Origin of the sequence: Xenorhabdus bovienii SS-2004, assembly GCF_000027225.1 — a bacterium.
Classification (GTDB): domain Bacteria; phylum Pseudomonadota; class Gammaproteobacteria; order Enterobacterales; family Enterobacteriaceae; genus Xenorhabdus; species Xenorhabdus bovienii_C.
Window position 1 is genome coordinate 3,171,377 of record NC_013892.1, and the last position, 461,373, is coordinate 3,632,749.

Here is a 461,373-nt window from a genome sequence, read left to right on the forward strand (position 1 = left end):
AGAGAAAGCACTTTTTTCTTGGTTAAATGATTCGGTTGCAAAATTGGATTTATCACTCTACTTATCCCATTACCAAATTGATTTGTTATTATATTTACTTTGACGTTCCCATCAGTTATCTGTCTCAACAGTGACAGCGTATTTTTCGCGTAGGGCGTGAAGTGGGTTAACTAAGGTTCCGGCAAATTTCAGGTTTTTTTCACGATCATCGAGATCAATCATCTGTTGGTTGTTCGCCATTTGCAGACGATTCAAGCAAGTACGCACAAAATCATGCTTAAACAGATCAAATTTGCGGAATTTTTCTATCTGGTTCAGATGTTGTGACTGGTAGTTGTAAACACACTGAGCCACTAACTCCCAAAAACGCGCTTCTGGTAATGCAAGATGTTTTTGTAACAGAGGGGTCAGATAGCGGAAGAAGCAGTCAAAGATATCAAGGAAGATATAATTAATTTTCATTTCATCCTTGATGGTCACATGCAGGAAATCAATCTCTTCAGGGAGTTGGATATCCCCATTCAAAATTGCAATTTCTTCACCAATATCTTTCATTAACATTTTTACCGGCACATTATTTTCCAATACCAGCATCAGATTTTCGCCATGTGGCATAAAAACCAGATCATAAGTGAAGAAAGAATGTAGCAGTGGAGAAAAATAGGCATCAAGATAACGCGTTACCCACTTTTCCGCCGATAAACCCGAATCCTTAACCAAGGCAGCAACGACCGCATCACCTTCTCTATCGACATGTAACAATGAAGCCATAGTCATCAGACGTTGAGTCTCTTTCAGGATCGTCATTGGGCTTTCACGCCACAACGCTGACAACATTTTTTTATGCGGATTATCTTTTTTAATTGCTGCTTCAAAGTAATGATTGAAATAGCCTATTGCTGCACGTTCCCGCAATATGGTGAACCCTTTTTCCTGAAAGAAAATATCGGATTCTACTAAATGATTGAGCCATTCATTAACTTGCGGTGTCGTCACCATGCTATGTGGGTCCAAGCCACGCATAAACCCCATATTAAGGACTGACAGTGCCGTTTTCACATAATTTTTCTTGGGCTGGCTGATATTGAAAAATGTGCGAATTGATTGCTGGGCAAGATAGCGATCATGGCCTTCACCAAGATAAACAATTTCTTGGTTGGCAATATCTGCCGCAAAACTGATGGCAATACGGTGCAGCCATTGCCAAGGATGCACAGGCATCAGGTAATAATCTGACAGATTTAATCCCAATGTCTGCATGTGTTGTTCAAAGCGGGCTGGCAAATATTTTTCCAGTTCTTCTGCCACCAGCTGTGAATAAGAGAGCGAAGATAATGCAGAAAAAACGGTTTTATTCCGATGTACGGCAATCCAAATTAATGTCACTGGATTTGCGCTTTCTGGTGCATAATCTAAGTAATCATCAGCATCAAAACCAATACGACCGTTATTAGCAATAAAGACAGGGTGCCCTTCGGTCATCGCAGTTTCTACAGCCTGATAATCAGCTTGAGTCAAGTCCTGTGCGGTCAACCGATTATTTTGATATTTAAAAGCGCAGCCATAAAGCGTACTGGATATTTCATCAAGATAAATAGGCAGCATCTTCTCAGAAATATCCAACAGTGGATGCAACTCAATAATCAGTTGAATAGCATCAAGAGGCTCTGGCTGGTTATGACTGAATTTCGTTATTGACGCAGCATCAATATCTAGATGGTCAAGTTGGTAGGATTGTGCCTTAAAATGGTATTGAAATTTATCAATTTCAATCGAGTAAGATTTATCCGTACTCTGATTTACCGGAAAGATTAATTTCTCATGCAAAAGTTCACGCAATATTTTTGCTACAAGATGCCTGTTGGCATGTAACCAGTTTTCTCTAGTTAAATGCGAGGTTTGAGGACTCAATTTAGTGTACAACGGACTCATTTAATAAAACCCTTCATTCATATCCAGCATCATCCCGTTTCCATGCATAAACATGACTGACAGGGTAGATACACCTATATATAAACTTTGGATATTGCTATCCAGCTCTGGGGGATTAATTCTGGCTCACTAAAATTACGATCTTTCTATTTTTTCTTGCATGAATGATAATTAAAATCATTACTATTAACAACCATAAAATGTAAAGACTTTAAATGAAATTTTACTAAAGAATGGGGCACAAGATAAGTAACGACCGAATTAACCATGCGAATAGAATGGTTTTTAGATATACTGTTTAAAATTTTGCAGTTATAAAACGCAATATCTTTATAATTAAAGAACGATATTATAAATTTTATATTTAATTACATTGGTAAAATATCTCATAAAATTTTTAATATAAATAATTTTAATTAATTAGTGGTAAAATAAAGGCCCTGGTTAAATAACCAGAGCCTTATTAAGGTACTTTAATCTCTGTATCAGGCTTTATTCTGGCGCCACCATTCCGCCAGCATAATACCTGTTGCGACAGAAACGTTCAGGCTTTCTATTCGACCCGTGCCACCAATTGAGAGTCGGATATCACCATCTTCCCAGATACTGTCACTCAGACCATCACTCTCCTGACCCAATACCAAAACCATTTTTTCAGGAAGATCCGCTTTGGCCAGCGTTGTGCTTCCCTTATGGCTTGAGGTGGTCACAATGGTATAACCTGCACAGCGGAATTGGTTCAACGTCGTTGTGAAACCATCAGCATCAATGCCTTTGATGTGTTCAGCCCCACCTTCAGCAGTACGAACTGCCGCACCCGATTCCAGCATCGCCACATCCTGTAATATCACGCCCTGCACGCCAAAATGAGCGCAACTGCGCATAATGGCTCCAAGGTTGTGCGGATTGCCCACATTTTCCAATGCCAGAACACAGTCTTTTGCTGGTGCTTGCTGCAAATAAGTTTCTACATCTAGCCCATTACGCTTTTTAATCAGGAAGCATACGCCACCATGATGCTCAGTGCCTGATGCTTTGACCAGCTCTTCGTCATCAACCACGTGGTAAGCCTTGCGATTTGCCGCCATCCATTTCAAAGCATCACGAAAACGAGGTGTCACTGATTGGACAAACCAGGCTCGGACAATGGCTTCTGGACGGTTCTTGAACATCGCCTGGCAGGCATTTTCACCATAGATCCGAGTCTCTTCCAGCCGCTGACGGCGAAGCTGTTCAGGATCAATCTGGCTTTTACCACTGATACCGCCATGGTCAGGCGTCAGGGATTCTTCCACCGGTCGGGAGACGGTTTTCCAAGGAGAACGATCATCTGAATACGCTGGACGTTCATTATCACGACGGCGCCCCTGATCTCGTCCTTTACCAGACGACGGGCGTTTATTGTTACTACGGCTGTCATTATTGCTGCGGCGGTCATTGTTGTCCTCACTGCGGACATACATCACTTTGACTTTGCCATTTTTACCACTATAGGAATCGTTCATTTATTTCTCCAACTGCGTTATGGCGCGCAGATTACCCGATGTGCGCGCCCGAAGCTACCTCTGGCAACGACAATCCATTAAAATACCCGCTAATTTTTTATCCGCTTTATTCACAAACATGTTTGAGTTCAAAATGAGAAATAACAACACCGTTTATCAACTTCGCCAACAGCGTCTAGCCCGTTCTACCCGTCCCTTTCAGGCAAGGGGCTGCCGAGTGCAGCGTTGCCTGCATTGTTTATTACCCCAAAAAAGCTGCCTGTGTGAAACAATTTCACCAGTAACCGCGACTAGCCGCTTCTGTCTCATCATGTTTGATACTGAGCCAATGAAGCCCAGCAATACGGGAAAGTTGATTGCTGATATTCTGACCGATACACACGCTTTTCTCTGGTCAAGAACCGAGCCTGATCAACGGATGCTTGAAGTGCTGCGCGACCCAACTCGACAGCCCTATTTGATCTTCCCTGAGAGTTATGCCACACCTCCCCGTACTGTATATCAGCAACTCCCTGATAACCAGAAAGCGCCGCTATTCATTATATTGGATGGCACTTGGCCAGAAGCAAGGAAAATGTTTCGAAAAAGCCCATATTTGGACGGTATCCCCCTATTATCTATCAATAATTGCGCCAAAATGGATTATTTACTGCGGATACCATCCAGAAAAGAACAGCATTGTACTGCCGAAGTTGCAGCCGCTGCACTTGAGCTGGCTAATGACCTTGACGCATCACAAACACTACTCCGCCATTTCAATCATTTTCGTGAACAATATCTGGCAGGGAAACCTCATCGTCAAGAGGAGTCAATCACAGTAATTCTTGACAATCCCCGCTAAAGTGTCTGATGGTGGCTAAAATTATTCATAGTAATTGTTTAATCAAGGGTGATTGTTTATTGATGTGATAACTAATGAGGAACCCCAGAAATGAGTCAGCGCGGACTGGAAGCATTATTACACCCAAAATCCATTGCAGTGATTGGTGCTTCTGAAAAACCAGAGAAAGCTAGCTCCATGTTGATGCGAAATCTGCTAATGGGGCATTTTACTGGCCCAATTCTTCCTGTAACACCAAATAAAACAGCTATTCTAGGAGTACTGGCTTATCCCTCTATTGATAAATTACCACTGACGCCGGATTTAGCCGTGATATGCACTCATCACAGCCGTAACCTATCTTTGCTGGAACAATTGGCGCAACGAGGATGCAAAACGGTTATTATTCTCTCCTCACCGCCTTCACAGTTTGCCGAACTGAAACAGTTCAGCCAAAAACATCACATCCGCATGCTGGGACCTAACAGCCTCGGTATTCTGGCTCCATGGATCGGGCTGAATGCCAGTTTTTCCCCTATTCCTATCCTCAAGGGCAAACTGGCTTTCATCTCACAGTCAGCAGCAATATCCAATACCATTCTGGATTGGGCCAACCACCGTAATATTGGTTTTTCCTATTTCATTGCATTAGGAGACAGTGTTGATATCGATATTGACGATCTCCTCGATTTTCTGGCGCGAGACAGCAAAACCAGTGCGATTCTGCTACACCTCGAACATATCAGTGATGCCCGTCGTTTTCTGTCAGCCTCACGTAGCGCTTCGCGCAATAAACCCATTCTGGTTGTAAAAAGCAGCCGCACCCGCAAAGCTCAGGAATTATTGGGAGAACAACAGAATTTCGATGCAGCTTATGACGCTGCGATTCAACGTGCTGGATTATTGAGGGTACAAGATACACATGAAATGTTTTCTGCGGTAGAAACATTAAGTTTTATGCGGCCACTGCGCGGGGAACGCCTATTGATCGTCAGTAACGGTTCAGCACCTGCGGCAATGGCACTGGATGAGCTACTCAGGAGAACCGGCAAACTTGCAGTGTTAGGAGACGAAACTAGCAATCAATTGTCTGCTATTCTCCCTGATACCCTGATCCTGCGTAACCCTCTGGATCTCGGTGATGATTCTTCATCCGAACAATATATTGCCGCACTTAAACTCCTTCTGGATAGCTATGATTATGATGCTTTGTTGTTAATCCATTCACCCTGTGCCATCTCCCATAGTATGAATACTGCAATCAAAGTCATTCAGACTATTAAGGAACATCCTCGCGGGAAGTGGCTAACAATTTTTACCAATTGGTGTGGAGAGTATTCTTCTCTGGAAGCGAGGCGTTTATTCAGTGAAGCTGGTATCCCAACCTACCGTACACCAGAAGGTGCTATCACGGCTTTCATGCATATGGTGGAATATCAGCGCAACCAAAAGCAACTCAAAGAAACGCCCGCTATGCCAATCAGCATTACATCAAATACTGCACACGCCCATGAGTGTATCCAGCAAGTCCTTGATAGCGGAAATACGCTATTGGATACCCACGAAGTACAGCCTATTCTTGAAGCCTATGGCTTAAATACCTTACCGACATGGATCGCATATACCAGCGATGATGCAGTCAATATCGCCGAAAAGATTGGCTATCCGGTCGCATTGAAGCTACGCTCTCCCGATATTTCCCATAAATCAGAAGTTCAGGGAGTAATGCTCTATCTGCGCAATTCTGATGAGGTAAAAACCTCAGCACAAGCGATTATTGACCGCGTTAAACAGAACTTCCCCCAAGCCAGAATTCATGGCTTATTTGTGCAGAGCATGGCTAACCGTGCGGGTGCTCAAGAACTTAGGGTAGCTATTGAGCAAGATGAGATATTCGGCCCCTTAATCATGCTTGGAGAAGGTGGTATCGATTGGATTAATGAAACGCAGACTGCTGTCGCCCTGCCTCCCCTGAATATGGCGCTGGCCCGTTCTTTAGTGATTCAAGCGATTAAAGGCGGCAAAATAAAATCCGGTGGCTCGCTGCTACCACTGGATATTCCTGCACTCAGTCAATTATTGGTCAGAGTATCCAATCTTCTGATTGACTGCCCACAGATCTCTCGTATGAACATTCATCCACTGCTGGCATCAGGTAATGAATTCACTTTATTGGATGTCTCAATGGAATTAACGCCAGTAACAGGTGATCCTCACAGTAAACTTGCGATCCGACCTTATCCCAATGAGTTGGAAGAAACTATTTATCTTAAAAAAGATTTTGAATGTCTGCTGCGCCCAATCCTGCCGGAAGACGAACCCCTGTTGAAGACATTTATTAGTCAGGTAACAAAAGAAGATCTCTATTACCGCTATTTCAGTGAGATCAGCGAATTCACCCATGATGATCTCGCCAATATGACTCAAATTGATTATGACCGTGAAATGGCATTCGTCGCAATTCGCCATGCAGCAACTACACCAGAAATTATTGGTGTCGCCCGAGCGATGGCTGATCCCGATAATATCGAAGCAGAATTTGCTGTATTAGTTCGATCAGATTTAAAGGGCATTACGTTAGGCTATCAGCTCATGACTAAATTGATCCATTATACGAGAGGCCATGGTATCCAGATACTGACCGCCATTACCATGCCAGAAAACCGTAATATGATTCAACTTGCGAAGAAACTGGGATTTACTATTGATATTCAATTAGAAGACGGCGTTGTCAATCTTGTATTAAGACTTTAATCCTCACTTTCGTGATAGATTGCACAGACTTAAAGCAATCAACACTTGAGAGTTAATTCATACTCACAATTAACCAAACTAATGGTATTATCGCCAGATCATTTTGATTCATACACCTGATGATGGAACTCCAACCATCCAAACTAAGAGAAAAAACGCACTGTGATGTTGTCTAAATTTAAACGAGCCAAACACCAACAACACCTTGCACAACTGCCTAAATTACCGCAGTCAGTTGCTGACATTAAGACACTTTATCAATCAAAAGTGTTCCGCAGCACCTTACTGGAACACATTGCGAACGCTGAAAAATATATTTATATCGCCGCTTTATATTTAGAAAATGACGACGCAGGGCGAGATATTATGGATGCTCTGTATATTGCCAAGCAAAAACGCCCTAAGCTGGATATCAAAATTTTCGTTGACTGGCATCGTGCTCAACGTGGCCGTATCGGCGCAGAAGCAGCGGCAACAAATGCAGATTGGTATTGCTCTATGGCCGAAAGCTACCCTGATGCCAACATTTCCGTTCTAGGAGTTCCGGTGAATACCCGCGAAGCACTGGGGGTTTTGCATCTAAAAGGCTTTATCTTTGATGATACGGTAATTTATAGCGGTGCCAGTATTAATGATGTCTATCTGCATCGCCATGAAAAATATCGTTATGACCGTTACCATTTGCTGCATAATGCAAAACTCGCAGCCATTATGAAGCAGTTTATTGATGATAATATTCTTACCGCTGATGCCGTAAAAAATTTAGCCTGCCACAGTCGCCCTCGTAGTCTTGAAATTAAAAATTTGATTCGACAGTTCCGTACTTCATTACGCAGTGTTGAATACAACATTGAGAATCAGGCATCAAATGAGGAATTGGCAGTCACACCTCTTGTCGGATTAGGTAAAAAAAATCTACTAAATAAAACGATATGCCACCTGATCTCCAGTACTGAAAATAAATTGGTCATCTGCACACCTTATTTCAATTTACCGGCGGTTCTGGTACGCGCAATATCACGATTGCTCCGACAAGGAAAACAGGTTGAGATTATCATTGGCGATAAAACGGCCAATGATTTTTACATTCCACCGGAAGAACCCTTTAGAATTATCGGGGCATTACCTTATCTGTATGAAATTAATCTGCGTCGTTTTACTAGCCGACTGCAATACTTTATCGATAACCAGCAATTAACCATTCGGCTATGGAAAGAGGCAGATAATACTTATCACTTAAAAGGGATCTGGGTTGATAACAAATGGCAATTAATTACCGGCAATAATCTCAATCCACGAGCATGGGGACTAGATCTAGAGAATGCTATTCTCATCCACGATCCTCATCAGGAAATGCAAGAACAACGCACATTAGAACTAGACTGCATTCGTACTCATACAAAAATTATCAATGATTACCAGGAGCTGGAAAGTATACAGCTTTATCCGGTCAAGGTTCGCAAACTGATACGCCGTTTACGCCGTATCCGAGTCGACCGATTAATTAGCCGCATACTGTAAAATAGATAAATAATTATCGACTCATCAATCCTTTCTTGCTATCGCTAGAGGGAATTTTTTGTATCTTATTTATCAACAAGCTATGATTTACAGAAATATAAATCATGGCGTAAATCACAATGATAAAACCTGTCATAAATATAATAAAAAATGTATTGGTAATCTCTCCTCTCCTATTTACAATCGCGTGTTCCAATATGTATCAGGCCAACGATAATTGGACAGGTAAAGATAAAGCTCAACATTTTCTATTTTCTTCGGCTATGGCGGCTGCGGGTAATGCTTATGGGGAGCGGCAAAATTGGACACATCAGGAAAGTGCACAGTTTGGCCTACTCCTGTCTATCAGCCTTGGTACAGCGAAAGAATTTTATGATAGTCGACCACCAGGAACAGGCTGGAGTTGGCAGGATTTTGTTTATGATATCGCCGGAGCAATGGCTGGCTATAGTTTGTATCAGTCTTTGAAGTAAGTTTTATACTCAAGACGCAAAAAAGCCACCCGGTGGGTGGCTTCTCTGGCTAAATAGATGTCTGGCAGTGCCCTACTCTCACATGGGGAGACCCCACACTACCATCGGCGCTACGGCGTTTCACTGCTGAGTTCGGCATGGGATCAGGTGGGACCACCGCGCTATGGCCGCCAGACAAATTCTGTGTTCAATCCCGAACAAGCTGCTGTTTTTCATTTGAAACTGCGTCTCTCTCTCTCACCAAAACACCTTCGGTGTTGTCAGGTTAAGCCTCACGGTTCATTAGTACTGGTTAGCTCAACGTATCGCTACGCTTACACACCCAGCCTATCCACGTCCTCGTCTTGAACGTTCCTTCAGTATCCTCAAGGGACAAGGGAAGACTCATCTCAAGGCAAGTTTCCCGCTTAGATGCTTTCAGCGGTTATCTCTTCCGCACTTAGCTACCGGGCAGTGCCATTGGCATGACAACCCGAACACCAGTGGTGCGTCCACTCCGGTCCTCTCGTACTAGGAGCAGCCCCTTTCAATCTTCCAACGCCCACGGCAGATAGGGACCGAACTGTCTCACGACGTTCTAAACCCAGCTCGCGTACCACTTTAAACGGCGAACAGCCGTACCCTTGGGACCTACTTCAGCCCCAGGATGTGATGAGCCGACATCGAGGTGCCAAACACCGCCGTCGATATGAACTCTTGGGCGGTATCAGCCTGTTATCCCCGGAGTACCTTTTATCCGTTGAGCGATGGCCCTTCCATTCAGAACCACCGGATCACTATGACCTACTTTCGTACCTGCTCGAGCTGTCACTCTCGCAGTCAAGCTAGCTTATGCCATTGCACTAACCTCACGATGTCCGACCGTGATTAGCTAACCTTCGTGCTCCTCCGTTACGCTTTGGGAGGAGACCGCCCCAGTCAAACTACCCACCAGACACTGTCCGCGACCCGGATAACGGGCCTGCGTTAGAACATCAAACATTCAAGGGTGGTATTTCAAGGATGGCTCCGTGCAGACTGGCGTCCACACTTCACAGCCTCCCACCTATCCTACACATCAAGGTTCAAGGTTCAGTGTCAAGCTATAGTAAAGGTTCACGGGGTCTTTCCGTCTTGCCGCGGGTACACTGCATCTTCACAGCGAGTTCAATTTCACTGAGTCTCGGGTGGAGACAGCCTGGCCATCATTACGCCATTCGTGCAGGTCGGAACTTACCCGACAAGGAATTTCGCTACCTTAGGACCGTTATAGTTACGGCCGCCGTTTACTGGGGCTTCGATCAAGAGCTTCGCGTTGCCGCTAACCCCATCAATTAACCTTCCAGCACCGGGCAGGCGTCACACCGTATACGTCCACTTTCGTGTTTGCACAGTGCTGTGTTTTTATTAAACAGTTGCAGCCAGCTGGTATCTGCGACTGGCCTCGGCTCGGGGAGCAAGTCCCGTCACCTGGCGCCAGCGTGCCTTCTCCCGAAGTTACGGCACCATTTTGCCTAGTTCCTTCACCCGAGTTCTCTCAAGCGCCTGAGTATTCTCTACCTGACCACCTGTGTCGGTTTGGGGTACGATTCACTGTTACCTGATGCTTAGAGGCTTTTCCTGGAAGCAGGGCATCAACCACTTCAGCACCGTAGTGCCTCGTTATCACGCCTCAGTGTTCACGGAAGAACGGATTTACCAATTCTTCCCACCTACACGCTTGAACCGGGACAACCGTCGCCCGGCTGGTCTAGCCTTCTCCGTCCCCCCTTCGCAGTAACACCGAGTACGGGAATATTAACCCGTTTCCCATCGACTACGCCTTTCGGCCTCGCCTTAGGGGTCGACTCACCCTGCCCCGATTAACGTTGGACAGGAACCCTTGGTCTTCCGGCGAGCGGGTTTTTCACCCGCTTTATCGTTACTTATGTCAGCATTCGCACTTCTGATACCTCCAGCATGCCTCACAGCACACCTTCGCAGGCTTACAGAACGCTCCCCTACCCAACAACACCTAAGTGTTGCTGCCGCAGCTTCGGTGCATGGTTTAGCCCCGTTACATCTTCCGCGCAGGCCGACTCGACCAGTGAGCTATTACGCTTTCTTTAAATGATGGCTGCTTCTAAGCCAACATCCTGGCTGTCTGAGCCTTCCCACTTCGTTTCCCACTTAACCATGACTTGGGGACCTTAGCTGGCGGTCTGGGTTGTTTCCCTCTTCACGACGGACGTTAGCACCCGCCGTGTGTCTCCCGTGATAACATTCTTCGGTATTCGCAGTTTGCATCGGGTTGGTAAGTCGGGATGACCCCCTAGCCGAAACAGTGCTCTACCCCCGAAGATGAATTCACGAGGCGCTACCTAAATAGCTTTCGGGGAGAACCAGCTATCTCCCGGTTTGATTGGCCTTTCACCCCCAGCCACAAGTCATCCGCTAATTTTTCAACATTAGTCGGTTCGGTCCTCCAGTTAGTGTTACCCAACCTTCAACCTGCCCATGGCTAGATCACCGGGTTTCGGGTCTATACCCTGCAACTTAACGCCCAGTTAAGACTCGGTTTCCCTGCGGCTCCCCTAAACGGTTAACCTTGCTACAGAATATAAGTCGCTGACCCATTATACAAAAGGTACGCAGTCACCCTGATAAATCAAGGCTCCCACTGCTTGTACGTACACGGTTTCAGGTTCTATTTCACTCCCCTCGCCGGGGTTCTTTTCGCCTTTCCCTCACGGTACTGGTTCACTATCGGTCAGTCAGGAGTATTTAGCCTTGGAGGATGGTCCCCCCATGTTCAGACAGGATACCACGTGTCCCGCCCTACTCGTCGAACTCACACCACCAGTGTCTTCAGATACGGGGCTATCACCCTTTACTGCCGGCCTTTCCAGACCGTTCTCCTGACGCTGATGCTGATGTTGGTTCTGGGCTGTTCCCCGTTCGCTCGCCGCTACTGGGGGAATCTCGGTTGATTTCTTTTCCTCGGGGTACTGAGATGTTTCAGTTCCCCCGGTTCGCCTCCGGACCCTATGAATTCAGGCCAGGATAGTGCAACGGATTGCACTGGGTTTCCCCATTCGGGTATCGCCGGTTATTGCGGTTCATATCACCTTACCGGCGCTTATCGCAGATTAGCACGCCCTTCATCGCCTCTGACTGCCTAGGCATCCACCGTGTACGCTTAGTCGCTTAACCTCACAACCCGAAGGTGTCTTCGGGTGTGCGTTTTGAGAGACTCACCAGTCCCGTCCATGACGGCACTGATTGTTTCAAATTTTCAGCTTGTTCCAGATTGTTAAAGAGCAAAAATTTCACAACACACGGGTGTTTTCCCCATGGGTTCTGAAATGATTTGTATGGTGGAGCTAAGCGGGATCGAACCGCTGACCTCCTGCGTGCAAGGCAGGCGCTCTCCCAGCTGAGCTATAGCCCCATACAGTGTTATCACCGGCCTGTCAGACAACTGTGCAGACCGTTTCCCCGCCCGCCGTTTCAACGCAGATAACACCGCTGCATCCGCACCGGGTCACCCTGGAAAGGGCCAGGAGTCAACGTGTCTGGTAGGCCTGAGTGGACTTGAACCACCGACCTCACCCTTATCAGGGGTGCGCTCTAACCACCTGAGCTACAAGCCTATACCGTGATACTCTATTTTCATCAGACAATCTGTGTGGACACTGCACAATCACTATCATTCAGGTAAGGAGGTGATCCAACCGCAGGTTCCCCTACGGTTACCTTGTTACGACTTCACCCCAGTCATGAATCACAAAGTGGTAAGCGCCCCCCCGAAGGTTAAGCTACCTACTTCTTTTGCAACCCACTCCCATGGTGTGACGGGCGGTGTGTACAAGGCCCGGGAACGTATTCACCGTAGCATTCTGATCTACGATTACTAGCGATTCCGACTTCATGGAGTCGAGTTGCAGACTCCAATCCGGACTACGACAGACTTTATGAGTTCCGCTTGCTCTCGCGAGGTCGCTTCTCTTTGTATCTGCCATTGTAGCACGTGTGTAGCCCTACTCGTAAGGGCCATGATGACTTGACGTCATCCCCACCTTCCTCCGGTTTATCACCGGCAGTCTCCCTTGAGTTCCCACCATCACGTGCTGGCAACAAAGGATAAGGGTTGCGCTCGTTGCGGGACTTAACCCAACATTTCACAACACGAGCTGACGACAGCCATGCAGCACCTGTCTCTCAGGTCCCGAAGGCACTCCGCCATCTCTGGCAGATTCTGAGGATGTCAAGAGTAGGTAAGGTTCTTCGCGTTGCATCGAATTAAACCACATGCTCCACCGCTTGTGCGGGCCCCCGTCAATTCATTTGAGTTTTAACCTTGCGGCCGTACTCCCCAGGCGGTCGATTTAACGCGTTAGCTCCGGAAGCCACGCCTCAAGGGCACAACCTCCAAATCGACATCGTTTACAGCGTGGACTACCAGGGTATCTAATCCTGTTTGCTCCCCACGCTTTCGCACCTGAGCGTCAGTCTTCGTCCAGGGGGCCGCCTTCGCCACCGGTATTCCTCCACATCTCTACGCATTTCACCGCTACACGTGGAATTCTACCCCCCTCTACGAGACTCTAGTCAACCAGTTTTAGATGCCGTTCCCAGGTTGAGCCCGGGGATTTCACATCTAACTTAATTGACCGCCTGCGTGCGCTTTACGCCCAGTAATTCCGATTAACGCTTGCACCCTCCGTATTACCGCGGCTGCTGGCACGGAGTTAGCCGGTGCTTCTTCTGCGGGTAACGTCAATCAACAACGCTATTTACGCTGTTGCCTTCCTCCCCGCTGAAAGTACTTTACAACCCGAAGGCCTTCTTCATACACGCGGCATGGCTGCATCAGGCTTGCGCCCATTGTGCAATATTCCCCACTGCTGCCTCCCGTAGGAGTCTGGGCCGTGTCTCAGTCCCAGTGTGGCTGGTCATCCTCTCAGACCAGCTAGGGATCGTCGCCTAGGTGAGCCTTTACCCCACCTACTAGCTAATCCCATCTGGGTTCATCCGATGGCGTGAGGCCCGAAGGTCCCCCACTTTGCTCCAGAGAGGTTATGCGGTATTAGCCACCGTTTCCAGTGGTTATCCCCCTCCATCGGGCAGATCCCCAGACATTACTCACCCGTCCGCCGCTCGCCGGCAGGGAAGCAAGCTTCCCCCCCGCTGCCGCTCGACTTGCATGTGTTAGGCCTGCCGCCAGCGTTCAATCTGAGCCATGATCAAACTCTTCAATTAAAAGTCTGATGCTCAAAGAATTGTTACTGTTATTTCGTAATGAATTAACTGTTTTAGTCACTCTTTAAGACTTTAAAGTTTTCGGCATCTTGCGATGCTGTCGATACTGTCTTGTGAGTGCCCACACAGATTGTCTGATTAAATTGTTAAAGAGCGGTCCGACCGGAGCAGGGCTCCGTGCCGTGAGGCTGCGTATCTTACGCTTTCCTCGCCGGGTGTCAAGCCTTTATTTTCAGGGCTTTTCTCCCGCTGTCCTCGGCGGCGTGTCTTCGCTCAGCGTCGGTCAGTGGTGGCGCATTATAGGGACTTTTCCGTGCCTGGCAATAGTTTTTTTAAAAAAAAAACTCAATCGATTATTTATCCTCCAATGCAAGCCAAATTGGTGCTTTGTTAGACTAAAAAATGTAAAAAGAAGTGGTTTTTCCACCTCTTTTTTACTTCTGGTATACCTTTTTATATCACCTCATGAAAATTTCACATGAGAGTTGTCTATATAAAGACGACTATCTATGAAAATCGACCAATCAAACAATCAAACAATCAAACAATCAAACAATCAAACAATCAAACAATCAAACAATCAAACAATCAAACAATCAAACAATCAAACAATCTCATTGTTTTGCAATTATGTGGTCGTTTTCCAGATCTAAAGTAACCAATTTTCCGGGAATTAGTTTGCCTGAAAGGATCTTCTGAGCCAAAGGGTTTTCGATCTCTTGCTGGATGGCTCGTTTTAATGGCCGAGCACCATATACAGGATCAAAACCAGCATCACTCAGTTTCTCTAATGCTGTCGATGTCATCGTAACCTGATAGCCACGCTCTTCCAACCGATGGTATAAACGTTGTAATTGGATATTCGCAATGGATGTCAGATGTTCTTTTCCTAATGGATGGAACACGACGACTTCATCCACACGGTTAATAAATTCAGGTCTGAAATGATGACCAACTACTTCCATCACCATATCTTTCATTCCCGTATAATCCAGTGCACCAAAACGTTCCTGAATTATATCTGAACCTAGATTAGAGGTCATAATTATAACAGTATTGCGAAAATCAACCGTTCTTCCCTGTCCATCCGTCAGACGACCATCATCCAATACCTGTAACAGAATGTTGAAGACATCAGGATGAGCTTTTTCTATCTCATCCAGTAAAATCACTGAATAAGGGCGACGACGCACCGCTTCTGTCAGATACCCCCCCTCTTCATATCCAACATATCCAGGAGGAGCCCCCACCAGTCTTGAAACAGTATGTTTTTCCATAAATTCCGACATGTCTAGGCGCACCATCGCATCATCACTGTCGAATAGGAAATTGGCCAACGCTTTGCACAATTCGGTTTTACCTACCCCCGTCGGCCCCAAAAACATAAAAGAACCAATCGGACGATTTGGATCGGATAATCCCGCACGGCTACGACGAATTGCATTAGATACAGCCTCAACAGCCTCATTTTGCCCGATGACACGTTTATGTAATTCATGCTCCATGCTCAGAAGTTTATCTTTTTCACTCTCCAACATTCTGGATACAGGAATCCCCGTCCAGCGAGCAAGAATTTCGGCAATTTCGGCATCAGTTACTTTGTTACGCAGCAGTTTCATATGATGGCTTTCTGCCGTTGCTGCCGTTGCTGCCGTTGCCAAACGTTTTTCCAATTCTGGAATTTTTCCGTACTGGATTTCAGACATCTTCGCTAGATCACCACTACGACGGGCTTTTTCTAATTCAAGGCGCGTATTCTCTAATTCTGCTTTAATGTTCTGAGTGCCAGTCAGCTCTGCTTTTTCGGCTTTCCACTCTTCTTCCAGCTCAGAATATTCGCGTTCTTTCTCCACCAGCTCCATATTCAACATTTCGAGTCGTTTTTTACTGCCATCGTCCGATTCTTTTTTCAGTGCCTGCTGTTCAAGCTTTAACTGAATAACCCGACGCTCCAAACGATCCAGTGCTTCTGGTTTAGAATCCATTTGCATACGCAAACTTGCTCCTGCTTCATCAATTAGATCGATGGCTTTGTCTGGCAACATACGATCTGAAATATAGCGATGAGACAAAGTCGCAGCAGCAACAATTGCTGGATCAGTAATTTGTACATGGTGATGCAATTCATAGCGTTCTTTAAGCCCACGCAGGATAGCAATGGTATCTTCAACAGTTGGCTCCGCCACATACACTTTCTGGAAACGACGTTCCAAAGCAGCATCTTTTTCAATGTACTGACGATATTCATCCAGTGTCGTCGCACCAACACAGTGTAGTTCACCCCGAGCCAAGGCGGGTTTAAGCATGTTACCGGCATCCATTGCGCCATCAGCCTTACCTGCTCCTACCACCGTATGCAATTCATCAATGAACAGAATGACTGAGCCTTCCTGTTTGGCGAGATCGTTCAAAACACCTTTCAAACGTTCTTCAAATTCACCACGGTATTTCGCACCCGCCACTAGCGCTCCCATATCAAGGGACAGAACGCGTTTGTTTTTCAGCCCCTCTGGAACTTCAGCATTAATAATACGCTGCGCCAGACCTTCAACTATGGCGGTTTTCCCAACACCCGGTTCACCAATAAGAACAGGGTTATTTTTAGTTCTACGCTGTAATACCTGAATTGTCCGGCGAATTTCTTCATCGCGCCCAATCACGGGATCTAATTTGCCCTGTTCGGCACGTTCAGTTAGATCGATTGTGTATTTTTTTAGTGCCTGACGCTGATCTTCAGCACCTTGATCACTCACTTTCTCACCACCACGCATCTGTTCTATTGCCTTAGCGATTTTATCTTTGGTTGTTCCCACAGCTTTAAGTATGTCACTTAATGTTCCACGTTCTTCTATTGCCGCCAGAACAAAGAGTTCAGAAGAAATAAAATTGTCACCTGCTTTTTGCGCAAGTTTGTCACACAAGTTTAAATAACGCCCCAGCTCATTGGATACCTGTACATCACCACCATTACCCTCTACTTTCGGTAATCGACCTAAGGCTTGGTTAAGTTGATTGTTGATGCTACTCGTATCAACCCCTGCCAATGTTAGTAAGGGACGAACAGAGCCCCCCTCTTGATGAAGCAATGCGCTCATCAAGTGGATCGGTTCGATGAATTGATTATCACGCCCTAATGCAAGAGATTGCGCGTCAGCGAGAGCAAGCTGGAATTTATTAGTAAGACGATCCAGACGCATAACACCTCCAATACTGGTCAGAATTTGCTACTGGAAACTAGATAAGGTCATTCCTTAAATATTCAAGGTACTCTGAAAGAGTTAATTGGAAACTAACCACTAAACACCAAAAATCATCCTATAACGCCGATTATCTCAGCCAGATTAAAGTTGCCATACGTCCAGTGTTACCATCACGGCGATAGGAGAAAAAGTTTCTTTCCTCAGTGGCAGTACAAACAGCCCCTCCAAAAACTTCATTTATACCAATAGACTGCAACTTCAATTTAGCCAGTAAATAGATATTTGCCAAAAATTTATTACCATAAGGTGTAAAGGCTTGTTCTAGCTCAGGATTGGTTACAACAAACGCATCCATAACTTCACGACCCACCTCAAATTTTTCAGGGCCAATGGCTGGCCCTAACCATGCGCGGATCATTTCAGGTTTTGCGCTAAATTGAGTCACAGTATTTTCTAGAACCCCTGTACATAACCCACGCCATCCCGCATGCGCCGCTGCAATTTCATTCCCCGCAATGGTGCAGAAAAGAACAGGCAGGCAATCTGCTGTCATGACAGCACAAACCTGCCCGGGTATATTCGTGTAAACAGCATCAGCCTGATTATCTTTCACTGGCTGACCATCCAGATTGATAACTCGAGTTCCGTGTACCTGTTCCAACCAGACAGGTTGTTGTGGCAACTGGGCATATTCAACCAGCAGTTTTCTGTTCCGCTCCACACATTTCGAATCATCACCAACATGGTTACCCAGATTCAAACTGTCATAAGGCGGTAGGCTTACTCCACCTAAGCGGGTTGTGCTGCAAGCACCAACATTATCAAGCTGTGGCCAATCAGGAAAAATCAGTGGGGTCATTTACCTACCAGTCCATCTCATCTTTGAAAGTTTCAGCATCCGCTTTCATCACATCAATCAATTTAACCATATCATCTGGTAATTCTGCATGCCATTCCATCTCAATACCAGAAATGGGATGGTAAAGTCGTAGCATGGTGGCATGCAATGCCTGACGATCAAAGTTGCGCATCACTTCGCGAAATTCGTCTGAAGCACCTTTTAACGGACGAGGACGGCCACCGTATAAAGGATCACCAACCAGAGGATGCTTGATATGTGCCATATGGACACGGATCTGATGTGTCCTGCCAGTTTCCAGTCGCAGACGCAGACGAGTATGTGCCCGGAAATGTTCCATAACCCGATAATGGGTAACTGCCGATTTTCCCATAGGATGCACTGCCATGTGTGTCCGTTTTGTCGGATGGCGGGATATAGGTTCTTCTACCATTCCCCCTGCTGTCATGCATCCCAAGGCGATCGCTTCATATTCACGGGTAATTTCACGCAGTTGTAGGGATTCCACCAAGCGGGTTTGCGCTGGAACGGTTTTTGCGATAACCATCAATCCAGTCGTATCTTTATCGAGACGGTGTACAATACCAGCGCGGGGGACATCTGCAATTGCAGGATAGCGATATAACAAGGCATTCAGTACAGTACCATCAGGATTACCTGCTCCAGGATGTACAACCAAATCACGCGGTTTGTTAATCACTAGAATATCATCATCTTCATAAACAATATTCAACTCGATATCTTGTGGTTCCCAACGCGCATCTTCTTCAATGATGGCATCAATGGAAATTACTTCACCGCCCAGTACTTTTTCTTTTGGCTTATTGATCAATTTACCATTAACCTGAACTTTATTATCCAAAATCCATTCTTTTATACGGGATCTTGAATAATCAGAGAACAATTCAGCCAAAGCCTGATCTAAACGTTGACCGAGCTGTGTTTCAGCGACTGTTGCATTAAGTCGTATTTTTTGTGCCATATATAAATTCTGTATTTTACGTTGAGTTTTGACGGCAAAGCCGTTTCATTTAAAATAATATGCTATTGTAGCTCTATCTTTTGCTGGGAACTTCATGGATAGTCTCCCAGAAAACACTCAGAGGATAATCAACACGTGATGATTCGCATGAAATATCTGGTGGCAGCAGCCACATTGAGTATGGTTTTATCTGGATGCTCCAACAATAAGGATGCTGTTCCTGATATCCCGCAATCTCAAATTTACTCAGCCGGGCAAAAACACCTGCAAGAAGGTAACTATAAAGGGGCTATCAAACAATTGGAATCCCTTGATAACCGTTATCCTTTTGGACCGTACTCCCAACAGACTCAGCTTGATTTGATTTATGCCTATTACAAATCAGCAGAATTCCCAATGGCTCTCGCATCCATTGACCGTTTCATGCGTCTGAACCCAACCCATCCGAATATCGACTATGTGATATACTTGCGTGCTCTGATATCTCAAGCCTTGGATGACAATACTCTGCAAAGCTTTTTTGGCATAGATCGTTCAGATCGAGATCCTGAACATGCCCGTGCCTCATTCCGTGATTTCAACCTGCTAGTCAGCCGTTATCCTAACAGTCAGTATACGTCCGATGCTGCCAAGCGTTTAGTCTTCCTCAAAGAACGTTTGGCCAAATATGAACTTGCGGTTGTAAAATATTACACTAAACGCAGCGCTTATGTGGCCGTTGTCAGTCGAGTTGAACAGATGTTACGGGATTATCCTGATACTCAAGCGACCCGAGAAGCACTTCCTTACATGGAAGCTTCCTATAAGGAATTGGGTCTGATGGCTGAAGCAGATAAAGTGGCAAAATTAATTGCGGCTAACCCAGTATAAGATTTAAGAAAAGTAAAAAGCATCAACAGCAGCTACGGCTGCTGTTATTTTTCATAGTTCAAATGCCCTTTTTACGGCGCTACGCTTAATGAACCTATAACCTGCTTTAATTAGTTTCAGCAGCAACTAGCCCTAGGCGTAATGTATCTTAAGATTATCAACCGTCTTGATAATACCATAACTGACCAATAATGATGCATAATGCCCCTCTTAGCAATAAATATTCTCTATATCTTCCTCACCAATCACACTTCTGTTACTTACTGTCAAAGCAGCCCAATAAAAGTGATTTAGATCATTCTTTTTATGTCAAAGAAAGGTATGCTGAAACTATCGAAGACGGAGTAACATAACGAGGTAACTATATGTTAGTGAACATCACCAGCAAACAAATGGAAATTACCCCCGCAATTCGTAGCCACATAGAAGACCGTCTAAACAAGTTGAACAAATGGCAAGTCAACCTAATTAGTCCACATATCGTACTCACAAAAGAACCACAGGGGTTCTTAGCTGATGCCACAATAGGTATACCAAACAATACATTAGTTGCTAGTGCAAAACATGAGGATATGTACGCTGCCATCAACGAACTACTAACAAAATTAGAGCGTCAACTCAATAAAGTGCAGCATAAGGGAGAAGCACGCCGTGCAGATCACAGCGTTAAAGACTCCAACTTTGACATAGAAGTTTAATCACAGCTTAACCTTATTTAACGCGCTCAATGAGCGCGTTTTTATTGCCCTACAGAGCCTTTCTATTGACACTCCACATCAAATAAGTTAATTAAAGTATATTATTGGCACCATAAAAAAGTAATACACTTATAAATGACATGGCTATAAAACTGTTTTTCTTCTTTTTCTTTTTTACCTTCTCATGAGGAGGTTTTTTCGTTTTAAAAAGGATAAAAAGACGAACAAAAAACCTCCCTATCAATGGGAGGTTTTTTTTTGCAGACCATCATCTATATCCATAATAAAAACGTCAGGAACATGCTATGGAACGAAATTTAGTTAATATACGAGAAGAAATCAGCAGTATTGATGCAGATTTACTGGACCTGCTTGGGAAACGTCGGCAATTAGCCTGTGATATTGCGCAGACTAAACTTCTCGAACATCGCCCTGTTCGAGATAAAGACCGTGAGCGAGAACTACTTAATGTGTTAATTAATAAAGGCAAAATTCATGGTCTAGATGGGTTCTATATTACCCGCCTGTTTCAAATGATCATTGAAGATTCAGTATTAACCCAGCAAGCGTTGCTTCAACAGCATCTGAACCAGACACCTTACGACTCTGCACGCATTACTTTTCTAGGGCCAAAAGGTTCCTATTCCCACATTGCAGCCCGTCAATTTTCGGCGCGCCATTTCAATCAGTTGATTGAATGTAGTTGTCACAAATTCCCAGATATTTTTTCGCTGGTTGAGATTGGTCAAGCAGATTATGGCATCCTGCCTCTCGAAAATACCAGTTCTGGAGCAATAAATGATGTTTATGATTTATTACAGCAGACACCATTATTCCTTGTTGGGGAGATAACCCTGCCAATAAATCACTGTTTATTGATTGGTACCGAGACTGATACGTCAAAAATAAAAACAGTTTATAGCCATTCTCAACCTTTCCAGCAATGCAACCAATATCTCAATCAATTTCCTCATTGGAAGATTGTCTATTGTGAAAGCACGGCTGCTGCCATGCAGAAAGTAGCAGGGCTCAACTCGTCAGAAGTGGCAGCGTTAGGTAGTGAAGCAGGGGGGGCACTCTATAAATTACGAGTTTTGGAAAACAATTTGGCAAATCAGCAAAATAATAGTACTCGCTTTATTGTTGTTGCCAAAAAACCCATTGATGTGTCAAATCAGGTTCCTGCCAAAACCACGTTTATCATGTCAACAGGACAGCAGGCTGGTGCTCTGGTCGATACGCTTATTATCTTGAAAAAACACGATATTATAATGAGTAAGTTGGAATCACGTCCCATAAACGGCAAACCGTGGGAAGAGATGTTTTATATTGATGTACAAGCCAATCTTCGCTCCATGAAGATGCAACAGGCACTTAAAGAATTGTCAGAAATCACCCGGTTCTTGAAAGTCTTGGGATGTTATCCCTCAGAAAATGTGACTTCTATCGATCCCTGTTAAAATAGAAAACCGGATGTTTTCATCCGGTTTCACAATTTGGAATCGATGTAAAATGCACTATATCCGGCTATCACTCGCCTGCTGCAAAAGAGACTGACTCTCTTTCATAAATCGAGTGGCTTCATCACCAAACCACTCATTCACTTGGTTAAAATTCGCAATAAAAGCCGACTTATCCTGACTTTCCAGCATTTCAATCGCCTGTCCAAAACTCTGGTGATAACGGCGGATCAGCTCAATATTTTCAGGACTGGACATAATGATATCGGCATATAACTGAGGATCTTGGGCAAATAATCGACCAACCATAGCCAATTCCAATCGATAGATTGGGGAGGATAGTGATATCAGTTGCTGCAAATCGATATCCTCTTTTGCAAGATGCCGACCATAAGAAAAAGTAGTGAAATGACGTAGCGCTTGAATGAAACTCATATTTTTGTCGTGCTGCTCTGCGCTAATTTGATGTAATCGCGCACCCCATACTGATATTTGTTCCAAAAACCATTGGTATGCTTCGGGCTGACGCCCATCACAATACACGACAACCTGTTTGGCAAAACTGCCCACATCGGATCCAAACATAGGATGCAACCCTAAAACAGGGCCTTGATGAACATCAAGCATCGCCTTTAACGGCCTTTGTTTAATAGAGGCCAAATCAACCAAAACACACTGTTCCGGCAAAGGAGGTAAACGGCGGATAACCTCTTCTGTCAGATGAATCGGCACACTGACGATTACCATCCCTGCATCTGCCAGTATATGTTCAGCCTTATCCCAATCTCCTGACTCAAGAACCCGAACTTCGTAGCCAGATAAAGTCAGCAAGCGGCTAAACAGTCTCCCCATTTTCCCTGAGCCACCAATAATAACCACTGGCATCAGATGGGTACTGAGTTTTTTGAATCCTTTATCGTTCTCACTTACGTAGGACTCTCGCATAATGCGCCGCAAAATATCTTCAATTAAATCTGGCGGAATTCCCATAGCTTCAGCTTCTTGGCGGCGGGAAGCCAGCATGGACGCTTCCCTTTCTGGTACGTAAATCGGCAAACCCAGTTGACTCTTAATTTCGCCAACTTCTGCCACTAAATACATTCGCTTCGCCAGTAACGCCAATAATGCTTTATCTGCCTCATCAATTTGTTCCCGCAATTGTGATAATTTTGCTACCATATCAATTATCCTGCTTTTTCCATCATCATGTTACGTTTTGCAAAACGTGGGGCTATTTGTTGGTGTAATTTTCTTAATACCTGCTCCGTGGTTTGCCAGTTAATACAGGCATCAGTCACTGAAACACCATATTTCATCTCAGAACGAAGCTGTTCTGAAGGCTGATTTCCTTCGTGAATGTTGCTTTCCAACATAATACCAATGATAGATCGATTTCCAGACATAATCTGTTCAGCAACAGAATCCACTACGATGCTCTGACGACGAAAATCTTTATTGGAATTACCATGGCTGCAATCAATCATTAACGATGGCGTTAAACCTGCCTTGATCATTTGGTTTTCGCAGTCAGCAACATGCTCAGAACTGTAATTCGGTTCAGCACCACCACGCAGGATAACATGCCCATTTGGGTTACCTTGAGTTTGTAGCAGACAGACTTGCCCTGACTGACTTATTCCCATGAAGCAATGTGGCATGGCAGCCGCTTTCATGGCGTTAATTGCAGTATTCAAATTACCATCAGTCCCATTTTTGAATCCAACGGAGACAGACAATCCCGATGCCATTTCGCGGTGAGTTTGTGATTCTGTCGTTCTCGCCCCGATAGCTGACCAACTGAATAGGTCTCCCAAGTATTGAGGATTATTAATATCTAGTGCTTCATTGGCCAGTGGTAATCCCATTTTAACTAAATTCATTAATAAACTGCGGGCAATATGCAGCCCAGCATCTATATCAAACGAACCATCCATATGGGGATCACTGATTAAGCCTTTCCAACCAACTGTCGTACGGGGTTTTTCAAAATAGACACGCATAACAATATACAGGCAATCACTTAATTCAGCAGAAAGTACTTTCAGGCGACGGGCATAATCGAGGGCAGCGTCCACATCATGAATTGAGCAGGGGCCACACACCACTAACAAACGAGGATCACGGTGCTGAATAATATCAGCGATGGTATTACGGGCATTTGTGATGGTATGCAGATCGTTGCGACTCAATGGGTATTTCTGTTTCAGTTCCTCAGGTGTGATAAAAATCTGTTCACCAAGAATATGAATGTTATTAAGTGCACCTTTTTGCATGATCATTTTCTATGCCAGCCTTGTTTTGTTAAGTTTTTTTTTGAGTGTCAGGCAGACAACATACCATGCATAGTAAAGAATACAATCCAATTGTGTAAATAATTTACTATTATCGTAAATAATTATTTACATCAAGAGTAAGTATACTATCGGTGACTCTATAGCGTTAACAATTCCTTTGATTTTTTATTTCCATAAAAAAAGATTAATTAATCTAAATATTTCATGAATTGATATCATAATTATATTTACAATGGAAATACTTTATTAAAAAATAAATATCTTTATAAATCATTCAATAAAAACAAGATTTAAATTCTGTCTTTATATATAGATTTCATTAAAATTAACATATTATTTTAATGCTTATATAAAACCATAAAATAATATTTATAATTAATGGCTAAATAAAAAATCTTAAAGACCAGAGTTATTAATTTTTATTCGTTTATTAAAAATAAATATAATAATTCTAGAATTTATCATAATAATCAAATAATTATTAATAGACACGCGTTATGCTGGCATGAAATTGGGACTGATCGGTGATATTACTCTTTTTATACTGACATTTGTTTTTTTTTGGCTGAGACCAAGTAGGCTGCCTGTAGATGTGATGCTCACCATTCTTGCGGTAATCTGTTGTGTATCTACTTCGCAAATTGCGGATGAATTATCGATGTTCCACTCTCAAAGCCACCACTTTTTTATTGATGCCATTTATTCTCGTCTCCACGTTATTTTTGGATCTGGCTAATATATTCATTGTTAACCTATCTCTTTTTATTTTCGCTATCGTGCTCTTAGGAATCCCATACTGTTCAGCTCACCTTCATCACAAATTATAAAGTACTATCTTAATCAAAATCATCTGCTCAATAGTAGTGCCGAATATGAAATTAATTTTTTTCTAAATCAATTTCTCAAAGAAATTTTTTCCTGAAGAAGAAGTGTATGAAGAATATAGTTCAAGTACGATGGCAAGACTCTACTTTTAGACGAGTTTTAATTACAAAAAATACCGTACCGTATAGAAAAAATAATGCCTTGTAATAAATAATTAGAGGCCTGCATATGCAGGCCTCTATAACTTTCGGATGTAGCGAAAGCATATTATCTAGCGTTAAGACGCTCTTTAATACGAGCCGCCTTACCAGAACGCTCACGCAGGTAATACAGTTTAGCTTTACGAACGGCACCACGACGTTTAACACTGATGCTGTCTACGACAGGGGAGTGAGTCTGGAATACACGCTCAACTCCTTCGCCGTTAGAAATCTTACGAACAGTGAATGCAGAATGCAGACCGCGGTTACGAATTGCAATAACCACACCCTCGAATGTCTGCAGACGCTTTTTAGAACCTTCAACGACCCATACCTTAACTTCTACGGTGTCACCCGGACGGAATGAAGGTACGTCTTGCTTCATCTGCTCTTGTTCAATTTGTTTAATAATGTTGCTCATAATAACTCTCTTACCCTAGATAAACTGATATATCAAAGACATGCCTTCACAGGATATGCCTGGATTAACTCGTTGCCTGATCCTGATATTCCTGTTGGAATTCAGACAGCAACATCCTCTGCTCGTCAGTCAGAGCTAGGCTTTCTAGAAGTTCGGGCCTTCTTAACCAAGTTCGGCCAAGCGATTGTTTCATTCGCCAGCGATTAATTTCGGCATGGTTTCCCGACAATAAAACAGGGGGAACTTCCATCCCATCTAACACCTCAGGGCGGGTATAATGTGGACAATCCAATAATCCATCAGCAAACGAGTCTTCTTCTGCCGATGCCTGATGCCCCAATACTCCCGGAATAAACCGAGATATAGAGTCAATCATCGTCATTGCAGGAAGTTCTCCCCCGCTGAGAACGTAATCCCCGATAGACCATTCTTCGTCAATTTCGGTTTGGATAACACGCTCATCAATACCTTCATAACGGCCACAAACAAGAATCAATTTCTCATTTTCTGCCAGCTCACAAACTCCCTGTTGATCGAGTTTGCGCCCCTGTGGTGAAAGGTAAATCACCTTTGCATTAACGCCTGCCGCTGCTTTGGCTGCATGGATGGCTTCCCGTAACGGTTGCACCATCATTAGCATTCCTGGACCACCGCCATAAGGACGATTATCAACGGTACGATGCCTATCGTAGGTAAAATCCCTAGGACTCCAGCATTCAATACTCAACAGGCCATTTTTTACAGCCCGACCAGTTACCCCGTAATCGGTTATTGCGCGGAACATTTCAGGAAACAGGCTAATAACCCCAATCCACATACAGCGTCCCACTCATTTAAACCGTTTTAACCGGAGATTAAAAACTAGGATCCCAATCTACTTCAATAGTTTTAGTAGCGAGATCGACTTTCTTGATAACCTGCCCATCAAGAAACGGAACTAACCGTTCCTTGATACCGAATGCATCTTTCAGGTTTGCTTTTATTACCATCACATCGTTAGAACCTGTTTCCATCATGTCGTTGATAGTTCCAAGGTTATAACCTGCAATACTTATTACCTGACAACCCATAAGGTCTTTCCAGTAATAATCACCGGTTTCCAGTTCTGGTAATTTGGTAGAATCCACCACCACTTCACAGTTAGTGAATAAATTCGCAGCATCCCGATCATCAATATCTTTGATTTTGATGATCAGATCCTGATTGTGGTATTTCCACGTTTCCAGCTCAACATGTTGCCACTGGCCTGAACGCTGAATAAACCACGGTTGATATTCAAAAATGTCTTCGGTACGTTCGGTGGAAGAAAACACTCTGAGCCAACCACGAATGCCATATGTGGAACCCAATTTCCCCAACACTATTGGATCAACAGGCGGCTCCAGGCCCGTTTGCTTGCTCATAGTTGCCACCGCGACAGATTAAGCTGCTTTAGCTGATTTTTTAGCATCTTTGATCAGTGCAGAAACACGATCAGACACAGATGCACCCAGACCAACCCAATGTTCGATACGATCCAGATCTAAACGCAGAGCTTCTGCTTGCCCTGATGCGATCGGATTGAAGAAACCAACGCGTTCAATGAAACGACCATCACGCGCATTACGGCTATCAGTCACGACTACTTGATAAAACGGACGCTTTTTTGCGCCGCCACGAGCTAAACGAATTGTTACCATAACATCCTCATTAGTTAACAAAACAACCAGACTTCATCGAGGAATGAAGTCCGGCTATTCATATAAAAAGCTCGAAAATTTTACTCACTTTGGCGCAAAAAGCAATCCAAAGAGTACTTTCTTTCTCGACTTTGTTAATTATCGCCCCATAAAGCCAGGTGGCAGCATGCCTTTCATGCCTTTCATCATTTTGGCTAAACCACCTTTCTTCATCTTTTTCATCATACGTTGCATTTCATCAAACTGTTTCAGCAAACGGTTAACATCCTGCACCTGAGTACCAGACCCTGACGCAATCCGACGTTTGCGGGAACCTTTGATAATCTCCGGTTTTTCACGCTCTTTACGGGTCATTGAATTGATAATGGCTTCCATTTTCACCAGAACTTTGTCATCCATTTGGGACTTGACGGCATCAGGGATCTGCGACATGCCCGGCATTTTGCTCAACATACTGGTCATACCACCCATATTGCGCATTTGCTTGAGCTGATCAAGGAAGTCATTTAAATCAAAACCATCACCTTTTTTCAGTTTTGATGCGAGTTTCTCTGCTTGGGTTCGGTCAACTTTGCTTTCAATTTCCTCAATCAATGAAAGCACATCTCCCATACCCAGAATACGGGATGCAATGCGATCTGGATGGAAAGGCTCCAATGCGTCTGTTTTTTCACCAACCCCAAGGAATTTAATTGGTTTTCCAGTAATATGACGAATGGAAAGCGCAGCACCACCGCGAGCATCACCATCAACTTTGGTCAGAACAACCCCTGTCAATGGCAATGCTTCATTAAATGCTTTCGCCGTATTTGCTGCATCCTGCCCAGTCATTGCATCAACAACAAATAAAGTTTCAACAGGGTTGATGGCCGCATGAACCGCTTTAATTTCGTCCATCATTGCTTCATCAACATGCAGACGACCTGCAGTATCGACCAACAGCACATCATAGAATTTCAGTTTGGCGTGCTGGATAGCCTTATTGGCGATATCAACTGGTTTTTCCTGTGGATCTGAAGGAAAAAAATCAATATCAACAGCTTCAGATAGTGTTTCAAGCTGTTTGATCGCTGCTGGACGATATACGTCAACAGAAACGACCAGTACTTTTTTCTTATTTTTTTCTTTGAGCAGTTTGCCCAATTTTGCAACGCTGGTTGTTTTACCCGCGCCTTGCAAACCCGCCATCAGGACTACAGCAGGTGGCTGTGCAGAAAGGTTCAACTCACTGTTTACCTCTCCCATCGCCTTAACCAATTCATTCTGAACGATTTTGACGAATTCCTGTCCTGGAGTCAGACTTTTGTTAACTTCATGCCCTACGGCATTCTCTTTGATTCGTGAAATAAAATCACGCACGACAGGCAATGCAACATCTGCTTCGAGCAAAGCCATGCGAACTTCACGCAATGTATCTTTAATATTATCTTCAGTCAGCCGTCCGCGGCCACTGATATTGCGCAATGTGCGCGATAGTCTGTCAGTTAAATTATCAAACATTGTCTCAGCTCAGATATCTACAAAAGGGGCTACCTGTAAGGCAAATTTAGCGAATTATAACACGATGATGATCCAATCTCTGCAAAGAGATTACCAAGTATGATTAACAACGGTTGGAGGCTACCTCAGCTAGCGTTATACTTAAATTTTAAGTTCCATCTAACATTATTGCGAAAACGACAAACGTTATGCCAGTATTTTCAATTATTGCTTTACTTGCTTATCTCATTAGCCTGATGCTCATTGTGCCGGGTTTATTGCGGCAACAAAACAGTTATCAAAAGCTGGCTCTGCTTTTCTCTATTATGGCCCTGATTAATCATGCGATTGCATTGAAATATCAGATTTTTCATGTCAGCAGCGGCCAAAATCTCACGTTGTTAAATTTAGGCTCGATTGTCAGCTTACTCATGAGCACCATTATGACTGTCGTGGCTTTCCGTGGTCGGGCATGGTTTCTGCAACCCATCGTTTACAGTTTCGCCATGACAAATTTAATGCTGGCCAGTATGGTGCCAGGAGCGTTCATTACCCATCTGGAAGACAGTATCGAGTTATTCATTCATATTGGATTAGCACTCCTTGGGTATGCCACCTTACTTATCGCTGCACTATATGCACTACAACTGGGCTGGTTGGATCATCTGCTTAAAAAGAAAAAATTCTCTTTTTCTTCTGGCATGCCCCCTCTAATGACCATTGAACGCAAAATGTTTCACATTACCCAAGTCGGTGTCATTTTACTCACATTGACGTTATGTACAGGAATCATGTACATGGATAATATTTTCGGTAAAGAGAATATTCACAAATCCGTTTTATCTATCATTGCATGGTTTGTCTACGTTATCTTACTCTGGGGTCACTATCATGAAGGATGGCGCGGTAAACGTGTCATTTGGTTCAATCTGATTGGCGCGTTTATTCTGACACTCGCCTTTTTTGGCGGCAGGCTATTACAGGAAATTATGGTTTATTAACGGTCAAGGGATCACTGTAGCCAATCTGTATAAATATTAGAAAGGAATTTTGCTTTGGAGAATGTTTCAACAAGCACATTAATCATTATTCTTGTCATCATGGTCATCATTTCTGCCTATTTTTCTGCCTCAGAAACTAGCATGATGACCATAAACCGTTATCGATTACGCCATCTGGCAAAACAAGGTAGCCGTCCTGCACGGAGGGTAGAATCACTACTGCGTCGTCCTGACAGGCTGATTAGTCTTATCCTTATCGGTAATAACCTCATCAATATTCTGGCCTCTTCACTTGCCACTATTGTGGGGATGCGTCTTTATCAAGATGCAGGTGTTGCCATCGCCACTGGCATACTGACTTTTGTGATTCTAGTTTTTGCTGAAGTAATGCCCAAAACTATCGCTGCACTTTATCCAGAAAAAGTGGCATTTCCTAGCAGTTTCCTACTGCGCCCACTGGAAAAAATCATGCTTCCCCTTGTGTGGGCATTTAATAAAATCAGTTTACTGCTGATGCGCTGTCTAGGCATAAAGACCTTTGACATTCGCAGTGATGCTGTCAGCAAAGATGAATTGCGCACAATTGTGAATGAGTCAAACACCAATCTCTCACGCCGTAATCAAGATATGCTTATTTCAATATTAGATCTTGAGAAAGTGACTGTTGCCGATATCATGGTGCCCCGTAATGAGATTGTCGGCATTGACATTAATGATGACTGGAAGTCAGTGATGCGACAACTAACTCATTCACCACATGGTAGAATTGTGCTTTACCGCGATTCTCTCGATGATGCCATTGGCATGCTGCGTGTACGTGAAGCCTATCGCCTCATGATGGAGAAAAAAGCGTTTACGAAAAGAAATCTGATTAAAGCCGCAGATAAGATCTACTTTATTCCTGTCAGCATCCCGCTGAACACTCAGTTGATTAATTTCCAACGCAACAAGCAAAAAGCTGGCTTAATCGTTGACGAATATGGCGATATTCAGGGGCTTGTTACTGTCGAAGATATTTTGGAAGAAATTGTCGGTGATTTTACTACTTCTATGTCCCCTACTTTAGCAGAAGAAGTAATGCCACAGAGTGATGGTACTGTTCTAGTTGATGGTACAGCTAATATCCGCGAATTAAACAAAGTCTTCGGCTGGGCATTGCCTGCAGATGGACCAAGAACAATGAACGGCATGATTCTAGAAGAGTTGGGTGAAATTCCCGAATTGAACGCTCAGGTGCAGATTAATAAATATAATTTTGAAATTCTATCGGTACACGGTAATGTCATCAAACAGGTGAGAGTGACTCCTATTAATCAAGCAGAAAAATTTTCTGAATAAGTAGGTATTATCACTATTAGTGTGGCTTTGTTGAATAAATCAGGGCCGGGATAGAAATAGCCTTTATGGTCATGTATTAAATGATTAGATTAGGTATTAAAAATAATGTTCACGTTCAATAAAGGTTCCTATCACTTTATCGTGCATTTCTTCCGATTTTGAATACCCAATGGTTTTTCTATTCAGCCTTTTGATTCGGGTACGATGCGTTAAATTCGTTCTCTCTATACGCTGAGTAAACGCCTTTCCAGTCAAGTGCTCTTCCTCGGGAAGTGGGTCATAAACAACATAGTCATCCGTGCAGTAAAACCGAATAGTAAAGGAAGATAAGAGGGTAAGCAGCTTGTCTAACGTTTTTCGACTGCGATCGCCAAAAACATGAGCCACTATTCGCTTCAGGCGGGGTTCCCAAGCATACCAAAGCCAGCGTTGGTTTTTCTTATTGCCGACAAACGACCATTGCTCGTCGATTTCACAGACAATCTGGATGCCACATTCCGCAAGGGGAAGTGTCGTTACGTTTCGGGGTCTGAGGTTTTTAATGTTTTCATGACGGTGGCGGTGGCGACTTTCAGGATCCGAGCGGTGTCACGAATTCCCCCGTTATTCATCGCGATATCGACAATCTGTTCTTTAACGCCGGGTTTGCAGGCCTGATAGGTATACGCCAACTGAAAGACCTTACAGCAGCTATAACAGCGATAACGAGGATGTCCGCCATTTCCTTTCCCATGTCCTTTGACCTGTTCTGATTTGTGGCAATAACGGCAATAGACATCAACTTTGGCCATACTTCATCCTTAAAAAGCCGGAAGCATATCACAGCAACTAACCATTTAATACATGACCGCCTTTATCGATCTGGGGCTAACCACCTGGACGGTCACATTTAATCGGAAGTGGTGATTACACAAAATACTAAACAAGGTCGAAAAATCTGCAAAACAATATGCAAATGATTCCTTCTAAGAGCCTATCCCAATAGGATTATATTCCAGACAATTAAACTACAAGCCAAATGAAGCATGGCTTCATAATTTTCAACCCGTTTTTCCCAACGAACCAGAATACGACGAAAACGATTAAGCCAACTGTGTGTCCTTTCAACAACCCAACGGTTCACTTTAAAATCATATTGTTCGGCCAGCGCATCTTGTTCTTCTTTTCTTGATTGTATGCAGGGGACGTATCCACGGGTTTTTAATTCTTTTTCCAGCCATTCCGCCTCATAAGCTTTATCCAGATGGAGTTTGGTTCCATAACCCCGGCGTCCTGTCTGTAAACCGTCCAGGGTGGCTATAACAAGTCTGATATCATGAATATTAGCGGGCGCAACGGCAATCGCTAATGGCAAGCCCTGTCCATCCGTGAGCAAACTTCGCTTTACGCCTTGTTTTCCCCGGTCTGTTGGGTTGCGGCCTGTTTTTTTGAGCCGGCCAGGGGCGCTTTAGTCAAACAGCCATCCAGTGCCAATTTGCCCCAGTCGATAGCCCCTATTTTTTCACTGGCGAGTAAGCCATTTTGCCAGAGTCGCTCAAAGACGCCTCCCGCCACCCATTCCTGAAAACGGCGGTGAGCACTGCTTGAAGAACAAATCCCTGTGGCATTGAGGGCATTCCACTGGCATCCGGTTCGTAACACAAAAAAGATAGCATTCATAGCGGCCCGATTATCGACACGGCGGCGATGGCAGCCCAAAGGGTGATGGGTTTTATGTGGAGGGAGTAAGGGTTCAATTTTCTGCCAGAGTTCATCAGAAATGAACCATTGGGCTATTGATTTCTTATTCATGAAAAAATCCCCTAAATGTAAAAAAACAGGCTGACTATAATATCAAATATCTCCTATTGGGATACACTCTAAGTCTAAATTGTATATTTCTAGTCTACTATCCCTGATAGGAACATACTCCCCTGAAGGAAATATGTTCCTATCAGGGATAGCGTTTTTCAATTTCAATAGTTATCCATTCTTACCCCTTTGTCCATCATACCCGCCGTTTGAACCCGATTTTCTACCTTTCCCAGCATCGCCTCCATCGCCTCCATTGCCTCCATTAGCATCACCATTGCTATCACTGCCACCTGACGCACCATCACCTCCATCGCCACCGTTACCGCCATCAGGTGCACCGTTACCACCGTTACCGCCATTACCACCTGATTGTCCCGAATTTTTCCCGTCTCCACCTTTGCCTCCATCCTTGCAATTACTGTTAGGTATTCCGTTTTTACCATTTTGGCCGGGTTCTCCATTTAATTTATTGCAGTCGGATGTTTTTACACTGAGTTTGTTTTCGGATTCAGCATGTAATGATGAAAAAGGAAAACTTAATATAGATGTCATTATGATAATTGTGCTTAGTTTCATTTTTATTTATCTCCGTAATATAAAATTTATTTATAAAAACCAAATTAACGTAACGTATCAAATTGACTAATAAGTTACGTTGTTGTTTATTTATGCTTTACCCTTACCACCACCTTTACCACCTCCATTTCCATTTTTGCCACCATTCCCTCCTTTCCCAGAAGAGTTATTGCCATTACCACAGTTACTTCCATTAGCGTCACCAGTGGTGAGTATATAAGGTAATGTTGTATTTTCTTGCTGTATTGATAATGTTTTTATAGGTTGTTTATATCTAGATTCAACTTCGTTTGCCGCTGATATTGCTGGAGTTAATATTAAAGCAGTTATAATTATTCCTGAACTAAGGTACTTTAATTTCATAACTCCCTCTCAAATACAATTAAATTTAATGTATTTACCTTACTTGAAAACTAACATGACACGAGATCAATTATATTTTCATAGATAATTTGACATGTTTTTTAAAAAAAATAATAAACGTATCCTAAACAAGAATTCAGTTTTCTTATTTTTTCCTAATAAGAGTTATTCATTGAATTTTGTTATCATTTGCACTAATCGCTTGTGTTAAGCAACAAACGTCACTACCTACCGAATATGTGCTAACAGCATCTGTCACATCGTTATCTAGCTAACCATCCCCTCACTCCATAATATAAGATTCATTTTCTACCTCTGCATTCAAAATTAGCTCCATACTCTCAATTATTATATGAATCCGCCTATATTAAAAATCTAAATTTTCGGACATATATCTATACATATGTTATTATTTCAATAATGAAATATCATTCTTCCAATTATTTATTCATGAATAAAAAATGAATTTAATACAGGGTTAGCAAAAAATAAGCCAACCCCGTCAATATAAGATAGGTTTAGCCGTTTTTAACAAGACTTTTACGGCTAAAAAGAACGTGTGTAGACATCAGACATATCTTTTCAACAAATTACACACCCTCTAACCATACTACACTTGAAGTTCAACTAATTTATCTTCAGGTAGCGCTAGCTCATCATTGAGGTTGACTCGAACATCTGCATCAAGAATATGGCGAGCTATGTCCTGCGCTTCTTGCAAAGAATGCATCTCATAAGTACCACATTGATAAATGTTCAATTCTGGGATCTGATTCTGATCTTTAACCTTCAGTACATCAGCCATAGCTGCTTTCCAAGACTCGGCTACCCTCAGTTCAGCTGGTTCACCAATCAAGCTCATATAAAAACCAGTGCGGCATCCCATTGGAGAGATATCGATAATTTCAACACCATCACCATTCAAATGGTTACGCATAAAGCCCGCAAACAAATGTTCCAGGGTATGAATCCCTTTTTCTGGCATCACTTCTTTGTTCGGAACACAAAAACGTAAATCAAATACTGTGATGGTATCACCATGAGGTGTTTTCATCGTTTTGGCAACTCTAACAGCAGGTGCCTCCATACGAGTATGGTCAACTGTAAAACTATCTAATAAAGGCATAATACTACCTCCTGAGGTATCAGATTTTTTACGAAATTTTTTTCAGATAGATGAAACCTTTTCATTTGCGGCTGGTCATAAGATATGAAGACGCGCAAAATTGTTATCATCCCTATTTTCTAAGAGATTTTATTTCGGCCACCACTGGTGGCCATTTTCTTTTTTAATACCCAGCATGTAGTTTTAGGTAATCTTCAAAATCCATGCTGTCTTGCTGCTCTAAGCTCTTTTGCCGTTCTATCGAAGCATGACGCTCAACAGAAAAACATTCTTCACTCAGGATTGAATACGGTTCTTCAAGCAATTCACGATGATACTTGGTTGCCAATTCCAATCCAAAACCAACAATCCCTTGAGCTTTCATATTGCCCAGTACACGGGCTGAAAATGTCAATGATGGATTTTCAAACATACCAACCAACTCTTTGCAAGCTGATTGATATTGTGTTCCAGAACAGGTATCCAAGACTTCAGCTACACGCTCTAAATCCTTGAATAATTCTTGACCAACTGTTTTAAGTGGCTGCTGCTCTATACCATAACCAATGCCAATATTCAACCCTGGTTTACGCCCTTCCAAAATGACCTTATTCCAGTTTTGACGACAACAGTCAAGTTCCTTGCTACTCATTTCAGGAGCATCAGCCAAAGCACACCATATCAAAAATAGATCAAGAAAGCGGATCTGAATTTCATTGACGCCAATCGCCGTGAAAGGATTAATATCCAGAGAACGAACTTCGATATACTCTACACCGCCACGCAGCAAAGCATCAGAGGGCGATTCGCTCTCTTGAGTGACTCGTTTGGGACGAATCGGTGCATACAGTTCATTCTCAATTTGAAGAACATTAGTGTTAAGCTGCAGGTGTTTACCATCTTTTTTGCTTCCCAAAGCCGCAAACTCTATAGATGGTTTATGAATGGCTTTTTTAAGACCTTCTACATACGAATGGAGATTATTAAAGGTAATATTCAGATCACTTTGTGATTTGTTGGTATACCCCAAGTCACTCATTCTCAACGAGGTTGCATAAGGCAGGTAACAAGTCCCTTTTTCAGTTTCCTCAAAAGGGAGTGTTGTCTCTCGCCCACGTAAGAACGAAGAACAAATCGCGGGTGATGCACCAAATAAATAAGGGATCACCCATCCAAAACGATAATAATTACGGATCAGACGAAAATATCCGTCTGAAATCTGTTCTTTCCCACTTTCTGCATCTTTGATGCCTAACCATGCCTGCCAGAAACTTATTGGCAACGAGAAGTTATAATGTACGCCAGAAATGGTCTGCATCAATGCACCGTAACGGCTTTTCAATCCCTCACGGTATAAGGTCTTAAACCGCCCCACATTGGACGTGCCATATTGTGCCAGAGTGATGTTTTCCTCTTTGTCAATAAAGCATGGCATACTCAAAGGCCACATTTTTTCATTGCCCAAGTTCTGGGCAGTGTAACGATGTAAATCTTTAAGGAAAGCGACCGTTCTTTCTATGTCACTATCAACGGGGGTAATAAACTCCAATAGAGATTCAGCAAAATCAGTTGTAATCCATTTATGCGTTAAAGAAGCACCAAGTGGTTCTGGATGCCCTGTCATAGCTAAATGGCCGTCTGGAGTAACACGCAATGTTTCACGCTCAATACCGCGACAAATACCGTTCAATACAGTAGGATTTGCCTCTAGCCATGACAATGCTTTTGATACGTCCGGGATCAATTTGACCTCCCGTGGAGTTTTAAAAAGATTATTACTAAGCATTTACTTTATATCAAACAAGCCAGATTGTCGCTGATTACATAATCCTGATGATATACGATTGAATAAAATATGAGTTCGGATGATAAGAGAAATGTAATATATGAAAGGTGATAAGCGAAAAAGCCCCCACCTTATCAAGGTAGGGGCTAATATGGTGCATCCAGGAGGATTCGAACCTCCGACCGCTCGGTTCGTAGCCGAGTACTCTATCCAGCTGAGCTATGGATGCGTTATCAGTTTTCTATTTCTGGTCAGGCGCTATTAACTACCTTATTCCCAGATTCTAAATACCATAATGAAATCATGGTATTGAATATGGTGCATCCAGGAGGATTCGAACCTCCGACCGCTCGGTTCGTAGCCGAGTACTCTATCCAGCTGAGCTATGGATGCGTTGTCAGTTTTCTATTTCTGTTCAGGCGCTGCTGATTGCCTGATTTTCCAGAATTGGGACACCTAAAAATTACGGTGATTAAAATGGTGCATCCAGGAGGATTCGAACCTCCGACCGCTCGGTTCGTAGCCGAGTACTCTATCCAGCTGAGCTATGGATGCATTCTTAAAATGGCGGTGAGGGAGGGATTCGAACCCTCGATGCAGCTCTTAACCACATACTCCCTTAGCAGGGGAGCGCCTTCAGCCTCTCGGCCACCTCACCATTCGCTTTAAAACTTGCGACCTTGAAGTTTTCACTTCGTGAATTTTTCAGAACCTTTACTTCTGAAACTTACTCAGAAGCTTTTCTTCAAACTCTTCGTCGCTGCGATGGCGCACATATTACTTTCCCTGCCTGATAAGTCAAACAATTTTTCGCAACTTTTTTTCCGTTTGGATGCTTAGCATGCAGAATGTTTAGTTTAACGGCTAAGAGGCTATTTTATCAACAGCATAATTCCTTAAGTCTCGTTAAAATTTATGAAAATGATTATTCACCGCTATAACCTCATGAACGATGCTTTTTCAACAGATAGGAAATAAAAAGACGTGAGAGAATAAAAATAAGGTAGTAACGAAGCGTGAATCACTTCAATTTGGAGAGAGGGGAAGCAAAGTAGCGCCCAAGTCTTAAAAAAGAGTGGACGCCATTCTTGAATTAAAAAGTTGTAGGCTGAGATTTCTCTGCCTGAATCCGTTGATAAATTTCTTCACGGTGAACAGAAACTTCCTTGGGCGCATTCACACCAATGCGAACTTGGTTGCCTTTAACTCCCAGTACTGTGACTGTTACCTCATCGCCTATCATGAGCGTTTCACCAACTCGACGAGTCAGAATAAGCATTCTTTGCTCCTTGAAAATTTAAAAGAGTCGGGTCTCTAGGTTTCCCCGCTATTATCCATCAAACACCGTGAAAACGTAAAGCAATGATATCTACTTAAAGTATAAGCAGTTTTGAACACATTCCTATATCTATAGGATAGCTAAAATATAAGTATGCGCCCAACATTTCAACAATTTCACAACAAAAAAACATCCGGCACCATAAAAAACACTTTCATGGTGCCGTGGCTGTCACGGCAATACCAACTATAACCGCAATGTTACCCACTCTTCTACACTAGCTAATGCGGAAGGAAGAGCTGCTACATCAGTTCCGCCAGCCTGTGCCAGATCAGGACGTCCTCCTCCTTTACCTCCAACTTGCTGGGCAACAAAAGAGATTAAATCGCCTGCTTTTATTCTAGCAGTCAAATCCTTCGTTATACCAACAATTAGGGTGACTTTATCACCAGTCACAGTAGAAAGCACAATAATTGCTGATCCCAGTTGGTTTTTCAGTTCATCAACCATCGTTCTGAGCATTTTTGGTTCAGTATCACCCAATTGTGTTACCAGTAGGCGAACTCCCTGAATCTCTTTAGTTTGATTCGCCAAAGAGGAGCTTTCCTGAGCTGCTTGCTGAGACTTCAAGTGTTGCAACTCTTTTTCCAACTGTTTTGTTCTATCCAGTGTCGTTTTCACTTTCTCATTCAGGCTACTTATATCGCTTTTCACAAGATGAGCAATATCTTGCAGTAAATCCGTCTGCTGATAAACAGAATTCAGTGCAGTTTGCCCCGTGATAGCTTCTATACGACGAATCCCTGCAGCTGTACCTGATTCACTGGAAATACGAAATAACCCAATATCACCAGTACGGCTAGCATGAGTTCCACCACATAACTCAGTAGAAAAATCTCCCATGCTCAATACACGTACCTGTTCATCATACTTCTCACCAAACAGTGCCATGGCACCTTTGGTTTTTGCTTCTTCCAATTCCATTAATTCTGTAACAATTGATAAATTTTTGCGGATTTCTTCATTCACCAGATTTTCTACCTGACGGATCTGTTCTAACTTCATTGCTTCAAAATGAGAGAAGTCAAAACGCAGATATTTATCATTTACTAAAGAACCCTTCTGAGAAACATGTTCCCCCAGAATCTGACGTAATGCCGCATGTAGCAAATGAGTTGCGGAGTGATTCAAACGAATCGAATCTCGGCGTACCCTATTAATCTCAGCATTAATTGTATTATTAACGTTCAAAGTGCCATTTATCAATTTACCAATGTGACCAATTGCCTGACCGTATTTTTGTGTATCAGTAACCTCAAATATCCCGTTACCATTGGACAGATTACCTGTATCACCAACCTGTCCACCAGACTCAGCATAGAACGCTGTCTTATCAAGTATAACGATCGCTTCTTCACCTGCATGAATCTGATCAATCGCTTCACCATGACGGAAAATCGCCATCACCGTCGCTTGCTGTGAGTTATGTTCGTAACCAGAAAAATCACTGCGACCGTCAACTTTGATCTGTTCGTTATAATCTGTGCCAAAACCACTGGATTCACGTGCTCGGCGACGTTGGTTTTCCATCGCAACATCAAAACCGACTTCATCAACTTTGATATTACGCTCACGGCAAACATCCGCCGTCAGATCAACTGGGAAACCATAGGTATCATAGAGGCGAAAAGCAGTTTCGCCATCAAGGGTATCCCCAGACAATTTTTCCAGTTCTTCATCCAGCAATTGCAGACCGCGTTCCAGCGTACGGGCAAATTGCTCTTCCTCAGTTTTCAATACCTGTTCAACCAATGACTGCTGACGTTTTAGCTCATCGCCTGCCGAGCCCATGATTTTGATCAGTGGAGCAACCAGTTTATAGAAGAAGGTTTCTTTTGCACCCAGCATGTTGCCATGGCGAACTGCACGACGAATGATACGGCGCAACACATAACCACGGTTCTCATTCGACGGGACAACCCCATCACAAACCAAGAAGGCACATGAGCGGATATGGTCTGCAATAACACGCAGAGATTTGTTGGTAAGATCGGTTGCGCCAGTCACTTCTGCCACAGAAGCAATTAGATCGCAGAATAAGTCGATATCGTAGTTGGAATTGACGTGCTGTAACACTGCGGTGAGACGTTCCAAACCCATTCCGGTATCAACGGAAGGTTTTGGTAATGGCTCCATTGTGCCATCCACGTGGCGATTAAACTGCATAAAAACGATGTTCCAGATTTCAATATACCTGTCACCGTCTTCTTCTGGGCTGCCTGGAGGCCCACCCCAAATATGCTCACCGTGGTCATAAAAAATTTCTGTACAAGGACCACAAGGACCGGTATCTCCCATTTGCCAGAAGTTATCTGATGCATAAGGAGCGCCTTTGTTATCACCGATTCGAATAATTCTTTCTGCTGGAATACCAACTTCTTTGTGCCAGATATCATAGGCTTCATCGTCTGTCTCATAGACAGTAACCCACAGTTTTTCTTTTGGCAGATTGAACCACTCTTTGCCTGTCAGCAGTTCCCATGCGTATTTAATCGCATCTTGTTTAAAATAATCGCCAAAACTGAAATTACCCAACATTTCGAAGAAAGTATGGTGACGGGCTGTATAACCAACATTTTCTAAATCGTTATGCTTACCGCCAGCACGAACACAACGCTGAGCCGTTGTTGCTCGAGAATAAGGCCTTTTATCCAACCCAAGAAAAACATCTTTAAACTGATTCATTCCTGCGTTAGTGAACAACAAGGTTGGATCATTATTTGGCACCAGTGAACTACTTGGTACTATCTGGTGCCCTTTAGTGTGAAAAAAGTCAAGAAACGCCTGACGGATCTCAGCGGTGCTTTTGCTCATAATTGTCCCGAAATCAAGCTGAAAAAACAGATTCATGTATGGTTGAAGTGGTATATAGCGTATCCACCATTTCAACTCACGAATAAATTAAAATAGGGTTAAGATAGAATGTCTTCCATAAGAAGTAAAATCCCATATAAATTCATCCGCTTTTCAGCATTGTAATTCGTCTGGATATTTTCTGAAAGTCTGTTTGTCAAGCCAGTTTCAGTATCCCTATATCAATGATGTTGATTACTCCTATAAAAACAAAAACCACATCCCGACAGGATGTGGTTCTTCAAAAGGCAGTTTGTCACGACAGAGTAAAAGAGTGATTAAAACTCTTCATTTTTCACTTCTTCACCGTTGTCTTCATAATCAGCTTCATAATCAGAGACTGCACTATTGAATCCACCTGCATTATTTAACAGTAATTCACGCAGTTTTTTATCCAGCTCAGCAGAGATTTCTGGGTGCTCTTTCAGGTAAATAGTAGCATTAGCTTTACCCTGCCCGATCTTATCCCCGTTATAGCTGTACCATGCACCTGCTTTTTCGACCATTTTGTGTTTAACGCCCAAGTCGACCAATTCGCCAAAGGTGTTAATGCCTTCACCATACAAAATCTGGAATTCAGCTTGTTTGAATGGTGCCGCAATTTTGTTCTTGACTACTTTCACACGAGTCTCACTGCCAACAACTTCATCGCCATTTTTTACGGAACCAGTGCGGCGGATATCCAAACGGACAGATGCATAGAATTTCAGTGCGTTACCACCCGTTGTGGTTTCTGGGTTACCAAACATCACGCCAATTTTCATACGGATCTGGTTGATAAAGATTAGCAGAGTATTCGAGTTTTTCAGGTTACCTGCCAACTTACGCATTGCCTGACTCATCATACGAGCAGCCAATCCCATATGGGAATCGCCGATCTCACCTTCGATTTCCGCTTTCGGGGTTAATGCAGCAACGGAGTCAACAACGATGACGTCAACTGCCCCAGAGCGTGACAAGGCATCACAGATTTCCAGTGCCTGTTCACCGGTATCAGGCTGGGAGCACAGCAGATTATCAATATCTACGCCCAACTTTTTGGCATAAACCGGATCAAGGGCATGTTCGGCATCAATAAAAGCACAGGTTTTGCCTTCACGCTGGGCAGAAGCAATAACTTGCAGTGTCAATGTTGTTTTACCGGAAGATTCAGGCCCGTATATTTCAACAATACGACCCATTGGCAAACCACCCGCACCTAAAGCTATATCCAGTGAGAGGGAGCCAGTAGAGATAGTTTCAACATCCATTGAGCGGTTTTCGCCCAGACGCATGATAGAACCTTTACCAAATTGTTTTTCAATTTGACCCAGCGCCGCTGCTAGTGCTTTTTGTTTGTTTTCATCGTTAGCCATGTTTACTCCTTCGTAAGCAATGAAGGGGCTGCCCCACTGCTGATAAACCGTTTCTGATACCAAAGTGCTGGAATTAATTATACTGTATAATCATACAGCATCAAGCTAATTTTTTATGATTTCTTCCAGCAGTGTTTTTAAAGAAAAAATAACGGCCTGAAGCCGTACTGCATTGCGCTCACCCGTAAAATGCTGGCGATATGTCACGGTATGTACATCCTCACGATTACGGTAGGCAAACCCAAAACAGACCGTTCCCGTCGGTTTTTCTTCACTACCACCACCCGGACCTGCGATGCCACTGACAGAAACAGCAAAATCTGCTCTGGCCGCTTTTAATGCCCCTACTGCCATTTCTTTAACGACCTGTTCACTCACCGCACCAAACTGCATCAGAGATGCCTGTGATACACCCAGCATTTCATTTTTAGAATCATTGCCATAGGTCACGAAACCACGGTTAAAATAGGCCGAACTTCCCGCAATATCTGTGATCACTTTAGCAATCCAGCCCCCTGTGCAGGATTCTGCACAGGTTAAGGATAATTTCTTCCGCTGGAGCTTCTTTCCAATTTCAATACTAAGCTGATTCAGGATTTTTTCATCCATAACAAGCCTTCAATTCTATAAGAAATTAATTTTTCCGAAGCAGATCCCAAATCCATACTCCCCCAATTGTCAGTGAGAACAAGATACCAAAACCAATACCGACGGTAACGACCGATGCGCCCAGCATGATGGAAATTAGATACAGACCCAACATCACCAGCATCGCGCTGTTTTCACCAAAATTCTGCACAGCGACAGCATTACCTGCGCCCATCTCATGTTTTCCATGCTCCTGCAATAAGGCATTCAATGGAACGACAAAGAAGCCGCCAAATACACCAAGGACAGTTAGGAGCAAATAGGAAGACCACATTGATTGCTGAACAGCAAAAACAATCACCATAATGCCGATCAGAATACCTGCGGGCATACAACGGCGAACTGTTTTCAAGGTGATAAACCGTGCAGCCAACCCGGCTCCCACAATAATGCCAACGGCAACCATTGCGTTCATCAGCGTAGGTGTCGTATTACCCTCTATCCCCAACACGACGGGAACCCACGCTACTAACAGGAAGCGCAGAGTTACCCCGGCACCCCAGAACAGACTGGTTCCTACTAGCGAAAATCGCGTTTCCTGATTACGCCAAAGCGCAGAACAGACAACCATAAAATCCACCAGCATTTTTTTGGGATTCCATCCCTTACCCTGGCGCGCAGCAGCAAGCCGGGGGATATAGAAATTAGCTACTACAGCCGCACCATACATCAAAGCACAAAGACCTAATGCCAGTGCCAAACTGATATCAGACAGGAAACCGCCAGCCACAGAACCAATCAAAATGGCTGCAATTGTCGAAGCTTCCATCACACCATTGGCTTTGACCAGACGACCACCATCGGTTAATTCACCCAATATTCCGTATTTAGCGGGGGAATAGGCAGCGGCGCCAATCCCCACAAGGGTGTATCCGAGGAAAGGATTCATATCGATACAGATACTGATGGCACCAAGTAATTTGATGCCATTGGCGAAAAGCATAACCCAGCCTTTCGAAAACCGATCAGCAATTTGTCCTACGAAAGGGGCAAGCACAATATAGGTCAGCACGAAAACAATCTGCAGGGCTGGCAGACTCCATCCAGGGTAAGCTTCAGCCTTCAATTGAGCTAAAATGGCAAAGAACAGCGCATTGTCAGCAAAAGCAGTGAGAAATTGAGACAGTAATACTGCTTTCATTCCCTTATTTAACAGTGGTTGTGTGTCTACAGTTCCATTCATTTCCTTACTCCTGTTCTGCCATTTTTCTTAATGTGACAAAATCCGGTTTTCCACTGCCAAGCAATGGTAACTGCTTCACATAACGAATATCGCGTGGAACCGCCAGTTCAGGCATTCCCATTTCTCGGGCAACCCCCGACATCGCATTTCTATTCAAATTAGCATCGGTTGTAAAGAGTACCAGCGCTTCACCTTTGCTAAGATCACTCTTAGCTGTAGCTGCATGCAATGCGTCAGGAGAGACTCGCGATGCAATTTGTTCTACGGCTTCGAGAGAAACCATTTCGCCTGCCAATTTTGCAAAACGCTTCACTCGCCCTTTGATTGTACAAAAACCTCTGTCATCAATAGAAACAATATCACCTGTATCATACCAGCCGATCTGAGTATTGCCTTCGGCATCTTCTGCGGTTGGTAGTTCCAGATGTTCAGGTGCCTCAACACGCAGATATCCTTTCATGACATTCGGCCCACGCAATTGTAAACGACCGCCGCCCTCAATACCCTGTACAGGAAGAAGGCGAGCTTCCATTCCCGGTAAGATCCGTCCGACAGTTCCCATTTTAGCTGCCATGGGTACATTAATTGCCACAACAGGAGCACACTCTGTCACACCGTAGCCTTCCAGAATGCGAATGCCGAATTTATCTAGCCAAACACGTTTAGTGTTTTCTGACAGTTTTTCTGCCCCAGCAACCACATAGCGCAAGCGGGCAAAATCATAAGGATGGGCAAAACGGGCATAATTACCCAAGAACGTTGAAGTCCCAAACAAAACGGTACAATTACGATCATAGACCAGTTCAGGCACGACACGATAGTGCAATGGGCTTGGATAGAGGAATACGCGGCTACCTGTCATCAACGGGGTAAATAAACCAACTGTCAGCCCAAAAGCATGAAACAGCGGTAAAGAGGACATAAAACGATCCTGAGGAGTAAAATCAGCAATCGTTTTAATTTGCTCAACATTCGCCAATAAGCTGGCATGACTGTGCACAACACCTTTCGGTGCACCTTCAGAGCCAGAGGTAAACAGGATCAGAGCATCATCATCAGGCTTCTGGGAAGGCGTAATGGCCTTAGCAGGAAAAATCAGGTGCCATAATATCCAAAGCTTATCTTCCCGCGTAATCGTATCTTTCAGATCTTCAAGATATACCCAATTGGCTTCCGTCACCTGTTCTGGCAGGTGGGTTAATTGCCCTTTTTGCAAAAATTGACGAGATGTCACGATGGTTTTGATTGTCGCTGCTTTCATGGCATTTTTAATACCACTCGTTCCCGCAGTGTAGTTCAGCAAAGCAGGCACTCGTTCTTTCAGCGAAGCACCATATATGGCAGCGGCCATCACTGTAGCATTAGGTAATAAAAGTCCAACCCGTTCATTTTTTTGAGTAAACTGTTCTAAAATCCGGCTGACGCCCAGTATTTTTTTCAGCAATGCGTGATAACTATCTTCCTTAAAAGTTACGTCTTCAATACAGGGTTTAAAACGGCCAAAACGTTTTTGTGCAGCAAGGTAAGCGCTAAATAACGGGTCATGTATTAAATGGTTAGTTGCTGTGATATGCTTCCGGCTTTTTAAGGATGAAGTATGGCCAAAGTTGATGTCTATTGCCGTTATTGCCACAAATCAGAACAGGTCAAAGGACATGGGAAAGGAAATGGCGGACATCCTCGTTATCGCTGTTATAGCTGCTGTAAGGTCTTTCAGTTGGCGTATACCTATCAGGCCTGCAAACCCGGCGTTAAAGAACAGATTGTCGATATCGCGATGAATAACGGGGGAATTCGTGACACCGCTCGGATCCTGAAAGTCGCCACCGCCACCGTCATGAAAACATTAAAAACCTCAGACCCCGAAACGTAACGACACTTCCCCTTGCGGAATGTGGCATCCAGATTGTCTGTGAAATCGACGAGCAATGGTCGTTTGTCGGCAATAAGAAAAACCAACGCTGGCTTTGGTATGCTTGGGAACCCCGCCTGAAGCGAATAGTGGCTCATGTTTTTGGCGATCGCAGTCGAAAAACGTTAGACAAGCTGCTTACCCTCTTATCTTCCTTTACTATTCGGTTTTACTGCACGGATGACTATGTTGTTTATGACCCACTTCCCGAGGAAGAGCACTTGACTGGAAAGGCGTTTACTCAGCGTATAGAGAGAACGAATTTAACGCATCGTACCCGAATCAAAAGGCTGAATAGAAAAACCATTGGGTATTCAAAATCGGAAGAAATGCACGATAAAGTGATAGGAACCTTTATTGAACGTGAACATTATTTTTAATACCTAATCTAATCATTTAATACATGACCAAATAACGTCTCTTTTGGACGGGTCTGCATCCTCACATCCATCATGATGGTATGAAGATGTTCCCCCGCCAAACGACGACGAGTTGAAGAATCTGGTGCATCCGGCATAGGGAAATCGACCGCAGGCAAAACCTTGATGGTAATTTTCGGAAACCAATGCAGTTTCATAATCTCTTTCAGGCGCCCAAAAATACTTTGCTCTGCGCCATCAATACGGATTGGGACCACTTTTGCGCCTGATTTAGCCGCGACAAAAGCAGCACCATCATAGATCTTCATGAAAGAGCCAGTTATCGTGATCCGTCCTTCTGGAAAAATAACGATAGGACGCCCGTTATCAACCTCTTTAACCAACGTTCTGACTGCCATAGGATTGTTCGGATCTAAGGGGACAACATCCGCATAAGGCTTAATCAATCTGAGAAAAGCGGGGGTCGCAAGATGAGAATAAACGGCGAATACTGGCTTCACTGGCAGAAAAAGCCCAATCAGAAGACCATCTAGAAAAGAAATATGATTGGGTGTAATAATACATTTGGGATGGTTGAACTGCTTATCATCACCTTCTACCGTGACTCTAAAGAGCACACGAACAACTAATCGTATAAATTTTATGAGCATATCCATATCTCAATATAATTAAATAAAATTAAAGTGAGTTAGTAAAATGATACTATAATTGGTATAAGCAGTCTGAGATATAAAATTTTACGTCTATATAAAAAATAAGCACAAAGATATTTGAATATATCAAATCACCCTATTTTTTGGTTTAAAATATAGCCATTAATTAAAGATGAAATATTTTCTGTCGAAGAATTGGCATCCACAATGAAATTTGCACATTCACGGTATAATTGCTCTCTTTCAGTCAAGATGCTTTCGATTTCTTCTGTGATCGATTTACCTGTCAGACTGGGGCGCTGTGTATTTTCTGGGTTGAGCGATAGTCGTTTGATTAAAACTTCCGCTGGAGCCTGTAAATAAACCACAATACCATTTTGTTGCATATACTGGCGGTTTTCAGACGACAGTATCATTCCGCCTCCCGTTGAAATAACGCACTTATTCTGACTGGCATTTTTTAGTATTTGACTTTCTAATTCCCTGAAATGTGTCCAACCATATTGTTCAACAAGGTCAGCAATAGTCATTCCACAAAAGGCTTGAATACTTTCATCAGTATCAATAAACGTATACGATAGTGCTTCAGCCAACAACTTACCTATTGTCGTCTTCCCAGCACCTCGTGCGCCTACGATGAATAGAGTCTGTTTCATTTCGTTGTTTTCCTGAAGGTATATAGTTAAGCTTAAACACAAGTGTAGTAACTAAATATTTACATCAATATAAAAAATACTTTTCATCAAGCAAAGAGCCACACTTACGATAAAGTGTGACTTAACATCGCTTAGTGAACGCTATCTAACAATGAATTTCGATATTAGCGACGGGATAGATAATCGCCATAGCCAATCCACTTATAAGTCGTCAACGCATCCAGCCCCATCGGGCCTCTGGAGTGTAACTTCTGGGTACTGACAGCAACTTCTGCCCCCAGACCAAACTGGCCGCCATCAGTAAACCGAGTACTTGCATTCACATACACGGCCGATGAATCCACATGACTGACAAAATAATCAGCCTGTTGCAAGCTCTCTGTCAGGATAGCATCCGAATGAGCAGTACCATATGTGCGGATATGACTAATAGCCTGATCGATACCACTGACAATCTCAACATTCATATCCAGTGACAGCCATTCATCACAGTAATCTTCTTCTATTACTTCAACGACCTTGGCCGGACCCTCTTTCAGCAGTGCCATCGCAGATACTCCTGCATGCAGTGTCACCCCCTGCTCTTTCATTCTGGCACTCAATGCTGGCAGAAAATCAGACGCAATTTGTTCATGTATCAGTAAAGTTTCCAAGGAATTACAGGCACTTGGGCGCTGAACTTTTGCATTGGTGATCACATCCAGCGCTTTTTCAACATCGACACTTTCGTCTACGAATGTGTGGCAGACACCAATCCCCCCGGTGATAACTGGAATAGTCGATTGTTCACGACAAAGTTTATGCAAACCAGCCCCGCCACGCGGGATCAACATATCAACATAGCTATTCATTTTCAGCAATTCAGCAACTAACTCACGATCGGGTTTACCGATGGCCTGAACCGCAGTGGCAGGTAAACCACTTTGCTCCAGCGCCTGCTGAATAACTTTAACCATGACCTGATTGGTATGATGAGTTTCCTTGCCACCACGCAAGATAACTGCATTTCCGGTTTTCAGGCACAGTGAGGCTACATCAATCGTGACATTTGGACGAGCTTCATAAATCACGCCGATAACGCCCAGAGGAACACGGCGACGACTAAGTTGCAGACCATTGTCCAATGATTGCCCATCTAGAATCTGCCCAACCGGATCAGCCAGACGACAAACCTGACGCACATCATTGGCGATGGCACTCAATCGTCCAGGTGTCAGCAATAATCGATCAAGCAGTGCTTCACTCATGTTTTGTTCACGAGCCTGTTCCATATCTTGCTGATTAGCGGCAAGAATCACTTCTGTTTCTTTTTCAAGCAAGTCAGCAATATGACTCAGAGCCTGATTTTTCTGGCTGGTACTCAATTGAGCCAGTTGCCATGATGCTGCTTTAGCTGCTTTTCCCATCTGCTCTAGCATGGTGGAATCCTTAACTCACTATCAATTACGATCAGTTAACTAACTTACGATCATATCATCACGGTGCACAGCAACCGCGCCATACTCATAACCCAGTATCTGGCTGATTTGCTGTGAATGATGGCCTGCAATCAGGCGTAAGGCATCGCTATTGTAACGACATACACCGCGGGCTAACTCTTTGCCGGACAAGCTGCGGACACGGATCACTTCACCACGGGAAAAATTACCTTTGACGTTTTTAATCCCTTTTGGCAGTAAAGAACTGCCTTTTTCAAGGATGGCGGCTTCTGCTCCGTGATCAACGATGATTTCCCCTGCGGGAGGGGCGCCAAAGATCCAGCGTTTACGATTTTCCATCGGGCAGGCCTGACCATGAAAACGAGTGCCAACTGATTTGCCTTCAATGACATCTGCAACAACTTCCGGTCTATTACCCGCAGCAATGATGACATCGACCCCCGCACGCCCCGCAATTCCCGCAGCCTGAAGTTTCGTGGCCATTCCACCTGTACCCAGACCTGAAACGCTATCCCCTGCCATCATTTTTAACTCATCACTGATATCATGCACTTCAGGAATAAGCTTCGCTTCAGGGTTATTACGCGGATCGGCAGTATAAAGCCCTTCGATATCAGTCAGAAGCAACAATTTATCTGCACTGCCCAGAATCGCAGCCAGCGCAGAAAGGTTATCGTTGTCGCCGACTTTGATCTCTGCTGTTGCAACGGCATCGTTCTCATTAATGATGGGGATAATATGATTATCAAGTAGTGCCTGAAGCGTATCCCTTGCATTCAGAAAACGTTCACGATCTTCCAGATCCGCACGGGTCAGCAACATTTGCCCAACATGAATACCATAAATGGAAAAAAGTTGTTCCCACAATTGAATCAACCGACTTTGCCCAACAGCCGCCAACAATTGTTTTGAAGCAATTGTAGCAGGCAAATCTGGATATCCCAGATGTTCCCGTCCTGCTGCAATCGCACCCGAGGTCACAATGATAATACGGTGGCCTTTTTCATGCTGTTGAGCACATTGCCGAACCAGTTCCACAATGTGAGCACGATTCAAACGACGAGAGCCACCAGTCAGTACACTCGTTCCCAGTTTCACAACCAATGTTTGGCTGCCATTCATCATATTTCTGCCATTACAGTAAGTTTGAAAAAACAATGCTCAGTTTTAACAGGAGAGGAGCGTTATGCCAACCGACATAACGCAAAATTAAAAAAAAGCGGGCTTAGAACAAACTCATGCCATAATTTGAGTCTGAAGAGCGATGGTATTTTTGGACGGGATCAACGTCAGTTTGAAGGTATCAAAAGAATCCGTCAGACGTTTGTGAAATGCCTGCAAAGTTGACTCAAGATGCTCAAGATCAGCAATTTTTTTGATGCCCATCGACTTCCATTCACCATTTTTATCAAATAGGCCTATTTGATAGTTATAAACAAACCCTTTTTCGTCTTCTTCTAATTCCAGCCACCATCCCCAAAACTCCCTTTTTTCTGGAACCACCTTTGCACTGACACAAACAGCTAGGCAGTCAAAGAAAAAATAGCCATTTTGGCATTTTAATTCACGTATATACGGTCCTAATGCAGAAAAGCTCTTCAACAACTTATTTCTAGAATAACTTACGGGTAAAGCCATACAAAGGTCTCCTTCATATACAGAAACACGGTTTCATTAAACGGTTTTAAAATATTATTCCCTAAATTTAGGTTTAGGTGGCTTTACCTTTCAACCATACACTTGTTTCATGTAACGCCTTATTAAAACCACTATAGACTGGCGTAGAAGGAATTGCCAATAACGAACCATCCATTGATGACATTGCAATAAGTTTTGAGTCTTCCCTTGGGCTGAAAACGTCATCTTTCCAATAAACGGAAAGCATTGGCACAGAACAGCGACGTCCCAGCAATCCTTGGTTTTTCAGTGAATAACAGCTCAATTCTAAACGTAAGGCAGCTTCATCGACGTGATAGATACCCAAACGATTAGCAAGCACATCGATGTACATTGACGGTATATTCTGCTGTCGTTTCTCGTCATTCAGCAATGTATGAACTATCGGACCAATAACGGCCACACCCTTAATAAGTTGAGGCTCCAGATAAGCAAGACGTACTGCAATATTTGCGCCGAAACGAAATCCCATAACGCCTACACGAGTATGATCAATCCACGGAATTTGATTCAACTGCTGAAGAACCTGCTGATGGAGTATGCACGTATCCTGCGTCAATTTGAATTTGGCAGAGTAACCAACAGCAGGCATATCTACTGTCAACATGGCAAAACCGAGTGGAGCAAGATGATCACGAAACAGTCGCCAGAAGTCACTCTGCACATTGTCAAGGCTGGTACAAACCAATATTGTTGGGCATGGCTCTTGAACGTTAGGAGGAAGATGCAATAAGCCTGTGACACTTTTGCCCCCTTCCAACTTAAATTCCAGTTTTTTCAACTCATAGTCAGAACTGTGAGCCGCATTTTCATAGGATTTACTGGCCAGCACAGCGGCCTGCTCAGCCAGTTCATCACCGCGCAAATGAGGATAAGCTGCAATGCTATACAGCATCGCAGCCTTTAGCCAATATGTACCGGCTTCAGATGTCTGCTCCGCACGCAACGCCTCCCGTTGCCAGTACATAGCCTGCTGCGTCCACTCAAATGCCCAGTTTCCCTTACGATAGCCGATCACAGTATCCAATAAATGGTCATCACTGCGTTCGGCATCTATCACCGCAATCCTACTGAGAACATCCTGAATTTCCAGTGGATTGATTCCCCTCCAGATCCAAGCAAGCCAATCAATCATCCGATACCAGTGCTCGCGACGCTCTCCACCAAGCATCCTACCACTGGCCGCTGTGGACTGTGGGCGGATATATTTTACCAGTGTAGACGTTTCCTGCTGTTTAAGCTGAGGCTTGAACAACGACTCTGAAAGGTTTTGTTTAGTCATAACAAAAGAGAAATATTACGGCTTATTACAAATAGGTGGAATGAACATCACACCCATATCCCATGGTTGTTCGATCCATGTATCTTGCGGAATATCGATCACATAATCATCCACTAAAGGACGGCCAGCCGGTTTAGCGAAAATAGTCACGAAATGCGCTTTAGGATACATGTTACGAATTGCCTGCGCTGTACCTCCGGTATCAACCAAATCATCGACAACGATAAAACCTTCTCCGTCACCTTCCGCTTTTTTAACGACTGTCAATTCACGCTGATTATCATGGTCATAGCTGGAAATACAGACAGTATCGACATGACGAATCCCCAGTTCACGCGCCAGCAATGCACCCGGTACAAGCCCACCACGGCTAACGGCAATAATGCCTTTCCATTGTTCTACAGGAAGTAAACGTTGTGCTAATTTACGGGCATGCATTTGCAACATATCCCACGTTACAACATATTTTTCGCTCATATGATTTGATCCTGGAAACTAAGAATGCCTCAGAAAAGAGTTTTTTGCGGAAAAAAAGGTTGCGCGGGATTATAGTGATTTGGATCGGCAAAAACCAGTAAAAAACAAGGGAAATCCTGATCCTGACTGCACATCTCAAACAAGAAAATGATATCCTCGAGCATGGCATGGGCATTGGGACAGCTCAAGATGACAAAAGCCCCCGATGCGTCAGACATTACTATTTCCATCTCATCAAAATGCAGTTACAGGAGATTCGCCGTGTCCGCATTATCAACATTATCCCCTCAACCATTATGGGATATTTTTGCCCAGATTTGTTCCATCCCTCATCCGTCCCATCACGAGGAAGCACTCGCGTTCCATATCATTGAATGGGCCAAGAGCAAAAATTTTCATGTCGAACGGGATGAAGCCGGTAATATTCTGCTCAGAAAACCAGCCACAAAAGGTATGGAAAACCGCCAGTCAGTCGTGCTTCAGGCTCACCTTGATATGGTGCCTCAGAAAAACAATGATACACAACACGACTTCACAAAAGATCCTATCCGTACTTATATTGATGGTGACTGGGTAACTGCTGAAGGTACAACACTGGGCGCTGATAACGGCATCGGTATGGCTTCTGCTCTGGCAGTACTGGCAGATGAATCCGTCAAACACGGCCCACTGGAAGTTTTACTGACTATGACTGAAGAATCCGGCATGGATGGCGCATTCGGACTGCGATCAGGCTGGTTACAGGCTGATGTTCTGATCAATACCGATTCAGAAGAAGAAGGCGAAATTTACATGGGCTGCGCAGGCGGCATTAATTTTGTCTCAACCCTGCTACTTTCCCGCGAAACATTGCCTACGGGTTACCAAACCTTGCAACTGACGATTAAGGGATTAAAAGGCGGCCATTCTGGTGGTGATATTCATTTGGGATTGGGCAACGCCAACAAATTGCTGGCACGTTTCCTCGCCGCACATTCAGATGAATTGAATCTAAAATTGATTGATTTCCAAGGAGGAACTCTGCGTAATGCGATCCCTCGCGAAGGTTCTACCGTCATTGCAATTCCGACAACTCAGCTCGAAAAACTGCACCAATTGAAAGATGACTATCTGGATACGTTGAGAAACGAATATGCGGTCGTTGAAGCAAATTTGATCGTCCTATTGGATGAAATCGAAACTTCCTCACAGGCACTCACTACAGATTGCCAGACTCGTTTCCTATCCATGTTGAATACCATACCTAATGGTGTTATCCGTATGAGCGATGTTGCTGAAGGCGTAGTTGAAACTTCCCTGAACGTAGGCGTTGTCACTATGGAAGAAGATAAAGTCGAGATTATCTGCCTGATCCGTTCATTGATCGACAGTGGCAAGGCTTACGTTGTTGATATGCTAAATTCTCTGGCAAAACTGGCAGATGCAGAAACAGCAACCAGTGGCAACTATCCAGGCTGGCAGCCAGATGCCAACTCGCCAGTCATGCATTTAGTTCGTGAAACCTATCAGCAATTATTCGACAAGATCCCCAATATTATGGTGATCCACGCAGGTCTGGAATGTGGTCTGTTCAAAAAACCGTATCCGGATATGGACATGGTTTCCATTGGCCCAACCATTCGTGGCGCCCATTCGCCTGATGAAAAAGTTCACATCAAGAGCGTTGGTCAATACTGGCAGTTGTTAACCGCTATCCTAAAAGCGATCCCGGTTAAAGAGTAATATACGTGCCTCCCCTGCTCATCAGCCGTAGGGGAGCTTCCCTTTCAGCATTACCAGCCCAATATTACCACTCCAGTAATAATTGCCGTTCCAATTGAGGATTCTGTAACGTCACATGCAGCCCAACCAACCGCACGCCCCTCCCTTCTCTGCGAATTTCCCAAGCCTGTTTTGCCACCTGAATCAGATCCGATTTATCCAATAATGGGTGAATATGTTCCTGTGTCGTCAATTGAAAATCATCAAATTTTAATTTGATACCCTGACGGGCAATGCGGAGATCAGGTTTTACCTTGCCTAAACGTTTTTCCAATTCTGGGTAAAGTTTTTCGATGAGTTCAACACAATCACGCCACTCATGAATATCCTGTGCCAATGTTTTTTCTACACCAACAGACTTACGTAAGCGATCGGGACTGATTTGCCGGTCATCAATACCATGACTGCGCTCCCAAAGTGCCAGCCCAAATTTCCCCAATTTTTTAATCAACGCAACCTTGTCATAGTTTTGTACATCAGCACAAGTCTCCAATCCCATATCAGATAGACGCTTGGATGTGACTTTTCCCACTCCTGGAATTTTGCGTAATGGCAATGACTTGACGAATACCTCAACCTGTTCAGGGGAAATAACATATTGCCCGTTAGGTTTATTGATATCAGACGCAATTTTTGCCAGAAATCTGATAGGTGCAACGCCAGCAGAGGCTGTCAGTTGCAATTCATCAAAAATCACCTGACGGATCTGTTGGGCGATCAACGTCGCCGAGCCGTGGCAATGTTGACAGTCCGTCACATCCAAATAGGCTTCATCCAGTGAAAGCGGTTCAATCAGTTCAGTGTAACGGGAAAAAATCTGGCGGATATGCTGAGAAACTTCTTTGTAGGACGCCATTCGCCCCGGTATGACTTTCAATTGAGGACAAAGTTTCAATGCCATTGCAGTGGACATAGCACTGCGTACGCCAAAAAGGCGGGCAGGATAATTTGCCGTGCTGATCACCCCTCGTCTATCAGCGCTACCGCCAACAGCAATGGGGATATCGCGGAGTGATGGATTATCCCGCATTTCAATGGCAGCAAAAAAGCAGTCCATATCAATATGAATAATTTTGCGCATTTCACCTCTGCATGCCTCTTTCCACACCAAAATAACTGTATAAATATACAGCTTCATATCATTGAAAGCTACTTGCTTTTTAAGAATTAATTCCTGCTACAAGTTAGCGCTCTATATGAAGTTTTGTTTATATTTAGCCTTGATGAGATGAAATTTTTAATCGTTGTGACAATTTTTATGGTGTAAACGCGCGTCAATCAGTATTGGGACAAGTGCAATAATTGCCAGTAATGCTCCCACTCCAGCCACAGAAGATAAGCCGTAGCCTGCCCCGATTGCAAAGCCAGCCAGCAAGGGGGCTAATGTAATCCCGAGCTGGAAAGCGGATACATTAGTTGCACCTGCCAGTGTCGGCGCATTTGCGGCAATGGTATAGACCCGGTTCATGACGGCAGGGTTAACAACGAAACCAGACACTCCGAGCAGAAATACCAGACAAGTTGTGATCACGTTTTCAGCTAAAAAAGTCAACGCAATAGAAGACACAATGATACCAAGAGTGCCAATCATCAGCGTCTTGAATGGATATTTGTCTGCTGTCCGCCCACCTATAGTCAATCCGATAAAAGCACCGATACCAAACAGTGCAAGCACCGCAGGAACCCAAACCACCGCCAGCTTGCTGATATCAATCAATAATGCCCCCAAATAGCCGAATGTCGCCATATAAGCGGCGGTTGTCAGCATAGTAGTGGTATAAGCTACCCATAATTTCGGTTGTGCCATGGTTTTTAATTCCGTATCTAATACCGGAGCCTCTCCCTGACCCGGTTGTATCTCCGGCAACATAAACCACAATGCTATTGCCGTGACTGATGTTGCTGCGGCAACCGCCCAGAAACCGGCACGCCACCCCGCTATATCACTAATCACCGTTCCTAATGGCCCGCCCACTACCATCGCCAGACTCAATCCGCTGACAACCACGGCCAATGCCCTTGCCGTGCGATCCTGGGTTACTAAATTAACTGCTGTCGTCGCAGCGACTGCCCAAAATCCAGCGTAAGCGATACCACTGACAACGCGGGCAATCAATAACGGCCAATAATCGGGCGACAACATCCCAATGGCGGTAGCGGCAACAAACAGAGCCTGACTCAACAATAATGTTGCTCGTCTGGGCCAACGCAATGTTGCTACAGCCAGCGAGGGCGCTCCGAACAGAACACCAACGGCAAATGCAGAAATTAACATCCCCGCAGAGGGTAACGAGACTTGCAGATCCTCAGCAATTTTTGGCAGCACACCTGCGATTAAAAACTCTGAACTTCCCATCGCAAACAGACTTAAGCCCAAGAGATACACGCTGATGGGGATTTTAGATGGCATAATATTCGTAATAGACATGGGTAAACTCCCGAATTGTTGGTTAAAGTGATGGAAATATTGATCATCGAACAATTGACTAAAAGTAAATTACAACATTATCATTCAATAAATCAATTTAATGTTTTATTAATTGATTTATTGAAATAAAACCAGAGAATTAGTGTGGGGTACCACTTAGCCCATCACGCTCTGATTCGATAATAAATATTTTAAAATTAGTTTATTGGGGGTCACTATGAGAATCCGTGAATATTTCGAACGCTTACTCCATGATACTCCAGACAATGCTAATGCCATTGAGTACGAACATAATTGGTGGACATGGGGTAAAAGTCGCACAACCGTTACGCTCAATGCACTACAGCCAGTAACACGGCTCATAGAAGATATTCAACGGTTGGATATCAAAATTCTTATCGGGAGTAAGTGGGGGGAGTTAGTCAAAGCAACTGTAGTTCTTGTACCAAAAGCCACAGTGGAAGCCGCCGAACTGATTAACTGGACTAAAGAGCGAATAGGCACTGTATTTGCACCAAAAGCTATCGACTTCGTTAATTCTATTCCAACAACTGAAAATGGCAAACACGATAAATCAGTATTACGCACATCTCACAGTCGATGATTCCATTACAATTTTACATATAGATCAAATAAAAAATCTAGCATGGCAAAAGCGTAGAAGTCGCCTTTGCCATAACATAAAGAACTACCCCCCGTTCGGGAAAATCAATGTCTGACCCGGTGCTTCGCGATTCAGATGAATAAAGTTCAGATGCTTTTCGTAGTGATCGAGAATATCGCTGATAATTTGTTCTTTGGTGTAATCCATCAAGTCATTGCCCTGAGTCCCTTCCATCAAGAAAGTTTCCAATCGGTAATAGTAAGATTTACCCGATCTGGCACGATAGGTAAATCCAGGCACGGAATAACGCCGCGGCCAAACCTGGTACACAAAGTTTTGTTCATCCCCCAGTTCGACAATTAATTCAAGCGGGCTCAGTCGTTCGTCCCCTTCTGATGGCAGCGTATTAAACTGTACTTTCGCGCCACGTAATTCCAACTCTTTTGCTACTTCCTGCATGGCAGGACGACAAACCATATCCAGCATTCGTTGGGTACTTTTCGTGCCCGGAAAATTCATCATGCGGCTCAGACGTTGTTTCCAGTTCAACGAACCATTGTCATGTACCAATGTTGGCGAGGTATTCTGCAATGAACTGGCTTTGCGGAAATCTTCCACACGCAAAGATTTATACAATCCTGCCATGACAAAGAAAATCACAAAGCTGAAAGGCAACCCCATGATTACCGTCATATTTTGCAAAGCAGAAATGCCATCCGTCATTAATATACCCAGTGTTAATACACCAATCGCCACTGACCAAAAGACACGTAGCCAGTTAGGAGCATCATTATTGATATCACTGAGATTTGAGGTGAAATTCCCCAGAACCAACGACCCTGAATCTGCCGATGTGACATAAAACAGCAATCCCGTGATCGTAGCAACAGAGGCGCTGAACGTGAAGGCCGGATAAAGTGCCAGCAAGCCATAAAAACCTTGCTCTGGGTGCTCCAATACCGTTTCGGCCAATTGACGATTACCATGCAGGATTTCATACAATACACTGTTACCAAAAATCGATAACCATAACAGCGTAAAGACAAACGGAATGATCAGCGTTCCCATCACAAACTGACGAATAGTTCTGCCACGGGAAATACGCGCAAGGAATAATCCAACAAACGGTGACCAGGCAACCCACCATGCCCAGAAAAACAGCGTCCAGTTATTCATCCATTCGGTCGGGCGTTCAAATGCAAAACTATTGAGTGTCATTCCCATGAAACGGCTGATGTAATCTCCAACATTTTGCACTAATCCATTAAGCAGAAACTCAGTATTTCCTACAAACAGAATAAACAGGATCAAGCCCAGTGCCAGCAGTACATTCAACTCGGACAGAAACCTAATACCTTTGTTCACGCCAGAAGTGACAGAAACAATGGCCATCACAACCGACAGCAGTATCAACCCACCCTGAACCCCCAAACCTTGAGGCAGTCCAAACAGCACTTTCAGACCATAATTCAATTGCACCACCCCAATGCCCAATGTGGTTGCAATACCGAAAATCGTACCTATCACTGCCGCAATATCCACGGCATGACCAATAGAGCCTTTTATTCGATTGCCAAAAATAGGATAAAGTGCAGAACGAATGGTCAATGGCAGATTATAACGATAGCTGAAATATCCCAGTGCGATCCCCATCAAGGCATACATTGACCAGCCCGTCAGGCCATAGTGAAACAGTGTCCACACCATCGCCTGACGAGCTGCTTCAATAGTTTCTCCTTCACCCGTTGGCGGCCGCATGTATTGTGTGACTGGCTCAGCCACTGAGAAAAACATCAAATCAATGCCTATCCCTGCGGCAAACAGCATCGCAGCCCAACTAAGCAAACTGAATTCCGGCTTAGATTGCTCCGGCCCCAATTTGATAGAACCAAAACGAGAAGCGGCAACAAAAATAACAAATACAATGTAAAGCGTTGCGGCCAGCAAATAATACCAACCGAATGTTTTGGACACCCAATCCAGCGTATTTTTTATCCAGATACTTGTCGCATCAGTGAAAAAAATCGTGAATAAAGAAAAAACGATAATCAGCCCTGCCGAGGTGAAAAAAACGACAGAATTAAGAGTATCCTTCTGAGTGTTTTTTGGACTGTCTGGTGTGTTCATAGGCAGTTCCTGAAGTTAATGAAAATAAAAAGACAAAAAAGAATAAAACAACTAACTATTTGAATAAAAAACAAAAATTATGTTACCTCGAATAAATTTAACCAACTATTGTGAATATATTGTAATAAAACATATTTAATTTTGATTGAACATTCAATTAAAAAAAAGTTTAATGGTTGCCAAATGATTGATTCTCTGAGCATAAAAACATGCCAAAAATTGGAATGCAGTCGATAAGAAAACAGCAACTCATTGATGCAACATTAGCCGTAGTCAATGAGGTTGGAATGCAGGATGCCAGTATTGCGCAAATAGCCCGAAAAGCAGGCGTTTCCAACGGTATTATCAGCCATTATTTCAAGGATAAGAATGGGTTATTGGAAGCCACCATGCGTTACTTATTACACCAACTCGGAATGGCTGTAGCACGGCGGTTACGGCTGCTCGATAATGCAACCCCAGCCCAGAGGCTGAAAGCCATTGTTGAAGGAAATTTTGATGCCAGCCAAATCAGCAGTGCAGCAATGAAAACCTGGTTAGCTTTCTGGGCAAGCAGCATACACCAACCCAATCTATACCGGCTACAACAAGTGAACGAACGTCGTTTGTATTCCAATATTTGTATCGAATTCAGGCATGTCTTGCCAAAAGCAGAAGCCCGACTGGCAGCACAAGGGCTGGCTGCCCTGATTGACGGTATCTGGCTGAGAAGTGCATTAAGCAGCAAGCCTTTTGACATAAAAAGTGCGTTCACTATCACCTTCGATTATATCGAACAGAAACTCGGAACACCTTACACAGCCTGAATTCTGACTAAGGAGAATCCATGACTCGTTTTGGCTTACAAAAGCTTTATATCCACGGCACTTACGTTAATAGCGTTAATCCCGATAAAAATACTTTTGATGCGATCAATCCAGCTAATGGTGAGGTCATCGCTCAATTACAATCTGCGACAGAGCAGGATGTTGAGCTGGCCGTCAAAAGTGCTCAGAAAGGGCAGAAAATCTGGGCAGCGATGACTGCTGTAGAGCGTTCACGGATCTTACTCAAAGCGGTTGATATCCTGCGCGAACGCAATGATGTACTGGCTGAGCTAGAAACACTGGATACGGGCAAGCCACTGTCTGAAACTCAATATGTTGATATTGTCACTGGTGCGGATGTACTGGAATATTACGCTGGCTTGATCCATTCTCTCGAAGGTCAGCAGATTCCACTACGAGAATCATCTTTCGTCTATACGCGCCGTGAACCACTTGGCGTCGTTGCAGGTATCGGGGCATGGAACTACCCAATTCAAATTGCCCTCTGGAAATCAGCACCAGCACTGGCGGCCGGTAATGCTATGATTTTCAAACCCAGTGAAGTTACGTCACTCACCGCCCTGAAATTAGCCGAGATTTATACTGAAGCAGGCGTGCCAGATGGGGTATTTAACGTTCTGACTGGCGCAGGTCATGAAGTGGGGCACACTCTGACAGTACATCCTGAAATCGCCAAGATGTCGTTTACGGGTGGCATTGTCACAGGCAAAAAAGTCATGGCAAATGCATCTGGATCAAACTTGAAAGAAGTCACAATGGAGCTGGGTGGAAAATCCCCGCTGATCATTTTTGATGATGCCGATCTGGATCGTGCTGCTGATATCGCCATGATGGCAAACTTTTTCAGCTCCGGTCAGGTCTGTACCAATGGGACACGAGTTTTTGTCCCGAAAACACTGGCTCCCCAATTTGAAGCCAAAATCGTTGAGCGCGTTAAACGCATTCGCATAGGCTCTCCCCTCGATCCAAATACCAACTTTGGCCCTCTGGTGAGCTTTCCACATATGGAATCTGTATTGCGTTACATCGAAAGCGGTAAGTCTTCCCATGCACGACTACTGTGTGGCGGTGAACGTCTGCTGGAAGGTGAATTAGCGAAAGGTGCATTCGTTGCACCAACGGTATTTAGCGACTGTACAGATGATATGCTGATTGTGCAGGAAGAAATTTTCGGCCCTGTGATGTGTATCCTGACCTATGAAACGGAAGATGAAGTGATCAACCGCGCCAATAACACCGATTATGGTCTCGCCGCAGGATTAGTGACACAAAATTTATCCCGTGCACATCGCGTGATCCATCAACTGGAAGCAGGGATCTGCTGGATCAACACATGGGGAGAATCTCAAGCAGCCATGCCAGTAGGTGGCTACAAACATTCTGGGATTGGCCGTGAAAATGGGCTGGTCACATTGCAAAATTACACACAAACCAAATCAATACAGGTGGAGCTGGGTCATTTTGAATCCCTATTTTAATCTATGACTGAAACAGAGGAGATAACAATGGTATTTGATTACATTATTATCGGAGCTGGTTCAGCAGGTAATGTGCTTGCAACCCGTTTAACGGAAGATAGCGATGTCACTGTCCTGCTGCTCGAAGCTGGCGGGCCTGATTACCGATTCGACTTCCGTACCCAAATGCCAGCTGCGCTGGCATATCCCTTGCAGGGAACCCGTTATAATTGGGCATATGAAACCGACCCTGAACCCCATATGAACAACCGACGCATGGAGTGTGGCCGTGGCAAAGGGCTGGGGGGTTCTTCACTGATCAATGGTATGTGCTATATCCGCGGCAATGCGCTGGATTTTGACAACTGGGCAACGCTATCAGGTCTGGAAGACTGGGCTTATCTCGATTGTCTGCCCTACTTCCGTAAAGCGGAGACTCGGGACATGGGGGCAAATGACTATCACGGTGATGATGGACCAGTCAGCGTCACTACGCCCAAACCGGTCAATAATGAACTTTTTCATGTGATGATAGAAGCCGGTATCCAAGCAGGATATCCACGTACTGACGATCTGAATGGCTATCAGCAAGAAGGTTTTGGCCCAATGGATCGTACTGTCACCCCTGAAGGCCGTCGTGCCAGCACTGCCCGTGGTTATCTGGATCAAGCACGGTCGCGCTCAAACCTCACCATCATTACCCACGCCTTGACAGATACGCTCGAATTTGAGGGAAAAATGGCCGTCGGCGTCAATTTTTATCAAGGTAACACATCGACTTTAACGCAGGCAAAAGCACGTAAAGAAGTATTACTTTGTGCCGGCGCGATCGCTTCCCCACAGATTTTGCAACGCTCAGGCATTGGCCCTGAAGAAATCCTGAACGAGTTTGGCATTCCGGTGGTACAGATATTAGCGGGGGTTGGGCAAAATCTTCAGGATCATCTTGAAATGTATTTGCAGTATGAATGCCTCAAGCCGGTTTCTCTCTATCCAGCCTTGAAATGGTACAACCAGCCAAAGATTGGCGCTGAATGGTTATTCAAAGGCACAGGGATTGGGGCGAGCAATCAATTTGAAGCTGGTGGATTTATCCGTACCAGTGAAAAATTTACCTGGCCAAATATTCAGTTTCATTTTTTGCCTGTTGCCATCAATTACAACGGCAGCAATGCAGTCAATGAACATGGCTTTCAAGCTCATGTCGGCTCGATGCGTTCTCCGAGCCGTGGTCGAGTCAAGATCACTTCGCGTGATCCACGCCAACATCCCAGTATTCTGTTCAACTATATGTCAACCGCGCAGGACTGGCAGGAATTCCGTGATGCCATCCGCATTACACGTGAAATCATGGCACAACCTGCACTGGCTTCCTACTGTGGCCGTGAAATCAGTCCCGGCACTGACATCCAGACAGATGAACAATTAAATACCTTTATTCGTGAACGAGCCGAAACCGCCTTTCATCCATCCTGTAGCTGTAAGATGGGTACTGATGAAATGGCCGTTGTGGATGGTCAGGGACGTGTGCATGGTGTCAAAAACTTACGTGTGATTGATGCTTCGATCATGCCGGAAATTATTACCGGTAATTTGAATGCCACAACGATTATGATCGCAGAAAAAATCGCCGATAAAATTCGGGGTCGTAATCCACTACCACGCAGTCAGGCAAAATATTATGTTGCCAATGGCGCACCAGCTCGCAAATCGGCACAGAATACGCCATCAGTGAATTAATTTTCGCCAATATAAAATCAACGACCAGTACGAGAAAATTGGATATATGCAATACTGTTTGCACAACCATATTTCTCGTATTGGTATTTAAAACAAGCCAGATATTGATGGATACCTATTTTCAATACCAAGACATTTTTCTTAAAAAGGAAGCAATGAAAAAGTGATTATGCTAAATCCAACGTCATAAAAATATGTTCTGCACCTTCTTCCAAATAGATTTCCCCACGCGCTTGATAGCCTAAGCTTTCATAAAATGGCTGGGCATGGCATTGCGAGGATAAACCGATGCCTACAATTCCATTTTTACGCCCATAGTCTTCAATAAACTCCATTACTTTACGACCAATGCCTTTGCCGCGATACGCCTTCAATACCGCGACACGTCCTACTTTAAGCATATTGTTGTCCATTGGGACTGCACGTAATACTCCGATTGGTTTTTCACCATCAAATATCAGGACATGCAGAGCAATATCATCATATTCATCAATATCAATTTCTGCATCAAATCCTTGCTCATCAGTAAATACTTGTTTACGAATGGCAAAAGCTGGCTGAATTAATTCTGGATTTTCTCTTCCTACGCTGTATTTTATTTCCATTATTATGTCCTGAATGTGATTTGCAGAATACATATTAAATTACGGGTAAGAAAATAGCTAAGTCAAGTTGATAACAGAGGAAAAATAAGGGCAACCTTTTTTCAGGTCGCCCTTTAGTATTAATTTATTTTTACTGACAGGATATTGAATCGCAGAATTAACTTTCTTCTGTTTTATTGCCGTCACTTTTGAAACTATTGATAAAATCATCAGCCTGCTTATTGGCATCAGATTTTATTTCTTCCGCCTTTGATTTCACATCATCTTTAAACTGATTAACCTTATCGGTGGCCTGATGCTGTATATCATCCGTTTTGGTTTTCACCTTATCCAGCGTATCATTCACAGACTTCGTAACTTCATTTTTCACATCTGCCGCTTTGGATTTCATCTGATCGGCCAGATGATTGGCAGAATGACTTATCTGATTTTGTACTTCCTTAGACTTATCTACCAGACTATGACCTTCACGTATGGCACTTTCTTTCACTTCCTGTGATTTTTCCTTGGCACTATCCACTATTCCAGTGGTTTTTTGTTCAGCGTCATTTTTCATCTGGGTAGCACTTTCTTCAGCTTGTCGGGCAGAGTCTTCCACTTTTGGAGAACCATCATCACAACCAGCAAGCAATGCTACGAGACCTGCAAGAATCAGAGAACTGAGAATCTTTTTCTTCATTGACTAACCCCTTGTACTTAAGAAAATTGCACTTACGGAAATGACCTCACCAATGAGTGTTCTGGCCGTTTAGTACCACAACATCCCATAAGCACTTTGATCTCACTGCCAACGCAGTCAGCAATTGAGAAAGCATAACGACACGGGTAATCATTTCAATCATCCAGCAGCAAACCCGTAAAAATGTCAGATAACCTGATCTATCACAGTACATTCCATCACCATAACACTTCTCAAAACACACAAATAAAAATAATTCTCATTTTTATTTGCCCGATTTAATTTCTTAGGTGACTTATAACAATGCAATATTTCATTCCATCATGTTTCAGGAAATTTATGGCAAATAATAGTCAAAATTTAGGAAAACGCCCAATTATGGCCATCATTCGAAAAATTTTAAGAAGTACATTCTCAGGTACATTAGTGTTGGGTAGTGCATTGTCCAGCCAAGTTTTAGCCGCTGAAAATCCATCTGACCAGAAATCTGAAAAGCAAAATGAGGTGGTTAAATTACCATCGCTTTCAGTTGTAGGTAGTTTACACAACAGCACCAGTGCCGGCAGCTCATCGCTAAAAAAAACCGATATTGAACGCACTCAGGCAGATAATGTTGCTCAGTTGCTGGATCAATTGCCTGGGGTTTCTATGTCTGGTTCTCCACGTCCCGGTGGACAAACTTTGAATATTTGGGGCATGGGTGAGTCAGAAGATATCAAAATCACGCTGGACGACGCCCCAAAAGGGTTTGAGAAATATCTGCAGGGTTCCATCTTTATTGAGCCTGAATTAATCAAACGTATAGATGTTGATAAAGGCCCGCACAATTTGTTGAATGGCAATGGTGGATTTGGTGGCTCCGTTAAGATTGTAACTAAAGATGCCGGCGATTTATTACGTCCCGATGAAAATTTTGGTGGGCTGTTGAAATACAGCTATCACACGAATGACAGGCAAAATATTTACAGTGGTGCCATTTACGGCAGAGATCCAGATGGTTTTGCCGATGCGTTGCTGTATGCCAGCAAACGCGACGGTGGCAATATTAAACGTCCTGATGGAACACATTTTGAGTATTCACAGAATAATCAGACTTCTTATTTGCTGAAAACTAATTTTTATCTCAATGATACTCATACGCTGAGTTTTTCAGCCATGCGATCTGAATCGGATGGATGGCAGCCCTGGGCCGCTAAGCGAGATAAGATGAATGTTCCATCAGAATGGGACATAGAGAGATATGGTTGGGAAGGAGCATGGCAGAGAAAATTGGTCTTTCGCAATCAGATTGATCAAAACTACACAGCCAAATGGAATATTGCACCAGAGGAGAATCCGTGGCTGAATCTGACACTAACCTCTGCCTATTCTGTAACCAAACAAAACGATCGCCGCCCAGAAGGAAAAGATGTAACGCTGACTTCAGCAAGCCTAATGGGACAAAAAAGTTGGGTTAAATACATCGATACGATGGTTGATATCAACAATAAAAGCGTATTTTCAACAGGCAGTATAGAACACGAATTTTTGCTGGGAACACGCTGGCATAAGAATGATCGTGACACATTAATATTCGATAAAAACACGGTTAATAACTCTGAATTTAATTATGGTTATTACCAGCCTTATTATATGCCCGCCGGAGAACAGCAAACTTACAGCATATATATGCAGGACTCCTTAAAACTGGGAAGTATTACCATTACTCCAGGCGTCCGTTACGATCATATAAAGAATATTGGCGAAGAAAATAAAGCGCCTAGGTATAACAACAAATTGCCTGAAATAAACCATGATTATAGTGGTGTAACCTATACTGGCTGGTCTCCTCACTTGGGTATTCTGTGGCAGACAAACAAAAATCTTTCGCTCTTTGCTGATATCAGCCGTACATGGCGGGCGCCAGTGGTCGATGAACAGTATGAAGTTCAGTCAGATAGAACCAGCCTTCCGGGTTCCAGCCGCAATCTTGAAGTAGAAAAAATGACGGGTATACGCCTGGGGGCCATTCTCGATTTCGATAACCTGATGCTTGAGAATGACAGCCTGCAAATTCGTACCACGCTGTTCCGTAACCGTGGCAAAGATGAAATTTTCAAAACTCGTGGTGTTTACTGTAAAGCTCAGGCTGACGGTGCATCATCCACCTCATGTGAAAAACCGATAGCAAATCATCGTAATCTGCCGGGATATACCATTGAAGGACTGGAAATAGAAACATTCTACGATAGCAATAAGTTATTCGGGAAACTTTCTTTCTCCACCATGCGCGGTCAGCGTGATGCTTCTATGCGTGATCCGTGGATAGGACAAAAAACCTGGATTGCAGAAATCCCACCCACTTCTGCACATGCAATGTTAGGATTTAAGATCCCACAATGGCAGATGTCTATGGGCTGGAAAGGTGATTTTATCCGCAAACAGGATCGTTCCCCTGTAGATGGGGATCCAAAAGCGAGTTATTGGTCTCTGCCAACCAGCAAGGGTTATGCCCTGCACGGGTTGTTTGCCAGCTGGCGTCCTCCTTATATGAAAGGCTTCGAAGCGAGAGTCACTGTCGATAATCTGTTCAACCGTGATTACTATCCTTATTTAGGCGAAACGATTTCAGGGATTGGCCGTAATTTCAAATTCAGTATTTCACAGCAGTTCTAACTGACATTTAATCAATCAATTCATATAATCAATAGATTTCCAGTTGCAACTTTATTGTCTGCAACTGGAAAGATGAAGAGTATAACCCCCTTAATTTTTGAGAGAATTATGTCTACAATACTGCGTTGACTTTCAATCCATAAATGAAAATAATAATCATTATCGAATTTATCCTACCCCTTCAGGCAGTATCATCATGGCGGTACAAAAAAGCACATGCGGGCACAATGAAATAGCCCAGAAACTCTACTTCGAATACCACCATTGGTTATGCAACTGGATAAGGCAGAATAATGTCTGCCCCAACCATGCAGAAGATCTCACCCATGATACCTTCATCAAATTGATGCAGTCGGCAGATCTTGAAAATGTCCGCCATCCCAGAGCTTTTTTAATTACGATAGCCCGTAGAACTATTGCCAATTACTACCGACGGAAAAAGCTCGAAGACAATTATCTGGACTATGTCAGCACGATGGCGAAAACGACAACAAACTCGTCAGAATATCGGTCATGTATTAAATGATTAGATTAGGTATTAAAAATAATGTTCACGTTCAATAAAGGTTCCTATCACTTTATCGTGCATTTCTTCCGATTTTGAATACCCAATGGTTTTTCTATTCAGCCTTTTGATTCGGGTACGATGCGTTAAATTCGTTCTCTCTATACGCTGAGTAAACGCCTTTCCAGTCAAGTGCTCTTCCTCGGGAAGTGGGTCATAAACAACATAGTCATCCGTGCAGTAAAACCGAATAGTAAAGGAAGATAAGAGGGTAAGCAGCTTGTCTAACGTTTTTCGACTGCGATCGCCAAAAACATGAGCCACTATTCGCTTCAGGCGGGGTTCCCAAGCATACCAAAGCCAGCGTTGGTTTTTCTTATTGCCGACAAACGACCATTGCTCGTCGATTTCACAGACAATCTGGATGCCACATTCCGCAAGGGGAAGTGTCGTTACGTTTCGGGGTCTGAGGTTTTTAATGTTTTCATGACGGTGGCGGTGGCGACTTTCAGGATCCGAGCGGTGTCACGAATTCCCCCGTTATTCATCGCGATATCGACAATCTGTTCTTTAACGCCGGGTTTGCAGGCCTGATAGGTATACGCCAACTGAAAGACCTTACAGCAGCTATAACAGCGATAACGAGGATGTCCGCCATTTCCTTTCCCATGTCCTTTGACCTGTTCTGATTTGTGGCAATAACGGCAATAGACATCAACTTTGGCCATACTTCATCCTTAAAAAGCCGGAAGCATATCACAGCAACTAACCATTTAATACATGACCAGAATATCGGCTTGTACTGCTAGAACAGTTGGAAAGAATAGATAAGACCCTTGATGAGTTGCCCAAAAAAGCCAGACGGGCATTTCTTCTCACGCAACTTCAAGGTATGTGCTATAAAGAAGTCGCAAAGAATTTAGATGTTTCAATGAGCTCCGTGAAAAATTACTTACAGCAGGCTCACAGCAAATGTCACTCTCTCAACATCATCTGAACAACCAACAAAAACCCGCTGTGTATCTGGCAGCGGGTCGCATTTTTTAGCTGAAAATTTTTTAACCACAAAAAAAACCTCAAAGAATTCGGTTTTTTTCCAGCTTCTCATGACGAGCAGCTTCTCTTGCCAGGCGTTTTTTACGGGTATCGCAGGGTTCTGGGCAATCACAAACTTTCTCCACACCAATACTCCCCAAACCACCACAACTTCCCTGAATACTTTTACGCTTAAAAATGTAGCCCAGTGCCATTCCTGCAAAAGCCAACAAGAAAAAGATAAAGGCTGCAATAAAGACTTCCATAACCTTTCCTCCTCATTTCTTCTGTTGTATGTATGGCTTAAAGGCTGAACTATAGCGCTCTTCAAAGCCATCTTGAGTTTTGACAACCATAAAGACGGGAATCTTCAGCTTCTCTGCCACTTCCATTCCCTTATCTGGCCCCAATACATCCAGTCCCGTAGAAAAGCCATCTGCACTCATGCATGTCGGGGCAATAACCGTGATTGAAACCAGATTATGAGTGATAGGCCTGCTTGTTTTGGGATTAATGGTGTGAGAATAGCGCACCCCATTCTGTTCGAAATAGTTGCGGTAATCACCCGATGTTGCAATAGACATACGATCCGGCTCAATAATTTCTTGAGCTCTCTGTTCAATGCCACTATCCGATGGTTTTTCGATAGCAATCCGCCACGGAGCGCCTTTGCCATTGTTACCCAGTGTGCGTACTTCCCCGCCAATATCAACCATAAAATTTTTGATGTTCTGGGAGGCCAGATATTCAGCCACAACATCAACTCCATAGCCTTTGGCTATGGAGGAAAGATCGACGTAAAGTTCAGGAATAGATTTAATCAAGCTATTACCTTCAACAGACAACTTATCGATACCCGTCCACGCACGACGCATAACCAGTTCTTCATCCGTCGGCGCCTTGGTAATTCGCCCTTCCGGCCCAAACCCCCACAGATTCACCAATGGCCCTACTGTCACATCCAAAGCACCATCCGTCAGTTGATTGATTCGAATGGCTTCCTTGACCACTTTGGCCGTAGCGGCGGATACCAGAAAAGGTGTGTTAACCTCACGGCTTTGATTAAAACGACTTAATTCAGAATTTGGCCGATAAGTGGACATCTGGTCATTCACTTCTTCCAGCAGCCGATCAATCTCTTTTTGCAGGTTTTCAGGGGAAGGTATCGATGAGTCAGCAACATATTTGACGGAGTAATAAGTCCCCATCGTTTGCCCGCTCAGATTTTGCTGTTCAGGGCCACCACAGGCTGACAGCAGCAAAACCGTAAACATCAACACACCCCAGTGGATAATTTTTTTACTCAGCATAACTTACTCTTTCTGAATCGTCAGCGCCCACAAGGTGTGGGCGCTTGTCGTTAAATCAACGTGTTACAACCATCAACCACCGAAATCATCCAGCATGATGTTTTCGTCTTCCACGCCAAGGTCTTTCAACATCTTAATGACCGCAGCATTCATGACCGGAGGCCCACACATGTAGAACTCACAATCTTCTGGTGCAGGATGATCTTTCAGATAGTTCTCAAACAGGACATTGTGAATAAAGCCAGTGTAACCATCCCAGTTATCTTCAGGTAAGGCGTCAGACAGGGCCACATGCCAGTTAAAATTGTCGTTCTTTGCCGCAAGCTGGTCGAAATCTTCGGTATAGAACATTTCACGTTTGGAACGCGCACCATACCAGAAGCTGATCTTACGTTTGGAGTTCAGACGACTGAGCTGATCAAAGATATGAGAACGCATTGGTGCCATACCTGCGCCCCCACCGATGAAGACCATCTCCGCTTTGGTATCTTTTGCAAAGAACTCACCAAATGGACCGGAAATTGTCACTTTATCACCGGCTTTCAATGACCAGATGTAAGAGGACATAATACCCGGTGTAACGTCTGGGTTTCTTGGCGGCGGCGTAGCGATACGCACGTTCAGCATGATGATACCGTGCTCTTCTGGATAGTTAGCCATTGAATACGCACGAACAGTCGGTTCTTTTACCTCAGAAACATAACGAAACAGATTGAATTTATCCCAATCTTCACGGTATTCCTCTGGTACATCATAATCCGCATAACGGGCCACATGTGGAGGACATTCAATCTGAATGTAACCACCCGCCCGGAACGGCACCACTTCTCCGTCAGGAATTTTCAGCTTCAATTCTTTAATGAACGTTGCCTTATTATCGTTAGAGATAACTTCACATTCCCATTTTTTGACGCCGAAAATCTCTTCTGGCAATTCAATTTTCAGGTCTTGCTTAACGTTAACCTGACATGCCAGACGACAACCTTCTTTTGCTTCACGTTTATTAATATGAGAAAGCTCAGTCGGCAGGATGTCACCACCGCCTTCTTTAATTTTCACACGGCACTGGCCACAGGAGCCACCGCCGCCACAAGCAGAGGAAACAAACACCCCCTGATTGGAAAGCATGTTCAACAATTTGTCGCCAGCAGGAGCCGTAAAGCTTTTTTCCTCATCGCCATTGACTTCAATTTTAATATTCCCGGTGTTCACTAACTTTGATTTTGCAAACAAAATCATAGCCGTCAGCGCCAACACAATCAGGGTAAACATTACTACGCCTAGAATGATTATATCCATGAATTCTTCTCGCCTTTAGAGCTGCACGCCGGAGAAGGACATAAAGCCCAATGCCATCAATCCGGTAGTGACAAAGGTGATCCCCAATCCTTTCAGACCTGCTGGAACATCCGCATATTTCATCTTTTCACGGATCGCGGCCATCAGAACAATCGCCAGCATCCAGCCCATACCTGAACCGAAACCATAAACAACGGATTCGCTGAAGTTATAGTCACGCTGTGCCATGAAAGAAACACCACCGAAAATCGCACAGTTCACGGTAATCAACGGCAAGAAAATCCCCAGTGCGTTATACAGTGCAGGCACATAACGATCGAGGATCATTTCCAGAATCTGTACCAGTGCAGCAATCACCCCGATAAAGGTAATGAAGTTCAGGAAGCTCAGGTCAACCCCATCCATCAAGGCTCCATCACGGAGTACCAGATTGTAGACAAGGTTGTTGGCAGGAACGGAAATTCCCAACACAACAGTTACAGCAACGCCCAGACCAAAAGCTGTCTTCACATTTTTTGACACCGCCAAAAACGTACACATACCAAGAAAGAAAGCTAACGCCATATTCTCAATAAAGACGGCGCGGACAAACAAACTAATATAATGTTCCATGTTGTCTGTTACTCCTTCTCAACCTGTGCAGGTTTCAGAGTCCGCAGACCCCAAATCAGCATACCAATGATGAAGAATGCGCTCGGTGCCAACAGAAACAAACCGTTCGGCTGATACCAGCCATCATTCTTGACAGATTCCAGCACCGTCATGCCGAGCAGTTTTCCTGAACCAAACAGTTCACGTAAAAAACCCACCAGCAACAGAATGACACCGTATCCCAAGCCGTTGCCGATACCATCCATGAAACTTTCAACAGGCGGAGATTTCATGGCATAGGCTTCAGCGCGTCCCATCACAATACAATTGGTGATGATCAGACCAACAAACACAGATAACTGTTTGGAGATTTCATAGGCATAGGCCTGCAAAATCTGGTCTACCACGATAACCAACGATGCAATAATCGCCATCTGTACAATGATTCGCACACTGCCGGGAATGTAATTACGAATCAATGAAATGAAAAAGCTAGAAAATGCTGTCACCAATGTCACAGCAATCGTCATCACCAGCGCAGTTTCCAGCTTGGTGGTGACAGCCAGTGCCGAACACACTCCCAGAACCTGCAAAGCAATTGGGTTATTATCAAACAGCGGCCCAAGAAGGACGCGTTTTACCTCTTTACTATCAGCCATCTTTCAAGGCTCCCTCACGTACTTTTTTCAGGAATGGGCCAAAACCGTTATCACCCAGCCAGAAATCAAACATATGCTGAACACCATTGGAGGTCAGAGTCGCTCCAGACAAACCATCTACACCATAAGGGTTATCGCCAGCACCACCACGAACGACCTTAATCGCCGGAACACCTTGTGAGTTATAGAGTTTTTTACCCACCCACTGCTTGCGCCATTGCGGGTTATCCACTTCCCCCCCCAATCCCGGTGTTTCACCATGAGAATAGTAAGTAATGCCGCGAGATGTTACGCCATCCACATCAATAGAAATAAATGCATACATCATTGACCACAGGCCAGAACCATATACCGGCAGCACCAGCTCGGTAGTTTTGCCTTGACCATCTTTCACCAGATAGATTTCTGCCATATTGGCGCGACGGTGGATTCTTGCCAGATCCTGTTCTGATGGCAGAGCCATGCTGGTTTCATCACTACGCAGGGCATTTTTCAGGTCAAATTTACCATCGCCTTTTTCAAGCGTGGCCGTTTTCAAATCAAGCAATTCAGGTTGAATACGGCTGCTATAGGTTTCTTTGATTTCCGCTGTCGTCATATTGGGTTTCAATAGACCGGCGACATCCAGAATATTACGCTGCTTATCCAGCAGTTTCTGTTCCTGCTGCTGCGCTTTCAAGCCTACGGCTGCCCCTGCAACCACAATCGAACATACAAGGCAAAGCACAAAAACAACGAGGAATGTTCTGCCAATGCTGTCATTATTTTTTGGTTTCTCATTAGCCACGGGCTTTTCTCCGCTTAATATTGGCCTGCACGACCAGATAATCGAACAGTGGCGCGAACAGGTTAGCGAACAGGATCGCCAACATCATCCCTTCCGGGTATGCTGGGTTTACGACTCTGATAAGAATACACATGACACCAATCAGAATGCCGTATGCCCATTTTCCTTTATCCGTGAATGCAGCGGATACAGGATCAGTAGCCATAAAGATCATGCCGAAAGCGAAGCCACCCAGAACCATATGCCAGTACCACGGCATAGAGAACATTGGGTTAGTGCTTGAACCAATTGCATTGAACAGATAAGACATGGCTATCATTCCGACCATCACGCCGGCAACAATGCGCCATGAAGCAATGCGGGTAAACAGAATGATGGCTCCACCGATGAAAATCATCAGTGTGGAAACTTCACCAATTGACCCTGGGATGTTACCAATGAAAGCATCCATCCATGTGACAGGCTGGCTGGTAATGGTATTCATTAAACCGTGACTACCTGCATTTGCCCACTGGGACAATGGAGTCGCACCGGAAAAACCATCAGCTGCCGTCCAGGCTAGATCACCTGAAATCTGGGCAGGGTAAGCGAAGAACAAGAAGGCACGACCAGCCAATGCCGGGTTAAGGAAGTTACGACCTGTACCACCAAATATTTCCTTCGCAATCACCACACCGAAAGTGATCCCCAGAGCAGCCTGCCATAATGGCAATGTCGGAGGAACAATCAGCGCAAACAGGATGGAACTGACAAAGAAACCTTCGTTGATTTCATGTCTGCGGATCATGGCAAACAGAATTTCCCAGAAACCACCAACCGCGAACACTACAGCATAAATTGGCAGGAAATAGGTTGCACCCAGCAACATCTTACTGTCCCAGCCAGCATCCGGCGTCAGTGATGCACCAAGATACTGGGCAACCACGTAATGCCAATCAGAAGCTAAAACCTGCTGTAGCGCTTCTCCGCTGTATAAATGAGTCAGAGCAGGTATTGCCTGATTCCCGACGTTATACATTCCCCAGAACATTGCCGGAAAAACAGATAACCAGACCAAAATCATCATGCGTTTGAGATCGATGGCATCACGGACGTGGGCACGCCCTCGCGTTACTGTTCCCGGAGTATAGAAGACGGTGGAAACTGCCTCATACAGAGGATAATATTTTTCCAGTTTGCCACCGGCCTCAAAGTGATGCTCTACTTTTTCAAATAAATTTTTCAGGCCCATGAATTACCCTTCCTGCTCAATCTTAGTCAGCACATCACGCAGTACCGGACCGTACTCATATTTGCCAGGGCAAACATAGGTACACAATGCTAAATCTTCTTCATCCAGCTCCAGACAACCTAATGCCTGGGCACTGTCGCTATCGCCTGCAAGCAAGTCGCGCAACAAATGCGTTGCCATGATGTCCAGTGGCATCACTCGCTCATAGTTGCCGATTGGCACCATAGAGCGTTCCCCACCATTCGTGCTGGTTGAGAAGGCAAAACGTTTATTTTTCAGGAAATGACCAATCGTGGTACGGGTAATCGAGAACTTATTAACGCCTGGTGCAATCCAGCCAAATAATTCTTTTTCACGGCCTTCAGCAAGAACAGAAACCAAAGTATGGAAACGACCAAGATAATGACGAACTCCATCTGATTTGGTACCACACAGTACAGAGCCAGAAACAATACGATTTTCACCTTCTTTCAGCTGATCTTGAGTCAGCTCTTGCAAATCAGCTCCCAGACGGCTACGTACTAAGCGGGGGGATTTAACTTGTGGACCCGCCAGAGATACAACTCGATCAGTGTAAAGCTCACCGGTTGTGAATAACTTACCAATGGCAATAACATCCTGATACCCCAAGTGCCATACGCTTTTCTTGGCGCTAACCGGTTCAATGAAATGAATGTGAGTTCCAACCAGACCTGCCGGATGTGGACCAGCAAATTGATTGTAAGTAATTTGAGTGTTGTTTCCTGCATTTGGAATATTTCCAGCGCCATGGCAGACGTGGACTTTTCCATCTGTCAATATTGACAGAATATTCAGGCCATCAACAAAAGCCTCTTCCTGCGTCGCAATAACGACTAATGGATCGGCAGCCAATGGCTGAGTATCTATTGCAGTAACGAAGATTGCCTTTGGTGTGGAACCGGGAGCAGGAGAGTGACTGAAAGGACGTGTACGTAATGCCGTCCACAACCCAGATATGAGCAGGTTATTCTCCACCTGTTCACGTGTCAGGCCAGCAAGTTCTGTACGATCATAGCGATCAAACATGACTTGCTCATCACCACTCACCTCAATCACAACAGATTGAAGTACACGGCGTTCTCCACGCCCGATGGTAATAATTTTCCCGCTAGCGGGACTCGTAAAAATAACCCCTGGATTCTTTTTATCTTCAAAAAGAATTTGCCCTTTTTTGACATGCTCACCTTCCTTAACCAGCATAGAAGGACGCATTCCAACATATTCTTCGCCTAATAAAGCGACATGACGAATTGTCGGACCATCTTCTATAACTTGGGCAGGCGCTCCTGCTATTGGGAGGTTGAGTCCTTTTTTAATTTTAATCATAAGATTTGCACAAGTTTATCAGTTAAATCATATGCTACAGATTACCCGATGGTATTCCTTGGGGTAATATAGCGACTTCAGTAATAAAAAAACGCCTTGAGCGGCATATGTCTCAAGTTATTCACTCCGATAATCGTTACAATTTTCTCTTAATTTTCTCCGACGGTAATTCTAACATCTCCCCTCACAAGCTGTCTGACTAATCGAGTGATTCAGCTCAAGCAAATAAGAATAATTTCTCTGCCAAATCGTTAACCACTCGACAAAGACGAACTAAAGCCTCATCTTTCCCGATAACAGAGCGTTTATTGGCCGCTCCACCATTTCACTGATGCCAAACATCGCTGCTATATTTGTATTCAGCGCATTGTCAATATATGGCAACTTTCAATCCGATATTTCATTAAATTTATTATCCTTTTATACGGTTCTGTTATGAAAAAAACGGCGTTTTATCTCTCACTGTTGCTGTTATTCCATATGTCCTGTTCTGCTCTGGCGCAAAGCACTCCATCGTGGCTCCAGTCACCCAATGAACGACGCCCGCTGAAACAACCTGGGGCCGAGATTTTCATTCAAATATTCAAAGAAGAAAAAGTGCTTGAACTTTATACTAAAGACAACACAGACCATTACCAATTAGCTCAAAGTTATCCTATCTGTAATTACTCTGGAGGGCTTGGCCCTAAGACACTGACAGGAGATTTCAAAAGCCCCGAAGGTTTTTATCATGTTAACCTTAAACAATTAAAGCCCAATAGCCGCTATTATCGCGCTATTAATTTGGGTTTTCCCAATGAATTTGATAAATTCCGAGGCTATTCTGGTAATAATTTAATGATTCATGGGGGATGTAAATCCATTGGCTGTTACGCCATGACCGATCGCTATATAGATGAAATCTACCGATATGCGGAAAGTGCAATATCTTACGGACAGGATGAAATCAAAATAAATATTCAAGGCAATCGCATCTAAATTTGATGCGCTTTGCCCAGTACTGTAAGTAGATATTCACCATCCCAACCAGCCCGTTTACGGCGTGCTTTAATTCCCGCTTTGGTGGGAGCTAAGCGCAGTAAATTCAACGCGATTTTATTGAGTAATGCCATATTGGCGGCTGCATTGCCTTCCCGCATCCGCTGCTGATCTTCATTAAAAGCAATATCCAGACACCAATGGAGTTGCGTTTCTATTTGCCAGTGACTGCGGATCGCTGTCGCTGCCCGTTGAGCCTCTGTCGGACGTAAAGTGCTGATAAAATAACAGCTCTCCCGGCTCACTTCATTTCCTACATAGCGTTCGCGGATCACCCGTATTATGCTGTGTAAACCACACCAGCACGCCTTTTCCGGCAACCAATCAACATGGGTCATTTGTACTGTGCGTCGCTCAATGCGGCCATGTCCGGCATCCACGTCTTCATATTCGCTCAGGTGCTCCGGTTGGGATGAGACATAATCGAAATAATGGCTGACATCATTATACAGGCCGGGATGATTTTCTTTCAGGCTCAGTACGTAATCCGCGCCCGCTTCATGTAATTGATGAGCAATCGCTTTCTGGCATCCCATGGCATCGATAGTCACCAGACTTCCAGACAAAACCAATCGTCGAAGTAACTCAGGAATAGCGGTGATTTCATTGGATTTACTCTCCACTTTCACTTGTCCCAGAACTAAGCGATTGGTACAGGCAAAGGCGCTGACCAGATGGATTGCCGCCTTGCCGTTGGCTTTATCGAGTGACCGGCGCATGGTTTTGCCATCAATAGCGATGATATCCTGATCAACTCCTTGTGCCAGCGTAGATATCCAGGAGGTGAAACAGTCGGCAAAAGCCTGCGCATCAAGTGCAGCAAAGACACGACCAAAGGTATCGTGAGAGGGGATGCCATTAGTGAGATCAAGCAGTTGGGTAAAGAAATCCTGTTTAGATTCGCCAAACTCTTCAATTTCGACCCAACCTTCAGCGCCACAAATCACAGCGCAGATGGCGATAGTCAGGATATTTTCCAAACTATGCAACTGAGTTCGTTGAACTCGGGGATCTTCAAGTGAGGCAAAATGCTGTAACAAAGGGCTGACAGAGGACATAAGGATGGATTTAAAAGCTGCATAACGACATGAAATTAAACCATTGTCAATGAATTTTAGATGCGATTGCCCTGAATAAATATTTACCCTTTCAGGATGACGCAACAGAATATGCAGCGTTATCGCAATAACGATAATTATTCGTTTTGGATCCAATTACAGCCCGCCTATGAATACTTTGCCAAAAATAGCAAACCTACCACTGTCAACGTAATAGACGGGCAATATATTGTGAGTACAAAATCCGAAAGTTCGTTACTCTTAAGTAAATCAACTCAGACTACACGTTCACCAAAGTAAAATAACTCATAGCTACCCGGTTCAATACGTTGCCAATCTTCATTACCGGTTAAAGGCTGGGTAGCAATCACTGACACCACATCACCAGGATGGGTATGTTGCTGAAAATCAATTTCAACATCCTGATCAAGCAATTTCGCCGTGCCAAAAGGTGCCTTACGGGTGATCCAATGCAATTGGGTCGAGCAATAGGCCATGACAAACTGCCCATCTGACAGCAGCATATTGAAAACCCCTTTTTTCTTCAGCTCACCTGCCAGCGATGCAATAAAGCGAAATACCGCAGGCCAGTTGGAAGGCCGTTTGGGGTACTTGAGCGATAATTGTTGCAGTATCCAGCAAAATGCCCATTCACTGTCTGTCTCACCGACCGGTCGGTAATTGCCTGTTTTCAGGTTACGGTATCCCTGCAATTGCCCATTATGGGCGTAAGTCCAATATTTTCCCCATAGTTCACGGGTAAACGGATGGGTATTTACCAGAGAAACATTGCCTCGGTTTGCCTGACGGATATGAGCGACAATAACTTCTGACTTAATCGGATAGCTCTGAACAAAGCGAGCAACAGGTGAATGATAACTGGATTGGTGATCTTTGAATGTCCGGTATCCCAGCCCTTCATAGAAGGTGATCCCCCATCCATCCTTGTGGGGGCCAGTATACCCTCCACGCTGAATGAGCCCACTCAGACTGAAAACGATATCTGTTGGCACATTGGCACTCATTCCAAGTAATTCGCACATCGCCTACCTCTAAACAAACTACACAATCAGTCTTTTACCATTTCTTTCTCAATCAGTTGAATCAAGATATGGATCACTTTGATGTGGATCTCCTGAATGCGATCTGCATAACCGAAATGCGGCACACGAATTTCAACATCTGCCGTTCCTGCCATTTTCCCGCCATCCTTACCTGTCAGCGTGATGACTTTCATGCCTTTCGCACGGGCTGCTTCAATCGCCTTGATGATGTTGCCGGAATTACCCGAAGTCGAAATTCCCAACAGTACATCGCCTTTCTGCCCTACCGCTTCAAGATAACGAGAAAATACATAATCGTAACCAAAATCATTGCTCACACAGGATAAATGGCTCGGATCGGAAATCGCGATACCCGGATAGCCCGGACGATTTTCGCGGTAACGGCCGGTCAGTTCTTCCGCAAAATGCATGGCATCACAGTGTGAACCCCCATTCCCACAGGAAAGTACTTTTCCGCCTGCTTTGAATGAATCAGCCAGCAAAACGGCTGCTTGTTGGATGGCGTCAATATTTGCATCATCATTAAGGAATTTAGCCAGCGTATCTGCGGCTTCAGACAACTCACTGCGGATCAGATCTTGATACATGGGACTTATACTCCTGAACGGTCTTAGGAATTAATAAAATCTGCCGATCAGTGTAACGGATTCCCTCTCCTGAAAGAAGATGCCATCACATCTCAATGAAATTTTCACACAGCAAACTACAATGACTTTGTGAGCTAGATTGTAATTAAGATGTAAATATATTGATAAATACGTTTTCCTCATCTAAAAAGAAGGACACCACAACAGGTCAGACCTCTGACAACTCACCTGAGATTAACAGGAGTTTTTACTATGACCGCTCTCAGCATTATTTTGTTTTTAGTCTTGATTGGCGGGCTTTGTTACCGCAAAGTCAGCCTGTCTGCCAGCAGCCTGCTGCTTGTTGCCTATACACTCGTCATGGGCATAACGGGTCTTTGGAGCTACTGGTTGTTATTGCCACTTGCCATTATTCTGTTCCCCCTTGTCTTTACACCAACGCGTATATCTCTATTCTCTGCACCCGGCTTAAAAGCATTCCGTAAAGTCATGCCCAGCATGTCTACAACGGAGAAAGAAGCCATTGATGCAGGAACAACCTGGTGGGAAGGTGAGCTGTTCCGTGGTAATCCTGATTGGCAAAAACTGCACAGCTATCCGAAACCACAGTTAACTGCTGAAGAACAAGCATTTATTGATGGCCCTGTGGAAGAAGCCTGCCGTATGGCAAATGATTTCCAAATTAGCCATGAGTTAGCCGATCTTCCTCCAGAACTCTGGACATACCTGAAGGAAAATCGCTTCTTTGCCATGATCATCAAGAAAGAATATGGTGGCCTGGACTTTTCAGCTTATGCCCAATCACAAGTACTGCAAAAACTGTCTGGTGTCTCTGGTATTCTGGCGATTACTGTCGGGGTTCCAAACTCACTGGGGCCGGGTGAATTATTACAGCACTATGGTACAGATGAGCAGAAAAAACATTACCTTCCCGGCCTTGCCCGTGGTGAAGAAATCCCCTGCTTTGCCTTGACCAGCCCGGAAGCAGGCTCAGATGCCGGAGCGATTCCCGATACTGGCGTCGTCTGTATGGGTGAATGGCAAGGCGAGCAAGTGCTCGGTATGCGTCTGAACTGGAATAAGCGCTATATCACCCTTGCTCCTATCGCGACTGTTTTGGGATTAGCATTCAAATTGTATGATCCTGAACATTTGATCGGGAATACCGAGTCATTGGGTATAACCTGTGCCTTAATCCCCACTAATACCCCGGGGGTTGAAATCGGCAACCGCCATTTCCCACTGAATGTTCCATTCCAGAATGGGCCAACCCGTGGTAAGGATATTTTCGTTCCTATCGATTACATCATTGGTGGACCGAAAATGGCGGGTCAAGGCTGGCGTATGCTGGTTGAATGTCTATCGGTCGGCCGTGGTATTACCCTGCCATCCAACGCAACAGGTGGATTGAAAAGTGCCGCCATGGCAATCGGTGCTTACTCTTATATTCGTCGCCAATTTAAACTTCCGATTGGCAAAATGGAAGGTATCGAAGAACCACTGGCCCGTATTGCAGGTAATACTTATCTGATGGATGCTGCGGCAACTATGATCACAGGCGGCATTATGCTGGGTGAAAAACCTGCGGTTCTGTCTGCTATTGTGAAATACCACTGTACCCACAGAGGGCAACGCTCGATTATTGATGCAATGGATATCGCTGGCGGTAAAGGCATCTGTCTTGGCCCATCCAACTTCCTTGCCCGTGCCTATCAGGGTGCCCCCATTGCTATTACCGTAGAAGGCGCTAATATCCTGACTCGTAGCATGATCATCTTTGGTCAGGGTGCGATCCGCTGTCATCCTTATGTACTGGCTGAAATAGCCGCAGCAGAAAATAACAATGTCAAAGCCTTTGATAAAGCCCTGTTTGGTCACTTGGGTCATGTTGCCAGCAATACCCTGCGCAGCCTGTGGCTTGGCATCACTAATGGCAGAACCAGCCGTACGCCAGTCAGCGATGCAACTCGCCGTTACTACCAGCACATCAACCGTCTAAGTGCTAACCTTGCCCTGCTCTCTGATGTTTCAATGGGTGTATTGGGGGGAAGTCTGAAACGCCGTGAACGCATTTCAGCGCGTCTTGGGGATATTCTGAGTCAAATCTTCCTGGCTACAGCAGCCCTGAAACGCTATGAAGACGAAGGCCGTCAGAAAGAAGATCTGCCATTGTTGCAATGGGCGGTAGAAGATAGTCTGTATCAGGCAGAGCAGGCCCTGAACGATTTACTGCGCAATTTCCCTAACCGTTTGGTTGCTGGTTTAATGCGAGTGATGGTGTTCCCATTGGGTCGTTCACATACTGCACCGTCTGATAAACTGGATCATAAACTGGCTCAGATATTACAAACACCTTCCGCAACGCGCAGCCGGATTGGTCGTGGGCAATATCTGACACCAAGCGAGCATAATCCTCATGGGTTATTGGAAGAAGCTCTGCACGATATCATTGCCGCAGAACCCATTCATGCACGCTTAAGCCGCGAAGCAGGCAAAAACCTGAGCTTTACACGTCTGGATCAGTTAGCTGAACGTGCACTGGCGGATCACAAGATCACCCAAGAAGAAGCAGATATTCTGAAACGTGCAGAAAATAGCCGGCTGCGTTCAATCAATGTTGATGAATTTGAGCCGGATGCATTTGCTGTACCTCATTCAGCAAAAAAGCCTGAAAGTCAGCGTCAGACTAAAGCCGCTTGATGTTGACCGAACAATATAAGTAATCGAGAATACGGGGACACAAAATTCCCCGTATTTTATTTATACCGCTTCCAATGCCAGCAATTCTTCTATTGTTTGCCTACGTCGAATCAAACGGGCGTCACCCTCAATAAACAAAATTTCGGGGATCAAAGGGCGACTATTGTAATTTGAAGACATAGATGCACCATAAGCGCCTGTATCGTGGAAAATCAAATAATCCCCTACACAAACGCGAGGCAACAAACGCGGCACAACATCGCCTCCTGCTGATTGAGTAAACACATCACCTGATTCACATAACGGCCCTGCAACTAACGTTTCATGTAACTCAGCATCCTGCGAAACAGCCTCATCAATATGCTGGCTATTCACCGATAAAACTGAAATATGATGATAGCTTCCATACATCGTTGGGCGCATCAAATCGTTGAAACCCGCATCCACCAGCACATAATGACGGCTACCCATTGGTTTTACTGCCCTCACTTCAGCCATCAAAATACCTGATTCAGCCACCAGAAAACGGCCTGGCTCAATTTCCAGTTCAACATGATGCCCCAAGTGCCGTTCAATGCGCTGGCGAGCTTTATGCCACAGACTGTAATAGTGTTCAGTATCCACTATTTCATCACCCGTTTTATAAGGAATTGATAATCCGCCTCCTGCTGAAATGGCCTGAATGTCCTCACCGCACGATATAACTTGTTCCACCATAGCGTTACATACATTGGCAAGATGTTGATAATCCACTCCAGAACCAATGTGCATATGTAATCCAACCAATTTCAGCCCATATTGGCGGACTTTCTCAATCGCCAGCGGTAAATCCTGAAACCAGATCCCGTGCTTGCTGTTTTCGCCGCCCGTATTGGTTTTCTGACTATGACCATGACCAAATCCCGGATTAATGCGTAGCCAAATAGGATGACCCGACTGACGTGTACCAATCTGCTCCAGCATATCAATGGAGCCGACATTGACTGGAATATCCAACTCAATCACTCGATTAAGTGTTATTTCATCAATCAAATCCGCAGTGAACACAATTTCGGATCGATCACGGCCGGGCTGATATCCAGCATAAAGTGCCCGTTCAATTTCCCCCAATGACACCGCATCCACTTTTACTCCCTGTGCTCTCATCAAACTCAGGATATGGGTATTAGAGCAGGCTTTCTGTGCAAACCGAATGATATCAAACCGCTTTAATCGATTGATTTTTCGGATAATAATGTCACTGTCATAAACCCATAATGGTGTTCCGTAATCAACGGGTAAACGCAGCAGATTCTCTGGAGTAAATTTTTCGCCTGAAAAACCAGTCAAAGTTGATATCGTCATTGAAATTTCTCACCAAACCAGCAGATGCTTCATTATTGACAGCAATAAGGCAGGAAGGAAAATATCCATTTAGCTGTAGTCTATTTATTTATGATATCGTTTTGATTATTTTTCAAACTAATCATGTGATGTAGATAAAGCATTATCCATGATGAAATAGCAATCCGTATAAAAGAGATGAAATTATGCACTCTTGTTCATGGCGACACATTGAGATTTTTCACGCAGTAATGACCACCAAAAACCTGACTGACGCAGCGGTGTTGTTGAAAACTTCGCAACCCACTGTCAGCCGTGAACTGGCGCGTTTTGAACAGTTGCTGAAATTCAAATTATTTGATCGGATCAAAGGGCGTTTATTTCCCACAGCACAGGGATTGCGATTATTTGAAGAAGTCCAGCGTTCTTATTATGGGCTGGAAAGGATACTTAATGCGGCAGAAAGCATTCGTCAATTTGAACATGCGCAGCTTTCTATCGCCTGCCTGCCAGTGTTTTCCCAATCTTTACTGCCAAAAGCCTGCCATAGTTTTATTCAACGCTATCCGGAAGCGAAGCTGACCATCATCCCGCAAGAATCCCCGCTGTTGGAGGAATGGCTTTCAGCACAGCGCCACGATATCGGTTTGACCGAACATTTGCAGACTCCCGCAGGCACTGAGCAAGAAACATTGATTACCTTGAATGAAGTCTGCGTCCTGCCTGCCAATCATCCACTCAGTCAAAAATCACAACTGACGCCAGAAGATTTTCATGAGCAAAAATTTATCAGCCTGTCGATAACCGACAGTTACAGGCAGCTCATTGATACCATATTTAGCGAACATCATGTCAATCGCAATATGATCATGGAGACACACAGCGCGGCGTCAATCTGTGCCATGATCAGTGAAGGTATCGGCATGTCTGTCGTGAATCCTTTAACTGCCTTGGATTATCTGGATAAAAATGCGGGGATTTGCGTCCGGCCATTCAGTATAGACATCCCATTCACGGTCAGTTTAATCAAACCCATACATCGGCCATTCTCGGAACCCGTCGAAATATTCATTACCCATTTGAAACAACAGACCGGCCAGTTTCCGCTAAAACTGGCATTAGCTTTTCAACATTAACTGCTGCCAATGGGGTGCATTAGCAAACCAGCCCACCAGAAAATCCAACAATGCCCGTAAAGTAACCGGCATATTCTGACGACTGGTATAAATACCATAGATCCCCATTGCCTGAGGTTGATAATCCGGCAATAACTCAACCAACTGCCCGGATATTAAATGCGGAGCAGCAGAATAATAAGGCTGCATGGTTATGCCTGCTCCCTGTAAAGCCGCTTCCATCAGTACTGTTGATTCGTTGGCACTAAGCGTACCACTGACAGGAACTGAATACTGTTCATGTTGTTTTTCAAACAACCACAAACTTTTGCCAAAAAAATTATATGTCAGGCAGTTATGTGAGGCTAAATCAGTGGGTTTCTGCGGAATAATTTTTCTATCTAAGTAAGAAGGAGCCGCACAAACAACAGAATGACAAATGGATAATGGACGGGCAATCAGATTCGGTTCCAAATTATTAGTAATGCGAATCGCTAAATCAATACGCTCTTCAATCAAGTTGATAACTTTGTTGTTAATTTGCAAGTTGACGGCAATTTGTGGATATATGCGCATAAATTCAGGAATAGCAACAGACAACGCGCTAGTACCCAGCGATTGAGAACAGCTCACTCTCAGCAACCCTCTCAGGGTTTGTGATACCAGTGATTGCTGAACGGGCATTGTCTCCGCTAATTCCAGCAATTTCAGACTGCGCTGATAAGCATTTTCTCCTGCCGAAGTCAGACTGATTTTACGTGTCGTACGATGCAGTAGACGAACACCTGCCCATTTCTCCATTTCAGCCAGATAACGCGACACCATTGCCCGTGACATATCAAGCCGTTCCGCCGCTGCAACCAAACTCCCCTGCTCCACAATCGTGACAAAAACCTGTGCTGCCGTGATCCTATCCATTCTGCCTGTTTATCCCCTGCTGTAATTAGATCGATATATGCAACAAATAATTGCAGATTTTGCGGTTTTTAAATCGAAATATGCAACTTATTATACGTGCCATTCAAGCAAATAAACATTTTGATACAGGAATTCAATAATGGCTCGCAAAACAACATTAAATATCGCTCTGGCGGCGACCCTTTCTCTGGGAGTGGCATCACTGGCTCAAGCAACTAATCTCAAGTTGGATATCTACAATCCAGGTGAAACTGGTGTATTCCCTGTCTCTTCTGAAATCATCAGTGGCGACCATGAAGTTGTCCTGATTGATGCGCAATTTAAAAAGAGTGATGCCCAAGAGCTGGTAAAAATGATCCAGCAAACCGGAAAAAAACTGACAACGATCTATATCAGCCAGTCTGATCCTGATTTTTACTTTGGTCTTGATGTGATCACGACAGCCTTCCCTGAAGCCAAAGTGATCGCTTCACCTGAAACCATCAAAACCATCAATGAAACCAAAGACGGTAAACTGGCATATTGGGGTGGCATTCTACAAGATCAGGCCCCGAAAAAGGTTATTGTGCCAGAACCACTGAAAGGAAATACCTTCACCGTTGACGGTGAAAAGCTGATCGTGGAAGGTTTAGATGGCCCAGCCGCAGATCGTACTTTCGTTTGGGTGCCTAAATTAAAAGCTGTTGTTGGCGGCGTCACCATTTCTGGCAATATCCATGTATGGATTGCAGATACTCAAACCAAAGTATCACGCCAGCACTGGATGCAGACATTAGATCGCATCAAGAGCCTGAAACCTGACACTATTGTACCTGGCCATTATGTAGGTAATGCACCGATGACGCTGGAATCAGTCACATTTACGCAAAAGTATCTGACCACACTGGAAAAAGAGTTACCAAAAGCCAAAGATTCAGAGGCGTTGATTGCAGCTATGAAGAAACACTATCCAAACCTTGCTGATGAATCCAGCCTTGAACTCAGTGCCAAGGTATTGAAAGGTGAAATGAAGTGGCCTCAATAAGTTGAAAATATAACCATACAGGATTTATCGGCATATTTCCTTTGTGCTCCATGAATAACGTTATTCATGCAACAAACTTTAAAGACAATGCTGTTATATTAATATAACAGCATCATTTTTTATCTAAAAATAGAAGAACATTAATCAATCTCAATTGACTGCCCAGTAGAAAGACTTTTAGCATTAGGTAACCATAACCTCCCCCACATACCACTACAGTGGCAAGCATAAACATGCCGTATATTTTCTTTTTTGATGTATTTTCTGATAGGCAATAGTTTAAACGGTGAAGCATAACGTAAATGTAGCCCCCCAATAACTGCATAAACTTGATCAATACCCGTTATCTTCTTACAAAATTTTATAATTTCAATAACACCACGATGCCCACACCCTATAAAAATAATTAACCCATGTCTAGATTTATAAATTAAAACACCTTCATCTTTAACAAAATCAGGAGAATATTTTCCTTCGACTTTTTCTCCAACAATAACGCCATAGCATTTGTTTTCTTCTTTTTTAATCTCTCCTGAATAGACGAAACTATCATTAATATGAGTTTCATCCTTTGAGAAAAAAGTATCAAATTTTCCGTAATCAACTTGCTTGGATAGTTTTTTGAATGTAAGTGCTTTGTTGTCGGTGATCACCCAACCATAATATCTTTCATTTTTAACATCAGGATGGCAAATAACTTTGGCATCAGTAGAAAAAAAAGGTAGCCCACCGCAATGATCAAAATGACCGTGTGATATCACAACCGTTGAGACCACAGATAAGTCGATATTTAATTTCTTTGCGTTATCAATAAAGCTGCCATCTGGCCCTGTGTCAAACAGGATTGTGGTATCTTGATTCTGAATCAGTAAACTCAGTCCGGGTTTACCGGTCAACGCCGTTTTGTAGGGCGCAAAAACCTGATTTTCCAGTAGTGCCGTAATCTTTAATACCATAATAGAAATTCTCTTTTCCAATAAATAAAGTGAGAGAATGAACGTTTTACACAAAACCTGCAAGTTGCTCTCGATTAAATCCCCATGATATCGATATTACTGACTCTAAGCCCCATCAACACTATCGCAGACAAACAAATATAAGGCCCAAATGCAATAAAATCAGGATATGTTTTTCTTTTAAACCAAACTATCATAAATCCGAACAGTCCAGATATTGAAGACAGCAACATCAATACGGGGATCATTTCCATACCCAGCCACGCACCAATAGCAGCCGTTAATTTCAGATCACCATATCCTATTCCCTCTTTCTTTAATATATATCGACAGAACTTATTTAATAACCATAAAAATAGATACCCTGATATAACACCATATATCGCACTCTTGATCGATACTAAATTCTCACTGCTATTAAAAATAAGGCCAACCCATAATAAAGGCTGAGTGATAACATCTGGTAATTGATAAGTTTTAATATCAATGATTGATAAAAAAATTAATACACTACAGAAAACCATAATCATTATACTATCCATATTGGTCAAACCATCCTTTATTATCATCCATGAAAACATTCAACATGGCACTCATGAATAACATCCCTGTCATTATATTCCTTATCTATTTTTTCTGACCGTAATCAGAACACGAGGGATATTAATTTATCACTAAAAGGATTAGCAATAAAAAATCAATTAAAACAGTCATTATGAAATAAATATGCGAGCCGGCTCGCAAGTGCATATCGTGCTTTCTATGGTTTAAGAGATAGCTTGATCACGCAATCAGCGCTCATTTATCATGGCGATGAATCAACTTTGTGATATGGCTATTGCGCCATACCGGAAACATCCGGACAAAAGAAGGAAAGAAGAAATATGCGAATTCCCCGCATCTATCACCCTGAACGGCTCTCCGTAGAGACGGAAATCTATCTGAGTGATGAGGCTGCCAACCATGTTGGCCGGGTACTTAGAATGAGTAATGGACAGCCATTACAGTTATTTGATGGCAGCAATCAGGTTTTCGATGCAGAACTTATTGAAGCCAGTAAAAAGACAATCAAAGTACGTATTACCGATGGCAAACTGTCCGATCATGAATCACCACTAAACCTGCATCTGGGGCAAGTAATGTCCCGTGGTGAAAAGATGGAATTCACAATTCAAAAATCGGTTGAATTGGGTGTCAATACCATTACTCCACTACTTTCTGAACGCTGTGGTGTAAAGCTGGATGCGGAAAGGCTAGAGAAAAAATTACAGCAATGGAAAAAAATTGTTATCTCTGCCTGTGAGCAATGTGGACGTAACTGTATTCCAGAAATCCGCCCGGTCATGTCACTTGAAGCATGGTGCGCGGAAAACGATGGTAGCCTAAAATTAAATCTGCATCCTCGTGCCAGCCAAAGTATCAACACACTGCCACTGCCAGTCGAAAAAATACGCCTGTTAATCGGCCCTGAAGGGGGATTATCCGCTGAAGAGATCGAAATGACGGCAAATCACCAATTTACTGATATTCTGTTAGGCCCTCGCGTTTTGAGGACAGAAACTACGGCACTCACCGCAATTACGGCATTGCAAGTTCGTTTCGGTGATCTGGGTTAAGGAGAAAGAATGATCAAGCTCGGCATAGTGATGGATCCAATTTCATCCATCAAAATCAAGAAAGACACAAGTTTTGCCATGTTGCTGGAAGCGCAGAAACGTGGGTGGGAAATCCATTACATGGAGATGAATGATCTCTATCTACATCAAGGGGAAGCCCGCGCCCGTACCCGTCTGCTCACGGTCGAAGAAAACCTACAGCAATGGTATCAGTTCGGCAGCGAGCAAGAGATTGCTCTCGATAACTTGCATGTGATTCTGATGCGCAAAGATCCTCCTTTTGATACAGAGTACATCTATGCTACTTATATTCTGGAAAGGGCAGAAGACAAAGGCAGTTTGATCGTCAACAAGCCACAGAGTCTGCGCGACTGCAACGAAAAACTGTTCACAGCCTGGTTCCCAGAGTTGACACCAGATACACTGGTGACTCGCAATGCAAAAACCTTACGTGAGTTCCATCAAAAACATGGCGATGTTATCTTTAAGCCACTGGACGGTATGGGAGGCGCGTCTATCTTCCGTTTAAAACAAGATGACCCGAATATCGGTGTCATTATTGAAACGCTGACCGAACATGGCAGCCGTTATTGTATGGCGCAAAATTTCTTGCCGGCCATTAAGGACGGGGATAAACGTGTTCTGGTTGTTGATGGCGAGCCTGTACCCTATTGCCTTGCACGCATCCCTGCACAGGGCGAGACCCGTGGTAACCTTGCGGCAGGTGGACGCGGAGAAGCCCGCCCTCTGTCAGAAAGTGACTGGGCAATTGCCCGTGCTGTTGCACCAGTTTTGAAAGAGAAAGGGTTAATCTTTGTCGGGCTTGACATCATTGGCGATCGTTTGACTGAAATCAACGTCACCAGCCCAACCTGTGTACGTGAAATAGAAGCTGCATTCCCAGCAATTTCTATTACTGGTATGCTGATGGATGCCATCGAAAAACGATTGGAAAAACAGCCTGCATAACAGGCTGGACAGCATTTGCCATTTATAATGTTGGCTCACATACTGTGAGCCAAATCACGCTAACATTGCCAAAATAACTATCAGAAAACACATGAACCTACAGCACCATTTTCTTATTGCCATGCCTTCGCTCTCTGATCCTTATTTCAACCGTTCGGTAGTTTATATCTGCGAACACGATCAAAACGGGGCAATGGGGTTAGTTATCAATAAACCTATAGCCCAAATTTCTATCCAAAGCATCCTAGAAAAATTGGATATCACTCCCGAAGGCAGAGACGACAGCATCAATTTAGATAAACCTGTGATGGCAGGTGGCCCACTGTCTGAAGAACATGGCTTTATCTTGCACACTCCGCAATCCGGGTTCAGTTCAAGTATCCAGATCTCTGATGAAACGATGATAACCACGTCCAAAGACGTGCTGGAAGCATTAGGTACAACACGCCAGCCCGAAAATGTTTTAATGACCCTGGGGTATTCAAGCTGGGAAAAAGGCCAGTTAGAACAAGAAATCATGGAAAATAGCTGGCTGACCGTCAGTGCAGAATCCTCTATCATTTTCGAGACCCCCGTTGCTGATCGCTGGCATGAAGCGGCTTCACTGCTCGGGATCAATATTTACAACCTCGCACCACAAGCAGGGCATGCCTGATGAAAAACCGTACAATAATCGCATTCGATTTCGGTACTCACAGCATTGGTACAGCTATCGGACAAGAGATAACCGGTACAGCCAGAGCATTGAGTGCTTTCAAAGCTAAAGAGGGTTCTCCCAGTTGGGAACTCATTGAAAAACTTCTCAAAGAGTGGCAACCCGATTTGATCATTGTCGGATTACCACTAAATATGGATGGCACAGAACAACTCGTTACCGCTCAGGCGCGTAAATTTGCCAATCGGCTACACGGGCGTTTTGGCGTTCAGGTTGAACTGCACGATGAGCGATTGACCACCATAGAAGCACGCTCTCACCTGTTCGATCACGGTGGTTATAAGGCTCTGGATAAAGGCAAAGTCGATTCTGTTTCTGCTGTCGTCATTCTGGAAAGCTGGTTTGAGCAACAATATTCACAATAATAGTACTCACAATGAAATGTGGGTGTCATTGTGGAACAACAGCCAGCAATCCCAACAACTCACGTTGTTGTCGGCTTTGCTCATGAGTTTGCATACCGTAGGCAGCTCCTGTCTGCATTAATGTCGCGATTTGATGATTTTTTCCTTCCCTGATCAAATGGCTGACCGCTTGGTTGACGACCAGAACTTCATAAATGGCTACTCTTCCCCCTTCTCTGGCAGGAAGCAGTTGTTGAGAAATAACTGCTTTTAAACTTCCTGCCAGTTGGCTGCATATCCAGCCCTTTTCTTCTGCACTGAAAACATCAACCAAACGATCTAGTGCTTGAATTGCCCCACGGGTATGTAATGTTGACAGAACCAGATGTCCTGTTTCAGCCGCTGTCAATGCCAAGCGGATCGTCTCTTTGTCACGCAATTCTCCCAGCAAAATCACATCAGGATCTTGCCGTAATGCACCTTTCAAAGCCGTTTGATAATCCGGCACATCCCTGCTGATTTGTCTTTGCTGTATCAGGCAATTTCGGCTTTGATGAACGAATTCTATTGGGTCTTCCAACGTAATGATATGTTTGTTGCCATGATTATTGAACGCATTGATTATCGCCGACAAAGTAGTAGATTTACCGCTTCCCGTTGCGCCTGTTACTAATACCAACCCGCTTTGCTCCTGCAAAATCAGACGTTGGATAATGTCCGGTGCATATAATTGTTCCAGAGTAGGACATTTATCCGCGATTAACCTCAATACCAATGAAACATGACACTGTTGGTAAAACAGATTCCCCCTGAACCGCTGCTTATCTGGCATTTCCACCACAAAATCAACATGACCGTATTCCTGTAACTGCTGCTGTTGTTCTTCGGTCAATATTTTCCTACTCCATGCAATGAGGGTATCACCCTGCATTTCTGCCAGTTGCATCTGTGGGTACAGCACACCATTGATGCGCAAAACCGGAACTTTCCCGACACAAAGATGCAGATCAGAAGCATTATGCTTTACACTAAGAGCCACCAATTTTTCCATATTCATTTTTAATCTCCTGAGTCACTTATGAACAATATCGAACAAAATCTTCACGATGTCAGGAACCGCATAGCCCTTACAGCTCAAAAGTGCGGACGCTATCCACAAGAAATTACGCTGCTTGCAGTCAGTAAAACCAAACCTGCGGACGCTATCGCAAAAGCCATAGAGACTGGTCAGCGGGAATTTGGTGAAAACTACGTTCGAGAAGGGGTTGAGAAAGTTCAACACTTTGCTAATCATAATGATTTGGTATGGCACTTTATCGGCCCTTTGCAGTCCAATAAAAGTCGCTTGGTGGCAGAACATTTTGACTGGTGCCATACCATAGACCGATTGAAAATAGCTCAACGCTTAAGTGAGCAACGCCCTGAAAACATGGCGCCACTTAATATCCTGATTCAAATTAATATCAGTGGTGAAGACAGCAAATCGGGCATTATTCTGACAGCACTGCCGGAACTGGCAAAGACCATAAATGCGCTACCCAATCTGGTATTACGTGGGCTGATGGCGATCCCTGCACCAGAAAGCGATTTTGAACGTCAGATGGCGATATTTCACCAAATGGAACAAGCATTTATTGAATTGAAAACGCAATATCCACGAGTTGATACACTTTCAATGGGCATGACGGATGATATGGAAGCTGCTATCTCCTGCGGCTCTACACTGGTGCGCATTGGAACGGCAATTTTCGGTGCCCGTCAGTACAATACTCAACCCTAAATTAACTGGCCAAAATCAACTGATTAATATGCGGGACTATTTAATGAAAAATCGTAAAATCACCTTTATTGGCGCTGGAAATATGGCTCATGCCATTATCGCCGGGCTGGTCAGAACAGGTTATCCTGCTGAATTCATCACGGTCTGCTCCCCAAATACAACCCGTCGTGACGTTCTGGCAAAAGAGTATGGCATCAACAGCGAAAACGATAACATTCGTTATGCCCAGGAAGCCGATGTCATTGTTCTGGCAGTAAAACCTCAAATGATGGAAGAAGTTTGTGATTCACTGCGTTCACAAATAGATTTCAGTCATAAACTGGTACTCTCTATTGCCGCAGGTATTCCAGTTGCCCGTTTTTACACGCTGTTGCAAGATAACCTCAATATCATCCGCATCATGCCAAATACGCCCGCACTTGTGGGGCAAGGGATCAGTGGCCTATTTGCGCCTGAGTACGTCACTCAGCCTGATCGCCAGTTTACCGAATCACTGATGTGCGGTGTTGGTAAAGTCTGCTGGGTCAATGATGAGAATGGCATCAACAATATTATTGCCGTCGCAGGCAGTGCGCCGGCTTACTTTTTCCTGTTTATGGAATCCATGCAGCAAGAAGCTGAACGTCTGGGATTCGATAGCCAAACTGCCAGAGAACTTGTCCTGCAAGCGGCTACAGGTTCGGCTAAACTTGCTGAGTCACAGGCAGATCTTCCTTTTGCTATTCTGCGCGAGCAGGTAACATCTAAAGGCGGTACAACTGCCGAAGCTCTGCGCATTTTTTATGAAGGCCATCTACCTGAGATCGTATCCAGCGCCATGCAGGCAGCAATCCGCCGAGCGCAGGAAATGGAAAAACTATTTTAATTCAATCAAGTGTCATTTAATCAGGGCTGCTACATGCAATTCTTAAACTTTATCTTTCTTACCGTTCTAGATTTATATATTGCGGTTTTACTGCTTCGAGTCTGGATGCAATGGGTACGTTGTGATTTTTATAATCCATTCGCACAATTTATCGTTAAAATCACCCAACCTGTGGTACGCCCATTACGCAAGGTCATTCCCGCCATTGGTCCTATCGATACAGCATCCATAGTGTTTGCCTATCTAATCGTTCTTCTTAAGATGCTGATACCTGCATGGCTCGCAACGGGACAATTTGTGATACCTCTCGCGATTTTGTTCCTAGTCGGAATGATTGAACTGCTTACCGCAGCCGGAAAACTCATATTCTGGCTCGTCATTGCCCGTGCATTATTAAGTTGGATCAGTCAAGGACGCAATCCGGTTGACTACGTTTTGATTCAATTGACTGAGCCATTGATGGCACCTATCCGTCGTATCATTCCTGCCATGGGTGGCATTGATTTTTCTGCCATGATTGTCATGTTAGTTCTCTACGCGCTGAATGTCCTACGTTACAATGTCATGACGTGGTTAATTTCAATGATAAGCGGTTGATTAGATAAATAAATTAATTGGATAAAAGCAATGCAAAAAATTGTTCTCGCCACAGGCAATGCTGGCAAAGTTCGTGAGTTGGCTGATTTACTGACTGACTTTGGCTTAGATATCGTGGCTCAAACCGAGCTGGGTGTTGATTCAGCCGATGAAACAGGTCTGACTTTCATTGAAAATGCCATCATCAAAGCGCGCCATGCAGCAGCAATAACGGGGTTACCCGCAATAGCAGATGATTCAGGGCTATCAGTCAATGCCTTAGGCGGCGCACCGGGCATCTATTCTGCCCGCTACGCAGGTATTGATGCTTCCGATCGGGATAATCTGGAAAAGCTGCTGGAAGCGATGCGTGATATTCCTGATGAAAAGCGCCAGGCACAATTCAATTGTGTACTGGTCTATCTACGCCATGCAGAAGATCCGACTCCACTGATTTTCCACGGTCGCTGGTCTGGCATCATTACCCATGAACCCGCTGGCAATGGCGGTTTTGGTTATGACCCGATTTTTTATGTGCCAGAATTTGGCTGTACGGCAGCAGAGCTGAGTCACGAACAAAAAAGTGCAGTTTCACATCGTGGACAAGCGTTGAAAATGCTGTTGGAAGCCATGCTTAATGCTTAAATTACCGCCACTAAGTCTTTATATCCATATTCCCTGGTGTGTACAAAAGTGCCCTTACTGTGATTTCAATTCACACGCGTTAAAGGGAGATGTACCACATCAGGAATATGTTGAGCACCTGCTGGCAGACTTACGTGCTGACTTGCCGATGATTGAAGATCGTGAAGTATCGACAATTTTTATCGGCGGCGGAACCCCCAGCCTGCTCAGCGCTGAGGGTATGCAACGCCTGCTTGACGGAGTACGGGCGTCACTGCCACTCTCTTCGCAGGCAGAAATCACGATGGAAGCCAATCCGGGAACTGTTGAAGCTGGCCGTTTCAGCGCTTACCAGAAAGCAGGTGTCAATCGAATTTCCATCGGCGTACAGAGCTTTGGTTCAGATAAGTTGATTCGTCTAGGGCGCATCCATGGCCCAGACGAAGCAAAACGGGCAGCACATTTGGCTGCCGACCTTGGTTTACGCAGTTTCAATCTGGATTTAATGCACGGGTTGCCCAACCAAACACTGAATGAAGCATTGGATGATTTACGTCAGGCGATTGAACTTTCTCCGCCACATCTGTCTTGGTATCAATTGACGATTGAACCTAATACCAGCTTTGGTTCCCGCCCGCCCGTTCTACCGGACGATGATGCGCTATGGGATATCTTCTCCCAAGGGCATCAATTATTGACAGCTGCGGGCTATCAGCAATATGAAACTTCGGCCTATGCCAAAGCGGGTTACCAATGTCAGCATAATCTCAATTACTGGCGTTTTGGTGATTACTTAGGTATTGGCTGCGGCGCACATGGAAAAATTTCGTTTGAAGATGGCCGTATTCTCCGTACAGTCAAAACCAAGCACCCGCGCGGTTATATGCAGGGACGTTATTTAGATCAACAAAATCAATTGGATAATGAAGATCGTCCATTTGAATTTTTCATGAACCGTTTTCGCTTGCTGGAAGCTATGCCACGACACGATTTCAGTGATTTTACCGGATTACCGGAAAGTGCCATTCGTCCACAACTTGATGAAGCACTGGCTAAAGGTTATATCACTGAAAACGCGACGCATTGGCAGATCACCAAACACGGCAAGTTATTCCTGAATTCACTGTTAGAGCTGTTTCTTTAAAGGATAAACTGCACCTGAAAATATCAGGTGCAGCCTTTATTGGCGAATGCCTTGCTTGCAAGAATTGCTTTAAATCACGTTTATTTTTGATGGTAATAATATCAGTATTAATACCAACCAACTCATTAGAATTTAGTATTGATTTCTTGGGGATGATTTAATAACGAATCATTAAATTATGGAATTACAATACATCAGCAACCGCATTCACTTGCTGTGTCAAACTATCCAGCCCACCGCCAGACAAATACCATAGATCAGATTGCAGATAAACAATCTTACCATTTTTATAGGCATTGGTTGATTTCACCTGATCATTTTCAAACTGATTTTTTGTCAATTCTCCTGCACCAATCGCTTTGCTGCGGTCGATGATAAAAATAGCATCAGGATTTGCTTTAGCAATCATTTCTGCTGTTACCGCACGGGATTTTTCTTTATCGGTTGGAAGCGGTAATTCAGCGCGCTGAGTTTTCACCACATCATAGACAATGGCTTGGTTATTCGGATATAAAGTACCTGCGTTATGTAAAAGAACCAATACCTTACTATTTGAATATTTAGCTTTCTCCTGCGCTGTGGCAATCGTTTTTTCCAGATCTTCAATCTGGGTCTTAACTGCATTCTGCTTGTTAAATAGTTCACCTAATAACTTTAAGTTACTTTCAACTGACGACAAATAATTTTTACTGTCAGTATCTAAATTCACTGTTGGGGCAATTTTTGACAGAGATGGATAGAAATTACCCTGACGCCCGGTAATCACAATCAGATCCGGTTTCATGCCAGCCAATTTTTCTAAATCCGGTTCTTTCATTCCCCCTGCATTCTGCATATTTGCTGACATATTACCACGCACATATTCAGGGGCATTGCCGACAGGTAATGCGATAACGCGATCAGATAAACCCAGCTTTACCAGTGAATCGTAAATCCCAAAATCAAACAGGACGATCCGTTCAGGGTTCTTTTTAACCTGTGTTTCACCGGAAAAATGTTTTACTGTGACGAAATCACCAGATTGTACTATCACGGAATTAGGAGTAAATAACACTGATGGCTGACTGAATGCAGAATAACTAGTGACAGAAAGCAGCGAAGCTAAAACAACTGGCAGGATTTTTTTCATTGTTACACCTGAATTACGCATATTAGTAATAAGTGACTCGCATTCTAAGTGGCAACATTACTATGTCAATTAAATAAGAATCAATTTCATATTGATTCTTATTTTTAGTGATATATTGTGATTCACTTAATGGAGTTCATGAGACTGGTGCGTAGTTGTTCCAATTGGTTGGCTTTACTGCAAACTTCACCCTTAAAGCGATCCAGCTCTTGTTCCTGTTTTTTCCATTCTGCATCAAAACCATTTTGCATCCCGCCTAATCCACCGAGAAAAGACATCAACATCTGTTTGCCATCACCATTCTGCTCACTTTTCTTACGGCTCACTTCATTAATGCTATCCTGCAAAATACCACCAAGACTCTGCTGAATAAGATTCTGCCCTTCGGATTCCACCTTCTTAATGGCCTGAGAGTTGAATGCAATGCCATCAGAACGAGTTTCAAGTACTTTGTCAATTTGCTTATTGAGGCCAGATTCCAATTGGGATAAACGGTTACGGATATTACTCTCCTTTCCCATTGTATTGACGACAACTTTATCCAGCGCTTGACGGGCACTTGTCAGATGGCTCAGTGTTTCTTTCTTAACCCACGGTAGATCCTGCCGAATAGCCTGCTGATATCGCTGAGCCTTACCACGCTGTTCTGAATTCAATGACAGTGCTTTACCGTTACGGAGCATAGAACCATCTGGCAAAATTCTCAGATTCCCACTGGCTCCAACAATCTGGACTGACTTTGACGTGACAATAATGTCATCCTGAATTGTCGCCTGACAGTCAGAATCTGCCTGTACCTGAGCGACAAATAATAACGATGCAGCAATCGCGATTCTGCGTAACATACGTTCTCCTGATTTGTTTTGCCTGACGACACCCTGCCCACAGATACAAGGGGTTAGGCTGTTATTTACTAAGGTTTGAACTAAAAAATAGAGCGCCCGATACGCTCAGCCAATTTTTCCAATGCCGCACAACCCGCCAGTGAGTTACCGGAGCTATTCAGTTCAGGAGACCATACAGCAACCGTGAATTCCCCTGGCACAACACAGACTATTCCTCCGCCAACACCGGATTTCCCAGGCATTCCGATCCTGAAAGCAAACTCTCCAGAACCATCATACATACCACACGTCAACATCAGCGCATTAATCTGTCTGGTTTGCCGAAGACTTAAAATTTGTTGTCCGGAACCTATCATACGGCCTTGATTCGCTAAGTAGATAAAACACTGAGCCAGTTCAACACAATTCATTTTCAAGGCACAATAGTGGAAATAAGTTTGTAGAACCGTGAGCACATCATTCTCAAAATTACCGAACGATTTCATCAAATAAGCAATTGCAGCATTGCGACTGGAATGCTCCATTTCTGAACGGGCAACGATATCATCATAGCAAATGTATTTTTGCCCGGTGAGGCTACGAACGAACTCCAGCATTCTATGTTTAGGCGCACTTAACCTTGATTGCAACATGTCACAGATAACCAATGCACCTGCATTAATAAAGGGATTACGGGGAATACCTTTTTCCAGTTCCAACTGTACTAATGAATTAAACGGCTGTCCCGAAGGTTCCGTACCCACTCGCTGCCAGATATCCTGCTCTTGATAGCGCGTCATCGCCAGTGTCAGGCTCAATACTTTGGAAATGGATTGTATGGAAAAGCGCTTTTCCGCATCTCCCGCTCTAAAAACCTGCCCATCAACCGTACAGATGGCCATCGCCAGATTATTTACCGCAACTTCTGCCAAAGCAGGTATGTAACCTGCCACTTTTCCTTGGCCAATCAAAGGGCGTACTTCATCTAAGATATCTGCCAATAACGAATTAGAGAACCTTACCTTCACCACTTTTTCTCCAGACAAACAAGGGCCCCAAAGGAGCCCTTGTATACAACGTTATTTCTGTATAAAACACTATTTTTATGCAATAGCGTATCAATCCCACCACACATCAAACAATTCTGAGATGGCAACGTCTTCCATACCGCGATCTTTCAGCCATTTCTCCACCAACTGACGGTGTTCTTCGGTACATTTGCCGATTTTCTGTAGGCAGAGCAAACCTTCCCACTGTAAATAGCCGCTGGCATCCAGCGCCAGACCGTTTGGTTCAACCAGCTCTTCAATAAAGGCATCAACTGTGTTGTCAACGATATCAACTGGTGTATTGGCCGGGAAATTCCACTTTACGGAAAAACCCAGTTCCTGAAATTCATCAATATGCAATTTTTTACGCAGACGACGACTACGGTTTTTAGCCATTATTTTACCCTCTTAAACATTAGATCCCATACGCCATGCCCCAAACGCTGACCGCGCATCTCAAATTTCGTAACCGGACGTGAATCAGGACGTGGTACATAATCACTATTTTCCGACACGTTGCAATACCCTTCTGCCCCGCTCATTACTTTCAGCATATGTTCAGCATACGGCTGCCAGTCGGTTGCCATATGGAAGACACCACCGATTTTCAGCTTACTTCTGATAAGTTGAGCAAACTCAGGCTGTACAATCCGACGTTTGTTATGACGGGCTTTATGCCACGGATCAGGGAAGAAAAGCTGCACCATTTCCAGACTCTGTTCCGGCAGCATATTTTCCAAAACTTCAATGGCATCATGACACATTACACGCAGATTACTGAGATTTTCATCTTCTGCGGAAGCCAGACATGCACCTACTCCCGGCACATGAACTTCAATCCCAAAAAAGTTTTTCTCTGGATTCTGGCCTGCCATCATCACCAGAGATGCTCCCATTCCGAAACCAATCTCCAGTACAACAGGCGCTTCACGACCAAAGAGTTCGCCCATATCGAACAGTTCTGGCTGATAATCCATGCCCATCTTTGGCCACATATCATCAAGTGCTTGCTGCTGACGACTCGTTAACCGACCCTGCCGACGCACAAAACTGCGGACACGGCGCAAAGCCCTGCCATTTTCATCATATTCCGGTGAAATTACGTTATTTATCATGGTACTTTTTATCAGTTTTAAAGGCATTTGCTCAGGCGTCTGGGACGTTATGTACCACAGGGTTGCCTAAAGAGAGCGCAATTATGCAAAGGTGGCTGATTTTATCAAGTTCAGTGTCCATAAGCACAACTTTAATGCTGATTTGCGTAGCGCTTCGAAACAAAGTTCGGGTTTACACTGAGGTTACACTATGTTGCAATCCTGTTCACGAAACAATGATCATCTATAAAGACAATTATTCTAATGATGGAAGCCGAGCAATTTTCACAGGCGGTACTTGAATGGTATCACCGCTATGGTCGCAAGACCCTGCCATGGCAGCTGGAAAAAACGTCCTATCACGTCTGGCTTTCAGAGGTGATGCTGCAACAAACACAGGTCGCGACTGTCATTCCCTATTTCCAGAATTTTATTTCACGTTTTCCCAATGTTGCCTCACTGGCCGCCGCACCATTGGATGAGGTTTTGCATTTATGGACGGGGCTGGGTTATTACGCTCGTGCCCGTAACCTGCACAAAGCGGCTCAGCAGATTGTTGCTATACACAATGGTCAATTCCCGACTACCTTTAGTGATGTTATTGCCCTGCCCGGCGTTGGTCGCTCTACCGCAGGTGCCATTCTTTCACTGTCTCAGGGAAAGCACTTCCCGATTCTCGATGGCAACGTGAAGCGCGTTCTGGCTCGCTGCTACGCCATTGCTGGCTGGCCGGGGAAAAAAGAAGTAGAAAACCAGTTATGGGATATCAGTACCCGTGTTACCCCGAAACAGGGCGTCGAGTATTTTAATCAGGCGATGATGGATTTGGGCGCGATGGTCTGCACCCGCAGCAAACCTAAATGTGAAATCTGCCCACTCAATACAGGCTGTATCTCCTACGCCAATCATAGTTGGGCAAGCTATCCAGGGAAAAAGCCAAAACAAATCATCCCTGAGAAAACGGCCTATTTTTTATTGATGCAGTATGGCGACACAGTTTGGTTGGAGCAACGTCCACTTTCAGGCATTTGGGGAGGATTATTTGCATTTCCTCAATTCACGGATCAGACTTCACTGGAACAATGGTTGAAAGACTCCGGTATTTCTCACAGCAAACCTGATCAACTGATCGCATTTCGTCATACATTCAGCCATTTTCATCTCGATATTGTACCGATTAAAATCGATATTTTATCTTTTGATTCCTGCATGGATGAAAGCAAGGGACTTTGGTATAACTTACGCCAGCCAGCAACTATTGGATTGGCAGCTCCCGTTGAATATCTTTTGCAGCAGCTGGGATAAACTTTGCCCTATTATTTTGAGGATTTATTATGAGCAGAACTATTTTTTGTACTTTTTTGCAACGAGAAGCCGAAGGCCAAGATTTTCAGCTCTATCCAGGAGAACTGGGCAAGCGCATTTTCAATGAGATTTCTAAAGAGGCGTGGCAGCAATGGATGAGTAAACAAACCATGCTGATCAATGAAAAAAAATTGAACACTATAAACCCAGAACATCGCAAACTACTCGAACAAGAAATGGTGAAGTTTTTGTTTGAAGGTCATGATATTAAAATCGACGGTTATACACCGCCGGAAAAATAATCTTATAACGCCTGTCATTGGGTGACACAACAAATAAAAATCACCCAATTAATGAGGTAAGTTAATAATATTATTATGCATTAATATAAAACAAGAGCCTCTTTATCGGGCTCTAACACTGATGACATCCCAATACCTGACGGCATTGTAAAATGAAAAGACTGCTGGCTCTGATTCTTCTCACTCCACTCCTGATTTCCTGCTCTAGCAAAAAAGATATTGAATACAATGAAGCATACGTAAAAGATACGAATGGTTTTGATATCTTAATGGGGCAATTTGCCCATAACATTGAAAATATCTGGGGCTTACAAGAAGTTTTAATCGCAGGCCCTAAAGATTACGTAAAATACACAGATCAATACCAAACTCGTAGCCATATCAATTTTGATGCGGGAACCATCACAATTGAAACTCTATCGCCTATTGAACCCTCTGAACATTTACGTAAGGCGATTATTACCACCTTGCTGATGGGCGACGATCCTGGCTCTGTTGATCTTTATTCTGACATCAATGACATTCAGATAAGCAAAGAGCCATTTCTTTATGGGCAGGTTTTGGATAATGCAGGTGAGGCAATCCGTTGGGAGTGGCGTGCACGTCATTTTGCAAATTATCTTCTCCAGAATAAATTACAAAAACGCCAATCAGGGCTACATATGATTTGGACCGTCACCATTCAATTGGTTCCTAATCATTTAGATAAACGGGCACATAAATACTTACCGATGGTTCGCAAAGCCGCCATCAAATATGGCGTTGATGAATCCCTGATCCTTGCCATTATGCAAAATGAATCCAGCTTTAACCCTTATGCTGTCAGTCGTTCTGATGCACTGGGATTAATGCAGGTCATGCAGCATACCGCTGGGCGGGATGTCTTCAAAATGCAAGGGAAATCCGGCCAGCCTAGCCGCAGTTATCTCTTCGATCCTGAAAATAACATTGATGCAGGTACCGCATATCTATCGATCTTGCAGAATATCTATTTAGGGGAAATCAACAACGCAACCTCACGTCGATATGCCGTTATTACCGCCTACAATGGCGGCGCTGGCAGTGTACTGAGAGTGTTCTCCAGTGATAAGAAAAAAGCGGCACAAATCATCAATACCATGGCACCTGGTGATGTTTATGAAACGCTGACCAATAAGCATCCAGCTTCTGAGTCGCGCCGTTATTTGATGAAAGTGAATAATACCCAGAAAGGCTATCGTCGATAGCTGATCATCAATATCAATGAATGGAGAGGCACTATCCTCTCCATTATTGTTTAAATTTATAACCACTTGAACAATTTGAAAGCATAAAGATAAAATTATACAGAAAGTCGTTGACGGAATTATCTGAATACGGTTTAATGCGCCCCGTTAGCCCGGATAGCTCAGTCGGTAGAGCAGGGGATTGAAAATCCCCGTGTCCTTGGTTCGATTCCGAGTCCGGGCACCAATTTTAAAACTCGTTTGTTGAAGTGATATCAATAACTTAACACGTGAGTCAGAAATAAGTGCTGTTAAGCAAATGTTAATGAATATAATCTATTACTTTGCGTAAGTTAATAAACTAAAAACAGCCACTCTATACGAAGTCAGGTGAACACAGTTTGTGCTCACCTTTTGCGTTGAAAGTAATGATTTCAGTAATTGATTCTGATGTCAAGTCAGGTGATTGTCAGAATTGCTCTTTGAGCACACTTCCCGGTTTCTTCGTTTTGTGTCTCCACCTCCAAACCATCCCATAATTCAGTGACACAGTCAGGGCAATCCCGCTGATATCCTGCCAGGGGTTACGCATGAAATTTTGGTAGGCTAAAATTGATTAAATAACAGGGCTTCCATGTAGCCATTATCCCACCCGGCTGATTTCCTTCGGGCACTCAAACTCAACTTACTGTTGGTATCCCGTTTGACGATATTGAGCGCCATTTTACGTAATTGGGCAAATATTCTTGTGGCGATCTGCTCTCTCATCCGTGAATCATCTTCCCGAAAAGTGACATCCAGTACCCAGTGTAAGCTATTTTCAATAGCCCAATGTTTCCGAATGGCTGCTAACTGAAAGGCAGGAGCATCCTGACAACTACTTAAATAATAACGAAAATAAGAGGTGACTGTTTCAGAATATTGTTCTTGCCGTATTGTTTCTGTGACCAGAAGAGCCTGAATATCTGGCCAGGAGCCTAAGTGTTTTGTTTCTGGTGTCAGCGGTAGAACCCATCCGCGTCGTCTGACGGTACGCCCATGGCTATCTTCAAATTCATCATGGTCAGGTTTCAGATAAGGTTTTTGTGTTGCCTGTTGTTGTTGAAAATAGTTAACCGCTTCCGAAAAGGTTTTTCCCTGATTGCCTTTAAGGGACAAAATATAATCGGCTCCGCTCTCGCGTAATTGCTGGGCAATCGTGCGTTGACAGCCCATCGCATCAAGCGTCACGAGATGGCCTTTCAAGGAAAGCATCGATAATAATGTGGGGATGGCCTTAATTTCGTTTGATTTTCCGTCTACAGCACACTGACATAAGCTAAGCCCTTTCTCAACGGAGAATGCACTTACCACATGTAATGGGCTTTGTTCAATTTTCTTGTCAAACGAATGGCGTAAACTTTTACCATCAATCGCAATGATCGCCCGCTTTTCTGAAGAAACATCATGAGAAACCCACTGATAAAAATGGCGTTCAAAGAGGCGGGGATTTAATAAACTGAAACAGCGCCGGAAAGTATCATGTGACGGAATACCGCCTTTGAGCGGTCATGTATTAAATGATTAGATTAGGTATTAAAAATAATGTTCACGTTCAATAAAGGTTCCTATCACTTTATCGTGCATTTCTTCCGATTTTGAATACCCAATGGTTTTTCTATTCAGCCTTTTGATTCGGGTACGATGCGTTAAATTCGTTCTCTCTATACGCTGAGTAAACGCCTTTCCAGTCAAGTGCTCTTCCTCGGGAAGTGGGTCATAAACAACATAGTCATCCGTGCAGTAAAACCGAATAGTAAAGGAAGATAAGAGGGTAAGCAGCTTGTCTAACGTTTTTCGACTGCGATCGCCAAAAACATGAGCCACTATTCGCTTCAGGCGGGGTTCCCAAGCATACCAAAGCCAGCGTTGGTTTTTCTTATTGCCGACAAACGACCATTGCTCGTCGATTTCACAGACAATCTGGATGCCACATTCCGCAAGGGGAAGTGTCGTTACGTTTCGGGGTCTGAGGTTTTTAATGTTTTCATGACGGTGGCGGTGGCGACTTTCAGGATCCGAGCGGTGTCACGAATTCCCCCGTTATTCATCGCGATATCGACAATCTGTTCTTTAACGCCGGGTTTGCAGGCCTGATAGGTATACGCCAACTGAAAGACCTTACAGCAGCTATAACAGCGATAACGAGGATGTCCGCCATTTCCTTTCCCATGTCCTTTGACCTGTTCTGATTTGTGGCAATAACGGCAATAGACATCAACTTTGGCCATACTTCATCCTTAAAAAGCCGGAAGCATATCACAGCAACTAACCATTTAATACATGACCCAGTAGTCACCTTACACTTCCAATTCAAAGAAGATAAATAAATAAAAATGGCGATTTAGTTCGCCATTTTTTGAAAAAATTTTAAATTACTTAAATTATAATTTTCATTATAAAAAATTAATTTATTTAAAATATTCATTAGAAACAGCATAAAAAAACATAAAAAAGGCTATTATTAGTTAATTCTAGATACTGTTAAATAATGTGTACTATTGACAAAATAATTCATTACCTTGTATTTTTCACTCTAAGTTAATTTACAATAAAGGAAATAACATGGCTAACATTATTTATCTAACAATTAATGGAAAAAAACAAGGTTTAATATCATCAGGATGTTCATCAGAAAACTCCATTGGAAATCTCTGTCAAAATGGTCATGAAAATAAAATATACATATACGAGTTAAATCATTCGTTATCTAGAGAACAAAACGTAAATCATTTCCCAATTACAATAAAAAAACCTATAGATAAATCAACTCCATTATTAGGAATGGCAATATCAGATAATGAAGAATTAGAATGTATATTTGATATTTATAGAACAGATAATAGCGGTGGCCTTGTGCTTTTTTTTACTATAAAAGTGACAAATGCAACCATAAGTAATATTGATATTATTTGCCCTCATTCTTTAACTCATAATGATGCTCAGCCGCAGGAAAGTATTTCTTTAAAATATAAAAGCATAACATGGCAGCATCACACCGCAGGAACTAGCGGGTATAGTATTTGGGATGACAGGATTTATTAAATATGGATATATATGCAAATAGAGAGAATGATTACTTTGCTACAATGGGAATGCTAACTGCTAGAAGCGTAACAGAATCGGCATTAAGTGTTTCTATTTTCCTAAATAACTTTCGTATAAAGGCATATTTTAAATCAGAAATAAAAAAATTCACTGACAATAATTTAAACATAATACTAAGCAAGTCATCAACGAAAGCATCTAAAATGCAGGCAATACAAGACCTAAAAAAAGAAAAACTATATTTATCACAACAAGAAAATATTATAAGAAATAATATACTTGAAAAGTACGCTGTCATAGAAATCAAGAAAGAGCTAGATTTTTTTACGTATGTTTTGAAGGGATTTGGCATAGTTGCCGGAGGTGCTCAGATAATTACTGGCGCGGCTATGGTAACAGCTACAAGCCAAACAGTAGTCGGTTATGTCGCAGGTTCAGCACTCATAGTTAATGGTATGAGTAATATAGAAGAAAATTTAAATTCCTTATTAAAGAAAGATCCTGATTATAAGGGATATCTAAGAAGAGGATACGAACATGCTTTTTTATTTATGGGATCTGATAAAAAGACCGCAAATTTAGTTTATGGAGGTGTAGATATTGCTTTATCTGGTTATGGTGCATTTAGAAATGTGTTAAAACCTGATTCTTGGCGATTATTTAATTATGTAAAAGATGATTATGTCACCAGCTATAAATTAATGAGTGGTTATGCTCTTACATTTGAGGTAGTAGCTGATGGGGTCACATTAAAATCAACTTATGATTCTTATAATGACCCTCAAAATAATAGTAAATAATTATTCCTTGCGTTTATATTTTTTCATAAATATAGACGCTCTATAAGACATTCTGAATGACAGCATAAATAAAATAGGAGGGATTGTTATAATTGTGGATATAATAAACCCTACAACATTTACATCATCCGCTATTAAAAATAAGAAAGCGAACCCAAAAAAAATAAGAGGTACAATGAATATTAACTTATAAAATCTTTTATCAAGATCAATTATATTATCCATAAGATTAGTGCCATTTTTTTTATTTATAGATTCGAGAAATTTAATATCTTTAGGTGTAAAGCCACTTTCTATCATTAATTTTTCCATGTTTCCTTTGTACATTTAATTAACCCTTCTGACCTAATTTAAACTTTTTATATTTTATCGTACTTAGTTATTTTTTCTTTAATTTTTCTGCATTATTGAGGACTTTATCTAGTTTATTTACTTTCCAGTGCCTTAACTTGCTCTTCGAGCTGCCCGATTTTCGGATAATTTACTGGATTGGTTGATAAAAAAACCGAATAGCCAACCTCTTATACCAGAGCGTTTGTCGGAGTACTGATAAAGTTGGCCGATGTACCTCTGGAACAACTACAACATTAAAAAGCCTCAGTGACCAGCTGATTGCAGAAAGTGAAACCAAAATGTCTCAGACATCGTATCCGTCTTTGCTGACCAACTCATACCACGAGACCATAAAAATCTGTGGGGCACTTATGCAGCAACTGCCTCTGTCCAATAATGATCCGTTTTGTCACCTAATTTTATACCCGGATACCAGTGCTCAAATTGGGTTTTTAAATCACCATTGAGTACCGCTGTGCGTGTCTGGAGTAAGTAATGTGCACCTTGCTGGCTCCATTGCATCTGCTGCTTTTTCACCATCCGTTTAGCGATAACTTCATTGATCGTCGATTCAACAAATGAAGAGGAAATTGCTTCACCATATCGGTACATTTCACCGTAATTCGGGATCATCATGCTGTTATTTTCAATATAGGTATACATTTCATCTATATGTTTTAACAATGATTTATTATTACCATAATGCAATATGTCCTCATCACACATTGCCGCACAATCATCCAGGTGTTCTAATGCCTTAATCGCATTTCCATGCCAGAGATACCATTTTGTGCTGGTTAAAGAGTCCAATAATTCTGCACCAAGTTCAGGGGCGTTTTTTGATACCCCTCTGGCATATTGTTTCAATACGGTCAGACGCATCGTGATATGAAACCAGTCGAGTACGTGCTGGGATTCGGGGTACAAGTTAAATTGCAGATCCCTGATATTATGGTCATGTATTAAATGGTTAGTTGCTGTGATATGCTTCCGGCTTTTTAAGGATGAAGTATGGCCAAAGTTGATGTCTATTGCCGTTATTGCCACAAATCAGAACAGGTCAAAGGACATGGGAAAGGAAATGGCGGACATCCTCGTTATCGCTGTTATAGCTGCTGTAAGGTCTTTCAGTTGGCGTATACCTATCAGGCCTGCAAACCCGGCGTTAAAGAACAGATTGTCGATATCGCGATGAATAACGGGGGAATTCGTGACACCGCTCGGATCCTGAAAGTCGCCACCGCCACCGTCATGAAAACATTAAAAACCTCAGACCCCGAAACGTAACGACACTTCCCCTTGCGGAATGTGGCATCCAGATTGTCTGTGAAATCGACGAGCAATGGTCGTTTGTCGGCAATAAGAAAAACCAACGCTGGCTTTGGTATGCTTGGGAACCCCGCCTGAAGCGAATAGTGGCTCATGTTTTTGGCGATCGCAGTCGAAAAACGTTAGACAAGCTGCTTACCCTCTTATCTTCCTTTACTATTCGGTTTTACTGCACGGATGACTATGTTGTTTATGACCCACTTCCCGAGGAAGAGCACTTGACTGGAAAGGCGTTTACTCAGCGTATAGAGAGAACGAATTTAACGCATCGTACCCGAATCAAAAGGCTGAATAGAAAAACCATTGGGTATTCAAAATCGGAAGAAATGCACGATAAAGTGATAGGAACCTTTATTGAACGTGAACATTATTTTTAATACCTAATCTAATCATTTAATACATGACCCCTTTAACCACGTAGTCTAACTGCGCATCAAATCCTGCCGAACCCACTGACAGCGGTAACTTTGTTTTGCGCTTTGGATAAATGCTTTCGACATTGTCATAACGGCGGCTTTCTATTGTGTGATGGTTCATTGGTTCCCCTGCTTGATATAACCCGTTACTGAATGCCTGTTTTGCTGCTTCAATGCCGTGTTGTTGTCGACAATCGTCCCAGTCAGCTTTGATATTATCCGGTGGCAATGTGACCCAGCCATTCACTGCGTAGGCGGCTTTTTCTGCCGAGATCTTGCCAACATTCTTTTTGGGTTTGCCGTCTTTATCCAGCTCGCCCGGTGTGTGCCAGTCATTATCTGCTGCAATAATGATTTTTGCGTCCGGCCAACGTTCCCGAATGGTTTTTGCAGTAGGAAATAAATTTCCCTCATCCAGCGCGGCCAGAACAACACCTTCGTATAGCTGGTTAACCGTGAGTGCCGTGGCGTAACCTTCGGTAATGATGACGGTATCAGGGTTCTCTTCCAGCGTTGATAAAGGAATAAACGCACCTTTTTTCTGGCTGCCGGTGAGGAGTTTTTTCTCGCCATTCGGTTTGATGATCTGCGCGCCTGTGACTATATTGTCCAGTGTTGCGAGTCGCAACACAGTTGAATTATCAGGCAATAACCGCTGATTAGGGCAATGCAGCCCCTTTGCAGTCAGATAGGGAGATTGTCCCACAACAGTTTGCGCCATCAGTGCCGCGACTCTGTCGGCAATCGGTTGTGTTGGATAGAGGTTTTCTTTGGCTGGTTTGGGTTCTGGCAAAGGCAATGCCAACGAGCCAGCAATGATTTTCGCTGCTTCAGTAATCGAAATCTTTTGGGTTCTTGCCACTAAATCCAGTCCATCGCCATAGTTCGGGGCATCACACTGGCGGCAATGCCAGTTACCATGATGGTGATCATCAAGAAAGTGAAAACGGTCAGTACCACCGCAAATAGGACAAGCGCCATGTTTACCCTTTGCCGGAACATCAATACCACAGGCAGACAGCAGATTTGCCCATGAATACATGGCCGATGTTTTCACGGTCTGGATCAGGTCGAGCGGTTTTTGACTGCCGGATTTTTTTTGAACTGTAAATTCAGGGCGAGTTTGGGTATGCTGTGTCTCAGCCATCGTTTTTACCTCAAGTAACGGTTGTTGGTCAGACGCCTCAGATGTGTTGGTCGCACACTGGGGCGTTGTGTTTTTATGTTACATGTCTTACGTCATACTCTTTTCTGTGTTATGCCGCCCGTGATTCCGCGATGCGTTGGGCAATCCAGTTATCTATTTCTGATTCAATAAATGCGATGGAGCGGGGGCCGATTTTGACCTGCTTCGGGAATTCTCCATCGCTAATTAATTTGTAGATCCACGCCTTGCTGTAACCCGTTCGGCGCTGAACTTCCGGCAAACGGATAAGATTTACCTTCAATGCTGTCACTGCCATATTCATTCTCCTGTTACCGAGTCCCTGAGCGCTCATCGTGGACGTTGTTTGATGACAGGAGAATTATTTAAAAAGCACCCTTAAATGAACAGCGTTAATTGTTTCTCTCACAATGAGAATTAATGGATTAAAGAATGAACTATCGGTTTGCTCTGTCGCGCAGCGGTTTGGCGAAGTCATAGGGTGTGATTGGTTTTTCCCGGTTGGCATCCAGATAATCCGCCCACCACTGCACCATCAGCCGCCGTTCGTCCAGATGCTTGGAGGTGTGAATATAGGCCGCCCGGACGTTGTTTCGTTCGATATGGCTTAACTGGCGCTCGATAGCGTCATCGCTCCACAGGCCGGATTCCCCCATTGCACCACGTGCCATTGTGCGGAAACCATGCCCGCAGACTTCGGTTTGAGTATCGTACCCCATCGCGCGTAATGCCTTGTTAACCGTGTTTTCACTCATGACTTTCGCGGAATTATGATCGCTGGGGAACATCACGTCGCAGTTGCCGCTCAGTTCGTGTAACGCGTTGATAAGACCAACCGCCTGACGGCTCAACGGTACAATGTGATCCGTTTTCATTTTCATGCCGCGCTCAGAAAAGCGAACGCCTTTAATCGGTTGCCTTGTGGCAGGGATTTTCCATACTGAATTTTCAAGGTCGATTTCCTGCCAGCGGGCAAATCTCAGCTCACTGGAGCGGACAAACGTCAGCAGCGCCAGTTCTACCGCGATTTTGGTCAGTAAGCGTCCTCGGTAAGCAGACAATCGGTTCAGGAAATCAGGTAAACATTCATGGGGCAAGGCGGGGTGATGACGGGATTTTGCGGTGGTGAGTGCGCCGGTCATATCGTTAGCCGGGTTGGACTCCAGAATATCATTCTGGACGGCGTAGCGCATGATGGCGGTGATACGCTGGCGCAGCCGCTGGGCGATATCGTGTTTGTCCTGCTCATCAATGGCCTTGACGGGCGCTAAAAGCTGGCTGGTGCGTAATGTGGTAATATCTCTGGCGCCGATATGGGGGAAAATATATTGCTCAAGGCTGCGCAGGATTTTTTGACGGTGGCTGTCGCTCCAGCGTTTGTTACTGGCGTGCCATGCACGGGCGACTTGTTCAAACGAGTTGACTTTGGCAGGCGTTGGTGTGCCTTTCTTTTCGGCTTTGGGATCGATGCCCTGTGCCATCAGTTTTTTGGCTTCATCGCGTTTAGCGCGGGCATCGGCTAAGGATACAGTCGGATAAACACCGAACGCCAGACGGTCTTCTTTTTTATCGGTCGGGCGGTAATACTTCATGCGCCAGTATTTCGAGCCGCGTGACGAGACTTCTAAATAGAGACCGCCGCCATCGGCGAGTTTGTAGGTTTTTTCTTTGGGTTTTGCAGTTTCGATTTGTCGTGCATTAAGTTTCATTGTTAAGGGCATTCTCATAATCGAACGGTAAGTGCCCCGAATTATGCCCTTCGCTGCATCTTGATTGCAACAGACGAAACTGGACGTTGAGATAGGTAAGAAGGTTTATTTTTCTGGATTTGATGCGAATTGTTTGACTGGGCTGGACTTCACTGGAAGTTGAAGTGGTGCCCGGACTCGGAATCGAACCAAGGACACGGGGATTTTCAATCCCCTCCTAAGTTGAAAAAATGTTAATAGTGTAATTCTTATTACTTTGTGTACCGATTCTGGTGCGCAAAATGATAATTCTTCCCATAATTTCCCCCAAAGGGGGCGAAGGTAAATCGACTCACGCGGCTAATCTGGCCGGTTTTTTTGCCGATGCCGGTTTATGCGTTCTCCTGATTGATGCGGATTACTCGCAACCCACGTCCAGCAGTATTTTTCCCCTGAGCTATGAAGCGCCCGCCGGATTGTATGAGTTGCTGATGCAGACGGTGGATCTGAACCAGTCTGAGCAGATCATTTCCCGTTCGGTTATCAAAAACCTCGATATTCTGATCTCCAACGATCCGGATGAACTCCTGCCCACGGCAATGCTGCACGCGCCCGACGGGCGTTTGCGTCTGCGCAATGTCCTGCAACATCCTCTCTTCAGCCAGTACGATATTATTTTCATTGATTCCAAAGGGGCGACCGGCGTGATGAGCGAGCTGGTTGTACTGGCGGCCACGCAGGGCGTGCTGGGGGTTATCAAGCCTATTTTACCCGACGTCCGCGAGTTCCTGCGCGGCACCCTGCGGATGCTGACCCGGCTCCGGCCTTTTGAACACTACGGTATCCGGCTGCCGGCTATCCAGATACTGGTCAACGGGATTGAAGGAACGAATCTCGACCGGGATACGCTGAGTGAACTGGCTGACATTATCAATAATCAACGGTATGACGCTTCCGCACTGGGCGGCAGGCAGGTTTACCAGCTGCTGGAAACCCGGATAGACCTGCTGGATATCTACAAACTGGGGCATGTCCGTGCCCAGCCCGTTCATCGCCTTGAGTATAAAACCACCCGAAAAAGCCCGGCTGCCGCGCAAACCATGCACCGCCTCGCCTGTGAGTTAGTGCCCTTATGGGCGGAAAAATTCGACGCGGTATTGACTGTGCAACCGACAGGAGAGGCGCAATGAATGTTATCTGGCGGGCGGTCTGCTTTCGTTATGAGCGCGTTGAATTACTGTTCAGTGATGATGAGAGGTTTGTGTTTGTGGATGCGCCGGATCGTGAAACCGCGCAGACGAAACTTCAGATCCTGTTGCCAGCTGTTCCCGATGTTTCTCCGGAAGGGGTAGAGCATTATTATCCCCGTATGCGCAGGCAGGCCATGCGCCCCGATGCGTCTCTGGATTTGGCGTTGCTGGAATGTGGCTGGGAAAATGACCAGCCGCAGTATCTGACCCATAACGAGGTGCTGTTCTGGGTTTCTTCCCCTCATCTGCAACAGCGTTTAATCGCTGCCCTGAATGCGATCAGCAGGGAGGCAGCCGATGGACATAGCGCATGAACATTTACAGATCATCAGTGAAGAGGCGCCCAGCTATGCGTATGCCGAAGTGGGGGTGTTGGGGGGGCTGGTACTGGAGAATGAGCGCTGGGATAGCGTTGTCCAGCTATTGGTTGCCGACGATTTTTATTTTCCGGCACACCGGATAATATTTCAGGCCATCGCTGAACTGAGCGAAAAAAACTGTCCGTTCGACCTGATTACCCTGACCGATAGGCTGACCCAGCGTGGGCAAATTGATCGGGCATGCGGTTTTGCTTATGTAGCGGAAGTGTGTAAAAACACGCCCAGTGCCGCCAATATTGAGGAGTATGCCCGTATTGTGGCGGAAAAAAGCCGGTTACGTCAGTTACTGGCACTGGGAAAATCCCTCAGCGCTGACGTTTTTCAGCCGAATATTCAGTCAGATACCCTGATAGAGCAGGCAGAAAGTCAGTTGTTTAATCTGGCTGAAAAAGGTTCGACCCGCCAGCATCAGGAAATGACCCTGTTGCAGGGCGCAGACAGCCTGATTGCCCATCTGGAGCGAATACAAGGCTCACAGGGAATAACCGGCACACCGACCGGATTTCAGGATCTTGATGAAAAAACCGGCGGCTTGCAGGCCGGTGATCTCATTTTGCTGGCTGCCCGCCCTTCGATGGGGAAAACCGCGTTGGGACTGGCCTGTTGCTTGGGTGTCCTGCGGCACCGGGATGATGCCGTGGTACAGATTTTCAGTCTGGAAATGCCGGCTGCACAACTGATGCTGCGCCTCACTGCCATGGAAGGCGGGGTTTCTCTGAGCACCCTGCGCAGCGGGATGCTGGATGATGAGCAGTGGGGACGCATAAGCCAGAGTCTGGATCAGTTTGCCCGCTGGGATCAGCGTCTGGTTATTGATGATTGCAGTCATCAGACGCCCGCACTATTACGCGCCCGTGCCCGCCGCTATACCCGCAAATACGGTCAACCCGCCCTGATTATGGTTGACTACCTCCAGCTGATGTGCGCGCCCGGGCAGGAAAACCGGACGCAGGAAATTGCCGATATCTCCCGTAACCTGAAAGCGTTAGGCAAAGAACTGGGCTGCCCGGTACTGGCGCTGTCCCAGCTTAACCGGCAGGTCGAAAACCGTTCCGATAAACGTCCTAACAATGGTGACCTGCGTGATTCCGGCTCACTGGAGCAGGACGCCGACCTGATACTGCATCTCTATCGCGATGAAGTCTATCACCCGGACACACCCGATACAGGTACTGCTGAAATCATTATTGGTAAGCAGCGTCAGGGGCCAACGGGCGTGGTTCGTGTGGGATTTGACGGCCAATATACGCGGTTTTCGGACTTATCCGCAGACAGTGATGGTTACGGGGAGTAAATGATGGCACGGCAACCTCTCAATATGGGCAATGCCCTGTTACAACAAGGGCGCCAGGCCGCGGCGACACTCAGTGAACAACCCCCTGTGTCGGAAATGCCGATGGTACTGACACTGGATCAACTCCGCCCCAATCCGGATAACCCCCGCACCAGTCGGAACCCGCGTTATGAGGATATCAAGGCCTCCATCAAAGTACGCGGGCTGGATACGGTGCCGAAAGTCACCCGCGATCCGGAAGGTGAAGATGTCTATATCTTCAGTGACGGCGGGAATACCCGTTATCAGGTTTTGTCCGAACTGTGGCAGGAAACCGGCGATGAGCGTTTTTATCGTGTTCACTGCCTGTTTAAACCGTGGCCGGGCAGATTGCAGTGTGTCATCGGGCATCTGGCGGAAAATGAACTGCGCGGTGAACTCAGTTTTATTGAAAAAGCCCTGGGGGTCTGCAAGGCCAGAACCCTTTTTGAAGTACAGAACCAGCAGAAAATCACCCAAAGTGAGTTGTCTGCACTACTGGGGGAAGCCGGTTTTCCTGTCAGCCGCAGTTATATCAGCCGGATGGAAGATACCGTGCAATATCTCTATCCGTGGATGCCGGATCTGCTGAACTCGGGGCTGAAGGTACCCCAAATTCGTTTGTTACTGGCATTACGGCAGGATGCCGAGGCCGTCTGGCTGCAACATGTTGTCAGTGCAATATCGGAGCCTGCCTGTTCCTTTGATGCGATTTTTGGTGCCTGTTGCCGCAAATTTGACTCCCCGGAATCCTGGTCACCGGAGATGTTCCGGGATGAACTTATCGGCGATTTATTGCAGGTATTGCCGCACCCGCAGCTGAATTATGACCGCTGGGTACTGGAACTCGATCCGAAGGAAAGTAACCGCCGGCAACTCTTTGGTGAACAGGCCACCCCGGTTGACCTTGTGCCGGAAAAGCCGGATACGCCTAAAGCGGATCGGGTTCGGGCGCCAGACAGGGAACCGAACCGGCGCATAATGTCTCAACCCGTCACGGATGCGGAGCAGGCATCGGAGACAACATGCGCTCCGGTCGATAAGACACCCGTGCCTGCTCCGTCTTCCCGAAACAATCCGGTGCTCCCGCCTTATCAGCCGGATAGTCCGTCTGAACCGGCGCTGTCTGAGCCTGAAGCCGACGATCTCCACTTTGCCCGGACCGGGCTGGAGCCGGTCAGCTCAGTCTGGCACATTTCCCCGATGCAGGACGATATCGAGCATTTGCAAAATATGGCGTTTCGCCTGGCGTTTGAACTGGCCGAAGTGATGGGCTGTGACCGTGATTTGCTGCCGGTATCGGATGAACGGTCGGCGGGATTTTGCCTGATTGACGGGCCGGATGTTCATCCTTTTTCGTGTTTATTGCACTCCCTGACCGGGGAAATCTCGACTGACCGTCATGAACTGACGCTGACTGCCGTTCTGCTCGGCACCGCCGGACGGAAGGCGGTACCATTACTGGATGACAGCCAGACCGTGAAGTTTTTGCGGCTGCTGCGGATTATCCGCCGCCTGCGTGAACTTCAGCGTGAAATGGTGCCGGAGATGTTGGCGATGTAGCGATACCGGTCCGGGGTGCCTGCTTTTCAGTGTGTTGCTCATTCATTGTGTTTTGACTGGCCTGATAATGGAGGAAGTGTATGAATCATTTATCGCAAGCGACCAACAGCCTGTTGTTGCAGTTGGTGATGGATTTGAAGAACGGCTATATCCGCCGTTGCGAAGCACTGGGGCTGGCACCCTCGGAGATGCTGATGTTACAGAGCCTGACGATTGAGGATTTGCATTATCTGGGCAACAGCCCGGTATCGGTGCTGAGTGTGCAAATTCATCACGCCAATCTGGCCCGCATCTTACATCAGGCGCGTATCGAACAGCAGCGGATACAACGCATTGACCGGGCTCTGGCACTCAGCGGATCGATTGATCTGATGCACTATTTTTTTGGCCTGTCCAGTCTGGAGGTGGCGGCGCGCCGGCGTATTGCCGGTATTGCCGTGAAGTCGGGGCGGGTTTCGGTGCTGACGGAAGCGGAAAACCGTGACCTGTGGCAGCGCTGGCAGGCGGCAAAGATGAGGGATGCGGACAGTGCCGACGGGCTGGATATCATGATGGACGTGGCGGAGCATCATGATATTTCGCTGACGTCCGTCTGGAATGCCGTCAAAGAATGGCAGCAACAGGGTGCATCCGGATCGGTCTCTGTGAAAAAACAGGGATAAAACGGGTCATACAGGAAACGATGTCAGGAAAATTAACCGAAATCATGCCCGGCCTGCATGTGCCGGTAACGGCACCGCTGTCCTTTCGCCGTAAGGCGCAATATCAGGTGAAATGTTATCGGCGGGGTCAGCGTAATTACGTCCGGCTGAAGGAAAAAGGCACCGGGTATCTGAAAATCAACGTAGGGCTGTTCTGGCGGCTGTTAAGCCGTGACAGCGGGCAGTCGTGGGAGCTGATGCACCACGAACGCTACAACAATGAAATTCGTAAATCGTAAATGTGACTGAAGTCGTGTCATTCTGCGCCTTGTGCAACGCCACAGGGTGCAGCCCTGACATTATTTTTACAGATTAACACCGGAGAGAAGGGATCATGATAAACCTGTCAGCAGACAGCTTAATTGCCCACACTATGGCCAAAATGAAAAGCCGTCTGGAACAACGCCCCGACGATGACGTTTCACAGCTGCGCAGTGGTCTGCTGTTTATGGGTAACATTCAGGATGCCTATCCCCGTCGCCTGTTACTGGATGATCGCCTGTCACCACTGGATAAAACGGGCTGGATGATGATCCGTTTGTATGCGCAACAAAATGAAGGGGCGGTTTTCCCCAGCTACGATGAATTGCAGCTGCTGCTGGCCTCGCCCTATAAAGGCAAAGCCTCCCGTGAAACCGTCAGCCGGGTATTGCTGATGCTGCGAATAACCGGCTGGCTGAGTTTATGCAAGCGTATCCGCGACGAGCATGGGCGGGTGCGGGGCAATATCTATGCGCAACACGATGAACCGCTGACCTGCCGTGATGCCGAGATTCTCGATCCTCACTGGCTGGATACTGTGGCAGAAGCCTGTCGCAGCAAAAACCGCACTATCAGCCAGACGGCACGGGAGGTACTGACTGACATTCAAGAAGATCCACTGATGCGTCATCGTCACAGTCATATCCGTTTGCTGGAAGCGCGGCTGAATGCGGTGCAGACGCCACAGCAAAGGGTCATGAGGCAGGCGCTTCAACAGGGAAAACAGCAAACCGAACTCAGGGAAATGAAACCGGGTTCGGAAACCGAATCCGGTCAGTTAAAAGGGCAGAATAAGCCGAATTCGGAAACCGAACTCAGCATGAAATCAATGACTTGTCGTCAAACCACTAAACCGAACTGTTATGTACGTTCTTTCACACAGAGTGTGAATAAAAAAACATACGTAGATACACCGTCCGCTATTTTTCTGCCGGAAAAGTTATGCAGGCAACTGGAGCCGGAAGATGGGGGGATGCTGAACAGCCAGTTGCAGGCACTGCCTGCTGAACAGGCGCAGGCTGTGTTGACTTGTCTGGATAAGGCGTTACAGGCAGGTAAAATCGGTAATCCGGTCGGCTGGCTGCTGGCGATGATGAAACGGGCACGGGAGGGAAAACTGTATGTGCAGGCCGAACCGGCTGTCACGACGACGGCGGCTGCGAAGAAACCCGTTGAATTCACACGGGAAACGGCGCGTTCTGTTCCCCCCTCTTCACAAGCCCATGTCAGCAGTGTAGTGAAAGACATTCGTCAGCGGCTGGCGCAGGCAAAATATCACCGTGATGACATGGGGTAAAAACCGGGTTGTGTTGCCCGGAACAGCCATGATTAAAAATTATACTGGTGTGCCCGGGGCACAGGCGACTAAAAATTGTGCTGCCTTGTTTGAGGCAGGCAAGTCTGAAAATCTACCGTATTGCCTGAGACAGCAGTGGTTGAAAATCATACTGGTGTGCCCGGGGCACAGGCGACTAAAAATTGCGCTGCCTTGTTTGAGGCAGGCAAGTCTGAAAATCTACCGTATTGCCTGAGACAGCAGTGGTTAAAAATAATACTGGTGTGCCCGGGGCACAGACGGCTAAAAATTGTACTTTATTAGCCGGGCGACAAAGACGATAAAAATAATCTTTTCTACGATCCCGAAAAGGGGTCGTTTTTTCCTTTTTTCATAACTGATTATCTATTGAGTCGCAGACACCTTTCCCCTGATAGTCCCACAGACATAAACCGACCAAACAGGAGTTGCTCTTTATGTCTGAACCTGATGAAAAAACCGCACCGTCGCCCCCCCGTCGTGCCGGTGCACTGAAATCCACGTTAACCATTGAACTCCATACCCACTACGCCATCCGCCTCTGGGCAGGGCGTAAAAAAGAAGACGTCACCGGCCGCCGTCAATACCCGGACATTATCGGCATGCCGCAGGTAATTAAACGGGCGGGCACCATCAGTGAGGATGCGGCTGCCGATAACCCGTATGCCGACAGCTGGCTGATGAAACTGGAACAGGCCCTGGTGGCGGCCTCGGCCAGCCTTCAGCAGCGTATTGCCACCTTGCAGGAAACACTGAACGCCCTGCCGGCACAGGTGACGTTATCCGCGGTTTCCTCTGTTGAACCGCTGAATATCGGGGTCTACAGTCACTCCCCGCTGGGTTACCGCTGTGTCTGGCTGTTGGTCGGTTTCGACCAGCTGGCGATGAAAACCTTTCAGGCGTTTCATTACGGTTTTATTTCTCGTTCAGAGCGGGATGCGTTGCTGCATAACGGCAGTCGGGTGATCCGCCAGATTTATGGTCTGGTGCGTTCTTACCGCCCTCTGAAGGTGACCCGTGCGGATATTGAGGAAAAAACACCGGCTGGCCTTGAAGCCATTAAATGGCTGGGCGAACCGGACCCCGATATTCTGTCGGGCCGGCTGCGTTCTGATTTTTCACCCCCCCTGCGCACGGTGGCTCAGGATGCAGGGAGGGGGTGATATGCCACTGTATTTATGTGAAAAGCCCTCTCAGGCCAGAGATATCGCCCGGGTGCTGGGCGTGAAGCAGCGCGGACAGGGCTATCTCTTTGGCGACAGTATTACTGTCACCTGGGCTATCGGGCATTTGCTGGAAATGGCTGCACCCGAGCACTATGGTGAACAATTCGGCCCGCCGTGGCGCATGGAACCCCTGCCGGTGCTGCCTGTGCAGTGGCAATGGACTGTGAAGAAAGAGACCGCCGATCAGTTTGCGGTGATCAGACAATTACTGAAACAGGCCGACGAAGTGATTATCGCCACTGATGCTGACCGTGAAGGGGAAGTGATTGCCCGTGAACTGCTGGAGTATTGCCGTTTTACCGGCCCCGTCAGACGGCTGTGGCTGTCTGCGCTGGATGAAACCAGTATCCGGCAGGCACTGGCCGCGATATTACTGGGGGAGCAAACCGAACCACTCTGGCAGGCCGGACTGGGACGGGCACGGGCGGACTGGCTGATGGGAATAAACCTGACCCGCCTGTATACCCTGAAAGCGCAGGCACAGGGATTTGGTGAGGTGCTGTCCATCGGGCGGGTACAGACGCCGACACTGGCACTGGTCGTGAACCGTGATAACGATATCGCCCGGTTTGAGCCAAAACCCTACTGGCAGGTGATGGCCGCATTGCAAAAAGATGACATTAGCTTTCGGGTTAAATGGCTGCCTGCGCCCGACGATTGCGATGAAGAAAAACGCTGTATCCGGGAGGATATCGCGCAGAGTGTGGTTCAGCGTTGTCAGCAGGCACAAGATGCCGTGGTGACTGAACTCACGCAGAAACGGGAAAAAACCCCGCCGCCGCTCTGTTTTGATTTGGGGATGCTCCAGCAGGTAGCCTCCCGTCAATGGGGAATGGGGGCCGGTCAGGTACTGACGATTGCCCAGTCGTTGTATGAAATCCATAAAGCGACCACCTACCCGCGCACGGATTGCGGTTATCTGCCGGTTTCAATGCGGGAAGATATTCCGGCCGTGTTCACCGCACTGACCCGTACCGATCCTGCGATGAATGCCATTATCAGCCAGCTGGATGCCAGCACTCTCTCCCGAGTCTGGAATGACAGCCAAATCACGGCGCACCATGCCATTATTCCGACCCGCCACACTTTTGATATGACGAAACTGACCGCGGACGAATTAAAGATCTATCAGTTGATCCGCCACTATTATCTGGCGCAGTTTCTGCCCGTACAGGAAACGGATGTGACTGACGTGACATTCACTATCGGCGGGCAGGTATTTCAGGCGAAAGGGCGGGTCAGTGTGGTCACGGGCTGGAAGACGCTGTTTGCCGATGAAAAACAGGTGCAGGAGCAGGACGACAATACCGCGCTGCCTGCATTGAAAAAAGAGGAAATCTGCCCGGTACTCCGTGCAGAAATACAGCCCCGGCAAACCCGGCCGCCTGCGCCTTTTACCGAAGGTACGCTGATTGCCGCCATGAAAAATGCCGCTGCGTTTATCCACGATCCGCAGCTTAAAAAAGTGCTGCGGGAAAATGCCGGGCTGGGCACGGAGGCCACCCGGGCAGGTATCATTGAAGCCCTGTTTAACCGTCAGCTGCTGGCGCGAAAAAAGAAAAACCTGCATGCAACGCCGCTGGCGCAGGAGCTGATTGCCGGGCTGCCGGACGTCCTGACCCATCCGGGGATGACTGCGCTGTGGGAACAGTCTCTGGACGACATTGCCCGGGGCCGGGCCACACTGGATGGCTTTATGCAGAAACAGGCACAATGGCTGGCGCATTTAGTGGAAAAGGGCAAAACACAGCCGATCCGGTTTACCCTGCCGAAAACCCCGGCGTGCCCGCGCTGTGGCGGCCCGATGCAAAAACGGGCGGGAAAAACAACCCCGTTCTGGGGCTGCACTCGCTATCCGGCATGCAAAGGGATGCTGAACGCTAACGCGGTGACCGGCTCCCGAAAAACCCGGCGGGGAAATTCACCGGACTGAAAATGGGATTAAGGATTGACCGCACGGACTGGTGCTTTAAAAATCATGCTGTTTTAGCCGAAAACTCCCGTAGCCTGAAAGGGAGCGCATGATTGCGGTACATCTGCCCACCTTTGAAAGCAGATATTGTCAGTCCAGTGGCAGTGAAGGTTTTTTTATTCTTTATCAGTACGTCAGCAACGTATGCGTCTGACACCCGGCGGGAAAAATCATTCCCGTCAGGGGACAGGATTTTCTCCGTCACACCTTATTTTTTACCTGCATGGAGAACATCGAATGTCTGAGAACACCGCATCCTTAACCAAAAACGACTATTTCAACCTCAATATTAAAGGACTGGGCTATCTGAATAACATCCGCCATGTCAGCACTGCCAGCGGAACGTTCCTGAGCTGTGTGATCAATGCGCTGAACGGACCAGGTGATAACCCGGTTTATGTGCGTTTTGATATCACCGTGGTCGGCAAGGAAGCGACCAGTCTGGTCGGCCGTTGCCAGAAGGCGGTAGATGAGGATAAAAAAGTGTTGCTGGGCTTTACCTTAAGCAATCCCTCGACTGATATCTTTACCCTGAAACGCGGAGACCATGCCGGTGAACAGCGCGTCAGCCTGAAAGCCCGTCTGATTAAGGTTGACTGGATTAAAATCGGTCAGGAGAAAGTGTATCAGGCCGAACAATCCGACTCGATGCCGCCTCAGAACGGCATCACGCAAAAAGAATATGCAGAGAACTCTTTCTGATATTCCGCTGAGCTGCCCTGAACGTTCAGGGCAGGTCTTTATTAATGACCAAAAATAAAAGGATATCGTGATGAATGCTGCACCGATTGGGTTTCTGGCCCTGCAATATTGCCATAAACAACTGCCGTTAATCGTTTTGCGCCGCCGTGCGGGGTTTTATATCGGCACGATGGATGAAGGCATTCCCTGCTCTCGTGAGTCAGTGGAGTATTTTGCCCGACGTGAACAGGCGGAGTTTGCCCTGAAACAGGGGCAATGGACACAACGTCACCCCCGATAACAGGAGAAAACAAGATGTCTTCACGCGGTGTGAACAAAGTCATTTTACTTGGTTATCTGGGACAAGACCCGGAAATCCGTTACCTGCCGACAGGGGGTACCGTGGCAACACTTTCACTGGCTACGTCAGAAAACTGGAAGGATAAACAAACCGGCGAATTGCGGGAAAAAACCGAATGGCACCGGGTGGTGATCTTCGGCAAGTTAGCAGAAATTGCCGAGGAATATTTGCATAAAGGGACTCAGGTTTACATTGAAGGGCAACTGCAAACGCGTAAATGGCAGGATAATCAGGGTCAGGATCGCTATTCAACGGAAGTGGTGGTAAATGTGAATGGTTCGATGCAGATGTTGGGGAGCCGTAATGATTCAAAGAGTATGGCACCTCAACAGGCAGGGCATAAGCCAGCACAAAAGCAGCCACCGCCTAAACCCGCTAATCAGGAAAGAAAAAACACGCAGCCGGTACAGGTCTCAGTTTCACCGGAAGAGGATGAAACCGACTGGGATTCGGCGATCCCGTTCTGAATGGTGTTTTTATCATTAACGTATAGCCCTGTGAAAACAGGGCCTGTTTCTATTTTTTCGGAGCAAATTGAATACGTGCTATCAAATTAGTCAGCATTTCTAACCACTGATTAAAATGCGGGCATTGAGAGCGAATGGTATCTAAACCTATATCACCGGCAATCAGTGGGCCATGCAAGGTTTTATGATAATGAGGGATGATGGTTAGAATCCGCTTGGATGGCGCCGTTTGCGGGCTATTATTAATATCCTCCGGGGTAGCAAATTCACTTCTGATGGCTTGTAGTGCAGCAATGGGGGCGCTGTCATCAAGCCAGTCTGCAAATTTTTCGGGTTGGCAAAATAGCAGCGCTTCAAATTCATGTAATAACAGATGGGGAATAAAATTGGCCTGCCCAATATCATCAGCAAAAGCCTGCTCCAGCTTCACTACCCGTTCGCTGGCAGCATTATCCCGTTGTTTGTTGTAATCGGGGAAATCAGTCGGCAGGCCATAGTAGTCGATGAGCGTGGTGACGAACGCACTGGGATCTTGCCGACACAAGCGGGTAATCTGGTGTTTTACTTTGCCATAACTTGTGATCCCGCCTTTTTGGCTGGCACTCGTCTGAGCCAATATAGGGGACAGGTAGATTTGCTGTGCAGAAAAATAAGGTGCCAGCACATCCCGCACGAAAGTTTCTTCTGTCTGCCCTTCGACAAAAACATTGATGCGGATCATCGTTGTGGTCTCCCGCCGAGTAAGTTTTTCTTCCATAATTCCCCGAGGCTATAGTCTTCAAGCCATTCAGAAAGCATTTCATGATTCAGGCGTTTAAAAGTGGAGGCGCCTTGTTGCTTGTCGACAACAATCAGATCGTCAGCATCAAATTGGTTAACCAGTTCGACCGACTGGGTAGAAATAATAATTTGATGTTTATTGCTGGCATTTTTGATCAAACCTGCCAGTACGTTAATGGCATAGGGATGGAGTCCGAGTTCAGGTTCATCAATAATAATTGAGCCGGGCATATAATTTTCGGGTTGCAGCAATACGGTAGCCAATAAAATAAAGCGCAGAGTGCCATCAGATAGTTCACTGGCTTTAAAAGGAATGTCCTGCTCTTTTTCTGTCCATTCGAGTTGAATGTAATCGGCATTATCCGGAGTGGATCGCAGGTAAAAATCACCAAAAAACGGTGCAACCATCTGAAGGGTTTTGATAATGCGCCTGTAATGCTGCGGATGATGTTTTTGCAGGCGATACAGAAATGCCGCTAAATTGGCACCATCCTCCCGCAGATAATCATTGTCATTAATACGATGAGTTTGTTTAACTCTGGCACTGTCACTCGTATCATGAAAATGGTACACCCGCCAACGGAGCATGGCAGGTAAGGTATCATCGTTGATGCCTGTGTGATGTTTATCGACCTGAGATTCAAAATGACCCGAGCCGATATCATAATCACCGCTGATATTCCCAAAAAGTGATTCATGCCGGAACATCATACGATTGTCATTGGTGGATTCCAGTTCAAATTTATAGCCATTGTGACCAAAATAAAGTTCAGAACTCATATATTCGGTTTTCTTACGGCTAAAATGCAGCAATGTATCAGGGCCGCCCATTTTGCCAACAAGAGACTGTAGACGATGATCAAGTACGGTGGCAATGAGGCGAAAGAAACTGATAAAATTTGATTTTCCAGCACCATTGGCTCCAATGAGTACATTCAGGCATCCCATCGGTAAATCACATTCCGCAATAGATTTGTAGCCTGTTATCTTAATTCGGCTTAAATGGTCATTATTGGTTACTGGTTTCATAATATTGCCTTTTCAGCATTATGCGATTCAAGTTTGCCTTATTATACACTTTTCTGACTGCGGCTTAATGGGTATAATCGTGGTTAAGTACACCTGCCACGCTGAGTCTTTCATTGAGAGAATGCGCAAATAGGCGGGTTTTTTTATGTGTTAAATTGATGCAGAAGGCATAATCCAACAATTTTATTAACTTGTTAAACTTACACATTCGATTATTGAATTAGATAACGGAATTCGTTAAAGTAAAAAAGCTATCGGCAAAATCCGATAGTGAGGAATCTCAGGCCTCATAAAAACACTCCACTGGTAGGATGTTTCTACCAGTGTGCCTGTTATCGCACCTTCTATGGCGGTTCAGGCGGGGGAGACTAACGTCTCACCGGTTGAGTGTACCCGGTACCTGAGAATCCCTGTCTTGAATCGCCACCATTCAATAATCAAAAGAAGGGGAAGCAGGTATGACTATGACTCACACTCAGAAAGACTGGCACCCAGCCGAAATTATTTGCGCATTACGCAAGCGTGGTACAACACTCGCCGCCGTCTCCCGCGAAGCCGGATTAAGCTCTTCAACTCTCGCCAACACCCTGTCCCGCGCCTGGCCAAAAGGGGAATGGATCATTGCAAATTATCTCGATGTTCATCCCTCTGAAATCTGGCCGAGTCGTTATTTTGACCAATATGGTCAGTTGATTGAGCGTACCGTGCGTAAAACGGTTTCAGCAGAATCTTCAGAGCAATAAGCGATAACGTTTTTATTTCCTAAAAGGCAGTTTCAGTTGTTGATTGAATAAATCCTGTTATTTCCTGCACATTGGCGCTTTGCGCTTTGATTGCCGGGCAGGAATAACAGGAATGAGAATAACCGTATTAATGGGTGTATTGGTCACTATCCTGACGGGTTGCAATGCCCCGTCAAATAAACCGCCGTCTCAATGTGCTTCCGAAAAAGCCATTTCAGCAACGCAGCTCACGCGCAATATTCAGCCCGTCTCACCCGATATTTATCAACAAGCGCCGGAAGTAGTCCGTTACGGTCGTTATATCCTGGTAAGTACCGACCCAACAGCAGCACAGCGTGATCCGCTTTCCCAATTGATTGAGGTTCATATTCCGGCGTCTCAGCATCCCACGGTAGCCGATGCCCTGCGTGACGTATTACGCCAGTCGGGTTATCGGTTATGTGCGCCTGAAAAAACCAATGACATTTTATATCGCCAGCCGTTGCCGTCTGTGCACTATCAGTTAGGCCCTGTCCGGCTGCGTACCGCTTTGCAGCTTATGGCAGGCCCGGCCTGGCAACTGGAGGTGGATGAGGTGCAACGTGAGGTTTGTCACCATTTGCGGCCGGGTTATCAGCTTCCACAACCCCGGCAGGGAAAGCAGCCATGAGATTACATCAAATCGGTCTGGTAACGTGGATAGTGCTCATCAGCCCAACATGGGCAGCCACACCGTCACCCTTAACGTCGCAGCAGGCACATACGGTGGAAAGCCAAAAGCAAACATTGAGAATACAGGCCGGGCAATGGGGATTGAGCACGGATGAATATCGGCGTTATCAGCAATTATTGAATGGTCCAAGGGGAATTCAGTCGCCGGGGCTTGATCCGTTGACAACCCTGGGGATTGAAGCTGAAAGTGATGCAGAACGCCGCCGTTATGCTGAGCAGTGGGTCAAAGCGGAATTTGCCCGCACTGAAAAAGAACTGCGTTTTCAGCGGGAAGTGGATGCCGCCTGGCAACGATTATTTCCGGATATGTTGCCGGTCAATATGGAGAAATCCGGTGAGGCAAAGGGGCGTTTGGCGTTGTTTGTCAAAATCAACGATTGCCCGCCGTGTGACGCCCGTTTAGCGGAAGTTCTGGCATTGATGCAACCGATTGACATTTATCTGGTCGACAGCAAGGGCAATGATGACACACTACGGCAATGGGCCAAAAAACACCGTATCCCCGTTGAACGGGTACGCAACCGACACATCACATTGAATCATGATGCGGGGTACTGGTTCCGGTTCGGGCAGGGCATCATGCCGATTTTATTACGGCAGGGAGAGCAGGGATGGCAAATCACATCATTATGAAACGGCTGAGTGTATTTCCCGTTATCGGCCTGTTATGGATAAGTGCCTGCCATGCTGAACTGAACATCATTGCCGATTTAGGCGGCAAAGATGCCTCGCCTTTTTATGAAAGCATTAATGCTGAGCAACGCGATGAGCCTGTGTCATCGGTGCAAAATTCCTCACCTGAAATGGCAGGTGAAGCGGCGATGTTGCCTGTCAAAACACTGGAGCTGACGCCGGGAAAAGTGTCAAGCAGACCACTGCAATTGCCGGGAATTGGGGCACTGTTTCTGATTGGGGATGATCCCGGTTCACGCCGGTGGTTAAGCCAGAATGCGGCCACATTGACGAAACTGCATGCTGTGGGTCTGGTCGTCAATGTCAGGGAAATGGCGGGTTTGCAGTCACTGCGGGCATTGGCACCGGATTTATTGTTATCGCCTGCTTCCGGCACCGAGCTGGCTCGTCGATTGCAACTGCAACATTATCCGGTGTTGATCACGGAAACTCAACTTTCCCAACAGTTATCACCATGAGCCGCCATTATGTGGTTGAAGCCCTGCTGCGTCCTGCCGTCGAGCTGAATACTGCGGTGGTCTCAGTCGTTGCGGCTTTTGTCTGTATCAGGGCGCCTTGGGCCATCGCACTGGCACCTTCAGTCAGCTATGTCATGGCAGGCGGTTTTGCCGTACTGGCAATGATACGCACATGGCAGGGTATTCAGGTCATCCGTTATCGCAGAAACCTGCGTCGCCTGCCACGTTACCAGATGAGCACCAGGCAAATTCCCGTCAGTCACCGGCAGTTGTTTCTGGGCAGGGGATTTCGCTGGCAACAGAAGCATACCCAGCGTTTGCAGGATACGCGACGACCGGAGGTCGAACGATTTGTGCAACCGTCTCAGGCTTATCAGCTTGCCCGCGCACTGGAGCGTCGAACTGAATACCGTTGGCCGGCATTATCTGCGCTATTACGCAAAGACTCGCCATTTAATCCGGTACGTCCGCTGCCACCAGTGGGCGGTAATCCGGCACTCCACGGGATTGAACCACAGGAGACTGATGTTTTTATGGATCTGCGCGAACGGGTCGGGCATACGCTGGTGATGGGGACTACCCGTGTGGGAAAAACCCGGCTGGCTGAACTGCTTATCACGCAGGATATCCGGCGCGGTGAAGTGGTGATCGTCTTTGATCCCAAAGGCGACGCTGATCTGTTAAGGCGCATTTGGGCAGAAGCGCACCGCGCGGGTCGCGGCAATGAACTGTCCCTCTTTCATCTGGGCTGGCCGGAGATTTCGGCGCGTTATAACGCCGTCGGGCGGTTTGGCCGGGTGTCCGAAGTGGCTTCCCGTCTGGCCGGTCAGCTCAGCGGCGAAGGCAACAGCGCCGCGTTCCGTGAATTTGCCTGGCGGTTTGTCAATATTGTTGCCCGAGCTTTGGTGGCTCTGGGGCATCGGCCGGATTACCAGCTCATCACCCGCTACGTCAATAATATCAGCGAACTGTATCAGCGCTATGCCACCCGAATGATGGAGGAAAGACAGCCGGATCTGCTGGCGCAAATCAATCATTCCCTCAGCAAACTGAAAGAAAAAGACATTCCGCGCAATATGCAGGGGCAACCCGATGCCCTCCGGCTCTGGGCGATGGAAATGACGCTGAGTTCTGACGCAGGCAAGCAACTCTATGACCCGATTCTGGATGGTCTGCGTTCTGCCGTGCGTTATGACCGTACCTATTTTGATAAAATTGTCGCGTCCTTATTGCCGCTGCTGGAGAAACTGACCACAGGCAAAATTGCGGAATTATTGTCACCGGATTATCTCAATATGGCGGATCTGCGTCCTATCTTCGACTGGGAACAGGTGATCCGCAAAAATGGGATTGTCTATATCGGGCTGGATGCGCTGTCTGACAGTGATGTGGCCTCGGCGGTAGGCAACAGCATGTTTGCAGATTTGGTCAGTGTCGCCGGGCAAATTTACAAATATGGCATGAACGCCGGATTGCCGGTACGTCATGACGGTAAGCTAGCGATTAACCTGCATTGTGATGAATTCAATGAACTGATGGGCGATGAATTTATTCCGCTGATTAATAAAGGTGGCGGCGCGGGCATGCAGGTGACGGCATATACCCAGACCTCCTCCGATATCGAGGCCCGTATCGGCAGCATGGCCAAAACGGCGCAGGTGATAGGTAACTTCAACACTTTGATTATGTTGCGTGTGCGGGATAACCGGACGGCAGAACTTCTCACCAGCCAGCTGCCGGAAGTGGAAATCTACAGTAAGACCCTGGTATCGGGGCATTCAGATATTGCTGATGTTGAACAGGGGCAGGATTTTACCTCGTCCACACAAGATAGGGTAGGCACCGTCAAAACACCACTAATTACGCCCGCTGAAATGATTAACTTGCCGAAAGGGCAGGCGTTTGCGTTATTGGAAGGTGGGCAGTTGTGGAAAATCCGTATGCCTTTGCCAACGGGAGATGACGATGATGCTCTGATGCCGGCCAATTTGCAGAACATCGCTGAACAGATGCGCAGGCACTACCGCACCAGTGAAAATTGGTGGGAAGAGAAGGGGTAGTTTCCGGTTATGGCTCAATCAGAAAATCCCTCCCGTCAATCTTCCCAACCGCCCCGCAAGCATGGCCTGTTGTATCGTCTGTTATGGGAATGGCCGTGGCAACTTATTGGGTTTATGGTGATGTCCTGGCTATTCAGCCTGTTACTGGAATATCTCGGTATGGCTTTTTTCTGGCCGGAACAGGGCGCCGCTCACAGTCAGAACATGATGAAGACAGAGCTTAACTATCTCTCCTCAGAATTTACCCGAAGTCTGTTGCTGTCAGAACCCTCACAAACCGTTTCGGCAGGGTTGGCGCAAGCCTATCAATGGCTGTTTGTGGACAGTGGTTTTATGAACTGGGTTCAGGGACAATCACAATATCAGTTCCATAGCCGTAATGATTTTATGCGTGAATTAAATTCCGTATTACAGGGTGTATCGGGCTATTTGCAAGAATATTGGCTGGCCACGGTGTTTATCACGATGGTGACGCTGATCCGACTGGTAATTTTGTTGTTATACGTACCCTTATTTGTGATGGTGATTTTGGTGGCACTGGTTGACGGGCTGGGACGTCGGGACTTACGACGTTACGGAGCCGGGTATGAATCCAGTTTTGTCTATCACCATGCCAAGCGAGGGATAAAACCGGCCTGCACGGTTCCCTGTGTACTGTATTTATCGTGGCCGAATGTGGTGTATCCTATGGTGATATTGTTGCCAGCAGCGCTATTTTTAGGTATGGCAGTGGTGATCACCACATCGATGTTTAAAAAGTATTTATAGTCTGACGTACTTTCAAAAACAGAAAGTACAAATGTCGCTGTGGATTTTATTGAATTAATTTGATTAAAGAATTTTTGTCATCTTGCCTCGGTATTAATTGTTAAAAGGAATCAATAATGGAAAATCAATTTGATACATTTTTGTCTGCTATAAAAAGGAAAAATAAGAATACAGTCCTTAATCCAATGCCCAGCGAAAAATTGAATCGTCTTCGTCTGCGAAAATACCGCGCCCCAAACAGAACAGAAACTGCACCTCTACCGAAGAGCCTCTCCGCGTTACTTGCTTATGATTGCGATCTCACCAACCCTTATGGCAATAAAGTATTTGAATATCTCATTGATTCAATAGAAAAAAATATAATAACCTCATGGGATCCTGATGAATTTGCTTTTTATGGTTCCTATTATGTCAGTAACATTCCTGACGTTGAAATGGAAGATTTAATGCCAATCTGGAATGATTCGCCTGATTTACCTGCTCTATTTTCGATCGCTCATCCGGGAGACCAACGTATTTGGATTTATACGTCTGAACTGGATGAAAATGGTGAATACCCGATTACAAGGCAAGAAGTGGAGGAGTTTTGGTTATCTGAGTGCTCTCTAATAGATTACTTATCAGGTATTTTCGAGATCGTGGAAGAAATTGATCCTGAGAATACATTTCAGGAGAAACGGGAGAAATATGAATTGAGAGACGCTGCATTATTAGAAAAAGAAAGGCTTCATGAAGCCTTTTACGAAAAAATGGCAGCGTATGAGGATTAATATCCTTTTTATTAGAAGAATTATTCTGATGCTCTACGATGATGCTGTGTATGGTGACGCGGATGGCAGTCTCAATATTTAAAAAGTATTTATAGCTAATGATGCTGGACGCTGAACTGCAAAACGGGTTTTGTTTTGCAGTTCAGCGTCAGCAGACAAGCCGCCCAGCGGCGCGTCAGTCTTTCAGGCTAATGCTGGTACTTTGACGGTGCATTCACCACCTGCGTCATCCACTCAAACCCGTCACACGCTTTACAGATACGGTTATCCTGCTTCGGGTCAAAATGGTAGTGATGATGCGAAATATCTTCACAATACCCCACAAACGGCTGATCGATACGATGCAGCTGAAGAGTCGCCGCTTGCTCTCTGGAGGCAGGAAAAAATGCGCCGCCGATTTCTGCAAACAGTTCGGTATCATCCTGTTGTGCACCACAGTGTTCGCAGTGGTTTATCCAGTGCTGCCGGTGCAGTCGCTGGCTGACCGCTTTGCGAAGGCGGTGGTGAAAACCGGGCAGCACGTTACGCACGAGTGAGGGAATATCGGCGAGATAAAACAAAAACGCCGGGCTGTCCTGCTCTGTGTAGTCAACTTCCGTGCCGGGTTCATCGCCGTTATCCGCTTCCAGTAGCTGGTGTCCGGCAGGCAGCATAAACGCCGTCACGGTGGTGTGTTCATGACAGTGCGGGCAGGATGTTTGGGTCTGGGCGAGATACCAGAATTCAGCGTGCACATTGTAGAACGGCAACCAGTTCATAAACGGCGTCGGGTCAAAACTGTTGTCAATATACCAGATTTGGGCGGCGGCATCCCAGTGTGCACCCAGCTTCCGTGCCTGCTCGTATTCATCATCGGGGACGTTTAAATCAATCCGCAGCATGTGTTTTCCTTCATTCTTAAATCGTTAACCAAATAAATTAGTCAGACTATTTAGCTAATTTTCACCAAAGCATAAAGAGTTTATTGCTGATCTGCCCTAAAAAACCCCGCATCCTCGGCATCCTGAAATCCGTAACGAGGTGAATGTTTATGCACGGTTACTTTTCCCTGTCCCGTTCTGCCTGTCTGCTGAGTCTGATCCTGATGTGTGTACCGATTGCGCAGGCGGCCGAGAAAGACGAACTGGCGAGTGCAAAAAATCTGATTGAGCAGGTGCAGATGGCACTGGAGCGCGCAAACCTCGCTGAAAAGCAGGCTGACACCCCAACCCGCCCTCGCTATGACTTTGATTACCTCCGTATCAAAGCGGATCTCAACACCATTAAATCCGGTATTGATCACTACCTGACCCCTTCCCGCGCCCAGCAGCAGGAATCAAACGTGTTATCCGGTCATTACCGTCAGGAACGCCCGTAATGACGGAGGCACAACGCACTGCCTTTACCGTGGCCTCGGGGCATTTTGATATCACTTTTCTGTATCTGGTCTGCGTCGGATTTTTCCTGGCCACCCTGTTTCTCTGGGCCGCCTGGGCCGCGGTCGATGTCTGGAACGGCTGGGCGAATGAAAAAGTACGTAACCAGACCATCAGCCAGTTTGCCATGCGAACCGCCATCTTACTGGTGGTTGCGGTCTGGATGTTTGCCAGCTGATGCAACGAACATAATGAAAAAGGAATGGATTGAACATGAAGCCAATTTTTACCGTCTGCCGTCGTCTCAGTGCGAATCTGATAACCAGAATAAGCACACTCCTTTTGCTGTTCGGCTTTTCCTGTCAGTCCGCCTGGGCGGATTTACCTGCCATCGAACCGCCAAAAAGTGGCGGCGGGGGCGGATTACTGGGACAGGTGAAAGGCTATGCGCAGGATGGCATTGTGATTGGCGGGCTGATCCTTTCGGCAGTGGCGTTTTTTAAGGTCGCGTCGGCGGCGGTTGAAACCTTTTCGGAAGTGCGGGACGGCAAAGCCACCTGGACCCAGTTTGGCTCGATCATCGTGGTCGGCGTAGTGCTATTGGTTGCGGTGATTTGGCTGCTGGCGAAATCGGCCGGCATTATCTTTTGAGGTACCGCTGATGCAGACGATCCCGTTTTTACCCGATCGCTTAAATGCCGAACCGGTCGTATTTCGCGGATTCACCACACCGGAAATGGGGCTGGCCGCTTTGCTGGGGCTGGCATTCGGGTTGATGGTGAGCCTTCCTTTTATCCCGTTAGCCGGCTGGGTCATGATACCGACGGGTATGCTGTTCATGCCCTTGTTATTGATTAGTTTTGGCGGTCGCTGGCTCGCTCAGCTTAAGCGCGGCAAACCGGAAAATTATCTCTGGCTGACACTGGAAGAGAAAAAACGCCGGCTGGGTATCGGTGATCCGGCATTGATTATTGCGGCTCAGGGTTGGTCGTTGCGTCGAAGCAGGCTGACTCATCGTAACGGGAGCCTGCGATGAGCCGGTTTCGTCATGCGCTGAAAAACCGTGACCAGCATATTCTGACCCTGCGGCTTGTCTGCGGGGTGCTGATACTGGTCTTGCTGATTACGCTCACGGGCTGGATGACGTCACCGCGTAGTCTCACCATCCATAATCCGCCGGACTTACGCAGCGGCAGCACCCGCCCGTGGTGGGAAGTGCCTGCGCCGAGTGTCTACAGTTTTGCCTTTTATCTTTTCCAGCAACTGAACGCCTGGCCGAAAAACGGGGCACAGGACTACCCGGCTAAAATTGCGGCTTTGTCGCCTTACCTGACCCCCGCCTGTCAGGATTTTTTGCAGGAGGATGCCAAAACCCGGGCCGACAGTGGTGAGCTGCTTGATCGGGTGCGGGTGGTGTATGAGATCCCCGGCCGGGGCTACGGGACGAAAAGTGTGACGGTGCGTAACCGGGATAACTGGGTGGTGCGGCTGGATTTGGTGGCCGATGAATATTATCACGCCGAGCCGGTCAAACGGGCGCTGGTGCGCTATTCCCTGAAAGTGGTGCGCTGGGAGGGCGATGCGGAGCGTAATCCTTTCGGGCTGGCACTGGATTGTTACGACAGGATGCCGCAGCGTCTGGAAGCGATGCCGCAACCTGTGGAAGAGAAAAAGGGGGTGTTCCAATGAAAAGATATCCATCTTGCTCTTCTGCCTGTTTTTGGCTGGGATTGGTCAGCCTCGTGCTGTTCAGCCTCGGTGCAAAGGCTGATGAACTGATGAAATGGGAACGCATTCCGTTATCCATTGCCCTCAAGGTAGGTCAGGAGCGGATTATTTTCGCAGACAGAAATGTCCGTGTTGGTTTGTCTCCGTCACTCAGCGATAAACTGCGGGTGCAGAGCGCAGGGGGAGCCATTTACCTGAAAGCCAGCCAATCTTTTCCGTCTACCCGTCTGCAATTGCAGGACAGTGAAAACGGCGAAATTATCTTACTGGATATTACCGCCACCAAAACGGGGCCAACGGAACCCGTCCGCATTCTTTATCCGGATGAAAAAAATTCTGTACCAAAAGAGGGGGCACCGCATCAGAGAAAATCAGCACCTTTGGCTCCCGCGCCTGTGATATTAACCCGCTATGCCGCTCAGCAGCTTTATGCCCCGCTGCGTACCGTCGAGCCGGTTACGGGGATCCACCCGGTCAGTCTGCATTTACCCGCCGCCATCACCACCGTCTATCCGTCGGAACCGATTGCGGTTTCCCCGCTGGCCGGCTGGGGCATGCAAAATTACACGGTGGTAGCCCTGAAACTGCGTAATACGGCCAAACGCAACATTACGCTCGACCCACGAGCCTTGCAGGGGCAATTTGTCGCAGCAACGTTTCAGCATCGTTGGCTGGGTGAAGCAGGGACACCGGAAGATACCACAGTGCTGTATCTTGTGACCCGAGGACAGCCGGATAATGCTTTTATCCCTGAGCCGGTAACAGTGAAACCGGGAGGCCGTCATGCAGGTTAAATCCAACAGTCTGGTGAAAATCCTGGTGCCGATGGTGCTGATGGTCGGCGGGTTTATCGGCATCAAAAGTTGCAGCTCAACCGACACTACCGCGCCCGATACGCCACCCAACAATGTCCTGGCCACATTGTCACCGGAGGAGTTACAGGCGCTGGGTGTCGGCGGTGATACGCCGGAAGATACCTTGCGTACGCTGGTGGGAACACTCAATAAAGTGCGGTCAGAGCAGCAACGCTTAGGTCAGCAGAATGCCGATATCCTGAAAGAAAATGACCAGTTAAAAAATCAGCGTCAGGATGTCGCCGGTCAGATAGACGCGGCGGTGGCAGCTATCCGGCAGGACGATGAACAGCGCCGGCGTGAATTACAGGATGAACAGCAGGGATTGCTGGCACAGATTGATTTACTGACGGAACGCTTAAATTCAGCGCCTTTGTCTGCGCCGGACAGTCCGATACCACTTGGGTCGGGAAGTATTCCGTATTCTGCCAATGCAGGCACAGGGCAGAATGAACTTATCTGGATAACACCGGCCGATGAAAAGCCCGCAGACATACAAACCCCCGGCAGTGGAAAAGCCACGGCGCAGTTCCCGACCTCATTTTTAAGTGAACAGTCAGCCGCCGGGCAAAGTAAGCCCCAAAGCCCATCGCTTCAAAACCCATCAAAGGAAGAAAATGAACAGCCGGTCTATACCCTGCCTGAAAATGCCACGTTAGTGGGCAGTCAGGCCATGACCGCGTTATTAGGCCGTGTTCCCGTCAATGGTGCAGTGACTGACCCTTATCCATTCAAAATCCTTATCGGCAAAGACAACCTGACGGCCAACGGCATTGAACTGCCGGAGGTGGAAGGGGCGGTGGTGTCCGGCTCAGCCAGTGGCGACTGGACACTCTCCTGCGTGCGCGGTCAGGTCAATTCCATCACGGTTGTTTTTCAGGATGGCACGGTGCGTACCCTGCCGGGCAGCGGGCAAAACAACAATACCAGCGCGAACGGCATCGGCTGGCTGTCTGATGAAAACGGCATTCCCTGTATCAGCGGTGAGCGCAAATCCAACGCCGCCACCTATCTGCCGACCCTGTTTGCGCTCTCGGCCATGCATTCGGCCGGCGATGCCCTGAGTGAAAGTCAGCGTACTGCCCAGACCAGCGGCACAGGCGGTATCACCACCGCGTTAACGGGCAATGCCGGACAGGCCGCATTGGGCAAAGCGATGTCAGGTGGCATGAATGACATGAGCGAATGGCTCAGACAGCGCTACAGCCAGACGTTTGATGCGATTTACGTCCCGCCCGGTGCCCGTGTTGTGGTGCATATCACACAACGCCTGGCGATTGATTACGAAACGAAAGGACGTAAGGTGCGCTACGGCGTGCGTGAGGCCGCCCAACGTGACAATCAGGAAGCATTAGATTAATGGAAAAGACCCCTTCTCAGTGGATATTCAGTGCGGGTTCCCCGTATTGCCTGCAAGTGCCGGTGACGTCACGGGCTGAACCCGCACAGGTACAGCTTTACTGGCGTACAGTGCGCAAAAAAGAGTGTCGGTTGTATCTTTCAGCCGGCAGAGAATGTCAGCCGTTGAGTGACGGAGATTTTACTGTTTTCCGCCTGACGGAAACCCAGTGGCAGGCAGTGGTGGACGGTAAAGTCAGCATGGCGCCTGAACAGTGGAAGCCTTTGCCTTTTACCTTATCAGAGCTGGCAGTACACCCGGAATTTGCCACGTTTACCGTCTTTGGCACCCCGGAGACCGCCGTATGTGGAAAATAAAATATTATGGGATAGTGTGTCTGGCGGGGTTACTGGCCGGCTGTGCTACCTCGAAAGAGACCTTATTACCTGCCGGAGAGCAAACGGTGCTGGCAATGTGGCAGGGGAATAAGGCCGGTCATGCCACCGCATCGGCAAGGGAAACATTGCGCCGTTCTTTAACTGTATCTGAACGGCTCAGGGCACTGGAAGAACCCTATCATTACAGCCGTTCAGCCGCGCAGGAAATCAGCCAACAGTTTCCCCGCTTACCCAATCCCGATATGGTGATGTATGTTTTTCCGCATCTGGTCGCCGGCAATACGCCGATACCGGGCTACAGCACGGTGTTCCCATTTTACAGCCAAGTACAATATGCCCTGTCGGGTGAACGCACGGAGGCACTGTAATGGAAAAACCCAAGGCACTGAACCGTCCCGGTAAATTGCGTGAGGCGGATGAAACTACTATTTACCATGCAAACCCTTCCATCATCGATTACCTGCCCTGGGTGGAATATCTGGAAGACGGGCAATGTTTATTGTTGGATGACGGGATTTCCGTCGGCGCGGTCTATCAGATTGAATCCATTGCCACCGAAGGCCGTCCCGCTGAGCGGTTGACTGAAATCCGGGATCAACTGGAAGATGCGATCCAGGACAGTCTGGAAGAAGATGATATTTCGCCGTGGGTGGTGCAGTTTTTTTGTCAGGATGACGATGATCCTGCTGACTATCTCAACACCTTGCGGGGCTATGTGAAACCCTGGGCACAGGGAACACTGTTTACTGACGCCTTTCTGACGGAATCAGAGCATCACCTGAACAGCATTGCCCGGCCTGACGGGATATTTCAGGACAGCTTAATCACCGGGCAACCGTGGCGGGGCCAGCAACGCCAGACCCGTATGGTGGTTTATCGGTGGCTGCCTGACGGGCGCAGATCCCATGTTAGCAATCCGGCCTTATCAGCGGTGGCTGCGCTCAATCAGGTCTGCGAACGTCTGGTCTCGTCACTGGCTTCTGCCGGTGTGATTGCCCGCCGACAACATGGCGGCCAGATCCACAGTTGGCTGTTACGTCACTTTAATCCGGCACCGGATTGGGGGATGGCAAAAGCCGATTTTTACCATACGGTGAGTTATGGTACCACCACCCTATCGGATCTCCCCGTCAACAATGACTTTGCTGAAAGCCTGTGGTTTACCCCGCCGGTGTCTGATCCCGACGCGGGCGTCTGGTGGTTTGACGGGTTACCGCATAAAGCGGTGCTGGTTGAGCGTCTGCGCCGTCCGCCGGAACCGGGAACACTGACAGGCGAAGTGAAACGGGGCGACAATATCAATACTCTGATGGATATGATGCCGGCAGGGACGGTAGTTTCGCTGACCATTGTGGCGCAGGCACAGGACAGGCTGGAAGAGGATTTTACCCGGCTGACGAAAAATGCGGTGGGAGAAAATACTGAATCGCTGCGCGTCCGGCAGGATGTGCAGGAAGTGAAAGAACTTCTGGGGCGGCGGCATAAATTGTACCGCAGTGCGCTGGCCTTTCTGGTGCGGGGCAGGGATCTGGATGATATAAACCACCGGGTACATCAATTATCCTCCACCCTGCTGACAGCCGGATTACAGCCCGTCCGGCCGGAATTCAGTGTGTCACCGCTGAATGCCTGGTTACGGGCACTGCCGATGTGCTTTAACCCGCAGAAAGACAAAAAACACGGGTACAGCCGCCTGACCTGGGTACAGCATCTGGCCGGGTTATTGCCGGTGACAGGTCGTTCGACCGGCACCGGGCATCCGGGGTTCAGTTTCTTTAACCGGGGCGGGGCACCGCTGACCTTTGATCCGATGAACAAACAGGATCGCACCCAGAATGCCCATTTACTGCTGTTTGGTCCGACCGGCGCGGGGAAATCCGCCACCCTGTGCGCCTCGCTCATCCAGTTAATGGCAGTACATCGGCCGCGTCTGTTTATTGTGGAGGCGGGAAACAGTTTTGGCTTGCTGGCCGATTACTATGAAAGTCTGGGGCTGACGGTCAATAAAATCGGTATCAGACCGGGTTGTGGCGTCAGTCTGGCGCTGTTTGCCGATGCCCATCAACTGTTGAAACTGAGTCCCAAGCAATTGCGCATTAATGAAGCCGATATCCCCGATACCGATGAACAACAGGAAGAGGAGGGGGATGAACAGCGCGATATCCTGGGCGAAATGGAAATTGCCGCCCGACTGATGATCACCGGTGGTGAGAAAAGAGAAGAAGAACGCCTGACCCGCTCTGATCGCGGTTTAATTCGTGAGGCCATTATGATGGCGGCGCAGACCAGCTTTAACGAGAAACGCCAGATGGTGGCCTCGGATTTACAGAATGCCCTTTATGCCATCGCCCGTAATCACCGGCAGGATGAACACGGCCAGCCGTTAATCACCGCTCACCGACGGGCACGGGCAGATGAAATGGCCAGCGCCATGTCAATGTTTACACAAGGCTTTGAGGGTGAACTGTTTAACCGCCCCGGTACGTCGTGGCCGGAAGTGGATGTCACCCTGATTGATTTGGGCACACTGGCACGGGAGAACTACTCGGCGCAAATGGCACTGGCGATGGTGTCACTCATCAACAAAGTCAATAACCTGGCTGAACGGGATCAATATCAGGATCGCGAACTGCAACTGGTGATTGATGAAGGACATATCACCACCACCAACCCGCTGTTATCACCCTATATGACTAAAGTGGTCAAAATGTGGCGTAAACTGGGGACCTGGCTGTGGCTTGCCACCCAAAACCTGGCGGATTACCCCGATACTGCTGAAAAGATGCTGAATATGGCTGAATGGTGGCTGTGTCTGACCATGCCACCGGATGAAGTGGAGCAAATCGCCCGGTTTAAGAAACTGACGGAAGAGGAAAAAGCCGTATTGCTCTCTGCCAGCAAATTACCCCGTTGTTATACTGAAGGTGTGGTATTAGCGAAAAAAATCGAAGCCTTGTTTCGGGTGGTGCCCCCAAGCCTGTATCTGGCGCTGGGGATGACGGAAAAAGAAGAAAAAGCCGAGCGTAGGGCGTTAATGCGTGAACATCAGTGCAGTGAACTGGAAGCCGCTTTTCTGGTGGCCAGAAAAATGGATATCGCACGGGGGTTAAAGGTTGATTCCGGTTCTGTATGAACAAACAAGTCATTGATTATATTTTGTGATGGAATGTATCTAATGCCTTCATTTTTCACTACCTTGTTTATAATATCAAAAATTGAGATGAGTGCCTAAATGAGAGACCATCAATCAAATCGAGGAAAAAAGAAACTCTACCGTCGGGTAAATACAACAACACATCATGTTTATCATCATGGTGGTGAATACCGATGGGAACGTACCAAACAAAAATTGATCAGGGAAGATATGCCGCACTTCCTTCCCATGAAAAGTAAACACAGACGGGGCTTGGATTATACACCGTTGTTTATGTTTCTATTGAGTAAAGTTGGTGAACAATGGGATGTGATCTATAGTGAAGCCATTCAGAGATTAGATCGGGTAGATCCTGTATTTTGGATAGTCGCTCTACATGAAAATGATCAACGGGATTATATTCGCTGCGGTGAATCAAGTTATTATAACGGGCTGTTTGTCGATAAATCCGGTTTTTTAAGAAAGGTCAATCCCCACTTATCCGCAAAGGATATTCCTGTTCTGTGTCAATGTTGTACTCATACCTTTAATGGGGTTCAGATAAGCCGCTAATGCTTGTAATTTCTCCGATAAAAAAAAGAATTAAACGCAGTATTTGAGTCCTGTTTTCGGCATGTTACCGCTTTCACTATCAATGAAAAGAGTAACATGCCAGTGCACCCCAAAAGTCATTTTTTTCTGCTCAGTAAAGCAAAGTCCTTTGTTACCAGCCTATTGTGCCTGTCACTTAGTCTTAATGGTTATGCAGATTCAGAACCTAACAATCGGAACGATACTACAATCCAGCTTGCGGAGATCACCTCCCAATGGGGGCAACTGACCCGCTCACACTCGTCCGGTGAAGCCGCAAAAACACTGGCAGCTCAGCAGTTCTCGTCCGCAGTGACATCAACACTGACTCCGTGGCTTAACCAATACGGCAATGCCCGCTTTACCTTACCTTTCGACAGCCGTTTTTCGTTAAAAGGCATTTCATTTGATTGGTTGTTACCCTGGTATAACGTTACTTCTAGCACGGCCTTCAGCCAGTTCGGGGTAAAAACCGATCACAGACAGACGACAACCTCGGTGGGTTTCGGTTATCGCTATCTAACCGATAACTGGTTATGGGGTGCTAATGCGTTCTGGGATGCACTATGGCCGGAGCAGTATCACCGTTACGGTATCGGGACAGAAGCCTGGCATGATAACGTCAAACTCTCTGCCAACCTTTACCAGCGCTTATCCGGCTGGAAAACATCCCGGCAAGTCAGCGATTATGATGCACGCCCCGCCAATGGCTGGGATATCCGGGTAGAAGGCGGATTACCTGCGTTGCCGCACTGGGGCGGGCAGGTGATGTTTGAACAATACTACGGACAGCAAGTGGGTTTATTCGGTGACAACAAACGTCAGCACAATCCTTACAGCCTGACGGCCGGGCTGACATACACGCCAGTGCCGTTAGTTACATTGGGCGCGGATGTCCGGCAGGGAAAACAGGATCACCGGGATAACCGTTTTACGCTGGCACTCAATTATCAGCTGGGCGTCCCGCTGGCACAACAGCTCGATCCCAACGCAGTCGCGCCGTTACGCAGCCTGACATTCAGACGGACAGATTTTGTCAACCGGAATCATAATATGGTGCTGGACTACCGCAAGCAGACACTGATAACACTGGATTTTCCCGCTCAGCTTAAAGGCGATGCAGGCAAAATCATCACTTTTACGCCACGAATTACCTCCAAATATCTGCTGGCGCGTTTAGAACTCCGGGCTGATGAATTACAGCAAGCCGGCGGCAGAATTGTTCATCAGACGCCTGATAAAATCATGCTGCTTTTGCCGAAAGCCATCGATAAAGTGATCCGGCTTTCCGGCATTGCCATTGATAAACATGGCAATCGTTCCCGGCCATCGGAAACCACCCTTTTTATCCAGCCGACGGAAATCCATGTGCAGGTTACCGCAAACCGGGCGCAGGCAAGGGCGGACGGTCAGGACAGTGTGATGTATACCGTGATGGTGAAAGATCGTGACGGTAAGCCTGTTCCCGATCAAACGGTGAGCTGGTCAAGTGACAAAGGCAAACTTTCACAAACCACACAGAAAACTGATGCACAGGGGCTGGCGGCAGTGTTGCTGAGCAGTCATCATCACGGGGAGCATAGCGTACAGGTCTCGGTTGGTGATAATGTCACTGTGGCTTTGCCGGTGCACTTCAGCGCGGTATTGAAGCCTGTTATCACCACAGACAAAACGCAGGCCAGAGCGGATGGTAAAGATGCCGTGACGTTTACCGTTACCGTAAAGGATGCTGCTGGTATCCCCGTTCCTCACCAGTCCGTTAAGTGGCAAACCAGCCGGGGCAAATTCCTGACCTTGCCGTCAACAACCAATAAGCACGGGCAGGCCACTGCCGCATTAGTCAGTTTGCCCTCCGGTATCGCAGAGGTGTCGGTGATGGCGGGTGAAGAGACGTTCACGGCTTCACCGGTTGAATTTTTACCCGCACTCACCCACACGTTGACCTGTGACAAAAGTACGGCCATTGCCGATGGACAGGACAGTGCGCTTTGCACAATTGACGTGCGTGATGCGGCTGACCAGCCGATGGTGGGGAGGGAAATCGTGTGGTCAACAGATCATGGCCAGATTGGCGATGAACAGGTTATCACCGACAGCAGGGGAAAAGCCCGGGCACGGGTTATCAGCCGGAAAGCCGGTGTCGCCCGTGTCCGCGCTGACATGTCAGGTACCATCATCACGGCGGGCGGGGTCACGTTTGAGCGTCAGTTGAAATCCGTTATCATCGCGGATAAAACCCACGCCAACGGAAACGGGCAGGAGGCTATCGTATTGACTGCGATTGTTGAAGATATACTGGGGTTACCGGTTGAAAATCAGGCCGTCATCTGGCACACGGATAATGGCATCCTGTCATCAGCAGAGACCCGAACCGACTCACAGGGATTGACACAAATTCAGCTGACCAGCACCGTTGCCGGTGCGCACCGGGTATGGATCCAGGTTGATGATAAGACGGTGACCGCCCCGACGCTCTGGTTTGATGATGTGCTGACATCCACCCTGCGTGCAGATAAAACCCGCATGATTGCCAATGGTCAGGATAGCGTCATATTGACCGTGACGGTGAAAAACCTGACCGGACAACCCGCCGTCGGTATCCCTGTCTGGTGGCGCTCGGACAACGGTCACTTTACAGACGCTCAGATTGAAACCGATGAAAACGGTGAAGCCCGTGCGACACTGCGCAGCCAGAAGGCAGGTACAGCTTCAGTAACAACCATTATTGATGACCAGGAAGTTATCTCGCCAACGGTGGAATTTATCCCGCTATTACGTATTGCCGATACCGTTGCCGTTGACAGTCAGGGCGGTAATGCCAACCAGAAAGCCTTTGGCACCCGGGGGCCTTCAGTTTTCTGGCGGGGCGCGAAATTTCGCATTATCATCGCCGATAATACAGGCCGGGTGAACTGGCAGAGTGATTCTCCGGCGGTCACAGTATCCGGTGATACGGTGGTCGTACAGCAACGCCCTGACGGCGTGAGACTGACAGGTACCGATGAAGCAGAGCAGCAGGTGGTACTGACCTTAACAAGCGATACCTGGTTCGAGCGTTCAGGCATAACGAAAGATTTTTATTTTAATGCAACGCAAATTTGCCAATCACTCGGCAGCCAGATTGCGCCCAAATATGCACTTGAACGGCTTTATGAAGAATGGGGAAATTTTTATCACTATGAGGGCTGGGTGAGGGAGTTTTATGTGGTCTCCACGGATTATCTTTCTGCCAGTTCCGGTTCAATGGATGCGCAGACAAAATGGGCATTCTGGGCAGAATCGGATAGCTGGATGCGTAATGCCTGGCATCGGCTGGCGTTTGCGTGTGGAAGCTAAGGCGGTTCTGTGTTTACGTGATTTTGCCAAATTGATCCATGATGTTGCTCCTTTCTTTTGTCAAAGAATAGACTCCGTTTGAGGTAATGGCAGAGTCTATTTGGCAGGTGGAATATGCAATGTCATTGGTTTGGTCTTTCTATAGCAACAGGCCAAACCAGAAGATAAATATTCTTCTGACGCTTTATCACATGAGTTTCTCATCCTGAATATGGATCATATTCATAAAAACTTCGCATAAACTCACATTTTTAGGCACAATGGTGCTGATATCATATTTTTTTGGGCTAAAAAGAAAGGGAAAAAGATCCCGGCCATTCTCAAGTTTTCTAGTTTTATCGAGCGATTCAAAGTAGTTGTAGATCTCCGATACCACTGTTTTATGTATTTCACTTTTAACTAAATCATCTCTCTGATATGGGCTTTCATAGTGTCCGTAGTACAGTTTACGAAGATAAAGAATATTTTCCTCTTCGTTTTCATCCATGGGAGACCTGATTAAAGCCATAATTTCATCTGTGCGATCTTGCTTGACTCCGGTAAAAAAATCATTAATGCACTGTTGTAACTGAGGTGTGCATTTTCCCTGTGGTTTCGGTCGTTTTACTTCTTCAAACGTGAACTGTTCCGCCGACATGTTCAGCATATCCGTCATGATATTTTTAAATTCTTCCGGACACTGGGTTTGTTTCACTTCCGCATAAACACAGCGGCCAAAATAACCGGAGTTGTGGGTGTAATTGTATTTTCTGATGGTCAGAACATAGGTTCCCGGCGGGGGTTCATACCCTCTGATTTCGGAGGATTCATAGGCAAATTTGAAGTAAATCCCGTTTTTTTTGTTATAACCGATCAGGTTTCTCGCAGCAGCAAAATCGGCGACAGTACACCCATGATCGCAATAGAAGGGGATTTCGCCATTAATGAAAAGAAACCAGCCTTCCGGAAAGGTGATTTCGTTTTGGATTGAGTTTCTCATGTATTGTCTTCCTTTTCAAAATTTATGATTGTAAATCAATTTCATTGAATATAATTTAAGCTAAAAAAACGGTCATGTATTAAATGGTTAGTTGCTGTGATATGCTTCCGGCTTTTTAAGGATGAAGTATGGCCAAAGTTGATGTCTATTGCCGTTATTGCCACAAATCAGAACAGGTCAAAGGACATGGGAAAGGAAATGGCGGACATCCTCGTTATCGCTGTTATAGCTGCTGTAAGGTCTTTCAGTTGGCGTATACCTATCAGGCCTGCAAACCCGGCGTTAAAGAACAGATTGTCGATATCGCGATGAATAACGGGGGAATTCGTGACACCGCTCGGATCCTGAAAGTCGCCACCGCCACCGTCATGAAAACATTAAAAACCTCAGACCCCGAAACGTAACGACACTTCCCCTTGCGGAATGTGGCATCCAGATTGTCTGTGAAATCGACGAGCAATGGTCGTTTGTCGGCAATAAGAAAAACCAACGCTGGCTTTGGTATGCTTGGGAACCCCGCCTGAAGCGAATAGTGGCTCATGTTTTTGGCGATCGCAGTCGAAAAACGTTAGACAAGCTGCTTACCCTCTTATCTTCCTTTACTATTCGGTTTTACTGCACGGATGACTATGTTGTTTATGACCCACTTCCCGAGGAAGAGCACTTGACTGGAAAGGCGTTTACTCAGCGTATAGAGAGAACGAATTTAACGCATCGTACCCGAATCAAAAGGCTGAATAGAAAAACCATTGGGTATTCAAAATCGGAAGAAATGCACGATAAAGTGATAGGAACCTTTATTGAACGTGAACATTATTTTTAATACCTAATCTAATCATTTAATACATGACCAAAAAAACTCACTCTCTTGACCTAGCATATACCTCAAGTAGAAAGAGTAAGATGATATGTTTAGGAGCCTTATGTGATGACAATTAGGAGCCGGAAAATCTCGGGGATCTGTCCGGCTTTATGTTATACAGAATGTAAGTTTATTTCATGATTGTACTTATGGTAATTTCCTTTTCACTCTTTTTCTACTGCTTCCAATATCATATCCATAATCTAAACAATAGTTTTTAAAAGCCTCATCAAGTGGTACTATTTTTACTCCACTTATTTTCATTTTTAAAAATTTCTCTACGGCAGATTCAGAAAAAATCAAAAAATCAGCAAGTAAGGTACTACGTATTGTAAATACATCAATATTACTAGGGTTGTTAATAATTAATTTATGAGGCATCAAAGAACCAGAACGATCTTCTTCTAATTCAGAGTTGTTTAAATCCAAAAAATCGTCATTGCCTATAAAATAGAGATAATTCAAATCATCCCTAATTACACTTCCATCTTTAATTGATGTGGCTATCAAATTTTTAGATATAATCTCGCAGGTTTTTAATTCATTGAAAAAATCAATAAATTTATTGGATGCAATATGTCCGGAACCATGAAAATAATAATTGAAATTTAGAGCGCCCACATTCCTATTGCATAATAAAAACAAACTATTCGGACACTCTAATTCTTTCATGTAATAAGGGAAAGAGTAATCTGAACCTTCATAATCCCAGTTTTCGTTCACTTGCTTCTTTGTATCAACAAGAGCATGAAGATATCGTGGAATTAAAGAAGACTTGTAATCATTCATTAGTACATAATAATTCATTAATTTAGTCTCTTACATGGATTAGAGGGAACATCACCTGACCAAATCTTATTTTTCATCTTCATCTGGAGTTTTCTTATCTCGTCTCTTGCTTGACGGTCACTAAGGTTACCGGCGTCATGTCGGCGTTTAATTTCTTCTATACTCTGTCTTACCTCACCAGAATATGTATTGTGATTACTGCTATGGAATACTTTCATCCCCTTACCAACATCATCCTGCATTGCTTTTTTACTGCCGGGGATATGAATACCATTTTCCACAGAGTTCATTCTTCCGCCGATACCAATCTTATCCAAGAATTTCGGTCATGTATTAAATGATTAGATTAGGTATTAAAAATAATGTTCACGTTCAATAAAGGTTCCTATCACTTTATCGTGCATTTCTTCCGATTTTGAATACCCAATGGTTTTTCTATTCAGCCTTTTGATTCGGGTACGATGCGTTAAATTCGTTCTCTCTATACGCTGAGTAAACGCCTTTCCAGTCAAGTGCTCTTCCTCGGGAAGTGGGTCATAAACAACATAGTCATCCGTGCAGTAAAACCGAATAGTAAAGGAAGATAAGAGGGTAAGCAGCTTGTCTAACGTTTTTCGACTGCGATCGCCAAAAACATGAGCCACTATTCGCTTCAGGCGGGGTTCCCAAGCATACCAAAGCCAGCGTTGGTTTTTCTTATTGCCGACAAACGACCATTGCTCGTCGATTTCACAGACAATCTGGATGCCACATTCCGCAAGGGGAAGTGTCGTTACGTTTCGGGGTCTGAGGTTTTTAATGTTTTCATGACGGTGGCGGTGGCGACTTTCAGGATCCGAGCGGTGTCACGAATTCCCCCGTTATTCATCGCGATATCGACAATCTGTTCTTTAACGCCGGGTTTGCAGGCCTGATAGGTATACGCCAACTGAAAGACCTTACAGCAGCTATAACAGCGATAACGAGGATGTCCGCCATTTCCTTTCCCATGTCCTTTGACCTGTTCTGATTTGTGGCAATAACGGCAATAGACATCAACTTTGGCCATACTTCATCCTTAAAAAGCCGGAAGCATATCACAGCAACTAACCATTTAATACATGACCCTTTTTCCGAAAGGGAAAATTTATCCATTTATATGTCCACTCAACATAAACAAGCATTTTGATATTCATTTCAAGGTATTACAAGCAATTAAATATCCAAGACTCGTTTGGGACCTATTTACATAAGCAACTCAAGTTGCATCCTACAAAACAAAAATAGTTTGTAATCTGAAATGAAATGAGTAATACATAACCAATGCCGTTGCAATGCAGACATACTTTTTGGGGAGAAAACTTCAAATGCCCTTGACACAAAGAGTCCATCTTATAGATATTTATCCAGATGCTCATATGTATATTTCATCAACCTTTCATGATGGATACGTAATAAATGAATTTACAATTGCTTGTCATGGATTAGCTGTTTTTGATGGGCGGCCGGAAGGCCTTGCAATAAACGGTCAACTCTGGACTTACGACATAGTGACCAGCTACATTCAGTCAAACACAACGGTTGAGACACTGCATAGAATCCATCTTCTTGCTTGCAATTCAGCGAATTATGATATTGCCTCTCTCGCAGCAAAAGTGTCAGCAAGAATAAGAAATACTGAAGTTAAAGGATACATAGGTTCAGTTTATATAAATTTCAGACATAACGATATTTATCAGTATTATCTAAATAATGGGAGTAACAGAGTTTCTGTCGAGCGCTATCTTGAACAGATTGGAAATAGTCGGGTTCACACCAATAATGTTCCTAACTATTACTGCATAGTATTCAAAAATGGCATTATGGAAAGACAAGATTACTTATGAAATTGGAAAATATTAGGTAAAGGATCTACAACCCTATTACCCCCCTTAATGACGAAGGGGAAGTGCCTCCTGCTGTCTCTTTTCAGAATTGATATTAAGCCTGAATTCAATAAACTGCTTTCAACCCCCGCGCCACATCCATCTTCCTGGCCACCAACACAGCGGCCTCCAGTTCACTGCACTGGTGCTCACGCATTAGCGCCCGCCGCTCGGCTTTCTCTTCTTTTTCCGTCATGCCCAGAGCCAGATAAAGGCTCGGCGGCACCACCCGAAACAACGCTTCGATTTTTTTCGCCAGTACCACGCCCTCGGTATAACAGCGGGGTAATTTACTGGCAGAGAGCAGCACCGATTTTTGCTCTTCCGTTAGCTTCTTGAAACGGGCGATCTGCTCCACTTCATCCGGTGACATGGTCAGACACAGCCACCATTCCGCCATATTCAGCATTTTCTCAGCGGTATCCGGATAGTCGGCCAGGTTTTGGGTCGCCAGCCACAGCCATGCACCCAGCTTACGCCACATTTTCACGACCTTGGTCATATAGGGCGACAGCAGCGGGTTCGTGGTAGTGATATGCCCTTCATCAATCACCAGTTGCAGTTCGCGATCCTGATACTGGTCGCGTTCGGCCAGGTTATTGACTTTGTTAATCAGTGACACCATTGCCAGTGCCATCTGGGCCGAGTAGTTTTCACGGGCCAGTGTGCCCAGATCAATCAGGGTGACATCCACCTCCGGCCACGGGGTGCCGGGACGGTTAAACAGCTCCCCTTCAAACCCCTGGGTAAACATCGACATGGCGCCCGCCATTTCATCCGCCCGTGCCCGCCGGTGCGCGGTGATTAACGGCTGGCCGTGTTCATCCTGCTGGTGATTACGGGCAATGGCATAAAGCGCATTCTGTAAGTCCGAGGCTATCATTTGACGTGCCTCGTCAAAGGGTCGTGTATTCAACCTGTTGATTGGCCATCAATAATAGAACTCACGTTCGATGAATGTGCCAATGATCTTGTCATGCATTTCAACTGACTTAGAATAACCCAGCGTCTTGCGATTGAGTCGCTTTAGCCTGTTACGCAGGTTCAGATTTTCTCGTTCAATACGTTGAGTATAAAGTTTACCGGTGATATGTTTCTCATCAGCCAATATGTCATATGCCCCGAAATTATCGGTGCACCAGAATGCCACATCAAAAGCGGATAACTTTTCCAGCAACGTCCTGAGTGTCTGTTTGCTACGAGCGCCAAAAGCGTGAGCGACAATACGTTTCAAGCGAGGCTCCCACGCGTACCACAGCCAGCGTTGCCGTTTTTTGTTACTGATGAATGACCCCATTTCATCGACTTCACAGATAAGCTGAAGCTCAGGGGTATCCAGCGGCAGCGTGGTTACACATCGCGGCGCGCGTTTTTTAAAGTGCGTACAACAGCGTTAATGCTGACATGAAGTGCCCGTGCCGTATCACGAATACCGGCGTTATTCATGGCAAGCTTGACGATTTGCTCTTTCATACCCGAATGGCAAGCCCGGTAAGTGTATTCGAGCTGGAAGGTTCTACGACAGGACTGGCAATAATATCGTTGATGCCCACCTTCTCCTTTACCGTGTTTTTTAACAGACGTGGTTTGGCCACAAAACCGACACTTCACTTCAACTAATGCCATCACTATCCCTCACGTATTTACCCTCATTATACGTGAGAAACAACGGGATGAATACGTGATCCGGTATTCTTGGCGGCATCATATCACCACTTTGAGAACAATCCGCCTCATTCACTCTCACGGGTGACGAACTGGCGTATCTCTTCACGGATTATCTGGCGGATGTGATCGTCGTTGATTATTTCAGCTGTTTGTACCGGACCAAAGACCTTGAAGCTATCGGCAGCAATTCCAGCCTTAGCACCTGTATCTACTGACAGTTTCATACCTGCGTCATAGCGACGACCGTTAATGCGACCCACTTGTTCAGCAATATTTTTCAACTGTGATTTAAGTTGGTTCAGTGTGTCAGTGTCACAATTGAAATCAATGATGAAGGTGTGTTGGGGTACTCTGTGTCATGTTCTGTTCTCCAAAAAGAAAAAGCCACCCGTGTTAACTGATGGCATGGGGTATTCCTTTAACCGCTCAAGGGAATGGGTAAAGGAATAAAAAAACCATCACGGGATGCGATGGCTCGAAAAAATATCAGGTATATTGATTAGCAAATTTTAACTCTTAAGGTTACATATTATGAATTTTAGCGTCCTACTAGGTATCTTAGTGTTAGTGTCTGCCTACCTTTCACAGCGTTCATCACAGAAAAAAGAACAAGCGCGGTATCTTTATTCTTTGTTTAAAGATCATGAGCAGTTTATAGGGAAAAGTCCGGATTACATTATTAGCAAAACAATGAAGCCATACCAATCTGGCAGCGTGGAGCATGGTGTAGAATTTACCCAATGGAGGATCGGAAAATTAGTCATTGAAGCTTGGTTCAAAAATCAGGTATGCACTGGTATAGATTTTTATTTACCAAAATGGCTCACCCGCACTGCCCCCTAACATACTCCTGCCACCCCAGTATCATTTGCGCTGGGGTTGAGTATTTTCCATTCTCCGATTCCATAACTTAATTGCCTCAGAGTCGGCGACACCGACATCATCAAACCAACATGTATGAGAACCCGAAGCATCACAGTTATAGCAATTTACCCACTCTTCGTAATCTTTATCAGCAAAGCCATAATGGCGTTCAGTTCCTACATTATCACTACCACAAAACGGACACGGTTTAAGTTCATTTTCCATTACTCTCTCTTGCATTCAGTATTAACGTAATCTTGCACCCCAGAATTATTTACTCTGCGATGCCAATTATTTCTTCTTCTATAAGCTGAACAGCCTCTGGAGACTGTTTCTTGTTCTGCCAGTGATCTTCTATCGCTTCACTCATGCGTCGCATCCAGTCCGCGAGTCTTAACGCCGCTTCTTTCTCTGACTGCAGTCTCGGAAAGTTTTCAAATTCCATTTTTGCAGTGTATTCACCGAATTGGTCTTTATTAATGAGGAGTGTTTGGTCAAGAATTGTTTCTAAGTTGTTATCTGATACATATAGCAAAATCAACATAACCTGACCTATTCAATATGCTCCGTAAACAACTCATCAACTGAACATCTTTTTTGCCTCCTTATCGCTTTTGCTCCGCCCCATTTGTGTTCTATAGGGTTTAAATCCGGACTATAAGCGGGAAGCCATTCCAGTTGACATCTGCTGTCTGCTATCGCTTGTGTCGTGTCATTCCGTTTATGGAAAGGCGCATTATCCATCACTATCACTGCTCCGTGTGGAAGCTTTGGCAGCAAATCTTGCGTCATCCACGCATAAAAAACATCGGCATTAATATTCTCGGTAAATAAGCTTAAGGTGACGAAGGTATTTTCGAGAATGGCGCCAATGACGTTGATACGGCCTTTTACGTGCCAGTCATGCGTACCAAAACAGCGTAACCCTTTTTCCGAATATCCTTGTTTACGTGGCATCGATTGAGCAAAACCACTTTCATCCAAATAAACAATGGGTCTGCCAGTCTGTTCATCATCGCTGATACGCTCGATAAATGCCTGACGAGCTTGAGGATCAGCGCGAGGGGGTTGGAGCGTTTTTTTTCTGGGTGATCCGAAGCCGTTTCAAGGCGTAATGAATAGCCGATTGTGAGACACCTAAACGTTTTGCTCTTTCCCATTGATAGTCATCAGAAAAATTTTGGACATCCGCAATGAGTACCTCATCAGGGATTTTCGTGGCGGGTTTATCGCGGGTCATGCAAGGTTCTATTTTATTGCACCACCGGAACAAGGTACGCATGGAAATCTCAAAATGGGCACTCGTTTGTTCGAAAGTCAACGAATGCTTGTCTTTGTATGCCAGTACTCGCTTTCGAAAATCTAAGCTGTAGCCCATCTCATTTTATGCCTTGTTATCTTAGAGTTAGATATTATGTCATATTAATATGATTTAACTATATATACCTGCCGTTAAATCTCAGCAAGTTATTATTGTTGAGTTTTGTCTATATTTCAGTCAGTTGTTTCAGTATAAAAAAACGCCCTGTCAGATTAGCCGGACAAGGCGTTTGTCGATTTTAATCAGAAATGATTATTTATTCGGGCGCATTGCTGGGAACAGGATCACGTCACGGATGGTATGGCTATCCGTGAACAGCATAACCATACGGTCGATACCAATCCCCAAACCTGCTGTTGGTGGTAAACCGTGTTCCAGTGCAGTAACGTAGTCATCATCATAGAACATCGCTTCGTCGTCACCTTCATCTTTATGACGAACTTGCTCTGCAAAACGTTCTGCCTGATCTTCTGCATCGTTCAGTTCGGAGAAGCCGTTACCAATTTCACGGCCACCGATAAAGAATTCAAAACGGTCTGTAATGAATGGGTTATCATCATTACGGCGTGCCAGCGGAGAAACTTCTGCTGGGTATTCAGTAATGAAAGTCGGTTGAATCAGGTGGCTTTCAGCAGTTTCTTCAAATATTTCACACTGAATACGACCCAAGCCCCAACTTTTTTCAATATCAATACCAAGAGACTTCGCGATAGCGACAGCTTTATCCATATCATCCAGATCCGCGATATTGGTTTCCGGGCGATATTTGCAGATCGCTTCTTTCATGGACATTTTGGTGAAAGGCTTACCGAAATCGAATTCTTGTTCACCGTATTTAACCAACGTAGTACCCAGCACTTCCTGAGTCAGAGTACGGAACAGTTCTTCGGTCAGTACGATCAGATCTTGGTAATCCGCATAAGCCATGTAGAGTTCCATCATGGTGAACTCTGGGTTATGACGCGGAGAAATACCTTCGTTACGGAAGTTCCGGTTGATTTCGAAAACGCGCTCAAAACCACCCACTACCAGACGTTTCAGATACAGTTCCGGTGCAATGCGCAGGTACATATCGATGTCCAGCGCGTTGTGGTGCGTAGTAAATGGGCGCGCACTCGCTCCGCCAGGGATCGCCTGCATCATTGGAGTTTCAACTTCCATGAAGTCTTTTTTGACCATGAAGTTACGCAATGCAGCCATGATGCGGGAACGGATCTGGAATGTCTTGCGTGATTCGTCATTCGAGATCAGATCCAAATAACGCTGACGGTAGCGCATTTCCTGATCCGCCAAGCCGTGGAATTTATCCGGCAGCGGACGCAGTGCTTTGGTCAGCAAGCGCAGTTCAGTACAGTGAATGGAAAGTTCACCCGTTTTGGTTTTAAACAATTTACCGCGAGCGCCTAAAATGTCACCCAAATCCCATTTTTTGAACTGTTCATTATAAATGCCTTCCGGCAGGTCATCACGGGAAACGTAAACCTGAATACGTCCTCCCATGTCCTGCAAGGTCGCAAAGGATGCCTTGCCCATGATACGACGAGTCATCATACGGCCTGCTACGGTCACTTCAATGTTCAGCGCTTCCAGTTCTTCCTGAGTCTTGTCATCATATTTTGCATGCAGATCTTCAGAAATGTTTTCACGACGAAAATCATTTGGGAATGCGATACCGTTGCCGCGCAGTGCAACCAGTTTTTCACGGCGAGTTTTCAGTTCATTATTTAAATCAGGAGCCTGTTCAGCTCCCTGCTGCTGTTGTGACATTTTAGTTCCTCATAGGCCGGCTTTTAAGCTGGCTTCAATGAATTTGTCCAAATCCCCATCCAGCACAGACTGCGTATTGCGAGTTTCAACGCCAGTACGCAAATCTTTAATGCGGGAATCATCCAAAACGTAAGAGCGGATCTGACTGCCCCAACCGATATCCGATTTGTTTTCTTCCATCGCCTGTTTATCAGCATTCTTCTTCTGCATTTCCAGTTCATACAGTTTGGCTTTCAACTGTTTCATCGCCTGGTCTTTGTTTTTATGCTGAGAACGATCATTCTGACACTGGGTTACAAGGCCAGTCGGTATGTGGGTGATACGCACCGCAGACTCGGTTTTGTTGACGTGCTGACCACCCGCACCGGAAGCACGGTATACATCAATACGCAAATCGGCCGGGTTGATTTCAATATCAATGTCATCATCCACTTCTGGGTAAATAAAGGCAGAGCTGAATGAGGTATGACGACGCCCACCTGAGTCAAACGGACTTTTACGTACCAAACGATGCACGCCAGTTTCTGTACGCAACCAACCGTAAGCATATTCACCGATGATTTTAATGGTTGCAGATTTCAAACCAGCAACGTCACCATCAGACTCTTCGATAATTTCAGTTTTGAAACCTTTGGACTCAGCCCAGCGCAGAAACATACGCATCAGCATACTGGCCCAGTCTTGTGCTTCTGTACCACCAGAGCCAGCCTGTAAATCCAGATAGCAGTTTGCGCTGTCATATTGACCTGAGAACATGCGGCGAAATTCAAGCTGACCGAGTTTTTCTTCCAACTGTTCCAACTCAGCTACGGCTTCATTGAAAGTCTCTTCATCATCAGCTTCTACAGCCAGTTCCAGCAGGCCGTTCACATCTTCCAGACCCTGATCAAGCTGTTCAATCGTTTCTACGATGTTTTCCAGTGATGAACGCTCTTTACCTAATGCCTGTGCCCGTTCCGGTTCATTCCAGACATCAGGCTGTTCCAGTTCAGCATTGACTTCTTCTAAACGTTCTTTCTTGGCATCATAGTCAAAGATACCCCCTCAGAACGTCTGTCCGTTCAGACAAGTCCTGAATGTGGCTTTTTACCGGGTTAATTTCAAACATATTTTGTGTCTTATACGTAGTGGTCACATGGATATTTTCGAACTGCGTATTCTAACGGATCTGTCAAACGGTTTATAGCATTTCTGGAGATTGGCCACACAATCACTTTTGGTCATGTGGCAAAGTTTTAATAGCTGATCATACCATTCAGGCCAATTCAGTAAGGCCAGATGTGCTGGATCAAAAGTTGGACATCGCGATTACCGCGAAATTCGTTGATATCCAGTTTATAGGCTAATTCCACTGTTTTGACGCTGTTATCCGGCCAACGATGAGTATCGATATTAAACGCAATGCCATCCAACATCGGCCCACCGTTTAATGGTTCAAGCATGACTTTCAGATGTTTTTCGCCAACAATCCGCTGTTGCAGCAGTTTGAATTTACCATCAAATATCGGTTCGGCAAATGCCTGTCCCCACGGGCCACCTTCTCGCAGAATTTCCGCAATTTCCAGCGATAACTCCCCTAAGGCCAGTTCGCCATCACTCCAGACTACCCCTCCAAGCTGGGAGATATCCAGCCAATCTGCCATTAACGCAGAGAAATGGCGCTGAAACAGATCAAATTTATCCTGTTCAATTGACAAGCCCGCAGCCATAGCATGGCCGCCAAATTTCAATATCAGACCCGGATGCCGGGTATCGAGGCGCTCAAGCGCATCACGCATGTGCAATCCATTTACTGAACGGCCTGAACCTTTTAATGTTCCATCGCCTGCCGGAGCAAAAGCAATAACCGGACGGTGAAAACGTTCTTTAATACGCGAGGCCAGAATACCCACTACGCCCTGATGCCACTCTGGATGATAAATGACCAATCCGTAAGGTAACTGAGTACAGGTACGTTCGAATTGATCGCAAATCTGCAAAGCTTCCTGCTGCATCCCCTGCTCAATTTCACGGCGGGTTTGGTTCAGTCCATCAAGTTCACAGGCTATCTGACGAGCTTGCACCATATCATCCGTCAACAGTAAAGCCACGCCAACGGACATATCATCCAGCCGCCCGGCTGCATTCAATCGTGGCCCAAGCGAAAACCCCAAATCACTGGCAGCCAGTTTGGTTGATTCCCGTTTGGAAATTTCAAGCAGCGCCCGAATTCCCACGCAACAGCGACCAGCACGAATGCGGTTCAATCCTTGATACACAAAAATACGGTTATTGGTATCAAGAGGAACCACGTCTGCCACAATTCCGAGTGCCACCAGATCAAGCAGTTCCGCCAGATTAGGCAGCGGAATACCCTGCTGCTCAAACCACGCTATTCTGCGTAATTCCGCCCTGAGTGCCGACATCAGATAAAATGCCACCCCCACGCCAGCCAGCGCTTTCGAGGGGAAAGTACAGTCATGCAGGTTAGGGTTGATAATGGCATCTGCGGCAGGCAATGTCTCTCCGGGTAAGTGATGGTCGGTGACAAGCACTTTGATGCTATGCTGATGTGCTGCTGCCACCCCTTCGTGGGAAGAGATGCCATTATCCACAGTAATGATCAGATCAGCGCCTTTTTTAACGACCTCATTAACAATCTGAACACTTAAACCATAACCGTCTTCAAAACGATTTGGCACAAGATAATCTAGATTGCGATAGCCCATCGCCCGCAAGGCACGGATACACAATGCTGTACTGGTTGCCCCATCCGTATCGAAATCACCGACAATAACAATGCGCGAATGGTCGTACAATGCTGTTATCAATAAGGAAACAGCCTGTTCAATGCCATTGAGAGATTGATAATTGAGTAGCCCTTTGGCTCCACGTTCCAGTTCATCCGCCTGACGAATACCCCGCATAGCGTATAAACGACGCAATAATGGATGAATACTATTGGGAAGATGACTGTCATCCGCCACCGGGCGGCGGCGGAGTTGTGTTTCTATATTCACTGGAGGTTGCTTCACTGAATTTGAGTCATTGACGAATTATTCACTCTGTTGTTCCAAATCTTCTTTCAGCGCTTTTGGCGGCACAAAACCACCAAGCACACTGCCATCCTGAAGTACAATCGCAGGTGTTCCCTGAACACCAAACTGCAAGCCTAACTGGTATTGTTTCGCGATATCATTTTTACAGCTTTTGATCGGAGAAATGTTATCCCCTTTGAAAGCGGCATCCAGCGCTTTATTCGGTGTCGCACTGCACCAGATGGATTGCATATCTTTGGCTGACTGATGTTGCAGACTATGGCGAGGAAATGCCAAATAACGGATGGTGATACCCAAATCGTTATACTCTTTCATTTCCTCATGCAACTTGCGGCAATAACCACAGGTAATATCAGTAAAAACAGTCACGACATATTTCTCTTTCGGTGCTTTGTAAACAATCATTTGATTTTTCAAAGCATCCAGTTTTTTCACCAGAACCTGATTGGTGACATTCTTTGGTATTTTGCCACTAATATCGTAAACCTGGCCTTTGAACAAATACTTACCATCGTTGGAGATATGGATAATACCCTGATCTGTCAAAACCGTGCTCACGCCAGCCAGTTGTGATGGCTTGATACTTTCGGCTTTAAGTCCCATTTTTACCAATGAGTTATTAACCGCACTGTCATTAGCAAATACATTGCCGGCAAAGGCCGTCAATAATAAGGAAAAACAAAATGCTAATTTTTTCATCTTTTGTTCCTTTATTTCCATCCTTTTTCGCAGTTATCCACGAGGATGATGTTGTTGATGCAGCATTTTAAGACGTTCAGTCGCTACATAGGTATAAATTTGAGTTGTGGAGAGATCACTATGCCCCAGCAACATCTGTACAACGCGTAAATCTGCACCATGGTTGAGTAAATGCGTTGCAAAAGCATGACGCAAAACATGAGGTGATAAACGTTCGGTATCAATGCCAGACAATACGGCATAATGTTTGATCCGATGCCAGAAAGTCTGGCGGGTCATCTGCGTTCCCCTTTTGCTGGGGAAGAAAACGTCAGATGCCGAGCCATTTAATAACCACGGACGCCCATACTCTAGGTATTTCTCCAGCCAGTAAAGTGCTTCTTCTCCCAAAGGAACCAATCTTTCCTTGTTTCCCTTACCCACGACTCTAACCACACCTTGACGTAAGCTCATATCCGACAATGTCAGTCCAACCAATTCAGATACCCGCAATCCACAGGCGTAAAGTACTTCAAGCATTGCTTTATCCCGCAATTCAATCGGTTGGTCAGTCAGGGGAGTATTCAGCAAATCCCCAACTTGTTTTTCACTTAAGTCTTTGGGTAAGCGTTTAGGCAACTTAGGGGCAGATAAAAGTGCTGTTGGATCATCCAAACGCATTTTTTCACGATAAAGATACTGAAACAACCGCCGCATTGCACTCAGCAAGCGGGCCGAACTACTGGCTTTATAACCGCTATCTACCCGTTCAGCCAAAAATAATTGTAGCTCAATAGATTCCACAGAAAGTAAATCGTGACCACTATATACCAGCCAATTATTCAAGGCTTGTAAATCCAACCGGTAAGAAGATAGCGTATTTTCAGCCAGATCCTTTTCCAGCCAGATGGTATCCAGAAATTGCTCAATCAGGGAATTAGCCGGTGGAGCCGGTTCCGATGACTTATCTTGCGATGCATAGTTTTCTGATAAATCGTGTTTTTTTGGCACAAGACTTCCTTTATCTCTGCGACTTCCGATCGGCTATTATGCCTGAAAAAGCAATTCTTCTGTTACAATGCAGCCCCTGATATTCGAAATGTCCTGGTAAATAATGATGAAAATTGGTCTCTTTTACGGCTCCAGTACATGCTATACAGAAATGGTAGCAGAAAAAATACGCGATATACTCGGTGAAGATCTGATCGATCTGCATAATGTCAAAGATTGTGATCCCAAATTGATGGAAGATTATTCTGTCCTGATTCTCGGCATTCCTACTTGGGATTTCGGTGAATTACAGGAAGATTGGCTGGCTATCTGGGATCAGCTTCCATCATTGGATCTGTCGGGAAAAATCGTTGCCATGTATGGCATGGGAGATCAGATCGACTACAGTGAATGGTTTCTGGATTCGTTGGGAATGTTGTATCACCATTTGCTGCCTGCGGGTGCGCAGTTTGTTGGTTTTTGGCCAACAGAAGGTTATGAATTCACCAGCCCCAAACCACTGACCGAAGATGGCAAACAATTTGTCGGCCTGGCTCTGGATGATGTAAACCAGTTCGAGCAAACTGATGAACGTTTGAGCGAATGGTGTATGCAGATACTGGCAGAAATGGAAGCGCTGTTTTAATCACGCTATATCAGGATACTGACGCATAAGCTGGTTCAAATGACGCCACATCTTTGGTGGCACACTGTCTGATGCCACCCATAACCGAATTAACGACCGTTGGCGGATACTTTCTGTTTTGTCAAAGGCGTGAAGTGTGATCACCATACCATAGCGGCTTAACCACGGTGGCCTAGTGAGTTTCCACGCCGCTTTTTGCCAATGCATTTTCTGGCCACTGAACAATACCAGCCTTCCCTGACACCGCCTAATGTTTGTCTGACTCCACACCCAGCTCACCATAATGATGACAAACAATGGAAGCCAGAGATAAAAACCATTGGAAGGCCACGGAGCCAATAACGCGGCAAGCATAATTGCACCATGCACACCTGAAGAAAACAGGCGGCTATGACGGGATACCTTCAGTTCACAGTGCCACAGGGCCACGGGCTTGGTTTCTGCTCTGAATCAATTGCACCATGCGGAATAGCTCATCATCTTCTGGACGACCATGATTCATGAGCCAGTTAAAAAGATCAGGATCTGCACACTCCAGCAAACGGACGAAAAGCTGCTTATCATCATCATTCAATGAGTCATATTCATATTCAAAAAATGGCATGATAGAAATATCCAGTTCACGCATTCCACGACGACATGCCCAGTGAATACGCGCTTTATTGTCAATATCCATGTTTAAAAAGCCTCTTGATTATTTTCATTCGTGCCATTGAGACGGCAATGCTGATGTCGCGAAAGATTAACAAGTCACCCGTCGTTTCAGACATGAGCACGGTTGCAAAATTTCACAGTCAAAGGGAATTATCAACGATTCTGGGCTGCTTTTCATCATTCATGACAGTTGAATCAAGATATATCTATAATATGCGAAGAGCATCGCAACAAATCATCTTTAACTACCCGTCAGTAAATAACAAGAATAACTCCTTTGCATTAAGCCTCATCTCTTTTACCATTAGCATTATTTCTCAGATAGTTTACTGGCAGGAGCTATTATGGCTGACCAAATTCTATTTTCTGCACAACTCCCATCTCCTTCAGCAACACTTTCCCTGGCTTTAATTTCTCTTAATGATTGGGGGATGATTAGCGTAACAGGCGCAGATGCGGAAAAGTATCTGCAAGGCCAAGTCACATCAGATATCGCCTCTCTCAACCAAAAACATGTGTTGAGCGCACATTGTGACGCCAAAGGAAAGATGTGGAGTAACCTGCGGCTGTTTCACCGTGGCGAAGGTTTTGCCTATATTGAACGTCGCACAGTATTGGATTCCCAGCTGACTGAATTGAAAAAATACGCTGTGTTTTCCAAAGTGACCTTTGCTAAAGATGAAGAAAGCATCCTGCTTGGTGTAGCCGGAGCAGGAAGCAGGAACGCACTGGCAGAAATGTTTCCCACCCTGCCCGATGCCGAAACAACCGTTATTCAACACGAAACAACCACCCTTCTCCACTTCGCTTTCCCCGCAGAACGTTTTCTTTTAGTCACCGATCAGGCTACCGCAGCCCAGTTAACGGAAACATTAGTAGGGAAGCTTCAGGCGCAATTGAACGATAGTCAGCAGTGGTTGGCACTAGAGATTGAAGCAGGCTTCCCAGTCATTGACTCAGCCAGCAGCGCCCAGTTCATTCCACAAGCGACGAATATTCAGGTTCTTGAGGGCAGTATCAGCTTTAAGAAAGGCTGTTATACCGGTCAGGAGATGGTGGCTCGTGCCAAATACCGCGGTGCTAATAAGCGGGCAATGTACTGGCTGGCTGGCACCGCGTCTTCTCTTCCCGTTGCCGGAGACGATCTGGAGTGGCAACTGGGTGATAAATGGCGCAGAACAGGCTCAGTTCTGACAGCGGTCAGACTCGCTGATGGTTCAATCTGGGTGCAAGTTGTCATGAACAATGATATGGCTGCTGACAGTATTTTCCGTATCCGTGAAGATGAAGGAAGTTCTCTTACCATTCAATCGCTTCCTTATTCATTCGATGAAGAAAAATAATATTTGAGGTTTTTTATGTCATTAGCTGTACCCCCTGTTGATTTCGGCCCATTTACTAATGTCATCGCATTTATTATGGAGCTGGATAAGTTAAAATCGGTTCATCGCAAAACTAAACTGCTGAACAATCAGCGTCATGAAAATTCGGCTGAACATAGCTGGCATTTCGCCCTCGCTGTCATGAGTTTTGCTCCTTATGTAGGAAAAATGAATATTGGCCACGTTGTGCAGATGGCGCTGATCCACGATATTGTCGAAATCGATGCAGGAGATGTTATCGCATTCGATTTGGCTGCCCGTGAAGCAATCCATGAACATGAAGTTAAGGCCGCCCATCGTATTTTTGGTTTACTGCCGGAAGCGCAGAGAGATTATTTTCTGGCACTGTGGCGTGAGTACGAAGATTCTGAAACACCTGAAGCGATTTTTGCCAAAACGCTTGATAGGATCATGCCTGTATTCATGAACCTGCATAACAATGGCCAAAGCTGGGTTGAGAATGGTATTCGCTTTGAACAGGTTTTTAATCTGCTGCATTTTATTGCTGAGGCTTACCCTGAGCTGTGGCAATATCTACTGCCACAATTGGAAGCAGCGAAAGAGAAAGGTTGGCTGAAAGCGTAACACTACGTCAGGTACGCCTTCTCCTTGAATAAGCAGGCTGTCAGATGCAAGGAATCATTTACTCTGTCAGCCTTAAACATATTTATTCGTCAGACAACAACGTTTCTTACTGCAAATTTTCTACGGTTTTCTCAGAAGATACGATACCATCAAGACTACACATCCTGTCAATACCACTGTCAGCCAGCTAGTAATATGAATGGCGCTGGTGAATGAATGCGCTGCTGCACCCATCAATTGCCGACCTTCCATTTCAATCAATGAAGCTGCTATCACATAAGCTCCAGCCAACGTTTCCAAAGCCAATGATGCTTGTTCCTGAGAAATACTTGCCGGCAATTGCAGATTTAAACGATAAAACGCCGTCACCAATCCACCCAGAATCGTTGTACCGAATACAACTCCAACTTCATAGGCCGTTTCGCTGATTGCTGAAGCTGCACCTGCCTTGGAAGAAGGTACGGCTGAAATAACCAAGTCATTGGAAATAGAAGCTATCGCCCCGACACCAATATTCAATAATGCGAAAGCGATCACGATTGAAGTCAGGTTACTGCCAACACAGGCAATCAAGAAAAATGCGGCTCCCGACAAAGCCAATAAAATGGGTACGAGCCAGTGGATAGGCACTCTCTGGGCAATCGGTACGATCGCCATGCCGATAACGATTGCCATGATTTGTCCGGGAATCAGTGCAAGACTGGCGGCAAGCGGTTTCATATCAAGCACAACTTGCAGGTACTGAGTGGCAAAAAAGACAAAACCAATCAGTAATCCAAGACTCAATAAATTGACCATGATCGAACCAGTAAATACACCATTACGGAACAGGGAAATATCCATTAGCGGTATTTGCAAGCTCTGTTGCCTACGTATAAATAACATTCCTGCGATAAGACCAATCGCAAACGTCATAATGACACTGGTCTCAAAGCCATTACTGGCAAAATGTTTAATCGCATACACAATGCCAGCCATGGCAATAATGGATAATAAGACACTATAGCCATCAATGATCCCTATCTGCTTTTTGGCCGATTCAGGTAACAACATAGGTGCAAAAATCAACAAAGGCACCAATACAGGCACAGCCAATAGAAAAATGGCTTGCCAGTTAAAATACTGCAATAAAACACCGCCTATAACAGGGCCAAGTGCCGAGCCAACGGTGAGAGTAGTCGCCCAAATAGCGATAGCTAATCGGCGCTGTTCACGATCTGTAAAAAGATGGCTTATCAAAGCCAGTGTCGAAGGCATCAACATTGCACCAAAAAAACCAAGAGCTGCACGCCCAGCAATTAATTGTTCTGGCGAGGTAGATAATGCTGTCAGAGCTGAAACAACCGTGAATCCCAATGACCCGGATAGCAATAGCAGACGGTGACCAACACGATCACCGATACTTCCCATAGACACCAACAATCCCGCCAGTACCAATGAATAAGCATCAATAATCCATAATTGCTGATTTGCACTCGGTTCCAAAGCTCTGGTAATTTTTGGCAAGGCAAATCCCAAAATAGTGTTGTCCACCGTGACCAATAAAACCGGTAACATTAAGATCAATAATCCAAACCAAGTACGAAATTCTGCTCGTTTATGAGTACTCACGATTCTATTTAATGACATAACCTTAACTTCTCCCGTTATAACTGAAGTATTGAAAAGATGTGCCAACATTCAGCCACATGTATATGAGGCCGTTGTTTCAATTTATTTTTAAATTTTTGGAAAATTATTTAATGAAAATAATGAAGAATTTATGCGATATTAGACGATAACTTAGCGTCATTAGTAATAACGCGAACAATTATGTCTATGATTGAAGTGATTTTCTAACTATAGAAGAAATAAAATTTCATCCAAACAGGCATCATTGTTGAGGTTTTTTGAGAGAGAAACGCCTGTGAAAGACGAATCATAGTCATAGTGGCGATATTCAAAATAGTTGTCATCCTTTGTTGGTTTCAAGCTATTTGTTTTAATAGTACATTTCTACAACTTAATCACATTTTCAAGATTAATGATATTGAAGTTTTCAAAATAATCAATTGACTCAAAAATAGCGATCTTCCATCACGAGAAAACTACCATATATTGAGTGAAAATGGATAATTTTCCTGAAAAAGCAGTGTGAGGAATCCTCCTCAACACTGCTTTCGTCTTCTTTGTTAACCGAGATTAACGATAATCTTCAATCGGTGCACAGGAGCAATGTAAATTGCGGTCACCATATACATCGTCGAGACGTTTAACCGTTGGCCAGTATTTATTGGCTTTGGTTTCTACTGTTGGGAAGACAGCGATTTCACGGCTGTATGCATGTTCCCAGTCAGAAACCAGCTCTGCCTGAACGTGAGGCGCATTCACCAGTGGATTGTCTTCCAGCGGCCATTCCCCTTTTGCCACATTGCTGATTTCTTCGCGAATTGCCAGCATTGCGTCAATAAAGCGATCGATTTCGACTTTGCTTTCGGATTCCGTCGGCTCAACCATCAAGGTTCCCGCCACTGGGAATGACATGGTTGGTGCATGGAAGCCGTAGTCAACCAAACGCTTAGCGATATCCATTTCGCTGATGCCAAATTCGTCTTTCAGTGGGCGAATATCCAGAATACATTCGTGGGCAACGTAGCCATCACGCCCGGTATAGAGGATTTCATAAGCCCCTTTCAGGCGAGCTGCGATGTAGTTCGCATTCAGGATCGCAACTTGGCTGGCTTGTTTCAGTCCTTTTGCTCCCATCATACGGATATACATCCAGCTAATGGGCAAAATGGAAGCACTGCCAAATGGTGCGGCTGATACTGCGCCCAATGTGGTTACTGTGTCCATTTCCACCACGGAATGCCCCGGTACAAATGGTGCAAGGTGTTTTTTCACACCAATCGGCCCCATGCCAGGGCCACCACCACCGTGTGGGATACAAAAGGTTTTATGCAGGTTCAGGTGGGAAACGTCAGCACCAATAAAGCCCGGCGTAGTAATGCCGACTTGGGCGTTCATGTTGGCACCATCAAGGTAAACCTGGCCTCCATTCTGGTGAATAATATCGCAGATCTGACGGATGGTTTCTTCATACACACCGTGAGTCGATGGGTAGGTCACCATGATACAGGCCAGTTCACCACGATGTTTTTCCGCTTTTTCGTGTAAATCTGTCAGATCGATATTACCTTCTTTGTCACAATTCACCACCACCACGGTCATACCCGCCATATGCGCGGAAGCAGGGTTTGTGCCGTGAGCAGAGCTTGGAATCAAGCAGACATGGCGATGTTGTTCTCCACGACTGGCGTAATAACGACGAATGGCGAGTAAGCCAGCATATTCTCCCTGAGCACCGGAGTTTGGCTGCATACAAACTGCGTCGTAGCCAGTCAGCAATACCAGCCAATGAGAGAGTTGGCTGATCAGTTGGTGATAACCCTGCGCCTGCTCTGGTGGACAGAAAGGGTGCATATCCGTGAATTCAGGCCATGTGATCGGCATAATTTCAGCCGCCGCATTCAGTTTCATGGTACATGAGCCCAGCGGGATCATCGCCTGATTCAATGCCAGATCTTTACGCTCCAGACTGTGCATGTAGCGCATCATGTCAGTTTCGCTGTGATAACGGCGGAAGTTGTCATGCATCAAGATGTCATCATTGCGCAACATTGAAACCGGAATAGATTGGCTGCCTGCCGCCATTTCGTTATCAAGCGTATCAATATCCAATATAGCATCAGAGCCAGTCAGAACCTGGAACAGTGTTTGCAAGTCGTCGCGGCTGGTTTTTTCACTCAATGCCACACCAATCGCACCAAGAATATCAGTACGCAGGTTAATTTGGGCTTTCTCCGCCCGAACCAGTACCTGTGTTTTATCTGCAACTTCAACGGTCAGCGTATCAAACCATGTTTTGTGACGCAGTGTGATGCCCGCTTTTTGCAGGCCGGTGGCCAGAATGTCGGTCAATCGGTGAATACGGCCAGCGATTCTCTTCAAGCCTTCAGCACCGTGGTAAACCGCGTACATGCCAGCAATATTAGCCAGCAGAACTTGCGAGGTACAAATATTGGAATTCGCTTTTTCGCGACGAATATGCTGTTCACGGGTCTGCATAGCCATCCGCAGAGCCCGGTTACCCGCAGCGTCACGGGAAACGCCAATAATGCGACCCGGCATGGAACGCTTGAATTCATCACGGCAGGCAAAGAATGCAGCATGTGGGCCACCGTATCCCATCGGGACACCAAAACGCTGTGCTGCACCAAATACCATGTCAGCACCTTGTTTGCCCGGTGCAGTCAGCATGACCAGTGCCATAAAATCCGCCGCTACACTGACAATAATTTTTTTCTCTTTCAGCTTCGTAATCAGAGCACTGTAGTCATGAACTTCGCCTGTTGTACCAACCTGTTGTAGCAGGACACCGAAGACACCTTCCAGTTCCAGCACTTTTTCGGCTTTATCAACAATGACTTCAAATCCAAAGGTTTCTGCACGGGTACGAACAACGTCCAGCGTCTGTGGATGAATATCATCCGCCACAAAGAAGCGCTCTGCGCCTTTCAACTTACTGACCCGTTTTGCCATCGCCATAGCTTCAGCCGCCGCCGTGGCTTCATCCAGTAATGAGGCAGAAGCAAGATCCAATCCGGTGAGATCAATAGTAACTTGCTGAAAGTTCAGTAAGGCTTCAAGACGGCCTTGGGAAACTTCTGGCTGATACGGGGTATATGCCGTGTACCAGCCAGGATTTTCCAGCAAATTACGCAGAATAACCGGAGGAAGTACCGATGGCGCATATCCCATACCGATATAAGATTGATAACGTCTGTTCTGGCCAGCCATCACTTTCAGTTCAGCCAGCGCCTGTTGTTCTGTCGCACCTTCGCCTACAGCAGGTGGCTCTGACAATGCGATATCACGAGGAACGATTTTATTCGTCAGATCGTCAAGAGAATTTGCACCAACTGTCGCCAGCATCTCTTTTTGCTGTTCAGCAGAAGAACCAATGTGGCGACGAGTGAATTCACCTTGATTTTCAAGTTGGATTAGTGTCTGGGTCATTGATGATAATTTCCTGAAACTAGCTAAAAACGGCACACATAAAAAACGCCCCATTCACAACGTGATATGGGGCGATAGTAAGTATTATTCTTCTTCTGCCAAAAGTGACTGATAACCTTCCGCATCAAGCAGATGGGTGAGTTCACTCTCGTCAGAGATCTTAAGGCGGAACAGCCAACCCTCGTTATAAGGCTCACTGTTGACTAATTCAGGAGAACCTTCCAACTCTGAATTAACCGCGGTGACTTCACCACTCAAAGGGGCATAAATATCAGAAGCTGCTTTGACTGATTCTACAACAGCACAGTCATTACCATTATTTACAACTACACCGACTTCGGGCAAATCAACGAATACCATATCACCCAAGAGTTCCTGAGCGTGCTCGGTAATACCTACAGTGTATTCACCGTTTCCTTCCGCACGAACCCATTCGTGTGATGAGGTATATTTTAATTCTGCTGGTACATGACTCATCGTTGCCATCTCCTTGTTTTTAATTCATTAATAAAAATGTTACGACCCAAATTACTCTACGAGCGATTTGCCCATCCGTACAAAACCCGGTTTAACCACCTGAACAAGCATTTCACGGTTACGGATCTGAACAATCGCCTGTTCTCCAATTCCCTGAGGAACTCGTGCAAGAGCAATGCTGAACCCCAAAGTTGGAGAGAATGTTCCGCTGGTAATGACGCCAGAACGCATTTCACCCGCTTTATCAGTGAAGTGGACTGTTAAACCACCACGCAATACGCCCTTTTCGCGCATAATTAAGCCAACCAGTTGTTCTGTACCTACTTCACGCTGTCTTTCCAGCGCTTCACGGCCAATGAATTGGCGATCTTCCGGTTTCCACGCAATCGTCCACCCCATATTGGCAGCTAAAGGCGAAATGGTTTCATCCATTTCCTGACCGTAAAGGTTCATACCCGCTTCAAGGCGTAGTGTATCCCGTGCACCCAATCCAGCGGGTTTAACGCCTGCTGCTAACAATTTCTGCCAAAAATCAGCAGCCTGTTCTTTCGGTAACGCAATTTCATAACCTGCTTCGCCGGTATAACCGGTCGTCGCGATAAATAAATCACCAGACTGGACGCCGAAGAAAGGTTTCATACCTGCCACGGCCTGTTTTTGTTCATCATTCAGCAGGGATTGTGCTTTAGACTGCGCATTCGGGCCTTGAACCGCGATTAGTGCTAAATCATCACGCACCGTAATTTCGACGGGGTAATTCGTGGCATGCTGTTGAATCCAAGCTAAGTCTTTGTCACGGGTCGCAGAATTTACAACCATGCGATAGAAATCATCAGTGAAGAAATAGACTATCAGGTCATCAATAACACCACCGGAGACATTCAACATGCCGGTATAAAGTGCCTTGCCCTGTTCGGTCAGTTTGGTGATGTCATTTGCCAGAAGATAGCGGAGAAAATCACGGCAACCTGTGCCATGCAGATCCACAATGGTCATGTGGGAAACATCGAACATACCAGCATCAGTACGCACCGTGTGATGCTCGTCGATTTGTGAACCGTATTGAAGGGGCATCATCCAGCCATGAAAATCTACCATGCGCGCTCCGCATGCCAGATGTTGATCATATAGTGGGGTGTGTTTTGACATTATTTCCCTCTTTCCATTCTTGACATGAAAATGTTTTTGACCTGAAAAACATACGGCGTATTAACCGACAGAGGTTGGATCATGAATCAAAAAAAGCGGTTAATGACGCAAACGATACCTTGGTTTAGAAGTTATCACTGAAAATAGAAATGAACCATAAAATAAATTAGCAGCATTACAGTAATAACCTGAAAAAACACTTACTATCATGCAGAATTTTTATCTAATTTATTGCGTGAAGGCGCTCAAAATTTTTAATGAAATACAGAATACGTTCTTTTTTTATTAGAAAAAGACTAAAGTGTGAAGTAAATCAACTGAACACACTTCAGTCCTACATGAGGAAAACTAATCTTAAATGAGAAGCGGAATTAGATTTTTTCAACCGAAGAGGTTTGAGAAATCAGCCAATCAGGGAGATCATTTAGCCCCATGGCATGACGAAGCAATTGCGATTTTACTCCCGGTAAGTGATCAGCGAACGTTAATCCAATATCACGCAATAGCTTTTTAGCCGGATGATTGCCATCAAATAGCTGACGGAACCCTTGCATACCTGCCAGCATCACCGCTGCACTGTGCTTGCGGCGGCGCTCGAAACGCCCCAGATAGAGATACTGACCGATGTCTTTCCCCTGGCGGTGCAGGCGGCTCAGTTCTCCAATCAACTCTGCCACATCCATAAATCCCAAATTAACGCCTTGTCCCGCCAAAGGATGAATAGTATGTGCAGCATCCCCCAGCAGGGCTAACCGATGGGCTGCAAAGTTACGGGCATAACGCCCCATCAATGGAATGGCCTGGCGTTCACTGACTAATTCACACAGACCAAGCTGCATATCAAATGTAACGCCCAATTGCCGATTAAATAATACAGCGTCGATTACCTTGCGCTGTTGCGCAGCTTCAGCAGGCAGTGACCAGACGATCGAGCATAAATGGGGATCAGACAATGGCAGGAAAGCCAGAATCCCATCACCATGAAAGACCTGACGCGCAACAGCCTGATGAGGTTCTTCGGTACGAATCGTGGCGACCAGCGCATGGTGCTCATAATCCCAAAAGGTCAGTGGAATATCCGCATGTTGGCGCAGCCATGAATTCGCACCATCAGCACCAACAACCAGCCGTGAAGTCAGCATTCGCTCATCGGACAGAGTAATGAAAGCTTCGTTTTCTCCCCACGCGACATTTTTGAGAGATGCGGGGGTAAAAATCGTCACATCAGGCAAATTTTCTGCCTGCTGCCAAAGTGCCTGCCGGATCACATGGTTTTCGATGATGTGTCCAAGATGTGTCAGACCATTTTCTGTCGCATCGAATTTAATGCGACCAAAACTATCTTGATCCCGGACGTCCATCCCCAGATAAGCACTGGCTCGCATCGCAGTAATGTGCTGCCAGACACCAAGATGAGTTAATAACCGTTCACTGGCTGCATTGATAGCAGAAACACGCAGCGCATGTTCATCGTTAGCATGAAACGTGCCTGTCGGTGGATGCTCTTCTACAATCGCGATGCGCAAACCGCTACCCTGCAAACCACAGGCCAGCGCAAGGCCAACCATACCGCCCCCTGCGATCACCACATCAAATGATTGCATGTTTTTCTTTCCTCTTAATCTGCCTTATTCTGCCGATGAATGATGGGCAACCCAACCCAGTGTCTGATGGGCAAATAAGTCCCGCAACGGGGACAACGTTTCCATCGTCATCAGGCCAAGGTTACGTCCTATCTTCAAAGGGAAATAGTCATTGGCGAATATTCTAACCAACCCATCCGTGATACCAATCGTCGTTTCACGATCAGTATGGCGTTGCTGCTGGTAACGAGCCAAAACATCATAAGCACCAATATCTTGCCCTGAATCTGCCGCCGCTGAAATGACTCGTGCCAGTGTCATAACATCACGCATTCCTAAGTTAAAACCCTGCCCGGCAATCGGATGTAACGTTTGGGACGCATTGCCTACCAACGCCAGACGATGACTGATCTGCTGGCTGGCCGTAAATAAAGCCAGTGGATAACTATGTCGTTGACCCGTTTCCAGCATCTTGCCCAAACGCCAGCCAAAGGCTTTTTGCAATTGTTGAAGAAATTCCTCATTGCTCCAGCCGTTGATTTCCGTCTGTTTTTCCAGCGGGTGGCACCATACCAAAGCGCTGCGGCCTTCAGACATGGGCAATAATGCCAGCGGGCCATGTTCGGTAAAACGTTCAAATGCCTGTCCCTGAGGATGTTCAGACGTCAGGACATTGGCAATCATGGCAACCTGACCGTAAGTTTGCTGCTGCCACGGGATATTGCACGCTTTCGCCACGGCAGAATGGCTTCCGTCGGCAGCAACCAACAACTCTCCCGTGATCTTTTCGCCATTGTCCAGCTTGACCACAACCGAAGTATCCAGACGTTCAACGGAATTCACTTTAGCCGGACAGTGAAGTTTGACATTAGGTGCCTGTCTTAACAGATTAAACAGACGAATCCCGGCATCGTGCAATTCAATGACATTACCCAATGCCGGAATAGCATAGTCATCGGCTCGAATGTTAACGAAACCACTATGGCCTCGATCGCTGACATGAACGTGGGTAATTGGGGTGGCACAATCTTTCAGCACAGGCCAGACACCGATTTGGCTCAGGCGCTGGCATGTGCCATAAGCCAAGGCAATAGCTCTTGCATCAAAACCCTGATGTTCTTGTGTTGGTTCTGTCGATTCAATCAAAGAGACCTGTACCTGCCCCCGACTTAAGGAAGAAATAGCCAGCGCCAATGTTGCACCAGCCATTCCTCCCCCCACAATAATCACGTTCATTATGATTTCCTGATTACAGTAATTTTAATTCTGTTTCGCCTGTGCCATCAGTGCTTCAATTTCATCCGGATCTTTCACGACATGCTCGGTCAAATTCTCATTGCCCGCTTCCGTAATCACAATATCATCTTCAATGCGGATGCCAATACCACGGTATTCCGGTGGTACATCAGCATCCGGCGCGATATAAAGCCCTGGTTCAACAGTCAGCACCATGCCGGGTTCCAGAATGCGATCGCGATCTATGCCATAATGCCCGACATCGTGCACATCCAACCCCAGCCAATGACTTAAACCATGCATGAAAAATTGACGATAAGCATTGGTCTCGATCAATTGTTCTACTTCGCCATGCATAATTCCCAATTTGACCAGCCCTTCAACCATAATGCGCACCACATGTTCCGTCACTTTGCGGATACTGGTACCCGGCCTGTACAGTTCAAAAGAGACATTGATAGATTGCAGCACGATGTCATAAATTTCTCGCTGGGGACGGGTGAATTTGCCGTTAACCGGAAATGTTCGCGTAATGTCGCCGGCATATCCTTCATATTCACAGCCCGCATCGATCAATACCAAATCGCCCTCTTTCATGCGGCGCTCGTTTTCTGTGTAATGCAGAATACAGGCGTTTTCTCCTGCACCAACGATGGTGTTATAAGCAGGATAACGTGCGCCTTGACGAGTAAATTCATGATGGATTTCAGCCTCAAGCTGATATTCAAACATGCCTGGGCGACAATTCTGCATGGCTCTCGTATGAGCCTTCGCACTGATGTCGCCTGCCTTGCGCATGATGTCCAGTTCGGCTGCCGATTTGAACAGTCGCATCTCATGCAGCCACGGACGCCAATCTGCTATCATTGATGGTGCGCTGAGGTTACGACGGCTATTTTTTCGCAATGTATCCAAGGCACTGAATACGATATTGTCAGCATATTCAAACTCCCCCTGGGCATGATAAACCACGTCCAAACCATTCAGTAGCAGGTAAAGCTGTTTACTGAGATCATCAAATGGCAGGGCGCGATCCACCCCAAGTTTTTCCGGTGCGGCATCCTGACCAAGCCGACGACCAAACCAAATTTCCGCAGTTAGATCACGAACACGGTTAAACAACACGCTATGATTGTGGTTTTCATCACTTTTGATCAGAACAAGAACCGCTTTCGGCTCGTTGAACCCAGTCAAGTAAAGAAGATCACTGTGCTGGCGATAGGGATATTCACAATCTGAATTACGCCTCGCAGGCGGGGCTGCAAAAATAATGGCCGCACTGGCTGGTGCCATTTTTGACAATAATGCCTGACGACGGGACAAATATTCTTGTTTAGTCATTACCCTCTCCTGCGATTTGATTATTATTAGTTGGTTAACCGCCAATCAGTGTAGCGTTGGCTTGTCATTTTTTTTCACGCTATTTGCCGTTTTCGGTGTCGCCAAGGCAATGTAGCAGAGTTGTACTGCAACACGGACGTACTCCAATACTTCTTCCAGAGCTTGGGACAGTTCTTCCTGATCTTCGTCTTCATCGTATCCCAGCATACCGATGTTACGTAAATCAGTAACGACTTCCTGTATTTCCTGTTTTTCTGTCAACTGCGGATTCGCCACGCCTAATCCCAACAGGAAATGATTTACCCATCCCGCCAATGCATCAGCACAGTCAAAAACACTCGCCTCATCATCAGGAAGCAGTAGATTAAAAACAAAATCACTATCATCAAGTGATTCAAAGGTCGTTTCGTATAATGCCCTGATCGACTGTGCCAACGCCTGTGAAAATGCAAGGCCATCATTAGTAAGATCATGCATTAGTGTCTGCCAGCTACTATCATGATTTCCACCACATAATAGGCCACTGATTAGACCGTGCATTTCGGCGGCTGTCAGCGCAACTGACTGTTGATGCAAAATTTCATCAAATGATTGATAATTAGGTAATGAGTTTTGTATAGACATGTATATTGATCATCGTTGGCGATATAAGTTCATGCTATGCTACCATCAAGGGGAGTCGCTATACCAGACAGCACACACCGATATAAGGAGGGTTGCCTTTTGGTATTGTACGGTAATGGTTGTTGTCGGCCTTGTTTTAATACCAAAATCTGCTTTTATGCCAGAATCAAGGTATCGGCACAGTAATAAATCAGGAAGGTGTCATGTCTGCACAACCAGTAGATATTCAGATTTTTGGGCGATCATTACGTGTCAATTGTCCACCAGAGCAGGTAGAGGCTTTGCAAGCTGCCGCGAAGGAACTTGATCAGCGTTTGCATAACCTCAAAGAACGCACCAGAGTAACGAACACTGAGCAACTGGTTTTTATTGTGGCGCTGAACGTTTGTCACGAGTTAGCACAGGAAAAGATGAAAACCCGTGATTACTCTTACAATATGGAACAAAAAATAAAAATGCTCCAGCAGACTATTGAACAAGCTTTGTTAGAACAAGGTAAAATTACCTGACCTCCTAGCTGTCAATAAACTGATCCTTGTTGATAAATCAGGCAGTAGTCACTATACATGAATATAAGCAGTTGCTTTCTCCATTTAGTTCCATACAATAGGCTCTATTGCGTTGCTTAAAGCCTGATGAATGGAGCCTGACAGATAGGTTCTTGACGGATGAATTCTTAACTAATTGGTTTTAAGCGCTACAAAATTTCTCTGAGGTGTGCGTGAGCAGGTAAGTCCCCTGAGCCGATATTTCATACCTATAGAATGTGGTGCTCCGTTTCTTGTGAGCATGCTTGGCTAGACCAAGAAGCCTAATAGGGGCGACACTACGTTCACCTTGAACCAAGGGTTCAAGGGTTACCACCTGCCGCGGCATCTTGGAGAACCCCTTATTTATCTGTTTTGTATCCTTTTCTGCATTTTAATAGGCAGGTTTCATGCAATCAGATCCTTTTTTATCTCTCCGAAAATCCATAAGAAAACAAATTCGACAGTTGCGTCAAAATCTATCCCCAGAGCAGCAATCGCGATTTGCCCAGCAAGCTGCCCAGAATGTCGTGTCTCACCCTAAGGTCCAGCAGGCAAACAAGGTTGCCCTGTATCTCTCCTTTGATGGTGAATTAGACACTCGCCCACTGATTCAGCAACTTTGGCAGCAAAATAAACAAGTTTATCTGCCCGTATTACACCCATTCAGTCGGCACCATCTGCTGTTCCTGTATTACCATGCTGGGACTCCCCTCAACTACAATCGTTTTAACATAGAAGAGCCACCATTAGATGTCCGACAGGTTCTGCCCGTCTCTGAGCTTGATGTGATGTTTATTCCACTGGTGGCTTTTGATAACACAGGGCAGCGTTTAGGAATGGGAGGCGGTTTCTACGACAGAACGCTTGCTAAATGGCAACAGCAGAATTTTTATCCGATTGGGTTAGCGCACGATTTCCAATTAGTTAATCTATTGCCAAGTGCAAGCTGGGATATTCCTCTGCCAGAAATCATTACGCCTGAAAAAATATGGCGCTGGTAATAACAGTTTATTCTTTTAAGGGGCTATTGTTTCTACGATAGCCCCATTTCTCACGGTATTCGCCCAGACGATCAGTAAAGCAGGCGAGAGCGGATCGTGCCAGACAGAGCTTTCAGGTTTTGCAGAACCATTTCAGCCTGAGCCGGATTTTGCGTCGTGATATCAATGACCACATAACCAATATCTCCGTTGGTACGCAGGTATTGTGCCTCAATATTGATTTCCTGATCGGTAAAAACTTGGTTTATGCTGGTCAAAATACCAGGACGGTTTTCATGGATATGCAGTAGTCGGTGAGTATCTTTGGCATGAATAGGCAGTGAGACTTCAGGGAAGTTGACCGCTGACAGCGTAGAACCATTGTCAGAATATTTGACCAGTTTACCCGCGACTTCGTAACCAATATTCTCTTGGGCTTCTTGTGTTGATCCGCCAATATGCGGAGTCAGCAGTACATTATCAAATTTGCTCAGAGGCGAGATGAAAGGCTCATTGTTCGTTGCGGGTTCACTCGGAAACACATCAAGGGCCGCACCGGAAAGGTGCTCGCACTCCAGCGCGTCATGGAGTGCAGGAATATCCACTACCATGCCACGTGAGGCGTTAATCAGGATTGCACCCGGCTTCATCAACTCCAGCTCTTCCACGCCGATCATGTTTTTTGTTGAGCCTGTTTCAGGTACATGCAGGCTGACAACATCGCTCATATTCAACAGTTCGGATAGATGATGCACTTGCTGTGCATTTCCCAACGGCAGTTTATTTTCAATATCATAGAAATGAACATGCATACCGATATTTTCAGCCAGAATGCCAAGCTGTGTACCGATATGACCGTAACCAATAATGCCGAGCTTCTTACCTCGCGCTTCATAACAGCCTTTGGCCTGTTTATCCCATATTCCTCTGTGTGCTTTCGCATTTGCAATAGGAATACGACGTAATAGCAACAGTAATTCACCCAGCACCATCTCCGCCACAGAACGTGTATTGGAGAATGGTGCGTTAAATACAGGAATACCACGTTTTTCAGCCGCTTTCAGGTCAACCTGATTGGTGCCTATACAAAAACATCCCACAGCAACCAGCTTTTCAGCCGCTTCAAAAATTTCTTCAGTCAATTGAGTACGAGAACGGATACCCACAAAGCGAGCATCACGAATCGCTTCTTTCAATTCTTCAGGCTCCAACGCCCCTTTGTGATATTCGATATTGCTGTATCCCGCCGCCCGCAGGTTATCAACTGTGCTCTGATGAACGCCTTCCAGTAGCAAAAATTTAATCTTATCCTTTTCTAAAGATACCTTGACCATTTGTCCGTCCTATCGTTGTCTTAATTTTCAGAATATCCATAATGAATTCCACCAAAATAACAAAAAAAACAGCAACAGTAATACAATCGTTTGCTCACGCAACAGGGTAAATCGAAGTAAAAAAGTTGTTATACGTAGTAATATGACTTGTTACAGTCTAAAAACAGAATTTTGAGGAATTCTTAGGCTAGGATGTGATATATCTCACTAAATTTTAATTTTTTTAAAAAACATGGAAATATTTTAAGGGCAGATTATTCTGCCCCAATAAACGATTATTCTGCGATCGTTTTCACGCCATCCGCTGTCCCGATCAGCACCACGTCAGCACTACGATTGGCAAATAGGCCGACCGTCACCACGCCAGCAATGCCATTTATTTTATTTTCCAACGCAATGGGATCAAGAATAGCAAGATTATGGACATCCAGAATGACATTGCCATTATCCGTAACCACATTCTGGCGATAAACTGGCGTTCCACCTAATTTCACCAGTTCACGAGCAACGTAAGAGCGCGCCATTGGAATAACCTCAACCGGCAGCGGGAATTTACCCAGCACATCGACTCGTTTTGATTCATCAATGACACAGATAAATTTCTTTGCAACAGCGGCAATAATTTTTTCTCGCGTCAATGCTGCGCCGCCTCCCTTGATCATATGCATATGGTCATTGATTTCGTCAGCACCATCAACGTAAATATCCAAGCTATCAACTTCATTACAGTCAAAAATGGGGATGCCCAGATTTTTTAATTTTTCAGTCGATGCTTCCGAGCTGGACACTGCACCTTCGATTTGATTTTTGATTGTCCCTAATGCATCAATGAAATGCGATGCCGTTGAACCTGTACCAACACCTACGATTGTTCCAGGTTTGACGTATTCCAATGCTGCCCAACCTACTGCTTTTTTCAGTTCGTCCTGTGTCATATCAATCACAGCCTATAATCAGTTACAAGGAAAAATCCGGCCACCAGTATAAACAATATTTTGCCTCACCCGGCGAAAAAATATGGCATAGTGCTGTGCAGCACAAAAAAATATAGAACCCTATGGCACAGAAAGCCGAGCAAAAATGGAGAACCTGATTTTCAATGAAACGTCCTGACTACCGATCCCTACAAGCGTTGGATACAGTGATCCGAGAGCGCGGTTTCGAGCGTGCGGCGCAAAAACTCTGTATTACCCAGTCAGCGGTATCCCAACGTATCAAGCAATTGGAGAATATGTTTGGGCAGCCTTTATTAGTACGCACCGTTCCCCCTCACCCTACAGAACAAGGGCAAAAACTGCTCGCACTATTACATCAGGTAGAATTGCTGGAAGCACAATGGCTCGGTGATGAAAATGGTAACGATATCCCATTACTGCTCTCACTTGCAGTCAATGCCGACAGTTTGGCAACGTGGCTCTTGCCTGCGCTCCATCCTGTTTTATCCGATGTTCCTATCCGACTCAATATTCAGGTGGAAGATGAAACCCGGACTCAAGAAAGTTTGCGGCGCGGAGAAGTCGTCGGGGCTATCAGTATTCAATCACAGCCGCTGCCAAGCTGTCTCGTGGATAAATTAGGTGCCCTCGATTATTTGTTTGTGGCATCGCCTAAATTCGCTGAACGATTCTTTCCGAATGGCGTCACTCGTTCAGCTTTACTAAAAGCCCCTGCGGTAGCATTCGACCATTTGGATGATATGCATCAGGCATTTTTACAGCAGCATTTTGATTTATCACCGGGCAGTGTTCCCTGCCATATTGTGAATTCCTCTGAAGCATTCGTTCAATTAGCAAAACAAGGCTCGACATGCTGCATGATCCCACACCTGCAAGTTGACAAAGAGCTGCAAGCCGGCGAATTAATTGATTTAACCCCAGGGCTATGTCAGCGCCGTATGCTTTATTGGCACCGTTTTGCTCCAGAGAGTGGCGCGATGAGAAAAGTCACTGACACCCTACTGAAACTAGGGCGCCAGATGTTACGTCAGGAAGATGAAATTAGTTAGCGTTGCAACTCAAAAACTACTTCAACCTGATCAGAGAATTCAATACTTTGTGGTTCATAAGTTTCACTGGCTGAATCCTCGGCGGGAGCTGCGGCCATAAGCGCTGACCTGTATTTCAGGCGGCTTATTGGAAAAGGCATAGCTTCAGGGGAACGATAAGTGACGCTATACACAGGGCCTAACTTGCTGTTGAAGCCTTTTGCCAATGCAGTCGCCTGCTGAATCGCATTTTCAATAGCTTTCTGTCTAGCTTCATCACGATAACGCTGTGGATTATCGATACTGAACTGCACTGAACTGATCTCATTCAATCCTGCTTTCAATGCACCATCCAATAATGTACTCAGTTGATCCAACTGACGAACTTTGACTTCAACTGAACGTGATGCACTATAACCCGTAATAGTTGATTTACCCGTCTTTTGTTCGTATTGATATTCTGGCTGAGTGCGCAAATTGGCCGCATCAATATCTTTCTTGTCAATACCATTGGTTTTTAAGAAATCAAAATATTTTGCGACGCGTTCATCCACTTTTTGCTTTGCGTCTGCTGCACTTTTTTGAGTCACTTTCACATGGATCATCAACGTCGCTATATCCGGTGCTGCTTTGATGATCGCATTACCAGAAGTAGATATATGTGGGGCGGGGGGTAAATCAGCAGCAGAAGCAGCCATACAGGACAAACTTCCTACTGCCATCATTGCAGCGAATATCAGTGATTTATGTTTCACAAAACCTCCTTCGGATACAACAAGTAAACAGGCACTTTTTACAGTTTACAGTAAGACAAAGCGCTTTCCAGAAACATTAGCACACTATCTATAAAGTAGTATGTAACTCAATAAAAAATCTGTAATCCCTGTTTGAGCAAACCCCATGCGATATACCACATCACACAACCAACAAAGAGGTTAATGATTCTTTGTGAACGAGGCTGATTGAGTACGGGTGAAAACCAGGCAGCCAGAATTGATAATGCAAAAAACCAGCTTATGGATGCCGTAGCAGCTCCAACGGTAAACCACGACCTAAGTTCCGATGAAAGTCCTCCTCCCACGCTACCTAATACCACAAAGGTATCCAGATAAACATGCGGATTCAGCCACGTTACAGCAAATAGCGTCACGATGACTCGACTGCGATTCTGGACGATATTCTCAGAACGGGAGAGTTCGATATTCGCTGATAACGCCACTCGAAAAGCACTCCATCCATACCATAGCAAAAATGCCACTCCGCCCCATGTTACCGCTTGCAGCAAGAACGCTGATTGCCCAAGCAAAGCACTTCCTCCAAATACTCCCGCCGTGATGAGAACAATGTCGCTGGTGGCACATAACGTTGCGCTCATTAAATGAAACTGTTTTCTACTTCCCTGCTGCATCACAAAAACATTTTGTGGTCCAAGCGGGAGGATCATGGCAGCACCAAGAAAAAAGCCCTGTATAAATGTCGAAAGCATGCAGAAGTTCCTAATAATTACTCAATCAGCTATGTTATATATGCATATTAGGAAAGATCGTATATGAGTAAAAATGAATAATTCTTATTCATCATTAGATAATTTAATAATAAATATCAATAATATAGTCAAATATCAGCATGATGGAAAAGGAAAGCGGTAAAACTGCTTAAGCTTGGTGTGAGAATTTTCACTACTCACACCAAGCTACTTTTATTATTCGTCTACCTTCTTCTGTACGGCAGCTTGCTGCTGATGCAGATAGACATCCATTTGTGGGAATGGAATGCTGATATTATGCTGATCCAAAGTACGTTTGAAACCTTCCATCAGATCCCAATAAACACTCCAAGCATCACCATTGCTTGTCCATACACGCACAATGAAGTTCAGTGATGAAGGTGCCATTTCGTGCAGACGAATGGTGATACCTTTTTCATGTTGAATGCGTTTGTCCGCTTTAACCACATTACCCAGCACTCTTTTCACTTCATCAATATCCGCGTTATAAGCAACACCAACCATAATCTGAGTACGACGATTCGGCTCACGACTGGTATTGATGATGTCATTCGCAATAATCTTTCCGTTAGGGATCACTATGATACGATCATCACCGCTACGCAGCGTTGTAGAGAAAATCTGTACTTGTACAACTGTTCCTTCCACGCCGCCAATAATGACATATTCACCCGTGCGGAGTGGCCGGAAAATTACCAGAAGAACACCCGCAGCAAAATTTGACAGCGATCCCTGTAATGCCAAACCTACCGCCAAACCAGCAGCACCAATAACTGCAATGACAGAGGCTGTCTGAATACCCAATTTTCCAAGCACTGCGATAATTGTAAACGCGATGATGGCATAACGAATAATCGCGGACAAAAAATCAGAGATAGTTGCATCAATGCCACGCAATGACATGACGCGCTTAACTGCTTTATTAGCCAGTTTAGCAACAAGCAAGCCTACGATCAGAATGACGATGGCCGACACAACATTCACCGCATATTGAATCAATAGCTCCTGATTGCTGGCAAACCAATTTGCTGCTTTATCAATCTCACCTGATAGATTGATCTCTTCCATAAAAAAACCACCTTTTATTGTTGAAACCTATCTTATTCAGTGCTGTTATCAGCTATAACCTCACCTGATAACATAGGCTACTATGCAAAAAACAAACGGAAAAACCAGTAATACAACATACAAAAGTGATGGAGTATCGATTATGTCAAAAAACCCTCTTTGGTTGAACACTAACACTTATCTTTGGTTTTTTTGCAAAATAAAATCTTTATAGTCGGCTAACATACCGATAAAATCGTCTGTTCCACAAAAAGCCAGACTCTCGTTATCATAGTAACTCATTCCCTCTTCCACCATTTCTGTATCGAACTGGAGTTGGTTAGCCCTAATCATGATTTCTCCCTCACTCATCAATAATGTGTATTCATGACCGATCAATTGCCATTGGCGCTCACTGCCTTTGATGCCCGCCAGCGCTGAAGTTATTTTATCCAATACACTCAAATCACCTTTAACTTCTTCATTCAACCAATGACCAATCGCTTCATGATCCATCGAAAAATAAGTTGTAACGTGACCCGCAATATCCTGCGTAAATTCATATTCCATCATGCACCCCACTATATTGTTGATATCAACCACATCTGGATTTTAAACATTTCTGCTGCTCTCACCTCAGAGACAGTCCACAAACTGACACAAAATCTACCATAAAATAAGGAGGCATCTGCCTCCTTATTTTTTGCAATATACTTTTTTATACAGCCGTTTGGAAGATCACTTCATTCGCTTTTTCGGTGTACTGGTTCAATTGATCAAAATTGAGGTAGCGATAAGTATCTGCTGCGGTTTCATCGACTTTGTCCATGAATTGCAGATACTCTTCCGGCATTGGCAGGCGGCCCAGCAATGAAGCCACCGCAGCCAGCTCCGCAGAGGCCAGATAAACATTCGCCCCAGCACCCAGACGGTTAGGGAAGTTACGGGTGGAAGTGGACACTACCGTTGCACCATCCGCAACACGAGCCTGATTCCCCATGCATAATGAACAACCCGGGATTTCGACACGCGCCCCACTCTTGCCAAAGATGCTGTAGTAACCTTCTTCCGTCAGTTGGGCAGCATCCATTTTGGTTGGTGGAGCAACCCACAGACGAGTCGGTAACTGGCCTTTATGTTGATCCAGCAATTTGCCCGCAGCACGGAAGTGACCGATATTGGTCATACAGGAACCGATAAAGACTTCATCAATTTTGCTGTTGGCAACTGCTGATAACAGACGCGCATCATCAGGATCATTCGGCGCACATAAAATAGGCTCTTTGATTTCTGCCAGATCGATTTCAATAACAGCAGCGTATTCAGCATCCGCATCGGCTTCCAGCAATTGAGGGTCTTTCAGCCAATTCTCCATACCGATGATACGGCGTTCCAGTGTTCGGCGATCTCCATAACCTTCCGCAATCATCCATTTCAGCAATACGATATTAGATTGCAGGTATTCAGTGATAGGCGCTTTATCCAGCTTGATGGTACAACCTGCTGCAGAACGTTCCGCAGACGCATCCGCCAGTTCAAAGGCTTGTTCAACTTTCAGCTCTGGCAAGCCTTCAATTTCAAGTATGCGGCCAGAGAAAATATTTTTCTTACCTTTCTTCTCAACAGTCAGCAAACCTTGCTGAATGGCATAATAAGGAATGGCATGAACCAGATCGCGCAGGGTAATGCCGGGTTGCATTTTACCTTTAAAACGCACCAATACAGATTCAGGCATATCCAGCGGCATTACACCTGTTGCAGCAGCAAATGCAACCAGCCCAGAGCCGGCTGGGAAAGAGATACCTATCGGGAAGCGGGTATGGGAGTCACCACCTGTACCCACCGTATCCGGCAATAACATGCGGTTCAGCCATGAATGGATAATCCCATCGCCCGGACGCAGCGATACCCCGCCACGGTTCATGATGAAATCAGGCAACGTGTGATGTGTAGTCACATCGACAGGTTTTGGATAAGCCGCAGTATGACAGAATGACTGCATGACCAGATCCGCAGAGAAGCCAAGACAGGCCAAATCTTTCAACTCATCCCGTGTCATTGGCCCGGTGGTGTCCTGAGACCCCACCGAAGTCATCTTAGGTTCACAATATTCGCCCGGACGAATTCCCTCCGTACCACAGGCACGACCCACCATTTTCTGCGCCAGTGAGAAACCGCCTTCACTTTTTTCAATTGCTTTTGCCTGACGGAATACATCACTGTGTGGCAATTCCAGTGATTCACGGGCTTTCGTCGTCAAGCCACGGCCGATAATCAACGGAATACGGCCACCAGCACGCACTTCATCGAGAAGTACATCAGTTTTCAGCCCAAAGGTTGCCAGCAATTCATTGGTGTCATGGTGACGGATTTCGCCTTTATAAGGGTAAATGTCAATGACATCTCCCATATTGAGATTGGAAACATCCACCTCAATTGGCAACGCACCTGCATCTTCCATGGTATTGAAGAAAATTGGGGCAATTTTTCCGCCCAATACCACGCCCCCACCGCGCTTGTTAGGCACAAATGGAATATCGTCACCCATGAACCACAGGACGGAATTAGTTGCAGATTTACGGGAAGAACCCGTACCCACAACATCACCAACATAGGCCAAAGGATGGCCTTTTTTGTTCAGTTCTTCGATTTGATTGATTGGGCCAACGGCACCGGCTTGATCCGGCTCAATACCTTCACGAACATTCTTGAGCATTGCCAGAGCATGCAGAGGGATATCTGGACGTGACCACGCATCTTGTGCAGGGGATAGATCATCGGTATTAGTTTCACCTGTGACCTTGAAGACGGTAACGGTAATTTTTTCTGCCAGCTCAGGACGCTCCAAGAACCACTTAGCATCTGCCCATGACTGGATAATTTGTTTAGCATGAGAATTGCCAGCTTTCGCTTTTTCTTCCACATCATAAAAGCTATCGAACATCAGCAAAGTATGAGAAAGTGCTTTCGCTGCGATCGGGGCCAGTTTTTCTTCATCGAGGGCATCAATCAAAGCGTGGATATTGTACCCGCCTTGCATAGTTCCCAATAATTCGATGGATTTTTCCCGCGTAACAAGAGGTGAGGCTGTCTCACTTTTGGCAATAGCGGCAAGGAAACCAGCTTTCACATAAGCGGCCTCATCAACACCGGGAGGAACACGGTTGGTCAGTAGGTCTAACAGGAAATCTTCTTCACCTTTAGGTGGATTCTTCAGTAATTCGACCAGCGCTGCTGCTTGAGCTGCGTCTAATGGCTTAGGGACGATGCCTTGAGCTGCACGCTCGGCTACGTGCTTGCGGTATTCTTCTAGCACGACTTACTCCTCGCTCTCATTGTCATTTTATATACCCGGCTGTCTGCACCCGGTAACGATCATCAAAGAACAACCATCAAGGGTGTCAGGTCAGAGGATTTTACTCGCATAACTTTAGGATTATGTCGAGCTTTGGGCGCTTAGCATACCAAATTTTGAATGGCATGTTAATTCATTCACATAAAAGTAACATTATGCCATGATAAAATGTTGGATAACGAGACACAAAGAGAGTATTACAGTTTTATACACCATTTTTTTCTACTTAAGCCTGAAAATGCCTCCATTTCTATCTGTTATATTTTCCTGTTATATTTTCTGAGTCAGCGGAGCTTTCAAAGCTGCTAACAAACCAGGCTCCCCTTACAGATATTTTCACCCTGAAATACAGATGAAAACCTTTAAACTCCGAACAATACAATAAAATTTACATAAATTAAAAACGGCCCCCTAAATGGGAGCCGCTCGGCACAAAAATTTAATATGCTGCGAAATCTAAAGAATTATTTCTTTTTCTTTGCCTTAGGATTTGGCAAATCAGTAATACTGCCTTCATACATTTCCGCAGCCATACCGATTGATTCATACAGCGTTGGGTGAGCGTGGATAGTCAGAGCGATATCTTCCGCATCACAACCCATTTCAATAGCCAGACCAATTTCACCCAACAGCTCACCACCGTTAGTACCGACAATAGCACCACCGATAATACGGTTGCTTTCTTTGTCGAAAATCAGTTTGGTCATACCCTCTGCACAATCAGATGCGATTGCACGGCCTGACGCAGCCCATGGGAAAGTGGCGGTTTCATAGCTGATGCCTTTCTCTTTCGCTTCTTTCTCAGTCAGACCAACCCAAGCCACTTCTGGTTCAGTGTAGGCAATCGATGGAATCACTTTTGGATCGAAGTAATGTTTCTTACCAGAGATCACTTCAGCCGCAACGTGACCTTCGTGAACACCTTTGTGTGCCAGCATTGGCTGACCAACGATATCACCGATGGCAAAAATATGAGGCACGTTAGTACGCATTTGCTTATCCACATGGATAAAGCCACGCTCATCAACTGCAACACCCGCTTGACCCGCGTCGAGCGACTTACCATTGGGTACACGGCCGATAGCAACCAGAACTGCATCATAACGCTGTGGTTCTGCTGGCGCTTTCTTGCCTTCCATCGTTACATAGATGCCATCTTCTTTAGCTTCTACTGCGGTCACTTTGGTTTCCAGCATCAGGTTGAATTTCTTGCTGATGCGTTTAGTGAACACTTTAACAATATCTTTGTCCGCAGCAGGAATAACCTGATCGAACATTTCTACCACGTCAATCTGAGAGCCCAGTGCATGGTAAACTGTTCCCATTTCCAGACCGATAATACCGCCGCCCATAACCAGCAGACGTTCCGGAACAGTTTTCAGTTCCAGTGCATCGGTAGAATCCCATACGCGAGGATCATCATGTGGAATGAATGGCAGTTGAATTGGGCGTGAACCCGCAGCGATAATGGCATTATCAAAATTAATCGTTGTTGCGCCTTTCTCGCCTTCTACTACCAAAGTGTTAGCGCCTGTAAATTTACCAATGCCGTTAACAACATTAACTTTACGGCCCTTAGCCATACCGCCCAGACCACCTGTCAGCTGGGAAATCACTTTTTCTTTCCAGAGACGGATTTTATCGATATCAGTTTGTGGCTCACCAAACACAATACCGTGTTGTGCCAGTGCTTTTGCTTCTTCAATCACTTTTGCAACATGAAGCAGCGCTTTGGATGGGATACAACCGACGTTAAGGCAAACACCACCCAGAGTAGAGTAGCGCTCCACCAGAACGGTATCCAAACCTAAGTCCGCACAACGGAAAGCAGCAGAATACCCAGCAGGGCCTGCGCCAAGCACCACTACCTGGGCTTTAATTTCAGTACTCATCATGACCTCTTAATTGTTTGTCCGGCGGGTCAGACGAAAAAAAACCATATTCCACCGGGACGTACACACCGCGAGCAGTTTACAGAATTGTAAATAACCTGAAAAGCGCGTTAACGTGACAGAAATCCCAACATGCTAGATGTAAGTCTAAAATATCTGTCACGATCGTAATCATAAAGGATAGTAATCATCAGGCCGGTTATTCACCGGCCTTCATATTACATCGCCAGACGGCGGATATCGCTCATCACTTCATTAATATAAGTGATAAAGCGCGCACCATCTGCTCCATCAATCACTCGGTGGTCGAAAGACAGAGACATAGGCAGAATCAGACGAGGAACGAATTCCTTGCCATTCCAGACGGGTTTCATAGAAGAACGGGACAGCCCCATGATTGCCACTTCTGGTGCATTCACGATAGGTGCAAAGCCGGTAGTACCAATACCACCTAAGCTGGAGATAGTGAAGCACCCTCCCTGCATGTCGGAAGCCGTCAGCTTACCAGCACGCGCTTTCTTGGATACTTCAGCCAGTTCTCTTGACAGTTCCATGATGCCTTTCTTATTGACATCTTTGAACACAGGAACAACCAGACCATTAGGTGTATCAACCGCGATACCGATGTTGATGTATTTTTTCAGGATCAGCTTCTGGCCATCTTCAGAGATAGAGCTGTTAAAACGAGGCATCGCTTCCAGTGCTTTCGCAGCCGCTTTCATCACGAATACGAGCGGAGTGATCTTCACGCCCAGCTGTTTCTTCTCAGCTTCTTTGTTCTGCTGTTTACGGAACTCTTCAACTTCAGTGATATCCGCTTCATCGAACAAGTTAACATGAGGGATCATGACCCAGTTACGGCTCAGATTAGCACCGGAAATTTTCTGGATGCGGCTCATTTCAACTTCTTCGATTTCACCAAACTTGCTGAAATCAATTTTCGGCCAAGGCAGCATACCTGGCATGCCACCACCCGCAGCAGCAGTAGGAGCCGCTTCTGCGCGTTTAATCGCATCTTTTACGTAAGCCTGAATGTCTTCGCGCAGAATACGGCCTTTGCGACCTGTTCCTTTCACTTTCGCCAGATTCACACCAAATTCACGCGCCAGACGACGAATGACGGGAGTCGCATGGACGTAAGCGTCATTTTCTGCGAATTCGTTCTTACCTTCTGCTGGCTGACTTGCAGCTGGAGCTGCTTTTACCGATTCAACCGCAAGAGATGGTGCCGCTGCCAGTGCTACAGCAGGAGCTGCGCCCACCACTTCGAATACCATAATCAAAGAACCCGTTTTGACTTTGTCGCCAACGGCAATCTTGATTTCTTTCACAGTACCCGCAAATGGAGCAGGGACTTCCATTGAAGCTTTGTCACCTTCAACGGTGATCAGGGACTGCTCTTCAGTGATGGTGTCACCGACTTTTACCATGATTTCGGTCACTTCAACTTCATCGCCACCGATGTCAGGTACGTTGACTTCTTTTGCTGCTGATGCCGCAGGAGCCGCTGCTACCGGAGCCGGAGCTGCTGCTGGCGCTGCGCCAGAACCTGCAACTTCGAATACCATGATCAGAGAACCCGTTTTGACTTTATCGCCAGCCGCAATCTTGATTTCTTTCACAGTACCCGCGAATGGAGCCGGAACTTCCATAGAAGCCTTGTCGCCTTCTACAGTGATCAGAGACTGTTCTTCAGTGATAGTGTCACCGACTTTTACCATGATTTCGGTCACTTCAACTTCATCGCCACCGATGTCAGGTACGTTGACTACTTTGCTTTCAGCCGCCGCAGATGCTGCTGCTTTCTGCTGCACAGGCGCAGCTTCTGCTGCACCTTTTGCGGACTCGAAAATCATGATCAGTTTGCCGGTTTCAATTTTGTCACCAACTGCAACTTTGATTTCTTTAACCACACCGGCCTGTGGTGATGGGACTTCCATGGAAGCCTTGTCACCTTCAACAGTGATCAGTGACTGCTCTGCTTCTACGGTGTCACCCGCTTTCACCAGAATCTCGGTAACTTCAACTTCATCAGCACCGATATCAGGTACGTTAATTTCAATAGACATTAATCTTTACCTCTTATGCCAGACGTGGGTTAACTTTTTCTGGGTTGATGTTATATTTTTTAATAGCTTCTTCAACGACTTTCACATCAACTTCGCCGCGTTTAGCCAATTCACCCAGAGCAGCGACAACCACGTAAGAAGCATCAACTTCAAAGTGATGACGCAGGTTTTCACGGCTGTCAGAACGACCGAAACCGTCAGTACCCAATACGCGGAATTCGCTTACAGGTACGAAGTTACGAACCTGCTCTGCAAACAACTTCATGTAGTCAGTAGACGCTATTGCTGGTGCTTCATTCATGATCTGCGCAATATAAGGAACACGGGGTTCCTCTGATGGGTGCAGCATATTCCAACGCTCACAATCCTGACCATCACGCGCCAGTTCAGTGAAGGACGTTACGCTGTATACATCAGAACCAATACCATACTCGTCAGATAGGATCTTAGCTGCTTCACGAACATGACGCAGGATAGAACCTGAACCCAGCAACTGAACTTTACCTTTCGCACTGTCAAAAGCTTCCAGCTTGTAGATACCTTTACGGATACCTTCCTCAGCACCCGCAGGCATTGCTGGCATGTGGTAGTTTTCGTTCAGTGTAGTGATATAGTAGTAGATGTTTTCTTGTTTCTCACCATACATGCGCTCTAAACCGTCATGCATGATAACAGCCACTTCATAAGCGAATGCTGGATCGTAAGAGATACAGTTAGGGATAGTCAGAGACTGAATGTGGCTATGGCCATCTTCGTGCTGCAAGCCTTCACCGTTCAGAGTCGTACGGCCAGAAGTACCACCTACCAGAAAGCCACGAGCCTGTTGGTCGCCAGCCGCCCAGCACAGATCACCGATACGCTGGAATCCGAACATAGAATAGTAGATGTAGAACGGAATCATTGGCAGGTTGTTGGTGCTGTATGAAGTTGCAGCAGCCAGCCAAGATGAGGCGGCACCTAACTCGTTGATACCTTCCTGCAGGATCTGGCCTTTGGCATCTTCTTTATAGTATGCAACCTGCTCACGGTCTTGCGGAGTATATTGCTGACCATTCGGGCTATAAATACCGATTTGACGGAACAGACCTTCCATACCGAAAGTACGTGCTTCGTCAGCGATGATTGGAACCAGACGATCTTTGATCGACTTATTCTTCAGCATAACGTTCAGTGCACGAACGAAGGCGATAGTAGTAGAAATTTCTTTGGATTGTTCTTCCAGCAGTGAGCTGAAGTCTTCCAGTGCAGGCATTTCCAGTTTTTCGTCGAAGTTTACACGACGGCTTGGCAGGTAACCACCCAGCGCATTACGACGCTCATGCAGATATTTGGACTCTTCAGAGTCTTTATCAAAAGTGACGTATGGCAGTTTTTCAATGTGTTCATCAGACACAGGCACATTGAAACGATCACGGAAGTGACGGACACCTTCCATATTCATTTTCTTAACCTGATGAGCAATGTTTTTACCTTCAGCGGTATCACCCATACCATAACCCTTGATGGTCTGAGCCAGAATTACCGTTGGTTGACCCGTGGTATTCTGCGCTTTATTCAGTGCAGCATAGACTTTCTTAGGATCATGACCACCGCGGTTCAGAGCCCAGATTTCATCATCAGTCATATCTTTGACCAATGCTGCGGTTTCTGGGTAACGGCCGAAGAAGTGCTCACGCACATAAGTGCCATCTTTGGACTTGAATGTCTGGTAGTCACCATCCAGAGTCTCATTCATCAGTTGAACCAGTTTACCGCTAGTGTCTTTACGCAGCAGCTCGTCCCAACGCTCGCCCCACAGAACTTTCAGTACCTTCCAGCCAGCACCCGCGAAAATACCTTCCAGTTCGTTAACGATTTTGCCGTTACCAGTCACTGGGCCATCAAGACGCTGTAAGTTACAGTTGATGACGAAGACAAGGTTATCTAGTTTTTCACGAGTTGCGATAGTGATCGCACCTTTGGATTCTGGTTCATCCATTTCACCGTCACCCAAGAAAGCATAAACGGTTTGTTGAGACGTATTCTTCAGACCACGGTGTTCCAAATATTTCAGGAATTTAGCCTGATAAATAGCAGAAATTGGGCCCAGACCCATTGAAACCGTAGGGAACTGCCAGAAATCAGGCATCAATTTTGGATGCGGATAAGAAGACAGGCCATTACCACCAATTTCCTGACGGAAATTGTTCATCTGCTCTTCAGTCAAACGGCCTTCCAAGAAAGCACGTGCATAAACGCCCGGAGAAATATGGCCCTGGAAGTAAACCAAATCGCCGCCATCATTTTCATTGCGAGCGCGGAAGAAATGGTTAAAGCAAACGTCGTAAAAAGTAGCAGAAGACTGGAATGAAGCCATGTGGCCGCCCAGATCTAGATCTTTCTTAGATGCACGCAGAACGGTCATCACCGCATTCCAGCGAATAGCAGAGCGGATACGACGCTCCAAATCCAGATTGCCAGGGTAAGCAGGCTCATCCTCAACAGGAATAGTGTTGATGTAATCACGACTTGCAACACCTGCTGCAACGCTAACTCCACCTTTGCGGGCCTCGTTCAAAACCTGATCAATCAGGAACTGAGCACGCTCAACACCCTCTTCACGGATGACCGATTCGATCGCCTGTAACCAATCGCGAGTTTCGATCGGATCCACGTCATTTTTCAAAATATCTGACATGGTGTATTCCTTATCTGTTATCTATTTCTAATGGTTGTTTTGGAGCCTATCTTCTGGTCATACCTTTTGACGTTTTGCCAGTCATGACCGGAAGATAGGCCCTGCTATATGTTGCCGCTAAAACTCTTGAATAAAGAGTTGACGAACTGTACAGACGCAGCAGCCAAGATCTGTACAGCTAAGATTATAAAACCTACCCCCATCCGGGAGTTTTAATTGTCAATGACGCCCCTGAGGATAGGCATTTATTCCTGATGTTGCTGGAGCCGGCGTAGTGAGCGTTCACGACGAGTATGCTCACGAGTCAGATCCAATAAAACTTCTTCAATAAAAGCCAAATGGCGATGCGAAGCCTCACGAGCTTTTTCCGGTTCTCTCGCCATAATCGCACGAAAAATCTCTGTCCTGTGGTTACTGACAGCTGCTAACATTTCCTTGCGGGTATAGATAAATTCGAAGTTGCGTCGGATATTTTGTTCCAGTATGGGGATCATACAGCGCAGCAAATGTAGCAATACCACGTTATGGGCAGCTTCGGTGACAACAAGCTGATATTGCAGGACTGCATCTGATTCCGCTTTAACATCACCGCCTTGCTGGGCTTCCTGAATGGCAAAGTGGCTTTTTTCGATGCGCTCGAAATCTTCATCGGTTCCCCTAAGAGCCGCATAATATGCCGCAATACCTTCCAGCGCATGGCGCGCTTCAAGGAGATCAAATTGAGATTCTTGATTATCTGCAATAAGCCGGGCGAGTGGGTCGCTGAAACTTTGCCAGAGATTACTCTGCACGAAAGTTCCCCCGCCCTGACGACGGAAAAGAAAACCCTTGGCTTCCAATTTTTGAATAGCTTCGCGTAGTGAAGGGCGTGATACCTCAAACTGCTTTGCCAGCTCACGCTCAGGCAGCAGCTTTTCTCCCGGGCGTAACGAGCCTTCGAGAATGAGATGTTCAAGACGCTGCTCAATCACATCTGATAACTTGGGTTGGCGAATCTTGCTATAGGCCATATCTGCTGTAAGCCATTCAATGAGTAAATGTTGCTTCGGATTAGTCATGAGAACCGGGTCAGATCAACTGGATCGTGATCAATTCAGCCTCAGTTAATCGGGCTGTAGTCAATTGGTAATACCAATTTAGAAGACAGGGTCTTAAAGTAACAAAGTATTCATTAGCTGTCTATAAAGACCTTGAGCTAAATCATAAAAACCTGCAAATTTTAACAAATTATTTTAAATTTTATCAGAAAATCGTAACCAAAAGGGATTTTCAGGTAAGAAAATTTGATGGGGTTTAATTTTTAAAAACGTGTAGATAGGCAAGTTGAATCGTTACAGTTAGAAATATATAGTATATTTATTCACATAGCATATATATTAATTCAATTAAATTTGATAGATGAGTAATAATCAATAATAGTTAATGGGTCAACCAAATTAACTGGGCTCACTCTTTCCAAACACCTGACCAAAAAAATTCCCGCCAGCGTTATCCTTAATGTCATGACGGGAACTGAACTGTGAAAAGTGCTACATTAATATTGATAATACTAATATAGATAATTCCTGAATAGTTAAAATATTCCCTAGGTTAAAATTCCTATTATCTACGTTTTATACATGTCCATAACATTATTTTTATTTTCGGGAAAATATTATCGCTATAATACTATAATGTTTTTTATTAATAGCTATTTTATTAGCTTTAATGTTTCTATATCGTTATATATTCTAAATATATAGAAAACAATTATCATGGAATATCATTCATCTAATTACTTTCACTATATAGATTCATAATTCATAATTCATAATTCATAATTCATAATTCATAATTCATAATTCATAATTCATAATTCATAAACTTAAATAATAAATAACGCACACAAAAAATAAAATATATTATTAACCGAATAATTTAAAAAGAAATTAATATTAAAACCAGCCCCCTTTCACATTTATATATCCTTCATCTTCCAACTTGTTGTTTTGCTGATGACTTTCATTCCCCCAGTGACTCTTTTTTATTCGTTAAGCTAATGCTCCATAGATCGTCAACAATGCAACAATAATCACAATAGTCAATGTCGCCTTTTTCGCTAACCTAACAGCCGCAACAGGAGTTTCTATTGGATTAAGATGAGGTTCCTTACTTAAGGCAAACTGAGCCAATTGACTTACCACCTTATATTGAGATGTCCGAAGATCACTGAGGGATGCAACCCAAGCTGGCAAGGCTTTTTCCCCATGCCCTAATAAAGCATAAGCGATCCCCGCCAGACGAGCAGGAACCCAATCCAGACAGTGCAGCAAACTATCAACCCCAGTTTGTGCACGTTGCACAGTCGTTCCGTGTTGTGCCAACCATCCTTGATAACCCCTCAAAAAACCGTATCCCATTAAGATTGCAGGACCTAATTTTCCCATCACTACCAACCAGAAAATCGGTGCAAGATAATAACGGAAATTTATCCAGATCAATGCATTCTGTATCTCACGCAATCGCTCATCTTTTGTGGTATCAGGTAGAGTTCCCTGTATCATCGTCAAACGGACAAGGTGATTATTTTGCTGATCCAGTTCATCAAGACGTACAGCTCGAAGATATTCCCGATAGTCATAACGCAAAGACCCTGCACCAATACACAACAAGCTGATCATGATATACAGCAGAATTCCCGGTACACCAAAAACCACATCACTCAAAACATCAATAAGTTTCCAGGTCAGTAATGCGATCAGTAGGGTCATACCCAAACTGCTCCATAATGAAAATAATTTCATCCTGGCAAACAAAGGGGACAAATAGCGTTCCAACTGCCAATGGTCGCCCATCTTAAAAACACGTTCCCATGCCAGTACTAACAATAGAATAAAGAGAGTCATTCAACTCACTCCTTCAATAGTTGCCGATAATGTTCCCAATAAAAATAAGGCCCTGGGTCGGTTTTCCTACCCGGAGCGATATCACTGTGCCCCGTAATATTATTGCGGATATCAGGAAAGTGACAGATAAGCAATTGGGTAACTTCCGCCAGTCTGAGGTACTGGATTTCACTAAATGGCTCATAATCCGTCCCCTCCAACTCAATACCTATCGAAAAATCATTACATTTCTCACGGTCACAGTAGCAGGATACGCCAGCATGCCAAGCCCTTTTATCAAAAGGGACATATTGCACAATTTCTCCATCGCGGCGGATTAAGCAATGAGCAGAAACACATAATCCCTTTATCTCATTAAAGAACGGATCTTCATCTGAATTCAGCGTTCCCATAAATAGCTGATCGATATAAGGCCCGCCAAACTTGCCGGGAGGTAAACTGATATTATGAATGACCAGTAATGATGGGATTTCACCTTCCGGACGCAGATCATAATATGGAGAGATTACCTTCCTTGCACCATCAATCCACCCTTCATGCAGCTTCATTCTTTTACTCTCCTCAATATCTCAACAGCAATATTCCCAACCAAGTGGAATGGCACCACTCAAAGTGTAACAGGTTAACATGTTAGCATTTTCAATCGAGTACTATTTCTGGTGTGTTTTTCATTTGCGAACCAGCTCGAAAATTCCTCTGTAAAAAATGTAACGAATAGTTATTTTTTCGAGCTATTTCCATAACTATTACTGAAGCTATTTTATTTTTCTCTGTTTTTGTCATCCTTATAAATGCCGACATCTATCGGGGATCATGCTCCATACCATGAGAAAACACACAAAGGAGGAAGAATGAACCAACAAGGGTTTACATTAATGGAATTGATGGTTGTTATGGCGATTGTGTCTATCCTTGGCGCAATTGCTATTCCCAGTTATCAGGGATATATCCAAAAAGCAGCATTAACCGATATGCTACAAACTATTGTGCCTTATAAATCTGGCGTTGAACTTTGTCGTTTTGAAACAGAAAACTATAAAGACTGTAATACTGGCCATGCATCAATTCCATCAGGTCATAATAGCCGCTATATCAGCACCGTTACGGTAAAGGACGGAGAAATAATCATCGTCGGACAACAAAATCTCAATGGGCTCACTACTACCTTAAAACCAACCCAAGATACCAAAACCGGCGTTATCTACTGGCGTACCATCTGTGATACTAAAAATGAATCCTTAAAATTGAAATGTCAGGAAACTTTTAAGTTTTAAACAGTTAAATTTTAAAACCACTCTATTTTCAAACATATTATTTCGAAAAATAAGATTTTAAAATTGCTTCAACATTAAAGGAATATAGAAAATGAGAAACAAGGAAAATGTATTAATGGAAAGGGAAATCAATGAACTGTGTCAACGACATCAGGCCATTATTATAAAAAGAGAGATCCATACCATGACTATTGCCTGTAGCAAATCACCCAATGAAGATTTCATTGCTGCATTACGATTTATTTCTGGCTCAATCATTAATGTAGATATTTGGCCAAAAGCAAAAATAGAATCCATGCTGACACAAGGAAGTTCATTGGTATCTTGTACAGAAAATCACTGTGCTGAAAATGATGATGAGGAACATTATCGTATCGAAAAACTGGATGTCCCCCATTCCAGTCACAGTGAAATACAAACAAACGATGCTTATTCCGAAGATATGGACACGCCAGTTATTCAATTAATTAATCAAACGATATCAACCTCAATACAAAAAAGAGCCTCAGATATTCATTTTGAGCCTGCTCAACGTGGCTATCGGATACGTATTCGGGTTGATGGAATCCTGCATGCTGTATCATCACCTTCTCCCCAAATGAATACCGGTATTCCAGCCCGTTTGAAGATCATGGCAAAACTCAATATTGCTGAAAAACGCCAGCCGCAGGATGGGCAATTTGCCTGGAATGATAGCAAAAACAGTTATGCGATACGTATATCAACATTGCCAACTCTACATGGAGAAAAGATTGTCCTGCGCGTTTTAAATACCATACACCAGCTATCGCTGGAGCAACTTGGCCTGCCAGAGCCTCAATTGCAACTTTTAAAACAGAAAATCCACTTACCGCAAGGTATGATCCTAGTGACAGGCCCGACAGGAAGCGGTAAAACTGTCACGCTGTATAGCTGTCTGCAATATTTAAATCAGGCGAAGAAAAATATCTGTAGCGTCGAAGATCCGGTAGAAATTCCCTTAAGTGGCATCAACCAGACACCAGTAAACAACAAAATTGGCCTCGATTTTGCCAAAGTCCTCAGAGCATTATTACGGCAAGATCCCGATATCATTATGGTCGGTGAAATCCGTGACAATGAAACCGCCGAGATATCGATGAAGGCAGCGCAAACAGGTCATCTGGTTTTATCGACACTGCATACCAATTCGACAATTGATACGTTATCCCGCCTGCAAAATTTGGGGATTTCAGGCTATACCACAGCATCGTGCGTGAAATTGATTATTGCACAGCGGCTGGTGCGTACACTCTGCCCCCATTGCCGCCAGCAAGATAAAGAATGCACTGTCATCAATGTCGACAATGCCGCTATTCCTATAAAAAAAACCGATTCCGTAAAACAATCTATTTCTATAAGACAATGGCTTGCGGTTGGCTGTGAACACTGTTTTTCTGGCTATTATGGCAGGACAGCCATCTACGAATTTCTTGAGCTCCAGCCAACCCTTCAGCAGACTCTGTCAGAACACTCGATTGATAACCTTCCCCAATTACTCGCTGCACAACAGCATTCAACTCTTTTTTCCGCAGGGCTGGTTTTGGTGGAAAAAGGCATAACAACACTGGAAGAGGTTTATCAGATTACAGGTCAGGAAACAGCATGAAAATGGAATATATTTATCAATGGCAAGCGGTCAATAAAAAAGGAAACATTGTAAAAGGGGAAAGCATCGGCCAGAGCAGACAAAACGTGTTTCAATATCTGAGCCACCTTGATTTGCAACCTTATACCATTAAATGCAAAAAACTCATTCATTACAGCGAAAAGGAAATCGCTTATCGCTTACATTTCATTCATCAATTAAGCACATTACTGGCATCAGGTATTCCCCTATTAAAGGGGCTTACTCTCTTATTACAGGAATGTAAACAAATGCTTTGGCGATGTGTATTAACGGATATTATTCAAAAAATCAGCCAAGGTGAGTCATTTTCCACGACATTGGGACACTATCCCCGGCTATTTTCGCCCCTATTTCGCCAGCTTATCGCAGTAGGCGAAGAAACCGGCCAGCTTGAAACCTGCTGCCAATTAATTATCAACCGATTGGAACAACAAGATATATTACGTAAGAAAATCCAGAAAGCTTACCGTTATCCCTTAATCGTAGCCTTTGTAACTATTCTTGTCATTTTACTGATGCTGATTTTTGTTCTGCCGGAATTCAAGCAAGTTTATTCTTCGTTTAATGCCTCACTGCCTCTCTTAACACAGTGGATTTTATCCGCCTCTGATTTACTAATTAATCACGGTGTATTACTTTTGGCAATAGCCTCTCTATTGATAATCAGCTACCTATGGCTGCGCCATCAATTTCCCAAACTAAAAACAAGGGAAAAGATGTTCCTTCTGAAACTCCCTCTTTTTAGGCAACTCACAATTTATCAACAAACCAACCAGATATTTCATATTCTGTTTATGACACAAAAAGCAGGTCTAACACTAACAACAGGGTTGGAATGTGCTCTGAACGCGACTCACCACCCTGTATTCATGGCAGGGATAAAAAATCTGTACAGGCAAATTCAGCAAGGTATACCCATGAGTGATGCTTTAAAGAAAGAGATGTACTTTCCACCATTATGTCAGCAGTTTGTCATGATAGGTGAAGAATCAGGAGAATTAGAATTATTTTTGGGGAATCTAGCAGCATGGTATCAAGAACAATCAATCAGCCTTGCTGATAGTCTAGTGCAATTACTTGAGCCCGTACTGATGCTGATAATGGCAGTGATTGTTGGTTTATTATTGCTGGCTATGTACCTGCCTGTTTTTCAGTTAGGTACGATACTAACGTAACAGTTCATTTACATGTTCCACTGCCTATCTTCGAGGATCTTAAAGCAGGAATTATACCCGTTTGTTTATAGCCCATAGAACTCCCTTGAGTTACAATTTAAATATGCTATCAGAAATATTTTAAGGGATAGAATGAGTTATATTATTGCACTCACAGGTGGAATTGGTAGCGGTAAAACGACTATCTCTAATGTGTTTTCATCCCTTGGTGTCCCGCTTATTGATGCAGATATTATCGCCAGAGAGGTTGTTGCTCCGGGTTCCCCCGCCTTGCAGGCAATCGCAGAGCACTTTGGTTCTGACATATTGCTGCCGGATGGCAGTTTAAATCGCGTCTTTCTGCGCCAAAAAATTTTTGCAGTTCCAGCAGAAAAGCAGTGGATCAATGCACTTCTCCACCCGCTGATACACACAGAAACCCAACAGCAACTAAGTCAAGTCACTGCCCCTTATGCCATTTGGGTCGTTCCTCTGTTAATTGAAAATAATTTAATGCATTTGGCAGATCGTATTTTAGTTGTTGATGTTCCCCCTGAAATACAGATCAGCCGAACAATGACACGTGACGGAGTAAGTCGTGAGCAAGTCGAGAACATTCTGGCTGCACAGGCCAACCGTCATGAAAGGCTGGAAAAAGCGGATGATGTCATATTCAACCATCACAATGAGCAGGATATCATCTCCCGTGTGGCCGAATTACACCAACAGTATTTGAAACAAGCAGAATCAGTCAGACAGGAAAATCGTAATGAGTGATGCAACCTCCACTATTATCTTTGAACACCCACTCAATGAAAAAATGCGTTCATGGCTGAGGATTGATTCTTCACTGCAACAACTGGAAAAACAGCAGTATCTAGATTCATCGGCGAGTTGTCTCGCGTTTTTCCGTACAATTGCTGAATTAATCGAAATACTGGAACGCGGTGAAGTTCGCTCTGAATTATTGAAAGAGCTGGATCGCCAACAGGCAAAATTAAAGCAATGGCTCGGTTCGCCCGATGTTGATACGGCGATGATCCACCTACTGATAGAGCAACTCAAGGAACGGAGCATCGCCTTGAATAAGGCTCCACGTCTCAGCCAGCACATTAAAGAAGATCGTATCATCAACATTGTGCGTAAACGGCTTAGCATCCCGGGAGGATGTTGCAGTTTTGACTTACCCACGTTACACCTGTGGCTACATTTACCACAGTCTGTCAGAGATAAAACCGTCAAATCTTGGCTGGACAGCCTACACCCATTACAGCAAGCACTGGAAAGCATCCTGGGGTTAATACGCCAATCCGCCATATTTTCTCCAAAAATCAGCCACAACGGTTTCTATCAGGGAAATGCTGATGAGTCTGATTTATTGAGATTAAAGTTAGATGTCGTACTGGATGCACTGGTCTATCCACAAATATCCGGTCACAAGACCCGTTTTGCCATCCGTTTTCTGCCGATGGATAGCGAGCACGGTGTTGTACCTGCACATTTGTCATTTGAATTAGCCTGCTGTTAACATAGCCTTCAAATCAAGCAGGAGAAAGTAAAGATGTCTGAAGTATTGACCGTCGCATGCCCGACTTGCGCTAAAACGGTAATATGGGGAGAAATCAACCCATATCGCCCATTTTGCAGTAAACGTTGCCAATTAATCGACTTAGGCGAATGGGCCAGTGAAGAAAAAAAAATCGCCAGTCAGGACGACAGCTCAGAAAACGATAGCTGGAGTGAAGAACCAGATCGGTAATAACCACCAACGTAGCGCCGATTGTATTCGGCGCTACCGTTAATTATTTGTTTTGTTTAATGAGATCCGCTTTTGTTCAGCAAAGCCACTATGCTGCGGTTTGCTGGCGGAAACTCATCAGCGATCAATTCGGTTTGCAAAACCCAACGGGAAGGCTGCCCCTCTTTACCAAATGGCTCATTTTTCCATTGATCCACAAGGTAAAAATAGAGTGTGATGTTTCTGTCAGAAAATTCATGAGTGATGGTTTCCACCAATTCACAATGGGTTACCGTGATCCCCACTTCTTCCTTCAATTCCCGAATAAGTGCCTGCTCCGGAATTTCTTCCTGTTCAAGTTTTCCTCCCGGAAATTCCCAAAAGCCGCCCATATGTGAGTCAGCATGACGCTGAGTGATAAAAATCTCATCATTGGTATTTTTAATGATGCCGGCCGCAATATGCAGATGTTTTTTTTCCATAATAGTCTTTCTTGCAGTTGATTATTTAATCAATGTGATTATTTCTTGCGGACTATAATAAACAGTCATATGAGAAAGAAACAGGATTAATCTCATGAGAGCCGTAATCACGTCTTATTGCTTTTTGCCAAGATTCACCCAAATAAAAGCGTATTATGTGGACACATTTTGGTAAGCGGTATCTGACATTAGCCGACAAATAGAATCCGACATAGAAAGCATAAAGCCGTACTTTAAAGATTAAGGAAGCATCATTCATGCAATCTGAAAGCCAACCATTGATCGAAGCAAAGCAAATCGCCTATCAATTTTCTGGTGAAATCATTCCTCTGTTTTCTGGTATTGATATGGTTTTGAACGCGGAACAACACGCTTTAGTCGGTCGTAACGGTATTGGTAAATCTTGGCTAGCATCAATATTGGCTCGGCAAATACCACCGACAGAAGGCAGTGTGAACCATTTCCGTGATGTTGGTTATCTGTCACAAGGTCTAACATCCTTTTCAGGTAATGCGGCTGAGATGTTAGGACTAACTGAGATCATGAATGCCAATGAACGCATTCTAGCGGGCGTCGGTGATGTGACAGATTTTGACATCATGGAAAATCATTGGGATTGGCAATTTCAAGCGGAGTCCCTATTGGCAGAAGGAGAATTGCGCCCTGAAGTATTAAAGCAGCCTTTTAGTTCTCTCAGTGGTGGAGAACAGACTCGCCTCAGACTGCTGGCACTAAAATATCAGGGAGCGGAGTTTATGATTTTGGATGAACCCAGTAATCACCTTGATCGACAAGGGCGTCTCTGGCTGGCTCAATGGCTGACAAATTTCAGTGGCGGCATTTTACTGATTACTCATGACCCCCAATTATTACAACATGTGTCTGTTGTCTACGAACTCAGTGGGTTAGGGCTATGCCGCAGCACAGGTGGATGGGAAACGTGGTTAGAAAGTAAGGAACAGCTACGGTTAGGTGTACAGCGCGAGGTTGATCAGACGCGTAAAAACCTCAAACAAGCCTTGCGTGATAAGCAAAAAGATCGAGAAAAAGCCAGTAAAAGACAAAGCCAAGGTAAACAACGACGGGAAAATGCCAATCAAAGTAAAATCATTCTTGATCGGGAATTAGGGCGCTCAGAAGCCACGTTGTCACGACAGGCTAAACAACATGAGGAACGATTACAGCGAAGCACTTCTCTGGCCACAGATGCCAGAGCAAGACTGGAAATCATCGATCCTCTGTCAATCACGGTTGCTGCGCCGCAAATAGCGCCTGCTCCGTTACTTTATCTGCAAAATGTCATTTTGCCTTTTGGTTCAGGCTCTCCCATCAGTTTAACAATGAATCATAGTGATCGCCTCGCTATCACGGGAAAAAATGGCAGTGGAAAATCTACCTTGCTAAAAGTGATGGCAGGTTTATTTCCTACCAAACAAGGCACTTGCCGAATAACACCTTCCTATCGTCTGATGGATCAACATTTTTCATTTCTTGATAAAAACCAATCCGCACTGCATAACTTTCAGTTACAGTCACCCGGTTGGCCTGAAGATCGTTACCGTACCCGGCTGGCACAACTGCGCATTCGTGGTGAAGAAGCCTTGAAACCGGTAGGCTATCTGAGTGGAGGAGAACAACTCAAAGTCGCTCTTGCCTGCTTGTTTTGTGGGCCTTATGCTCCCGCCCTGCTGCTGCTGGATGAACCTGACAATCATTTGGACATTGAATCACGCGAACTACTCCAGAAAGCGCTGCATAGTTATACTGGTGCGATGGTACTGATTTCCCACGATGCTCAGTTTATTGCAAATATTGGCAATATGCAGGAATTACTATTGGGTAGCAGCGAGGATTTTCTTCATAAAAAAACCCTCAAATCATTCTCTGAGAGATGAGTTTTGAGGGTTTTATCCAATCAGCCAACGACAATGAATCGCTGGCTCTTTATTACTATTTTTATTATAAACTGCCGTGGCAATGCTTAAATTTTTTGCCTGAGCCACATGGGCAAGGATCGTTGCGTCCCAGTTTACGTGCGCCACTCGCCATCTGTGCTTCTGTTTCTGACATTAAAGCGCCTTGCTCAACTTCATGGCTCAAATGCTGTTTCTTTGCCAAACGCTCCGCTTCTTCACGGCGCTGATTCTCAAGCGCTTCCACTTCTTCCGGTATTCTGACCTGAACTTTACTCAATGTACTGATCACTTCATATTTCAGCGATTCCAGCATATTAGCAAACATGGCAAAAGATTCGCGTTTATACTCCTGCTTTGGATCTTTCTGTGCATAGCCACGCAGATGAATACCTTGGCGCAGGTAGTCCATCGCAGCCAAGTGCTCTTTCCACAGCGTATCCAAGGTTTGCAACATGATGCCTTTTTCAAAGTTACGCATCATTTCTGTACTGACGATTTCTTCTTTCTGTTTGTAAACTTCAATCGCCTTTTCAAGAATACGTTCACGCAGCGTTTCTTCGTGCAATTCAGGTTCTTTGTCCAGCCACTCCTTGATCGGCATATCCAGATCAAAGTCGTTTACCAGACGCTCATGTAAACCTTCTATATCCCACATTTCTTCCAGAGATTGTGGCGGAATATAGGCGTCAATCGTTACCTTGAAGACATCTTCACGAATACTGGCAATGGTTTCGCTGACATCACCCACATCAAGCAGATCGTTGCGTTGGGCATAAATCGCACGGCGCTGATCGTTGGCAACATCATCATATTCCAGCAATTGCTTACGAATATCGAAGTTACGGCTTTCTACTTTACGCTGGGCATTGGCAATCGCTTTAGTAACCCATGGGTGTTCAATCGATTCACCCGGCTGCATGCCAAGTTTACGCATCATGCCAGTGACACGATCGGAAGCAAAAATACGCATCAAGGAGTCTTCCATTGAGAGATAGAAGCGCGAAGAACCAGCATCCCCCTGACGTCCCGCACGGCCACGTAACTGGTTATCGATACGCCGTGATTCATGACGCTCTGTACCAATAATATGCAAACCGCCCGCTGCAAGTACTTCATCATGACGTTCTTGCCATGCAGCTTTAATTTGCTCGATTTTCTCTTGGCTTGGTTCTTCCAGTTTGGCGATTTCAGACTGCCAGCTTCCGCCCAACACAATATCCGTACCACGTCCAGCCATGTTAGTCGCGATAGTAACCGTGCCAGCCTGTCCGGCCTGTGCGATAATATCCGCCTCCATTGCATGGAATTTGGCATTCAAGACGTTATGTTCAATGCCTGCTTTGGTTAATGCTTTAGCAATGACTTCCGATTTCTCAATCGAAATTGTCCCTACCAATATAGGCTGACCATTATTGGTGCGTTCTTTAATGTCTTCAATGATCGCATCGATTTTTTCCGCTTCGGTCATGTAGACCAGATCCGGCAAATCTTTACGGATCATCGGACGGTTTGTCGGAACAACGATAGTATCCAGTTTATAAATAGAACTGAATTCAAAGGCTTCTGTATCAGCGGTTCCCGTCATACCTGCCAGTTTTTCATATATCCGGAAGTAGTTCTGAAATGTAATAGAGGCCAGTGTCTGGTTTTCATTCTGAATTTCAACACCTTCTTTCGCCTCAACCGCCTGATGCAGTCCATCAGACCAGCGACGTCCCTGCATGGTACGCCCGGTGTGCTCATCGACAATGATGACTTCACCATCTTTGACGATGTAATCTACATCGCGAGTAAACAAAACGTGGGCACGCAGCGCTGCTGTTACATGGTGCATCAGCATGATGTTGGTCGGCGAATACAGTGATTCGCCTTCATCCATCAATTTGGCACCAACCAGCAGTTCTTCAACCAGAACCAGACCACGCTCAGTGAGGTTAACCTGACGTGTTTTTTCATCAACCGAGAAGTGACCTTCTCCCTGGAATGCCTCTGAATCTTCTTTTTCTTGGCGGATCAGTTTAGGTATCAGTTTGTCCACTTTGATGTAAAGTTCAGAACTGTCTTCCGCTGGTCCAGAAATAATCAACGGGGTACGGGCTTCATCGATCAGGATCGAATCCACCTCATCCACCAGCGCATAGTGCAGTTTGCGTTGTACTCGCTCTTCTGGGCTAAACGCCATGTTGTCTCGCAGGTAGTCGAAACCGTATTCATTGTTGGTGCCGTAAGTAATATCTGCGGCATAGGCTTCGCGTTTTGCAGGGGCTGGCATGTTTGGCAGGTTAATACCGACGGTCAGACCGAGGTATTCAAACAATGGCCGATTGTTTTCGGCGTCACGCTGTGCCAGATAGTCGTTCACAGTCACGACATGAACACCACGTCCACCCAAGGCATTAAGGTAAGCTGGCAGTGTTGCGGTCAGAGTTTTACCTTCACCTGTACGCATCTCCGCAATACAGCGTTCGTTCAGCACCATCCCACCCAGCAACTGCACATCAAAGTGACGCATACCGAATACACGCTTACTGGCTTCGCGTACAGTAGCAAAGGCTTCAGGCAAAATTTTCTCCAGTGATTCACCTGCTTTCAGGCGTGCACGGAATTGTTCTGTTTTTGCTTTTAATTCTTCATCGGAGAGCTTCTCAAAATCAGGCTCCATATGGTTGATAATCTCAACCGATTTACGCAAACGGCGTAGGGTACGGTCATTACGGCTACCAAAAATCTTAGTGAGTAATTTAATCAGCATAATTAATACATCTCAGATAAGGCCAAAGTTGCGGCCAACCAATTGTGTCTTCTAGACTGTCCAAGCAAAGCTGTCTCATCAAAAAATAAAAAGTAAGACAGGTGAGTTAGTTAAAGCAAAGATAAATGGTTAGCTGTTGGCCCCGCGCGAATTCCCTGAGTTTTAGCTACCCAGAGTGCCGGTGTGTGGGAATCAGGAAGAATAGTCGCCGTAATTTCAATATCAAGGATGGATTCAAATTGTGACGGTGCTTGTATCAGCATAGCATACAACGTATCCAGCATAAGTTGTTGCATGCATGGAGAAGAAAATCGAATGCTTTCTTTTGCTACTTCGTGTTGGATAGGGCCAGTAATAGAAAAAGTAAAAGAAAGCCGACGAATAATGTTGCGAACAGCATGTTGCTGCCAGTAATTCAAATGATTCGAAGGTTGACGCTGGACACTTTGTAATTGAAATAAGTGATCAAATGAGGAAAATACCTGATTTTGGTTCTTTTGGCTGGAAGAAGTATTACTATGAGGAAGGCTTTCTGTTATTCCAGCTAAAACAGCAGGAACACCAATTCCTGTGGCGACCATGCCCAGTAAAAGGTGAGACCAAAAATAACGCCTACCAAATTGTCGCCAAAGATTTAAAATACTCATTCACCCTTCATTAATAAATACTGGAACTACCTTTAATATGCGAGATAGCCGACCACAATCACTGGATACGCTATTTGAAGATGAGGCAGCTGTCGGTAAAAGCCCTCTTCAAATCATTCAACAACATGCTATTGCACTTTTGAAACTCAACCGTGCCATGCTCAGTTTATTGCCCGCACAACTGCATCCATGGTGCAGGGTCGCCAATTATCGCAAACATATTCTGGTACTGGAAGCAGGAAATGCCAGTTGGATGACAAGACTTCGCTATGAAGTGCCCGTTTTGCTTTCGACACTGAGAAGCGAAATTCTACCATCTTTATCCTCTATCGACATCAGGATTAATCCATCATTAATGGTCAAACGTAGTAATAATGCGCAAGATTTCGCAAAATCGTCAACAACAGCACCTAATAATAATAATCAGAATTTACCAAAGCGCCAATTGAGCCATGAAAGTGCAGAAACATTAATGATATTGGCTGAACGCAGCCCTGAGAAATTGAAAAGGAAATTAGAGAGATTGGCTGCGCTGGCCGGAGAGGGTACCAGTACAGCCAAAAAAAAGTGCTAGCGTTGAATAAAAAACATCAGCAAAAAAAGCGAGACAGATAACATAACTCTTTGATTAACCATAGGAATGTTTTCAGTACACTTTTTGGCTACTATGCCATCACTGTTGATGGAGCACGGAAAGCCAGCGGCATTTCAGCCTCATCTTCAAACGTGACAAATTCCCAAGCACTTTCATGCGCCAAGACTGCTTGCAGCAACTTGTTATTCAATGCATGGCCTGATTTGAACGCAGTAAACGCGCCAATGATGTTATAACCACACATGAACAGATCACCGATGGCATCCAGCATTTTATGACGGACGAACTCATCTTCAAAACGCAGACCATCTTCATTGAGTACGCGGTAGTCATCTACCACAATGGCGCAATCGAAGCTGCCACCGAGGCACAGGCCCTGGGATTGCAGGTACTCAATATCGCGCATAAATCCAAAAGTACGTGCGCGGCTAATCTGGCGGACAAACGAATCCGCAGAGAAATCCAAACTATAACGTTGTGAACTGGAATCAATAGCCGGATGGTTGAAGTCAATGGTAAAGTCCAGACTAAAACCGTGATATGGTGCTAATTCAGCCCATTTATCTCCATCTTCTACGCGAACTGCGTCTTTCATACGTACGAATTTCTTCGCGACATTCAGCTCTTCAATACCTGCATCCAACAGCAGAAAAACGAACGGGCTGGCACTACCATCCATAATAGGGATTTCTGGTGCATCGACGTCAATAACAATGTTATCGATACCCAGACCTGCCAACGCTGCGTTCAAGTGCTCAACGGTTGAAATTCGCACATTGTGTTCATTTACCAGACAAGTACAGAGCATGGTATCACGCACGGATTTAGCATTCGCCGGAAAATCTACCGGTGGATTCAAATCAGTACGACGATAGATGACCCCGGTATTAGCCGGCGCTGGACGCATTGTCAGCGTGACTTTTTTACCGGTGTGCAAACCAACGCCGGTCGCTTGAACAGTCCGTTTTAATGTCCTTTGTTTGATCATCATTATATCTCGCAATGTTACCCATCCTGCCAATTACTATAAAACATAATTGGCAGGACAGTTTAGCACAAAAAGCGGAGAATCCTATCTTTTAGCTATTAATCAGCCTGTTTGCGCAAAAATGCTGGAATGTCCAGATAATCAGGCTCTTTGCTTGTCTGCGCATTTTGATCATTGACCACTTTTGCAGCAGTTTTTTTCTCTTCAGACAATGACGGGATTCCACCAGACATCTGCGGGTAACGGCGATCCAGTGTATTTGACTGAGATACTTTGTTGTTGGTCACCAGAGTAATTTCAGGACGTTTGTCCATCCCGATACCCGTTGCCACAACCGTTACACGTAGCTCATCATTCATGTCTGGATCCAGTGACGTACCGATAACCACTGTCGCATTGTCAGAGGCAAATGCACGAATTGTGTTACCAACCGTTTCAAACTCATCCAGACGCAAATCAAAGCCGGCAGTAATGTTAACCAACACTCCACGTGCACCAGAAAGATCAATATCTTCCAGTAACGGGCTGGAGATAGCCATTTCAGCCGCTTCTTCTGCACGGTCTTCACCCTGTGAAATACCTGATCCCATCATGGCATATCCCATTTCAGACATCACGGTACGAACGTCTGCGAAATCAACGTTCATCAGTCCCGGGCGAGTAATCAGTTCAGCGATACCTTGAACCGCCCCTTTCAGGACGTCATTGGCTGCACCGAATGCATCCAGCAGAGAAATGCCGCGTCCCAGCACTTTCAATAATTTGTCATTTGGAATGGTGATCAATGAGTCCACATGTTTGGACAGTTCAGTGATCCCCTGTTCCGCGAAGGCCATTCGCTTCTTGCCTTCGAAATTGAATGGCTTGGTAACGACAGCAACGGTCAGAATACCAAGCTCTTTAGCAATTTCAGCCACAACGGGGGCTGCGCCAGTTCCCGTACCACCGCCCATGCCGGCAGCGATGAATACCATGTCGGCACCTTCCAGGGCAGTACGCAATGCTTCGCGATCTTCTTCTGCCGCAGTACGGCCGACTTCAGGGTTTGCACCAGCGCCCAATCCTTTTGTAATGCCGTTGCCAATCTGGATAGTCTGACCGACAGCTGTTTTGCGCAGCGCCTGAGCATCGGTGTTAATCGCAAAGAAGTCTACACCTTCAATACGTTCACGCACCATGTGCTCAACAGCATTACCGCCGCCGCCGCCGACGCCGATGACTTTAATCACCGCGTCGTTGGTTAATTCCAGTGGTTCAAACATAATTTCTCTCCGTTTTGTGCCTTTATGTCGAGGCCGGCGCCATTGTCGCGGCCTCTGTATAAAAAATCAAAATTCTTTTCTCAGCCAGCTGCTGACTTTTTTGAACCAGCCGCTCACTGACGTTCTTTTATCGGCATCAGAATCGCCACCAAGGTGAGATTCTTTACCATAATGCAGAAGCCCGACTGCCGTTGAGTAGCAAGGCTCCTGCACATAATCCGTCAGACCAGTAATGTTCAGGGGACGGCCAATACGTACTTGGGTATGGAATACCCTCTGAGCACATTCGGCCACGCCATCTATTTGAGCTCCTCCCCCGGTCAAGACAATCCCTGCGGCCAGATGATGTTTTACTCCCTGCTGACGTAATTGTTCCTGCAATCGCAGAATTTCATCATTCACTAAATTCAGCAGTTCGGTATAACGAGGTTCGATCACCTCAGCCAGAGTCTGGCGTTGCAAGCTACGGGGAGGACGCCCTCCCACGCTTGGAACCTCTACACTTTCATCCTTGCTGACTATCGAACCCAATGCGCAACCGTGACGAACCTTGATGGTTTCAGCATCACTCGGAGGGGTTCCAAACGCATAGGCGATATCACTAGTGACGACATTTCCTGCATAAGGGATCACCTTGGTATGGCGCAATGCGCCACCAGTGTATACTGCGATATCCATTGTGCCGCCGCCGATATCAACGACACAGACGCCCAATTCACGTTCATCCTCGGTCAGAACAGCATAACTTGCCGCCAGACCCGCAAAAATAAGTTGATCAACTTTCAGTCCACAACGTTCAACAGCTTTTACAATATTTTTTGCCATGTCGTTATGGCAGGTAATCAAGTGAACTTTTGCCTGCATACGTACGCCAGAAAGCCCGACCGGATTTTTGATCCCTTCCTGATAATCGATAGCGTATTCCTGTGGGATCACATGCAAAACACGGTGTTCATCACGAACACGAACCGATTTGGCCGTATGGACAACACTGTCCACATCGTCCTGTGTCACTTCTTCTTCCGAAATCGGCACCATGCCAATTTCGTTCTGGCAACTGATATGCTTACCGGAAAGTCCCAGATAAACTGAAGATATCTGGCAGTCCGCCATTAATTCAGCCTGATCAATCGCACGCTGTACGCATTTAACGACCGATTCAAGGTCGTTGACACCACCTTTATCCATACCGCGGGATGGACAACTTCCCACTCCGATAATATTAACCATACCATCGGGCAGAATTTCACCAACCAGGGCAGATACCTTTGCTGTCCCGATTTCAAGGCCAACTACCAATTTTCTGTCCGTTGATTTGATCATTGTTATTCTGCCTGTCTCTGTATTATTGCCAGTCACTGTTATTTTTCTGCCCGTTGATTGAAACCGGCGCATCAATTAATAAAGGAGCCCAACCTACCGCAGCGCCGCTGTCATAACGTAAGTCTACATAAGCCACGCGTTTCTCCGTATTTTTCTGCAACACAGGATAAAGTTCAATAAAACGTTTAATCCGCTTCACATCATTTTTATTTCCCAGTTCCAGCCGAATGTCGTTATTCAGAATTAATTGCCAAGCATTACGCTCCGTCATGATCACCGTTTTCAATTTCATTTTATGTTCAGTAAACAAGGGCGCTACTTTGTTATATTCTGCCAATACCTCTTTCTCTTTACCTTCAGGGCCAGAAAGCATGGCGTAATGCCCTTTGACACTACGCTCTATCGGCAAACTAAATACATTTCCTTCTGCATCCAGCATGTACGTATCATTCCAACGTACATAAGGCACGTATTCTACCAGATGAATTTTTAGTTCATCAGGCCATTGCTTACGCACAGTGACTTGCCGAATCCACGGTAGTCGTTCTATCTGCCCCTGAATAATGTTGACATCCTGTGTCATAAATGTCCCGATAGCGCCAAATGCCATTATTGCTCGCCTGACATCATCATTCGTGGTGTAATGGCGTTCACCAGTCAACACCAGTTTTGAGAGCGCTAATCTGTTTGAATCCTTCATCCAGTCCAATGTCATCCAGCCTCCCCATACGATGGTGCCAATCACCATCAGGAAGAAAAAAATCCCTGCTAGATGATAGCCATTACTGGGGCGGGAGCTTCGCGTTTCACTTTCTCGCTCCCGGGTATTCCGGGCTGCCTGTGACATATCAATCGGCCAACTCCAGAATTTTCACCACCAGCTGTGAAAAACTGAGTCCGGACTGACGTGCGGCCATCGGTACTAAGCTATGGCTGGTCATACCTGGGGATGTATTCACTTCCAACAGATAGAAATTACCATTGCCATCATCCATGATATCAACCCGACCCCAACCACTGCATCCCAGCGCCTTATACGCTTTTGATGCAATCTCTGCCAACTCCAGCTCTTTTTCTGCACTCAGGCCACTTGGGCAGAAGTATTTCGTTTCATTGGAAAGATATTTCGCATCGTAGTCATAGAACACTTCCGGAGCTTGGATACGGATAGAGGGTAAAACCTCATCGCCCAAAAATGCCACGGTATATTCAGGACCCAACAACCATTTTTCAACCAGCACATCCGTGTCGTGCTGGAACGCCAGCTCCAATGCCCCACGCAGTTCGGAATAATCATTCACTTTAGTCATACCAACACTGGAACCTTCCAGATTCGGCTTAACCATTAATGGAAGTCCTAATTCTCGAACATATTCTTGGAGTTGGAAATCATTAACTTGTTCAAATTTTTGAGCATTAATTGCGGCATACGGAGAAACCGGCAACTTTGCTCCCTGCCATAACTGTTTTGTGCGCAATTTGTCCATTGACAAAGCTGATGCCATAACACCACTGCCGGTATAAGGGATTTGCAAAAACTCCAGTACCCCTTGCAGCGTACCATCTTCACCACCACGCCCATGCAGAGCGATGAAGGCTTTGCTGAATCCTTCTCCTTTGAGTTTAGTCACATCAAAGTCTTTTGTATCGACTGAATATGCATTAATGCCTGCTTCTTTCAGCCCGGCCACAACAGATTGTCCTGATTGCAGTGAAACTTCCCGCTCAGCGGAGGTTCCGCCCAATAGAACAGCGACCTTCTCAACCATGATGCTCTCCCTCATTAAAAGACGGCTGTAATTTTGTTTCAGCCAGATTGCGCGCTATTTTACCGATATTACCGGCACCCTGAACCAACACTAAGTCATTGTTTTCTATTACCTGTGACAGCATGGCTGAAATTTGCTCTGAATCTGACACAAAAATCGGGTCCAATTTCCCACGACTACGAATGGTACGGCACAAAGAGCGGCTATCAGCCCCCGGAATTGGGGTTTCACCTGCCGAATACACATCCAGCATCAATAGAACATCCACTTGACTCAGAATATTGGCAAAATCATCATATAAATCACGAGTTCTTGTATAGCGGTGCGGCTGGAACAGCATCACAATACGCTTATCTGGCCAACCCGCCCTCGCAGCCTTAATCGTGGCATCGACTTCGGTTGGGTGATGACCATAATCATCCACCAGCATCACGCGACCTTCTTTGCCATTAATATGTTTGAGGGAGAATTCACCCAGAAAATCAAAACGGCGCCCCGTTCCCTGAAATTCAGCCAGTGAAGCCAGAATAGCAGCATCATTGATCCCTTCTTCTGTCGCTACAGCGACAGCAGCGGTTGCATTCAGCGCGTTATGACGCCCAGGTGCATTCAATACGACATGCAATTCTGGCAAGTCGTCACGGCTGATGGTGAAAAACCCCTGCGCTGCCTTCTGCTCGTAATGTGTAATGCGGATGTCTGCTTCTTCGCTGAAACCATAGGTCGTGATATAACGTCCAATGCGGGGAATTAACTCTTTCACGACAGGATCATCAATGCACATCACGGCACGACCATAAAATGGCAAGTTATGTAGGAAATTAACGAATGTCTGTTTCAGATTTTCGAAATCCCCCTGATAGGTATCCATGTGGTCAGCTTCAATATTGGTGATAACCGCCACCATAGGCTGCAAGTGCAGGAAAGAAGCATCGCTTTCATCCGCTTCAGCAATCAGGTAACGACTGGTTCCAAGACGGGCATGCGTGCCTGCGGCCTTAACCAGCCCCCCATTGACGAATGTAGGATCAAGGCCAGCCTGAGCATAAATGCCGGCAATCATCGCTGTCGTCGTCGTTTTTCCATGCGTTCCCGCGATAGCGATGCCATGCCGATAACGCATCAGCTCTGCCAGCATTTCCGCACGGCGAATAACCGGGATGCGGGCTTCACGAGCGGCAATAATTTCTGGGTTGTCCGCAGAGATTGCCGTGGATGCAACGACCACACTGGCACCTCGTACGTTTTCCAAACGGTGATTAAAATAAATGGTTGCACCCAGTGCGAGCAACTGTTGTGTGACGGGATTGGGTGCCAAATCAGAACCACTTATCTGATAACCTTCATTAGCCAACACCTCGGCGATACCACCCATGCCAGCACCACCAATGCCGACAAAGTGGATATGCCTGACTTTTCTCATTTCAGGCACGGAAACTCTTAATTTCGCCAACTGTTGTGTATTCACGTTTTAATCTTCACTAGTTATGTTTACGTCGCCGTTCTACTTGGAACGGCCTGAATAATTTTCAACAGCATCGATCAATGCTGCTGCCACACGCTCAGTTGCATTAACGATGGCTACTGAACGCGCTTTTTCTGCCATTTCCAGCAATTGTGGACGCTGCCACTGTGTGAGCAGATCTACTACGGCTTCGGCCGTAAATTGAGGCTGTTCAAGTATTTTTGCTGCTCCCGCTTTTTCCAGCGGTAAAGCATTCCAATATTGCTGGCGATCTTTATGTTGAAATGGCACAAAGATCGCAGGTAATCCTGCTGCAGAAACTTCGCTGACCGTCAATGCACCCGAACGACACACCACGATATCAGCCCACGCATAAGCCTGCGCCATATCATCAATAAATTCAGTCACTTTAAATTCAGATTTAGCTGAATTTTCATATTTTCTGTGTGTTTCTTCCTGCGCACCTTTTCCTGCCTGATGCCATATAGTGATGTGAACACCCATACGCTCAGCCACTTCTGGCATGATTTGATTCAGAATTCTTGCACCCTGACTACCTCCAACGACCAGTACACGGATAGATCCTTCTCTTCCTGCCAGACGCTGTGCAGGCACTGGCAGCGCCAGTACATCTTCACGCACAGGGTTGCCGACAACAGGTGCATCAGAAAATGCGCCGGGAAATGCCTGCAAGACCGTTTTCGCAATTTTGGCCAGCCAGCGGTTGGTTAATCCGGCAATACCATTCTGTTCATGCAGAACAACCGGAATGCCACACAGCCATGCAGCAATTCCGCCGGGTCCTGAGACATAGCCACCCATACCCAGCACAACGTCCGGCTGATAGCGGCGCATGATCGTTTTTGCCTGCCGGATCGCCTTAAAAATTCTGACAGGAGCCGCAAAGAGTGCTTTTATTCCTTTGCCACGCAATCCTGAAATTTGGATAAATTCAATATCAATACCCTGTTTAGGAACCAAATCCGCCTCCATGCGATCAGCGGTTCCCAACCAGCGGATTTCCCAGCCTTGTTCTTTTAAATGTTGGGCAACCGCCAGTCCCGGAAAAACATGGCCTCCCGTACCACCAGCCATTACCATTAAACGCCGGTTTCTGCCGCTCATTTGGGGCTCCTTACAAACGCCTGTGCTTTTGCCAGACGCACTTCATAATCAATTCGCAATAATAAGACGATAGCCGTAGACATCACGATCAAACTCGAACCACCGTAACTCACAAGAGGTAATGTCAAACCTTTCGTTGGCAACATACCTGACGCTGCACCGACATTGATGAATGCCTGAAAGCTGAACCAGATGCCGATTGCACAAGCCAAAAAACCAGCAAAGCGCTGATTAAGCTGTAATGCTCGGCGACCAATCATCATTGCGCGAAAGGCGACGAAGAATACCATTGACAACACTAAAACCACACCCAAATAACCTAATTCTTCGGCCAGAATAGAGAAAATAAAGTCAGTATGCGCTTCGGGCAGATATTCCATTTTCTGGATTGAATTTCCTAATCCCTGTCCGAAAAAGTCCCCACGACCAAATGCCATCAGCGATTGTGTTAACTGGTAACCGCTGCCGAACGGATCATCCCACGGATTAAGGAAAGAAGTTACTCGACGCATACGATAAGGTTCAGCAACAATCAACACGCAGACGGCAAATATTCCACAGCCAATGATGGCAAGGAACTGCCACAATTTGGCACCGGCCAGAAATAATAGCGCCAGCGTTGTCACAAACAAAACAATAACGGTTCCCAAATCGGGCTGTGCCAATAGCAGAATAGCCAGCGCAATCATGACGCCCATGGGCTTGCAGAAACCCCAAAAGTTGTTTCTCACTTCTTCCACTTTTCTAACCAGATAGCTCGATAGGTAACAGAAAAGTGACAACTTCGATAATTCCGCTGGCTGAATACGCAATGGGCCAATTGCCACCCAGCGCGATGCACCATTGACAGAACTGCCAACCAGCAGCACCACAACAAGCATGATGATCGTGCCCAGCAATATAATGTTGCTGTAACGCTGCCAAAACTCCATTGGGATGCGCAAGGTGATGAGTGATAATATAAACGCCAGCACCAAGTAAATTGCATCACGCTGCGCAAAAATAAACGGATCTTGTGCGAGACGCTGACCCACTGGCATTGAGGCCGATGTCACCATCACAAAACCTATCACAGCTAATCCCAATATCATCCAGACCAGGGTACGATCATACATGACGATATCCGTGGCATCGGTCTCCACGTTCCCCGTCAGCCAATTTTTAAATTTACCGAGGCCTGGAATAGTCATTAGCCTAACTCCTCGGCCAAACGGGCGAATTCATGGCCGCGATGTTCAAAACCATTGAACTGGTCAAAGCTCGCACAAGCGGGTGACAGCAGCACCATGTCGCCAGTCATCAACTTCGGTGCAATTTTCCTCATCGCCTGTTCCATCGTTTCTGTCAACACGGAAATTTCAGGACGCAATTGCGCCAGCTGATTTCCATCACAACCAAAACAGTAAAGGCGAATGTTATTTCCCGATACATAAGGTTGCAGTGGAGTAAAGTCAGCGGCTTTTCCATCCCCGCCGAGTAAAAGATAGAGCGTACCTTCCAATGTCAGTCCACTGAGTGCTGCCTGAGTACTGCCGACATTTGTTGCCTTGGAATCATTTACCCAACGAACGCCATTTCTCATATGCACGACTTGAAAACGGTGTTCCAATCCCGGATAAGTCTGTAATGCCTGAATACTGGCTTCGCGAGGGATACCTACAGCATCAGCCAACGCCAATGCTGCCAGGCCGTTGGTGTAATTATGTTGCCCTGTTAACCGAATCTGACGGGTTTCCAATAAAGATTGATGGTTAACCACCAATTGTTGACGTCCACTCTCAAGCTGGTAAGCACCACTATCCACACCAAAACTGATACAGCGGCTATCTTTACCTGCTTCCGGCAATGTCAATGCATCCTGTTCATTCACCACGCACACTTTTGCCTGATCATAGATACGCAGTTTTGCTGCACGATACTGCGACAACCCATCAGGATAACGAACCATATGGTCTTCAGTGACATTCAGAACAGTCGCTGCGGCAGCTTTCAGACTGTAAGTCGTTTCAAGCTGAAAGCTGGAGAGTTCCAATACATACAACTGGCAAGGCTGTTTCAGCAGTTCCAGTGCAGGAATACCAATATTTCCTCCCACACCAACCTGCCATCCGGCTTCTTTTGCCATCTCCCCGACAAGAGTCGTGACGGTGCTTTTACCATTTGACCCCGTAATGGCAACAATCGGTGTCGTCGCCTCACGGCAAAACAATTCAATATCACCGACAATTTCAATGCCGGCGTCGGCCGCTGCCTGTAACTCAGGTGTTGCCAGTGCAATACCCGGACTGGCAACGATTAAATCCGCGTCCATCAACCATTGTGTATTCAGGCTACCAGTGTGACACGCAACGTCATCAGGCAGCTTATCGCTGCCCGGTGGCACTAGGCGGGTATCCATCACACGTGGAGTCACACCACGTGCCATGAAAAAGTCAACGCAGGAGAGGCCCGTCAGCCCCAATCCAACAATAACGACTTTTTTACCCAAATATTCAGCCATGATTAACGTACCTTCAACGTTGCCAGACCAATCAGTACCAGCACCAGGGAAATAATCCAGAACCGCACAATAACGCGTGGCTCCGGCCAGCCTTTCAATTCATAGTGATGGTGAATCGGAGCCATGCGGAAAATACGCTGCCCCCGAAGCTTGAACGATCCCACCTGCAAAATGACAGATAGCGTTTCGACGACAAATACCCCGCCCATGATGATCAGCAGGAATTCCTGACGCAGCAAAACCGCAATAGTTCCCAACGCGCCGCCTAAAGCCAGTGAACCGACATCCCCCATGAAAACTTGCGCCGGATAGGTGTTGAACCACAGGAAGCCCAACCCAGCGCCAACAATTGCGGTACAGACAATCACCAGTTCACTCGCGTGGACTAAATGAGGAATGTGCAAATAAAGGGCAAACTTCACGTTACTCATCGCCCATGCCACGATAGCGAAACCCGCTGCGACGAACACCGTTGGCATGATAGCCAGACCATCAAGCCCATCGGTCAGATTAACGGCATTACTGGTTCCCACAATCACGAAATACGCCAGCAGGATGTAAAGCAGCCCCAGTTGTGGCATGACTTCTTTGAAAAATGGCACAATCAGTTGTGTTGCGGCAGTATCTTTACCCATACTGTACATGGCAAACGCCACACCCAATGCGATGACTGACTGCCAGAAATATTTCCAGCGAGCAATCAGCCCTTTGGTATCTTTACGAACAACTTTGCGATAATCATCGACAAATCCCACTACGCCGTAACCCAGCAGAACGGCCAGCACACACCAGACATAAGGGTTATCCAGACGTGTCCACAGTAATATGGACATGGTGATAGAGAATAGAATCAGCAACCCACCCATTGTCGGTGTACCGCGCTTACTGAAATGGGATTCTGGGCCGTTGTCACGCACAACTTGACCAATCTGCAATTTTTGCAGGTAGCCGATTAAAGTTGGTCCCACCCATAATGCGATAAATAGTGCAGTCAACAAGCCGACAATGGCTCTGAACGTCAGATAGGAAAAGACGTGAAAGACTGTGTGATATTTAACCAGGTAATCAGCTAACCAAACTAACATTGGAAGTTCTCCTTCAGTGTGTTCACTACCTCTTCCATTGCGGCACTGCGTGAACCTTTAATTAAAATAGAAATCATTTCGTGTTGTTCCAGTAAAGGAAGCAGCGCTGCAACTAATTCCGCCTTGTTAGCGAAATGCTGTCCCCGACCACTTGTTTCACTGATATGAGAACTGAACTCACCGACGCTCATTATTTTGTCTATTTTTGTCGATGCCAAGGCTTCACCAACCTGACGGTGACACTCAACGGTTTGATCTCCCAATTCACCCATGTCACCGACGACCATAACGTGATAACCGGGCATCTGTGACAAGGTATTGGCGGCCGCAATCATGGAACCGATATTCGCGTTATACGTGTCATCCAGCACGATTTTTCCCTCTGCAAGTCGAATAGGGAATAAGCGTCCTGAAACAGGCTTCAGTTCTAATAACCCGGCACGAATATCACTGAGAGAAGCACCCACAGAGATCGCCAGCGCACTGGCGGCCAATGCATTGGCAATATTGTGTTTCCCCGGCAGTGGCAGTGTTACCTCAATATTTCCAATCGGTGTATGCAGACAGAAACTCGTTGCCAGCGGTTGCTCCTGAATGTCAGTGGCGTAAAAATCAGCTTCTGGCACGGGTGAAACAGCAAACCGCCATACAGCCTGCGGCTCGCTCATACCCTGCTGCCAATGCGTCCAATCATTGCTATCGAGATTGATGATGGCGGTTCCTGCTGATGAAAGCCCCGCAAAAATTTCGCCTTTTGCCTTGGCAACTCCCGCCAAAGAGCCGAAGCCTTCCAGATGAGCCGCAAACAGGTTATTCACCAGCGCACTTTCAGGACAGGTCATTTCAGCGGTATAGGCGATTTCGCCAATGTGATTGGCACCTAGCTCAATCACGGCAAATTGGTGTTCTTCAGTCAGCCTGAACAGTGTCAATGGCACACCAATGTCGTTATTGAAGTTGCCTGCGGTATAAAGGGTATGACCGCGTTGACACAGAATCGCCGCCGTCATCTCTTTGACCGACGTTTTGCCCGATGAGCCAGTCAGTGCCACTATCCGTGCTTTACTTTGCTGGCGAACCCAAGCCGCCAGTTTGCCCATCGCCAAGCGGGTGTTTTCCACTACCACCTGAGGGCAGTCAATTTCAAGGCGGCGGTTGACCAACAAAGCACCGGCTCCCTGTTTCGCGACATCTGCTACGAAATCATGAGCGTCGAACTTTTCCCCTTTTAAGGCAATGAACAGTCCTCCACGCACCATTTTTCGGCTATCAATTTCCACGGTATTGATTTGGCAAGTAGCCGCCTGCTGTTCGGAAGTGTGATATAGCACGCCGCCTGTCAGTTTTGTCAATTGCTTGAGTGTCAGCGGAATCATGCAATTACCCCCAGCAGACGTGCAACAGTCAGACGATCTGAATAATCTAAACGGCGGTTGCCTACTAATTGATAATCTTCATGACCTTTACCCGCCACCAGTACGACATCCTCTTCAGCAGCCTGCATAATGGCACTGGTCACCGCTTCAACACGCCCGTGAATCGCCATCGCCCGACCCGGATCGATGAAACCGGTCAGAATATCTTCAACAATAGAATGGGGTTCTTCACTACGGGGATTGTCATCAGTCACTATCACCCGATCAGCGCCCTGCTCGGCGATACCGCCCATCAGTGAACGCTTACCTTTATCGCGATCACCCCCACAGCCGAATACACACCAAAGTTGGCCTTTACAGTGCAATCGTGCCGCAGACAGGGCTTTTTCCAGAGCATCAGGTGTATGGGCATAATCCACCACGACCGTCGGACGATCTCGCGCAGCAAAGACTTCCATGCGCCCACAGACAGGCTCCAGACAGGAAGCGGCTTCCAATAGTTTTTGCAGTGGATATTCCAGTGACAGCAAGGTAGCGAGTGCCAGCAGCAGATTACTGACATTGAACGCTCCCATAAGGGGACTGTTGAGAGTTCCCTGCCCCCAAGAGGATGTAAACGTAATGGATGCACCTTTGTCGTGATAGTGGATGTCACTAGTGGATAACCAGCGCCCCGACCAATTTTTCGGCAGGCGATTTTCCATCGTGACGGCCACCGTTTCAGGTAAGCGGGTAAGCCATTTTTGCCCCACATCATCATCGGCATTAATGATTTTCTGTTTTACATCATGACTGCTGAACAACAACCATTTGGCCTCTTCGTAATTTTCCATATCACCATGATAATCAAGATGATCACGGCTTAAATTGGTAAAAACGGCGGCTTGAAATGGCAGGGCGGCCACTCGTCCCTGCACTAAACCGTGTGAAGAAACTTCCATCGCGGCAAAAGTGGCTTTTTGATTAACGAGCTGCTGTAAATCGAGCTGGATATCAACGGCGGAACCCGTGGTATTTTCACTTGGAACTATCATTCCCAACAGGCCATTTCCTACCGTTCCCATTACGGCACTGATTTCCCCAAGACCCTGACTCCATTGTGCCAGCAATTGTGTCGTCGTGGTTTTGCCGTTGGTTCCAGTAACTCCGACGAGTTTCAGTTTATTACCCGGATGCTGGTAAAATTCGCCTGCCAATTTTGACAGTTTATTATTGAGATCATCCAGATAGATAACCGGAACACCGTGCATTGCTTGAATGGTGCCGTTATCCGTTTTTCCCTTCGCTTCTGCAATCACCGCAGCAACACCTTGAGCGATGGCTTGAGGAATATAATTTCGGCCATCTGTCTGGTGCCCTTTAACTGCAACAAACAGATCTCCGGCAGCCGCCTTACGGCTGTCTAATGTCATTTCGCGCAGCGGAAGCTCCGGAGTATCAACACCCCATGGAGCCAGTAAATCGCGTAAATTACGATCTGCCACTTTTATCCTCTTTATTATCAATCACAAATTCTTTTTTATCATCCGCAGGCAGTGCGTCGGGTTCAACGTTCATCGTACGTAAAACACCACTCATGATAGTGCCAAAGATGGGCGCTGAAACCGCACCGCCATAATATTTACCGGCTTGTGGATCATTGATGATTACAACCAATGCAAACCGTGGATTACTTGCAGGGGCAATCCCTGCGGTATAGGAAAGATATTTATTAACGTATTTTCCATCCGGCCCGACCTTCTTCGCCGTTCCCGTTTTGATTGCGATACGATAACCTTTTATTGCGGCGCGTACCCCGCCGCCGCCGGGTAGTGCCACACTCTCCATCATGTGAACAACTGTGCGCATAATGGGTTCAGGAAATACGCGGGTTCCCGGTATAGGAGGGTCTACTTTGGTAATTGACAACGGGCGATAGATACCAAAGCTGCCTATCGTTGCATAGACTCGCGCTAACTGTAACGGTGTTACCATCAGCCCGTAGCCGAAAGAAAAGGTGGCTCTCTCAAGATCTGACCAGCGTTCTCTTTTGGGATATATGCCACTACTTTCTCCGACCAGCCCCAAATTGGTCGGTTTTCCCATCCCAAAGCGGGAATAAACATTTACCAGTTCCGAGGCAGGCATCGCTAACGCCAGTTTAGAAACACCCACGTTACTCGATTTCTGTAAAATCCCAGTGATGGTTAATTCAGAACGCGGGGCAACGTCTTTGATTTGATGCGAACGCGCTCCATAAGCCAATCGATAAGGTTTGGTATCCAGCACTGAATTTTCTTTAACAATGTTAAGGTTCAACGCACTCATCACCACTAGCGGTTTTACCGTAGAACCGGGTTCAAAAATATCCGTGATGGCACGGTTACGCATCGCATCTTTCGGCGTTCCCGCCAGATTATTCGGGTTATAGGATGGGTTGTTTGCCATTGCCAGAACTTCGCCGGTTTTTACGTCAATCAATATGGCCGTACCAGACTCAGCCTTATTAAGTATTACTGCCTTGGTCAATTCACGGTAGACCAAAGTCTGGAGACGCTCATCAATGCTGAGAGCCAGATTGTGGGCAGCCTGACTGTCAGTGAACGAAACATCTTCAATGACCCGTCCATTGCGATCCTTGCGGACAATTCGGCTCCCCGGCTTACCCGTCAGCCAGTTGTCGAAGCTCTTTTCCACTCCCTCAATGCCTTTGTCGTCAATATTGGTCACGCCAATAATGTGCGCGGTCACCTGCCCTGCCGGATAATAACGGCGGGATTCTTGGCGCAAATAGATGCCAGGTAATCTTAATTTTTCGACATAATCACCAATGGAGGTATTGACCTGACGGGCAAGATAGACAAAACGCCCCTGTGGATAATCCTGAATTTTACGGGTCAGTTGATTAAGCGGTATGGAAAGCGTGTCAGCTAACGCTTGCCAGCGCGTATCATCCGTTATGCCGCCTTTTTCAAAGATTTCTTTGGGATCAGCCCAAACTGCATCAACCGGTACGCTGACCGCCAGAGGGCGCCCATTCCGATCGGTTATCATACCGCGAGTAGTCGGAATGGACTGGACACGTAAGGAACGGGAGTCACCTTCTTTTAGCAAACGGTCAGGATTGATAATCTGCAAGTAAGCAACACGAATCAAAAGCCCGAACAAAGCAAACGAAATGCCCCCACACAGCAAAGCAAAGCGCCAGCTTACAAAACTGGCTTTATCTTCTTGCTTCTTCAACTTTAAAGAGCGTGCAGCTTTCATCGCCTACCTTTGAGTTGTTAACTGAACTTATTGAGTTATAACAATATTTTCTTGCGCCGGATCAACATGTTGCATATGCAATGTTTCAGTCGCTATATTTTCAACGCGACTGTGATCACCGAGGGCATTCTCTTCAAGAAGCAGGTTACGCCACTCAATATCCAGAGAATCAAAATCAATCGCCGAGCGCTCTTTTTCCGCTATCAATAAGCGGGTTTTATGGGCAACCGTCACAACGCTAATGGCCGAAATGATTACCGCTATCAGCAAAACCAGTGGGATCTTGGCATTGCGGATTAAATCCCTGCCAATGACCCCCACTAATCCATGACGCTCACCTGCCATTTACTCACCTGCCTTTTCAGCAAATCGCAATACAGAGCTTCTCGCTCTAGGGTTTATTACCACTTCGTCCTCTGAAGGCTTCAGTTTGCCAATTGATTTCAGGCTGCGTCCCCCCTGAGCTTTTAACTGCGTTTCAGTGAGAGGTAAACCGGCTGGAACCTGTGGCCCCCGGCTGTGCTGCCGGATAAAACGCTTCACGATGCGATCTTCCAACGAGTGGAAACTGATAACTGATAATCGCCCCTGCGGTGCCAGAACCTGCAATGCACCATTCAATGCGCGTTCTATTTCTTCCAGTTCACTGTTAATGTAGATCCTGATAGCCTGAAAACTGCGCGTCGCTGGATGCTTGTGCTTTTCCTTAACCGGGCTTGCCTGAGCAATCAACTCCGCCAGTTCTCTGGTTCGGGTGATTTGCCCTTCCTGATTGCGGGCTACGATGGCTCTCGCGATACGTTTGGCAAAACGTTCTTCCCCAAAGGTTTTCAGTACCCATGCAATATCATCAGCTTCGGCCTTCATCAGCCACTCTGTAGCCGATTGCCCTCGGGTAGGGTCCATTCGCATATCCAGCGGCCCGTCACGCATAAATGAAAAACCACGTTCAGGATCATCCAGTTGTGGGGAGGAAACCCCTAAATCCAACAACACACCATCAATTTTTCCGACCAGTCCCGCTTCTTCTATATAGGTAGCCAATTCGGAAAATGGCCCGTGAGTAATGGAAAAACGCGGGTCAGTAATGGCTTTCGCCGCTTCAATTGCCTGCGGATCGCGATCAATCGCAATTAAACGCCCATCTGCCCCTAATTGAGACAAAATCAGGCGAGAATGCCCTCCTCGCCCGAATGTTCCGTCAATATAAATTCCATTTTCTCGGATATTCAGTCCATTGACAGCTTCGTCCAGTAATACACTGGTATGCTTATAATGACTATTTGCCATATTTATAGTGATAAATCCTGTAGCCTTGCTGATAAAGGTTCTTGTGTGGATTGTTCAGCCTCAATATCATTCTGTACTTGCTGATACCAGGCTTGCTCATCCCACAATTCAAATTTATTAAATTGCCCAACCAGCATGACCTCTTTTGTTAACCCTGCGTGCTGCCGCAGTGTATTCGCTAACAAAAGGCGCCCTGCACTGTCCATTTGGCATTCACTGGCGTGCCCCAATAACAAACGTTGAACGCGACGTTCGGCTAGATTCATGCTGGATAGGCGAGATAACTTTTCTTCGATGATTTCCCATTCGGGTAATGTGTAAAGCAACAGGCACGGCTGATGGAGATCAATGGTACAAACCATTTGACCTGTAGATTCCTCATTCAGCTTTTCCCTATATCGGGCAGGTACAGTGAGTCGCCCTTTACTATCGAGATTAACCAGTGTTGCTCCACGAAACATACTCAGGTTACCCCTTGATGGTAAAAATCTCCACATTATCCCACAAATCACCACAATTAAGAGTTTACGGATGGTATGAAAACCTTGTCAAGCCAGAGCCCATGTGCTTTAGCTAGATTTACAGAAAGATTTCAGAGAGAAGAAGAGAGATTTTTCAGATTTGGCAATATTAATAATAGATAACACTATGATAATTTTAAATAAATTAACGATGATGGAAAGTATATTCTTAGAAAAAAAATTTAGGTTAAATAATTACCACTTAAATTAATTTATGTAACTAAAGTCTCATTGCAGCCTAATTGTTACCCAAATGAAATCTATTAGTAATAAAAATACATTTAAGTTATAACATCGAAAAAAATAATCACAAATTGAAATTTAATGACTATTGGGGATAAAAAATGATTAAATATCAAATCAATAAAAAAATCTCTCCATCACAGAAGTAAACGATGTAAATCGTCTGACTTTACGTGTAGATCATTCACCTTGCCATTTTTAGTAACAAGTTATCGGATTTTCAGGTCATAAAACTCTGCTCAAAAGAATTTTAGTCAGAATAGTCTTAAAGTTACGTTAACTAACGTATTTCAAAGAGTTTGATCGTATTAATAAGGCACCCTCATATTCAATGAGGGTACTCAATCAAGCTTTTCTACTCAGGCTTCCACGACGGCATAAATGACGACGCATTCGAGTTATTCCTGGCTCTGGCCGCTTTTTTTCATCCAAACTGGCCAATACCAGTTCAAGGGCACATTCAGCCACGTCACGGTGGCGTTGTGCGACGGACAGCACCGGACATTCAAGAAAATCAAGTAATTCATGATCACCGAACGTAGCAATGACCAACTGCTCAGGTAACCGACCACTGCGCTTAAGGAGGGTATCCATGACGCCTTGCAGCAAGGAAAATGAGGTTGTGTAGAGTACTTGAGGTACAGGATTATTTTCCAGCCATGAAGCAAAGACTTCAGCCGCAGCTTCACGTTCATAGCTGTTCGCATACAGGTAGTTCACTTCACGCTGATCACTTTCCCATGCTTCACGAAACCCCTGTTCACGTAAGAAACTGACCGATAATTCAGGTAATGCTCCCAGATAAAGAACAGATTCTGACGGAAATTGACGCAGCTCCTGTGCCAGCATTTTCGCATCTTCGAGGTCATCCCCCACAACACTGATAAAGTGTTCGCTGTCCAATGCACGATCAAGCGCAATAATTGGCAGTGAACGGTTTGTCCAACGTTGATAGAAAGGATGTTCAGGAGGCAACGCAGTGGAAACAATAATGGCATCAACCTGCCGTTGCAGAAGATGCTCAACACAGCGCATTTCGTTATCTGGCTGATCTTCAGAACATGCGATCAATAGCTGGTATCCACGTTGCCGTGCCTGACGCTCAAGATAGTTGGCAATTCGGGTATAGCTCGTGTTTTCCAAATCCGGTATCACTAAGCCAATTGAACGAGTACGCCCCGCCCGAAGACCGGCGGCAACAGCATTGGGATGGTAATTGTGCTCTCTGACCACCGCCATCACTTTTTCTACTGTTTTATCGCTGACCCGGTACTGCTTGGCTTTACCATTGATAACATAACTGGCCGTGGTACGTGAAACCCCTGCTAAGCGGGCGATCTCATCCAGTTTCACATTAATCCCTCAGTAAGATGATGAAAAAACCCTACTTTACAGTAGGGTTCGTTAAAGATCTGTATATTAACCCGCAGATTGCGATTTTTCATCGCATAATTTTATCCCCGCGAGCGATACCAACAATGCCTGATCGTGCCACTTCCAGGATCTCAGCAACATCGCGCACGGCATCAAGAAACGCATCCAGTTTTTCACTCGTTCCTGCCAATTGGACAGTGTATAGTGCTGACGTCACATCAACGATCTGCCCACGGAATATATCCGTGCTGCGCTTGATTTCTTCCCGTCCATAGCCACTGGCCTGCAATTTCACCAGCATGATTTCACGCTCAACATGAGCACCTGCGGTCAATTCACTGACCCGCAGAACATCCACCAGCTTATGCAGTTGTTTCTCAATTTGCTCTAATACCTTAGCATCACCCTTGGTCTGGATAGTCATACGTGACAGAGTTGGATCTTCCGTAGGGGCCACAGTCAGGCTTTCAATGTTATAACCACGTTGAGAAAACAGGCCAACTACGCGGGATAACGCTCCCGATTCGTTTTCAAGTAATACAGACAAAATCCGGCGCATGATCAGGTCCTCTCTGTTTTGCTTAACCACATTTCATCCATTGCTCCACCCCGAATCTGCATTGGATAAACGTGTTCTGTTTCATCAACGGTGACATCGACAAAAACCAGCCGCTGGTTTTCAGTGACTTCATGCAAAGCCTGAGCCAGTTTATTTTCCAGTTCTTCGTAAGTTTGGATGGAAACACCAATATGACCATAAGCCTCTGCCAATTTGACAAAATCAGGCAGCGATTCCATATAGGATTGAGAATGACGACCCGCGTAAATCATGTCCTGCCACTGTTTCACCATACCCAGAAAACGGTTGTTCAAATTCAGCACCAGAACAGGCAAGCCATACTGCAATGCAGTGGATAATTCCTGAATATTCATCTGAATACTGCCATCTCCTGTCACGCACACTACTGTCGCATCGGGCTTTGCCAGCTTCACCCCAAGCGCGGCTGGCAAGCCAAATCCCATCGTGCCCAAACCACCAGAGTTGATCCAACGCCTCGGCTCATCAAAGGGATAATACAGTGCGGCAAACATCTGATGCTGGCCTACATCTGACGAGAGATACGCCTTGCCTTCAGTCAGACGGTAAAGCGTTTCAATCACGGCCTGTGGCTTAATTTTCGCGGTGGTGCGATCGTAACCAAGGCATTTGCGGCTACGCCATTGTTCAATGGAAAGCCACCAGTCTTTCAATGCATCCGGATCCTGAGTGTCTTCCAGAGTATTCATCAATTCCAGCATTTGGCCGAGTATCTGTTTGGCATCCCCAACGATGGGAATATCCGCCGACACAGTTTTTGAAATAGAGGCCGGATCGATATCAATGTGCAGTACAATGGCTTCTGGACAATATTTTTCCAGATTATTGGTTGTGCGATCATCAAAACGCACACCCACCGCAAAAATCAAATCAGAATTGTGCATCGCTTTATTAGCTTCAAACGTGCCATGCATTCCCAGCATTCCCAGACTCTGACGATGAGTGGCAGGAAAAGCGCCCAGCCCCATCAACGAACTGACGACCGGAATGTGCAAACATTCAGCCAATTTCAGCAACTCTGATGAACATGCCGAATTGATGGCGCCGCCACCTACGTAGATCACCGGCTTTTTCGCATCCAGCAGAGTTTTCAACGCCCGTTTAATCTGTCCTTTATGCCCCTGAACGGTAGGATTGTAAGAACGCATGCTGATTTTTTCCGGATAAACATACGGAAATTTCAGTGCCGGATTGACGGTATCTTTGGGAAAATCGATGACAACCGGACCAGGACGGCCAGTTGTCGCCAAATAGAAGGCTTTCTTAATCGTATTTGGAATATCTTCTGCTTTTTTCACCAGAAAACTATGTTTAACGATGGGACGGGAAATTCCCACCATATCGCATTCCTGAAACGCGTCATTACCTATCAAGGAGCTGGCAACTTGGCCAGACAAAACCACCATTGGGATTGAATCCATGTAAGCCGTTGCAATTCCCGTGATAGCATTGGTTGCTCCTGGCCCGGATGTCACCAGAACAACTCCGGCTTTTCCCGTTGAACGGGAATATCCATCCGCCATATGAACAGCACCCTGTTCATGACGAACGAGAATATGTTCAATTCCTCCCACCGTATGCAGGGCATCGTAAATATCCAGTACTGCCCCACCCGGATAACCGAATACATGTTTAACGCCTTGATCGATTAACGATCTGACAACCATTTCGGCTCCTGACAACATCTCCATTGAGTTTGCCTCCAGGCTCTGTTTGCAAGTTAATCGTCGGAACTTCATAAAATCGCCATTAAAAACAACCTTATTTATTCCACTTTTTATTTATATAAAGTCAATCTAGTGTTAACTCATTCGATAACACCAGATTAATTAACATAACGTTAGAGACTAACGTTAGCAAACATCAATTCACATACTGAGAACATTAATCTCGATACATGGATTCGATTTCATCGTGATAATGTTGCGAAATCACCTTACGGCGCAGTTTCAGTGTAGGAGTTAATTCGCCTTTTTCCATGGAGAAAGCTTCTGGCAGTAGGATGAAGCGTTTTACCTGATGGTATTTGGCAATATTTTTTTGTAGTTCCGCCAAACGTTGTTCAAACAGTTCGATGATCTGACGATTGTTCAGCAACTCGATACGATCACGATAATGAAGATGGATGGATTTTGCGTAATCTTCTAATGCATCATAACTGGGGACAATCAACGCAGAAACAAAATTACGGGAATCGGCAATAACCGCAATATATTCAATGAAACGATCCTGTCCCAAAGTCCCCTCAAGCATTTGCGGAGCAATGTATTTTCCCGTCGAGGTTTTCATCAAATCTTTCAGGCGCTCAGTGATGAACAAATTGCCTGTTTCATCCAATCCCCCTGCATCCCCCGTACGCAGCCATCCATCTTCGGTAAAAGCATGAGCCGTTTCTTCCGGCTGGTTGAAATAGCCTTTCATCACAATAGGGCCACGTACCTGAATTTCATCTTCGGCACTGATGCGCACATCAATACTCGGCAATGGTGTGCCAATCGAGCCTGGGAGATAGTTTTTCTCTTCCCAGCAAGATACCGTGGCACAAGTTTCTGTCATGCCGTAACCATATTTGATATTAATGCCGGCGGATAGAAAAAACCGGGCAATAGCATCGTCAAGACGTGCTCCTGCCACGGGTAAGAAACGCACTCGCCCTCCAAATATGTTACGGAGCTTGCTCAACACTAGTTTGTCGGCCAGTTGATCACTACAGAGAGAGAAGATACACGCTTTTTTATTCTGTAGCTGACGCATCCAGCGGTTCTCCCCCCGCTTTATCGCCCAGCGGAAAATCAGCCTGCGCAAAAATGGCGCACGGGAAACTTTTTCAAGAATAGCACTATGCACTTTTTCATAAAAACGGGGAACAGCGCACATAACAGTGGGACGTACTTCAGCCATCGCCTCGCGCACAGAATTGGTGTCAGTTAAATAGACATTAAGCGCCCCTGTATGCATGACATAGTAACTCCATGCGCGCTCGAAGATATGGGACAACGGTAAAAAACTGAGTGATACATCTTCTTTGGTCAGTGTCAGACGCTGATCATGCAAGTAAAGCTGCGAAGCGATATTGTGGTAATCCAGCATCACTCCTTTTGGCTCTCCCGTTGTACCGGAGGTGTAGATCAAGGTGAAAAGATCATTTAAATCCTGCCCTGCAATGCGGTTATCAAGCTCTGGCTGATATTGTGCGTGCGCATTGACAATGAAGGCAGATAAATACTGCGCCTGCGGACAGCTCTTCAAGTCAACGGACTCGTCCAGCACAATAAGATGATTGAGTTGAGGGCACAATTCCAGCAATGTCATCGCAACATTATATTGTTCTTGCTCACCAACAAACAGTACCCGCACACCGGCATCCTTGAGAATGAAGGTAGCCTGATCACGGCTGCTGGTCGCATAAAGAGGGACTGTAACCGCACGTAACTGAAGAACGGCCAAATCAGCCAATGACCATGCAATACAGTTATGCGCAAAAATAGCGACTTTCTCCTGAATTTCTACACCCAGTGACAACAAAGCTTTTGCGATGGATTCCGTTCTATAAGTAACGTCTTGCCAACTCATTTCAAGCTGCTCTGATGGTGACCATTGCCTGAATGCAATCTTTTCGGGATATTCAATGGATTGCTGTTGCAACCGGTTAATCAGGTGATAGGAATGCAGGGAATCTGTTATCACGATATATTCCTGTATAAGTCTTAGATTTATCATACTCAGCAAGCACACTGACTGCTTTTCAGCTTACAGATGTTCGCTATTTTCGCGCAGTCTACCTATTCCTGGTAGAAGGGGAAAGCGTATTTTTACTCTCTTCTCCCCCCTAAGGGGGGAAGTTTTACAGGACTTATCGGATAACTAGGGATAAATAGAGACAAATATCGTCATAAAGGCAGAACAGTAAGGCCGCACACGCTCTCCGACAATCGGTTCCATTAGATAATCTTAATCATTTGCAACAATAATGCTTGTTACCATGACGTCATACAAAATGACATTTGATGAAACAAATTTTGGCAGCGTCGTGCATTTTGTTCTATTCCTGTTCACCAAGATTGCTCAGTAACGATTTCATCCACTGATGACCTTTATCTCTGTTTGTCGAACCGTGCCATATCAAATAGCAGGGGCGGGAGATTCGTCCGTTGGGCAAGGGTATCGCACGTATATTTAACTGTTCAGAATAATGCTCAACCATCCATTTCGGTGCAATAGCGACTAAATAAGTCTGAGACACGATATTGAGAACACTATTTAAGTCCGTTCCCTGATAAGAAACAGAACGCAACAATTCATTACTTTCATAGTAAGGTTTACTGAATGAATCCACATTATCCAATGCCACAATTGCATGCCTCTCTTCCTGCAATTGCTGCTGATTAATGCGTTTACTGATTCGAGGATGCGTTTTGGAAACTGCCAAAACCAATTCATCATTAAACAATGGAGAATTATGAAAATCAGGCTGATCTAATTGTATATAACTGATAACGAATTCTATTTCCTGATATTTTAATTGTTTCTCAATATTTCCATTGATTTGTGTTTTAATGACAACTTCGATATTTGGCGAATGTTTTTTTATTCCCCCAACAATTTGGGCAGCTAAACGAATATCAAGCGGGCTGCAAATAGAGAGATTAAATACCCTCGCACTATTATCGGGCTCAAACCCCACACCAGGCAACTCATTATGGACAATCTGAAGTGCTTGTCGGAGCGGCCCAAAGAGCTGTTTTGCCCTTGCCGTTGGTTGAATGCCTCGGCCATAGCGCACAAATAACTCATCATCAAACATAGTTTTTAAGCGGGCTACCGCATTACTGACAGCCGGTTGTGACATTCCCAGCGCCTGAGCCGCACGTGTAATATTCTGCATTTGCATTACAGCATCAAACACAGTAAGCAAATTGAGATCCACACTACGCAATTGCACTTCACATGATTCTTTTCTTCTTGTTGTTACTGAATTATACCCAGTCATTACTTCACTCCACTAAATTTATTGCAGCGACCTCATTAAATAACGGAATATTGGCAGTATCCCAATGCAACATTTTGACACAATAAGCCGCCATACCAATTAATAAGATCAATCACCCCAATTTGTTAGAAATTAAATTGAGCTCCTTCCTTGTACAAAAATAAATATGCATAACCAATGCATTCTTATTTATACGACGTTAATATTCTTATAAGCATGAATATTAATTTTTTATGTATGAATAGAAATAACTCGAATTACATTAGTCACTTACGCGTAAAAATTCGCAACCAATAATGTCAGAGTGACGAGTAGAAACAATTCATAATAAAATAATGGTGTTCCTTCTATCTATCAGAAAAATTATCAGGCTATATTAACCAAAAATCAGATCTTCCAATATATTTAGGTACATCTTATTAATATTCTATATGGTTATGTTTTCTTAACCTAGAAACACTGCGGTGAACATCCATCTCATCCCTGTCTGTTAATCCATCAGTGAACATCTGCACAAAACAACTGTATAAAACAACTGTATAAAATAACAGATACCCTATTTATTATCCATTAGAGCCGAATTTTACTTCATATATAGATACAAATAATAGATAAAAACATTGCTAAAAATGTAAAAAATAGTCACCAAAACTAAAAGTAGTTCGGTAAATGACCAAAGGTGAGTATCATTCACTCTTGATTCATATTTGTTCCGCTTGACATTGTTTTGAAGATAACGTATCAATAAAAGTCCTTAGGTCGTCATACTCGATTAACAGATTTATAAAGGTTAGCTTACATGATTCACACTATTCGCCTACTAAACCGACTACTCATCGCCTTTAATGTGCGCGGTATGCTGGTAGGGGAAAGACAGAGTTAACCTCCATCAGATGTGAAAAAAACCGCGCTGGGCGCGGTTTTTTTATACCGGCTCGGCGCTCAAGAATCAAACACAATAATTTATTGATAGGAGCACAACATGAGCCAGCAAGTTATTATCTTCGATACCACACTGCGTGATGGCGAACAGGCATTACAAGCTAGCCTGAGTGTAAAAGAAAAACTACAAATCGCTTATGCACTGGAAAGACTCGGGGTAGATATCATTGAGGCGGGGTTCCCCGTTTCTTCCCCGGGAGATTTTGAGTCGGTTCAAACCATCGCCCGTGAGATCAAAAACAGCCGCATCTGTGCATTATCCCGTTGTGTTGATAATGATATTGATGTTGCCGCCGAATCCCTGAAAGTCGCAGAAGCCTTCCGCCTGCACCTGTTTTTGGCGACCTCTAGCCTGCACGTCGAACATAAATTGAAAAAAGAATTTGACGATGTTGTCGAAATGGCCGTTCGTTCCATCAAACGTGCTCGCAGATACACCGACGATATTGAATTTTCCTGCGAAGATGCCGGCCGTTCGAATATCGACAGCTTATGTCACATTGTTGAACAGGCAATCAAAGCGGGCGCAACCACCATTAATATTCCCGATACCGTTGGCTATACCACGCCTTATCAATTTGGCGGCATTATCCAGAATTTATTTGACCGAGTCCCCAATATTGATAAAGCGATTATTTCTGTCCATTGCCATGATGACTTGGGTATGTCCGTGGCAAACTCGATTACAGCGGTTCAGGCCGGAGCCCGTCAGATCGAAGGCACCATCAACGGCTTAGGGGAACGCGCGGGAAACTGTTCGCTGGAAGAAGTGATCATGGCAATCAAAACTCGCCAACAAATATTAGACGTTCACACTAATATCAACCACAAGGAAATTTACCGCACCTGCCAATTGGTCAGCCAGATCTGTAATACCCCAATTCCGGCCAATAAAGCGGTTGTCGGCAGTAATGCTTTTGCCCACTCATCAGGCATTCATCAGGATGGCGTCCTGAAAAACCGCGAAACTTACGAAATCATGACGCCGGAATCCATCGGACTGAAAGATACCCAATTGAACCTGACCTCTCGCTCTGGCCGTGCAGCCGTGAAACACCGAATGTCTGAGATGGGCTATCAGGAGCAGGATTATAATCTGGATACCCTGTATAAAGCTTTCCTGCGTCTGGCAGACAAAAAAGGTCAGGTGTTTGATTACGATCTGGAAGCACTGGTATTCATCAATCAGCAACAACAAGAGAATGAATATTACCGTCTGGATTATTTCAGCACCCAGTCCGGTACCCACATCGTACCAACGGCAACCGTGCGTCTGGCCTGCGGGGATGAAATCAAATCTGAAGCCGCTACAGGCAATGGGACTGTTGATGCTATCTATCAAGCTATCAACCGCATTACCGGGTATTCACTCGAACTGATCTCCTATCAGTTGTCCGGCAAAGGACATGGGAAAGATGCTCTCGGTCAGGTCAATATTATCGTGGAACATTCTGGACGCCGTTTCCACGGAATGGGATTGGAAACAGATATCATTGAATCCTCTGCCAAAGCCATGATCCCTATTCTGAATAGCATCTGGCAGGCAGAACAGGTCGAAAAAGAAAAGCAGCGCATACAAAGCAATACCTCCCAAAATAATTTCCCTAATAACGATACAAAGGAAACTGCATAACCATGACAACTCCCCCTACTATACACAAACAAGACTCTGGCAGTTATCACATTGCGGTTTTGCCTGGTGACGGTATTGGCCCCGAAGTCATGAGACAAGCCTATAAAGTATTGGATGCAATCCGCCAGCGTTTTAACCTCCACATAACAACCAGCGAATATGACATAGGGGGCATTGCGATTGATCGTCATGGTTGCCCGTTGCCTCAAACAACCATCGCCGGTTGCGAAAAAGCCGATGCACTCCTATTTGGTTCCGTTGGCGGCCCCAAATGGGAACATTTGCCCCCCGCAGAACAACCAGAACGTGGTGCGCTGCTACCACTGCGCAAACACTTCAAACTGTTCAGCAATTTACGCCCGGCGCGCTTATATGCGGGTTTGGAATCTTTTTGCCCACTTCGCCAAGATATCGCGGAGAGAGGTTTTGACATTTTATGCGTTCGTGAACTGACGGGTGGCATCTATTTTGGTCAACCCAAGGGACGGGAAGGGAAAGGAAAATATGAGCGGGCTTTTGATACCGAAATCTACCATCGTTTCGAGATAGAGCGGATCGCCCGTATCGCTTTTGAATCTGCCCGTAAGCGTCGTCATAAGGTCACATCAATTGATAAAGCGAACGTTTTACAGAGCTCCGTACTGTGGCGTGAAGTCGTCAGCGAAGTCGCAAGAGCGTACTCTGATGTTGAAATCCAGCACATGTATATTGACAACGCCACCATGCAATTGATCAAAAATCCGGCTCAGTTCGATGTCCTGCTATGCTCCAATATTTTTGGTGATATTTTATCCGATGAATGCGCCATGATCACGGGTTCAATGGGGATGTTACCTTCCGCCAGCCTGAATGAAAAAGGGTTTGGCTTATATGAGCCAGCGGGCGGATCAGCGCCTGACATTGCAGGCAAAAACATTGCCAACCCCATCGCCCAGATTTTATCTACCGCATTGTTACTGCGTTACAGTTTTGAGCGTGATGATGCTGCAAACGCCATTGAACACGCCATTAACCATGCACTGGAGCAAGGCTATCGAACAACAGATTTAGCAGGTAATGACAAAGCAGTCAGTACGGATGAAATGGGCGATATCATTGCACGTTATATTGCCGAAGAAATTTAAGGCACCAACATTTTACGCCACTGTATGGTAAATAGATTCGATAACATCGGGCAGGCATTACAGCATCAACCTACATTTCTGTGTTGAAAGCCGACACTATCTACCTATACCGAGTAGGATGAGGGGCCATCATTCCATCCTACTATGAAATACCTTTGTTAAAAAAATGCAGGTGCGGCGTAGTATGAGGGGAGTAAAAATGAACACGTTCAGAGGGTTTGATTTTAAAACTGCGTGGTTACCCCCCTGCAAGGATAATTCACAGAAAAAGCTAAAGTTATAAACATTTTTAGTCTGGCGCCCACTATTTTATTCACTTTTTCTGTGGATATGTATGTGAAAAAGACAGGGGTAAGACGGGTATATTTTTCTTTCATATTTTATAATGCGTCATAAACTTAAATAAATATTTATTATTTTTCATTATCTTAATGCATTTTATTCTCTTTTTTACAAGCGATATCAGTCATCATAATGACCTATTCTGTTCACACTGAGCAAATATCAATCAATGATGATTTTATCCACAGGATATGCCTTTTAGTTAAGCAAAAATCGTCTGTTTTTGTAGAAAACAGGGGTTAACAGAGCTGTAAATCAAACCAGTGATCTCAATTTTTATCACTTATCCCAGAAATCTGTGGATAACATAGTGTAAGATCCTGTTTATTATCGCTGGGAATAGGTGAACAATCATAACAAGACTATTTTTAATACGGTAAACACCAATTAAAAAATCTTGTATATCATGCTATTATCAAGGTAATCATCATAATGATAAGTTCATAATGATTATCCATAATCATACCGAACATTTTTTAACCATAAAAAATATATGCGATAAACATGTACTTTACACCGCCCAGTCCACCTGAAAATGAACAACAACTACTCGAACGAGCTAATGCTCTGGCTGGTTTATCAATGGGTGAGCTGGCTGCGCAGGCCAATCTGCCCATTCCTCCCGATCTAAAACGGGATAAAGGTTGGGTTGGCATGTTGCTTGAGTATTATTTGGGCGCAAGTGCAGGCAGCAAGCCAGAACAAGATTTCGAACATATTGGCATTGAACTAAAAACCATCCCTGTAGATAAGAAAGGCTCACCATTGGAAACAACTTTTGTCTGCGTTGCACCTTTAACGGGCAATAGTGGCATTAGATGGGAAAATTGCCACGTCAGGCGTAAATTATCCCGTGTCCTGTGGATACCTGTTGAAGGGGAAAGGGCAATCTCACTTGCTGAACGCCGTGTCGGTTCACCACTGCTCTGGAGCCCCGATCCGATTGAAGAAGAGCTATTGCGACGTGATTGGGAAGAATTAATGGATTTGATCGTATTGGGCAAAGTTGAGAATATCACCGCACGCCATGGGGAAGTATTGCAATTACGCCCCAAAGCCGCCAATAGCCGAGCGTTGACAGAAGCTATTGGAGAATTTGGTCAACCCATTATGACACTTCCACGCGGTTTTTATTTGAAAAAAAACTTCACAGCTCCCTTGCTGGCTCGTCATTTTTTCTTATGAAAACAATGCATGTATCATGCCCGTTTTTGATGAACATTCGCCCATTGCCTAATTCATGATATTGATGTAATAGCCTGATTGCATTGCTTCGCTTGCAGTGTGAAGTGAAATTTAGTGTTATCTACTCTATCTACTTCCAAATTCAACAAGGCTCCCGGCGATATTTTCACTTCGGTAATGTCAACAAGCCCAGATACCGGATGATAACTAAGATAGAAAGTGCCAACCAACGGATAACTGCCATTGTCCGTTTTTTTGATATAAATAGAGCATGTAAGTTGGTTACTACAAGCCGTTGATGGAATATATTCATATTCCATTTCACTTCCACGCTTACTTGAGAAAACCTGCGCGTTATTGATCCCTTCAGCATCAAGTATCATCAAATAGGCGCCAACCTTAGCGTCAGTTGTATCTATCAAATTCAAACTGATAGTAAAATTGGGTTGCCGATAAAATGCAATATTACTTTTTCCAGCCACAATTATTTCCTCATTTATACTATTAGCGATAAATTAAATTATATAAACATTTATCACAATAATTTAAAACGGCACAAGACGCCGTACTCAAACCCGCATAATTATTATTTATAAATAAATTTGTATCTTTTTTATTTTTATTTATTATTAATGATTTAAATAATGCTGATATATAAAATTAAAACATTGAGTTAAGGAATAATATTACCATGAAACGACTGGTGATATTTTCCTTTCCCGTTATATAGCTAACTTGTCTTATTACTCAAAAATTTCTTTACTTTTTTCAGCGCCATTTGTCTTTTCAAGGGTGATAAATAATCAATAAAAACAATGCCATTCAAATGATCAATTTCATGTTGCATAACAATCGATAGAAAATCTTCACTTTCCACCACCATAGCCTTGCCATGACGATCCAATGCTTCCACTTTCACTTTTTCAAACCTTTCTACATCCGCGTAATATCCCGGTATATACCCGTCGTCATTGAAGATGCTTGATTTTTCATTTGTATCAGATCATGATTGCGCCCATGAAAATTAATCTAACAGATGCCCAAAAAGACGCCCTCGAATTGATGCATGATACGACTCGCGATGGACGAGTACGTGACCGCATCAAGGCCGTGCTTTTGGCCTCAGAAGGCTGGACTGCCCAGATGATTGCTCAGGCTTTGCGGATCCATGAAAGTACGGTGAGCCGCCATCTGAAAGATTACTTCTCTGAGGAAAAACTCGCCCCTGAAAATGGGGGCTCTGAAAGCCGTTTGTCTGCCGAACAAACAACAGAATTAGTTGAGTATCTGATGGCAAATTTGATGCACACTACCGCACAAATTGTGGCCTATGTTCGGGCACGATGGCAGGTGACTTTCACTGTCGCAGGAATGACGAAATGGCTTCACCGTCAAGGTTTCAGCTACAAGAAGCCAATGGGTGCTCCGCATAAATTTGATGCGGATAAACAGCAACAGTTTATTGAAACCTACAACGCGCTGAAAGAAGAATGTGGCCAGAATGCGCCTATTTTATTTATTGATGCGGTTCACCCGACCCTGTCCACAAAATTAAGTTATGGCTGGATGAAGAGCGGGCGGAAGCACGTCAAAGTGGTTGAAACCACAGGCAGTCGTACTCGACTCAACATCATGGGTGCCCTTAATTTACAACGGATTGAAGAGACTATTGTTCGTGAATATCCGACGATTAACGCGAAAAATGTCGTCCTTTTTTTCGGCTCAATCCGGGAAACCTATCCACTTTCGCAAAAAATCCACATTATTCTGGATGGTGCGGGTTATCACCGTTCCGGAGTCGTCCAATTTTTTGCCGAGGTTTTGAATATTGAGTTGCACTACCTGCCGCCTTACAGCCCTAATCTCAACCCGATTGAGCGATTATGGAAGTATGTGAATGAGCAGGTACGAAACAATGTCTATTTTCCGGATACCAAAACATTCCGTGAAACGCTGCGCCACTTTTTTCATGTCACATTGCCAGAAAAAGCGAAAGAACTCACCACTCGGTTGACTGATAACTTCCAGATTTTAAAACCCGCATCTTCAAGTTAATTGCGTATAGACAGACATCCTTCTTGATTCACGACCCGACGCTCTTTTTCAACAATCTTGGGATTGACTAACACCATTGGCTGATCCCGATTAGGTGAGATATCAATGATCAGAACGGCTTCTTTTCGGCCAACCTGCGGTGCAGCCAAGCCAATGCCATTATCTGTGTCATACATTGTATCCAACATGTCATCAATCAGTGTTTGTATTTCATCAACATGCGTGACATCAATACATTTTTGTCTCAATCTTTCATCAGGGATCGTGAGTATATTTAAAATTGCCATAACACATCATCCTCTTTTCACTGGGTATCTGACGTCAGTTTTTTTGCCTTATTCAGCAGGAATAATACCTTATCCTCAAGTGGATATTTAGGGATAATTTACAGCAGAAGGCAATAAGACAATCGCTAAAAAAGAGCAGCACAGAATGCCAACCGAAGGATAACGGCTGGCATTCTGTTTTTCATTATCTTATTTTTGTTACAGACTGGCTTTTTCTAGCGCCTGAGCAAAATCGGCAATCAAATCTTCTGAATTTTCAATACCGACTGAAATACGGATCAATTGGGGTGTAATACCTGATGCCAGACGTTTTTCCAGTGGAATCGAAGCATGGGTCATCGTAAATGGCTGGCCAATCAAACTTTCTACTCCGCCAAGACTTTCTGCCAGCGTAAATAATTTCAGTTCCTTAATCACTCGGCGTATATAGTCATCATCGCCTTTCAATACCACGGAAATCATGCCACCAAAACCCTGCATCTGACGTTTTGCTAATTCATGCTGAGGATGGGAAGCCAGACCCGGATAAAATACTTTCTCTATTTGAGGTTGCTGCTCCAGCCAATGTGCAATCTTCTCTGCATTATCGATATGGCGCTCCATACGCAGTGCCAACGTCCGTATACCACGCAGGACAAGAAAACTGCTGAAAGGATCGAGAATGCCACCAATGGAGTTTTGCAGGAAAGCAACCTGTTCCGCCAGTTCAGCATTGCTTCCCACCACGGCAAGACCCGCGACAACATCAGAATGACCATTCAGATATTTGGTTGCTGAGTGAACAACAATGTCAAAACCTAAATCAAGAGGGCGCTGGATATAGGGAGATGCAAAAGTATTGTCCGCTACGCTGATAATCTTATGACGCTGGGCGATCTGAGCAATGGCAGCCAGATCAGCCAGTTTCAGCAGTGGATTGGTTGGTGTCTCCACCCAAATCATTTTTGTATCAGGCTCAATGGCGGCTTCCAGTGCAGCAGTATTCCCCGCTTCAACATACGTAACACGCAGGCCAGCCGTCCGGCGACGGACTTTTTCCAATAACCGGTAAGTCCCGCCATACAGATCATCTACGGCAATAATGTGACTGTCTTTATCCAGTAGCTCTAAAATAGTAGAGCTGGCGGCCAGCCCTGAACCAAAAGCATAGCCACGCGTACCGTTTTCCAATTCAGCAATAGCACTCTCCAGGGCATCGCGGGTTGGGTTACCACTGCGAGAGTACTCATAGCCTGTATGCTGGCCGGGAGCAGGTTGTGCATAAGTGGAAGTGGCATAAATTGCGGGCATGACAGCGCCGGTATGATCGGGGACATAGCCTGCATGAACGCTTTTTGTATCAAACTTAGTTGTAGTCATTAAATTATTCCTGAGAAATCAATTGAGTTGTTGGCGCCATGCATTCAGCACGTCAGTACGGGTAACGAGACCCAGAAAACGATTGTTATCATCCACAATCAAAGCCACATGACCCGCATCAAAAGTTGCAGTCAACTGCTCCAGTGGAGCCTTTTTATTGAGGGTATTAACTTGACCCGTCATTGCCTTGCTGACTGGCAAAGAAAAATTATTAGAATCTGAGTGAATGGCATGCATTAAATCCCATTCATCAATGATGCCCACAACCTGTTCATTTTCGAGCACAGGCAACTGTGAAATGTCATACAGGCGCATTCGGCCATGAGCGATTTGCAAAGTATCCTGCGGCGAAACTGAAACTGTTGCACCCTCCCGATAACGATAGGTAATGTAATCACTCAAATCATTCTCTTGTGGCTGTGAACGTAACCCTTGCTCCAATAACCAGTAATCATTAAACATCTTAGACAGATATTTGTTACCACTGTCACAGGCTAACGTCACCACCCGTTTTGGCGTCTTCTGGGCGCGGCAATAACGTAGAGCGGCGGCCAGTAAAGTTCCCGAAGATGAACCCGCCAGAATGCCCTCTTGCAGGAGCAAATCTCTGGCGCTGGAAAAGGCTTCTGCATCAGTAATCCGATAGGCATTCTGAACTTGAGAAAAATCCCCGAGCGGCGGGATAAAGTCTTCACCAATACCTTCCACAAACCAACTTCCGGCTTCATCGTAACGGCCGTACTCAACATAATCTGCCAGAATTGACCCTTTCGGATCAGCGAGAACAAATTCTGTATCGGGAGAGACTTCTCTGAAGTATTGACTCAAACCGCCAAGCGTACCGCCAGAACCTACACCAACCACCACAGCATCCACGTTATGCTCCATCTGTTGCCAGATTTCGGGGCCTGTCGTCGTGGCATGAGCCAGTGAATTAGAGGAATTGTTGAACTGATCGATATAATAGGCACCACTGATTTCCTTCGACAAACGCAGCGCGTAGTCCTGATAATACTCAGGATGCCCTTTGCCAACATCAGAACGGGTCAGACGTACATCCGTTCCCAATGCCCGCAAGTGATAAATTTTTTCCCGGCTCATCTTATCAGGCACAACCAGAATCAGTTTATAGCCTTTCATGGCAGCGACCAGCGCCAGCCCGATACCGGTATTACCGGCCGTCGCTTCAATGATGGTTCCACCTGGCTGCAACAATCCCTGTTTTTCAGCCTTTTCAATCATTGAAAGAGCCACTCGGTCTTTAATAGAGCCCCCCGGATTTTGGTTCTCCAACTTGATAAACAACTGGCATGGGCCAGTATCCAGATGGGTCAGCTCCAGTAGCGGAGTATTGCCAATCAGTTCAAGAACCGAACGTGGTACAGCCATATTAGCCTCTTGATAATCATTGATATTTGCAAATTAAAACTTTCAGATTGGTAAAGAATAACGCCGCATGACAATGGATTTAAAAGAACAAATAAAAACTATATATAACAAAATGTGATTAATTCTATATTAATAGATAGATCGTTATTTTTACTAAATACTCGGCCAACCCGATAAAAAGGGTATCTCTTTAACATCAATAGATCATCAATAGCGCTCTGAAACTCCACACTACACGCCCAAATTCTCCACAATTTCTTCAAGATGAAATATCATATTTCTACTTTTTCTATAATATAGAGGAGATATGTTATGTATACGCATACTGAAGCAGCAAAACTGGCATCATTAATCATGTATGCATATGATATGAATGAAAAATATTACAATAATCCCACTCCCCCTGCTGATCCACGTATCAAAGAGGATGGATGGAATCTTATCGCTTATATTTCTGGAGATGACACTTCTTTCTCAGTAGAAAAAAAAATGTTGTTCACATTGCCGCAGAGTATCTGTTACGGATATATTGCAGAGAAGAAGAATGCCCCGGGAGAGTACGTCATTATATTCCGAGGAACGGATGACACAAACCTTCTGGAGGATCTCCATAATATCATTGCCATTTTTACATCGCCTTGGTCTAGTGCTCCAGAACGGAAAGTAAGCCGCGGTTTTTATAGCGTTTACGACTCACTGAAACTCATTGCGTTTAATTCTGAATGTGATTATAGCCAACTCAAACTGGCCAATGCGATTACTCAAATCATAGGTATAAACGGCCAATTCACAATACTTGCTCATAGTCTTGGAGCCGCCATCGCTTCTTATTTGATGTGTGATATCGCTTTTTTAGCCCCCAATCATTCTGCCTGTTTGTTTGCTTGTCCGAGACCCGGAAATAATGAATTTGTTGAATATGTTGATAATAATTTTAGCCACTATGAAGTATTCAACTATGCAAAAGATATCGTTCCCAATTTACCGCCTGATTTGCCGGTACTTAATATTTCTCAGCAATGGGACTACGAATACAAATCACTACCTAATATCACCCTCCTTAACCCTCCGGAAGCGCTGAACATAGCCGACAGCATAGGTTGCAACCACTATTTAACCAGCTATATTGCTATATTGGATCCGGATGAATTCACCAGAGTTACAACAGATAATGATGCAGTACAGGGAGAAGTCAATAGTCATTGCGTACATACGAATAAATAACCAGATAAACAAATTGATATCATTGAGGTTAACTTGATTTTTTCTCTAACCACTGCAATACCTATTTCATGTTAGGAATTCACTCAATAGGAGAATAAAAATGAAATGGCGTAGTTACACATACGGAGCGATGTTACTGGCGGGTAGCCTGTTTAGCTCTGCCTTATGGGCGAAAGGCGAAGCGCACCTGTTATTCCACATGGGGTTGGGAGCCAATGGCAAATTCTTTGTAGGGGGCACGCTAGAAAATAAAGGCAATAAACCTGTAGCAGGCGGCTATCTGGCGGTTTTACCTCTGAATACCAAATGTGAACCTCAGGCTCCGGCAGTACAATCATTTGAATCACTGGCGCCGGGAGAGAAAAAAGAATTCCGTATCCCCGTAAATACCCAACTAAGTGGCTATCGCCTGATTGGTTTTGGTGCTTATGATGATATGGGTTTTACCCTCCCTACTGTGGATGAAACAGCAAAAGTGATTAAAGACCGAGAGTCCAATGAACGTAAAGCCTGTCAGTTAGCCCGTAAATCTGAAAAAACTGCGGTCAAAAAACAATAATATTACGTTTTATTTAATGAGTTGCTCTTTAGAAACTATCGATTAATTATCAGTCTTATTAAAGACTCCATGCTCAGTTATTATTTTAAAGGATGGTTTATGATTTAAATAAGCCATCCTTTTTGTAAACCTTAATACTCATCTTCAATATTTATACACAAATAAATATCCAAAAAAACGAGGATATAATAGCTTAATGATTTTCCGTGTTTATCCGTAATAACGCAAAACCATCCCAACCTTTTTCACCGACTGTCTGTAAAGCCGTTACTGTGATTTCAAGACAGTTAAGCATACTTATTGTGATGAATGACAATAGTTGGTAAAGAAATGGGTAATAATGCATAAATTCACAGTATCTGTTTAACCCCCTCCCCTACCTTCACGCTGACGTGACTCAGGGGAGGGATTCCCTTTTTAACCCTATTGGGTATAACCATTAGGGTTTTGAGATTGCCAGCGCCATGCATCAGCCGTCATTTCAACCAGAGTGCGGCTGGCTTTCCAGCCCAGCTCACGTTCTGCTTTTTCTGGACTTGACCAACATTCGGCGATATCACCCGGACGACGCGGACAGATTTCATAAGGAACGGGTTTGCCACAAGCGTGGCTAAATGCCGTAACCATTTCCAATACGCTAGTCCCTTTTCCGGTTCCTAGATTGTAGATGTGCAGACCTGATTTCTTGCCAACGGCATTCAGTGCCGCAATATGTCCATCAGCCAAATCCATAACATGGATATAATCGCGAACGCCTGTACCGTCATGCGTTGAGTAATCACTGCCATAAACGGACAGCTTTTCTCTGCGGCCTACGGCCACTTGAGCGATGTATGGCAGCAAATTATTGGGAATGCCCTGCGGATCTTCGCCCATAGTACCAGAAGGATGTGCACCAACCGGATTAAAGTAACGTAATAACACTACCGACCAATCACTTTCGGCGTGATGAAGATCAGACAGACAGCGCTCAACCATATACTTGCTGGTGCCATAAGGATTAGTGGTATTGCCCACGGCGGATTGCTCTGTAATTGGAACGATCTCCGGATCGCCATACACCGTTGCAGATGAACTGAAAATAATGCTTTTTACGCCCGCTTTATGCATGCTGCGCATCAGCACCAGCGTACCATTGACATTGTTATCATAGTATTCAATAGGTTTAGCGACAGATTCCCCAACCGCCTTCAAACCTGCAAAATGAATCACCGACTGAATTTGATGGCGGGAAAAAATAGTATCGAGGAATGATTCATCACGAATATCCCCTTCATAAAACAGGGGCATCACACCCGTCAATGCCGCAATGCGCGCCAATACTTCGCGATTGGCATTGCACAGGTTATCGATAATGATCGGCGTCATTCCCGCTTCCATCATCTGAACACAAGTATGACTGCCGATATATCCCATTCCACCTGTCACTAATATTTCCACATTAACCTCTTTCTCAATTTGATTGACTCATGCAAAGATTCGATAAACACGATATCACATTCTTCCGCGTGCCAGTTTTTGTTAGTGTCACTGTTTCACACAATAAAAATGATAACAAGAAAGAGTATAAAAAGAGTCAGTAAGTTAGTGAACAAGCGCTAAAGTGTGGCAAAATTAATAGATAATAACTCACCCATAATATTCTATTGATCATGAAAGAAATTACTTTTACCCCAGTTAAAACCACTGCCATCGATGATCCCTTCTTCACCGTCATCCAAAGAGGCAACTTACCCAAATACCCTGATATTCAGGTAATGCAGACTTATTATAATCAGGCTTGCTATCAGGATATTTTATTTGATAAGTACGGTATTACCTATCCGGCAAGGCTACAGAACGCGGTAAACAAACGGAAAGCTGAATATCTGGCGGCTCGCTACTGCACTCAACAGATCTTAAATAGCATGGACTATCCTGAATTTCAGGTCATAAATGCGCCAGACCGCTCTCCTGTCTGGCCTGATAAGATTTGCGGCTCCCTGTCCCACTCCGCCAACTGCGCCATTGTTTTTGCCGCTTCCCGCGAGAAATATCAGATAATTGGGGTGGATATCGAACAAGAAATTAAGCAGGATACTATCGATAGTGTTTCACGCACTGTCATTAATGAAACCGAAGCAGAATTGCTGAAAGAATGTACACTCTCTTTCGCTCAAGCATTTACTCTTACCTTTTCCATCAAAGAGAGCCTTTTCAAGGCACTTCACCCCCATGTAAAACGCTTTTTTGATTTTCATGCTGCTGAAATTACAGCCATTGATTGCCGTAATCACACCGTGAGCATCAAATTGCTGAAAACATTATCTGATGAATATCAGGCTGGCTCGCAATTTCATGGGAGTTTTGTCCTGATGCCGCAACAACAGGTGCTGACGTATTTGATTGGTTAAGTGTTAGTGGATCACGTATTCATCTCGTTGTCCCTCCCTCACGTATAATGAAAGTAAATACATGAGGGAGCGAGGGATCGTTATGGCATTAGTTGAAGTGAAGTGTCGATTTTATGACCAAAGCACGACAAAGGAAAAGCTGGGCATCAACGATATTATTGCCAGTCCTGTCGTAGAACCTTCCAGCTCGAATACACTTACCGGGCTTGCCATGAATAACGCCGGTATTCGTGATACGGCACGGGCACTTCATGTCAGTATTAACGCTGTTGTACGCACTCTAAAAAACTCGTGCCATGATGTGTATTCAGCGGCAACAGAAAACGGCAATGCTGGCTGTGGTACGCGTGGGAGCCTCGCTTGAAACGTGAAGAACCTGCGTAACAGGCTAAAACGACTCAAGCGCAAGACGCTAATTTTAGATTAACATTATCCATTTTTTAGCGGCGGCCGAAAAGCGGCGACTACCGTTTCATCAGTTTCCACATAAGGGCCATCCAGCAGTTGGATGCAATAAGGGACACTAGCAAAAATCCCTGACACCAACACCTTGCCACTGCCATCTTTCAGACCTCCCAACGTTTCCGCAATGGCTTTCGGTTGACCAGGCAGGTTGAGGATCAACGCTTGATGACGAATAACGCCCACTTGACGGGATAAAATCGCTGTTGGCACAAATTGAAGGCTGATCTGGCGCATTTGTTCACCAAATCCGGGCATTTCACGATCAGCAATCGCCAGTGTTGCATCTGGCGTCACATCACGGCTAGCTGGCCCGGTTCCTCCCGTTGTCAGTACCAAATGGCAGCCCCGTTCATCGACTAATTCACACAGGGTTTGTTCAATCAGGATTTGCTCATCAGGGATCAGCCGAGTTTCGACGCTAAAAGGCGTGGTAATCGCTTTTTCCAACCATGTTTCCAATGCAGGGAGGCCCTTGTCCTGATAGACACCGTTTGAAGCACGATCAGAAACAGACACGAGGCCAATGCGCAGTAGATTCATACGAACCTCAATTAACAGAAAAAATAGAGAGAAAATATCGCTTATGGTGAAGCGAAAAAATAAAAGGCGACCTCATTATGTCGCCTTTGTGGAAGAAAAAATAGCGTGTCGCTTAAGATTACAGCAGATCAGCGATCATGCTCTCAAGCTTGCCCTGATCTACGGCAAATTTACGAATACCTTCCGCCAGTTTTTCGGTCGCCATCGCATCCTGATGGTGTTCCCAGTAGAACTCAGCTTCTGTCAATCGAGCTGGACGCGCTTTGATCTCGCCTTCATAACCCAGTTTGCACTCAACTTCACCTGCTGTTTCAGATAATTCTTTCAGCAGCGCAGGAGAGATAGTCAGACGGTCACAGCCAGCCAGTTCCAGAATTTCACCGGAATTACGGAAACTTGCGCCCATAACCACCGTGTTATAACCATGTTCTTTGTAGTACTGGTAAATTTCAGCAACAGAGATCACGCCCGGATCTTCATGTGGTGCGAATTCTTTCTTATCGCCATTCGCTTTGTACCAGTCAAGGATCCGGCCAACAAACGGAGAAATCAGATAAACACCCGCTTCCGCACAAGCGCGCGCCTGAGCAAAAGAGAACAGCAGGGTCAGGTTACAATTGATGCCTTCTTTTTCCAGTTGCTCCGCCGCACGGATACCCTGCCATGTAGAAGCCAGTTTGATCAGAATGCGGTCATTGCTAATACCCGCTTCGTTGTACAGTTTGATCAAACGTTTTGCTTTCGCTACGCTGGCTTCAGTGTCATAAGAAAGGCGCGCATCAACTTCGGTGGAAATGCGGCCAGGGATCAGTTTCAGAATTTCCAGACCAATATTGACTGCCAATTTGTCGCCGGCATCAATAATCTGCTGCTCACGAGAATCGCTCTGACCACGCGCCCATTCAATGGCTTCATTAATCAGTTGGCGGTATTCAGGGATTTGAGCTGCGTTCAAAATCAAGGAAGGGTTGGTGGTTGCATCTTGCGGCTGATACAGCTTCATTGCCGCGATATCCCCAGTATCTGCTACGACTGTTGTCAGTTTACGCAGGGAAGTCAGTTTATCGGTCATGTTTAATATCTCATCGTTATACGTAAAATATTGGCACTGTTGCCTCGCCATCCGGTGATAATAACATGGTCAAGCGCTGCTGTAAGGTAGGAAAATCTTATCGCTGTTATTCGCCCTTTTCAGTTTGTTTTTGCTAAAGTTGAGAAAGCCTGCATTATGGGGAAAACGATTCGAAACAAAATCATATCGGAACAAAATCATGCTTATTACTATTTCACCTGCAAAAACACTCGATTATGAAAGTCCACCCGCAACAAAGAAATATAGCCAGCCTGCATTGCTGGGGGAATCCAAGCAATTGATCGATGTCTGCCGAACCTTAACGCCAGCGCAAATCGGTAGTCTGATGGGCATCAGTGATAAACTGGCCGGCCTGAATGCGGCTCGTTTTGGTGAATGGCAGCCGAATTTCACCCCGGAAAATGCCCGTCAGGCGATCCTCGCCTTTAAAGGTGACGTCTATACCGGTATGCAGGCAGAAACTTTCTCAGACGCCGATTTTGACTTTGCCCAAACGCACTTGCGGATGTTATCCGGCCTGTATGGCGTCTTACGCCCTCTTGATCTCATGCAGCCGTATCGGCTGGAAATGGGGATCAGGCTGGACAACCCGCGTGGCAAGGATTTGTATAAGTTCTGGGGGGATCTCATCACTGAAAATCTGAATGCTGCACTGGAACAGCAAGGTGATGATGTGTTGGTCAATCTGGCATCAGATGAGTATTTCAAGTCAGTGAATACTAAAAAGCTAGCGGCTCAAATTATCAAACCAATTTTTCTGGATGAAAAGAATGGCAAGTATAAAGTGATCAGCTTCTATGCCAAGAAAGCGCGTGGGCTGATGAGCCGCTTTATCATTCAGAATCAACTGACTGATCCTGCCCGGCTGGTGGAATTCAATCTGGAAGGATACGCCTTCGATGAATCGCTCTCCAAAGGCAGTGAGCGGGTATTTAAACGCCCTGAACAGCATTGATTGATGTCACTCCACCCGCTATTCAGGTGGAGTGACAGATACGACGTTATGTCGGCGCTCTTTCCATTAAGAATTCGCGCAAACTCGCAAAGTCAGCAGGCAGAAAGTGAGATAACAGAGCTAAATCCGCACGCTCTGCCAATTCCTGTGGCAATGGCAGCGGCTGGCTGAGGATCGCTTCAACGCTTTCTTTGAACTTGGCCGGGTGAGCCGTTCCCAAGAACAGACCATACTCTCCTGCCTGTAATTGATCACGCAGTACACGATAGGCAACAGCGGCATGGGGTTCGGAAATATAGCCTTTGGCGGCCAGTTCTTGCATTGTGGCCTGAGTGGTGCTGTCATCCACCACACCATTGGCTAATTCACTGAGTGACCAGCCTTTGCGCTGGAACAACTCTTCAATGCGCGGCCAGTTATTTGGCTGGCTGACATCCATCGCGTTCGAAAGAGTCGCAACGGTCTGATGTGGCTGCCATGCTCCTTCAGACAGATAACGGGGAACGGTATCATTGACATTCGTCGCAGCAATAAAACGTTTTACTGGCAGCCCCAACGATTTCGCCAGCAACCCCGCTGTCAAGTTACCGAAGTTGCCACTTGGCACGGAAATCACCAACTGTTCACGTTTTTCTGCTGGGATCTGGGCAACAGCTTCAAAGTAGTAGCAGATTTGTGCCAATAAGCGGCTGATATTAATTGAGTTGGCAGAATTGAGATACAATGCACGTTTCAGTTCTTCATCATCAAAAGCCTGCTTTACCAACGCCTGACAAGCATCGAAATCGCCCTTGATAGCGACGGTGTGGATATTCCCTCCCAGTGTGCAGAACAATTTTTCCTGCAATGGGCTGATTTTCCCTTCTGGATAGAGGATCACCACCTGTACGTTGTCCAGGCCATAGAAGGCATGAGCAACCGCCGCTCCGGTATCACCGGAAGTTGCAGTCAAAATAGTAACCGGCTGTTCTCCCGCGATTTGTGTGAGAATTTGCGCCATAAAACGACCACCAAAATCTTTGAAAGCCAGTGTCGGTCCATGATACAACTCCAGCGAAACGATATCGTCTTCGACGCCCGTCACCGGGGCAGGAAAGGCAAAAGCATTTTTGACACGAGCCGCCAATTGTTCTGCGGGAATTTCATCACCAATAAAAGCGGAGAGAATTCGCTGGCTACGGCTGACAAAATCCAGTTTCAATAATTCGTCGATTTCGTCACGACTGAATTCAGGTAAGTCCTGCGGAAAAAACAGCCCCTGCTGTCTGCCCAATCCCTGTTTAACCGCCTGTGAAAAGCTGACCTGCTCGCTGCTGTCTTTTAAATTATATAGTTTCATCGTTACTCTACCTGTCGTGCGCCTGCGAGATCCAGACGGCAAATATGCACAAAACCTTCATCATTTTGTACGTAATGTTGTTGCAGCCACTGTGCGACTTCTTTCGCTACAGCCATGTCATTGCAGATCGCAAATAATGTCGGCCCAGAACCCGAAATACTGCACGCCAGAGCTCCTCGTTTCTTTACTCCATCACGCGCATTGGCAAATCCGGGTAAAAGTTGTGTGCGATAAGGTTCAGCAACGACATCTTTCATCAATTTAGCCGCCAGTTCGGATTGCTGGGTATGACAGGCGTGAATAAATCCCGCAAAATAACGACCGTGCTCAATCATATCCTCACGGGGGTAATTTGCCGGCAGAATGCCACGGGCTTCTGATGTCGAAACTTTGATGCCGGGGTAAGCCATCACCCACAACCAATCATCAAAAGTAGGAACAAACTGACAAACGGCATTTTTCTGCGCAAGGAGCAGTTGCAACCCCCCTAAGTAGCATGGAGCGACATTATCATAGTGTACACCGCCGGAAATACGTCCCTCCAACTCGCCCATCATGTCCAACAATTGGTTGCTGTCAAATGGACAGTCAGCATACTTATTCAATGCCACCAGAGCAGCAACCACCGAACAGGCACTGGAACCCAGCCCTGAACCAATCGGCATGTTTTTTTCCAGTGTCATGGCAACAGGCAGCTCTTTTCCCAGATGCTGGCAAAAAAGCTGCCAGCATTGATAAACAATGTTGTGTTTGGGATCAGCAGGCAATTTGTCGGCAAACCGCCCTTCATTACTTAAACTGAAATGTTCAGCTTCACAGACAGAGACGCAATCTCCAAGCAACGAGCCATCAACAGGAGAAACCGCTGCGCCGAGCACATCAAACCCAACGCCAACGTTCCCGATAGAGGCGGGTGCATAAATTCTGACCACCATTAAACCCCCAATTTCCATGACAGAGTTCGTAATATATCGGCAAAAACCCCGGCGGCTGTGACATCATTCCCAGCACCGTAGCCACGTAGCACCAGCGGAATGGGTTGATAATAACGGGTATAGAAAGCCAGTGCGTTTTCGCCATTTTTGACCTTATAAAGCGGATCGTTGCCATCAACTGCGGCAATTTTCACCCTACAACGGCCTTGTTCAATGATGCCAACGTAACGCAGAACTTTCCCCTGTTTTGCGGCATCCGCAACACGATGAGTGAATTCTTGATCCAGCTGTGGCAAACGTTGCAGGAAGCGACCAACATCACCGCTGGCATCAAACGCAGCCGGCAAGACTGGCTCGACGTGAATATCTTCCAATTCCAGTTCATAGCCAGATTCACGTGCAAGGATCAATAGCTTGCGGGCAACATCCATACCGGAGAGATCATCCCGTGGATCCGGTTCGGTAAAGCCCTTTTCTTTTGCCAGCAGAGTCGCTTGTGAAAGCGTCATGCCTTCATCCAACATACCGAAAATATAAGACAACGAGCCGGACAGAATGCCGTTGAACTGCACCAGTTCATCCCCCGCATTGAGCAGATTCTGCAAGTTTTCGATAACCGGCAATCCTGCTCCTACGTTGGTGTCATACAGGAATTTTCGTTTCGATTTTTCGGCTGCCTGACGAATTTGACGATAGTAGGCCATCGACAACGTATTAGCCTTTTTATTCGGTGTCACGATATTAAAACCATCGCCTAAAAAGCTGGCATACTGCTCCGCAATCGACTGATTCGAAGTGCAGTCCACAATGACCGGATTCAGAAGATGATATTCTTTTTCAAGACGGATAAGGCGGCTCAAGCTGAAAGGCTCGATCGCTTCCGACAGTGACTGTTGCCAATTATCCAGACCGATGCCCTGCATATCCGTCAACATCGCCCGTGAATTGGCAATGCCACACACTCGCAGATCAATGTGTTTTTGTTTGAGCCATGACTGCTGGCGACGGATCTGTTCAATCAATGCACTACCCACCCCTCCCACACCCACCACGAAGACTTCAACCACTTGAGCGGTGTTGAACAACATTTGGTGGCAGAACCTAACCGCTGTGGTAGCGGTATCATTGTCAATCACTGCCGAAATGGAACGTTCAGATGATCCCTGTGCAATGGCGATAATGTTAATATTGGCGCGGGTCAGCGCAGAGAAAAACCGGGCAGAGATACCTCGCTGAGTGCGCATTCCGTCCCCAACAACAGAGATGATGGCAAGGTTATCGATCACATCAATGGGATCGAGTACACCATCTTTCAGCTCCAGATAAAATTCTTCGGTCAGCGCTTTCTGTGCTTTTGTCAGCTCCTTTTGCGGCACACAGAAGCTAATGCTGTACTCCGATGAAGACTGTGTGATCAACACGACAGAAATACCTTTGCGAGACATGACGGAAAACACCCGCGCCGCCATCCCGACCATACCTTTCATGCCAGGACCTGAGACGTTGATCATCGCCATATTGTTCAGGTTGGTGATGCCTTTGACGGGCAGATTTTCGTCTTTCTGTCCTTCTCCGATAAAGGTGCCCGGCACATCGGGGTTCGCCGTGTTTTTAATCAGGCAAGGGATCTGAAATTGGGCAATAGGCGCGATTGTCCGCGGATGAAGGACTTTGGCACCGAAATAAGAAAGCTCCATCGCTTCCTGATATGACAAGCTTTTTAGCAGACGTGCATCGGGTACAGCCCTTGGATCGCAAGTATAAACGCCATCTACGTCAGTCCAGATTTCGCAGCAGTCTGCGCGTAAACACGCAGCCAGCACTGCCGCTGAGTAGTCGGAACCATTGCGCCCCAGTACCACCAATTCACCGTTATCGTTACCCGCAGTAAAACCCGCCATCAGAATGATATGCCCAGCCGGGATGTTCAACGCAGCAATGCGTTTGGACGATTCGTGAATATCAACGGTCGATTCAAGATAATGCCCGTGGGCAAGCAGGTTTTTGACCGGATCAATAACTGTCACTTTATGACCCCGCGCCTGTAAAACCGCCCCCATAATGGCAATGGACAGTTTTTCACCGCAACAAATCAGAGCAGCATTAATGCTGTCTGGACACTGCTTCAATAGCGAAATGCCATGCAAGGTCTGTTTCAGGTAGGCAAATTCACGTTCCACAACGCCTTTCAGGTATTCATAACCGAAATTCGGCTGATGTTCTTTTAAGCCCGACAGCAAATCAGCAAAGATTTGGGACACATCGCTCATGTTAGAAACAATATCCTGCCCTGCAACCGTTTTGTCTATCATCGCCACCAAGTGGTTCGTGATTTTTGCAGGTGCAGAAAGAACCAGGGCCACTTGCCCAAGGGATAGTTCACTTTCGGCGATATCAGCAACACTCAGTATACGCTGGTAATTTGCAACTGAGGTGCCCCCAAATTTCAGTACTCGCATTAGTATTTTTCTCCTGATTTCTGTCCAAAAAAAAGCCCGTATCTTGTAGGATACGGGCTTTTTTTATTTTATGTTTACGCGTCAGCCCGCCCCGTAACTCATGGTTCCGGTGGTAATCGTCGTAATGGTTTCTGTAGTAACCTTATTTTTCGGGCTGATATGGCGCATGATTTCCTGTCTGTCTTTTAATTCGGTTGACCCCCTATTGGTTAAAGCAAACTGTGGCCGAAGTCAAATATTTTTGTCATGAAAGCATAAAAAAATGCCATTTTTCGCGTTGTAATCATTCAGGATATAGCGAAACGATTACGCAATTATCTGGCCGACAATGTCGGTTTATAGAATTTAATGTCATAAAAAACATATTTTGTAATTATTTTGTCTTTATGATAAAAACACGCTCATCTTGACATGAGCGTGTTACTGTTAACCTCTCTACACGTTCTGGCAACATCACAGAGTTAACAACATTCTTTCAATTTAATAACATATGACCGAGTTTAAAATTAACAATTACAACGAATGTTAACGTGCTACAATTGATTTTGATATGTATCAACAAAAGTTAGCTTTTTTAGAGGGCGAATGCATTACTAGCTGTTATGTTGCTGTTAATAGACTAATATATGCCCCTGTTTAAACCCGCTTTTTCGGGTATGTACCCTCAAAAAAGCGATGCTGGCTTCTAGCGTAAAATATATCAACAACGTTTATTTTGGACATGAGCTGCGTTTTCTGTGATTCAGAACAATATCAGCATATTTTCTTTTAATAATAACAGCTTGCGTCATACAGATTCTGTTTTTTTAGCGATTTTAGGTAGCAACCATGCAAACCCCGCACATTTTGATTGTTGAAGACGAAATTGTCACACGCAATACCCTGAAAAGCATTTTTGAAGCTGAAGGGTATGTCGTTTATGAAGCCACTGATGGCTCAGAAATGCACAACATTCTGTCAGATAACGATATCAACTTAGTGATTATGGATATCAATCTGCCAGGTAAAAATGGGTTACTTCTTGCCCGTGAATTACGTGAGCAGGCAAATGTCGCCCTGATGTTTTTAACAGGGCGTGACAATGAGGTGGATAAAATCCTTGGGCTTGAAATTGGCGCTGATGATTACATCACCAAGCCATTTAACCCACGAGAATTAACCATCCGTGCACGGAATTTGCTTTCCCGGACTATGAACCTGAGTCATTCAGGTGAAGAGCGCCGTCAAGTTGAAAGCTATAAATTCAATGAATGGGAATTAGATATCAACAGCCGCTCTCTGGTAAGCCCAATGGGAGATCAGTATAAACTGCCACGCAGCGAATTCCGCGCGATGCTCCACTTCTGTGAGAATCCGGGGAAAATCCAGACTCGTGCAGAACTGCTGAAAAAAATGACAGGGCGCGAACTTAAAGCTCATGATCGCACCGTTGATGTCACTATCCGTCGGATTCGTAAACACTTTGAAACCACACCAGATACTCCAGAAATCATCGCCACCATTCATGGTGAAGGCTATCGTTTCTGTGGAGATTTAGAAGACTAATCGATACCAGCTAAACTACCGCATTTGCAAAAAAGCCCTGAATGACCTTCGACATTCAGGGCTTTTGTTTAATGGGTAACTCACTCTTTCCACGGCATCATCGGCACCGCACTGATCGCATTTTTAGGCGACCCGTCGATGACTTTATCAGAATAAGTTAAATAAATCAGAGAACTACGTTTAGGATCGTAGAAACGAACCACCTGAAGTTTTTTAAACACCAGAGATGTACGTTTTTGGAAAACAACCTGCCCTTTTTTGGGAGATGTCTTGATTTTGTCGCTCAATTCAATCGGCCCGACCTGCTGGCAGGATATAGCGGCATCAGAAGTATCTTCTGCCAACCCCAATCCGCCTTTGATCCCGCCTGTCTTAGCCCTGCTCAGATAACAGGTGACATTTTTGACATCAGGATCATCAAAAGCTTCTATTACTATTTTGTTATCAGGACCGAATAGTTTGAACACGGTATCGACAGAACCGATCTCCTCAGCATGCAGGATCACAGGAGAAAAGATCAAGGCAGCCGCTATTACTATTTTCTTGATTGTTACCATATTTAGTCCACTTAAATTAAATAAATGCAGTGAAAATATTCACTATTAACATATAATGCTAATCAATACCTTTCATTAAATCATTTTCACCACTAATGTATTTATGACGAAAAATCGTGACATTATAGCTGAACAGCCATTCTAAACGAGTAAAAAATGGCCTTTAAGTCCATTTCTACTGGTTAACTCACTTTTTGAATGACACTTAAAAATACGCCTATTTTGAGAAAGTTTTTATCAGCCTGTTTTATGTTCAACATCCACCAACCTATGTATGTTGGCGGGTGGAAATGGTTGTGAAAATGAACATAATGATGCCTATTGTTAATGAATTTAACAATATAACTCTTGACAGATTATCGGTTAAGCTATTAATTTATTCCAAGAAAATTCTTGTTTAATTTAATGAGAAGGTTTTTCCGTAAAAGTGGGTATTACATGCTCAGGTTTACACAAAACAAAATTAATCATTCATGGCATCTAGAATTAACAACTTTTACCAGTGAGAATAGGAATAATTTCTGCTCTCCGACCATCAAGAGGCATCATAAGCTATGTTTTTTACCTTTTGGAAATGGTAGGTGTTAATTCTCGACCAAACTGCATAACAGTTGCATTCAGAAAAACGTTTTGGTTTTTCAAAATAGTAAGTTGTTGTACATTTGTATGATTTTCTTTTTGTCTTAATGACTTAGGGAGATGTATGGATCAAACCAACATCATTCGAGATTTGCTGCATTGGATGGATAATAACCTAGATCGTCCACTATCCCTCGATAACGTTGCAGCAAAAGCAGGTTACTCCAAGTGGCACTTACAGCGCATGTTCAAGGACGTCACAGGTCAGGCTATTGGTTCTTATATCCGAGCAAGACGGTTATCCAAAGCCGCAGTTGCATTGCGTTTAACCAGTCGCCCTATTCTGGACATTGCATTGCAATATCGTTTTGATTCTCAACAAACGTTTACTCGGGCCTTCAAAAAACAGTTCAACCGAACGCCTGCTTCCTACCGCCGAAATGAAGAGTGGTGTGCTACGGGTATTTGTCCACCCATTATGTTGGATAACAAACCGTTGCCAGCACACAAGTATGTCACGTTGGAAGATCAGCTTCTTATCGGTACTGAGCATACTTGTTCTTATACTCTAGAGCAGTGGTCAAGTGCCTGCACAGAGATGCGTCACGGTTTTTGGGTAAACTATCTGCAACATGCTGAAACACTTCCCCCCAGGCTGTACGGATTGCACCATTCCGATCTCAGCGCAGAGCATGAAGATGAGCAGACTGTTTTCTATACCACAGCAATAGAACCAGAATATGCCACATTTAATACGCAAGACAATAGGCCTGTTGTTCTACCTGGCGGTGACTATATTTCATTCAGTTATTTTGGGGGCAAAGAACAATTAAAAGAGTTCCTCTTTACAGTTTATGGTATCTGCTTGCCTAAATTAAACATCACTCGCAGGAAAGGATACGATGTTGAGCGATACTACCTTACTAATCTTGAATGGAAAAACTTTGAGGATGAGTCTCAAACCCACGTTGTGGAATTTGAGTACCTCATCCCAATTGAGCGTTAACCCTGTAATTCATCCAATGCGGGCATATCCAGATGTGTGATATCACCCGCAGTTTCAACAATCCAGCCCGAAGCCAGCCACGGGCTATCTTGATAATCCACTCTTGAGATAGAGCAGTTTCTTAGCCGCAGGCGGCGCTCCGAGTTGGCAGGAAGCCCCAAGATAGAACTGACCAAACAGACTAATGCTATACCATGACTCACTAACAACGGGCGGCTGCCTGCTGGCAGGCCAAGGCAACTTTCCAGCGCTGCCCGCATACGAGCTGACAATTCATTCATTGATTCACCTTCTGGGATCTTCCCATTTGGTGTACCATCGACAAGACTTTTACGCCAGGATTCTTCTTCAGGAGTCAGGGAATTCAGTTCACGATTTTCCAGAACACCCATGTTTAACTCCCGCAAACGGGGTTCCAGCAGCACTTTACACCCACAGGCTTTCGCGATGATTTCTGCGGTTTGACGTGTTCGACCAAGGTCACTGGTGATAACATGTGTGATGTTTTGTGATTTTACTCTCTGTGCTACCAAGCGTGCCTGACGCAGGCCAATTTCAGTCAAGGGACTGTCAGTTTGCCCCTGAATACGGCGAGCCACGTTCCATTCGGTTTCGCCATGGCGAACAAGATAGACCTGTAACATATTCATTTTCCGTTATACTGCATCTGAAATAGTTCAAAGGATAATTTATTTATTATGTACCACGTTATTGCTGCAACAACTAACCCTGCAAAAATAAAAGCGATTAACCTTGCATTCGATGATGTTTTTGGCCCCGGCACTTACCGCATAGAAGATGTCAACGTAGACAGCAGCGTCCCTCAACAACCCATTGGCAATACTGAGACCCGTACCGGTGCCCGTCACCGCGTGATGGCAGCCCGTCAGGTTCGGCCAGAAGCCGATTTTTGGGTTGGAGTTGAAGCTGGAATTGAAGATGACATGACGTTCGCCTGGATGGTTATCGAATACAAGCAAATTCGGGGTGAGTCGCGCTCTGCCAGTCTGATGCTGCCTGAAAAAGTATTGGAAGGCATTCGTGAAGGACGCGAGCTTGGCCATGAAATGGCTTATTTGACCGGCGTCGATAATATCAAGCAGAAAGGTGGCGCAATCGGCTTTTTTACTAACGGTATTCTTACCCGCACCAGCGTTTATCATCAGGCGCTGATATTGGCTCTTGTTCCTATTCATCATGAAATTTACAAAGAGTTGAATAACCAACCTTAACGGCGTGGCCGTCAGGGGTCATAACAAAATGACCCCGCTTTGGTTATTTTAGCTTTTTAATAATTGCGCTTCCAACCACGCCCTGACAGGAGCTGGTGCTGCTTTTAAGCTGTTGGAGCCACGCGTAATTGTCGCTATACCTACACTAAGTTCATTTTTCAACTCACGCTGGCTCATCTGCCCACGCATTAATTCCTGAACAATCCGAATCCGAGTTGACAGAGCCGTGCGCTCATCGGGAGTCAATAATAGCTGCAAAATCGGATGTTGCAAATTTTGTTCAAATGCTGACTGTAACAATCCCACAAAAGTGAGCCAGTCATCGCTATTTTCCGGGGTGAGTGCCGGATCAATCAAGTGATTTGGTATCATAATAAGCGGCCATACTATTTAACTAGTACAGCAGCATACCATAGTTATATCTAAAATTAATAACGCCTTTGCCATTCTGCGTTAGTCAACGCATTTGAATGTATTCCCATAAAATTATGGTAATACATATCATAAGCCAGTACGTTTTTGACATAATCGCGTGTTTCCCCGAAAGGAATGCTCTCAATAAAAGCTATCGCGTCAATACGATCAGCACTATTCGCCAGCCAGCGTTCAACATTTTTGGGGCCAGCATTATAGGCCGCACTGGCAAGAACACGGTTATTGCCAAAACGCTGGTAAACCAAGTCCAGATAAGCTGTACCCACTTTGATGTTCATCGCTGGATCCATTAATTGACTACTGCTGGAATACCCCTGAATCTTCTGCTCCTTCACGGTATGCTCTGCGGTTTTTGGCATGATTTGCATCAATCCGCTAGCTCCCTTCCCAGAACGAGCCTGAGGATTCCATGCACTTTCCCGTCGGGCAATCGCCATCGCATAACTTTGTGAAATATTTTTATCAACAGTAAAATTCGCAAATTCCTTCTGCCATGCCAGAGGGAAACGCTCCTCAAGATGATCCCACATTTTACCCGTAATAGTGGCCTGTACACTGAGTGCCGGCCAATGCTGCTCAAGAGCGTAACGGGCCAACTGTTGCTGTTTAAACGGGCTTTGTGAAGAAACAAAGTTATTCCATTCTGAGTTCGCCAGATTATCCATATTCCAGTATATCAACTCATGGATACGCTTTATTTCCCGCATTTTTGCAATCGAATCATCTGGTTTTTCTGCTTTATCAATCATCAATGGATAAGTGAGATTTAATTTCTGCGCAGCCACCATGGAATAAAAACCTCGCTTTTCCCTAAGGTTATGCAATATTGCTTCACCCTCTGCTTGCTTACCTTCATTAAGCAAGACAATGGCACTCCAGTATTGCCACTCCTCTTTTTTTTGCAGAGTACTTTTGGGAAGCAATGACAACCACTGTACCAGCCCTTTTTCATCGCCATCTTGCAGTGTCAAACGGACGCGTCGCTCAAGCAGATTGGTAGATTGCGAATCTCGTATGACCTCATCCCGCCACTTCGCCTGCTCTGGTGTGACATTGCTCATTAAATTCCACGCCACTGCATCTTTTAACAATTGATGCTCGGAGTCATTCATTTTCTGCGTCCGAACAATAGCAGGAATACTGTGTCTGGCAACTTCTGCGTCTTTACGGGCAAAACGAGAAAACGTGGTCATGATAACGGAACGGGTAAAATCCGTTGATGTGGATGTTTGGGCAAAATGCTCAATGAAAGCAGGATCACTTTGCAATTTCAGTAGATTCTCACCCAAGCTCCGATAGCTCAAAGGCAAGCGTTTAATCAGATAATTAACCAACTGAGTGTTATTTGATTTAATCGCCAATTCCACACGCTGCAAAATTAAATTTGCAGATAAATACCCAGCCTGTTCCCAGACATCAAACAATTTATCGCAACTGCCGGGCAATGTGTTGCCACTCAACCACAGTTCTTGGGCACCTTTCCATGCTACCTGCTGATTTCCGGTGGCCCATTTAGCAAAGTAATAATTGCAGCGCGTCATAACAGCCCTTGGTGCATTTGGAGTGAATGCCAAAATACCAGACCAGTCTCCATTGCTTGCCAGAGAATCGATATATTTGGATGTCAGAGAACGCGCTGGTGGTAAAGTCGGATAAGTATCAATAAAGTGGCGGATTTGCTGAGGCGTGGCAATATCCAAATCTTGAGTTAACTGGCGATATTCGAGATAAGGATATAGGGGATAATCTTTCAGCGTTGGCATTAATCGTTCAACTTCCGCCATATTTTTCGTCTCCCACGCCAGCTTTACCGCTTGATATCGCTCACGTTGGGCGTCCAAAGAATCCGCATGTGCTGCCCCTGCAACAAAAACCAGACCCACAGCTATCGTAAAATGCCGCCATTTATTCATTACTACATGCTCCTCCAAAGGACTAAACGGATAACCACCAATACAAAAATGCTATTCAATTATAACCATATTATTGACATGATTGATTACAACAGTGAATTCATAAGGATAAGATTTTTATGAAAGAATCGTTTAGAAGAACACACCTAATCTCATTTGTATTCCGTCCCACAGTGAATACAATCGTCAGACAGGAACGGGGATCCCACTTATAAACACACGTTCCGCACAGATAGTTTTTACCGTTTGCGGTAATTGGATGCTTGAACTCGTGCTAATCAGGTAGCAACACGATATGTAAAATTTAGGGTAAAATGCCCCATCCATGCCCCATAAACGCAAACGAATTTAAAAATTCCCTTAATAATCAAAAGGTAAATTACATTGGCTCAATATGTTTATAGTATGCATCGGGTTGGTAAAATTGTTCCCCCCAAAAGGCATATTCTGAAAAATATTTCTCTGAGTTTTTTCCCTGGAGCAAAAATTGGTGTTCTCGGCCTCAATGGTGCGGGTAAATCGACCTTACTGCGCATCATGGCAGGTATCGATAACGATATTGAAGGGGAAGCTCGTCCACAGCCCGGCATTAAAATTGGTTATCTGCCGCAGGAGCCAAAGCTCAACCTTGAACATACCGTTCGCGAAGCTGTAGAAGAAGCGGTCGGCGAAGTCAAAAATGCGCTGACGCGTCTTGATGAAGTCTATGCCGCTTACGCCGATCCTGATGCAGATTTTGACAAGCTGGCAAAAGAGCAAGGTCAACTGGAAGCGATTATCCAATCCCATGATGGGCATAATCTGGATAACCAACTAGAGCGAGCGGCCAATGCCCTGCGTCTGCCAGCATGGGATGCCAAGATTGAGCACCTTTCAGGGGGTGAACGTCGCCGAGTTGCGATTTGCCGCTTGCTGCTGGAAAAACCAGACATGCTGCTGCTCGACGAACCTACCAACCACCTTGATGCCGAATCTGTCGCATGGCTGGAGCGCTTTCTGCACGATTATGAAGGCACTGTCGTTGCGATTACCCACGACCGTTACTTCCTCGATAACGTTGCTGGCTGGATTTTGGAACTTGACCGTGGTGAAGGCATTCCATGGGAAGGCAACTATTCTTCATGGCTGGAACAAAAAGACGCACGTCTGGCACAAGAAGCCTCCTCAGAAGCTGCTCGACGCAAATCCATTGAAAAAGAACTTGAATGGATACGCCAAAATCCGAAAGGACGTCAGGCAAAAGGTAAAGCGCGTCTGGCTCGCTTTGAAGAGCTCAATAACGTTGATTACCAAAAACGTAATGAAACCAGTGAATTGTTTATCCCGCCAGGTCCGCGTCTGGGTGATAAAGTGCTGGAAGTGACCAACCTGACTAAATCTTATGGCGATCGGGTTTTGATCGACAACCTGAGTTTCGCTCTGCCAAAAGGGGCGATTGTTGGAATTATCGGCCCGAACGGTGCGGGTAAATCAACTTTGTTCCGTATGTTGTCCGGTCAAGAGCAACCTGATTCGGGTTCAATCACACTGGGCGAAACTGTTACGCTGGCTTCCGTTGAGCAGTTCCGCGATAGTATGGATGATAAAAAAACCGTCTGGGAAGAAGTTTCCGGTGGTCAGGACATCATGCGCATCGGCAACTTTGAAATACCAAGCCGTGCCTATGTTGGACGCTTTAACTTCAAAGGCGTAGATCAAGGCAAACGTGTCGGCGAATTGTCTGGTGGTGAACGTGGCCGTCTGCATTTGGCTAAACTGCTGCAAGTTGGCGGCAATATGCTGCTGCTTGACGAACCCACCAATGATCTGGATATCGAAACTCTGCGGGCACTGGAAAACGCCCTGCTGGAATTCCCTGGCTGTACGATGGTCATTTCCCATGACCGTTGGTTCCTTGACCGTATCGCGACACACATCATTGATTATCAAGATGAAGGTAAAGTTGCTTTCTTTGAAGGGAACTTCAGCGAATACGAAGATTATAAAAAGCGGACAATGGGGGCTGAAGCACTGGAGCCACACCGCATTAAATATAAGAAAATCAGTAAATAAACCTGATCGCGGAAACGGCCTGATATCAGGCCGTTTTTCCGAGTTGACTTATTCCCTTTCTCTTTCAAATTGCTGTCTTGTTGGCTGCAACTTGAAATTTATTGGGATATAACAACTACACCATCACTCTTTTTTCTTGAAAGGATTCATAAGTCTTAACGACCTTCCCCCTTTCTAACGTAATCATACTATCAGCGTATTGAACCAGGCGGTTATCTTGAGAAGCAATCACAACCGTGCCTTTTTGTTCGTGTGCAATAAATTTAAAGATATCAACGAACATCTGAAGCTCCTGATGACCCAAGTTACGTGTCGGATCATCGGCAAATAGATATTCAGGTCTTCTGACTATTGCTCTTGCCATCGCAGCCAGCTGTTTTTCATTTTCAGATAACTCTCCAGGGTAATAACGGCTCTTATGACCCAATTTGACGATATCCAATGATTTCTGCGCGATTTTTGTCGCTTGCTCACTAGAAAGTGTTAATCCATAAGAAGTTGATAATAACAAGTTATCTAAGAGCGTTAGTTTATTGGATAAATTAAAGTCATGAAAAATAAACCCGCTATTTTCAGAATGAAACTTTCCTAATTCGATATCATTCATTAGTTTCAATTTGTTATTATTGATTAATACATCTCCTTGATCTGGTTGTAACATACCCGATGCAATCGATAGCAATGTGCTATTGGTCGATGCTTTCGGGCCTGTTATCAAAGTAATTTCACCTGGTATAATAGAAAATGTGATATCTGAAATCATTTCATGATTAACTGAATTGCTAGTCAAACCATATGAAATATTGATAACATCAATCGATTTAAATTGATTTAAGTTCATATTCTCAACACAATTAGGTTAAAAGATTAAAGCTTTTTCCTTAACATATGCTGCCTAAATTAATTTGTAATACTACTAATGTCTATTAGACATTGTACAAATAAAAATAGTTTATATGTGAAACATCCTGATAAGGATAGACTCATATTATGTCAATTATTATTTACAATGAGCATATAATAAATAAGATATTTCTTAATCTTAGAATAAAAATCTAACAATATTAATTAATTACGACTAAGGCAAATACAAGTTAAATAAAAATAGCATAAGTTTTCTATTTTTATTCCATTTAGATAATAAGGAATAAAATCATCATGATTGCTTTAGTAGTTCAATATTTTCTTTGCATCACCTCCATCTTTGGTAAAACACCTAATACATTTGTGGGTTTATTAATAACTAATAAATTTTATATAAATAAATCAATAGGCCTGTTCATTAAATGACTTATTTCTCTACAATTCAAGTCAAAACGATAGAATTCAAGTATCAAAAAATATTATTATCACAATTTATTTTATTGCTATTGTAAAAATAACCACAAGAAACATTCAATTAAAGTTAGTTAAGAATAAAAAACAAGACACTAAGAATCACTGTGGGAAATAAATAGCCATAAGTTAATCATGATAATAATATAAGTTAAATCTATTTTTATATATAAAAGTTAGTTACGCCATTAACATTTGTTGAACTAACTCAACACAACGCAGAAAACGCTGATCATAGTCCGCTGAGTCGATACAAACATAATCGATGTTATTTTTCTTCAGCAAACTCTCAAGTAACTGCTGAAACTCTTTACGTTCCCGTTCACTACCTAAACTTCTCAGCCCATCAGCCACCCACGGGGTGTTATTTTCTAACAGAATGACCAGATCAAATCGATACTCATCAATCATCGCCTGTACAAAGGGGTGCTCTTTTCCTTCATAACGCTTGCAAAATGCCTGAGTCGTCACGAAATCAGTGTCAATAAAAGCAACTTTATTAGCATATTTTACTGAAAAATCAATATATTGTGCATGACCCAAGGCGATTTTATCGTAATCTGAGTATTGCAGAGCCATTTCATCCCCTCCCAAGTGTGAGAACACGTATTCTCGCCCATATTCCCATACGCTGGTTGTGTTAAACATATTGGCTAACTTGTTCACCAGTGTGGATTTACCACTCGACTCACCACCCAGAATTGCGACGGTGCGCACAAAAAATGGTTTCACTTCTGTTGGAATATATTCCCAATAGCGGAAAGGTGCCTGTCGTATCTGGCTGCCGCTGATATTCATGAATGAACGTTGTGGATCAATAAGGATAGTTTCAATACCGAAATATTCTTTATAACGTGCCACATCCTGCGCTTCACTGGAATAGATATATTCAGGATTGATGCTCTTTTCTGCCATAAACCCTTTAACTCCCTGGCTCCATACTCCCCAACCATTCGGATAAGGCTCCATGCCATGTTCATCAAAAGCGTGAATGTGGATATTTTTTTGATATTTGAACGTTTGTAAAAGCCATCTCAGGCGGTCACTGACTGTGGGTTGCTGAGACATAGAACTATTAATGAACAATTCACGATCCCGCAATTCGTCATAACAGAGAACGACGTGCAATTCATCGACCTGACTGGATGCCCGCTGGATCAAATAAATATGCCCAGTATGCAACGGGTAAAATTTACCAAACACTACACCGACTGTTTTCTTTTCCATGGGATACGCTAATTCTAAATATTGATGAATAGATGCCAGTTTCTGCGCACTCGGGCTCTTTATTTTGCCGTTAATGAGCTGACTCAAATAGCCTTTTGTCATTCCACAGGCATCAGCCACTTGCTGCAATGTGTAATTCGCCTGTTTAATCGCTTCTTTTAAGTAGTCAAATTGTCCCATAAAACCCCCTGCGTTTAGTATACTAAACAAAATAACACGCTTGTTGTGAAAGGTAAAAACAAAACTGGTTGTTTATTGGTATTTTGGGATAAAATCTTGTTATTTTAACCATTAAAAGTATTTAAAATTAAATAATTTAAAATATTCATAAAATAAAACAAAAAAACATTAAGTTATTAGTTTAAGCAAAAGGTTAATTAAAAAATTAATTATTGAATGCAATATGTAAAATCTTGCCGAACCACAATGAAATTTATGCTGTTATCTTTTTAATTAAATCTCACTGTAATTTCATAGGGTATTTATTATAGATAAATAATTTAATTCGGTAAGAATAGGAAAATTTGAGTAGTATAACGTACCACTAGCTGATTTTTTATTTGAAATAAATGAATAAAAATATCACTCGAAAATTCGCATATTTATTTGAGTCGGAGGTGAAAATTGAATTTCCTAAAAACCAAACTATTAGGAAAAAATGGGGCAGTTATTGAAAAGGTGTCTGACTACCTGCCACAGTCAACGTGATGATAGCAGGCAATCAGACAGGTGCTTAATCAGTCAATCCAACTCATCCAGCACAGATAGTGCATCAGCCAATTTTTTGACGCCAAAGACTTTCATTTCTGGCAATGTTTTTTTCGGCATGTTGGCGTGAGGCACAATAGCGCGTTTAAAACCATGTTTAGCTGCTTCTGAAATGCGTTCCTGACCGCTGGGGACGGGGCGAATTTCCCCTGCCAGACCGACTTCACCAAATACCACAAGATCACGAGGTAAAGGACGATCACGGAAACTGGAAACCAAAGAAAGCAATAATGCAAGATCAGCACTGGTCTCTGTCACTTTCACCCCGCCAACGACGTTAACAAAGACGTCTTGGTCAGCCATTTGCAAACCACCATGCCGATGTAAAACAGCCAGTAGAATCGCCAGACGATTTTGTTCAAGCCCTACAGCGACGCGACGCGGATTAGGCATCATGGAGTGATCAACCAGCGCCTGAACCTCCACTAGCAAAGGACGGGTGCCTTCCCATACGATCATCACGGAACTTCCCGACGTAACCTCATCTCCTCGGCTCAAGAAAATCGCCGAAGGGTTACTCACTTCCCGCAATCCCTGTTCAGTCATGGCAAACACGCCCAGCTCATTTACTGCACCAAAACGGTTTTTATGACTGCGCAGAGTGCGAAAACGGGAATCCGCCTCACCATCCAGCATTACCGAGCAATCTATGCAGTGCTCCAACACTTTTGGCCCCGCCAGGGAGCCATCTTTTGTCACATGCCCAACCATGATAATGGCCACACCACGTGTTTTCGCGAACCTCGTCAAATAAGCCGCAGTTTCTCTGACCTGCGCGACACTGCCCGGTGAAGATTGAATATCCGCCATGTGCATGACTTGAATAGAGTCGATCACCATCAGTTTAGGCTGTTCCTGCTCGGCAATCAGACAAATCTGCTCAATGCTCGTTTCTGACAGCATATTCAATTTATCCGTCGGCAATCCCAACCTATGTGCCCTCATTGCCACCTGCTGCAATGATTCTTCCCCTGTCACATACAGAGTTTTCATCTGTTCAGATAACTGACACATGATCTGTAATAGCAGAGTACTTTTCCCCGCACCAGGATTACCGCCAATCAAAATTGCGCTGCCGGGGACAACGCCACCACCCAGCACACGGTCAAATTCTTTAAACCCAGTCGAAAATCGCGGCAATTCTTCCAGACTGATTTCAGCGAGTTTCTGCACTTTGCTGATACTGACTTCTCCCGCGTAGCCACTGAAACGCTCACTGCGGGAAGATGAAGCGGCGGCCAAACGCACTTCCGTAATGGTATTCCATGCGTGACATGCGGTACATTGCCCCTGCCAGCGGGGATAATCCGCGCCACATTCATTACAGACAAATGCCCTTTTTACTGCTTTTGCCACTATGTACTCCCTTATATGGCTGCTTTTGGCGGCCAGAAAACTCACATTAACGCTCTTCGTGTTTTAAACCACCGCTCAAAACACACAGAACACCCATCAAATCAGCATGGCGAATACCTACTTTGGCCTGTGTATACACTTTAGGTTTTGCATGATAGGCAATCCCCAGCCCCGCCTTGCGGATCATTTTCAAGTCGTTAGCACCATCCCCAATGGCCACAGTTTGACTCAGTGGGATACCCAGCTCTTTTGCCAGCCGTACCAACGTGGTTGCCTTGTATTTTGCATCGACAACCGGCCCTTTGACCTTGCCCGTCAATTTGCCATTTTTGACCTCAAGCTGATTGGCAACCGCAGCAAACAGGCGTAGCTGCTGACGAAGGTTATCCGCAAAGAAGGTAAAACCTCCCGATGCAATCGCCACATGCCAATCCAGCGACTGTAACTTGCGGACAAGACTCGTCAGTCCTGGCATAAGGGGAAGGGTTTCCATCACCTGCTGCAATATTGATGCATCTGCACCTGCCAGTTGAGCAACCCGTTCACGCAGGCTTTCGGAGAAGTCCAGCTCTCCCTGCATCGCGCGCTCCGTGATAGCAGCCACCTTATCGCCGACGCCCGCCAAACGGGCAATTTCATCAATACACTCAATCTGAATGGCAGTCGAATCCATATCCATCACTAACAAACCCGGTGAACGCAGGCGTGGGATCTGTCCCAGAGGAACGACATCAAGGCTGCACTCATCTGCCAACCGTTTAATACGTGGGGAAGGGCTGCCGGCAATGCGGACAACTTGATAATCATCAATACGCCATGAAGAAACCACGACAATGGCAACTCCCAGACGGTGCTGAAAATCGCTAATACGCTGTTTATCCAAACCGCGGCCGTACAGTAACCAGCCACTATCCCCTGCGCGATAGTCCAGCGGCATCACTTCGTCGCCACTGAGGGATAACGGTAATCCCGGCCATTTATGGATCTCATCAGGTAGATAACGGTAGGCCAGATTATTAGACATAAACATCGACTCCTGTAATTCCGTGTAATTTTGGCAGGCAAAAAATGCTTTTCAAACTATCCTATCAATACAGCATCTGGCAACATGATGTGTTCCAAAGCATGGATGGAATAACGATGATCAAAGCAAAACTGAAATTTCGACTGCACAAGACGGCGATTATCTTAATATGTATAGCACTGCTGGTATTACTGCTGCAGGGCGTCTCCTATTTTAGTCGTTCTCAGCAACAGGCTCAGGTAAATCAGTTTGAAGATCTGGCGAAAACTCTGGCAAAACAGGTAGCATACAGCTTGTCTGATTATATGGAGAATGACAGCAAAGATCTTAATAATAAGAAGATTGTAGCCAGTCTGGACTATCTGACCAGCAAAAGTCGCATTTTGGATGCCAGTGTTTATCTGGAAAATGGCACCCAGATCGCGCGGAGCGGTGAACCTATTTCTGTTCGTGACCGGTTATCGTTAGATGGCAAAAAATCCGGCAGCTATTTCAATCAGCAACTCGTTGTCCCCATACCAGGCAAAAATGAACCAAAAGGTTTTCTCCGCCTGACACTGGATAGCCACAGGCTGGAAACAGAAGCCAAGCAGGTGGATAATACGACGAATGTACTCAGGATCATGATCCTGTTGGCATTGGCGATTGGGTTTGTTCTGGCACATAACTTACTACGACTCACCCCCAGCCGCTGGCAGCAGTCACCTTATCTCTTGACCGCCAATACTAAATCCCCTGATGAGGATCGGGACAATAAAAGCGACGTTTCTCAACGCTGACCTTCTTCCCCCATTCATCATTTCATCTGAATTCGGCATAAACACTGAATTCAGATGGTCTTATTTTCTATTTTTCCTGCATAACCCCCTATTTTTACAGATAAATGACTGTGTATTTTTATCATCACATCATTTATTACTAAACCCTGATGTTGCAGTCTGTGAATAATCAGCAAGAATCATATTAGGTATCTTTGATAATCATAAGGAATCAAATACTGTGTCAAACATCATGCAAAAACGTAATTATTTAACCCACTCGGAGATTGAAATACTCCTCAAAGAGTTGGGAAAACACCCTCATGCTGAACGAAATATATGCATGATATTTATGGGCTTTATTCATGGATTCCGAGTTTCTGAATTGCTTGGGTTAAAGCTTTCTGATGCGGATTTGGAGGGGAAAAAGCTACGTGTACAGCGCCTGAAAAATGGTTTTTCCACAATTCATCCGATGGTGATGCGGGAGGTTCAACTGATACGCCAGTGGCTTGCCCAACGTCAGAAGTACAAAAACAGTGAGCAGAATGACTGGTTATTTTTGTCACGTACAGGGGTACCGATGTCCCGTCAGCAATTTTATAAAATCATCCGACAAACGAGTTTACAGGCCAATTTAGCGGTTTGCGCGAATCCGCACATGCTACGACATTCCTGCGGCTACGCGCTGGCGGACAATGGCGTGGACACCCGCTTGATTCAGGACTATTTAGGACATCGGAATATTCGCCATACTGTACGTTATACCGCAAGTAATGCGGGTCGTTTCGGGGCTATCTGGCAGGAAAGAGGGAAACGAAAATTGTCTACAATTAGTACCAAACTGTTAACTGAAGATGATTAATCCTAGTTTTTATATTTTTTAAGTTAATTATTCCAACATAATTAATTGTTTTAATTTATATGACTTTCGATATGAGACAATTTAAATGAGTATTCACCGACGTAGAAAAACAGGAGAACTCTGATGATGGAGTAAGGGGGATATGACACATAAAAAGAAGGGGTTATTTTCTACATTGTAATCAATCTATTACATTGATTCTTTCGGATGAAATGAGAATAAACGGATTGCAAAAAGTAGGATAATTGACGGGTTAACAGTTTGGTACTAATTGTTAACCAAATACCTTATTTAAGTCACTTATTATCTGATGGGTATTTCTGGCAAAAAAAAAGCCATTCCTAACAGGAATGGCTTTGACTTATCGATTTATTCATTTTTTTTCTATCTGATATCAATATAAGTCCAAAATTGTTTCCGCCACAAAAGCATATTGATTCTTAACAGAGACTTGGGTTTTATTGAAGCAATCTTCCAAAAACCAATCAGCGGGCGTTTTCAAAGCAATGGAAACATCAACCAAATGTTCCAGACTGATTTTATTGGTTCCTCGTTCATAACGCGACAATTGCTGTTGGCTAACGCTAATTCTGTCCGCCAGCTCTGCTACTGTCATCCCAATTTCTTTCCTTTTTATTTGGATTCGTTTTCCTACCAGCATACTGACCCGCATGATATCTTTACTCTCAATTAGTTATAACTTAATAAAACGACTGCGATGCCTTCATATTTACCGGCTTTTGGTGGTGTGAGCGTGCGCAATATGGATGTCAGCGTGAAATTTTCCGGTTGATCTCTTCCTTTCGCTTTAAAAGACACACCATCCATTGCTTCCCGCCCATTAATCTGCAATGTGGAATACATCTGTCTGTTAGAATCCAAATAAATTTTTGCTTCTCTACCGATTGAGAAACCTTCTAATCGGAAATCTCCTTTAAGAGCACATTTCACCTGCCCCGTGATCGAACGTGTCGCATTATTAACGTCTGATGCTTTTAATGCGCCATAAGCAATTTCAGAAGGCACAGAAATAGAGCAACTCTGATTTTGCGGGGGTAATTTACCGCAAGTGGAGTTAGGGAATTTTTCCGCTGTACCATGAAAAGGGTGTGTTCCATAGGAGTAGAACAATCCTACACAATCAGCATTCCGATTCGTGATGGTAAATGTTGCTCTAAAAGGAATACCCAGTTTCCTTTTATACGCCCGCATGACTTCTGCAGCGGTACGATAGCGATTGGCATCATCCAAACACGCACCGGCATCCATGCAGGAACCATACATACCTGGCTTATTGCCATTCATATACAAAACATCAGGCCCGACATAACATTTATTACTACCATAACAAGGGTTTGGCGCCCCTTCCTCCTCTGTCCAGGCAATAATTTCCATGGTTGTGATGGCCTGATTACCGAATGGTTGAGTATCAACCGCCATAACATAAGCACCACCATAGGCATATGAGGTACTTAAGAAAAACAACAATGCTACAAACTTCATCAGTGATTTCTTAATATGGCGCATAATTTATTCCCCTAAATAGCATCAGACTCTGGCTAAAAATTGTGAGCGAAAAATAAGTCAGCATAATTACTCATAACTGACTTCAAAGGTCGCAATTGCATTGAATGCACCAGCACCAATCCTATTGTGCTGGAGGGCGCCGGGTTCAGCTTGTACATACGCTCGGAACGGAATCACATTGCTGCTACTGGTACGAGAAAGCGGAAATTTACTGACTTTGTTAAAAGGAAGTGGTTTACCATCTATGCTCTCCATACCAATAGCAGCACCGGAAGCACCGCTGCCAGCACCGAATGCCAGCAATCCGGGCAGTGTACGACTCTCTGGCCCCATAAACTTGATCTTGAGGCTTTGTGCGACCCGAGGATCACACTCCTCCAGATGCAGTTCGAAATTCTGGCCTGGAGTGCGATAGTTCTGATAAAGGTCACGGTTAAGAATGCGACCCAAATATACCTCCATCGCTTTATCTTCTGTCTTAATCACACAGGGAGCAGCGAGTACAGTCAGCGTAATTTTGACATCCTGGCGCAGACTATCTTGTGCATAGGCACTTTTCTGGCCACCAATGCCGAAAATAAACAGGGCTGACAGTACATATTTGGATAGCTTCATATTTAACGGACTCATTACTCTTTACCCCAACATTTACCCAAAGAAAGCCATTGCTATCCGGTTAATGAGACTTTAGATTTCCCATCAGCATGACAACTGATGGGACGTTATCCACAAGGTTCGATCAGTTTTCTTCAACTGTGGTTTTCGCAACCGTGCAGGTATCACCATTACAGCTGAATGTCAGCTGTGGACGTCCGCCATAATCATTGACATAGGTCAGTACTGGCTTATTGCCCAGCGCACTGAGGTCTGCCCCGAGTTTTTCACTACTTCTGGGTGCCAGCATCAAAGGTTGAAAACCATCGATATTCTTACCATTAACCTTATTAGAGGCTTCCGAAATGGTGACGTAATAAGATGTCGGGTTATTTACCAGATATTGATTTCCCTGACGGGTTAAAGTGAGCTTCTCCTGCCATGGGTTATCAAGGTCGATACGGCGAGCGACGACGGCTTCCGGGCGATAGAACAATTTAACCCGGGTTTGTAACGCAATTTGCAGCACATTAGGTTTATTGCTGCGTGGTGGAATTTCACGCAAATTGAAATAGAACAGGCTTTCTCTGTCTTGAGGCAATTCGGCTATTGTCGGTAATGTCTGAATTTTGACTTGGCTCTTCGCTCCGGCTTCAACACGCTGTACAGGAGGAACAACCACGAGCGGACCGTTAATCTTATTCCCCTTATCATCTTCAATCCATGCCTGTGCCAGATAAGGTAAATCGACATGCTGGTTTTCGATATTCAAGCTAACAGACTTGACATCCCCATTAAAAATTACCCGGGTACGATCCAGCGCCATCGCAGCCATTGCCTGATAAGCGGGCATCAGGCTTGTCAACGTTAGAGCGGTTACCATTAGAATTTTTTTCATTTTCATTATTGCTTGCCCATTCTCAAAGAGATTCGTTTTTAGATTGCTCTGCTAACAACAGTACTTTCCATGTTAAATCAGCAACATAATACGTCACTTCAATTCAATTTTCTGACTTGTCTTATTGCAATTTACTGATGTTCACCTTTTAAAAACTGACAAGGTAGCAAGAATGAAGTCAAAGAGGCTTCGGATATTTCCTGCGGTACGGTGATTTCACACTGAGCCCCGCCATTCCAATGCACCTGCAATTTCTCACCTGCATTCATTCCACTCAGATAGGCATACCCATCATCACTGACAATCCCAATTTCGCGTTGAGCTGTGTTCATGACAGAAGCGCCAAAAGGTGGAAATGAACCATCAGGCAAACGGATAACAGTCATCGCCTTCATTCCTGACATTACCTGGAACTTCCGATAACCAATCGCGCCTTCCGTCAGGGTTGCCTGTTGTACAGAACGCAGGGCTTCTACGTTATCCGGCAAATGGTCTAAATCGATATTTGCAGAATTGCGGTAATAGTGATTGACATCCACTAGCACTGCCTTACCAAAGTAGTTTGTATGAACGACAGAGCCAAACCCCCTGACCGGTACATCACTAACCCCTTCCGTATCCACCATCAGGCGAGTTGCACCAGGAAGATTGATACGATGCAATGCTGCGCCATTTGCTGTCACGGTCACTCCACCTCGAAGACCAAGTGCTGCGGAGGTATGCCCGCCATCCTGATAACTGGCACTGGCAGACAGCAACGTTTTGTCACCATAATGGGTGTAATAACCATCTGCGGCAGCCTTACCACCGATGCTGCTACCCGCAGAGATACGATAGTTATTTCGTTCATCAATGCGGTTGAAATAACTAGCCATATGCGAATTACCCTGACGATTGGCCAAACCGTTATAGCTAAGTGTTCCGCTATCTCCCCACGGAATAGACAGATTCAGATACACGCCATCATCTTTTTTATTGTCAAAATTGTTGCGATAGGCGGATAAGTTCACATTGATATTTTTATAACGCCCAATATCCAAATATTTGGACAGTGATATGTTATAGCGATCATTTGTTGGCCTGTTCCAGTAGGTTTGATGGCTATAGTTAATATGGGCATTAAGACCAAGATCCTTAAATTGCTTACTGAAAATCAGGGTATAAAGTTCTTTTCCATTGTCAGAGTTAACATCGCGGTAACGGCGGTCGATGTATTGCGCCATACTCATAAAATTACGCTCGGAGAAACGATAGCCCGCGAATGTCACCTGACTATTGTATTGCTCGAAACGTTTCGAATAACTGAGGCGATATGAACCACCCGTAAAGGTTTTATTCTCTTTCGGTATTCTTGCCCTTGATTCCGTGATGTCAAAAGACAGCGCACCAAACATCATCAAGTCACGGCCGATCCCCAGAGACAAGGCGTTGTAATCCCCTGCTCCCAGCAATCCACCATACAATGACCAACCGTTATTAATTCCCCAGGAAAATTCACCCAATCCAAATGCGGGTCCTTCCCGACGATGTTTGTCATTGGTCGATTGCCCACCGACCAATTTATACTGCACGCGTCCGGGGCGAGTCAGATAAGGAACCGTAGCCGTATTAACCTGAAATTCCTGTATGCCACCATCCTGTTCTTCTACTCTGACATCCAGATTACCCGTTACTGCATCACTGAGATCCTGAATGCGGAACGGGCCGGGAGCGACCTGAGTTTCATACAACACTCGCCCCTGCTGACGCACTGTCACCTTAGCATTGGTTCTCGCGACTCCGGAAACTTCGGGGGCGTATCCACGCAAGTTTGGCGGCAACATATTGTCATCAGTGACCAGACTCAACCCCGTATAACGGAAACTGTCGAAAATATTGGAATTCAGGTAATCTTCCCCAAAAGTCAATTGAGCCTGAAGGTGAGGTATGGCGCGGTACATGTAGTAACGGCTCCAATTCCAATCACGCTCTCTTTCTCCAGAAGCGCCCTGCTTATTATCCTTGGTTTTCGAGTGGTTATAATTAGCCTGCCAATCAGCCCGAAAACGCCATGCTCCCGCATTCATACCCGCCGTTCCGTTGGCACTCACCTGTTGATTGCTGCTGCCATGAGTAGGTTTAGACGTCTGCGCATTGACGTTATAGTCAAACAGCACCCCAGGCACACCATTATCCCAGCGGGAAGGCGGGTCCCAATCCGGTAGGTCATATTCCAAATAGATCTGTGGAACAATTAAATACAGAGTATAAGTTGCCAGCTCTCCTCTGGCTGACATACCTGGCAAGCTACTGAGATCAAGACATTTCCCATCATTCTGCCAACCTAACTTTCCTGCCCACTCCTGTTTCAATGCTATTTGCTTCACCAGTTCAGGGGATATGCAGGCTTCGCTGTTTTTGGGATCATCGGGTTGCGAGGTAAAATCAATCGAATACATGTCCGGAAATTCATTTTTATTCATCCGGACACCCATAATATAGTTACCGGGCATGATATAGCCTGCTCGGGAAAATTTATCCAAATCGATATTGGCACGTTCACCGACATCCAGCGCGTCGATATTGAATTCAATTGATGGATTAGAATATGCGGTCTGCATACCCGCCAGTGCAAACAAAACCAATGCCGAAAGAGGTTTAATTCTATTTTTTAAGTGGACTGGTTTTATTCTATTAACTACTTTCGCTTTATTATCTACTGTTTTTTTATTAGCGACGTTCTCTTTATTAATGTTGTTTTTTATATTAATAGCTGAAAAATGATGATTCATGGAATTTGAAAACAAAGCCATAGCACCCTCTGAACGATGAATCGTTAATAATCCAATTTGAATTTAGCCGCTGCCTGATGTTGCCAAACGAGTGAGAATATAGGGCTTCTCACCTGATACATGGCATTATTAAATTCCATCGATTTAAATTGAAGATCTCGACTGGTACTGGTGTCACAGAGGTAGCCATATGTCCTGCTTATCCGTCATATCTCACGCTTTCTCTTCTTTGTGCTTTACGGATTTTACCGTACAGCGGGAAGTAGAGGAAAAATGTCACTACAGGTATGCCATTAAAATTACATCAAAATGGCTAATAGCTTGGTTTTCCGAGTACAGCCAATTAGAGAGAATGCCATTGGTTAAATAAAAAAGGGTATTTCAATTTACATCTATCACAGATAATTCCGTTAATAGCACACGTTGATGACTTAATTTTCAATAATATTGACTTAAATCAATAAAACAGATCCTGCTACATCATATTGTAGTAATCTTCTGCTAACGTGTTATATCCGAGAAATACCCTGAATAAACTATCAATTATCAGGAAACCTATAATAACAATGGCGGTTAGTTTCCTGATATTCAATGACTAAAAATTACCCGTTAACTAATGAATAATATTACAGGTAGTTTAAAGTAAAGTTTGCGATGGCAGTGAATTCACCTGGTTTGATTTCATTCTGATTTTTACCATCTGCTCCCTGTACTGTAGTAAGGCGTTTCAGATGAGCGGCGAAATTCAGATCATTGCTACCTTCGTGCAGAGAAAATTTATCTGATTCTGTACCCAGAGGAATAATTTTACCGCCAGCATTGGTGATGGCAATTGCAGCTCCGGAAGCCGTCCCTTCAATGCCTAACAAACCTTTCTCATCAGCTTCTGCGCCAGTAAAGGTTGTTTTCACACCGTTTTTTGTTTCAGTAGTACAGTTTTGTAATTCAATTTTGAACGCTTTAGATGCTGAACGGCCACCTTTTTCCAGGATACTGTTAGAAACTGCGCCCAGATCAACGTCAATATTGGTGTTTTTGATTGAGCAAGGTGCATCAATAATAGAACCGCTGAATTTAACTGTGCCGCTACCTTGGTTAGCTGCGCTTGCTGCACCAGCCGTCAAAGCTACACCAAAACCCAGAACCATCGCCAATTTATTAAGTTTCATAATTTAATTTATGCCCTTTAATTTAAAGATATAGATACTCATAGCCAAAAGGAAGCCGAAGCACAGAAATGAATTTCTGACACTTAGGCGTATGATTATTTAGTTTTTTGACAGAATTAATAACAGGTCAAAATAAACCAAACTGGCAATATCATTCTACAGAATAAGTCTTAAGTCAAATTTCAGGCAATAAAACTAAGGATCTGCGTTAACTTCATATTAAATATGAGTTTTTATAAAAAAGTACGTGGAATGAGTAGTATATTTTACTAATAATTTTTTAAATTTGGACTATTCCCCTGAGTTATATCGAGCAACGATCAGTAATTTAGGATCTTAGTTTGCGTTGCTTTATTATTCAATGTTACCACTCTGAAATAAAAAAATATTTTATTATATCGACATAAGCCTAAGTTATGGTTTTTATTATTGAATTTATGGCTTTAGTTGAAATAAAACTAAAATATTTACCTAATTAAGATAATTAACAAGCTAATTACTAATTTAAAATATCACTAAATGCAAATGGTTCTAATTTTGTTAAATTTGGTTTTTTATTCATTTTTTAAACAAATTAGTCCGAAATTAAGCAATCCATTAAATGAATAGTTAAAGCTTATCTTTAACAAAATCGAATACATCAACATAAAATTTAATAAATAAAAAAGCTCTTTCCAATTATGGAAAGAGCTTTTAATATTAATTAAATAATAAAACTATTTATTATTTTTTAATTATCACCTAATAAAATTGATTCAAGCGCAATTTCAATCATATCATTGAACGTTGTCTGGCGCTCTTCTGCCGAGGTTTGTTCGCCAGTACGGATATGGTCAGAAACGGTGCAGATTGCCAATGCCTTGGCACCAAATTCTGCTGCTACACCGTAAATACCCGCCGCTTCCATTTCAACGCCCAGAATGCCATATTTTTCCATCACATCGAACATTTGTGGATCTGGTGTATAGAAAAGATCTGCTGAGAAAATATTACCGACACGAGCGTTGATATTCTTCGCCTTCGCTGCATCAACTGCATTACGAACCAGATCAAAGTCAGCAATCGCCGCGAAATCATGATCTTTAAAACGCAGGCGGTTTACTTTGGAATCAGTGCATGCCCCCATACCAATCACAATATCACGAATTTTGACATCGTGGCTGACTGCACCACAGGAACCAATGCGAATAATCTTTTTAACACCAAATTCGGTGATCAACTCTTTAGCATAGATAGAGCAGGATGGGATACCCATACCGTGACCCATGACAGAGATCTTGCGGCCTTTGTAAGTACCGGTGAAGCCCAGCATACCGCGAACATCGTTAACTTGGCGGACATCTTCTAAAAAAGTTTCCGCAATGTATTTTGCCCGCAATGGATCGCCTGGCATCAAAACAACATCAGCAAAATCGCCCATCTCAGCATTAATATGTGGGGTAGCCATAAATCTATTCCTTAATTTTATTACGTATCAAAACAGATGAAAATCAGGGCAGCCCGTTGGCTGCCCTGAAAAACTAGAACATCACTTTACCGTAATCCATTGGCGTCAGGTCGAAGTATTTCGCCACTGTCTGGCCAATGTCAGCAAACGTTTCACGATGTCCTAATGAGCCAGGTTTAACTTTTGGCCCATAAACCAGCACTGGAATATGTTCACGAGTGTGATCCGTACCCGGCCAGGTTGGGTCACAACCATGGTCGGCCGTCAGGATCAGAATGTCATCTTCTTTAACCAGTTTCAGCATTTCTGGCAAGCGACGATCAAATAGTTCCAACGCCGCTGCATAGCCTGCTACGTCACGACGGTGACCGTAAGAGGAGTCAAAATCAACAAAGTTGGTAAATACGATGGTGTTATTCCCAGCCTGTTCCATTTCAACCAATGAAGCGTCAAACAGTGCATCAATTCCCGTTGCCTTGACCTTTCTGGTGATACCGACGTTAGCGTAGATATCTGCAATCTTGCCAATAGAAACAACTTCACCCTGTTTTTCGTCAACCAGTTTTTTCAGAACGGTTGGCGCTGGGGGTTCAACCGCCAAATCATGACGATTACCGGTACGCTGAAAATCGCCAGCCTTGTCACCCACAAATGGACGGGCAATGACCCGGCCGATGTTATAATCACCCATGTTCAACTCTTCACGAGCAATTTCACAGAGTTCATACAGCCGATCCAAGCCGAATGTTTCTTCATGGCAGGCAATCTGGAACACGGAATCCGCAGAGGTATAGAAAATCGGCTTGCCGGTTTTCATGTGCTCTTCGCCCAAGTTATCCAGAATAACTGTACCGGAAGAGTGACAGTTACCCAGATAGCCCGGCAGATTAGCGCGTTCAACCAGCTTATCCAGCAATTCTTGTGGGAAACTGTTGTCTAAATCCTGAAAATAGCCCCAATCGAACAGAACCGGAACCCCCGCAATTTCCCAGTGGCCTGATGGCGTGTCTTTACCAGAAGAAAGTTCACTCGCATAGCCGTAGGCTCCAATAATTTCAGCATCTTGATCCAAACCTATCGGGAAGGTTCCACTGGATTCCTCTGTTGCTTTACCCAACCCCAAACGGCTCAGGTTTGGCAACTGCAATGACCCTTTACGACCGATATCAGCCTCACCACGGGCGCACTGTTCTGCGATATGCCCTAAAGTGTTAGATCCTTTGTCACCAAATTTCTCTGCATCTGCACTCGCACCGATGCCAAAGGAATCCAATACCATGATGAACGTACGTTTCATAATTTTCTCCTGCGTCAGTCAATTCACGCTATCAATGCGGAAACTGTCGGCTGTTAAAATCTATTTTCATTATTCGTGATGATTTAGCCATCAATATGGCGGTAAACCATCCGTGTGGCGGCTTTTGTTTCGGTATTCACATCAATTCCCAAAACGATGGACTTACGTACGACCTCCGCCGCTTCCTGCCAGTCATTTTCACTATTGGCATAAATCATTGCCAGAGGAGTATCTGCGTTCACTTCTGCTCCAAGTGCAACGATATCACTCAGCCCCACACTGTAATTAATAGGGTCAGTGGCCTTGCGACGACCGCCTCCCAATGCAACCACAGACATTCCCAATGCCCGCGTATCCATTTCAGTAATTATGCCATTTTGCCCGGCAAACACCGGTTTGCTAAAAGGGGCAGTCGGTAGATAACGAGCATAATTTTCGACAAAATCGATCGGGCCTTTTTGTGCTGCTACCATACGCTCAAAGGTTTCAGCCGCTTTGCCATTGTCCAGCACTGCCTGCAATTTACGGCGTGCTTCGGCACGATCAGCCGCCAGATTACCCGATACCAGCATTTCCGCAGACAATGCCATAGTGACTTCAAATAACCGAGGATTACGGTATTCTCCAGTCAGAAATTGAACGGCTTCACGCACTTCTAGCGCATTACCGGCACTGGATGCCAAAACTTGATTCATATCCGTCAACAACGCGGTTGTCTTGCAACCTGCACTATTAGCAACGCCAACGATGGATTCTGCCAGTTGTTCTGACTGTTCATAAGTCGGCATGAATGCTCCAGAGCCCACTTTCACATCCATAACCAGCGCATCCAATCCCTCAGCCAGTTTTTTGCCTAAAATAGAGGCCGTAATTAAAGGGATGGAATCAACGGTAGCAGTGATATCACGAGTCGCATAAAAACGTTTGTCCGCAGGTGCCAGCAAGTTAGTCTGCCCGATAATCGCAACACCTACATCTCGGATAATGTCACGGAAGCGCTGTTCATCAGGAAAGATGTCAAAGCCGGGGATGGATTCCAATTTATCCAGTGTTCCCCCGGTATGCCCCAAACCCCGTCCTGATATCATCGGTACGTAACCCCCACAGGCGGCTACCATCGGACCCAGCATCAGAGAAGTCACATCGCCGACACCCCCCGTCGAATGTTTATCTACGATCGGGCCATGCAAATTCAATTTTTTCCAATCCAGAACCGTACCGGAATCGCGCATTGCCAAAGTCAGAGCCACACGCTCTTCCATCGTCATATCATGGAAATAAATGGTCATCGCCAGTGCAGCAATCTGTCCTTCAGAAACGGTATTATCACGAACCCCGTTAATAAAGAAACGGATCTCTTCTTCATTCAACCGGTGACCGTCCCGTTTTTTGCGGATAATTTCCTGTGCCAGAAACAAAGCGACCTCCTAATCATCATTATCTGAAAAGAATGGTAGTAATGCACTTTATCTTAACGTGCATTCAATGTGTTGTTATTGATCTTAATAACCACTACTTTGCTTTTGGCTCTGATGTCCAAGTGCTGTCAATAAATTGCTCAACAGACTGGAAGCCCCAAAACGGAAATGACGGGAGTCGGCCCATTGATCCCCCATGATACGAGCAGACAGTGCCAGATATTGTGCGGCTTCTTCGGCTGTACGCACACCTCCGGCAGGTTTAAAGCCAACAGTTTCACCTACGCCCATGTCGCGGATCACACTGAGCATAATTTCTGCGCTTTCCAGTGTCGCATTGACAGGGACTTTGCCTGTTGAGGTTTTGATAAAATCCGCACCTGCGTCGATTGAAATTTCAGAGGCTTTGCGGATCAGGTTTTCTTCTTTCAACTCACCTGTTTCAATAATCACTTTCAGCCAAACACCGGATGCAGCGCAGGCATCTTTGCAGGCTTTAACTAAATCGAAGCCAATCTGTTCATTACCTGCCATCAAGGCGCGGTAGGGGAAAACCACGTCAACTTCATCTGCGCCATAAGCAATGGCTGCTCGAGTTTCAGCCAGTGCAAGATCGATATCATCGTTGCCGTGCGGGAAATTGGTCACTGTGGCAATGCGAATGTCTGGAGTACCCTGTTCACGCAATACTTTACGTGCGGCAGGAATAAAACGTGGATAGATACAGATAGCGGCAGTATGACCCGCCGGGCTTTTTGCCTGATGACAAAGTATCGCCACTTTCTCATCCGTATCATCATCATTGAGTGTCGTTAAATCCATCAAACTCAGCGCACGCTGAGCAGTTGCGGTTAAATCGGTCATAAAACTCTCCAACGGTATTATTATCGTGACTGAACCCGTTCACACATTCTTTTGAACGATTGTTTTGAACGATTAGTTAGTTCGTTTGTTGGCGAGCGGACTTGGTTCCTTGAAGATGTTGCCATAATTATGCACAACAGCAACAGTAGAGCTCCTTCTCTCCGCACTATACTTTCTTCAGCTTTTACTGCCCCGGAGGGCATCAACTTAATCCATAAAGTCTTGGCACATCATTATTTGAACATGTAAATGCCGAATAATTCGCGTTACAAATCACACTAATCGAATGAGCATTGCAATGATAGACATTTTATTGTGATTAGTATCACATCAAACAGTTTCAGGAAAAACAAAAGCAGGTGAGATTATCTCACCTGCATTCAATTTGATACGCAATTCCTGCGTCTTATAACGCGAGGAAGAACCCAGCAATGGTTGCACTCATCAAGTTAGAGAGTGAACCGGCCAGTACGGCTTTCAGACCAAAACGTGCAATGTCTCCACGACGATTTGGCGCCATACCACCTAAACCTCCCAGCAGAATAGCGACAGAAGACAGGTTGGCGAAGCCACACAGTGCAAAGGAAATAATCGCTTTGGTATGATCAGAAAGCACTTGCAGACCTGCGGCCTGAACGACCTCGTTCGGTTTCAGATATTCACCAAAGTTCATGAACGCCACGAACTCATTGACTACTATTTTCTGGCCGATGAAAGAACCTGCAACAGTCGCTTCATTCCACGGTACACCAATCAGGTAGGCGACTGGTGAGAACGCCCAGCCCAGAATCAGTTCCATGGACAGTTGAGGATAGTTGAACCAGCCACCGATACCACCCAGCATACCATTCAGTAAGGCAATCAAGGCGGTGAATGCCAGCAGCATTGCTCCCACGTTCAGAGCCAGTTGCATACCCGATGCCGCACCTGATGCCGCAGCATCAATGATATTGGCAGGGCGATCTTCAGCCGCAATCAGCGACATGGCATCGTCGGTGTCGCGTGTTTTTTCCGTTTCCGGCACTAACAGTTTCGCAAATAGCAAGCCACCCGGTGCTGCCATGAATGAAGCGGCAATCAGGTATTCCAATGGAACGCCCATCGATGCGTAGCCAGCCAATACTGAACCTGCCACAGAAGCCAGACCACCACACATGACAGCAAACAGTTCCGATTGAGTCATGGTTGAAATATAAGGACGAACAACCAGCGGCGCTTCAGTTTGGCCGACGAAAATATTTGCAGTCGCAGACAGAGATTCGGTTCGTGATGTTCCCAGCAGTTTTTGCATGCCACCACCGAGTATTTTGATCACAATCTGCATAACGCCGATGTAATACAGAACGGCAATAAGTGAGGAGAAGAAAACGATAATAGGCAGGACGCGCAGAGCAAAGATAAAGCCACCACCACCGAACAGCTCAAACATTTTGTCGGAAACCAGTCCACCAAAGATGAAATCAGTTCCTTTCTGGCCGTATCCAATGACGTTGGAAACGCCTTTTGACATTCCAATCAGAATGTCTTTACCCGCTGGCACATAAAGTACAAATGCCCCAATAGCAACCTGAATCAAAAAGGCGCCCAAGACTGTGCGGATCTTAATAGCTCGGTAATTACTGGAGAAAAGTACTGCGATAAAAATCAGCACTACCATCCCTATCAGGCTCATAATGAGTTGCATTGGAAGAATCCCTGTTCACTGAATGAATGAATAATGAAAAAATATGCCAGTTATATTGTGAGTTCCTACCGGCATTGTGCGAGGCCGATTATACCTAGTAGTAAAAAAGAACAAGCAACTAACATCACAAATTAATACCGCAAAAAGTAATATAAAAACACAAAATGAGATCCAGATCACATAAATCCATCTAGTTTCTAAGGGATTAGATAATTTTGCGGTGAAAAAGGTAATAAAAGGGATAAATGAGTAAAGAAGACCAATTAAGGATTATTAATATTTATTTAATACGGATACTCACTTCCTGTTACCCTAAAAACATATCATTTCTGTGGTTATAAGTCAGCTTAACGCAAATAGTGCCTTGCTGTTATGATAAATCTGATCGGACACTTCATCAGGAGATTCTCGACGCAATTCACACAACGCAGAAAAAACCTGTGCGACTCTTTCTGGTCGGTTCGGCTGCCCTTGGTATCCAGAGAGCGGCATATCAGGTGCATCCGTTTCCAACACAAGGGACGACAGAGGCAGTTGGGAAATTGTACTGCGTGTTTTTTGCGCTCTCTCGTAAGTCATCGTTCCCCCGACACCAATATAAAATCCCAAACGAATAAAAGCCTGTGCCTGAGACAGGCTACCAGCAAAGCCATGAATAACGCCTGTGCGTGGTAAGTCATGTTTTCGTAGTATAGCGGACAGTTGATCATGGCTTTTTCGGGAGTGGAGTATCACCGGCAAATCGTGCCTTTTAGCCAACGCTAACTGTGCTTCCAGCACTCTTTTTTGTTTCTCAAACTGTGGCTCCGGCATATAAAGATCAAGCCCTATTTCTCCTACAGCCACACATTTGGGATTGTTTGCCTTCAGTTTCTGCGCCAGCTCAGCCAAATGAGAACCTTGATGTTCATTGATATACAGTGGATGCAAACCAAACGCGGCATAGATGGAGGGAAAGTCATATGCCAGCGCAGCAACCCGCTGGAAATTCATTTGACTAACTGTGGGGACGATAATGGTTTCCACCCCCGCTTGCCTGGCTTGTTTCAGACTCGTTTGTTCATTCCCTGTAAAGGGAGGAAAATCAAAATGGCAATGTGTATCAATAAACATCTATTTATCCACGTCATCCAATATAATAGAGCCTGTCAGCGGTGTTATACCCTCTTCCTGCACCTCGGTTACCGGACGATTTATGCTGTCCAGCAAGCTATATCGCCTGAAGCCATTATGATTAATCCCATCATTATTTAAACCACTGCGACAGACACCATAACCTTTACGTTTTTCCAACCCAAATTTCCCACCAACAAAGGTATGCCCAATGGTAGCCAAAAAGTATCGCCCACAGCGCCGCCCCAAATGGTAATCCTGATTTAATGCACTGATTCGGCTTCCCAATGCCATCGTAGCCAACGGCGCAGGTGGATAAATTTCAAATACCTGCACATCATCCGGCGGGTTTTTGATAAATTGCTGCGTCCGGCTGTAACTCTTAGCATGGAGATTGATCATCTTGACCATTTTTTGCAGGCTACTGGCTTCCAGCCAGCGCTCCATCCGCTTGAACCACTGCGGGGTATAATAAAGCTGTGAAGGCACTGTCCGGATCACGACAATCGTATCTGCGCCACGGCGATAGGCTTCTTGTACCGGAATCGCATCGCAAATGCCACCATCCTGATAAACCGTGTCACCAAGGGTAACACCATTGCGATAAAACCCCGGAATAGCGCTGGAGGCTTTCAAGATCTCCATCCAATTATGTTCATCAGGGTGAAAGTAATCAGGTTCAAAGTTATCTGCGCGACAGGCACACATGTAGAATTCACGGCCAGCATCAAACTGATGCATTGCAGCAGTGGTATTCAATGGTAATTGTTCAGATATAGTATCAATATACCAATCCAGATCGATCAAATGCCCACCACGGACAAAACGCAACGGATTAAAAAAAGTGGGGGCGGTTGTGTAACGATTGATCACTCTGCGGGCATAACCCCGCTGACCACAAATGTAGGGAGAGATATTCTGGGCACCCGCGGAAGTTCCAAGGAACAATTCAAACGGATTAAAGCCAAGCCGGAGGAATTCATCCAAAACACCTGCGGTAAAAATCCCCCGCTGACCACCACCTTCACAAACCAGGGCAATTTTTCCTGGCTTGATCTGTGATTTATAAGCTAAAGGTTCTATGTTACCCAACGTTATTGGAATATGTTTCCCCACACTTCCTCCTAAAAAATCAATGTCAGTGTCATAGCGTAATCTGAATAATGACTATCTATCAGTATATTGCTGTTCAAACAATACGTTTGTAAAATTTTCGTTAAATAGTGAAAGACAGAGCGTACCATAGATATTGAAGTTTTATTGTAAAAAGAGGAAAGTAAAAATCACCCTGAAGAATCGTTTTCCTACAGGCGTTTTAGGGGATACTGATTACTGACAACCTAGTAAAAATATAAAATACCGAAGCGAAGCTATGTACGAACGGGTCATGTATTAAATGGTTAGTTGCTGTGATATGCTTCCGGCTTTTTAAGGATGAAGTATGGCCAAAGTTGATGTCTATTGCCGTTATTGCCACAAATCAGAACAGGTCAAAGGACATGGGAAAGGAAATGGCGGACATCCTCGTTATCGCTGTTATAGCTGCTGTAAGGTCTTTCAGTTGGCGTATACCTATCAGGCCTGCAAACCCGGCGTTAAAGAACAGATTATCGATATCGCGATGAATAACGGGGGAATTCGTGACACCGCTCGGATCCTGAAAGTCGCCACCGCCACCGTCATGAAAACATTAAAAACCTCAGACCCCGAAACGTAACGACACTTCCCCTTGCGGAATGTGGCATCCAGATTGTCTGTGAAATCGACGAGCAATGGTCGTTTGTCGGCAATAAGAAAAACCAACGCTGGCTTTGGTATGCTTGGGAACCCCGCCTGAAGCGAATAGTGGCTCATGTTTTTGGCGATCGCAGTCGAAAAACGTTAGACAAGCTGCTTACCCTCTTATCTTCCTTTACTATTCGGTTTTACTGCACGGATGACTATGTTGTTTATGACCCACTTCCCGAGGAAGAGCACTTGACTGGAAAGGCGTTTACTCAGCGTATAGAGAGAACGAATTTAACGCATCGTACCCGAATCAAAAGGCTGAATAGAAAAACCATTGGGTATTCAAAATCGGAAGAAATGCACGATAAAGTGATAGGAACCTTTATTGAACGTGAACATTATTTTTAATACCTAATCTAATCATTTAATACATGACCTACGAACGGTACTTTACATACCTGAAAGTATTCTACCCGCTATACAAGTGCTTAACCGAGTAGTAGTACTTCCCTAGAAAGCCATTTTATTATGACAATAAAAAGAAAAAATAAGGAATTTTCCGAAAATATTTTTTAAAACTTAATGAACTCTAAAAATATTAGAATTACATCAGTGAATTTATATTTTCAGTGAGAAAATACCTAGCATTACTATTGATAAATATAATCTTAAACGTATAATAAATTAAATTTCAAATAATTATTATAAATTATTAATAGCATACAATAAAAACTCCATTTAATATATTATTAATTAAATACCGAAAAATCGACCTATATTTATATTATTTATTGATAAGTAGAGCTTTAATTCCAGAGCAGAAAATATAAATAAATTCCTAATGGATATAAAATAGTAACAAAAAAAAGAGTGGCCTATTGGCAGCCACCCATTCAATTATTAAGATTATTTTTTAACCTTTAATGTGCTTTTCACTGACTTGACACCATGTACTTTATGAACAATTTTGGCTACTTGTTTAGCCTGATATGTGTTTTTGACAAAACCTGAAAGGTAAACAACACCTTTTTCTGTCTTCACTGAAATATCATTGCTATCTAATCCTTTAGTTTTCAGTAAATCCGCTTTTACTTGCGCAGTAATACTACTATCGTTCACATAAGCGTCTGCGTGTTTCAAAGAATTGTCAATTTTTTGGCCTGCACTTTCCAATGTGTTAGTTGGAAATGTTACTGCAGCTAGTGCGCTACTACTTATCAGCACTGAACCTAAAACAATAGCCAGTAGTGAATGTGTAAACTTTATGTGTTTCATCCTATCACCTTCCGTCATGTTATATGGGTAAGAACAGCAGCAGAATAATATATCAGCCTATGATATAAATGAAGTAGGATTTACAATAAATCACGAATTTTTTCACTAAAACAGATAATTATTCTTTATATAGAAAAAATACAGAAAGAGATTACAAACTGATAAGGGTCAACGATTTGTTGACCCTATGCTATAAAAAGAATTAGTGTTCGCGGGTTTTACGGAAAGAAATTTCTGGATAACGTTCGCTGGTTAGATTTAAATTAACCATTGTTGGTGCAATATAAGTTAAGTTATCACCACCATCGAGTGCCAAGTTCAATTCATTCTTGCGCTTGAACTCTTCCACTTTCTTCGCATCGTTGCACTCTACCCAGCGAGCGGTGGAAACATTGACGGATTCATACAATGCTTCAACGTTATATTCGCTTTTCAAACGGGCAACAACGACGTCAAACTGAAGCACACCCACCGCCCCAACGATCAGATCGTTATTAGCCAGAGGACGAAATACCTGTACTGCCCCCTCTTCCGATAACTGAACCAGACCTTTCAGCAATTGTTTTTGTTTCAGGGGGTCACGCAGCCGGATACGACGGAACAATTCTGGCGCAAAGTTAGGAATACCGGTAAATTTCAGTTCTTCTCCCTGAGTAAAGGTATCACCAATCTGGATCGTGCCATGATTATGTAAGCCGATAATATCCCCCGCATAAGCATGATCGATATGAGAGCGATCTCCTGCCATGAAGGTCAGTGCATCTGAAATGACAACGTCTTTCTTGATGCGGACTTGACGCAGTTTCATACCCTTTTCATATTTACCGGAAACAACACGCAGAAATGCCACGCGGTCACGGTGTTTCGGATCCATGTTAGCCTGAATTTTGAAAACAAAACCCGTGAATTTTTCTTCCTCTGCTGTCACTTCACGCGCATCAGTCAGACGAGACATTGGCATTGGCGCCCATTTGACAAGGCCATCCAGCATATGGTCAACGCCGAAGTTACCCAGCGCTGTACCGAAAAACACCGGTGTTAGCTCACCCTGTAAAAAGGCTTCCTGATCAAACTCATGTGATGCCCCTTTGACCAGTTCCAGCTCTTCACGTAATTGATCCGCCAATTCTTCCCCAACAGCCGCATCCAGCTCAGGGTTATTCAATCCTTTAATGGCACGGACTTCCTGAATGGTATGCCCTTGACCGGATTGATACAGGTAAATTTCATCAAGGTAAAGATGATAAACCCCCTTGAAGGATTTACCACAGCCGATTGGCCATGTAATCGGGCTACAGGCGATTTTCAACTCATTTTCCACTTCATCCATCACTTCCATCGGATCACGGATATCGCGGTCGAGTTTATTCATGAATGTCAGGATTGGAGTGTCACGCAGACGGGTGACTTCCATCAGCTTACGGGTACGATCCTCAACACCTTTTGCGGCATCAATGACCATCAGACAGCAGTCAACCGCCGTCAGAGTACGGTAAGTATCTTCGGAGAAGTCTTCGTGTCCCGGAGTATCCAGTAAGTTAACCAGACAATCATCATAAGGAAACTGCATCACAGAAGTGGTAATGGAGATACCACGCTGTTTTTCCATCTCCATCCAGTCTGATTTAGCGTGCTGGTTAGAGCCGCGGCCTTTTACCGTCCCCGCTTTCTGGATCGCCTGTCCGAACAGTAACACTTTTTCAGTAATGGTAGTTTTCCCCGCATCGGGGTGAGAAATTATTGCAAAGGTTCGCCGTTTCGCGACTTCCTGCTGGAATGGAAAATTTGACATCAATTAGGATCTTCTAGTCTATACGCGGATTGATACCATTAGGGAAGCGCCCCGAACGACCCTTCACCTGCAAATCCGTCATGTTAATCGTGATTGGGGCTTATTTTCGCCGAACTTGGATTTATAAACAATCAATGATTGTCTGGCTGAGTACTATCATATTTTTCACTCATGGCGTGGCGAACTCGTTCAACGACTTCAGGAGTGACAGACTCCTCGGCCAGACAGGAAAAGTCGTATATTTTCTGACAACACAAAGCAAACAATGAATCAGATAAGTTCATAAATCAACCAGAAAACAGGGGCAAAGCCATAATAATGGCATCTTCCTTTCCCGTCGCCGTTGGGTAATAATTCTTACGGATAGAAACTTCGTTGAAACCCAGATCTTCATACAAACCAATCGCTGATGCATTTGAACTTCGTACTTCAAGCCATAGCGTATTAATCTGCTTTTCCGGCAGCACATTGATCAGGTGAGTCAGCAACGCTCTTCCATACCCCTGCGATTGATGCTCAGGGTGGATGACGATATTAAATAACGTGGCCTCATCCACAACACACTGTATGATTGCGAAGCCGATAATCTGGTCATTCAGCGTGATTTTATAATTCAGATAACGCTCTCCCTGGTTGGAGTAAAAGGTTTTTTCACTCCACGGGAATGCATGACTGAACTGTTCTATTTGAAATGCTGCGGGAAGATCAGTGGGAATTAATAGAGAAATATTCTTCATAATGGTAAATTTGTTGCCAAAAAGAGCGTTTTGCATTCCCGTCAAGGGATAAGTCATTTAATGCTGGGCTTCTCAAAGAAATCCCTTGTGTTGATAAGGTAATATCAACCCCCAACAGCCAGCATGGACAATGGATTGATTCCGAAAGCAGCTCAACATCTTTTGTCGTGATGCAATAAACCGATGAGACATCAATCCTCATGGCTGTAAAAATATCAGCAAACAATGAATGACTTAAATCAATATGATCATGGGTAATGATCAACAGACGAGTTGAGTCAGGGATGAGGACAGACAATTCACCCTGCAAGGCCTTCGGGCTGCGCACAACCCACTGGGTGATCCCCAATTGGGCGAGTAATCTGTCACGCTTCGTCATCGTGTTTTATTCCATCTGCCATAAAAAATAACAGGTAATATACTATCAGAGGGCTTATCTCTGCGCCAATCAGCATGGCATCACAATTTTGCCCCCCGATGTTTATACTTGGATAAAGATTTATAAGGAGCTTATACATAGATGTCAGTATTAACCCCGGCCAGCGAAGTTATCCTGCGCCATCATGAACAGTTTCTCACTCGTCACCTGCTAATTGCCGGTGATATTCAAGACAATCTGGCAACGGAAATCGAAGCCGGAAGTGTGCGAGTACATACTAACCAATATCACCACTGGCAATCCCTGATCCGTCAACTGGGTGACAATGCCTCCTTTGGCCTCGTCGCGGACAGCACATTTGTCAAAGGCTGTGATACATTGATTTATTACTGGCCAAAAAGCAAACATGAAGCGCGCTTCCAGTTACGCAGCCTGTTTTCCATTCTGCCGCCCGGAACCGGTGTTTTTGTGGTCGGAGAGAATCGCAGTGGTGTACGCAGTGTTGATAAATTAATGGAAGGCATTGTGACTTTCCAGAAAGTGGACACTGCCCGCCGTTGTAGCCTCTTTTATGGCCAACTGGAAAATCAGGTTCAATTTGATCAAAATAATTGGTGGAACAGCTATCCAGTGGGTGATGTCATCGTCAACACACTGCCTGGCGTATTCAGTCAAGATGATCTAGATGTCGGCAGTCGTTTGTTGCTTTCTACTTTTGATGGCCCTGTTTCTGGTAGTCTGCTGGATATCGCTTGTGGAGCAGGCGTATTGGCAGCGGTTCTGGGCAAGAAAAACCCTGAATTGACACTGACACTGAGTGATGTCAATGCCGCAGCCACAATATCCAGCAAGGCCACACTGAAAGCCAATAAACTGGAAGGCAATGTTATCACCAGCAATGTGTATTCCGCCATTGAGGAAAAATTCGACTGGATCATTTCCAATCCCCCATTCCACGATGGTTTAAAAACCAATTTAGCCGCGGCTGACGACCTGATCCGCATGGCGCCAAACTATCTGAAATCTGGCGGTAAATTGCGGATCGTAGCGAACGCTTTCCTACCTTATCCCGCTCTGCTGGATAGTACCTTTGGTAACCATAAGCTTATCGCGCAGACAGGTAAATTCAAGGTCTACCAAGCAACCAAAAGGTAATAAGCAAGCCGTTTCTTGCCTGCTCAGTTTTAACGGGCAGGCAATTCTTGTGTATCTGCCTCACCCATAACACCAGTGTGCCGTTTTTTGCACCATTCATGCTCTTTCTCAATAAATAATGATTGACGTTAGCCGTAAAATCTCTAGAATGCGCCTCCATGCTATCTGTTTGATTGATAGTGTCTGAATTTGCGAGGGTGGCGGAATTGGTAGACGCGCTAGCTTCAGGTGTTAGTGTTCTTACGGACGTGGGGGTTCAAGTCCCCCCCTTCGCACCAAATCAGACAGTCGTCGGTTAAACAAATTAGATAAATGGCAGTACCTGCGAGGGTGGCGGAATTGGTAGACGCGCTAGCTTCAGGTGTTAGTGTCCGTACGGACGTGGGGGTTCAAGTCCCCCCCTTCGCACCACTGTTAATATTTATCTGCTCCCTGTATTCATTTCTTTATTTCATCCCATTATCAGCCAATCTTTTTAAGAATTCACGCTATCTCAAAAATACTCCGCATAGCGCAAACCAGCAAATAAGCTGCACATCACAGCAATACCCGCAGGAATTAAGAGGAAATGGCGTGCATCGCGATGCAGCAGCAGCACAAGAGTCGAAAGCATAGCACCCAGAATACTTATCTTAAATTGCTCGATCCCTGCCCCGGTTATTACCAGTATTGACGCCATCAGACTAAATAATAAACTCCCCCATAACCCGGTGATACTCTGCCAAAAAGCCAGTTTTAAACCCCGCTTTGCGCTGATCATAATAAACCGCCAATCAAATGATAATGATTCCCAATATCATATATGATAGCGGCTTAATCACAAGCTGAAAATAAATCACGAAAATAAGCTGTAATAATACGTGATTAATAACGAACCATAACCGATTTCAGTTCGGTGTAATGCTCAATAAATGCACTACCAAACTCCCGTCCAATGCCCGACGACTTCACGCCACCAAAAGGCAACGCTGGATCCAGAAACGTATGCATATTAATCCACAAAGTACCTACTTGAATCCGGGGGATCATACGCATCGCCTTACTGAGATCATTCGTCCATAAACTGGCAGACAGACCAAATGGCGTCGCGTTCATCATGACAATTAACTCTTCTTCATCATCATAGCTGAGGAAAGTGCCTATCGGCCCGAAGGTTTCTTCTTGCATTAATGTGTCTTCAGCACTCTTGGCCCGGATAATCGTTGGGGTGACAAAAAAACCTGCACCTTCCAGTGCATGACCACCATATACGATTTCACTGCCATCCTGACGCGCTTTATCAAACAGGGACAGGATTTTTTCGTAATGCTCTTTGTTTGCCAAAGGCCCCATTTCGGTTGATTCATCAAGAGGAGAGCCGATTTTCATCGCTGACAAACGTTCAGAAAGTAATTTTAAGACCGCATCCATGTGAACAGATGGGATATAGAAACGTTCCGCTGCCGCACAGATTTGCCCCTGATTCAAATAACCGGCTTCCAGCACACCCTCAACAATCTTTTCAACTGACATATCAGACAGGAAAGCAGCAGCATTCTTGCCTCCGAGTTCCAGCGTCGCACGAGACAAGCCGTACTCTATCGCCGACTTACCGATAATCGTGCCAGTCGGGACTGAGCCAGTAAAAGTGACTTTGGCACAATGGGGATGAGCGAGCAGGGCTGACCCAACTCTAGCGCCAGAACCATTGACAACATTAATCACGCCATCAGGTATCCCGGCTTCTTTCGCCAATTCTGCCACACGAAGCATCGTCAAAGGGGTATACTCACTGGGCTTCAGTACTAAAGTACAGCCACAGGCCAGTGCCGCTCCCAATTTCCAGATGGCAATCATAATGGAAAAATTCCACGGAATAATGCCAACCACCACGCCAATTGGCTCACGGCGGGTAAAGGCGGTGTATTTCTCCCCTTTGAGTGATGGCAATGAAACATTCAATGTCTCACCACTAATTTTGCTCGACCAACCAGCAAAATAACGCAGGTAATCAGCCGAAGCGCCCACATCTAACATTCGAGCAAGTTGGATTGGTTTACCTGAACACAAACTTTCCAGTTGGGCTAACTCTTCACCGTGTTTTTGCAATAAATCAGCCAGCCGGTTCAGGCACTTACCCCGCTCCATAGGCGATGTCTGTGCCCATGAACCATGAAAAGCCTTCGAGGCTGCTTCCATTGCCAAATTTATCTCAGCTTCCTCTCCTTGATTAACTTTAGCGATCATTTCATCAGAAGCGGGGTTAACAACAGAAAAGGTTCTGTTTCCCTGACCAGGAAGAGATAACCCATTGATATAATTACCATGAGGACGTTGCAGAAAATCCGTAACGGGCTTTAGTAAGGTTATTTCACTCATCATGTTTCCTCTCTGGTTAGCCCGATATTTAAGCGTTCACACAAGCCATGTAATGTTTAACAAAGCGTTCAGTGGTGATTTCCCACAAAATTTCAGTGCCTTTCGCCGCAAACCAAGAGTCGCCCTTATGGTATTCAACCGTAGCCCCCGTTTTGACATTGGTCAGTTTCACCGAGCCTTCATGAACCGTCGCCATTTCATCAAAGGGATAAATCATTTTAAATTTACCCTTGGTGCAGGCAAAAATACCACAAGTCAGATTATCCGTAGGCTCTCCGTGGGTCATTGCACCACTTGCCTGGGGATCTCCCTCTAACACAATAGAACCAAGATGAGTAACACTGCCAATTGGCATTAATTCAGGAAGTGCTTGATCTAACAATAATGGCTTTATCATGACTTTTACCTTTCAGAATTTATTATTCAAAAAAAGAAAAAAAGAAAAGACGTCAAAAAAGTGATCAAACTAGCGACGGCCTTTCCAATACCCTGAGGCTTGGTGCCAGGTTTTACCGGCAGAAAGGAGCAGGTTCCTTAATTTGTCTTTGCCCACAACATTGAGATGAGGAATCGAACTCATCAGTGAGTAACGTTCAGAGCCTTCACTCATCCCTTCTGCCAAGATTTTGCAGACAATGTGACTCGGCGTTACACCAAATCCTGAATAACCCTGTACATAAAACACATTATTATGTTCTGGCAGAGAACCAATTTGTGGGAATAAATTGACGCTACAAGATAGTGGCCCGCCCCATGCCAATTCAATTTTCACATCTTTCAGGTAGGGGAAGACATCCAGCATACGTTTGCGGTTCCATGCTTTTAAATCAGAAGGGATATACTCAAAATATTGTGTGGCACTGCCAAACAGCACTCGGTTCTCTTTGGTGACTCGATAGTAGTTGATGACCGGACTAATATCACTGTATGCCCCACGAATCGGGCTGATCTTTTCAATCAGATCGTCTGACAGCTCTTCCGTCATTAGCTGGAAAGCGTAAGTATTGATCGTTTTTTTGTAGATAGTCGGTTCAAGACCATTCAGGAAAGCATTGCACGCCCACAGTATCTTACTTGCCCGTACCGTCCCCATTGCTGTGCGAACTGTGACCCGTGGGCCATATTCCACATTCACCACCTGGCTATTTTCAAAAATTCTGACACCCTGCTCCGTTGCAGCCTTGGCTTCCCCCAGCAACAGATTGAGTGAATGAACATGTCCCCCACCCATATGCTTCAGCGCACAGGTATAAAGATCTGAACCAATGACTTTTTTAACATCAGCACCGGCATAAAGTTCAATCTCTTCATCGGGACACGCTGCCTGAAACTCTTTCAGCCAGCCCCGTAAAGTTTTCTCCTGCCGGGAGTTATATCCCAGATAACCGTAACCCTTACAAAAATCCGCCTTGATATCGTACTTAGCGATCCGGTCACGAATAATTCCTGCACCCATGTTGCTAATTTTAAAAATAGCCTCTAAACCTTTCTCACCGACATGACGTTTAATCCTATCCAAATCATGGCCAATACCCGCCATAACTTGACCGCCATTGCGCCCCGTTCCGCCATATCCCAACGTCCGACCTTCCAAAATAGCAATATTGGTGATGCCTTTTTCAGCCAGCTCCAGTGCCGTATTCACACCGGAAAACCCGCCACCAATGATAACAACATCAACATCCAAGTCTTCTGTCAGTGTGGGAAAGCGAAGATCATATTTTTTGGTTGCAGCATAGTATGTTAATGAATCAAGATTATTATTCATGTTATACCCCGTGAGCATCTGCCTATTCCCTGATGATGTACAGCCGACAATTTTGTTACTCTGTTTCTTCAGGGACACTTTGTCGCATTTATTTAACATTGTTTATTCAGGCGGAATAACAACAAATACATTCACCTTTAATTTATTAATAAATTAATAATGATAACACCAGCAACTATCTGTTTGTTTTTTATAGCATACACATATGAATCATATGTACTTACAATGCTCAAACCATTTATTATTTATATGTTAATTATGTCACAATTATTAAACATTTTATTAATAAGTTTAGATTTTTATCTTATCGTTTTGTGATTAGTGTTAGGGGAATCTTTATCCAAGGTGAATTATTCTTAACATCTACATTTGTGTTTAGTTATCACTAAAAGGAATGAAGATGCTCCCCAAGAAAATTATCCTTGATTGCGATCCCGGGCATGATGATGCCATTGCGTTACTGCTTGCTCATGGAAATCCTGACATTGAACTACTGGCGGTGACTACAGTTGTTGGCAACCAAACCTTGAATAAAGTCACCCGAAATGCCCTTTCAATTGCCCGCATCGCTAATATTCACAATGTTCCTTTTGCCGCAGGATGTCACAGACCATTGGTCAGAGATATCCAAACTGCCCCAGAAATTCATGGTGAAACCGGCCTGGATGGCGTTATTTTGCCTGAACCAGCATTAAGGCTGGATGCCCGTCACGCTGTTGATTTGATTATCGACATCATCATGGAAAATCCCCCCAAGAGCGTTACCTTGGTTCCAACGGCAGGTTTGACAAATATTGCCCTTGCCGCCCGTAAGTCTCCACATATTGTTGAACGCGTAAAAGAAGTCGTGTTGATGGGAGGTGGCTACCATACTGGCAACTGGAGTGCTGTCGCTGAATTTAACATCATGATCGATCCTGAAGCAGCACATATTGTTTTTAATGAAAAATGGCCCCTGACGATGGTGGGGCTGGATCTGACGCATCAAGCTCAGGCAACGCCTGATATCATTGACGCTATCTCCAAGATCAAAACCCGTCCTGCCCAATTCGTTTTAGATGCGTTGCAGTTTTATGGGGAGAGGTATCGGGAATCGCAGTATTTTGACTATCCTCCGGTGCATGATCCCTGTGCAGTCGCTTATGTAATCGATCCTACCGTTATGACAACACAAAAAGTACCCGTGAATATCGAGCTGGCCGGAACTTTAACAACGGGCATGACCGTCGCTGATTTCCGCTTCCCGCCACCAAAAGATTGCCATACACAAGTTGCCGTAAAATTGGATCAAGCCAAATTCTGGCAATTGGTGATTAATGCCCTGAAAAATATTGGCGAAACAGAGTACTGATATTAACAGCAGCGTTCAATATATCCTTGGAATACCATTGAAGCTGCTTGTCAGCTTCAATGGTCAAAAGAAGATCAGGAACAAGAAGATACACACCAATCGCGAGTTCAGGGATCAGTAACATCATCTCATTTCCTGCTTATTTTTCATCAAAGCGCATTCGCTCACCCGATTACACAAATCATCGATAAAAACGGAATGGAAAATTGATAATGGGCTTTAATTCGGAGGTAATCTTGTTTCAAGATTAAACAATTCATTCAGTTCAATCTGTAAGCCATTAGCAATGACATAAATAATTTCTAAAGTAGGATTTCTGATTCCACGTTCAATGCCGCTGATATAAGTGCGATCCAATCCGCACTTATCGGCAAAAGCTTCCTGCGACATCCCCGCTTCTTTCCTGAGATATCTAATTCTTTGCCCAAAAAGGGACTTGATGTTTTTCGACATTTTCATCTGATAAGTATCGATTCATGTTACTTATCAGACCACGGACTATGAGTCACGTTTTAAGCTGAGTCATGCTATGATATGTGACTTATAGTCTACTATTTAATTGAAAAGATGACAGGTAATTGGAGACCTAAAGAATGGAAAAGAAAGACTGGCATCCCGCTGATATCATCGCTGAATTGAAAAAGCGCGGGACAACGTTGTCAGAAGTATCGCGAGCCGCCGGGCTAGCATCATCAACCCTTGCCAATGCATTACAGCGTCATTGGCCAAAAGGTGAGCGTCTTATCGCGGAAGCGTTGGAACGCACGCCAGAAGAAATTTGGCCTTCACGCTACGTCAAAAAATAATTGAAATTAGACCCAGCATTTGCTGGGTTCATTTACAAGCAATCAACTTGCTAATTTCAAACCAATAATACCTGCAACAATCAAACCAAGGCTCAGTATTCTGGCAGAATTGGCTGGCTCCCCAAATACCATGATACCGAAAATTGCCGTTCCTACAGCGCCAATTCCCGTCCACACGGCATAAGCGGTTCCTGCGGGTAAATTTTTCATGGAATAGGCTAATAACCCTATACTGACCATCATCGCGCTGATGGTGATCAGGCTGGGCATCAAACGGGAAAAACCCTGAGTGTATTTAAGGCCGACTGCCCACACAACTTCAAGCAAACCCGCAACCAGAAGGATTAACCAAGACATACCATTTTCCCTTTATCAAAAAGGCAATGGGGTCGTCCCCGATGAGATGATATTTATCCGGGTCGTCCCGGATAATAATAAGAAATGCCGCTGGATTATAACTAGCCTTTCTGATAGCCGCAATGATAGTTCCTGATTACCAGCAATAAAAATCTATGGTCCCCACCTTTTTTGCAACACTGATTTTTGATTGATGTTGGCTTGCTTAAATCTATCCGGCGTCACTATGGGCAGGGATGCCCGCGCCTCGATGAGTTCCGCACCTGATAAGCCTAAAAAACCGCACGGCTTCAGAGAGCCATTTTTTATGTCAGGATTCCATCAGGTCGATAAGCCGTTCATGTCATCAATAATCAGTCTTCGCAAAACCAGATTGGGAACTGCTTTAATTAACGATTAACCTGCCAGTCAGACTGGCGTCGTCGTTACCTTTCGAACACAGTTTGCCGTGTTGTGATTGCCCAGGCTATCCGGGCTAATTTGTTGGCCAGCGCACAGGCCACAACATTTGAGTGTTTTCGCTCAAGCTGAGCCTTTACCCATTCAGCCAGCCTTCCTGACTGATAATCGATTCTCTGGATAAAGACTCTGGCGCACTGGACAAGTAACCGTCGCAGATTTTTGTCTCCGCGTTTACTTATCCCTAAAAGCGTATTTTTGCCACCCGTGCTGTACTGGCGTGGTACCAGACCGGTTGAAGCAGCAAAATCCCGGCTACAGCCATACTGCTTACCATCGCCCAGCTGCGATGATAAGACGCTGGCAGTTATCGGACCCACGCCCGGTATTGTCTGAAGACGCTGTCCTGTTTCATCACGTCTCAGCTCCTGCTCCAGTGCCGTCTCAAGCTCGGTGAGCTGTTCGACAAGATAAAGATAATGGGCATGTAAATCTATGGTCCCCACCTTTTTTGCAACACTGATTTTTGATTGATGTTGGCTTGCTTAAATCTATCCGGCGTCACTATGGGCAGGGATGCCCGCGCCTCGATGAGTTCCGCACCTGATAAGCCTAAAAAACCGCACGGCTTCAGAGAGCCATTTTTTATGTCAGGATTCCATCAGGTCGATAAGCCGTTCATGTCATCAATAATCAGTCTTCGCAAAACCAGATTGGGAACTGCTTTAATTAACGATTAACCTGCCAGTCAGACTGGCGTCGTCGTTACCTTTCGAACACAGTTTGCCGTGTTGTGATTGCCCAGGCTATCCGGGCTAATTTGTTGGCCAGCGCACAGGCCACAACATTTGAGTGTTTTCGCTCAAGCTGAGCCTTTACCCATTCAGCCAGCCTTCCTGACTGATAATCGATTCTCTGGATAAAGACTCTGGCGCACTGGACAAGTAACCGTCGCAGATTTTTGTCTCCGCGTTTACTTATCCCTAAAAGCGTATTTTTGCCACCCGTGCTGTACTGGCGTGGTACCAGACCGGTTGAAGCAGCAAAATCCCGGCTACAGCCATACTGCTTACCATCGCCCAGCTGCGATGATAAGACGCTGGCAGTTATCGGACCCACGCCCGGTATTGTCTGAAGACGCTGTCCTGTTTCATCACGTCTCAGCTCCTGCTCCAGTGCCGTCTCAAGCTCGGTGAGCTGTTCGACAAGATAAAGATAATGGGCATGTAAACGCATCAGCAACTGTGCCAGATAGGGAGGAAGTTCGTTCTCTGCCAAGACGGTTGAAAGTCTTTTTATCACGGCGGTTCCGATCGGCATACTGATGCCAAATTCCAGTAAAAAAGCGTGCATCTGATTAGTGGTTTTAACCCTGTCTCTGACCAGTGATTCTCTGACCCGATGCAGGGCGCGCATAGCTTGTTGCGCCTCTGTTCGTGGTTGCACAAATCGCATGGAGGGACGAGATGCAGCTTCGCATATGGCTTCAGCATCCACAAAATCGTTCTTGTTGCTCTTTACAAAAGGACGAACAAATTGTGGAGAAATCAGCTTCGCTTCGTGACCAAAAGCAGCGATCCGGCGAGCCATAAAGTGAGCACCGGCGCAGGCTTCCATTACAACAGTCGCTGATGGCGATCCCGCTAAAAACTCCATCAGTCTGGCGCGGGTAAATTTTTTACGCAGCAGGGCCTTTCCTGATTTGTCCTGACAGTGAACGTGGAAAGAATGTTTGCCGAGATCAATACCAATAAGCGTAACGTTTTGCATGATGGTCTTCTCCTGAAAGAAACACCCTGCCAGCATACCGCTCACAGGGTGGTGGGGACCATCTCATTAACCGCAGTCTCTAAACGAGGATACTGCGGTTTTTTCAATAGCAAATGCGATTATTTCACGCGAGAAACGTATTCGCCGGAACGGGTATCAACTTTAATGACTTCACCAATCTGTACGAACAGAGGAACTTTCACGACAGCGCCCGTGCTAAGGGTTGCTGGTTTACCACCAGTGCCTGCAGTATCCCCTTTCAGACCGGGATCTGTCTCAATAATTTCCAGTTCAACAAAGTTTGGCGGAGTCACAGAAATAGGACGTCCATCCCACAGGGTCAGAATGCATTCAGCCTGATCGATCAGCCACTTTGTGCTGTCACCGACAGATTTTTCATCCGCAGCCAACTGTTCAAAAGTCTCATTGTTCATGAAGTGCCAGAACTCACCATCGTTATATAGATAGGTCAGGTTCATATCCACAACATCGGCACTTTCAACGGAATCCGTTGATTTGAAGGTTTTCTCTAGCAGTTTGCCAGAGATCAATTTACGAAGACGCACACGGGCAAATGCCTGTCCTTTACCTGGTTTAACAAATTCGCTTTCTAGAATAGCGCACGGCTCGCCATCTAACATGATTTTAAGACCTGAACGGAATTCGTTGGTACTATAAGTAGCCATGGATATCCTCTAATTTTTAACAAAATGGCTTAGCCAAAAAATGGCACACATTATAACCCATATTCCCCCTGTCAGAGAAGTCTGGCTAAAACAACTTGCAGATGTCATTACTGATCCTGATGAGCTGCTACAATTATTATCCTTAAATACGCACGCCATGCTGAAAGAAGGCAATGAAGCGAAGCGTTTATTTCCCCTGCGTGTACCAAGAGCGTTTGCAGCACGGATGAAAAAAGGCGATCCTCATGATCCATTGTTATTGCAAGTTCTGACCGCACAGGAAGAATTTGAAACTCACCCTGGTTTTTCAACCGATCCGTTGGAGGAACAGCACAGCGCAGTTCCCGGGTTACTACACAAATATCGCAACCGTGCTCTGCTGCTGGTCAAAGGGGGATGCGCGGTTAATTGCCGTTACTGTTTCCGGCGCCATTTCCCCTATGAGGATAACAAAGGCAACAAAAACAACTGGCAACTCGCACTGGATTACATTGAACAGCACCCTGAGCTTGATGAGATCATCTTCTCCGGCGGTGATCCTCTCATGGCAAAAGATCACGAACTAGACTGGTTAATGACTCGCCTTGAATCCATTTCACACATCAAACGGCTACGCATTCATACCCGTTTGCCCGTGGTGATCCCTGATAGGATCACACTTTCATTGTGTAATCGTTTCGAAAAATCACAATTGCAGATAATTATGGTAACTCATATTAACCATGCAAATGAAATTGATAATACATTTCGCGACAAAATGATGTGGCTAAAACAGGCTGGCGTAACGCTACTGAACCAAAGTGTGCTGCTGCGTAATGTAAATGACAGTGCAGATACTCTGGCAGATTTAAGTAATACATTATTTGATGCAGGTATTTTGCCTTACTACATCCATATATTAGATAAGGTGCAAGGTGCCGCACACTTTCTGGTAGGCGATGAAGAAGCAAAAGCTATCATGCGGGAATTATTGACTAAAATATCCGGTTATTTAGTTCCATGCCTGGCAAGAGAAATTGGCGGTGAGCCAAGCAAAACCCCTCTGGATTTGGGATTGAAGCAAAAAAGTTGACATGGCAAGCGTAGCCATTAGACACGTTCAGGAACGGACAACGCCAGAAACTAAAACGTACACAGAGCCAACCATGCTCTGTCACGTTTTTCTGGCTGCTGCCCTGACTGACTGCTTATTAAACCAAACAATAACACTGTAAATTATCTCTCTTCACGCAATGATACAGTACAGAGCCTCTGTCTTTTATCAATATTTATGGGCACTTATAAACCTGACCTACCATTTTGCTATCGAGTGGCACAAAAATGCCCAACAGGTTTTCTGTCCGACTAAGTGGGCTATTTGCGCCATAAATGACGTTCCCACCCAATTCTGCCGCTTTATTACGCAAGTCATTGGCCGCATTGCGCATTGAACTGCTTTCATTATCAATACCATTAAGCCAATTGCTTTGCATCCCTATCACTTCGCCCAATCGCTGACATTCACTGCCCGGCTGAGTATCCACAAAACGTACATTGGAACCTGCGGCTGTTAATTGATTGTTCGTTACACATCCAGCCAGCAATAAGATTGACGCTCCGAGTAAGATCTTAATTCGCATGTCTTTCCCCATTATTGTTGAAAATTCTACCGTGATGATAAATAGACTCTTTTGTATTCCATTAAGACAAAAAAGTAAAAAGGCGAGCAGAAAAATCTGCTCGCCTTCAAAGTTTATCCTATTGGATGGACAATTCCATCATCAGGATCAGCAGCACTACATCATGCCGCCCATTCCACCCATACCGCCCATGCCACCAGCTCCACCTAAGTCAGCTTTGTCGTCTCTAGGCAGATCGGTAATCATCGCTTCAGTCGTGATCATCAGACCAGCGATAGAGCCTGCGAATTGCAGTGCAGAGCGAGTGACTTTAGTTGGGTCCAGAATACCCATCTCGATCATATCGCCGTACTCTTCAGTTGCAGCGTTATAACCGTGGTTACCCTGGCTTGCTTTCACGTTGTTCACAACCACAGATGGCTCTTCACCTGCGTTTTCTACGATCTGACGCATTGGCGCTTCCATTGCACGCAGAGCAACGCGGATACCCACGTTTTGATCTTCGTTGTCGCCCGTCAGAGCAGAGATAGCAGCAGCAGCGCGAACCAGTGCAACACCACCACCAGCAACAACACCTTCTTCTACTGCTGCGCGGGTCGCATGCAGAGCATCGTCAACACGAGCGCGTTTTTCTTTCATTTCAACTTCAGTTGCAGCACCGACTTTGATCACTGCCACACCGCCTGCCAGTTTCGCTACGCGCTCCTGCAGTTTTTCACGGTCATAATCAGAAGTTGATTCTTCGATTTGCTGACGGATTTGAGTAACTCGTGCAGCAATTGCGGCCGCTTCGCCTACGCCATCAATGATAATTGTAGTGTCTTTATTGATAACAATGCGTTTTGCCTGACCCAGATCTTCCAGAGTCGCTTTTTCCAGCTCCAGACCGATCTCTTCAGAAATCACAGTACCGTTGGTCAGAGTAGCGATATCCTGCAACATTGCTTTACGGCGATCACCAAAACCAGGGGCTTTAACCGCAGCCACTTTCACGATACCACGCATGTTGTTGACAACCAGCGTTGCCAGCGCTTCGCCTTCAACGTCTTCAGCGATGATAACCAGCGGCTTACTTGCCTTGGCTACACCTTCCAGAACTGGCAACAGTTCACGGATGTTAGAAATTTTCTTGTCAACCAGCAGGATGTATGGGTTTTCCAGCTCGATAGAACCTGCTTCTGGTTTATTGATGAAATAAGGAGACAGGTAGCCGCGATCGAACTGCATACCTTCAACAACATCCAGTTCATCTTCCAGACCAGTACCTTCTTCAACGGTGATTACACCTTCTTTACCGACTTTATCCATCGCTTCAGCGATCAATTTACCTACGGTTTCGTCGGAATTGGCAGAAATTGTACCAACCTGCGCAATGGCAGTGGAGTCAGAGCAAGGTACGGACAGTTTTTTCAGTTCTTCAACAGCCGCAATAACTGCTTTATCGATACCGCGTTTCAGATCCATCGGGTTCATGCCAGCAGCAACGGCTTTCAGACCTTCAGTGACGATAGACTGTGCCAGTACAGTAGCAGTGGTAGTACCGTCGCCTGCCGCATCGTTGGCTTTAGAGGCAACTTCTTTAACCATCTGTGCACCCATGTTCTCGAATTTATCTTCTAATTCGATTTCACGCGCTACAGATACGCCGTCTTTAGTGATTACAGGCGAACCAAAAGATTTATCTAAAACAACGTTACGGCCTTTAGGACCCAGAGTCACTTTAACTGCATCAGCCAGTACATTCACACCACGCAGCATTTTGCCGCGAGCATCATTACCAAATTTTACGTCTTTAGCTGCCATTGTGTCTTTCCTTTAAATTCGTTCAATTAAGAAGATCTAAGAGCAAAATGTTCAATTACGCTTCAACAATTGCCAGAATGTCGCTTTCAGACATGATCAACACGTCTTCATTGTCGATCTTTTCTGCCTTAACACCGTAACCTTCGTTAAAAATAACGATATCACCCACTTTTACATCCAGCGCTTTCATTTCCCCATTTTCAAGGATACGACCATTGCCGACTGCCAAAATCTCTCCACGAGTAGATTTGCTCGCCGCAGAGCCAGTCAGAACGATCCCGCCAGCAGATTTTGATTCAACTTCTTTACGCTTGACGATAACGCGGTCATGTAATGGACGAATGTTCATTGATAGATCTCCTGTAAATAAAGTCCATATCAGGTAAGAGGATTGATACTAGAGCCTAATAAAACCAGTACCATGAAGCTACAAGTTGGGGCTTGCAGGCAGTACTTCAAGGGGCGGACAGTAAAAAATATTTCACTTTCTTCTTACCCACTGAAATCTCAGCCAAAGCAAGTACAATTACTTTTTGTCGTGCTCGTTGCCATGTTCATCGTGACGTTTCTGACCATCCAGTGTATAGGAAGCATCATCCTGCCTACGCTCATACTCGCCCTCAAAAGTCTGCCCATGATGGCCGCCCTGACCATCTTGCCCATGATTATTCGGACGGTAAAAGGTGATATGAGGCAGCAATTTTGCTGTCAGCAGCTTCTGCGCGGGTGGCAATAACAACAGCAATCCGAGAAAGTCAGTAAAAAACCCGGGCAATATTAGCAGAACTCCCGCAATCACCAGAGAAACACTTTTGATAGCCTCTTTCGCAGGGCTTTCGCCAGCAGCAATTTTTTGCTGCATCGACATAAAATTTTTGATGCCCTGATTACGTACAAGGGAAACACCAACACAAGAAGTAAAAATGACTAGCAGCAGAGTCAGTAAGACTCCGGCTTCAGAGGCAATGCGAACAAATAAGACTGATTCGATGTAAACCAGCAAACATATCAGGACAAATGGGAGCCAACGCACGTGGTTCTCCTTTCATTAATGAGTGATAAAACCATTGGGATGAAAATATTCCCCTTGAATATTGTTAGCAAAGAGCTACATGGCCAGTAAACCACCCTTAAATTTGCATGTTCATCATTTATTGACATAGTTACGGATTACAAAATTTGTAAATCATAGAGTGGGGATGATAATAACGCTTTTCAATACTTGAGACCTTTGACTTTACATCTCCGTAATCGTGACTTCAATCACACATATGTCATTTCATTAATAAAATTCGCACTATAAAGTGATCCAGGTACAAGGCATTTCTGGTAAATCCACATATGATCGCGCCAGCAATCCAGTGATAAGTGATTAATATCACGGCAGTTGCCGACGGTGACATTATTCTCAACAAAAACGTATATAGAACAGTAAAAAAACGTATCCAAATTAAAGAAGGTTCTCATGTCAAACAACATTCGTATCGAAGAAGACCTGTTAGGTAAACGAGAAGTCCCTGCTGAAGCCTATTACGGTATTCACACTCTGCGTGCGATTGAAAACTTTTATATCAGTGACCGTACTATCAATGATGTGCCTGAATTCATCCGTGGCATGGTGTTGGTAAAAAAAGCCGCGGCACTGGCAAACAAAGAACTCCATACTATCCCTGGAAAAATTGCGGATATTATTGTCAAAGCGTGTGATGAAGTCCTCAACACAGGCAAATGCCTGGATCAATTCCCTGTTGATGTATTTCAGGGCGGTGCAGGCACCTCACTGAACATGAATACCAATGAGGTACTGGCAAATATCGGTCTTGAATTGATGGGACACCCAAAAGGTGAATATGAGTACCTGAATCCGAACGACCACCTGAACAGAAGCCAGTCAACCAATGACGCTTATCCTACTGGTTTCCGTATTGCTGTTTATAATTCAATCATAACATTGATTACCTCCATTGAGTTATTACAAGTCGGTTTCGACAAAAAAGCCGTTGAATTTTCTGACATCCTGAAAATGGGCCGTACCCAATTGCAGGATGCGGTTCCGATGACACTGGGCCAAGAGTTCCGCGCCTTTTCCGTGTTATTGAAAGAAGAAATCAAAAACATCACCCGCACAGCAGAATTACTGCTGGAAGTGAACCTCGGTGCTACCGCTATCGGTACTGGCCTGAATACCGCGCCAGGCTACCAGACGCTGGTGGTTGAAAAATTAGCTGAAGTCACAGGGTTACCTTGCCTACCAGCAGAAGATCTCATCGAAGCAACGTCTGACTGCGGTGCTTACGTGATGGTTCATAGCGCATTGAAACGTCTGGCAGTCAAGATGTCCAAAATCTGTAACGACCTGCGTTTACTTTCTTCCGGCCCCCGCACTGGGCTGAATGAGATTAACCTGCCAGAATTGCAGGCCGGTTCTTCCATTATGCCAGCCAAAGTCAACCCAGTGGTGCCAGAAGTCGTCAACCAAGTCTGCTTCAAAGTTATCGGTAATGATATCTGTGTCACCATGGCATCAGAAGCAGGTCAATTGCAGCTTAACGTGATGGAGCCAGCTATTGGGCAAGCGATGTTTGAATCCATTTCTATCCTGAGCAATGCATGCCGTAATCTGGTTGAAAAATGTGTTAACGGTATTACGGCCAATAAAGAAGTTTGCGAAAGCTTTGTATTTAACTCTATTGGTATCGTTACTTACCTGAACCCATTCATCGGCCACCACAATGGCGATATCGTAGGCAAAATCTGTGCAGAGACAGGCAAAAGTGTTCGTGAAGTCGTATTGGAGCGCGGTTTGCTGACCGAGGCACAATTGGATGATATTTTTTCTGTTGAGAACCTGAAACATCCGACTTATAAAGCAAAACGTTTTGACGACTAATTAAATAATGATAATAACGAAATCGTCTTAATTACTGAGGCACGCAATTCCAATCGGAAACGTGCCTTTTTAATTCATCATATAAATTATTCCACTTTTACTTTTATAAAATGAAACGTTATCGGCGGAGCAAGCTCACCGTTGGGCGTCGGTGGTGAAGGGATGAAACTGATACCAAAATCAAAGGAATGGCGTTACCTTTACCGTGCGGTGGATTCAGATGGCAATACCATTGATTTTTTGTTGACCGCCCATCGGGATAAGGAGGCGGCCTTGCGTTTCTTTAAGAAAGCCATACGCCAGAATGGACAACCCGACGGGGTAACGATGGATCCGAATGGCGCCAATAAAGCCGCAGTGGACAAGTTAAACAAGGAAAAAATCACCTTATCTTCACTCGTACTTTCTTTATTAATGCGACAGAACCATGTTTTTTACTATGATTAGATTTGCTCTTTTTGGCTTCTTAATTTCCCTCAAGCAATTGTACAATTCAGATAGTTTCTGATTGGTAACATTTTCCTAGGGAGCCTATACGAAAAAACCCGCTTCACGAGAGCGGGTTTTTTATCACTACAGCTTAACTGCTCAGGCTATTGCCCTCATCGCTATTGTAAACTTTAGCGAACTTATCGGCCGTTAAAGCGCGATAACATTGGCAGCAGACGGGCCTTTAGCACCACTCTCAATGGAGAATTCCACTTTTTGCCCTTCGTCTAAGGTTTTAAAATCGTTACCTTGGATTGCGGAGAAATGTACGAATACATCTTTGCTGCCATCTTCTGGAGAAATAAAACCAAAACCTTTACCAGCATCAAACCATTTTACTAAACCAGTCATTTTATTAGACATAGATATTTCCTTTAATTTTAAGCCACTTTATGTGGTGAACATGGCCTGTTTGCAGAGATTTACTTATTGGGCACTTAGGAGGAGGCTCACGAAGAAGGATATCTATGGATAACACTTAAGCTGAGGACTGCTTTACTAAAACTGCTTTCATAAGGTCTGTGTTCCAAACCGATTTACTATAATAACCACGTAATGATTTATTTAGCAAGAATTAATTTTCATTCCGAAGCTTCCCGATCAAGTAAACGGCAAGAAATGAGGCACTATTTTTCGCATATCGCAATGAAACGTCGAAGACGCCAGTAGTGTATCGTGTAATTTATAAGCAATTATAAGCATATGCAATTCAGCCCGTTGCAATACCCCAAAATTTCGAGCCGCCTCCCTAACTTGATCAATACGCTAAAAATCCGATACATTCCCGATCTCAATCCTGATAACCTACCGTCCTATTCTTCCCTACTACGGCCTTGCCACATGAGATAGCAGATGACAGGCTTGGGAACGGTTTTTCTGACTTTAATTTTTCTGGCCTTAGTTTGCCCGAACTTGGTTTTCTGGCTTTAATGTAATCAATCAAATCCACAGATGAATCACACCGATTATCAGTGATAAGATAACGTTTTCGCCCGGGATGAGGTTCATTGCGTTCCATCCTTAGCTGATTATATTTAGGTTTTGTCATTTTAGATGGGTTGACTGAGCGTCGATGGCCCAACTGAGTCAACAGGAATAGTAGAATTGAATGCGATCAATATGAAAGAATCACCAGCAAAGGATTTAGACAGCCATACTCCCATGATGCAGCAGTATCTGCGCCTGAAAGCCCAGCATCCTGACATTTTGCTGCTTTATCGGATGGGAGATTTTTATGAACTGTTCTTTGACGATGCCAAAAAAGCCGCTAAATTACTGGATATTTCTCTGACCAAACGCGGGCAATCCGCAGGCCAGCCCATTCCGATGGCGGGAGTTCCTTATCACGCAATCGAAAACTATCTGGCAAAACTAGTACAGCTCGGTGAATCAGCGGCGCTCTGCGAACAAATAGGTGATCCTGCCACCAGCAAAGGCCCTGTTGAACGCAAAGTTGTGCGCATTGTCACTCCCGGCACTGTAACCGATGAAGCCCTGCTGCACGAACGTCAGGATAATCTGCTGGCCGCTATCTGGCATGACAGCCAAGGGTTTGGATATGCCACGCTGGATATCACCTCCGGCCGTTTCCGTGTCTCTGAAATGGCAGACGAAGATACCATTGCCGCCGAGCTTCAGCGTACCCGCCCTGCGGAGTTGCTCTATCCCGAAAGCTTTGGCTCCATGGCACTGATTGAACGCTGTAGTGGCCTGCGCCGTCGCCCAATGTGGGAATTTGAACTCGATACAGCAAGGCAGCAACTGAATTTGCAATTCGGTACGCGTGACCTGATCGGTTTTGGGGTGGAAAAATCTACGCTAGCACTGCGTGCGGCTGGCTGCCTGCTGCAATATGTGAAAGATACCCAGCGTACCGCCCTGCCCCATATCCGCAATATTACGGTAGAACGCCAGCAAGAAACGGTCATTATGGATGCTGCAACCCGCCGCAATCTGGAATTGACCCAAAATCTGGCGGGTGGTACTGAAAACACACTGGCTTCTGTACTCGATCAATGTGTGACACCCATGGGCAGCCGCATGCTGAAACGCTGGCTGCATACCCCGATTCGCGACAGAAACGTGCTGCAAAACCGCCAACAAGCCATTTCAGCTTTACAAGAGATTGGCTTTGAATTGCAGCCGTTTTTACGTCAGGTTGGTGATTTAGAGCGTGTACTTGGCCGTCTTGCTCTTCGTTCCGCCCGTCCTCGTGATCTGGCTAGAATGCGCCACGCTTTCCAGCAATTGCCTGATATTCATCAGATCATGGCATCATCTGATTCACCTTATATTCAGGCACTGCAACAGCGTGTTGGTCATTTTGATGAATTACAGACGCTACTGGAGAAAGCCGTTGTTGAAACTCCTCCTGTTCTGGTACGTGACGGCGGTGTCATTGCCCCGGGTTACCATGCCGAACTGGATGAGTGGCGTGCATTAGCCGATGGTGCCAGTGATTATCTGGACAGACTGGAGATCCGCGAACGTGACAAACTCGGCCTTGATACGCTGAAAGTCGGCTTTAATGCGGTGCACGGTTACTATATTCAGGTCAGCCGTGGACAAAGCCATTTAGTCCCGATTCATTATGTACGCCGTCAAACGCTGAAGAATGCAGAACGCTATATCATTCCTGAATTGAAGGAATATGAAGATAAGGTGCTGACTTCCAAAGGCAAGGCGCTGGCCATCGAAAAAGCGTTATATGAAGAGCTATTCGATCTGCTGTTGCCTCATCTGGCTGAACTGCAAACTAGCGCAGAAGCACTGTCAGAGCTGGATGTGCTGGCAAACCTTGCTGAACGCGCTGAAACGCTAAACTACACCTGCCCGACACTGAGCGATAAAACTGGTATTCAAATCACGGGTGGACGCCATCCTGTCGTTGAACAAGTCTTGAGTGAACCCTTTATCTCAAACCCACTAACACTTTCGTCACAGCGTCGTCTGCTGATCGTCACGGGGCCGAATATGGGGGGGAAAAGTACCTATATGCGTCAGGCCGCCTTGATTACGCTGCTGGCGTATATCGGTAGTTTTGTTCCCGCCGAAAAAGTGCTGATTGGGCCTGTAGACCGCATTTTCACCCGCGTGGGCGCTTCCGATGATTTGGCATCAGGGCGTTCTACCTTTATGGTAGAAATGACCGAAACCGCCAATATTCTGCATAATGCGACAGAGCATAGCCTGGTCTTGATGGACGAAATCGGGCGCGGTACGTCCACTTATGATGGTCTGTCTCTTGCATGGGCCTGTGCGGAAAGTCTGGCCAATCGCATCAAGGCGATGACGTTATTTGCCACTCACTATTTTGAGCTGACAACGCTGCCTGAAAAACTGGAAGGTGTGGTTAATATCCATCTGGATGCTGTCGAGCATGGCGATACTATTGCCTTCATGCACAGTGTACAAGAAGGGGCGGCAAGTAAGAGTTATGGATTGGCCGTCGCCTCTCTGGCAGGAGTTCCCCGTGATGTCATTAAACGAGCGCGCCAGAAATTAAAGGAGCTGGAATCTCTCTCCAACAATGCGACGGCAGGCCACGTCGATACACCGCAGTTGACGCTGCTGACGGAAGAGGTATCTCCGGCAGTTGAAGCGTTGGAAAATCTGAATCCGGATACATTGACACCGCGTCAGGCATTGGAGTGGATTTATCGTCTGAAAAATATGGTATAGCAGTGAAGTTTGATACCCGTCGGTTAGAACCAAGCAAAATAAAAGATGGGCTAAATAAGCCCACCTTTTGGTTAAACCATAATATCCCTTTCATCTTTCAAGTTGCTACTTTATTAGTTGCAACTTGAAATCTATTGGAGATAAATACTTAAGTGCGGAATAATGATTCAATATTCAAGCCTTGAGTATGCAGTATGTCTCTGAGACGGCGCAAACCCTCAACTTGAATTTGACGGACTCTTTCCCTTGTCAAACCAATTTCTCGACCAACATCTTCTAATGTTTCTGCTTCGTACCCAAGCAACCCAAAACGGCGAGCCAAGACTTCACGCTGTTTTGCATTCAGTTCAAACAACCACTTCACAATGCTTTGCTTCATATCATCATCCTGAATGGTTGTTTCTGGCCCTGAGTCATTTTCATCAGATAAAATATCCAGTAAGGCTTTATCTGAATCCCCACTTATTGGTGTGTCAACAGAAGTAATGCGTTCATTAAGCCGCATCATACGGCTCACATCATCTATCGGCCTATCCAGTTTTTCTGCAATTTCTTCGACGCTGGGTTCATGATCCAATTTATGGGCTAATTCTCTTGCAGTACGTAAATAAACATTTAATTCTTTAACAATATGAATAGGCAGACGGATCGTACGTGTCTGATTCATAATAGCCCGCTCAATTGTCTGGCGGATCCACCATGTTGCATACGTAGAAAAACGAAAACCTCTTTCAGGATCAAATTTTTCCACCGCACGAATAAGGCCAAGGTTACCTTCTTCAATGAGATCCAAAAGTGCCAACCCTCGGTTACTATATCTGCGAGATATTTTAACTACCAACCGCAAATTACTCTCAATCATACGTTGGCGAGCAGCAATATCTCCCCGAAGTGCCCGTCTCGCGAAAAGAACTTCTTCCTCTGCTGTCAGCAGAGGTGAGAAACCAATCTCTCCGAGATAGAGTTGTGTTGCATCGAGAACCCGTTGGTTAACCTCTTGCAACAAATCCAAATTTTCATCAGCGTTGGTTAAACCATCCCCGTCTTTCAGCAACGCTTCATCAAAGTCATCGGCTTCCATGCCATGTTCGTCTAAATCCGCCTCATCATACAACTCATTAACTTTAAGCGTACTTTGGCTCATCAGCTACTCCTACCCATGATAATGCGGGCAGGAAGTCAGGATCCTGCCCTGGTTTATCGCTGCGGAAGATGACGCAGCGGGTTTACGGATTTTCCCTTGTAACGAATTTCAAAATGTAATTTGACTAAACTTGTTCCAGTACTACCCATAGTGGCAATTTTTTGCCCCGCCTGAACATCCTGCGAATCACGAACCAGCATGGTATCGTTGTGAGCATAGGCACTCAGGTAGTCATCGTTATGTTTTATAATTATGAGATTTCCATATCCACGTAATGCGTTTCCGGCATAAACTACTTTTCCACTGGCAGTTGCAAAAACGGGCTGGCCACGACTACCCGCAATATCAATGCCTTTATTTCCACCCTTAGAATCCGAAAAACCTTCAAACACTTTCCCTTCCGCAGGCCATCCCCAACTACTGCTACCACTGCTGATGGTGCTGCCAGGACTTATATCTGTTGCCGATGATAATTTCATAGCTGAACTTTCGCTAACAGAAATTGTTTTTCTTGGCAACATCTTTTCGGAACTCTGTCTATCAATGTTTGCAGGATACGCATTACTTTTTTGAAAATCAACCTGCTCAATTTTAGATTGGGTACTATTTGATGCTAGTAATACACCATTACTGGAGTTTACATTACCCATTCTCAGGACTTGGCCAACATTGAGGTTATAAGGCTCTGAAATGTTATTTATGTGAGATAGATCACGAAAATCAATGCCTGTAATCCATGCAACATAGAACAAAGTATCGCCACTTTTAACCGTGTAGGTGCTGCCGCTATAGCTTCCTTTAGGAATATTCCCATAATTGCGGTTATAGATGATCCGTCCCTGATGTGAGCCATTTTCAACAGCACGATTCACTAAATAACGATTTTCCGAAGCACGATGCTCTGATGAACGATTTGCTGAAATAGTTGAAGGAGAAGATGGCATGGGTGTCGAGATGGACGAGGTTCTGGAAGGGATTCCTCTATTTTGTTCCTGCTTATCAATACTCACTATCGGCGCTGGACGATCCGATGTATTGCTACAGCCTGCCAGTACCACTCCCATAACAGAGCTTATCCACTTTATTTTTTTCACTGAGTTTCCTAAATTCATACCTTATTCCCCCGTAAAGGCAAATATAAGTTTTAAGCATAATGATTTATAAAGAAATTTCGAATTACAAAAGATTTAAAGCAAAATATTTTGCTTAACTTCAGCAAAAATGACAGCCAATTTAAAAATAATGACAAAATAAATTAGCAGATTATGCTAGTTCGCCTTGAATTAGGGGAACAAAACGGACAGGTTCGATCACTTCGCTGTGAAAATCACTGCCATAGCGATGCACCACTTTAAGCGACTGAGAGCGCTCCCCCACAGGCAGAACCATCACTCCGTTATCTGCAAGTTGATACAATAGTGCCTGTGGAATTTCGGGCGGCGCTGCCGTGACAATAATGGCATCAAATGGCCCTTTTGACGGCCACCCATTCCAACCATCACCGTGGCGGGTTGATATGTTGTGTAAATCAAGCTGCTTCAACCTGCGTTTAGCCTGCCACTGCAAACCTTTAATACGCTCCACGGAGAAAACGTGTCTGGCCAGATGGGCGAGTATCGCCGTCTGGTAACCAGATCCCGTTCCAATCTCCAGCACATTGGCTTCAGGAGTTAAGCTCAACAGTTTTGTCATGCGAGCAACAATGTAAGGTTGGGATATGGTCTGTCCATGTCCAATAGGCAATGCCGTATTTTCATAAACTTTATGCGCCAAAGCTTCATCAACAAAACATTCCCGAGGAACTCTGGCGATAATTTCCAGCAAGTGCTCGTCCTGTATTCCTTGCTGGCGTAATTGGGTCAGCAAATTTTTCATTGACCGACTCAGCATTCTCCCATATCTCCGACTTTTACCAACCAATCGTTGATTAACTCCTGTGCCTTATAAGCGGTTAAGTCCACCTGTAAAGGAGTAATGGAGACAAACCCGTCTTCTATCGCTGCAAAGTCTGTTTCTGGCCCTGCGTCATGTTTCTCGCCAGGAGGCCCTATCCAGTAAAGCATGTTACCTTTGGGATCTTCCAAAGCGTAAACTTCTTTAGCAGCACATCGACTGCCGCATCGTGTTACCCGAAAACCTTTGATCTGCTCAATAGGGACGTCAGGCACATTGATGTTCAGAATATTGCCGGCCCTTAAGGGAGATTTTTGCAACAGGTTTAATAGGCGCATCGTAACTTCTGCGGCTGTTTCATAATGTCTGTCACCATTGAGTGATACCGCCAGCGCCGGTAATCCTAAATGGCGTCCTTCCATCGCGGCCGCCACTGTGCCGGAATAAATCACATCATCACCAAGGTTGGGACCACAGTTGATTCCTGAAACCACAATATCCGGGCGAGGAAGAACCAGGCGATTAACGCCCAGATAGACACAATCCGTCGGCGTACCTTCCTGAACGGCAATATCACCATTATTCATCGTATTGATACGCAAGGGACGATCCAGCGTTAACGCATTCGATGCTCCGCTGCGGTTACGATCAGGTGCGACCACCTGAACATGATAGTGTTCCCGCAATCTGGCCGCTAAGGTTTGAATACCCGGTGCGGTAACACCATCATCGTTACTCAGCAATATCCGCAGCATTAGCATATCTCATTGATTTTATTAAGAGTGGCATAAGTGGGTACTATATATTGTCCTGCATGTTGTCCTATTTGATTGGAGTGACCAATAATCAGACAATGTTTGGCTGTTAAGAAATCGATTGATCTTAACAGAGGATGCTTGCCTATATAAAGGAAAGAATCTAATGGGTTCTATCGCATTAACAAAGAAAGTACGAGTGAAGATAAGGTGATTGATTTTTACTCAGCTAATTGATAGAAAAATGCCGCGAGTGAAATCGGACACCCTTGCCCCTGTTCACCATTTTGTCGGTATTGCCCTTTGCGCAACATACAGACTAATTCAATCCCTGCCAACACGGTCTGGGCTCATCTGAAGTTTTTAAATCCCAGCATAGGACGTGTCCGCCGTTTGACGTTGCGGTGATCCTGTTCAAGCAGATTATTAAGATATAGCAGAATCAACATAACCTGACCTATTCAATATGCTCCGTAAACAACTCATCAACTGAACATCTTTTTGCCTCCTTATCGCTTTTGCTCCGCCCCATTTGTGTTCTATAGGGTTTAAATCCGGACTATAAGCGGGAAGCCATTCCAGTTGACATCTGCTGTCTGCTATCGCTTGTGTCGTGTCATTCCGTTTATGGAAAGGCGCATTATCCATCACTATCACTGCTCCGTGTGGAAGCTTTGGCAGCAAATCTTGCGTCCATCCACGCATAAAAAACATCGGCATTAATATTCCCGGTAAATAAGCTTAAGGTGACGAAGGTATTTTCGAGAATGGCGCCAATGACGTTGAGACGGCCTTTTGCGTGCCAGTCATGCGTACCAAAACAGCGTAACCCTTGCCCTGTTTACGTGGCATCGATTGAGCAAAACCACTTTCATCCAAGTAAACAATGGGTCTGCCAGTCTGTTCATCATCGCTGATGCGCTCGATAAATGCCTGACGAGCTTGAGGAGCAGCGCGAGGGTGTTGGAGCGTTTTTTTTCTGGGTGATCCGAAGCCGTTTCAAGGCGTAATGAATAGCCGATTGTGAAACACTTAAGCGTTTTGCTCTTTCCCATTGATAGTCATCAGGAAAATTTTGGACATCCGCAATGAGTACCTCATCAGGGATTTTCGTGGCGGGTTTATCGCGGGTCATGCAAGGTTCTATTTTATTGCACCACCGGAACAAGGTACGCATGGAGATCTCAAAATGGGCACTCGTTTGTTCGAAAGTCAACGAATGCTTGTCTTTGTATGCCAGTACTCGCTTTCGAAAATCTAAGCTGTAGCCCATCTCATTTTATGCCTTGTTATCTTAGAGTTAGATATTATGTCATATTAATATGATTTAGCTATAACGCCATTGCCCTTTGATTTTGATATACGTTTCATCCATGCGCCACCGACGTCCAACGTCAGGCTTGCTTCGCCGATAACGTTTCACGATCAACGGAACCAAGCGATGAACCCACCGAGAGAGCGCAGCGTGATCAACCGCAATTCCCCGTTCAGACATCATTTCCTCTAGATTGCGCAGGCTCAGGGCGTAGGCCAGATACTAGCGGACACACTGGGCGATAATATCAACAGGATAGTGCAGGCGTTTGAACGCTTTTCGGATAAGGAACATCGCTCTGGACTCGCTCAAAAACAGGGGAGCTTACCTGATGACCGCTTAATGCGACAGAACCCAGTTTCTGCATAACCCAAAACGGTTATCATTTTATTAAGCTAAAGACTTTTTCTGGCTGGCAATCTGTTTTTTACCACTTGCTGTATGCATATTATTTAATTCATTTGATTTTCTTTCATGTTTTAATTTAACATTAGTCACATGTTTAATCGTGGTAGTAAATTTATTAATAACTCTTTTTTATTCATTTAATATGATAGAACAAGTGAGTGTATAAAATATGAAACAATCATTTGAATCAATAAGTTAGTCATTATTATCCCCTTTAGGAAATGCTATTTTTCTAATAATCACTTTTGTTATTTTCATTGTTATTTTTTATATATAATGTTTAAATCTAAATCAGGATTTTCAATATTAAATAAGCTATGGTTATTTGCAGTAAAAAACAAAAAAACATCTGATGACGATCTAATAAATGAAATAATGGAAGTGGAAAAGTTTAATTTTTACTACAATACAAACGCAACATCAATAAGACAGAAGGAAAATTTTGAAGGCTGGATAAGAAGATATGAATTGGATTTTAAAATTATCTCTAAAATGAAAATAAACTTTGACATTGATACGCTTAAAATAAAAATAATATCAATCTCAATTCCATTTCTGTTTTTATTTTTTATGTATTTATGTATTTATGTATTTATGTATTTATGCTTTATATCAGCAATGCCTGTGGCTTTAAAGCCTGCAGGCTTGATAAAGATAAATGATGATGACGGGTGGTTTTGGATTAATAAAAATGAAGCTATGGAATATGGTTTTTTAAATAAACGAAAAGACTTATGGGTTGTTACTCCAGAAATGGGTCATGTATTAAATGATTAGATTAGGTATTAAAAATAATGTTCACGTTCAATAAAGGTTCCTATCACTTTATCGTGCATTTCTTCCGATTTTGAATACCCAATGGTTTTTCTATTCAGCCTTTTGATTCGGGTACGATGCGTTAAATTCGTTCTCTCTATACGCTGAGTAAACGCCTTTCCAGTCAAGTGCTCTTCCTCGGGAAGTGGGTCATAAACAACATAGTCATCCGTGCAGTAAAACCGAATAGTAAAGGAAGATAAGAGGGTAAGCAGCTTGTCTAACGTTTTTCGACTGCGATCGCCAAAAACATGAGCCACTATTCGCTTCAGGCGGGGTTCCCAAGCATACCAAAGCCAGCGTTGGTTTTTCTTATTGCCGACAAACGACCATTGCTCGTCGATTTCACAGACAATCTGGATGCCACATTCCGCAAGGGGAAGTGTCGTTACGTTTCGGGGTCTGAGGTTTTTAATGTTTTCATGACGGTGGCGGTGGCGACTTTCAGGATCCGAGCGGTGTCACGAATTCCCCCGTTATTCATCGCGATATCGACAATCTGTTCTTTAACGCCGGGTTTGCAGGCCTGATAGGTATACGCCAACTGAAAGACCTTACAGCAGCTATAACAGCGATAACGAGGATGTCCGCCATTTCCTTTCCCATGTCCTTTGACCTGTCCTGATTTGTGGCAATAACGGCAATAGACATCAACTTTGGCCATACTTCATCCTTAAAAAGCCGGAAGCATATCACAGCAACTAACCATTTAATACATGACCCAGAAATGGGTCATGACTCTATTTTATTGATAGTGATGAATGTTCAGATAATATCCTATAATTCTGTCATGCATTTCTATGGATTTTGAAAAAGACAATGTTTTGCGAGTCAGTCTTGCCAAATGTTGACGAAGATTCAGGTTATGCCTCTCTATGCGTTGGGTATAACGCTTGCTGGCCACATGGCGTTTCCCTGCGAGTGCTTTTTCGTAACTTTTCCAGCTATCTGTCATGTAAATAATAATGTTGAAAGGTGCCAGTAAAGCTAATAGGCGCATTAATGTCTTTTTTGTTCTTGGACCAAAAACATGGGCGATCACTTTTCGCCTTATCCTGTCGTCGGCATAAAAGAGCCAACGAGGCGGCTTCTTTGACTTTACGTAAGACCATTGTTCATCCATTTCGCAGCAGACAATCACTTCAGTGCCAGGTTTAATCGCTTCTGTTACCGATTTGGGTTTGAGTTTTTTAAATGCCGAAGTACGGTATTCAGGCCAATCCCCATCACTCGTGCTGTCGCCCGACATCCCATTCCATTCATAGCCATATCGACGATTTGCTTATGGGTACCGAGACGACAAGCGGCATAAGTGAACTCCTGTTGCCAGGAGTGACGGCAGGATTGGCAAAGATAACGTTGGTGACCAGAACGCGAGCGCCCATTGCGATGGATCCCTTTCACTGCGGAACAAGAGGGGCAAGTTACATCAATCTTTGCCATTTGAATGTTTTCCAAATAGACAGACTATACATGATTCAATAAATTGATGTCACGACCCAAGATGGGTGTGATTATCAAGAAGTTCCTTTACCCATGCATATTGTGGATCAGTTTGAAACTCTGTCCCAAATAAAATATACATATCAATATAGAACTGAACGGGACCGCGTTGATCAAAACCGTCGTTTTTTGCTTTTTCTACGGCGTTTGTCAGTGCGGTGCTTAATCCCTCCTTACCCAATTTTATTTCAAGGTAGGGATAGGATTCATTACAATACGCTACCAATTCATCAATATAAGCATTGAACGCATTATTTTTAGTTTATTACATTGCTCTTCATTAAATTCTATGGCCATATTTATGGTATCTCCAATCATAATGACTAAGGCTATAGTCGCTGGTGAAATATATTGTTTATGTCATTTTCAGTTCAGCGACTATAGTTTCCAATTTATTATTTATATGAATCAATCTTACCTTCTAGGTAATCGCGGCAGGTCATAATATCTCTATGACTATTATGCCATTCATTTTCTCTATTAATAAAATTTATAGGCTGGTAAAAATAGCCATTATCATATGAGCTAATTATTCTTATTGTTAGCAATTAATATTTTTTTCTTTGTGGGAAAATTTAATTAAAAAATAATGGGTGAGGGATTTTACTTTTTTCTTTTTCAATTTTTTTGGCGATATCGTTTTTCCAGTCTGATAAGACTGAGGTGAGACTGTTTTTTTTCCTTCATGATGCAATTCCTTTTACAATATAGGCGGTGTTATTAAGCTGATATTGCCATTCTTCAATATCCTGAGTGAAATGAGTCAACTGTTCCGGCGTAAAAAGGTGTGGAATTTGATTCAGAACGCGGGGATCGTAAAAACGCAACAACGCTGTTTCCCCCGTCTTTAACTGGATATTCAAGTAGGATTCGAGATGACGGGTCAGTTTATCCAGTGACTGTGTGGTATACAGCCAGGAAACAGCCGGTGCAGCGCTTTCCAGCCGCAGGAATTTGTCTTCCCATGCCTGAGCCTGACGCATATCAAACAGCCACGGCCCGGCAAAGGCGACGCTCAACGCCGATAGAGCCAAAGAAGAAACCATCCCTGTCCGACAGAGACAATACCTGAACAACTGAGTGGAGCAAGATCACCGCAATATCAAACGTCGGACACGGCCGATGTTAGGTTTTAAATCGTTTCGCCGGACTCAAACGATTTTAGCGGGGATAGAGCTCGTTTCAATGCTGCGTAAAGGACACCATTTGATAGCGTATTATCTTAAACGGCAGTCGCTAAGGCTTTATCCATCACATGATGAAAATCACGTTTAAAATAAATCAGCCCGTGGCCTTCTTCCTTGACCGCGATCTGTTTGACTTCCACCAGATAGACATAATGCGTGCCGATTTCCTGTACTTGTTCAATACTTCCTTCCAGATTGGCTAGTGTTTCTTTCAGCATCGGTTGTCCCAGAGCGCCTGTTTTCCAGATATTCCAGCCAAAGCGCTCTTCCATGCTGACGCCCGTCATTCCGGCAAAATGACGAGCAATCAATTCTTGTTCATGATTCAGAATATTGACACACAGGCGCCCATTTTCCTGAAATATCGGATTCATAGCGCTATTGCGATTGATGCATACCATCAGAGTCGGAGGCGTATCTGTCACAGAGCATACCGCCGTTGCAGTTATACCGCATTGCCCCGCAGGGCCATCCGTGGTGATGATATTTACCGCAGCGGAAAGGCTCGCCATCGCATTCCGAAAACGCAGGCGATGTTCATTTTCTACAGACATAATAGACCTCCTGCTGCTGATTTATTTCAGCAGCTTATCTAACAGGTTAATATCACGGTTATTGTGTAAATGGGGTTTTGTCCAGCCATTCAAGTCATAGTCTGAAAGACAGCGATCCACCAATTCCGTCATTTTCTTCATATTACCGGAGCCATAGGCATGACGCAGGCACTGTAGGCGAATCTCATCTTGACTGCCGGCATAATTGATTTCATACAATTCATGACGCCCGCCGAATTCGCTGCCAATGGCATCCCACATTAATTTCAAAATCTTAATTCGCTCTACATGGTCAATACCGTTAGAACCGCGTACATATTTCTCAAGATACTTATTGATTTCAGGATTATTCATATCGCGTACACTGGATGGCAGATAAATCAAGCCGCTGGTGACATTGCTCTCAATGATATTCTTGATTTTGCTATAAGCCATCGGTGCCATGACACGATAAGTCTGAATCGCCTGAGTATCCGGCAGATAAGCGCCGCCTTCCCACGGTTTGGCTTCTGCCCACATCGCATCCGTCAGTGACCAGAACAAATTACGCCATGCCACGACTTCCCCCAAATCGGCCTGAACCCCCCGGAAATCTACCACACCAGTACATTCAAGGCTCTTTTGCAGCAATCCCGTAATGAAGTCCAGTTTGACAGCCAAGCGTACACAGGCCTGCATGGGGAACAGACGGGCAAAACCGCCTTGGACAGCCCAATTGCGGGCGCGATCAAAATCGCGATAAATTAACACGTTTTCCCACGGAATTAACACCTTATCCATGACCAGAATGGCGTCATTTTCATCAAACCGACTGGAAAGGGGGTAATCGAAAGGTGAACCCATGGCGCCGGCAACCAATTCGTAAGAAGCGCGCGAGATCAATTTCACGCCATCGGCATCCATGGGTGCGACGAACATCAAGGCGAAATCAGGATTATCACCGATAACTTGTGCAGAACCAAAACCAATAAAATTATAGTGAGTGAGCGCCGAATTGGTTGCGACGACTTTGGCACCACTGACAATAATCCCGGCATCGGTTTCTTTTTCTATCTGGATAAAAACATCTTTAACCTGATCGGCTGGCTTATGTCGATCAATCGGTGGATTGACAATGGCATGGTTGAAATAGATACCACTTTCCTGAATGCGTTTATACCATGTGCGAGCGTTATCCGCGAACTGCCCGTAAAATTCAGGATAAGCACCTAATGCACAACAGAATGCCGCTTTATAGTCAGGAGTCCGTCCCATCCAGCCGTAGCTTTGGCGTGACCATTCTGCAATGGCATCCCGCTGCTGGCGCATTTCATCCGGGCTGGTTGCAAAGCGGAAGAACTTGTGGGTATAGCCGCCATTGCCGGTATCGGTATCCCAGCAGAGTATATCGTGGGTTTCCGGCTCATGCAGGACATCATACAATTGACCTATCGAGGCTGCGGCATTACGGAAAGCGGGATGTGTCGTGACGTCTTTGACGCGTTCGCCGTAAATATAAATTTCCCGGCCATCCTGAAGCGATTTCAGGTACTCTTTGCTGGTAAACGGGCGTTTATGATCGGCACGCAAATCTTCTAATCTCATGGCTACCTCACAAGTCAAAAATTCCCCGTTTTGATTTGTTATCCATATGGGGGTGTGGTGTTAATTTTATGTTTACTTCCATTGCTTGATTGAAGCGACTAAGTGGTTGCACTTGAAGAGACTTTCAGAAGGTTAGCTGGTACTTTTCGGTGAGAGTGGGTGATTTATTACAAAAGTGTGATCATCTTTGTGTTTTAGCGGCAGTCTTAAAGTGCCCGGTCATGTATTCAATATGTGTATTGTGAGTTTTATTGTGTTGAGCCAATTGCTGCTTATAACACTAAAATCACCTTATGATCTTGGTAGTAGATAATACTGGAGTCGCCAAGTTCAACATATTAAATACACAACCAAAACATGAGGTGAGATACAGTGAGACTAACAAACCTCAGCTATATTGATATTATAGTAATATCTGAGATGTAGTGAGATTGCATGAGGTGCTAGTGCAGATTACTCAGCAATATCCGCAGCATTATTTTGATCCTGATTGATAAGTTCTCTGACGACACTGGTTGCAAAACTGCCTGATGGCAGTGAGAAATGGAGGGTGACGGTTCGCTCATCCAACCATTCCCAGTTCAGATTGAGTGGTTGCACCAAGATTGCTCTACGCACACTTTCCACGCGTTCACGTTTGACCAATGACCATAGCGATGCGTAATCTAACAGGCAGTGCTGTTCGAAATCCAATGCCTGATGCTGAGTACCCAGCGTTTTATCGCCTGGCAAAGGTGCTGTTATCTGCAATTCACCATCCATGATTCGTTGCTGTAATACAGGCAGTTCAAGTTCATCTGCAACAAACCAGCTACCGCGTCCCGTTAGCTGTAAGGCATCCCCGTTCAATACCTGCTGGTGCGTATCCTGAGCGATCCGCAGACTGGCAATAGTATTAAACATGGCACTGCGGCTGGCAGACAGGTAAAAACTGCGGCGGCTGCGTTCCTTGACCTGGATTTCGTTATCCGCCCAGCGCTGTGCCTGAACAAGATTTTGCCCATCCCGCCCAAAACGCTGTTCACCAAAATAATTCGGCACACCTGCCTGTGCAATCTGCTGCAAGCGTTTTTCCACAGATTGCCTGTCAGAAATTTGCCTCAATACAAGAGTGAAGTCATTACCCTTCAAGGTGCCAATCCGTAGTTTGCGTTTTTGGCGAGAAGCGGTCAAAACTTCACATCCCTCCAACTGGAACGCAGTTAAATCCGGATCTTGTTTTCCTGGCAGATGCACGCAAAACCACTGCTCTGTGACTGCGTTACGGTCTTTTAATCCCGCGTAACTGACAGAGCGCGCCGGTATTTTGGCAAAACGAGCAAGGTGATCAGCAACAAACTGGGTGTTACATCCTGTCTTACGGATATGTACCATTAAATGTTCGCCTTCTCCATCAGGAGAAAATCCTAAATCTTCACGAACAATAAAATCTTCGGGTGAGGCTTTAACTACGCCAGTCGCTTCTGGCTGCCCATAGAGCCAGTGTAATTCACTTAATGTCATGCTTATTCCTTCACCAGCAAAGCCACGGCTTCGCAGGCAATACCTTCTTTACGGCCAACAAATCCCAGTTTTTCAGTCGTTGTTGCCTTAACGTTAATATCATCCATATGGCATTCAAGATCTTCTGCCAGATTGACCCGCATCTGAGGAATATGCGGCAGCATTTTCGGCGCCTGAGCAATAATGGTGATGTCAAGATTACCAATCCGATAGCCTTTTTTACGGATATGGCGATAGGCTTCCTTCAGCAGTTCACGGCTATCCGCACCTTTAAAGGCCGGATCGGTATCTGGAAACAATTTTCCGATATCTCCCAGTGCTGCCGCACCTAATAAAGCATCCGTAGCCGCATGCAGGGCCACATCACCGTCGGAATGGGCTATCAGCCCTTGTTCATAAGGAATGCGAACACCACCGATGACCAGAGGCCCTTCTCCGCCAAATTTATGCACATCAAAACCGTGTCCAATTCTCATACGATATGTTCCTTTGATTTTCGGGATAGGTAAAACTCCGCCAATGCCAGATCTTCGGGTTGAGTGACTTTTATATTGTCTGCCCGCCCATGTACCAGCACCGGGTGATAACCACAATATTCCAGTGCCGAAGATTCGTCCGTGATACACGCTTGTTCTGCAAGCGCTTTTGTCAGGCAGTCACGTAATAACTGTAAGGGAAATAACTGCGGGGTCAGAGCATGCCAGAGGCCTCGGCGATCAACGGTATGATCAATGGTGGATGGCTCCTCCTCGGATGCCATCACCATACGCTTCATGGTGTCCCTGACAGGAGCAGCCAGAAGCCCACCACAGACAGCCGGAGACGGTGCACTTCTATTGATGAGCTGTAGCAGATTATCGAGATCGTCACGATGTAAGCAAGGACGGGCAGCATCATGCACCAAAACCCAAGCAGAGCTGTCTGTCGAAAGGCTCGCCAGATAATCCAGCCCTGCCAGTACCGAATCAGCTCTCTCCGCTCCTCCTACCACTGTAGTTATTCGTGGGTCAGAGGCAATCGCAAGCCGCCCGAACTGATTATCAGCAGAGTTCAGCGCAACAATGACTCGCTGTATGCGGGGATGTTCAAGTAATGCTGCCAATGTGTGTTCAATAATAGTTTTACCAGCAAGAGGGAGGTATTGTTTTGGGCAATCTGATTTCATCCGGCTACCGATCCCCGCAGCAGGGATCAATGCGACAATATCAGCAAGAGAAGTATCAGCAGGAGAATGAAATATTGGGTTATTCATTTTGGTTATTGTTTACTATTTTCTTTCAAAGATTGTTGCGCATTGTGTTTAGAGGTATCAGGCACCAGACGGTAAAAAGATTCTCCCGGCTTAATCATACCCAATTCATTACGAGCACGTTCTTCAATCGCTTCTTGACCTTTTTTCAGATCTTTAATTTCAGCAAATAGCTGGTTGTTGCGCGCCCTAAGGGTAATATCAGCGCTATTCCGCCTGACAACCTCATCTTTAACCCACACATAATCGTGAATACCATTTTTGCCGAACCACAGCGAGTACTGTAACCAGCCGAGTAAAACCAATAATAGTAGCGTTAGTTTGCCCATCTCCTCCCCCTGAAAAACCCGCTAATCATCCCACAACTGAGGGAATGACGCCACTATCACAAAACATGATCACAAGATGTGATGGAAAAGTACTGGATGAGATGAGTGTAGAAACACATTATTCCACGCGCAATAATGTGTTTCTTAACGGCTCAATGGGTATGGTGTTCAAATAGGCAAAAAGTTGTGGTTATGCAGCGCAGCAAGCAATTTTTCTATCGATGATTCAACAGGTAGTGAGCCATCCAAATAGATGTCGGGCTGTTCTGGCGTCTCGTAAGCTGAATCAATTCCCGTGAAGTTAAGCAGCTCCCCCGCCCGCGCTTTTTTATACAAGCCTTTCGGATCACGGGCTTCACATATCGCCAGCGGCGTATCCACAAAGACTTCAATAAATCGATCGGCTCCCATCAATTCACGTAGTTTTTGCCGTTCAGCTCTATGGGGAGAAATAAACGCCGTTAAGACTACTAGCCCAGCATCAACCATCAATTTTGAGACTTCTCCGATACGCCGGATATTCTCTCGTCGTTCAGTTTCAGAAAATCCCAAATCGCTGCACAAGCCATGACGCAGATTATCTCCATCCAATAAATAGGTTTTGATCCCCCGCGAAAACAGGGCTTGTTCCAGTGCGCCTGCAAGTGTGGATTTCCCTGAGCCAGACAACCCAGTGAACCAGATGACTAAAGCAGGATGGCCATTCACCACTTCCCTTTGCTTTCTGTCCAACGTATGTGAATGCCAAACGACATTAGAAAACGAGTGTTCCTTGATCTGAGACACTTATTTACCTCCCAGTAAATCACGCGCACCCCAGTGTGGAAAATGACGACGAACCAATCGATTGAATTCCAGTTCAAATTCGCTGTACTCCTTCGGCTCTTCGTAAACTTCAGTTTGAATTTCACGTACCAGACCCGCACCGACAGTCACATTGGTCAGACGATCAATCAGGATGATGCCGCCGGTATCGGCGTTTTGCGGATAACTATCGATCAGTAGTGGCTCATCAAATGAGAATTCCACCAGCCCAATGGCATTCAATGGCAATTCAACCGCCACTTTTTGCGTCAGATTTGTGATATCTACCTGATATTGAACATTATCGACTTTCCCACGGCTTTTCTTGCCCGCAACCTTGATATCTAAACTTTGCCCCTGAATCAGCGGCTGCTCAGACATCCATACGACATCCACCAATGCATGACGTGCTACGGTCATGTGATCTTCAACGGCAATCAGCAGGTCACCACGGCTGATATCAATTTCATCTTTCAGCACGACGGTAATCGCCTCACCAGGTACGGCAAATGGCAGATCTCCGTCAAAAGTTACAATCCGTTCTACGGTGGAAATCACACCTGAAGGCATGACTTTGATTTGCTGGCCTTGACGTAAAATACCCGATGACAGTGTGCCACTGTACCCGCGAAAATCGAGATCAGGGCGATTGACATATTGCACTGGAAAACGCAGGGGCTGCTCTGTTGCTTTTTTCTTTACATCAACGCTTTCAAGAGTATCCAGTAACGTTTCCCCTGTATGCCATGCCATTTTTTCGCTACGACTGACGATATTGTCCCCCTCCAGTGCCGAGATAGGTACGAAATAAACGTGCAGGTCAGTCGGTAATTGGCCGGCGAAATTCCAATAATCCTGTTTGATCTGTTCATAAATATCCTGTCGATAATCCACCAGATCCATTTTATTCACCGCTACCACCAAGTGACGAATACCCAACAGAGTACTGATAAAACTGTGTCGGCGTGTCTGCTCCTGTACGCCTTTCCGCGCATCGATCAGTAAAATGGAAAGATCACTGGTTGAAGCTCCCGTTGCCATATTACGGGTATACTGCTCATGCCCCGGTGTATCCGCGATGATGAATTTGCGTTTTTCCGTGGAGAAATAACGGTATGCCACGTCAATAGTGATACCTTGTTCCCGCTCGGCGGCAAGACCATCCACCAACAACGCCAGATCCAGTTTCTCACCTTGTGTTCCCAGCCGTTTGCTGTCGTTTTGTAATGTCGCAAGCTGATCTTCATAAATTTGGCGGGTATCGTGCAACAGGCGGCCAATTAATGTGCTTTTACCATCATCTACGCTACCGCAGGTCAAAAAACGCAGTAGTCCCTTTTCCTGCTGTATCCGCAGGTAGGCTTCCACCCCACCCTGCTGTTTGATCTGGCTGGCGATGGTTTCATTGTGTGCAAGTGCGGGCATATCTGGCCTCCTCAAAAATAACCCTGACGTTTTTTCAACTCCATCGAGCCGGACTGATCACTGTCGATAAGCCGTCCCTGCCGCTCACTGGTGGTCGATATCAACATTTCTTCTATGATTTCCGGCAGCGTTTCGGCTTCTGATTCCACAGCGCCAGTCAGTGGCCAGCAGCCCAGTGTTCTGAAGCGAACTTTTCTTTGGCTGATGACTTCACCTGATTTCAGATCAATACGAGCGTCGTCAACCATAATCAATGCACCATCACGCTGAATGACCGGACGGTGTTTGGCGAAGTAAAGAGGGACAATGTCTATCTGCTCCAGATAGATGTATTGCCAGATATCCAATTCAGTCCAGTTGGATAACGGGAATACACGGATGCTTTCCCCTTTGTTGATCTGACCGTTATAGTTACGCCAGAGTTCTGGACGCTGGTTTTTGGGATCCCAACGATGGGAACGATCACGGAATGAGTAGATGCGCTCTTTGGCCCGGGATTTTTCTTCATCACGCCTTGCCCCACCAAATGCTGCATCAAATCGGTATTTATCCAGAGCCTGTTTCAGCCCTTCCGTTTTCATGATGTCGGTGTGTTTTGCACTGCCATGGATAAAGGGGTTAATACCCAGTGCTTCACCTTGTGGGTTACGGTAAACCAGTAATTCAAAACCGTATTTTTCCGCTGTATGATCACGGAAGTCATACATTTCACGGAATTTCCATCCTGTATCAACGTGCAGTAAGGAAAAAGGCAATTTTCCCGGATAGAACGCCTTGCGGGCGAGATGCAGCATCACCGAGGAATCTTTACCAATGGAATAAAGCATTACGGGATTAGCAAATTCGGCAGCCACTTCGCGAATAATATGAATGCTTTCAGCTTCGAGTTGCTGCAAGTGTGTCAGTTTTTTTTCGTCCATTGACAGCTCCTTATACGAGATCAACAACAGCAGGGCGATTTATTTGAGCAACAGATTGTTTTTGATCAACAGACTGTTGCCCGAACCATGCTATCTGGTGGTGGAGTTGAGCCACCTCTCCCACCACCAGAAGTGCAGGCGATGGTGCTTTTTGTGCCAACCGATCCAGTTCGGATAGGGTTCCGGTCAGTACCTGCTGTTCTGGACGAGTTCCGCAGCCGATCACGGCTACTGGGGTATTGGCATCTCGTCCGTGTGAAATCAATTTTTGGCTGATCAGGGCAGCTTTTATGATACCCATGTAAATTGCCAATGTTTGATTACCCCGCGCTAATGCAGGCCAATCCAGTTCATCGCCATTTTCACGGCAGTGTCCTGTAATAAAGGTGACACTTTGGGAGTGCTCTCTGTGTGTCAGTGGAATACCGGCATAAGCAGAAGCGCCTACCGCTGCGGTAATACCGGGTACTACCTGAAAGGGAATACCCGCTTCAGCAGCAACCTGCAATTCTTCTCCACCACGACCGAAAATGAATGGATCGCCCCCTTTCAGACGAACTACTTTTTTACCCTGACGCGCTAGTTTAATAATTAATGCATTAGTCTCTTCCTGAGCTACTGAGTGATTCCCTGCCCTTTTGCCAACACAGATTTGATCTGCATCGCGGCGTACCAATTCCAAAATATCTGCACTGACCAGATGGTCATAAAGCACAACATCAGCCTGCTGAATCACTTGTAAACCTTTTAAGGTCAGCAATCCCGGATCGCCCGGCCCTGCTCCTACTAAAGCCAATTCGCCCTGTTTGCCGGCTGGCGCGAGTTGTTCGTTGGCTCGTTGTTCATCGATCAATTGTTCATCGAGTTGTGCTTCTGCCTGCTGTAGTTGTCCATTAGCTACCAATGTGGCAAAACGCCCATTCAAGGCTTTTTCCCAAAAGTGACGCCGCTGGCGTATGGAAGTCAGACGCTGTTTCACGCGCTCACGCCAGCGCCCTGCAATCTCTGCCATGATGCCAAGATGAAAGGGCAGTAGGGATTCCAGTTTTTCTCGCAGCAATTTTGCCAATACCGGGGATTTTCCTGCGGATGAAATCGCCACCATAATCGGAGAACGATCGATAATTGAGGGGAAAATAGCCGAGCAAAGCGGTTGATCATCCACTACATTGACCAAAATAGCGCGAGCATTGGCCTCAGCAAAAATATGCTGGTTCAAATCGTGGTCATCTGTTGCCGCAATAACCAAAAATACGCCATCAAGATATTCTGTTCGAAATCCACCCTGCCTCCATTCAAATTCCGCTTTTTGATAGCGTTGTTGCAGCTCAGAATGCAATTCAGGGGCGACTATTGTTAGCGACGCACCCGCACGTAGCAGCAGGCTTGCCTTACGAGCAGCTACCTCTCCACCTCCAACCAGCAATACAGGTCGGGATTTTAACTCAACAAATAAGGGTAAATAGTCCACGGTGACATGCCATCCAGTGTTAGAGTCCTCTCATAATTTTTTATTATTATGATGATGAAAGAATGAATATATGAGGCTGAGATCCGGTTATGAAATGACAAAAAGGAATTATTAGTTCCTGAATCGCATAAGCTGAATTTTTTAGTCTGTTAAAAAGTTAACTATTCGGAATATTCAGGGTAAGGGCAGGCCGCCGCACCTCTTTTTTAAGCAGCACGCCCCAATAGAAATCCCTGACATCATCCGTCATATTGGCTTAGCTTTCGTGCAAACCACACTCACGTTTTAAGCCAAAAAAGCGGGTTTGCTCTTCGCTCATGCCCGGCTGCCACTTTTGAGTTGTATGGGTATCCCCCACAGAGAGGTAGCCCTGCTCCCATAGCGGATGGTATTCAAGACCCTGCTGCGCCAAATATTGATGCACTCGACGATTATCCCAATCAACAATAGGCAGAATTTTGAAAACATCGCGCTGAACGGCCAGCACAGGTAAATTAGCGCGACTTTCCGATTGCTGGCGGCGTAACCCTGCAAACCAGCTTTGTGCATGCAGTGATTTCAATGCTTGGTTCATCGGCTCAACTTTGTTGATCTGGTTATAGCGCTCAATGCCTTCCACTCCCTGTTCCCACAATTTGCCATAACGCGCTTCCTGCCAGGCAGGAGAAAGTTCTGCCCGGAAAACCGTCAAGTTCAGTTTCAGTTCGTCAGTCAGCTTATCGATAAATTGGTAAGTTTCGGGGAACAAATAACCGGTATCCGTGAGGATAACGGGAATATCAGGATATTCTTGTGTCACCAGATGCAGGCAGACCGCAGCCTGAATGCCAAAACTTGAAGAAAGCACGAATTCGCCAGATAGATGTTCCAATGCCCAGCTAACACGCTGGCGGGCATCCAGTAATTCCAGTTGTTGATTGATGTCAGCTAATGCTTCGGCACGCTGATCATGATTCAATGCCAGCAATTCTGCTAAATGAAGCTGGCTCATAACGCCTCCTGCCAGTCATAAAAATCAAGGGCTGAATTCAAGACAGGTTTGATAATGTCGGCACGAACCAAGAAATCCCCAAAGCATTCATGGACATTGCGTTCCGCTGACCAGCGACCAATCAATTCATCCAGTATCACCAGAATCTCCGCTGAAGTGATATTCTCCCTGTACATGCGGGGAATTCGGCTGCCAATCCGGTTTCCACCGAGGTGAAGGTTATAGCGATCCTGAGCTTTACCTACCAACCCTATTTCTGCCAGCATCGCCCTGCCGCATCCATTCGCGCAGCCCGTAACACGCAGGACGATATGTTCGTCAGAAACACCGTGTTTTTCCATTAATGCATCAACATAATCGACAAATGTCGGCAAGAAACGTTCGGCTTCCGCCATCGCCAATGGGCAAGTTGGAAATGAAACGCACGCCATGGAATGATGACGCAGGAATGTCACGCTATTATCTATTAAGCCGTGTGTGCGGGCGATTTCTTCAATGCGTGCTTTTTCGCTTTCTGGCACTCCCGCCACAATCAGGTTTTGATTGGCCGTCAGACGGAAATCACCTTTGTGGATTTTCGCAATTTCTGCGATCCCCGTTTTTAGCGGTTTACCGGGATAATCCAGCAAGCGGCCATTCTCAATAAACAAAGTCAGGTGCCATTGATCATCTATGCCTTTCAACCAGCCAATTTGATCCCCGCGACCCGTAAATTCATACGGACGAATAGCCTCAAAGTGCACTCCTGCCCGTTTTTCTACTTCCTGTCTGAAGGTGTCGACACCAACTCGTTCAAGGGTATATTTGGTCTTGGCATTTTTTCGTTCTGTTCGGTTGCCCCAATCACGCTGTGTCGTCACCACGGCTTCTGCAATCGCCAATGTGTGTTTCAGTGGAATAAAACCAAACTCACTCGCCAGTCGAGGAAAAGTCTTCTTATCACCGTGGGTCATCGCTAATCCGCCACCCACCAGCACGTTAAAGCCGATCAACTGGTCATTCTCTGCAATAGCGATAAAGTTCAGGTCATTAGCATGGAGATCGACATCATTTTGTGGCGGAATCACCACGGATGTTTTGAATTTTCTAGGCAGATAAGTTGACCCAAGAATAGGCTCTTCATCGGTAGTCGCTACTTTTTCTTTATCCAGCCAGATTTCGGCATAAGCGCTCGTGCGTGGCAATAAGTGTTCCGATATCTTTTTCGCCCATTCATAAGCCTGCTGGTGCAAAGCCGATTGCACCGGATTTGATGTGCAAAGTACGTTACGGTTGACGTCATTGGCCGTTGCCAATGAATCCAGCCCCATTTTTGCCAGCAACTGATGGGCAGGTTTTAGGTTGCTTTTCAAAATGCCATGAAACTGGAACGTTTGTCGGTTGGTCAACCGGATGCTGCCGTATAAGGTATCTTCTGTCGCAAACTGATCAATACCCAGCCATTGACTGGGTGTGATAATGCCTCCTGGCAAGCGACAACGCAGCATCATAGCGTGACGGGGTTCAAGTTTTTGTTCCGTCCGCTCTGCTCTGATGTCACGGTCATCCTGTTGATACATGCCGTGGAAACGGATCAGGAGAAAGTTATCCCCCTCAAACCCGCCTGTCAGCCCATTTTTTAAATCTTCGCTGATTGTACCCCGCAAATAGTCGCTATTTAATTTCATGCGTTCACTGTCAGCGAGTTTACCTTCAACCTTCAAAGGACCTTGTTTTTCATTGCTCATATTAGTAAACATCCCTTTGATAACGGCGCTCAAGGCGCAATTCACTCAAGAATTCATCAGCCTGTTCAGCATCCATGCCACCCTGTTGTGAAATGATATCCAGCAATGCCTGCTCCACATCTTTTGCCATACGATTGGCATCACCACAGACGTACAAATGTGCACCATCCTGAACCCAGCGCCAGATTTCTTTTCCCTGCTCACGCAGTTTGTCCTGTACATAGATTTTATGTTGTTGATCCCGTGACCATGCCAAGTCAATGCGGGTCAGCAAGCCATCTTTGGCATAGCGCTGGAATTCAACCTGATAGAGAAAATCTTCAACGAAATGTGGATTACCAAAGAACAACCAGTTTTTGCCTTCAGACCCCTGATTGTCACGCTGTTGCAAAAATGCCCGAAACGGTGCAACTCCCGTACCCGGCCCAATCATAATGACAGATGTCTGTGGATCGGCAGGTAAGCGAAAGTTATCGTTATGTTCGATAAAAATACGGATGTTGTCGTCTTCCTGCAATCGATCGGCCAGATAGCCCGATGCGCCCCCCGTACGGGCACGCCCTTCTATCTCATAGCGAACCACGCCAACCGTAACATGTACTTCATTTTTAACTTCAGTCTGTGAGGAGGAGATGGAATAGAGACGCGGCGTCAAGGGGCGTAGTAAGTCGATAAACTGCTGGGCTTCTGGATGTAAGGCCGCTTGCCTGACCATATCCACAATAGGCGTTTTTTGTGCGTACTGTTGTAATGCCTGTTTGTCAGCAATTAAAGCGAAAAGTTTTTGATCTTTCGCCAATACCGCATATTTCTCAACAATTAATCCCGTATTCTGGGTCAGCTCAACATGGCTAATCAGCGCCTGACGCAGTGGCAGTGATTTCCCATGTACATTAACCTGCTCAGATCCGGTCAGCCAAAGCAATTCAATCAATTCATCCACCAGTGCCGGATCATTTTCGAACCAGACACCCAGCGCATCTCCGGGCTGATAATGCAGGCCGGAATCCCCCAGATCAATTTCAATATGGCGAACATCTTTGTCTGAACCGCGCCCCGTTATTTTTTGGTTGGTCAGGAGCGAAGCGGTCAGTGGCGCGTCTTTGGTATAAGGGCTGGAAATGATTTCACTGACCGAACCCGCTTGATTGACAGTGATGCCGGCTTGTGTCTGGGCTGGCAGGCGCTGCTTTAAAACTTCCGTTATTTGTTGACGCCACTGTGCTGCCTGTTCTTGATATTCCACATCGACATCAATACGCTCCAGTAATCGTTGTGCGCCCAGTTCATTCAGGCGATGGTCAAAGTCTTTACCAGCCTGACAGAAGTTTTCATAAGAGGTATCCCCCAGACCAAATACGGCATAAGCCGTCTCTTTCATTGATGGCGCTTTTTTGGAATTCAAATACTTATACAGTGCTACCGCTTCTTCGGCAGGTTCACCTTCACCTTGTGTCGAAGCAATAATAATCAATACCCGTTCTTGTGCGATTTGCTTGAATTTATAATCGCCCGCATTAACCAAGTTCACATTTAGCTTTTCCGCCAACAACGAGTCTCTGAGTTGCTCGGCTAAACGACGGGCATTTCCTGTTTGTGAGGCAGAGATCAGTGTGACAGTTTCCGATATAGGGGCAGCTGGTGTAACGACTTCAGTTTGTGGCTTTTGATTTACCATTCCCCAGAAATAGCCCGATAACCACGCCAGTTGATGTGGAGAAAAATCACCGATTGCAGATTGCAGACGTGATAATTGTTCAGGAGAAACCGGTAGTAATGCAGTTGAAGGTGGTTTTGTGGTCATGATCCCGTGCCCTTTGCTATAGCCAATATCCATGATTTTGAAATCTATACATGGATTAATCATAAGGTTATCCCAGATAAGGAGGAGATTTTAAAGAAAGGTTTGCAATATCTCATAACTAAAATGCCTAACTTTATTTACAGATTTCATATATCGATAAAGTCGTTAAGCGTTGTGCTTTATTCCTCCAGAAAAATCACGTTATGCTTGTAAAGTTCAGGTAGAATAGCCGGCCTTTTGGAATCAGAGAAAAGCATCATGAGCACTACCATCTTTAAAGATTTTCAATTTGAAGCGGCGCATCGCCTGCCGCATGTTCCGGAAGGACATAAATGTGGGCGTCTGCATGGACACTCATTCATGGTACGTCTGGAAATTACCGGAGAGGTTGATCCTCTCAGCGGATGGATCATGGATTTTGCCGATGTAAAAGTCGCATTTAAGCCGATTTGGGAACGGCTCGATCATAACTATCTCAATGAAATTCCTGGGCTGGAAAATCCAACCAGCGAAGTTTTAGCTAAGTGGATCTGGGAAAAGCTAAAACCCACTCTGCTGCCCCAACTCAGTGCCGTCATGGTAAAAGAGACTTGTAGCGCAGGTTGTATCTATCGTGGCGAATAGAATACTCAGCACCAGATTCTGGTGCTGAGTGAAATATCAGGCGATATTTAAGTATTTGTGTGTCTGCATCGAAAAACGCCAGTTACGGGCAATACAAGTTTCAATACACAGGCGGGTTGCTTCTTCTTTCTGACTGATGGGCTGTAAGGCAATAACCGGATCTGCCTTTTCATCGAGCATCGTCAGCAGTTCATCCAATGCTTCAATATCGCGCTCCCGCCCGACTGGGTGCTTGATTTCATTTGCACGGTTCATCGCTTCAGGTAATACCTGATATCCGCCACGCATTTTTACTTTCGGTGAAACTGTGACCCACGTTTTTTCAGAACACTGGATCGCATGTGTACCACTGGTTTCTATCTGACACTGATAGCCTTCACTTTCCAATGTTTCGGTCAAGGGACGCAGATTATACAGGCACGGTTCACCTCCGGTAACGACGATATGACGCGCCGTATAACCCTGACGGATGAATAAGTTAATAATTTGTCTTGCAGTGGCTGCTCCCCATGTATCACTATCCTGCGATTTCACGAGGATGTTTTCCATAGGCTGTTGTTTATCAGCCTCTTTTTCCCACGTATGTTTGGTATCACACCAACTGCACCCTACCGGACATCCCTGTAAGCGGATGAAAACTGAAGGCACACCGGTAAACACACCTTCTCCCTGCAAAGTTTGAAAAATTTCATTTATTGGGTAAATCATAAAAAAACTCTGGTTTTACTAAACTGCCGGGTATTATTACAGATATCTATCCCGCGAACATCCATCTTTATGGTATTGTACGGGGTTGCTTTTGCTGGTATTTGACGCCAGACAGAGCATTGTATGCCTGAAATACTCTCTGGCATGAAAGATAGATGGGAATAACGAATGCAACATAATGAAAATCAGCTTAAACAGGGTCTGAGCGTACGGCATATTCGCTTTATGGCTTTAGGCTCTGCAATAGGCACTGGGCTGTTTTATGGCTCGGCAGCGGCGATTCAGCATGCTGGCCCTGCTGTATTGCTGGCCTATTTAATCGGTGGTGCTGCTGTATTTATGGTGATGAGAGCACTTGGCGAAATGGCCGTTCACCATCCCGTTTCCGGTTCTTTTTCACAATATGCCAGCCATTATCTGGGACCATTGGCCGGCTTTCTGACCGGTTGGATTTATGTTCTTGAAATGCTGTTTGTTTGTCTGGCTGATATCACCGCATTCGGCATGTATATGAGGCTATGGTTCCCACACGTCGATCAATGGATTTGGGTGCTGGGTATTGTATGTTTTATCGGTGCCCTAAATCTGTGCCATGTAAAAATATTCGGTGAAATGGAGTTCTGGCTTTCGATCGTCAAAGTTACCGCCATCATTGCTATGATTATCGGCGGCATCATAATTATGATCTACGGTTTTGGTCAATCAACTGAACATGCTACCGGTATTTCCAATTTATGGGAGCATGGCGGCTTCATGCCAAATGGTATCAGTGGGGTGGTTGCCTCATTCGCAATTGTTATGTTCGCTTTTGGTGGCATAGAAGTGATCGGTATTACTGCCAGTGAAGCGAAAAACCCAGAAAAAACGATTCCTAAAGCAATCAATGCCGTTCCATTCCGTATTTTGATCTTCTATGTCCTGACGTTGTGTATTCTAATGTGCATCTATCCATGGAATCAGATTGATCAGAATGCAAGCCCATTTGTACAGATTTTTTCCAATCTGGGAATTAATTCAGCAGCGAATATTTTAAATGTCGTCGTGATTACTGCCGCTATTTCAGCCATCAACAGCGATATTTTTGGTGCAGGAAGGATGATGTACGGCATGGCTCAGGAAAGACAGGCTCCTGAAGCATTCAAGAAACTGACCCGTAATGGTGTACCGTGGATGACCGTGCTTGTCATGACTATAGTTCTATTACTTGGCGTATGGCTGAATTTCTTGATCCCTAATGATATTTTTATCCTTATCGCGTCTGTTGCAACATTTGCAACCGTCTGGGTATGGCTGATGATTTTAATTTCTCACGTTGCCATGCGCCGTCAAATGAGTGCAAAAGACATCAAGTCATTGAAATTTCCCGTTCCAATGTGGCCAATTGCGCCTGCAATTACGATCGTTTTCATGGTCGGTGTCATCATGTTGCTCGGCTATTTTGAGCAAACAAGGGATGCTCTGTATGTTGGGATAGGTTGGGTGTTAGTCCTCACACTGGCTTATTCTTTCTGTGTGAAGAAGAAATTATCAAAAAATCATCTTTCTACTAACCAATAAGACTAGAAAAAGTGTCGGTACGTTAGAGCTGCCGGCGCTTTTCTTTATCTAGCCATTTCCTCCATCGTTTATAAAGAGAAATTAACAATTAATGGATTGTGATCAGAAGCCATTGTCGTTAAAACTGCCGCATTTAAAACTTTCAATTCACGATAAAAAACAAAATCTAACGGTTTGCCAAAAACAATCGTTCGGTGATCATCATTAAAATAGACTTCTTTCAATTGCATACGCTGAGCAAAACGCACCAATACTCTCAACCGCCGATGGCTCCACGCATTAAAATCCCCAGCAAAAATCACGGGTCCATGATGCAAATTGATATGAATACCAATGTTATTCAATTGCCGACTGTAAACGTCAACACCAAAGCTAAAATTGATCGCATGCACGTTTATTACCATCAATTGACGATTATCTGGTAATGGATAAATCGTAATCAGTGAGGATTTTGAGAGTCGCAGTATCGGCTCTTTTTCACGTAGTGGGTAGCAATAAACGGGAGAAGAAGATGCTAAGGTCATTACGCCAGATGGATGCTGAGGGATGGAAAATGCAGGGACTTGATCTGCAACTAACCCACTGACTGTAACGAATTTCAGTAAATCAGGCGTTGTTTGCGCTTCCTGCAATAAAATAAGCTGGCTGCTCTCAATCAAAGAACCCAAAACTTCTTGCCATGATGGACGCTGTTGTTTGTAAATATTCCAGATGGCAACACAAAGCTCATGATTGAAAGCAGGTAACGGTTGCCCATGTGGTAATGAATTGTCTTCAAGTAATCGTTTAGATGTAGGTAAAACCCGCTCTACTGGCTGATTTGCAACATACCGTATTGCATAGTTTTTTGGGGCTGAGTTTTTCTTAGCCCGCCTCCTTCTTGCATAGCTTCTAACCAAGCTAACCCCCGTCACATATCAACAACCTATTCATCTAATATGACATGTCAATTATTGATTTCAATCTATTACGTACAAAAAGGTTCTGTCGCATTAACAGAGAAAATCTGAGTCAATGTGGGGTTCGTTGTATTTTATGCAGCATCGAAACGAGCTCTATTCCCGCTAAAATCGTTTGGGCCCGGCGAAACGATTTAAAACCTAACATCGGCCGTATCAACGGGATAATGTAAACGTTTGAAGGCTTTTCGAATTAAATACACGGTTTGCTCTGCAAAAGGTCATATATTTTTCAATGAATGTAAGACTTTTGCTACGTTCTTTTAGAAAAACGAGCAAAAGTCGGTAAAACACTCACTCAAACATCGATAAATAACGATCTCTTGACCAGCGATAATATAAGGCCAGCTTATTATTAATTTCTTCTACATCGAATTTCTCAGGGGAAAAAACGTCATCAGGGGAAATATCAGCATCGCCATTAACCCATTCAAACATGTCCTGATAGTCTTCATGAGTGGGATCTTTAAGGATGTTAAGCAGTTCCATATAGCCATATACCCCACCGGAATCTTCTGGTGGGCAGGCTTGTTCACCTTCAACGCAAAAAATAGGCATCGGCAATTTTTCGGGAGAATAGTTACTGTTTTCCAGTACAATCTCATGCTCCCAGCTGTCACCAAAATCATAAAGATAAGCAAACTTGCTGCCTTTGCGCTTGATTAGCGAATCCAGTTTGAATTTTCCTTCTTCCTGACCATTCTCCATTTCTTCCGGCATTTCGGTAAAGCGTTTGGCGCTAAAAATGAACTCGTGTAAGTGGCTGTCTTCCCAACCCATCACAGCTTGTATCACATCGTGCAAACGATCCAATGAAATATTGGATGGAACAACAAAACGACGCCATATAACCGGTTCGGTTTCGGTAAGCGTAATTTTTAACTGATAAAACTTTTCCATTTATCACCCCTATGAGTTGATGAATTGACGGGAAAGGGCTAAATATTCGCATATTTCCATTACGATATGAAGTGATCCTGACTAAAATTCGAACGATTTTTATATTGATAAAATTAGCTGTCCGCTATTTAGTTGATTTTTTAGCAACATTGTTTTACTGATATTCTTTATCATCAATAGGTTCTACTATGAATATATTGGCAGAAAAAAGGGATATTACGGCGACAGCAGTATTACGTTTTGTGTTGGTGACGTGCCTTCTCATGCCAAACGTTTGGTGAAAGTAACACAAGAGTGTCTATATAAAGCTATTAAACTTGTGAAGCCTGGTATCACCTTGGGGGATATCGGTCATACGATACAGCAACATGCTGAGGCGAATAATTACAGTGTTGTGCGTGAATACTGTGGTCATGGCATCGGCCGTAATATGCATGAGGAGCCTCAAGTTCTGCATTATGGCAGTGCGGGAGAGGGAGTTGTGCTGGAAGAAGGTATGACGTTTACGATTGAGCCAATGATTAATCAGGGGAAAAAGGAGATAAAACAGCATAAGGATGGCTGGACAGTAATGACCAAGGATCATCGATTATCAGCTCAATTTGAACATACTATTTTAGTTACCCGTAATGGTTTCAAGGTGTTGACTCTGCGAGACGAAGAACGTGAAATTTTTAAACGCTATATGAGCATCAATCATTAAATCTATTGGATATAGATATTGTTATTTTGTTAAGTTAATTGTTTTTCTGTCAATAAATTCTCTTTTTCAAAGAGAATTTATTCCTTTGTGAAAAATATCATTTTTTTCGCATTGAAGACTGTAGTAAAATCGAGCTCATTTTATCGCCTGACAAAAATCAGTAAGTGATGAATGTAGTGCCCATGGTTTTTGTCGGGTTTTCATTTTCAACGACTTCTTTTTGTTATCGTTTATCCTGAATGATCTCGCAATAAATGGATAGGGTTTGGAGTCAAAACGATTGACGCTAGCAAAAATTTATCTACGGTTATCTAAAATAACAGGAAATTTATGTTTTTTTTTGATAAAAACAAGAAGGCATCTTGTTTTGTTTCGCTATTTTTTCTTATTTTTCTTATACATAAATGCTTTGGGTATCAATTAAAGCTGATATATGTCTTCAGTGCCTTTGCTTTATTCTTATTTTTGGCGGCGCTCAGTAAACGTGTATATCTCTTTTTGATTACTTTCTTTTCTCTTGTGGCAATACTGTACGCGCCAGTTGGCCTGAATTACGGTTTTCCAGATATTAATGCGGTAGGCTCACTGCTTTACACAAACCAGAATGAAACGCTGGAATATATTAGTGGATTTCCTATTTCAACTTACTTAACCGTAATAGGTATTTTTGCCTTGATGATGTTCTCATTCAGGCTAAATGTAAACTTATCAGGAAAAAATAAAAAATGGTTATTTTTTCTGTTCTTCATTCCTGCATTTTGGTCACCAGCCAAAGGATATATTAAATCTGGTTTTGAAAACGGTACGGAGCTTTTGAACACCAGTTTACCTGAAGTCCGCTTTTTCAGTGATGCTTACCAGAGTTATACTAAAGTAATGTCTGAAAATAGCCGTTTCGCCAAAATTATCAAACTTCAGGATGATTGGCAGCCCGTAGTCAAAGAAGAAAAATACGACACTTATATTATGGTTATTGGTGAAAGTGTCCGAAAAGATTTTCTGGGCGCTTATGGTTTCCCCGCTAAAAATACACCGTGGCTGGATAATGCGAATGCAACCCTGTTTACCCACTATATTTCTGCCGCACCATCAACCCAGCTATCACTGACAAATTCTCTGGCAATCCGGCAGTCGAATGAGGTTAATTTGAATAACAGTATTGTCACGCTGGCAAATAAAGCGGGGTTTGAAACTTACTGGCTCTCTAATCAAGGGATGAAGGGAGGGTTTGATTCTCCTGTGGCAATGATTGGCCAACAGGCTAAACATCCGATGTTCTTGAAAGAAGGTAGTTCAGATGACAGGAGCTATATGCCGGATGAAAATTTATTACCTTATGTCCGTAATGCACTGAAGAATGATCAGCATGATAAAAAGAAAAAACTGGTTATCATCCATTTGATGGGTTCGCATCCGCAGCCCTGTGCCAGAACGAATAACCAATACAGTACTGATTTCCATTCCAAAAATATCTCATGCTATGTACAGAGTATCCATAATACCGATAGCCTGCTGGCTGAAATAGAAAACATCGCCAATCAAAACCAGTTGAACTGGACAATGCTCTATTTTGCCGATCATGGATTGTCTTTTGTACATAAAGGAACGGATAACGAGAACTTGACTCATGGCGATAAAAATCAACAGAATTATCAAGTTCCTTTTATTATTACCTCTTATGACTATTCTGCCAGAAATAAAATAGATGCCCAGCGCAGCGGCCTGCATCTTTTGCCCATGTTATCTCTATGGTTAGGGATTGAAGAGCCTCGGCTGGTCTCAGAGTGTGACTGGTTTTCCAATCAAAAATGCCAGAATCAACATAATGTCATTTCATTTGAGGGTAAGCATATGGACTTTAATCGCCTGCATAACGACGCCATTCATTTTGGTTTATAAACAGTGAATTAACTCACAAAACGTCACCCATTGCACCCGTACCCGAACCACTGATTAGAGGATTCTGACCGTTTAATACGGTATTCAGCCGTTGGCTCAGATCCTCCTGATATCGTGGGTGAAAGTTTCATATCATAGTGCAGTGTGGCGAGGAGTATAGCTTCCCTATGGCTATCAGATAGCTGGCTTATAAAAAGGGAAGTGAAAGATTAAATCATGACTTGCTGTTCGTCTTACCTTAAAAAGGGTGTCTTATGAACAATAATAAATTTTTAAAACATATCCCCTGGATGATATTGGGGATAATTGGCGCATTCTGCCTTGGCGTCGTTGCGCTGCGCCGGGGAGAACATGTTAGTGCCTTATGGATAATCGTTGCTTCCGTGGCGGTTTATCTTGTGGCTTATCGATATTACAGTCTTTATATCGCCACTAAGGTGATGAAGCTGGATGCGACACGGGCAACCCCTGCGGTCGTCAATAATGATGGATTGAACTACGTACCGACTAACAAAAATGTCCTGTTTGGCCATCACTTTGCGGCCATTGCGGGAGCGGGGCCATTGGTAGGGCCAGTATTGGCGGCACAGGTCGGTTATCTGCCGGGTACTTTGTGGTTGCTGGCAGGGGTTGTGCTTGCTGGGGCGGTACAAGATTTTATGGTGCTGTTCATCTCTTCCCGCCGCAATGGGGCATCACTGGGTGAAATCATCAAAGAAGAAATGGGACAGGTTCCGGGGACGATTGCCCTGTTTGGTTGCTTCTTGATCATGATTATCATTCTGGCGGTGCTGGCTCTGATCGTCGTAAAAGCACTGGCGGAAAGTCCGTGGGGCGTATTTACCGTTTGCTCCACTGTACCGATTGCGCTTTTCATGGGGATCTACATGCGATATATCCGTCCGGGGCGTGTGGGTGAAGTCTCTGTGATCGGGGTTCTCATGCTGATTGCTGTAATCTGGTTTGGGGGTGTTGTTGCGGCTGATCCTTACTGGGGGCCTGCACTGACCTTTAAAGATACCACTATCACTTACACACTGATTGGATATGCGTTTGTTTCCGCATTACTGCCAGTCTGGCTGATTTTGGCTCCACGTGATTATCTGGCTACCTTCCTGAAAATCGGGGTGATCATCGGTCTTGCGATTGGGATCGTGATCCTGAATCCTGATTTGAAAATGCCGGCCGTGACGCAGTTCGTTGATGGTACCGGGCCAGTCTGGAAAGGCACACTGTTCCCATTCCTGTTCATTACTATTGCTTGTGGTGCGGTATCTGGCTTCCATGCACTGATCGCTTCCGGTACTACTCCTAAATTGCTGGCAAACGAAAAAGATGCCCGTTTTATTGGTTATGGTGCGATGTTGATGGAATCATTTGTTGCGATCATGGCGCTGGTTGCTGCATCCATTATTGAACCGGGCCTGTATTTTGCCATGAACACGCCACCAGCAGCTTTGGGTATTACTATGCCTAATCTGCATAATCTGGGAACGGCAGAAGCGCCGATGATCATGGCATCACTGCAAGAGGTGACAGCCCATGCAGCCGCGACTGTAAGCTCATGGGGCTTTGTTATTTCACCTGAGCAAATTCTGCAAACGGCGAAAGACATTGGTGAGCCATCAGTGTTGAACCGTGCGGGGGGAGCACCAACATTGGCGGTGGGAATTGCTTACGTATTCCACCAGATTATTCCAGCGGCAAACATGGGATTTTGGTATCACTTCGGCATTCTGTTTGAAGCGTTATTCATTCTGACTGCACTGGATGCAGGTACGCGCTCCGGTCGTTTTATGTTGCAGGATTTACTGGGGAATTTTGTTCCATTCCTGAAAAAAACCGATTCTCTGGTTGCCGGTATCATCGGTACAGCGGGCTGTGTCGGCTTATGGGGCTATCTGCTGTATCAAGGTGTGGTTGATCCGTTGGGTGGCGTTAAGAGCCTGTGGCCGCTGTTTGGGATTTCGAACCAGATGCTGGCAGCGGCTGCGCTGGTACTGGGGACTGTCGTACTGATTAAAATGAAACGCGCCAAGTACATCTGGGTGACTGTTATTCCTGCAATCTGGTTGCTGATCTGTACGACATGGGCACTGGGGCTGAAATTATTCAGCGACGACCCACGACTGGAAGGTTTCTTCTTCCTGGCGAAAGAATATAAACAGCGTATCGCTGAAGGCGGGGCAGAACTGACAGCCCAGCAAATCAGTAATATGAATCACATTGTCGTGAATAACTATACCAATGCGGGCTTAAGTATCCTGTTCCTTGTGGTGGTCTATAGCATCATTATCTATGGTATCAAAACCGCGATAAAAGCGAGTAAAAACCCAGAACGTACAGATAACGAAACGCCTTATGTTCCTGTTCCTGAAGGTGGGGTAAAAGTTTCTTCTACGCACTGATATGATACTCAGACTGATGCCAGCCAAGTAAGGCTTCATCGGTAACGGCTATACTGTAATAGCGATACCCCGCATAATCGCCTTTGTATTATGTGGGGTATTTATCTTTGGAGAGCAGTATGTTTGGTAATCTTGGCAAGGCGGGTAAATATTTGGGGCAGGCTGCACGCATGTTGGTGGGAGTTCCTGACTATGACACTTATGTCCAGCACATGAAGGAAAATCACCCTGATAAACCTTACATGACCTATGAAGAATTTTTCCGTGAGCGTCAGAATGCGCGCTATGGTGGTGATGGCAAAGGCGGCATGCGCTGCTGTTAGTGTTTTAGTGAGCAGAAGATCAAAGAGAAGAAAATCGTTGTCAGTGAAACAGGAAACGAAAATGAAAGCTATATCCGTCACAATCCTGGCAGGTTTTTTGGGTTCGGGCAAAACGACGTTATTGCGTCACATCCTCAAGGCCGAACATGGTTATAAAATTGCCGTCATCGAAAATGAGTTTGGTGAAGTTCCCATTGACCATGAATTAATTGGGGATAGGGCAACCCAGATTAAGACATTAAGTAACGGCTGCATCTGTTGTAGTCGCTCAAGTGAGCTTGAAGATGCCTTGCTGGATTTACTGGACGGAATTGACAAAGGGCAGATCGATTTCGACCGTCTGATTATTGAATGTACCGGTATGGCAGATCCCGGTCCTATTACGCAGACCTTTTTTTCCCATGAAATTCTGTGCCAGCGCTTTTTACTGGATGGGATTATCACACTGGTGGATGCGATGCATGCTGATCAGCAGCTTAATCGCTTTTCCATTGCGCAGTCACAGGTGGGTTATGCCGATAGAATTTTGCTGACGAAAACAGATGTTGCCCCTGAGCATGATGCCCTGTTTGAACGTTTACAGCGAATTAATGCCAAGGCTCCCATTCATAAAGTGGTTCACGGTGAGGCTGATTTAAGTTTGCTGTTTGATATTGAAGGCTTCATGCTAAATGATAAGCTGACGGTTTCGAACTCGGTATTCCGGTTTATTCCCAAACAACAGAATACCATCCAATCGATTGTCATTAACTTGACGCATCCGGTTGGGTTGGCCGAGGTTTCTGACTTAATGGAAGAGTTACTGCTGAGTTTCGCTGACAATCTGCTGCGTTACAAAGGTATTCTCGCTATTAAAGAAGAGCCACGCCGATTGTTGTTTCAGGGAGTACAACGCCTATATAGCGCAGACTGGGATAGAGCTTGGCACGATAACGAGGAACGTCTTAGCGTGCTGGTTTTTATCGGCATGGATTTACCTGAACAGAAAATCCGTGAAAAGTTTGCAGAATTGTAGTTGATCATATTTTATTCTTTATTGAGCAGTGAAATAGTTTGTATAAAAATCCGCTGCTCATATTTAAATAGAAAATTATATTATATATGCACTCTTTTAGTCTTAATTCCTTGTAAAAAGATAAGTAATATTTTAACAAAAATAAGACAACAAGAATAAAACCTATTCATAAATTGAATTTATCATATGTTTAAAGCAATTTATTATTTATGTTATGGAGGAATTATCCACCCGCAATCTCCACAAGTTAGCTGGTGGAGATTGTTGCAATAACAAATCATGTTAGTGGAAACGGGAATGATAAATAAAAGGCTTACTGCGTATGCTACTCCCAAATTCTGGAAAAACGTTTCACATTACTGGCAGTGTAAATCACCGTATGTGAAATATTACGATGCCCGAGATAATCTTGAATCAGACGTGTATCACGGCCAAGATCCGCCAGTGCGTAGCCGCAGGCATGCCTTAACATATGCGGATGTGGAGAAACACTGACAGACGCCTGCTTCCCATAGCGCTTTAATAACGCATAAACTTGCTGGCGTGAAATAGAGCCGGATTTTTGGGAAAGAAACACCCACGGCGCATCAGCATCCCGCCATTTCTGGCGGATATCAAGCCATTTTTTAAGTGCTTCAATTTCTTTTGGAATCAGAGGATGTGTTGTTGATAGCCCACCTTTTAACCGCCTGATATGAATAATTGATGAATTTAAATCGAGGTCGGATAAACATAAATTACACAATTCACTAACCCTAAACCCGTGAATAAAACACATTAATAGCATGCAGTAATCCCGTTCTGCATGACGCCCTTGTTTTGTTTGCTCCAAAATTGCGTCTATTTCGTATCGGGTTAAAAATTTACGTTGCTTCATGACATTATCATTCCTATGACATCAGATAGATTAATTTTAAATAGCAAGGTATTTAAACCAATCGAATAAAACCAGCTATTAGTATTTTTAAACATGATTAGCAAAATACCAGATTAATCTAATTGGAAAACAGTAAAGAAAAAATTTGCGGCTTCTATTCGTCTTATCTTTAATGAAAATATTGATTGTAATTGTATAAATACGTGTTAGGTGACCCTGATGTACAGAATGGGGCAATCATAAGCATAATTCCACAATAAAAATTGTTTAATTAAAATTCGCGACTAAAAGTTTTGTCTAATTTTATTTTTAGATTTTTATTCTTGCAATGCTCCTTTTATGAGTAATGAAATCGTATTTTTACTGCATTTGACGAGAAAAGTAAATGATTTAACTAATGCGTTAAAGTATTAGGCATTGAATGATCAAAAAACACCCTAATTTCATTTTTACCAACCAGTTTTCAATACTAAATTTTGTTTTTTTATTATATTTGGTTTTTAATTCTAATCTTTATGGAGGTAATCTAAAGTCAACGTGGCACTCAGATGCTATTAATAGAGAGTGATTTAGTACTAAATAAAAAGTAAAGTCCCTAATTTAGGATAAATTAGTTATAAGTGTTATTATTTGTAATTAAAACTATTAATTTGCTAATTAAAATGGGGTGTTTTTTTATTCTATATGGCTCGTGAAATTTAATAAAATAGGTATGGATTATAATTAATTAAATATAATTTCATGATTATAATCATTTCTTGAATTATGTACTGTCGAATCTCATTTTTTGACGCTAAAGACCTTTTGAAATAAAGGTCTTTAGCGTGTTTGCTTATTCAGGCAACCCTTGCCTTATACACCATAATTTCGATGATTTATGTATCGGTTTGTTGCATCGCATGATGAGCGAGTGGACAAAACTGATCGTAATTCACCTTTCTCACGTTAAGAAAAGGCTAGAAAAGGAGAAATACATAACAAAATCCCGGTGAAGATAATCAGGATTAGCGAGGCGCTTTTATAATGGTGGAGGCTAGGTACTTTGTAGACCAGATAAGAGGGGATCAAACAACCGACGATGCCAAATATTGGGCTACAGAGGGAAGTGAAGCTTAAGACTGGTGCATTCAGGATAATGGCACCCCATGCCAATAAGATGGCAAAAATCATAATGCCTTTTTGCACCCATTTTTCATTGATCTTTTCAGTGGGCATCAGGCGCCCGAGAATATTCATAGCAATTCCCTGACTGGCTTCGCGAAACCCGAGATACACACCAAAGAAGGCAGTCATTACCGCAAAAATGTTGAGAATAACACTGACCGTAACTACCCAGCCGTCAGGGAAGAATTGTGCAGCGATAGCCAGTGCAGAAATATTCTGTTCATAGGCTTTGACGGCTTCATCGTGACCCATTGCCAAAGTAAAAGAGATGGCATAGAAAAATACCGTACAAAACAGGACGCCAAACGCCACATTCATGGCTCGGAGTGTTTTATAGCGCGCAACTTCACGATTGTGCTGGTGGTTACGGTAAGAAATCACCATTGGACTTAGCGTCTGGATAAACAGGATGGAAGTGAGTGTAAAAGGTAACGTAATAATGGCTTTTTTGATCAGTATAGCGAAAGGTGGCAGCACGCCGATATTGTACAGATGCCACATCCCAATCATTGAAAGACCCAAGGCGGCGACAACAAATAATTTTGTCAGCACCATCAGGCTGGAAATTTTGAACAGCCACTGTTCTCCACGGGAGGAAATCGCCACCAGAATACAAATCAAAATCAGCCCATAAAACGGATTTTTGGATAATAGCTCACTGGTAATACCAAATGTGTGCAGATAAGAGGCGCTATCGTTGGTAATGGCAGTCGAGTACACAAACATCCAGATCACCAGCATGATAAAGTAGAGAATACCTAACAAAATGCCCCAGTTTTTGCCGAGATAGCCACTGATCACGCTGGGATAATCTTTACATTCTGGTGATTCCGCGAGGGTATTGATGAACAATCGCTGAAAAAGATACATGGCGGGATAGCCAATGATGGAAGATAACAGGAAAACCCATAATCCCATCAAACCGACCTGAACAGGCAGGAAAACAATTCCGGCACCGATTGCCATACCAATACTCATGATGATCCAACCGGTGTCGGTACTGTCGAATTTTATGGCTTTTTTCCATTCAACTTCAGTCATGTTGGCGCGCTTGGCTGCCGGAGAGGTATGGGTCGTAACCTCATTGTTTTTTGTTGCTGTTTTCATAATAGCTCTCGCTTACATCTTTGGTGTTGTAATAGGTATTGAACAGGTACAGAAAGAAACGCATCACATAAACACAAAATAACCGTTCATTAAGTAAGTGAACTATCGTGTGTGGATATTAGAGGATTTTTTTTCAATGGGAGATAGCAAAGGGAAACCATACAGAAAAAAAATGCGGGTTTATTTGTATCATCATGATAAATAACGTCATTGCATCTTCGCTCTAAGGTATTGTGATTATTGGTGATATTAACAATTCAAACAATTAGAGAGAAAAGTTGTGCGCTGTATCACGTCTGCTCCTGCTCAAAACACCCTGTCAGTATTAAATCCTTTTTATTGTTAATATTATGGGGTAGTTCAGCATGTTAATCTAGATTTTTTTCCGGCTATCCCGTGAGACACTAGGGATGAAAAACAAGAGAATAAAATGCCTATCGTTTGGGCTATTCTTCTGTTCGTGCTCAAATAACCTGTAATTTTGCGTTCTAAATGGAATATGAATCTTCAGTATAATTATTCATTTTATTAATTGCCGATGTTATTATTTTAGATAATATAATGATATTGATTTTAATGGTTTCATTAAATTGAAAATTGGAAATATGTTAAATTTTGTAAGTCAGTGAACATATAAAAGTTATAGATTACGTTCCACTGTAAATAAAATTTTGTTAGAACTGTCACATTTTAAAATTAACTTCATAAGGTATGATTGCATTGTATTATAAATAAATTTATTTTTTTATTTATAGATTTTTAATTCAATGTAATTTCACCGATGAAATTTGTATCATCGTGAAATAATTTTTGTAACATTAAATATAGAGAGTTTTAATGAAAATTATCGGAATTTCAGGTTTATTACCGTCAAGATGCGTAACTAATGGTGATGTACTTAATTTAATAGAGCAGCATTCAAAAAAAACTTTCCAGGGTGATTTTCCCAAAACACTAAGAACAATTCAACGGTTACTGGAAAAAACAGGACTTGAAAGCAGATATTGGCTGGGTGAAGGTGAAAAACCGATGCGTCTGATGGAAGAAGCTTTTGAACAGGCTTTGAGACAGGCGAATATCAAAAAATCTGAAATTGATCTATTGATTTACCCTAACGTAACTCGTGGTTTCACTGAGCCTGCAAACAGTACTTTTATTGCAAAAGCTTTAGGATTGAATTGCCGGAATTATGATGTTCTTGATGCTTGTAATGGTTGGGTAACGGCAATGGATATTATTAATGGTAAAATGAAAGCGGGTGAAATACGTTATGCGGCTATTATTAATATGGAATTTGGCATGTCTGAAGGCGGTCCATTCAGAAAGAATTTTTCTTTGAATTCTGCTTCTGAATTGGCCTATAAATATCCTAGTTTTACAATAGGTGAAGCGGCTTCTGTAACCATATTGAGTAATGAAGATACAGATAATTTTAAATTTGATTATATCAGCAGACCCGATTTATGTGACATATGTAATATCTCTTTACCTAATTGGGAATTGTTTTGCAATGATAGTGATATTGAGCTTATTTCCCCTCTGGGAGGTAAATATCAGTTCAATTCATATGCCGCAGCACTCCATGAATATGCAGGAGAAGAAGTGCCCAAGGTATTCAAACAGCATAATATTGCCAGTAGTGATATCCATAAGATTTTCATTCATACAGGTGCACCAAATATGTGGGATGGCTTTGGTAAAGCCGTCGATGCCGCCGATAAAATGCACAATATCGGCCAGAAAACCGGTAACATTATTACTGCTTCTATTCCTTTTGGCATCGCTGATGCTCTTGGGAAAGATCAGGTCGAAAGAGATAAACTTTGCATGGGATGGGCAGGCAGTGGTGGAATGGTATTTTCCGCGATGTCGTTTAAATTATAATTAATCTTTCTTCTGCTTTATTTAACTGCTGACTGAATATATAAACTTAAAATTTATGATAATGATTCTGCTTGTTTAATATAATGATTTCTATATAGAAAAATAATACGATGGATAGATTTAGTTAGCAAATATTAAGAATGATTTCAGTTGGTCTGGTGAATAAAAATAGAGTCTTTTTGATTGTGTTAGCAGGGGAATATTTCTCCTTAAATGACATAGACAGTCAATGACAAAGTGGAAAAATCACACGATTTTTCCACTATTTGAATTCAGGTAATGGCCATGATTAAAATTAACTTGTTCAATAATCCTTCTATAAATAGCTTAACGTGATGCTAATTATCGGTAAATCAGCCTTATCAATGTCGTGAATTTATTCGGCTAATAGGCATTATGCTCATTTTCTATTTAAATAGACTTTTCCTATAACAATATCTATTATTTTACCGTTTTATGTTAGCGGTATCCGCCTGTATAAGTAATCTGACAGGCTCAATTGAAAATTTATTCAGATTCAGGAAGACATTATAATGAAAAGTAAATTCACTCTGGCTTCACTTTGTTTGGCTTCTCTTATGCTGGCAGGATGTGCGACAGAATCATCTTCAACTCTTCAGGTTCAAAAAGTCTCTTCGTATAACACTATTTATCAAGGTATCCGCAGTCCTATCGCTGTGGGTAAATTTGAAAATCGCTCAAGCTATCAGAATGGCATTTTCTCTGACGGTATTGATCGTTTAGGCAATCAATCAAAAACAACGCTGGTGACACATTTACAGCAGACCGGCCGCTTCAATGTGTTGGAGCGTACCAACATGGCAGAATTGCAAACGGAAGCCGGTTTGCAGGGTAAAGCCCAGAAGCTGAAAGGGGCTAACTATGTCATTACGGGTGCTGTGACTGAATTTGGCCGTAAGGAAGTGGGTGACCATCAATTATGGGGCATTTTGGGACGTGGTAAATCACAGGTTGCCTATGCAAAAGTGATGCTTAATGTTGTTAATGTTGAAACTTCTGAAGTTATCTTCTCCTCAGCAGGGGCAGGAGAATATAAATTATCCAGCCGTGAAATTATTGGATTTGGCGGCGCATCCGGTTACGACTCAACTCTGAATGGCAAGGTGTTGGATTTGGCGATTCGTGAAGCAGTCAACGACCTTGTGGCAGGTATTGAAAGTGGCGCATGGAAGCCAGTTAACTAATTATATCGGGAAGATAGTTTAATGTTTTTGATGAAAAAGACGGGGATATTGTTAGGGATATTACTGTTGGCGGGCTGTGTCAACGCGCCGAAGACCATTTACGAATGGGGTGATTACCAGCCAACAGTTTATCAATACTATCAACAGGACAAAATGGGGCTACAGGAGCAGATTCAAGCGTTGCAGAAGGTGATTGAATTAGCCAAAGCAAAAGATAAGTCAGTTCCTCCTGGCCTGCATGCTCAAATGGGGTTGCTTTACAGTCAAACAGGCAAAATTGATGAGGCCTTTCAGCAGTTTGTCATAGAGAAAAGCTTATTTCCTGAAGCGGCAGCTTATATGGATTTCCTGTTGAGCAAAAGTAAGGGAGTGAAATAATGAACCGTTTTTGGGGCGCGATTGGTGCTTTATTATTGCTGACACTGACCGGATGTGTTCAACAAAAACCTTATGATTATACGGCTCTACGGGAAAGTAAGCCTAAATCCATTCTGGTACTGCCCGCAGTGAACAAATCCGTGGAAATACAAGCTGGAGGCAGCCTGATTTCTCAGGTGACTTACCCACTGGCTGAATCTGGCTATTACGTTTTTCCGGTTGCGGTGGTTGAAGAAACATTCCGACAGAATGGTGTGACAGAAGCGCAGGATGTCCAAAATATCAGCTATAAGAAGCTGCATGATATTTTTGGTGCAGATGCTGCGCTTTATCTGGATATCACGCAATACGGTACACAATATCTAGTCATTAGCAGCGATACTCGTGTCAGCGCAGCAGCCCGTTTAGTTGATCTACGCAGTGGCAAGCAACTGTGGCGTGGTACGGCGACAGCCTCTTCAACAGAAAATGATAATTACTCCAGTGGTGGGCTGGTAGGAATGTTAGTCTCTGCGGCTATTTCTCAAATCGCGAATACGATCACTGACAGAGGCCATGATATTGCAGGCATTGCCAGTCATCGTCTGTTAAGCGCGGGTCAATATGGCCGATTGCTGTATGGGCCGCGTTCAGAACACTACGGTAAAGAGAAATTATAATTTTTTGTGTTATCAGCGTGAAAAATGCCGCAAATATTCTTTGCGGCATTGTTTATTTTTTACATCTATTCCAGATATCAAATATCCAATCGCTTGGATTGCCATCTTTTGGACTTCCAGCGCCAAGCGTTCACAAGCCCTCGCACCCATTCATCGCAGAAGAAGCCAATCCAGATCCCCAGAATGCCCATATTCATCACGATCCCCAGAAAATAGCCGACAGGAATGGAAATACACCACATGAAAATCAGTGCAGTGTAGAGCGGGAAGCGGGCGTCACCGGAAGCGCGCAGGGCATTGACCATCACAATATTGAAGGTGCGCCCTGGCTCCAGAAATACCGATAGTAGGAACAGAGGCAGCAGAAGTTCAATAATCTTTTTATCTTCCGTCATCATGTTGAGGAGTGGCTCCCGCAGTATCCAGAAAACCAGTACGACACCAGACGTAACGATAACCCCGATTTTCAGGCTATTTAATCCGCGGATATAGGCATCTTCGAAGCGTTTTGCGCCCACAAGGTGCCCAACCATAATTTCATTGCCAATACTGATGGAAATGCCGAACAACATAATGAACAGCGATAACTGGAAATACATGGTTTGTGCGGCCAGAGAAGTTTCCCCCATCAGACCGATAAATGCCTGCGCGGCCATATATTGCAGTATCCACACCAGATTTTCACCGGCAGCAGGCAAGCCGATATGCAGGATTTTGCCCAGCATATTTTTCGACCAGTGTATGAGCAATCTGGGGTTGAACTTAATCTTCAAGCCATAAAACAGCAGCCCACTGAGTAAAATAATCGCGACAGTACGGCCAAACACGGTAGACCACGCCACGCCTTCCAGCCCATATTTAGGTAATCCAAAGAACCCATACAGAACAACCATATTGCCGACAATGGTGAGCAGATTGGCAATCAGGGTGACATACATGGCAGTTTTCGACTTACCATAAACCCGCAGACAGGCGGCGAGAATGATAGAAATAGCTTCTGGAATCAGACAGATACCCAGAACCCGCAGATAAGCGCTCCCATCTTCCATCAGGTTTTCGGGCAAATTCATGATGTGCAGGATTTTATAACCGAAGAAAACCGTGACCAGCGCACAACCAAGACCCAGTACGAAATTGAAAGCAATGGAGATATGAATAGCTTGGCTGGCTTTATCCCGCTTTCCTGAACCAAGATACTGCGCGATTACAACACTGCAACCTACACTGATGAAATTGAAAATCGTAATGCAGAGATCGAAAACAAGATTGCCTCCCCCCATGGCAGCCAGATAAGCCGAAGAAATATGGCTGACCATATAGGTATTAATTAATAACGTCGCCATGTGAAGAAAAATATCAATGAAGATCGGCCAGCTCAGTGAGAAAAGCGAGCGATCAACAACATCAGATTGATGCATTGTAAAACCTATCTATTGAAGTGAAATGAATGGTCTTTTTACGGTGTGACATACCTAGAAAGTGTAGGTGATTCTACAAGGTTTATTGGTCAGTTGGTAGGCGGATTACGTTATTTGCACCGATGGCACAGGGAAGGACTGGGGATAAAAAATCTCCTGCGGTAGAAACCGCAGGAGTCTGACGCCAGACTAACTCTAAATTTCCTCTTCCAGAACAAACATGCCAACCAGATGAATTTCCAGATAGTACTCTTCACCGACACGCGGTTGCAGTTGTGTGGCATTGATCTGTAACAACAGGGTTTGCCCATGCCAATCAACCGTCACCTCATATTGCGCTCCCATATAGGCCACATAACTGACTTTGCAACGTTGGCTTTCACTTCCCTGTTGGTTCAGAGTCATGGCTTCAGGGCGAATGCCTACCGTAATGGAAGAGCGGGTTGTCGTAAAATGCGCAGGTCGGGGCAACCGATATCGGAAGATTTCCACATAATCCAACCCTAATGTGGCCGGAAAAATATTGGCGTCCCCCATAAAACTTGCCATAAATCGTGAGGCTGGATGGCGATAGAGTGTTTGTGGCGAGCCAATCTGCATAATTTTGCCTTTATTCATCACCAGCACGGTATCAGAAACGGCAAAGGCTTCACTTTGGTCGTGAGTCACGTAGAGGGAAGTGATATTAAAGCGTTGCTGTAATTCGCGGATTTTCTCTCGCATATTGCGGCGCAGGTTGGCATCAAGGTTGCTCAATGGCTCATCGAATAGCAGAACTTTAGGCTTGAGGATCAACGCACGAGCCAAGGCGACCCGCTGCTGTTGTCCACCAGAGATCTGGTCAACATAGCGATCTTCAAATCCGGCTAAATCAACCAATTCCAGCGCTTCCCTGACTTGCTCGCGAATTTCTGCTTTTGGCCGCCCCTGCATTTTCAGCCCGTAACCGATGTTTTCGCCCAAAGACAGATGAGGAAAAAGTGCATAAGACTGGAATACCATACAAATATCCCGTTGCTGGATGGAACGTTCTGTCACATCCTCACTATCAATGAAAATATTTCCTTCGCTGGGCTTTTCCAAACCAGCAACTAAACGTAGTACGGTGGTTTTACCGCATCCTGATGGCCCCAGCAGAGTTACCATATGCCCTTGAGGAATGGATAAGTTCAGGGAGTCGATCACGGCGTTGCTACCGAACCGTTTAGTCACATTTTTTAGCTCGACAAAATGTTGTTGTGTCATCTTATCACTCCGTGATTACTGGGTGTTTTTGGCTTTCGAACGGGAAATTCGCGCTTCGCCAACCAAATAGTCAAACAGGAAAATCACCGCCAGCATGACGACGATCAGAATCGAGCCATAAGCGATAGCCAGACCATATTCACCATCTTCAACGCGGTTCAGAATATAGGCCGTTGCCACGCGGGTGTCTGGTGTCACTAAAAATACGATGGCGCTGACGGTAGTAATGGCACGGACAAAACTGTAAATCAGCGCGGATAAAATGGCGGGGCGTAAGAGCGGCAGCAAAATGTGAAAGATTGTTCTCATCGAACCTGCCCGCAGACTGAGAGAGGCTTCATCCAGCGATTTATCAATTTGCCCAAGTCCGGCGATACCCGCCCGAATGCCAACGGGGACGTTCCGCATTGTCATGGAAACGATAATAATCACCGCTGTGCCAGTGAGGTAAAATGGAGCATCATTGAAGGCCAGTATATAGGACACGCCAGCTACCGTACCGGGAACGGCAAAACAGAGCATGGTTGTAAATTCAATGGCTTTTTTGCCTCGGAATTCTTGTCGTACTACGACATAGGCAATTAACAGACCCAAAATAGCCGTAATGGGAGCGGCAATACCCGCATAAAGCAGCGTATCCAGCAGTGAAGGCCATGCACCGTCACTCATTCCCTGACCAAATAGATTGATGAAATTATCCAGTGTTAGTGTGTAATCTACGCCCCAGTTCACCGTGAAACTGCCGTAGAAAATACTGCCATACAACAGAATATTGAAAGTCACCCAGATAAACAGAGTAGTACAAACGCCCCATACCAGAGAAACAGGTAATGGCTGCACATCACCACGGTATGATTTACCGGAAACCGTGACGTAAGAACGTTTGCCGATCCACATATACTGGATACAGAAAACCAATAGCGAGAAGACTAATAATGATGCACCAAGCGTACTGGCAGACTGATAATCAAGTTGTGAACCCGTAATATAAAAATAAATCTGGGTTGCCAGTACATCGAAGTTACCGCCCAATACCAGTGGATTACTGAAATCTGCCAGTGATTGAACAACTACAATCAGGAAAGCATTGGCCAGAGCGGGTTTCAGCAGAGGAAGAAAGACATGGAAAAACGTTTGATAGCGATTGGCTCGCAGGGTATAGGAGGCTTCTTCCAGTGATGGGTGGATCGTCTTGATGGCACCATCCAGAATCATGAAGGCCATCGGGGTAAATGCCAGCACTTGGGCGATCCAAATCCCTGTAAAACCGTATAACCAGTTGGTATTCGTCAGACCAAACCACGTTGCCATAAACTCGGTGATATAACCTGAGCGTCCCATCATCAGTGTTACACCTAAACCAACGACAAAAGGTGGTGTGACAATCGGTAAAATAGAAAAAATACGACCGATGATGGCGGAACGTTTGGCGATTCTGGCGGTATAAATGGCCAGAATCAGCCCAAAAACAGTACATCCCACACCCACAGCAACGGAAAGCAGAATTGAGTTGGCCATAACTTTAATGATGTGGGGCTGCCCCAATATAGAAATAAAGGCAAATGGCGCGAATTGATCAGCTTCATCCTTAAACATAGGGATAAAGATAGCGATACTGGGGAACAGAATAAATACGCCAACCAGCGCGGTGATCGCTACCAGTGAACCAATCACAAAACTATCACCGCCGAGCCATTCCAGACGGGTCAGGGCTAGAGTGATGATGGCTCCCAATGCAATAAACAGCACGATAGTAGCGTAACCTAGCCCACGTCCGGCCAATGTAGCACTAGTGATGATGAACAGCGTACATAACAGGGCATACCCGGCATCAAAATAGTGACGCTGACGTTGGTTGCGACTGGCGGGAGTCAGTGGACGTAATAACAATAGGGATGGCAGCAGGAACCACAATATGCTGCTATTGACACTATGCCAACTATAAGCTGCCAGTATTTCTTCTTGTGTCGACTCGAGAAGGCCGTAATCCAGACTCCATGATGGCAGCAGAGCAAATGATAGCCATGCCAGCATAATCCACCAGAAAACGGCATCCCGACCCTGCTTCTTGGGCAAGGTAAGGGTATGAGACATAATTTCCCCGATAATATTTAAATCACGTTATTGGGCAGCGAGGCATATTCAGGCTCGCTGCTTGAGCGGGTGTCACCGATGATGTGACAAAAAGGGATTATTTACTCATTTTCACTTCAATCACCCATTTGTTGATCAATTCTTTGCGTACTTGGCTGGAGCCGTATTTATCCATATCATAATTGATGAGGTTTAATTCAGCAGGGTTCAGTGTTGTAGGTGAAGACTCTGCGGTGGTATTGGTCAGGATCTGATAGGATTTTCCCTTCTTCCAGCTCAACTCTTGAGCTTCTTTGGACAGCACCCAATCGACAAATAATTTGGCGTTATCCAGATTGCGCGCATTCTTGATAATACTGACGCCGCCGATTTCATAGCCTGTTCCTTCACAGGGAGCAATGAGTTTCATTGGCGCGCCATTTTCAACTTCCAGTGAATAATCATGCAGGAAGCCAATGCCAATGGCGGTTTCACCACGGGCGGTGTTACGTGCTGGTGCAATGCCGGATTTGGTATATTGTGAAATATTACCATTGAGTTTTTTCAGATAATCGAACGCATTGTCTTCACCCCACAATTGGGCGAAGGTGGCTAATGCGGTGTAAGCTGTGCCTGAGCTTTGCGGATCAGCTATCTGGATTTCGCCTTTATATTCCGGTTTGATCAGATCTTTCCAGCAGGTTGGCACGGGCAGATTTTTCTCTTTCAGGCGTTCGGTATTTACACCAACGCCGAGAATGCCCATATAGACCGCAGAGGTATAGTTGCCTTTGCGTTTCGCCGGATCACGGAATTGAGGCATGATTTGCGCCAAATTCGGGGATTGATAAGGTTGTAAGAGATCTATTTCACCCGCCTGGGAATGGGGATCGAGAGTACCGCCGTACCATACATCTGCCTGTGGATTGCGTTTTTCTGCCTCGATTTTTGCCAATGTGCTACCGGAGCCATTGCGAACGAAGGTAGTTTTTACATTATATTTTTCACCGAAAGCTCGGGTTTCCGCTTCGCACATGGCGTTGGTAGCATTGCAATAGACATTCAAACGGCCAGCCGCCTGTGCGTTATTGGTGATCACCGTCGCAGTTAATCCCATAGTGATGAGAGTAAAGAGAGATGTCAATTTCATTAGGATGATGTCCTTATATTCGGAATTTTTTGTTTTGAATTTTTTTAATGCGGGTACTAATAAGCCTAATTATTTCTTGTTAAATAAGATTGAATTGTTAATTCAGGTGAAAGACATCATGAATAGTAAAATCTCTTTGTGCAAATTTATAGACAAAATTTGTAATCGTGATAACAAATTAAAAATAGTTTTGCATGATATAATCACGTAATTTATTTATATTCATACTTAAATAAATGATATAAATACCTATAATGATTCAGAGGTAATTAATCGATATATGCAATATGGCTGCAAAAAAAATATATGATATGGCAGAGAATAGAGAATCACTTGATCCTGATGGTTGGTTTAGTCCTTATCTGAAAAACAGAGGAAATTACGTTTTTTCTCTGTTTTTCAGATATCAATTATATGATTAATTTTATTTATTCTAATATCATCATTAATCCAAGAATAATAAGAATAATACCGGGAATACATCCGAGAATGAATATTCAGATAATATTCTATAATTCTGTCACGCATTCTATGGATTTTGAAAAAGATATTGAAAGGGGTCAGTAAAGCCAGCAGGCGCATTCATGTCTTTTTTATTCTGGGACCAAAAACATGGGCGACCATTTTTCGTTTTATCCTGTCGTCAGCATAAAAGAACCAACGGGGCGGCTTCTTTGACTTTACCTACGACCATTGCTCATCCCTTTCACAGCAGACAATTACTTCGGTGCCAGATTTAATGGCTTCTGTTACCGATTTGGGTTTGAGTTTTTTAAATGACGAAGCACGGTATTCAGGCCAATCCCCATCACTCGTGCTGTCCATCCTATTCATAGCCATATCGACGATGTACTTATAGGTGTCGGGACGACAAGCGGCATCAGTGAATTCAAGTTGTCAGGAATGACGGCAGTATTGGCAGAAATAACGTTGATGACCAGAACGTGAACACCCGTTGCGATAGATCTCTTTAACTGCACAACAAGAGGGGCAAGTCACATCAATCTTTGCCATTTGAATGTTCTCCAAATAGGCAGGCTATACATAATTCAATAAATTGATGTCACGACCCAAAACTAAGTTAAGAATATATTCTCCTTTTGAAATGGGAATGCTGGATATTGCCGTAGCTGAAAATATCTATTCTGATTTGAAGGATATATCTGGCGTTACAATCTCAGATTTTCACCCTTTACCCGTAATGAGATGAATATATTTTAAATAGATTGATTAACATCCTAAATCAAGAGGATTATTTTTTTTAATATAAAATATACGATATATCGCATATGATGGAGGCTCGGTAGTATTTTTCCAATTGCCCTTTAAGCATACAAGAGTCAAAAGAAGGTCATACAGATGAAAGCACTTATCGTAATCGACATGTTGAATGATTTTGTAACAGGTGTCCTCGCCAATGAAGAAGATGCGATGAAAATGATTCCGTCTATTCAGCGCATGATCAAACATGCCAGAAACAATCCTGATTGGTTGGTGGTCTATGCCAATGATGCCCATCGTGCGGATGATCGGGAAATGGAAATCTGGGGAAAACATGCCATGGCTGGTACGTGGGGGGCGGATGTGATTGATGAGTTGGCTCCAATCGGCATGGAGCGTGAAATTGTTTCTCCCAAGCGATTTTATAATGCGTTCGACGGAACGGGGCTGGAAGATGTTCTCGCACAATATGGCGTGACTGAAGTGGTGCTGACAGGTCAGCATATCCATTGCTGTGTCCACCATACGGCTTACGGTGCATTTATTCGTGGTTATGGCATTACGGTATTATCCGATGCTGTTTGTGCTTTTCCCGGTATCGATCAACAAGCTGCCCTTGATTATCTGAAAACCATCTATGGGGCTGAAATTACGACAAGCAAAGCATTCGGAGTATGACCTGAGTGAATATGAATAGTTTGTCGGGAAAATGGAATATATAACTGGCAGATTAATTATCTGCCAGTGAAATTATTTTACATAAGCGAGCAAGCTGAGAGAGGGGCGGGCAAGCGCCTGACATTTTGTCTTTTGGGGCAGATTGATTCCCTTCAGATCGTTGTAACCGGACTGATTCAGTTCTTCCATTAACTGACTGTTGTAGTTATTGAGATCCCACTTATTACGTTGAGCAAAATAAATAACTGCACGCCTGATCTCACGATCTGGGATCTGGCTATAGCCACAATCATATTTCAAATAAATGTAGACGGCTGTCATATCAGCAAGACTTTCAGCCTCTTCCTCAGACAGAGCTTTTGCGGGTTGAGCGAAACTGAACAGAACCAGAATGTAAGTGAGTAAAGCAATTTTTTGCATAATGTCTATTATACTGATTTTCTACTGTTTTGCCTAAAATAACATATTAATATCTTTGTTAGCCAAACTTTATTTTCTTAACTTTAATTGGTAGAGCGGAGCCATGAATCAGCGATAGCCATATTAATTTCCTCAAAAACCAACATGACCACTCACTGTAGTTTATGTACATCAATATGTACATTTTTCTTATGACACAAGATGAATGCGTATGACTACCTCTGATGAAATAAGGTATGAAAATAAAAATATAGTCATTTAAAATCAGTTTCTTATATAAAAACATGACTAAAAATGACTATTGAAGAATATTAATGATTAATCAAATCTATTCATCTTCCAAATAGGTGTAGCCATACAGTCCACTTTCGAATTCTTGCAGGAACTGCTCCTGCAAATTTTCATCCAGATCAGCCGCTTTCACCTGATCACAGAAGCGGCTCATCAGTACCTGCGGCTCCAGTTTTACATATTGGAGCATATTGGCTACAGAATCACCCTCTTCGCTCTGCAAGTAGGTCACTTCGCCGTGTTCTGAAACGTAAACATCAACGGCAGCCGTATCACCAAACAGGTTATGCATATTACCCAAAATTTCCTGATACGCCCCGACCATAAAGAAACCGATCAAGGGAGGATTCTCTGGATCATAAGCCGGCATTGGCATCGTTGCTGCTATACCATCACCATCGACATAGTGGTCAATAATGCCATCAGAATCACAAGTGATATCCAACAGAACTGCACGGCGATCCAGTGGCTTATCCAGCCCTTCAATCGGCAGAACAGGGAACACCTGATCAATCCCCCACGCATCCGGCATCGACTGGAACAGCGAAAAATTCACATAGAATTTATCCGCCATACGTTCCTGCAATTCATCAATGAACGGACGATGCGCACGGTTACTTGGGTCAAGATCCCGCTGAATATGGCGACAAATATTTAAATAGAGTTCTTCTGCCCAAGCCCGCTCAGACAGGTTCAACATCCCGTGTGCATATTGGGTATGGACATCCTGAAGATCAAACTGGCTATCATGCAGCCACTCACGCAGGGAACGAGAATAGCCGCCATCCTGCATTTCCTGCCACGTATCCCACAAACTTGCCAGAGGACGTGAAGCATCTTCTGCTGGCGGTGTTGTTTCAGTAAATTCGTTATGCTCTACTCCAATGACATTAGAGATCAAGACCGTATGATGAGCAGTCAACGCCCGGCCAGATTCAGTAATCACGGTTGGGTGCGGCAGACCATGCTCTTCACACGCATCACCGATTCCCCAAATGACGTTATTCGCGTATTCATTCAGGCCGTAGTTAACTGAACATTCTGACTGAGAGCGGGTGCCTTCATAATCGACACCTAATCCACCACCAACATCAAAGCATTGGATGTTGACACCCAATTTATGCAGTTCGACATAAAAACGGGCAGATTCACGTACGCCGGTTGCCACATCACGGATATTGGCAAGTTGAGAACCCAGATGGAAATGCAGCAGCTGCAAACTATTCAGCTTTCCTGCTGAGCGCAGAGTTTCAACCAATTGCAGTACTTGTGCTGCCGCAAGACCAAACTTGGATTTTTCACCACCACTGGACTGCCATTTGCCCGCTCCTTGCGACGCCAAACGCGCCCGCACACCAAGACGAGGGATCACACTGAGGCGTTCAGCTTCTTCCAGCACCATTGCAATTTCAGACATTTTTTCGATAACCAGATACACTTTGTGCCCCAGTTTTTCACCGATCAGTGCCAGACGAATGTATTCGCGATCTTTATAGCCATTACAGACAATGACCGTACGTGTCATGCCAGCATGAGCCAGAACAGCCATCAATTCAGCCTTGGAGCCCGCTTCCAGCCCGATGGGCTCACCCGCATTTGCCAACGATTCAATCACACGGCGCTGTTGATTAACCTTGATGGGATAAACCAGGAAATAATCGCCCTTATAACCATAAGATTCACGTGCACGTTTAAACGCGGCATTAATAGAACGTAGACGATGTTGCAGAATCTGAGGGAAACAAAATAATGAGGGCAAGCGCAGCTGTTTTTTTTCTTCCTGAACTTTCTTCACCAGCTCAGTAAGTTCAACTTGAGCTTCCGGTAAATCAGGGTTTGGACAAACACTGACATTACCCAGATCGTTGACATAGTAATAGCCGCCACCCCAGTATGCGATATTGTAGGTCTGTCGCATTTTACGAGCGATATTATCATTCATGGCAGTCTCCTTCATGGAGTAGAGGTTTGCCTTCACCTGTAAAGTCAATAACCCAAGACACTATTAACAGCGCTAATAGTACGTATCTTGCGCATTAAAAAATGCCAGGGAACAGCATGCTCTTAAATTATAGAAACGTTTAGAGAGAACTAAACAATTATTTACGGTGTGACAATATGGTGCCGACTCGATATTACCAGTCTGTTTGAATGCTTTCGGTAACATCGGAATGAGTTCATATTGAAAAGAAAGGAACTAGATGTGAATACATCAATAGCATAGTGTGGCTGTTGGCCGTTAACAATCAGCAGATAATGGTGCATAACCCCATTCACCCCCACATGGCTTATCAGAACGCAAGCCGTTTCTCAATTGAGAAGCAGAACACGCAGTGAACGTACCCCGCAAACGCCCATAACCTGAAGTGCAAAAAATCCATCAGTTACGCGCGCAGTTTATACCTGCAATCAGGCAAAATTGCAAAATGAAATTTATCAAAATACATTCACTCTGACTGATCTTTTTTTAAAAACGCCGAAAAATGTCACACGGCAAAAGATTTTTAAAACTAAAAAAACTGGTATCCTTGACAAGAGTGCCTTAAAATGGCCGTCTAGATGGTAAAACATCTACCCTTAAACCAAGATTCTATTTAAGGTAACCAAATATAATGACTACACACCTTTTTACTTCTGAGTCCGTTTCAGAAGGACATCCAGACAAAATTGCCGATCAAATTTCCGATGCTGTTCTTGATGCAATCTTAGAACAAGATCCTAAGGCTCGTGTTGCCTGCGAAACTTATGTTAAAACTGGCATGGTCATGGTTGGTGGTGAAATCACTACCAGCGCTTGGGTTGATATTGAAGAAATTACCCGCCGTACTGTCCGTGAAATCGGCTATACCAGCTCAGACATGGGTTTTGATGCCAATTCATGTGCAGTGATTAGTGCAATTGGTAAACAGTCTCCTGATATCAATCAGGGTGTTGACCGTGCAGATCCTCTGGAGCAAGGTGCGGGTGATCAGGGGCTGATGTTTGGTTATGCGACCAACGAAACCAATGTGTTGATGCCAGCACCTATCACGTATGCGCATCTCCTGGTTGAGCGTCAAGCTCAAGTCCGCAAAAACGGTATCCTGCCGTGGCTGCGTCCGGACGCAAAAAGTCAGGTTACCTTTCAGTATGACAACGGCAAAATTGTCGGCATTGATGCCGTAGTGCTTTCTACTCAACACTCTGAAGATATCCAGCAGAAAGAACTGCAAGAAGCCGTGATGGATGAGATCATCAAGCCTGTACTGCCGGCTGAGTGGCTTACTCCAATGACCAAATATTTCATCAACCCAACGGGGCGCTTTGTAATAGGTGGTCCAATGGGTGACTGTGGTCTGACTGGCCGTAAAATCATCGTGGATACTTACGGTGGTATGGCGCGTCACGGGGGCGGAGCATTCTCCGGTAAAGATCCCTCCAAGGTTGACCGTTCCGCAGCTTATGCGGCACGCTACGTCGCCAAAAACATCGTTGCGGCGGGTCTGGCTGATCGCTGTGAAATTCAGGTGTCTTACGCTATCGGTGTTGCTGAACCCACTTCTATCATGGTAGAAACGTTCGGTACTGAAAAAGTGCCAACTTCCACCCTGATCCAATTAGTCCGTGAATTCTTTGATCTGCGTCCATATGGTCTGATCAAAATGTTGGATCTTCTGCACCCAATCTATCGCGATACTGCGGCATACGGTCATTTTGGTCGTGAACATTTCCCGTGGGAAGCAACAGACAAGGCAGAAATTCTGCGTTCTGCGGCAGGATTGAAATAATACCCTGTTAGCATAAGAAGCCCGCTAATATCCGGCGGGCTTTTTCATAACTCACCATTCATTGAGCGATGAGTGAAATTACCATACCGTATACTGCCGTTATGAAATTCGTTAGAGTCCCCCTCGCACTACAGCAAACCGTCATGCGCACTCTACGGCAAAAATTAGCACAGGCGAGTGATTACCTTGAAACAACATTTCCTGAACCCTGCGTGACCTATCGACAGAGAGGAACAATTGCCGGCAGCGCCTGCCTGCAAGGTTGGGAAATTCGCCTGAATCCCGTTCTACTTATCGAAAACCAGCAATCATTCATTGATGAAGTGATCCCCCATGAACTGGCACATTTATTGACTTACCATCAATTTGGCAAGGTAGCCCCTCATGGAAAAGAGTGGCGCTTTGTCATGGAAACGGTGCTTAAAGTGCCTGCCAACCGGACACATCAGTTCTCAGTGGATTCTGTCCGCAGCAAAATATTTATTTATTATTGCCGCTGCCAGCAACATGAGTTGACCATACGGCAGCACAATAAAGTCCTTAAAGGAAAAAGTTGCTATCTTTGCCAGCAATGCAAAGAAAGATTAAAACTATTAGAGCAAAATAAATCCAATACCCCACAGTCAGAGAGTTCGACCTAAGAAATCCGGTTCAATGCTGGCAAATATGGCTAACATAGTATGCGCTACAACTTAAAATCTATTGGACGTAAGTTCATTGGCTGGTAAAGTTCGCTGCTTTAATTTTTTCTGCTTCTGCAATAAGTTGATCTGCCGTTTTTCCATGCAGTGATCGAAAAAATTTCTGTTCCAATCTTTCTATATCCCCAGATTTAATATTTCCATTCGCACTCTCTTTAAACAAATCATCAAAATCAATGCTATTGGTCATGGCAATATTCAATGAATCATCAAATTTTAATTTTTTATCTTCCGGTAACGTATCTCTGATTTTTTCGATGGATGTTTTTACCGCTATTTCATTTGTACCATCAATACTCAAGTGATTATCACATCCTGTTAATACAAAGCTCAATAAACATACTGCCAACAAATTTTTCATGATCCCCCCTATTACTGATGAAATAATAATAGCAGAAGGAAAATAAATAAGCCGTTTTTAGTTATAGCTCTATTTAAATTTAATATTGTTTACTTTTCATCGACGCTAACTTCAATTAACTCTGTTCATTCTATTTGTAAGTATAAATGTAGCATCAAGAAAAGAGAAAAATAACTGTATTAGCTATTTTTCAATAGAAAATATCCTGCATTTATGCCAGCCATACTCCTAATAATTTTCTCATTACCGCAAAAAACGAAATGTATTTGTGTACCATGATTATTAATTTTAAAATCTGTTCAAACCCGACAAAATTCCTGAGTACAATGCGAAATGAGATAAATACCATACCTGAAAAATATCAATTTATTTTTTATAATATTCACCTGTTTTTATTTACCATAGCGAAATATTCAAAATAACATATTGCAAATAATAATCAATAACACTCTCCTGAAAACCTAACCAGTTAATCACTGACGGATACCATTCATCATAAAACTATTCCACATCAAAATTAACTCACTGTTATTAAATACAAAAAAATAATTCAATGATATTTATATTGTATAGAAATGTAAAAAGTTGATTAATTAAAATAATTTCCATATAAAATCATTCCCTATAAATTATTTCAGCTCTATCTTTGTCAAACAACATTACTTAGGCTTATTGATCTATTAACATTGGGGGATGAAGGAAGATGAATTATGGAAAAACATGGTTTGTGAAACAAAAAATATTTTTGATAATCATAAAACATTATTTTCAAAAGAACACTTAAAAACTGAATTCAGTGTATTACTACAAGTAACAGTTAATCATAAAGTCTTTTTGAAAATGCAATTAACCAATAATCCGAAAATATAGTAACCCCCATAAACAATCCATTATTTACCTATATAAATTATTCATGGACTTACCGATAACTTTCATATTACGTCTGATACTAAGGAAAAAAGATGTCTGTCATTCATTACTCCATAAAATATTTTATATTGGTATTATTTGTGTTATTACCAATATGTTCACAAGCAGAAAATATTACTGTTACGGATATTGCCGGACGAGAAGTCACAGTGAATGCTCCGGCTCAACGGGTCATACTGATAGATAGCCGGAGCATTATTGCGTTGAATATCCTGCACCCCAACGATCCATTGAAAGGTATTGTGGCATGGGATAATGCACTGGAGAAAACAGCACCTGACCTTGCCGCAGCCTATGAGGAAAAATTTCCTCAATTAAGGAAAATTCCTATTTTCCCGACTCCTTATACCCGTGATTTTAGTGTCGAAAAAGCTTTAACCTATAAACCTGATCTGGTTATTTTCAATATGGGCCTGAAGCCTAAACTGGATAACAGCAATGCGGTTAAGCTACTGGAAAAATCGGGAATTCCTGTCATTTTCATCGATTTTTGCCAATATCCGCTGTCTAATACCGTATCCAGTATGGAACTTCTGGGTAAGGTGTTTAAAAAAGAAGAAAATGCCGGTAAATTCATTGCGTTTTATGAAAGCCGTCTGTCTTTGATCAATAAGCGTATCGCCACACTGTACCAAGAGCAGATCCCCAGTGTTTTCATCGAGCATCATGCCGGTATGCTGGGAGCAAAAGATTGCTGCGATACCATTGGTGCCAATAGCTTCGGCGAGTTTGTCACAACCGCAGGAGGAGATAACATCGGCAGTAAATGGTTCTCAGACATGGGAGGCAGAATTAACGAGGAGCAATTGCTGGTCAGCAATCCCGATACTTACCTGATGACAGTAGCAGATTGGGATCAGGTTCACGCAGGGAGCCAATCTGTTCCTTTGGGTTATACCGGCAATTTAGAAAAATCCGAAAAGCGTTTGCAAAACTTGCTCTCCCGCCCAAACCTGAAAGTACTCAGCTCGTACCGTGAAAAACGCGTGATGGCGATTTACCACCAATATTACGATTCACCATTCAATATTATTGCTGTAGAAGCCATTGCTAAATGGCTGCATCCTGAGTTGTTCAAAGATATTGATCCCCATGCAGATAGTATCTATGTTCATAAAACATTTACGGCATTGGACGGTAGCGGTGTATTCTGGGTAACGACCAAATAGTACCTTCTTAATCTAAACCTACAGGTTTTTCCTGTGGGTTTTTCTATAGATCCGGGGGATTTTTTCTGACAGGCGTTAGGAGTAATTTTTATATTAGCCAACATGATTCTTTATGCGGCAAAAATCAAACATTTTTGCTATGAAACAATAAAGCGATAAAAAAATAACAAATAAAAACAATTAATTATATTAACAACAGGATACTTTATGGACAACACTTCCAAGAAAAAACCTTTATACCAGATCCTTTATATTCAAGTCATATTTGCCATCTTACTGGGTATAGCGCTGGGTCATTTTTATCCAGATATTGGTGAATCACTCAAACCCTTAGGTGATGCTTTCATCAAAATTGTAAAAATGATTATTGCTCCTGTTATCTTTTTGACGGTCGTCACAGGGATAGCAGGTATGAATAATATGAAAGCCGTTGGAAGTGTCGTAGGAAAATCGATGTTGTATTTCTTGACGTTTTCAACTCTTGCTTTAATTATTGGTTTGATTGCTGCCAATATCATTCGCCCCGGAGATGGCTTAAATATCTCACCTGAATCGTTAGATAGTAGCAAAGTCATCGGTTATGTGGAGAAGGCACATGAATCATCCATCGTCGGCTTTCTCATGAATATTATACCGGAAACGGTTGTTAGCCCACTTGTAAATGGGAATATTCTGCAAGTACTCTTTATTGCTGTTATTTTCGGTATCGCTTTAGCGTCGACAGGAAAAAAGGGCGAACCTATATTGGTGTTTTTGCAAAACTTCTCAGAGCCTGTTTTCAAGATGGTAGGCATATTGATGAAGCTGGCACCGATTGGCGCATTTGGGGCAATGGCATTTACCATCGGTAAATATGGCATTTCATCCATTGGAAATTTAATGATGTTAATTGTCACTTTTTACATGACATCATTACTCTTTATTTTTGTTGTATTGGGGGCTGTTGCTAAATATAACGGTTTCTCCATCATTAAATTAATTAAATACATTAAAGATGAACTGTGGTTGGTTTTGGGAACATCATCCTCTGAAGCGGCTTTACCCAGCCTGATGAGAAAAATGGAAAATGCGGGCTGTGAGAAATCGGTTGTCGGATTAGTTATTCCAACAGGTTATTCATTTAATCTTGATGGTACTAATATTTATATGACGATGGCGGCATTATTTATCGCTCAAGCAACAGGCATTGAGTTGAGTTTCACGGAGCAAATATCTTTATTATTAGTCGCAATGATCAGCTCAAAAGGTGCCGCTGGAGTAACGGGTGCAGGCTTTATTACGCTAGCCGCTACTTTATCAGTTGTTCCCAGTTTACCCGTAGCCGGTATGGCTCTCATTTTGGGCATTGATAGATTTATGTCTGAATGCCGCGCATTGACCAATTTAGTTGGAAATGCTTGTGCCAGCATTGTTGTCGCTCGTTGGGAAAATGCTTTAGATAAGGATAAAATGCATCAAGCTTTAAATGGTAATAGACAAAATTCAGTAGAAGATATATCATTTTCCCTATCAAGTAAAAAAAACATTTCTCCTCCAGAGAATAAATAAAACTCATTTAAAATGATGTTAAAAGCCACCGATATATATCGGTGGCTTTTAATTACATTAATGGAATATTTTAATTTCATGATCATTCGAAATTTTTAATTAAGCAATAAATTTTAGAATAATTTTATTATTTAGAAACCATGAAATACAAATAAATTTTATCATCCCATAAAAATTAAACTAAAATATCAGATATGTATTATTATACATACCAATAGATGAATAAGTTAAATAACAAAAAAGTTAACTAATTAATAACACACTAAATAATTTATTGTTAATATTATAACGTATGTTTATTATATTTCACCCTCTCTTTTATTATTTAATTTGTTTATTGATAAAAATCTTTTATATTTAAATGCAATTCTGACAGAAAAATAAGAATTAACCCCATAAAACATTCCGGATATATGTCCTAGCATAGGAAAAACCAAAGTACTCGGAGAATATAATGAAAAAACTGCATAATATCGCAAAAGAAATGTTACCTGCTAAATCGTATAAAATGCTGATTAATGGAGAATGGGTAGATAGCGTTTCAAGAGAAACCCGTAAAAGTTATAACCCCGCAACTGGTGAGTTACTCACAGAATATGCTGCTGGCAATGCTCAGGATGTTGAACTGGCAGTTAAAGCCGCCCAAAAAGCCTTACCTGCATGGAGTAAAGAATCAGCAACCGAAAAACAATCTCTGCTACTGAAAATCGCTGACTTGCTGGAAGCTGAATCAGAACGTTTCATTACTCTTGAAGCCTTAGACGCCGGTAAGACACTAAATCTATGTCGGACGTTTGACATTCCTTTTGCCGTTGATCACTTTCGCTACTTCGCTGGCGTCATTCGTGCCCATTCCGATGAAGCCGATGTGATTGATGCCGATACCCTCAGCCTAGTGATCAGAGAACCCATTGGCGTTGTAGGGCAGATTATCCCGTGGAACTTTCCACTGCTGATGGCTGCATGGAAACTAGCTCCTGCCCTCGCCGCCGGTAATACCATCGTGATCAACCCTGCCAGCCTGACTTCAATTAGTCTACTCGAATTTGGCCGTATCCTGAATCAAGTTCTGCCAGCGGGCGTTGTCAATATCGTTACAGGTCGCGGGTCTAGTGTTGGTCAAGCGATCCTCGATCATGAAGGCATTGACAAGGTAGCCTTTACAGGTTCAACAGAAATCGGTTACAACGTTGCCGCAGCGGCAGCCAGACGGATCATCCCTGCCACATTAGAACTCGGCGGTAAATCTGCCAACATTATTTTCCCTGATGCCAATATGAAAAAGGCTGTCAAATATGCTGCTGACGGCATTTTGTTAAATCAGGGGCAAGCCTGTGAATCTGGCGCTCGCCTGTTCCTGCATAAAGATATTCATGACGAGTTCCTGAAATCGCTGAAAGCGGTATTTGAATCCGTTCGGGTGGGCGATCCCATGATGACCGAAACCGAGATGGGTTGTCAGATCAGTCAGGAACAAATGGACTTTATTCTGGGCTATATTGACCTTGCGAAGCAGGAAGGTGCAACCGTGCTGACCGGTGGAAACCGCATAACAGGCGCGGGATACGATGATGGTTTCTTTGTTCAGCCAACCATTATTACCAATGTGACCAATAAAATGCGGGTTGCACAAGAAGAAATCTTTGGGCCAGTGCTGTGTGTCATTCCATTTAGCAGTGAAGAAGAAGTCGTGGAAATGGCCAATGATTCGGAATATGGTTTGGGAGGCGCGGTCTGGACGCAGGATATCAACCGTGCTCTGCGCGTGGCAAAAGCGGTTCAGACAGGCCGCATGTGGGTCAATACCTATCATGCCCTCCCCGCCCATGCCCCATTTGGCGGTTACAAAAAATCCGGTCTTGGCAGAGAAACCCACAAAATGAGTCTGGATGCTTACACTCAGGTGAAAAACATCTATATCAGTACGAAAGAATAGTTATAGGTTCCAAGACAATCGCCACCCTTCCGAGTGGCGATTTTTATGATCAATTTTTTATTGAGATGAATTACAACCAGAAGAACCAGGCAACCACAGAGATAATGGCGATACATACCACGTTCAGCACCATGCCCACTCTCACCATCTCAATTTGCTTGATATAGCCAGAGCCATAAACAATTGCGTTAGGAGGCGTTGCCACAGGTAGCATAAATGCACAGGATGCACCGATACCGATAATCATGGTCAGCGCCATAACAGGCATCCCCAAGGCTTCTGCAACCGTAGCGAAAATCGGCACCAGCAGTGCGGCACTGGCGGTATTACTGGTAAATTCCGTCAGGAAGATAATGAACGCAGTAACAGCAAGGATGATCACAAACCAGTGACTGGCACCGAAGGTTGCCGCCATGCCATTCGCCATAACTTCGCTGGCTCCGGAGTTTTTCAGGACAGCACTCAGCGTCAGGCCGCCACCAAACAGCATCAATACGCCCCATTCGGTGTTATTTTGAATCTGTGACCAAGTTGACACGCCAGTGATGCCAATCAGGATGGCTGCGCTCACTGCAATAATCGTATCCAGATCTTTGATACCGCCAAAAGCATCACTGATGATTGAACTGAAAATCCAACTAAACACCGTCAGCAGGAAGATAGCCATAGTGATAATGCGCTTACTGTTCCACTCCAGATGTTCCAATTTCAGATCAAATTTATGCTTCAGGTTCGGACGCAGCATGATGTACATCACAGCCACCATGACTGGCAACAAAATGATGACCATCGGCACGCCATACTTCATCCATGTGAAGAAGTCCATGCCCAGTTGCGCCGCTGCAATGGCATTCGGTGGGCTTCCCACCAGCGTTCCCAAACCACCGATACTGGCGCTGTATGCCACCCCCAGCAACACAAAAACAAACGTATTGCGTTCAGTGCGCACATCCAGATTAGCCAGAATGCCCAGTATCAGTGGCAGCATCATTGCAGCAGTCGCAGTGTTACTGATCCACATAGAAAGCACGGCGGTAATACCAAATATCAGCAATACAGCCACCGATAAACGCCCACGGGCAATCATCAGAAGACGGTTGGCGATCAGCCGATCCAGACCTTGAATATGCAGCGCCGTTGCCAGTGCAAAACCACCAAAGAACAGAAAGATGATCGGGTTTGCAAAAGATTGCAGCGCATCACCCGTGTTCATCAATCCCATACCAACAGCCAGAATTGGAATACACAGAGCCGTAATTGTGACGTGTATGGCTTCAGTCAGCCATAGCACACCAACAAATGCCATCAATGCCAGACCCGCATTGGTTTTTTCGCCATACGGCAAAAACTTAAGCAGAGCGACAAGCAAGATAATATCCAGCGCGAGAATAATTAAGCCTCTTTTATTTGAGGGATTTGGCCCAATCGCTGGGGTTAAAGATTCAGAAGCGTCCATAAAGACTCCGTAAAACAATGAAACACAACGCGGTAATGTAAAAAGAATTATTGATGAATCATTGCCCTAAATGTTAAAGAATTACATTACATGTGAAATAATAAGGAGTATTAACAAGGAAGAAAATACAACGTGTATGATTTTGGGATCTATCACGTGGGGTTTGTTCAATTAACGAATGATTGTATAGAAAATATACTAATATTATGTCGTTATTTCATACTTTTCATTTCATCATCGTATTTATAATCACTTATACGGATAAAATTATCTTTCGTTAAGATGGCGAAAGAGCATATACCCTTTCGCCAAAACATAAATAAAATTTATTTATTATTGATATCGACCGGCAATTATGCCTGACCTTTCACTTCTTTCAGACCATTGAAAGTCGCACGGTTACCCAGTGCTTCTTCGATACGGATCAGCTGGTTATATTTAGCAACACGGTCAGAACGGCTCATAGAACCCGTCTTAATTTGACCTGCCGCAGTACCGACAGCTAAGTCAGCAATAGTCGCATCTTCGGTTTCACCAGAACGATGAGAAATCACCGCAGTGTAGCCCGCATCTTTTGCCATCTTGATTGCAGCCAGAGTTTCAGTCAGAGAACCAATCTGGTTGAATTTGATCAGGATGGAGTTTGCGATGCCTTTTTCGATACCTTCTTTCAGGATCTTGGTATTGGTTACGAACAAATCGTCACCAACCAACTGGATTTTGTCGCCCATAACTTTAGTCTGGTAAGCAAAACCATCCCAATCAGATTCATCCAAACCATCTTCGATAGAAACGATTGGATATTCTTTGGTCAGGCCTTCCAGATAGTGGGTAAATTCCTGAGAAGTGAACGTCCTGCCTTCGCCTTTCAGTTCATAGTTGCCCGTTTCTTTGTTATAGAATTCAGAAGCTGCGCAATCCATCGCCAGAGTAATATCTTTACCCAGCACATAACCCGCTTGTTCAACGGCTTCTTTGATCGCGGCCAGCGCTGCTGCGTTAGATTCCAGATTTGGCGCATAGCCCCCTTCATCCCCAACCGCCGTACTCATGCCTTTTGCTTTCAGCACTTTTGCCAGATTGTGGAAAACTTCTGAACCAATGCGTACCGCTTCTTTCAGCGTGCTGGCACCAATTGGCTGGATCATGAATTCCTGAATATCCACGTTGTTGTCAGCGTGCTCACCCCCGTTGATGATGTTCATCATTGGCAGTGGCATGGAGAACCTGCCTGGCGTACCGTTCAACTCAGCAATGTGCTCGTACAGAGGCATGCCTTTTGCCGCTGCTGCCGCTTTAGCGTTCGCAAGGGAAACAGCCAGAATCGCATTAGCACCGAAGTTAGATTTGTTTTCAGTACCATCCAGCTCGATCATGATTTTGTCGATGTTAGCCTGATCTTTCGCATCCTGACCAACCAGAGCCTGAGCGATTGAGCCATTAACCGCAGAAAGCGCTTTCAGTACACCTTTACCCATGAAGCGAGATTTGTCACCATCACGCAGTTCCAGTGCTTCGCGAGAACCTGTTGATGCACCTGATGGCGCAGCAGCCAGACCAACAAAGCCACCTTCCAGATGTACTTCCGCTTCTACCGTTGGGTTACCACGGGAATCGATGATTTCACGGCCAAGTACTTTAACGATTTTGGACATTAGGTTTTCCTCAGTACAAGTTAAATTCCGGGCAATCGATTGAAATTAAATTCATTAAAATTAAAACCAATCAATCGCCCCATATCTTATTTCAACTGGCCTTTCTGATATTTGCCTGCGGCTTCAACGAAGCCCGCAAATAACGGATGACCATCGCGAGGCGTTGAAGTGAATTCCGGGTGGAACTGGCACGCCACAAACCACGGATGTGCCGGATTCTCAATGATTTCCACCAATCTGTTATCGATTGAACGGCCGGCAATGCGCAGGCCTGCTTCTTCAATTCGTTTCAGCAATAAATTGTTCACTTCATAACGATGGCGGTGACGTTCAATAATGTCGTCCTGACCATAAAGTTTACGTACCAGACTGCCTTCAGACAGACGGCATAACTGGCCGCCAACGCGCATCGTTCCGCCGAGATCACTCTCTTCGCTACGTACTTCTAAGTTGCCGTTCTCATCACGCCATTCAGTGATCAGACCTACAACCGGTAATTTGCACTCTGGCTCAAACTCTGTGGAGTTGGCCTCTTTCATGCCCGCCACATTACGTGAAAACTCAATCAGGGCAACCTGCATACCCAGACAGATCCCCAAGTAAGGGACGTTGTTCTCACGGGCATAACGTGCAGTCATAATTTTGCCTTCGATACCACGGCCACCGAAGCCGCCCGGCACCAGAATGGCATCCAGATCTTTCAATACATCAACACCACGGGTTTCGACATCCTGTGAATCGATCAGTTTGATGTTGACGGTCAGGCGTTTTTTCAACCCACCGTGTTTCAGTGCTTCAATCACTGACTTATAAGCATCCGGCAGTTCAACATATTTGCCCACCATCCCAATGGTGACTTCACCCGATGGGTTGGCTTCTTCATAAACGACCTGTTCCCATTCGGACAGATCAGCTTCAGGGTATCCGAGGCTGAATCGTTTACAAATATAATCATCTAAGCCCTGAGATTTCAAGAGGGCTGGGATTTTATAAATAGAATCAACATCTTTTAAAGAGATAACGGCTTTCTCTGGAACGTTACAGAACAGCGCGATTTTTGCACGCTCATTGGCAGGAATGATACGATCTGAACGACAGATCAGAACATCCGGCTGAATACCAATGGAGAGCAGTTCTTTCACGGAATGCTGAGTAGGCTTGGTTTTGACTTCACCTGCCGCTGCCAGATAGGGCACCAACGTCAGATGCATGTACAGGGTATGTTCACGACCGACTTCCACGGCCATCTGACGGATAGCTTCAAGGAATGGCAGAGATTCGATATCACCGACAGTACCGCCAATTTCCACCAGCACCACATCATAGCCTTCTGCGCCACGGATGATACGATCTTTGATTTCATTAGTAATGTGGGGGATAACCTGAATGGTTGCACCCAAATAATCGCCGCGGCGTTCTTTACGCAGCACTTCAGAGTAGACACGGCCCGTCGTGAAGTTATTGCGGCGTGTCATTTTGGTACGAATAAAACGTTCGTAGTGGCCTAAATCGAGATCAGTTTCAGCGCCGTCTTCGGTAACGAAAACTTCCCCGTGTTGGGTTGGGCTCATTGTACCCGGATCGACGTTGATGTACGGATCCAGTTTCATAATGGTGACTTTGAGTCCACGGGCTTCGAGGATAGCAGCCAAAGAGGCAGCAGCAATGCCTTTACCCAGAGAGGATACGACCCCGCCGGTCACAAAAATATAATTAGTTTTCATGCTGAACCTGAAAGTTTAGGTTTAAAAGGATGATGAATATAACAGGACGGGAAAGCAGTATACCCTAACCTTAAATGCGCTACAAACCATCTAAACAGGATAAAGTATCAACTCATCAGGAACAGCCCAAAACCACCCGAGGCCTTTCTCTTTAAATTCATCAAGTTAATAGTTTAAAAATTTTTCGCCTGATTCAGGTTATTCAGTCATTCCTCAACGCCTTTTTCGCTATTTCTGCCCTACGGCTGCTGTTTTTTGACTTGCTGCCACATCTGTTCCATTTCCTCCAGTGTCGCCGTTTCCAATGACAGACCTTGGTCGAAGATCAGCTTTTCGACGCTTCGGAAACGATTTTCAAATTTACCGCAGGCTTTCTGCAATGCCATCTCTGGTTTATGCCCTAAATGACGGGATAAATTGACAACAGAAAACAACAAATCCCCTAGCTCTTCTTCCAGTCTGGCTTCATCAACCACCACCTGCCGGGCTTCATCCATCACTTCATCGATTTCTTCATATACCTTGCCCAGCACCGGGCCAAGTGTATCCCAATCAAAACCAACCGAAGCACAGCGTTTCTGGATTTTATAGGCTTTCATCAACGCTGGCAGACTGGCGGGAATATCATCCAGCACAGAATGCTGGTCTTTTTCCGCCCTCTCTGCCGTTTTACGTTGTTCCCAGCTCCCGATCGCTTCTTCACTGCTGATGCCTGCCTGTTGATCGAAAATATGGGGATGCCTGCGCTCTAATTTGTCACAAACCGCGTCGCAGATATCGTCAAAATCAAACAACTGCTGTTCTTGACCCATCTGGGCATAAAACACGATATGAAACAGCAGATCCCCCAGTTCTTCTTTCAGGGCATTTGCGTCGTTGCGCTCAATGGCATCAATGACTTCATAGGTTTCTTCCAACGTGTAAGGCGCAATGGTGGCAGAAGTCTGCACTTTGTCCCACGGGCAACCCTGCTGGGGATGACGCAACTGCGTCATAATCCCCTTAAGTCGTTCAATCGAGGTGGTTTTTATCTTATCCATGTTTCATTAATTACCGTGCAAACGTCTGGCTTCAATCACATCAGATAGCTGGTTGAGCTTCGCCAGTACCCGTCCCAATACTTGTAGATTATAAATCTCAATATTCATATCGATAGTCGCCAGTTGCTGCTTTACGTCGCTTCGGCTGCTCACCCCCAGTACATTCACCTTTTCATTGGCCAGAATAGTGGTGATATCACGCAGTAATCCGCTGCGATCATTAGCAAGCACCCGCACCACAAGGGAGTAGCCGCTGGAATAATTTTCTCCCCAAACCGCATCCACAATGCGTTCTGGTGCGCTAATTTCCAATTCGGCCAGCTGCTCACAATCGGCACTGTGGATGGAAATTCCGCGTCCGCGCGTAATGAACCCGATGATTTCATCACCGGGGATCGGCTGACAGCAACGAGCAACATGGTGCATCAAATTACCTACCCCTTCCACGACGATGCGCCCATTGTCTTGTTTTACACTGCGCGGAGTGTAGGTTTTATTTTCTAGATTGCGCAGCGCCTTACGATCAGCTTCTTCCGCCGTCGTTTTGTTGAACTTGCTTTGCAGGAAATTCATCAATTGGTGAATTCGGATGTCACCAACACCAATACCCGCTAACACTTCTTCCAGCGAATGAACGTTATAACGGGCAATAAGTTCTTTCTCGGCTTCCTTGAGGGTGATCCCCAAATGGGTCAGTTCATTGTCCAGCATCTGGCGACCGGCAATGATGTTCTTGTCACGATCCTGCTTGCGGAACCAGTTGTGGATCTTTGCTCGCCCCCGGCTAGTGGTTACATAGCCCAGATTCGGATTCAGCCAGTCACGGCTTGGATTCGGATGCTTCTGGGTGATGATTTCAATTTGATCACCCATCTGAAGCTGATAGCTGAACGGCACAATACGCCCACTGATTTTTGCCCCGATGCAGCGATGCCCGACATCACTGTGAATATGATAAGCAAAATCCAACGGCGTAGAGCCTGCCGGCAAGTCAATCACATCGCCTTTTGGCGTAAAGACATAAACGCGATCATCAAACACTTGGCTGCGAACTTCATCCAGCATTTCGCCAGTGTCCGCCATTTCCTCCTGCCATGCGATTAGCTTACGCAGCCATGCAATACGGCTTTCATAACTGCCCGATTTGCCGCCGCCAATGGCGGTGCCTTCTTTGTATTTCCAATGGGCGGCAACCCCAAGTTCAGCATCATCATGCATCTGGCGGGTGCGGATCTGAATTTCCAGCGTTTTCCCATTCGGCCCCAGCACGACGGTATGAATGGACTGATAACCATTCGGTTTGGCGTTAGCGACATAATCATCAAATTCATCCGGCAGATGACGATAGTGAGTATGCACTATTCCTAAAGCCGCATAGCAGTCCTGTAAACGCTCAACGACAATACGCACTGCCCGCACATCAAACAGTTCATCAAAGCCGAGGGATTTTTTCTGCATCTTGCGCCAGATGCTGTAAATATGCTTGGGACGCCCATAAATTTCGACCGGAATCCCTTCTTTGAGCATGTATTTGCGTATGGTCGTCACAAACTTTTCGATGTACTGTTCGCGATCGATCCGGCGCTCATGCAGGAGTCTGGCGATCTTTTTGTATTCGTCAGGATGCAGATAGCGGAAACAGAAATCTTCCAGTTCCCATTTTAGCTGACCGATACCCAGCCGATTGGCAAGAGGCGCATAGATGTTGGAACACTCTTTTGCCGCCAGTACTCGCTCATCTTCGCTGGCATCCTTCACTTCCCGTAAATGGGCGATCCGTTCCGCCAGCTTGATGATCACACAGCGGAAATCTTCCACCATCGACAGCAGCATCCGACGCACATTATCGACCTGCACTGAACTGGTGGAATCCGTGTGGGTGGCTTTCAACTGGCGAATGGCGTCCATTTCCATCACGCCATGCACCAGATTGGTAATAGCCGTACCAAATGTTTCTGTCACTGTTTCATTATCGAGCAGTTTGGCATCAAGGATGGGAAAGAGCAGCGCAGCGCGCATACTGTCATTATCCATACTCAATGTGGACAGGATCTCCACCATTTCCACACCGCGCCACAGCAACAGCGCCGCATCAGGGTGATCCTGGACTTTTTCGTGACAGTAATGCCATGTTTCGGCTAATTTCTCACTGGATTGTGGATTCGTGATATGTAAACTCGCGATCCACTTATCGACTGCAAATTCACCTGCTGGTGTGAGATGTGCACTTCTTACCGCAACCATAATTCCTCCCTACTCGATAGCCATTGGCTCACGGCTGAACAAAGCCATGGATTCCAGATGGCCGGTGTGCGGAAACATATCCAGCATCCGCACACTGACAAGATGATAACCAGCCTCCAGCAGAATTTTGCTGTCCCGCGCCAGTGTTGTGGGGTTACAGGAAACGTACACCACTCTTTCAGGGGCCAGTTTTACAATATGTGACATGACACCCGCCGCACCTGCACGGGCTGGGTCCAGCAGCACTTTATTGAACCCCAGCACCGCCCAAGGCTGTTGGTGAATATCCGATTCCAGATTTTCGTGGAAAAAATCGACGTTATTAAGTTCATTGAGCTGGGCATTATATTGCCCATTCGCGACCAGCGCGGCAACCCCTTCTACACCCACTACGGTCTGTGCTTTGGTTGCCATCGGCAAGGTAAAGTTCCCCATGCCACAAAATAGATCCAATACCCGATCCGTCGGCTGCAAATCCAGCCATGCCAACGCCTGTACCACCATTTTCTGGTTAACTTCATCATTAATCTGAATAAAATCCCACGGACTGAATTTCAGTTTCAAGCCATCCACCTGATACCACGGAGCAGTCTGCCCTTCTGTCAAAGGCTCAAGGATTTTTTCATCGCCAGCCAGATAGACTGCCGCCTTATGCTGCACCGAAAAAGTGCGCAGCTTTTCCCTGTCTTCGTGCTTCAGTGGAGCAAGATGACGTAACACCATTAACGGGCCATTATCCGCCAGCACTAATTCAACGTGTCCCAGCCGTTTAACCGCACTCAGACTATTCAGACACTGGGATAACGGTTGCAATAACTGTTCCAATTCAGGGCGCATTACCGGACAATGTGCAACGGCTACCAAATCGTTGGTCTGGCTCTGGCGAAATCCCATCAATAATTTTTGCTGCCTGCCCGGGTTTTTCTTAACATCGTATTGCAGGCCAAGCCGTACCCGACGCCGGTAGCCATATTCAGGGCTGTGAATGATGGGATGAGCACTGATACTAATGCCAGTTTCCCGCTGGATAAGGTGTTCCAGCACGCTGGCCTTAGTTTTGGCTTGCAACTCAATCGCAACGTGCTGCTGCTGACAACCGCCACACACATTGAAATGCGGGCAGCGCGGTACCACACGAAACGGGCTGTCTGACAGCCGTTTCACTATTTTGGCCTTGGCAAACTGGCGTTTTTCTTCTGTCAGTTGGATCTGAGCCTGCTCACCCGGCAATAATCCCTGAATAAATATCGTTTTTCCCTGATGACGGGCAATGCCTTGCCCTTGTGCATCAAGGTTATCTGCGGTAACGGAAATAATGCCTCGGTTTACGGAGCGGCGGTTTGGGGAGTAAAATTGCACCATGATTCTGACTAACTTTGAAAAATTGAGTTTTGATTTTCCCACAATGGACGCTTATGACCAAATATAGCCTACGCACCCGTATGATGAGCCTGATATTGGTTCCTGTTTTACTGGTCGGAACGCTTGTGAGTATATCATTTATCTCATACCGTTATTACGAGTTGAAGAACCTGATAGTCCGCAGTGGGATCAGCATTATTGAACCGTTGTCCATCGCCAGCGAGGTGGGCATCAATCTGGATAATCGTCGACGGGTCGAAGTCTTAGTCAATAGCCTGCATCGCCGCAATTCCGAGATTGTCAAAGCCATTGCGATTTTTGATAAAAATCATAAGCTTTTCGACATTTCTAATGATAAATATGACGCGAACCAGTTGCGGCTTCCTGCTGGTGAGCCAATCCCAAAGGTTCTACTGAGTCAATCAGGACACGATAATAATATCATTTTGATGATGCCGCTGATTGCAGAAAACATCCAAGAAAACGAATGGCGCACTACCACCAGCAAGGCCAATCCCATCGGCTATATCGCCATTGATCTGGATTTGAGAACAGCCCAAATCCAGCAATATAAAGAAATTACGACGTCAATCATCCTGCTGATCCTCTGTCTTGGCGGCACTGCCCTGTTTGCCCACATTTTAGTGCGTAAAGTGACACAACCACTAGGTGGCATGGTGAGGGTTGTAGAACAGATACGGCAGGGACAATTGAACATTCGTGTTACTGGCGCGATGCCGGGAGAACTGGCCGCACTCCAGAATGGCATCAATACCGTCGCGGAATCGCTGTCGAAATATAAAGATGAGATGCAGTTGCATATTGATCAGGCCACATCTGACTTACAAATCACCATGGAACAGTTGGAAATCCAAAACGTTGAACTGACTCTAGCCAAGAAACGCGCACAGGAAGCGGTTAAGATCAAAACAGAATTTCTGGCAAATATGTCTCATGAATTACGCACGCCGCTTAATGGCGTTATTGGCTTTACCCGTCAGATGCTCAAAACCCCCATTACGTCTCAGCAAGCCGAGTACCTTTATGTGATTGAACGTTCTGCCAATAATTTGCTGAAAATCATCAATGACATTCTGGATTTTTCACGGCTGGAATCGAATAAACTGGTGCTGGATCAAGTTCCTTTTCTACTGCGAGATACGGTCAATGAAGTCATCGAACTACTCACCCCCGTGGCCAGCGAGAAAAACCTTCCCCTGCAACATCGCATAGATGACAAATTGCCTAACCTGATGATCGGCGATCCCATACGCTTGCAGCAAATACTCACTAACCTGATTGGCAACGCGATTAAATTCACAGATAAAGGCAGCGTGATACTGGAGGTCAGATTACGCCAGCAGCAGCATCATCTCGTGCAGATTGATTTCACCATAACCGATACTGGCATCGGCATTAAACCAGAATATCGGCCGATTCTGTTTCAGGCATTCAATCAGGCTGATGCCAGTATTACCCGCCACTACGGGGGAACCGGGCTGGGTTTGAGCATTACCAAAAGGCTGGTCAATGAGATGAAGGGAGAGATCGATTTCATCAGCGAACCCGCAAAAGGAACCGTATTTTATTTTGATCTCTGGCTGGAAAAAGAAGCGTTTTTATTGGGTTCATTACCTGAACGCCTGCCCATTCCCCCACGTTTGCCCATAACCGTGATGGCGGTGGATGATAATCCGGCCAATCTGAAATTAATTGGTACTTTGCTGGACGAACAAATCGAGAATACCCTGCTGTGCAGCAGTGGTCTGGAAGCACTGACTACGGCACAGCAACACGCGCTGGATCTGATCCTGATGGATATTCAAATGGCAGATATGGATGGTATTCAAACCTCTGAACAAATCCATCAATTACCACAGCATAAAGAGACGCCCATTGTGGCCGTGACGGCTTTTCCCTGTAATGAAACCCAAAATGGGGGACGTTCCCCATTTGTTGGCTGCCTGTCAAAACCGTTGGATGAACGTCGCCTGAAAGCGTGGCTGAATCAATACAGCCAAAAGAAAAAATCACAGTTCATCGATTGGGATATCGCTTTGAAAAAAACGGATGGAAAAGAATCTCTGGCGCGGGAAATTCTGGAGATGCTAGTACAATCGCTGCCAGAAATGAAAGCGATGATTGAACAGATCTTGGCAGCAGATAGCGACGTTGATCACAAACAGTTTCAGTATCATGTCCACCAATTACATGGCAGTTGCTGTTACAATGGCGTCCCCAAACTGCAAGCGATTTGTGAATTCATCGAAAAACAATTGAAACAAGCTATTCCTCTGGCGGATCTGGAGCCAGAATTACTGGAATTCATCGATGAGATCAATCACGTCATTGCCGCCGCTCCCGATATACTGAGAGCGCCCGGGTCTCTCACTTCGATACCATAAATTTACGATATTCTTCGTAAGCATAATGGTCAGTCATGCCACTGATATAGTCCTGAATCAAACGCGCCCGATAATAAAATTCGAGCACATCTTTTTCAACTTCATCAGTGGCGACAATGTTTTCTACAGCCTCTTCATAGGCCAGACGGTGTTTGGTAGATAATTTGTGCAGCAGACGCGTTTCAATAAAATATTTTTTGTGAAAATTATTCCGGTGCAGTGACATAAAATCCTGCCGAGATAACTCCAGCAATGGGCTGTAAACATCCAGCAATCCGGTAATAATCCGATAGCCCTGCAATTCCAGCTCTTCGACTTCAGGGTGGCTAAATACCCATTTCCGCGTGACACTTTTCAAAATCTGCAATAGACGATGTTCATCGCCATCTTCTTCCAACAAAGCATGATTGAATGTGCCTGCATAAATTTCAGGCAAATTCTCAATAAAACGTTTAGCGGTATAGGGCACCAACTTACCAGTGATAAATACCCGCAGATACATGAAAAACTGCTCATGAATACTGCGACGGGCCTCATTACTGGCCGTTTTCTTATGAGCCTGCATTACCGTGAATTCGAATAAATCCCCTTTACTGTGTCCCCCATTTTCCTCCCACTCTTTTTTCAGGTATTCCACCAATTGCTCAACATTGAAAATACCCTTTTCAACCGCATCATCCAAATCAGCAATGCAATAAGAGATATCATCTGCGGCTTCCATAATATACGTCAGCGGAAAACGGCAGAAATCCCCCAATTGCAGCGCTTTTTTTAATTCATGGATAAAACTGTCTTCCGACCAGTAATAGCCTTTTTTCTTCATCAGGTAACTGAATTCGTCGGGAGATCCTTCAAGACGGTAAGCCGGGCAGGTATATTTCAGGATACAGCCGATTTGGGCATAAGTCAGATTCAGTTTAAGCAGATTATGTGCCAGCCGGATCGCTTGGGCATTGCCCTCGAATTCACATAAATCCTTACGTAACTGACGCCGGAACAGATCTTTTTTGGTTTCACCATTGTAGCTCAATGCCGCCACTTTACAGCCATCTTGCCGAGCGGTGCTTTCAGAAACGCAGTCTGAAAAATAATCAGGATCTAATCGACGCGAGAACCAATCTCTGATCGCCGCCTCACCAAAATGGCCAAACGGCGGATTACCGATATCATGCATCAGGCAGGCCATTTCAATCAGGCTTTCAAAAGCAAGTAAGCGATCACTCAGCCCATATTTTTCCAGCAAATTCTGCTTTGTCAGTTCTGCAATAATCGTTTTTGAAATATAGCGCCCGATTTGCTGCACTTCCAGCGAGTGAGTCAACCGGCTGCGCACGGCGGCGTTGCGTTCCAGCGGAAAAACCTGCGTTTTCTGCTGCAAACGCCGGATAGCGGCTGAATTGATGATCCGCCCACGGTCACTTTCGAATTGACGATTCACCTGATCTTCATCGTCAGGATGTATGGAAGAGTTGCTGTACTTACGCTGGTAATTCAACTTCTGCTTGAAATCAATTTTAGTCATTAATCCCCCCATACCGAATGAAACGCTTATTTATAGCCGGAATAACCAGTAAACAGTGATTCAATGTTACACTGCCGCATCGAATAAGAGTGCCTTTTCATAGACACTAATCCATTAATTAACCATGAGTATGACACAATGAAAGTAGGTGTAATAGGCGCAATGGAACAAGAAGTAACACTACTGCGTGACCAGATTGAAGGTCTGCAAACTGTGTCGCGGGGCGGATGTGAAATCTACACCGGCAAGCTGAATGGCGTTGACATCGCATTGCTGAAATCCGGCATCGGTAAAGTCTCTTCCGCCCTTGGCACCACCCTGTTGATTGAACATTGCCAGCCAGACATCGTGATTAACACCGGCTCAGCCGGCGGCCTTGACCCTAAACTGAATGTGGGGGATATCGTGGTTTCCGGAGAAGTCCGCTATCACGATGCCGATCTCACTGCCTTTGGTTATGAGCCGGGTCAGATGGCACAATGCCCACCTGCTTTTATCGCCGACAGCCAATTAATTACACTGGCCGAAAAATGCATTAAATCCCTTAACCTGAATGCGGTTCGTGGGCTGATTTGTAGCGGTGATGCTTTTATCAATGGTGCAGAACCTTTGGCGCGTATCCGTGCGACTTTCCCGCAAGTCGCCGCAGTTGAAATGGAAGCGGCAGCTATCGGCCATGTCTGCCACCTGTATCAAATTCCATTCGTGGTGGTTCGTGCCATTTCTGATGTGGCCGATCAGGAATCTCATATCAGCTTTGATGAATTCTTAGTTATCGCTGCCCGTGAATCGACACGGATGGTCAACGCCATGTTGAGCGAACTCAGCCAACATTAGTTAATCAATTAATTGAAGTGGAGCACCGATCATGAAACCTTGGATGAAAATAATCTCACTTAGATCAATCTGGTTATCATTCTCATTCCTGCTCTTCAGTTTTCTGTACAGTGTCAGTGCGCCACTTCACGCCGCAGCCTCTCGTGTTATCAGCCTTGCTCCCTCGACGACCGAACTCGCGTATGCGGCAGGACTGGGCGATCGGCTTGTTGCAGTCAGTGCTTACTCCGATTATCCCGAAGCCGCTAAAAAATTAGAGCAAGTCGCTGATTGGCAAGGCATCAATGTTGAACGCATCATTGCCCTGAAACCCGATCTGATTCTGGCCTGGCGGGGCGGTAATCCCCAGCGTCCGTTAGAACAGCTCGCGGCATTAGGTATCCCGGTTTTTTATTCTGATGTGAAAAAAGTGGAAGATGTTGCAACCGATCTGGAACGGCTGGCTGTCCATAGCCCACGCCCCGATATTGCCAAAAAATCAGCCGCGGATATCCGCCAGACATTCAGCAAATTAAAACAGACCTATGCCACCCCCAATCCCAAGCCGGTGTTTTTACAATTTGGCATGAATCCGATTTTTACTTCATCCGATCACACCATTCAAAGTGAAATCCTATCCGCGTGTGGTGGTAAAAACATCTTTGCTGACAGCACCGTACCGTGGCCGCAAGTCAATCGTGAGCAAGTACTTACACGCAAACCTGAAGTGATTGTGCTGGGAGGAACTGAAGATCAAAAACAGCGCGTGGCGGATTTTTGGCAGCCACAGCTAAATGTCAAGATCATCACTCTGAATGACGATTGGTTCAGCCGTGCAGGGCCACGAATTATTCTGGCGACAGAGCAGCTTTGCCGGGAGCTGAATCTTTCTGGCGGCTAGAGGCCAACGTAGAAAAAAATAAAGGCGGCGCTTAAGCTGCCCTTATTTTTAATAGCAGTATCATATTTTCGATCAGACGCTGAAAGAAGAACCACAACCACAAGTGGTTTTTGCATTCGGGTTAGTAACGATAAAACGGGAACCTTCCAGACCTTCGGTATAATCGACACAGCCCCCCACCAGATATTGCAGGCTCATCGGGTCAACCACCAGCTCAACCCCTTGTTTCTGAATCGTCAGATCACCTTCGTTCATTTGATCATCGAAAGTGAAACCATACTGGAAACCACTACAGCCACCACCTGTAATATAAACCCGCAGACGCAGGTTCGGGTTATCTTCATCAGCAACCAGTACTTTAACTTTATTGGCTGCGGCATCAGTAAACTGCAAAGGCAATGCAGCATCATCGCTCATTTTTTTGCTCCAGACCGGTGTTCCGGTAAAAATTCTCAGAAAGTCGTTTTAAACCTTCTGATCAGTTAGCCGCGATTATCCGATACCTGACTGATTCGTTCAAGTTTTGCTACACAAAGGCAACAAGCTTCTCCATGTCAGGATGATTTGGCTTCCCCATCAGGCTGCTTTAAAATGGCCTCCCCCCTATCTGTACCCTTATTTTTCAGGAGCTTTTATTAATGAACCAGTCCGAAATGCTTTACTCTCAGGCAAAACAGGTGATCCCCGGCGGTGTCAACTCGCCGGTACGCGCCTTTAATGGCGTTGGTGGTACGCCTGTCTTTATCCAACGCGCCGATGGTGCTTACCTTTACGATGTTGATGGCAATGCCTATATCGATTATGTCGGCTCATGGGGGCCAATGGTACTGGGGCACAATCACCCTGCCATTCGCAACGCCGTGATTGAAGCCGCCGAGCGTGGCCTGAGCTTTGGTGCACCAACGGCTGCCGAAGTGGAAATGGCAAAACGAGTGACAGAGTTGGTGCCTTCCATGGATATGGTTCGCATGGTGAACTCCGGTACAGAAGCCACCATGAGTGCCATTCGTCTGGCGCGTGGTTATACCGGGCGCGATAAGATCATCAAATTTGAAGGCTGCTATCACGGCCACGCCGACTGTCTGCTGGTCAAAGCGGGTTCCGGTGCCTTGACTATAGGCCAGCCCAATTCTCCGGGCGTTCCTGCCGATTTCGCCAAACATACCCTGACCTGCGTCTATAATGACCTGAATTCCGTGCGTGAAGCCTTCGAAAAATACCCAGAAGAGATCGCCTGTATCATCGTAGAACCCGTCGCCGGTAACATGAATTGTATTCCTCCACGACCAGAATTTCTGCCGGGTCTGCGTAAGCTGTGTGATGAATTCGGTGCGTTACTGATCATTGATGAAGTGATGACCGGGTTCCGTGTCGCTTTGGGCGGCGCACAAGAGTATTACAACGTTAAACCGGATCTGACGTCCCTCGGCAAAATCATCGGTGGCGGTATGCCAGTGGGTGCATTTGGCGGCCGTCAGGACATCATGGAAAAACTGGCACCAACCGGCCCGGTTTATCAGGCGGGAACCCTCTCAGGTAACCCAATCGCCATGGCTGCGGGTCTGGCTTGCCTGAATGAAGTCGCCCAACCCGGCGTTCACCCGCGTTTGAGCGAACTGACAGACAAATTAGCTTCTGGCCTGAAAAACGCGGCATCAGCAGCAGGCGTTCCTCTGGTGGTTAACCACGTTGGCGGGATGTTCGGTATTTTCTTTACCGACGCAGAAAGCGTGACTTGCTATCAGGATGTCATGGCGTGTGATGTTGAACGCTTCAAGCAATTCTTCCACTTGATGCTGGATGAGGGCGTCTATCTGGCTCCTTCTGCGTTTGAAGCAGGCTTTATGTCCATCGCCCATTCAGATGAAGATATTCAGCGTACCGTTGATGCCGCTGCCCGCTGTTTTGCCAGACTGAATTAAGTCATTCCGTTATCTGTGACGCCACAATCCCGTGGCGTCACATTGGGTAAACATGCCTGCGGCCTATTTCAGGATCTGATAGGCGTCAATAAATATGTTTCATCAACCCATCTCATTAAATCATCTCCCTTTTTACTAAATTATCGAGCGGCACCATGCTTTTGTGCAACACGCCGAAAACCAACAATTGAGTGAGTCCTCACTATTGTACCGTAAATCGGCGGATTTTAATTAGACCCGACTGGGCATCAGGGATTAAATGATAAGTAGACATCAATCGTACTGACCAACTTCTAACTCATCAAAAAAGACATCGCCACTAGTCAGTTTTCCTGCTTCCATATCAACTTTGGCCTGAGCCGCTCTTGCTTGCAATAATTGCAATTTGAGCATTTCGGTCAAAATCTAAACTACCCCCCATCGGAATCGATGGGGGCGATACTCTATTACTGATTAAACATCTCCTGTAGCCAGCCCGGTGCTTCTTCTTTGTTATCCTCAACCGGCTGCGGCGTAGATTGCTGGCATAAACTCTGCGGATCATCTGTCCAGACCGGCAACATCCTGATGCCATTACCAGTACAGTTGAAACTGCCATCTTCGTTGACTGACATATCCACAATGTCTTCCGGTGGACGATTATTCAGTACCAATGGCGTTTCATTTTCCAGATAACGGAGGTAGATCTTCAATGCCCCCGTTGCTCCCGTCAGATTGGTTAGGCCATTATTATCACGCCCTGTCCAGATGATCGCCACTTCCTTACCATCGATGCCGGTAAACCAACTGTCACGCAGATCGTTGGTGGTTCCTGTCTTACCTGCCAGATTGTATTTACCGTATTTTTTCGTCAGCGAACTGCCTGTACCACGAGCCACCACCTGCTGCATACCGTACAGTGTCAGATAAGCCGCCTGTGGAGGCACTGCCCGCTCTGCCTGCGGATAACTCTGGTAAATCACTGTACCATCTTCCGCAAGGATTGAACGCAATGCCGAAAGTTTCGCCCGATTGCCGCCGCTGGCAATGGTCTGGAACTCTTGAGCCATTTCCATCGGCGTCAGGTTGATTGCACCCAGCAGCATGGAAGGAACCTGTTGGATTTCTTTAGCCGGAATTCCGAGTGAGATCAAGGTATTGGTAATGCGATCCAGCCCGATACTCAGTCCCAGACTCACTGTCGGAATATTAATCGAACGAGCCAACGCATCCACCAGCATGACACGTCCACTAAAATTACGGCTGAAATTCCTCGGTTGCCAAGATTTTCCGCCCGACAGAGGTATCGAAATAGGCTCATCCGCCAGCCAAGTATTCATGCGGTATTTATCCGGCTGACTCAGTGCCGTCAAATAAGTCGCAGGTTTGGCAAGAGAACCAATCAGACGGCGTGCATTCAAGGCCCGGTTAAAACCTGCATATCCTGGTTGAGAACCCCCGACCATCGCACGAACTTCACCACTGAAACGGTCAACAACGACCATCGCGCCTTCCAGATCATCTACCTTGCGGGTTTTCCGCAGATCGGCAACGCCCTCTTCCACGGATTTTTCCGCCGCATCCTGTGATACCGGGTCCAGTGTTGTAAAGATTTTCACGCCCGACAGGTTGTTAATCTTATCACCCAGATTTTCCTGTAATTCCTGACGTACCAATTGCATGAAAGCAGGCTGTGGGGTAATCACCCCACTTTTGGATTTCACACCCAGCGGACGGGCGCTCAACAGATCATAAAGCTCCTGATCAATAATTTGCCTGTTCAGGAGGATTTTCAATACCACGTTGCGGCGTTCCAATGCCAGTTTAGGATTGCGCCACGGGTTATACATCGATGCTCCCTTGACCATTCCCACTAACAGCGCCTGTTGATCCAAACTCAGTTCATCAATCGGACGCCCGAAATAATACAGACTGGCCAATGGGAAGCCGTGGATCTGTTCATCGCCGCTCTGCCCCAGAAAAACTTCGTTCAGGTACAGTTCAAGAATGCGATCCTTGCTATAGCGGGCATCCATCAGTAACGCCATGTAAGCTTCATTCGCTTTACGGCTGAAGGTACGTTCATTGGAGAGGAACAGGTTTTTGACCAACTGCTGTGTCAGTGTACTGCCTCCCTGAACCGTACGCCCGGCGGTCAGGTTCGCCAGCACCGCACGGGCAATGGAAAGCGGCCTGACCCCATCGTGTTCATAGAAATAACGATCTTCGGTTTCCAGCAGAGTCTGAACCAGTAAATCCGGAAAACCTGAACGTGGGACAACCAAACGCTGTTCGCCATTCGGCGATTGCATCATCGTAATCAGTTTCGGATCGAGACGGAAGAAACCAAATTGACGCTGGTTCTCCATGTTTTCGATGCTGGCAATATGGTTATCACTGAAGACCAGCCGAGCCTGAATCTGTCCTTCTTTACCGTCAGGGAAATCAAACGGACGGCGCAGCATTTCAATATTGTTGCCCCTGACAACGAACTCACCGGCACGCGTGATTTTGGTCACCTTCCGATACTGCATGCCTTCCAGCAACCGAATCATTTCGTTTTTGCTGTAATTCATGCCCGGTTCAAGGTTGACCATACGCCCATACACCGCAGCAGGTAAATCCCATACTTTCCCATCAATGCGATGGCGAATTTTGTTATCCAGATAAAAACCGTAAATAGCTATGAGCACTGCCAGCACAATAAATATTTTCAACAGCAGCAACCAGAATCCTCGCCATCGACTCCTTGGCGGACGGGGTTTTTTCCCTTTTTTCGTCATGACCTGTTCCTCATCGTCGTTATCAAAATCATTATTTTCATCATTTTCATAGTCATCCTGCCGATGGCGTTTTTTTGCTGGACGCTCACGACGAAGTTCTGGTTTTTTGCCCTTGCGTCCGATTGGCTGACGGTCATCATCAGACATACCGAAATCTCCAAATGTTTATTCAATATAGAAGCCTGACTGCATCAAACCAGTCATATATATTTTTTTACACGCCTTGTCGGCGCTGTGTTAGCAGGATCGTCTGGCCATAAATGTTTGGGATAACGTCCCTTCATCTCTTTTTGCACCTCACGATAAGCCCCCTGCCAGAATGCCGCGAGATCTTGTGTAATCTGTAGTGGACGATGCGCCGGAGATAACAGTTCAACGACCACAGGAACCCGCCCCTTCGCCAATACCGGATTCTGCTGTTCTCCATACATTTCTTGCATTCTGACTGACAGCAAGGGCGGTTTATCGTGGAAATATTGGATGGTAATCCTACTTCCGGTCGGCACAGTGTAATTAGTAGGCAATTCATTATCCAGTATTTGCCGTTGCTGCCAATCAAGCAGAGCCAAAAGAGCACACGACAGCTCAACCTGACGTAATCCCTTCAAATCCCCCACTCCCGCCAACATAGGCAGAAACCATTGCTCGAGGGAATCCAGCAGATTGTCATCATCCACCGCAGGCCACTCAATTTCAGATAGCCATTCTGTTGCCCTTTGCAGCCGGATGCGCAACTGCAATGCTTCCGGCGACCAATTCAACGCCGCCAATCCTTCCTGTCGAATCCAGTTCAGCAGGGATTCCTGTAATTCCGCCTGAGAAGGTTTTGCTAAAAGCTGCGCTTTGACAGTCAAACGCCCGCATTGCAGACGTTTCCATGCTCGCAGAGTGCCCTTACTATCATCCCACTCTACGGCTGTCTGTTCTGTAAACAGGCTCGGATATTGATGAATAATGTGTTCGATGTTCAGCGGGCAAGCGAGCAAGACTCTGGCATCGGGGTTTTTACTGTTTTGCTGCAATGTAGGCGCTATCAGCCACTGCTCTCCTGACAGCGGATCACCCGGTTCCAGTGCCACACCCAAACCATTGGCTATCTGAAAACGCCCAAGATTATCACGGTTTTTAGCAATCCGATCAGGAAATCCCTGTACTAATAGTTCGGGTACAAATGCAGCATTAATCTTTTCTGTGCTGATTTTTTTAGATCCTATTTTTGCAGTCTTGCTCGCAAGATTCCTGATAAGCTGATTAGTGCGCTGCTGCCAATGAGGTTGGTTTGAATTTATCCAATGAGTGAGATCCGGCAGTCCACTGCGGGGAGGCTCTTCCAAGATCGCTACCAGTTTTGCTGCCGTTACCAGCGCCTCATCACTCTGCTCTTTGCCTGCACATAACATAGCCGCCAGACGCGGTTCACTGCCCGCTTCCGCCATTTGCCAGCCACGGGCAGTCAATTGTTGATTATCATCCAGCGTCCCCAATCGCAGCAGCAGCGATTGAGCCACTGCAAGCGCGGGCTGTGGTGGACTGTCCAGCCAGTTCAACTGATTACTGTCACGACATCCCCACTGTAATAGTGAAAGTAGCAGGCTGCTCAGATCTGAATGCAGAATTTCCGGCTCACTGTATTCCGTGGCTCGTTCCGCCTGCTCGCGACTGAATAAATGCCAGCAGACACCTTCTTCCAGCCTTCCTGCCCGCCCAGCCCGTTGTACCATTGACGCCTGGCTGATACGTTGGGTCATCAGTCGGGTCAGGCCACTCTTCGGCTCAAAGCGGCTGGTACGTTCAAGACCGCTATCCACCACCAACCGGATACCTTCAATCGTCAGGCTGGTTTCCGCAATATTGGTGGCCAGCACGACCTTGCGCATTCCTGCTGGCGCGGGTGCTATTGCCTTCCGTTGATCGGATAACGACAACGCGCCGTACAGTGGGCACAATAAAGTATCGTCGTTGATTTTTTGTTCAAGTTGCGCCAACACACGCTGGATTTCACCCGCGCCGGGCAGAAACAGTAACAATGATCCCGTTTCCTGCTGCAATAAACGCAACACTGCCGAAGCCACTGATTGTTCAAAATGCTGATGAATCGGCAACGGATGATAAGATCGTGCTACCGGATAGCGACGACCTTCTGAAACAATCACGGGCGCATCAGGTAATAAAGAAGAAAGACGTTGATTGTCCAGTGTCGCGGACATCACCAGAATACGCAGATCTTCACGCAGACCTTCCTGTACATCCAGCAACAGCGCCAACGCGAGATCGGCCTGTAAACTCCGCTCATGGAATTCATCAAGAATAACCAGAGAAACATCGCTTAATTCAGGATCTTGTTGTAGCATTCGGGTCAAAATACCCTCAGTGACAACTTCAAGGCGTGTAGAGGCACTGACTTTGGTTTCCGCCCTCATCCGATAACCTACCGTCACGCCAACAGGCTCATTCAATTGTTCGGCAAGACGCTCTGCGACACTGCGCGCTGCAAGGCGCCGAGGTTCCAGCATAATAATGCGCCCTGTCAGTTGAGCTTTATTCAGGATCGCCAATGGCAATCCGGTCGATTTTCCTGCCCCTGTGGGTGCATGCAACAATACCTGTTTCGACGTTTTCAACTTAGTTATAACAGAGTCCAAAACGTCATAAATTGGTAATAACAAAGGATCACCCTAACCATTAACTTTCAATGGACGTCATTGTAGCATTCGCTACTTTAATTTCAGTTCATTGATCTTGCCGACCATTAGCGATGAAGGAAAATTTATGGAATTTTCGCCTCCCCTGAAGTCAGCGACCCTAATCCGTCGCTATAAGCGCTTTCTTGCCGATATCCTCACCCCAGAAGGCGAAACGTTGACCATACACTGTGCTAATACCGGAGCAATGACAGGATGCGCGATACCGGGAGATACCGTGTGGTATTCCACATCAGACAATCCCAAACGTAAGTATCCGAATAGCTGGGAGCTGACTCAGACCCAAAATGGGCATTTGATTTGTGTCAATACACTCAGAGCCAACGAATTGGTCTATCAATCCATTGAAAAAAATGCAATTTCAGAATTATCTGACTATGAACAAATCCGCCGTGAAGTGGTCTATGGAAAAGAGAAAAGTCGGATAGATTTATTGTTACAGTCAAAACAGAGAGTTAATTGCTATATTGAAGTCAAATCGGTGACATTGTTGCAGGAAAATAAGGGTTATTTTCCGGACACAGTGACAATTCGAGGGCAAAAACATTTACGTGAGCTATCATTGATAGCACAACAGGGGCAGCGTGCTGTTCTGTTCTTTGCTGTTTTACATTCTGGGATTAGTCAGGTTACGGCAGCAAAACATATTGACCATGATTATGCATGTCTTTTGGAACAAGCATGCAATTCAGGGGTCGAAGTAGTCTGTTACGGGGCCAGTATGACAAAAGACAGGATGGTTCTAAATCGCAAATTACCTTTTTTATCAATAGGATAATTTGTAAACAGAACATACTGATGAGGCAAGTTTTGCAACATATTTAGGCAGTAAACACGGTAGCCTTCACACCATTGCAAAACTAATGGCAGGAACAATTGCCAACCTCGCAGTCATCTGCTATTTATAGCGGCCTATTTTTTTCCCTCCATTGTTGGGGGGGTCGTTTGATAGTGCGTGTGTAAGGAGAAGCATTATGCAAGAAGGGCAAAAACGTAAAACCTCGTCCTTAAGCATTCTCGCCATCGCTGGGGTAGAAGCTTACCAAGAAAAGCCAGGCGAAGAATACATGAACGATGCCCAGTTAACGCATTTCAAGCTGATTCTGGAAGCATGGCGCAATCAACTCAGGGATGAAGTAGACCGTACTGTATCTCATATGCAAGATGAGGCAGCGAACTTCCCTGATCCAGTTGACCGTGCGGCGCAAGAAGAAGAATTCAGTCTTGAACTACGTAATCGGGATCGTGAACGTAAGTTGATCAAAAAGATCGAAAAAACGCTGAAAAAAGTCGAAGATGACGATTTCGGCTATTGTGAGTCCTGTGGGGTTGAAATCGGCATCCGCCGTTTAGAAGCTCGCCCGACAGCTGACTTATGTATTGACTGTAAAACGTTGGCCGAAATTCGCGAAAAGCAAATGGCTGGCTGACCGGCAGGGCTGAGTACGGCGCTGAATGGCGCCGTATGCTCCCTTATATTGCTCCTGATATGACTCAATCTGAACATTCCGCATTATATATCGGGCGTTTCGCTCCGTCCCCTTCCGGTGATCTCCACTTCGGTTCCCTAGTAACTGCTCTCGGCAGTTACCTACAGGCGCATGCCTGCCATGGCAAATGGCTGGTGCGCATTGATGACATAGATCCCCCAAGAGAAGTTCCCGGATCCGCCAGCCGGATATTGCAGTCCCTTGAGCATTATGGTCTTTGCTGGGATGGTGAGGTGCTGTATCAATCCCAGCGCCATGAAACCTATCGGGCAATACTCGCTCAGTTGCAACAACAGGGAAACAGCTATTACTGCACCTGTACCCGCCAGCGCATTCAACAATTGGGCGGGTTTTATGACGATCATTGCCGGCATTTACATTTGCTTGCTGACAATGCTGCTGTTCGCTTGAAACAACGCCATCCAATTTATGGCTTTCACGATAAATTGCAGGGTTACATCACTGTTCCTGCTAAAATGGCAGAAGAAGACTTCACCATTTATCGCAAAGACGGTTTATTCGCTTATAATCTTGTCGTTGTTGTTGATGATAACCATCAAGGCGTGACTGAAATTGTCAGAGGAGCGGATTTGATTAAACCCACGGTTCGCCAGCTATCACTGTATCAGAACCTGAATTTTGCGATTCCAGATTATGTGCATTTACCCCTCGTTCTCAATCAAGAGGGAAATAAGCTCTCTAAGCAAAATCATGCCCAGCCGATCCCATTGGATGATCCACGGCCATTACTTATTGATGCGTTATCATTTTTGAACCAACCCACCATTGCAGGCTGGCAAGATCTCACGACAGATCAGGTGCTGCGGCAAGCTATCGTCGGTTGGAATATAAACCCTGTTCCGCAGAAAAACATAACCTATCGCCAATTCAAATAAAGTGTTTCTATTGGCTCTGCAAGCATTCTCAAAGAATGTCCAGTAAGTTATGATTAGCGGCTGTTTTTTGCTTTAATATTACTTAGTCACTATCGAGGTGTACCATTTTTAACCGAGTAGCAACTTTCTGCCGTAATTTGATGATCCGCGAAAACAAAACAAAACGCGACACACAGGCAGCCAGTGAAAGGCCAGTCACCGTATCTGACCATACTGCTCAAATAGAGAGCAGAACTCTGCCTAAACATCGCAGAGAACATCACTCATCTTCATCAAATGCTGATAACGCCGCAATGAAGAAAAAATCCGTAAAGGCTAAGCCTTCTACCCCCCCGATCACGGTGCTCCCTCGGGATCAGCACCCAATTTCACGTAAAGACATCAGTGACAATGCCCTGAAGGTTTTGTATCGCCTGAATAAATCAGGTTTTCAAGCCTATCTGGTCGGTGGTGGTGTTCGTGATTTATTGCTGCACAAAAAACCCAAAGATTTCGATATCGCAACGAATGCCACACCAGAGCAGGTACGCAAACTCTTCCGTAACTGTCGGCTTGTGGGTCGCCGTTTCCGCCTTGCTCATATTATGTTTGGGCCAGATGTGATTGAAGTCGCCACTTTCCGTGGGTCACACGAGCAAGTTGAATCCAATGACCGGAATCAGTCACAAAAAGCGCAAAGCGGAATGTTGCTGCGCGATAATATCTTCGGTTCGGTCGAAGAAGATGCCGTTCGCCGCGATTTCACCATCAATAGCCTCTATTATGGCATTGAAGATTTCGCCTTGCGGGATTATGTCGGCGGAATGGCTGACCTGCAAGCTGGGATCATTCGCCTGATTGGTGATCCGGAAACCCGTTACCGTGAAGATCCTGTCCGTATGCTGCGCGCAGTCCGTTTTGCCAGCAAACTTGACATGACCATCGAGAAAACCACTGCCGAACCGATCCCGCAGCTTGCCTTTCTGTTGAAGGATATTCCCTCCGCACGCTTGTTCGAAGAATCCCTGAAACTATTACAGTCGGGGCATGGCTACAGCACCTATAAACTGCTGCGCGAGTACAATCTGTTCCAACTGCTATTCCCGATGATGCAGCGCGGTTTCACTCCAAACAGTGACTCACCGCTGGAAAAACTACTGGAACAGGTGCTGAAAAATACCGATTATCGGCTCCAGAACGACAAACGTGTCAATCCGGCCTTCTTATTCGCGGCCATGTTGTGGTATCCGTTGATTGAACATGCAGAGAAACTGTCTCAGGAAGGTGGTTTACCGTATTACGATGCCTTTGCTCTCGCAATGAATGACATTCTTGATGAGCAGTGCGGTTCTATTGCCATTCCGAAGCGCCATACCACGACCATGCGTGACATTTGGTTATTGCAGCTTCGTCTGCCACGCCGTCAGGGAAAACGCGCGAATAAGCTGATGGAGCATCCGAAGTTCCGAGCTGCGTATGATTTATTGGAATTACGCGCCAGCGTTGAACCACGACATGAACTGAAAGAGTTGGTACTGTGGTGGTCAGAATTCCAACAGGCGACAGCGCCTCAACAGCGTGGCATGATATCAGAACTGGGCACCGACCCCGTTCGTCGCAGAACACGTCCCCGCCGTAGCAGCCGGCCTCGTCAGTTCAAGGACAACGGTTGACATGGCACGGGTTTACATCGCCATTGGCAGTAATCTGGCTGATCCCTTGCAGCAAGTCGATAATGCACTTGCTGCCCTGCATGTGATCCCTGACACAAGCTTTGTTATGCGATCCTCTTTTTATCGTAGCAAACCGATGGGGCCACAAGATCAGCCTGATTACCTCAACCTTGCCGTTGCACTGGAAACCAAGCTGCAACCAGAAGCATTGCTCGATCACACTCAAGCCATTGAGCTGGCACAAGGGCGTATCCGCAAAGATGAGCGCTGGGGGCCGAGAACACTCGATCTGGATATCATGCTGTTTGGCGATTGCATTATTAAGACTGAGCGCCTGACTGTTCCCCATTACGGCTTAAAACAGCGCGAGTTTATGCTTTATCCGCTTGCAGAAATTGCGCCGGATCTTGTATTCCCAGATGGAGAAACACTGGCAGCACGATTAAAACATGTTCCAGAAAATGGCCTGACGTTTTGGTTGTAGCACGGATAGCCGGATTTATCGTTGTAACACGCCGTTTTATGAAGGAAAAGTTATTCAATATCTCATACAGCCGTGGCCGATTTTTGGATAATCAGGGCCTGTCCCATTGAGGTTCAAAAGTGATGCTCAATGGGACAGGCCCTAACTATTCAGGAGATAACAATGAAACCAACAACCCTGACTGATCTGAGTCAGTTAAAAAAAGAGAAACGCAAGTTCGCTACAATCACAGCTTACGATGCCAGTTTTGCCCACCTTTTTGCCGAACAAGGCATCAACGTCATGCTTATCGGCGATTCACTCGGCATGACTTTACAAGGACTTGACTCGACCTTACCTGTCACGGTTGAAGATATTGCCTACCACACCCGCTGCGTCCGTGCTGGTGCCCCTCACTCTTTCCTGATCTCAGACATGCCTTTCATGAGTTACGCCACTCCAGAGCAGAGTTTTAGCAGTGCTGCGACATTGATGCGTTCCGGGGCTAATATGGTAAAAATTGAAGGCGGAAGCTGGCTGTGTGAGGCGGTCAATATGCTGACCGAGCGTGCCGTGCCAGTGTGTGGTCATTTGGGGCTGACGCCGCAATCAGTCAATATTTTCGGTGGCTATAAAGTGCAGGGTCGTGATGAAACTTCCGCCCAACAATTGCTTAACGATGCGATAGCTTTGGAAAAAGCAGGTATGCAGCTACTGGTGCTGGAGTGTGTGCCGACAGCATTAGGCCAGCGAGTGAGCGAAGCGCTGGAAATTCCGGTCATTGGTATTGGCGCGGGCAATCTCACTGACGGTCAGATTCTGGTCATGCACGATGCCTTAGGCATCACCGCCAGACCACCTAAATTTGCCAAAGATTTCCTCAAAGAAACCGGCAACATACGGGATGCCATCCGCCTGTATATCGAGCAGGTAGAAAGTGGTGCCTATCCCGGTCAAGCACATTCATTCAAATAATTATTCCCCGGCATGACGGCCAATTAAAGGAGTAGAGCAATGCTGATTATAGAAACAATCCCCATTTTACGCCGTGAAATCCGCCGCTGGCATCAGGCAGGCAAACGTATTGCCTTTGTACCAACTATGGGTAATCTGCATGATGGCCATATGTCATTGGTGGACACCGCCAGAGCACAGGCTGACGTAGTTATCGTCAGTATTTTTGTCAATCCCATGCAGTTTGAACATGAAGATGATTTGGTCAATTATCCACGAACCCTACAGGAAGACTGCGAAAAACTGAGCCATCGCAAGGTCGAACTGGTCTTTGCTCCCAATGCAAATGAAATGTATCCGAATGGCTCTAACAGCAGCCAGACTTTCGTCGAAGTACCAGATCTTTCTTATCTGCTTGAAGGTGCTAACCGTCCGGGGCATTTCCGTGGTGTCACCACCGTTGTCAGCAAACTGTTCAATCTGATTCAACCCGATCTCGTTTATTTCGGAGAAAAAGATTTCCAGCAAGTGCAGATTATCCGCAAGATCATTGCTGATATGGCTTACGATATTACGTTGGTTTCCGTTCCCATCGTCCGTGAAAAAAGTGGGTTGGCACTGAGTTCCCGCAATAATCTTTTATCGGCTGAAGAGAAAAAAATTGCTCCGGTATTACATCAGATCATGCAGTGTATTGCAGAAAAGCTGACGCATGGAGAACGAGCGACCGAACAGTTGCTCGAACTGGCATCGACACATTTGCGTGAAGAAGGCTTTATGCCGGATGAGTTATTTATCCGTGATGCAGAAAACTTGACTCCTCTGACGTTGCAAAGTAAAAAAGCCGTGATCCTAATGGCAGCCTGGTTAGGGCAAGTACGCTTAATTGACAATCAGCAAGTCGATTTGGTTGGCTGATTTTAGTGAAGGGATGTGTGTGTTAGTGGAGCCGTAACATGATGCACATATCCCTGAGGCCATGGCTTCAATTTACTGATAATGGTGAAGGTTTAAATAATACCCACACTCACACCGTGAGTAAAAAAATAAAATTTTAATTTTCATTGTTGAAATTACTATCATCAATCCTTATTTTTAATGAATTATTGAAACCACAAATAGAAACATTATCAGATAAATTATTTTTCATCCATTCTAAATCAGGAGTAAAGTTTAAAGTTGACGGAACTCGTCGTAGTTTTACATTATATTTATTGGATAAAAATGAGAAATATATTATATTGGCTGCATATTCTGAATCACTAACCCATACTTCCGAATTTTCTTTAACACGTAACATCCTAATAATATTAATCCATGCATCTGTAGCACTTGTAAACAATACCACATCTTCTGGTTCACAATTATTATAAACATCGTGATTTAAAATAGATTCACTTTTCAATTCAGCTTCATAAGTTCCCATTTTAAATTCAGAAAACAAATAATCTTTCATAATCTCATAAGTTGAGGGGCGAATAACTCCAGAACCAGCAGTATTCATATGAACTATCATATTAAGCATTATTCTTCCATAAAGTTTTACTTTTCTTTATACATACCAAAAAAGCAGAAATAAATAATAAAACAAATCCAACAAACAACCATGGAGAAATAAATTCATTTTCCATCATATAAAAAGCAATAGAAGGTGTTATCATCACTCCTATATTTACCCCAGCAGAATAAAAGCCTAGATTTCTATCAACATTTTCACTGGAAGAAATACCACTAACATAGTGTGTTATAGATGGAAATATTATCATCTCTCCCAAAGACCATAATATGGTAGCCATTATAAGAATAATAGCACTATTAATATCAATCATTAATGAAAATCCTCCTCCCGCTAATAAAAGCCCCAGAATTAATGAAAGCCTACTGTTTACATTATTCATTTTTTTATTAATAGGAAGCTCAAATAAAATAACTAAAAAAGCATTAACAAAGAAAATAACACCGACAAAATAACTTGGAAATGATGTATAGTTAATGATATATGCAGAAAGAAATGTCGGAGGAAGTGCATATGCAATATGCACAGGCAAAACTGAAGAAAGAATAACAATCAATCTTGGATAATGATATTTTTTATCCTCTATAACTTCACATTCTTTTTTTATGCAATCATTTCCATCAAGACTGCCAAGAGAGTTATTAATATTTTCTTTAGATTTCATGGATAAAAGATAAAAAATAAGCGAGAAAAAAGTAAAAATAGAATTAACAAAAAAAACAAGTATAGGATGAACAGAAAATATAATGCCTCCTACAAGAGGCCCAATAGCCATACCTATATTTATAGCAAGTCTATTACATGAAAATGCAATCTTCCTCGAAGAAGAATCTGAATGTGTAACAGTTTCAGAGTATGCTGCTGGAGTAAAAGATTCGTAACTAATTCCCCACAGGAAAGAAAATGCAATTATTGTGTAATAATAATCCAAAAAAGGAATAAGAAATAATATAATTGATGTAAATAACAATGAGAACACAATAACTTTATTAGAGCCAAAATTTTTAATGAAATATCCTATAATAACATCACAAAGTAGAGCTCCTGCACCAAAAACACCAACTAATACACCTGCCTGAATTGCATTTAATGATTTTTCCTGTATAAGATAAGCAGCAAAAAACGGGAACCCCATGGTCCCCATTCTGAATGAAAGAGTTACAAAAAACAGAGATCGAAGTTTTACGTTCAATCCGCGGATAGTTGCTATTGTATCAAACATTTAACTCATATACTCCATCTTTAATAGAATCAATATTTTTACAATCACTTTCTATAGCAGTTATCTCATCAGAAAAAATAAATATTCTTAGGGGGCTTGATAGAAGATCTATGGTTGGAGTTATCTTTCTACCAATGCCATATTTTACACTTAATTTAAAAACCGTGTTCAACTCTTTTATTTCATTCACTATTTTTTCATTAATAGCTGATATTACTCCATCAAGTTTCGTTGATGTATTTAAAACACATGCCTCTTTTAATTTACTATATTTTTTCCCGGAAAAATTTTTAATAAATCTATCAGGTGAGCAATAAGAAATATAAGTGATTCTCGCCTGGTTATTACCTAATACAATATCATGAAAATCAGGTTCCATATTTCCATTTAGACGAGCTCCTACTTCTACCAACACAGGGCCTTCATTAGTCAATATAATTTCCGCATGAGCTGGACCATTCATTATACCTAGTGAAGGTAGTATCTTATAGATATAGTCAATAAGCAATTTTGCCTCATAGGAATTTTCATCAATCAATACATCTCTATCATAGATTTTCTTTCCTCCATAAACAATTTTTTTAACATATTTCCATATTCCACAAATATAAACATGACCATTACAACTTACTGTATCAACTATATACTCATCACCATCAAGGAAAGATTGAACTAATATTTCTTTATCTATTAATAATGATGGCTATATAACTCTTTGTTTTTATTTATTAAATAAAGATCATCAAACGCTTGATAAATATTTTCAGGATGCTCTGCCAAGCGATGCATAAATCATACCCAAAGATTGGCAATATATTTATTTACACAAAAAACTTATAGCTTATTTTTACTAATAAATACAATTTCATCGTGAAAATTAAACTAATAGTTATAGTTCAATAAATAAATATCATTTCCAATATACATAATAAATACTATAATATGTTTATAGTTTCATTGCTAAACATTAAATATTGATTATCATATTATTGATTGAATACAAAAATAAAATAACAAACAAATTACACAAACACAACAAATGACACATAAAAAAAATAACACTTTTATTTTATAATGTGCATTATTTTAAAAATGGGTACAGAGGAAACTTTTACCTACTCCTCCTTTCTGGTTGGCAAAACTGATTATTTTTGCCATACCCACCTCAATCCAAATTTTCGACTGTTTTTCTTATAGGGAATGGCAGGCGTTACACCTTGTTTCACACGGTAAAGGACAGCCGTCCATCACCTTCACGTAAGATGCCACCAAAAACCTGCGGCCTTGAGCCACTATCCCTTACAAAGGGTATTACCGGGAGGTGGGTTCGGCTCAAAAAAACTGCTAGTCGCATTTTGGTGTTTTTTTGACAACCTGATATAGTCATTCCTTCCGTGTCCTGTCTTTCTTCTGCAGATACGGCATCATCAATTTAGGAGCAACAAACATGTTACGCACCATGCTACAGGGGAAACTACATCGAGTAAAAGTGACGCAGGCCGATCTTCATTACGAAGGTTCCTGTGCCATCGATCAAAATTTTATGGATGCAGCCGGCATTCTGGAATATGAAGCGATTGATATTTATAACGTTGATAATGGAGAACGATTCTCAACTTATGCAATTGCCGCTGAACGTGGTTCCAGAATCATCTCCGTAAACGGTGCCGCAGCACGTCGGGCGGCGGTAGGCGATAAGCTGATTATTTGTTCATATGTCCAAATTGCTGATGAGCTGACTAAATTTCACAAACCCAAAGTAGCTTATTTTGACGGTGATAATGTGATGAGCCGGCTGGCAAAAGCGGTTCCCGTTCAGGTTGCATAACCGTTCCCACCAACGACCGACTCACTATTGCGCCACTCCGCCGTTGTTTACGGCGGAGCGTTATATTTACAAATTCTTGTTTTTAGGTTCTCAGCCCTCGCCCTGACTCGATCAAATACCAAGCCAACAGATAAAAAACAAAGATAAATATACCGAGCATACCTAACGTCATCGTCAGAGAAACATCAGTAATACCAAGAAAACCGTAGCGGAAGCCGCTGATCATGTAAACGATCGGGTTGAGTTTGGATACTAGCTGCCAGAATTCAGGCAGCAGGGTCAGGGAATAGAATACACCGCCCAAATAAGTCAAAGGCGTCAGAACAAAAGTCGGAATGATGCTGATGTCATCGAACGTTTTTGCATAAATGGCATTCAATAACCCTGCCAGAGAAAACACTATGGATGTTGTCAGCAAGGTGATCACCACCATACTCCATGAGTGGATCTGCACAGGTACGAATAATTGGGAAACCAGTGTCACCAAAATACCAACGCATACTCCACGGGCAACCCCACCGCCAACAAATCCAGCAATAATGATATGGGTTGGCACGGGAGCGACCAGCACTTCTTCAATGCTCCCCTGAAATTTAGCACCAAAGAAGGAGGAGGAAACGTTAGCATATGAGTTGGTGATCACAGACATCATAATCAGCCCTGGAACAATGAACTGCATGTAACTGAATCCACCCATCTCACCAATACGGGAACCAACCAGATTGCCGAATATGACGAAATAGAGGGACATCGTGATCACCGGAGGCAATAAGGTTTGTACCCAAATACGACCAAAGCGGGTTATTTCTTTCATCCAGAGGGTTTTTAGCGCTACCCAGTACAGTTGAATCATTGATTCGCTCCTTGATTATTATTGGTCAACCCAACAAACAGCTCTTCCAGACGATTCGCTTTGTTGCGCATACTGCTGATTTGAATACCCTGCATGCTCAGTTGGGAAAACAGATCATTCAATCCCTGACCACGCTTGACATCCACTTCCAGCGTTACCGCATCGACCAGACGATAATCATAACCCTCAACGACAGGCATCACACCTCTGGGCGTTAAGTCGAGCAAAAACGTTTCGCGTTCTAATTGGCTGAGTAGATCTTTCATACTGGTATTTTCCACCAGTTCGCCATATTGAATAATGCCGATATTACGGCAAAGCATTTCAGCCTCTTCCAGATAGTGAGTAGTCAAGATGATGGTGGTTCCCTGCGCATTCAAAGCCTTCAGAAACTCCCACATGGAGCGTCTCAGTTCAATATCGACCCCCGCCGTCGGCTCATCAAGGATCAGCAACTTCGGCTGGTGCATCAGAGCACGGACAATCATCAGGCGGCGCTTCATTCCTCCTGACAGCCGATTCGCCCGTTCGTTACGTTTTTCCCATAGATCCAGTTGGGACAGATAGGTTTCTGCTCTGCTATACGCTACATTGCGGGGTACGCCGTAATATCCCGCCTGATTCAGTACAATCTGAATCACAGTTTCAAATGGGTTGAAATTAAACTCCTGCGGAACAAGCCCCAGTTGCCGTTTAGCATTGACGAGATCCGTGTCAATATCGTAACCAAACACTTTGATCTTACCGCTGCTCTTATTGACTAAAGAACTAATGATACCAATAGTAGTCGATTTCCCTGCACCATTCGGTCCCAACAGGGCGTAGAAATCGCCTTCTTCGACACGTAAATCAATCCCACGCAACGCCTTCACACCACCTGCATAGGTTTTCGTAAGCTGAGTCAATTCCAATGCATAAGCCATAAGTAAAAACACCTTTATTCTTTGCTATCTTTGAGTGCAAGATGCAAATTATGCCATTATTTTTTCTGCCTTTCTTTGCAACGATAGGGATCAAATAAAAAAACATTGTTCAATTAAATATTAAATTCTCAATTAATGTTGTATATGATCCTATCTCAAAAACGTTGCCAGGCTATTAGTTATGATGAGAAAAATTGAAGAATTGTTTGCCAGGAACAAGCAGTGGTCGCAATCCGTAAACGAAGAAAATCCTCACTTCTTCAAGGAATTGTCAAAAGTACAAAAACCCCATTTTCTGTGGATAGGTTGTTCTGATAGCCGAGTGCCTGCTGAAAAACTGATTGACGCTGCACCCGGCGATCTTTTTGTTCACCGAAACGTCGCTAATCTGGTTATCCATACTGATTTAAACTGCTTATCTGTAGTTCAATACGCCGTTGATGTGTTACAGGTTGAGCACATAATCATCTGTGGTCACTACGGCTGCGGAGGCATAGAAGCGGCGGTAGATGGCACTGAATTAGGCTTAATCAATAACTGGCTGCTCCACATTCGGGACTTGTGGTACAAACACAGCTCCATGCTCGGCGAGTTGCCGCCTAACGATCGACTGAATCGTTTATGTGAGTTGAACGTCATTGAGCAGGTTTATAATCTCGGCCACTCCACCATTATGCAAGCAGCATGGAAACGTGGGCAGAAAGTCATGATCCACGGTTGGGTCTATGGCTTGAAAGATGGCGAACTGCATGATTTAGATGTTACCGCTGACAGCCGTGAAAAACTGGAACTCAATTACCGTCAGGCCATTTCCAAGCTGGCACATAAGAAATAACAGATCCACATAAAAACAAATGGCAGCCTTGTGCTGCCATTTACTCACAGTTCCCTATACGGTTTACCGCAGGAATTTACTCTTCCAGCAGAGTAACATGCCCAATGTAAGGCAAGTGGCGGTAATGCTGAGCATAATCAATGCCATAACCGACCACGAATTTGTCTTCAATCGAATAGCCAATCCACTCAACCGGCACATCGACTTCACGGCGGGAGGGTTTATTCAGTAACGTACAAATCGCCAGAGAATTCGGTTCACGGAGCGCAAAAATCTCACGGATCTTATTCAGTGTATTGCCTGAGTCGATAATATCTTCAACGATCAACACATCTTTGCCACGAATATCTTCATCCAAATCCTTAAGGATTTTCACATCGCGGGTAGAGTTCATCTCATTGCCATAACTGGACGCAGTCATAAAATCCACTTCGTGGGGAACCTGAACTTCACGGCACAGGTCTGCCATGAAGATAAATGACCCCCTCAACAAACCAACCAGCACCAGTTCACGGTCGCTATTGCGATAGTGTTCTGTAATCTGTTGCCCCAATTCAGCAATACGTTGTTTAATCTCTTGTTCGGAGATCATCACTTCTACAATATGTTTTGGTTTACTCATAACTATATATTTTTAAATAAAAATTAAAATAAAATCATGTGTCTTTTTACGAAAAGTGATACACCGATTGATATACCGTCACCACACAAAGACGCACACACAAAAAACATGAGAACAAAATATTTTGCAAAGCATATCAGAATTCACCACCTACAGTAAAAGAAGGGTTGAATCTATGACTACCTACAAACATCGTTGCCAGTGAGTAGATCCGTACACAAAACGTTTTAGCTTTGTGATAGGAGGTTGCGACGCATTTCGTCGGATGGTATTAAAGATTACGGTGACGGATAACCAATTGTGCTACCTCACCAAAATAAATAACGCCATGAATAATTAAATTTTGTGGCTATTATGTAAGAATAGCTGGCAACTGGCTGAATGAATGGGAGAAAGTACCCCCGATGACATTCAATATTTGCTGGAACGCACATGGGATGCCGGCGTGCCCTGTCACTGGGTGAGCGTCGTCTAAGAGTCTGGCTGGAGTCCCGATACCCTGACTTCCGCTGACTGGAAAACACGGTCAGCGGAAAGGACAACAATCGAACAGGTTTTACATTGGTCAGACTGGCGACGACGGCATCAATATCGGGCACAACAATGTCACTGTCGTCGCCGGGAAGATCATTGGCTTACAGAGCAATTACGGCTGTAGTACTAATTAGGTATGATAAAGAATCAACGGAAGTTTATAACCATTTAGCTACACCGCCGTGGCGAGAACATGCACCTTTATGGGTTTTGCTCTTACTATAGGTTCCGTCTTTACAAAGAGCGCTATTAGCCCCTTGCTTTGTGCTTCCAGCTTTTGATTTATTACTGTTGTTTTTCTGTGACGCTTTTTGGTTTTTTGATCCTTTGGTGACTTTCTTTTCTAATGAACTAACGTTGTCTTTAGCCGTTTTGACATTATGTTCTACCGCGGTGGCTGTTTTTGAAGCGTGTTCGAGTGATACTGCCGGCACTGCAAGTGCTGTACTCGAAAACAACACCAGTAATGCCGCAACTGATAACTTTAAGCTTTTCATCATATATGTCCTCTGATTAGAGTGCCTTAACCCGAAACCAACTCTTGCAGTTTGGAGTATAGCTTTGAATGATTTCATTACAAATATAGCATAGGGAATGCTTATATTTTGACTTATGTCTGTTTTATGTTTTTTTATAACAAATTATTGTAGTTTGTAGACATTACGGATATAGAAATCATGACATTTTTTAAATGATTAAGGCTTTATGATGATGAGTTGCTTACTTGGCATAAGATAATAAAAATTGCTGTATCTGAATCAATGGCACTTCAGACAGGGGCATGGTTGCACTGAGCGGCACAGATGGCGTTATTTAACCACTCACCCTATCCCCAAAATCGCCGCCTCAGGCGCTTCCCCATTAACTAACTTCGCCGTTGCACCATCATAATAAATCCGTCCATCCACAATAAGTAAAGAACGCGGTGCTATTTTGGCGGCATCATCAAGATTATGGGATACCATCATTAAAGTGAGCTGGCGCGTATCACAAACTTGTGTCAGTAACTCCAACATCTCATTGCGTAAAGCAGGATCAAGTGCTGAAAATGGTTCATCGAGCAATAATATAGGTTGCTGGCGTACCAGACAGCGTGCCAGTGCTGCGCGTTGGCGCTGGCCGCCGGAAAGCTGAGCTGGCAGGCGGTTAAGATAATCTTGCAGTGATACTTGGGCAGCAATTTGCTGTAGCGTCTTTTGTTGCTCACCCGTTAGCCGTAAGCCGGGATGTAACCCCAGACCGATATTTTGTTCAATGGTTAAGTGGGAAAACAGATTATTTTCCTGAAACAACATTGAGACTGGCCGTTTGGAAGGCGAGGTATGGGCATGATTTTCATCATTTAACCAGATATCGCCACTTTCTGCGGATTGGAACCCCGCCATTAAACTTAACAGCGTACTTTTACCCGCTCCGCTGGGGCCGAGGATTGCAATACGTTCGCCTGCCTCAATATTGACATGGAAATGCATGGCAAGGTGCTCGTAGGTATAAATGACATTTTCGAGTTTAATCATGGCGTCGGCCCGGTAAGCGTTCAAGCACACTGAACAAGATAAAACAGAGAAGCAGCAGCAGGAATGCGGTGACTGCACCGTCTTGACTGCGATATGCCCCGATTTGCTGATAAAGATAGAAAGGCAAGGTGCGGAAATCTTCGTTGCCAAATAACGCGACAACGCCAAAATCCCCAATCGATAAAACACAGGAAAAAGCCAGTGCTTGAGCCAAAGGAATTTTCAGTGCCTTAAGTTCAATCCAGCGTAGTCGGTGAATCCCTTGAATATTAAGAGAACGGCACAGGGGATTGTAACGTTCCGCCAAATCACGCATTGGGTTATCCAATACTTTCAGAGCATATGGGATCGCCATTAATCCATTGGTCAAGATAACTAATCCGTAAGGAGAATGTGGCAAGCCAACGGTGGTGTTCAGCAGAATAAAAAAGCCTGTCGCAAGAACAATACCCGGCATGGCAAGGATTAATAAACCGCTGGTTTCCATTGCCTGTCCCCAGCGGGGAGAGTGGCGCAAGCGTAATTCACGGCTACTCCATAACAGCATTATAGTCAGCATGACACACAGCAAACCTGCTCCCAGAGCGATAACCGCTGAAGTCGTAAAGGCTTGCCACAAAGCTGGCTGGCGCAGAACATTAAGTACAGCACCGTTCAGACCGTCCACAATGACTGCCAGTAATGGTGGGATCAAAAGTAGTAGTGCAATAATAATGAATAGCCCATCACAGCCTTTTTGCAGCCATGAATCCTGCGGATTCCGCCATTTTTGCTGGTGACCGTAACCGACAACGAGTGTGCCTTTGAGTTTTTGGCTGACCAACACCAGACCAAGACAGCAAAATAGTTGGATAAGCGCAAGCAGGGCAGCATGGCCGAGATCGTAGTCATAGTTGAGTGCCTGATAAATGGCTAGCTCTATGGTAGTTGCTGCGGGGCCACCTCCCAGTGCGAGCACGGTGGCAAAACTGGCAAAGCACAGCATGAATATCAGTGCACCGGTCGGCAGAATTTGGCGGCGCAGATAAGGCCATTCTACAAAACGAAAATGTTGCCACTCATTCATGCCAAGCTGCGCTGCGAGTTGCCGCTGCTCTACCGCAATATTTTCCAGCGATTGGAGCAGTAACCGGACTGCCATTGGCATATTGAAAAAAATATGCGCCAGTAGAATCCCTTGCAGCCCGTAAGGCGTAAAACGGTATTCAATACCCATCCATTGGGAAATATTTGCCAACCAGCCGACTCGGCCGTAAACGGTCAGTATGCCAAAGAGGGCAACCAAAACAGGGAGTACCAACGTCATGGCGCATAAGCGCAGAAACAGCATCCTGCCGGGAAAACGACGGCGATAAAGCGCTCTGGCGAGGAAAATCGCTGGCGTCACCGATAACACGGCAGACAGAAAAGCCTGCCAAAAAGTGAATCGAATGACATGCCACAAGTAACTGTCACTTAAGAACCCTTGCCAGTGGTTTTCCGGCGCATTGAACCAAAGCGCTCCAAATGCTGACAGAGCAACCACAAGTAACAGGCCGGAGGCAATCACCCCCGGCAATAACCAACCCGCAATTAACGGCTTACGGCGCTTTGCCATGTACGGATCCACTGATTACGATGTTTGGCCACATCATCTGCGCTGAATTGCAGTGGTTTTGCGGGCACAGAAAGCTGCTTGAAAACCTCAGGCAGAGGAATGTCGATAACCGGATACATCCAGTTAGTCGTCGGAATTGCTTGCTGGAAGGCAGGTGAAATCATGAACTGCATGAATTTCTGCGCCAGTTTAGGTTGCTTACTTGAGACTAACTGAGCGGCGACTTCAATTTGCAGGTAATGGCCTTCGCTGAATATGGCAGCCGCATAGTTATCTTTTTTCTCTGACAGAATGTGATAGGCCGGTGATGTGGTATAGCTGAGTACCATATCTCCTTCACCTTTCAGGAACAATCCATAGGCTTCACTCCAGCCTTTGGTGACAGTCAGCGTTTTTTTGGCAACTTTCGGCCATTCCTGTACCGCTTTATCGCCATAAATATCCTGCATCCAGAGTAACAGCCCCAGGCCAGGGGTGCTGGTGCGCGGATCTTGATAAATAATCTTCCAGTTCTGGTTACTGTTGATTAATTCATCCATACTTTTGGGAGGGTGAGGTAAGGTGTTCTTGTTGTAAACAAAGGCAAAGTAACCGTAATCGTAAGGAATGAAGGTTTTGCTGTTCCATGTGACAGGCAATTTCAGTTTTGAGGTATCAATATGGCTTGGTGTAAACAACCCTGTCTGCTGGGCAGCCTGAATCAAGTTGTTATCCAGCCCTAACACAATGTCTGCTGATGTCTTTTTGCCTTCCATTCTCACGCGGTTCAGCAGGGATACTCCATCTTCCAGGGCGACGAGTTTCAGTTCACAGTTACACTCTGCTTCAAAGGCTTTTTTAATGGCAGGTCCCGGCCCCCATTCAGAAGCAAATGAATCATAAGTGTAAACTGTCAGTGTAGGCTTAGTCTGTGCCGTTTGAGCAAAGACACATGCAGAAATCAATAGCGTACTGATTGTGATAAATCTGGAAAATAAGTTTTTAAACACTTTGCTCTCCTGTTGTGATTAGCAGATAGATAAAGGATTTGAGAAAGTGCTAAATGGAAAATATTTTTATATCAATGATTAGCGTCTCAAAGTCCTACGTCGGTACTAGCCGGATCAGGTTCGACGGGTTTTTCTCAGCAATACGGTTTTACAACAGCAGCACCCCGTTGAGATGGCGGTATTGTAGAGACTTCCGCTACGGCTGCAAAGTCCAATGATATAGGTTTACCGCTTGGGATGAGTGTGAAACAATTAGCTATCTTTTCAAATTTGTTTTATCGAGAGGTAGTCTGGTGATTGATGATGATGGCTACCGCCCGAATGTAGGAATCGTAATTTGTAATCGCCAAGGGCAGGTCCTTTGGGCTCGCCGTTATGGGCAGCATTCCTGGCAGTTTCCTCAGGGGGGTATCAATCCAGGGGAATCACCAGAACAAGCGATGTATCGCGAGTTGTTCGAAGAAGTTGGTTTAAATCGCAAAGATGTACGGGTTCTCACATCTACCCGTAGCTGGCTGCGTTACAAATTACCCAAGCGTTTGGTGCGTTGGGATACAAAGCCCGTTTGTATTGGGCAGAAGCAGCGTTGGTTTTTATTACAGTTGCTTTGTAATGAAGCCGATATTAATGTGCAGCGCAGCAACGCACCCGAGTTTGATGGTTGGCGTTGGGTCAGTTATTGGTATCCTGTCAGGCAGGTGGTTTCTTTTAAACGGGATGTTTATCGCCGCGTAATGAAAGAATTCTCTTCTATTGTGATGCCAGTGCAGGAATCCGCTCCACAGCTACATTCACCTTATTTACATCGTCGCAGAAGAAGTTAGGTAACTGTTATGCTCATGCGCTTACGGGAAATTGTCGAAAAGGTTGCCATGGCAGCTAATTTGTCTGAAGCGCTTGAACTATTGGTTAATGAAACCTGTCTGGCAATGAGCACGGATGTCTGTTCTATCTATCTGGCAGATCATCAGCGGCATTGCTATTACTTGATGGCTACCCGAGGCTTAAAGAAGCCAGAGGAACGAGCGATCAGCCTGGCCTTTGATGAAGGTGTCGTTGGTGTAGTCGGGCGTTTATCTGAATTAATCAACCTCGCCGATGTGCGAGATCACCCCAGTTTTAAATATATCCCCCAAGTAAAAGAAGAAGGTCTGCGGGCTTTTTTGGGCGTACCGATTGTTTATCGTCGTCAGTTGCAAGGTGTACTGGTTGTTCAACAAAATGAACGGCGGCTATTCGATGAAAGTGAAGAGTCTTTTATGGTCACGCTGGCCATGCAATTGGCGGTTATTCTCGCTCAGGCACAAACAAAAGGGCTATTTGGTCAGTATCGTCAGACACGCATTAAGGCGCTTGCCATTTCCAGTGGTATCGTCATGGCTCAGGGTTGGCAAGATGGTTCTCAGCCATCACTTGAACAAGTTTTTGAAGCGTCCACGCTGGAATATCAGGCAGAACGTTCTCGGCTGACCGAAGCCCTTGAGCAGGCAACCGCCGAATGTCGCCGTATCAGTAAGCGTTTTACCTCCAGCTCACAGAAAGAAAGTGCCGCTATTTTTGACCTCTATTCTCATTTGCTGAATGATCCCAAACTCAAGCAGGATCTGTTTTTTTCCGTCGATAACGGGTTTGTGGCGGAGTGGGCAGTTAAAAGCGTTGTCGAAAAATATGCCGAACAGTTTGCCAGCTTGCAAGATCCCTATATGCGGGAGAGAGCTTCTGATTTGCGGGCGCTTGGGCAGCGGGTATTGTTCCATCTGGATGGTTCTTTCACAGGTGATAGCGAATGGCCAGAGCGCTTTATTCTGGTTGCCGATGAACTCAGTGCCAATTTACTGGCTGAAATGCCGCAGGAACAACTGGCTGGTGTGATTGTACGGGATGGTGCAACTCACTCTCATTCCGCAATACTGGTTCGGGCGATGGGAATACCGGCTATCATGGGAGCCGATATCCAGCCTGAATTACTGCATAATCGGATGCTAATCCTTGACGGTTATCGCGGCGAGTTTTTTGTTGAACCAGAACCACTGATTATTCAGGAATACCGACAGATTATTGAAGAAGAGCAGGTTCTCAGCGAATTAGCCGAGGGGGAGCTGAAACAAAAAGCACAACTCAAAAATGGTGAAAGAGTGCTGGTGCAGCTCAACGCAGGATTAAGCTTAAAATACGAGCAACAGATAGGTGGTAGTATTGATGGTATAGGCCTGTATCGTACTGAAATCCCTTTTATGCTGCACCGTGGTTTTCCATCAGAAGATGAGCAGAAAAACCGTTATCAAGAGATGTTGGCGCTTCTCCCAGATAAACCGGTGGTACTACGAACATTGGATATTGGTGCCGATAAACAACTGCCTTATATGCCCATCAGTGAAGAAAACCCCTGTCTTGGCTGGCGAGGAATTCGTATCACGCTGGATCAGCCGGAAATATTCCTGATTCAGCTCAGAGCGATGTTGAAAGCCAATGTGCTGATTGGTAACCTGAAAATATTGCTGCCGATGATCACCAGTATCGAAGAAATTGATGAAGCCAGAAAGTTGATCGATAGGGCGAAAGCTGAAGTTGAACAGACAATCGGCAGTACGATTACCATGCCCCAGATTGGCATTATGGTTGAAGTACCCTCCACCATTTTCTTGTTGCCGCAGTTGAAGAAACGGATTAATTTTATCTCTATTGGCACGAATGACTTAACCCAGTACCTGCTTGCAGTGGATCGCAATAATACACACGTTGCCGCTTTGTATGACAATTTGCACCCTGCGGTCATTAAGGCCTTGAAACTGGCTTTTGATGAGAGCCAGCGTGTTGGTCTTCCCGTGAGTATATGTGGAGAAATGGCGGGTTTGCCGATGGGAGCGTTAATCTTAATTGGCCTTGGTTACCGTAGCCTGAGCATGAGTGGCCGAAGCGTTCCACGCATAAAATATTTACTGCGTCATTTGGATACCAACGATCTTGAGCTGCTTATCAAAGAAATATTGAAAGCAGAAACCAGCCGGCAGGTGAAAGCCCTGTCTACTGAGTTTATGGAGGCCAATGGTCTCGGTGGTTTGGTGCGGGGGGGGATTTAGCTTATCTTGCGTAAATACTGCTCCCGTCTGAAGCAGGACGGCTCTTAATCCATTTTACTGCCTATGCTATTATTTGCGATTATTTGTCTTAAGACATACACATAATATTCATTCACATAACATTACTTTTAGTGGGGAACGATGAGCACTAGCTATCTGGCATTTCCTAATATTGACCCTGTCATATTCTCAATCGGGCCTGTGTCCCTCCACTGGTACGGTTTTATGTATCTGGTTGGTTTTGTTTTTGCCATGTGGCTGGCAAATCGACGTGCAGCAAAACCAAACAGTGGCTGGAATAAAAATGAAGTAGAGAGCTTGCTTTATACAGGGTTTGTCGGGGTGTTCGTCGGTGGACGCCTCGGCTATGTTCTGTTCTACAATCTCCCAATGTTCCTTGATAATCCGTTGTATCTGTTCAAGGTCTGGGATGGAGGCATGTCTTTCCACGGTGGTCTGGTCGGGGTTATATGTGCCATGTTGTGGTTCGCCCGCCGTACTAAACGTCACTTTCTACAGGTTTCTGATTTCGTCGCTCCATTGGTTCCCTTTGGTTTGGGGATGGGACGTATCGGTAACTTTATCAATGGTGAATTGTGGGGGCGTGTTACGCTTGATACACCGTGGGCGATCTTGTTCCCGAGTTCTCGCAGCGAAGATATCGCGCTCGCGACAACCGATCCTTCTCTATGGCCGATTCTGGAAAAGTATGGTGTCCTGCCTCGCCATCCATCACAACTGTATGAAATGGTGCTGGAAGGGATAGTGCTGTTTATCATTCTTAATTTATTTATCCGTAAACCCCGTCCGATGGGAAGTATTTCAGGCCTGTTCCTGATTGGTTACGGAGCCTTCCGCATCATCGTCGAATTTTTCCGCCAACCTGATGCACAGCTCGGGTTGTTTGAGGGGATCAGTATGGGGCAGATCCTTTCCATTCCAATGATTTTAGTAGGAATTTTAATGATAATCTGGGCTTATAAATGCCAGCGCAATAACAAGATACAAGAGGCAAAATGAAACAGTATCTGGATTTAATGAAAAAAGTGCTTGAAGACGGCACGGCAAAAGATGACCGTACAGGTACGGGAACACTCTCGATATTTGGTCATCAGATGCGTTTCAATTTGCAAGATGGTTTCCCATTGGTGACAACCAAACGCTGTCATATTCGCTCCATCATCCATGAACTACTGTGGTTCCTGAATGGTGATACCAATACCCAATATCTGCGTGATAATAATGTGACTATCTGGGATGAATGGGCGGACGAAAATGGCGATCTGGGGCCAGTTTATGGCAAACAATGGCGTGCCTGGAGCTCTGCGGATGGCCGTCAAATCGATCAATTGGCAAAAGTCCTTGAACAGTTGAAAAGTGACCCTGATTCGCGTCGGATTATTGTTTCTGCATGGAACGTCGGGGAGCTGGATAAAATGGCATTAGCGCCCTGCCATGCTTTTTTCCAGTTCTACGTAGCGGAGGGGAAACTGTCCTGCCAGCTTTACCAGCGTTCCTGTGACGTCTTTCTAGGGTTGCCATTCAACATTGCAAGTTATGCTTTACTGGTTCATATGCTGGCTCAGCAATGTGATCTGGAAGTGGGCGATTTTGTCTGGACAGGCGGTGATACCCATCTTTACAGCAACCACTTAGAACAGACCAAACTTCAGTTGAGTCGTGAACCACGAACGTTACCTAAGTTGATCATCAAACGCAAGCCAGCGTCATTATTTGATTATCGGTTCGAAGACTTTGAGATTGTGGATTATGATCCGCATCCGGGTATTAAAGCCCCAGTCGCGATTTAAACCTATACTCAACTCAAAAGATGAAGGGTATCTACCAAATTGTTAAAGAGCGGGTTCAGCCTGCTCTTTTTACATTTATCGGCGGTTGTTCTCAATATAAAAAATAGCGACTTACTATTTCTGCGTACCGCTCCGCAAATAAAATGTATACGCAATTAACTTGAAGATGCGGGTTTTAAAATCTGGAAGTTATCAGTCAACCGAGTGGTGAGTTCTTTCGCTTTTTCTGGCAATGTGACATGAAAAAAGTGGCGCAGCGTTTCACGGAATGTTTTGGTATCCGGAAAATAGACATTGTTTCGTACCTGCTCATTCACATACTTCCATAATCGCTCAATCGGGTTGAGATTAGGGCTGTAAGGCGGCAGGTAGTGCAACTCAATATTCAAAACCTCGGCAAAAAATTGGACGACTCCGGAACGGTGATAACCCGCACCATCCAGAATAATGTGGATTTTTTGCGAAAGTGGATAGGTTTCCCGGATTGAGCCGAAAAAAAGGACGACATTTTTCGCGTTAATCGTCGGATATTCACGAACAATAGTCTCTTCAATCCGTTGTAAATTAAGGGCACCCATGATGTTGAGTCGAGTACGACTGCCTGTGGTTTCAACCACTTTGACGTGCTTCCGCCCGCTCTTCATCCAGCCATAACTTAATTTTGTGGACAGGGTCGGGTGAACCGCATCAATAAATAAAATAGGCGCATTCTGGCCACATTCTTCTTTCAGCGCGTTGTAGGTTTCAATAAACTGTTGCTGTTTATCCGCATCAAATTTATGCGGAGCACCCATTGGCTTCTTGTAGCTGAAACCTTGACGGTGAAGCCATTTCGTCATTCCTGCGACAGTGAAAGTCACCTGCCATCGTGCCCGAACATAGGCCACAATTTGTGCGGTAGTGTGCATCAAATTTGCCATCAGATACTCAACTAATTCTGTTGTTTGTTCGGCAGACAAACGGCTTTCAGAGCCCCCATTTTCAGGGGCGAGTTTTTCCTCAGAGAAGTAATCTTTCAGATGGCGGCTCACCGTACTTTCATGGATCCGCAAAGCCTGAGCAATCATCTGGGCAGTCCAGCCTTCTGAGGCCAAAAGCACGGCCTTGATGCGGTCACGTACTCGTCCATCGCGAGTCGTATCATGCATCAATTCGAGGGCGTCTTTTTGGGCATCTGTTAGATTAATTTTCATGGGCGCAATCATGATCTGATACAAATGAAAAATCAAGCATCTTCAATGACGACGGGTATAAACGTCATTTCATCGCTATATTTCCCTCGAAGCGCTTCGCATAAATCAATTAACCGCCTTTTTATCTCCCCATGAATCAAAGATATTCAGTTGCAGGAACACACACCAATACGGCAATAAGACAATGACAACAAAGAATGGAGGAAGTATTAATGGACAGTCTGGATTTACACTACTGGAATTACTGATAGCTATGGCCTTAATTTCAATTAGCCTATCATGGGGGTTATATCATTGGGGGCAATATCAAAACCGCCTGCGTTTACAGTCAGCAGTACAGAATGTATTGTCTTTTATGGAAAGGCAACAAGGGTTGGCAAATTATATGAATCAGGAGCGTACATTGTGGCTGGTAATAGGGCAAACGTGGTGTCTGATTTCTTCGGTATCCAGGATATCTGATTGCCGCGAGGGGGAGGGAGAGCGAGTCAACTCACCTTATGACGATGTATTTTTGGCATCAGCAACCAGTGATCGCGTTGATTTTTATGGTGTCAGAAACACCGCTATGCCAGCCAGTTTTGTGCTGGCAAATTCAGCAGGAGAGATTAGCGTCGTGATTTCAGGACGTGGAAGAATCAGAACATGCAGCAATAATATTAGCCAACTTCCTAATTGTGAGGGAATAAAAGGTTCATGACATTGGTTATACCCCTTTTAAAGAGAAAACAGACCGGATTCTCCTTACTTGAAGTCATGGTTGCCATGTTGATCAGTAGTGTGATTTTTATCGCCATGACAAAAACTTATCCGGTTTTATCAGGTCAGATCCTCGAACTATACCGGAAATATCGCCTCCATTATCTGGTAAATAGAACTATTTATATGATGGAAAAAGATCTCAGGCGTGCGGGTTATTGTCGGGACAGAAAACAATGTGAAGGTGAGCCATTACTGATTAACAATAAAAATACAGAAGCTGCTGATTCCTGTTTTATTGTTGCTTTTGACCTTAATTTAAATAACCAATGGGAAAAACCCGATCATATTGAATCGGAGTTTTTTGGTTATCGATTAAATAATCATGCCCTCGAATGGAAAAGAGGCGTGGAGAATTGTCAGGGAAATGGTTGGGAAAGATTGTTTGATCCAACGGAGGTTATGGTTGATATTTTTCACCTTGAAAAATTACAGGCAAAAAATGGGCTGACTTTTATTACGTTGTCCATTAATACCCGCTGGCTTAAATCTCCGTCCATTATATATCGTCACCAAATGACAGTTCGCCTACGTAATATAAGGAAATAATCGGGTGGATGGGCAGCGGGGCAATATTTTGCTGGTATCGATACTCATGTTAATGGCACTGAGCTTAATGATGTTGAAAGCACTCCATTATCAACAAGAGAGTGCCATGCTCATGATGATGGATGAGAAAAAGTACCTGAACGCTTTTCAGCGGGCAGAATCATCGCTGGAATGGGGAAAGGTGCAGTCATGGCAATTTAATATGCAGGAAAAGGAAAACTGGTTTTGCCAGCAACAGCCGGAATTTCATTTGCAAAGCTGCCTTAAACACTATGCGGATAATCTTTTTCTATTAAAGGGGGTGGCTCAGTTCGCGTCAGGGGAAACTCTTGAACTTTATCAATGGATGAAACAGATGAAAAAAGCAAATAGAGATACACTTATTCCTATTGAAAGTGGTTGGCTGGATTTCTGCCCTGTTCCGCAGGCTGAATTTTGTTTATGAAACGATTCCATCTCCATCGACACAAGCGGCAAAATGGTATGAGTTTGCCGGAAGTTATGTTGGCATCTGTCGTGTTTGCGATCTCTTTGTTGGGCTTAATGCGTTACCATCAGGCACTGTCATCAAATTTTCAGCAGTACTGGTTGCAGCTTAAGGCGGTAAGATTGGCGCATGACCAATTGGAACAATACGAGCGGTTGGAAGGGCAGATGGTGTTGGAGGAAACTGAATCACAGCAAGGGTGGAAAATCGAACTTCAACGGGAATTTCGTTCTTTGGGATGCTATCAAGTCACTGTTCATGTGACAAAAAGTTATAATCAATCTAATAAATTAGATCGCTGGTTTTGTGCAAGTGGGAGTATTGATGTTTAGAGTTTATCATTCAAATCAACTCGATATTCTTAAGGAGTTGATGGCAATATTTATCGGGGAAAATCCCCTTACCAACCCATTTGGCAAAGAAGTGGTTCTAGTGCAAAGCCCCGGCATGTCACAGTGGCTGCAAATCCAACTGGCAGAAAAACTGGGAGTTGCCGCGAACATGGAATTTCCACTGCCGGCTACTTTTATCTGGCAGATGTTTACGCAGGTATTACCTGATGTTCCTAAAGATGGCTCATTCAGTAAGGATGCCATGAAATGGAAATTGATGACGCTGTTACCCGGCTTGTTGACAGAGCCTGATTTTTCATCTCTCAGGCACTATCTCGACCAAGATATCGATAAACGTAAGATCCACCAGCTGGCAGGCCGAGTTGCCGATTTGTTTGACCAATATCTGGTTTATCGCCCCCAATGGCTGGAAAGCTGGGAAAGCGATCAGTCAATTGATGGATTAAGTGATACCCAAGCTTGGCAAAAAAGATTATGGCTTGAACTGACAGAATATACTCGTCAGCTAGAACAACCACTGTGGCACCGCGCTAACTTATATCATAGATTTATTTCAACTTTGCAAGAAGGTCGTTTTCCACTGGAAAAGCTGCCTGCACGGGTATTTATCTGTGGGATATCTACGTTACCTCCTGCTTATCTGCAAATATTTAAGGCATTGGGGCAACATATCGATATTCACCTGATGTTCACTAATCCCTGCCTGTACTATTGGGGGGATATCCAGAGTTATGCCTTTCTGGCCAAGTTAAATAGCCGTAAACCAAAACATTATCAAAGCCAGCAGTCATTGGAACGATTTAGAGATCCGGAAAATGCGTCATCTCTTTTCAATGATGAGGGAGAGCAGAGCCTGAACAATCCCTTGTTGGCGTCATGGGGGAAATTAGGCAGGGATAACCTCTACCTGCTATCGCAGTTGGAACCTGACTCTGATGTTCATGCTTTTGTTGAACTGGAGCCGAGTTGTATCCTGCATCAAATCCAGCGGGATATGCTGAATCTTGAAGATCACGCTCAAATTGGCTCCACGGAACACTCTTTCAAAAATAGCCTAAAAAAACGTCAGATTGATGGTAAAGACCGCTCGCTATCTTTTCATTCATGTCATAGCCCCCAGAGAGAGGTGGAAGTTTTGCAGGATCAGATCCTGCGTCTTTTGGATGATGATCCCTCACTGACACCACGAGACATTATCGTGATGATGGCGGATATCGACAGTTATACTCCCTATATTCAGGCGGTTTTCGGCAATGCACCGGAGGAGCGCTATATCCCCTTTGCGATTTCTGATCGTAAAGCCCGTCAGGCTCACCCCGTTTTGCAGGCTTTTATTACCTTACTAGAGCTGCCGCAGAGTCGTTTTACGGCGGAGCAGGTACTGGCATTACTGGAAGTGCCTGCATTGGCCAGCAAATTTGCCATTCAGGAAGACGGATTGCGTCTGTTACGACGCTGGGTGAAAGAATCAGGGATTTGCTGGGGGTTGGATGACGACAACATAGAAGCACTGTCGTTGCCTGCTACCGGACAGAACACGTGGCGTTTTGGTTTAACACGTATGCTATTGGGGTATGCTATGGACAGCCATGCAGGCCCATGGAATGACGTTTTGCCTTATGATGAATCCAGTGGTCTTGCCGCAGAACTGGCGGGACAACTGGCGGAATTTTTAATGGAGCTGAACCGCTGGCGTAAAATTCTGAGTGAAGATCAGAGGCTGTCGGGTTGGCTGGCAGTATGTCCGCAGCTGTTGGAAACTTTCTTTGATGCGGATGAGGAAACAGAACTGGTATTGGCATTGATCACTCAGCAGTGGCAGAAAGTCATTGATAATGGTCTGAATGCTCATTACAGCGAGAGTGTCCCTTTGGTGCTGTTGCGTGATGAATTGGTGCTGCGTTTTGATGATGAGAAGATCAGTCAGCGTTTTCTCGCTGGTTCGTTGAACTTCTGTACTCTTATGCCCATGCGTTCCATTCCTTTTAAAGTTGTCTGCCTGCTGGGAATGAATGATGGCGTTTATCCACGAACTATTCCGCCACTCGGGTTCGATCTGATGGCAGAAAAAAGCCAGCGGGGAGATAGGAAGCGTCGCGATGATGACCGTTATCTTTTTCTGGAAGCCCTGATTTCGGCAGAAACGTGCCTTTATATTAGTTATATCGGTAAATCAATTCGTGATGATACAGAGTGTAATCCTTCTGTACTGGTCAGTGAGTTACTGGATTATGTCTGCCAGAGCTGTTGCTTGCCGGGAGATGAGATGCTGAATGTTGATGACAGCGCAAGAAAAGTTAGAAATCACCTGCTGTTACAGCATACTCGTGTTCCTTTTGCGATGGAAAACTTCGTGCCTGATCATTATCAGCAAAGTTATGCCGCAGAATGGTTGCCGGCAGCCAGTCAGCAAGGTGCTTCCCCCATCGATTTTTGCCAGCCGGTTGAGTTTGAGACCAGTGAGATAAAGGAAGTGGCACTCGATGAACTGATCCGTTTTTACCGTTACCCCGTCAGGGCATTTTTTCAGCGTCGGCTGAAAGTGCATTTCATCATTGAAGAGACGGAACTGCCTGAAGAAGAACCTTTCGTACTCGATCATCTGCAACGTTATCAATTTAACCAATTGTTGTTGAGTATCTTGCTAGAAGAAGGATCACCTGAATCTCTGTTTTATCATCTCCGCGCATCGGGAGGTTTGCCACATGGGGCGTTTGGTGAGGTTTACTGGCTGAATCAATTAGAAGCTATGCAGCCACTGGCAAATAAGATTCGGGAAGAGAGAACGGAGTCTTCTTTCATAGAGTTACACCATGAGTTAGATACTGTGGTATTGACTGGAAAAATCCATCAGGTGCAGCCCGATGGAATTTTACGTTGGCGTCCAGCGAACTTAATGGCTAATGATGGTATCCAACTATGGATTGAACATCTTGCCTATTGTTTTTCAGGCAACAATGGTGAGAGCCGAATGTATGGAAGGGAAAACAGCGAGTGGCGTTTTTCACCATTGACATCGGATGAGGCAAAAAAATACCTGAATCAGATGGTTGCTGGTTATTTTCAGGGCATGTCTGAACCACTCCCTTTGTTTTGCCGAAGCGGTTGGGCATGGCTGGATGATTGCTTTGACAGAGAGAGCCAGAAAATCAATTTCAGTGAGGAAGCTCAGCAAAAAGCTGAAAACAAACTGATGCAGCAATGGCTGGGAACACAGGGAAAAAGTGGAGAAAGCAGTGATGCTTACGTCCAACGAGCATTTAGGCAAGTTGATCAATTATTTTGGGTGCGTATGAAACGCGAAGTACAGAGTTATTTGTTGCCTATGGCTTGTCATTTAAGTCGTTCTTCATCTAAATAAATAGGGAAAATATTGGGTTATGCCTAAATATATTATTCGCATCATGACGATGCTTTTTCTGCTCTTTTGGGGAACCACAGCGTATGCAAAGTTGCCTTGGCAGCCTTTGCCTGAAACTATTAATAAAAGTGAACGAGATCTTCGTCAATATAAAGCCATCCAATTACCCAATGGCATGACGGTTTTACTGGTTTCTGATGAGAAGGCCATTAAATCATTGGCTGCCATTTCAGTTCCGGTTGGCCATATGGAAAATCCTGATAACCAGCTTGGTCTGGCTCATTATTTGGAGCATATGGTGCTCATGGGCTCCAAGCGATACCCTCAATCTGGGGGGTTCACCGAGTTTTTGCAGAAGCACGGTGGAAGTCACAATGCCAGCACTTCAAGCAATCGTACCGCATTTTATCTGGAAGTTGAGAATGGTTCACTGACAGAAGCGACAGAACGCCTTAGCGATGCTCTTGCTGAACCGCTTCTTGATCCGGTTAACGCCGATCGTGAGCGTCATGCCATTGATAACGAAATGACCATTGCCCGTGCTGGTGAGGGTCATCGCATATGGCAGGTCCGCTCTGAAACGCTCAATCCTGCGCATCCCAATGCCCGTTTTGGTGGTGGAAACCTTGAAACGCTGAAAGATAAGCCCGACAGTAAATTACAGGCCGCACTCATTGATTTTTACCAGCGCTATTACTCTGCCAATCTGATGAAAGGGGTGTTGTATGGTCAGCAACCGATCGACAAACTGGCTCATATTGCGGTAGAAACCTTTGGCCGGATTCCGAACAGACAGGCTTCAGTCCCCGCTATTACGGTTCCGGCGATAACGGATAAAGAAAAAGGCATCATTATCCATTATGTGCCTTCGAAGCCTTACAAATCGTTACAACTGGAATTCAGCATTGCTGACAACAGCGCGGATTTTCGCAGTAAAACAGATGCCTATCTGGGATATCTGATTGGTAATCGTAGTGCGAACACGCTGTCTGACTGGCTGCAAAAACAGGGATTGGCTGAGGGCATCAGTGCCAGCGCCAGCCCGACGACAGATGGTAACTCAGGAACGTTTGGCATTTATGTCTCATTAACGGACAAAGGGCTTGAGCAGCGTGATCGGGTTATTGCGGCCATCTTCTCTTACATTAATCTGTTAAAGCAAAAGGGCATTGAAAAGAGCTATTTTGATGAAATGGCTAAAGTGCTCAATTTATCATTCGAGTATGCGTCAATCGTGCGGAATATGGGCTACATTCAGTGGTTGTCTGATGTTATGCAGGATATCCCTGTTTCCCATGTACTGGACGCCGGCTATCTTGCGGACGAATACAACCCACAAGCTATCTTCAGCCGTCTGGCTGAACTGACACCTGAAAATGCGCGTATTTGGTTTACTGGCCCGAAAGAGCCACATAACAAGGAAGCTTACTTTGTTCATGCGCCCTATCAGGTCAATAAAATCACACCACAACAGCGGACGGAATGGCGGAAACTCGAAAAAGAGGTTTCGCTCTCCTTGCCAGAACTGAATCCGTATATTCCTGATGATTTATCTTTGATTAAGGCATCAGGCAGTCAAAAACACCCTAAAATGATTTTAGAGCAGCCAAATGTTCGTTTGCTCTATATGCAGAGCCAATATTTTATGGATGAACCCAAGTCCATCATCACATTGAATATGCGTAATGCGGATGGAATGAGTCATGCCAAAGATCAGGTTACTTATTCGTTATTGGCCTATTTGAGTGATATGGGATTGGATCAGCTGGGCTATCAGGCATCTGTAGGTGGCATGGGATTAACATTAGGGTATTCAGAAGGCCTGCAAATTGGGGTGAGTGGTTATACTCAGCACTTGTCTGAACTGTTAACTTCGGCCATCAGCCAGTACATTGCGTTCACACCCACTCAGGAAGAGCTGAATCAGGCAAAATCGCGCTATCGTGACCAAGTGGAAGCCGTCAATAATGGCAAGGCTTATGAAATGGCGACACACCCCGTCTCCCGTCTTTCTCGTGTGCCTTATTTTGAGCAGACTGACCGTTTGAAAGCTTTGGATACCATCACGATTGACGATATTGTTAAATACCGTCAGAGAATGATTCAGCATTCGGCTTTACAGGCGGGAATTTTCGGTAATTTAACAGAAAAGCAGAGTATCGATATCGTTAAGTCGGCACATAAGCAACTCGCGAATCAGGGGACTACGTGGTGGAGTGGCGACCATATCGTGGTTGATCGTGATTATGCGGTGAATTTTAAAGGAACTGCCAGCAGTACCGATAATGCACTGTCTGAAGTCTATATTCCAACGGGATATGACCGAATCAATGGTTATATTTATTCCAACCTGTTAGGGCGTATTTTGTCACCCTGGTTCTTTGAACAACTCAGAACATCGGAACAATTGGGCTATGTTGCTTCTGCTTTCAACACCAGCGTGGGTGAACAATCGGGATTGGGCTTCCTGTTGCAGAGTAACAGCAAGCAACCCGATTACCTGCATCAACGCTATCAGAGCTTTTATCAACAGGCCGCAAAAAAATTACAGGCAATGCCTGATGCTGATTTTGAACAGTATAAAAAAGCGTTACTGACAGAAATGCGGCAGCCACCAGAAACTTTTTATGCAGAAGCATCCCATTATAATTATGATTTTGGGAGTAATAACTTCAAATTTGATACACACGAAAAAACCATTGCCGCTACGGAGAAAGTGACTAAGGCACAACTAATTGCTTTTTATGATAAAGCGGTGATAAAGCGTCAAGGATTGGCACTGATTTCCCAAATTACCGGTAAAAAAGGGGCAGCTCATCAATATGCTGAGCTGAAAGGCTGGAAAACTTACTCTAACGTGTCAGATTTCCAGAAACAGTTGCCGGTTAAGGTGAATGCTCAGTGAGCACAGAAATACTAAACCATAAACTTAACCCATTAACACTGCCGCTGCATGGTCAGCGGCTGATTGAGGCTTCAGCGGGAACAGGTAAAACCTACACGATAGGTTTGCTCTATCTTCGTCTGTTACTCGGATTAGGCGGTGATGCCGCCTTTTTCCGCCCGCTGAATGTCGAAGAAATCCTTGTTGTCACCTTTACTGAAGCGGCAACGGATGAATTGCGTGGACGTATCCGCGAAAATATCCATCAGCTTCGTTTGGCGTGTATTCGCGAAGGGACGGAGGAAAGTGATCCTGTTTATCAGCAATTGCTGGATCAAATTCCTGACAGAGCAAGTGCTGCCAGTTGGCTTCTGGCTGCTGAACGTCAAATGGACGAAGCGGCAATTTATACTATTCATGGTTTTTGCCAGCGAATGCTGGTGCACAATGCCTTTGAATCCGGTGTTCTGTTTGACCAAACGTTGATTCAGGATGAATACCCGCTACGCAAACAAGGCTGTGCCGATTTTTGGCGGCGTCACTGTTATCCGCTCTCGTTGTCAATGGCGACAGTGATCAATCAAGAATGGAGTGGGCCAGAGGCACTGCTTAAGGATGTTTCCTCTCATCTGCAAGGAGATATGCCTTATATCGTCAATCCGCCTGACAGTGATGAAACCCTGATTGGCCGTCATGAAAAGATCATTAGTCTGATTGATACAGTCAAGCATCGGTGGAGAGATGTAGCACCGGATTTACACGATCTCATTGCCAATTCTGATGTCGATAAGCGTAGTTACAGTAAAAAACACTTACCCAACTGGCTGAACAGTGTTTCTGAATGGGCTGAATCGCAGACCAGAGATTATCAGCTTCCCAAAGAATTGGACAAATTCAGTCAGTCACGATTGGCGGAAAAGACCAAAAAGGGAGAGACTCCTCAGCATCCGGTGTTTACTGCCATCGACGATTTATATCAACAACCGCTAACACTACGGGATATCATCATCTCTAAGGCGATTGTTGAAATACGTCAGTCCGTCAATCAGGAAAAGTTGATGCGCGGACATATGGGATTTGATGACTTATTGACGCGGCTGGACAGCGCCTTACAACGAGAAGGGGGAAAGCAGCTTGCGACGACTATCCGGCAGCGTTATCCCGTTGCCATGATCGATGAGTTTCAGGATACTGACCCGCAGCAATACCGCATTTTTCAAGCCATATATTGTGATCAACCGGAAAATGAGCAGCGGGAAAATGGCTTGATGTTTATCGGCGATCCCAAGCAAGCGATTTATGCGTTCCGTGGTGCGGATATTTTTACCTATATTCGGGCGCGTTCCCAAGTCAGTGCTCATTACACACTGGAAACCAACTGGCGCTCTTCTGTGCCAATGGTGCAAGCCGTCAATAAACTGTTTTCCCACACAGAGCGCCCCTTCCTGTTCAGCCAAATTCCGTTTATTAATGTGAAAGCAGCGGAAAAAAACCATAATCTGAGATTCTTGTTCCACCATCAGGAGCAGGCTGCTTTACAGTTTTGGTTACAGCCCGGAGAGGGGGTTGCCAAAGGGGGATATGAACAGAGCATGGCGCGGCACTGTGCTGCCCAAATTCGGGATTGGTTGCTGGCTGGGCAACAAGGGCAGGCACTTTTGCAGCAGGCAGAAAAAAGCCAGCCCGTCACGGCGGCAGATATTACCGTGCTGGTGCGGAACCGCCGCGAAGCAGCAATGATCCGCGATGAATTGAATGCGCTCAAGATACCGTCGGTGTTTCTTTCCAACCGTGATAGTGTATTTGATACGCCGGAAGCAAAGGATTTGCTTTGGCTGTTACAAGCGGTGCTATCACCGGAGAAGGAACGTGAACTCCGGAGCGCATTGGCCAGTAGTTTGTTTGGCCTGAGTGCACAGCAAATTGATCAGCTGAATCACGATGAAACTGCATGGGATCATCTGGTGGATGAATTTTCCGGTTATGCCCGGTTATGGCGCTCCCGTGGGGTGTTGCCGATGTTGCGGGCGGTCATGGTGAAATACCAGGTTGCAGAAAATCTACTGGCCGGGTATGACGGTGAGCGCCGGCTGACTGATGTCATGCACATTGGCGAGTTGTTGCAGGAAACATCGCTGCAATTGGATAGCGAACATGCAGTAGTTCGCTGGCTGGCACAACAGATTTCCCGTCCTGACCCACAATCAGAAACCCAGCAGATGCGGCTGGAAAGTGATAAACATCTGGTGCAGATATGTACCATCCATAAATCAAAAGGATTGGAATACCCACTGGTTTGTCTGCCATTCATATGTAGTTTCAGGAAACAGGAACAGGCGATTTACCATGATCGTCAGAGTTTTGAGACTCACTTCAGTATCTTCCAGGATGATGAAAAGAAGGCACTGGCAGATGAAGAACGATTGGCAGAAGATTTGCGTCTGCTCTATGTTGCCTTAACACGGTCGATTTATCACTGTAGTGTCGGGGTTGCACCACTGATTCAAGGCAATAAGAAAAAAGCAGGCAATACGGATTTACACTTATCTGCCCTTGGTTATTTGTTGCAGAAAGGGCAGCAAGGTGATGCGCAATTGCTGGCAGATAGCCTCAATGAACTCAGTAATGATGATATTCAGGTCACACTGATGGAGGAAACTGATGATGTGCAGTGGTGTTCGCAAAATAACAATGACTCATTGCTGGCGGCCAGAAAATTCCGGCGTTCCATTCAGGATGATTGGCGGGTAACCAGTTATTCTGGCTTGCAGTATTCCTCTTCGCACTCTATTTCCCATGCTTATACCAGCGCGTTTGGAGAATCGGTGGATGTCATTGTGCAGTCGATTGCCCCGAAACTGGATATTGATGCTCGTGGCGAAAAGCAGGAGGAACCTTCATCGCAGATGACACCACATACTTTTCCTCGCGGGGCATCTGCTGGTACCTTCTTACATAGCATCTTGGAAGATCTCGACTTCAGCGAGCTACCTGAGCAGGTGTGGCTGGCAGAAAAATTAACGGCAGCCGGGTTTGATGAGAACTGGGCGCCAGTATTGCAGCAGTGGATAGCGGATTTTGTTACCGCAGAGCTGGATGAGCAGGGAATACAACTTGCCAATGTTCCTCGTCATCAGCAACAAAGTGAAATGCAATTTTATTTACCTGTCGATAAGCTGCTGCATTCACATGCATTGAGTGCATTGACCCGCCGTTATGATCCGTTGTCTGCACAATGTGCACCTTTATCCTTTCATCAGGTTAAGGGCATGTTGAAAGGGTTTATTGATTTAGTTTTCTGCTGGCAGGGTAAGTTTTATGTGGTGGACTACAAGTCAAACTGGCTGGGGGAGAGCAGTCAGTCATACACTCAGGAAGCCATGGCCAAAGCCATGATAGAACATCGGTACGATTTGCAGTATCAGCTTTATACGTTGGCGTTACATCGTTATTTGCGTCACCGATTGGTGAATTACGATTATCAGCAGCATTTTGGGGGAGTTATCTACCTGTTTCTGCGCGGGATTGATAAGGCTAATCCAGGACATGGTGTTTATCGTTATTTGCCCTCCATTGAATTTGTTGATGAACTGGATAGGCTTTTCAGTGCGGCTGGCGAGGAGCAGGGCGTATGAGTGACATGAAATTATTGTTGCAGCAAGCCGTTGCCCAAAAATTACTGCGCCCGCTGGATGTGCAGTTTGCTTATGCAATGATTGAAAACGGAGATCCTCTGTTATTGCTGATTACGGCATTGGTGAGTGCGGAATCAGGAGCAGGGCATGTCTGCCTGCCATTAGAGCGGATCTCGCCTGAATATTTATTTGAGGGGCGGCAGCCTGAATTAGCAGCATCGCTCTGGTTTTCGGCGGGGAAACCAAATCAGCAGCAAGTTATTTCAGCGTTACAAGCATGTTCTGCAGTGAGCACTGGCGAATCTCCCGCACCGATCATTCTTTCCCGCCACGCTCTTGCTGATTATCGCCTTTACATGCAACGCATGTGGCAAAGTGAGCGTCGGGTCGCGGAGTTTTTTGCGTCGGTAGAATTATCTGACGATATTGATGAAGTGCAATTACATCGCATTTTGGATGAACTTTTTGGTGTCACCGCTGAAGGGGAAATAGACTGGCAGAAAGTGGCGGCGGCAGTTGCTGTAACCAGCCGTATTTCCGTTATCTCTGGCGGGCCAGGGACAGGAAAAACGACGACGGTAGCTAAGTTGCTGGCCGCCTTGATCAAACTGAATGAAGGCAGAACACTGAGTATTCAATTGGCCGCACCCACTGGTAAAGCGGCCGCCAGATTGACTGAATCGCTGAGTGAGGCAGTCAATAAACTGGCTTTAACATCACAACAATCGAATAGCATTCCTGAGCAGGCACAAACAATTCATCGCCTGTTGGGAGCGCAGCCAGATAGCCAGAAACTGCGTTATCACCGCGATAATCCGCTATCTCTTGATATTTTGATCATCGATGAAGCCTCAATGGTGGACTTACCGATGATGGCACGTTTGATAGAAGCCCTGCCACCACGGGCAAAAGTGATTTTTCTGGGGGATAAAGATCAGTTGGCCTCGGTTGAAGCGGGAGCCGTATTGGGGGACATCTGCCGCTTCGCTGAACAAGGTTATAGTGCCAAGCGTGCCGAACAATTGAGTCAGTTGACAGGCTGTCAGCTAACATCGTATTCAATGCCTGATTCTGGAGAACATACACTGGCAGTCCGGGATTGCTTATGTCTGTTACGTAAAAGCTATCGTTTCAACTCGGCTTCGGGTATCGGGCAATTAGCATCGGCGGTTAATCAAGGCAATAGTGCCGGGGTATCTGCCGTCTTGGGTCAGTCTTTGCCTGATGTTCACTTCAATCCTCTTGCAGGAGATGAAGATTATCAGCGTTTATTGATGCAAACTGCAGAAGGTTATTACCGTTATTTAGCGATGGTGAACGAACAAGCATCTGACAAAGACATTTTGGCAGAGTTTAACCGTTTCAGGTTGTTGTGTGCTTTGAGGGAAGGGCCGTTTGGTGTAAGCGGCTTGAACCAGCGGGTAGAGCAATTGTTACATCGTAAAGGCGTTATTTCTCTGCCCAGAAGTGCGGAGAGCGGGGGTTATGCCGGACGTCCCATTATGATCTTACGCAACGATAGTACACTGGGGCTATTTAATGGTGACATTGGTATTATGCTCAGGAATAAGGATAATGAGCTGAAAGCCCATTTTCAGCTATCTGATGGGACGATAAAGCCATTTCAGCCGAGCCGATTGCCTCAGCATGAAACGGCCTATGTGATGACTGTCCATAAATCCCAAGGTTCTGAGTTTGAACACACCGCGTTAGTCTTGCCGACTCAATTCTCGCCAGTTGTCAGCCGGGAACTGGTGTACACAGCCTTAACCCGTGCCCGTGAAAAATTGACGCTTTACGCACATAAACCGGTTCTGGATAAGGCGGTGAGTACATCAACACAGCGGCGTAGTGGCTTGGCAGAATGGCTCAAGCCAAAGGGAGAGTGTCAATCAGGTCAGTAAACCTCTAAATTTAACATCAAGATTTTCGAACAGCGCTGGTAGTTATACAGCGCTTGTTTTTCCACAGGAAGCATATTGATTTCAGCAGGTTCAAAGCCTTTTTCCTGAAACCAGTGGATACTGCGGGTTGTGAGTACGAATAGTTTCTCCAGCCCTGCCTGTCTGGCCTGACCAGCGATGGAATTCAGTAATACTTCGCCTCGGGAAGAGTTCCGGTAGTTTGGATGAACCGCAACACAAGCCATTTCACCAATTTTTTCGTCAGGGTAAGAATAGAGCGCAGCGCAGGCGATCGTTACATTATCGTGCTCTATCAGAGTGAACTTATCAATTTCCATTTCCAGTTGTTCCCGTGAGCGGCGAACTAAGATACCTGTCTGTTCCAATGGACGAATAAGCTCAAGAATGCCCCCAATATCATTGATATTGGCTCGCCGGATCTGTTCGGAGCGCTCCATGACTATCTGGGTTCCACTGCCTTCACGGGAGAATAATTCCTGAACCAGTGAGCCATTTTCCTGATAGCTGATCAAATGGCTACGACGAACCCCACGACGGCAGGCTTTGATAGCTCCTCTTAAGAAGCGGGCGGTACCTGAAGAATAATCTCCCTCACTTCCCAGCTCATTTAGCCGTGCTTCTCCCTCATTGGGAACAATTTCCGACAGGATATTCCCCTCTGCATCAAGTACGCCCTGTGATGAGCAAAACCCGATCAATTTTTCGGCTTTTAATTTAATCGCCAATTGTGAGGCTATATCTTCGGACGTCAGGTTGAAACTCTCACCTGTGACGGAAACGGCTACGGGCCCAATTAATACAATGGCATGGTTATCCAACTGCTGGTTAATGGCCTCCTCGTCAATACGGCGGATCCTGCCACTATGACAGTAATCAATGCCATCATCGACACCTAGTGGCTGGGCGATAATAAAGTTACCGCTGATAACGTTAATATTGGCACCTTGCAATGGTGTATTGCTGAGGCTCATGGAAAGACGAGCCGTAATATCAAGCTGTAGCAGACCTGCGGACTGTTTGACCAGCTCCAGTGTCTTGGCATCCGTAACTCTGATGTGCTTGTGATAAATTGGCTGGCTATGGTATTCGGCAAGCTTTTGGTCGATTTGGGGACGAGCGCCATACACGACGATCAAACGGATGCCCAGATTATGCAGTAGGCCGATGTCATTAACGATATTTGGAAAATTCTCGTGGGCGATAGCCTCACCGTCCAACATAATGACAAAGGTTTTGCCTTGATGTGCATTTATATACGGAACTGAATGCCGGAAAACTTCAACCAATTCGGTACAGCGTTCTTTCATGAAACTCTCCAGATGAATTCTTATTCATGATTTTTGTATTTTTATTCTTTTTTGTCAAAAATGGCAAGAGGGAATATGGATAAAAATAACAATATTATTTATATTTATATTGATATTAATAAATTGAGAGAACGTAAAATGTTTTTTTTGATGACAGCCACTCGCTAATTAATTAGAGTTTGCCGCCTGACAGTCTTTTTTGGCAAGATTACCGCGTTTGGTTGTTTTTAAATGGAATAAACAATGAGTCATTCAGACCATAATCCTTCACGTCGCAATTTGTTGAAAGGCGCAGCAGCCATGTGGTTGTTGAGCATTAGCTCAATAGGACACGCAGCAACGTCAAAAATTATTGCTGTTCGTATTTGGCCTGCATCAAGTTATACCAGAGTGACACTGGAGGCTAATATTCTACTTAAATATCGTCAATTCTCTCTTTCAAACCCTAACCGGATTGTCATCGATTTGCAGGGTGTTCAGCTTAATAGTGCCCTGAGCGGTATGGGGTCGCAGATTCATCAGCGAGACCCCTACTTAAAATTGGTACGAGTCGGGCAATTTAATCCCAAAACCGTGCGCCTGGTGTTTGAAATTAAGCAGCCAGTTGCCCCACATATTTTTACACTACCACCTATTGCGAAATTCAAACATCGTCTGGTGTTAGATCTTTATCCGAGCAAGGCGGCAAATGTGGAGGATGATCCCTTGCAAGCGTTGTTGGAAGAATACAACAGCGGGGATTTGGAGAAAAATCTGCCTGCTGAAAAGCGAAAACCGGGGCGGCCGGGCAAGAACAGACCGATTGTTATTATGCTTGATCCGGGGCATGGCGGTGAAGATTCAGGTGCCATCGGGAAATACAAGACCCGTGAGAAAGATGTAGTGTTACAGATTGCCCGTCGCCTGCAAGCACTTATCAAACGTGAACCCGGCATGAAAGTATACATGACGCGTAATGAGGATGTTTTCATTCCATTGCAGGTCAGGGTAGCGAAAGCACGTAAGATGCAGGCGGATTTATTTGTTTCTATTCATGCGGATGCGTTTACCAATCGAGCCGCACGGGGATCTTCCGTGTTCGCGTTATCAACCAAAGGAGCAACCAGTAATACCGCTCGTTTTCTGGCACAGACCCAGAATGAGTCTGACTTGATTGGTGGAGTCAGCAAAAGTGGTGATGAATATCTGGATCATACTATGTTGGATTTGGTTCAAACCGCGACGATTAATGATAGCCTCAAATTTGGCAGTGAAGTGCTCAAACGGATTGGCAAGGTTAATAAACTGCATAAAAATAGTATCGATCAGGCGGGATTTGCAGTATTGAAAGCACCGGATATTCCGTCCATTCTGGTTGAAACGGCATTTATCAGTAATCTGGAAGAAGAACGCAAATTGAAAACGGCGAAATTCCAGCAACAAGTGGCGGAATCCATTTTTGCAGGTATTAAGGCTTATTTTAAAAGTGGTGTAGAGCTGGCACGGCGGTGAAATACCCGCTTTTAATCAATGCGAATAAAACAAACAGAATTAAAAAATAAAGGGAAAATTGGGAAATACAGGGAAGTGAGATCGTGAAAAATACGAAAGAAAAGTTGGTTGCGGGGGCCGGATTTGAACCGACGACCTTCGGGTTATGAGCCCGACGAGCTACCAGGCTGCTCCACCCCGCGTCCGTCTACTACTTATAAATACTGAATGATAACATTCTTTGGTGTTAAACCCTGCCGATGTGACATCGATAGGATTGGTTGCGGGGGCCGGATTTGAACCGACGACCTTCGGGTTATGAGCCCGACGAGCTACCAGGCTGCTCCACCCCGCGTCCGTCTACTACTTACAAATACTGAATGATAACATTCTTTGGTACTAAACCCTGCCGATGTGACATCGTATAGGATTGGTTGCGGGGGCCGGATTTGAACCGACGACCTTCGGGTTATGAGCCCGACGAGCTACCAGGCTGCTCCACCCCGCGTCTGATGTCGGCACACTATACGCAGGTTCGGCGCTGTTGCAAGTTTTTTGTTGATATTTACCGAACTTATTTCTTGTATGATTAAAAATAGCACTATTTGTCGTGTTTTTGTTCATTCATGGGGTTATGGAACAGTAATCTATTTTTTCTTAACGACATTTTATTATTTACCGGGGTTTGATATTGTTCGTCGTCGAATCATAATGACAGGAGATAAGGTATAATATGAAACTTTGGGGCAAATATCTTTTATGGGGATTTGTCATTTCGTTATTATCGGGTTGCCAGATGCGTCCTACAGATCAAGGGCAGCAGTATAAAGATGGGCGCATTAGCGAAGATCTCCAGCTTGTTAATATTCCAAATGCACAAGGCTCTCCTACCAACGCCGGAGATTTTCAGGCACAAGTCAAATTTATCAGCAAATCTTCTCCTCGGCTCTATGGGAATAATCGTGCAACGCTTGATGCTATCCAGAATTGGATGCTGTCTGGTGGAGATCCCCGCGAATTAAACCAGTATGGGTTGCTGGCCTATCAGATGGACGGTGACGATAATTACGGTAATGTTAAGTTTACCGGCTATTACACACCAGTTTTGCAGGCACGCCATGTTAAGCAGGGCGAATTTAAATATCCTTTGTACCGAATGCCAGGTAAGTCACGTCTCCGTCTGCCAAACCGTGCAGCTATATATAATGGAGCTTTGAGTGAAAAATTGATCATAGGGTACACTAATTCCCTGATTGATAATTTTTTGATGGAAGTGCAGGGGAGTGGTTATATCGATTTTGGTGATGGCAGTCCATTGACCTTTTTCGGTTATAGCGGGAAGAATGGCCATGCTTATCAGAGTATCGGCAAGATACTTGTTAACCGAGGAGAAGTACCTCTTGAGGAAATGTCACTGAAAGCTATTCGCCAGTGGGTATCTCAACATAATGAATCAGAGGTACGAGAGCTGCTGGAACAGAATCCCTCTTTTGTTTTCTTTAAGCCCGAACCCTTTACGCCCGTGCGGGGAGCCAGTGCTGTGCCCCTTGTCGCGGAAGCATCGGTAGCATCGGATAAAGCATTAATTCCACCCGGAACGGCGTTATTAGCGGAAGTGCCGGTGTTGGATAAAACAGGAAAATTTACCGGCCAGTATCGGATGCGTCTGATGGTGGCATTGGATGTTGGAGGCGCAATAAAAGGCAACCATTTCGATATCTATCATGGTGTGGGTCATGATGCTGGAGAAACAGCTGGTTTTTATAATCACTATGGTCGTGTCTGGGTATTGAAGAAATCGTCGTCTGGCTTTTTGACGGCAAACCAGTAAGATCCAGCCCAGTTAAAACAATTGATAAATTATTTCTATGGGATAGGTCTTAGAGCCGATCCCATTAATTACGCCTACTGAGATAGGCTCTGATTCAGGATTTATTTAGTGATGCAAGTTTCTCTCTCTGATGCTTATCTTCAGCGTTTTGCTGGTACTGCGCGGTTATATGGCCAGAAAGCACTGTCATTATTTGCCCGTTCACATGTCTGTGTCGTTGGCATTGGCGGTGTTGGCTCATGGGCGGCGGAAGCTCTGGCTCGCACAGGTATTGGGGCAATCACGCTGATTGATATGGATGATGTCTGTATCACCAATACTAACCGCCAGTTGCATGCACTGGTACAGAATGTAGGATTGTCAAAAACCGAGGTGATTGCTGAACGGATACGGGCAATCAACCCGGAGTGCCAAGTCACCTGCATTGATGATTTTGTGACCCCCGATAATGTGGCTGAGTTGGTGTCGGCTGAGTTCAGTTATGTAATTGATGCCATTGACAGTGTGCGTCCAAAAGCGGCGTTGCTGGCTTATTGCCGCCGCTATAAAATTCCGATTGTTACGACGGGCGGGGCTGGGGGGCAGCTTGACCCTGCTCAGATTCAGGTGGTGGATCTGGCGAAAACGGTGCAAGATCCGCTGGCGGCTAAATTGAAAGAACGCCTGAAATCTGACTATCGCGTGGTGAAAAACGGCAAGGGTAAATTGGGAATTGACTGTGTATTCTCAACGGAACAATTGGTTTACCCGCAATCTGACGGTACGGTCTGTGCTGCCAAAAACACGGCGGATGGTTCGAAGCGGATGGATTGTGCGTCCGGTTTTGGTGCCGCAACGATGGTCACGGCAACGTTTGGGTTTATTGCCGTGTCTCACGCACTGAAAAAGATGGTGGCAAAAGCCGAGCGGGAAAACAGACTTTAAAACTTAGGTTAAGGTAAGAATTTAAGACAAATGTGAACGGGCAATCACTTGAACGGTGTTGATCAGGGATTTGATCCCATTAAGTCGTGAACCACTCAGTTGTTGTTCAAGACCTATATGCTGAAATAACTCAGATAAGGGTGCCTGTAAAACTTGTTCCGCTGTTTTTCCTTCTACAGCAGTCAAAAGTACCGCTAATAAGCCTTTGACGATACGGCCTTCGCTATCGCCATAAAAATGCAAACAGCCGTCAGAGCGTAACTGGTGCCCTAACCAGACACGGTTTTCACAGCCGGACATTTCAATGTTCTGCTGTTTCAGTTCATCCGCTAATGGAGGCAGTTTTTTGGCCAGTCCGATAAGCTGCCGATAGCGATCTTCCCATAACTGGCATTGCTGAAAATTTTCAATAAGTTGTTGCTCCGATATCTCCGTTCCAAACGGATGCGGGGCAAGGATTGAATCTGAAATTGATGTCATCGGTTATTTATCTTGCAATGGTATTTAGTGGATATTTTATTTGCCTAGCTTATTCTTCCAGTAGCGACAGGGCAAATTTCACAGCACTGACCAGCTTATCCACATCCTGCTGATTATTATAAGGCATAAAAGAAGCACGTAGGCAGCCGCTGACCCCTAGGGCATCTAAAAGGGGCTGTGCGCAGTGCTGGCCTGAACGCAGAGAAATATTCTGTTCAGCAATCAGCGTCGCCAAATCATTGTGATGTATCCCTTGGATATTGAAGGCCAGCAAACTGGCATCGCCATCGCGGTAGCTGATAAACCCTGTCAGAGTACTGAGCTGCTGTTCGGCATAGTCAGTCAGGGTAACGGCATGGGATTCAGCGAGCGGAATATCAACGGTTTTTAACCATTCCAGCGTAGCGGCAAAGCCAACCACGCCCGCGACATTCGGTGTTCCCGCTTCAAAGCGATAAGGAACGGCTTCTGGTGTGAAACCGTTGAAAGATACCTGAGTCAGCATTTTTCCACCGCCCTGCCACGGTGACATTACATCCAGCAATTCCCCTTTGCCATACAATACTCCCAGACCATTAGGGCCATACAGTTTATGGGCAGAGAAGGTATAAAAATCGATACCCAGCCGCTGTACATCAACGGGAGTGTGAACAATGCCTTGAGCGCCATCGACCAAAACCAGGCAATCATACTGGTGGGCGAGTGTCGAGACCTGTGCCAGATCGACTGTGGTGCCAGTGACATTCGACATTTGGCTGATGGCAACTAGCCGGCTTTTTTCATTTAGCAGTGTCGCGAGAGTATTGATGTCCGGCCGATTCTGATTGCCTATTGGCCACTTAACGATTCTGGCTCCTGTTTGTTCCGCCAAAATCAGCCACGGCAGCAGGTTGGAGTGGTGTTCCTGTTCGCTGATTATAATTTCATCACCAACATTCAGGCGAGGGCGAAAATAGCCTTGAGCGGTCAGGTTAATGGATTCGCTGGTGCCTTTTGTCCAGATGATATTTTCAGGCCGCGGGGCGTTGATCAATTCCGCCACCAGCGAACGAGCTTGCTCATAACGAGCCGTCATGGCCTGTGCGCTTGCGTGTTGGCTCCGATGAACCGTTGCACTGTGGTTTTGATAATAGTGCTGGGTTGCCTCAATCATGCATATAGGCTTTAGGGCTGTAGCCGCGCTATCCAAAAACACAGTCTGCTGTTGCAGGGCAGGAAATTGCTGGCGAAATTTTTCTGAGTCAAAGGATTTCATAAGCGGTGTTCATTTCAACGTTGTGTCGTAAAGAATAAGTTTTTCTTTATATACTCTAAGAGAAACAATAAGTTGTATATTTGTCAATAAATTATATGACGATGAGTGATGGTGCGTCGAATGCTATATATGGCCACGTTAACGGCAATTAGATTTAACCCCGTTCTTTGCGCTTTCTACAAGAGATTGACCGAAGCAGGTAAGCCAAACAAAGTCGCCATTGTTGCTCATTACAGACCCTAATGTAGCACCTGTTAGTTTTATCTTATAATACAGTTCCAACCCACCTTGCATTGATGTTCTATAGAAATGAAAACTACAAGTCAATCTTTCATTATTGGTTAAATTTTGAGCTAACAGAGGTGAGGATTTATCAATCGGTTTTCTAATATCAACTGGCTGATAGTTGATATTCTGATCTCTTGTCATATCAGATGAAACTTCATAAACCAAAATTTCATCTGCATGGCCTTTTTGATACTTATTATAAATGGAATCTATAGTAGAACCCCCCCTGAAAGATCAAGCCCTACTTTTCACTTTTAATTTCCAAGTAAATAATATTTTCCATCTTTATCATTCCACCATTTAAAATTAATTAAACTAATAAATTCCGTTACAAAAAATTTTACTTTATAGAAATACCATTAGCTTAATATAAGCAATAGACGATTAAACATAAATAGAAGCTCCTTTTCTAAATATTAGACTTAAATAACAATAATGATCTATGCAGCAAAAACTGCGTATTTACGCCGCTAACTCTATAAAAACATTAAATCAACAACACGATTAACCGGATAAAATCCTAATAATCATTACACTAATTTACTGAATAAAATGAAAAATATAGGTTATTGTCAGTAATGTGCTAGCATTCGTTATAGAAACGAATTTTATGAATGGTGAATAATGGTAGCCAGATATTGATTGTTCTGCTAATATTCGTATGTTTTTTATCCAGAGCAATAAAACGAGGAGAAGCAAATGCCCTCTTTAATCATGAGGACAACTGCCGTCTTCGCTTTCTTTCTCTCATTAATTTTTACCGGTCTGAGTTATGCTTCGACCAGTACCTCAAAAATGAAAGAGTATTCTCACAATGGCATACAGGAGAGTTTGCCAGATTTGCGACAATATCCTTCAGGTACACCCCGGAAGAAAGCGTTTTTAAACATTGTTGTCCCTGTCATTGATGAGCATAATCAAAAGATTATGCAAGACCGAAAATGGCTGCTGTCACACCAGGAAACTCGTCACTGGTCTGTACAGGATACCAGTCGATTGCAGAAGATCTGCGCAAGTTACAAAATGGCCTGCACATCACCTAAACAGGTCAATTGGAATAAACTGCTAAGCCGAGTTGACATTATACCGACCCATTTTGTTGCTACTCAGGCAGCCGCAGAATCGGGCTGGGGAACATCAGAACTTGCCAAGAAAAACAATAACCTGTTTGGTATGCGTTGCAACTCATGCGGCAAAACCAAAGGAAAAATCAAAGGTTATTCAGTTTATCGCAATGTTGATGATTCCGTCATCGCCTACATGAAAAATATGAATACACACCGTGCCTACGAATCACTTCGTACTTCACGGGCAAAACAGAGGACAGCACAAACGCCTCTGAATACCAGTAAATTGATCGATAACCTGAACGGTTATTCCGAGCTGGGAGCTCACTATAATCGCTATTTGCATCAGGTATTTAATGGCAATAAAAAGCTGATTTCACAGGCACAGGAACAGGAACTGACAGACCTATAGAGACGGGTACATTTATACCCTGCATCTCATCAAGTTGCTGCTTTTGTTAGCTGCGATTATTTATCGCCGGGTCATGTATTAAATGATTAGATTAGGTATTAAAAATAATGTTCACGTTCAATAAAGGTTCCTATCACTTTATCGTGCATTTCTTCCGATTTTGAATACCCAATGGTTTTTCTATTCAGCCTTTTGATTCGGGTACGATGCGTTAAATTCGTTCTCTCTATACGCTGAGTAAACGCCTTTCCAGTCAAGTGCTCTTCCTCGGGAAGTGGGTCATAAACAACATAGTCATCCGTGCAGTAAAACCGAATAGTAAAGGAAGATAAGAGGGTAAGCAGCTTGTCTAACGTTTTTCGACTGCGATCGCCAAAAACATGAGCCACTATTCGCTTCAGGCGGGGTTCCCAAGCATACCAAAGCCAGCGTTGGTTTTTCTTATTGCCGACAAACGACCATTGCTCGTCGATTTCACAGACAATCTGGATGCCACATTCCGCAAGGGGAAGTGTCGTTACGTTTCGGGGTCTGAGGTTTTTAATGTTTTCATGACGGTGGCGGTGGCGACTTTCAGGATCCGAGCGGTGTCACGAATTCCCCCGTTATTCATCGCGATATCGACAATCTGTTCTTTAACGCCGGGTTTGCAGGCCTGATAGGTATACGCCAACTGAAAGACCTTACAGCAGCTATAACAGCGATAACGAGGATGTCCGCCATTTCCTTTCCCATGTCCTTTGACCTGTTCTGATTTGTGGCAATAACGGCAATAGACATCAACTTTGGCCATACTTCATCCTTAAAAAGCCGGAAGCATATCACAGCAACTAACCATTTAATACATGACCTATCGCCGCGCTGTAACTTGAAATCTATTGGGTATAGATTAACGTGCCAGAAATATCACCTACGTATTCGTAATGCCTTTCGTACTGTTTAATGTTCAATCATGATTAAATAAAAAGGCAGTGAATCTGCCTATACGACAGGCTCCTAATAATCCGCTATGTATTAATTACACAGTGGATTATTTTTTTATAATTTCCCTGCCTGCTACCTATTGTAAACACAAGTAAATTCCATACTATAATGAACCTCAGAATCACTCCCTTTCTCTCAATGATAAATGGTTAGCCAGAGCCTAATATGAATTTCTTTTCTTTTGAGTTTCTTGGTTCGTTTGTTATTCTGCTTCTTGCCTATTGGCTTTTACAAAAAGCCCCTAAGCTACAGAATGGCCTATTAATTTTAGTTAGTTATTTATTTATCTTCTCTTTTGCAGCAAAATTTGCCTATATCTTATTCGCCTATACCCTGTTCATTTACTTTTTGGCGAATATTCTTAGTCGTTATTTGTCCAACAAGGCCATATTCACGCTTCTGATTTTCGGTATTGTGGGTTGTTTTACCGCCTTCAAATATTATTCTTTCTTTCAAGAGGCGATCCAGCAATCGTTAGCCAATTTAGGCATTTCTGTCGAGCTACCCATACTTGAGCTGCTGATGCCATTAGGCTTATCATTTTATGCCTTTCATTCCGTCAGTTACGTGATGTCGGTTTGCAAGAAAGAACTGCCTCCTGCTCCGCTGATTGATGTTATTTTGTATCTCTGCTTTTTTCCAAGCATTGTGGCCGGGCCAATCAATAGAGCCAAAGATTTCCTGCCGCAGATCCAGACTTCATCCAGAGTGATGCTGGAGCCATTCAAAGCGCTGTTATTGATTGCACTGGCCATCGCGAAGCTGTTTCTGTTCAGTTCGACGCTCTCTGAAAATTTTGTTAATCCAGTCTTTGATGACCCCACTGGCTATCATGCGGGGCAAGTCCTTGTCGCGATTTATGCTTATGCATGGAATATCTATTTCAACTTTTCAGGTTATACCGACCTCGTGACGGGTATTGCCCTGCTGTTAGGTTTTAAAGTGCCACAGAACTTTAATGCCCCTTATCTTGCTGAGAATTTACAAGAATTTTGGCGGCGCTGGCACATCAGCTTATCGACGTTTATCCGCGATTACGTTTACATTCCACTGGGCGGTAATAAGAAAGGTACTATCCGCAAGAATATGAATCTATTCTCTGCAATGGTCATTTCCGGTCTATGGCATGGCGCCGGATTGAGCTTTATTATTTGGGGCGCCATTCATGGGCTAGGATTAATTTTCCACAATATTAAAAACTCACTGTTTCCCTCTACTGGGAATCGCAATAAGGCACAAAGAAAAAATCCGATTTCATTATTTTTATCACGAGTGATGACATTCCATTTTGTCTGTTTTGCATGGGTATTCTTTCGCAGCCCAACATTTAATGAGGCTCTGACTGTATTAAACCAACTATTCTCAGGGGATGTGTTGACGGCACTGCTATCCAGTAGCACTTTATTAATCGCTTTTTGGGGATTCTTTATTATCTACCCTTGGCTGGTGGATATCAGAAACACTATTGAAAAGAACTATAGACTGATGTCATGGGTTTATTACCCAATCCCCTTAGCTCTGCTACTCACTTTGGTATTTATGCTGTCACCTTCTGGAATGCCGGGATTTATCTATGCCAATTTCTGAATTTACCTTTAATCTAAAAAAAGTCGGGCAGGTCGTTTTTATCGTCACCTTAACCAGCCTGCTGCTGATCTGGCTGAATCAACGTTCTCTGGAGAGTTTCTGGCAACAGAAGTATCACCGTAATAGTCCGTGGACAACCCTTAAGGGAGAGCCAATGTGGGATTTGGGCAGCAATATGCAGCAAGGTGCAATTGCTGCCAGCGAAACATTTATGGCATATGCAAGAGGGATTCATCAGGATAATAATCTACAGGCCATAAATATTGATGCTACTCCAAGCATGATTCTTCCTGATTTTCAGGTTGGTTTGAATTTTCTGGGGGGATATACGTACTCTATCGAGAGTCGCTATCTGACGTTCCCTGATTTGCTGCAAAAAGATGTCCGGCACACTCAATCATCCTTATTACGAAATCATTCACCATCAAATGCGGTTACCGAAATTACCCCAAAAACGAATGTCAGTCTGGGGAAAAAAGATCAGGTACTGTTTGCAGGGGATTCGATGATGCAAGGGGTTGCTCCGCATTTAAAACGCCGTCTTTACCAGGAACATGGCATCGCCAGTATTAATTTGAGCAAGCAGAGTACAGGATTGGCCTATCCCGGTTTCTTTGATTGGCCCAAAACAATCGGTGATACACTAAGGAAAAATCCGGATATTAAATTGGTTGTGGTGTTTTTAGGCCCCAATGATCCGTGGGATATGCCGACAAAACGCGGAGGAGCCTATTTGAAATTCGCGAGTGAGGATTGGGAAAACCTTTATCGTCAGCGAATCGAAACGATTTTAAATGATGCTCACCAGCATAAGGTGGATGTGATTTGGGTTGGCCCACCCAACATGCGGCAGAAAAAACTTTCCGGCGGCATGGCTTATCTCAATAAATTGTATCAGGCAGAGGTGGCAAAAATGGGTGAGATCTATGTTTCAGTTAATGATATGTTCAAATATCGGTCGGAGAATTATTCAGACTATATTGGTGATGGCAGTAGTACAATCAAGCTCCGAAGTGGTGATGGTATTCATTTCAGTTTGAATGGGCAGCAGACTATCGCGAACGCTATTTTTTCATTGATGACATTTATTCAGGAGCCAGTTAAAGAAGATGCAACCATTTAGACAGTTCCGTTGGTTTTATCGGATAATGGGTGCAGGTTTGGTTATTGCGCTTTCTGTGAGCCTTTTATCATGCCACGGCAAAAAATCCAAACCCTCATCTGAATTGCAGATGACACAAATACATCGGCAAAAACAACTGACGAATTTTGGCGATCCCAATTTACCATTACTGGCGGATAAACTGCGTCATAGCAATTCGCGCCAACTCCATTTCGTACAACTGGGCGATTCACACACTGCCGCCGATTTTTTTACTGGTAAGCTGCGTAGTTTATTGCAGAATCGCTATGGTGATGCTGGGCCTGGTTTTATCAGCCCGATCAGCATTCCCGGCCAGCGCACCGCTACCGTTAAGTTCACGGATGATAAAAAAAACTGGTGGCTGTCGAGCAGCCGGAAAGATAACCGTGCTGATTATCCGCTAGGCGGTTTTATTGCCACACCCGAAAATGTCAGCAGCACAATACGGATGAATTTATCACCCTCTACTTTTGAGAAGTACGGGATAAGCGCGCTTTATCAATCCCATGAGGCAACCCAAATCAGGATGCAGTTCAGCCAGTGGAATCTGCCGGCCACACAAAGCGAATGGCAATTTTCGCAACAACACAGTGTTTCTTTCCCACTCAGGGTCGATGCACAGGATACGCATTTGAAAATCGGCGGCTGGCTGATCAAACGCCAAAGCTCCGGCATTATGTTATCCGCGTTGGGGATTAATGGCGCCACCATCAGTATGTTGGATAAATGGCAGCCACAGTGGATCAATACACTGGTTCAACTGAAACCGGATATGGTAATCCTTGCTTATGGCACTAATGAAGCCTTCAACGATTCACTGGATCTTGTTGCCTATCAGAAGGAACTGACATCAAAAGTGCAGGAAATTCGCAAGGTCATGCCAGAAGTGGTTATCTTGCTGGTTGGGCCGAGTGATTCGCTGAAAAACAAAACTGCTGCAAGCTGTGCTGAACAGCAACCCGCTCTGCTCAATGGCATAATTCAGGCTCAGCAGGCCGTCGCCAAACAGCAGCACACCCTGTTCTGGAATTGGCAGGAGTTTATGGGTGGGTCATGTTCAGTCAGAAGCTGGCAGCAGCAGAACCTTGCTCGTCCCGACTATGTTCATCTCTCCGCCGCAGGGTATGAACGCAGTGCCGAAGCGCTTTATAGCCAGATTATTGGTTTGATTGAGCAGTGAATGACAAAGTGTGGAAAGCAAAGACATTCAGTGGAATAAATGCAGAACCGTAGTTTCAGCAGATTTATCCCCGTACCCTACGGGGAACACTTGACAATCTAATGGCAGATCACATGGGATGGCGGTTTATCCCCGTACCTACGGGGAACACTGAGGGAAAATCAGTTTCCAGTTGTCATAGTTCGGTTTATCCCCGTACCTACGGGGAACACTTTGTATCGATAGTGAAAACTCAGTAGGGCCTCGGTTTATCCCCGTACCTACGGGGAACACATGACGTTCAACATTTGGCGGAAGATCTAGAGCGGTTTATCCCCGTACCTACGGGGAACACGCCAATGCGACCGACCAACTGAAAAAAGCGAAAGGTTTATCCCCGTACCTACGGGGAACACACAACATGAACTCAGGCACAAATGTCGCATAACGGTTTATCCCCGTACCTACGGGGAACACTTGATTTCGACCCGCAACCCCTCTGAAAATGCCGGTTTATCCCCGTACCTACGGGGAACACAATGGCCGGAACAACCGAAGTAAACACAGGGGCGGTTTATCCCCGTACCTACGGGGAACACTATATTCTGCCCTTTAACTTCTTCTTCCCTGTCGGTTTATCCCCGTACCTACGGGGAACACAAACCCACGTTTGATATTTTCCTCATTAGTTTCGGTTTATCCCCGTACCTACGGGGAACACTTCCAGATGAGATATCCCCTCACTACATTTCTCGGTTTATCCCCGTACCTACGGGGAACACTTGAACCCAATCATCAGACGGTCATTCGCCTCTGGTTTATCCCCGTACCTACGGGGAACACACGTTGGGCGCGTTCAAAGTGCCGTGTTAGGACGGTTTATCCCCGTACCTACGGGGAACACCGTAATGGCGAAACAGGCTGTCTGGGTACAGACGGTTTATCCCCGTACCTACGGGGAACACCAAAATCAAATGCATTAGCCATTATTTTTAGCCGGTTTATCCCCGTACCTACGGGGAACACTTTACGCACAGAAATTTTTTCTCTGGATGATCCGGTTTATCCCCGTACCTACGGGGAACACTCTAAATATAACCGTCTGTTTTAAATATATTTTATTAGACGTAAAAATTCTACCACGTTAAATCACAAAATTAACCGAGGGAAATTCTATGATTTTTACTCAAATCACCTCGCCATCCCCACAGCAAACACCCATCAGGTTTTTTATTGAAAAACCCGAAAATAAATATAAAAAAAACGGCATTTTAATCAATCAGTAAAATGCCGTTAGCGATGTTTCAGAGAAAGTTTAACTCAGCATAGCAAAATAGATCATGCCGATAATGGCACCCGTAGTACCCAAAATAGTTTCCATAATGGTCCATGTTTTCAGTGTCTGTATTTCTGTCGCACCCGTAAACTTACCGAACAGCCAGAAGCCAGAATCGTTTACATGGCTGAGTATCAACGAACCACCAGCAATACACACTGACAACGCCGCCATTTGTGCACCGGAATAACCCAGTTCACCAATCACTGGCAGTACCAGACCCACAGTAGTCAGACACGCTACAGTAGCCGAGCCCTGAATCACGCGCACTGCCCCTGACAGAATAAAACATGCCAGCGCAATTGGCAGACCGGCTCCCACCAAAGCATTACCGAGCGCTGGCCCGACACCGGAATCCACCAGCACTTGTTTGAACACGCCACCTGCCCCCGTGACCAGCAGGATGATCCCCGCAGGCTGAATCGCCGCAGAGCATACTTCCATAACTCTGTCTTTACTCATACCGCGACGAATCGCCAAGCCATAAATCGCCACCAGACAGGCAATTAAAATCGCGGTGAAAGGATGGCCGATAAACTCCAGCCATTGATACAACGTTGATCGCTGATCGACGAAACGTGCAGCAATCGTCTTCAAACCCACGAGTACCAGCGGGAATAATACCAGTGCCAGACTGAAACCAAAGGAAGGCATCTGATTTTTACCAATGCTCGGTGTATTCAGATCCTCGGGTAATTCCAGTGTCACATGTTTACTGATGAAATTGCCGTACATCGGGCCGGCCAGCAACATGCCGGGGATAGCAGCACTCAGGCCAATCAGGAGCATCCAGCCGAAATCGGCTCCCATCTGGGAAGCCAGCAACATCGGCGTCGGCCCCGGCACCAGAAACGCCGCAGCGGCTGCAACACCGGCAAACAGTGGAATTGCCAGTTTCACCACATTACCACCAGTACGACGTGCAACGGCAAATACCACGCCAATCAACAGTACAACCGCCACATCAAAAAACAGTGGCAAGGCACAGATAAGCCCCGCGATGCCCAGTGCATAGTTCGCGCGTTTTTCACCAAAACTTCCCAGCAATTTCACAGCAATCTGGTCGAGCGCCCCTGTTTCATGCAGGATCTTGCCAAACATAGCACCCAGCGCCACCACAACGGCAAGGAAGCCCAAAGTGCCTGACATGCCGTTTTGCATGGTCTGGGTGATTTTTTCTAATGGCATACCGGAAAAGATCCCCGCCCCCATTGAAACCAGTATCAGCGCGATAAAAGCATGCATTCTGGCTTTCATCACCAAAAACAATAGCAGGAGGACAGAACCGACAGCCGTCAGCACCAAAGTTAATGTAGTCATGAATTCCCCTCGGTAATGCAGTCAATTGTTGTCATTGTGTTTTTGATTACTTCATCAAGGTCTGGTCTGATATCAATGTGATGGACATCTTTTTCATCGTCAGTCGGTTCTTCCAATACCTCAAACTGCGAGATCAGCATTTGGGGTTTGAAGAAGTGTTCCTTGCGAGCTTTCAGACGGCTTTCAATTAAATAAAAATCCCCCTGCATATACAGAAATGACAGGTTTTTGTTGCCATTACGCAGCATATCCCGATAGTTTTTTTTCAGAGCAGAGCACACGAGCAAAGAGATATTATTTGTACGCTGCATGGCAAAAATGGCATCGTTGAGTGCTTTTAACCACGGCTGACGATCATCGTCATTCAAAGCGTGGCCTTGTGCCATCTTAATAATATTGGCGCGGGGATGAAGAAAGTCACCATCCAGAAACGCCGCGCCCAGCTTACGGGCAACCCCACTGGCAACCGCAGATTTACCGCTGCCGGATACCCCCATCAATACAAAAACATGATTTGGCTGTTGGGTATTGCTCATATCAAACTCCTTTGTGCAGATTTTGTTACCTGGCTATCTCTGTGATGTACCTGCAAAATCTTCTCTATGAAATATTATCTATAAAATGTTACCGGTAACTTATTGTCGGTAACATTACCAGCAACACAAGATCGCGAGCAATTAATCAGGATCGGCAAAAAAGGAAAATGTGAGGCTTATCGCAATTGAAGATAGGAAAGCATCATTTTGATCTACAAAAATTAAACACTTTCTCCCAATGAAAGCGTAAATCCAACATCAATAAGGGTTTGTTCCAGTTTTTGTCCCTGCAAACGGGCAAATAGGGCTTCCGCCGCCCTGCGTCCGATCAGATCACGCGGAGTCAGTACACTGGCCAGTTTTGGCATCATCACCTGGCCAACATCATGGCCGTGGAATCCAGCGACAGCGATCTGTTCCGGGACATTGATCCCCTGTCGCTGACATTCAAAAATCGCACCAATCGCGATATCATCATTGGTGCAAAACAGACCATCAACATCAGGGTATTTCTGCCAGGTTTCCCGCAAAAGCTGCGCGCCAAGTGAATAGGACGAACTGGCAGGCGTCATCACATTTCTCGGCTGCAACCCTGCGCTGCGCATCGCCATTTCGTACCCATCCAAGCGGATCAGCGTTCGTTCATCCTGCCGCGCTCCGAGGTAGATCACGTTTTGGCAGCCATGCTCGATCATAGCCACCGTCATCTGCCGCGCCGCCTCAAAATTATCGATCCCGACTGCAATATCAAGGCAGGGAGAGACGCTATCCATCAGTTCCACAACCGGAATGCCTGCCGTCTCCAGTACCTTCAAGGTCTTGGGCGTATGCGTCCGCTCTGCCAAGATCAGGCCATCAATATTGTAAGAAAGCAGGGAAAGCAGGCGCTCTTCTTCTTTCTGAGCGGAATAACCGTAGTGGGTGAGCATCGTCTGATAACCATTACAATCAGTTACCTGCTCGATCCCACGAATGACTTCGGCAAATACCTGATTAGTCAGTGAAGGAAGTAAAACCCCGATCGTTCGGCTGGTAGAATTGGAAAGGATGTCCGGCACACGGTTGGGAATATAACCCAGTTGATCCAACGTTTCAGCGATCCGTTTTCCCAATGCTTCCGAGACCTGATCCGGATTACGCAAGAAACGGCTGACCGTCATTTTTGTGACCCCAACGAGGTCTGCGACATCTTGTAAAACTGGACGTTTTTTCTTCATTTTCAATATAATGCAATCAGCTTTCTATATTCAGACTAATAAAAAGCGGTTTTAACACATTTATACACCATAACAATACGATTTTTAGCCAAAAATGCTGGCTCACTCTCACCTCACATAGCTATCGTTATGAGAACTGTGATCGCTTACCCTTGTCTGAGAGAATTCCGATAAATAATTTGGGGCGTAAATTCTGGGGGAGGTGTATCAGGTTCGATCAATAAACGAGCTGCGAAACACGCCATGTCAGTAATGGGAAAATGGACGCTAGTCAGTGCAGGATAGACAAATGCCGCCCGCTCTCCGCTATCATAACAGATGATGGAAATATCCTCTGGCACACTCAGCCCCAACTCTTTAATCGCCAGCAATGCGCCGAGCGCCATCTCTTCACTACAGAAGAACAGGGCATCCGGCCGTGATTTTGCCAGAATGGTTCGAGTTTGCCGGTAGCCACTTTGCAGATCATACTCCCCTTCCAGACAAGCAACAGGATTCAATCCCGCATTCTGCATGGCATCCAAGAACCCTTGACGGCGCTGCCGGCTTGGATTGCGTGACAAAGGGCCACTCACGCAGGCAATGCGAATATGTCCATTCTCGACCAAGGTTTGCGTGGCGAGATAGCTGGCCTTGTGGTGATCAAACACAACACAGCGGGGCTCCAGCCCTGCCACCAGACGATCCAGCAACACAAACGAACGGCCACTTTGAGCGAGTTGCCTCAGCTTATCATCACTGATGGCACGCACATGTAAAATCATCCCGCCGCAGCGCAGACTATGCAAATGCGTAATAGCCTGCCATTCGTTTTCAGCACGATTTCTCCCCTGCATGACCAAAAGCTGTTTGCCATGTGATTCAGCTTCCGTCTGGATGCTATCCATCAAAGCACCAAAGAAGCCGCCACGATAGGAGGTAGTCACTAATCCCAGCGTATTGCTCTGATTTGAAGCCAGTTCACGCGCTGCCAGATTGGGGCTGTAACCCAATTCTACGATGGCATTCTCAACTTTGGCACGGGTTGCTGCCTTCACTTTGTTGTCACCATTAACAACACGTGACACCGTAGCACGCGAGACGCCAGAATAACTTGCCACATCTTCCAGTGTTATCATGCTTTTTCCTTGTTAACTCCGTGCTCCTATTCCTGCCAGACACAACTTATCGTTTAAACTGGGGCAAATACATGCGGTTAATCTCTAAGATTTCGTTCAATAATGTCGAATCCAACGCCACATCGCCAATCAACGGATGAGTGACCAGCGCCAACAGTGCGACCTTGCGATCGCCATGGACGGCGGCTTCGATGGTCAGGCGCTCAAATGCTTTCACTTGCTGGGTCAGGGCTGACATACTGTCCGGCAGGTGACCAAACGCCAGTGGGTGCGCCCCTTGAGCATCAACAATACAGTTGGCTTCGATCACCGCATCATCTGGCAGGTCGATGATAGCTCCCCGATTCTCCGTATTGACGACCAATTGCGTACCGAGATTATTATGAATAGCCGAGATCAATTCCAACGCTACTTCAGAATAGAAAGATCCGCCACGAAAACTGAGCTGAGCGGGTTTGTGATCCAGTTTAGGATCGGCATACAACTCGAACAGCTCCCGCTCCACTTGCATCACCTGCTCTGCCCGTGTCCCTTTGCTCGCCGCGATTTCTTTCTCTTCCTGTAACATCTTACCGGTTTGATAGAAGTAGCGATGATACGGGCAGGGAATTGCGCCTAATGCCTGTAAAAACTCCGGAGGCCACGGTTCTTCTTTGATATTGTTCATCGTCAGCTCTGCGCCATTACACAGCAATTCTAATACCTGCTCAGTTTCATCCCTGCCATTCACTAGTACCTGATGTACCCAGACCATATGATTAAGGCCAGCAAAACGTAATTGTACGTCCTGATATGGACGTTGCAGCATATTGGCTATCATATGGTGCATTGAGATTGGCACATTGCATAACCCGATGATTTTGGCTTTGCTATAGCGGGAAACCGCTTCCGTGACAACGCCGGCAGGATTGCTGAAATTGATGATCCACGCCTCCGGCGCAAGGCGTTCAACTTTATGAGCGATATCCAGTAACACAGGAATGGTACGCAATGCTTTGGCAAACCCGCCTACGCCTGTTGTTTCCTGCCCGAGCAACCCATATTTCAGCCCCAGACGCTCATCAGCAGCACGGGCAGGAAGCTGACCAACGCGCAGTTGAGTGAGTACGAAACTGGCTCCTTTAATCGCTTCATCCGGTGAATAATGCGCCGTGACAGTAACGTGCTCCAGATCATGACGATCCAGCATACGGCGAGTCAGCGCAGCGATGGTTTCCAGCTTGTGCCGCCCGGCTTCTACATCCACCAGCGCCAGCTCAGAAAGCGGAATAATTTGGCTACGCTGAATAATCCCTTCCACCAATTCCGGTGTATAACTGCTCCCGCCGCCAATAACGGCAATTTTGATCGGTTTCATGTCACCCCCTGTTATTCTGGCTGGCGATCTTGTGGCGGCAAGCGCTGATAAAGATCGATCATATTGCTGGCAAGATCTTGAATCACCATCGCATTCATCAGGTGATCCTGAGCATGAACAGTAATCAGATTAATCGGTAATTTTCCGCATCCTTCATCCAATCCGATCAGCTTAGTCTGAATAGCATGAGCGGCACGCGTTTCCTGTCGCGCTTCTTCCATCAATATTCCTGCTTGCTGAAAATCTCCCACCTTCGCCTGCTGTAAAGCCATTAACGCACTGCTGCGCGCACTGCCGGCATGTACCAGCAATTCGACGATCTGTTGTTCAAAATCCTGCTGTTCAGAACCCATATTCACACTGCATCCTCCAAGGTTATTGCTACGCCTGAGCGTCGGCGAGTTTTTTGGCCTGCTGCTGCTCTTCTGCCAAAAGCTGTTTTTCATATACTTTGAAGAAGGGATACCAAATCAGCAGATCAATCACCATCAACAGCCCAACCAATACGACCGCACGGTAATCCCACGCGGCGGAAATCAGCGCCCCCACCGGCGCGGGCGCTGTCCACGGCGCAATCGCGATCATCTTCTGCACCAGATCCAAATGCAGTGCACCATAGGCCAAGACTGCATTAATCAGCGGCACAACCAACAACGGGATCAATAACGTCGGATTCATCACCACCGGAGAGCCGAACAGCAACGGTTCATTGATATTGAACATGGCGGGTACAACACTCAGTTTGCCAATGGTTTTCAGGTGAATTGAGCGGCTGCGCAGATAGAGGAATGCCAATACCAGCGTAGAACCCGAGCCGCCGATACAGACGTAAAAAGACCAATAAGGTGCGGTCAGGATTTGAGTCGTTGCCATTCCCTGTGTCATCAAGGCGGCATTAGCGGCGATATTCGCCATAAAAATGGGATTCAGCAGCCCAGTGACGATATTGTCGCCATGAATACCGGCGAACCACAATAAATTGGCAATCAACACCACCAGCATAACAGCGGGCAACGTATCCCCGATCGCAATCAGGGGTTCGAATATCTGCATGACAGCCGCAGGCAGCAGTAAATTAAATTCGTTTTGCAGCAGCAGGCTGACGGGATAAACCGTCAGCAAAATACCAACCACGGGGTACAGTAGTTCAAAAGAGCGGGCAATGGCAGGTGGAACCTGTGATGGCATCTTGATAGAAATGTTGTACTTTTTCAGCAACCGGATTAATTCCACCGACCAAATCGCACAGATCAGCGCCGTAAATACTCCGGTTCCTCCCAGAAAATCGAGCGGCATTTTGTTATCAACCTGCGGAGCTGCTGCCAACAGAAACGCCATCAATGACAGTAAGGCTGATGTCAGTCCATCCAGTCCATAAGATTTCGCCAGACTATAAGCCGTACCAATGGAGACAAACACACTCATCAATCCCATCGTCATAAAGAAAGGCATAGTGATGGTTTGCCAATGCGCTTTGGCGAATTCCAGCCAAGCCTGACCCAAGAAAGAGGTGGTTTGGGCATCAAATGGCGGATTTGCCACAATCAGCATAATACTGCCAATAATCAGAAAGGGCATGGCCGAGATAAAACCATCACGTATCGCAATAATATGCCGTTGGCTACCGATCCGTCCGGCAATGGGCGCAATATGATTTTCTACAATACGCGTTAAGGAAGTATAAAAACTCATAATCCACTCCATCTGATGATGAACAGGTTATTCCAGCAGACTTAAGGCGTGATCCAGTACCTTATCACCACGTAAGGCGCCGTAATCCATCATCTCAATCAAGCTGATAGGTTTACCCAGTGGCTCAGCAAGAGCGGTAAATCGAGGCAGTTCATACTTGATTTGCGGCCCCAGTAAAATCACATCGGCTTCATTGATATACATTTCCAACTCCAATGCGGGCACTGCTTTAATGGCTACCTCCAGTTCCCTTCTTTCCGCTTCCGCCTGCATACGCTGCACCAACATGCTGGTAGACATCCCCGCCGCACAACACAATAGAATGGTTTTCATGATTTTGTTCTCTTTGCTGTTGTCTATTATGATTTCGTCTAATTCGAAGATGAGAGCGCTCTCATTTTGGTTAAGGCTAACAGGTTATTTTTCCGTTGCTGCGATAAGGTTCGCATAATAGATAAGCAATAGTTTAGAAAATGGGCAAAATGCGAGCAATGTTACAAATGATCGGTATGGTAAAAAATACGGCAGGAATTTGGCTGATTTAGGTGGTTAAAAAATGGTAGAATTTTGAAGGTCAAAAAACATTTTATAAAACAGATAGATGAAATTAGAGTGTTCCCCGTAGGTACGGGGATAAACCGACACAAATGAGTATCGATTTAGTGCATGCACAGTGTTCCCCGTAGGTACGGGGATAAACCGTCCCAGTTTTCTCTGATCCAATAGTCCTTGGTGTGTTCCCCGTAGGTACGGGGATAAACCGGCAGAACTGTCAAAGAAATGTAGCGCCATTCCGTGTTCCCCGTAGGTACGGGGATAAACCGCCTTGAGCGACAAACATCCCATCTTTTATGGTGTGTTCCCCGTAGGTACGGGGATAAACCGTGCAGTTCCAGACTCTGGATGGCAGATTTCATGTGTTCCCCGTAGGTACGGGGATAAACCGGATTCATATACAGGTCTTAAGCACCAATGGCTTATTTTAGATACAAAAAAACTTCATTTATGATTTGATAATCGTCGCCAAACAAATCACCAAAATCACGGATGAAGCTGATGATTGCTGTAAAGCACCAATTAATACAACTCATTGATGAGGATTCTTTGCAAAAGATTAAGTTAAAAAAACAATTAATAACCTATTATAAATATCTTATGGAATTTAAACATCACCTCGAACTTCTATATTTTTTGACTTTTAATTCTTTCTTTTTTATTAATATATTCTTAATTAAATTTATTACAATTAATAAATTTAACAACATATTAATAATCTATTTTAACTAAAAATAATTTCTTGTTAATATTATATAATACACAAAGTGTTTGATGTATAAGTATAAAATACACTTTAACACCTCAAATACAAATGGCACAAAAAAGAAACTTATATAAAAAATAATAAAAAATTGCATGTATAATGCAAGGCATTTAATTTATTAATGTCAATGATTTATGTTATAGTCACTATGAAAATATTTTTTATTTAATTTCAAATAAATAAGGAGAAAATATGACACGAAAAAGAGGGAGACCTCTCAATTTTGACAAAGAGTTGGCTCTTAAAAAAGCCATGGATATTTTCTGGACTAAAGGATTCGAAGGAACCCAACTTGTAGATTTAACGGCAGTTATGGGAATTAATCCTCCGAGCTTCTATGCCGCTTTTGGAAGCAAATTCAATCTATTTTGTGAAGCTGTACAGCTTTATATTGAAACAGTAGGTAATAAAACAGTAAATGCACTAAATGATGCAAAGACAACGAAAGAAGGGCTTAAGGCCATGTTGGAAAACTCCATAATTAACGCATCTTCAAATGAAGCAGGTGGTTGCTTAATGATAATGGGAGTAGTTAATAATCGTGCTGAAAATTACCCTGCCTGGGAGTATTTGAGAGAAGAACGTGCCAAAACCCTTACACTGATACAGTTACGTATTGAACGCGGTATTATGGAAGGTGATTTGCCCAAAAATACTGACTCAAAAACATTGGCAGAATATTTTTTGGGAATTACACAAGCTATTTCATTTCAGGCTAGAGATGGTGTGTCTAAAAATACTTTACAGCGCCTGATTGAACCCGCTTTAGCCGCATTGCCCTCCCCCAAAACACTGGAGTAGAAAACATATATAACAGGTAACTTTCTCCTAAAGATAATTCATTGAGGGCTGTCTCTGTTCTAGTAACTTTATAATCCAATTTGGTATTGACAATAGTGGCTACCTAGGTAGCCACTATTGTCATCATAAATCCCATCGCTTTACAGAACAATTACCATTGCAATATTAACAATAAGTAATATTTTCTGATAAATAAATTCAATATTAGTTATAGTATATATACGGATGATTTATAGAACTTATTACAACAAGAAAAATATCGCCAAATTTCGTTTGAAAAACAATTTTATTGCCTATTTAAACGCAATATTTTAGCTAAATCCACAAGCCAGCCTCTCTTGGTTTTTTATCTCTTTTTGTAATTATGTAATCTAAATTACATAAATATCTTGACTCTATTTTGTAAGAAAGATATTTATGTAGTGCTTATTACATAATTAAATCAAGATAGAACTTTATCTCGATGTTTACTGCTTAATAAAGGAAAAATATTTATGCAAAATACATCTGCCACAGACAATAAAAGTGAAACATTGCCATTGGCTGTGTACATACTGGCATTCGGTATTTTTGCTTTGGTGACAAGCGAATTTCAAGTAGCAGGTATGATACCTGTTATGGCAAGTGATCTTGGTGTTTCTATTTCACAAATTGGTTATCTGGTATCTTTGTATGCACTAGCAATGGCGGTTGGAGGTCCATTGCTAACCATAGGACTATTAAAAATACCACCTAAATTCGCACTTATAATTCTTTACGTGATATTTACCATTGGTGAGGTTTTAGGAGCTATAGCGAGTTCGTATCACTTTCTTGTAGTAGCGAGGCTTATTACTGGTGCTGCATCTGGGGCTTTTTATGGAGTAGCGATAGCAATCTGTGTTGAAATTGTATCAGAACATAAAAGAGGTTGGGCAATTTCTATTGTACTAGCTGGGATTATGGCAGGGACAATACTAGGTTTGCCAATGGCCAATTTGATTGGAACACATTTTGGTTGGAGAGAGAGCTTCTGGGTTGTAAGCGTTTTAGTTGTGCTTGGTTTAATTGTCAGCATATTATGGATCCCAAGCCTTCCAAAGCAGCAGGAAATTAGCCTAAAAAGTGAATTAATCGCTCTAAAGAGCCCTAGATTATGGGCTGTATTCTCTACAAGTTTATTAATAATCGGCGCTACATTTTCTGCATTCACTTATTTCATACCTATACTGAAAAACATTACTGGCTATAGTGATGGTGCTGTCGCTGTACTCCTGACTGTTTATGGGATAGCAACTATGTTAGGTAATATCGTTGTTGGAAAATTAGCAGATCGCCATACGATAACTATTCTGGCTGTTGGACTTGCCTTACTGACAATTTTCCTTGCCTTATTTGCTATTTTTGCTGAGAACAAATTAATCTCTGTTCTGTCCTTAATAGGTATTGGTTTAGTTGGTGTAACAATGAATCCGGCTATGGTTACACGAGTCATCAGAACTGCTAATGGTCGTCCTCTGGTAAACACTATTCACAGTTCTGTAATTACACTAGGCATTGTCATTGGAGCATTTCTTGGTGGTTTAGGTATTAGCTTTGATCTTGGTTTAACATCTCCAATGTGGGTTGGCTTTTTCATGGCTATAGTCGGTTTCACAACGCTAATTCCAGATTTGCAGTTATACCACCGTGAACGAGTAAAACTGAACAGCTAAAATACATTTAAAGGAAAATTCATGTCTAATCTTTCTGGAAAAAGTCCCTTTAGATGTAGTTAATCAAACTATCATGGTGATTATTCGGGGTTCTTATCTCTTTGCTCAAGAGGTAGCTTCCTATATTTCTGACAATGGGAGAATAATGAATATAGGAAGCTGTTTAGGTGAGCGAATGCCCGCGGCTGGGCTTACTTTATACGCAATGAGTAAATCAGCAATAGTTGGCCTTACCCAAAGGATTAGCGTGTGATTTAGCGTATAAAAAAGTAACTGTTAATCAGATATTTCCAGGGTCTGTGGGCACTGACTTAAATCCAGCAGATGAACCTAATGCAGATTTTTTTCGTGAATTAACAGCTTTAATAACAGTATGGTACAACCAATAACATAGGCTGTGTCCCTTAATTATATAATCGCCGGCAAAAGAGTCGAATACAGCCTAATTTCACCATGGACAAGTAGTTTCGTGCGGTTTTTTCGTAGCGTGTCGCAATACGCCGATTTCCTTTGAGAAAACCGAAACAGCGTTCGACAACATTGCGGTTACGATAAGTCAGCTTATCAAATTGTGTGCGACCATCTCCGCTTCCTTTTTCATTGATTTTATAAGGAATAACGCGCTTTATCCTCAATTTACGCAGATAACTGCGAAGTTTTCCGCCCGAATAGCCTTTATCGGCCAGCACAGCTTTGCCGCGCCGTTTCATGAAACCATTTTTGCGCTGTATTCCAATGCCGTCGAGCAAAGGGGTGGCCGATTGACTTTCGTGGGCTTGCCCCGCCGTCAACATCAGGTTGAGGGGAAACCCCTTTCCATCGGTGGCCAGGTGGATTTTGGTGCCATAACCACCGCATGAGCGACCCAGCGCATGAGCGTCAGCGATATCGGGATGTTTTTTTTCGCGCCTGCAGCATCTTTACTCGCGCGAATATTGCTGCCATCCAGACAAATTTCAGCCCAGTCAAT

General features: G+C 44.9%; 409 protein-coding genes, 12 tRNA genes, 3 rRNA genes, 1 other RNA gene, 18 pseudogenes, 2 CRISPR repeat arrays, 1 riboswitch and 2 other annotated features (1 of these 448 running past the window's edge). Of the genes and pseudogenes, 171 read left to right on the plus strand and 272 right to left on the minus strand.

What is annotated here, in order from left to right:
* Positions 1–111 precede the first annotated feature (111 nt).
* Both XBJ1_RS13785 and XBJ1_RS13790 read right to left on the minus strand, forming a co-directional pair.
* Complete coding sequence (locus XBJ1_RS13785; RefSeq protein WP_012989619.1) at positions 112–1,932, minus strand: IucA/IucC family protein; 1,821 nt, start codon at positions 1,930–1,932, stop codon at positions 112–114.
* Positions 1,933–2,417: 485 nt separating this feature from the next.
* Positions 2,418–3,437, minus strand: a complete 1,020-nt coding sequence (locus XBJ1_RS13790; protein WP_012989621.1) for a tRNA/rRNA methyltransferase — start codon at positions 3,435–3,437, stop codon at positions 2,418–2,420.
* A 133-nt stretch (positions 3,438–3,570) separates the two neighbouring features.
* Here XBJ1_RS13790 and XBJ1_RS13795 point away from each other — a divergent pair, with 133 nt between their 5' ends.
* The 4 genes from XBJ1_RS13795 to XBJ1_RS13810 all read left to right on the plus strand — a co-directional run bounded on the left by XBJ1_RS13795 (position 3,571) and on the right by XBJ1_RS13810 (position 9,005).
* Positions 3,571–4,278: a tRNA-uridine aminocarboxypropyltransferase gene (locus tag XBJ1_RS13795; protein ID WP_038199184.1), complete on the plus strand. Its 708-nt coding sequence runs from the start codon at positions 3,571–3,573 to the stop codon at positions 4,276–4,278.
* Positions 4,279–4,368: 90 nt separating this feature from the next.
* Positions 4,369–7,011 carry a bifunctional acetate--CoA ligase family protein/GNAT family N-acetyltransferase gene (locus tag XBJ1_RS13800; RefSeq protein ID WP_012989623.1) on the plus strand — a complete coding sequence of 881 codons (2,643 nt, stop codon included), beginning with the start codon at positions 4,369–4,371 and terminating at the stop codon, positions 7,009–7,011.
* Positions 7,012–7,176: 165 nt separating this feature from the next.
* Positions 7,177–8,532, plus strand: coding sequence for a CDP-diacylglycerol--serine O-phosphatidyltransferase (gene pssA, locus XBJ1_RS13805; protein ID WP_038199168.1), 1,356 nt, complete (start codon positions 7,177–7,179; stop codon positions 8,530–8,532).
* A 119-nt stretch (positions 8,533–8,651) separates the two neighbouring features.
* Entirely contained in the window at positions 8,652–9,005 is a 354-nt protein-coding gene (locus XBJ1_RS13810) for a YfiM family lipoprotein (protein WP_173346400.1), read from the plus strand.
* Positions 9,006–9,064: 59 nt separating this feature from the next.
* Here XBJ1_RS13810 and rrf read toward each other — a convergent pair.
* The 8 genes from rrf to rluD all read right to left on the minus strand — a co-directional run bounded on the left by rrf (position 9,065) and on the right by rluD (position 19,266).
* A 5S ribosomal RNA gene (gene rrf, locus XBJ1_RS13815) occupies positions 9,065–9,180 on the minus strand.
* Positions 9,181–9,266: 86 nt separating this feature from the next.
* Positions 9,267–12,176: ribosomal RNA gene (locus XBJ1_RS13820) — 23S ribosomal RNA — on the minus strand.
* Positions 12,177–12,338: 162 nt separating this feature from the next.
* A tRNA-Ala gene (locus XBJ1_RS13825) sits at positions 12,339–12,414 on the minus strand.
* A gap of 125 nt (positions 12,415–12,539) precedes the next feature.
* Positions 12,540–12,616, minus strand: a tRNA-Ile gene (locus XBJ1_RS13830).
* A gap of 65 nt (positions 12,617–12,681) precedes the next feature.
* A 16S ribosomal RNA gene (locus tag XBJ1_RS13835) occupies positions 12,682–14,225 on the minus strand.
* The 16S, 23S and 5S rRNA genes sit together here with 2 tRNA genes alongside, the layout of an rRNA operon.
* Before the next feature lie 614 nt (positions 14,226–14,839).
* Entirely contained in the window at positions 14,840–17,422 is a 2,583-nt protein-coding gene (clpB, locus tag XBJ1_RS13840) for an ATP-dependent chaperone ClpB (RefSeq protein WP_012989627.1), read from the minus strand.
* A 130-nt stretch (positions 17,423–17,552) separates the two neighbouring features.
* Positions 17,553–18,284, minus strand: coding sequence for a purine nucleoside phosphorylase YfiH (gene yfiH / locus XBJ1_RS13845; RefSeq protein ID WP_012989628.1), 732 nt, complete (start codon positions 18,282–18,284; stop codon positions 17,553–17,555).
* Positions 18,285–18,288: 4 nt separating this feature from the next.
* The gene (rluD, locus tag XBJ1_RS13850; protein WP_012989629.1) at positions 18,289–19,266 is read right to left on the minus strand and encodes a 23S rRNA pseudouridine(1911/1915/1917) synthase RluD; all 978 of its coding nucleotides are present in this window, start codon (positions 19,264–19,266) and stop codon (positions 18,289–18,291) included.
* Between the two features lie 147 nt (positions 19,267–19,413).
* Here rluD and bamD point away from each other — a divergent pair, with 147 nt between their 5' ends.
* The 3 genes from bamD (at position 19,414) to pheA (ending at position 22,294) form a co-directional block, all read left to right on the plus strand.
* Complete coding sequence (bamD, locus tag XBJ1_RS13855; RefSeq protein ID WP_173346424.1) at positions 19,414–20,136, plus strand: outer membrane protein assembly factor BamD; 723 nt, start codon at positions 19,414–19,416, stop codon at positions 20,134–20,136.
* 365 nt (positions 20,137–20,501) lie between these two features.
* Entirely contained in the window at positions 20,502–20,834 is a 333-nt protein-coding gene (gene raiA, locus XBJ1_RS13860; protein WP_012989631.1) for a ribosome-associated translation inhibitor RaiA, read from the plus strand.
* A gap of 139 nt (positions 20,835–20,973) precedes the next feature.
* Positions 20,974–21,094: a sequence feature (Phe leader region), on the plus strand.
* Positions 21,095–21,139: 45 nt separating this feature from the next.
* Positions 21,140–22,294, plus strand: a complete 1,155-nt coding sequence (gene pheA, locus XBJ1_RS13865) for a bifunctional chorismate mutase/prephenate dehydratase (protein WP_012989632.1) — start codon at positions 21,140–21,142, stop codon at positions 22,292–22,294.
* Between the two features lie 57 nt (positions 22,295–22,351).
* Here pheA and tyrA read toward each other — a convergent pair whose 3' ends face one another.
* Positions 22,352–23,473: a bifunctional chorismate mutase/prephenate dehydrogenase gene (gene tyrA / locus XBJ1_RS13870; protein ID WP_012989633.1), complete on the minus strand. Its 1,122-nt coding sequence runs from the start codon at positions 23,471–23,473 to the stop codon at positions 22,352–22,354.
* A 5-nt stretch (positions 23,474–23,478) separates the two neighbouring features.
* Positions 23,479–24,573: a 3-deoxy-7-phosphoheptulonate synthase gene (locus XBJ1_RS13875; protein ID WP_038199188.1), complete on the minus strand. Its 1,095-nt coding sequence runs from the start codon at positions 24,571–24,573 to the stop codon at positions 23,479–23,481.
* A 499-nt stretch (positions 24,574–25,072) separates the two neighbouring features.
* Here XBJ1_RS13875 and XBJ1_RS22605 point away from each other — a divergent pair.
* Positions 25,073–25,249: pseudogene (locus XBJ1_RS22605) on the plus strand (anaerobic C4-dicarboxylate transporter family protein); the annotation flags it as partial.
* 431 nt (positions 25,250–25,680) lie between these two features.
* On the opposite strand, the gene rplS reads toward XBJ1_RS22605, so the two are convergent.
* The 5 genes from rplS to ffh all read right to left on the minus strand — a co-directional run bounded on the left by rplS (position 25,681) and on the right by ffh (position 29,213).
* Positions 25,681–26,034: a 50S ribosomal protein L19 gene (rplS, locus tag XBJ1_RS13880; RefSeq protein WP_012989636.1), complete on the minus strand. Its 354-nt coding sequence runs from the start codon at positions 26,032–26,034 to the stop codon at positions 25,681–25,683.
* Between the two features lie 64 nt (positions 26,035–26,098).
* Positions 26,099–26,851, minus strand: a complete 753-nt coding sequence (trmD, locus tag XBJ1_RS13885) for a tRNA (guanosine(37)-N1)-methyltransferase TrmD (protein ID WP_012989637.1) — start codon at positions 26,849–26,851, stop codon at positions 26,099–26,101.
* Between the two features lie 37 nt (positions 26,852–26,888).
* Positions 26,889–27,437, minus strand: a complete 549-nt coding sequence (gene rimM, locus XBJ1_RS13890; protein WP_012989638.1) for a ribosome maturation factor RimM — start codon at positions 27,435–27,437, stop codon at positions 26,889–26,891.
* Positions 27,438–27,455: 18 nt separating this feature from the next.
* Positions 27,456–27,713 carry a 30S ribosomal protein S16 gene (rpsP, locus tag XBJ1_RS13895; RefSeq protein ID WP_012989639.1) on the minus strand — a complete coding sequence of 86 codons (258 nt, stop codon included), beginning with the start codon at positions 27,711–27,713 and terminating at the stop codon, positions 27,456–27,458.
* Between the two features lie 138 nt (positions 27,714–27,851).
* A complete protein-coding gene (ffh, locus tag XBJ1_RS13900) occupies positions 27,852–29,213 on the minus strand; it encodes a signal recognition particle protein (protein WP_012989640.1) in 1,362 nt (453 codons plus the stop codon).
* A gap of 188 nt (positions 29,214–29,401) precedes the next feature.
* Here ffh and XBJ1_RS13905 point away from each other — a divergent pair, with 188 nt between their 5' ends.
* Both XBJ1_RS13905 and XBJ1_RS13910 read left to right on the plus strand, forming a co-directional pair.
* A complete protein-coding gene (locus XBJ1_RS13905; protein ID WP_012989641.1) occupies positions 29,402–30,193 on the plus strand; it encodes a cytochrome C assembly family protein in 792 nt (263 codons plus the stop codon).
* A gap of 54 nt (positions 30,194–30,247) precedes the next feature.
* Entirely contained in the window at positions 30,248–31,531 is a 1,284-nt protein-coding gene (locus XBJ1_RS13910; RefSeq protein ID WP_012989642.1) for an HlyC/CorC family transporter, read from the plus strand.
* A 96-nt stretch (positions 31,532–31,627) separates the two neighbouring features.
* Here the strand turns inward: XBJ1_RS13910 and XBJ1_RS20930 are convergent.
* The 16 genes and pseudogenes from XBJ1_RS20930 to aas all read right to left on the minus strand — a co-directional run.
* Positions 31,628–32,322 (minus strand): IS1 family transposase gene (locus tag XBJ1_RS20930; protein WP_143827612.1). Its coding sequence is split into 2 segments (ribosomal slippage): positions 31,628–32,067 and positions 32,067–32,322, totalling 696 coding nucleotides; the frame shifts between segments, so codons are not numbered across the junction.
* A 182-nt stretch (positions 32,323–32,504) separates the two neighbouring features.
* Positions 32,505–33,322, minus strand: a protein-coding gene (locus XBJ1_RS20935; protein ID WP_143827669.1) for an IS5-like element ISXbo1 family transposase whose coding sequence is annotated in 2 segments (ribosomal slippage) — positions 32,505–32,962 and positions 32,962–33,322 — 819 coding nt in all. Because the reading frame shifts where the segments join, the coding sequence is not laid out codon by codon here.
* Positions 33,323–33,486: 164 nt separating this feature from the next.
* The gene (locus XBJ1_RS21575) at positions 33,487–33,720 is read right to left on the minus strand and encodes a hypothetical protein (protein ID WP_143827689.1); all 234 of its coding nucleotides are present in this window, start codon (positions 33,718–33,720) and stop codon (positions 33,487–33,489) included.
* A gap of 271 nt (positions 33,721–33,991) precedes the next feature.
* Positions 33,992–34,264, minus strand: a complete 273-nt coding sequence (locus XBJ1_RS13935; RefSeq protein WP_012989643.1) for a hypothetical protein — start codon at positions 34,262–34,264, stop codon at positions 33,992–33,994.
* Between the two features lie 610 nt (positions 34,265–34,874).
* Positions 34,875–35,390, minus strand: a complete 516-nt coding sequence (gene luxS, locus XBJ1_RS13940) for an S-ribosylhomocysteine lyase (RefSeq protein ID WP_012989645.1) — start codon at positions 35,388–35,390, stop codon at positions 34,875–34,877.
* A 163-nt stretch (positions 35,391–35,553) separates the two neighbouring features.
* The gene (gene gshA, locus XBJ1_RS13945) at positions 35,554–37,113 is read right to left on the minus strand and encodes a glutamate--cysteine ligase (protein WP_038199196.1); all 1,560 of its coding nucleotides are present in this window, start codon (positions 37,111–37,113) and stop codon (positions 35,554–35,556) included.
* Between the two features lie 194 nt (positions 37,114–37,307).
* A tRNA-Arg gene (locus XBJ1_RS13950) sits at positions 37,308–37,384 on the minus strand.
* A gap of 87 nt (positions 37,385–37,471) precedes the next feature.
* Positions 37,472–37,548 (minus strand) — tRNA-Arg (locus XBJ1_RS13955).
* Positions 37,549–37,633: 85 nt separating this feature from the next.
* Positions 37,634–37,710, minus strand: a tRNA-Arg gene (locus XBJ1_RS13960).
* Positions 37,711–37,720: 10 nt separating this feature from the next.
* Positions 37,721–37,813: transfer RNA gene (locus XBJ1_RS13965), tRNA-Ser, on the minus strand.
* 435 nt (positions 37,814–38,248) lie between these two features.
* Positions 38,249–38,434 (minus strand): carbon storage regulator CsrA, encoded by a 186-nt coding sequence (gene csrA, locus XBJ1_RS13970; RefSeq protein WP_010845367.1) that lies wholly within the window; start codon positions 38,432–38,434, stop codon positions 38,249–38,251.
* Positions 38,435–38,680: 246 nt separating this feature from the next.
* Positions 38,681–41,308, minus strand: coding sequence for an alanine--tRNA ligase (alaS, locus tag XBJ1_RS13975; RefSeq protein WP_038199197.1), 2,628 nt, complete (start codon positions 41,306–41,308; stop codon positions 38,681–38,683).
* Positions 41,309–41,625: 317 nt separating this feature from the next.
* A complete protein-coding gene (gene recA / locus XBJ1_RS13980) occupies positions 41,626–42,702 on the minus strand; it encodes a recombinase RecA (RefSeq protein WP_012989648.1) in 1,077 nt (358 codons plus the stop codon).
* Positions 42,703–42,807: 105 nt separating this feature from the next.
* On the minus strand, positions 42,808–43,311 hold the full coding sequence (gene pncC, locus XBJ1_RS13985) for a nicotinamide-nucleotide amidase (RefSeq protein WP_012989649.1): 504 nt from the start codon (positions 43,309–43,311) through the stop codon (positions 42,808–42,810).
* 25 nt (positions 43,312–43,336) lie between these two features.
* Positions 43,337–44,533 (minus strand): lysophospholipid transporter LplT, encoded by a 1,197-nt coding sequence (gene lplT, locus XBJ1_RS13990; protein ID WP_012989650.1) that lies wholly within the window; start codon positions 44,531–44,533, stop codon positions 43,337–43,339.
* Positions 44,534–44,537: 4 nt separating this feature from the next.
* Positions 44,538–46,076, minus strand: a pseudogene (gene aas, locus XBJ1_RS13995) (bifunctional acyl-ACP--phospholipid O-acyltransferase/long-chain-fatty-acid--ACP ligase); the annotation flags it as partial.
* A gap of 54 nt (positions 46,077–46,130) precedes the next feature.
* On the opposite strand from aas, the gene XBJ1_RS20940 reads away from it, so the two are divergent.
* A protein-coding gene (locus XBJ1_RS20940; RefSeq protein WP_143827612.1) for an IS1 family transposase occupies positions 46,131–46,825 on the plus strand; the annotation gives its coding sequence in 2 pieces (ribosomal slippage) (positions 46,131–46,386 and positions 46,386–46,825; 696 coding nt in all).
* Between the two features lie 32 nt (positions 46,826–46,857).
* Here the strand turns inward: XBJ1_RS20940 and XBJ1_RS14005 are convergent.
* The 8 genes and pseudogenes from XBJ1_RS14005 to XBJ1_RS14040 all read right to left on the minus strand — a co-directional run.
* Positions 46,858–47,475: pseudogene (locus XBJ1_RS14005) on the minus strand (1-acyl-sn-glycerol-3-phosphate acyltransferase); the annotation flags it as partial.
* A 134-nt stretch (positions 47,476–47,609) separates the two neighbouring features.
* Positions 47,610–48,134: a shikimate kinase AroL gene (aroL, locus tag XBJ1_RS14010; protein WP_012989653.1), complete on the minus strand. Its 525-nt coding sequence runs from the start codon at positions 48,132–48,134 to the stop codon at positions 47,610–47,612.
* Positions 48,135–48,298: 164 nt separating this feature from the next.
* The gene (proA, locus tag XBJ1_RS14015; RefSeq protein ID WP_012989654.1) at positions 48,299–49,552 is read right to left on the minus strand and encodes a glutamate-5-semialdehyde dehydrogenase; all 1,254 of its coding nucleotides are present in this window, start codon (positions 49,550–49,552) and stop codon (positions 48,299–48,301) included.
* A 39-nt stretch (positions 49,553–49,591) separates the two neighbouring features.
* A complete protein-coding gene (gene proB, locus XBJ1_RS14020; RefSeq protein ID WP_012989655.1) occupies positions 49,592–50,695 on the minus strand; it encodes a glutamate 5-kinase in 1,104 nt (367 codons plus the stop codon).
* Between the two features lie 114 nt (positions 50,696–50,809).
* On the minus strand, positions 50,810–51,211 hold the full coding sequence (crl, locus tag XBJ1_RS14025; RefSeq protein WP_012989656.1) for a sigma factor-binding protein Crl: 402 nt from the start codon (positions 51,209–51,211) through the stop codon (positions 50,810–50,812).
* 73 nt (positions 51,212–51,284) lie between these two features.
* A complete protein-coding gene (gene frsA, locus XBJ1_RS14030) occupies positions 51,285–52,532 on the minus strand; it encodes an esterase FrsA (protein WP_012989657.1) in 1,248 nt (415 codons plus the stop codon).
* A gap of 15 nt (positions 52,533–52,547) precedes the next feature.
* Positions 52,548–53,009 carry a xanthine phosphoribosyltransferase gene (gene gpt / locus XBJ1_RS14035; protein ID WP_012989658.1) on the minus strand — a complete coding sequence of 154 codons (462 nt, stop codon included), beginning with the start codon at positions 53,007–53,009 and terminating at the stop codon, positions 52,548–52,550.
* A 29-nt stretch (positions 53,010–53,038) separates the two neighbouring features.
* A complete protein-coding gene (locus tag XBJ1_RS14040) occupies positions 53,039–53,227 on the minus strand; it encodes a hypothetical protein (protein WP_012989659.1) in 189 nt (62 codons plus the stop codon).
* Between the two features lie 43 nt (positions 53,228–53,270).
* Here XBJ1_RS14040 and pepD point away from each other — a divergent pair, with 43 nt between their 5' ends.
* Positions 53,271–54,731: a beta-Ala-His dipeptidase gene (pepD, locus tag XBJ1_RS14045; protein WP_038199204.1), complete on the plus strand. Its 1,461-nt coding sequence runs from the start codon at positions 53,271–53,273 to the stop codon at positions 54,729–54,731.
* Positions 54,732–54,795: 64 nt separating this feature from the next.
* Here the strand turns inward: pepD and dinB are convergent, their stop codons facing one another.
* Together dinB and XBJ1_RS14055 are read right to left on the minus strand one after the other, a co-directional pair.
* Positions 54,796–55,851 (minus strand): DNA polymerase IV, encoded by a 1,056-nt coding sequence (dinB, locus tag XBJ1_RS14050; protein ID WP_038199205.1) that lies wholly within the window; start codon positions 55,849–55,851, stop codon positions 54,796–54,798.
* A 156-nt stretch (positions 55,852–56,007) separates the two neighbouring features.
* On the minus strand, positions 56,008–57,198 hold the full coding sequence (locus XBJ1_RS14055) for a Cmx/CmrA family chloramphenicol efflux MFS transporter (RefSeq protein WP_012989662.1): 1,191 nt from the start codon (positions 57,196–57,198) through the stop codon (positions 56,008–56,010).
* A 217-nt stretch (positions 57,199–57,415) separates the two neighbouring features.
* On the opposite strand from XBJ1_RS14055, the gene XBJ1_RS14060 reads away from it, so the two are divergent.
* On the plus strand, positions 57,416–57,802 hold the full coding sequence (locus XBJ1_RS14060) for an AMP-binding enzyme (RefSeq protein ID WP_012989663.1): 387 nt from the start codon (positions 57,416–57,418) through the stop codon (positions 57,800–57,802).
* An 84-nt stretch (positions 57,803–57,886) separates the two neighbouring features.
* Here XBJ1_RS14060 and XBJ1_RS14065 read toward each other — a convergent pair whose 3' ends face one another.
* Positions 57,887–59,929: a choline transporter gene (locus XBJ1_RS14065; protein ID WP_012989664.1), complete on the minus strand. Its 2,043-nt coding sequence runs from the start codon at positions 59,927–59,929 to the stop codon at positions 57,887–57,889.
* Positions 59,930–60,138: 209 nt separating this feature from the next.
* Between XBJ1_RS14065 and betI the strand changes: the two genes are divergently transcribed.
* Genes betI through betA form a run of 3 tightly spaced genes read left to right on the plus strand, consistent with a single transcriptional unit; the run spans position 60,139 to position 63,953 of the window.
* Entirely contained in the window at positions 60,139–60,735 is a 597-nt protein-coding gene (betI, locus tag XBJ1_RS14070; RefSeq protein WP_012989665.1) for a transcriptional regulator BetI, read from the plus strand.
* Between the two features lie 20 nt (positions 60,736–60,755).
* The gene (betB, locus tag XBJ1_RS14075) at positions 60,756–62,234 is read left to right on the plus strand and encodes a betaine-aldehyde dehydrogenase (RefSeq protein ID WP_012989666.1); all 1,479 of its coding nucleotides are present in this window, start codon (positions 60,756–60,758) and stop codon (positions 62,232–62,234) included.
* A 27-nt stretch (positions 62,235–62,261) separates the two neighbouring features.
* Positions 62,262–63,953 (plus strand): choline dehydrogenase, encoded by a 1,692-nt coding sequence (gene betA / locus XBJ1_RS14080; RefSeq protein ID WP_012989667.1) that lies wholly within the window; start codon positions 62,262–62,264, stop codon positions 63,951–63,953.
* 167 nt (positions 63,954–64,120) lie between these two features.
* Here betA and XBJ1_RS14085 read toward each other — a convergent pair whose 3' ends face one another.
* A complete protein-coding gene (locus tag XBJ1_RS14085) occupies positions 64,121–64,558 on the minus strand; it encodes a GNAT family N-acetyltransferase (protein WP_012989668.1) in 438 nt (145 codons plus the stop codon).
* A gap of 157 nt (positions 64,559–64,715) precedes the next feature.
* Complete coding sequence (locus XBJ1_RS14090; RefSeq protein ID WP_012989669.1) at positions 64,716–65,237, minus strand: YtxH domain-containing protein; 522 nt, start codon at positions 65,235–65,237, stop codon at positions 64,716–64,718.
* A 339-nt stretch (positions 65,238–65,576) separates the two neighbouring features.
* Between XBJ1_RS14090 and XBJ1_RS14095 the strand changes: the two genes are divergently transcribed.
* Both XBJ1_RS14095 and XBJ1_RS14100 read left to right on the plus strand, forming a co-directional pair.
* Positions 65,577–67,892 carry a TonB-dependent hemoglobin/transferrin/lactoferrin family receptor gene (locus tag XBJ1_RS14095; protein ID WP_049778825.1) on the plus strand — a complete coding sequence of 772 codons (2,316 nt, stop codon included), beginning with the start codon at positions 65,577–65,579 and terminating at the stop codon, positions 67,890–67,892.
* Positions 67,893–68,088: 196 nt separating this feature from the next.
* Positions 68,089–68,418 (plus strand): sigma factor, encoded by a 330-nt coding sequence (locus XBJ1_RS14100; protein ID WP_012989671.1) that lies wholly within the window; start codon positions 68,089–68,091, stop codon positions 68,416–68,418.
* A gap of 12 nt (positions 68,419–68,430) precedes the next feature.
* On the opposite strand, the gene XBJ1_RS20945 is transcribed toward XBJ1_RS14100, so the two are convergent.
* A protein-coding gene (locus XBJ1_RS20945; RefSeq protein WP_143827612.1) for an IS1 family transposase occupies positions 68,431–69,125 on the minus strand; the annotation gives its coding sequence in 2 pieces (ribosomal slippage) (positions 68,431–68,870 and positions 68,870–69,125; 696 coding nt in all).
* An 86-nt stretch (positions 69,126–69,211) separates the two neighbouring features.
* On the opposite strand from XBJ1_RS20945, the gene XBJ1_RS23045 reads away from it, so the two are divergent.
* Positions 69,212–69,394: a sigma factor-like helix-turn-helix DNA-binding protein gene (locus tag XBJ1_RS23045; RefSeq protein WP_071822515.1), complete on the plus strand. Its 183-nt coding sequence runs from the start codon at positions 69,212–69,214 to the stop codon at positions 69,392–69,394.
* A 79-nt stretch (positions 69,395–69,473) separates the two neighbouring features.
* Here XBJ1_RS23045 and nqrM read toward each other — a convergent pair whose 3' ends face one another.
* The 8 genes from nqrM to XBJ1_RS14145 form a co-directional block, all read right to left on the minus strand.
* Complete coding sequence (gene nqrM, locus XBJ1_RS14110) at positions 69,474–69,698, minus strand: (Na+)-NQR maturation NqrM (RefSeq protein WP_012989674.1); 225 nt, start codon at positions 69,696–69,698, stop codon at positions 69,474–69,476.
* A gap of 12 nt (positions 69,699–69,710) precedes the next feature.
* On the minus strand, positions 69,711–70,742 hold the full coding sequence (locus XBJ1_RS14115) for an FAD:protein FMN transferase (RefSeq protein WP_012989675.1): 1,032 nt from the start codon (positions 70,740–70,742) through the stop codon (positions 69,711–69,713).
* Between the two features lie 72 nt (positions 70,743–70,814).
* Positions 70,815–72,041: an NADH:ubiquinone reductase (Na(+)-transporting) subunit F gene (nqrF, locus tag XBJ1_RS14120; protein ID WP_012989676.1), complete on the minus strand. Its 1,227-nt coding sequence runs from the start codon at positions 72,039–72,041 to the stop codon at positions 70,815–70,817.
* A 15-nt stretch (positions 72,042–72,056) separates the two neighbouring features.
* Complete coding sequence (gene nqrE / locus XBJ1_RS14125; RefSeq protein WP_012989677.1) at positions 72,057–72,653, minus strand: NADH:ubiquinone reductase (Na(+)-transporting) subunit E; 597 nt, start codon at positions 72,651–72,653, stop codon at positions 72,057–72,059.
* An 8-nt stretch (positions 72,654–72,661) separates the two neighbouring features.
* Entirely contained in the window at positions 72,662–73,291 is a 630-nt protein-coding gene (locus XBJ1_RS14130; protein ID WP_012989678.1) for an NADH:ubiquinone reductase (Na(+)-transporting) subunit D, read from the minus strand.
* Positions 73,284–74,078, minus strand: coding sequence for a Na(+)-translocating NADH-quinone reductase subunit C (locus XBJ1_RS14135; RefSeq protein ID WP_012989679.1), 795 nt, complete (start codon positions 74,076–74,078; stop codon positions 73,284–73,286). Before XBJ1_RS14135 ends, XBJ1_RS14130 begins: the two co-directional genes overlap by 8 nt.
* Positions 74,071–75,309: an NADH:ubiquinone reductase (Na(+)-transporting) subunit B gene (locus tag XBJ1_RS14140; protein ID WP_012989680.1), complete on the minus strand. Its 1,239-nt coding sequence runs from the start codon at positions 75,307–75,309 to the stop codon at positions 74,071–74,073. The genes XBJ1_RS14135 and XBJ1_RS14140 overlap by 8 nt, the downstream gene beginning before the upstream one ends.
* Before the next feature lie 3 nt (positions 75,310–75,312).
* Positions 75,313–76,656: a Na(+)-translocating NADH-quinone reductase subunit A gene (locus XBJ1_RS14145; protein WP_012989681.1), complete on the minus strand. Its 1,344-nt coding sequence runs from the start codon at positions 76,654–76,656 to the stop codon at positions 75,313–75,315.
* Positions 76,657–77,091: 435 nt separating this feature from the next.
* Here XBJ1_RS14145 and XBJ1_RS14150 point away from each other — a divergent pair, with 435 nt between their 5' ends.
* Complete coding sequence (locus tag XBJ1_RS14150) at positions 77,092–77,634, plus strand: L,D-transpeptidase family protein (protein WP_012989682.1); 543 nt, start codon at positions 77,092–77,094, stop codon at positions 77,632–77,634.
* On the opposite strand, the gene XBJ1_RS14155 is transcribed toward XBJ1_RS14150, so the two are convergent.
* From XBJ1_RS14155 to lpcA, 3 genes are all read right to left on the minus strand, one after another.
* Positions 77,631–78,752, minus strand: coding sequence for an ISAs1 family transposase (locus XBJ1_RS14155; protein ID WP_012989683.1), 1,122 nt, complete (start codon positions 78,750–78,752; stop codon positions 77,631–77,633). The genes XBJ1_RS14150 and XBJ1_RS14155 overlap by 4 nt on opposite strands.
* A 275-nt stretch (positions 78,753–79,027) precedes the next feature.
* The gene (locus XBJ1_RS14160) at positions 79,028–79,795 is read right to left on the minus strand and encodes a class II glutamine amidotransferase (protein ID WP_012989685.1); all 768 of its coding nucleotides are present in this window, start codon (positions 79,793–79,795) and stop codon (positions 79,028–79,030) included.
* 26 nt (positions 79,796–79,821) lie between these two features.
* Positions 79,822–80,403, minus strand: a complete 582-nt coding sequence (gene lpcA / locus XBJ1_RS14165; protein WP_012989686.1) for a D-sedoheptulose 7-phosphate isomerase — start codon at positions 80,401–80,403, stop codon at positions 79,822–79,824.
* A gap of 252 nt (positions 80,404–80,655) precedes the next feature.
* Between lpcA and fadE the strand changes: the two genes are divergently transcribed.
* Positions 80,656–83,103 carry an acyl-CoA dehydrogenase FadE gene (gene fadE / locus XBJ1_RS14170; protein WP_012989687.1) on the plus strand — a complete coding sequence of 816 codons (2,448 nt, stop codon included), beginning with the start codon at positions 80,656–80,658 and terminating at the stop codon, positions 83,101–83,103.
* A gap of 60 nt (positions 83,104–83,163) precedes the next feature.
* On the opposite strand, the gene lysA is transcribed toward fadE, so the two are convergent.
* Positions 83,164–84,447 carry a diaminopimelate decarboxylase gene (lysA, locus tag XBJ1_RS14175; RefSeq protein WP_012989688.1) on the minus strand — a complete coding sequence of 428 codons (1,284 nt, stop codon included), beginning with the start codon at positions 84,445–84,447 and terminating at the stop codon, positions 83,164–83,166.
* Positions 84,448–84,632: 185 nt separating this feature from the next.
* Between lysA and XBJ1_RS14180 the strand changes: the two genes are divergently transcribed.
* Positions 84,633–85,562 (plus strand): LysR family transcriptional regulator, encoded by a 930-nt coding sequence (locus tag XBJ1_RS14180; RefSeq protein ID WP_038199211.1) that lies wholly within the window; start codon positions 84,633–84,635, stop codon positions 85,560–85,562.
* Here the strand turns inward: XBJ1_RS14180 and XBJ1_RS14185 are convergent.
* Positions 85,545–86,459, minus strand: a complete 915-nt coding sequence (locus XBJ1_RS14185; RefSeq protein WP_012989690.1) for a LysR family transcriptional regulator — start codon at positions 86,457–86,459, stop codon at positions 85,545–85,547. The two genes, XBJ1_RS14180 and XBJ1_RS14185, sit on opposite strands and share 18 nt — an antisense overlap.
* Before the next feature lie 139 nt (positions 86,460–86,598).
* Between XBJ1_RS14185 and XBJ1_RS14190 the strand changes: the two genes are divergently transcribed.
* Complete coding sequence (locus XBJ1_RS14190; protein ID WP_012989691.1) at positions 86,599–87,483, plus strand: MBL fold metallo-hydrolase; 885 nt, start codon at positions 86,599–86,601, stop codon at positions 87,481–87,483.
* 140 nt (positions 87,484–87,623) lie between these two features.
* On the opposite strand, the gene XBJ1_RS14195 is transcribed toward XBJ1_RS14190, so the two are convergent.
* Positions 87,624–88,439, minus strand: coding sequence for an MBL fold metallo-hydrolase (locus XBJ1_RS14195; RefSeq protein ID WP_012989692.1), 816 nt, complete (start codon positions 88,437–88,439; stop codon positions 87,624–87,626).
* A gap of 74 nt (positions 88,440–88,513) precedes the next feature.
* Positions 88,514–88,981 carry a prepilin peptidase gene (locus XBJ1_RS14200; protein WP_230578790.1) on the minus strand — a complete coding sequence of 156 codons (468 nt, stop codon included), beginning with the start codon at positions 88,979–88,981 and terminating at the stop codon, positions 88,514–88,516.
* 342 nt (positions 88,982–89,323) lie between these two features.
* Between XBJ1_RS14200 and rsmE the strand changes: the two genes are divergently transcribed.
* The 4 genes from rsmE (at position 89,324) to ruvX (ending at position 92,104) form a co-directional block, all read left to right on the plus strand.
* On the plus strand, positions 89,324–90,055 hold the full coding sequence (gene rsmE, locus XBJ1_RS14205; protein WP_012989694.1) for a 16S rRNA (uracil(1498)-N(3))-methyltransferase: 732 nt from the start codon (positions 89,324–89,326) through the stop codon (positions 90,053–90,055).
* A 9-nt stretch (positions 90,056–90,064) separates the two neighbouring features.
* On the plus strand, positions 90,065–91,024 hold the full coding sequence (gene gshB, locus XBJ1_RS14210) for a glutathione synthase (RefSeq protein ID WP_012989695.1): 960 nt from the start codon (positions 90,065–90,067) through the stop codon (positions 91,022–91,024).
* A gap of 91 nt (positions 91,025–91,115) precedes the next feature.
* A complete protein-coding gene (locus XBJ1_RS14215; protein WP_012989696.1) occupies positions 91,116–91,679 on the plus strand; it encodes a YqgE/AlgH family protein in 564 nt (187 codons plus the stop codon).
* A complete protein-coding gene (gene ruvX / locus XBJ1_RS14220) occupies positions 91,679–92,104 on the plus strand; it encodes a Holliday junction resolvase RuvX (RefSeq protein WP_012989697.1) in 426 nt (141 codons plus the stop codon). Before XBJ1_RS14215 ends, ruvX begins: the two co-directional genes overlap by 1 nt.
* 25 nt (positions 92,105–92,129) lie before the next feature.
* On the opposite strand, the gene XBJ1_RS14225 is transcribed toward ruvX, so the two are convergent.
* On the minus strand, positions 92,130–93,140 hold the full coding sequence (locus XBJ1_RS14225) for a type IV pilus twitching motility protein PilT (protein ID WP_012989698.1): 1,011 nt from the start codon (positions 93,138–93,140) through the stop codon (positions 92,130–92,132).
* A gap of 21 nt (positions 93,141–93,161) precedes the next feature.
* Between XBJ1_RS14225 and XBJ1_RS14230 the strand changes: the two genes are divergently transcribed.
* The 5 genes from XBJ1_RS14230 to hemW are packed head-to-tail and all read left to right on the plus strand — an operon-like array spanning position 93,162 to position 97,072.
* Entirely contained in the window at positions 93,162–93,863 is a 702-nt protein-coding gene (locus tag XBJ1_RS14230; RefSeq protein ID WP_012989699.1) for a YggS family pyridoxal phosphate-dependent enzyme, read from the plus strand.
* 43 nt (positions 93,864–93,906) lie between these two features.
* Complete coding sequence (gene proC, locus XBJ1_RS14235) at positions 93,907–94,728, plus strand: pyrroline-5-carboxylate reductase (RefSeq protein WP_012989700.1); 822 nt, start codon at positions 93,907–93,909, stop codon at positions 94,726–94,728.
* A gap of 33 nt (positions 94,729–94,761) precedes the next feature.
* Positions 94,762–95,325: a YggT family protein gene (locus XBJ1_RS14240; RefSeq protein ID WP_012989701.1), complete on the plus strand. Its 564-nt coding sequence runs from the start codon at positions 94,762–94,764 to the stop codon at positions 95,323–95,325.
* A 30-nt stretch (positions 95,326–95,355) separates the two neighbouring features.
* On the plus strand, positions 95,356–95,949 hold the full coding sequence (locus XBJ1_RS14245) for an XTP/dITP diphosphatase (protein WP_012989702.1): 594 nt from the start codon (positions 95,356–95,358) through the stop codon (positions 95,947–95,949).
* On the plus strand, positions 95,942–97,072 hold the full coding sequence (hemW, locus tag XBJ1_RS14250) for a radical SAM family heme chaperone HemW (RefSeq protein WP_012989703.1): 1,131 nt from the start codon (positions 95,942–95,944) through the stop codon (positions 97,070–97,072). The genes XBJ1_RS14245 and hemW overlap by 8 nt, the downstream gene beginning before the upstream one ends.
* A 184-nt stretch (positions 97,073–97,256) precedes the next feature.
* Here the strand turns inward: hemW and XBJ1_RS14255 are convergent, their stop codons facing one another.
* The 5 genes from XBJ1_RS14255 to trmB all read right to left on the minus strand — a co-directional run bounded on the left by XBJ1_RS14255 (position 97,257) and on the right by trmB (position 101,189).
* The gene (locus XBJ1_RS14255; RefSeq protein ID WP_012989704.1) at positions 97,257–98,201 is read right to left on the minus strand and encodes a siderophore ABC transporter substrate-binding protein; all 945 of its coding nucleotides are present in this window, start codon (positions 98,199–98,201) and stop codon (positions 97,257–97,259) included.
* A gap of 122 nt (positions 98,202–98,323) precedes the next feature.
* Entirely contained in the window at positions 98,324–99,046 is a 723-nt protein-coding gene (locus tag XBJ1_RS14260) for a DUF2884 domain-containing protein (RefSeq protein WP_012989705.1), read from the minus strand.
* Between the two features lie 80 nt (positions 99,047–99,126).
* A complete protein-coding gene (gene glsB, locus XBJ1_RS14265) occupies positions 99,127–100,053 on the minus strand; it encodes a glutaminase B (protein WP_012989706.1) in 927 nt (308 codons plus the stop codon).
* A 90-nt stretch (positions 100,054–100,143) separates the two neighbouring features.
* Entirely contained in the window at positions 100,144–100,470 is a 327-nt protein-coding gene (locus XBJ1_RS14270; protein ID WP_012989707.1) for a YggL family protein, read from the minus strand.
* Complete coding sequence (trmB, locus tag XBJ1_RS14275; protein WP_012989708.1) at positions 100,470–101,189, minus strand: tRNA (guanosine(46)-N7)-methyltransferase TrmB; 720 nt, start codon at positions 101,187–101,189, stop codon at positions 100,470–100,472. The genes XBJ1_RS14270 and trmB overlap by 1 nt, the downstream gene beginning before the upstream one ends.
* Before the next feature lie 243 nt (positions 101,190–101,432).
* Here trmB and mutY point away from each other — a divergent pair, with 243 nt between their 5' ends.
* The 4 genes from mutY (at position 101,433) to XBJ1_RS14295 (ending at position 104,227) form a co-directional block, all read left to right on the plus strand.
* On the plus strand, positions 101,433–102,473 hold the full coding sequence (mutY, locus tag XBJ1_RS14280; protein WP_012989709.1) for an A/G-specific adenine glycosylase: 1,041 nt from the start codon (positions 101,433–101,435) through the stop codon (positions 102,471–102,473).
* Between the two features lie 29 nt (positions 102,474–102,502).
* On the plus strand, positions 102,503–102,775 hold the full coding sequence (locus XBJ1_RS14285; protein WP_012989710.1) for an oxidative damage protection protein: 273 nt from the start codon (positions 102,503–102,505) through the stop codon (positions 102,773–102,775).
* 152 nt (positions 102,776–102,927) lie between these two features.
* Positions 102,928–104,001 carry a membrane-bound lytic murein transglycosylase MltC gene (gene mltC, locus XBJ1_RS14290; protein ID WP_012989711.1) on the plus strand — a complete coding sequence of 358 codons (1,074 nt, stop codon included), beginning with the start codon at positions 102,928–102,930 and terminating at the stop codon, positions 103,999–104,001.
* A gap of 150 nt (positions 104,002–104,151) precedes the next feature.
* Positions 104,152–104,227 (plus strand) — tRNA-Phe (locus XBJ1_RS14295).
* A 359-nt stretch (positions 104,228–104,586) separates the two neighbouring features.
* On the opposite strand, the gene XBJ1_RS14300 is transcribed toward XBJ1_RS14295, so the two are convergent.
* Complete coding sequence (locus XBJ1_RS14300) at positions 104,587–105,513, minus strand: ISAs1 family transposase (protein WP_080515972.1); 927 nt, start codon at positions 105,511–105,513, stop codon at positions 104,587–104,589.
* A gap of 42 nt (positions 105,514–105,555) precedes the next feature.
* Positions 105,556–106,250, minus strand: a protein-coding gene (locus XBJ1_RS20950) for an IS1 family transposase (RefSeq protein ID WP_143827612.1) whose coding sequence is annotated in 2 segments (ribosomal slippage) — positions 105,556–105,995 and positions 105,995–106,250 — 696 coding nt in all. Because the reading frame shifts where the segments join, the coding sequence is not laid out codon by codon here.
* A gap of 334 nt (positions 106,251–106,584) precedes the next feature.
* On the opposite strand from XBJ1_RS20950, the gene XBJ1_RS14310 reads away from it, so the two are divergent.
* Complete coding sequence (locus XBJ1_RS14310; RefSeq protein ID WP_012989713.1) at positions 106,585–107,064, plus strand: Hcp family type VI secretion system effector; 480 nt, start codon at positions 106,585–106,587, stop codon at positions 107,062–107,064.
* Between the two features lie 2 nt (positions 107,065–107,066).
* Positions 107,067–107,867 carry a DUF4225 domain-containing protein gene (locus XBJ1_RS14315; protein ID WP_038199225.1) on the plus strand — a complete coding sequence of 267 codons (801 nt, stop codon included), beginning with the start codon at positions 107,067–107,069 and terminating at the stop codon, positions 107,865–107,867.
* On the opposite strand, the gene XBJ1_RS14320 is transcribed toward XBJ1_RS14315, so the two are convergent.
* Together XBJ1_RS14320 and XBJ1_RS14325 are read right to left on the minus strand one after the other, a co-directional pair.
* Complete coding sequence (locus tag XBJ1_RS14320; protein WP_012989716.1) at positions 107,868–108,194, minus strand: hypothetical protein; 327 nt, start codon at positions 108,192–108,194, stop codon at positions 107,868–107,870.
* Positions 108,195–108,569: 375 nt separating this feature from the next.
* A pseudogene (locus XBJ1_RS14325) lies at positions 108,570–109,151 on the minus strand (ISKra4 family transposase); the annotation flags it as partial.
* Between the two features lie 60 nt (positions 109,152–109,211).
* Here XBJ1_RS14325 and XBJ1_RS20955 point away from each other — a divergent pair.
* Positions 109,212–109,906, plus strand: a protein-coding gene (locus tag XBJ1_RS20955) for an IS1 family transposase (protein WP_143827612.1) whose coding sequence is annotated in 2 segments (ribosomal slippage) — positions 109,212–109,467 and positions 109,467–109,906 — 696 coding nt in all. Because the reading frame shifts where the segments join, the coding sequence is not laid out codon by codon here.
* Positions 109,907–110,069: 163 nt separating this feature from the next.
* Here XBJ1_RS20955 and XBJ1_RS14335 read toward each other — a convergent pair.
* From XBJ1_RS14335 to XBJ1_RS14345, 3 genes and pseudogenes are all read right to left on the minus strand, one after another.
* Positions 110,070–110,987 (minus strand): annotated as a pseudogene (locus XBJ1_RS14335) (toprim domain-containing protein); the annotation flags it as partial.
* Between the two features lie 214 nt (positions 110,988–111,201).
* Positions 111,202–111,408, minus strand: coding sequence for a helix-turn-helix transcriptional regulator (locus XBJ1_RS14340; RefSeq protein WP_012989719.1), 207 nt, complete (start codon positions 111,406–111,408; stop codon positions 111,202–111,204).
* A 139-nt stretch (positions 111,409–111,547) separates the two neighbouring features.
* Positions 111,548–112,819 (minus strand): tyrosine-type recombinase/integrase, encoded by a 1,272-nt coding sequence (locus XBJ1_RS14345; protein ID WP_012989720.1) that lies wholly within the window; start codon positions 112,817–112,819, stop codon positions 111,548–111,550.
* Between the two features lie 281 nt (positions 112,820–113,100).
* Here XBJ1_RS14345 and XBJ1_RS14350 point away from each other — a divergent pair, with 281 nt between their 5' ends.
* The 9 genes from XBJ1_RS14350 to XBJ1_RS14395 all read left to right on the plus strand — a co-directional run bounded on the left by XBJ1_RS14350 (position 113,101) and on the right by XBJ1_RS14395 (position 122,739).
* The gene (locus XBJ1_RS14350; protein WP_012989721.1) at positions 113,101–113,988 is read left to right on the plus strand and encodes a ParA family protein; all 888 of its coding nucleotides are present in this window, start codon (positions 113,101–113,103) and stop codon (positions 113,986–113,988) included.
* Positions 113,985–114,362 carry a hypothetical protein gene (locus tag XBJ1_RS14355; RefSeq protein ID WP_012989722.1) on the plus strand — a complete coding sequence of 126 codons (378 nt, stop codon included), beginning with the start codon at positions 113,985–113,987 and terminating at the stop codon, positions 114,360–114,362. The genes XBJ1_RS14350 and XBJ1_RS14355 overlap by 4 nt, the downstream gene beginning before the upstream one ends.
* Positions 114,346–115,722: an SPI-7-type island replicative DNA helicase gene (gene dnaB-PI, locus XBJ1_RS14360; RefSeq protein WP_012989723.1), complete on the plus strand. Its 1,377-nt coding sequence runs from the start codon at positions 114,346–114,348 to the stop codon at positions 115,720–115,722. Before XBJ1_RS14355 ends, dnaB-PI begins: the two co-directional genes overlap by 17 nt.
* A 3-nt stretch (positions 115,723–115,725) precedes the next feature.
* Positions 115,726–117,303, plus strand: a complete 1,578-nt coding sequence (locus XBJ1_RS14365) for a ParB family protein (protein ID WP_012989724.1) — start codon at positions 115,726–115,728, stop codon at positions 117,301–117,303.
* Between the two features lie 80 nt (positions 117,304–117,383).
* Positions 117,384–117,965 carry a DUF2857 domain-containing protein gene (locus XBJ1_RS14370; RefSeq protein WP_012988061.1) on the plus strand — a complete coding sequence of 194 codons (582 nt, stop codon included), beginning with the start codon at positions 117,384–117,386 and terminating at the stop codon, positions 117,963–117,965.
* A gap of 20 nt (positions 117,966–117,985) precedes the next feature.
* Positions 117,986–118,243, plus strand: a complete 258-nt coding sequence (locus XBJ1_RS14375; protein ID WP_012988060.1) for a hypothetical protein — start codon at positions 117,986–117,988, stop codon at positions 118,241–118,243.
* A 95-nt stretch (positions 118,244–118,338) separates the two neighbouring features.
* On the plus strand, positions 118,339–119,562 hold the full coding sequence (locus XBJ1_RS14380; RefSeq protein ID WP_012989725.1) for an STY4528 family pathogenicity island replication protein: 1,224 nt from the start codon (positions 118,339–118,341) through the stop codon (positions 119,560–119,562).
* A 455-nt stretch (positions 119,563–120,017) separates the two neighbouring features.
* Positions 120,018–120,743, plus strand: coding sequence for a PFL_4669 family integrating conjugative element protein (locus XBJ1_RS14390; RefSeq protein ID WP_012988058.1), 726 nt, complete (start codon positions 120,018–120,020; stop codon positions 120,741–120,743).
* 1 nt (position 120,744) lies between these two features.
* Positions 120,745–122,739, plus strand: a complete 1,995-nt coding sequence (locus XBJ1_RS14395) for a DNA topoisomerase III (protein WP_012988057.1) — start codon at positions 120,745–120,747, stop codon at positions 122,737–122,739.
* A 43-nt stretch (positions 122,740–122,782) separates the two neighbouring features.
* On the opposite strand, the gene XBJ1_RS14400 is transcribed toward XBJ1_RS14395, so the two are convergent.
* The gene (locus XBJ1_RS14400) at positions 122,783–122,983 is read right to left on the minus strand and encodes a hypothetical protein (RefSeq protein ID WP_038198592.1); all 201 of its coding nucleotides are present in this window, start codon (positions 122,981–122,983) and stop codon (positions 122,783–122,785) included.
* A 32-nt stretch (positions 122,984–123,015) separates the two neighbouring features.
* Here XBJ1_RS14400 and XBJ1_RS14405 point away from each other — a divergent pair, with 32 nt between their 5' ends.
* The 3 genes from XBJ1_RS14405 to ssb all read left to right on the plus strand — a co-directional run bounded on the left by XBJ1_RS14405 (position 123,016) and on the right by ssb (position 124,287).
* Positions 123,016–123,480, plus strand: coding sequence for an STY4534 family ICE replication protein (locus XBJ1_RS14405; protein ID WP_012988056.1), 465 nt, complete (start codon positions 123,016–123,018; stop codon positions 123,478–123,480).
* Between the two features lie 70 nt (positions 123,481–123,550).
* A complete protein-coding gene (locus tag XBJ1_RS14410; protein WP_012989727.1) occupies positions 123,551–123,760 on the plus strand; it encodes a hypothetical protein in 210 nt (69 codons plus the stop codon).
* 14 nt (positions 123,761–123,774) lie between these two features.
* Positions 123,775–124,287: a single-stranded DNA-binding protein gene (gene ssb, locus XBJ1_RS14415; protein ID WP_012989728.1), complete on the plus strand. Its 513-nt coding sequence runs from the start codon at positions 123,775–123,777 to the stop codon at positions 124,285–124,287.
* A gap of 49 nt (positions 124,288–124,336) precedes the next feature.
* Here ssb and XBJ1_RS14420 read toward each other — a convergent pair whose 3' ends face one another.
* Together XBJ1_RS14420 and XBJ1_RS14425 are read right to left on the minus strand one after the other, a co-directional pair.
* Complete coding sequence (locus XBJ1_RS14420) at positions 124,337–125,008, minus strand: DUF4276 family protein (RefSeq protein ID WP_012989729.1); 672 nt, start codon at positions 125,006–125,008, stop codon at positions 124,337–124,339.
* Complete coding sequence (locus tag XBJ1_RS14425; protein ID WP_012989730.1) at positions 125,005–126,096, minus strand: AAA family ATPase; 1,092 nt, start codon at positions 126,094–126,096, stop codon at positions 125,005–125,007. The genes XBJ1_RS14420 and XBJ1_RS14425 overlap by 4 nt, the downstream gene beginning before the upstream one ends.
* 458 nt (positions 126,097–126,554) lie before the next feature.
* Between XBJ1_RS14425 and XBJ1_RS14430 the strand changes: the two genes are divergently transcribed.
* From XBJ1_RS14430 to XBJ1_RS14460, 7 genes are all read left to right on the plus strand, one after another.
* A complete protein-coding gene (locus XBJ1_RS14430; protein WP_012989731.1) occupies positions 126,555–126,839 on the plus strand; it encodes a helix-turn-helix domain-containing protein in 285 nt (94 codons plus the stop codon).
* Between the two features lie 112 nt (positions 126,840–126,951).
* Positions 126,952–127,488, plus strand: coding sequence for a PilL N-terminal domain-containing protein (locus XBJ1_RS14435; protein WP_012989732.1), 537 nt, complete (start codon positions 126,952–126,954; stop codon positions 127,486–127,488).
* On the plus strand, positions 127,485–128,183 hold the full coding sequence (locus tag XBJ1_RS14440) for a TIGR03759 family integrating conjugative element protein (RefSeq protein WP_012989733.1): 699 nt from the start codon (positions 127,485–127,487) through the stop codon (positions 128,181–128,183). Before XBJ1_RS14435 ends, XBJ1_RS14440 begins: the two co-directional genes overlap by 4 nt.
* A complete protein-coding gene (locus XBJ1_RS14445; protein WP_012989734.1) occupies positions 128,162–128,701 on the plus strand; it encodes an integrating conjugative element protein in 540 nt (179 codons plus the stop codon). The genes XBJ1_RS14440 and XBJ1_RS14445 overlap by 22 nt, the downstream gene beginning before the upstream one ends.
* Positions 128,698–130,761 (plus strand): type IV conjugative transfer system coupling protein TraD, encoded by a 2,064-nt coding sequence (gene traD, locus XBJ1_RS14450; protein WP_012989735.1) that lies wholly within the window; start codon positions 128,698–128,700, stop codon positions 130,759–130,761. The genes XBJ1_RS14445 and traD overlap by 4 nt, the downstream gene beginning before the upstream one ends.
* Before the next feature lie 9 nt (positions 130,762–130,770).
* Entirely contained in the window at positions 130,771–131,529 is a 759-nt protein-coding gene (locus tag XBJ1_RS14455; protein ID WP_012989736.1) for a TIGR03747 family integrating conjugative element membrane protein, read from the plus strand.
* Between the two features lie 116 nt (positions 131,530–131,645).
* Positions 131,646–132,299 (plus strand): DUF5066 family protein, encoded by a 654-nt coding sequence (locus tag XBJ1_RS14460; protein WP_012989737.1) that lies wholly within the window; start codon positions 131,646–131,648, stop codon positions 132,297–132,299.
* A 188-nt stretch (positions 132,300–132,487) separates the two neighbouring features.
* Here the strand turns inward: XBJ1_RS14460 and XBJ1_RS14465 are convergent, their stop codons facing one another.
* On the minus strand, positions 132,488–133,180 hold the full coding sequence (locus tag XBJ1_RS14465) for a DUF5710 domain-containing protein (protein ID WP_012989738.1): 693 nt from the start codon (positions 133,178–133,180) through the stop codon (positions 132,488–132,490).
* Between the two features lie 149 nt (positions 133,181–133,329).
* Here XBJ1_RS14465 and XBJ1_RS14470 point away from each other — a divergent pair, with 149 nt between their 5' ends.
* The 12 genes from XBJ1_RS14470 to XBJ1_RS14525 all read left to right on the plus strand — a co-directional run bounded on the left by XBJ1_RS14470 (position 133,330) and on the right by XBJ1_RS14525 (position 145,033).
* Positions 133,330–133,656, plus strand: coding sequence for an RAQPRD family integrative conjugative element protein (locus XBJ1_RS14470; protein WP_012989739.1), 327 nt, complete (start codon positions 133,330–133,332; stop codon positions 133,654–133,656).
* On the plus strand, positions 133,656–133,892 hold the full coding sequence (locus tag XBJ1_RS14475; protein WP_012989740.1) for a TIGR03758 family integrating conjugative element protein: 237 nt from the start codon (positions 133,656–133,658) through the stop codon (positions 133,890–133,892). The genes XBJ1_RS14470 and XBJ1_RS14475 overlap by 1 nt, the downstream gene beginning before the upstream one ends.
* A 35-nt stretch (positions 133,893–133,927) precedes the next feature.
* Positions 133,928–134,305 carry a TIGR03745 family integrating conjugative element membrane protein gene (locus XBJ1_RS14480; protein WP_012989741.1) on the plus strand — a complete coding sequence of 126 codons (378 nt, stop codon included), beginning with the start codon at positions 133,928–133,930 and terminating at the stop codon, positions 134,303–134,305.
* A gap of 10 nt (positions 134,306–134,315) precedes the next feature.
* Positions 134,316–134,690: a TIGR03750 family conjugal transfer protein gene (locus XBJ1_RS14485; protein ID WP_012989742.1), complete on the plus strand. Its 375-nt coding sequence runs from the start codon at positions 134,316–134,318 to the stop codon at positions 134,688–134,690.
* Entirely contained in the window at positions 134,687–135,343 is a 657-nt protein-coding gene (locus XBJ1_RS14490; RefSeq protein ID WP_012989743.1) for a PFL_4703 family integrating conjugative element protein, read from the plus strand. The genes XBJ1_RS14485 and XBJ1_RS14490 overlap by 4 nt, the downstream gene beginning before the upstream one ends.
* Positions 135,340–136,176, plus strand: a complete 837-nt coding sequence (locus XBJ1_RS14495; protein WP_012989744.1) for a TIGR03749 family integrating conjugative element protein — start codon at positions 135,340–135,342, stop codon at positions 136,174–136,176. The genes XBJ1_RS14490 and XBJ1_RS14495 overlap by 4 nt, the downstream gene beginning before the upstream one ends.
* Entirely contained in the window at positions 136,166–137,596 is a 1,431-nt protein-coding gene (locus tag XBJ1_RS14500) for a TIGR03752 family integrating conjugative element protein (protein ID WP_012989745.1), read from the plus strand. The genes XBJ1_RS14495 and XBJ1_RS14500 overlap by 11 nt, the downstream gene beginning before the upstream one ends.
* Positions 137,596–137,952, plus strand: coding sequence for a hypothetical protein (locus XBJ1_RS14505; protein ID WP_012989746.1), 357 nt, complete (start codon positions 137,596–137,598; stop codon positions 137,950–137,952). The genes XBJ1_RS14500 and XBJ1_RS14505 overlap by 1 nt, the downstream gene beginning before the upstream one ends.
* Complete coding sequence (locus tag XBJ1_RS14510; protein ID WP_012989747.1) at positions 137,940–138,341, plus strand: TIGR03751 family conjugal transfer lipoprotein; 402 nt, start codon at positions 137,940–137,942, stop codon at positions 138,339–138,341. Before XBJ1_RS14505 ends, XBJ1_RS14510 begins: the two co-directional genes overlap by 13 nt.
* A complete protein-coding gene (locus XBJ1_RS14515) occupies positions 138,341–141,106 on the plus strand; it encodes a conjugative transfer ATPase (protein ID WP_012989748.1) in 2,766 nt (921 codons plus the stop codon). The genes XBJ1_RS14510 and XBJ1_RS14515 overlap by 1 nt, the downstream gene beginning before the upstream one ends.
* A 99-nt stretch (positions 141,107–141,205) precedes the next feature.
* Positions 141,206–141,679 (plus strand): hypothetical protein, encoded by a 474-nt coding sequence (locus XBJ1_RS14520; protein ID WP_012988021.1) that lies wholly within the window; start codon positions 141,206–141,208, stop codon positions 141,677–141,679.
* A gap of 96 nt (positions 141,680–141,775) precedes the next feature.
* Positions 141,776–145,033, plus strand: a complete 3,258-nt coding sequence (locus XBJ1_RS14525; RefSeq protein ID WP_012988020.1) for an Ig-like domain-containing protein — start codon at positions 141,776–141,778, stop codon at positions 145,031–145,033.
* Positions 145,034–145,220: 187 nt separating this feature from the next.
* On the opposite strand, the gene XBJ1_RS14530 is transcribed toward XBJ1_RS14525, so the two are convergent.
* Complete coding sequence (locus XBJ1_RS14530) at positions 145,221–146,012, minus strand: hypothetical protein (RefSeq protein ID WP_012989749.1); 792 nt, start codon at positions 146,010–146,012, stop codon at positions 145,221–145,223.
* A 128-nt stretch (positions 146,013–146,140) separates the two neighbouring features.
* Here XBJ1_RS14530 and XBJ1_RS20960 point away from each other — a divergent pair.
* Positions 146,141–146,835, plus strand: a protein-coding gene (locus tag XBJ1_RS20960; protein ID WP_143827612.1) for an IS1 family transposase whose coding sequence is annotated in 2 segments (ribosomal slippage) — positions 146,141–146,396 and positions 146,396–146,835 — 696 coding nt in all. Because the reading frame shifts where the segments join, the coding sequence is not laid out codon by codon here.
* 186 nt (positions 146,836–147,021) lie between these two features.
* Here XBJ1_RS20960 and XBJ1_RS14540 read toward each other — a convergent pair.
* From XBJ1_RS14540 to XBJ1_RS20965, 3 genes are all read right to left on the minus strand, one after another.
* On the minus strand, positions 147,022–147,663 hold the full coding sequence (locus tag XBJ1_RS14540; protein WP_232503285.1) for an Imm43 family immunity protein: 642 nt from the start codon (positions 147,661–147,663) through the stop codon (positions 147,022–147,024).
* A gap of 17 nt (positions 147,664–147,680) precedes the next feature.
* On the minus strand, positions 147,681–147,980 hold the full coding sequence (locus tag XBJ1_RS14545) for an AHH domain-containing protein (RefSeq protein ID WP_080718009.1): 300 nt from the start codon (positions 147,978–147,980) through the stop codon (positions 147,681–147,683).
* Between the two features lie 36 nt (positions 147,981–148,016).
* A protein-coding gene (locus XBJ1_RS20965; protein ID WP_143827612.1) for an IS1 family transposase occupies positions 148,017–148,711 on the minus strand; the annotation gives its coding sequence in 2 pieces (ribosomal slippage) (positions 148,017–148,456 and positions 148,456–148,711; 696 coding nt in all).
* A gap of 298 nt (positions 148,712–149,009) precedes the next feature.
* Between XBJ1_RS20965 and XBJ1_RS14555 the strand changes: the two genes are divergently transcribed.
* Positions 149,010–149,528, plus strand: a complete 519-nt coding sequence (locus XBJ1_RS14555) for a hypothetical protein (RefSeq protein WP_012989752.1) — start codon at positions 149,010–149,012, stop codon at positions 149,526–149,528.
* Between the two features lie 106 nt (positions 149,529–149,634).
* Here XBJ1_RS14555 and XBJ1_RS14560 read toward each other — a convergent pair.
* The 3 genes and pseudogenes from XBJ1_RS14560 to XBJ1_RS14575 all read right to left on the minus strand — a co-directional run.
* Positions 149,635–150,468, minus strand: a pseudogene (locus XBJ1_RS14560) (conjugative transfer ATPase); the annotation flags it as partial.
* A 30-nt stretch (positions 150,469–150,498) separates the two neighbouring features.
* A protein-coding gene (locus tag XBJ1_RS20970; RefSeq protein ID WP_143827690.1) for an IS1 family transposase occupies positions 150,499–151,193 on the minus strand; the annotation gives its coding sequence in 2 pieces (ribosomal slippage) (positions 150,499–150,935 and positions 150,935–151,193; 696 coding nt in all).
* Positions 151,194–151,300: 107 nt separating this feature from the next.
* Positions 151,301–151,495, minus strand: a complete 195-nt coding sequence (locus XBJ1_RS14575; RefSeq protein ID WP_230578791.1) for a hypothetical protein — start codon at positions 151,493–151,495, stop codon at positions 151,301–151,303.
* A 271-nt stretch (positions 151,496–151,766) separates the two neighbouring features.
* On the opposite strand from XBJ1_RS14575, the gene XBJ1_RS14580 reads away from it, so the two are divergent.
* Positions 151,767–152,078 (plus strand): hypothetical protein, encoded by a 312-nt coding sequence (locus XBJ1_RS14580; RefSeq protein ID WP_012989756.1) that lies wholly within the window; start codon positions 151,767–151,769, stop codon positions 152,076–152,078.
* A gap of 21 nt (positions 152,079–152,099) precedes the next feature.
* On the opposite strand, the gene XBJ1_RS14585 is transcribed toward XBJ1_RS14580, so the two are convergent.
* The 9 genes from XBJ1_RS14585 to xerD form a co-directional block, all read right to left on the minus strand.
* A complete protein-coding gene (locus XBJ1_RS14585; protein ID WP_012989757.1) occupies positions 152,100–152,324 on the minus strand; it encodes a Lar family restriction alleviation protein in 225 nt (74 codons plus the stop codon).
* Positions 152,325–152,373: 49 nt separating this feature from the next.
* Positions 152,374–152,643 carry a hypothetical protein gene (locus XBJ1_RS19125; RefSeq protein WP_012989758.1) on the minus strand — a complete coding sequence of 90 codons (270 nt, stop codon included), beginning with the start codon at positions 152,641–152,643 and terminating at the stop codon, positions 152,374–152,376.
* Between the two features lie 8 nt (positions 152,644–152,651).
* Positions 152,652–153,131: an IS630 family transposase gene (locus XBJ1_RS22185; RefSeq protein WP_230578792.1), complete on the minus strand. Its 480-nt coding sequence runs from the start codon at positions 153,129–153,131 to the stop codon at positions 152,652–152,654.
* A gap of 22 nt (positions 153,132–153,153) precedes the next feature.
* Positions 153,154–153,477 carry an IS630 transposase-related protein gene (locus XBJ1_RS22190; RefSeq protein WP_012989760.1) on the minus strand — a complete coding sequence of 108 codons (324 nt, stop codon included), beginning with the start codon at positions 153,475–153,477 and terminating at the stop codon, positions 153,154–153,156.
* A gap of 195 nt (positions 153,478–153,672) precedes the next feature.
* Positions 153,673–155,187 (minus strand): lysine--tRNA ligase, encoded by a 1,515-nt coding sequence (gene lysS, locus XBJ1_RS14605; RefSeq protein WP_012989761.1) that lies wholly within the window; start codon positions 155,185–155,187, stop codon positions 153,673–153,675.
* Between the two features lie 9 nt (positions 155,188–155,196).
* Positions 155,197–156,295 (minus strand): peptide chain release factor 2 gene (gene prfB, locus XBJ1_RS14610; protein WP_143827691.1). Its coding sequence is split into 2 segments (ribosomal slippage): positions 155,197–156,219 and positions 156,221–156,295, totalling 1,098 coding nucleotides; the frame shifts between segments, so codons are not numbered across the junction.
* A 157-nt stretch (positions 156,296–156,452) separates the two neighbouring features.
* Positions 156,453–158,186, minus strand: coding sequence for a single-stranded-DNA-specific exonuclease RecJ (gene recJ / locus XBJ1_RS14615; protein WP_012989763.1), 1,734 nt, complete (start codon positions 158,184–158,186; stop codon positions 156,453–156,455).
* Between the two features lie 36 nt (positions 158,187–158,222).
* The gene (dsbC, locus tag XBJ1_RS14620; RefSeq protein ID WP_012989764.1) at positions 158,223–158,924 is read right to left on the minus strand and encodes a bifunctional protein-disulfide isomerase/oxidoreductase DsbC; all 702 of its coding nucleotides are present in this window, start codon (positions 158,922–158,924) and stop codon (positions 158,223–158,225) included.
* 33 nt (positions 158,925–158,957) lie between these two features.
* The gene (gene xerD / locus XBJ1_RS14625) at positions 158,958–159,836 is read right to left on the minus strand and encodes a site-specific tyrosine recombinase XerD (protein ID WP_038199250.1); all 879 of its coding nucleotides are present in this window, start codon (positions 159,834–159,836) and stop codon (positions 158,958–158,960) included.
* A gap of 184 nt (positions 159,837–160,020) precedes the next feature.
* Between xerD and fldB the strand changes: the two genes are divergently transcribed.
* Complete coding sequence (gene fldB / locus XBJ1_RS14630) at positions 160,021–160,539, plus strand: flavodoxin FldB (protein WP_012989766.1); 519 nt, start codon at positions 160,021–160,023, stop codon at positions 160,537–160,539.
* Here the strand turns inward: fldB and XBJ1_RS20140 are convergent, their stop codons facing one another.
* Together XBJ1_RS20140 and sdhE are read right to left on the minus strand one after the other, a co-directional pair.
* The gene (locus XBJ1_RS20140; protein ID WP_038199238.1) at positions 160,540–160,968 is read right to left on the minus strand and encodes a protein YgfX; all 429 of its coding nucleotides are present in this window, start codon (positions 160,966–160,968) and stop codon (positions 160,540–160,542) included.
* Positions 160,949–161,215, minus strand: coding sequence for an FAD assembly factor SdhE (gene sdhE / locus XBJ1_RS14640; RefSeq protein ID WP_012989768.1), 267 nt, complete (start codon positions 161,213–161,215; stop codon positions 160,949–160,951). The genes XBJ1_RS20140 and sdhE overlap by 20 nt, the downstream gene beginning before the upstream one ends.
* 322 nt (positions 161,216–161,537) lie before the next feature.
* On the opposite strand from sdhE, the gene ygfZ reads away from it, so the two are divergent.
* Positions 161,538–162,536, plus strand: a complete 999-nt coding sequence (gene ygfZ, locus XBJ1_RS14645; protein ID WP_012989770.1) for a tRNA-modifying protein YgfZ — start codon at positions 161,538–161,540, stop codon at positions 162,534–162,536.
* A 15-nt stretch (positions 162,537–162,551) separates the two neighbouring features.
* Positions 162,552–163,160 carry an HD domain-containing protein gene (locus XBJ1_RS14650; RefSeq protein ID WP_012989771.1) on the plus strand — a complete coding sequence of 203 codons (609 nt, stop codon included), beginning with the start codon at positions 162,552–162,554 and terminating at the stop codon, positions 163,158–163,160.
* Between the two features lie 120 nt (positions 163,161–163,280).
* On the opposite strand, the gene XBJ1_RS14655 is transcribed toward XBJ1_RS14650, so the two are convergent.
* The 8 genes from XBJ1_RS14655 to XBJ1_RS14690 all read right to left on the minus strand — a co-directional run bounded on the left by XBJ1_RS14655 (position 163,281) and on the right by XBJ1_RS14690 (position 174,628).
* On the minus strand, positions 163,281–164,789 hold the full coding sequence (locus XBJ1_RS14655; protein ID WP_012989772.1) for an MFS transporter: 1,509 nt from the start codon (positions 164,787–164,789) through the stop codon (positions 163,281–163,283).
* A 552-nt stretch (positions 164,790–165,341) separates the two neighbouring features.
* The gene (gene gcvP / locus XBJ1_RS14660; protein WP_012989774.1) at positions 165,342–168,218 is read right to left on the minus strand and encodes an aminomethyl-transferring glycine dehydrogenase; all 2,877 of its coding nucleotides are present in this window, start codon (positions 168,216–168,218) and stop codon (positions 165,342–165,344) included.
* 84 nt (positions 168,219–168,302) lie between these two features.
* Positions 168,303–168,695 (minus strand): glycine cleavage system protein GcvH, encoded by a 393-nt coding sequence (gene gcvH, locus XBJ1_RS14665; protein WP_012989775.1) that lies wholly within the window; start codon positions 168,693–168,695, stop codon positions 168,303–168,305.
* Positions 168,696–168,746: 51 nt separating this feature from the next.
* Complete coding sequence (gene gcvT, locus XBJ1_RS14670) at positions 168,747–169,844, minus strand: glycine cleavage system aminomethyltransferase GcvT (RefSeq protein ID WP_012989776.1); 1,098 nt, start codon at positions 169,842–169,844, stop codon at positions 168,747–168,749.
* Between the two features lie 371 nt (positions 169,845–170,215).
* Positions 170,216–171,448, minus strand: a complete 1,233-nt coding sequence (ubiI, locus tag XBJ1_RS14675; RefSeq protein ID WP_012989777.1) for an FAD-dependent 2-octaprenylphenol hydroxylase — start codon at positions 171,446–171,448, stop codon at positions 170,216–170,218.
* A gap of 24 nt (positions 171,449–171,472) precedes the next feature.
* Complete coding sequence (gene ubiH, locus XBJ1_RS14680; protein ID WP_012989778.1) at positions 171,473–172,663, minus strand: 2-octaprenyl-6-methoxyphenyl hydroxylase; 1,191 nt, start codon at positions 172,661–172,663, stop codon at positions 171,473–171,475.
* Positions 172,664–172,687: 24 nt separating this feature from the next.
* Positions 172,688–174,004 (minus strand): Xaa-Pro aminopeptidase, encoded by a 1,317-nt coding sequence (gene pepP / locus XBJ1_RS14685; protein WP_012989779.1) that lies wholly within the window; start codon positions 174,002–174,004, stop codon positions 172,688–172,690.
* Between the two features lie 45 nt (positions 174,005–174,049).
* Positions 174,050–174,628: a YecA family protein gene (locus XBJ1_RS14690; protein ID WP_012989780.1), complete on the minus strand. Its 579-nt coding sequence runs from the start codon at positions 174,626–174,628 to the stop codon at positions 174,050–174,052.
* A 203-nt stretch (positions 174,629–174,831) separates the two neighbouring features.
* Between XBJ1_RS14690 and zapA the strand changes: the two genes are divergently transcribed.
* From zapA to XBJ1_RS14705, 3 genes are all read left to right on the plus strand, one after another.
* The gene (gene zapA, locus XBJ1_RS14695) at positions 174,832–175,137 is read left to right on the plus strand and encodes a cell division protein ZapA (protein WP_012989781.1); all 306 of its coding nucleotides are present in this window, start codon (positions 174,832–174,834) and stop codon (positions 175,135–175,137) included.
* Positions 175,138–175,332: 195 nt separating this feature from the next.
* A non-coding RNA gene (gene ssrS, locus XBJ1_RS20145) (6S RNA) lies at positions 175,333–175,516 on the plus strand.
* A 49-nt stretch (positions 175,517–175,565) separates the two neighbouring features.
* The gene (locus XBJ1_RS14705; protein ID WP_012989783.1) at positions 175,566–176,159 is read left to right on the plus strand and encodes a 5-formyltetrahydrofolate cyclo-ligase; all 594 of its coding nucleotides are present in this window, start codon (positions 175,566–175,568) and stop codon (positions 176,157–176,159) included.
* 71 nt (positions 176,160–176,230) lie between these two features.
* Here the strand turns inward: XBJ1_RS14705 and serA are convergent, their stop codons facing one another.
* Both serA and rpiA read right to left on the minus strand, forming a co-directional pair.
* Positions 176,231–177,472: a phosphoglycerate dehydrogenase gene (gene serA, locus XBJ1_RS14710; RefSeq protein ID WP_012989784.1), complete on the minus strand. Its 1,242-nt coding sequence runs from the start codon at positions 177,470–177,472 to the stop codon at positions 176,231–176,233.
* A 275-nt stretch (positions 177,473–177,747) separates the two neighbouring features.
* Positions 177,748–178,407, minus strand: a complete 660-nt coding sequence (gene rpiA / locus XBJ1_RS14715) for a ribose-5-phosphate isomerase RpiA (protein WP_012989785.1) — start codon at positions 178,405–178,407, stop codon at positions 177,748–177,750.
* A 164-nt stretch (positions 178,408–178,571) separates the two neighbouring features.
* On the opposite strand from rpiA, the gene XBJ1_RS14720 reads away from it, so the two are divergent.
* Positions 178,572–179,477 carry a LysR family transcriptional regulator ArgP gene (locus XBJ1_RS14720; protein ID WP_012989786.1) on the plus strand — a complete coding sequence of 302 codons (906 nt, stop codon included), beginning with the start codon at positions 178,572–178,574 and terminating at the stop codon, positions 179,475–179,477.
* On the opposite strand, the gene XBJ1_RS14725 is transcribed toward XBJ1_RS14720, so the two are convergent.
* The 11 genes from XBJ1_RS14725 to ampD all read right to left on the minus strand — a co-directional run bounded on the left by XBJ1_RS14725 (position 179,474) and on the right by ampD (position 195,436).
* Positions 179,474–180,211 carry an oxidative stress defense protein gene (locus XBJ1_RS14725; RefSeq protein ID WP_038199240.1) on the minus strand — a complete coding sequence of 246 codons (738 nt, stop codon included), beginning with the start codon at positions 180,209–180,211 and terminating at the stop codon, positions 179,474–179,476. The two genes, XBJ1_RS14720 and XBJ1_RS14725, sit on opposite strands and share 4 nt — an antisense overlap.
* Before the next feature lie 107 nt (positions 180,212–180,318).
* Positions 180,319–180,942 (minus strand): arginine exporter ArgO, encoded by a 624-nt coding sequence (gene argO / locus XBJ1_RS14730; RefSeq protein WP_012989789.1) that lies wholly within the window; start codon positions 180,940–180,942, stop codon positions 180,319–180,321.
* A gap of 216 nt (positions 180,943–181,158) precedes the next feature.
* A complete protein-coding gene (mscS, locus tag XBJ1_RS14735) occupies positions 181,159–182,031 on the minus strand; it encodes a small-conductance mechanosensitive channel MscS (protein WP_012989790.1) in 873 nt (290 codons plus the stop codon).
* A 177-nt stretch (positions 182,032–182,208) separates the two neighbouring features.
* On the minus strand, positions 182,209–182,580 hold the full coding sequence (locus tag XBJ1_RS14740) for a YacL family protein (RefSeq protein ID WP_012989791.1): 372 nt from the start codon (positions 182,578–182,580) through the stop codon (positions 182,209–182,211).
* A 148-nt stretch (positions 182,581–182,728) separates the two neighbouring features.
* Positions 182,729–185,326, minus strand: coding sequence for a bifunctional aconitate hydratase 2/2-methylisocitrate dehydratase (gene acnB, locus XBJ1_RS14745; protein WP_012989792.1), 2,598 nt, complete (start codon positions 185,324–185,326; stop codon positions 182,729–182,731).
* 503 nt (positions 185,327–185,829) lie between these two features.
* Positions 185,830–187,257 carry a dihydrolipoyl dehydrogenase gene (gene lpdA / locus XBJ1_RS14750; protein ID WP_012989793.1) on the minus strand — a complete coding sequence of 476 codons (1,428 nt, stop codon included), beginning with the start codon at positions 187,255–187,257 and terminating at the stop codon, positions 185,830–185,832.
* 218 nt (positions 187,258–187,475) lie between these two features.
* Positions 187,476–189,326: a pyruvate dehydrogenase complex dihydrolipoyllysine-residue acetyltransferase gene (gene aceF / locus XBJ1_RS14755; RefSeq protein ID WP_012989794.1), complete on the minus strand. Its 1,851-nt coding sequence runs from the start codon at positions 189,324–189,326 to the stop codon at positions 187,476–187,478.
* A 13-nt stretch (positions 189,327–189,339) separates the two neighbouring features.
* The gene (aceE, locus tag XBJ1_RS14760) at positions 189,340–192,003 is read right to left on the minus strand and encodes a pyruvate dehydrogenase (acetyl-transferring), homodimeric type (RefSeq protein ID WP_012989795.1); all 2,664 of its coding nucleotides are present in this window, start codon (positions 192,001–192,003) and stop codon (positions 189,340–189,342) included.
* 245 nt (positions 192,004–192,248) lie between these two features.
* The gene (gene pdhR / locus XBJ1_RS14765) at positions 192,249–193,013 is read right to left on the minus strand and encodes a pyruvate dehydrogenase complex transcriptional repressor PdhR (protein ID WP_038199251.1); all 765 of its coding nucleotides are present in this window, start codon (positions 193,011–193,013) and stop codon (positions 192,249–192,251) included.
* Positions 193,014–194,033: 1,020 nt separating this feature from the next.
* Positions 194,034–194,888 (minus strand): beta-lactamase regulator AmpE, encoded by an 855-nt coding sequence (gene ampE, locus XBJ1_RS14770; RefSeq protein ID WP_012989797.1) that lies wholly within the window; start codon positions 194,886–194,888, stop codon positions 194,034–194,036.
* Positions 194,889–194,893: 5 nt separating this feature from the next.
* Positions 194,894–195,436, minus strand: a complete 543-nt coding sequence (gene ampD, locus XBJ1_RS14775) for a 1,6-anhydro-N-acetylmuramyl-L-alanine amidase AmpD (RefSeq protein ID WP_012989798.1) — start codon at positions 195,434–195,436, stop codon at positions 194,894–194,896.
* Between the two features lie 303 nt (positions 195,437–195,739).
* Here ampD and ppdD point away from each other — a divergent pair, with 303 nt between their 5' ends.
* The 6 genes from ppdD to yacG all read left to right on the plus strand — a co-directional run bounded on the left by ppdD (position 195,740) and on the right by yacG (position 200,723).
* On the plus strand, positions 195,740–196,162 hold the full coding sequence (gene ppdD / locus XBJ1_RS14780; protein WP_038190307.1) for a prepilin peptidase-dependent pilin: 423 nt from the start codon (positions 195,740–195,742) through the stop codon (positions 196,160–196,162).
* Between the two features lie 91 nt (positions 196,163–196,253).
* Positions 196,254–197,789, plus strand: coding sequence for a type II secretion system protein GspE (gene gspE, locus XBJ1_RS14785; protein WP_012989800.1), 1,536 nt, complete (start codon positions 196,254–196,256; stop codon positions 197,787–197,789).
* The gene (gene hofC, locus XBJ1_RS14790; RefSeq protein ID WP_012989801.1) at positions 197,786–198,985 is read left to right on the plus strand and encodes a protein transport protein HofC; all 1,200 of its coding nucleotides are present in this window, start codon (positions 197,786–197,788) and stop codon (positions 198,983–198,985) included. The genes gspE and hofC overlap by 4 nt, the downstream gene beginning before the upstream one ends.
* 132 nt (positions 198,986–199,117) lie before the next feature.
* Entirely contained in the window at positions 199,118–199,741 is a 624-nt protein-coding gene (gene coaE / locus XBJ1_RS14795) for a dephospho-CoA kinase (protein WP_012989802.1), read from the plus strand.
* A complete protein-coding gene (zapD, locus tag XBJ1_RS14800; RefSeq protein WP_012989803.1) occupies positions 199,734–200,492 on the plus strand; it encodes a cell division protein ZapD in 759 nt (252 codons plus the stop codon). The genes coaE and zapD overlap by 8 nt, the downstream gene beginning before the upstream one ends.
* Before the next feature lie 33 nt (positions 200,493–200,525).
* Positions 200,526–200,723, plus strand: a complete 198-nt coding sequence (gene yacG, locus XBJ1_RS14805) for a DNA gyrase inhibitor YacG (RefSeq protein ID WP_012989804.1) — start codon at positions 200,526–200,528, stop codon at positions 200,721–200,723.
* 56 nt (positions 200,724–200,779) lie between these two features.
* Here yacG and mutT read toward each other — a convergent pair whose 3' ends face one another.
* The gene (gene mutT / locus XBJ1_RS14810) at positions 200,780–201,184 is read right to left on the minus strand and encodes an 8-oxo-dGTP diphosphatase MutT (protein WP_012989805.1); all 405 of its coding nucleotides are present in this window, start codon (positions 201,182–201,184) and stop codon (positions 200,780–200,782) included.
* A gap of 257 nt (positions 201,185–201,441) precedes the next feature.
* On the opposite strand from mutT, the gene XBJ1_RS14815 reads away from it, so the two are divergent.
* Complete coding sequence (locus XBJ1_RS14815) at positions 201,442–203,079, plus strand: ATP-binding cassette domain-containing protein (protein ID WP_012989806.1); 1,638 nt, start codon at positions 201,442–201,444, stop codon at positions 203,077–203,079.
* A 64-nt stretch (positions 203,080–203,143) separates the two neighbouring features.
* Here the strand turns inward: XBJ1_RS14815 and secA are convergent, their stop codons facing one another.
* Complete coding sequence (secA, locus tag XBJ1_RS14820) at positions 203,144–205,852, minus strand: preprotein translocase subunit SecA (protein ID WP_012989807.1); 2,709 nt, start codon at positions 205,850–205,852, stop codon at positions 203,144–203,146.
* Between the two features lie 110 nt (positions 205,853–205,962).
* A complete protein-coding gene (gene secM, locus XBJ1_RS14825; protein ID WP_012989808.1) occupies positions 205,963–206,499 on the minus strand; it encodes a secA translation cis-regulator SecM in 537 nt (178 codons plus the stop codon).
* A 37-nt stretch (positions 206,500–206,536) separates the two neighbouring features.
* On the opposite strand from secM, the gene XBJ1_RS14830 reads away from it, so the two are divergent.
* Positions 206,537–207,073, plus strand: a complete 537-nt coding sequence (locus tag XBJ1_RS14830) for a DUF721 domain-containing protein (protein WP_012989809.1) — start codon at positions 206,537–206,539, stop codon at positions 207,071–207,073.
* Positions 207,074–207,164: 91 nt separating this feature from the next.
* On the opposite strand, the gene lpxC is transcribed toward XBJ1_RS14830, so the two are convergent.
* The 21 genes from lpxC to leuO form a co-directional block, all read right to left on the minus strand.
* Entirely contained in the window at positions 207,165–208,082 is a 918-nt protein-coding gene (lpxC, locus tag XBJ1_RS14835) for a UDP-3-O-acyl-N-acetylglucosamine deacetylase (RefSeq protein WP_012989810.1), read from the minus strand.
* Positions 208,083–208,180: 98 nt separating this feature from the next.
* Complete coding sequence (gene ftsZ, locus XBJ1_RS14840; protein WP_012989811.1) at positions 208,181–209,344, minus strand: cell division protein FtsZ; 1,164 nt, start codon at positions 209,342–209,344, stop codon at positions 208,181–208,183.
* Between the two features lie 66 nt (positions 209,345–209,410).
* Entirely contained in the window at positions 209,411–210,667 is a 1,257-nt protein-coding gene (ftsA, locus tag XBJ1_RS14845) for a cell division protein FtsA (RefSeq protein WP_012989812.1), read from the minus strand.
* Positions 210,668–210,689: 22 nt separating this feature from the next.
* Positions 210,690–211,514 (minus strand): cell division protein FtsQ, encoded by an 825-nt coding sequence (gene ftsQ, locus XBJ1_RS14850; RefSeq protein ID WP_038199243.1) that lies wholly within the window; start codon positions 211,512–211,514, stop codon positions 210,690–210,692.
* Between the two features lies 1 nt (position 211,515).
* Positions 211,516–212,436 (minus strand): D-alanine--D-alanine ligase, encoded by a 921-nt coding sequence (locus tag XBJ1_RS14855; protein ID WP_012989814.1) that lies wholly within the window; start codon positions 212,434–212,436, stop codon positions 211,516–211,518.
* On the minus strand, positions 212,429–213,904 hold the full coding sequence (gene murC, locus XBJ1_RS14860; RefSeq protein WP_012989815.1) for a UDP-N-acetylmuramate--L-alanine ligase: 1,476 nt from the start codon (positions 213,902–213,904) through the stop codon (positions 212,429–212,431). Before murC ends, XBJ1_RS14855 begins: the two co-directional genes overlap by 8 nt.
* Positions 213,905–213,940: 36 nt before the next feature.
* Positions 213,941–215,026, minus strand: a complete 1,086-nt coding sequence (gene murG / locus XBJ1_RS14865) for an undecaprenyldiphospho-muramoylpentapeptide beta-N-acetylglucosaminyltransferase (RefSeq protein WP_012989816.1) — start codon at positions 215,024–215,026, stop codon at positions 213,941–213,943.
* Positions 215,023–216,216 carry a cell division protein FtsW gene (gene ftsW / locus XBJ1_RS14870; RefSeq protein ID WP_012989817.1) on the minus strand — a complete coding sequence of 398 codons (1,194 nt, stop codon included), beginning with the start codon at positions 216,214–216,216 and terminating at the stop codon, positions 215,023–215,025. The genes murG and ftsW overlap by 4 nt, the downstream gene beginning before the upstream one ends.
* Positions 216,216–217,526, minus strand: a complete 1,311-nt coding sequence (gene murD, locus XBJ1_RS14875) for a UDP-N-acetylmuramoyl-L-alanine--D-glutamate ligase (RefSeq protein WP_012989818.1) — start codon at positions 217,524–217,526, stop codon at positions 216,216–216,218. The genes ftsW and murD overlap by 1 nt, the downstream gene beginning before the upstream one ends.
* Before the next feature lie 2 nt (positions 217,527–217,528).
* On the minus strand, positions 217,529–218,611 hold the full coding sequence (gene mraY, locus XBJ1_RS14880; protein ID WP_012989819.1) for a phospho-N-acetylmuramoyl-pentapeptide-transferase: 1,083 nt from the start codon (positions 218,609–218,611) through the stop codon (positions 217,529–217,531).
* Positions 218,605–219,987, minus strand: a complete 1,383-nt coding sequence (gene murF / locus XBJ1_RS14885; protein ID WP_012989820.1) for a UDP-N-acetylmuramoyl-tripeptide--D-alanyl-D-alanine ligase — start codon at positions 219,985–219,987, stop codon at positions 218,605–218,607. Before murF ends, mraY begins: the two co-directional genes overlap by 7 nt.
* Positions 219,984–221,471, minus strand: a complete 1,488-nt coding sequence (gene murE, locus XBJ1_RS14890; RefSeq protein WP_012989821.1) for a UDP-N-acetylmuramoyl-L-alanyl-D-glutamate--2,6-diaminopimelate ligase — start codon at positions 221,469–221,471, stop codon at positions 219,984–219,986. Before murE ends, murF begins: the two co-directional genes overlap by 4 nt.
* A complete protein-coding gene (locus XBJ1_RS14895) occupies positions 221,458–223,233 on the minus strand; it encodes a peptidoglycan glycosyltransferase FtsI (RefSeq protein WP_012989822.1) in 1,776 nt (591 codons plus the stop codon). The genes murE and XBJ1_RS14895 overlap by 14 nt, the downstream gene beginning before the upstream one ends.
* Before the next feature lie 27 nt (positions 223,234–223,260).
* Complete coding sequence (gene ftsL / locus XBJ1_RS14900; RefSeq protein WP_012989823.1) at positions 223,261–223,578, minus strand: cell division protein FtsL; 318 nt, start codon at positions 223,576–223,578, stop codon at positions 223,261–223,263.
* Positions 223,579–224,523: a 16S rRNA (cytosine(1402)-N(4))-methyltransferase RsmH gene (gene rsmH / locus XBJ1_RS14905; protein ID WP_012989824.1), complete on the minus strand. Its 945-nt coding sequence runs from the start codon at positions 224,521–224,523 to the stop codon at positions 223,579–223,581. It lies immediately after the preceding gene.
* A gap of 2 nt (positions 224,524–224,525) precedes the next feature.
* Entirely contained in the window at positions 224,526–224,984 is a 459-nt protein-coding gene (mraZ, locus tag XBJ1_RS14910) for a division/cell wall cluster transcriptional repressor MraZ (protein ID WP_012989825.1), read from the minus strand.
* 648 nt (positions 224,985–225,632) lie between these two features.
* Positions 225,633–226,640 (minus strand): catabolite repressor/activator, encoded by a 1,008-nt coding sequence (gene cra, locus XBJ1_RS14915; RefSeq protein ID WP_012989826.1) that lies wholly within the window; start codon positions 226,638–226,640, stop codon positions 225,633–225,635.
* Between the two features lie 88 nt (positions 226,641–226,728).
* Positions 226,729–227,220, minus strand: coding sequence for an acetolactate synthase small subunit (gene ilvN, locus XBJ1_RS14920; protein WP_012989827.1), 492 nt, complete (start codon positions 227,218–227,220; stop codon positions 226,729–226,731).
* Between the two features lie 2 nt (positions 227,221–227,222).
* Positions 227,223–228,950: an acetolactate synthase 3 large subunit gene (gene ilvI, locus XBJ1_RS14925; protein ID WP_012989828.1), complete on the minus strand. Its 1,728-nt coding sequence runs from the start codon at positions 228,948–228,950 to the stop codon at positions 227,223–227,225.
* A gap of 193 nt (positions 228,951–229,143) precedes the next feature.
* Positions 229,144–230,946, minus strand: a complete 1,803-nt coding sequence (locus tag XBJ1_RS14930) for an AMP-dependent synthetase/ligase (protein ID WP_012989829.1) — start codon at positions 230,944–230,946, stop codon at positions 229,144–229,146.
* A gap of 355 nt (positions 230,947–231,301) precedes the next feature.
* A complete protein-coding gene (leuO, locus tag XBJ1_RS14935; protein ID WP_012989830.1) occupies positions 231,302–232,249 on the minus strand; it encodes a transcriptional regulator LeuO in 948 nt (315 codons plus the stop codon).
* 982 nt (positions 232,250–233,231) lie between these two features.
* Here leuO and leuA point away from each other — a divergent pair.
* From leuA to mutH, 3 genes are all read left to right on the plus strand, one after another.
* Positions 233,232–234,824, plus strand: coding sequence for a 2-isopropylmalate synthase (leuA, locus tag XBJ1_RS14940; protein ID WP_012989833.1), 1,593 nt, complete (start codon positions 233,232–233,234; stop codon positions 234,822–234,824).
* A 2-nt stretch (positions 234,825–234,826) separates the two neighbouring features.
* Positions 234,827–235,948 (plus strand): 3-isopropylmalate dehydrogenase, encoded by a 1,122-nt coding sequence (gene leuB, locus XBJ1_RS14945; protein WP_012989834.1) that lies wholly within the window; start codon positions 234,827–234,829, stop codon positions 235,946–235,948.
* 846 nt (positions 235,949–236,794) lie between these two features.
* Positions 236,795–237,475, plus strand: a complete 681-nt coding sequence (mutH, locus tag XBJ1_RS14950; RefSeq protein ID WP_012989835.1) for a DNA mismatch repair endonuclease MutH — start codon at positions 236,795–236,797, stop codon at positions 237,473–237,475.
* 53 nt (positions 237,476–237,528) lie between these two features.
* Here mutH and XBJ1_RS14955 read toward each other — a convergent pair whose 3' ends face one another.
* A complete protein-coding gene (locus XBJ1_RS14955; protein ID WP_012989836.1) occupies positions 237,529–237,957 on the minus strand; it encodes a hypothetical protein in 429 nt (142 codons plus the stop codon).
* 248 nt (positions 237,958–238,205) lie between these two features.
* A complete protein-coding gene (locus tag XBJ1_RS14960) occupies positions 238,206–238,454 on the minus strand; it encodes a peptide deformylase (RefSeq protein ID WP_080515974.1) in 249 nt (82 codons plus the stop codon).
* Between the two features lie 38 nt (positions 238,455–238,492).
* On the opposite strand from XBJ1_RS14960, the gene XBJ1_RS14965 reads away from it, so the two are divergent.
* Positions 238,493–239,530, plus strand: a complete 1,038-nt coding sequence (locus XBJ1_RS14965) for an IS630 family transposase (RefSeq protein WP_041573280.1) — start codon at positions 238,493–238,495, stop codon at positions 239,528–239,530.
* On the opposite strand, the gene XBJ1_RS14970 is transcribed toward XBJ1_RS14965, so the two are convergent.
* The 3 genes from XBJ1_RS14970 to XBJ1_RS14980 all read right to left on the minus strand — a co-directional run bounded on the left by XBJ1_RS14970 (position 239,527) and on the right by XBJ1_RS14980 (position 242,565).
* A complete protein-coding gene (locus XBJ1_RS14970) occupies positions 239,527–239,817 on the minus strand; it encodes a peptide deformylase (RefSeq protein WP_012989838.1) in 291 nt (96 codons plus the stop codon). The two genes, XBJ1_RS14965 and XBJ1_RS14970, sit on opposite strands and share 4 nt — an antisense overlap.
* 198 nt (positions 239,818–240,015) lie before the next feature.
* Positions 240,016–241,176, minus strand: a complete 1,161-nt coding sequence (locus tag XBJ1_RS14975; protein WP_012989839.1) for a trans-sulfuration enzyme family protein — start codon at positions 241,174–241,176, stop codon at positions 240,016–240,018.
* Positions 241,177–241,194: 18 nt separating this feature from the next.
* A complete protein-coding gene (locus tag XBJ1_RS14980) occupies positions 241,195–242,565 on the minus strand; it encodes a pyridoxal-phosphate dependent enzyme (RefSeq protein ID WP_012989840.1) in 1,371 nt (456 codons plus the stop codon).
* A 312-nt stretch (positions 242,566–242,877) separates the two neighbouring features.
* On the opposite strand from XBJ1_RS14980, the gene XBJ1_RS14985 reads away from it, so the two are divergent.
* Positions 242,878–243,789, plus strand: coding sequence for a lipase family protein (locus XBJ1_RS14985; RefSeq protein ID WP_012989842.1), 912 nt, complete (start codon positions 242,878–242,880; stop codon positions 243,787–243,789).
* 100 nt (positions 243,790–243,889) lie between these two features.
* Positions 243,890–244,348: a hypothetical protein gene (locus XBJ1_RS14990; RefSeq protein WP_012989843.1), complete on the plus strand. Its 459-nt coding sequence runs from the start codon at positions 243,890–243,892 to the stop codon at positions 244,346–244,348.
* Positions 244,349–244,771: 423 nt separating this feature from the next.
* Here XBJ1_RS14990 and galE read toward each other — a convergent pair whose 3' ends face one another.
* Entirely contained in the window at positions 244,772–245,788 is a 1,017-nt protein-coding gene (gene galE / locus XBJ1_RS14995) for a UDP-glucose 4-epimerase GalE (protein ID WP_012989845.1), read from the minus strand.
* A gap of 212 nt (positions 245,789–246,000) precedes the next feature.
* Between galE and XBJ1_RS15000 the strand changes: the two genes are divergently transcribed.
* Together XBJ1_RS15000 and XBJ1_RS15005 are read left to right on the plus strand one after the other, a co-directional pair.
* Entirely contained in the window at positions 246,001–246,741 is a 741-nt protein-coding gene (locus XBJ1_RS15000) for a 4'-phosphopantetheinyl transferase family protein (protein ID WP_012989847.1), read from the plus strand.
* 82 nt (positions 246,742–246,823) lie between these two features.
* Positions 246,824–247,110: pseudogene (locus XBJ1_RS15005) on the plus strand (IS1-like element transposase); the annotation flags it as partial.
* A gap of 60 nt (positions 247,111–247,170) precedes the next feature.
* Here the strand turns inward: XBJ1_RS15005 and mog are convergent.
* Positions 247,171–247,746, minus strand: coding sequence for a molybdopterin adenylyltransferase (gene mog / locus XBJ1_RS15010; RefSeq protein ID WP_012989849.1), 576 nt, complete (start codon positions 247,744–247,746; stop codon positions 247,171–247,173).
* 118 nt (positions 247,747–247,864) lie between these two features.
* A complete protein-coding gene (tal, locus tag XBJ1_RS15015) occupies positions 247,865–248,818 on the minus strand; it encodes a transaldolase (RefSeq protein WP_012989850.1) in 954 nt (317 codons plus the stop codon).
* Between the two features lie 199 nt (positions 248,819–249,017).
* Between tal and yaaA the strand changes: the two genes are divergently transcribed.
* Entirely contained in the window at positions 249,018–249,794 is a 777-nt protein-coding gene (yaaA, locus tag XBJ1_RS15020; protein ID WP_012989851.1) for a peroxide stress protein YaaA, read from the plus strand.
* Positions 249,795–249,840: 46 nt separating this feature from the next.
* Here the strand turns inward: yaaA and thrC are convergent, their stop codons facing one another.
* Genes thrC through thrA form a run of 3 tightly spaced genes read right to left on the minus strand, consistent with a single transcriptional unit; the run spans position 249,841 to position 254,527 of the window.
* Complete coding sequence (gene thrC / locus XBJ1_RS15025) at positions 249,841–251,133, minus strand: threonine synthase (protein WP_012989852.1); 1,293 nt, start codon at positions 251,131–251,133, stop codon at positions 249,841–249,843.
* A 2-nt stretch (positions 251,134–251,135) separates the two neighbouring features.
* Positions 251,136–252,086 (minus strand): homoserine kinase, encoded by a 951-nt coding sequence (gene thrB, locus XBJ1_RS15030; protein WP_012989853.1) that lies wholly within the window; start codon positions 252,084–252,086, stop codon positions 251,136–251,138.
* Positions 252,068–254,527, minus strand: coding sequence for a bifunctional aspartate kinase/homoserine dehydrogenase I (gene thrA / locus XBJ1_RS15035; protein ID WP_012989854.1), 2,460 nt, complete (start codon positions 254,525–254,527; stop codon positions 252,068–252,070). The genes thrB and thrA overlap by 19 nt, the downstream gene beginning before the upstream one ends.
* Before the next feature lie 25 nt (positions 254,528–254,552).
* Positions 254,553–254,671 (minus strand) — a sequence feature (Thr leader region).
* Between the two features lie 684 nt (positions 254,672–255,355).
* Between thrA and arcA the strand changes: the two genes are divergently transcribed.
* Entirely contained in the window at positions 255,356–256,072 is a 717-nt protein-coding gene (gene arcA, locus XBJ1_RS15040; protein ID WP_012989856.1) for a two-component system response regulator ArcA, read from the plus strand.
* 80 nt (positions 256,073–256,152) lie between these two features.
* Here the strand turns inward: arcA and creA are convergent, their stop codons facing one another.
* A complete protein-coding gene (gene creA / locus XBJ1_RS15045) occupies positions 256,153–256,629 on the minus strand; it encodes a protein CreA (protein WP_012989857.1) in 477 nt (158 codons plus the stop codon).
* Between the two features lie 703 nt (positions 256,630–257,332).
* Between creA and robA the strand changes: the two genes are divergently transcribed.
* Entirely contained in the window at positions 257,333–258,214 is an 882-nt protein-coding gene (gene robA / locus XBJ1_RS15050) for an MDR efflux pump AcrAB transcriptional activator RobA (protein ID WP_012989859.1), read from the plus strand.
* Here the strand turns inward: robA and gpmB are convergent.
* Positions 258,211–258,858 carry a 2,3-diphosphoglycerate-dependent phosphoglycerate mutase GpmB gene (gene gpmB, locus XBJ1_RS15055; protein WP_012989860.1) on the minus strand — a complete coding sequence of 216 codons (648 nt, stop codon included), beginning with the start codon at positions 258,856–258,858 and terminating at the stop codon, positions 258,211–258,213. The two genes, robA and gpmB, sit on opposite strands and share 4 nt — an antisense overlap.
* Positions 258,859–258,912: 54 nt before the next feature.
* Here gpmB and yjjX point away from each other — a divergent pair, with 54 nt between their 5' ends.
* Positions 258,913–259,446, plus strand: coding sequence for an inosine/xanthosine triphosphatase (gene yjjX, locus XBJ1_RS15060; protein WP_012989861.1), 534 nt, complete (start codon positions 258,913–258,915; stop codon positions 259,444–259,446).
* A gap of 48 nt (positions 259,447–259,494) precedes the next feature.
* On the opposite strand, the gene trpR is transcribed toward yjjX, so the two are convergent.
* Together trpR and sltY are read right to left on the minus strand one after the other, a co-directional pair.
* Positions 259,495–259,818 carry a trp operon repressor gene (gene trpR, locus XBJ1_RS15065; RefSeq protein ID WP_012989862.1) on the minus strand — a complete coding sequence of 108 codons (324 nt, stop codon included), beginning with the start codon at positions 259,816–259,818 and terminating at the stop codon, positions 259,495–259,497.
* Between the two features lie 56 nt (positions 259,819–259,874).
* Complete coding sequence (gene sltY, locus XBJ1_RS15070; protein WP_012989863.1) at positions 259,875–261,794, minus strand: murein transglycosylase; 1,920 nt, start codon at positions 261,792–261,794, stop codon at positions 259,875–259,877.
* Positions 261,795–262,178: 384 nt separating this feature from the next.
* On the opposite strand from sltY, the gene ettA reads away from it, so the two are divergent.
* Positions 262,179–263,846 (plus strand): energy-dependent translational throttle protein EttA, encoded by a 1,668-nt coding sequence (ettA, locus tag XBJ1_RS15075; RefSeq protein ID WP_012989864.1) that lies wholly within the window; start codon positions 262,179–262,181, stop codon positions 263,844–263,846.
* Between the two features lie 115 nt (positions 263,847–263,961).
* On the opposite strand, the gene XBJ1_RS15080 is transcribed toward ettA, so the two are convergent.
* The 4 genes from XBJ1_RS15080 to serB form a co-directional block, all read right to left on the minus strand.
* Entirely contained in the window at positions 263,962–264,687 is a 726-nt protein-coding gene (locus XBJ1_RS15080; RefSeq protein WP_012989865.1) for an ATP-binding cassette domain-containing protein, read from the minus strand.
* 674 nt (positions 264,688–265,361) lie between these two features.
* On the minus strand, positions 265,362–266,588 hold the full coding sequence (gene nadR, locus XBJ1_RS15085) for a multifunctional transcriptional regulator/nicotinamide-nucleotide adenylyltransferase/ribosylnicotinamide kinase NadR (protein WP_012989866.1): 1,227 nt from the start codon (positions 266,586–266,588) through the stop codon (positions 265,362–265,364).
* A gap of 561 nt (positions 266,589–267,149) precedes the next feature.
* Complete coding sequence (gene radA, locus XBJ1_RS15090; RefSeq protein ID WP_012989867.1) at positions 267,150–268,532, minus strand: DNA repair protein RadA; 1,383 nt, start codon at positions 268,530–268,532, stop codon at positions 267,150–267,152.
* 46 nt (positions 268,533–268,578) lie between these two features.
* Positions 268,579–269,556 (minus strand): phosphoserine phosphatase, encoded by a 978-nt coding sequence (gene serB / locus XBJ1_RS15095; RefSeq protein WP_012989868.1) that lies wholly within the window; start codon positions 269,554–269,556, stop codon positions 268,579–268,581.
* A gap of 116 nt (positions 269,557–269,672) precedes the next feature.
* Between serB and XBJ1_RS15100 the strand changes: the two genes are divergently transcribed.
* Positions 269,673–270,335: a YtjB family periplasmic protein gene (locus XBJ1_RS15100; protein ID WP_012989869.1), complete on the plus strand. Its 663-nt coding sequence runs from the start codon at positions 269,673–269,675 to the stop codon at positions 270,333–270,335.
* 232 nt (positions 270,336–270,567) lie between these two features.
* On the plus strand, positions 270,568–271,179 hold the full coding sequence (locus XBJ1_RS15105; RefSeq protein ID WP_041573278.1) for a tyrosine-type DNA invertase: 612 nt from the start codon (positions 270,568–270,570) through the stop codon (positions 271,177–271,179).
* Positions 271,180–271,573: 394 nt separating this feature from the next.
* Here XBJ1_RS15105 and XBJ1_RS15110 read toward each other — a convergent pair whose 3' ends face one another.
* The 13 genes from XBJ1_RS15110 to XBJ1_RS15170 form a co-directional block, all read right to left on the minus strand.
* Entirely contained in the window at positions 271,574–271,852 is a 279-nt protein-coding gene (locus tag XBJ1_RS15110; RefSeq protein WP_012989872.1) for a helix-turn-helix domain-containing protein, read from the minus strand.
* A 17-nt stretch (positions 271,853–271,869) separates the two neighbouring features.
* Positions 271,870–272,706: a hypothetical protein gene (locus tag XBJ1_RS15115; protein ID WP_012989873.1), complete on the minus strand. Its 837-nt coding sequence runs from the start codon at positions 272,704–272,706 to the stop codon at positions 271,870–271,872.
* 66 nt (positions 272,707–272,772) lie between these two features.
* The gene (locus tag XBJ1_RS15120) at positions 272,773–273,321 is read right to left on the minus strand and encodes a fimbrial protein (protein WP_232503286.1); all 549 of its coding nucleotides are present in this window, start codon (positions 273,319–273,321) and stop codon (positions 272,773–272,775) included.
* 124 nt (positions 273,322–273,445) lie between these two features.
* Positions 273,446–274,204 carry a fimbria/pilus periplasmic chaperone gene (locus XBJ1_RS15125; RefSeq protein ID WP_038199259.1) on the minus strand — a complete coding sequence of 253 codons (759 nt, stop codon included), beginning with the start codon at positions 274,202–274,204 and terminating at the stop codon, positions 273,446–273,448.
* Between the two features lie 125 nt (positions 274,205–274,329).
* Positions 274,330–276,990 (minus strand): outer membrane usher protein, encoded by a 2,661-nt coding sequence (locus XBJ1_RS15130; protein WP_230578794.1) that lies wholly within the window; start codon positions 276,988–276,990, stop codon positions 274,330–274,332.
* Positions 276,991–277,595: 605 nt separating this feature from the next.
* Positions 277,596–278,138 (minus strand): fimbrial protein, encoded by a 543-nt coding sequence (locus XBJ1_RS15135; RefSeq protein WP_012989877.1) that lies wholly within the window; start codon positions 278,136–278,138, stop codon positions 277,596–277,598.
* 730 nt (positions 278,139–278,868) lie between these two features.
* Complete coding sequence (deoD, locus tag XBJ1_RS15140; RefSeq protein WP_012989878.1) at positions 278,869–279,585, minus strand: purine-nucleoside phosphorylase; 717 nt, start codon at positions 279,583–279,585, stop codon at positions 278,869–278,871.
* Between the two features lie 73 nt (positions 279,586–279,658).
* Positions 279,659–280,882 carry a phosphopentomutase gene (deoB, locus tag XBJ1_RS15145; protein ID WP_012989879.1) on the minus strand — a complete coding sequence of 408 codons (1,224 nt, stop codon included), beginning with the start codon at positions 280,880–280,882 and terminating at the stop codon, positions 279,659–279,661.
* Positions 280,883–280,965: 83 nt separating this feature from the next.
* A complete protein-coding gene (gene deoA, locus XBJ1_RS15150) occupies positions 280,966–282,300 on the minus strand; it encodes a thymidine phosphorylase (protein ID WP_012989880.1) in 1,335 nt (444 codons plus the stop codon).
* Between the two features lie 84 nt (positions 282,301–282,384).
* Positions 282,385–283,164 (minus strand): deoxyribose-phosphate aldolase, encoded by a 780-nt coding sequence (deoC, locus tag XBJ1_RS15155; RefSeq protein ID WP_012989881.1) that lies wholly within the window; start codon positions 283,162–283,164, stop codon positions 282,385–282,387.
* 406 nt (positions 283,165–283,570) lie between these two features.
* The gene (locus XBJ1_RS15160; protein WP_173346425.1) at positions 283,571–284,836 is read right to left on the minus strand and encodes a NupC/NupG family nucleoside CNT transporter; all 1,266 of its coding nucleotides are present in this window, start codon (positions 284,834–284,836) and stop codon (positions 283,571–283,573) included.
* A 354-nt stretch (positions 284,837–285,190) separates the two neighbouring features.
* Positions 285,191–285,961, minus strand: a complete 771-nt coding sequence (locus XBJ1_RS15165; RefSeq protein WP_012989883.1) for a TatD family hydrolase — start codon at positions 285,959–285,961, stop codon at positions 285,191–285,193.
* Complete coding sequence (locus tag XBJ1_RS15170; RefSeq protein WP_012989884.1) at positions 285,962–287,077, minus strand: patatin-like phospholipase family protein; 1,116 nt, start codon at positions 287,075–287,077, stop codon at positions 285,962–285,964. It abuts the gene before it with no gap.
* Positions 287,078–287,402: 325 nt separating this feature from the next.
* Here XBJ1_RS15170 and XBJ1_RS20975 point away from each other — a divergent pair.
* A protein-coding gene (locus XBJ1_RS20975) for an IS1 family transposase (RefSeq protein WP_143827646.1) occupies positions 287,403–288,097 on the plus strand; the annotation gives its coding sequence in 2 pieces (ribosomal slippage) (positions 287,403–287,658 and positions 287,658–288,097; 696 coding nt in all).
* A gap of 498 nt (positions 288,098–288,595) precedes the next feature.
* Here the strand turns inward: XBJ1_RS20975 and XBJ1_RS15180 are convergent.
* The 5 genes from XBJ1_RS15180 to XBJ1_RS15195 all read right to left on the minus strand — a co-directional run bounded on the left by XBJ1_RS15180 (position 288,596) and on the right by XBJ1_RS15195 (position 291,872).
* A complete protein-coding gene (locus tag XBJ1_RS15180; protein WP_012989885.1) occupies positions 288,596–288,964 on the minus strand; it encodes a BON domain-containing protein in 369 nt (122 codons plus the stop codon).
* A gap of 202 nt (positions 288,965–289,166) precedes the next feature.
* Complete coding sequence (gene prfC / locus XBJ1_RS15185) at positions 289,167–290,756, minus strand: peptide chain release factor 3 (protein ID WP_012989886.1); 1,590 nt, start codon at positions 290,754–290,756, stop codon at positions 289,167–289,169.
* 131 nt (positions 290,757–290,887) lie between these two features.
* Entirely contained in the window at positions 290,888–291,040 is a 153-nt protein-coding gene (locus XBJ1_RS21820) for a hypothetical protein (RefSeq protein ID WP_012989887.1), read from the minus strand.
* A gap of 3 nt (positions 291,041–291,043) precedes the next feature.
* On the minus strand, positions 291,044–291,493 hold the full coding sequence (gene rimI, locus XBJ1_RS15190) for a ribosomal protein S18-alanine N-acetyltransferase (protein ID WP_038199266.1): 450 nt from the start codon (positions 291,491–291,493) through the stop codon (positions 291,044–291,046).
* Positions 291,462–291,872, minus strand: coding sequence for a DNA polymerase III subunit psi (locus tag XBJ1_RS15195; protein ID WP_012989889.1), 411 nt, complete (start codon positions 291,870–291,872; stop codon positions 291,462–291,464). The genes rimI and XBJ1_RS15195 overlap by 32 nt, the downstream gene beginning before the upstream one ends.
* A gap of 141 nt (positions 291,873–292,013) precedes the next feature.
* Here XBJ1_RS15195 and rsmC point away from each other — a divergent pair, with 141 nt between their 5' ends.
* The 3 genes from rsmC to XBJ1_RS15210 all read left to right on the plus strand — a co-directional run bounded on the left by rsmC (position 292,014) and on the right by XBJ1_RS15210 (position 293,438).
* Positions 292,014–293,027, plus strand: coding sequence for a 16S rRNA (guanine(1207)-N(2))-methyltransferase RsmC (gene rsmC / locus XBJ1_RS15200; protein ID WP_012989890.1), 1,014 nt, complete (start codon positions 292,014–292,016; stop codon positions 293,025–293,027).
* A 191-nt stretch (positions 293,028–293,218) separates the two neighbouring features.
* Positions 293,219–293,305: transfer RNA gene (locus tag XBJ1_RS15205), tRNA-Leu, on the plus strand.
* Positions 293,306–293,351: 46 nt separating this feature from the next.
* A tRNA-Leu gene (locus XBJ1_RS15210) sits at positions 293,352–293,438 on the plus strand.
* Between the two features lie 82 nt (positions 293,439–293,520).
* On the opposite strand, the gene XBJ1_RS15215 is transcribed toward XBJ1_RS15210, so the two are convergent.
* The 4 genes from XBJ1_RS15215 to XBJ1_RS15230 form a co-directional block, all read right to left on the minus strand.
* On the minus strand, positions 293,521–293,787 hold the full coding sequence (locus XBJ1_RS15215; RefSeq protein WP_012989891.1) for a DUF1435 family protein: 267 nt from the start codon (positions 293,785–293,787) through the stop codon (positions 293,521–293,523).
* Positions 293,788–293,891: 104 nt separating this feature from the next.
* On the minus strand, positions 293,892–295,385 hold the full coding sequence (locus XBJ1_RS15220) for an aldehyde dehydrogenase family protein (RefSeq protein WP_012989892.1): 1,494 nt from the start codon (positions 295,383–295,385) through the stop codon (positions 293,892–293,894).
* Positions 295,386–295,413: 28 nt separating this feature from the next.
* Entirely contained in the window at positions 295,414–295,782 is a 369-nt protein-coding gene (locus tag XBJ1_RS15225; protein WP_012989893.1) for a cupin domain-containing protein, read from the minus strand.
* A 69-nt stretch (positions 295,783–295,851) separates the two neighbouring features.
* Complete coding sequence (locus XBJ1_RS15230) at positions 295,852–297,153, minus strand: NAD(P)/FAD-dependent oxidoreductase (protein ID WP_038199271.1); 1,302 nt, start codon at positions 297,151–297,153, stop codon at positions 295,852–295,854.
* Positions 297,154–297,553: 400 nt separating this feature from the next.
* Here XBJ1_RS15230 and XBJ1_RS15235 point away from each other — a divergent pair, with 400 nt between their 5' ends.
* Positions 297,554–298,504, plus strand: coding sequence for a nucleoside hydrolase (locus tag XBJ1_RS15235; protein ID WP_012989895.1), 951 nt, complete (start codon positions 297,554–297,556; stop codon positions 298,502–298,504).
* Here XBJ1_RS15235 and XBJ1_RS21825 read toward each other — a convergent pair.
* Together XBJ1_RS21825 and XBJ1_RS15240 are read right to left on the minus strand one after the other, a co-directional pair.
* A complete protein-coding gene (locus tag XBJ1_RS21825) occupies positions 298,467–298,631 on the minus strand; it encodes a hypothetical protein (protein WP_155270696.1) in 165 nt (54 codons plus the stop codon). The two genes, XBJ1_RS15235 and XBJ1_RS21825, sit on opposite strands and share 38 nt — an antisense overlap.
* A gap of 92 nt (positions 298,632–298,723) precedes the next feature.
* On the minus strand, positions 298,724–298,963 hold the full coding sequence (locus tag XBJ1_RS15240; protein WP_071822521.1) for a helix-turn-helix domain-containing protein: 240 nt from the start codon (positions 298,961–298,963) through the stop codon (positions 298,724–298,726).
* 134 nt (positions 298,964–299,097) lie between these two features.
* Here XBJ1_RS15240 and XBJ1_RS15245 point away from each other — a divergent pair, with 134 nt between their 5' ends.
* Positions 299,098–299,310 carry a helix-turn-helix domain-containing protein gene (locus tag XBJ1_RS15245; RefSeq protein WP_012989898.1) on the plus strand — a complete coding sequence of 71 codons (213 nt, stop codon included), beginning with the start codon at positions 299,098–299,100 and terminating at the stop codon, positions 299,308–299,310.
* Positions 299,311–299,352: 42 nt separating this feature from the next.
* Here the strand turns inward: XBJ1_RS15245 and sugE are convergent, their stop codons facing one another.
* Positions 299,353–299,667, minus strand: coding sequence for a quaternary ammonium compound efflux SMR transporter SugE (gene sugE / locus XBJ1_RS15250; protein ID WP_012989899.1), 315 nt, complete (start codon positions 299,665–299,667; stop codon positions 299,353–299,355).
* Between the two features lie 193 nt (positions 299,668–299,860).
* Here sugE and XBJ1_RS21915 point away from each other — a divergent pair, with 193 nt between their 5' ends.
* On the plus strand, positions 299,861–300,067 hold the full coding sequence (locus tag XBJ1_RS21915; RefSeq protein ID WP_162467458.1) for a hypothetical protein: 207 nt from the start codon (positions 299,861–299,863) through the stop codon (positions 300,065–300,067).
* Positions 300,068–300,092: 25 nt separating this feature from the next.
* On the opposite strand, the pseudogene XBJ1_RS15255 reads toward XBJ1_RS21915, so the two are convergent.
* Positions 300,093–300,557, minus strand: a pseudogene (locus tag XBJ1_RS15255) (IS110 family transposase); the annotation flags it as partial.
* 42 nt (positions 300,558–300,599) lie between these two features.
* On the opposite strand from XBJ1_RS15255, the gene XBJ1_RS21920 reads away from it, so the two are divergent.
* Positions 300,600–300,806: a hypothetical protein gene (locus XBJ1_RS21920; RefSeq protein ID WP_162467458.1), complete on the plus strand. Its 207-nt coding sequence runs from the start codon at positions 300,600–300,602 to the stop codon at positions 300,804–300,806.
* A 25-nt stretch (positions 300,807–300,831) separates the two neighbouring features.
* On the opposite strand, the gene XBJ1_RS15260 is transcribed toward XBJ1_RS21920, so the two are convergent.
* Both XBJ1_RS15260 and efp read right to left on the minus strand, forming a co-directional pair.
* Positions 300,832–301,836: an IS110 family transposase gene (locus XBJ1_RS15260; protein ID WP_012987226.1), complete on the minus strand. Its 1,005-nt coding sequence runs from the start codon at positions 301,834–301,836 to the stop codon at positions 300,832–300,834.
* Between the two features lie 119 nt (positions 301,837–301,955).
* Entirely contained in the window at positions 301,956–302,522 is a 567-nt protein-coding gene (gene efp / locus XBJ1_RS15265) for an elongation factor P (protein ID WP_012989901.1), read from the minus strand.
* 40 nt (positions 302,523–302,562) lie between these two features.
* Here efp and epmB point away from each other — a divergent pair, with 40 nt between their 5' ends.
* Positions 302,563–303,594: an EF-P beta-lysylation protein EpmB gene (epmB, locus tag XBJ1_RS15270; RefSeq protein ID WP_012989902.1), complete on the plus strand. Its 1,032-nt coding sequence runs from the start codon at positions 302,563–302,565 to the stop codon at positions 303,592–303,594.
* Positions 303,595–303,790: 196 nt separating this feature from the next.
* Here the strand turns inward: epmB and XBJ1_RS15275 are convergent, their stop codons facing one another.
* The 4 genes from XBJ1_RS15275 to XBJ1_RS15290 form a co-directional block, all read right to left on the minus strand.
* Positions 303,791–304,141: a DUF4156 domain-containing protein gene (locus tag XBJ1_RS15275; protein WP_012989903.1), complete on the minus strand. Its 351-nt coding sequence runs from the start codon at positions 304,139–304,141 to the stop codon at positions 303,791–303,793.
* Between the two features lie 156 nt (positions 304,142–304,297).
* On the minus strand, positions 304,298–305,944 hold the full coding sequence (gene groL, locus XBJ1_RS15280) for a chaperonin GroEL (RefSeq protein ID WP_012989904.1): 1,647 nt from the start codon (positions 305,942–305,944) through the stop codon (positions 304,298–304,300).
* A gap of 55 nt (positions 305,945–305,999) precedes the next feature.
* On the minus strand, positions 306,000–306,293 hold the full coding sequence (locus XBJ1_RS15285; protein ID WP_012989905.1) for a co-chaperone GroES: 294 nt from the start codon (positions 306,291–306,293) through the stop codon (positions 306,000–306,002).
* A gap of 177 nt (positions 306,294–306,470) precedes the next feature.
* Complete coding sequence (locus XBJ1_RS15290; protein ID WP_012989906.1) at positions 306,471–306,977, minus strand: FxsA family protein; 507 nt, start codon at positions 306,975–306,977, stop codon at positions 306,471–306,473.
* Between the two features lie 432 nt (positions 306,978–307,409).
* Between XBJ1_RS15290 and aspA the strand changes: the two genes are divergently transcribed.
* Together aspA and XBJ1_RS15300 are read left to right on the plus strand one after the other, a co-directional pair.
* Positions 307,410–308,834 (plus strand): aspartate ammonia-lyase, encoded by a 1,425-nt coding sequence (gene aspA / locus XBJ1_RS15295; protein ID WP_012989907.1) that lies wholly within the window; start codon positions 307,410–307,412, stop codon positions 308,832–308,834.
* 161 nt (positions 308,835–308,995) lie between these two features.
* A pseudogene (locus XBJ1_RS15300) lies at positions 308,996–309,212 on the plus strand (DDE-type integrase/transposase/recombinase); the annotation flags it as partial.
* Positions 309,213–309,473: 261 nt separating this feature from the next.
* On the opposite strand, the gene cspE reads toward XBJ1_RS15300, so the two are convergent.
* Positions 309,474–309,686, minus strand: coding sequence for a transcription antiterminator/RNA stability regulator CspE (gene cspE, locus XBJ1_RS15305; RefSeq protein WP_012989909.1), 213 nt, complete (start codon positions 309,684–309,686; stop codon positions 309,474–309,476).
* A 756-nt stretch (positions 309,687–310,442) separates the two neighbouring features.
* On the opposite strand from cspE, the gene mutS reads away from it, so the two are divergent.
* A complete protein-coding gene (gene mutS, locus XBJ1_RS15310) occupies positions 310,443–313,004 on the plus strand; it encodes a DNA mismatch repair protein MutS (protein WP_038199281.1) in 2,562 nt (853 codons plus the stop codon).
* A gap of 148 nt (positions 313,005–313,152) precedes the next feature.
* On the opposite strand, the gene rpoS is transcribed toward mutS, so the two are convergent.
* The 8 genes and pseudogenes from rpoS to XBJ1_RS20980 all read right to left on the minus strand — a co-directional run.
* Entirely contained in the window at positions 313,153–314,148 is a 996-nt protein-coding gene (rpoS, locus tag XBJ1_RS15315; protein ID WP_012989915.1) for an RNA polymerase sigma factor RpoS, read from the minus strand.
* A 53-nt stretch (positions 314,149–314,201) separates the two neighbouring features.
* Positions 314,202–315,260, minus strand: a complete 1,059-nt coding sequence (nlpD, locus tag XBJ1_RS15320; protein ID WP_038199276.1) for a murein hydrolase activator NlpD — start codon at positions 315,258–315,260, stop codon at positions 314,202–314,204.
* Between the two features lie 151 nt (positions 315,261–315,411).
* Complete coding sequence (locus XBJ1_RS15325) at positions 315,412–316,038, minus strand: protein-L-isoaspartate(D-aspartate) O-methyltransferase (RefSeq protein WP_012989917.1); 627 nt, start codon at positions 316,036–316,038, stop codon at positions 315,412–315,414.
* A complete protein-coding gene (surE, locus tag XBJ1_RS15330; protein ID WP_012989918.1) occupies positions 316,032–316,796 on the minus strand; it encodes a 5'/3'-nucleotidase SurE in 765 nt (254 codons plus the stop codon). Before surE ends, XBJ1_RS15325 begins: the two co-directional genes overlap by 7 nt.
* A gap of 221 nt (positions 316,797–317,017) precedes the next feature.
* Positions 317,018–317,230, minus strand: a pseudogene (locus tag XBJ1_RS23050) (DDE-type integrase/transposase/recombinase); the annotation flags it as partial.
* Complete coding sequence (locus XBJ1_RS22200) at positions 317,223–317,516, minus strand: transposase (protein WP_198408067.1); 294 nt, start codon at positions 317,514–317,516, stop codon at positions 317,223–317,225. The pseudogene XBJ1_RS23050 and the gene XBJ1_RS22200, both read right to left, overlap by 8 nt.
* A 187-nt stretch (positions 317,517–317,703) precedes the next feature.
* Positions 317,704–318,069: an IS630 transposase-related protein gene (locus tag XBJ1_RS20160; RefSeq protein WP_012989922.1), complete on the minus strand. Its 366-nt coding sequence runs from the start codon at positions 318,067–318,069 to the stop codon at positions 317,704–317,706.
* A gap of 60 nt (positions 318,070–318,129) precedes the next feature.
* Positions 318,130–318,405, minus strand: a pseudogene (locus tag XBJ1_RS20980) (IS6 family transposase); the annotation flags it as partial.
* Between the two features lie 321 nt (positions 318,406–318,726).
* Here XBJ1_RS20980 and XBJ1_RS15345 point away from each other — a divergent pair.
* Positions 318,727–319,296 carry a DUF6216 family protein gene (locus XBJ1_RS15345; protein WP_268987542.1) on the plus strand — a complete coding sequence of 190 codons (570 nt, stop codon included), beginning with the start codon at positions 318,727–318,729 and terminating at the stop codon, positions 319,294–319,296.
* An 8-nt stretch (positions 319,297–319,304) separates the two neighbouring features.
* On the opposite strand, the gene XBJ1_RS20985 is transcribed toward XBJ1_RS15345, so the two are convergent.
* The 3 genes from XBJ1_RS20985 to XBJ1_RS15365 all read right to left on the minus strand — a co-directional run bounded on the left by XBJ1_RS20985 (position 319,305) and on the right by XBJ1_RS15365 (position 321,884).
* A protein-coding gene (locus XBJ1_RS20985; protein WP_143827693.1) for an IS1 family transposase occupies positions 319,305–319,999 on the minus strand; the annotation gives its coding sequence in 2 pieces (ribosomal slippage) (positions 319,305–319,744 and positions 319,744–319,999; 696 coding nt in all).
* 81 nt (positions 320,000–320,080) lie between these two features.
* A protein-coding gene (locus XBJ1_RS15355) for an IS1 family transposase (RefSeq protein ID WP_232503287.1) occupies positions 320,081–320,778 on the minus strand; the annotation gives its coding sequence in 2 pieces (ribosomal slippage) (positions 320,081–320,529 and positions 320,529–320,778; 699 coding nt in all).
* Between the two features lie 743 nt (positions 320,779–321,521).
* Entirely contained in the window at positions 321,522–321,884 is a 363-nt protein-coding gene (locus tag XBJ1_RS15365) for a DUF4123 domain-containing protein (protein WP_049778831.1), read from the minus strand.
* On the opposite strand from XBJ1_RS15365, the pseudogene XBJ1_RS21590 reads away from it, so the two are divergent.
* Positions 321,874–322,113: pseudogene (locus XBJ1_RS21590) on the plus strand (DDE-type integrase/transposase/recombinase); the annotation flags it as partial. The gene XBJ1_RS15365 and the pseudogene XBJ1_RS21590 overlap by 11 nt on opposite strands.
* Here XBJ1_RS21590 and hpaC read toward each other — a convergent pair.
* The 13 genes from hpaC to cysJ all read right to left on the minus strand — a co-directional run bounded on the left by hpaC (position 322,061) and on the right by cysJ (position 336,386).
* Positions 322,061–322,579: a 4-hydroxyphenylacetate 3-monooxygenase, reductase component gene (gene hpaC, locus XBJ1_RS15370; protein WP_012989931.1), complete on the minus strand. Its 519-nt coding sequence runs from the start codon at positions 322,577–322,579 to the stop codon at positions 322,061–322,063. The pseudogene XBJ1_RS21590 and the gene hpaC overlap by 53 nt on opposite strands.
* A gap of 21 nt (positions 322,580–322,600) precedes the next feature.
* Entirely contained in the window at positions 322,601–324,163 is a 1,563-nt protein-coding gene (gene hpaB / locus XBJ1_RS15375) for a 4-hydroxyphenylacetate 3-monooxygenase, oxygenase component (RefSeq protein ID WP_012989932.1), read from the minus strand.
* Between the two features lie 453 nt (positions 324,164–324,616).
* Positions 324,617–325,666, minus strand: a complete 1,050-nt coding sequence (gene truD, locus XBJ1_RS15380) for a tRNA pseudouridine(13) synthase TruD (RefSeq protein WP_012989933.1) — start codon at positions 325,664–325,666, stop codon at positions 324,617–324,619.
* 2 nt (positions 325,667–325,668) lie between these two features.
* Positions 325,669–326,142: a 2-C-methyl-D-erythritol 2,4-cyclodiphosphate synthase gene (gene ispF, locus XBJ1_RS15385; RefSeq protein ID WP_012989934.1), complete on the minus strand. Its 474-nt coding sequence runs from the start codon at positions 326,140–326,142 to the stop codon at positions 325,669–325,671.
* Entirely contained in the window at positions 326,139–326,918 is a 780-nt protein-coding gene (gene ispD, locus XBJ1_RS15390; protein WP_012989935.1) for a 2-C-methyl-D-erythritol 4-phosphate cytidylyltransferase, read from the minus strand. Before ispD ends, ispF begins: the two co-directional genes overlap by 4 nt.
* Positions 326,919–326,923: 5 nt before the next feature.
* Positions 326,924–327,244: a cell division protein FtsB gene (gene ftsB, locus XBJ1_RS15395; RefSeq protein WP_012989936.1), complete on the minus strand. Its 321-nt coding sequence runs from the start codon at positions 327,242–327,244 to the stop codon at positions 326,924–326,926.
* Positions 327,245–327,412: 168 nt separating this feature from the next.
* Entirely contained in the window at positions 327,413–328,030 is a 618-nt protein-coding gene (gene cysC / locus XBJ1_RS15400) for an adenylyl-sulfate kinase (protein ID WP_012989938.1), read from the minus strand.
* Complete coding sequence (gene cysN / locus XBJ1_RS15405) at positions 328,031–329,473, minus strand: sulfate adenylyltransferase subunit CysN (protein WP_012989939.1); 1,443 nt, start codon at positions 329,471–329,473, stop codon at positions 328,031–328,033. It abuts the gene before it with no gap.
* A gap of 11 nt (positions 329,474–329,484) precedes the next feature.
* On the minus strand, positions 329,485–330,393 hold the full coding sequence (gene cysD, locus XBJ1_RS15410) for a sulfate adenylyltransferase subunit CysD (RefSeq protein WP_012989940.1): 909 nt from the start codon (positions 330,391–330,393) through the stop codon (positions 329,485–329,487).
* A 10-nt stretch (positions 330,394–330,403) separates the two neighbouring features.
* Positions 330,404–331,864 (minus strand): siroheme synthase CysG, encoded by a 1,461-nt coding sequence (gene cysG / locus XBJ1_RS15415; RefSeq protein WP_012989941.1) that lies wholly within the window; start codon positions 331,862–331,864, stop codon positions 330,404–330,406.
* A gap of 256 nt (positions 331,865–332,120) precedes the next feature.
* A complete protein-coding gene (locus XBJ1_RS15420; RefSeq protein ID WP_012989942.1) occupies positions 332,121–332,855 on the minus strand; it encodes a phosphoadenylyl-sulfate reductase in 735 nt (244 codons plus the stop codon).
* Positions 332,852–334,582 carry an assimilatory sulfite reductase (NADPH) hemoprotein subunit gene (gene cysI, locus XBJ1_RS15425; protein ID WP_012989943.1) on the minus strand — a complete coding sequence of 577 codons (1,731 nt, stop codon included), beginning with the start codon at positions 334,580–334,582 and terminating at the stop codon, positions 332,852–332,854. The genes XBJ1_RS15420 and cysI overlap by 4 nt, the downstream gene beginning before the upstream one ends.
* 1 nt (position 334,583) lies before the next feature.
* Complete coding sequence (gene cysJ, locus XBJ1_RS15430; RefSeq protein WP_038199293.1) at positions 334,584–336,386, minus strand: NADPH-dependent assimilatory sulfite reductase flavoprotein subunit; 1,803 nt, start codon at positions 336,384–336,386, stop codon at positions 334,584–334,586.
* 258 nt (positions 336,387–336,644) lie between these two features.
* Here cysJ and queD point away from each other — a divergent pair, with 258 nt between their 5' ends.
* Positions 336,645–337,010 (plus strand): 6-carboxytetrahydropterin synthase QueD, encoded by a 366-nt coding sequence (gene queD / locus XBJ1_RS15435; RefSeq protein ID WP_012989945.1) that lies wholly within the window; start codon positions 336,645–336,647, stop codon positions 337,008–337,010.
* Between the two features lie 36 nt (positions 337,011–337,046).
* On the opposite strand, the gene queE is transcribed toward queD, so the two are convergent.
* Positions 337,047–337,718 carry a 7-carboxy-7-deazaguanine synthase QueE gene (gene queE / locus XBJ1_RS15440; RefSeq protein ID WP_012989946.1) on the minus strand — a complete coding sequence of 224 codons (672 nt, stop codon included), beginning with the start codon at positions 337,716–337,718 and terminating at the stop codon, positions 337,047–337,049.
* Positions 337,719–337,886: 168 nt separating this feature from the next.
* On the opposite strand from queE, the gene XBJ1_RS15445 reads away from it, so the two are divergent.
* Positions 337,887–339,275 carry an amino acid permease gene (locus XBJ1_RS15445; RefSeq protein ID WP_012989947.1) on the plus strand — a complete coding sequence of 463 codons (1,389 nt, stop codon included), beginning with the start codon at positions 337,887–337,889 and terminating at the stop codon, positions 339,273–339,275.
* A 68-nt stretch (positions 339,276–339,343) separates the two neighbouring features.
* Here XBJ1_RS15445 and XBJ1_RS15450 read toward each other — a convergent pair whose 3' ends face one another.
* From XBJ1_RS15450 to XBJ1_RS15455, 3 genes and pseudogenes are all read right to left on the minus strand, one after another.
* Entirely contained in the window at positions 339,344–340,174 is an 831-nt protein-coding gene (locus XBJ1_RS15450) for an endonuclease/exonuclease/phosphatase family protein (RefSeq protein ID WP_049778832.1), read from the minus strand.
* A gap of 112 nt (positions 340,175–340,286) precedes the next feature.
* Positions 340,287–340,391 (minus strand): annotated as a pseudogene (locus XBJ1_RS21595) (IS6-like element ISPmar1 family transposase); the annotation flags it as partial.
* Positions 340,392–340,528: 137 nt separating this feature from the next.
* Positions 340,529–341,134 (minus strand): plasmid pRiA4b ORF-3 family protein, encoded by a 606-nt coding sequence (locus tag XBJ1_RS15455; protein WP_012989949.1) that lies wholly within the window; start codon positions 341,132–341,134, stop codon positions 340,529–340,531.
* 205 nt (positions 341,135–341,339) lie between these two features.
* On the opposite strand from XBJ1_RS15455, the pseudogene map reads away from it, so the two are divergent.
* The 5 genes and pseudogenes from map to yjiA all read left to right on the plus strand — a co-directional run.
* Positions 341,340–341,837: pseudogene (gene map, locus XBJ1_RS15460) on the plus strand (type I methionyl aminopeptidase); the annotation flags it as partial.
* Between the two features lie 519 nt (positions 341,838–342,356).
* Entirely contained in the window at positions 342,357–343,736 is a 1,380-nt protein-coding gene (locus tag XBJ1_RS15465) for a phosphoethanolamine transferase (RefSeq protein WP_158304290.1), read from the plus strand.
* Positions 343,737–343,990: 254 nt separating this feature from the next.
* Positions 343,991–346,144 carry a carbon starvation CstA family protein gene (locus XBJ1_RS15470; protein ID WP_012989952.1) on the plus strand — a complete coding sequence of 718 codons (2,154 nt, stop codon included), beginning with the start codon at positions 343,991–343,993 and terminating at the stop codon, positions 346,142–346,144.
* A 119-nt stretch (positions 346,145–346,263) separates the two neighbouring features.
* Positions 346,264–346,467, plus strand: coding sequence for a YbdD/YjiX family protein (locus XBJ1_RS15475; RefSeq protein WP_012989953.1), 204 nt, complete (start codon positions 346,264–346,266; stop codon positions 346,465–346,467).
* Between the two features lie 61 nt (positions 346,468–346,528).
* A complete protein-coding gene (yjiA, locus tag XBJ1_RS15480) occupies positions 346,529–347,482 on the plus strand; it encodes a GTPase (RefSeq protein WP_012989954.1) in 954 nt (317 codons plus the stop codon).
* A 325-nt stretch (positions 347,483–347,807) separates the two neighbouring features.
* Here yjiA and XBJ1_RS15485 read toward each other — a convergent pair.
* A pseudogene (locus XBJ1_RS15485) lies at positions 347,808–348,362 on the minus strand (tyrosine-type DNA invertase); the annotation flags it as partial.
* Between the two features lie 942 nt (positions 348,363–349,304).
* Positions 349,305–350,630: an amino acid permease gene (locus XBJ1_RS15490; RefSeq protein ID WP_012989956.1), complete on the minus strand. Its 1,326-nt coding sequence runs from the start codon at positions 350,628–350,630 to the stop codon at positions 349,305–349,307.
* Between the two features lie 837 nt (positions 350,631–351,467).
* Between XBJ1_RS15490 and XBJ1_RS15495 the strand changes: the two genes are divergently transcribed.
* The 4 genes from XBJ1_RS15495 (at position 351,468) to XBJ1_RS15510 (ending at position 354,756) form a co-directional block, all read left to right on the plus strand.
* Positions 351,468–352,514, plus strand: coding sequence for a 3-oxoacyl-[acyl-carrier-protein] synthase III C-terminal domain-containing protein (locus XBJ1_RS15495; RefSeq protein WP_012989958.1), 1,047 nt, complete (start codon positions 351,468–351,470; stop codon positions 352,512–352,514).
* Positions 352,515–353,047: 533 nt separating this feature from the next.
* Positions 353,048–353,719: a CsgG/HfaB family protein gene (locus XBJ1_RS15500; protein WP_012989959.1), complete on the plus strand. Its 672-nt coding sequence runs from the start codon at positions 353,048–353,050 to the stop codon at positions 353,717–353,719.
* 21 nt (positions 353,720–353,740) lie between these two features.
* A complete protein-coding gene (locus XBJ1_RS15505) occupies positions 353,741–354,097 on the plus strand; it encodes a DUF4810 domain-containing protein (RefSeq protein ID WP_012989960.1) in 357 nt (118 codons plus the stop codon).
* Positions 354,097–354,756 carry a DUF799 domain-containing protein gene (locus XBJ1_RS15510; protein WP_012989961.1) on the plus strand — a complete coding sequence of 220 codons (660 nt, stop codon included), beginning with the start codon at positions 354,097–354,099 and terminating at the stop codon, positions 354,754–354,756. Before XBJ1_RS15505 ends, XBJ1_RS15510 begins: the two co-directional genes overlap by 1 nt.
* Positions 354,757–354,833: 77 nt before the next feature.
* On the opposite strand, the gene XBJ1_RS15515 is transcribed toward XBJ1_RS15510, so the two are convergent.
* The 4 genes from XBJ1_RS15515 to XBJ1_RS15530 form a co-directional block, all read right to left on the minus strand.
* Positions 354,834–356,174 (minus strand): MATE family efflux transporter, encoded by a 1,341-nt coding sequence (locus XBJ1_RS15515; protein WP_012989962.1) that lies wholly within the window; start codon positions 356,172–356,174, stop codon positions 354,834–354,836.
* A 195-nt stretch (positions 356,175–356,369) separates the two neighbouring features.
* The gene (gene fbpC / locus XBJ1_RS15520) at positions 356,370–357,419 is read right to left on the minus strand and encodes a ferric ABC transporter ATP-binding protein (protein WP_012989963.1); all 1,050 of its coding nucleotides are present in this window, start codon (positions 357,417–357,419) and stop codon (positions 356,370–356,372) included.
* A gap of 15 nt (positions 357,420–357,434) precedes the next feature.
* Entirely contained in the window at positions 357,435–359,513 is a 2,079-nt protein-coding gene (locus XBJ1_RS15525; protein WP_012989964.1) for an ABC transporter permease, read from the minus strand.
* A gap of 97 nt (positions 359,514–359,610) precedes the next feature.
* Positions 359,611–360,642: an ABC transporter substrate-binding protein gene (locus XBJ1_RS15530; RefSeq protein ID WP_012989965.1), complete on the minus strand. Its 1,032-nt coding sequence runs from the start codon at positions 360,640–360,642 to the stop codon at positions 359,611–359,613.
* Between the two features lie 287 nt (positions 360,643–360,929).
* Here XBJ1_RS15530 and XBJ1_RS22780 point away from each other — a divergent pair, with 287 nt between their 5' ends.
* Complete coding sequence (locus XBJ1_RS22780) at positions 360,930–361,064, plus strand: hypothetical protein (RefSeq protein ID WP_269763711.1); 135 nt, start codon at positions 360,930–360,932, stop codon at positions 361,062–361,064.
* Positions 361,065–361,224: 160 nt separating this feature from the next.
* Here XBJ1_RS22780 and XBJ1_RS23055 read toward each other — a convergent pair.
* From XBJ1_RS23055 to XBJ1_RS21000, 3 genes and pseudogenes are all read right to left on the minus strand, one after another.
* Positions 361,225–361,311: pseudogene (locus XBJ1_RS23055) on the minus strand (IS1 family transposase); the annotation flags it as partial.
* Positions 361,312–361,391: 80 nt separating this feature from the next.
* Positions 361,392–361,451 carry an IS1-like element transposase gene (locus XBJ1_RS23060; RefSeq protein ID WP_080516010.1) on the minus strand — a complete coding sequence of 20 codons (60 nt, stop codon included), beginning with the start codon at positions 361,449–361,451 and terminating at the stop codon, positions 361,392–361,394.
* 88 nt (positions 361,452–361,539) lie between these two features.
* Positions 361,540–361,656: an IS1 family transposase gene (locus XBJ1_RS21000; RefSeq protein ID WP_080515978.1), complete on the minus strand. Its 117-nt coding sequence runs from the start codon at positions 361,654–361,656 to the stop codon at positions 361,540–361,542.
* Between the two features lie 345 nt (positions 361,657–362,001).
* On the opposite strand from XBJ1_RS21000, the gene XBJ1_RS15540 reads away from it, so the two are divergent.
* A complete protein-coding gene (locus XBJ1_RS15540; RefSeq protein ID WP_012989971.1) occupies positions 362,002–362,541 on the plus strand; it encodes a cysteine hydrolase family protein in 540 nt (179 codons plus the stop codon).
* Positions 362,542–362,613: 72 nt separating this feature from the next.
* On the opposite strand, the gene XBJ1_RS15545 is transcribed toward XBJ1_RS15540, so the two are convergent.
* Positions 362,614–362,961: a YacC family pilotin-like protein gene (locus tag XBJ1_RS15545; RefSeq protein WP_012989972.1), complete on the minus strand. Its 348-nt coding sequence runs from the start codon at positions 362,959–362,961 to the stop codon at positions 362,614–362,616.
* Positions 362,962–363,289: 328 nt separating this feature from the next.
* Complete coding sequence (speA, locus tag XBJ1_RS15550) at positions 363,290–365,194, minus strand: biosynthetic arginine decarboxylase (RefSeq protein WP_012989973.1); 1,905 nt, start codon at positions 365,192–365,194, stop codon at positions 363,290–363,292.
* A 670-nt stretch (positions 365,195–365,864) separates the two neighbouring features.
* Here speA and metK point away from each other — a divergent pair.
* Positions 365,865–367,019, plus strand: coding sequence for a methionine adenosyltransferase (gene metK / locus XBJ1_RS15555; protein WP_012989975.1), 1,155 nt, complete (start codon positions 365,865–365,867; stop codon positions 367,017–367,019).
* 101 nt (positions 367,020–367,120) lie between these two features.
* Complete coding sequence (locus XBJ1_RS15560) at positions 367,121–367,660, plus strand: SprT family zinc-dependent metalloprotease (RefSeq protein WP_049778849.1); 540 nt, start codon at positions 367,121–367,123, stop codon at positions 367,658–367,660.
* A 73-nt stretch (positions 367,661–367,733) separates the two neighbouring features.
* Here the strand turns inward: XBJ1_RS15560 and XBJ1_RS15565 are convergent, their stop codons facing one another.
* Entirely contained in the window at positions 367,734–368,081 is a 348-nt protein-coding gene (locus XBJ1_RS15565; protein WP_012989977.1) for a DUF6694 family lipoprotein, read from the minus strand.
* 962 nt (positions 368,082–369,043) lie between these two features.
* Here XBJ1_RS15565 and XBJ1_RS15570 point away from each other — a divergent pair.
* The 3 genes from XBJ1_RS15570 to XBJ1_RS15580 all read left to right on the plus strand — a co-directional run bounded on the left by XBJ1_RS15570 (position 369,044) and on the right by XBJ1_RS15580 (position 373,664).
* Entirely contained in the window at positions 369,044–370,180 is a 1,137-nt protein-coding gene (locus tag XBJ1_RS15570; protein WP_012989979.1) for an ABC transporter substrate-binding protein, read from the plus strand.
* A 207-nt stretch (positions 370,181–370,387) separates the two neighbouring features.
* Positions 370,388–371,728, plus strand: a complete 1,341-nt coding sequence (locus XBJ1_RS15575; protein ID WP_012989980.1) for a dicarboxylate/amino acid:cation symporter — start codon at positions 370,388–370,390, stop codon at positions 371,726–371,728.
* 454 nt (positions 371,729–372,182) lie between these two features.
* Positions 372,183–373,664, plus strand: a complete 1,482-nt coding sequence (locus XBJ1_RS15580; RefSeq protein WP_012989981.1) for an aldehyde dehydrogenase family protein — start codon at positions 372,183–372,185, stop codon at positions 373,662–373,664.
* A 70-nt stretch (positions 373,665–373,734) separates the two neighbouring features.
* Here XBJ1_RS15580 and XBJ1_RS15585 read toward each other — a convergent pair whose 3' ends face one another.
* From XBJ1_RS15585 to rlmD, 6 genes are all read right to left on the minus strand, one after another.
* Positions 373,735–375,120, minus strand: a complete 1,386-nt coding sequence (locus tag XBJ1_RS15585) for a DASS family sodium-coupled anion symporter (protein WP_012989982.1) — start codon at positions 375,118–375,120, stop codon at positions 373,735–373,737.
* Between the two features lie 353 nt (positions 375,121–375,473).
* Positions 375,474–376,775 carry a phosphopyruvate hydratase gene (eno, locus tag XBJ1_RS15590; RefSeq protein WP_012989983.1) on the minus strand — a complete coding sequence of 434 codons (1,302 nt, stop codon included), beginning with the start codon at positions 376,773–376,775 and terminating at the stop codon, positions 375,474–375,476.
* Positions 376,776–376,861: 86 nt separating this feature from the next.
* On the minus strand, positions 376,862–378,499 hold the full coding sequence (gene pyrG / locus XBJ1_RS15595; RefSeq protein WP_012989984.1) for a glutamine hydrolyzing CTP synthase: 1,638 nt from the start codon (positions 378,497–378,499) through the stop codon (positions 376,862–376,864).
* Positions 378,500–378,738: 239 nt separating this feature from the next.
* Entirely contained in the window at positions 378,739–379,539 is an 801-nt protein-coding gene (gene mazG / locus XBJ1_RS15600) for a nucleoside triphosphate pyrophosphohydrolase (protein ID WP_012989985.1), read from the minus strand.
* A gap of 6 nt (positions 379,540–379,545) precedes the next feature.
* Positions 379,546–381,783, minus strand: coding sequence for a GTP diphosphokinase (gene relA / locus XBJ1_RS15605; protein ID WP_012989986.1), 2,238 nt, complete (start codon positions 381,781–381,783; stop codon positions 379,546–379,548).
* A 9-nt stretch (positions 381,784–381,792) separates the two neighbouring features.
* Positions 381,793–383,145, minus strand: coding sequence for a 23S rRNA (uracil(1939)-C(5))-methyltransferase RlmD (gene rlmD / locus XBJ1_RS15610; RefSeq protein WP_012989987.1), 1,353 nt, complete (start codon positions 383,143–383,145; stop codon positions 381,793–381,795).
* 53 nt (positions 383,146–383,198) lie between these two features.
* Between rlmD and XBJ1_RS15615 the strand changes: the two genes are divergently transcribed.
* Positions 383,199–385,550 (plus strand): ATP-binding protein, encoded by a 2,352-nt coding sequence (locus tag XBJ1_RS15615; RefSeq protein WP_038199287.1) that lies wholly within the window; start codon positions 383,199–383,201, stop codon positions 385,548–385,550.
* On the opposite strand, the gene dgt is transcribed toward XBJ1_RS15615, so the two are convergent.
* The gene (gene dgt / locus XBJ1_RS15620; protein WP_038199288.1) at positions 385,534–387,072 is read right to left on the minus strand and encodes a dGTPase; all 1,539 of its coding nucleotides are present in this window, start codon (positions 387,070–387,072) and stop codon (positions 385,534–385,536) included. The genes XBJ1_RS15615 and dgt overlap by 17 nt on opposite strands.
* Before the next feature lie 138 nt (positions 387,073–387,210).
* On the opposite strand from dgt, the gene mtnN reads away from it, so the two are divergent.
* Both mtnN and btuF read left to right on the plus strand, forming a co-directional pair.
* Positions 387,211–387,909, plus strand: coding sequence for a 5'-methylthioadenosine/S-adenosylhomocysteine nucleosidase (gene mtnN / locus XBJ1_RS15625; protein ID WP_012989990.1), 699 nt, complete (start codon positions 387,211–387,213; stop codon positions 387,907–387,909).
* 31 nt (positions 387,910–387,940) lie between these two features.
* Complete coding sequence (btuF, locus tag XBJ1_RS15630) at positions 387,941–388,789, plus strand: vitamin B12 ABC transporter substrate-binding protein BtuF (RefSeq protein WP_012989991.1); 849 nt, start codon at positions 387,941–387,943, stop codon at positions 388,787–388,789.
* 72 nt (positions 388,790–388,861) lie between these two features.
* Here the strand turns inward: btuF and erpA are convergent, their stop codons facing one another.
* Positions 388,862–389,206: an iron-sulfur cluster insertion protein ErpA gene (gene erpA / locus XBJ1_RS15635; RefSeq protein ID WP_012989992.1), complete on the minus strand. Its 345-nt coding sequence runs from the start codon at positions 389,204–389,206 to the stop codon at positions 388,862–388,864.
* 221 nt (positions 389,207–389,427) lie between these two features.
* On the opposite strand from erpA, the gene hemL reads away from it, so the two are divergent.
* The gene (gene hemL, locus XBJ1_RS15640; protein ID WP_012989993.1) at positions 389,428–390,711 is read left to right on the plus strand and encodes a glutamate-1-semialdehyde 2,1-aminomutase; all 1,284 of its coding nucleotides are present in this window, start codon (positions 389,428–389,430) and stop codon (positions 390,709–390,711) included.
* A gap of 446 nt (positions 390,712–391,157) precedes the next feature.
* Here hemL and mrcB read toward each other — a convergent pair whose 3' ends face one another.
* Positions 391,158–393,620: a bifunctional glycosyl transferase/transpeptidase gene (mrcB, locus tag XBJ1_RS15650; protein WP_012989996.1), complete on the minus strand. Its 2,463-nt coding sequence runs from the start codon at positions 393,618–393,620 to the stop codon at positions 391,158–391,160.
* Between the two features lie 53 nt (positions 393,621–393,673).
* A complete protein-coding gene (gene hrpB / locus XBJ1_RS15655; protein WP_038199289.1) occupies positions 393,674–396,139 on the minus strand; it encodes an ATP-dependent helicase HrpB in 2,466 nt (821 codons plus the stop codon).
* 103 nt (positions 396,140–396,242) lie between these two features.
* Between hrpB and sfsA the strand changes: the two genes are divergently transcribed.
* The 7 genes from sfsA (at position 396,243) to panC (ending at position 402,548) form a co-directional block, all read left to right on the plus strand.
* Positions 396,243–396,953 carry a DNA/RNA nuclease SfsA gene (gene sfsA, locus XBJ1_RS15660; protein ID WP_012989998.1) on the plus strand — a complete coding sequence of 237 codons (711 nt, stop codon included), beginning with the start codon at positions 396,243–396,245 and terminating at the stop codon, positions 396,951–396,953.
* Between the two features lie 196 nt (positions 396,954–397,149).
* Positions 397,150–397,605, plus strand: a complete 456-nt coding sequence (dksA, locus tag XBJ1_RS15665; protein WP_012989999.1) for an RNA polymerase-binding protein DksA — start codon at positions 397,150–397,152, stop codon at positions 397,603–397,605.
* A gap of 35 nt (positions 397,606–397,640) precedes the next feature.
* Positions 397,641–398,561: a tRNA glutamyl-Q(34) synthetase GluQRS gene (gene gluQRS / locus XBJ1_RS15670; RefSeq protein ID WP_012990000.1), complete on the plus strand. Its 921-nt coding sequence runs from the start codon at positions 397,641–397,643 to the stop codon at positions 398,559–398,561.
* Positions 398,562–398,854: 293 nt separating this feature from the next.
* On the plus strand, positions 398,855–400,213 hold the full coding sequence (gene pcnB / locus XBJ1_RS15675; RefSeq protein WP_230578798.1) for a polynucleotide adenylyltransferase PcnB: 1,359 nt from the start codon (positions 398,855–398,857) through the stop codon (positions 400,211–400,213).
* A gap of 1 nt (position 400,214) precedes the next feature.
* The gene (gene folK, locus XBJ1_RS15680; RefSeq protein WP_012990002.1) at positions 400,215–400,697 is read left to right on the plus strand and encodes a 2-amino-4-hydroxy-6-hydroxymethyldihydropteridine diphosphokinase; all 483 of its coding nucleotides are present in this window, start codon (positions 400,215–400,217) and stop codon (positions 400,695–400,697) included.
* A 162-nt stretch (positions 400,698–400,859) separates the two neighbouring features.
* Complete coding sequence (gene panB, locus XBJ1_RS15685; protein ID WP_012990004.1) at positions 400,860–401,651, plus strand: 3-methyl-2-oxobutanoate hydroxymethyltransferase; 792 nt, start codon at positions 400,860–400,862, stop codon at positions 401,649–401,651.
* 39 nt (positions 401,652–401,690) lie between these two features.
* Positions 401,691–402,548, plus strand: a complete 858-nt coding sequence (gene panC, locus XBJ1_RS15690) for a pantoate--beta-alanine ligase (RefSeq protein WP_012990005.1) — start codon at positions 401,691–401,693, stop codon at positions 402,546–402,548.
* A gap of 136 nt (positions 402,549–402,684) precedes the next feature.
* Here the strand turns inward: panC and XBJ1_RS15695 are convergent, their stop codons facing one another.
* The 3 genes from XBJ1_RS15695 to XBJ1_RS15705 are packed head-to-tail and all read right to left on the minus strand — an operon-like array spanning position 402,685 to position 405,059.
* Positions 402,685–403,134, minus strand: a complete 450-nt coding sequence (locus tag XBJ1_RS15695) for an aminotransferase class V-fold PLP-dependent enzyme (protein WP_158304291.1) — start codon at positions 403,132–403,134, stop codon at positions 402,685–402,687.
* Between the two features lie 13 nt (positions 403,135–403,147).
* Positions 403,148–404,368, minus strand: coding sequence for an MFS transporter (locus tag XBJ1_RS15700; RefSeq protein ID WP_012990007.1), 1,221 nt, complete (start codon positions 404,366–404,368; stop codon positions 403,148–403,150).
* Positions 404,361–405,059, minus strand: coding sequence for an ATP-grasp domain-containing protein (locus XBJ1_RS15705; protein WP_143827694.1), 699 nt, complete (start codon positions 405,057–405,059; stop codon positions 404,361–404,363). Before XBJ1_RS15705 ends, XBJ1_RS15700 begins: the two co-directional genes overlap by 8 nt.
* A gap of 756 nt (positions 405,060–405,815) precedes the next feature.
* Between XBJ1_RS15705 and panD the strand changes: the two genes are divergently transcribed.
* On the plus strand, positions 405,816–406,196 hold the full coding sequence (gene panD / locus XBJ1_RS15710; protein WP_012990010.1) for an aspartate 1-decarboxylase: 381 nt from the start codon (positions 405,816–405,818) through the stop codon (positions 406,194–406,196).
* Positions 406,197–406,278: 82 nt separating this feature from the next.
* Here panD and XBJ1_RS15715 read toward each other — a convergent pair whose 3' ends face one another.
* Complete coding sequence (locus XBJ1_RS15715; RefSeq protein WP_012990011.1) at positions 406,279–407,049, minus strand: ABC transporter permease; 771 nt, start codon at positions 407,047–407,049, stop codon at positions 406,279–406,281.
* A complete protein-coding gene (locus XBJ1_RS15720) occupies positions 407,046–407,972 on the minus strand; it encodes an ABC transporter ATP-binding protein (RefSeq protein WP_012990012.1) in 927 nt (308 codons plus the stop codon). Before XBJ1_RS15720 ends, XBJ1_RS15715 begins: the two co-directional genes overlap by 4 nt.
* Before the next feature lie 181 nt (positions 407,973–408,153).
* Between XBJ1_RS15720 and can the strand changes: the two genes are divergently transcribed.
* Positions 408,154–408,807, plus strand: coding sequence for a carbonate dehydratase (gene can / locus XBJ1_RS15725; RefSeq protein WP_012990013.1), 654 nt, complete (start codon positions 408,154–408,156; stop codon positions 408,805–408,807).
* Between the two features lie 76 nt (positions 408,808–408,883).
* Here can and hpt read toward each other — a convergent pair whose 3' ends face one another.
* The 5 genes from hpt to thiB all read right to left on the minus strand — a co-directional run bounded on the left by hpt (position 408,884) and on the right by thiB (position 414,066).
* Entirely contained in the window at positions 408,884–409,429 is a 546-nt protein-coding gene (gene hpt, locus XBJ1_RS15730; protein ID WP_012990014.1) for a hypoxanthine phosphoribosyltransferase, read from the minus strand.
* 692 nt (positions 409,430–410,121) lie between these two features.
* Positions 410,122–410,463: a DUF3761 domain-containing protein gene (locus XBJ1_RS15735; protein WP_232503288.1), complete on the minus strand. Its 342-nt coding sequence runs from the start codon at positions 410,461–410,463 to the stop codon at positions 410,122–410,124.
* Between the two features lie 321 nt (positions 410,464–410,784).
* A complete protein-coding gene (gene thiQ, locus XBJ1_RS15740) occupies positions 410,785–411,480 on the minus strand; it encodes a thiamine ABC transporter ATP-binding protein ThiQ (protein WP_012990017.1) in 696 nt (231 codons plus the stop codon).
* On the minus strand, positions 411,473–413,077 hold the full coding sequence (gene thiP / locus XBJ1_RS15745) for a thiamine/thiamine pyrophosphate ABC transporter permease ThiP (RefSeq protein WP_012990018.1): 1,605 nt from the start codon (positions 413,075–413,077) through the stop codon (positions 411,473–411,475). The genes thiQ and thiP overlap by 8 nt, the downstream gene beginning before the upstream one ends.
* Positions 413,053–414,066, minus strand: a complete 1,014-nt coding sequence (gene thiB, locus XBJ1_RS15750; RefSeq protein WP_012990019.1) for a thiamine ABC transporter substrate binding subunit — start codon at positions 414,064–414,066, stop codon at positions 413,053–413,055. Before thiB ends, thiP begins: the two co-directional genes overlap by 25 nt.
* A gap of 73 nt (positions 414,067–414,139) precedes the next feature.
* Positions 414,140–414,243: riboswitch (TPP riboswitch) on the minus strand.
* A gap of 116 nt (positions 414,244–414,359) precedes the next feature.
* Here thiB and rppH point away from each other — a divergent pair.
* From rppH to thyA, 4 genes are all read left to right on the plus strand, one after another.
* Entirely contained in the window at positions 414,360–414,890 is a 531-nt protein-coding gene (rppH, locus tag XBJ1_RS15755; RefSeq protein WP_012990020.1) for an RNA pyrophosphohydrolase, read from the plus strand.
* A 9-nt stretch (positions 414,891–414,899) separates the two neighbouring features.
* Complete coding sequence (gene ptsP / locus XBJ1_RS15760) at positions 414,900–417,146, plus strand: phosphoenolpyruvate--protein phosphotransferase (protein ID WP_012990021.1); 2,247 nt, start codon at positions 414,900–414,902, stop codon at positions 417,144–417,146.
* A gap of 141 nt (positions 417,147–417,287) precedes the next feature.
* Positions 417,288–418,166, plus strand: coding sequence for a prolipoprotein diacylglyceryl transferase (gene lgt / locus XBJ1_RS15765; RefSeq protein WP_012990022.1), 879 nt, complete (start codon positions 417,288–417,290; stop codon positions 418,164–418,166).
* On the plus strand, positions 418,163–418,957 hold the full coding sequence (gene thyA / locus XBJ1_RS15770; RefSeq protein WP_012990023.1) for a thymidylate synthase: 795 nt from the start codon (positions 418,163–418,165) through the stop codon (positions 418,955–418,957). Before lgt ends, thyA begins: the two co-directional genes overlap by 4 nt.
* A 155-nt stretch (positions 418,958–419,112) precedes the next feature.
* Here thyA and XBJ1_RS15775 read toward each other — a convergent pair whose 3' ends face one another.
* Positions 419,113–420,150, minus strand: a complete 1,038-nt coding sequence (locus tag XBJ1_RS15775; protein ID WP_041573280.1) for an IS630 family transposase — start codon at positions 420,148–420,150, stop codon at positions 419,113–419,115.
* Between the two features lie 184 nt (positions 420,151–420,334).
* Between XBJ1_RS15775 and XBJ1_RS15780 the strand changes: the two genes are divergently transcribed.
* From XBJ1_RS15780 to recD, 8 genes are read left to right on the plus strand one after another with little or no spacing between them, the layout of a single operon-like run.
* Positions 420,335–420,850, plus strand: coding sequence for a prepilin peptidase-dependent protein (locus tag XBJ1_RS15780; RefSeq protein WP_012990024.1), 516 nt, complete (start codon positions 420,335–420,337; stop codon positions 420,848–420,850).
* Entirely contained in the window at positions 420,847–421,458 is a 612-nt protein-coding gene (locus tag XBJ1_RS15785; RefSeq protein ID WP_012990025.1) for a prepilin peptidase-dependent protein, read from the plus strand. The genes XBJ1_RS15780 and XBJ1_RS15785 overlap by 4 nt, the downstream gene beginning before the upstream one ends.
* Before the next feature lie 4 nt (positions 421,459–421,462).
* Entirely contained in the window at positions 421,463–421,903 is a 441-nt protein-coding gene (locus tag XBJ1_RS15790) for a YgdB family protein (RefSeq protein WP_012990026.1), read from the plus strand.
* On the plus strand, positions 421,900–422,277 hold the full coding sequence (locus tag XBJ1_RS15795) for a prepilin-type N-terminal cleavage/methylation domain-containing protein (RefSeq protein WP_012990027.1): 378 nt from the start codon (positions 421,900–421,902) through the stop codon (positions 422,275–422,277). Before XBJ1_RS15790 ends, XBJ1_RS15795 begins: the two co-directional genes overlap by 4 nt.
* Positions 422,270–425,659, plus strand: a complete 3,390-nt coding sequence (gene recC, locus XBJ1_RS15800; RefSeq protein WP_012990028.1) for an exodeoxyribonuclease V subunit gamma — start codon at positions 422,270–422,272, stop codon at positions 425,657–425,659. Before XBJ1_RS15795 ends, recC begins: the two co-directional genes overlap by 8 nt.
* Before the next feature lie 19 nt (positions 425,660–425,678).
* On the plus strand, positions 425,679–428,564 hold the full coding sequence (ptrA, locus tag XBJ1_RS15805) for a pitrilysin (protein ID WP_012990029.1): 2,886 nt from the start codon (positions 425,679–425,681) through the stop codon (positions 428,562–428,564).
* Positions 428,561–432,178, plus strand: coding sequence for an exodeoxyribonuclease V subunit beta (gene recB / locus XBJ1_RS15810; RefSeq protein ID WP_012990030.1), 3,618 nt, complete (start codon positions 428,561–428,563; stop codon positions 432,176–432,178). The genes ptrA and recB overlap by 4 nt, the downstream gene beginning before the upstream one ends.
* 5 nt (positions 432,179–432,183) lie before the next feature.
* Positions 432,184–434,082, plus strand: a complete 1,899-nt coding sequence (gene recD / locus XBJ1_RS15815) for an exodeoxyribonuclease V subunit alpha (protein WP_173346426.1) — start codon at positions 432,184–432,186, stop codon at positions 434,080–434,082.
* Here recD and argA read toward each other — a convergent pair.
* Entirely contained in the window at positions 434,076–435,410 is a 1,335-nt protein-coding gene (argA, locus tag XBJ1_RS15820) for an amino-acid N-acetyltransferase (protein WP_012990032.1), read from the minus strand. The two genes, recD and argA, sit on opposite strands and share 7 nt — an antisense overlap.
* A gap of 243 nt (positions 435,411–435,653) precedes the next feature.
* Between argA and amiC the strand changes: the two genes are divergently transcribed.
* A complete protein-coding gene (gene amiC / locus XBJ1_RS15825; protein WP_012990034.1) occupies positions 435,654–436,901 on the plus strand; it encodes an N-acetylmuramoyl-L-alanine amidase AmiC in 1,248 nt (415 codons plus the stop codon).
* A 105-nt stretch (positions 436,902–437,006) separates the two neighbouring features.
* On the opposite strand, the gene XBJ1_RS15830 is transcribed toward amiC, so the two are convergent.
* The 3 genes from XBJ1_RS15830 to XBJ1_RS15840 form a co-directional block, all read right to left on the minus strand.
* Positions 437,007–437,083, minus strand: a tRNA-Met gene (locus tag XBJ1_RS15830).
* A 75-nt stretch (positions 437,084–437,158) separates the two neighbouring features.
* Positions 437,159–437,235: transfer RNA gene (locus XBJ1_RS15835), tRNA-Met, on the minus strand.
* 76 nt (positions 437,236–437,311) lie between these two features.
* Positions 437,312–437,388: transfer RNA gene (locus tag XBJ1_RS15840), tRNA-Met, on the minus strand.
* Positions 437,389–437,613: 225 nt separating this feature from the next.
* Between XBJ1_RS15840 and mltA the strand changes: the two genes are divergently transcribed.
* Positions 437,614–438,711, plus strand: a complete 1,098-nt coding sequence (gene mltA, locus XBJ1_RS15845; RefSeq protein WP_012990036.1) for a murein transglycosylase A — start codon at positions 437,614–437,616, stop codon at positions 438,709–438,711.
* Between the two features lie 111 nt (positions 438,712–438,822).
* Positions 438,823–439,635 (plus strand): tRNA cyclic N6-threonylcarbamoyladenosine(37) synthase TcdA, encoded by an 813-nt coding sequence (tcdA, locus tag XBJ1_RS15850; protein ID WP_012990037.1) that lies wholly within the window; start codon positions 438,823–438,825, stop codon positions 439,633–439,635.
* Positions 439,636–439,656: 21 nt separating this feature from the next.
* Here the strand turns inward: tcdA and csdE are convergent, their stop codons facing one another.
* Together csdE and csdA are read right to left on the minus strand one after the other, a co-directional pair.
* Positions 439,657–440,115 carry a cysteine desulfurase sulfur acceptor subunit CsdE gene (gene csdE, locus XBJ1_RS15855; RefSeq protein ID WP_012990038.1) on the minus strand — a complete coding sequence of 153 codons (459 nt, stop codon included), beginning with the start codon at positions 440,113–440,115 and terminating at the stop codon, positions 439,657–439,659.
* 49 nt (positions 440,116–440,164) lie between these two features.
* Complete coding sequence (csdA, locus tag XBJ1_RS15860) at positions 440,165–441,370, minus strand: cysteine desulfurase CsdA (RefSeq protein ID WP_038199319.1); 1,206 nt, start codon at positions 441,368–441,370, stop codon at positions 440,165–440,167.
* Between the two features lie 108 nt (positions 441,371–441,478).
* Between csdA and XBJ1_RS22610 the strand changes: the two are divergent.
* Positions 441,479–441,607 (plus strand): annotated as a pseudogene (locus tag XBJ1_RS22610) (IS110 family transposase); the annotation flags it as partial.
* Between the two features lie 45 nt (positions 441,608–441,652).
* On the opposite strand, the pseudogene XBJ1_RS22615 reads toward XBJ1_RS22610, so the two are convergent.
* A pseudogene (locus tag XBJ1_RS22615) lies at positions 441,653–441,823 on the minus strand (type VI secretion system tube protein Hcp); the annotation flags it as partial.
* A gap of 534 nt (positions 441,824–442,357) precedes the next feature.
* On the opposite strand from XBJ1_RS22615, the gene XBJ1_RS15865 reads away from it, so the two are divergent.
* Positions 442,358–443,137, plus strand: a complete 780-nt coding sequence (locus XBJ1_RS15865) for a protein bax (RefSeq protein ID WP_012990041.1) — start codon at positions 442,358–442,360, stop codon at positions 443,135–443,137.
* A 98-nt stretch (positions 443,138–443,235) separates the two neighbouring features.
* On the opposite strand, the gene XBJ1_RS21005 is transcribed toward XBJ1_RS15865, so the two are convergent.
* Positions 443,236–443,930, minus strand: a protein-coding gene (locus XBJ1_RS21005; RefSeq protein WP_143827612.1) for an IS1 family transposase whose coding sequence is annotated in 2 segments (ribosomal slippage) — positions 443,236–443,675 and positions 443,675–443,930 — 696 coding nt in all. Because the reading frame shifts where the segments join, the coding sequence is not laid out codon by codon here.
* A gap of 356 nt (positions 443,931–444,286) precedes the next feature.
* Here XBJ1_RS21005 and XBJ1_RS15875 point away from each other — a divergent pair.
* From XBJ1_RS15875 to XBJ1_RS15885, 3 genes are read left to right on the plus strand one after another with little or no spacing between them, the layout of a single operon-like run.
* On the plus strand, positions 444,287–445,708 hold the full coding sequence (locus XBJ1_RS15875) for an MBOAT family O-acyltransferase (protein ID WP_012990042.1): 1,422 nt from the start codon (positions 444,287–444,289) through the stop codon (positions 445,706–445,708).
* Positions 445,695–446,831, plus strand: a complete 1,137-nt coding sequence (locus XBJ1_RS15880; protein ID WP_012990043.1) for an SGNH/GDSL hydrolase family protein — start codon at positions 445,695–445,697, stop codon at positions 446,829–446,831. Before XBJ1_RS15875 ends, XBJ1_RS15880 begins: the two co-directional genes overlap by 14 nt.
* A complete protein-coding gene (locus XBJ1_RS15885; protein ID WP_012990044.1) occupies positions 446,818–448,032 on the plus strand; it encodes an SGNH/GDSL hydrolase family protein in 1,215 nt (404 codons plus the stop codon). Before XBJ1_RS15880 ends, XBJ1_RS15885 begins: the two co-directional genes overlap by 14 nt.
* A gap of 122 nt (positions 448,033–448,154) precedes the next feature.
* A CRISPR array of direct repeats spans positions 448,155–449,098; the repeat unit is 29 nt; unit sequence CGGTTTATCCCCGTACCTACGGGGAACAC.
* A gap of 228 nt (positions 449,099–449,326) precedes the next feature.
* Here the strand turns inward: XBJ1_RS15885 and gntU are convergent.
* The 8 genes from gntU to XBJ1_RS15925 all read right to left on the minus strand — a co-directional run bounded on the left by gntU (position 449,327) and on the right by XBJ1_RS15925 (position 456,920).
* Entirely contained in the window at positions 449,327–450,667 is a 1,341-nt protein-coding gene (gntU, locus tag XBJ1_RS15890) for a gluconate transporter (protein ID WP_012990048.1), read from the minus strand.
* On the minus strand, positions 450,664–451,203 hold the full coding sequence (gntK, locus tag XBJ1_RS15895) for a gluconokinase (protein WP_012990049.1): 540 nt from the start codon (positions 451,201–451,203) through the stop codon (positions 450,664–450,666). Before gntK ends, gntU begins: the two co-directional genes overlap by 4 nt.
* A gap of 221 nt (positions 451,204–451,424) precedes the next feature.
* Positions 451,425–452,420, minus strand: a complete 996-nt coding sequence (gntR, locus tag XBJ1_RS15900) for a gluconate operon transcriptional repressor GntR (RefSeq protein ID WP_038199324.1) — start codon at positions 452,418–452,420, stop codon at positions 451,425–451,427.
* Between the two features lie 146 nt (positions 452,421–452,566).
* On the minus strand, positions 452,567–453,538 hold the full coding sequence (locus XBJ1_RS15905) for a LacI family DNA-binding transcriptional regulator (protein ID WP_012990051.1): 972 nt from the start codon (positions 453,536–453,538) through the stop codon (positions 452,567–452,569).
* 46 nt (positions 453,539–453,584) lie between these two features.
* Positions 453,585–454,895 carry a 6-phospho-beta-glucosidase gene (locus tag XBJ1_RS15910; protein ID WP_012990052.1) on the minus strand — a complete coding sequence of 437 codons (1,311 nt, stop codon included), beginning with the start codon at positions 454,893–454,895 and terminating at the stop codon, positions 453,585–453,587.
* 11 nt (positions 454,896–454,906) lie between these two features.
* Positions 454,907–455,248, minus strand: coding sequence for a PTS lactose/cellobiose transporter subunit IIA (locus XBJ1_RS15915; protein ID WP_038199328.1), 342 nt, complete (start codon positions 455,246–455,248; stop codon positions 454,907–454,909).
* Between the two features lie 28 nt (positions 455,249–455,276).
* Positions 455,277–456,587 carry a PTS cellobiose transporter subunit IIC gene (locus tag XBJ1_RS15920; RefSeq protein ID WP_012990054.1) on the minus strand — a complete coding sequence of 437 codons (1,311 nt, stop codon included), beginning with the start codon at positions 456,585–456,587 and terminating at the stop codon, positions 455,277–455,279.
* Between the two features lie 27 nt (positions 456,588–456,614).
* Entirely contained in the window at positions 456,615–456,920 is a 306-nt protein-coding gene (locus XBJ1_RS15925) for a PTS sugar transporter subunit IIB (protein ID WP_012990055.1), read from the minus strand.
* Positions 456,921–457,199: 279 nt separating this feature from the next.
* Positions 457,200–457,533: direct repeats of the CRISPR family, unit length 29 nt; unit sequence GTGTTCCCCGTAGGTACGGGGATAAACCG.
* Positions 457,534–458,100: 567 nt separating this feature from the next.
* On the opposite strand from XBJ1_RS15925, the gene XBJ1_RS15935 reads away from it, so the two are divergent.
* The 3 genes from XBJ1_RS15935 (at position 458,101) to XBJ1_RS23065 (ending at position 460,656) form a co-directional block, all read left to right on the plus strand.
* Entirely contained in the window at positions 458,101–458,709 is a 609-nt protein-coding gene (locus tag XBJ1_RS15935) for a TetR/AcrR family transcriptional regulator (RefSeq protein ID WP_012990057.1), read from the plus strand.
* Between the two features lie 494 nt (positions 458,710–459,203).
* Positions 459,204–460,403, plus strand: coding sequence for an MFS transporter (locus XBJ1_RS15940; protein WP_012990058.1), 1,200 nt, complete (start codon positions 459,204–459,206; stop codon positions 460,401–460,403).
* A gap of 34 nt (positions 460,404–460,437) precedes the next feature.
* Positions 460,438–460,656 (plus strand): SDR family NAD(P)-dependent oxidoreductase, encoded by a 219-nt coding sequence (locus XBJ1_RS23065; RefSeq protein WP_012990059.1) that lies wholly within the window; start codon positions 460,438–460,440, stop codon positions 460,654–460,656.
* A gap of 151 nt (positions 460,657–460,807) precedes the next feature.
* Here the strand turns inward: XBJ1_RS23065 and XBJ1_RS21010 are convergent.
* Positions 460,808–461,373, minus strand: a protein-coding gene (locus XBJ1_RS21010; RefSeq protein ID WP_143827695.1) for an IS5 family transposase whose coding sequence is annotated in 2 segments (ribosomal slippage) — positions 460,808–461,307 and positions 461,307–461,373 — 846 coding nt in all (it continues 279 nt past the right edge of the window). Because the reading frame shifts where the segments join, the coding sequence is not laid out codon by codon here.

Coding starts and splice junctions, on each gene's coding strand:
- XBJ1_RS13785 (WP_012989619.1), bottom strand. CDS start 1,932: ATGAGTCCGTTGTACACTAAATTGAGTCCTCAAACCTCGCATTTAACT.
- XBJ1_RS13790 (WP_012989621.1), bottom strand. CDS start 3,437: ATGAACGATTCCTATAGTGGTAAAAATGGCAAAGTCAAAGTGATGTAT.
- XBJ1_RS13795 (WP_038199184.1), top strand. CDS start 3,571: ATGAGAAATAACAACACCGTTTATCAACTTCGCCAACAGCGTCTAGCC.
- XBJ1_RS13800 (WP_012989623.1), top strand. CDS start 4,369: ATGAGTCAGCGCGGACTGGAAGCATTATTACACCCAAAATCCATTGCA.
- pssA (WP_038199168.1), top strand. CDS start 7,177: ATGTTGTCTAAATTTAAACGAGCCAAACACCAACAACACCTTGCACAA.
- XBJ1_RS13810 (WP_173346400.1), top strand. CDS start 8,652: ATGATAAAACCTGTCATAAATATAATAAAAAATGTATTGGTAATCTCT.
- clpB (WP_012989627.1), bottom strand. CDS start 17,422: ATGCGTCTGGATCGTCTTACTAATAAATTCCAGCTTGCTCTCGCTGAC.
- yfiH (WP_012989628.1), bottom strand. CDS start 18,284: ATGACCCCACTGATTTTTCCTGATTGGCCACAGCTTGATAATGTTGGT.
- rluD (WP_012989629.1), bottom strand. CDS start 19,266: ATGGCACAAAAAATACGACTTAATGCAACAGTCGCTGAAACACAGCTC.
- bamD (WP_173346424.1), top strand. CDS start 19,414: ATGAAATATCTGGTGGCAGCAGCCACATTGAGTATGGTTTTATCTGGA.
- raiA (WP_012989631.1), top strand. CDS start 20,502: ATGTTAGTGAACATCACCAGCAAACAAATGGAAATTACCCCCGCAATT.
- pheA (WP_012989632.1), top strand. CDS start 21,140: ATGGAACGAAATTTAGTTAATATACGAGAAGAAATCAGCAGTATTGAT.
- tyrA (WP_012989633.1), bottom strand. CDS start 23,473: ATGGTAGCAAAATTATCACAATTGCGGGAACAAATTGATGAGGCAGAT.
- XBJ1_RS13875 (WP_038199188.1), bottom strand. CDS start 24,573: ATGATCATGCAAAAAGGTGCACTTAATAACATTCATATTCTTGGTGAA.
- rplS (WP_012989636.1), bottom strand. CDS start 26,034: ATGAGCAACATTATTAAACAAATTGAACAAGAGCAGATGAAGCAAGAC.
- trmD (WP_012989637.1), bottom strand. CDS start 26,851: ATGTGGATTGGGGTTATTAGCCTGTTTCCTGAAATGTTCCGCGCAATA.
- rimM (WP_012989638.1), bottom strand. CDS start 27,437: ATGAGCAAGCAAACGGGCCTGGAGCCGCCTGTTGATCCAATAGTGTTG.
- rpsP (WP_012989639.1), bottom strand. CDS start 27,713: ATGGTAACAATTCGTTTAGCTCGTGGCGGCGCAAAAAAGCGTCCGTTT.
- ffh (WP_012989640.1), bottom strand. CDS start 29,213: ATGTTTGATAATTTAACTGACAGACTATCGCGCACATTGCGCAATATC.
- XBJ1_RS13905 (WP_012989641.1), top strand. CDS start 29,402: ATGCCAGTATTTTCAATTATTGCTTTACTTGCTTATCTCATTAGCCTG.
- XBJ1_RS13935 (WP_012989643.1), bottom strand. CDS start 34,264: ATGAAATTAAAGTACCTTAGTTCAGGAATAATTATAACTGCTTTAATA.
- luxS (WP_012989645.1), bottom strand. CDS start 35,390: ATGCCTTTATTAGATAGTTTTACAGTTGACCATACTCGTATGGAGGCA.
- csrA (WP_010845367.1), bottom strand. CDS start 38,434: ATGCTTATTCTGACTCGTCGAGTTGGTGAAACGCTCATGATAGGCGAT.
- alaS (WP_038199197.1), bottom strand. CDS start 41,308: ATGAGCAAAAGCACCGCTGAGATCCGTCAGGCGTTTCTTGACTTTTTT.
- recA (WP_012989648.1), bottom strand. CDS start 42,702: ATGGCTAACGATGAAAACAAACAAAAAGCACTAGCAGCGGCGCTGGGT.
- pncC (WP_012989649.1), bottom strand. CDS start 43,311: ATGGATGAAAAAATCCTGAATCAGCTTAGTATTGAAATTGGAAAGAAG.
- lplT (WP_012989650.1), bottom strand. CDS start 44,533: ATGAATGGAACTGTAGACACACAACCACTGTTAAATAAGGGAATGAAA.
- aroL (WP_012989653.1), bottom strand. CDS start 48,134: ATGAAACAGACTCTATTCATCGTAGGCGCACGAGGTGCTGGGAAGACG.
- proA (WP_012989654.1), bottom strand. CDS start 49,552: ATGCTAGAGCAGATGGGAAAAGCAGCTAAAGCAGCATCATGGCAACTG.
- proB (WP_012989655.1), bottom strand. CDS start 50,695: ATGAATGGCAGCCAAACATTGGTTGTGAAACTGGGAACGAGTGTACTG.
- crl (WP_012989656.1), bottom strand. CDS start 51,211: ATGGCTTTACCCGTAAGTTATTCTAGAAATAAGTTGTTGAAGAGCTTT.
- frsA (WP_012989657.1), bottom strand. CDS start 52,532: ATGACTAAACAAAACCTTTCAGAGTCGTTGTTCAAGCCTCAGCTTAAA.
- gpt (WP_012989658.1), bottom strand. CDS start 53,009: ATGAGCGAAAAATATGTTGTAACGTGGGATATGTTGCAAATGCATGCC.
- XBJ1_RS14040 (WP_012989659.1), bottom strand. CDS start 53,227: ATGTCTGACGCATCGGGGGCTTTTGTCATCTTGAGCTGTCCCAATGCC.
- dinB (WP_038199205.1), bottom strand. CDS start 55,851: ATGCGCAAAATTATTCATATTGATATGGACTGCTTTTTTGCTGCCATT.
- XBJ1_RS14055 (WP_012989662.1), bottom strand. CDS start 57,198: ATGTCTATTACGAATATTATGCCATCTAAAATCCCCATCAGCGTGTAT.
- XBJ1_RS14060 (WP_012989663.1), top strand. CDS start 57,416: ATGAGAATCCGTGAATATTTCGAACGCTTACTCCATGATACTCCAGAC.
- XBJ1_RS14065 (WP_012989664.1), bottom strand. CDS start 59,929: ATGAACACACCAGACAGTCCAAAAAACACTCAGAAGGATACTCTTAAT.
- betI (WP_012989665.1), top strand. CDS start 60,139: ATGCCAAAAATTGGAATGCAGTCGATAAGAAAACAGCAACTCATTGAT.
- betB (WP_012989666.1), top strand. CDS start 60,756: ATGACTCGTTTTGGCTTACAAAAGCTTTATATCCACGGCACTTACGTT.
- betA (WP_012989667.1), top strand. CDS start 62,262: ATGGTATTTGATTACATTATTATCGGAGCTGGTTCAGCAGGTAATGTG.
- XBJ1_RS14085 (WP_012989668.1), bottom strand. CDS start 64,558: ATGGAAATAAAATACAGCGTAGGAAGAGAAAATCCAGAATTAATTCAG.
- XBJ1_RS14090 (WP_012989669.1), bottom strand. CDS start 65,237: ATGAAGAAAAAGATTCTCAGTTCTCTGATTCTTGCAGGTCTCGTAGCA.
- XBJ1_RS14095 (WP_049778825.1), top strand. CDS start 65,577: ATGGCAAATAATAGTCAAAATTTAGGAAAACGCCCAATTATGGCCATC.
- XBJ1_RS14100 (WP_012989671.1), top strand. CDS start 68,089: ATGGCGGTACAAAAAAGCACATGCGGGCACAATGAAATAGCCCAGAAA.
- nqrM (WP_012989674.1), bottom strand. CDS start 69,698: ATGGAAGTCTTTATTGCAGCCTTTATCTTTTTCTTGTTGGCTTTTGCA.
- XBJ1_RS14115 (WP_012989675.1), bottom strand. CDS start 70,742: ATGCTGAGTAAAAAAATTATCCACTGGGGTGTGTTGATGTTTACGGTT.
- nqrF (WP_012989676.1), bottom strand. CDS start 72,041: ATGGATATAATCATTCTAGGCGTAGTAATGTTTACCCTGATTGTGTTG.
- nqrE (WP_012989677.1), bottom strand. CDS start 72,653: ATGGAACATTATATTAGTTTGTTTGTCCGCGCCGTCTTTATTGAGAAT.
- XBJ1_RS14130 (WP_012989678.1), bottom strand. CDS start 73,291: ATGGCTGATAGTAAAGAGGTAAAACGCGTCCTTCTTGGGCCGCTGTTT.
- XBJ1_RS14140 (WP_012989680.1), bottom strand. CDS start 75,309: ATGGGCCTGAAAAATTTATTTGAAAAAGTAGAGCATCACTTTGAGGCC.
- XBJ1_RS14145 (WP_012989681.1), bottom strand. CDS start 76,656: ATGATTAAAATTAAAAAAGGACTCAACCTCCCAATAGCAGGAGCGCCT.
- XBJ1_RS14150 (WP_012989682.1), top strand. CDS start 77,092: ATGAAAAAAACGGCGTTTTATCTCTCACTGTTGCTGTTATTCCATATG.
- XBJ1_RS14155 (WP_012989683.1), bottom strand. CDS start 78,752: ATGTCCTCTGTCAGCCCTTTGTTACAGCATTTTGCCTCACTTGAAGAT.
- XBJ1_RS14160 (WP_012989685.1), bottom strand. CDS start 79,795: ATGTGCGAATTACTTGGAATGAGTGCCAATGTGCCAACAGATATCGTT.
- lpcA (WP_012989686.1), bottom strand. CDS start 80,403: ATGTATCAAGATCTGATCCGCAGTGAGTTGTCTGAAGCCGCAGATACG.
- fadE (WP_012989687.1), top strand. CDS start 80,656: ATGACCGCTCTCAGCATTATTTTGTTTTTAGTCTTGATTGGCGGGCTT.
- lysA (WP_012989688.1), bottom strand. CDS start 84,447: ATGACGATATCAACTTTGACTGGTTTTTCAGGCGAAAAATTTACTCCA.
- XBJ1_RS14180 (WP_038199211.1), top strand. CDS start 84,633: ATGCACTCTTGTTCATGGCGACACATTGAGATTTTTCACGCAGTAATG.
- XBJ1_RS14185 (WP_012989690.1), bottom strand. CDS start 86,459: ATGGATAGGATCACGGCAGCACAGGTTTTTGTCACGATTGTGGAGCAG.
- XBJ1_RS14190 (WP_012989691.1), top strand. CDS start 86,599: ATGGCTCGCAAAACAACATTAAATATCGCTCTGGCGGCGACCCTTTCT.
- XBJ1_RS14195 (WP_012989692.1), bottom strand. CDS start 88,439: ATGGTATTAAAGATTACGGCACTACTGGAAAATCAGGTTTTTGCGCCC.
- XBJ1_RS14200 (WP_230578790.1), bottom strand. CDS start 88,981: ATGGATAGTATAATGATTATGGTTTTCTGTAGTGTATTAATTTTTTTA.
- rsmE (WP_012989694.1), top strand. CDS start 89,324: ATGCGAATTCCCCGCATCTATCACCCTGAACGGCTCTCCGTAGAGACG.
- gshB (WP_012989695.1), top strand. CDS start 90,065: ATGATCAAGCTCGGCATAGTGATGGATCCAATTTCATCCATCAAAATC.
- XBJ1_RS14215 (WP_012989696.1), top strand. CDS start 91,116: ATGAACCTACAGCACCATTTTCTTATTGCCATGCCTTCGCTCTCTGAT.
- ruvX (WP_012989697.1), top strand. CDS start 91,679: ATGAAAAACCGTACAATAATCGCATTCGATTTCGGTACTCACAGCATT.
- XBJ1_RS14225 (WP_012989698.1), bottom strand. CDS start 93,140: ATGAATATGGAAAAATTGGTGGCTCTTAGTGTAAAGCATAATGCTTCT.
- XBJ1_RS14230 (WP_012989699.1), top strand. CDS start 93,162: ATGAACAATATCGAACAAAATCTTCACGATGTCAGGAACCGCATAGCC.
- proC (WP_012989700.1), top strand. CDS start 93,907: ATGAAAAATCGTAAAATCACCTTTATTGGCGCTGGAAATATGGCTCAT.
- XBJ1_RS14240 (WP_012989701.1), top strand. CDS start 94,762: ATGCAATTCTTAAACTTTATCTTTCTTACCGTTCTAGATTTATATATT.
- XBJ1_RS14245 (WP_012989702.1), top strand. CDS start 95,356: ATGCAAAAAATTGTTCTCGCCACAGGCAATGCTGGCAAAGTTCGTGAG.
- hemW (WP_012989703.1), top strand. CDS start 95,942: ATGCTTAAATTACCGCCACTAAGTCTTTATATCCATATTCCCTGGTGT.
- XBJ1_RS14255 (WP_012989704.1), bottom strand. CDS start 98,201: ATGAAAAAAATCCTGCCAGTTGTTTTAGCTTCGCTGCTTTCTGTCACT.
- XBJ1_RS14260 (WP_012989705.1), bottom strand. CDS start 99,046: ATGTTACGCAGAATCGCGATTGCTGCATCGTTATTATTTGTCGCTCAG.
- XBJ1_RS14270 (WP_012989707.1), bottom strand. CDS start 100,470: ATGGCTAAAAACCGTAGTCGTCGTCTGCGTAAAAAATTGCATATTGAT.
- trmB (WP_012989708.1), bottom strand. CDS start 101,189: ATGATAAATAACGTAATTTCACCGGAATATGATGAAAATGGCAGGGCT.
- mutY (WP_012989709.1), top strand. CDS start 101,433: ATGATGGAAGCCGAGCAATTTTCACAGGCGGTACTTGAATGGTATCAC.
- XBJ1_RS14285 (WP_012989710.1), top strand. CDS start 102,503: ATGAGCAGAACTATTTTTTGTACTTTTTTGCAACGAGAAGCCGAAGGC.
- mltC (WP_012989711.1), top strand. CDS start 102,928: ATGAAAAGACTGCTGGCTCTGATTCTTCTCACTCCACTCCTGATTTCC.
- XBJ1_RS14310 (WP_012989713.1), top strand. CDS start 106,585: ATGGCTAACATTATTTATCTAACAATTAATGGAAAAAAACAAGGTTTA.
- XBJ1_RS14315 (WP_038199225.1), top strand. CDS start 107,067: ATGGATATATATGCAAATAGAGAGAATGATTACTTTGCTACAATGGGA.
- XBJ1_RS14320 (WP_012989716.1), bottom strand. CDS start 108,194: ATGTACAAAGGAAACATGGAAAAATTAATGATAGAAAGTGGCTTTACA.
- XBJ1_RS14340 (WP_012989719.1), bottom strand. CDS start 111,408: ATGGCAGTGACAGCATTGAAGGTAAATCTTATCCGTTTGCCGGAAGTT.
- XBJ1_RS14345 (WP_012989720.1), bottom strand. CDS start 112,819: ATGAAACTTAATGCACGACAAATCGAAACTGCAAAACCCAAAGAAAAA.
- XBJ1_RS14350 (WP_012989721.1), top strand. CDS start 113,101: ATGATAATTCTTCCCATAATTTCCCCCAAAGGGGGCGAAGGTAAATCG.
- XBJ1_RS14355 (WP_012989722.1), top strand. CDS start 113,985: ATGAATGTTATCTGGCGGGCGGTCTGCTTTCGTTATGAGCGCGTTGAA.
- dnaB-PI (WP_012989723.1), top strand. CDS start 114,346: ATGGACATAGCGCATGAACATTTACAGATCATCAGTGAAGAGGCGCCC.
- XBJ1_RS14365 (WP_012989724.1), top strand. CDS start 115,726: ATGGCACGGCAACCTCTCAATATGGGCAATGCCCTGTTACAACAAGGG.
- XBJ1_RS14370 (WP_012988061.1), top strand. CDS start 117,384: ATGAATCATTTATCGCAAGCGACCAACAGCCTGTTGTTGCAGTTGGTG.
- XBJ1_RS14375 (WP_012988060.1), top strand. CDS start 117,986: ATGTCAGGAAAATTAACCGAAATCATGCCCGGCCTGCATGTGCCGGTA.
- XBJ1_RS14380 (WP_012989725.1), top strand. CDS start 118,339: ATGATAAACCTGTCAGCAGACAGCTTAATTGCCCACACTATGGCCAAA.
- XBJ1_RS14390 (WP_012988058.1), top strand. CDS start 120,018: ATGTCTGAACCTGATGAAAAAACCGCACCGTCGCCCCCCCGTCGTGCC.
- XBJ1_RS14395 (WP_012988057.1), top strand. CDS start 120,745: ATGCCACTGTATTTATGTGAAAAGCCCTCTCAGGCCAGAGATATCGCC.
- XBJ1_RS14405 (WP_012988056.1), top strand. CDS start 123,016: ATGTCTGAGAACACCGCATCCTTAACCAAAAACGACTATTTCAACCTC.
- XBJ1_RS14410 (WP_012989727.1), top strand. CDS start 123,551: ATGAATGCTGCACCGATTGGGTTTCTGGCCCTGCAATATTGCCATAAA.
- ssb (WP_012989728.1), top strand. CDS start 123,775: ATGTCTTCACGCGGTGTGAACAAAGTCATTTTACTTGGTTATCTGGGA.
- XBJ1_RS14420 (WP_012989729.1), bottom strand. CDS start 125,008: ATGATCCGCATCAATGTTTTTGTCGAAGGGCAGACAGAAGAAACTTTC.
- XBJ1_RS14425 (WP_012989730.1), bottom strand. CDS start 126,096: ATGAAACCAGTAACCAATAATGACCATTTAAGCCGAATTAAGATAACA.
- XBJ1_RS14430 (WP_012989731.1), top strand. CDS start 126,555: ATGACTATGACTCACACTCAGAAAGACTGGCACCCAGCCGAAATTATT.
- XBJ1_RS14435 (WP_012989732.1), top strand. CDS start 126,952: ATGAGAATAACCGTATTAATGGGTGTATTGGTCACTATCCTGACGGGT.
- XBJ1_RS14440 (WP_012989733.1), top strand. CDS start 127,485: ATGAGATTACATCAAATCGGTCTGGTAACGTGGATAGTGCTCATCAGC.
- XBJ1_RS14445 (WP_012989734.1), top strand. CDS start 128,162: ATGGCAAATCACATCATTATGAAACGGCTGAGTGTATTTCCCGTTATC.
- traD (WP_012989735.1), top strand. CDS start 128,698: ATGAGCCGCCATTATGTGGTTGAAGCCCTGCTGCGTCCTGCCGTCGAG.
- XBJ1_RS14455 (WP_012989736.1), top strand. CDS start 130,771: ATGGCTCAATCAGAAAATCCCTCCCGTCAATCTTCCCAACCGCCCCGC.
- XBJ1_RS14460 (WP_012989737.1), top strand. CDS start 131,646: ATGGAAAATCAATTTGATACATTTTTGTCTGCTATAAAAAGGAAAAAT.
- XBJ1_RS14465 (WP_012989738.1), bottom strand. CDS start 133,180: ATGCTGCGGATTGATTTAAACGTCCCCGATGATGAATACGAGCAGGCA.
- XBJ1_RS14470 (WP_012989739.1), top strand. CDS start 133,330: ATGCACGGTTACTTTTCCCTGTCCCGTTCTGCCTGTCTGCTGAGTCTG.
- XBJ1_RS14475 (WP_012989740.1), top strand. CDS start 133,656: ATGACGGAGGCACAACGCACTGCCTTTACCGTGGCCTCGGGGCATTTT.
- XBJ1_RS14480 (WP_012989741.1), top strand. CDS start 133,928: ATGAAGCCAATTTTTACCGTCTGCCGTCGTCTCAGTGCGAATCTGATA.
- XBJ1_RS14485 (WP_012989742.1), top strand. CDS start 134,316: ATGCAGACGATCCCGTTTTTACCCGATCGCTTAAATGCCGAACCGGTC.
- XBJ1_RS14490 (WP_012989743.1), top strand. CDS start 134,687: ATGAGCCGGTTTCGTCATGCGCTGAAAAACCGTGACCAGCATATTCTG.
- XBJ1_RS14495 (WP_012989744.1), top strand. CDS start 135,340: ATGAAAAGATATCCATCTTGCTCTTCTGCCTGTTTTTGGCTGGGATTG.
- XBJ1_RS14500 (WP_012989745.1), top strand. CDS start 136,166: ATGCAGGTTAAATCCAACAGTCTGGTGAAAATCCTGGTGCCGATGGTG.
- XBJ1_RS14505 (WP_012989746.1), top strand. CDS start 137,596: ATGGAAAAGACCCCTTCTCAGTGGATATTCAGTGCGGGTTCCCCGTAT.
- XBJ1_RS14510 (WP_012989747.1), top strand. CDS start 137,940: ATGTGGAAAATAAAATATTATGGGATAGTGTGTCTGGCGGGGTTACTG.
- XBJ1_RS14515 (WP_012989748.1), top strand. CDS start 138,341: ATGGAAAAACCCAAGGCACTGAACCGTCCCGGTAAATTGCGTGAGGCG.
- XBJ1_RS14520 (WP_012988021.1), top strand. CDS start 141,206: ATGAGAGACCATCAATCAAATCGAGGAAAAAAGAAACTCTACCGTCGG.
- XBJ1_RS14525 (WP_012988020.1), top strand. CDS start 141,776: ATGCCAGTGCACCCCAAAAGTCATTTTTTTCTGCTCAGTAAAGCAAAG.
- XBJ1_RS14530 (WP_012989749.1), bottom strand. CDS start 146,012: ATGAGAAACTCAATCCAAAACGAAATCACCTTTCCGGAAGGCTGGTTT.
- XBJ1_RS14540 (WP_232503285.1), bottom strand. CDS start 147,663: ATGAATGATTACAAGTCTTCTTTAATTCCACGATATCTTCATGCTCTT.
- XBJ1_RS14555 (WP_012989752.1), top strand. CDS start 149,010: ATGCCCTTGACACAAAGAGTCCATCTTATAGATATTTATCCAGATGCT.
- XBJ1_RS14580 (WP_012989756.1), top strand. CDS start 151,767: ATGAATTTTAGCGTCCTACTAGGTATCTTAGTGTTAGTGTCTGCCTAC.
- XBJ1_RS14585 (WP_012989757.1), bottom strand. CDS start 152,324: ATGGAAAATGAACTTAAACCGTGTCCGTTTTGTGGTAGTGATAATGTA.
- XBJ1_RS19125 (WP_012989758.1), bottom strand. CDS start 152,643: ATGTTGATTTTGCTATATGTATCAGATAACAACTTAGAAACAATTCTT.
- XBJ1_RS22190 (WP_012989760.1), bottom strand. CDS start 153,477: ATGGGCTACAGCTTAGATTTTCGAAAGCGAGTACTGGCATACAAAGAC.
- lysS (WP_012989761.1), bottom strand. CDS start 155,187: ATGTCACAACAGCAGCAGGGAGCTGAACAGGCTCCTGATTTAAATAAT.
- dsbC (WP_012989764.1), bottom strand. CDS start 158,924: ATGAAAAAATTAGCATTTTGTTTTTCCTTATTATTGACGGCCTTTGCC.
- fldB (WP_012989766.1), top strand. CDS start 160,021: ATGAAAATTGGTCTCTTTTACGGCTCCAGTACATGCTATACAGAAATG.
- sdhE (WP_012989768.1), bottom strand. CDS start 161,215: ATGGATATTGACAATAAAGCGCGTATTCACTGGGCATGTCGTCGTGGA.
- ygfZ (WP_012989770.1), top strand. CDS start 161,538: ATGGCTGACCAAATTCTATTTTCTGCACAACTCCCATCTCCTTCAGCA.
- XBJ1_RS14650 (WP_012989771.1), top strand. CDS start 162,552: ATGTCATTAGCTGTACCCCCTGTTGATTTCGGCCCATTTACTAATGTC.
- XBJ1_RS14655 (WP_012989772.1), bottom strand. CDS start 164,789: ATGTCATTAAATAGAATCGTGAGTACTCATAAACGAGCAGAATTTCGT.
- gcvP (WP_012989774.1), bottom strand. CDS start 168,218: ATGACCCAGACACTAATCCAACTTGAAAATCAAGGTGAATTCACTCGT.
- gcvH (WP_012989775.1), bottom strand. CDS start 168,695: ATGAGTCATGTACCAGCAGAATTAAAATATACCTCATCACACGAATGG.
- gcvT (WP_012989776.1), bottom strand. CDS start 169,844: ATGTCAAAACACACCCCACTATATGATCAACATCTGGCATGCGGAGCG.
- ubiI (WP_012989777.1), bottom strand. CDS start 171,448: ATGCAATCATTTGATGTGGTGATCGCAGGGGGCGGTATGGTTGGCCTT.
- ubiH (WP_012989778.1), bottom strand. CDS start 172,663: ATGAACGTGATTATTGTGGGGGGAGGAATGGCTGGTGCAACATTGGCG.
- pepP (WP_012989779.1), bottom strand. CDS start 174,004: ATGACTAAACAAGAATATTTGTCCCGTCGTCAGGCATTATTGTCAAAA.
- XBJ1_RS14690 (WP_012989780.1), bottom strand. CDS start 174,628: ATGTCTATACAAAACTCATTACCTAATTATCAATCATTTGATGAAATT.
- zapA (WP_012989781.1), top strand. CDS start 174,832: ATGTCTGCACAACCAGTAGATATTCAGATTTTTGGGCGATCATTACGT.
- XBJ1_RS14705 (WP_012989783.1), top strand. CDS start 175,566: ATGCAATCAGATCCTTTTTTATCTCTCCGAAAATCCATAAGAAAACAA.
- serA (WP_012989784.1), bottom strand. CDS start 177,472: ATGGTCAAGGTATCTTTAGAAAAGGATAAGATTAAATTTTTGCTACTG.
- rpiA (WP_012989785.1), bottom strand. CDS start 178,407: ATGACACAGGACGAACTGAAAAAAGCAGTAGGTTGGGCAGCATTGGAA.
- XBJ1_RS14720 (WP_012989786.1), top strand. CDS start 178,572: ATGAAACGTCCTGACTACCGATCCCTACAAGCGTTGGATACAGTGATC.
- argO (WP_012989789.1), bottom strand. CDS start 180,942: ATGCTTTCGACATTTATACAGGGCTTTTTTCTTGGTGCTGCCATGATC.
- mscS (WP_012989790.1), bottom strand. CDS start 182,031: ATGGAAGAGATCAATCTATCAGGTGAGATTGATAAAGCAGCAAATTGG.
- XBJ1_RS14740 (WP_012989791.1), bottom strand. CDS start 182,580: ATGGAATATGAATTTACGCAGGATATTGCGGGTCACGTTACAACTTAT.
- lpdA (WP_012989793.1), bottom strand. CDS start 187,257: ATGAGTACTGAAATTAAAGCCCAGGTAGTGGTGCTTGGCGCAGGCCCT.
- aceF (WP_012989794.1), bottom strand. CDS start 189,326: ATGTCTATTGAAATTAACGTACCTGATATCGGTGCTGATGAAGTTGAA.
- aceE (WP_012989795.1), bottom strand. CDS start 192,003: ATGTCAGATATTTTGAAAAATGACGTGGATCCGATCGAAACTCGCGAT.
- pdhR (WP_038199251.1), bottom strand. CDS start 193,013: ATGGCCTATAGCAAGATTCGCCAACCCAAGTTATCAGATGTGATTGAG.
- ampE (WP_012989797.1), bottom strand. CDS start 194,888: ATGACTCTCTTTATTCTATTGTTAGTACTGGCATGGGAACGTGTTTTT.
- ampD (WP_012989798.1), bottom strand. CDS start 195,436: ATGAAGCTGCATGAAGGGTGGATTGATGGTGCAAGGAAGGTAATCTCT.
- ppdD (WP_038190307.1), top strand. CDS start 195,740: ATGAACCAACAAGGGTTTACATTAATGGAATTGATGGTTGTTATGGCG.
- gspE (WP_012989800.1), top strand. CDS start 196,254: ATGAGAAACAAGGAAAATGTATTAATGGAAAGGGAAATCAATGAACTG.
- hofC (WP_012989801.1), top strand. CDS start 197,786: ATGAAAATGGAATATATTTATCAATGGCAAGCGGTCAATAAAAAAGGA.
- coaE (WP_012989802.1), top strand. CDS start 199,118: ATGAGTTATATTATTGCACTCACAGGTGGAATTGGTAGCGGTAAAACG.
- zapD (WP_012989803.1), top strand. CDS start 199,734: ATGAGTGATGCAACCTCCACTATTATCTTTGAACACCCACTCAATGAA.
- yacG (WP_012989804.1), top strand. CDS start 200,526: ATGTCTGAAGTATTGACCGTCGCATGCCCGACTTGCGCTAAAACGGTA.
- mutT (WP_012989805.1), bottom strand. CDS start 201,184: ATGGAAAAAAAACATCTGCATATTGCGGCCGGCATCATTAAAAATACC.
- XBJ1_RS14815 (WP_012989806.1), top strand. CDS start 201,442: ATGCAATCTGAAAGCCAACCATTGATCGAAGCAAAGCAAATCGCCTAT.
- secA (WP_012989807.1), bottom strand. CDS start 205,852: ATGCTGATTAAATTACTCACTAAGATTTTTGGTAGCCGTAATGACCGT.
- secM (WP_012989808.1), bottom strand. CDS start 206,499: ATGAGTATTTTAAATCTTTGGCGACAATTTGGTAGGCGTTATTTTTGG.
- XBJ1_RS14830 (WP_012989809.1), top strand. CDS start 206,537: ATGCGAGATAGCCGACCACAATCACTGGATACGCTATTTGAAGATGAG.
- lpxC (WP_012989810.1), bottom strand. CDS start 208,082: ATGATCAAACAAAGGACATTAAAACGGACTGTTCAAGCGACCGGCGTT.
- ftsZ (WP_012989811.1), bottom strand. CDS start 209,344: ATGTTTGAACCACTGGAATTAACCAACGACGCGGTGATTAAAGTCATC.
- ftsA (WP_012989812.1), bottom strand. CDS start 210,667: ATGATCAAATCAACGGACAGAAAATTGGTAGTTGGCCTTGAAATCGGG.
- ftsQ (WP_038199243.1), bottom strand. CDS start 211,514: ATGTCACAGGCAGCCCGGAATACCCGGGAGCGAGAAAGTGAAACGCGA.
- XBJ1_RS14855 (WP_012989814.1), bottom strand. CDS start 212,436: ATGGTTGAGAAGGTCGCTGTTCTATTGGGCGGAACCTCCGCTGAGCGG.
- murG (WP_012989816.1), bottom strand. CDS start 215,026: ATGAGCGGCAGAAACCGGCGTTTAATGGTAATGGCTGGTGGTACGGGA.
- ftsW (WP_012989817.1), bottom strand. CDS start 216,216: ATGACTATTCCAGGCCTCGGTAAATTTAAAAATTGGCTGACGGGGAAC.
- murD (WP_012989818.1), bottom strand. CDS start 217,526: ATGGCTGAATATTTGGGTAAAAAAGTCGTTATTGTTGGATTGGGGCTG.
- mraY (WP_012989819.1), bottom strand. CDS start 218,611: ATGTTAGTTTGGTTAGCTGATTACCTGGTTAAATATCACACAGTCTTT.
- murF (WP_012989820.1), bottom strand. CDS start 219,987: ATGATTCCGCTGACACTCAAGCAATTGACAAAACTGACAGGCGGCGTG.
- XBJ1_RS14895 (WP_012989822.1), bottom strand. CDS start 223,233: ATGAAAGCTGCACGCTCTTTAAAGTTGAAGAAGCAAGAAGATAAAGCC.
- ftsL (WP_012989823.1), bottom strand. CDS start 223,578: ATGGCAGGTGAGCGTCATGGATTAGTGGGGGTCATTGGCAGGGATTTA.
- rsmH (WP_012989824.1), bottom strand. CDS start 224,523: ATGGCAAATAGTCATTATAAGCATACCAGTGTATTACTGGACGAAGCT.
- mraZ (WP_012989825.1), bottom strand. CDS start 224,984: ATGTTTCGTGGAGCAACACTGGTTAATCTCGATAGTAAAGGGCGACTC.
- ilvN (WP_012989827.1), bottom strand. CDS start 227,220: ATGCGCCGGATTTTGTCTGTATTACTTGAAAACGAATCGGGAGCGTTA.
- ilvI (WP_012989828.1), bottom strand. CDS start 228,950: ATGGAGATGTTGTCAGGAGCCGAAATGGTTGTCAGATCGTTAATCGAT.
- leuO (WP_012989830.1), bottom strand. CDS start 232,249: ATGACTGGGTATAATTCAGTAACAACAAGAAGAAAAGAATCATGTGAA.
- leuA (WP_012989833.1), top strand. CDS start 233,232: ATGAGCCAGCAAGTTATTATCTTCGATACCACACTGCGTGATGGCGAA.
- leuB (WP_012989834.1), top strand. CDS start 234,827: ATGACAACTCCCCCTACTATACACAAACAAGACTCTGGCAGTTATCAC.
- mutH (WP_012989835.1), top strand. CDS start 236,795: ATGTACTTTACACCGCCCAGTCCACCTGAAAATGAACAACAACTACTC.
- XBJ1_RS14965 (WP_041573280.1), top strand. CDS start 238,493: ATGAAAATTAATCTAACAGATGCCCAAAAAGACGCCCTCGAATTGATG.
- XBJ1_RS14970 (WP_012989838.1), bottom strand. CDS start 239,817: ATGGCAATTTTAAATATACTCACGATCCCTGATGAAAGATTGAGACAA.
- XBJ1_RS14975 (WP_012989839.1), bottom strand. CDS start 241,176: ATGACTACAACTAAGTTTGATACAAAAAGCGTTCATGCAGGCTATGTC.
- XBJ1_RS14980 (WP_012989840.1), bottom strand. CDS start 242,565: ATGGCTGTACCACGTTCGGTTCTTGAACTGATTGGCAATACTCCGCTA.
- XBJ1_RS14985 (WP_012989842.1), top strand. CDS start 242,878: ATGTATACGCATACTGAAGCAGCAAAACTGGCATCATTAATCATGTAT.
- XBJ1_RS14990 (WP_012989843.1), top strand. CDS start 243,890: ATGAAATGGCGTAGTTACACATACGGAGCGATGTTACTGGCGGGTAGC.
- XBJ1_RS15000 (WP_012989847.1), top strand. CDS start 246,001: ATGAAAGAAATTACTTTTACCCCAGTTAAAACCACTGCCATCGATGAT.
- mog (WP_012989849.1), bottom strand. CDS start 247,746: ATGAATCTACTGCGCATTGGCCTCGTGTCTGTTTCTGATCGTGCTTCA.
- tal (WP_012989850.1), bottom strand. CDS start 248,818: ATGACCGATAAACTGACTTCCCTGCGTAAACTGACAACAGTCGTAGCA.
- yaaA (WP_012989851.1), top strand. CDS start 249,018: ATGCTTATTACTATTTCACCTGCAAAAACACTCGATTATGAAAGTCCA.
- thrC (WP_012989852.1), bottom strand. CDS start 251,133: ATGAAACTATATAATTTAAAAGACAGCAGCGAGCAGGTCAGCTTTTCA.
- thrB (WP_012989853.1), bottom strand. CDS start 252,086: ATGGAAATTGGGGGTTTAATGGTGGTCAGAATTTATGCACCCGCCTCT.
- thrA (WP_012989854.1), bottom strand. CDS start 254,527: ATGCGAGTACTGAAATTTGGGGGCACCTCAGTTGCAAATTACCAGCGT.
- arcA (WP_012989856.1), top strand. CDS start 255,356: ATGCAAACCCCGCACATTTTGATTGTTGAAGACGAAATTGTCACACGC.
- creA (WP_012989857.1), bottom strand. CDS start 256,629: ATGGTAACAATCAAGAAAATAGTAATAGCGGCTGCCTTGATCTTTTCT.
- robA (WP_012989859.1), top strand. CDS start 257,333: ATGGATCAAACCAACATCATTCGAGATTTGCTGCATTGGATGGATAAT.
- gpmB (WP_012989860.1), bottom strand. CDS start 258,858: ATGTTACAGGTCTATCTTGTTCGCCATGGCGAAACCGAATGGAACGTG.
- yjjX (WP_012989861.1), top strand. CDS start 258,913: ATGTACCACGTTATTGCTGCAACAACTAACCCTGCAAAAATAAAAGCG.
- trpR (WP_012989862.1), bottom strand. CDS start 259,818: ATGATACCAAATCACTTGATTGATCCGGCACTCACCCCGGAAAATAGC.
- sltY (WP_012989863.1), bottom strand. CDS start 261,794: ATGAATAAATGGCGGCATTTTACGATAGCTGTGGGTCTGGTTTTTGTT.
- XBJ1_RS15080 (WP_012989865.1), bottom strand. CDS start 264,687: ATGAACTTAAATCAATTTAAATCGATTGATGTTATCAATATTTCATAT.
- nadR (WP_012989866.1), bottom strand. CDS start 266,588: ATGGGACAATTTGACTACTTAAAAGAAGCGATTAAACAGGCGAATTAC.
- serB (WP_012989868.1), bottom strand. CDS start 269,556: ATGTCTAATAATCTGGCCTACCGTTATCTACCTGATGAGATCCATAAA.
- XBJ1_RS15100 (WP_012989869.1), top strand. CDS start 269,673: ATGATCAAAGCAAAACTGAAATTTCGACTGCACAAGACGGCGATTATC.
- XBJ1_RS15105 (WP_041573278.1), top strand. CDS start 270,568: ATGCAAAAACGTAATTATTTAACCCACTCGGAGATTGAAATACTCCTC.
- XBJ1_RS15110 (WP_012989872.1), bottom strand. CDS start 271,852: ATGCGGGTCAGTATGCTGGTAGGAAAACGAATCCAAATAAAAAGGAAA.
- XBJ1_RS15115 (WP_012989873.1), bottom strand. CDS start 272,706: ATGCGCCATATTAAGAAATCACTGATGAAGTTTGTAGCATTGTTGTTT.
- XBJ1_RS15120 (WP_232503286.1), bottom strand. CDS start 273,321: ATGAAGCTATCCAAATATGTACTGTCAGCCCTGTTTATTTTCGGCATT.
- XBJ1_RS15125 (WP_038199259.1), bottom strand. CDS start 274,204: ATGAAAATGAAAAAAATTCTAATGGTAACCGCTCTAACGTTGACAAGC.
- XBJ1_RS15130 (WP_230578794.1), bottom strand. CDS start 276,990: ATGGCTTTGTTTTCAAATTCCATGAATCATCATTTTTCAGCTATTAAT.
- XBJ1_RS15135 (WP_012989877.1), bottom strand. CDS start 278,138: ATGAAACTTAATAAATTGGCGATGGTTCTGGGTTTTGGTGTAGCTTTG.
- deoD (WP_012989878.1), bottom strand. CDS start 279,585: ATGGCTACCCCACATATTAATGCTGAGATGGGCGATTTTGCTGATGTT.
- deoB (WP_012989879.1), bottom strand. CDS start 280,882: ATGAAACGTACGTTCATCATGGTATTGGATTCCTTTGGCATCGGTGCG.
- deoC (WP_012989881.1), bottom strand. CDS start 283,164: ATGACCGATTTAACCGCAACTGCTCAGCGTGCGCTGAGTTTGATGGAT.
- XBJ1_RS15160 (WP_173346425.1), bottom strand. CDS start 284,836: ATGAGCCTGATAGGGATGGTAGTGCTGATTTTTATCGCAGTACTTTTC.
- XBJ1_RS15165 (WP_012989883.1), bottom strand. CDS start 285,961: ATGTTTATTGATACACATTGCCATTTTGATTTTCCTCCCTTTACAGGG.
- XBJ1_RS15180 (WP_012989885.1), bottom strand. CDS start 288,964: ATGAAACACATAAAGTTTACACATTCACTACTGGCTATTGTTTTAGGT.
- prfC (WP_012989886.1), bottom strand. CDS start 290,756: ATGTCAAATTTTCCATTCCAGCAGGAAGTCGCGAAACGGCGAACCTTT.
- XBJ1_RS21820 (WP_012989887.1), bottom strand. CDS start 291,040: ATGAACTTATCTGATTCATTGTTTGCTTTGTGTTGTCAGAAAATATAC.
- rimI (WP_038199266.1), bottom strand. CDS start 291,493: ATGAAGAATATTTCTCTATTAATTCCCACTGATCTTCCCGCAGCATTT.
- XBJ1_RS15195 (WP_012989889.1), bottom strand. CDS start 291,872: ATGACGAAGCGTGACAGATTACTCGCCCAATTGGGGATCACCCAGTGG.
- rsmC (WP_012989890.1), top strand. CDS start 292,014: ATGTCAGTATTAACCCCGGCCAGCGAAGTTATCCTGCGCCATCATGAA.
- XBJ1_RS15215 (WP_012989891.1), bottom strand. CDS start 293,787: ATGATCAGCGCAAAGCGGGGTTTAAAACTGGCTTTTTGGCAGAGTATC.
- XBJ1_RS15220 (WP_012989892.1), bottom strand. CDS start 295,385: ATGAGTGAAATAACCTTACTAAAGCCCGTTACGGATTTTCTGCAACGT.
- XBJ1_RS15225 (WP_012989893.1), bottom strand. CDS start 295,782: ATGATAAAGCCATTATTGTTAGATCAAGCACTTCCTGAATTAATGCCA.
- XBJ1_RS15230 (WP_038199271.1), bottom strand. CDS start 297,153: ATGAATAATAATCTTGATTCATTAACATACTATGCTGCAACCAAAAAA.
- XBJ1_RS15235 (WP_012989895.1), top strand. CDS start 297,554: ATGCTCCCCAAGAAAATTATCCTTGATTGCGATCCCGGGCATGATGAT.
- XBJ1_RS21825 (WP_155270696.1), bottom strand. CDS start 298,631: ATGATGTTACTGATCCCTGAACTCGCGATTGGTGTGTATCTTCTTGTT.
- XBJ1_RS15240 (WP_071822521.1), bottom strand. CDS start 298,963: ATGAAAATGTCGAAAAACATCAAGTCCCTTTTTGGGCAAAGAATTAGA.
- XBJ1_RS15245 (WP_012989898.1), top strand. CDS start 299,098: ATGGAAAAGAAAGACTGGCATCCCGCTGATATCATCGCTGAATTGAAA.
- sugE (WP_012989899.1), bottom strand. CDS start 299,667: ATGTCTTGGTTAATCCTTCTGGTTGCGGGTTTGCTTGAAGTTGTGTGG.
- XBJ1_RS21915 (WP_162467458.1), top strand. CDS start 299,861: ATGTTGGCTTGCTTAAATCTATCCGGCGTCACTATGGGCAGGGATGCC.
- XBJ1_RS21920 (WP_162467458.1), top strand. CDS start 300,600: ATGTTGGCTTGCTTAAATCTATCCGGCGTCACTATGGGCAGGGATGCC.
- XBJ1_RS15260 (WP_012987226.1), bottom strand. CDS start 301,836: ATGCAAAACGTTACGCTTATTGGTATTGATCTCGGCAAACATTCTTTC.
- efp (WP_012989901.1), bottom strand. CDS start 302,522: ATGGCTACTTATAGTACCAACGAATTCCGTTCAGGTCTTAAAATCATG.
- epmB (WP_012989902.1), top strand. CDS start 302,563: ATGGCACACATTATAACCCATATTCCCCCTGTCAGAGAAGTCTGGCTA.
- XBJ1_RS15275 (WP_012989903.1), bottom strand. CDS start 304,141: ATGCGAATTAAGATCTTACTCGGAGCGTCAATCTTATTGCTGGCTGGA.
- groL (WP_012989904.1), bottom strand. CDS start 305,944: ATGGCAGCTAAAGACGTAAAATTTGGTAATGATGCTCGCGGCAAAATG.
- XBJ1_RS15285 (WP_012989905.1), bottom strand. CDS start 306,293: ATGAACATTCGTCCATTACATGACCGCGTTATCGTCAAGCGTAAAGAA.
- aspA (WP_012989907.1), top strand. CDS start 307,410: ATGTCAAACAACATTCGTATCGAAGAAGACCTGTTAGGTAAACGAGAA.
- cspE (WP_012989909.1), bottom strand. CDS start 309,686: ATGTCTAATAAAATGACTGGTTTAGTAAAATGGTTTGATGCTGGTAAA.
- mutS (WP_038199281.1), top strand. CDS start 310,443: ATGAAAGAATCACCAGCAAAGGATTTAGACAGCCATACTCCCATGATG.
- rpoS (WP_012989915.1), bottom strand. CDS start 314,148: ATGAGCCAAAGTACGCTTAAAGTTAATGAGTTGTATGATGAGGCGGAT.
- nlpD (WP_038199276.1), bottom strand. CDS start 315,260: ATGAATTTAGGAAACTCAGTGAAAAAAATAAAGTGGATAAGCTCTGTT.
- XBJ1_RS15325 (WP_012989917.1), bottom strand. CDS start 316,038: ATGCTGAGTCGGTCAATGAAAAATTTGCTGACCCAATTACGCCAGCAA.
- surE (WP_012989918.1), bottom strand. CDS start 316,796: ATGCTGCGGATATTGCTGAGTAACGATGATGGTGTTACCGCACCGGGT.
- XBJ1_RS22200 (WP_198408067.1), bottom strand. CDS start 317,516: ATGCCGATGTTTTTTATGCGTGGATGGACGCAAGATTTGCTGCCAAAG.
- XBJ1_RS20160 (WP_012989922.1), bottom strand. CDS start 318,069: ATGGGCTACAGCTTAGATTTTCGAAAGCGAGTACTGGCATACAAAGAC.
- XBJ1_RS15365 (WP_049778831.1), bottom strand. CDS start 321,884: ATGGTTTCTTCTTTGGCTCTATCGGCGTTGAGCGTCGCCTTTGCCGGG.
- hpaC (WP_012989931.1), bottom strand. CDS start 322,579: ATGTCTGTAGAAAATGAACATCGCCTGCGTTTTCGGAATGCGATGGCG.
- hpaB (WP_012989932.1), bottom strand. CDS start 324,163: ATGAGATTAGAAGATTTGCGTGCCGATCATAAACGCCCGTTTACCAGC.
- truD (WP_012989933.1), bottom strand. CDS start 325,666: ATGACATTAAGTGAATTACACTGGCTCTATGGGCAGCCAGAAGCGACT.
- ispF (WP_012989934.1), bottom strand. CDS start 326,142: ATGAGAATTGGACACGGTTTTGATGTGCATAAATTTGGCGGAGAAGGG.
- ispD (WP_012989935.1), bottom strand. CDS start 326,918: ATGAATAACCCAATATTTCATTCTCCTGCTGATACTTCTCTTGCTGAT.
- ftsB (WP_012989936.1), bottom strand. CDS start 327,244: ATGGGCAAACTAACGCTACTATTATTGGTTTTACTCGGCTGGTTACAG.
- cysN (WP_012989939.1), bottom strand. CDS start 329,473: ATGCCCGCACTTGCACACAATGAAACCATCGCCAGCCAGATCAAACAG.
- cysD (WP_012989940.1), bottom strand. CDS start 330,393: ATGGACGAAAAAAAACTGACACACTTGCAGCAACTCGAAGCTGAAAGC.
- XBJ1_RS15420 (WP_012989942.1), bottom strand. CDS start 332,855: ATGAGCCAGCTTCATTTAGCAGAATTGCTGGCATTGAATCATGATCAG.
- cysI (WP_012989943.1), bottom strand. CDS start 334,582: ATGAGCAATGAAAAACAAGGTCCTTTGAAGGTTGAAGGTAAACTCGCT.
- cysJ (WP_038199293.1), bottom strand. CDS start 336,386: ATGACCACAAAACCACCTTCAACTGCATTACTACCGGTTTCTCCTGAA.
- queD (WP_012989945.1), top strand. CDS start 336,645: ATGAGCACTACCATCTTTAAAGATTTTCAATTTGAAGCGGCGCATCGC.
- queE (WP_012989946.1), bottom strand. CDS start 337,718: ATGATTTACCCAATAAATGAAATTTTTCAAACTTTGCAGGGAGAAGGT.
- XBJ1_RS15445 (WP_012989947.1), top strand. CDS start 337,887: ATGCAACATAATGAAAATCAGCTTAAACAGGGTCTGAGCGTACGGCAT.
- XBJ1_RS15455 (WP_012989949.1), bottom strand. CDS start 341,134: ATGGAAAAGTTTTATCAGTTAAAAATTACGCTTACCGAAACCGAACCG.
- XBJ1_RS15470 (WP_012989952.1), top strand. CDS start 343,991: ATGAACAATAATAAATTTTTAAAACATATCCCCTGGATGATATTGGGG.
- XBJ1_RS15475 (WP_012989953.1), top strand. CDS start 346,264: ATGTTTGGTAATCTTGGCAAGGCGGGTAAATATTTGGGGCAGGCTGCA.
- yjiA (WP_012989954.1), top strand. CDS start 346,529: ATGAAAGCTATATCCGTCACAATCCTGGCAGGTTTTTTGGGTTCGGGC.
- XBJ1_RS15490 (WP_012989956.1), bottom strand. CDS start 350,630: ATGAAAACAGCAACAAAAAACAATGAGGTTACGACCCATACCTCTCCG.
- XBJ1_RS15495 (WP_012989958.1), top strand. CDS start 351,468: ATGAAAATTATCGGAATTTCAGGTTTATTACCGTCAAGATGCGTAACT.
- XBJ1_RS15500 (WP_012989959.1), top strand. CDS start 353,048: ATGAAAAGTAAATTCACTCTGGCTTCACTTTGTTTGGCTTCTCTTATG.
- XBJ1_RS15505 (WP_012989960.1), top strand. CDS start 353,741: ATGTTTTTGATGAAAAAGACGGGGATATTGTTAGGGATATTACTGTTG.
- XBJ1_RS15510 (WP_012989961.1), top strand. CDS start 354,097: ATGAACCGTTTTTGGGGCGCGATTGGTGCTTTATTATTGCTGACACTG.
- XBJ1_RS15515 (WP_012989962.1), bottom strand. CDS start 356,174: ATGCATCAATCTGATGTTGTTGATCGCTCGCTTTTCTCACTGAGCTGG.
- fbpC (WP_012989963.1), bottom strand. CDS start 357,419: ATGACACAACAACATTTTGTCGAGCTAAAAAATGTGACTAAACGGTTC.
- XBJ1_RS15525 (WP_012989964.1), bottom strand. CDS start 359,513: ATGTCTCATACCCTTACCTTGCCCAAGAAGCAGGGTCGGGATGCCGTT.
- XBJ1_RS15530 (WP_012989965.1), bottom strand. CDS start 360,642: ATGAAATTGACATCTCTCTTTACTCTCATCACTATGGGATTAACTGCG.
- XBJ1_RS22780 (WP_269763711.1), top strand. CDS start 360,930: ATGGCTGCAAAAAAAATATATGATATGGCAGAGAATAGAGAATCACTT.
- XBJ1_RS21000 (WP_080515978.1), bottom strand. CDS start 361,656: ATGGCAAAGATTGATGTGACTTGCCCCTCTTGTTGTGCAGTTAAAGAG.
- XBJ1_RS15540 (WP_012989971.1), top strand. CDS start 362,002: ATGAAAGCACTTATCGTAATCGACATGTTGAATGATTTTGTAACAGGT.
- XBJ1_RS15545 (WP_012989972.1), bottom strand. CDS start 362,961: ATGCAAAAAATTGCTTTACTCACTTACATTCTGGTTCTGTTCAGTTTC.
- speA (WP_012989973.1), bottom strand. CDS start 365,194: ATGAATGATAATATCGCTCGTAAAATGCGACAGACCTACAATATCGCA.
- metK (WP_012989975.1), top strand. CDS start 365,865: ATGACTACACACCTTTTTACTTCTGAGTCCGTTTCAGAAGGACATCCA.
- XBJ1_RS15560 (WP_049778849.1), top strand. CDS start 367,121: ATGAAATTCGTTAGAGTCCCCCTCGCACTACAGCAAACCGTCATGCGC.
- XBJ1_RS15565 (WP_012989977.1), bottom strand. CDS start 368,081: ATGAAAAATTTGTTGGCAGTATGTTTATTGAGCTTTGTATTAACAGGA.
- XBJ1_RS15570 (WP_012989979.1), top strand. CDS start 369,044: ATGTCTGTCATTCATTACTCCATAAAATATTTTATATTGGTATTATTT.
- XBJ1_RS15575 (WP_012989980.1), top strand. CDS start 370,388: ATGGACAACACTTCCAAGAAAAAACCTTTATACCAGATCCTTTATATT.
- XBJ1_RS15580 (WP_012989981.1), top strand. CDS start 372,183: ATGAAAAAACTGCATAATATCGCAAAAGAAATGTTACCTGCTAAATCG.
- XBJ1_RS15585 (WP_012989982.1), bottom strand. CDS start 375,120: ATGGACGCTTCTGAATCTTTAACCCCAGCGATTGGGCCAAATCCCTCA.
- eno (WP_012989983.1), bottom strand. CDS start 376,775: ATGTCCAAAATCGTTAAAGTACTTGGCCGTGAAATCATCGATTCCCGT.
- pyrG (WP_012989984.1), bottom strand. CDS start 378,499: ATGAAAACTAATTATATTTTTGTGACCGGCGGGGTCGTATCCTCTCTG.
- mazG (WP_012989985.1), bottom strand. CDS start 379,539: ATGGATAAGATAAAAACCACCTCGATTGAACGACTTAAGGGGATTATG.
- relA (WP_012989986.1), bottom strand. CDS start 381,783: ATGGTTGCGGTAAGAAGTGCACATCTCACACCAGCAGGTGAATTTGCA.
- rlmD (WP_012989987.1), bottom strand. CDS start 383,145: ATGGTGCAATTTTACTCCCCAAACCGCCGCTCCGTAAACCGAGGCATT.
- XBJ1_RS15615 (WP_038199287.1), top strand. CDS start 383,199: ATGACCAAATATAGCCTACGCACCCGTATGATGAGCCTGATATTGGTT.
- dgt (WP_038199288.1), bottom strand. CDS start 387,072: ATGACTAAAATTGATTTCAAGCAGAAGTTGAATTACCAGCGTAAGTAC.
- mtnN (WP_012989990.1), top strand. CDS start 387,211: ATGAAAGTAGGTGTAATAGGCGCAATGGAACAAGAAGTAACACTACTG.
- btuF (WP_012989991.1), top strand. CDS start 387,941: ATGAAACCTTGGATGAAAATAATCTCACTTAGATCAATCTGGTTATCA.
- erpA (WP_012989992.1), bottom strand. CDS start 389,206: ATGAGCGATGATGCTGCATTGCCTTTGCAGTTTACTGATGCCGCAGCC.
- hemL (WP_012989993.1), top strand. CDS start 389,428: ATGAACCAGTCCGAAATGCTTTACTCTCAGGCAAAACAGGTGATCCCC.
- mrcB (WP_012989996.1), bottom strand. CDS start 393,620: ATGTCTGATGATGACCGTCAGCCAATCGGACGCAAGGGCAAAAAACCA.
- sfsA (WP_012989998.1), top strand. CDS start 396,243: ATGGAATTTTCGCCTCCCCTGAAGTCAGCGACCCTAATCCGTCGCTAT.
- dksA (WP_012989999.1), top strand. CDS start 397,150: ATGCAAGAAGGGCAAAAACGTAAAACCTCGTCCTTAAGCATTCTCGCC.
- gluQRS (WP_012990000.1), top strand. CDS start 397,641: ATGCTCCCTTATATTGCTCCTGATATGACTCAATCTGAACATTCCGCA.
- pcnB (WP_230578798.1), top strand. CDS start 398,855: ATGAAGAAAAAATCCGTAAAGGCTAAGCCTTCTACCCCCCCGATCACG.
- folK (WP_012990002.1), top strand. CDS start 400,215: ATGGCACGGGTTTACATCGCCATTGGCAGTAATCTGGCTGATCCCTTG.
- panB (WP_012990004.1), top strand. CDS start 400,860: ATGAAACCAACAACCCTGACTGATCTGAGTCAGTTAAAAAAAGAGAAA.
- panC (WP_012990005.1), top strand. CDS start 401,691: ATGCTGATTATAGAAACAATCCCCATTTTACGCCGTGAAATCCGCCGC.
- XBJ1_RS15695 (WP_158304291.1), bottom strand. CDS start 403,134: ATGAATACTGCTGGTTCTGGAGTTATTCGCCCCTCAACTTATGAGATT.
- XBJ1_RS15700 (WP_012990007.1), bottom strand. CDS start 404,368: ATGTTTGATACAATAGCAACTATCCGCGGATTGAACGTAAAACTTCGA.
- panD (WP_012990010.1), top strand. CDS start 405,816: ATGTTACGCACCATGCTACAGGGGAAACTACATCGAGTAAAAGTGACG.
- XBJ1_RS15715 (WP_012990011.1), bottom strand. CDS start 407,049: ATGATTCAACTGTACTGGGTAGCGCTAAAAACCCTCTGGATGAAAGAA.
- XBJ1_RS15720 (WP_012990012.1), bottom strand. CDS start 407,972: ATGGCTTATGCATTGGAATTGACTCAGCTTACGAAAACCTATGCAGGT.
- can (WP_012990013.1), top strand. CDS start 408,154: ATGATGAGAAAAATTGAAGAATTGTTTGCCAGGAACAAGCAGTGGTCG.
- hpt (WP_012990014.1), bottom strand. CDS start 409,429: ATGAGTAAACCAAAACATATTGTAGAAGTGATGATCTCCGAACAAGAG.
- XBJ1_RS15735 (WP_232503288.1), bottom strand. CDS start 410,463: ATGATGAAAAGCTTAAAGTTATCAGTTGCGGCATTACTGGTGTTGTTT.
- thiQ (WP_012990017.1), bottom strand. CDS start 411,480: ATGATTAAACTCGAAAATGTCATTTATACCTACGAGCACCTTGCCATG.
- thiP (WP_012990018.1), bottom strand. CDS start 413,077: ATGGCAAAGCGCCGTAAGCCGTTAATTGCGGGTTGGTTATTGCCGGGG.
- ptsP (WP_012990021.1), top strand. CDS start 414,900: ATGCTCATGCGCTTACGGGAAATTGTCGAAAAGGTTGCCATGGCAGCT.
- lgt (WP_012990022.1), top strand. CDS start 417,288: ATGAGCACTAGCTATCTGGCATTTCCTAATATTGACCCTGTCATATTC.
- thyA (WP_012990023.1), top strand. CDS start 418,163: ATGAAACAGTATCTGGATTTAATGAAAAAAGTGCTTGAAGACGGCACG.
- XBJ1_RS15775 (WP_041573280.1), bottom strand. CDS start 420,150: ATGAAAATTAATCTAACAGATGCCCAAAAAGACGCCCTCGAATTGATG.
- XBJ1_RS15780 (WP_012990024.1), top strand. CDS start 420,335: ATGACAACAAAGAATGGAGGAAGTATTAATGGACAGTCTGGATTTACA.
- XBJ1_RS15785 (WP_012990025.1), top strand. CDS start 420,847: ATGACATTGGTTATACCCCTTTTAAAGAGAAAACAGACCGGATTCTCC.
- XBJ1_RS15795 (WP_012990027.1), top strand. CDS start 421,900: ATGAAACGATTCCATCTCCATCGACACAAGCGGCAAAATGGTATGAGT.
- recC (WP_012990028.1), top strand. CDS start 422,270: ATGTTTAGAGTTTATCATTCAAATCAACTCGATATTCTTAAGGAGTTG.
- ptrA (WP_012990029.1), top strand. CDS start 425,679: ATGCCTAAATATATTATTCGCATCATGACGATGCTTTTTCTGCTCTTT.
- recD (WP_173346426.1), top strand. CDS start 432,184: ATGAAATTATTGTTGCAGCAAGCCGTTGCCCAAAAATTACTGCGCCCG.
- argA (WP_012990032.1), bottom strand. CDS start 435,410: ATGAAAGAACGCTGTACCGAATTGGTTGAAGTTTTCCGGCATTCAGTT.
- amiC (WP_012990034.1), top strand. CDS start 435,654: ATGAGTCATTCAGACCATAATCCTTCACGTCGCAATTTGTTGAAAGGC.
- mltA (WP_012990036.1), top strand. CDS start 437,614: ATGAAACTTTGGGGCAAATATCTTTTATGGGGATTTGTCATTTCGTTA.
- tcdA (WP_012990037.1), top strand. CDS start 438,823: ATGCAAGTTTCTCTCTCTGATGCTTATCTTCAGCGTTTTGCTGGTACT.
- csdE (WP_012990038.1), bottom strand. CDS start 440,115: ATGACATCAATTTCAGATTCAATCCTTGCCCCGCATCCGTTTGGAACG.
- csdA (WP_038199319.1), bottom strand. CDS start 441,370: ATGAAATCCTTTGACTCAGAAAAATTTCGCCAGCAATTTCCTGCCCTG.
- XBJ1_RS15865 (WP_012990041.1), top strand. CDS start 442,358: ATGCCCTCTTTAATCATGAGGACAACTGCCGTCTTCGCTTTCTTTCTC.
- XBJ1_RS15875 (WP_012990042.1), top strand. CDS start 444,287: ATGAATTTCTTTTCTTTTGAGTTTCTTGGTTCGTTTGTTATTCTGCTT.
- XBJ1_RS15880 (WP_012990043.1), top strand. CDS start 445,695: ATGCCAATTTCTGAATTTACCTTTAATCTAAAAAAAGTCGGGCAGGTC.
- XBJ1_RS15885 (WP_012990044.1), top strand. CDS start 446,818: ATGCAACCATTTAGACAGTTCCGTTGGTTTTATCGGATAATGGGTGCA.
- gntU (WP_012990048.1), bottom strand. CDS start 450,667: ATGACTACATTAACTTTGGTGCTGACGGCTGTCGGTTCTGTCCTCCTG.
- gntK (WP_012990049.1), bottom strand. CDS start 451,203: ATGAGCAATACCCAACAGCCAAATCATGTTTTTGTATTGATGGGGGTA.
- gntR (WP_038199324.1), bottom strand. CDS start 452,420: ATGAAGAAAAAACGTCCAGTTTTACAAGATGTCGCAGACCTCGTTGGG.
- XBJ1_RS15905 (WP_012990051.1), bottom strand. CDS start 453,538: ATGATAACACTGGAAGATGTGGCAAGTTATTCTGGCGTCTCGCGTGCT.
- XBJ1_RS15910 (WP_012990052.1), bottom strand. CDS start 454,895: ATGAAACCGATCAAAATTGCCGTTATTGGCGGCGGGAGCAGTTATACA.
- XBJ1_RS15915 (WP_038199328.1), bottom strand. CDS start 455,248: ATGGGTTCTGAACAGCAGGATTTTGAACAACAGATCGTCGAATTGCTG.
- XBJ1_RS15920 (WP_012990054.1), bottom strand. CDS start 456,587: ATGAGTTTTTATACTTCCTTAACGCGTATTGTAGAAAATCATATTGCG.
- XBJ1_RS15925 (WP_012990055.1), bottom strand. CDS start 456,920: ATGAAAACCATTCTATTGTGTTGTGCGGCGGGGATGTCTACCAGCATG.
- XBJ1_RS15935 (WP_012990057.1), top strand. CDS start 458,101: ATGACACGAAAAAGAGGGAGACCTCTCAATTTTGACAAAGAGTTGGCT.
- XBJ1_RS15940 (WP_012990058.1), top strand. CDS start 459,204: ATGCAAAATACATCTGCCACAGACAATAAAAGTGAAACATTGCCATTG.